Genomic DNA, 418,718 nt, shown 5'->3' on the forward strand with positions numbered 1-418,718 from the left:
GGCTCACCGTCTTTTGATAGATGGGATGTGGGAAGCGGTTTTCCACCGCCACCACCACCGTTTTGTCCATCTTGTCGCTGACGACGGTGCCGACCCTTTCCTTGAGTGCCATGGGAATGAAGCGGGGGATCAGGAGGCGGTGGAGCTTTGTCGCTCCTTCTGCACCGTCAGCAGCTGAGCGAGCTTGATGCGGCTCTGCTTGAAGCGGTGGGTGTTGCCCAGCTGCCGGGTGGCTTGCTGGAAGCGCAGATCGAACAGCTCGCGGCGCAGGCCGTTGATCTGTTCATTGATGTCTGCGTCGGAGAGCTGACGCAGTTCGGAAGCGTTGGGACGTGCCATGGTCAGGACTCCACGGTGGCGGCAGCAGCTGCCGGGGCGCTCGCTCCGGCGGACTGCTCCTGTTCATCGAGGCTGATGAACTTGGTCTTCACAGGGAGCTTGTATTGCGCCAGGCGCATGGCTTCCCGTGCAATTTCAGGGGTGATTTCGTCACCACCCATCTCAAACAGGATCCGACCGGGTTTGATCACGGCGACCCAGAATTCCGGGTTGCCTTTACCGGAACCCATGCGGGTTTCGGCGGCTCGCATGGTGACGGGCTTGTCCGGGAAGATTCGGATCCAGATCTTGCCGCCACGCTTGACGTAGCGGGTCATGGCACGGCGGCTGGCCTCGATCTGGCGCGAGGTGATCCAGCCACATTCCTGTGCCTGAAGAGCGAACTGACCGAAAGCGATGGTGTTGCCACGGGTGGCGACGCCACGCATGCGGCCGCGTTGCTGCTTACGGAATTTGACGCGTTTTGGACTCAGCATGGTTCAGGCCTCCTGTTCACCCCTCGTTGGAGCGGTCTTCGAACTGTTGGGGCCTGCGGCCGGCCCGACGCCGCGGGGTTGCCCCCACAGGCAGTTGCTGCTGGGCTTCATCTCCCAGCACTTCGCCCTTGAACACCCAAACCTTGATGCCCAGCACGCCGTAGGTCGTGCTGGCCACCTTGGTGGCGTAATCGATGTCTGCACGCAGGGTGTGAAGGGGGACACGACCTTCGCGGGTCCACTCGGTTCGGGCAATCTCGGCGCCGTTGAGGCGACCAGACACCTGAATTTTCAGGCCGAGAACACCAGCGCGCTGGGCACGCTGCACGGCCATGCGGATGGTGCGACGGAAGGCCACACGCTTTTCCAGCTGTTGGGCGATGTATTCCGCCAACAGGAAAGCGTCGGCATCGACTCGTTCCACTTCAACCACGTTGATCCGGACCTGACGGTTCGGATCACCCACGGTTTTCTGGATGCCAGAGCGCAGCTCTTCAATGCCGCTGCCCTGGCGGCCGACCAACACGCCGGGGCGTGCGGTTTTCAGTTCCACTTCAAGCTGATCAGCCTTGCGGGCAATCAGCACATCACTGATGCCGGCGGAGCCGTACTTCTTGTGGATGAACTTGCGAATCCGATCGTCTTCCTTAAGGAGGGTCGGATAGCTTTTGCTGGAGGCGTACCAGCGTGACCGGTGCTCCTGGGTGATCCCCAGGCGTAAGCCGGTTGGATGGATTTTGTGTCCCATCAGTCGGTGTGCTCGGGGGTCAGGAGTCGGTCTGGGATGCCACAGCAATGCTGATGTGACAGGTCTGCTTTTTGATCGCGTAGGCGCGACCCTGGGCGCGGGGCCGATAGCGCTTCATGGAGGGGCCCATATCGGCGCTGGCCTGAGAGATCACCAGGGTGGAGGGGTCTAGACCGAGGTTGTGCTCGGCATTGGCCACTGCAGAACGCAGCACCTTGGTGATCGGGCCGGTGGAGCGATAGGGCATGAACTCGAGCATGATCAGCGCATCGCGGTAGGTGCGTCCGCGGATCTGATCGAGCACCCGCCGCACCTTCGACACGGAGCCGCGAATGAAGCGGCCGTGGGCTTGGGCGGTGGTTGCCGTTGGGGATGACGTTGTCATGGACTCAGCGGCCTCCTTTCTTGTCTTTGATGTGGCCCTTGAAGGTGCGGGTCGGAGCGAATTCGCCCAGTTTGTGACCGACCATCTGCTCGGTCACGAAGACCGGCACATGGGTTTTGCCGTTGTGCACGGCAATGGTGTGACCGATCATCATCGGCAGGATCGTGGAAGCCCTGGACCACGTTTTGATCACCGACTTGTCGTCGGCTGCATTTTGCTTTTCAACCTTGCGAAGCAGGCTGTCAGCGATGAAAGGGCCTTTTTTAAGTGAACGTCCCATGGCGGATTAAGCGAACAGCAAAACAGTGATGAACATCAGGAGTCGCGTCCGCCACGGCTCCGCTTGGACGTCTTGCGACGCTTCCGGAGGACGAACTTGTTACTCGGCTTGTTGCGCTTGCGGGTCTTGAGGCCCAGGGCGGGTTTGCCCCAGGGCGTCACAGGACCAGAGCGGCCGATGGGAGCCCGGCCCTCACCACCACCGTGGGGGTGGTCGCAAGGGTTCATCACACTGCCTCGCACCTGGGGACGACGTCCGAGCCAGCGGCGACGGCCGGCTTTGCCGAGGCTGGTGTTGCGAATCTCGGAATTACCGACTTCGCCCAGCGTGGCGTAACACTCACGCCGGACCAGACGCACCTCGGTGGATGGAAGCTTGAGAGCGACATAGTCGCCTTCTTTCGCCATCACCTGGGCACTGGCACCGGCCGTGCGCACCATCTGGCCGCCCCGCCCGGCATAGAGCTCGACGCAGTGCACGCTCGAGCCGAGAGGCACGGAGGAGAGCGGCATGGCATTGCCGTCCTCAATCGGGGCATCGGGCCCTGAAATCACGGTCTGTCCGACCGTGACACCTGCAGGAGCAAGGATGTAGCGCTTCTCGCCATCGGTGTAGAAGAGCAGCGCCAACCGCGCATTGCGGTGCGGGTCGTAATGAATGGCCGCCACTTTGGCGGGCACACCGTGCTTGTTGCGTCGGAAATCAACGACGCGGTATTGGCGCTTGTGGCCACCGCCGCGATGGCGGCAGGTGATCACACCGCGGTTGTTGCGCCCCTTGCGGCGGTGCTTGGACACCACAAGCGAGCGTTCCGGCTTGCGGCCGGTGACCTCACTGAAGTCGGTGACCACCCGGGTGCGGGTTCCGGGGGTATAGGGGCGGAAAGAGCGAATTGCCATGACGTTTCAGACCCCTCAGGACTCAGGGAAGAGTTGGATGGAGCTGCCTTCGGCGAGGCGCACCACGGCCTTTTTCACCTGGGCACGCTTGCCGGCGAAACGGCCGACCCGACGGCTCCGGCGAGGCGGGTTCATGGTGCTGATGCCCGTGACCTTGACATCAAAGAGTTGCTCGACAGCAGCCTTGATGTCGGGCTTGGCAGCGCGGTGATCCACCTCAAAGGTGTACTGGTTGAGTTCCAGTGCACGGGTGGCTTTTTCTGTGATCAGCGGCCGGCGGATCACATCCGCCAGGCGTCCGGTGAAGCGCTCAGTCATCGCCGTAAACCTCCTGGATGGTTGCGAGAGCCTCTTCTCCCAGCACCAGTGCGTTGGCGTGGAGCAGGTCGAAGACATTGAGTTGGTTGGCTGCGATCAGCTTCACCTTCTCGAGGTTGCGGACGGAACGACGGAGCACCTCCGAAGGGGTCCCCAGCACGATCAGAACTTTGGAATCGGCTTCGATGCCAAGGCGTCCGAGGGCATCAACGATTTCCCGAGTCTTCGGTGCCTCAAGTGAGGTTCCGAAATCCTTCACCACGGTGACGTCGTCAATCCGAGCCATCAGTGCGGTGCGCAGGGCCAGGCGACGCTCCTTGCGGTTCATCGCGAGGTTGTAGCTGCGGGGTTTCGGTCCAAACACGATGCCGCCACCGGGACGGAGAGGTGTACGGATTGAACCCTGACGAGCCCGGCCTGTACCTTTCTGTTTGTAGGGCTTGCGACCACCACCGCGGACCTCAGACCGGGTCAGGGTGCTCGCCGTGCCCTGACGGGTGTGGGCCTGCTGGCGCAGAACCGCACGATGCATCAGATCGAGGGCTGTGGTTTCTTTGGCGACCTTCAGGTCCAGGGAAGCCTTTCCGGTTTCCTTGCCCTGCCAGTCGCGGACTACACAGTTAGCCATCACTTACCTCCTTTGGCGGGCTTGGCACCCACGCGGTTGGCGGGGCGGATGTTGAGCAGCGCACCGGGCTTGCCTGGAACGGAGCCCTTCACCACCAACAGATTGCGATCGCTGTCCACCTTGAGGATGGTGAGTCCGCGGGTGGTGGTTTTCTTGCCGCCATAGCGACCGGCCATGCGTTTGCCGGGGTAGATACGGCCCGGCGTTGTGCCGGCGCCGGTGGAACCCGGTTCACGGTGATTTTTGGAACCGTGGGTCATCGGACCACGGCTGAAACCATGACGCTTCTGGTAACCGGCAAAGCCGCGTCCCATCGTGTCGCCGCTGACGTCAACCTTTTGGCCGGCTTCGAAGTCACTCACGGTGACTGCACCACCGAGTTCCAATCCGTTGACGTCGTCAACGCGGTACTCACTGAGGTGGCGGAGCACACCTTCACCAGATTTGGCGAGGTGACCCTTGGCTGGTTTGTTGACCAGCTTGTCGCGGGTCTCCCCGAAGCCGATCTGGACGGCGCTATAGCCGTCGGTTTCTGTTGTTTTGAGTTGGGTGATCCGGCAAGGACCCGCCTCGATCAGAGTGACCGGGACGGCTTTGCCTTGCTCGTCGAAGAGCTGGGACATACCCAGCTTCTTCCCAAGGATGCCGATGGACATGGGAGGTAATGACGCCAGCGTGGACAACCCCATTCGCGCGACCGAAGGCGCAGGAATGGTGGCCTGATGGGGGCTGATCGAAATGACGCAGTCGTGGCCGAAGCGGTCGGAGGCATGGCCACCGAATCGATTCGGAATGGAGCTAGCGAGCGAATCAGCTGGCTGGGACTTGCCCGATCGGTTAGATCGGTAGTTTCCCGGCAGCACAACAATCGAGATTGTTTTGCTGCTCTGGCCTGGGGACCCGGCGCACTCGCCGGATCTGCTCTTGGAACTGGAGGCCCGGCTAGCGGACGGGCACAGATCTTCCGAGCAAACAAAAACACTACACCAGCGTGTGCCGGCTTCCGTTCACCTCTGATTAGCTGCCAGACTCTCCCCCATCTGAGATGAACTCATGCCGCTGCTGCTTTCTGGTCGGGGTTTCCGCCGTGAGCTGGAGTCCGCAGGATGCATGGCTGTTCATGCCCCTCTTGAGGGGGGTGCCGAGACACGCCTGCTTCGACGTCTGCGCGCGGCTGGCTACCGCACCCATCTGACGTCCGCTCGCGGGCTCGGCGATCCGGAGGTGTTCCTGTTTCAGAAGCATGGGGTGCGCCCGCCTCACCTGGGTCACCAGAGCGTCGGTCGCGGCGCTGCCGTGGGTGAGGTTCACGACGTGATGCCCCTGCTCGGCGAAGTCTTTCTTGGCGATAAGCCTGTTGTGCTTTGGTTGCTGGAAGGCCAGGTTCTGTCTCGCTCCGAGTTGCTCAGCCTGTGTGACCTTTGCCGAAGGGAGCCTCGTCTCAAGATTGTTGTGGAAATGGGCGGAGCCAGAAGTTTGCGCTGGCAGCCGATGACCCAGCTTCTCGCAGCCTGAGCACCTCTCTGCCACGGAGCGCCGCCCTTCGGGGCGAGGACGCGCTGCGTCAGGGCTGCTGGGTGAAGTTGATCTGCGGTGCCAGCAATCAGGATCTCGCCTCAATCGCAGACCTGTGTGCTGTGTATGCCGCAGCGGGCGTGCACTGTGTCGACGTTGCCGCCGATGCGGCGGTGGTTCATGCCGCGCGTCTCGGACTGCACTGGGCCCGCCAACGCACCGGTTCCTCGCCCTGGTTGATGGTCAGCGTCAGCGATGGATCCGATGTGCATTTCCGCAAGGCTGTTTTCGACCCAGAGCTGTGCCCCTCCGATTGCCCAAGGCCCTGCGAGCGGGTCTGCCCCGCCAACGCCATCACGGCAGACCGCGGTGTCGAGGCCAGTGTTTGTTATGGATGTGGGCGCTGTCTTCCTGCCTGCCCCCAGCAGATCATTCACGCCCAGGAGCACCAGGTTGGACTTGAGGGGCTGAGTCCCTTGCTTCAGGAGCTGCAACCGGATGCTTTGGAAATTCACACGGCTCCGGAGCGAGGTGCGGCGTTTGAGCGCACGTTGCAGGCGGTGGCAGCGTCCCGCGTTCCGCTTCAGCGCTTGGCGGTGAGCTGCGGGCTGGAGGGCCATGGCGTCACCCCAGCTGATCTGGCCAGGGAGCTCTGGACGCGTCACAGCGCACTACGTCGCCTGGGGATGCGACCCCTTTGGCAGTTGGATGGTCGTCCGATGAGCGGGGATGTGGGAGCTGGAACGGCCCGTGCCGCTCTGCGGCTCTGGCAGCAGCTGCGCACGATCGCCCCCCCAGGCCCCCTGCAGCTCGCCGGAGGCACCAACGACGTCACGCTCAATCTTCTGCAAACCCTGGAGCCATCGACGCTGGCACGCCCCTCAGGGGTGGCGTTTGGCGGCATGGCACGGGCGCTTCTTCAGCCCCTGCTTCATCAGGCGGAGATGCGCCAGACCACGCTGCGGGACTGGCCCACGGGATGGGAGGAGGCCGTGACCCTGGCACGCTCTCTCGTGACCCCCTGGTTGCAGAGGGGCTGAGGCGTCCTCGCAGCACGGCATCTCCCTGCTAGAAGGCGATCGGAGCCTCACGGTTGGCGGGTTGAAACGGACATGAGCACCGAGCGCATCACCGATGACCTGCAGCGACTTTTGTCGCTTTTGCCCACACCCGTGCGAAAGGTCCTTGAGCAGAACGAGCAGAGCGACCAGTTGCTGGAGGTGGTTCTGGATCTCGGCAGGCTTCCTGAGGCCCGTTATCCAGGTCGCTCGCAACCTTTGGGGGACCGCTGCCTTGAGCGCAGCGACCTGGAGGAGATGGTCGATCGCCTTGGACAATTCGGCGCCGACAATCGAGCTGGCATTGAACGCACGCTCCATCGCATCAGTGCCATACGCAATCGTCGTGGTGATGTCGTGGGGCTCACCTGCAGGGTCGGGCGTGCCGTTTTCGGCACGGTCGCCATGGTGAGGGATCTGCTCGACAGTGAGCAATCGTTGCTGCTGATGGGCCGGCCTGGTGTGGGAAAGACCACAGCGCTGCGCGAGATCGCCAGGGTGCTTGCGGATGACCTGGGCAAACGGGTTGTGGTGATCGATACAAGCAACGAGATCGCCGGCGATGGGGACATTCCCCACCCGGCGATCGGCCGGGCGCGGCGCATGCAGGTCGCGCGCCCTGAATTGCAGCATCAGGTCATGATCGAGGCCGTTGAAAATCACATGCCCGAGGTCATCGTGATCGATGAAATCGGAACCGAGCTTGAGGCGCAGGCTGCGCGCACCATCGCGGAGAGAGGCGTGATGCTTGTGGCGACGGCCCACGGGAACGCCCTCGCCAATTTGATCAAGAATCCAACGTTGTGTGATCTGGTGGGCGGGATCGAATCGGTCACCCTCGGGGATGAGGAGGCTCGCCGACGTCGCAGCCAGAAGACAGTCCTGGAGCGCGCTGCAGAACCGACGTTTCCGATCGCCATTGAGATGCACAGCCGTCATCGCTGGGCTGTGCATGACGATGTGGCCCGGACGGTTGATCTGCTTCTGCGCGGGCAGACTCCAAGACCCCAGGAGCGCGAACTGACCGAGGATGGAGGCGTGCGACTCGTGGACGCTGACGCCCCTCAATCCCTGCGGGCTCCGCAAAAACGACCGGCTCTTGCGGTGGTTCCCATGCCCGATCCTGTTGCTGAACCGGTGCGGGTGTCTGCGTCTAAAGACGCGGAAAAGACGGAGGGGCGGGACCCGGAAACATTGCAGATTCTTTGCTGCGGCCTCAGCCGCCAGCGCCTGGAAGAAGCCGTTCGCTGTCATCGATGGCCCGTTCAGGCGGTGGACGATCTCTCCGCTGCGGATGTTCTGCTCAGCGTGCGCCAGGGGCTTGGCCGCCAACCTGAGCTTCGTCGTCAGGCGCGGGAGGCCGGGGTACCCATCCTGGTGATCAAATCCGACTCCTTGCCCCAAGTGGAGCGGGCTCTCGAGCGTCTGCTCAGTCGCCGATCACGCCCTGAGACGCAATCGTTGCCGCCGGTGTCCGCCGCGGAGCCCGCACGCGGAGATGCTCTTGCCGCTCTCGAGGAGTGTCGTCTGGCCGTGGAACGGGTGGTGATGCCGGAGGGGCGTCCTGTGGAGCTCTTGCCCCGCAGTGAAGTGGTGCTGCAGATGCAGGCTGATCTGGTGGCGCGCTACAGCCTGCGCAGTGATGTGTACGGGCCTTCCGATCAGCGACGCCTCAGGGTTTTTCCCCCTTAATCCTGCGTCTTGTGGGGCTGACGGATTGACGAAGGTCACTCCGCTGTGGGTAACTATCTGAACGCCAGTGCTGATCTCCGCAAGAGATCTTGGGCTGGAGTCAATGGGCCGTCGCCAAGTGGTAAGGCAGCGGGTTTTGGTCCCGCCATTCCTAGGTTCGAATCCTAGCGGCCCAGTTTTATGAGGATTCCAGTGGTGTCCTGCGAACTCCTCGTCTTTGATTTCGATGGAGTCATCGTTGATGGGATGCAGGAATACTGGTGGAGTGCCCGCCGCGCGGCGTTGAGTCTTCGCCCCGGGACTGCGCTGCCAGACGCCATCCCCGATGGGTTTCGCGCTCTGCGCCCCTGGATTCATCACGGCTGGGAGATGGTGCTGATCGCGGCGCTGCTGTCTGAGCCCAGCCAAGCGCTGGGAGCAGGTGATCTTCAGGGGGTGATCCGTGATTACGGCGCATTCTGTTCTGAAGGCCTGTCCCGGTTTGGCTGGACGCCGACTCTCCTGCAGGAGCGGCTTGAGCACGTCCGTCGCGAGGCTGTTGCAAGCGATCGTGCTTGTTGGTTGGCGATGCATCGGCCCTATCCAGGGGTGCCGGAGCGCCTGGCGTTGCTGGGCGATGACGGCGTGGCCTGGGCGGTGCTCACCACCAAAGGGAAAGACTTCACGTCGGAACTGCTGGCGTCGATGGGCCTGACGCCCGCGCGCTTGGACGGACGGGAGTCGGGCCCTAAACCCGAGGTGTTGCTCAGCCTTCAACGCGATTGGCAGCTGAAGGGCTTCATCGAAGACCGCAAGGCGACCCTGGAAACGGTGCGTGGCACGGCTGGGCTCGAGGCGCTGCCCTGCTGGCTGGCCTCATGGGGATATCTGAAGCCGGATGACCCCGCGACCCTGCCCGACGGCGTGAGGCTGCTCAGCCCGGAATGCTTCGCAAGGCCCTTGGCGAGCTGGAACTGATTCGTTAACGTACATCTGTACTACGTGTGACGGATGGTTCGTGTTGGGGCACTGGATGGATTGTCCGGTGTCTGTTCCCAGGGCAGCGGCGGTTCCGCCGCCGTCCTGATCAGCTGCCGCCGACGCCCTCTAGCCCTTTAACTGTTGAAGCCATGCCAGTCGAAGTGAAATCCTCCCAGTCCTCCGGTGGAGATGTCCGCCCCGGTGAGCGTGATCAAGCGCTCAATCTCGTGCTCGGGCAAATCGAGCGCAATTTCGGGAAGGGGTCGATCATGCGTCTTGGAGACGCCTCCCGAATGCGGGTGGAGACCATCTCCACCGGAGCGCTCACCCTCGACCTTGCCTTGGGCGGTGGTTACCCCAAAGGACGGGTTGTGGAGGTGTACGGGCCTGAAAGTTCCGGTAAGACCACGCTGACTCTGCATGCCATCGCCGAGGTGCAGCGGCGTGGCGGTGTGGCGGCCTTCGTGGACGCTGAGCATGCCCTCGATCCCGTCTACGCCGCTTCGCTTGGCGTCGATATCGAGAATTTGTTGGTGTCGCAGCCCGACACCGGCGAAATGGCCCTGGAGATCGTCGATCAGCTCGTGCGCTCCGCTGCCGTTGACATCGTGGTGGTGGACTCGGTGGCGGCCCTGACGCCTCGGGCCGAGATCGAAGGGGAGATGGGTGATCTGGCCGTGGGCTCCCAGGCGCGGTTGATGAGTCAGGCCATGCGCAAGATCACAGGCAACATCGGAAAATCCGGTTGCACCGTGATTTTCCTCAACCAGTTGCGTTTGAAAATCGGCGTGACCTATGGCAATCCGGAAACCACAACCGGTGGTAACGCCCTCAAGTTCTATGCCTCGGTGCGCCTCGACATCCGCCGCATTCAGACGCTGAAGCGCGGCACCGAGGAGTACGGGATTCGGGCCAAGGTGAAGGTGGCCAAAAACAAAGTGGCCCCGCCCTTCCGCATCGCTGAATTCGACATCCTTTTCGGCCGTGGCATCAGCACGTTGGGATGCTTGCTGGATCTGGCCGAAGAAACCGGTGTTGTGACCCGCAAAGGAGCCTGGTACAGCTACGAAGGCGACAACATTGGCCAGGGGCGAGACAACACCATTGGCTGGCTGGAACAGAATCCTGAGGCCAAGGACACGATCGAGACGTTGGTGCGACAGAAGCTCACCGAGGGCTCGGAAGTGACGTCCAATTCCATGCGACCCCTTGCCGCTGCTGCACGCTCCGCGGCCACGAAGTCCGCTGCCAAAGGGTCCGAGGTTCAGGCCGATGTCAAAACCAAAGGGGCTGCCTGAGCACGGCCCCCTGGGTTCACCGTTGCATTGAGATGGACGAGCTGCGTTGCGTGCGGCTCTCCTGAAGGTTGTCGGCAATGCGCTGGAGCTCCTGAATCGCTTCGGCGCCTTCGAATTTCACCAATTCGCGTCCGTTGCGCGACTCAACCCAGCTGATTCCAAAGTCGGAAACAAGAAATCGCACCATGTGCTGATCGCCGAGTTCAGCAACGAAGGAGGCGCCAGAGCCATCACGACCGTCGTCGCAGACGTAGCAGGTTGCTGTGACACCCAGTTTCTGCAGGCTTTTGGCAAGAGCCTGCAGGCTCATCACCAGGTCTTGAACGACCGTTCGATATTGCTCTGACAAACGCAAAAACATTGCAACCACTCAACACTTGAGTGAATTCTAAAGGTTTTCTATTGATTTCGATGCGTCTCTGCCCCGTGGTTCTTTCAGGGTGTGTCTGCAAGGGTCCACCAGCCCGCGGTAGGGCCAACAAAGCGCACCACCACCCAGAACACCACCAGCGCTCCGATGCCGACCCAAGCGCCGCGCGTGGTGATCGAGACAAACTGCGATGCCTGGCTTCGGGTTAGGGGCAGCCAGGCAAGGAAGCGTTCGGAGTCTTTGGGATCGATCTTTTTCTGACGGGGCGGCAGGCCCTGGCTGGCACGACGGCGGGCTTCTCCCATGATTGTTCTATCCCTCGAGCCAGCCTAGAGCTGTTCTTCAATCTGGTCGCAGCCGCTGCAGTGAACTCCACGGTTCTAGGGCCTGGAACACCTGCTCCCCCCAGCTGCGGCTTCGGACCCGGCCATCCAGAATGGCCAGACGGCCGCCACTGCGCCTGAGAGGGGCAATGGCCGGTATCAGGATCGCGAGAGCCTCCGGGAGGAGTAGGTCTCTGAACCAGTCGCGACCTTGCTTTTTTAAGACTTTCACGCGCGCCGCAGTGAGTGGATCTTCCAGGCTTGCGATCGGCAGCAGGGCTGTGATGAGCTGATCCGGTTCAGGCAGGGTTGGTTGATGGGTCATCCACCAGCTCCACGTGGTGCAAATCACCCCATTGGGTTTGTCGCAGGCTCGATCCAGGGTCACCCTGCTCCCGAATTCCGCCGCCAGTTCGCTGGCCAGTCGCTGCAGCAGGGCTGTGTCATCAGCAAGAACCACTGTTAGGCCCGAGCGGCCAAGGATGAGGCGCCGGCATTGATCGAGCAGATGGCTGGCGTAGATCTCCGTGTTGGGCAGGGGTTGCCTTCGGGGCGCGTAGATCGGGATCGGTTCACTGCGTGGCGGCTCGCGCAGATCAATGCGAACGACAGGATCGTCACGGTCGGCAGGTGCGCTGCTTGAGGCTCTGCGGCATCCCCCATCGCCATGAATCAAAGTCCAAGGCCGGTGCTTGAACAGGTCTCGGATGACCTCAAGCGGTTCCAGGGGCTGAAGCGTCCATTGCCACTGCAGGTGTTCATGGTCGAGTCGGGCCCAGCTCGCCCAGGTGTCCACTCCCATGGTGGCGAGGTGATTCCAGGGTTCCGGCGCCTGGCCGGTCAATTGCAGTAAGTCGCGGACGCTGGTCAGGGCGCTGTCGGGCATGGAGAGCTGACGGCCCTGGCTGGACCCACGGGCAAACAGTTGCCGGCTCAAGCGTTCATGCAGGTCTAGAAGTCCTTGGCCAGTGGCCGGAAAGGCGGTTCTGAGCTCTTCCCAGTGGCGCGCTTCGAGCTGCACGGCCATGGCCTCCCGGAGTCGTGCAGCCAGATGTTCAGCTTCTGGAATCACCAGATGGTCGTCGTCCCGGAGGTGCCCCAGGCGGTACGCCGTGATCAGTTGGCTGGGCGTGAGCAGCCACAGTTGATCGCCTGTGGGGGGGTGAATGCTGCTCCAACATCCGAGCCGTAGATCGCTCTCGAGCAGGCGGGGACGCTCCAGGCTGAGAAAGCGCTGACGTTGCGCTGCATCCAGCACCAGCACGGTGTGACGGCTCTGAAGGCAGAGGGGAACGAGCAGCGCCAGCCACCAGCGTTCATTGCTGCCGGCCGAGAGCTGGATCCGGGTTTGATCGCGGCGGCGCAAGCTGCGGCCCACCAGCCGACTCAAAGTCAGTTGATGCTCCCACTGCCCGGCATCCGCGCGGAGCAGATGCTTCAGCTGCTGATGGGCCTGAACTTCCAACATCGGCCAACCCTACGGAGCCTTCCGACCAGCAAGGGTTCACCCTGATCATGCGTGCGGTCTCAAGTGGTGAAGCAACATGGTGGCCTTGGCTGAACAGGCATGGGCGAGGAGCGGAGCACGGGGCTGCAGGCTCTTGGAACGGTCGGTGTCGTTGGCCTTGGTCTGATCGGTGGCTCGATCGCTCTCGACCTCCGCCAGCAGGGTGTGCCGGTGATCGGTCTTGTGCATCGCGAAAGCACAGCGGCGCGAGCCATGGAGCGAGGGCTGGTGGATGCAGTTAGTTGCCAGTTGTCCTGTCTCAACGACTGCAACACCGTGATCCTGGCGCTTCCGATCGAAGCGCTGCTCAATCCCGAGCCGCAGTTGGTCGAAGCGCTACCAGCCCATGCCGTTGTCACGGATGTGGCGTCGGTGAAAGGGGCGGTGCTTGAAGCCTGGCGCCACCGTCACCCTCGCTTCGTGGCGGCCCACCCCATGGCGGGTACGGATCAGTCCGGCGTCGACGCAGGGGTGTTGGGATTGTTCCGAGGCCGCCCGTGGGTGGCAACGCCTGAGTCGGCGACCGATCCTCAGGCCTTGGCCAGCGTGAAAGTGTTGGCTGAAGGGCTTGGAAGCGACTGGATCACAGCCGATGCTGCTTGCCACGACCAGGCCGTGGCACTGGTGTCCCACCTGCCCGTGATGGTGAGCGCTGCGTTGTTGAGGGCGGCCAGCGAGGAACGGGATCCAAGGGTTCTGGATCTTGCTCGCCGTCTGGCGTCCAGCGGGTTTGCCGACACCACCCGGGTGGGCGGAGGCAACCCAGCTCTCGGCACGGCGATGGCGTGCCGCAACACGGCAGCCCTGCTCAAGGCCTTGGCCGCATACCGGTGGAGCCTGGAACAGTTGGAGGAAGCGATCCTCAGTGGCCACTGGGCTCAGCTGGAGAATGAATTGCACAAGACCAGCACCCTGCGTCCGGGGTTTGTCGAGAAGGGGCCTGGTCCGCTCAGTCCGCCAGGGTGAGCGTCCGGCCTCGTTCCTGCATCAGTTGACTGCAGGCCATCAGGGCAGACAGAGTCACGCCTGCGGTTCCTTCGCCGGGGTGAATCGAATCACCGCAGAGCCAGAGCTTGCGGATCGGACTGCGACTGGCCAAACCGAACGGACCAAAGCGATCTGGGCTTTGTCCCAGTCCGCCCACCACGCCCTTCGGGCGACCTGTCCAGTAAGCGAAGCCGCGGGGGGTGGACAATTCGCTGTGCAGCCAGGCCTCGGCCGAAAGCGTCAGGGCTTCTTCAACCCCGCGGCGCATCTGCCCAAGCACGGTTTGTTTGCGCTTCTGGTAAGTCTCTTCCGGCAAGTCATGCCATCCCTCAGGGGTGGTGAACACGCTGGCGATCACTGTGGCCTCGCCAGCGGGGGCACGGCCATCCCCCTCGCTGCTGATCGAGAGAAAGAGTGATCCGGGAGTGTCCCAGTCGCACTGCAGATGGCCTGGACAGGCTTCAGGAAGATCACGCCGGTGCACGGCTCCGTAGAACACCAGCGCCCCACTCGGAGCGTGGAGGGTTTGCAGGCGGCGGCGATAGGACGCGCCGAGCACGTTGCTGTCTGGAATTAAAGAGGGCAAGCACTGAGGCGGAAGACTGCACACCACATCGGCCGCTTGCAGGGACCGTTGCCCACCGCCCGGTTGCTCGATCTGCACGGTCCAGCTGTCGCCGCTGTGCTGTCGCTCCATCAAGACGGCGCGATGGCGCAGAAGCACCTCGGCGCCATCGCGCTGAAGGGAGCGCAAGAGCTGGTCGCTCAGGCTCTGCATCGATCCCTGCAGGTGCCAGAGGCCTAAGGGGGCCTGACACATCTGCAGAACGGTGGCTCCATAGAGCGCTGCCGTTTGATCGGCCGGCTGCTGGGAATAGAGCCGGAGCTGGAGGTCGAGAAAACGGCGCAAGCGAAGGTTGCTGGCGCAGCCGCAGAGTCTCAGAAGGTCGGCAACAGTGAGCAGGCTGAGGGGTGCTGAGGCGAGATTGCCGGGAGTGAGTGCCTTGAGCGTCCGGCTCAGATCCCAGCCTGAACGCACGGGCAGCACGGGGTCGGCTGCGGCGAATTGCCAGTTCTGGCGATGAATCCAGCTGCAGAGATCCCAGAACCGCTCCGTTCCAGGGAATTGACGCGACCGTTCCTCCCGCCAGCGTTGGGGGTCATGCCAGAGGTGGATGGGGGGTGATCCATCATTCAGATTCACCACACAGCCAGGGTCGAGGCGTTCCGCGGCCGGTGGCTCCAGGCCCAAATGGCGGAACAGGCGGGCATGGCTTCCACCCGGTTCCAGACCTGCCACCTGCGTGGCGCCAACGTCGAAGGTGTAGCGCCCTCGCTTGAAAGTTCCAGCGCAGCCTCCAAGCTGGTGATGGGCTTCCAAGAGGGTCACCGACAGCCCTTCGCGGGCCAGCAAGGCCGCGGCAGTGAGGCCTGCAATGCCGCCTCCGATCACAATCGCGTCGCGGGAGCTGTCCATGCCGGCATGCTGGCAGCTGCCTTCCGGTGCTTGTGGATGCGGGATCAGCTCGAGCAGATCCTTTCCAAGGAAAGAGACCTGTTGCGGGGGCGTTGCCTGACGTCCGTCGAGCCTGTTGGCGGTGGTGAAGTCGGAGCTTGTTGGCGAGCAGAGCTGAGTGACGGGACCGCTTGGTTCCTGAAGGTCACCGCTCCCGCCCAGCTGGAGGCTGAGCAACGGGGGCTGCGCTGCCTGCGCCGGTGGGCCGATGGCGACCTGGTCGAGGTTGTGGATGTGCTGGCGTGGCTTCCCCTAGAGCCTCAGGGGATTTTGGTGCTCCCTTGGTGGGAGATGGGGACTGGCGATCAGTTCAACCTTGGCCGAGGTCTGGCCCGCCTGCACAGGCGATCAGCGTTGAACGGCCCTGGTCGCTTTGGTTGGGACGATGACAGCTTTATCGGTCTCGGTCCCCAACCGGCTGGATGGCGTGCCCGTTGGGGTGAGGCCTTTGTTGCGCTGCGCTTGGAGCCCCAGTTGCGTTTGGCTGGGGCCTGGTCATTGCCTGCGAACGACTGGTCTTCTCTGCTGGATCCGCTGGCGGAGTGGCTTGGCCAGCATGCCTGTGAACCCTGTCTGGTGCATGGGGATCTATGGGCGGGCAATGCCGGTGTGCTGGCGGATGGACGGGGACTGCTGATCGACCCTGCCAGTTGGTGGGCTGATCGTGAGGTCGATCTCGCTATGACACAACTCTTCGGCGGTTTTTCTCGCCGTTTCTATGAGGGGTACAGCAGAGAATGGCCTCTACCAGAGGGTTTTGAGCAACGAGTCGACGCCTTGAATCTCTACCACTTGCTCAATCACGCCAATTTATTTGGAGGTGGCTACCGCGATCGATGTCGCCAGGTGATCAAACGGCTTCAAAAGACGCTTCTCTAACGATTTCGAGGGGGATGTGATCCCCCTCTGCACCGCATCAACCGAGATATTCCTTGCGGAGTGTCTGGATGCGGGTGACGAGGGCTGAGCGCTTTTCACTGGTGGTGAGGTTTTTCCAGCTCCACTGGCCAACCACCACCACACCCAGAAGCTCCAGCAGACCGGGAACGATCGGGAGCAGATTGATGGTGTCGAGAATGCCCTTGATCAGGATCTGGGCAACGATCACCGCTGCGAAGATGCCCACCACCTTGCCGATGCGGCCGGCCTGGCCCCAGTCGACTTTGTCGAGGGTTTCATTCACTTTGCCCAGGATGTCCTTGTACCGCTCCGCGAAGTCAACGCTCTCACCAGCTTGGGCAGCATCTGTGACGTCGGTGTCATTCACCTGGGTGGTGCTTTCGTCGCTCATGACGCCTTGGCATGGATCTAATGCCAGCTGACCTTATCGACAAGCCTCCGCAAATGCCATGGCGACTGCGCTTCGATTGGGATTGCCTGATCGTTTTGCGCCGATCGCTTGATGCGGTCGCCCCTAACGAGGGGTGTGCCCTTTTGCTTGGCGATTGCGGTTCTGAGCTGCGACTGCGGGTGGTCTGGCCCTGCTGCAACGTTTGGCGTCCTGGCCTTCAGGGGCTGGAGGAGCAACCGGGCTGCGGCGATGGACCGCGGCCGTCGCGGCAGACGCGGTTCGCTCTGGATCCACGCGAGCAGATCGCGGCGCAACGCTGGGGGCGCCAGCGAGGACTCCATGTGGTCGGGAGTGCCCATTCCCATCCCGGTGGTGAGCCACACCCCAGCAGCAATGACAGACGTTGGGCGGCTGCCGATGGGGTGATGGTGATCGACGCTGGTGTGCGCGGCCTGGCGGGATGGTGGATGGAGCGATCCACTGCGGGGCCTGCGTCCGCTCCCGCCACACTGGCCAAAGTCCACCCCCTGAGTCTTGTGGGGCCTGAGGGTGCAGCGTTGGGTAACACTGGCCTGAGTGTTCACAACAGTCGTTGCCGCACCTCCGATGACGGATCCGCGTTCGGTGCCTGAACTCAGCTCACAAGAACGGGGCCGCTATGCCCGCCACCTCACGCTGCCGGAACTTGGGCTTGCCGGTCAGAGGCGTCTGAAGGCGGCCTCCGTGCTCTGCATCGGCGCTGGAGGGCTCGGTTCTCCACTGCTCCTTTATCTGGCCGCGGCCGGGATCGGGCGTCTCGGCATCGTTGACGATGACCGCGTCGATCTCAGCAACCTTCAGCGGCAGGTGATCCATGGCCAGGCCGCCGTCGGTGAGTGCAAAACCTCCTCCGCCCGCAGAAGGATTTTGGATCTCAATGATCACTGTGTGGTGGACGAGCATCCCTGCAGGCTGACGGCGGAGAACGCTCTTTCATTGATCGGGGCCTACGACCTCGTGGTGGATGGTTCGGATAATTTCCCGACCCGGTATCTGATCAGCGACGCCTGCGTGATGCTCGGCCGACCGTTCGTTTATGGCTCCGTTCAGCGTTTTGAAGGTCAAGTCACGGTGTTCAACCAGGGGCCCCTCTCTCCGGACTACCGCGATCTTGTGCCTCAGCCACCACCACGGGACCTCGTGCCGTCTTGTGCCGAAGGTGGAGTGATGGGCGTGATGCCCGGGCTGATCGGTCTCCTGCAGGCGACGGAAGTGATCAAAGTGATCACCGGTCTTGGGGAGACCCTCGATGGGCGTTTGCTGCTGGTCGACAGCCTCAGCATGCGTTTCAGAGAGCTCCGCCTCGAACGCCGCCCTCATCGGCCCGCCATTGAACAACTGGTGGACTACGAGCAGTTCTGCAATCCTGAACGTCCTGTCGAGGGCGAGGAGTCCAAGATCGTGAACAGCATCTCAGTGCGTGAGCTCAAGGCGTTGCTCGAGGAGAGAGCCGACCTGTTGCTCCTGGATGTTCGTCAGCAGGCTGAGGCTGACGTAGCGGTCATTCAGGGATCCCAGCTGTTTCCCCTGGCGTCGATCGAATCGGGTGACGCCATCGAAGCGATCCGTTCGCTCGCATCCGGACGTGTTGTGTACGTGCACTGCAAGCTGGGCGGGCGATCGGCCAAGGCCGTTGACCATTTGACGCGCTCTGGAATCCAAGCGGTGAATGTGACGGGGGGAATCGACGCCTGGAGTCAGGAGGTGGACGCTTCGGTGCCCCGCTATTGAGCTCTAGTAGTCGACTCCACGTTTGAGATCCACTCCTTGCTCGGCGTAATGCTTGTGGCAGACCATCTCGGAGTGAACACTGGCGAGGTCGAAATAGGCCGGGGGATGTTTGCAGCGGCCAGTGATGATCACCTCTGTTTCCGCAGGCTTGCGCAGCAGCGCCTGCACGATCGGCTCCACGGGCAGAAGCTCAAGATCAACGGTTGGATTGAGCTCATCGAGAATCACGGTTTTGTAAAGACCACTGGCGATGGCTGCACGGGCGATTTCCCAGGCCCTCTCCGCTTCCACGTAGTCGATCGGCTGCTGTTGACCGCGCCAGACGATGGCGTCGCGGCCTGAACGCAGGTGATCCACCAGATGGGGGTAGCTCTCGCGCAAGGCTGCAATCGCGGCATCTTCGGTGTAGCCGCTGCCCCCTTTGAGCCATTGCAGAATGAGCACGCGATGGCTCTTGTCTTGGCTGATGCCGCGACCGATGGCTTGCAGGGCTTTGCCGAGGGCGCTGGTGGATTTGCCCTTGCCTTCACCGGTGTAGATCTCAATCCCCCCGGGAGTGCTGAAGGGCACCACAGACTGGTTGTCGTCTGAAGGCCGACGATGGGCACGCATTTCTGAATGCAGATCGGCAATCTGGATCAGAGGTCTTGGTGCTCCACGGCCGGTCACGATGATTTCCATTCCCTCCGGACGGGATGAGAGGGCTTGCACCACATCGTCGATCTCGAGCAGACCGAGATCCAGAACGGGATTGAGTTCGTCGAGCACCACGACGGAGTACAGCGCGCTGGCAATGGCGCCACGGGCAATGTCCCAGCCCCGTTGCGCCTCCTGCTGATCAAAACGGGTGGCTTCTTCGGCATTGAAGTAGTCGGCGCGACCCGTTCGCACCTGGTCAATCAGATGGGGAAAACCCTGTTGCAGCGCTTCGATGGCCGCGTCTTCGTCATAGGCCCGTCCTGGTCCCTTGAGAAATCGCAGCAGCAGAACGCGGGTGCGGCGCTGCTCGCAGATGCCCAGGCCGATCGTGCGCAGCACGACGCCAAGCGCCGCCTGGCTCTTGCCCTTGCCGTCGCCGTCATACACGTGCAGCTGGCCAAGACTGCGCTCCCTGCTGTCGGCTGCAGTGACGATGCCAATGCCGCGGTTGCTGCGCCGGCGGGCACCTCCAGAGGTCTCGGATGAGCGTGTTGCGTCCATCGACGTCTTCGAGATGGCGCTGCGTACGATCGGAGCATACTGAGATTCCTGCGTTCTTCAGTGGCCGAAACGCGCTTCCGTCCATTGGAGTCCCTGGCCCGGGGTGATCAGGATCGCCTCGAAGCTCTGCGCGGGCTGCTTCGTGCCGCAGGAAGGGTTTGTGTGGCTTACTCCGGCGGAGTGGACAGCACCCTCGTCGCGGCCATTGCCTGCGAACAATTGGATGACCATGCCTTTGCAGTGACCGGAGTGTCCCCATCGCTTGCGCCCCATCTGCTGGAGGAGGCGCGACTCCAGGCCCGCTGGCTCGCGATTCGCCATCTGGAGGTGGAAACCAGGGAATTGGATGATCCGGATTACAGATCGAATCCAACAGATCGCTGCTTTGCCTGCAAGCGGGAACTGCATCACCACCTCAAAGACATCGCCAGAGCCGCTGACGGCGCGCTTGTGGTGGACGGCGTGAATCTCGATGACCTCGGAGACCACCGGCCTGGTATTGAGGCGGCCCGTCAGGCTGGCGTGCGATCACCATTGGCCGAACTCCAGATCGACAAAGCAACGATCCGGCGACTCTCCAAAGCGCTTGGATTTCCCTGGTGGGACAAACCGGCCCAGCCCTGTCTTGCGTCGCGATTCCCCTACGGAGAGGTGATCACCCACCAAAGACTGAAGCTGGTCGGAGCGGCGGAAGCGTTGTTGATTGCTCGAGGGTTTCCGCGGGTGCGCGTTCGTGCGCAGGGGCTCGCCGCGCGCATTGAAGTGCCCACCACCCGGCTTGGTGAGCTTCTCGAGGAACCGCTGCGCCGCGACCTGGTTCAGGACTTCTTGGCTCTGGGGTTCACCTCGGTGAGCATTGATCTCGAAGGGCTGGTGAGCGGAAAGCTCAACCGCATGGCGAGCATGCGCTGAGATCTCCACACACCAACATGGGTTGGCCGCGCCAGCCTTAGCGAGGCGTGCACTCCGGCGTGCGTTCGACCTCTGCCACAGCAGACGGCGTTTCCCGCAAAAAGCTCCGTAAGGCGTGGTTCATGGCCTTGAGCTCGTCACGAAGGTGCTGGCAAGCCTTTTCAGGCATGGTGTGATCGCCACACGTGAAAACATCCACAGCCGCGTATCCGGTTTCAGGCCAGGTGTGGATGGAGATGTGAGATTCCGCCAGAAGAGCCAGTCCGGTGACGCCCTGTGGCTCGAATCGATGGGTGATGAGATTGAGAAGAGTGGCACCAGCACGCTTCGCAGCGGTCGTGATGGTGGTTCTCAAAAAAGCTTCGTCGTCGAGCTTGCTTTTGTCGCAATCGTAGAGCTCGAGAATGCAGTGCTTGCCCACCATGTCGGTGGCACTGTCAATCGGGGCACTGGCAGGCGTATGGGTCTGTGCGTTGTCCCATCCCGGGTTGGGATGCAGGCATGACAGGGTCTGCTCCATCAGGATGCAAAAGAAAACAGCTATCCACTTTAGCTGTTTCTCAAGCCGTTTCTCAAATGATCAGCATTGAGAATCTGCGAGCGTTGGCGCCATTCGCCTTCAAAGGCATCGAGATGGGTGGCACTCACAAGACACTGATGGGTGTCACCCACCGCTTCCAGCAAGGCCAGTTGGCGCTGCGGATCCAATTCCGCCAACACATCGTCGAGCAGCAGGAGCGGCGGATGGCCGCAGAGCTCTCCGACCAATTCCAGTTCCGCCAGTTTCAGAGCCAGCACCAGGGTGCGCTGTTGACCTGATGAACCGAAGCGCCGGGCGACAGTGCCATTCAGCAGCATGTCGATTTCATCGCGATGGGGGCCGACCCGGCAGCTGCCAAGCCGTTCCTCTTCGCTGCGTTGGCGGTGCAGCTGCTGTTCGATTGCGAGTCGCCAGGGCTCTTCGGCCTCCTCTCCTTCCAACACGCTCCCCGGGCTGTAGCGGAGCTCCAGTTGTTCATGGCCCTTGCTCAAGCGGGACTGCCAGGTCGCTGCCAGGGGTTCGAGCCGCGACAGCGCCCGGCGGCGGCGGCGATGGATCCGCGTGCAGACCAGGGCCATCTGAATGTCGAAACTGTCCAGGAGCGCCTGGTGCTCCACGCTGGTTCCGCCTCCCCCTCGTCGCCAGAACTGGCTGCGCTGGCGTAGAAGTCGGTTGTATCGCCCGATTAATTCGGCGTAGACCGGCTCCAGCTGCAACACGACCCGATCAAGCCAATGGCGTCTTAAGGCCGGTTCTCCACGCACGAGATGAAGATCCAGGGCGCTGAAGCCCACACAGCGCAAAGGGCCAATCAGATCCATCTGACGCTGCAGCACCTTGCCATTGCGTCGTGCCTGACGGCCACCGCGGCGGCGAAGCTCCAGCTCAACCTCGGTGTCATCCACGCAGGACGCTCTTAACAGAGCCCTTGAAGCGTCCCAGTGGATCAGATCCGCATCCTGACTGCTGCGGTGAGAGCGCAAACTCCCCAGCAGTTCCACTGACTCCAGCAGGTTGGATTTGCCGATGCCGTTGCTGCCGATCACGAGCAGACGCGGCGCTTCAATCTCCAGCTGCAGGTGGCAGTGGTTGCGGAACTCCTGCAGTTCGAGCTGGAGAAGCCGAATCGGTAAGGGTGCGACGTGTCGCTAAGGTAACCAAATCGTGGTTGTTCTCCCAACTGCCGCGGGGGCATGTAGCTCAGTTGGATAGAGCATCAGATTCCGGTTCTGAGGGTCGGGGGTTCGAATCCCTCCATGCTCGTGATTCTTCAGGCTCCACCGGCGATCGGAGCCTCAATCCCATGGTTCGGATGCCTCCTGGATCGAGGATGTATCCATGGTTTTTCAGTGCATTGAGAGCCTGGGGAGGCGCCGAAATGGAGATGCTGCAGCCCGGAAGATCTCGGCGCAGAACGGCGAGGGATCGGTGCACAAGCACCTCAACCAAATGGACCTGATCCGGTCCTGGCCGCGCTGCGAGATTCCAGAGGTTGGCATTCAAGGCCTGATCGGTCGTGGCGCGGACAAACCCGGCCAGCGCATGATCGTTGTCCAGGATGGTCATCACCCAGAAACTGCGGCTCAGGGCGAGTGACCAGCGCTCCTCGGGGTGGATCGCATCACCGCAGGCCTGAAGCAGCCTATTGATGGTGGCTCCATCGGGGATGTGGTCGAGTTTTAAGGAATACCCCTCCTTGAGGGCTGGGGCTGCGGGCTGTCGACGGAAGGGAAGCAAAGCCAATCACCCGGTGTTGCGCATGCCTGCGGCAATGCCATTGATCGTGAGAAGGGCACCACGCAGAAGTTCGCTTCGGCTGTACGTGCGGCCGTCGCCGTCGCTAGGAGATTCGCTCATGGGCGGTTGACGATTCTGGTCCCGTAATCGGCGCAGCAGGGCGACCTGCAGAAATCCCAAGGGCACGATGGTGCGGTTGCGCAGATCCACGGAGAGCTGGAGGGCTGGATCGGCATCCAGCAGTCGTTCTTGCCCTGTGATCTCCAGTACCAGCCGGTGGGTGAGGCTGTATTCCTCGGCGATGGTCGTGTAGATGCCGTCGAACGCTTCACGATGATCGGCACTCCCCAGGCTGGTCACGTAGTGACGGGCCAGATCGAGATCCACCTTGGAGAGGGTCATCTCCACTTTGGAAATCAGCATCCTGAAGAAAGGCCAGCGCTGGTGGAGGGTCCTCAGCAACGACATCTGATCGGGGTCGTTCACAAGCTCTTCATGCAGAGCTGTGCCGACGCCAAACCAGCTGGGGAGGAGAAAGCGGCTCTGGGTCCAGCCAAACACCCAGGGAATGGCCCGCAGGCTGGAGAGATCCCGCGTTCCGGTCTTGCGCCGGGCGGGCCGGCTGGAGATCTGCAGCTTGCTGATCTCCTCGATTGGCGTCACCTGCTCGAAGAAGGCGACCAGATCGGGGTTGTCGTGCACCAACGCGCGGTAGTGGCGTCTTGAGCAACGCGCCAGTCGCGCCATCAGATCGTTCCAGCTGGGAGTGGCATCCAGTTGGTTGGTGACCAGGCTGTTCTGCACAACGGCGGTGCTCACTGTTTCAAGGTTGTAGAGAGCGAGTTCAGGCAGGCTGTACTTGGAGGCGAGAACTTCCCCTTGCTCCGTGATTTTGATGCGTCCCTGGAGCGTGCCGCTGGGTTGCGCCAGGATCGCCTGGTAGGCAGGTCCCCCTCCCCGGCCCACTGAACCACCACGTCCATGGAACAGCCGCAGGGCCACGCCGTTCCTCGCTGCAAGGTCCTGAAGGGCAATCTGTGCTTTGTGAATCTCCCAGTTGCTGGAGAGAAAGCCCGAATCCTTGTTGCTATCGGAATACCCGAGCATCAGCTCCTGCAAGGGTTGGCCCTGGCTGCCAACCCTGGGAAGAAGGTTGCGATAAAGCGGTGTCTGGAACAACTCTTCCATCACCTCTGGGGCTCTCTGGAGATCCTCCACGGTTTCAAAGAGCGGAACCACCAGCAGGTCGGCATGGCCTGCAGACGGTTCCACCAGCCCTGCCTCCTTGGAAAGGAGCAGCACCTCGAGCAGATCCGAAACGCTGTGGCTCATGGAGATCACATACGTTCGGCAAATTCGACTGCCGAATTCGTCCTGCAGGCGATGCAGGGTTCGGAACACATCAACGGTTTCTTCCGTTGTTGGTGACCAGCTCACCGAGGGTGGGATCAGGGGGCGGCGGGTCTGCAGCTCCTGAAGCAGCCACTGCACGCGATCCTGTTCGTTCAGATCCCCGTAGGCCTGGTCGGGGTTGAGATAGCGACTGACTTCATCGAGAGCATCGCTGTGGCGGGTGCTCTCCTGGCGAATGTCCAGACCGGCAAGGCTGAACCCGAAAATGTGCACCTGGGTGAGCAGCGTGTCGAGGGGTTCGCAGGTGAGGTCTGTACTGACCAGACTCGTGCGAATCAGTTCAAGGTCACTGCGGAACTCGGCCACAGATCCGTAGTGAAGCGATTCACTCTGCGGTGCCTCGGGGTTGGAGCTCAGCAGTCCATCCGCTGGAGCACGCCAACCGGCTTCCGCAAGCTGCTGGTTGCGGATCTGCGTGAGGCGCAGCCGCTCAAGCACAAAACTCAGCTTGAGACGGTAAGGCTCAAGGCGGTAGCGGGTGGCCCGCTCTTCGTACACCTCCGGGAATCGCAACCGATCCATTTCCAGGGATTCAAGAAGTGGGGCGCTGACTTGGCTCCATTGCATGGAAATGCTCAGCTGGTCGCGAAGCCCCTGAACCGCGCTCACGTAACGCTCCAGCATCAGCTGGCGCTGATAACAGGCTGTTCGCCAGGTGATGTCGGTCGTGACCGATGGATTGCCATCGCGATCGGATCCAACCCAGGATCCGAAGGTGCAAAAGGACGACGGCGGCAGTTGCACATCCGGGTAGCTGCTGGCCAGTGCCGAGGAGAGGCGGCGACGCAGCTGGGGCATGGCATCGAACAGCACCTGCTGGAAGTAGTGCAGGGCGTAATCGACCTCATCCAACACCGAGGGCTTGAACTGGTGCAGCTCATCAGTGCGCCACCACAGCCTGATTTCCTCCTCCAATTGAAGGCGGATCGTTCCCGCTTCAAAGGTGCTGGATTCAGTCTGGGCTTCGAGCTGCTGCAGAAGGCTTGCCACGCGGCGCTGCTTGTGGCGGACGGTGTGACGGACGATCTCGGTGGGGTGAGCGGTGAAGACCAGGCGGATATCGAGCTCCTGGAGCAGCGTCTCCAGCTGGGCAGGGGGGACGTTCAGTCGGCGCAGACGTTCAAACAGTTCCCGAAAGGTTGCGGGTTCTGTCTGGGTGGCCAGGGGAGGGGTGAACGGGTTGATCTGTTCCGCTGTGTCCTGGGAACGGACGATGCTCTCCAGATACCCGTCTTCCTCGATGCGCTGCTCGAGGATGTTCACCAGTTGGAAATAGAGGGAAAAGGCCCGAGCGGCAGCGATCGCTTCCGACAGGTCCATGTCCCTGATCAGCGACACCAAAGCATCACTGCTCACGGCGTTTCCCTCGGGAAGGACCGGGTCGCTGAGTTGTTTCATGCGCAGCAAGCGCTCCGCCTGCTCGGCTGGGCACTCACTGCGCAGAACGGTCTGCCAGAGGTCCTCGACCAGGGCCAGTCGTTGCTGCAGGAGTTGTCCACCGACAGGGGCGTCGTTGACCGCGGCCATGGCCTGCTCGCTCTCAGGAGTGATTGCGGAGGAGGAGGACATCGAAGACCCGCCGGGATCAGAAACCGTCATGATCATCCCAAAGCGTGATGGCCTGGGGTGGAACCAAGCGGGGATTCCTCGGTTTCCATGGCGTTGATGCTGTCGCTGAGCACGCTCTGAATCGAGGCACCATCGCGAATGGCGGCCAGCCAACGCATGGCTTGATTTCCCTGATCAAGAATGGTGGTCAGGGGCTTGAGTCGGTCGCTCAGGTGCAGGTCCGCTGCCAGGGGCTCGACAGATTCGATCAACGTCAGCACCCACTCTCGGCACAGGAGCGGCCGGCCGTCTTCCCAGTGATGAAGAGTGGCCTCGAGGCTTGCCTGGGCCGCGGCGCGGTCATTGTTAACGCTGAGCTGCTCGAGCTCGTCAAGGCTCAACGCGCTCTTGGTCATGGGGTCGTGAGCGGAGGGATCACGGAGGATCTGCTGAATTCTGAGTTCGAGCAGGGTGGTAATCGCCAGCAAGTGGGCCGGGTTGGTGATCAGATCGCAGATACGCAGCTCCAGCCGATTGAGTTGGTGGGGACGATCGGGACCGTTGGGGCGTACCGATGTCCAGAGATGGCGAACGTTGTGCATCGTCCCGGCAGCGATTTGCTCCTCTGTCCAGCGAATGAAGTGCTGATGATCCACGAACAAGGGGACACGGGCGGGCGTGAGGGGGAACTGCATCCAGCGTTGGGAATGGGCTCCGGTGATGTCGCCATTGAGAAACGGAGAACTGGCACTAAGAGCGAGCATCAGCGCCGCTTCACAACGCACGAGGCGTAAGGCCTTGAACAGGTCCTGAGGCGACTCGATTCCCAGGTTGATGTGGATGCTGGCTGTCACCACATCCGTGCCGTAGGTGGCTTCGATCAGATCGTGGTAGGGATTGGATGGATCTGAGCGCTCGAATCGTGTCGTATCTCCCAGGCTGAGGGTGCTGCCGGGGAGCAAGGTCAGGCCCCTCGGTTGAAGCCAAGTCCTCAGGGTGCGTCGTGGTGCGAGCAGCGCCTCGGTGAGCGGTCCGTAGTCGGATTGCGGAGCTGTGATGTATTCGAGGTTGCGGTGATCAGGCTCCGTGACGAAACCTGCGAGTTCCTGGCTGGCTTCGGCTGCGATCCCGACGTTGCGACCATCGGGATGCCCCGTGAACAGCTCAACCTCAAAGCCCTTGAGCAAACGATTGTTCGTCATGACCCGGCGCCCTCGAGGCAGGCCAGTGCGGTCAGCATGCCTCGGGCTTTATTCAGGGTTTCCTGGTATTCGGCCTCGGGTTTGGAGTCTGCAACGATGCCGGCTCCGGCCTGCACCTCAAGGGTCCATCCGCCGTCTTGGTTGGGCTTCACAACCATCGTGCGGATGGTGATGGCGGTGTTCAGAGCTCCCGCCAGATCGACCGATCCGTAAACACCGGAGTAGGGGCCGCGTGGGTCGGGTTCAAGCTCATGGATGAGTTGCATCGCCCTGATCTTGGGAGCTCCGCTCACGGTTCCAGCAGGGAAGGACGCCATCAGCAGATCCCAGATGTCGTTGCCCGGAGCCAGTCGACCCTCCACCTCACTGACGATGTGCATGACATGGGAGTAGCGCTCGATCACCATCAGCTCGCGCACGCTCACTGACCCGGGAACGCAGACGCGGCCGAGGTCATTGCGCCCGAGGTCAACAAGCATCACGTGTTCAGCACGTTCTTTGGGGTCAGCGAGCAGCTCCGCCTCAAGACTGCGATCTTCCAGTTCATTGCTTCCCCGGGGCCTTGTTCCTGCAATCGGTCGCAGGACAGCGCGGATCCCTCCTTGATCAGGTTCGGCCTTGACCATCACCTCAGGGCTGGATCCGATCAGCTGCCAGTCGCCGAAATCGAAAAACGCCATGTAGGGCGATGGATTCACCATGCGCAGGCTTCGGTAGAGATCAAGGGGGGGGTGGTCGATCTCCGTGCTGAGTTTCTGGCTGATCACCAGCTGAAAGGCATCTCCAGCGGCGATGTGCTCCCTGGCCTTGAGAACCGCCTGTTGGAAGTCATCCTGGGTTCGATTGCTGGATGTCGAGGGTGTGTCCCCTTGGCTGGGTGTCCAGTCGAGCGGGCGCACAGGGGGAAGCGGCTCGGCCATGGAGTTTTTCAGGGCTTGGATGCGCTGGATGGCATCGCCCCATGCGGCCTCTGGGTCGGCAAAAGCGTTGTGCTCTCCCGACAGATCGGCGTAGGCCACGGCTGTGATCAGCCGTTTCACCTGATCAAAAATGAGAATGCTGTCCATCAGCATCCACAGTCCCTCCGGCGGACCCTCCCCATCATTGGGATGGACCGGCACCGAGGGCTCAATCCAGCGGATCAGTTCATAGCCCCACATGCCATAGAGCTGGCCGAGCGGTGGCAGTCCCGACAAGGTGGCCGGCTTGTAGGGCGCAAGACACGCGCGCAAGGTGTCGAAGGGATTGCCTGAGAATGTCTCTTCCCGGCCATCCCTCCAGATCCGTTGCAGACGATCTTTCCGGGCGGAAAGTGTCCAGAGCGGGTTGCATGCCACCACGCTCCAACGCCCGAGGGTTTCGCCTCCCTCGACGGATTCGAGCAGAACTCCAGGGGGACGCCCCTCGCCCACTTTCAACCAGGTGGTGAGGGGTGTCTCCAGATCCGCAGGCCAGCTGCTGGCGACGGGAATCAACGTGGAACCGGATGCAACGGCTTCCAGAAATGCAGTGCGGTCGGGTGTGAGCATGAACAGGAATGTCGAACCGACCGCGAGCCATCATGCCGGTCGAACCGACCGCATGAAGGGATCAAGCTTTTCAGCTGATTCAGGCGTCGAAGGTGTTGCGTCCGCTGAACTTGATGTTGGCGGGGTTGGTGTTCTGGCCAATGCGGCGGGGATTGTGGCCCACCATCGCCCGACCTTCATTGACCTTCTCAGGGAACACGCCATCGCTGGGATGGAGATACTCAGTGTCACCACCGGGGAAGATCCGGTAGATCTTGTAGTCCTCGATCCGGGGCTTGAACTTGGTCCGCAGCTGGGTGCCGAGAGCCAGGCACTGCTCCTTGCGGGCGAAATACATGATGTTTTCACCGGCATTCATCATGGCGGCGCCACCGGTGGGAAGTTCGAAGGCCTGGGCACTGTTGCTCGTCCAGGTGATGGCGTACTTCTCCTCGGTCTCGGCGGAGTTGAGAAGACCTCCGGTGCTGCCGATGAACTGGGGAAGCTGTCCGTTCAACGCCGTTGCTGTCATGGCTGTCCTCGCGAAATCGGCATGCCTTTACGGCTGGAAAGTAGCACCGTGATTCCGCTCTGATCGCCCTACAGGCCTGGAAACTTCACACCCGTCAACATTGTTCCGCGATTGGGAAGAACACCGTGAGTCCTCGGTCCCGGCGTTGGGTGACTCGCCCCCCGAGGCTTTCCAGCAACCGTCGGGTCGCTGTTTGGCTGAGCTGCAGGCTGCCGGTGTTGGTGTTCCAGCTCAGAACAGGCCCCAAGCGCTCCTGCTGCACTGGTTCGACCATTTGCGATGCAATCTGCTCCGGGGTATGGGAAATGAGTTGGAGCTTGAGGCGTGCTCCTGCAGGTTGCAGGGTCAGAAGCAGCTTGCTTCCCGGCGGAAGGCTGCGGCTGCAGCGATCCACCAGGCCTCCAAGCATGGGCTCCAGGCGGCCGGGGTCGCTCAGCACAAGCGGCATGCTGTCGGCGATGGTCATCGCAAAGCCCACACCTCTGCGTTTGAGTTGCTGGGTCCAGATGGGCGATAACAGGCGCACCATCGCTCCGAGATCGGTGCGGGCCAACGGCGATGGACCTTCGGGTTGCCTCTGCAGTTCCGCCGCTTGGAAGATCAGCCCGAAGCGATCGATCTGCTCGCTGCATTCAGTGTCAATTTGCTGAAGACGCTCCATCGCTTTCATGGGCAGGTCGCGGCGGCGGAGAAGCGAGCGGATCAGCGTGCGGATGGTCGCCAAGGGTGTTCTCACCTCATGGGCGATCGCTTCCAGCAAGGAGAGTTCGGCATCGATGTCGCCTGAGGCGTGCGCCTGAGGCGTGGCCTCAGGGGGCTCATGGGCGGTTTGAAACGTCACGGTGGGAGCCATCGACGCCAGCCGCTGCGCTAGGTCTGGCCAAAATTGAAGCGCGAAATCCCCGCTGCTTTGAAGCGGGCCAAGGTCGTTGAGTGCTTGATGAAGACTCTTGGCCTGGGCCTGATCTTCTTCTCTGAGCCTCTGCTCCACCAGGGCCAGGATCCGCGTGAGAAGGCTGGGTTCGCTGCGCATCAGAAGCCTGCGCTCTCCCTCCTGGCCCTGCAGGGCCAGCGCGATTTGCAGCTTGCTGGTGATCACCAGTAAGAACGGATCCTGGCTGTCCTCGGCACAGAGAGTCATGCGTTGGAAGCGGTGGCTGAGGAGCGGTGCTTCCGCCACACCCGTCGGTGCGCTGATCAGATCGGAGGGCAGCAGTGTGCTGCTCTGGAGATCGTTGAGAAGGGTGAGCGCCTCGGGTGCCCACACCCAGCCCCGGTATCGCTGCAGCAGCTCGGGCGCGTAGAGAGCCGGCAGGGGAGCGGCGATCCATACCCCTTCCCAGCTGGGGTCAGCGCTGAGCAACCGCTGCTGCAGAACCTCGAGCGCTCCCCACCACAGACGTCGCGCGTGGGCATCATCCGCCTTGCCTGTGGGCACTCCCTCGGCCATCAGCTGATGGATGGCCTGCAGTGGCGTGCTGGTGTCCGTCACCGGATCAAGGCGCGCCTTGAGCGGCGAGCCACCGATAGACACAGCCCCAATGCGATGAAATTCACGACCATGGCGCTGCGTCCATAACTCAGGAACGGCAAGGGGATCCCGGTGACGGGGCCAAGGCCGATGGTCATGAAGATGTTCACCACCACCTGGAACATGATCATGGTGGCGACTCCGATCACCACCAGTGATTCGAAATCCGAGCGTGCTCTGCCCGCCACTTGGAGGAGGCGCCACATCAGCAGCATGAAGCCCACCACAACGAGAACCGTGCCGAGAAAGCCGGTTTCCTCTCCCAATGCACTGAAGATGAAATCGGTGTGTTGTTCTGGGATGAAACGCAATTTGGTGAGCTGTCCCTGAAGGAGTCCGGTGCCGAGCAGTCCCCCGGATCCGATCCCCACGGTGCTCTGGAGCAAGTGATAGCCACCCCCGAGGGGGTCTTTTGTGGGATCGAGAAAGAGCACCAAACGATCCCGCTGGTAGTCCTGCAATCCGTTTTGCCAAAGCCAGGGAGTGATCAATGCGGAGGCCCCCTGCACCAGGGATACGAGGACGAGTGCCACCCGTTTCCAAGGCAGAGATCGATAGGCGATCACGAGGGTCAGGGGAATCCAGGCAGCCAATCCCCAGGGGAAAAGGCCGGCGAGCAACGCTGTCACCAGCGGTGAGAGCAGCAGGACCAACCACTCCAATGGCATCCCTGACCAGTACAGCATCGTGAGCAGCAGAGCGCCGAACACCAGAGACGTGCCGAGATCGGGCTGGATGAACACCAGAAGCCAAGGAAGTGAGATCACGGCGAGTGGTCGAAGCAGATCCACCGGCCGTTCCACTGGGTGGCGATCCAGCACTGCGGCCAGAAGAAGGATCGCGGCCAGCTTGGCGAACTCTGATGGCTGCACATGCACGCCGCCGATGCTGATCCAGCGCTGCGCTCCAAGCGCCGTCGTCCCGATCATGCGCACGGCCACGAGGCTGATCACCGTCGCTCCGTAGATCGGCACGAGCAAGGGTTTGAGCCTCAGCATCGACATCCTTGCGAGCAGAAGCGCAATCCCAACGCCCACCCCTGCGGTGACCCAGTGTTGGTACCAGTTGGCGTAGTTGGCCTGGCGCTGGGTGCTGGCGATCAGGAGACCGGCCACGGCGATCATGGCCAGGGGGATCCCCCAGAGAATCCAGTCCCGGTCACGGGCCCGGCGGCGCCGGTTACCCGACGGTGAGAAGAGCCTTTGTCCGCTGGAGCCGAGTCCGGTCAGCATGATCAGCGGGAGGACTGCACCGCGGGTGAGAGTCGTTCGGCCAACGCGATGAACTGTTGGGCACTGATGGAGTCGGGCTTGGCCCGTGTGATCGGTAAACCCTGATCTCCTCCAGCTTGAACCGGCATCTCCATGGGGATCTCGGCCAGCAGGGGAACGTCGAAGGCCTCGGCGAGGGTCTTGCCTCCGCCCGACCCAAACAGCGCGTAACGCTTCTCAGGCTGATCAGGGGGGATGAATGCACTCATGTTCTCGACCACGCCGAGCACTGGGATTCCCATCTGTCGGAACATGGCCAGCCCTCGCCGGGCATCCTGCAAGGCCACCTGCTGAGGGGTGGTCACGATCACAACGCCTGCCATGGGAACGGCCTGCGCCAGGGACAACTGGGCATCACCGGTTCCTGGTGGAAGATCCACGACCAGGACATCCCGTTCACCCCAATTCACCTGGTAAAGGAACTGGCGGATGATCCCGTTGAGCATCGGGCCTCGCCAGATCACCGGCTGGTTCTCCTCAATCAGCAGACCCATCGACACCATGGCCACACCGCAGGTTTCGATCGGCTGCATGCACTGGTTGTCGCCGCTGCCACTGACTTCGGGAGTGCAGTCGGCCACACCCAGCATGGTGGGTGCATTAGGGCCATAAATGTCTGCATCGAGCAGTCCGACGCGCAGTCCCTGATTGGCGAAGGCGCAGGCCAGATTGACGGCCACGGTGCTCTTGCCCACGCCTCCCTTGCCGCTGCTGACGGCGATCACCTGTTTCACGCCGGGAATGGCCTGGCGTTCCGCGGCTTGTCCATGTCCTGCCTGACCGATGCCGCCTTGGGAGGGAGGCTGCCCCACTTCGATCTGCACATCCTCGATGCCTTCGAGCCTCAGCAAACGGGTCCGGGCGTCGTTAACGATGCGATCGCGCTGCCCCTGGGCGAAGCCGGGCAAGTTCAGTCGGATCACGGCGCGCGGTGGCGACACACGCACCTGATCAAGCCAGCCGAGGTCCAGTAGAGAGCGATCGCTACCGGCATCACGGAGGTCGCTGAGCGCCTGAGTGGCCTGTTCCGCTGAGATCATCCGCCCCATTCATTGGGCTGGATCCTAGGGGCGTCTCCCATGACAGTCCTTCACACACGCTTGTCGGGAGTGGCACTGGGCTGAAATGGTCAGGATCTCTCCACCGATGCCAACCATGATCCGATCCCTGCTCAAGCGTTGGAAGGGGGGGATGCCGGAGGACGGTTCAGCGTCCACGGCGTCCGTGGTCCCCGGGGAACGCCCTCCTGCTGACTCCCGGGAGCGGGCGCGGTCGCTTGTGATGGCGCTTCAGGATGAGATTTGTGCCGGCCTGGAGCAGATCGATGGTTCTGGCCGCTTCCAAGAGGAGAGCTGGGTTCGGCCTGAGGGCGGCGGCGGTCGCTCCCGCGTGATGCGCGAAGGCCGGATCTTTGAGCAGGGGGGGGTGAATTTCTCCGAGGTTCAGGGTCAAGAGCTTCCCCCCTCCATTCTCAAGCAGCGCCCTGAGGCCAAGGGGCACCCCTGGTTTGCCACGGGAACCTCCATGGTTCTGCACCCCCGGAATCCGTTTGTGCCAACGGTTCACCTCAACTACCGCTATTTCGAGGCCGGTCCGGTGTGGTGGTTTGGAGGCGGCGCTGATCTCACTCCCTTCTATCCCTTCCTGGAGGATGCCCGTCACTTCCATCGCACCCATCAGCAGGCATGCGATTCGGTGGATGAGCGTCTCTATCAGGTGTTCAAACCCTGGTGTGATGAGTACTTCTTCCTCAAGCACCGCCAGGAAACCCGGGGAGTGGGAGGGATTTTTTACGACTACCAAGACGGTTCCGGTCGTCTTTACCGGGGGCAGGATCCTGAGGGGCCTGCGGCGCAGAAGGCTTCCCAGATCGGTGCGGTGCCTCTGAGCTGGGAACAGCTGTTTTCGCTGGCTGGGGCGAATGGCCGAGCTTTCCTTCCTGCCTACGCGCCCATCATTGAGAGGCGGAACGGCATGGCCTACGGAGATCGTGAACGCCAGTTCCAGCTCTACCGCCGTGGTCGCTATGTGGAGTTCAACCTTGTCTGGGACCGGGGCACGATTTTCGGGTTGCAGACGAACGGGCGCACGGAGTCGATTCTGATGTCGCTTCCGCCTCTGGCTCGCTGGGAGTATGGCTACCAGGCAGCTCCAGGTTCCAGGGAAGCGTTGCTCACCGATCTCTTTACCCGTCCGCAGGACTGGTTCGGTGATCCTTCCCTCGAGGATCGCTGCCGTCCTCACAATGCTGTGAACTGAGAGCACGGGGTTGGGCGTTGAGACCCTGCTCCAGGGCCTCAACGACGCGCAGGGCTAGTGCTTCGATCACAGCCTCCTGGCTGGCTGGATCGCGCAGACGGGCCTCGAGGTTTCCCTCAAGCTTGCCGATCTCCAAGATGCTGATCCCCCGTTTTGGAGCACCGAGGCCTCCCCGGAATTGCAGGGGGTAGCGACCGAAGTTCAGGGCCAGGCTTTCATCGATGCGGCTTGGTTCTTTGTTCAGGTTGGGGATCAGCCCGGAGCCATACCCGTCCGGGCCGTAGGCATCGAAGTGGATTTCAAGGGCATAACCACCGGCCTTGTGGTGGCGACGACCAACGGACCAGTTGGTGCGCGGATCGTTTTCGTCGCGGATCGTCAGTGCATTCGGTTCGTAACCGCTGATCCGGAGGCAGCGTGCCTGCCCTTGGCGCACCACGGCATCGCGGATCTTCCGGTTCCAGAAGAGCTCATCGCGCATGCGTGGATCCATGGGTGCAGCACCGCGGCGGTCAACGGCGGCTCCTGAGGTGCCGGCCCCCTCGATGCCCTGGGAGTCGGCGTGACCGGCCAGAACCAGGATCGCCACATCCTCGCGTTCGCGGCGACGCCCGACCCAGGTCGCCTCAAGCGAGACCTGAGGCCCGGTGAGTAGGTCGTCGCCAGACAGGCGCGGTGCTCGCGCTGCTGTCGCCAGGCTGAGTAGAAGCAGCAGTCCTGTGATGCTCAGACCAGCTGGCAGCAGCAATGGCCGGAGCGTCACGATCAGATCGGCGACGAGAGCAGGGCGCCATCACTGGCCAGCTGCAGTGGGCCGCCCAGGGCGAGCTCAAGGGCGATCAGTTCATCGCGATGGGCTTGCAGCCGCAGGGTGCTGCCTTCGCTTGCTTCGGTCTCAACAAGACGAATCTGAAGGCCCTCTTCCCGACGAGCTCTCCGGGTGTAGACCCAGCCGGCCAAGGGGCCGAAGCCGGCGATCAACAAGGGCCACCATCCCAGCCCAGCGTTCACCTGGCGGATGACGAGCCCCAAACTGCCAGCTCCCACGGTGCCGAGAACAGACAACAAAATTGCAAGGGCCGAACTGCTCTCGACACGGCCTCGGTATTCGAGCAGGCAGCGGTCGGCATCACCTCCATGGCGATTCCAGCCCCGTTGCTTGAGCCATTGATCAAGACCCTCGAGCACTTCCAAGGGTGGACGGGGGGAATGCACCTCCACAATCGTGGTTCGGTCCTTGCTGGCAGCACGAAGGAAGAAGATCAGGCCAATCCCCAGCAGCAGGGTGAGGAGCAGGGTGGAGATCTGAGGCGAGGGCATCGGTAGCCGCCGAGGGCATCGAAGTCCGTTCTAAGTGGTGATCGGCGCATGCTCGTGGAGCCAGCGCGTCCAGGGTTTCATCAGACGTTCAGCCTGATCGCGGGCGTCCTGATGCAGATGGAGCATGCGACGGGGACGGCCCCTGCTGGGACAGCGTTTTGTGTAGCAATCGAGCATCTCCTGGCGTTCCAGGAAGTCGACGGCCTGATGCAGAACCGTTTCGGAGAGACGCAGTTGAGGATGGTCGTGCTGGAGGCGCTGAAGCAGGCCTGATGGATAGCTGTCGTTTTGCAGAAGACAGGCCAGAACCCAGCACACCGCGAGTTCAAGATCGAGGAACTGCGGAGGTGGCTGCTGGAAGTAGTCCTCGATGTCGGCAAGGCAGGCGCGCGTGGGTTTGCGGTGGGAAAGCATGAGCCGCAGCTGTCTCATTTTTGTCTAACCCAGTCTTAGTTTGATTTTCAAGCGGCGGGAGGAAGTTCGTCCCGCCTGCGGTCAAAGTGGTGGATGTCCCGCCTGTTTTGAGTGGTTTGCCATGGCTGAGATCCCCAGCGAGCCCCATGCCTTCGTTGTTCTCGATGGCGATCTCAATGCGGAGTGGTCGGAGCGCTTTGCCGCGTCGACAGCGCTGGCTGTGGATACCGAGGCCATGGGCCTGATCCATGGTCGCGACCGGCTTTGTCTCGTTCAGATCTGTGATGACAAAGACCAGGTGGCTTGCATACGGATTGCTCTAGGGCAGTCGGAAGCCCCCCGTCTCAAAGCGTTGATGGAAGCCGCGACGATCGAGAAGGTGTTTCATTTCGCCCGGTTCGATGTCGCGGCCCTGGCCACCGGGCTGGGAATCAGGGTGAATCCAATCTTTTGCACGAAGGTCGGCAGCCGTCTGGCTCGCACCTACACCCCGCGCCACGGTCTGAAGGATTTGGTGATGGAGCTGGTGGGGGTCGAGCTCGATAAGCAGGCGCAAAGCAGCGATTGGGGGCGGGTGGATGAACTCACGGATGTTCAATTGGCCTATGCAGCCAACGATGCCCGTTATCTGCTCCCCGCCCGGCGGCAGTTAGAGGTCATGTTGCGCCGCGAAGGACGCTGGGAGCTGGCTCAAAGCTGCTTCCAGTGCATTCCTGTGATGTCGGATCTCGACCGCTTCCGTTTTGTGAACACCTTCGAGCACTGATCTTGGGATGGGGATCAGTCTTCGAGCATGAAGTGCTGATCGATGGGTTGCGCCTCTAGCAACTGGTCCAGTGCTTCTCCAGAGCTGGCTTCGTTCTGGGCCTGCGCCAGCAGATTGGAGGCCACCTGGAGACGGGCCTGAAGGTCTCTTGCACCTGACCGCGCCGCCTCGTGTTCCACCCTTCGACGTGCTGCGGACTGGCTGATGCTCAGGCAGCTTGCCAGTTCCGCGCACAGCCTCAGATAGTTGTGATCCTGAATCGCGGCCATGGCGGAGAGGGAGGGGCAGAACTGCCTCAGTGGTGCAATCAGTATCAACCTCCGGGGGCGAGCGCGCGGATCACGGCGCGAGCGATCGCTTCACTTCCGCCTGAAGAGCCCATGCGCTGCCGCCCCCGTTGCCCGAGCTCCTGGCGTTTCGTGTGGTTCTCAAGCAGGGATCCCAGCTGTTGAGACAAGTCGCTGTCGCTGGCGCAAGCCTGAACAGCACCACCCAGCAGGCGGCTCTGCCTGGAGGCGAAGCCACGGGTGAACTGCGGCCCAGGACCAGGAAGAGACAGAGCCGGTTTCCCGAGGCCAACGAGCTGCTCTGTGGCTGTGCCTGCAGTGGCGACGCCCACCTCAGCCCAGGAGGCCCAACGTTCGAACCGACCGCTGCCAAGCAGCAGCAGTAAGGGGCCCCGGACCCAGCACTGGTCTGCCTCCAAGCTGCTGCTGGGGGGAGGGCAGCGCCGAAATCCCAAGTGCTGCAGGGTGTCGGTCAGGTCTGACTCTGTGGGCGCAGATCCAAGGGCTGCCATCACAGCAAGGGGCACCGGGCTCGGAAGGTGGATGAGGCAGGTCAGCAAGCGCCGAAAGTTGCGAAGGGCCTCTGGCATTCGGCTGCCGCAAAGCAGGAGTATCCGCCGGCATCGCTCGAGGGCGATTGGAGGAGCGCTCTCCATGAGCCCGTCCATCATCGGATTGCCTGGTGCCACGGCGTTGACCCGATGACGGCGTAGGCCCCGGGCTGTGAGCCGATCGCGCATGACCACCAGCCGGCATTGGCGCGCTCGCATCAAGCTCCATTCCCATGGATCCCACTCGCTCCCCTTGAGAGCGTGGTAGCGGTCGCTGAAGCTCGAGCCTGGTCCGCTGGTCCAGGTGTAATCGCTTTTGGGAGTGCCCACGAATGCGAAGGGCCGGCGGCATGTCCACGCCATCAGCAGCGGGAGTAGATCGCCAACGGCAAGGATTCCCGTTGCTGAACGTCGCTCCTGCCTCAGGCAGGCCCACTGCTTCATGGTGATGATGGGTAGCCCTCCAAGCAGATCAGCAAGGAGACCGCGCAGGCTCTGGTTGCTGAATCCTCCGCTTGGCAGGCGCGCCGAGGGGCCGATGCGCTCCAGCCATCCCTGATCAAGCGAACGCTGAAAGCAGCGACCCTCACCAACGAGAGGCATGACTTTCAAACGCCACTGCGGTGCAAGGCGGTGAAGGGCCTCAAGAATGCGCAGCGCGATCAGATCCTCGCCGTGCCCGTTGCTGATCACCATCAACGTCTGGGATGCCTCGCTGATACGATCCCTGGATGGGGAGGAAAGGCCCCGGACGGCGGCATGGCCAAGTGGTAAGGCAGAGGATTGCAAATCCTTTATCCCCAGTTCGAATCTGGGTGCCGCCTTTGAATGCATCGCGTTGGATAACGGCTCACAGCTTGGCCTGGGCATCGAGCTGCTCTCCTGAGACCACATCGGCTCTGCAGCGAATCTGTTGTGCCTCAAGCTTGCAGCTCCCTTGTTTTGCAGGCCACGCCTTGGGAACTCCTTCGGCGATGCCGTCGGCGTCGTAGGCCGCTTCAGATACACTGCTCACACTGCCGCTCCAGCTGGCTGCAGACAGCCTGCAACGTCCCAGGTGACAGCTGAGAGGAGAGCCTTGTCCGCTGGTCGTGGCGACAAATGTGAGGCTTCGGCTTGCTCCTCTCACCGCCCCTCGGCCGATGAAACGGATCCCAAGAACCGTGGCTGAGCGCCCATCCATCTGAACAACGCGGCAATCGCCAGACTCACCTTCAGACAAGGTGTAACGGCAGCCTTGGCCAGTGGTTTCGAAGCGGCCAACGAAGGGTTCTGCATGCCCAGGTTGCAGATATGCAAGGCATGCCATCAGTCCCAGGCTGATCCAGCGGCTCCGTTGTCGTGGGGTTGCCATTCCCCGCATCGGGACAGATCTCACAGGTCAGTAGTCGCTGTCGGCCACGCACATTCCCAGGCAGCGGATCCCATTGCTGGCTGTGCGACGGCAGTGATTGCAGAGTACGGGGTCTTGATCACCACCGTCTGTCGCTGCAGACGGTGCTTGCTCTGCGTGCAACTGCGACTTTTTCTCTGCAGGCTGGGACGTCATCGCAAGGGGCAGATCTGTGGCGATCATGGCGTGCAGTGATCCATGGCTGTGTGGTGGGAATCGGTTTCGGAACCTGGGCCTGGGGCAATCAGCTTCTGTGGGGATACAACCCTGACCTTGATGACTCGGTTCTGGAATCCACGTTCCAGCAAGCGGTTGCAGGGGGGTTGTGTCTGGTGGACACCGCTGATTCCTATGGAACCGGATTCCTCAATGGCCGGAGCGAAGAACTCTTGGGTCGTTTTCTCAGTGCGATGCAGCCGGAGCACCGCGCCCAGCTCACCGTGGCCACCAAGCTGGCCCCTTTCCCTTGGCGATTAGGGCGGCGCGGGCTGGTCAAGGCATTCCTGGCGAGTCAGCGACGACTGCATGGCTGCATGGATCGGGTCCAGTTGCACTGGAGCACGGCCCGTTACGCCCCTTGGCAAGAGCGTCCTCTTCTCGACGGGCTTGCCGATCTCGTTGAGCAAGGCGCTGTCCGGGAGATCGGTTTGTCCAATGTCGGTCCGCGTCGCTTGACCCTCCTCCATCGCCATCTCAAAGACCGTGGAATCCCGCTGGCCAGCGTCCAGGTTCAGTTTTCTCTGCTGGCCCCTGGGCCGCGGCAACCTGGAGGCATCCTTGACATCAGCAGGGATCTCGGGGTTGACGTGCTCGCTTACAGCCCTCTTGCTCTCGGCGTTCTGGCCAGGGGGCCAGGTTGGACTCCCCAGGGGCTGACTCCGTTGCGCACAGGCTTGTTCCGCCGTCTGTTGCCGGCCTCTGAGTCATTGCGACAGACCATGGTGTCGATCGCCGAAGCCCGAGGGGTGAGCCAGGTGCAAGTGGCTTTGAATTGGTGCCGATCCCATGGCACATGTCCGATCCCCGGATTGAGACGGCCCAGCCAGGTCATGGATGCCCAGCAGGCGCTGACGTGGTCGCTGTCAGCCGATGAGAGAACGCAATTGGACCAGAGCAGCGCCGAAGTGATGGTGCGAATGCCCGATAATCCTTTTCAGAGCGCTTGATCAGTGGGCTCAGGATCAGGACTCACCACCACCGGTAGGGATGCGCTGGAGGAAGGCAAGGTGACCACCTTGAGGTCAGGCTTGGGAGGGGCAACCTGGGATTGCTCCGATTGTTCGCAAGCGGAGAGGGCTTCTTGCAGAAGTGAATCAAAAGTGGCTCCCGGTAGACGGTGCCTGGCGATCTCCAGGAATGTGCGGGGGAGGGACTCTGCGGCGGCGCTGCGGATGGCTGGATTGTCTTTTCGCTGCTGTTGTTCCTCTTCGATGGCCCTGAGGAAGCGATGGGTGACGTCTCGCTTCGTGCAGGCTTTGATCAGGGTGTCCCTGTCTCCCTGGAGGGTCTCGAGCTCAGCGATCCGGCGCTCCAGGCTGATCAGCATTTCGGAAGCCTCCTTGCTGATATTCGCCAGTTGACCGTCCGAAAGAAAGGGCATGTCTGCGACGAACACCTTGCCGTGGTCTTTCAACGCCAGGAAGGTTGGTCGCGGCCCGCCTTGGCGGTGGATGGCTTGTCTGTCGTGACCGGTGGGAATGGGGCGACGCGGTGGGGTAGGTCCTGCGGAAGAACGTCGCCGAGTTGTGCGCTGAGGCCTTTCAAAGGGCATGGTTATTAAGACGTATTTGACGTCGCATCGATCGGTTCAAGCCCGATCTGTCTGTGATGACAATAACGAGTGGAGACCGAATTGGTGCTTCACATCACATCCCGATGTGACGTGATCTGGGTGTGTTCTTCAGGCCGGTAGGCCAGCCACCGGCCCATCCTGCGGCTCGCTGGCAGGGATGACCTCGCCGATGACCCAGCTCTCAAAGCCGCTGTTGCTGCAAAGGGTTCGTGCGCCTTCGACATCCGCCTCCGGAAGGATGAGGCAGTATCCGATCCCCAGGTTGAAGGTGTGCCAGAGATCGCGTTCCTGAAGCTCGCCTTGGGTTTGCAGCCAGCTGAACAGCTCTGGGCGCGGCCAACTGTGTGGATCAACGCTGGCCATGAGGCCCTTCGGTAAGCAGCGGGGGAGGTTCTCCGGAATCCCGCCACCTGTGATGTGGGCCATGGCGTGAATCCGAGTGTTCGCCCCTAGGAGAGTCCTGACCAGGGCCCCATAGAGATGAGTGGGTTTCAGCAGGGCTTCAATCACAGGGGTTTGCTCCGGCCCGACGCGAGTATCGGCCCCTGCAGCGCAGCATTCCAGGATTTTGCGCACCAGGCTGAAACCGTTGCTGTGCACGCCGCTGCTGGCAATGCCCAAGATGGAATCACCGGCTTGCACGCGGCGGCCATCGATCAAGTTGTCCTCCTCCACAACGGCGACGCAAAAGCCTGCGAGGTCGTAACGGCCTGGCGGGTAGAAGCCAGGCATCTCCGCCGTTTCTCCCCCCAGTAGGGCACACCCGCTCTGACGGCAGCCGTCGGCAATGCCCTCAACCACTTCGGCCATGGCGTCCGGGCTCAGAGCCCCTGAGGCCATGTAGTCGAGAAAGAACAAGGGTTCGGCGCCGCTGGTGATCACGTCGTTGACACACATGGCAACGAGATCGATGCCCACGTTGTGGTGGCTTTTGTGGTCTTGGGCGAGCTCCAGCTTGGTGCCCACTCCGTCCGTTCCGGATACGAGGAGTGGCTTGCGCAAGCCCTCCGGCAATCGCATCAGGCCACCAAAGCCTCCAAGTCCGCCCACGACCTCAGGGCGATGGGTGGCTTCCACGCTGGTTCGGATCCGGTCCACAAAGGCTCTGCCAGCTTCCACGTCGACACCGGCGGATCGGTAGTCCATCAGTCGATAGTGAACTGATTCGATCCTCCCCCCTCGAGGGGCGCACCGAGGCCGCTGGTGGCTGTGTCGGTGATGGCATCGGCCTGCTGTTGATCAGCTGTGCTTGTGAAATGCATAGCCCTGGCTGATGGTTGCGGTCTGCTGATTGGGCTTCTGAAGCCTGTGACGGCGCGGGATAAGCAGTGCTGCGGCGAAGGATCCCTGCGTGGATTTCCGGAACATGCTGGAGATCATTTGTGGGTGGGTATTTATACGGTTACAGCACGTAAATCGGGTTGTTGGTGTCGCGCGGTCATGGGTTTCAAGAAAACCTCTGCGTCTTGCACACCAGCATTTATTTGAAATGCAGCGCTCTTGGTCACTGACAGCTCTCATCGCGGGCATCGCCGTGTCGGGGGTTGCGCTGTATCCGGTGATCGCAAGTGATTTCGAAGAGTTTGACTTCGTTGACCCACTCGACCTAGTGCTTCCTGCAGAGGAAGCCACAGCTGTGGAACCCTCCGCCCCAGCCAGCCTCGAGCTTGAAACCTCTGTTGCTGAGCCTGTCGTGCCTGTGCCGGTCTCTCCTCCTGAGCCGCCCAAGCCGGTGGGCCCGGTTGTTGTCTCCACCCACTCCGGTGAAGCCAGCTGGTATGGGCCTGGCTTCTATGGCAATCGCACAGCCAATGGTGAAGTCTTCCGCCGGGGCACCATGACGGCTGCCCACCGCACCCTTCCTTTCGGAACCAAAGTGCGGGTGACCAATCTTTGGAACGGGCGCCGCGCTGTGGTGCGCATCAACGATCGCGGTCCATTCATCGGGCATCGGGTGATCGACTTGGGTCATGGTGCGGCCCAGGAACTCGGGCTGACGTCAAGCGGCGTGGCCCAGGTGAAGCTTGAGGTGCTGCGCTGAGTTTTCGCATTCTGAGAACGGCGTCAGACTTTCATGCCTGGCGTCAGGCCTGCCGCGGCCCACTGGCGTTTGTTCCCACCATGGGCGGGCTTCACCAAGGCCATGCTCGTTTGATTGCAGCGGCGGTGACGTCGTGCGGTGGGAAGGGGTCCGTTCTGGTGAGCACCTTTGTGAATCCATTGCAGTTCGGAGTGGATGAAGACTTCGACTGCTACCCCCGTACTTTCGAGGATGACTGCGCGCTCGCCAAACAAGCGGGGGCTTCAGCTTTGTGGTGCCCGGATGAGAGGCAGGTCTACCCCTATGGAACCAGTGAGGGGTGGCGCCTGCAGGCGCCTGCACGCCTGACAGCCCATCTCTGTGGTCCCTGGCGTTCCGGCCACTTCGATGGTGTGGTCACAGTCGTGATGCGGTTGCTGGGATTGGTGCGTCCCCATCAACTTTGGTTGGGCGAAAAAGACTGGCAGCAACTCACGATCCTTCGACATCTCATCAAAGACTTCGGCTTGCCTGTGAGGGTTAGGGGATGCCCCACCGTCAGGGAGGCCGATGGGTTGGCGGCGAGTTCCCGCAACCGTTATCTCGGTGATGCGCAGCGAACCGTGGCTTCCGCATTCAGCTCGGCACTGTGCGCGATTGCTCGTGATGTCTGCGCAGGGGACGTGGATGAGGCCTCGGCACAGGCCGCTCTGCACCAGCAACTCAGGGAAGCGGGCCTTGAGGTGGAGTATGTAGAGACCGTGGATCCCGTCACGCTTCAACCCGCTCGGCCCGGTCGTTCGATTCGAATGCTGGCTGCGGCGGTCCGCTGTGGCGAAACTCGCCTGATTGATCACGTTTTCATCATGACCCGTTCGCCCATCGTCGCCATCGACGGCCCTGCTGGCGCTGGCAAAAGCACGGTGACCCGTGCATTTGCAGAACGGATGGGACTTCTTTATCTCGACACCGGAGCCATGTATCGAGCCGTCACCTGGTGGGTGCAGAAGAACGGCGGCGATCCCAGCAGTGCCCCAGCGGTGGAGGCTTTGCTCGAGGGATTGGAGGTGGATCTGTCACCGTTGAAGGATGGTGTGCAGACCGTTCGGGTGAATGGCCGTGACATCACCGATGCGATCCGCGATCCCGAAGTCACCGGCTCAGTGTCGCTGGTGGCTGCGCATCCCTGCGTCCGTGCCTTGCTCACACGGCAGCAGCAGCGTCTCGGGGAGCGTGGTGGCCTTGTGGCTGAAGGACGGGACATCGGCACTGCCGTCTTCCCCGATGCTGATGTGAAGGTGTTTCTGACCGCGACTCCTGAAGAGCGAGCTCGGCGTCGGGCCAAGGATCTCGAGGCGCGAGGTCATGCCGTGCCCGACCTCGCTGAGCTGGAAGCGCAGATCGTGGAGCGCGACCGTTTGGACAGCACCCGAGACGTGGCTCCCCTGGTTCAGGCGGACGATGCCACCGAATTGATCACCGATGGGATGTCGATCGAAGCCGTGATTGATGCGCTCGAGGATTTGTTTCGCTTCCGGGTTGCTGAGGAGATCTGGCCTAAACCGGAGGGCTGAGCTCCTCGAGCAAAGCCTCACAGGCATCCTCGAGAAGATCGAGCACATGCTCAAAGCCTGCGTCGCCTCCGTAATACGGATCTGGAACCTCGGCTTCGCTGTAGCGGCGGCCGTAGCTGAGCATCGGTTGAATGCGTGCCGTGGCCCTCGCGCCGGCTTCCCGGGCCAGACCGTTCACGGCATTGAGGTTGTTCTGATCCATCGTCAGCACCAGATCGAACGTTTCAAGATCATTCAGATCGATCTGCCGTGCTCGGCTGGGCAGCTGAATGCCACGGCGATTGGCCGCGGCCTGCATGCGTCGGTCGGCAGGATTTCCCACATGCCAGCTGCCTGTTCCGGCGGAATCCACCATGAACTGATCCTCGAGACCACGCGTCTTGATGAGGTGGAGAAACACTCCTTCGGCGGCTGGTGAGCGGCAAATGTTGCCGAGACAAACGAAGAGGAGCTTCTGGGTCATGCCGCCTGCAAACGCTGAAGAGCCAGTCTTGCCCTTCGTCTCACCACGTCCACCGATTCACCTGGCTCCGCTCGTTGTTGAAGCGCGGTGGACACCCGTTCGAACTCAGCAGACCCTTGGTTCAATGGCTTCGCCCTTTGTTCCAATGCAAAAACAACCGCGTAGCGAACGATCCATTCTTCGTCGCCAGTGGCCCTGATCAGAGCCTGCAGGCAGCGCTCGAGTTGCAACGCCCTCGCCGTGGGGTCTTGATCAAGAACCAGTTCTCCGAGTCCGCGAGCTGCTCCGCGACGCACACTTGGGCCGATGTCGTTGCTGAGAGCTCGTTCCAGCAGTGCCAATCCGCGCACATCATGCAAACGCGCCAGAACCTGCATGGCCCAGGCACGGGCGCCGTAGTTCCTGGGGTCCATTCCCTTCAGAATCAGGTCGACGGCAGGCGTGCCAATCCGTACAAGTCCATCAACGGCAAGAGCTGCGGCGACTGGATTGTTGTAGCTCAACACCTCCATCAGGCATGGAGCGGCATCAGGGTGCCCACTTGAGGCCAACTGGCTTGTGGATCGGATGAGTTCGTCGGGTGAGTCCGCCTCACGGACCGCGTCGATCCAATGGTTCAGTTGCGTCATCGCCATGAATGGGCTGGTTTAGAGCAAGTCATCCATGGCCTCCAAGAGGGTTCGATCTTTACCTGGCGGACACTGCTCAGTGAGTTCCCGCAAGGCCACCAGCTTCAAATTGGCTTCGACGCGTGCTTTGGCGATGGATTCAGCAGCGGGAAGCCAGCCTGCTGCTGCGAGATCAAGCAGACTCGCTCGTCTCACTCCGATCGACTTGTTGTGGAGCAGTTCGAGCAAGGCGTCAGCCCAGATCGGTTCCCGTGTGATCTGGAGCAAGGCCCGGTTCGCTGCACAACGAACCAGGATTTTGGGGTGGGTGGTGAACGGTTTCAGTTCGGCGCAAACCGAGGGGTCCTGGCTAGCGAGCATGCCGATGGCTTCCAGCACCGCCTCGTAAGGGGTGGTTGGGCTCTGAGACGCCAGTAGACGTCTTAATCCTGGAAGGGCGGCCTGAACTCTCAATTCACCGAGCGTACGAGCGGTGCACTCAACAAGCCCGGTGTCACCTGATTCGAGGGTCGCCAGCAACTCATTGATGCAGGGTTGGGCATCATCTCCGAGTTTGGCCATGGCCCGAACAGCATTACGAGCGATGGCGATCGGTGTGATCGTTGCATCTGCATTCCCAGGAGTGCAACGCTCTCGCAAGGCCTCCAGAAGTAAGGGCACTGTTCTTGGGTGTCGGCTGCGTTGGCGTCCAAGCCACCATGCTGCGTAGTAACGACCTGATGGATCGTTGCGGTCAGCCATGCGTCGGATGGCTTCTTGCTCATTGATGGGTTCGCCATCCACCGGCGACGAATCCCTTTGTGAGCTTGAGGTCATGGGGGCCTGAAGAAGCAAAAAAAATCTCCATCCTGAAATCAGGATGGAGAGATGAGCAAGGAGCGAGTGGTCGGTCTGACGCCGATCGGGGCTCAAACGAGAGCGTTGATGGCGTAGTTGATGTAGTTGTTGGCTTCACCAGCTGCATCACCACTGAGGCCATGATTGGCCTTGATGTAGTTGAGAGCTTCCACGTACCAGGAAGGAGACAGTTCAAAGGTGCGGTTGATCTCGTCGAGACCGGCCAGCAGATAGTCATCCATGGGGCCCGTGCCACCTGCCACGAGGCAGTAGGTGACCATGCGCAGGTAGTAGCCGATGTCCCTGGAGCACTTGGCCTTGCCTTCAGGCGTAGCGGAATAGTTCGGGCCCTGCATCTGGGTGGTGTAGGGGAACTTGGTGTAAACGGCCTGAGCGGCACCGTTCACCAGGGTGTCAGCCTTGGCGGTCAGGGCCTTGGCAGCCTCCAAGGAGGCACTCGCACGGTTGAAGCGCCCGAAAGCACCCTGGATTTCCGTATTGCTGAGGAAACGTCCTTGGGAATCTGCTGCGGATACAGCTTCGGTGAGGGGAGTTTTCATGGATCCGAGGAAGTTGATTGAGACGGTCTGAACCGAGCCTGATCAGGCAACAGCGGCGGCAGCGCGGTCGAAATAGGTGCCGATTTCGCTCATCAGAGCTGTGCAGTCACCCTGTGTGATGCCGTTTCTGTCGTTGGCGATCTCGATAGCGGCGTCCTTCATCAGGTTCACGCCAGCAGCCACGGAGGCGCCGGGGGTGCCGAGGGCAAGGTAGGTCTCGCGCAGGCCGTTCAGGCAGCGGTCTTCCATCACAGAAGCATCGCCACTGAAGATCGCGTAGGTCACGTAGCGGAGGATGATCTCCATATCGCGCAGGCAAGCAGCCATGCGACGGCTTGTGTAGGCGTTGCCACCAGGGGCGATCAGAGCAGGCTGCTGAGCGAAGAGCGCACGGGCCGCGTTAGCGACGATCGTGGAGGAATTGCAGGTGATGCGGTTGACAGCGTCCAGGCGCTTGTTGCTGTCAGAAACCATTGCCGCAAGGGCATCGATTTCGCTTGGGCTGATGAACTGGCCCCGGGCATCGGCCTGGGCGACAACCTTGGTGAAGGCGTCGAACATGGGTTAACTCCTTGGAACTGTGTCTGGAGGGTAGGAAGTCTTCAGACCTGAATGGGGACGGCTGGGAAGCTGTGCCCATCCCGTCGCTGGAGATTCTCGCCAAAGGGCTTGGGCAGTCCCGAAGGCTGTTCATAATGTTTAATCCCCTGCGGCGGAATTGATTGCAGGGCGCGCTCGCTGCAATCAGTCCAGATCGAAAAGTACGTCGTGGATCAACCGTTCGGTCCATTCCTTTCCATGGAAGCGGCCCAGCATGCCCCGTGCGGGATCTTTTTCTGCTCGGTAGGTGGTGTATCGCCTTTGCCCATCCAGAAGCCTTGATTCCCGGTCGTTGGATACGGGTTCAGCGTCGTTCACCAGATTCAGGTACAGCGTGAGGTAGTCGAGATAGGCAGGAAACACAACATCGTTGATCAGGGCATCTCCTTCGGGCCCGAGTGGAAGACGCGTCCAGAGAAAGCAGGGAGAGAAGAATGGTTCCGCCTCTTCCGGGATCGGCCCTCCTCCGGGCAGGCGATCACGCCAGCGTTGAAAAATCGGCGTCAGCTGGTCCCAGACCGCTTCTGTATGCAGACGGTCTGTTTTCAGAGCCGGTTGAAGATCGAGGGCGATGAGGTGGCCATTGGGAAGGGTGACCAGATCGGCGCCGAAGAACGGCAGGTCGAAGCTGGTTTTGGGGTTGATCACGAAATTCAGCACCGAGGCTGCGGACCCGGCCTCCACACAGGCAGCACGAATCTGTCGGCACTTGTCGGTTGAACAAGCCCAGACCTGCGTGTGCGCTTGGACGGGGCGTGAGGTGGATCCAACAGAATCGCGTTGATCGAGGAAGACGGGGGCAACGGGATAGGGCTGCGGATTCAGGGATTCCAGGCGGGACACTGCTTCCATCAGGAAAGGCTCCCAGCGCCAGCCATCCAGGCTGATGGGATCAAGGCTGTTGGAACGTTGCGTCATCGTTGGGCCGATGGGAAGAGAAAGTCATGGAGAAAGCGATCTGACCAGGTCTTCCCGAAGTGACTGGTGAACAGTCCATGGGCAGGATCGCGTTCAGCGCTGTAGCGGTCGTAAGCCACCTGGAGCTCTGCGACCTGCTCGGGCGGTAGCAGGGAGGGTGCTGCTGCCGACGCATCGTGCATGCGCCAGAAGCAATCAAGGAACGAGTCGAAAGCGGAGGGCAGCGATCGGGTTGCTTGATCGGCACCGCCTCTGCAGAACAGAAGCCAGGGGGAGAAATACTGATGAGGGTCGAAGGACCGCATCGTTTCTTCTCCACTCAGATCAGGGAAGCGCTGATGGAGGGCTTTCAGACCGCTGAAATGCCGGTCCATGTAGTCGGGAGCCTGGACCAGGGGTTGAAAGTCGAGGACCGCGACCAGTTTCTGGCGAGCACCGAACCACAACAAATCGATTCCCAGAATCGGATGGTCGAGCGTGTGTTCGGGATAGGCCACCGAGTTGAGAACCTGGAGCGAATCGCCCGCATCCAGCCTGGTCACCCGCCAGCGGCGGAAGTCTGGAACGTCCCAGAGCCAGCTTCGAATCGTGCTTTGATTGCGTTCTGACTGCTGAACGGCCAGGTCTTGATCCAGAGGCAACGGCGTGCCTCCCCGGACTTGGATGCCCTGATGCAAGGCGTCGAGAAATGGATCGAACATGGATCTCAAGCCTCGCGAAGGGCTGTCTGGCGGGCATGAGACAAGATGTCATCCGCGGTAGGGCATCGGCGCTCAGTGCAGTAAGTCGTCATGGTGACGCCGTCCATGCATTGCACGGAGCTCACGCGCATGCGGAGCTGATCGGTTACAAACCAACAGCGCTCGATGCCAACACTGGTGTCGTATCGGGTCGTGATGGTGAGAACGCCCTCCTCATCAAAGCGGTAGCGGCTGACGACGGCTTGCTTCTCGACGTAACCCTTGTCTCGTAGCAGAAAACCCTGCCGGGGATCCTCTCGGTCGGCCACGTCGACGAGAGCGGCGGCGCGGTCTTCACTGCGCTCGCTTTCCTTGAGGTTGCTCTCCCACCAGAAGCGCGCTCCACCGCAGGCCTGGTTCTTGTCGACACCCAGGGCCGCACAGATCGATGCCACGCAGTCGTCCTCCGTACCAAAGGGCGCCACTGTCAGGTTGGAGTCACCCGCCTCATCGTCTTGGTGATCCATGTGATGCACCACGCGGCGAATCATCCAAGTGCCCGCACTGGCACTCAGAAAGTCGGTCATTGAGCAGGGCTTGGTATGCATCGTTTCTTAGGTGTTGCTCTCGCTGCGGATCTGTTCGTCCAGCTGGGCCAACACGGCCTCGAGGCGTTGCAGCTCGGGATGTTCGCTGAGTGTGAGTTCAATACGCTTCTGGGGCAGCTTCAGTTTCTGCCCCATGGCGACCACGTCGTCTTTCAGTCGATCCCTGTAAGCGGAGAGTTCCTCGACGGTGGCTTTCAGTTCATCGAGAGAGGGATCAGCCATAGCGATCAGAAACTTTGGGCCGGAGCGTAGGCGGCCAGATGGAGCGCTGATGAAAATGAAGGAAATCTGAAAAAGAGCTCTTTATTGGGCTCTCAAGGCTGTTATTTGCGCGGACAAGAGCTTGAAACCCTTGTGGTGGCCTTGTTGAAGGCTGTTCTGCCTTTGGATGACGAACCTTTGCGTGATGTGTAGCACCTCGGTGGGATCGACCGTTTCTGCTTTTAATTTCATGGAGCGCTTAGAGCTTCGGCTCAAGCCTTTCAGTCATCAGCTTTTGGACCACTTGGTTTGATCGCGGCAGTCGGATCCTTCGGAATCCGGGTGCAATCGATGGCTTTCTTCCCTCAATGTCCTGCTTCCCAATGCTCGACGCATTCTCCCGCGCCGTCGTCAGCGCCGACGCTAAAACCGCTCCTATCGGTGGTGGTGAGCTGTCTGCTCTCCGTAACTATGTGGCCGAAGGCAACAAGCGTCTCGACGCTGTGAATGCCATCACCTCCAACGCCTCCTGCATCGTGTCCGATGCTGTGACCGGCATGATCTGCGAGAACACCGGCCTGATCCAGGCTGGTGGCAACTGCTACCCCAACCGTCGCATGGCTGCTTGCCTGCGTGACGGCGAAATCGTTCTGCGCTACGTCTCCTACGCCCTGCTGGCTGGCGACGCTTCCGTGCTGGACGACCGCTGCCTCAACGGTCTGAAGGAGACCTACATCGCTCTGGGCGTGCCCCTTCAGTCCGCTGCCCGTGCTGTGGCCATCATGAAGGCTTCCTCCACTGCCCACATCGGTGAGACCAACTCCGAAGCCCTGGGTGGTAGCAAGTTCCGCAAGATGGAAACCGTGCAGGGTGACTGCTCCGCACTGGTTGCCGAAGCTGCTTCCTACTTCGATCGCGTGATCAGCGCCCTCAGCTGAACCAGCTGAAGAGAACTCTCTTTTCGTTTCCGCAAACTTCCATCAAAGGATCTCCACGATGAAATCCGTCGTCACCACTGTTGTGACCGCTGCTGATGCCGCCGGTCGCTTCCCTTCCCAGAACGACCTCGAAGCCGTTCAGGGCAACATCCAGCGTGCCGCTGCCCGCCTGGAAGCCGCTGAAAAGCTGGCTGCCGGTCTGGATGCCGTCACCAAGGAAGCTGGCGATGCTTGCTTCAACAAGTATCCCTACCTCAAGCAGCCCGGCGAGGCTGGTGAGAACCAGACCAAGGTGGACAAGTGCTACCGCGACCTGGGCCACTACCTGCGTCTGATCAACTACTGCCTCGTTGTGGGTGGTACTGGCCCTCTCGATGAGTGGGGCATCGCCGGCGCCCGTGAGGTGTACCGCACCCTGGGTCTGCCTACCGCTGCTTACGTTGAGGCCCTGACCTTCACCCGCGATCGCGCTTGCGCTCCTCGCGACATGAGCCCTCAGGCTCTGAACGAGTTCAAGTCCTACCTCGACTACGCCATCAACGCCCTCTCCTGAGTCGCGTTTCTGTTGGTTGAAAGGGGCCCCTCGGGGCCCTTTTTTCATGTCTTGTTGCAGGCTGGGTCAGTGCTGGGAGCGACCATTGCTGATGGCCGTAAGTTCGCTTCAGTCCTGCAGCACTGGAGACGCCATGGTGGCAGAGTCAGCAGCCCGTCCTGATCTGGATCAGCTGTTCGCTGATCTCGCTCATCCCAACCCCTACATCCAGACCCAGGCCTTTACTGCGATGGCCGAGCACTGGCCCGAGGCCTCCATGCCGCGTCTGATCGCATTACTCGATCAGCCGAATGTGGCATTGCGCCGAGCGTCAGTGCGAGGTCTGGGCGCTTTTGGGGAAAGATCCATGCAGCCGATCGCCGACTGCTTCACGTCCAGCGATGACGGCACGGTGCGAGCCAGCTGCGTGAAGGCCTATGCCCAGCTGGCTTCGAACTATCCAGAGCTCCCTTTTACCCCGCAGGCGATGGAGGTGCTGCGTCTGGCGCTTGCCGATGACTCTCCCGTCGTTGCCGTTGCGGCTGTCATGGCACTGGGACAGGTTGGCCGCCAAGCAGTGCCTTTGCTTCTTGGAGTCACGCGCGGTGACAATCCCGCTCAGGGAGTGGCTGCGGTCAATGCTCTGGCAGAGATTGATGACCCTTCCATCGAGCGGGGATTGCAGGACTTGAAGGACGATCCTGACACCGATGGGTACGTGAAGGAAACGGTGGTCTCAGCGCTTATGCGTGTCAAAGACCTCCAGGCCCGTCATCCATCCTGATCCAACTGTTTGATGGCGAGGGCAAGAACTGCCTTCACATCATCCTGGGCTTCCTGTTCACAACATCGCCGCAGTGCAGGGATCGCTTCAACGGCCTGCAGTTTCATCAAAGAGAGTGCGGTGTTCTTACGCACCTGCCCCTCGTCGTCCTCAAGCAAAGGGGTGAGTTTCGGCGTTGCCCATTCGGGGTTGTGGAGCTTCCCTAAGAGCGTGACCGCTTCCGCGCGGACCGCGGTGTCGGGGTCGCCAAGGCTCTGCTCCACAAGCTCCCTGGCGGTGTCGTCTCCAAGGCTCTGGATCTGATCGCCGAGTGCAGCGACGGCGGCACAACGAATTTCAGGATGTTCCGACGTGGCAGCCTTGCGCAGGGCGTCAGGTGCCCGGGCTCCAACAAAAGCCATCGCCCAGCTGGCGAGCCCAAGCTGCATGGCCGTGCTGTGAGGGTTGATCAACACTTGTAAGAGGTCGTCCATGGCCTCAGCGCCCACTGCGGCCATGGCACCGACCGCAGACCCCTGCACGACGGGATCGGGGTCATTGAGTAAGGCCTTGAGCAGCACCGGCAAAGCCTGCGGGGCTTCGATCAAGGTGAGCGTTTTTGCTGCGGCCCGACGCACGGTGACGCTGTCGTGCTGCTCCAAGGCTCTGCAGAGGGATGGCACCGCCGCCATGCCCACTTTGCCCAGACTCTCTGCGAAGGTCAGGCGCATCAGCCCTCTGGGATCTCCCAGGCCAGCCACCATCTTTTCGATGCTCTCGCTGGCGGCGTCCGGGACTCGTCCACTGCGCAGCTGTGCCTTGAGCTCCTCAGCGAGTTGGCTTGCTTCTTCTTCGCTCAGCTTGCTTGGCTCTTCTGCACCAACCATCGGTGACCCTGCACTCATGGCGATTTCCTGGGGGGCTGGTGGGCATTATCGAGTGTTGTCCTGCTCTTCCTAAGGTCATCGTCACAGTCCCAGCGTTATGACGACTTTCGTTCTTTCCCACAACCTGCAGGTGTCTTCATCCGATGTCCCTGTGCTGTCGGCTGAGCAGATTGCCTCGGGCTTGCTGACGCACTCGGACTGCATTGCAGAGGCGCAACCGCTGCAGCATCCGCACTGGCGTGTGTCAGTGACGTCAGATCATTCGAGCCAGGAGCTTGCGGCTGATCTCGTGAGGGCCTGGCGCAAACTGCGCGAGTCCCTCGGCCATGGGGCCGACTATGAATTGCTTGCTCTGGGCGGGCGCAAAGATAACGCTGGTGCTCCAGGCTCCCCGCTGCAACAAGGCGGTTGGGGGGTTGATGTTGTCGAAACGTTGGATGGCGACAGGTTTCTTCAGGGGATCAACTGGGAGGGACTCATCCTGGGACGGCCTGACGATGGGGTGTTCGACGTGCGTGGTTGAACCGCCACAAAACTGTGAAACCTGAATCGACAGTTCTTCACACTGCAGCGAATTCAGTCCCTGTGCCTGCAGAGTTTGCTGGTTTCAAGGCTGCGTGCCTGGTTCGTCAACGGAGTTCGCTGCCGTGGGTCGTTTCGACAACATTCATCTCGGGCTTTCTCAGGAGGAAGCCCTGCGCATCCTCACCCTGCCGGAAGAGCAGTTGGAGTCCGCCAGTGACTACTACATGGCGGCATCTCATCTGATCAACTTCCCCGGTGGCGCCACGGAGGCGGCCTTGATTGGGCTGGTTGTGGATGGTGGGGATCAGCAGTCGAAGCGACTGGCTCGACGCAAGGCAGTGGAGGTTCTTGGGCGGTTGAAGGTGCAGGAAGCGCTGCCTGCCATCACGGCGTGTCTGGATAGCAACGATGCTTACCTCGTGGAAAACACAGCCTGGGCTCTTGAGCAACTGGGATGCGATGACCCTGGCGTTCATCAACGTTTGATCGATCTGCTGGGTGATGAGCAACAAAATCGACGTGTTTTGATTCAAAGCCTGGCTTCATTGGGGATTGAAGGGGCCCTTCCCAGCATTAGAACGTTGCTGAATGACCCAGTGCCCGGCGTTCGTGGTGCGGCTCTTGCGGCAGTCGCCCGGTTGAGTGGTCGGTTGGATCAGGTGTCTGCTCTTGAGGATCACCTCACGCTTCCCAATCAGATGGACCGCCAATCAGCGATTCAAGATGTGATCGATTGTCGTGCCGGCCAATTGTTGCCGAGCGTCCTTAAGGCACCGGTTTCCCCCGTGTTTCGGATGCGGGCTTTCAAAGCTCTCTGGCCGGAATCTGCCTCTCGTTATCAGAATTTAGAGCTCCTCAAAACACTCGATCGCTTGCTGCTCGATGATCCTGATCACTTGGTTCTTGTGCATCGCTACGACGATCAACCGGATGATGCATTTTTGATCCAGGAATTCTTTGGTACTGATTTCAGCCGTTGTTACCTGGCGTTGCAAACCCTGCGTTCCAGACCTCCCATGCTGATCTGGCCACTACTCCGGATGCGCTGGCAACAAGAAGCGCACAATGATTACGGCGCTCACTACTTCTTCATCCGCTTGTTTGGCACCATTCAATTCTGGCCGGAGGACGCGAAGGAAGTCCTGCAAGAGTGGCTTCTGGAGGCTGTTGAGACCCAGCGTCCTCAATTTATGAAATCCAAGCCAGCGGCCATCTTGGCCCTGGCCGCATTGAGCCCTGACGTTTGTGCGTTGCACGTGATGCGTTGGTTGGATCCACAACAGATGCCCTTCTGGGAAGCACGCTATGCAGCTGCGATGGCCGCGATGTCACTCAAGATGACTTGTTCGCTTGATCCTGATCCCAACCCCTATGTGCAGGCGCGACGTGTCGGTTCAGGAGCTGATTTCTGAGTATCGGGTTTTTGATGCCCCTTTGGCGGCCCAATACTGCACAAGTTCCTCGCCCCCAGGCCTGGGGACACTGGCCTTGGCTCGTAGAAGTTTGAAGGACCGATTCTGGCCCATGGGCCAGTTTCCAACGGCTTTGATCTCACGGATTCGACCGCCAATGGCTTCAAGGCAGCCTTCAAACCGCTCCAGCTGAGCCTGATCCACAGTTTCAAAGATGAAATCGGTGCCAACGCAGATCAGATGCTGAGATCGGATCCAGCCGCGTAATTGTTTTTCAACTGGACTGGCAGGCATCGTTGGAGTGCGTCGGTCAGTCAGTCGTCGAGGCCGGCGAGCCAGCTCTCATTCAGGTGGTTGCCGAGAGAGGCGATTCGTGAAAAATAAAGCATTCCATGCTCAGATCCCCAGACCAGTTCGTCTGTTTCAGGATCAAAGCCACGATCTCTGCTAGTCCAATGGGTTTGATTGACGTTGACTTCACTAATGAGATAGGTCAGCCGCCCATCTCTGGGGACTTTGCATTGTTTTCCTGGCTCCACTTCGCCTTGATAAGAACCATTTTCAATGGTGTGGAAATGCATGGCGCATCCACAGCGGGATGTCAGTTTGTCGCTCTGAATCTCATTCAGTAGGGCAGGGTGCTGCGGCGCTCCGGCGACGCGTTCGGGTTGAGAAAGCCCGTAGTTTTCAACAATATGCAGATGATCCGTTTGTCGGCGTAGGCGATGGACACCTTGGCGGTAAGGACGCCACGGATCGTGGTCGTAGCTCTGCTCTGAATAGAACCCTGGTGCCTTGAACACGTCCCAGGGCAAAGGGACGAAATAGATGTTGATATGGGCAAACTTTGCAGGGTCCTGCTGTGCTTGATCGCGATTGCTGTAATGACCGCAGAGTGTGCGGGCGAAGAGCAGGGATGCATGCATCACGTTTTTGCAGCACTGAGCCGCCTCACTTCAGAAGCAAACGACGTTTGCAGAACCCCTGATCCTTCGGATGTTCGTAAGACGGAGGATCGGCAGCGCACATGCTCTGAGACAAACCAGATCCGTTCCTCGGCAATGGACTGTCCGTAACGTGTGGTGAGAACGAAAGTCCCGTCAGAGAGAAAGAGGTAATGGGATAGAGCCTGTTCTGCTTCGGCATAGCCCACACTGCGCACCAGCGTTCCACTTTGCTCGCTATCAGGGATTGGCACCAAGATGCATGAACCTGCTGAGACCTCCGCTGGATCGTCGGGTTCCCAATCACTTTCAGCCCGCCATTCCATTCTGAAGGGAGCTTGTGCTTCACCCTTCAGGTCAGTTGTTGATTTGATCAGAGCTTGAACATCAGGATCATCAAGCGACAGCCGTTCAACACTGATCTGGCTGAGAACCTCTTCGAATTGCTGGAACGCAAGGGAATGTCCACTTCTCATGGAGCGCCATTGTCCTTCGCTGCGTTCAACAAAAAGCTCGAGATCCATTCCGGAATCAGGAGCGTTTGGAACCGGCACCACGGCCGATCTGCACCATTCGAACCATGGAATCCACCATCATGGTCATTGCCATTGGCATGCCACTCACGGATGCATCTTCCGGCTTGGTGGTGTCAGTTTTTAGTTGTCGAGCCGGCTGGTTGTGAAAAGACATTGATGAAAAGGTTCTGGCTAGCACTGCTGCATCACGGGAGAGCAAGCAATGAGAAGCTGATTGCTGAGTCCAGTCCATGATGAATGAAAAAGGGCCTGAGCCGTAGCCCAGGCCTTTGTTCATTAAGTGTTCGCAATAGAGAGGATGCGCCCACCCCGCTTTTGAATGGTTTGAATGGCGCTGCTCAAGGAGCTGTAGGGGGCCGACGTGGTCTGCACGGAACGACGGTGAACGCCGACCGGTGTTGCCGTGGCCCAGGAAATGGTGAAGCGCTTGCTGTCCCGGTTGCCCGCACCAGGGGACTTGGGACCTGCAGCAGGCGCGCTGTTGGTTCCAAGGCTTTGGGTGAGCAGGGACGCATTGGCTCCATCAAAACCGGCAAAGCCGGAGTCCATGGCGACAGCGCGCGTGTAGCTCACATTGCTTTGCCCAAGCTGGCTTTTGGTTCCCCGCATGGAAGGAACGTCGTCCATCCCGAAGGTCTGGAGGTATTCGTCACTGAAGGTGTAGCTGTTGATCTCAGCCTCATAACCCTCGTTCGCGAGACGCTGGACGTGCTCGCTTAGCTCGGCCTGGTTGTGAGGGGCACGACCCAAAAGGTGTTTGAAGTTGAGCTCAACGAAGCGATAAGGGCCGTTGGCATCGAGGAAGAGCTTTCGGTAAGTCTCGGACTGGGCCAAGGCCGTCACCAGACCTTGCACATTGAGATCACCATTCACGTACAGGCTTTCGGCAGAAGTGCAGCGCTCTTCGTCCATGAGGTGGGCGTTGCCGAAGACCTGGCGGTAGGCGGCGCGGATGACCGCCTGGGCATTGCTCTGCCGCAGATCGGACTCCAGAGGGTTGACGGTTGCTTCAGTCATTGCTGGAAGAAAGGAGGGGAATGGATAGGGATTGCCAGGGCTCGCTTCAGATCACTTCAGTGATGGACACAATCCGTCCTCCACGGCGATGGATGTAGCCCAGCTGGGATGTCATGTCTTTGCCAGACACCAGATAGCTGGCGTTGGCGGTGCGTTGCCGGCCGCCAGCACTCTGGGCTTGAACAACAATCCGGAAGCGCTTACCGGTTGCCTCGGTGGTTCCGGCGGTGGCTCCGATCCGGTTGCTGCGCTGCGTGGTGCTGTTCCAGTTGCTGGGAACACTGTTGGTGGCCACTGAGGCCACGAGGCTGGATGCGCTCTGAATGCTGTCGCTGGCAGCAAAGCCTTGGGCGAGGGAAAGGTGTCGATTGAATGCCAGCTGTGATCGGCCGTCTTCCGTGCTGATGCGCTGGAAGGGCACCGTGTTTTCACCGAAGCTTTGTTGGTATTCAGCGCCGTCGAGATAGCTGTTGATCTCAGCTTCATAGCCCTCGTTGGCCAGGATCTGAATGTGTTCGCTCACTTCGGCCTGAGAGATGGGGGCGCGACCTAAGAAGTGTTTGAAGTTCAGCTCAACAAAACGGTACGGGGCGTTGCTCTCAAAGAAGCGGCGGCTGTATTCCGCCGAAAGGCCAATGGCTCTGACGAACTCCCTGGTGCTCAGAGTGCCTTCGGTGAATTTGCTTTCTGCGGTGACGCTGCGCTCGCTTTCCATCAGATGGGGATTTCCCATCACCTGGCGGTAGGTTGCGCGGATTAGAGCATTGATCTGGTCAGTGGAATCCCCTGGGCAGCGCTCGTAGGTTTCCTGCTCGCGTTGGCCAAGGCCAAAGCCCACATAAAGGTCACCGCGAAGGGGCGCACTGTCGCCGCCATCAGCGGTGTTGCGCTTGACAGGTGTGAAAGCGTTGCGCGCCACGCCACCGCCACCGATGCCTGAGCCACTGCGATGCACCTGGCTGGGCACTTTGATCATGAGTGTGTAGCCCTGGGTGAGGTTCTCCAGGAGTTGGCTGCTTCCACCGATCGCGGTATCACTTCCGGCGAAGTTTTGCTCCAGCGCCGCGATGCGATTGAAGCTGGCCTGGGGCATGCCCACTTCCGAAGTCCAGCTTCGGGGATAAGGGACAGTGTCTTCTCCGAACGTTTGCAGGTACTCATCGGAGTCGACCAGGCTGTCGATGGCAGCGTCGAAGCCACCTTGAGCCATCACGCTCACTTGAGCTGTCACCTCGGCTTCTGCAGAGGGCGCCCGACCCAACAGGTGCTTGACATTCAGCTCAACGGCTCGGTGCGGGGCGACGGCGTCGAAATAGCGGGAGCGATAAAAGTCAGACTTGGCAATGATGCGCACGAACTCCCGAACCGTGATGTCGCCATTGCGCAGCCTGGATTCCGCGCTTTCAGAGCGTTCACTCTCCATGGGCTGAACATTGCCAAACACCTGGCGATAGGCCGCCTTGATCGCCATGGCCAGGCTGGTTTCATCATCGCCTGAGAACTGATCAAGGGCTTGGCTGGTGCCTTGATTGCGGAAGCTGTCGTTGGTGACAGCCGCCTCTTCCGATCGGGTGCGGCGACGGCTGTAGGAGATTGGTCCGTCAATCAGTTGACCAGCGCCGAACACTTGGGCCTGGGAGCGGTAGTTGGACATGAGAGAGTGGATGTGGAGGATCTTGTTTGGGAAAGCAGGCGCACTCCCTGACCCTTTTGAGCTGGCGTTGCCAGCCCGAAAGGTCAGCATTGGGAGCGGAGTTGGGCCAGTCAGCACTGACCCTGATGGGTCATCAGCTCACAGGAGTGATGCTGGCGATGGTTCCGCCCTCGGCATGAATCCGCTTGAACTGCTCAGAGAGCTTGTTGAAGGGCACGAAATACACCCGGTTGGAGCGGGTGTATCTGGAGATGCGTCGCACGTTGTTGGCGCTGTAGCCAGTGACTTCCACGCGGAAGGTCTTGCCCTGATCGCCAGCGCCGCTGCCCAGCCGTGTCGCGGCATCCTCAAGGTTGTTGGCTGAACGGAAGCTCCAGCCTTGGGAGTCTTGCGATGAGGGGGGGACCACCGCCATGGGGCGGTTCTGGTAGGCGTTGCCGCCCAGTTTGCTGGAGATGCCGGAGAGGTCTCCTTTCAGGCTGCTGCTGCTGTTGCCGCGCAGCAGCTGGAAGCTCCAGGTGAACTCCTGCATGGTGGTGCAGCTCTCGGTCTTCCAGCCGCGCTGGTAGGGCACCGTCCACTCGCCGAAGCTGTTCTGGTAGTCGTCGGAGTCGAGGAAGCTGTCGATGTCGGCGTCGTAGCCCTTGCTGTCCAGGCGCTCAGCGTGGGAGCGCATTTCATCGAAATCGACAGGAGCGCGTCCCAGAAGGTGACGGAAAGCCAGCTCGATGTAGCGGTAGCGGGGGCAGCTGTCGAAGAAACGGCCGCGGTAGAGCTCGCTTTTGGCCACCACGCGCACAAACTCGCGCACGCTGATTTCACCGAGCTTGAACTGTGATTCGGCGACAACCTGTCGCTCGCTCTCCATCACGTAGGCGTTGCCGAGCACCTGTTTGTACACAGCATTGATGATCTGCTCTTTCTTGGCATTGTCATCACCAGGAATCAACTCGAGCGGAGCTTCGCTTTCCTGAGAGAAGCGTTCGACTCCGAGCAACGAAGCGGGTCCAAAAGGCATGAACAGCGGATGACAACTCGTGGCCATGCTCAGATGTGATCAGGGATGCGTGCGTTTTTCGCAATAAAGCTCAATCAATTGTGTTTGAGTGTTGCGTGACACTGCATTTTTTTGACAGTGGCCTGCTTTTTAGGTAAGGGTTCGGCTGTTATTTCGGGTTCGCGGCTGCTGCGTCGAGCGACGCCCTTGTGCTTTGCCGTGTCAACGGGTTCCAGCAGTCAAGTTCCTGAATGGGCCTGCTGAGCAGATGGTTTCTCAGGGGGTCTAGGCCTGTCGTTAAGGAAAAATCGGCGCCTCGGATGGACTCCACCCCTTCAAGTCCCGCGTCCGTGAGGTCGGCTCCGCGGAAGTCGGCAAAGTCAAGCTGACAGCCTCCGAATCGGGTGCCACGGCATCGGGCTCCTCGAAGCACGGCATGGCGCAGATCCGCTCCCACCAGTCGAACCTGGTCCAGCAGGCATCCGCTGAGGTCGGCTCCACTGAGATAGGTGCCCATCAGATTGGTGCCTCTGAGGTCCATGTCTCTGAGGTTGGCTCCATTCAGGAAGGCACCGTTGAGGCGAGCGCCAGGTCCCACTGCGCCGCTGCTCCGGATCTCAAACCCCTCGGGGAACACGGTCTTGCTGTCGTAGCGCGCCAAGCGCAGATCGGCTCCCTCCAACGAGCAGGAGCTCAGATCACTGCCCCTGAGATCGACGCGACACAGCAGCGCGCCACTCAGATCGATGGAGCCGAGGACGAGGCCCCGCCAATCTGCCCCCCGGGCATCTTTCAAAGGGCCCGAGAGAGTTTCAGGTCGTGTTTGTTCAGGCGGAAGCCAGTGGGCCAGCTGCAGCTTGGAATCCAAGAAGGTCAACGGGTGCTGAGCATCGAGCCTGCCACGATCACGAGGATTCGCAGGATTTCCACACTGCCGACCAAGGCCAGGCCCAACCAGAATTTCTTGGCCCATGCCGGTGGCTTCTGCATCCAGGTGGGAAGCTGGTTGAGCTCATCTTTCGTCAGCAGCTTCTGCTCCCACAGCATGTCCCTGTGGTCGCTTGCGTAGCGAGGGAAGCGCTGGTAGATCGGCATCTCTCCTGTAGGAGCGCCAGGAATCACCCTTGATCGATGGGCTGGTACGTCGTCATATCCAAAGGCATCGAGATATTCAGTGCTGTCCAAGACAGCATCCACAAAACCGCTGAAGCCTTTTTCGGCGATCACGATTGACCAACTGATCCGCTCGCTCTGGCCGTGAACCGGACGCCCTAGCACGCGTCCCACCACCTGATCGACTAGGCGGTAATTGGTGTTGCAGGAGACATAGCCTTCCTGGAACCTCCTCGAGAGCAGCAGGCCGCGGATGAAGTCACGGGTGGTGATGCTGCCATCACGGAACTGTGACTCAAGGTTGACGTCCCGGTCGCACTTCATCGCATGGAAGAAGATTTGCCGGTAGGCCTTTTCAATCTGAGCGTTGCGATCGTCGCGGCTCGGAAAGGTTGCCCGATTGAGTTCGGACGTCAGGCCACCCAAATCCCCGACGCGCTGGTTTTGGCTTGTCAACGGGTACTCCAGGAGCTGAAGTGCCATCAGTAGAAATGCTCAGTTGATAGGTGAGGATTGTCGGGCTTTTGGGTCGGTTCTGTGGCGGAGCCTTCGCGTCTCTTCATCACATTGAGAATCATGTGGCTGGTGTGCTCAAGAGTTGCCCCTAATGCTTCTCCTTGGCTGCTTGAGCTGAAGCCTTTGCATCACTCGGTCAAGGCAATCAGGTTTCACTAGGTCTGGTTCGTCATTCAGCAACGCGGCCCGTGCGGTGGGTCCTACTCCTGACCAACGGCAACACTTTTAAATCTCATCGGTAGTGAGCAGGCGTTTTTGCTCATCAGCCTCTGCAATCACCTGGCGAAGAGCATCGGGGATGGGAGGGTCCTGATCGAGCCCGCACGCCTTGGCTCGTTGCACTCAATCTTTGATTCCGTCTGCGTTTGTGGCTATCAGGGCTCTGACTGTCCAGAGGCCATTGATGGCAACACGGGGCATGCCGTCAGCCAGCCATGGCGTTCGAGGTAGAACGCCCAGGTCATCTCCTCAGCAAGGCCTGGGCAGTGCGTCGGTACCGCTTCAGCCAGGTTTGGGGCCACTCCGAGGGACTGCAGCAGAGGCACGATCGTTCCTGCTTGGTCAATTGAAGTGTCGCGGATTGCAGCGCCAACGACCCAGGTCAGCCTCGTGGCCTCGAGGGCGCAGGAGCTGCTTTCGCATGCCAGGAGAACGTTGCCGGGCGCAGCGATCGTTAGGAGTGTGTCCTGCCAGAGCGTGCGATCGTCTGGTTTCACATTGATGCGCAGAACCCCGTCGCCGATGGACACACGAAGCTCCATGTCGGGAGCCAGCTTCGTCGTGAGCGAACGGATGATGGCTTCAGACGATTGCGTCACCTGTCCTCCCCATTGCCCGTCACAGTACCGCCGTTGTTCTTGAGATCAGTGATCCAGTGATCAGGGATCTCCGCGCTGTGATCATCCGTGCGTTTGAACTGGAACGGACCTGCGATCGATCCCCATAGATGCTCGTGTGTTGCCGGGTCATACCCCCGGTCGATGGTGCTCATCCCCTCATCGGTGAGCTCAAAGCTGCTCACGAGATACGACGTTTTCCCCCGCCGGGTTACCAGGCACTGGCATCCAGGCTCAACCTCGCCACAGAATCCCTCGGCCGTTTGCTGCACTTGGTAGGAGCACCCCTCCAGCAATGTGAGATCAGCTGCCGTGAGTTGGCTGCGTCGCTGCGGGTCTTCAACGCTGCCCCAGAAGCGCTGGTCGTCGCGGATCGAGTAGTTCAGGATCATCAGGCCACGCGTCGGGGAGATGGTCGGCTGCAGCACCCGAACGCGGTAGGGCTCGTTGGAGGCGATGGCATAGGCCTGCTCGAGCAAGAGAGATCCCGGATCCAGCTGAGGAAGAGGGCGTAGCCGCACCAAAATGTTGCCGTAAAGAGGCGGGTTTTCAAACGCTTGCTCTTGGTTGCTGAAGCTGGCGCTGAGGCTTCGGATCAACCGGATGAGGGCCTCATTCATCGTGGTGTCGATCACAGCTTCTTACCCCATCCTGCTGGTTGAGATCTCCTTGCTGGACAACATCTTCACGATCGATACGATCCGCGAGGAATGCGTTGACTTCACTTCCCATGACCTCTGGTGAAGCCTCAGTGGCCACGATGCAGCAGCTCAGCCGTCAACTCCATGCCGTGAGTGAGATTGCCGAGTCACTCACGCTTCGCTTGCTGTCGCTGGAACAGCGAATTCAGCACCTTGAGGCTGAGGCAAACCATCCAACGACCAACGACGAGGAGAGCCAGCAGCTCCTTGCTGAAAGCAGCGACCGATTGCGTCATCTCCATGGCTTGCTCTCGGAAGAGCACCCCGAACCTGAACTTCGCCTTGTTGAGGCATCCGTAGAGCAGGTCGATGAAACCGTGTACGTGGATGATCCCCAGATGGATCATGCAGACATGGACCAATCAGAGATGGACCATTCAGCCATCGACGATGCACAGATGACTGATGAAGAGTTGCTTCCTGCAGACAATGAGAACGTGGAGGATTCAGCTCTTGATCAGGAGCAAATTGATCTGCTCAGCGCCTGAGGGGATCAAGTCCCTCACTCAGCCTGAAAGATCAAGCAAGCGCACCCGGAATTTGGCGACGTGCCTTGCTTGTTCAGGGCTGGACTGAATGAAAGGGTGATCATCGACGGTTTTGATGACTGCCTCAATCTGTTCATCAACATTGAGACCTGAGAGCAGCCCTTTGCGATGGCATTCTTTCCATGCAGGATCGAACGCCATCGCGAAACCGTCAGGATTGTTGAACTGACGATCGTCATTGACAGGAAAACGTATCAACGAACGATTGGCGAAATGCCAGGACCCAGATTTGAACTGGGGACACGGCGATTTTCAGTCGCCTGCTCTACCAACTGAGCTATCCCGGCGCGTTGTCTGCGCAACATGGAGATCTTAAATCACCGTGTGCGTCCGATGGGCGTCCTGCCCAGGCAGATCACGCCACGCACCGTGATTCCCTGATTATTCAGGGCGTCCATGGCAGCCCTGGCTGTGGCTCCACTGGTGAGGATGTCGTCCACGAGCCAGAGTTCCAGCGCTTCGCCTTGGGGATCCTGCACAGATCGGGGGACCTGCACCCCAGCGTCGACAACGAAGCTTCCCCTTTGGTTCGTCATCCTCTGCTGGCGGTTGAGATGGTGCTGGCCGACAGTTGGCCTTGAGCGCTTCAGCAGCGATCGAGTGGTCCGCTGCAGGGATCTACAGATCATCGTGGGCAGAGGATTGCGTCTGGATTCGGCCTTCCAGCCGGGGATGGGAACCAGAACGGCATCGTTGGACAGGGCCGCACCGAGACCATCGGTGAGCGCATGGAGAAGGCGGAGATCAGGATGGCGCCGCAACTGCAAGATCAATTGGCGCAGTGCCCCGTCGTACCAACCCGCTGCCGTCCAAGGGCAGGGGTGTTGGCCTTGCACTCCAGCAGCAGCAAGATCGATTCGCTGCCAACAGGCCATGCAAAGCGCTCCCCGCCGAGGAGAACGTTCAAGCTCTTGTCTGCAGAGTGGGCACTCGAGGGTGGTGAGCAGATCCTTGAGGCAGTCCTTGAGGGGAGTCAGCAATGAGTGGTCTTCAGCGCTGACTCAGGATTCCCCTCCGGTCGCAGGCGCGGGCATGGCCCGGAGCATCGCCACCAGGGTTCTGTGCGCGTCGTCGCTGTCAGTGAGCTGATGGTCGAAGGGGATGCGCACGACCTGGTCATCCACCTCCAACGTCATCGCCTCAGCTGTGACCTCTTTCATTGTTGCCGCCGTTGCGGCTGGAACCCCTCCGAAATGGTGGGCATAGCGCAGAACGGCATCGCTGTGGTCGTCATTCATATGACGGCAGATGCGGTCGCTGACGGCAGGGGTGAGAGGGTCGGCAGCCATGGGAATCGAGCGCGGTCAAGGTGTGTCAGCCGAAGCGTTGCCAAAGCAGCAGCGCCAGGCGGAAGCCGCTGAACCCCACGTAGCCCGCGAGAACCAGGAACAGACCCACAGCCAGGACGTCACGCAGTCGGTTGGGCAAGGGTTCAGAGAAGCTCAATCAATTCTCACCCGGAATGACTCTCTGGAGAGGACTTTTGTTGCAGAGCGGTGAGTGCCAGACGGGCAACCCCTGCAGCCGGAGGAGTGGTGCAGCTGCGGATCGGCAGTCCAAGCATGCGCTCGCGCAGACGTCGCCATTGCGGGTTTCTGGCACCCCCTCCCAGCGTCACGAGCTTTTTGGGTGCTGGAGCTCCGAGTTGCTGCAAGCGTTGCCAACCATCCCGTTCAATTCTGCTGAGACCTTCCAGCAGTGCATGGAGATAGAGCGCATCACTGACTGGGCGGGGCGTGAGCACGGGCTCCTGTTCCGGATCATCCACGGGGAAGCGCTCTCCTTTGCACGCCAGCGGTCGTAAATCAAGCCCGCTGGACTCTTCGGGATCGATCTGACGGCTCAGCTCTGTGAGGTCGACCCCTGGGAACACCTGACGCAGCAAGGCCCCTCCACTGTTCGAGGCTCCTCCCCCAAGCCACCGGCCACCCACCCGATGGGTGGAGGTGCCGGCTCCAGGCCTGAGGGGCTCATCCATGAAGCGCTTGATCACAAGGGTGCTGCCCAGAACGGTGATGCCCTCATCGTCTGCTGCATCGGCCGTCAACACCGCAGCGTTGGCATCGGTGGTGCCAGCGACCACGATCAGGTCATTGGGTAATCCGAGCTCGTTGGAGCGCTGCCTTGACAGCGTTCCCAGGGGTGTTCCGCTGGGGCGGATGTCAGGCAACGCTGCCATCCATGCTTCTCGCTGAAAGCTCTGTGGCCAGCACTGGTCTTGCAGAAGCCAGCCCAGTCTGATGTTGTTGCCTTCCTCTCCCCAGCGCCAGTCCTGGAGAAGCCACCCAAGCACCCAATCGGCCTGGTGTCTGAGCAAAACAGGGTGCTCATGTTGTTTTAGCAACCTCAGGGCACGGGCCAGGCTGCTGCTGGCGCTGCAAGCTGGTCCACCCTCGGTGACCAGATCACGCACGTGCTCGATCTGTTCTGGGCAGGCTTGGTGGTAAGGCAGTGCATCGCCCAGGGGAGTGCCCTGATGGTTGCAGGCGAGCAGCGTGCCGGAAGTTCCATCCACAGCCAAAGCCCCCAGTCGCTTGCGGATCGGTGGGGGGATGGACGGTATGAGCTCTGTCAGAGCCCGAATCCAGTCAGACGGTTCATGCAGGCCCTGGCGGTAGCCGGTCGCCGCGCTGAACAGCAGCGACCGGTCGCCATCGATCGCGGCGATCCTCACGCCACTCGTTCCCAGGTCGATCCCTAGGGAAAGCGGCGTGTTCGCCATGGTGTTTGCACCAGTGATCAGAGGGTGTTGCCCTGTTGAAGGCGGCTGGCTTCGGCCTGAAGCAAGGTTGAGGCCTTGTTCTCAACGTCTTCCCAAGGCAGCTTCAGGTCGGGACGACCGAAGTGGCCATAGGCAGCGGTGTCGCGGTAGAAACGACCTCCGCTCAACGCGGGCATCTCACGCAATTTGAACTGCTGGATGATGGCTCCCGGACGCAGATCAAAGTGCTGTTGAACCAGTTCGGTGAGTTCCGCATTCGAAACTTTGCCCGTTCCGAAGGACTCCACCAGGATCGAGACTGGTTTCGCCACCCCGATGGCATAGCTCAGCTGCACTTCAGCGCGTTGGGCAAGTCCTGCGGCCACAAGGCATTTGGCCACGTAACGGGCTGCATACGCTGCTGAACGGTCCACTTTTGTGGGGTCTTTTCCGGAGAAGGCACCACCACCGTGACGGGCATAACCGCCATAGGTGTCCACGATGATTTTTCGGCCTGTGAGTCCGGCGTCGCCCTGGGGGCCTCCCACAACGAACTTGCCGGTGGGATTCACCAGATAACGCGTGGAGTCTTTGGACGGTTTCAGCGGAAGGTCGGCCGTGGCAGGTTCCACCACATGGGTCCAGAGGTCGTCGCTGATGCGTTCGCGAACCTGCTGTTCGTCACTCAGGCCAGCGACTTCAGCGGTGTGCTGGGTCGAGATCAGGATCGTGTCGATGGCAACGGGCTTGTCGTTCTCGTACACCACGCTCACCTGAGTTTTGCCGTCAGGGAGCAAATAATCCAGGGTGCCGTTATGACGCACTTCAGCCAAGCGGCGAGACAGCCGGTGCGCCAGGCTGATGGGCAATGGCATCAGTTCGGGCGTTTCGTTGCAGGCGTAGCCAAACATGATGCCCTGATCTCCGGCGCCGACCTTGTCGAGAGGATCTCCCTCGTGGTCATCGGCTTCATCCACACCTTGGGCAATGTCGGGAGACTGTTGGTCGAGGGCGACGAGAACGGCACAGCTATTGGCGTCAAATCCTCCGGCCCTGGCGCCGCTGTAACCGATCTCGCGAATGACGTCACGCACCAGGTGGATGAAGTCAACCTGGGCCTTGGAGGTCACCTCACCGGTGATCATGCACAGCCCGGTGTTAACCACCGTTTCACAAGCCACCCTGCTGCTGCTGTCTTGAGCCAGCAGGGCGTCGAGAACTGCGTCACTCACCTGGTCACAGATTTTGTCGGGATGCCCTTCTGTGACCGATTCGGAGGTGAAGACGTAGCGACTCATACCGGGCTGTTGAATTCGTCGGACTTTAAAGCGTGGAGTTCCCGCATCAAGGTTGTGCTGATGGCGGCACCACGGTGAGATCTTGCCAGTGATGAATCAAATAGTCATGCGCCGTGAGATCAGGGCAGCGATGCCAACCGGCCACATAGCCGATGGCGGCGGCGATACCCGCCCGCTTGGCCATCAACAGATCCGTGTCGGCATCGCCGATGAGAGCGCAGCGCTCGACCGGCACGTTGAGTTGGTCACAAAGGGCGTGCACCGCAGCTGGATCTGGTTTGCAGGGCAAGCAGTCAGCACTCCACACCGCCGCGAACATGTCGGTGAGGTGGTGATGCTTCAAAAACGCTTGGATGCCATCGGTGGTGTCATTGCTGATCACTGCGCAGATCACACCGGCATCCTTGAGCGCGCGAAGCATGGTCGAGGCTGCCGGCAACAGGGAGACCGGATGTCCATCGGGATGCAGGTCTTGCCACTGGGCATCCACACGGTCAAAAACGTCTTCCGCGAGCAGCAAGGCCTTGGGCCATCCCAGGGCCATTTGTGCAAACACCGTGGCTGTGCTCAGGATGTTGTGCTGCCTCGAAGCGACAGCCAGGGTCCCATCGGGCATCACTCCATCCCGATTGCGTCCATAGGTGCGAACCAGCAACCCTTCAAGCTCGTTGAGGTCGTTGCTTGATGCGCCCTGGGCTGCGAACTGGCGTTTGGCTTCTGCGATCCGGGCATCGGCCAGGATCTTGAGCTGAGGCTCGCTATGAGAAAGGGTGCCGTCCTTGTCGAACAGCACCCCGTCGATCGGACCAATGCGACGGCCCCGGAGGTTGAGATGAGCCAAGGGGCTCAAGCAACTCAGACCATCATCGAGCCCAGCGGCTCTTCGCCTTCCTCGGCTTGTTCAAGCAACATCTGCTTGTAACGGGCCGCCATCTCCTCGGCCTTGTCGAACACCTTCTGAGGATCGGTGAGCATGTCACCAGGCTCGGGCTCAAGGGCTTTGGTCGACAGGGAGATGCGACCTCGCTCGGCATCGAGGTCGATGATCATCACCTTCATCTGATCATTCACATTCAGCACGGAGTGGGGGGTCTCGATGTGCTCGTGGCTGATCTCCGAAATGTGAAGCAGGCCGCTGACACCACCGATGTCGATGAAGGCGCCGTAAGGCTTGATGCCGCGAACGGTACCCACCACAACTTCGCCCACTTCCAGGCGATTCATCTTCCGTTCCACCAGTGCGCGGCGGTGGCTGAGCACGAGGCGGTTGCGCTCTTCGTCGACTTCGAGGAATTTGAGTGGAAGGAAATCGGCAACCAGTTCTTCCTTGGCCTTTCGGGTGCTGATGTGAGACCCGGGAATGAATCCACGCAGACCTTCCACACGCACCAGGGCACCACCTCGGTTGGTGGCAAACACCTCGGAGTAGATCGTGGCGTCTTCTTTCTGAAGTTGGCGAACGCGTTCCCAGGCGCGTTGATACTCGATTCTGCGGATGGAGAGTGAGAGCTGACCGTCTTCGTTCTCCTCACTCATGATGAAGAACTCGCGGATCTCCCCTGGTTGCAGCACATCGCTCAACCCTTCCACACGGTTGATCGAAACCTCCTGAAGGGGCATGAAGGCCGCAGTTTTTGCGCCGATGTCGATCATGGCGCCCTTCGATTCCAGGGCAAACACCGTGCCGTTCACGATGTCGCCAGGTTTGAAGTTGTAGTCGTACTTGCTGAGAAGGGCTGCAAACTCATCCAGCGTGAAGCCGGCGTTGTCCATGTCCCGGCTTGCGGCACGACTGCTCGGATCGTCAGCGGTGGGGATGTCGTCGGGGATGCTGAGATCCTCATCCGTGCCGAACTCAGCCTGGTCGGCGACTTCCGCTGCTGCGTCGGCCCCGTTGCTAAGGGCTTCAGCCGTTTCCACAGCAGGATCCTGAACGGGATCAGTGGAGGTGACAGTCATGGAGGGTTGGCGGTCTGCTCGGTGAGCAGAGCGAAAGAAACTGTTCCAGGCCCGCCGACCTGAATCAGGCAATCCTTCACTTTACAGAGTGGAGCTGCGAGGTCTTAAACCAGTGCTTCCAGGCGCGTCTTGGAGGCATGAATGCCTTCGAGCGTGGCCACGAAATCGTTCACACCACTGAATTGCCGATAAACCGAGGCGAAACGAACGTATGCAACTTCGCTCAACTCTTTGAGCTGCTCGAGCACGAGTTCACCGATGTCATGGCTTGAGACCTCGCGACCATTGCGTTGCTGCAAGGCCAATTCGAGTTCATCCACAAGTGTTTCGAGACGTTCAGGGGGTAGTCCTGTTTTCTCGCATGCACGGCTGAGCCCGTGAAGAAGCTTGGTGCGACTGAACGTTTCGCGGTTGCCGTTCCGTTTGATCACCGTGATTGGAACGGTCTCCACCCGTTCATAGGTGGTGAAGCGGAACTCACAGTTCAAACATTCCCTGCGACGACGCACACTGCGGCCACCATCGGCTGCTCGTGACTCGAGCACGCGGCTATCAGTGTTTTGGCAGGAAGGGCACTGCACGCCCGATGTTTCGAATGTGCACCAATCATACGGTTTGCGTCCAGAGGTGAACAGAGCCGAAGTGATTTCCCTTGAAAGACATAAAAAACCCCGCCGAATGGCGGGGTTGGAAGGGCTACTTGCCGATCTTCGGGGGGTCGCGGAAGGCGATGGCGAAGAAGAGAGTGGCAATCGCAAGGGTGAGGATGAGGATGTAAGCAAAGCTTTCCATCGAATAACTCCTGGAGGGCGATTAGCTGAGCGGGGAGCCTGCCGGTGGCACGTAGCCATCGGGCAGACGACGGGTGGAGCGGTCTCCCAGTTTCTGGAAAAGGCCGAATTCCACCTGTTCACCGAGGTCGGGATCGATACCGGCGAACACATCGCGGTAAAGAGTACGAGCACCGTGCCAGATGTGTCCGAAGAAGAACAGCAGTGCGAAGGTGGCGTGCCCGAAGGTGAACCAGCCACGGGGTGAACTGCGGAAGGTTCCGTCAGAGTTGTAAGTCTCGCGGTCGAATTCGAACGCTTCACCCAGCTGAGCTTTACGAGCCAGACGCTTCACCTCTGCGGGATCAGTGAAGGTTTGACCATCAAGGGCACCGCCGTACACGGTTGCCGTGATGCCTTGCTGTTCGAAGGAATACTTCGCTTCAGCGCGGCGGAAAGGAATGTCACCGCGAACGATTCCATCACTGTCTTCGAGGATGACGGGGAAGTTCTCGAAGAAGTTGGGAAGGCGGCGAACCTGCAGGTCACGACCTTCTTTGTCAGTGAAGGAGATGTGGCCGAGCCAGCCGGTGGGCAGTCCGTCGCCGTTCACCATCGGACCGACGCGGAACAGACCGCCCTTGGCAGGACTGTTGCCCACGTAGTCGTAGAAGGCCAGTTTTTCGGGGATGGATGCGTAGGCCTCAGAAGCCGTTGCACCTTGATCCATCGCTGTTTGAACGCGACGGTTGATCTCGGTTTTGAAGAAGTTCTGATCCCACTGGTAACGCGTGGGTCCGAACAATTCGATCGGAGTCGCAGCCGCTCCGTACCACATCGTGCCGGCAACGATGAAGGCGGCGAAGAACACAGCTGCAATTGCGCTGGCGAGCACCGTTTCGATGTTGCCCATACGAAGCGCCTTGTACAGACGCTCGGGAGGACGGGTTGTGATGTGGAAAATTCCGGCAATGATGCCGACAATTCCGGCCGCGATGTGGTGGGCAACGATGCCACCAGGGTTGAAGGGATTGAAACCTTCCGGACCCCATGACGGTTGAACCGGCTCGAGGTGACCGGTGATTCCATAGGGGTCTGAGATCCACATTCCTGGTCCGAAGACACCAGTGAGGTGGAAAGCTCCGAAGCCGAAGCAACCAAGACCGGCCAGAAGGAGGTGGATACCGAAAATCTTGGGAAGATCGAGAGCAGGCTCCCCGGTGCGGGGGTCTTGCCAGATCTCGAGATCCCAGTAAGTCCAGTGCCAGATGGCAGCCAGCATTAGCAAGCCACTGAACACGATGTGAGCGGCGGCAACGCCTTCGAAGCTCCAGAAACCTGGATCAACACCGGTGGCGCCTGTGATACTCCAACCACCCCAGCTGTCGGTCACGCCGAGGCGCGCCATGAAGGGCATCACGAACATGCCCTGACGCCACATGGGGTTCAGGACAGGATCGGACGGGTCGAAGATGGCAAGTTCGTAAAGGGCCATCGAGCCGGCCCAGCCGGCAACGAGGGCAGTGTGCATGAGGTGCACGGCCAAGAGGCGGCCGGGGTCGTTGATGACGACGGTGTGCACCCGATACCAGGGCAATCCCATGGGTCAGGTTCGGGGGAACGGAGCTGCAAAGGCAGCCAGACCCGGCGATCGTAAGGCGTCCATCTCAGTGTGCGCGTGCGCTTGTCGTGAGCTGCAACGTCTGGGCTGGCTATGGCGTGATTGCTGCTGCCCCCGGCTGGCACTTATCCCTGCCTTTTCAACTGGCTTCGCCAAGTCTCCGCAGGGGGGTTACAAATCGCAACTTCAGGCTCCAGAGTGTTGGCGTTTTGGCGCTGCTGTGCGTCGCTTCCGGGAGATTTCATGCCAGTGATCCGGTTTGTGCGTGAAGGTCGCGATGTGGAGTGTTATCCAGGCGAGAACCTTCGAGATGTAGCCCTCAGGGAGGGGATTCAGCTCTACGGCTTGAAAGGACAGCTGGGGAACTGTGGCGGATGTGGACAGTGCATCACCTGTTTTGTGGAGGTGAAGGGGGATCAGACAGCGGCTGCTTCCCTGACCGGCCGTACAGCTGTCGAAGAGGCCAAGCTTCGCCGTCGCCCCGACAGCTGGAGGCTCGCTTGCCAGGCACTGGTGGAACGGTCCGTCGTCATCCTCACCAGGCCCCAGGTGTCGATGTCCGATCAACGCCGCCGCATCGAAGCGGCTCTCAATGCACCCCTTCCGCCGGGGCCGACGGCATGGCCTGTTGTGGAAACCAGTGAAGAAGAGGAGGAGGCTGATGCCGATGCGGATGATCAGAGCCAGTTATCCAATGAAGCTCCTGCTACACCCGGTGACGAGCCGTGATGGGTTCGCGTCGAACCCTTCCAGGCAGTGATACGTTCCATCAGATTCTCGATTGTTCATGGAAACCAACGACCTCGGTTTCGTGGCCAGCCTCCTGTTTGTGCTCGTGCCAACCGTTTTCTTGATCATTCTCTTTATCCAAACCAACAGCAAGGAGGGATGAACCTCCTTGCGACCACTTCGGCTTAGCGCTGCTCGGGTTCGCGAACGAGCAGTACCGGTGCTGGAGCATGCACCCTGATGTAGTCACTCACTGATCCCCCGAGAAGCTTGTCGAGGTCAACCAGGCCCCTCGCCACCAGCGGGCGTCGATCTTGCGAGGCGAGCACGACAAGATCCGCTTTGATTGTCTCGGCAGCTTGACAAACCCCTTTCCCGACATCGGCGTCTGTGACGTGGAGCGGGTTGAGGGTGACACCAAGCATGCGCGCTCTCTGTACAGCCCGTTCCAGCAGGCTGTCGCTGGTCCCCGCTCCGCCGCGCGATGGGGTGCGTTCTGTGCGTGATACGTGCACGCCAGTGAGTTGTCCGCCAGGGATGTCCTTCACCATGTCGCAGGCCAGCTTCAGGGCGTCGTCCCCAACGCCAGTGCCGTCGATCGTCACCAAAACGCGATTGATATGCCTGACGTAAAGGTCGTCGCGCACCAGGAGCATGGGCCGGGTGGACAACTGAAAAACGTACTGACTGGCGCTATTGGCGAGAATCGACTGCAGGCGTCCCAGGCCGCGGGAGCCCATCACGATCAGATCAGCATCGAGCTCGTCAGCCACCTTGAGAACGGTCTGTTTGGCGTCCCCTTGACGAATGATTGAGTTCACGTCGCCTGGGTTGAGGCCCAGGTTGTCAACGGCCTTGGCCAGAAGGCTGCCGGCTTTGGTCCAGTGCTGATCTGAATCGTCCTTGCTCTGTTCAGACACCACATGCAGCAAGTTCACTCTCGCTGTCTGAAAAGCCGGTAGGTCGCGCAGCATGCGGACCATTTCTTCCACGTGGCCTTTGCCGGAGTCGGCGATCAACAGGTTCTTGAACACTGCATTGCTTCAGACATGCAGCAGCCTATGGCTGTTTTGCGAAGGCTTTTCGATGGTGAATGAGAGCGTTACGGCGAATCCCTTTCGTCTCGCGAAGCGAGTTCTTCCGCAGCACACGGATCATGGTGGCGTGATGTGGCACGGAGGTTATGTGGCCTGGCTGGAGGAGGCCAGGATTGAGGCGCTCAGCGCCATTGGCTTCCCTTACGAGCGGTTCGTGGCGCTTGGGCTGGAAATGCCAGTGGTGCGCCTTGAGATTCGCTATCGGGAGGCCTTGCGGCTCGGGGATGAGGTTCTGCTTGAGTCGTGGCCGCAGCCTCGCCATGGTGTGCGCTGGCCGTGGACAACGCGTGTTGTTCGCGCGGGGGTTTGCGCGGTGGAAGCAAGGGTGGACTTGGCGCTTGTGAAGGTGGGGCGCGCTCGGAGGGTGCTGCGCCATCCACCAGAGGAGGTGGCGGAGGTTTTTGAGGTCTTGACAGGCCGCAAGGCAGCCGACTGAAATCAATACATGTGTACTGGTTGCCGGTGTTGGACCGTTCGTGGTGGTGGGTTTGGTCGGGCTGTCCCGGGATCGGTTTCACGCGGATGCGGCAGCTCGCCGATTTGTCTTGCGAGCTGGCCTGTGGATTGGGCGATCTCTGGGATTGGCCTCTCTCCAGGTTTCACGAGGCTCTTGGCTGGCCCGATTCATTGCTTGACTCGCTGGCGCACTATCGCCAATCGTGGCGATCACCAGGTAGTGCCTCGGTTCCAGATCATGTTCTGCTGCCGATGGACCCACTCTGGCCAGCGTCCCTGAGCGATCTGGATCGTCCGCCTCTTTCGCTGCAATGGTGTGGTCGCCGTGATCTTTGGCCCCTGCTCTCGAGGCGTCAGGCTGTTGCGGTCATCGGGACCCGTCGGCCGTCGGTGCATGGAGTGCGCATGGCCGAGGCGCTCGGGCGGTCTCTCGCTTCGGCTGGATGGCCGGTGGTGAGTGGGCTGGCTGAAGGCATTGATGCGGCCGTTCATCGGGCCTGTGTGCAAGCCAAGGGTGTGCCCGTTGGAGTCCTCGGTACTCCATTGCATCGGGTCTATCCCCAGGAGCATCGCGGCCTGCAGATGTCTGTCGCAGAAACCGGTCTTCTGTTCACTGAGCTCAGGGATGATGCCAGGGTTCAACGATCAACCTTTGCCCTTAGGAATCGGTTGCTGGTGGCTGTTGCCAGGGCTGTGGTGATCGTTGAATGTCCCAAGAGCAGTGGTGCGCTGCATTCCGCGGCCATCGCCCAGTCGATGGGACTTCCGCTCTGGGTGGTTCCAGGCGATGCGATGCGTCACTCCGCACAGGGCAGCAATGCATTCCTGCAACGGCAAGCGTCCGCTCTGGTTGATCTCAGCGCATTCATCCATGCGCTGGGAAGCGGCCCCGTCCCCTCTCCGGACTCGGTGGGCAGGCCGATGCCACGAACACCGTCGACGGTGAAGCTGCTCCAGCAAGTCGACAACGGAGCCACTCTCGAGCAGATGGCGAGGAGTCTTCAGGACGATCCTCAGCACATCGCGCAGCAGTTGATGCAGTTAGAGCTGGATGGAGTGGTCACACCGATGCCCGGCCTGCGCTGGCGCTCCCTCTAGGTTTTGCCCATGCCAACAACGCGTTGTTCCGCGCAAGACCTGCTGGCCTGGCGCCAATCCCTGCTCATGCAAGGAGGCCGCGCTGTTGATTTTGACTGGCTGCTGATGATGCGCGGCGATCTCGGCTGGGCGGCTTTGCAAAAGCTGCGTATCCTGCCGGAATCAACCGTTCATCTCGCCGCATCCCTCCATGACCTGGAGTTGTTGTGGCATCGACATGTCACCGAACACGTTCCCCTTCAGCATCTGGTGGGACGGTGTCCATGGCGAGATGTGGAGTTGCAGGTCAGCCCCGCTGCGTTGATTCCGCGCCAGGAGACTGAACTGCTGATTGATCTGGCCTTGCAGTGCCTGAAGCCCTCTGAGTCAGAGGCTCTTCCTCAGGCTGGAGTCTGGGCTGATCTCGGCACTGGCAGCGGCGCTATAGCGGTCGCGCTCGCCCGATCCTTGCCTGGTTGGGAGGGGCATGCCGTTGATCTCAGCGCCGAGGCTCTTGAACTGGCGCGAGCCAATCTCCGATCACTCGCGCCTTCGCCTTGCTGGACGTTGCATCAGGGCAGCTGGTGGGAGCCCCTGGAGCCCTGGTGGGGCACCGTGCACCTGGTGGTTTCGAACCCTCCGTACATTCCTCGTGTTCAGGTGCAGGGGCTCGAGCCGGTGGTTCGCGATCATGAACCCCATCTCGCCCTCTCAGGTGGTGATGACGGGCTGGACTGTTGCCGGGCTCTTATTTCTGGCGCCCCGAGGGCTCTGGCTCCAGGGGGATGGCTCTTGCTGGAGCATCACCATGACCAGAGCGAAGCTGTTTTGGTGCTGCTGCGCGATGCAGGCCTCGAGTCTCTTCAGGCCCGTCCTGACCTTCAGGGCGTGATGCGTTTCGCCTTGGCGCGGCGTCCCTTGCGAAGGTGAGGTCTTTCCAGGCGATGGTCATGACGCCTCTGGGTGAACGACTGATGGCAGTGGATCAGATTGCGGATTACCTCCGCGGCGGGGGCGCTGCACTTTTGCCGACGGATACGCTGCCGGCGTTGGCCTGTACTCCGTCCTCAGCCGCTCAGATCTGGACGTTGAAACAACGTCCCCAGGACAAACCGTTGATCCTGATGGCAGCTGAGGCTGTCGAGCTCCTCGACCTCACCACGCACATCGCCAAGCTGGATGCTCTTCCCCTAGCCGAGCGTTATTGGCCGGGCCCGCTCACGCTGGTTCTGCCTGCGGCGGGGGCGTTGGTGAATCACCTCAATCCCGGCCAAGACTCCCTTGGTATGAGGATTCCTGCTTGTGCAGCGACCCGATCTCTGCTGGCCCGGAGCGGTCCTTTGGCCACTACGAGCGCCAATCGATCCGGTGCTCCTCCCAGTTGCAGCGCTGAGCAGGCGGCCGCGGCGTTCTCCGGTCTGCCCCTGCTCGGTCCTTTGCCTTGGCCCCAACCTTCGGGTTTGGCCAGCACCGTTTTGAAATGGACGTCTCCGGGGTGCTGGCAGATGCTTCGTCAGGGCGCTGTGATGGTTCCAGACGGCAGCGCTTAACGCGATGATCTGGCTGATAGCGGTTGTGCTGTTTCTCCAGACGGCTTTTCACTGGCTTCTCGAGCCGGTGATTCGTCTCCTCACGCCGGTGTTCGAGCTCAACGTGCTGCCTTGGCTGTTTGCACTGACGGGACTGTGGCTTCTGGCCGGCCACCGTGATCGCGCCTGAGTTGTGTTCTTTCGTCGAAGCCGGCTGACGGATTTGAACCGACGGCCTTCGCTTTACAAAAGCGCTGCTCTACCACTGAGCTAAGCCGGCATGGGGGGAAGTTTACTGATGGGTTGGCCATGGAGCGCTCTTGTTTGCTTCTGCCACCAAAGAACCAGTTCCAAGCGAGAGCGGCAGCCTGTTTTCATGAGCGCATGGCTGACATGACTCTCGATGGTTCGGATGCTGACCATCGAGGTTTGAGCCATGGCTTTGTTGCTCATGCCGTGGCTCAGAAGCTGAATCACATTGATCTCGGCCTGGGTGAGCTTGGCTGAATGGGCCATTCCGTTGGGTCTCGCTGTTGCGAGGGTTCCACGGTTCAACTGCCAGGTTTTGAAGAGGCCATGGATCGTCTGATCGGCAGATTGGCCACAAGCGCGGTGACACGATCTTCCGTCTCAAGCGTGACATCACCCTCTTCCAGGTCGATATCCACGTATTTGGCTACAACCTCGAAAATTTCCCGGCGCATCTGATCCAGCAGCTCTGGGCTCAGATCGCTGCGATCGTGAGCCAGCACAAGCTGAAGGCGTTCCCTGGCCGTGGTGGCACTGGCCGGCTGGCGACCAAGAATTCGATCCAGAAGGTCCTGAAGAGTCATGGCGTTCAGAAGATCTTGGTTTGCATCAGTCGGCGAACCTTGGCACGCAGTCCTGTTCGCCCTTCCCGTGCGGGATCCATCAGTGGCACGTCCTCACCTTGCAGGCGACGCGCAATGTGGGTGTAGGCCTTCGCTGCAGGAGAGGCGCTGCCGTTGAGAGTGAGTGGTTCACCGCGGTTCGTGCTCACGATCACTTGCTCATCCTCGAGCACCAGTCCCAGCAAAGGGAGAGCAAGGATGTCGGTGACATCGTCGACAGCAAGCATCTCTTGGTTCGCCATCATCCGAGGGCGCACCCGATTGAGAACGAGCTGCACCGGGGTGACCCCCCGCGTGTTCAACAGACCGATGACGCGGTCAGCATCCCGCACCGCAGAGACTTCGGGAGTGGTGATCACGATCGCCTCCTTGGCGGCCGCCGCAGCATTCTTGAACCCGTCTTCGATTCCAGCAGGACAATCGATCAGGACGTAGTCGAACCGTTCAGACAGCATGCTGACGATGGCCTGCATGTCCTCGGGCTTCAACCACTCGAGCATCCGTGGGTTGCCGGCGGGCAGCAGGGCGAGATTCGACTCCTGCTTGTGCTTCACCAAGGCCTGGTCCAGGCGGCACGTTTCTGCCAGCACTTCCTGAGCTGTGTACACGATCCGGTTTTCCAGGCCGAGCAACAGGTCAAGGTTGCGCAGTCCGAAATCAGCATCAAGCACCACCGTGCGTGCACCCTGCCTGGCGAGGGCGATGCCGAGATTGGCGGTCAGCGTCGTTTTGCCAACGCCGCCTTTGCCTGAGCAGATCAGGATCGTTCGCGAAATCGTCACGGGGTCCCGTTTGGTGCGGCCACATTAATGGCTTCAACCGGCTGAAAAACTTTTCCGCTGATTCGTTTGATCATCCAGGAAGGGAGGCTGGGCCGGTTCGATGGCGATGTCCCCATCGCGAATGCAAGCCTGCTCCGCCTGTCCGGGCCATGGAGGTTCCTCGGGCCCACGGGCCACAAGATCGGCGATGCGCAGCTGCAACGGCCTCAGCTGCAACGCGATGATCCGAGCCGACGGAGATCCGGCGGCCCCGGCATGGGCGCGTCCGCGCAAGCGACCCCAAACGTAAACATCTCCGTTGGCTGTGACCGAGGCTCCTGGGTTCACATCGCCGATGATCAGCGCATGCCCCTCGCTGCTGAACTGATCCCCGGCTCGAAGCGTTCCCCTGTGAATTCTCAGATCTCCGCGCCTGTCGGTGCTGTCGGTGTCTCCGTTGTCCTTTCCGGATTCCTGAATTGGCCTGTGGCTGCTCGGAAAACCAAGAGCAGCGGCTCCGATCTGTGTTGTGGCGCAGTGGGTGATGACCTGCTGCACCGTGTAACCCTCGCGTGCAAGCGCATCCATGAGTTCAGTGAGCTCTCGACAACCCATCGACCAGTCACCCAAGTGGAGGTCAACGGATCCTGCCGCTAGAAACTCACGTTGATCAGGGAGCCACTGACGCCAGTCACAGCTGCGCTGGGGTGGCAGGATCAAGACACGTCGGGCCCGAGCAGGGGACGCAGCATTCATGGCAAGACGTTACCCCTGAGAAAGGCGAACTTCTCGTCTCATCGTTGCCTTGAGTTCGGCGGCGATGTCTGGGGGGTGGATCAACCAGGCCGATTCTGCCGGTGTGGCCAGGCTGTTCACGAGTGCCGACTCCTGTTCAAGGGCCTGAAGGTTATGTCCATCCCAGAGCCGTAGACCTCCCCTGTAGGGGTGGTAGCCGTGGAGCTGATGCTGTCGAAGCCCGCAGCAGTAGCTGGGGTCAAGTCCGGCTGATTCCGACATCGTCTGTGCAGCAGCAAGCAGTTCCAGTCGATCGGAGGTTTGCAGTGAGCTCACATCCAGCGCTTTGAGCAGCCGGCGATTGAGAAAGCGATCGCACAGGCTTGCCAGGGGGGCGGGCGCTTCGGCTTGCCAGCGCTGTAGGTGATAGCCGACGCGCAGGTCGTCATTGGCGAGGTAGGTCTCAAGATCAAGCCGTTCGCACCCCCACAGCCAACGACGCATGGTGGAGTCCGCCCAGACGTGATCGGGGCCGAGATGGCGCGCTTCTTGAATGAGGCGCTCCAGCAGCCAGTTGCACATCACGTTCAAGCGGTGGTTGTAAACGCTGCGATACATCAGGTTGCGAACCACCAAGTAGTGCTCCACGGCCATCAATCCCTTGGGATGAATGGCCAGCTCTCCGTCAGGAGCAAGGGTCATGGCCGCAAGAATGCGGTCGAGGTCAAGCTGCCCATAGCGGGCGCCCGTGCTGTAGCTGTCCCTCAGCAGATAGTCGAGACGATCACAATCCAGCTGGCTGCTGACCAGGGATTTGATCACCCCCCGTTCCGCCTGACCACGTTCGAGGAGATCCGCCACTGCATCAGCGGTCCCTGGCGCGTAGTGCTCCAGAGAATCTCGAATCTGAGCATGCTCCCTGATCACCCGTGCCGACCACTGCTCGTGGTGGGTGCCGAACATCTCTTCCCCGGTGTGGCTCAGCGGGGCATGTCCCAAGTCGTGCAGCAGGGCGGCGCCATAAAGAACACCCCGTTGCTGCTCGAGGGCTGGATCCTGCCTTTTGAGCTTTTCCATCGCCCGCCGGGCAATGGAAAACACCCCAAGGGAATGGGTGAATCGGCTTGATTCGGCTCCATGGAAGGTGAGAAACGCAGGCCCGAGCTGCCGAATTCGGCGCAAGCGTTGGAACGGCGCTGAATCCACGAGCGAGAGCACCATGGCTTCCGCTGGATCGCTTGCATCGAGGCTGATGCCTCGATGCAACGGGTCGTGGTACGTCCGGGATGCCATTAGGTCGGGTCCGGTGCCAGGTCCGTGCTCTCCAACGGCTGGGACTGATCGCCTGGATGGTCTTGTTCGATCAGCGCCTGAAGCACCCGCTCGGCGTCATTCAGCCAGCGATCGCCATCTCCCCCGGGGTTGAGCGGCTCCGGTTGGTCCAAAATCCGATCCGGTTGGATGCCCTGCCCTTGGATATCCCGTCCGCTCGGGGTGAGGTAACCCGCCACCGTGACAGCGAGACCGCTGCCATCGCTCAGGTTCGTGAGGGTCTGAATCAGTCCCTTGCCGAAGGTTTTGTCGCCAAGCAGTAGGGAACGATCATCGTCCTGGAGTGCGCCAGCGAGGATTTCGCTGGCGCTTGCGGTTCCACTGTTGACCAGGGTCACCATGGGCCCGCTGTACAGCTCCCCAGCGCCAGCCTGAATGGGGTCGGCAATGCCGTCGCGATTGCGTGTTTCCACGATCGGCTCCTGATCTAGGAACACATCAGCCACAGCCAGACCTGCACTCACCAACCCCCCGGAGTTGTTGCGGAGATCGAGCACGAGCCCCTCAACGTTCTTGTCAGAAAGCTCCTCAAGCGCTTCCCTCACCTGAGCAGGAACGCCTTCACTGAACTGCGTGATGCGCAGGTAGCCAAGGGTGTGCGCATCGCTGCGCAGGCGGCGTGTTCTCACAGGCCGCAGGTCAATGGTTCGTCGTTCCAGGCTGATCTCTTCGGGTTGGCCCTGGGGGGGCACCAATGTCACCAACACCTGGCTGCCCACGGCTCCCCGAAGACGCGCTGCGGTCGCTTCGAGCCCAAGAGCCTCGACCCGTTCGCCATCCACTTCAAGGATCTCTGTCCCGCTCACAACGCCGGCATCGGCCGCCGGTGAGCCCTCGAGTGGGGCAATCACGACGATGGAGTCTCCGTTCGCTGGATGTCCGAGCTGCAAGCCCACGCCACTGAGACTTCCTTCATTGCTGGCTTTCATCACCGTGTAGTCCTCAGGCCTTAGCAAGCGTGTGTAGGGGTCATTCAGAGGCAGCAGCATGGTTTCGATCGCGCTGTACGCCTGCTCACTGGTTTCGATGGTGTTTTCCAGGGCTTTCTGACGCAGCCGCTTCCAGCGGATCGTGTCGAACACTTCGGGGTCGACATAGCTCTGATTCACAAGACGCCAGCTCTCCACCACCAGCTGCTGCGCGTCGTTGAGGGCGAGGGCCTGAGGCACACAGAGCAGGGTGACCAGGATGCCGATGAATAACCCAGATGCAAGGCGCTGCAATCGTTCTGTCATGCTGTTAACAGTCGGCAACATTGGCCTCATTCTCGCGCCTCCACCAAAGTGTCGCCGGTAGACTCTCGCAATCCAAGCTCGCAATTGCATGGCGAACTCCTCACCCGTCTACGACTGGTTCCAGGAACGTCTTGAAATCCAGGACATTGCTGACGACATCAGCAGCAAGTACGTGCCCCCGCACGTCAACATTTTTTATTGCCTGGGTGGCATCACGTTGGTTTGCTTCCTGATCCAGTTCGCTACTGGGTTCGCGATGACCTTCTACTACAAGCCCACCGTTGCCGAGGCTTACAGCTCTGTTCAGTATTTGATGACTGACGTGAGCTTCGGTTGGTTGATCCGCTCGGTGCATCGCTGGAGCGCCTCAATGATGGTGCTGATGCTGATTCTTCACGTGTTTCGGGTCTATCTCACCGGAGGCTTCAAACGTCCTCGTGAGCTCACCTGGGTCACCGGTGTGACGATGGCTGTGATCACTGTGTCTTTTGGAGTCACCGGCTATTCCCTCCCTTGGGATCAAGTTGGTTACTGGGCCGTGAAAATCGTGTCTGGTGTGCCAGCTGCCATTCCAGTGGTGGGAGACTTCATGGTCGAGCTTCTGCGTGGTGGTGAGAGTGTTGGGCAATCAACGCTCACTCGCTTCTACAGCCTCCATACCTTCGTGATGCCCTGGTTGCTCGCGGTGTTCATGCTCATGCACTTCCTGATGATCCGGAAGCAGGGCATTTCCGGTCCGTTGTGATCCGTTTCAGTCTCTGATTGCTCTTGATCAGAAAATTCAGGTCTGTCTAAGGTCTTTTCATCTCCAGCTGATCCATGCACATTCTCAAGAAGCCGGATCTTTCTGATCCCAAGATGCGTGCCAAGCTCGCCAAGGGCATGGGGCACAACTACTACGGAGAGCCGGCTTGGCCGAATGATCTCCTCTACATCTTCCCTGTCGTCATCCTCGGAACCATCGCTTGTGTGGTGGGTCTCGCGGTTCTTGACCCAGCAATGCTGGGCGATAAGGCTGATCCCTTTGCCACTCCTCTGGAAATTCTTCCTGAGTGGTATCTCTACCCGGTCTTCCAGATCCTGCGCGTTGTTCCCAACAAGCTGCTTGGGATCGCTTTGCAGACTCTGATTCCTCTGGGTCTGATGCTTGTTCCCTTCATCGAGAGCTTCAACAAGTTCCAGAATCCGTTCCGCCGTCCAGTGGCCATGGCTGTGTTTCTCTTCGGAACCGTCACCACGATCTATCTCGGCATCGGTGCTGCTCTCCCCATCGACAAATCACTCACTCTGGGACTCTTCTGATCCCATTAACGATTGCATTCATTTTAAGCCCGGTCCAAGACCGGGTTTTTTTTGTGAGTGCGATCACTGTCTGGGTTTGATCGGTTGCTTCAGATGCCTGGTTTAGCGCTTGTCATCTTGATCTTGGTCTTCTTGGCGATCTTCCTGCGTGGGTTCATCCCAGGGCTCCCATCGATTTCAGTGTTGATGGCACTGGGTGCCGTGCTGGTGATCGTGAGTGGCGAGATCAGTCTGTTCAATGCTTTCAAGGCGATCAATCTGGATGTGATCCTCTATCTCTTCGGTGTTTTTGTTCTCTCTCAGGCACTTGAAGACAGCGGCACGCTTGCGCAGCTGGGGACCTTCGTTTGGGGGCGTGCCCAGACGGCTTCACTTTTGCTCGTGTTGGTGGTGGTGGTCGGTGGTTTGAGCGCCTCGCTGTTAACCAACGACACGGCGGCGATTCTTGGTGTCCCCTTGTTGCTTGCACTCACCACACACAACCAATTGCCGAGCCAACCGTTCCTGTTGGCGTTTGCTTACGCCCTATCGATCGGCAGTGTGATGAGTCCGATCGGCAATCCCCAGAATCTGCTCATTGCCACCCAGGGTGATTTGAATCGCCCCTTTGAGACGTTTCTTGGTGGATTGTTTTGGCCAACCCTTTTGTGCCTGGGTTTGGTGCTCCTCGTGCTGTGGATCCGCTTTGGGCGCCAGTTAGCCAATCATCGGGTGATCCCTGTCACCACTGGGCCTGTGGATCGCGCTCTTTCACGCCTCTGTTGGGCTGGATTGGCGCTTCTGCTGTTGGGCATCGGTCTCAAGCTGGTTTTGATTCGCGCTGGTGGTCTGTTTGATTTGCCCTTCGCGGTGATCGGACTTATTGCCGGTGCGCCAGTGCTTCTGTTGAGTCGACGACTGAGCACGCTCCAACGCATGGACTGGAGCACGCTCCTCTTTTTTGTGGGATTGTTTGTGCTGACTCAGGCAGTCTGGAACTCCGGGGTGTTTCAGTCCCTGCTTGAGCGCACACATGTTGATGTGCGCGGCATTCCACAGATTGTTCTGATCAGCAGCGTGGTCAGCCAGTTGATGTCCAACGTTCCTTTGGTTGAGCTTTATCTTCCGCTCTTGAATCAAGGGCCCGAGAGCCCTGCCCAGCTTTTGGCTTTGGCGTCTGGCAGTACAGCCGCGGGGACGTTGTCCGTGTTTGGCGCAGCCAGCAATATCATCATTCTTCAGTCGGCTGAGCAACGGGGCAGCAAGGCGTTCTCAATCATTGAATTCACGCTGATTGGGCTCCCACTGGGCTTGGCTTGTCTGGCGGTTTATGGGTTGTGGCTTGTCTGACTCTCGTGCGAGTCCGGATCCGGAACAGCTCCCTCATCGAGGTCGAGCAAGAGAACATCATCGGGATTAACCCGTAAAAAATGATGGAGGAGTAGAAAGCCAACGATGGTCCAGGTCTGATAGGTCCTTGATTGCTGTCCGACCCAGGTGCCCGTTGGACCATCGAAGTATTCAGCCCACTGTTGACGCGGCAACTGGTTGAGATGACTCCAGTAGCACTCTTCGAGCAAGGCTTTCATCTGCCCCATGAGCAACACATCAGCATGGGGGTGGCGGCGCTCATGCAACAGGATGGAACTGCCGAAAAACCAGAGAAGGCTGGGCCAGTGTCCACCGTTGTGGTAGCTCCAGGGCCAGTTTTTGGGGTCAGACCCGGTTTTGTTCTGCCATTCCAGGCTTTCCATCGGGGGATGGCAGATGCGCATCGGCATTTCGGCCATCAGGTGATCACGGTTGTGCAGCGTCAGTCGGAACAGGGCGCGCTGTTGCGGTGCCGTGAGCAGTCCGAACAAACAGCCCAGTGAGTTGCCAAGACTGTAAAAACGGAAGTCGGGTCGGCCTGTGCGCATGTTTCCGATCAGGTACCCACCGCGGTTTTCAAGCCAGTCCTGCAGCCAGTCAGGAATCACCTGAGGCTGAACATTGAATTCGTTTTGGTGCTGGTTGTCTCCGTACTGCTCCGTAGGCCGGCGTCTCAGCACCTGCATGGTTTTGCTGGTGACCCAGTAATGCTTGAGCAGAAACTGCCGCAGGTCATGAACCCATTGCCGGGTCAGAACGAGCCGTTGATCCAGCAGTCGGCTGCTTTGGTGCTTTCGCCCCAGCTCCATCAGCTGGGCACAGCAGCGCAGTGATCCATAAAGGAGAACTTCCACTTCAAGCGGCGCTCCCCAAACGTCCATCGGACGGTCAATCATGAAGGCACAGTCGGGTACGAACAGAACGGGTGTGCCTTCAAAGGTCGGGTGCAGCACGAGGTCGAGCAGCAGTTGCACGCCGCGCTGAACCGCTTGGCTGGAGGCAAAGTCCTCGTCCCCACTGGATTTCACGTACATCCAGCACAGCACGGGCCACCAAAGGCTTGCGTCAACAGATGTGATGCGACCAATGGAGCGCTGCCCATAGTCGGCAATCAGTTGACCGTTCTCTTCGACAAAGCTTGTGGGGAAAACCCCTCGGGTCTGATACGTGGTGCTTTGGAGATCGAGGCAGAGACTCAGAAACTGCTTGACGACGTCGAAGCGCTTCTGCGTGAGCAGGTAAACCATCACCGGCACGTTGTCGCGCAGGAAGATCTCGCCGTAGTTGAGCGCTTCGTCGTGTCGTGGGTGTTCCAGGGCTGCGACGCTTCCGGCGAGGTGTCCGCGCACAGGAATCAGCGTGCGCTCGAAATGCTCACGGGCTTTCAGAACGACCTGATCCTCTTTGGAACTCGGGCGCACCCGTTGGTTCTGCTGGCTGAACCGTCCGGCCATGGTTCTCCTCCGGAGATCCCCGAAACCTAGTGATGACTCCTGTTCTCGCCAGTGGAAGCAAGTCTTGAGATGCCCTGAGAGTTTGGTAGTTGCGTGAAGGGGGGTGTGTGGTGTTATGGTTATGGACTGCGCGGGGGGCTGAGGCCCGAAGCGCAGCTTCTGAACAAGGAAAGCGAGAGCTTGATGTGTTCAGGAGTGCTTACAAGCCAAGAGGGAGCGATCCCACGGTGTTGTAAGTTTCTCAAGCGGTCGCGAGGCCGCACCGCCAACCGCTCCTGAAGGGGGCGCGACGGCAGAACCTGGACAACTGAAAAGTTTAGGAACTGACGCTTTCATCGCGTTTGTTGCTGATGAATCAACTGAGAAGTTGAGTTGTTAGTGATGAATGAAAGAGCGATGAAGGTGTGAGGTCCCGTCAACAATTATTCGTTGCAGAGAAGCATTGCGCTTGCAACTTGAGAGTTTTCACGAGCTTTTGAGTTGTCGGTGTGCGCAGTGTGGAGCAACAACCGGATCTGAGATCCTGGAAAGTCATTGATAGAGAAATCTAGAAGTGCACTCTTAAGAACCCTTTCTGTGTCAGCGGAAGGAGGCCTCAACTATTGCGAGGTTATCTGAGCAATGGGTGACGCAAATCATTTTGAGGACGTGAGAGCGTCTAAGAGGAAATGATCTACAACGGAGAGTTTGATCCTGGCTCAGGATGAACGCTGGCGGCGTGCTTAACACATGCAAGTCGAACGAACCTTCGGGTTAGTGGCGGACGGGTGAGTAACGCGTGGGAATCTGCCCTCAGGAGGGGGATAACGGCTGGAAACGGCCGCTAATACCCCATATGCCGAGAGGTGAAATGAATTTCGCCTGAGGATGAGCCCGCGTCTGATTAGCTAGTTGGTGAGGTAAGAGCTCACCAAGGCATCGATCAGTAGCTGGTCTGAGAGGATGATCAGCCACACTGGGACTGAGACACGGCCCAGACTCCTACGGGAGGCAGCAGTGGGGAATTTTCCGCAATGGGCGAAAGCCTGACGGAGCAACGCCGCGTGAGGGATGAAGGCCTCTGGGCTGTAAACCTCTTTTCTCAAGGAAGAAGATCTGACGGTACTTGAGGAATAAGCCACGGCTAATTCCGTGCCAGCAGCCGCGGTAATACGGGAGTGGCAAGCGTTATCCGGAATTATTGGGCGTAAAGCGTCCGCAGGCGGCCCTTCAAGTCTGCTGTTAAAAAGTGGAGCTTAACTCCATCATGGCAGTGGAAACTGTTGGGCTTGAGTGTGGTAGGGGCAGAGGGAATTCCCGGTGTAGCGGTGAAATGCGTAGATATCGGGAAGAACACCAGTGGCGAAGGCGCTCTGCTGGGCCATAACTGACGCTCATGGACGAAAGCCAGGGGAGCGAAAGGGATTAGATACCCCTGTAGTCCTGGCCGTAAACGATGAACACTAGGTGTCGGGGGAATCGACCCCCTCGGTGTCGTAGCCAACGCGTTAAGTGTTCCGCCTGGGGAGTACGCACGCAAGTGTGAAACTCAAAGGAATTGACGGGGGCCCGCACAAGCGGTGGAGTATGTGGTTTAATTCGATGCAACGCGAAGAACCTTACCAGGGTTTGACATCCTGCGAACCTCTTGGAAACGAGAGGGTGCCTTCGGGAACGCAGTGACAGGTGGTGCATGGCTGTCGTCAGCTCGTGTCGTGAGATGTTGGGTTAAGTCCCGCAACGAGCGCAACCCACGTCTTTAGTTGCCAGCATTTAGTTGGGCACTCTAGAGAGACCGCCGGTGATAAACCGGAGGAAGGTGTGGATGACGTCAAGTCATCATGCCCCTTACATCCTGGGCTACACACGTACTACAATGCTACGGACAAAGAGCAGCAAGTTCGCGAGGACAAGCAAATCTCATAAACCGTGGCTCAGTTCAGATCGTAGGCTGCAACTCGCCTACGTGAAGGAGGAATCGCTAGTAATCGCAGGTCAGCATACTGCGGTGAATACGTTCCCGGGCCTTGTACACACCGCCCGTCACACCATGGAAGTTGGCCACGCCCGAAGCCGTTACTCCAACCCTCGGGAGGAGGACGTCGAAGGTGGGGCTGATGACTGGGGTGAAGTCGTAACAAGGTAGCCGTACCGGAAGGTGCGGCTGGATCACCTCCTAACAGGGAGACAAACAACGATTTTGATGCCTGAGTACTTTTATTCTTAGGCCGAAATCCTGTCACCTTAGGTCGATCGGTACCTCAGCTTTGAAGCCATCAAATTTGCAGCGATGCAGGTGAGGATGGTGGAAATTCTTAGTTCCTAAACTTTGTCTAGGTCACACCCCACAAGGGATGAGACTCCTGGGCCATTAGCTCAGGTGGTTAGAGCGCACCCCTGATAAGGGTGAGGTCCCTGGTTCAAGTCCAGGATGGCCCATTCGGTGTTGGGGGTTTAGCTCAGTTGGTAGAGCGCCTGCTTTGCAAGCAGGATGTCAGGAGTTCGAGTCTCCTAACCTCCACTGACCGAACTGTATCCCCATCTCCAAGATGTTGGAGTTGAGCTCGATTGGAGTGTGATTTAGATGTGTCCGCTGGAAGACCCCAGCTTCCTGTCATTCCAAAGACAAGTAAAAAGTTTACTTGTTGACTTTGGTTGATAAGATGCTGGGCTCAAATGAGTTGATCAAGCAATTGATCAATTGATTTGAAGTTCTAGCAGAACCTTGACAACTGCATAGGTAAGTCTGGAAAGAATAAAGCATCTCATGGATGATGCGATGATTCTTTTCTGTGATCCGAAAGGATGATGGAGAAGGAGAGTTGCAAATTCTATCGAGCAAGAGCCGAGACTCCATCACGTTCTTTCAATTGTGTCGAGCAATTGCGAGTTTGATTCTTGATTCAGCAATGAATCAGGGAGAATCTGTTTCAACGACAGCAAGCGTGTTGGAGATTATATGGTCAAGCTACAAAGAGCTCACGGCGGATACCTTGGCACACAGAGGCGATGAAGGACGTGGTTACCTGCGATAAGTCTCGGGGAGCTGGAAACACGCTTTGATCCGGGAATTTCCGAATGGGGCAACCCCTAGTACGGCCAGCTGAATCCATAGGCTGGCGCGAGCCAACCCAGCGAACTGAAACATCTTAGTAGCTGGAGGAAAGGAAAGTAAAAACGACTCCCTAAGTAGCGGCGAGCGAACGGGGAAGAGCCTAAACCGATAGTTTCGACTGTCGGGGTTGTGGGACAGCAACGTGGATCAGGAATGTTAGTGGAAGTGTTTGAAAGACACGCCACAGAGGGTGAAAGCCCCGTACACGAAAACTGAACTGACCTAGCTGTATCCCGAGTAGCACGGAGCACGTGAAATTCCGTGTGAATCCGCGAGGACCACCTCGTAAGGCTAAGTACTCCTGTGTGACCGATAGCGAAACAGTACCGCGAGGGAAAGGTGAAAAGAACCCCGGGAGGGGAGTGAAATAGAACATGAAACCGTGAGCTTACAAGCAATGGGAGCCCTACTCATAGGGTGACCGTGTGCCTGTTGAAGAATGAGCCGGCGACTTATAGGCACTGGCGGGTTAAACCGGAAATGGTGGAGCCATAGCGAAAGCGAGTCTGAATAGGGCGTTTGTCAGTGTTTATAGACCCGAACCCGGGTGATCTAACCATGGCCAGGATGAAGCTTGGGTGATACCAAGTGGAGGTCCGAACCGACTGATGTTGAAAAATCAGCGGATGAGCTGTGGTTAGGGGTGAAATGCCAATCGAACCCGGAGCTAGCTGGTTCTCCCCGAAATACGTTGAGGCGTAGCGTCTCGTGCTCCAGCAGGGGGGTAAAGCCACCATTTCGGTGCGGGCTGCGAGAGCGGTACCAAATCGAGATGAACTCTGAATACCCTGTGTGTAGCGAGGCAGTCAGACTGTGGGGGATAAGCTCCATGGTCGAGAGGGAAACAGCCCAGACCGCCAGTTAAGGTCCCCAAATCAACACTAAGTGATAAAGGAGGTGGGATTGCCCAGACAACCAGGAGGTTTGCCTAGAAGCAGCCATCCTCAAAGGAGTGCGTAATAGCTCACTGGTCGAGCGATCCTGCGCCGAAAATGAACGGGGCTAAGTGTTGTACCGAAGCTGCGGATTTATGGTAGGGGAGCGTTCTATGTGGGGCGAAGCGTTAGCGTGAGCGGGCGTGGACTGCATAGAAGTGAGAATGTCGGCTTGAGTAGCGAAAACATGGGTGAGAATCCCATGCACCGAAACCCTAAGGGTTCCTCCGGCAGGCTCGTCCGCGGAGGGTTAGTCTGGACCTAAGGCGAGGCCGAAAGGCGTAGTCGATGGATAACAGGTCAACATTCCTGTACCGGTTATGTTTTGGGAAGAGGGACGGAGAAGGCTAGCCAAGCCAGATGTTGGTTACTGGTTCAAGCGTTCGAGGCGTTGAGGAGCGGCGAAAACGTTCCGAGCTGAGGCGTGAGTACGAGCTGCTACGGCAGCGAAGTTGGTGATGTCATGCTTCCAAGAAAAGCTCTATACCCGTTAAGGCATAACTGCCAGTACCCGAAACCGACACAGGTGGGGTGGTAGAGAATACCGAGGTGCGCGAGGTAACTCTCTCTAAGGAACTCGGCAAAATGGCCCCGTAACTTCGGGAGAAGGGGTGCCACCGCAAGGTGGTCGCAGTGAAGAGGCCCTGGCGACTGTTTACCAAAAACACAGGTCTCCGCTAAGTCGCAAGACGATGTATGGGGGCTGACGCCTGCCCAGTGCCGGAAGGTTAAGGAAGCCGGTCAGCGTAAGCGAAGCTGGCGACTGAAGCCCCGGTGAACGGCGGCCGTAACTATAACGGTCCTAAGGTAGCGAAATTCCTTGTCGGGTAAGTTCCGACCCGCACGAAAGGCGTAACGATCAGGGCGCTGTCTCGGAGAGAGGCTCGGCGAAATAGAATTGTCTGTGAAGATGCGGACTACATACACCCGGACAGAAAGACCCTATGAAGCTTTACTGTAGCTTGGTATTGTGCCCGGGCTCTGAATGCGCAGGATAGGTGGGAGACGTTGAAGCAGTGCTTGCGGGTGCTGGTGAGTCAATGGTGAGATACCACTCTTTCAGAGCTAGGGTTCTAACGTTCACCCGTTATCCGGGGAGCGGACAGTATCAGGTGGGCAGTTTGACTGGGGCGGTCGCCTCCTAAAAGGTAACGGAGGCGCGCAAAGGTTTCCTCAGGCTGGTTGGAAATCAGCCGACGAGTGCAAAAGCAGAAGGAAGCTTGACTGTGAGACCTACAAGTCGAACAGGGACGAAAGTCGGCTTTAGTGATCCGACGGTTCTGAGTGGAAGGGCCGTCGCTCAACGGATAAAAGTTACTCTAGGGATAACAGGCTGATCTCCCCCAAGAGTTCACATCGACGGGGAGGTTTGGCACCTCGATGTCGGCTCATCGCAACCTGGGGCTGAAGTCGGTCCCAAGGGTTGGGCTGTTCGCCCATTAAAGCGGTACGCGAGCTGGGTTCAGAACGTCGTGAGACAGTTCGGTCCATATCCGGTGTATGCGTAGGAATATTGAGAGGATTTCTCCCTAGTACGAGAGGACCGGGAGGAACGCACCTCTGGTGTACCAGTTATCGTGCCAACGGTAAACGCTGGGTAGCCATGTGCGGAGTGGATAACCGCTGAAAGCATCTAAGTGGGAAGCCCACCTCAAGATGAGTATTCCCATGGGGTAACCCAGTAAGGTCACGGGAAGAACACCCGTTGATAGGCTCTACGTCGAAGTCCAGTAATGGATGCAGCGGAGGAGTACTAATAGACCGAGGGCTTGACCATTGATTTGGCTCTTGTCTGAGGCAAGTTTTATTCGATCTAGACCATCATCATCAGCGATTGTTGAAGATGATGACCTATGCAGTTCTCAGGGTTCAACCCTTGGGAATGTTTCTATCCTGGTGTCCATGGCGCTGTGGAACCACTCCGATCCATCTCGAACTCGGTTGTGAAACGCAGCAGCGGCGACGATATTTGGGGGGTAGCCCCCTGAGAAAATAGCTCGATGCCAGGTAAAACATTCAGATCACGGACGTGATCCAAAGAAAGCCATCCCGATAGGGGTGGCTTTTTTTGTGGCTTTGATCCAGAGCCAAGCTCAGAGTTTGATCTCGCCCAGATTGTGGATCATTTGATGATCACCGCCATCGCTAAAAGGATTGCCTTCGCGCAAGCAAAATCGGGTTTCCATTCCTGCTTCGGCTGCCGCATCGCATTCTCTAGGGTGATCGCTCACAAAGAGAATTGATGCTGGCTTGAGGCCAATGGCTTGACTAATGATTCGATAACTATCTGTATTGAGCTTTGGCCCTGTGCGCGTGTCAAACCATTGGCTGAATCGATTGGTGATATCTCCGTCGGTTGTGTGGGCATAGAGCAACTGTTGTGCTTTGACACTCCCCGATGAATACACGGCGAGTGTGATTCCTTGCTGTGTCCATGCATTGAGAGCGGGAATGACGTCTCCATATAAAGGAGACTGGAGTTCGCCAGCGGCATAGCCTTGCTCCCATATGATTCCTTGGAGCTCCTTTAGTGCCGTTGATTTTCGATCATGTTGTATGAGATGGTCGAAATAGTGAATAATGTCCTCTATCGTCGGTTCGTTCTGATTGCTTGCCCGAAGTAAGAGTGCTTGGCTTTTGGATTCGGGATCATTCTTCCATTCGGCAATGGCCTCTTCGATTGCCGCTGTCACATTGGATGGTCGGTTCTCGCTGCAAATTGTTTTTGAGAGTTGTCGGCGTGCAAAGGGGAACAGCGTCTGTGACACAAAAGTGACAGGGCATGTTGTCCCTTCGATATCAAGAACAATGGCTTTGATCACAGTGTTCTGTTGAGTAGATGTTGTCTCCATGAAAGCTCAAGCAGGAATTCAATGATTTCAGTATGCCGCTGGGCTTGAAAAAGATCCTCACCCCATGCGTAAAGGCCATGACCTGCGACCAGTAAACCTGAGGGGGCTTCCTTTAAGAAGCGGCTTGCTTGTTTGCTTAGGACCTCTAAATCCTGATTGTTTTTGATGATCGGCAGCTCAACTGTTGTGTCGTGGGTGCTGATGCCTGACAGCCCCTTCAGCATCTCCCAGCCCTCCAGTTTCAAATGACCAGCTGCCTGATGCAAGCTGGAAAGGAGCGTTCCATTCACTGAATGGGTGTGCAGAACAGCTCCTGCAGAGCACTGTTTGACGATTTTCAGATGCATCAATGTTTCTGCACTGGCCTTCCCTTCTCCATTGATTACCTCTCCGTGACCATTGACTTCAATCAGATCTGTTGCATCTAAGGATCCCTTGTCAACGCCGCTGGGAGCCATGATCAGTTTCAGTGGATCTTGTTCAGCAACGACGCTGAAATTTCCGCCGGTGCCGTCACACCACCCGCGGTTGTGCAAGTTGCGGATGGTGTTGATCAATTGCTGTCTGTAAGTGTGCTGTCGCATGGTTCAACCTTGTTGGCAGACAGGACACCAGTGGGTGCTGCGTCCTCCGAGGCGTTGGCGTTCGATAGGCGTGCCGCAAACCAGGCAGGGTTGGCCTGTTCGCCGATAGACCGATGCCTGGCCCCCATAGTTGCCATTCACACCTTCGAGGTCGCGAAAATCGCTGAAGGTCGTCCCTCCGGCTCCGATGCTCATTTCGAGCACATCCACCAGGCATGTGCACAAGCGTTCCAGTTCAGGGAGGTTGAGTTCACCCGCCTTGCGATCGGGGGCAATGCCCGCTGCAAAGAGGCTTTCGTCGGCATAGATGTTGCCAGCGCCAGCTACCACCGCTTGATCCAAAAGAGCAGCTTTGATCGATCGCGTTGACCCCTTCAGTTTTTGTTCTAAGTAGGTTGCGTTGAACTCTTCACTGAAAGGCTCAGGACCCAACCGTTGGAGTCCTGTGATCACAGCGTCGATCGAAACGTTCTGGGGCACAAACCACATTTCCCCAAAACTGCGCAGATCGACAAACCGCAGTTCTTCGCCAGCGGTATTCCAGAGGCGAACGCGTGTGTGACGGCAGGGTTCAGTTGGTGTTGGATGCCATTGAAATTGGCCCGTCATGCGCAGATGAACACCCCACACACCGTTGCAATGCCCCGTTTGCGGATCGTGGAGCTGCGCGACCAGGTACTTCCCTCGTCGGCTCCAGGCACCGACCTTTTGCCCACGCAGGCCAAGGCACAGAGCCTGCGGTCCTCCTGGACTCGCGACTGCGCGGTCACGAAGAACCTCGATGTCGTCAATCACGAAAGACTGAAGACGGTTCGCTAATCCTCGGCGAACCGTTTCAACTTCCGGAAGTTCCGGCAACGGACTCAGGCTGGCTCGAGTTCCGATTCAGCGAAGTTGTTCGTATTGATGCCGCCTTCGGAACCGGAGATGCCGTTGTAGTTCACCTGCTCGAAGCGAACCACAACCGGATAACGAATGCCGGAGGTATCGATGGAAGCCACTTTGCCGACTTCGTTGTACCAGTAGGACTCGGGGCGCTTGATGCGCACCATGTCACCGCGGGAGATCGCCATCGCTGCGCTGAAACTGGGAGGCATCAGGAGCGTATCTCGGTGTCGGCACCCCGTTGCTGATGCGTCACACAATGTCTTCGTGAGGTTTCACCTGCTCCGGCGGGTGGCATGGCAGCATCCAACCTCTGTTGTGATGCGGTTTGTGTTGCCCTCGTCCCCTGAACCTCCAATGTTGGAGCTCGATCTGCCCGATCCGGAGCAGGACGACATCAGCACCATGGAGTTTCTGGCTCGGCTGGAGGAGGCATGGACGGTGTGCGACAAGTTCGACCTGCAGACCGAGATCTGGAGAGGACGAATTCTCAAGGCTGTGCGTGATCGCGAAAAGCGCGGTGGTGAGGGACGGGGTGCGGGGTTTCTGCAGTGGCTTCGAGAACGTGAGATCAGCAAGACGCGGGCTTACGGCCTCATCCAACTGGCGGAATCGGCTGAGCAGATGCTCGGAGAGGGTGTTTTGGAGCCCTCCAGCGTGAATCAGTTCTCAAAGAGAGCCTTCATGGAAACCTCCCTGGCAGAGCCGGAGGTGCAATTGATGATCTCCGAAGCCGCCAATGAAGGACAGGAAATTACGCGGAAGCAGGTGCGACGGCTGGCCGACGAGTTCACGGCAGCGACAAGTCCTCTCCTGCCAGAGGAGATCAGGGAGAGGACGCAGCAGAACCTTCTGCCTCCCAAAGTTGTGGCGCCCCTGGTGCGGGAACTCTCCAAGCTTCCAGAGCCCCAACAAGAGGATCTGCGCAAGGTTCTTCGCGACGAACCAGAGCTCGATCGCATCAAAGACGTCACCCATACAGCGCGATGGATCACCAAGGCCACGGAATCGGGAGAGGCCGTGCGTGCGTTTCAACAAGGTGAGCTGGATCTTGAGAAAGCGATGCAGGAAGCCCAGAGGCTTGATGCGCTTGGGCTCCTCGCGGATGCCGTCGGTCAGGCCCATGCCCTGGAGTCCGCCGTGCTCAAGCTGCACACCTCCTGGCGCCGGCTCGGCGGTCTTCAGGAGCGGCTGTGGGTGGAGAGCGGTAGCAGCACGCCTTATCTAAGAGATGTGCTGTCCGCGCTGCAGAGCCTGAGTGGGGCCACCATGCGCGTCTCTCTGGGGGAACTGGCTGGCGGCAAGCGGGTTCGCTTGCAGTTGGTTGAGGAATCACCCGATCAGCTGGACCCACCTGTTCTCTAGATCTGGCGCTCGGTATGGTGGACACACCACCTGTGGTGTGTCGTGGATTTGCTGCTGACGGCGCTGCAGCGTTATTACGGATGGTCATCCTTTCGATCGGGCCAGCGTCCCGTCGTGGAGTGTCTTCTGGCAGGCAAGGATTGCCTTGCGGTGCTCCCAACCGGTGGTGGCAAGTCGCTCTGCTACCAACTTCCGGCTCTTGTGCGCTCTGGCTTGGTGGTCGTGATCTCACCGCTGGTGGCTCTGATGGAGGATCAGGTTCTCCAGCTACGCCGTCGGGGGATTGCAGCAGCCTGCTTGCACGGAGGGATCGAGCTCGAGGAGCGTCGCCGCATTCTTGAACAAGCTGAGGCCGGAACTCTCAGGCTTCTTTATCTGGCACCGGAGCGGCTCCAGGGGGAGGCAACCCGTTCTCTCTTGCAGGAGCAGACGGCGTCGGGTCAGCTTGTTGCGCTGGCTGTTGATGAAGCCCATTGCATTAGTGCCTGGGGCCATGACTTCCGCCCTGATTACCGACGGCTGGGGCAGCTGAGAGAACTCTGCCCAGGGGTGCCGATGGTGGCACTGAGCGCCACAGCGGCGCCTCGCGTTCGCGCCGACATCCTCCGCTTGTTGCATCTTCGCCGTCCACTGATTCAGGTGGGATCGGCCCGGCGGACCAATCTGCATTACGCCATGCGCAGGCGTGTGAAAGATCCCCTCCAGGAGGTGGTTGCAGCCATTCACCAAGCCAGAGGCGCTTCTCTGATCTATGCCCGGACCCGTCGCTCGGTGGAGCACTGGGCTGAGAGGCTCCGCTCCACTGGCATTGAGGCCATCGCCTACCACGCTGGGCTTGACCCGGACGTTCGACTGCGAGCTCTTGAGCATTTTCTTGGCAGCGATGGTCCCGTGCTGGTGGCCACGGTCGCGTTCGGAATGGGCGTGGATCGCTCCGATGTGGGCTTGGTGCTTCACCTCGATCTGCCGAGCACCCCTGAGGGTTATCTGCAGGAATCAGGTCGCGCTGGTCGTGATGGATTGCCGGCCCATTGCTTGGTGTTGTTCTCCCCTGCTGATCGCACCACCCTCGGCTGGGCGATGCAAGCCTCTCTACGCCGCACAAAAAGCCAAGACAACACCGACGAAGCCCATCGCGTTGCCTTGGCTCAGCGGCAGTTGCGGCGGATGGAGGCTGTGGCCGAGGGAGAAGGGTGCCGGGAGCAAGCACTCTTGCTGTCTGTCGGTGAGCTGGTGCCACCTTGCGGTCGCTGCGACCGATGTCAGATGGAGTGTCGTCGGCAGAACTGGTCGGATGAAGCCCAAATCCTCTTGGAGAAGCTCGCGGAGGACTGCGGAACCGATGCCAGACGGCTGAGCGATGTCTTGAACAGCGAAGAGGGACCGTCAGCCCACTGGGGATGGCTCGCCAGACGTCTGGTTCAGGAAGAACTGATTCAGGAGAGTGATGACGGCAACCAGCGGCTTTACATCAGAGAGAGCGGACGACGCTTCATGCATCGCCCATGGCCTCTTCACTACGCGGCCTGAACCCTCGCTCAGCCCTTCGCGGATTTGCAGCGGTCCTTCAACAAATCGCGTTCGAAGTTCGACTGGGGCGCAATCCAGGTCTTCCAGTTTCCGTTGGCGCCCGTCACGTTGATCTTTCCAGCCGAGCAGTTCACGGCCACATAAAGCGTCTGTCCATCGCTATTCAATGTTGGTGCGACGTCACTGCCTCCCATTAACTGCCAGTTCGCCCAGTCCACCTGAAGAGGGCCGTAGGTCTTCCAGTTCGCTTTGTTCGGTTGACTGGCAGGGGCTGTTTTCGCTGCGTTGACCTTGGCTGTGGTCACCGGCTGGACCTTGGCTGCGGGCTTGGGCTTGGCTGTAGCTGTAGCTGTGGGCTGGGGTTTGACCGTTGCTGTGGGCTTGGGTTGCTCGTTGCTCTTGGGAACAGCGGCACGTTGAGGCTGGTCGTTACTGGCCACTGCGGTGACGGGTTGCGTGGCGCTGGCTCGAAGCATCAGCTTGGTGCCAACGGTCACCTGGTTGGGGTCCTCAATGGCATTGATGCTCACCAGAGAAGCCACAGGAATCTCATAGGCCTTGGCGATCTGCGTGAGGGTTTGGCCTCGGGCCACGGTGTGGCTGGTGGCGTTGGGATCAGCCTTCACCGGCACAGGCTTGCGCTTGGGTTTGCTGGCTGTTTTTGGTTTTGGAAGTACAGCGTTGCTGGGTAATTTGAGTGTCTGACCCCGTTCCACATGATCGGCACTGGCGAGGCCGTTCAGCGTCATCAGCTGGCGCTCGCTCACGCCGTACTGCACAGCGATCGCACTGAGTGTGTCTCCAGAGCGCACCGTGTGCCGACCCTTACCGGCAGTGACGCCTGCCGCGCCGCCGCTTGGAAGACGCAGGGTCTGCCCCGCTTCCACATGGTTGGAGTCGCGAAGTCCGTTCTCGCGCATCAAACGGCCCACGGACACTCCGTAGCGAGCCGCGATGTCGGAAAGCGTTTCTCCGGCTTTCACTGTCACATTCGCAGCGCCTGCCGGAAGGGGGGACAGAGCGATGAGGGCGAGGAGTGTTAATAGGGTGCGGCGCATACGTCTCCGGCGGCTGGGCGAACCATAAGGTGCCTCCCGCGGGACGCCAGCCCTGCTTCATCCGCTCGTCAGAGAAACTCAGCTCAAGAGGCGACGGAATGTTTCAGGCTTCAAGGTGTAGGGCGGATAGCGCTGCGGCAGATCGAGCCAGAACGGCCGTTTCAGCACCGAGCGTTCATGTGAAAACGTGCGGAATCCAGCCTCGCCATGGTGGGTGCCCATGCCACTGGCTCCGACGCCACCGAAGGGAAGCCCTGGCACACCCGCCTGAAGGATGACGTCGTTGAAACAGACGGTGCCGGAGCTCGTGGAGTGCAGCAGTTGGTCTTGCTCACTGGGATCTCCACCAAACAGATAAATGGCAAGGGGTTTGTCCTGCTGTTGAAGACGGGTGATGGCCGCTTTGAAATCGGGAATTTCAATCATCGGCAGCAGAGGGCCGAACAGTTCATCAGCCATCAGTGGGTCACTGTCGTTTTGGATGCTGATCAGTGTTGGGGCAATCCTGCGCTGGGTTGCATCACATTCCCCTCCAAGCAGCACGCGGCCTTCAGACCGTGCTGTGTCGAGCAGGCCTGCCAAGCGTTGGTAATGACGTTCTGAAATCAGTGACGCCAAGTGCTCTGACTGCACTGGGTTGGCTCCATAGAGCGCGCGCCGCTGGTCGGTCATGGCCTGAAGGAGTGGCTCCCTCAGGCTTTGGTCCACCAGGATGTGATCGGGAGCCACACAGGCTTGTCCAGCGTTGAATCCCTTTCCCCAGATCAAGCGCCTTGCTGTGACCGCGAGATCAGCCCCGGGAATCACCACCGCAGGGTTCTTGCCCCCCAGCTCCAGGGTCACCGGCGTGAGATTGGCCGCTGCCCCTTCGAGCACTTTGGCTCCAATCCGCCCTCCTCCTGTGAAAAAGATGTGGTCAAAGCGGAGCCTGACCAGATTCGCCGCCACGCGGGCGTCCCCGTTGACGACCCGAACCACATCACCGGGAAAGTAGAGAGGAACCAGCCGTTCAATCAACTCAGCCGTAGCCGTCGCCTGCTCAGAAGGCTTGATCACGGCCGTGTTCCCCGCGGCCAGGGCACTGACCAAAGGCCAGAACGTGAGACTGAAGGGCAGATTCCAGGGACCGATGAGAAGCACGCAGCCCAGTGGTTCCCGGATCAGCTGGGCGCGTCCGGGCTGTTGCACGAGCGGGACCCGAATCGATTGAGGGCGCATCCACCGGCGCAGGTTCCGCCGGGCCAGCTTCAATTCCTGCAGCAGGGACACCACCTCGGCCATCCCCTCGAGAGGAGGCTTGAGGAGGTCCTGGTGGAGCGCGTCCAACACCTCCTGCTCGTGGCCACAGACGAGAGCATGCAAGCGATCCAGCTGGAGACGACGCCAGGCTTCTGGACGGCTTGTCCCTGTCACCACGGGCGCGCGCAGCGCGTCGAGATCTGTAGCTGAGAAGGGGCTGCTCTCGGCGATCTGAACCATCACGGTTCCCTGCGACCGTTGCATGTTTGCAGGTCTTCCCCTGCATCCATTGCGAAGGGGATGACGGAAGCCTCCGTCGTCATTACTACGGAGTGAGAAAGCATCAATCGGATGCCGAACCAGCAGCCGTGGTGGAACGGCGCCGTGATCTACCAACTGATCGTGCGCAGCTATGCCGATGGCAACGGCGATGGCGTGGGAGATCTGCAGGGTTTAGCGAGTCGGTTGCCCTATCTGCGCTGGCTTGGGGTGGAAGCGATCTGGCTCACTCCGGTTTACCCATCCCCCCTGCTGGACGGTGGGTATGACATCACTGATTTCAAGGCGATCCATCCAGATCTGGGCGATCTGGCGGCCTTTCATCGCTTTCTCACCGCAGCCCATGGACAGGGTTTGAAGGTGGTGATGGATTTGGTGCTGAATCACACCAGCACGCTTCATCCCTGGTTTCAGAGAGCGCGTTGGGCGCCGCAGGGAACGCCGGAGCGAGAGGTGTACGTCTGGAGCGACGATCCCCATCGCTATGCGGATGCTCCCGTGCTGTTCCGCCATTTCGAATCATCCAATTGGGAATGGGATGACGTCGCGGGGCAGTATTACCTTCACCGCTTCCTGCGTCATCAGCCCGACCTCAATTACGCCAATCCCTTGGTCCAGGAGGAGATGCTTGAGGTGGTGGATTTCTGGATCGAGCGCGGCGTCGATGGTTTCCGTTTGGATGCGGTGCCCTTTCTCTGCGAAGAGGAGAATTCCCGTTGCGAGGGCTTGCCGGAAACCCATGCCTTTCTGAAGCGGTTGCGGGAGCGGGTGGATTCCCATGGCCGCGATGTGCTGCTCCTTGCCGAGGCGATCCAACCGGTGAAGGAGGCTGCTCCATACCTTGCCGACGATGAGCTGCATGGTGCTTTCAACTTTGTTCTCACAGCGCATCTGTTCGCAGCCATTGCCAGCGGATCCACGGAGCATCTGCGTCAGTGTCTTCAGGATGCCCAGGACGCTGTTTGTGGATGTCGCTGGGCCTTACCCCTGCGTAACCACGACGAACTGTGGCTTGGAGACGGTCATCTGATTCCCGAGGAGGTGATCCAGATCATTCGTGCTGGGCTTCATCAGGGCCAGGGCCACTGGCTCAACTGGGGGATCAATCGACGCCTGGCGCCTCTGCTCAACGGCGACCCGGGGTCGAATCGTGTGTTGCACGGTTTGCTTTACAGCTTGCCGGGGATGCCTTGTCTTTATTACGGCGACGAGCTCGGCATGGGGGATTGGCCTGGCTTGCGAGACCGGGATCCCAACCGCACGCCGATGGCTTGGACACCAGCCCGCAATGGAGGTTTCTCGTCGGCCCCTGATCCTTTGCTGGTGTTGCCGCCCATCACAGCGCCTGGATACGACTACCGAGTGGTGAATGTGGAGGTGCAGAAGCAACTCCCGGGATCACTGCTCAACTGGCATCGGCGCATGCTCACCTGCCGTCGGTTGCTGCCGGCGTTGCGCCATGGTGATTTCGAGTTGCTTCCCAGCGTGCATCCCAGTGTGCTCAGCTACGTGCGCTGCGACGGAAGGATGACCGTGTTGGTTGCGGCCAATCTCTCTGCAGCAGGAGCATCTCTGCAACTCGATCTCAGTCGCTGGGAGGGCGAGAGAACCCGGGAAGTGATGTGGGGGTGTGAGTACCCACCCGCCTCAGCGAACTGGTTTGTGTACCTGCCAGCCCACGGCTTCAACTGGTGGTTGCTGGGTGAGGTTGAAGAGCAGAGCGACGGGTTGCAGGACAGCTGACGGGTGGCTGGGGACCGCAGTCAGCGGGACAGATCCAGGGCCTCCGCGTCAGCACCGCCGTGGCCAGCCTGCGCCAGCAGTTCGCTCACGTTCGGGCGCAGTCGCTCGGCATCCTGCTGATCCACCATGCCCAGGCGTGTGCGCCGGCAGAGCACATCCGTGACGCCGCGCGCATGCTCATGGGTGATCGCATGGCGAAGCTCACCCCGGCAGACAGGAATCACCTCGCTGAGGGGCTGTCGGTCGTCGTTCGACCAGCTCGACACCCACTGTGCTGCTGCAAGCCCGTGGTTGGCCTGGAGATGGGCAATCTGCTGCGAGCGCTGAGGCGTGTCTGGCAACAGTGATTCCAGAGAAGCGTGTTGGGTCTGGAGCAGAGCAGGCGTTTGCAGGGGATCGGGGGCGCTTCCGATCAGAGGCAGTGCCCCAGGCGCTTTGAGGGTGTGTCCGAGCTGCTGCTCCACCGCTTGGAGGGTGTCGTTGGCCATGGGCCGGCAGGTGGTCCACTTGCCTCCCATCACACTCACCAGCCCGCAGGCCAGGGTTTCCACCTCGTGCTCACGCACAACACGGCTGCTGTTCACATCGGCACCGGCCGGCTTCAGCAGGGGGCGTCCCCCAGCCCAGCAGCTGCCCACATCAACGGGGTCGAGTGCAGGAAACCAGCGCTGCACGTAATCCAGGAGGTACTTCACTTCGTTCTCCGCTGGAGCGAAGGCTTGCTCTTGGGGGCAGGGGGTGTCGGTGGTGCCCACCAGGGTTCGCCCGAAGAACGGAAGCATGAACAGCACCCGCCCGTCATCGGTGGACGGGAGCAGCAGGCCGACCCCCTCTGGGCAAAGGGTTTGCTTGAGCACGAGGTGAATGCCCCGGCTGGTGAGCATCCTCTCCTCGCAGGAGGGATCAGCCATTCTCCGAATCGTGTCGGAGTGAATCCCAGTGGCATTCACAACCACCTTCGCCTGCCAGCGCTCGTTCTGCCCGCTGGCGCTTTCACTGATCGCACCGCAGAGCCTGCCGCTGCTGTCGGTTTCCAGAGCGACAACCCGCGTGCGGGTGCTCACGACCGCGCCCGCTTGCTCCGCGGTGAGTGCCATCAGCAGGTTGAGGCGCGCATCATCAAACTGCCCGTCGCTGTAGGCCACACCTCGGGTGATGTCGTCTCGAAGGGCGGGCAGGGCATGGCGCAGCTGTTGGCTTGACAGCAGGCGACTGCTTCCAATCCCTGAGCGGCCCGAGAGTGCGTCGTAAAGGCCAAGCCCGAGGCGGTAGTAGGCCTGGCCGATCACTCCGTCTGTTGGCAGGGCCAGTTCGAGGCGTTTGGCCAAAAAGGGAGCTTGCTGGAGCCAGTGACCGCGCTCCAGCAAGGCTTCCCTCACCAAGCGCAGCTGCGCTGTGTCGGCGGTTTTGAACGCAAGCTCGAGGTAGCGAACCCCTCCGTGCAGCAACTTGGTGCTGCGGCAACTGGTGCCACCTCCCAGGTCATGGCCCTCCAGCAAGGCCACACGCAGGCCGCGGCGCACGCCCTCGTAGGCAACGCAGGCACCGCTGGCACCTCCGCCGATCACCAGGAGATCGAAGCCTGTGTCATTCATGCCAATGGAGGCTCCGTGAAACGGCGTCATCCCAGCGTCGCAACCAAGTCTGTCGCTGATCAAGATCAAGGCGAGGCATGAACAGTTGGGTGTTCTGCTCACGTTGGGGAAGAAGGCTTTGCAGATCGGAAACCACATCGCACTGAAGGCCTGCCAGCAAGGCGACGCCCCGTGCGGTGCTCTCCAACTGGGAAGGGCGACGCACGCGCAGCCCTGTGCTGTCGGCTTGGGCCTGAAGCAGGGGATCTGAAGCGGCAGCACCGCCATCGACGGCCAGTTCACCCAGTTCATGGCCGCTTGCCTGCTCGGCCAGTCGAACCAACCCCGCCACGGAAAGAGCAATTCCCTCGAGCGCGGCTCGGGCGATGTGTCCCCGCCGGCTGTCGCGGGTGAGGCCCATCAGCAGGCCGCGGGCCTGGGGATCCCAATGGGGGGTCCCCCAGCCGGTGAAGGCTGGGACGAGCATCACCCCCGCAGCGTCGTCAACGGTGAGGGCCAGGCGGTTCACCTCCTCGGCTGAATCAATGATCTCCAAGCCATCACGCAGCCACTGCACGACGGTGCCGGCATTGAAAAGGCTGCCCTCCAGGCAGTACGTGGGAGTGCCCTGGTCATCGGTCCAGCCGAGGGTGCTCAGCAGCCCAGCGTCACTGCGCTTGATTTCGCTCCCGGTGTTGATCACCAGGAAAGCACCGGTTCCGTAGGTGCATTTGGCTTCTCCTGGTTCCAAACAGAGTTGTCCGAGTGTTGCCGCCTGCTGGTCGCCCAGGAGTGCACAGATCGGCACTCCGGCGAAGGGGCAGTCGCTGGCGATCGTTCCGAAGTCGCCGCGACAGGGCACCAGATCGGGCAGGGCGTTGCAGGGGAGCCCGATGTGGTCACAAAATGCAGGTACCCATTGGCGTTGCTCAAGATCCATGAGCAGGGTGCGACTGGCATTGCTCATGTCCGAGCAGTGGCGACGGGCCCCGCTCAGGTGCCACAGCAACCAGCTTTCCACCGTCCCGAAGCAGAGGTCTCCCTGGGCGGCTGCTCTGGAGGCTTCGTCGTGGTTTTGGAGCAGCCATTGGATCTTGCTGGCGCTGAAATAGGGGTCGAGCATCAGGCCTGTGCGTGTCCGCCAGTCCCGTTCCAGTCCCTCCCTTTTCCAGGCTGCGCACACATCGGCGGTGCGCCCGTCCTGCCAGACCAGGGCGGGTCCGCAGGGAGCGCCGTCGCTGCGGCGCCAAAGGATGGTGGTTTCGCGCTGATTGGTGATGCCGCAGGCCACCACCGCCTGGCGTTGCTCTGCGCTGATCGTCTGCTCCAGACGCGCCATCGCCTGGCGCTGACTGGCCCAGATCTCCATTGGCGTCTGTTCGACCCAGCCATCGGCGGGGTAGTGGATGTTCAAGGGCGCAGAGGCGCTGGCCACCGCCTGTCCCTGCTCGTCAAACAAAACAGCGCGTGAACTGCTGGTGCCTTGATCCAGTGCCAGCAGGAGGGGCGAACGAACCATGGCACTCCTGTTTTTTCAGTGCTAGCGGTGGTGATGCCCGGCTGCAAAGGTCATGCTGCGGGATGTCGCAACGGTGAGCACGCCCGCTTGGGTGTCTGAAGCCGTGGTGTATCAGATTTTTCCCGATCGCTTCCGGCGCAGCGGCAGGGTGAAGGCGCAATCCAGCCTCGTCTTGCAGCCCTGGGGCACCAGCCCTCAGCAGCAGGGGTTTCAGGGGGGGGATCTTTACGGCGTGATCGAGGCTCTCGATCATCTGCAGGAGCTGGGGGTCACCTGTCTGTATCTCACCCCTGTGTTCAGTTCAGCGGCCAACCACCGTTATCACGCCTACGACTATTTCCAGGTGGATCCTCTTCTGGGGGGGGATGCTGCTCTGGATGCCTTGATCAGAGCGCTGCATGGCCGCGGCATGCGTCTGATCCTCGATGGCGTGTTCAATCACTGCGGCCGAGGCTTCTGGGCCTTTCACCACCTGCTAGAGAACGGCCCATCGTCCCCTTACCGGGACTGGTTCACCGTGCATCGCTGGCCCCTGATCCCTTACCCCCGCAAAGGACAGTCTTGCGGTTACAGCTGCTGGTGGAATGATCCGGCACTACCCAAGTTCAACCACGCCAATCCGGCGGTGCATGACCATCTGCTGGCGGCGGGGCGGCACTGGCTTGAACGCGGTATCGATGGCTGGCGCTTGGATGTGCCCGATGAGGTTCCCCATGGGTTCTGGGTTGATTTCCGCGGCATGGTGAAGGCCGTCAACCCCAACGCCTGGATCGTTGGCGAGATCTGGGGTGACGCCCGTCCCTGGTTGCAGGGCGATCAGTTTGATGGCGTGATGAATTACCGCCTGGGCTGGAGCAGTCTCTGTTGGGCTGCTGGTGCCAGGTTGAGGCCAGGCGATCGCAACCCGATGTATCCGCTCAACCGCCTGAATGGTGAGCAGTGGATTGCCTGTGTGAACCAGACCTTGGGTTGGTATTCCCCCGAGGTGAACGGCAGCCAGCTCAACCTGCTCGACAGTCATGACGTTCCCAGGGCCTTGCACACCCTGCGGGGGGACGCCAAAGCACTGCGACTGGCGTTGCTCCTGCTCTGCCTCCAACCTGGAGCTCCCTGCCTCTACTACGGCACGGAGGTGGGGTTGAGCGGAGGCCCAGAGCCCGGGTGCCGTGAGGCCTACCCCTGGTCGGGACCCGTCCCTCAGGACCTGCAGCCAATGGTGAAGGACCTGTTGGGTTTAAGACGCTCTCTCGCTGGCCCCATCGCTGACGGCTGGACCTGGTGCGTGCAGGGAGACGAGGGATTGCTGGGGCGGTCTCGCCGCAGCCCCACGGTGTCGGTGCTGATCAACCGCAGCCGCCGTCGCCGCCTCGCGTGCCCGGAGAACGTCGACAGTGTTCTCTGGGAGGCCGGCACGTTTCACGTCAACGATGGCGTACTGGCCCCCCAGTCAGCTGTTGTGTTCTCCTCGGTGCCCGGAGAAGGAATTGAAGCCCTTGTCGAGACTTGAACTCGAGACCTCTCCCTTACCAAGGGAGTGCTCTACCGCTGAGCTACAAGGGCATGTGGTGGATGGGCCGGGTTGGATTTGAACCAACGTAGGCAGAGCCAGCGGATTTACAGTCCGCCCCCATTAACCACTCGGGCACCGACCCGAACCACACTGGAAGAACTTACCAGCCCATCTGACCTGGGTGGTCGATACGATCAGGACCCAGCGTTCCTGCGGGTGATGCGTCTGCTGCTGCTCAATGGCCCCAACATCAACCTGCTGGGTCAGCGGGAGCCTGGGCTTTACGGGCACCAGACGCTGTCGGACATAGAACTGCGTTTGAGAGATCAGGCCTCGGAGGCTGAGGTGCAACTCGAAACGTTTCAAAGCAATTTCGAGGGAGCGTTGGTGGAACGGGTCCATCAGGCGATGGGCTCGGTCGACGGAATCCTGATCAATGCCGGTGCTTACACCCACACGTCCATCGCCCTGCGCGACGCTCTGCTGGGGGTGGCGATTCCATTCGTGGAAGTGCATCTGAGCAACATTCATGCCCGCGAGTCCTTCCGGCACCACTCCTATCTCGCCGACCGTGCCCTGGGTGTGGTGTGTGGATTCGGCGCCTTCAGTTACGACATGGCTTTTGATGGCTTGGTGAACCACCTCAGGGGAGTGGAGGCATGAGCCACGCCAGTTCAACGGTGAACCGCTCAGGCTCATCGATTGCCTCGATCCGCTGGTTGGCAGCTCCCACGAGTGAGCGCTGGGTTGAACAGGCCAATGCCAGGCCTATGGAGGTGTTGATCGACCATGCCCATTGCGAGCGCAAGGCAGCGGGATCGGCGGTTCAATTGATGTTCCGCTACCTCTGTGAACCAGGCCTGGGCGAAGTTCTCAGCCCTTTGGCGCGGGAAGAGCTGGAGCATTTTGAGCAAGTGCTTGCGCTCCTCAAATCCCGTGGCCGTTATCTGGAACCACTTCGTTCTCCTGCCTATGGAGCCCTTCTGGCCAAGCAGGTGCGCCGGGGAGAGCCCGAGCGCATGCTGGATTCCTTCTTGATCGCAGGCTTGATTGAGGCCCGCAGCCACGAACGCATGGCGTTGCTGGCCCAAAACAGTCCGGATCCGGGTTTGAGAGAGCTCTACGGAGGCCTTTTAAAAAGTGAAGCGCGTCACTTCGGTCTCTATTGGGTGCTGTGTGAGCAGCGCTATTCGCGCGATGTGATCATTCCTCGGCTCGAACAGTTGGCTGCTGCAGAGGTTGATGCACTGAAAGGGAATCTGAGCTGCTCTGAGGACGTGCGCATGCACTCGGTTGGTGTGATTGCCTAACGCCTGAAGGCCAGATCAATTTTGTTGGGTTTTAGAAAAATGTGCTGCCAGTGATCCAAGCCTGGAAGGGGGCTCTGGCTCCTTCCAGGATGGCCAGGTAGCTCGTGCTGAAGATGCCAGCAAAGGTGATACAAACTCCGACTGCAATCAACAGCTCGTAGAGATTCTGGGTGCTGTTTGTTGCAGGTCTTGGAAGGGTGCGACGACGAGCCATGGATTCTCCTATGCCTCTTTGTTATGAACATCATTCCTCGGCTGCGCTATTGAGACGAGTGAATGTCAATAAGTCATTACCTTGTGAAGGCCTGTGAACCAGTCATCTCTTGATTTTGCGAGAGATGAAGATTGTTGTTGATTGTTCTCGGGATTATGAAGTCTTTTGTGGTTTCTTGCGGCCGCTTCCGGGTGGACGGCTTGCGCGCCTCGCCAAAGCCTTCTGTTTGCAGTTCTTCGGGGGGCGAGGTCGCTGCTTCGCAATGGTTCGCCACTCGCGTCCAAAAGAAGTCTGAAGAGATCCGCCAGTGATCGAGTGGCAGTTCTAAAATTGACCCAGTCACCGTTGTTTGTCGCGTGTCTGACCCCGTAACAGCTGTTGCCGACTCCCTGCAAGCGCTGCGCAATGGCACCACCGATGAGCAGTGGGAAGGCTTGAAGGCCAATCCCCTAGTGCGCGATCTGATCAGCCGTTGTGCCGATCTGGAAGCAGCCTGGCTTCTTGGCGATCCAGAGTCTGTGGGTACCTCCCGCGGCCGCCAAGAGAAGGGGCTGAGGTCTTCGGTGGATGCTCGTTTGCTTCTTGCGGCTTAGCCCCTGGCGCGTTCAGGGGTGAACGGTTTCTGCTGGGTTGGCTTGTGAGCTCAAGAGCCTCGGGAACCTCTCAGCAATCGGATCGTTTGTGAAGTTGGCGACCCATCCGCTGGGGTTGTTGGAAAAACGGATTGCGCAGAACCAGGGCCTTTCGCCCATGTCGAACCAATGCCGGGTTCCAGCCGGAACGCTGATCCAGTCGTTGGCTTCGCACGTCACCAGAAGCACCTCATGGCGGATGTGAAGGCAAAACAAACCCCGTCCCTCCACGAAGAGACGCACTTCGTCTTCGGCGTGGGTGTGTTCACTGAGAAACTTTTGGCGCAGGGCCTGGCGATCCGGATGATCAGGCTTCATGCGGATGGCATCAACGGTGGGGTAATCGCCGAGGGCCTGGATCCGGTGAATCTCCTCGGCATAGGTCGAGAGAATGACGGCCTGATCGGCATCAAGCGCGAGCTCCGCTTTGCTCGCGCAGCGATCAAACGCAATGCCTCGCAGGCTGAGCTCGTGTTGGATGCGCGCCGAATCCACCGTGCTGAAAACCGGCTCGCCTCCCTGTTCGGAATAGATGCTCAGCTCACTCATGGCTTCAAACCCTGTCTGGGGTGTTCTCGTTGCACTTGTTTCAGCATGCTGGAGCGGTTGTCGCCTGCGTTCAAACGTTGCTCAAACCTTCAGGGTCATCGTCGAATTCCCTCACGCTTGTGGGTGTAGGCCCCGGAGATCCGGAGTTGCTCACGATTGCCGCTGTGCGGGCTGTGGAGCAGGCGGAGGTCGTGGCCTATCCCGTGGGCCGGGAGGGAGGCACAGGCATGGCGCTCACCATTGCCGAGCGTTGGCTGAAGCCTGATCAGCAACGTTTGCCCCTGTTGTTTCCAATGGTGGCGGAAGCGGGGCCCCGGATCGATGCATGGCGCTGTGCTGCTGATCGGCTGGCTCAGCTGGTGGGGGAAGGTCGTCGGGTCGTTCTTCTTTGTGAGGGTGATGTCTCCCTGTTCGCGACCGGTAGTTATGTACAGCTGGCCTTGCGCGAGCGCCATCCCGATCTTCCTTTCCGTTTGGTTCCCGGTATTCCTGCGGTCTGTGCGGCCGCCGCTGCCGCGCCATCGCAGGGCTTGGATCTGCCGCTGGCTTTTCAGCAGGAAGGCTTACTCATTCGTCCTTGCCCCGAGTCCAGCGCTCCACTGGAGGCCCTTCTTCAGGTGGCTGAAGAGAACCACACTGTGCTTGGCCTGATCAAGGTGGGGATGCGCTGGCCTTGGGTGCGCACCGTTCTGCAACGGCGGAATCTTCTCGAACAGGCTGTGTTTGCTCAGCGGGTGGGTTGGCCTGATCAGTGGATTGCCCGCGCAGCTGAGGTGTCTGAGGAGACGAAACCCTATTTTTCTCTTCTGCTGATTCGACAGTTCTGGCCCCAAGTGTTGCCTTGATCGCATCCTTCCCCTCGCTGACCCCTCTGCAGTGGTTGGCGCTGGCGCATCCGGTGTTGATCATCCTGTTCGTGTATCCCGTGATCGGTGCCACCATTCGATTGGGCATCCTGGCCAGGGAGCGGCGGCTTCAGATCAATCCCATTGCTGCCACGGTTCCCGTTGAGCATGCGGATCACGGCCGTTGGGCCACCGGGGGATTGCTGCTGGCCGTGCTGCTGGCCTTCAGTCACGCCTTGGCCTCAACGCAGGCCGGTGTGCTCCTTTGGGGCAAGGCGGCTGTGGCCGCCTCAGTGGCCGTTGGTTCGTTTGCGTTGCTGCTGCGCTCCAGGCGCCTGGTGCCAAGGCTGATCGCGGCCTGGGGCTGTTGGCTGATGCTGCTTTTGATGGCGCTGCAACCTCTCCCAGGTGCTGCCGAGGCGCTCGGGGAGACCATGATTTGGCACTCCCATACCTGGGGCGGACTGCTGCTCCTGGCGCTGTTGCTGCTCACCATGGCCGTTCAGAGGGAAATCGCTTCCAGGCTCTGGCTTCGCCGGATGCACGTTCTGGTGAATGGGTTGGTGGCGCTGCTCCTGGCCACCCAGGCCATCAGCGGCACCCGCGACCTTCTGTTGCACTAGGCCGCAGCTTCAACCAACAGGGCCTCCCGAATCGGTAAGGGAAGCCTGCTGCATCAGGCAGCGCTGAAAGGGACGTCTCGATGGTGCCGTGAACAGCCTGGCCAGCAGAACGGCCAGGGCTTTCCATTCCGGAGGGGCCATGCGATCGCGCCAGCAGTTCGGACGGCAGAACAGCCAGCGGATCAGCTGCTTGCGCTCCAGGGCGCTCAAGGGGCCCCAGCGGACCGCCAATCCCAGTCCGCTTGCCATCTCCAGTTGCACCGGCAAGGGGGGGACCTCCTTGCACCAGCAGAGGGTGGTGCTGGCCACCAGGGGTGTTGTTTTGGCGTGCAGTAGCAGCTCGGCACCGCTTTCACTGATGGCCTTGAGGGTGCAGGCATGGCGATGGCCTCCAGCATCTTGAAGCCAGGCCATGCTGTCGATGGCCTGCCATGGTGACGGATCCAGGGACGGGGGGTCCCAGCAGGCGCGCAGAGCGATCACGAGGCTCAAGAGGTTGAGCACAGCCCACACAAGGCCAAGAGGGCGACCGTCGAACGCGGCGGAATCCAGAGCGCTTTGCGGTTGGAGCAGACCGCGGAGATTGAACAGGTTGAGGGCCAGCAGGGCCAACAAGGGAAGCGAGAGTTGCACGCTCCAGCTGCCCCGATCGCGCCGCTGGTGCTTCGGTGTCACCTTGAACCCACCCAGGCGTCCCATCAAATTCGCCAGCACGGTCACCGTGAGTGGAACGGTGAGCACCCAGCCGGTGAGTTCGCTCAGGAACGCGGTGCGCGATCCGCGGTTCAACCAGCCCACTCCCATCAAGAGCGTCGCCCAGAGGGGCAGCAGCAGACCGACGGCATCGTCTGCGCTGATCAGGATCGGCACGGTCCCGAGCAGTCCGTAGCTCAGGGGCATGAGCATCAGCACCAGGCGCGGCAGGTTGTTGATCCAGTGCACAACGCCCTCGAGATACGCCACCCTCTGCCAGGGTGTGAGGCCACCTCCACGCAGAGGCCCTTCCGGTAAGCGCAGGCTCTGCAAAGTGCCGCTTGCCCAGCGCTGCCGCTGGCGCACGAAGTCCGCCATGGTTTCTGCTGCCAGACCGGCGCTCAGCTTTTGTTGCAGATAGAGGAGGCTCCAGCCCTTGCGTCGGAGGTTGATTCCGGTGACGAAATCCTCTGAGATCGCCTTCTCCACAAAACCACCCACGGAGTCGAGCGCGGAGCGACGGGCCAGAAATGCCGTGCCTGCGCACACCACCGCCCCCCAGCCGTCACGGACCGGTTCGATCCAGCGGTAGAAGCTTTCCTCATCGGACAGCAGCCAGCGTTCCATTCCCAGATTCCGCATCACGGGATCGGCGTTGATGAAGGTTTGAGGCGTCTGCAGAAGCCCCACCTTGGGGTCGAGAAGAAAGCCGATGCTGTTCTCGAGGAACGTGCTTTGAGGAATGAAATCGGCGTCGAAGACGGCCACGAGTTCTCCCCGGCACCGGCGCAGACCATGGTTCAGATTCCCTGCTTTGGCGCAGGCGCGGACCGGTCGATGCACATAGGCGCAGCCGTATTGCGAGGCCAGGGCTTTCACCTCCTGGCGTCCGCTGTCATCCAAAACCCACACCTGGGTGTGGGGATAGGTCTGGTGACAGCAGCCGATCAGGGTTCTCTCCAGAACATTGATCGGTTCGCCGTAGGTGGGCACGAGGATGTCCACCGTGGGAGTCCATGAGCTGTGCTGCCATTGCTCCCGCAGCTGATGCATGGCTGGTCGGCGGTCGGGGAAGCGGCGCCAAGCGAGCACCAGCGGCACCATCCCGCTCAGCAGCAACCAGCCCTCCGCTGCCAGCAGCAGCAGGCTGAGGGTTGTGCTCAGTGGGGTGCTCAGATTCAGGCTCGCGCTGACCCTCCACAGCAGATAGCGCAGGCTGAGGACGCCGATCAGAACAATCAGGCTTCGTCTGCGCCAGATCGGACTCAATGGCTCCGGCGTCCGGCTCAGCCAGGCCGGCCAAATCAGAACCAGCAGTGGCAGCCAGCTCACGCCAACTGGTCCTGCTGCCGGCGCAACAGGCTGAGGGCTTGATCCGGGGTGGGTGCTCGCATCAGTTGCTGGCGAAACTGGGACGCTCCGTTGAACCCAGTGCAGGTCCAGCTCATGTGTTTCCTGGCGATCAGCAAACCGTGATCGCCACGAGCAGCCACGAGGGCCTGGAGCTGGTCCGCCGCAATCGTGAGGCGTTCACGCGCTGAGGGCGTCGGCGGAACCGGACGCCCCTTGAGCGCTGCGTCGATCTGACCCACCAGCCAGGGAGCACCCATGGTTCCCCGGCCGACCATCACCCCATCGGCGCCTGTGATTTCAAGGCATGCCCGGGCATCCTCTGGGCTGAACACATCGCCGTTGGCGATCACAGGAATCCGCAGCGTGCGTTTCACTGCCGCGATCGCCTCCCAGTCGGCGCGACCGCTGAAGCGTTGTTCCCGGGTGCGGCCATGCAGGGTGAGCAGCTGAGCTCCGGCCGCTTCCAGCCTTCGGCACCAGGCCATGGCCGCGGCGTGGTTGTCTGCTGTTTGAGGATCACTGCACCAGCCAAGGCGTGTCTTCACGGTGACCGGGATGCCGACGGCGGCCACCACGGCCTCCACGATGGAGCAGGCCAGGTCGGGATCACGAATCAGGCCGCTGCCCCCGCCCTTTCGCGCAATCTTGCGCACCGGGCAGCCCATATTGATGTCGATCAGAAAAGCGCCGGCAGCTTCAGCCCGTCGCGCCGCATCCGCCATCGACTCAGGCCTGTGATCAAACAGCTGAACACCGATGGGCCCAGCCTCCTGTTGGAGCTCTTCCACCTTCCCGCGGCCATGACCCAGCTCGAGGCTGGTGGCATTGACCATTTCGGTGAAGAGCAGCGCATCACGGCTCCAACGGCGCACCAGAGCTCGGAAAATTTTGTCGCTGACGCCGGCAAGCGGTGATTGCAGCACTCTGCTTGTCAGCACACGACACGCGCTGCTGCCGCTCAGATGCAGATCCGAAAGAAGGTTCGGGGGCATCGAACGAAGACCGTTTCCTTTCATTCTGGCCAATCGGCGCAGATGTCTGGCTCAGGCCACCGACTCATCCAGCCCCAGCCGTTGACGGCTGCGACGCGCGTGCGACTCGATCGCGTTGCGCAACCAAGCTTGCGTCGACCAGTCCTCCTGCGTCGCCAGTCGTTCCACGTCCTGCATGAGGTCGAGGGGCAGCTGGAGCGTCACACTCTGGATACTGTGGGGGCTGGCCGGACCTCCTTTGGGAATCGCGTCGAGATCGAGCACCTGCACTTTGAGCACCTGCAGCCTGCTGCCAGGGCGCGGATGACGCCGACGCACCTGACGGATCGAGAGCCTCACCCTGCTTCCCACGCGAATGCGTTGGACGGCGCTGCGGCTCAGGGGCTGATCGCGGCGGTCGGAGAACACTGGTGTGCTGCTCCCGTGTTCGGCACTGAAGCTGAAGGTGACGAGCCCATCGTCGTTCCAAGGCGCACTGGGGCCTTGCTTTGGATCATGGGATGCCACGAGGCGCACATGATCGCGCTTTGCCGCTTTCATCACCTCGCGGGGGAGGCGGAAGACCAGCTTTTGAAGGTGCGCGTTCCCGTGCAGGGTCGTGGCGGCCTCGAGAGAGGTGTCAAACACATACATCCCTCGAAGGTAATGGACTCTTTAAGGGGTTGCTAGGGCGATCGGCTCGCGTTTGTGCACAAGTTTTAGGCTCGGCCGCATGGAGGATTCCCTGTCCTGGCCCTTGAGCCGGTCGCTTTTAGACGCAGTGCTTGCAGATCGTCTCAGTGACCGTTTGGTGGCTGAATTGGTCTGGGAGCGTCTGGGGTACCGGCGCCAGTGCGATGGGGATGCTCCGTGGTTGGCCGGGCCGCAAACGCCGCAGGCCTGGCGCGATGCATTTCCTGAAGCTCCAGAGGTGGTGGCCACTCGGCTGGCTTCGGTGGCTCTCACCCGGTCGATTGCGCGAGAACACAAGCAGCTGTTGAAGGAGCAGCTGCATTTCGCGGGCTATCGCATCGGTGAGCTGTACCCCCGCAGAACGCGCCGGGCGACGGTGGTGAGTTGGTTGTTGGCCTGGCTCGCTGCTCGCGGGGATGTCTTGCCGGCGGACGGCGCTCTCCCCGAGCTGCTCGAGCCCCCGGTGAACCCTGTGCAGGGGCATCCCGGAGACGCCCCGGTTGGCTGAGCCTCAAACCTGGATGATCACCTTCGTTCCCTTGCGGGTGTTGTCGAAAAGCCAACGGGCCTGAGCCGTGGGCATGCGCACGCAGCCGTTGCTGCGGGGCACTCCGAACGACTGGCCCGCGTCCTCTTGCCAAGGGGCGCCGTGCATGCAGATCAGCTCGTTGGCGGTGATGCACATGGCGTAGGGAACGCCCGGCGCCACGTAATTGCGCCCGCGCATGGTGACAGAGCGATATTTTGTGAGCACCGAGGCATGGCCAGTGGGGGTGGGGGTGGACGCTTTCCCCGTGCTTACAGGGATCACCCGCACGATGTTGTCTTGAGGATCCAGAACGGTGAGCTTTTGCTCGGAGAGATCCACGACCAGGGTGGCAATCAGGTCCAGCATGGTGGCGTGACAGCGGCGGTACTGCACCATCGCTAGCTGTCTCAATTGAGACTTATTAGTCTTCCTTGGAAAGAATTCCCATTCGCCCGGCGGTTGCGGGGCGCATCAGCGTGCCTCTGTACTGTCAAGACAGTGTTTGCATCGGTCTGACTTGGCGCGTCCCGTCGTGGCGATCATCGGGCGCCCCAACGTTGGCAAGTCCACGCTGGTCAATCGCCTCTGCCACAGCAGAGAAGCGATTGTGCACGATGAACCCGGTGTGACCCGTGACCGCACCTATCAGGACGGCTACTGGGGTGACAGGGACTTCAAGGTGGTGGACACCGGCGGGCTGGTGTTCGATGACGACAGTGAATTTCTGCCTGAGATCCGTGAGCAGGCGGCCCTTGCCCTCGAAGAAGCCAGTGTCGCCCTGGTGATCGTGGATGGTCAGCAGGGGGTGACGGCTTCGGATGAAGCGATCGCCGAATTTTTGCGCGGGCAGCGTTGCCCCGCTCTGCTTGCTGTGAACAAATGCGAGTCGCCGGAGCAGGGGCTGGCGATGGCCGCCGAGTTCTGGAGTCTTGGCCTGGGAGAGCCATACCCCATCTCTGCGATTCACGGGGCTGGAACGGCCGAGCTGTTGGATCAGGTGCTCACCTATCTGCCACCGAAGTCTGAGGAAGGTGACAGCGAGGAGCCGATTCAGCTCGCCATCATCGGTCGCCCCAACGTGGGCAAGTCGAGCTTGCTCAATGCCATCTGCGGTGAGCAACGGGCGATCGTGAGTCCGATCCGCGGGACCACCCGCGACACCATCGATACCAGTCTCGTGCGTGAGAACAGGCCCTGGCGCCTGGTTGATACCGCTGGCATCCGCCGCCGCCGCAGTGTGAATTACGGCCCTGAATTCTTCGGGATCAACCGCAGCTTCAAGGCCATTGAGCGCAGTGATGTTTGTGTGCTGGTGATCGACGCTCTCGATGGCGTCACAGAGCAGGATCAGCGGCTGGCCGGTCGCATCGAGGAAGACGGGCGCGCCTGTGTGGTGGTGGTGAACAAATGGGATGCCGTGGAGAAGGACAGCCACACCATGACGGCCATGGAGAAGGAGCTCAGGGCCAAGCTCTATTTCTTGGACTGGGCTCCCATGCTGTTCACCTCAGCGCTGACAGGCCAGCGGGTGGACAGCATCTTTGCGTTGGCCGCTTTGGCTGTGGAGCAGCACCGCCGCAGGGTCAGCACATCGGTGGTGAATGAGGTGCTGAAAGAAGCCTTGAGCTGGCGGAGCCCGCCCACCACGCGAGGGGGCCGCCAAGGCCGCCTGTATTACGGCACCCAGGTCGCCAGCCGCCCTCCCAGCTTCACGTTGTTCGTGAACGATCCCAAGTTGTTTGGCGACACCTATCGCCGCTATGTGGAACGACAAATTCGCGAGGGTCTCGGCTTTGATGGCACACCGTTGAAGTTGTTTTGGCGCGGCAAGCAGCAGCGCGATGCCGAACGGGATCTCGCGCGTCAGCAGAACCGCCAGGGCTGAGGGGCATGGACTGGCTGCGGCAAATCCCGATTGGGCAATACGTGGATGGCCAGGAGGGATGGCTGCGTTGTCTTGATCCCCGGCTCAAATTTGCCTGGGTGTTGATGTTTCTGCTGACCCCTGTGCTTGCGGGACCGATCTGGAGGGTCGGCCTGGTGCTCGGCCTGCTTCTCGTGACTGGGGTGAGCGGTTTGCCACCGCGACTGTGGTGGCGTTCTTTGCTCGTCCTTGCAGCGCTGGGATGTGGCATTGGTCTGTTGGCGATGCTGTTGCCCACCGGAGACCCAGGGGCCTCGCTGAGTTTGCGCTCAGCCCGTGAGGTGCCCGGGCTTCTGCTGCAGGCACCGTCCTGGGAATTGCTGAAACTTGGCCCCCTCCAGCTGGGGCCGATCCAGCTCGGTCCATTGGTGGTGGACCGGCGTTCCGCCGAACTCGGCCTGAACAGCGCAACGCTGATTGTGACGGTGGTTCACAGCGTGAATCTGATGTTGCTCTCGACCCCAAGTGAAGATCTGATGTGGGCTTTGCGTTGGTGGTTGGCTCCGCTGGCTTGGCTGGGAGTGCCGATGGACAGGCTGAGTTTTCAGCTCTTGCTCGCCCTTCGCTTCCTGCCGCTGGTTCAGGAGGAGTTGCAGAACTTGCTGCGCTCCCTCGCAAGTCGTGCCGTGAATCTGCGACGTCTTGGCTTTAAGGCCTCGTTTGGCCTTGTGCTGGCTGTTGGTGAACGGCTGTTGGCCAACATCCTGCTGCGCGCCGAGCAGGGCGCTGAGGCGCTGCTCGCGCGGGGCGGTGTCTGGTTGCCAGCGGAAGCGTTTCGGCCAGGTTCTGTCTCTGCTGCCGCAGGCCAGCGGGCTCTCAACTGGTTGTCGGCCTTGCTGTTGGTTCTCGTGATCGGTCTGCGTGGCAGGTACGGTGACCTTTGAATCACGCAATGAGTCCTGTGAGCGCTGAGGGTTATCTGAATCACCCCACGTTCGGGATGTTGTACCGGGTTGCCCCGGCCGGAGATGGCCGTGATGTTTTCGCAACGCTCTACGCCCAGAGAATGTTTTTTCTGGTCACGTTGCAGCCGCGGGGTGCTCAGTTTGAGGTGATCCCCTACCTGGATGCTCGCCATCACGCGGAGCTGAATTTGGCGAGGCGCCGCCGGGACGGGGCCGCAGATCTGGAGAGTTGGAAGCAGCTGTTTGACCAGACCTTTATCTGAACCGTCTGAGGGGGCCGCACTTGTGACGTCGATTGAGAGCCGCTGGCAGCAGCTGACCTCAGCGTTGCCCAGTGGGGTGAACCTTCTTGCGGTGAGCAAGGGACACCCGGCGGACGCGATTCGCGATCTGGTGGCATGTGGTCAGCTGGATTTCGGCGAAAGTCGTGTGCAGGAGGCTCTTCCGAAGCAAAACGCTTTGGCTGATCTCCCTCAGATTCGCTGGCACTTCATCGGTCGTCTTCAGGCCAACAAAGTGCGAGCGGTGGTGAAAGCCTTTCGCTGGATCCACTCCATTGATTCGTTGGCCCTGGCCGAGCGCACCTCGCGCATTGCCCTTGAAGAGCAACAACAGCCCACGGCGCTTCTTCAGGTGAAGTTGAGGGACGATCCGGCCAAGGGAGGCTGGGAGATGGAGGCCTTGAAGGCGGCCTGGCCGGAGCTGCAGTTGCTTCAGGGGCTCCAGATTTCGGGGCTGATGACGATGGCTCCCCTGGGCGTTGGCGCCGAAGACCGCAGTGCGCTGTTCAGGGAGTGCCGTCATCTGGCGGATGCCCTGGGGCTTGAACATTGTTCGATGGGGATGAGCGGAGATTGGCGCGAGGCCGCCGCAGCCGGGGCGACCTGGGTGCGCCTGGGTTCTGTGCTGTTTGGTCCTCGCCAGTCGCCAACATGAGGCGTCAATCGATCCGGACACGCTTGCTCACAACTCCATGGAGCGCTATTCAGGGTCAAGGTTCTGCAGTTTCCAGGTGTCGCTGATTTCTCGCCTTCGTGCTGTTGTCGCAGGAGATGACTATCTCGATGGCGATTTCGACGATCTCGACTACGACGCTGGGGAGCATGACGACAGCCCTCAGGCCATGGCTTCCGCATCCAGTGCCCTTGCGCCCCTCGATGCTGCTAACCCCTTTGACATGGACCAGGGATTCAGCGGCTCCAATGTGATCGGAATGCCTGGAATCAGTTCCAGCGCCGCCGAAGTGTCTCTGATGGAGCCCCGCAGCTTCGATGAGATGCCCCGGGCGATTCAGGCCCTGCGTGAGCGCAAGACCGTGATCCTCAACCTCACGATGATGGAGCCCGACCAGGCCCAGCGTGCGGTGGATTTCGTGGCAGGCGGCACGTTCGCGATCGACGGCCATCAGGAACGCGTCGGCGAGAGCATTTTCCTGTTCGCTCCCAGCTGCGTGACGGTGACCAATTCAGCCCATGAAGAAGCCAGCACGCCCACGGTTGTGACCAAGGATGTGGAGCAGGCGTCTGCCGAGGCCAGTGTTGCTCCCGCGCCTGCCTGGGCAGCCCCTGGTGCTGCTGCGCTCTGATCCTGATTCGTGAGCTTCGCCGTTGGTGTGATCGGCATGGGGCGCATGGCTCAGGCCTTGGTGCGTCCCCTGGTTGAAGGTGGATCTCTTCGCGGATCTGATCTGATTGCAGTCGTTGGTCGCGAGCCCTCCGTGGCCCGTCTCCAATCCCAACTGCAAGCTGAAATCACTGTGATTTCCAGTTCCGATCCTCGGATGCACGAGGTATGGGAGGCCCCGGTTCAGCTTCTGGCTGTCAAGCCTCAGCAGCTCGATCAGGTCGCGGCATCCGTCCGGACCCCTCCTGCAGGTGCGGCCCCGCTGCTGATCTCTGTGTTGGCTGGAGTCACTTTGGAGCGACTGCAGAGCACATTTCCCGGCAGGGTTTGTGTGCGCGCAGTACCCAATACGCCTTGTCTGGTGGCTGAAGGGCTGTGCGGCCTTGCCTGGGGGTGTGATGTCACGTCCGAGCAGCAGGCATGGGTGCGTCGCATGTTCGAGCCTGTCAGTGAAGTGCTCGAGTTGCCGGAATCGCAACTCGACGCTTTCCTCGCGCTCACGTCCTCCGGACCGGCTTATGTGGCGTTGATGGCCGAAGCGATGGCTGATGGTGCCGTTGCTGCAGGCCTGCCGAGGGATCAGGCTCTCAGGCTGGCGCAGCGCACCCTGGCCGGGACCGCCGCGCTTCTGGACCAGCAGCAACTGCATCCAGCGCAACTCAAAGACATGGTGGCCTCTCCGGGAGGCACCACCATCGCTGCGCTCCGTGTTTTGGAAAAGGCTGGATTGCGTTCAGCCTTGATCGAGGCCGTGGTGGCGGCCACGGAGCGGGGGCGAGCACTGCGTTAAGCGGCCATCGGTTCGTGTCGCATCACATCGGCGTAGAGACGCTCCAGGGCATCGATGTTGCTGGTCATGGTGTAGCGCTCGAGGACCCGCTCTCGAGCCTGTCGTCCGAGTTCGCGGGTGAGCACGGGTTGGTTTCTGAGCACGGGAAGCAGCGTTCGCAGCTGGGTGGTCACCCCCTGGGTGCTCATCACGATGCCTGCTCCGTCTGCCAGAACCTCGCCGTCAGCTCCGGCATCCGTGGCCACACAGGCGCAACCGCTGGCCATGGCTTCCAGAAGCGCCAGGGAAAGCCCCTCAACCAGTGAGGGGAGCACAAACACCTCAGCTGACTGCAGCAAGGCCACTCGGGTCGCCAGATCGGCTTCGTAGCCCCACCAGAGCACCTCGTCGTTGCTGTAGGTGTTCTGAAGGGTTGCGTGCAGTGGGCCATCCCCAACAATGACCAGGCGGCATCCTTCCGGTTTCACCAGTCGCCAGGCCTTCAGTAAGGCTTCAACGTTCTTCTCGGTGGCCACGCGCCCCATGTAGAGAAACATCCGCTTGTCGCCGATGCGTGCACGCACGGAGCGCAGAGGGCTGCCCACGGTGGCGAGGGTTGTATCGGCCGGCCGCCAGCAGTCGGGGTCCACCCCGTTGGGGATGACGGCGAGCCGTTCCTCGCGGACGCCCAGACGGGCCAGCACTTCAGCCTGAAGATCTGAAAACACAATGACCCTGTCGTACTTGGCGAGAGACGGGGCATAGAGCTGATAAGTGAGTTGCTGGGTTCCCGCGGTGAGATTGCGCAGTCCGGCATCAAACGGCGGGTGGAATGTGGCCACCAGGGGAACGCCGAGTTGCTGGCAGAGGTCGGGGAGCCGGAAGTCCAGTGGCGACAACGTGAGGCTGGCGTGCACCAGATCGGGTTGGAGACGCTCGAGAGACTCCCTCAGTTCCCGTTGTGCTCCCGGCGAAGGAATGGTGTAAACCTGCGATTTCACCAGATAGGGCAGGCTGACGTCTGGATCGTTCGCCAGCAACGACGTGTCGCTCCCGGGGGCTCCGGGGTTGGCGAAATGAATGAAGCTGATCTGGTGGCCACGCGCCCGCAAGGCTTCTGTGGTGCTGAGGCCGTAGGTGACGTTCCCGCAGAACGGAGATTTTTTGCCGAGCCAGGCGATATGCCTCACCGCACCGTTCCAGCGCTGGCTCTGAAGTTAGCAGCGTTGCCACGGACGCTCGATCACCGCTGCAATCAGAGCCAGAGCCGCCAGCACCCAAAGCACCGGAAGCAGGCCGACGCTGCTCACCAGGGCGCCGGCCAGGACGAGGGGAAGGCTGAGGGCGATGTTGATCAGGTTGTTTTGCAGACCGAACACCCGGCCGCGCTGGGATTCAGGGGTGTCCTCCTGAATGGTGGTCTGCGCAGGGATCGCAACCAGCGCTGCTCCGAGCCCGAGAAGACCGCAGAGTCCGAGGGTGTAACCAAGGTTTCCGCGCAGCTGGCCCAGAAGCACCAGGCTCCAGGTGATCGCTCCCAGGCCTGTGGCCGCCAAGCGGCGACGGCTGAAGCTGTGGCCCATCTGGGCCACCACCACCGCACCGATGGCCATCCCCAGGCCACTCATCGCCAGCAGGGTTCCGAAACCCGTGGGTCCCAGACCCTGAATGGCCGAAGCCAGGCTGATCGCCAGCACGTACAGCGCTGCCAGCAGGCTGTAGAGCAAGACCAGATGAACCATGGCGGTTCTCACGGAGGGTCGTTCACGCAACACCTGCAGACCCGCGACGATCTCTCGCCAGACCGATTCATCGGCTTGGGATCGGGGCTGCTCGCGCATCCGGATCGTGCTCAGACAGAGGGCCGCCATGCCGTAACAGAAGGGCAGGAGCAGGAACTCGCCCCCACGCAGCCCAACCAGCTGAAACAGGTGGTTCAGGCCGCGCAGGATCGGATCACCAAGGGCGAACCCAACGATCGTGGCGCCCATGCTGGTGGCCTGATAGAGAGAATTCGCTGCTAGCAAATGACCTTTGGGCACCAGCAGGGGGATAGCTGCCTGTTCCGCTGGTGCGAAGAATTGGGTGAGCACGGATTCCAGGAAGGTCATCACCAACAGGGCCCAGTAGCCCCAGCTGAGGCCGAGCCAGTGCGGTCCTGGGAGCAGAAACAGCGGGGTGAACAGCACGAGCAGAGCGCGCAGCCCATTGGAGGCCACCATCACGCGCCGTTTGGGCCAGCGGTCCACCCACACTCCCGCCACGGATCCCAACACCATCGCTGGAATGGTGTTGGCCACGTAAACACCGGTCGCCAGGAGCGTGATTCGCTGGGCTCTGGTTTCGAAATCCATGCGGATCGCTGAGGCGATCTCCGCAAGGGCCCCGTTCTCCTGCGGGGTGCTCGTCACCCAGTACTGGGCAATGAGATACACCATCAGCACGATGTAGAACTTGTCCGCGAGCTGGGAGAAGATCTGGCCGATCCAGAGTCGGCGGAACCCGTCGAAGCGCACCACGGTCTGGAGGCCACGGGGACCTTCCGCTTTTCCCCCGGTGGGACGTGTTGGTTCCGAGTTGTTCAGGGAGGATCCGCTCAAGGGTCCTGGTCAAGTCGGCTCATGATCGCTCAAAGGAGCGGCGCTCAGGCAGTCACGCACCATCGCAAGGGAGCGCACCGGGCGAGGCAGGTGGGCGCGGCACCAGCACTCGAGCAACGCGAGCAGCTTCAGCCACACCGGTCGCGGCCCGAGGAGCTCCCCATTGCTGCGGCGAGGCAAGTCGGGCCGAGGCAGCCGTTGCAGGAGCGCCAGCTCTGAGGGGTTCAGCTGGAGCCTGGCACCAGCCAGGGCCCCGAGAGCCAGTCCTTCCTCCGGGAGGACGCTGCATCGCCACTCCCACTGACCAATCGGGGGGGTCAAGGCCGCCCCGCTGCGACAGCAGGCCTGGAGGGGCAGCCCATACCCTCCCAGCGCGAGCAGATGCACGCTGGCCTGCACCACGTTCGCCAGGCAGAGATCGGCCTCTTCCCCTGGAGTGCGGCTGAGATGTTCCAGGCGATCGAGGTGGATCAGCACCGCCTCCAGCAATCCAGGGACGGGATCATCTGAGCTCACCAGTGCGATGGCCAGCTCGGCGAGTGCCTGGGCTGAGGCCAGGGTGTCCAGGCGCTGCCCGAGGCCGCTGTAGCTGCGCAGCACCCGAAGCTGACGGACCCGCGCCAGGCCGCGCCGACCGACCACCTGAAGGTCCAGGCAGGTCAGGGGCACGGCAGCGGCAAGACTGCTGCGGGGGCGTCTGGCGCCTGGAACGGCCAGGCGCACCACGCCGACGTCGTCGCTCAGCAGTGTGAGCAGCCGGTCATGCTCACCGAGGGGGCCCACCTTGAGCGCTAGCCCCTGCAAGCGTCTGTCGCCACTCATTCCGAGTGCCGTAAGGCCTGAACCAGGGCAGGGCCGTGGCCTGTCCCAAGGGCTGTGGCACCAGCTTCGACCAAGTTGAGGGCGTGCTCCAGGGTTTTGATGCCACCAGCCGCCTTGAGGCCACAGCGTCCACCTGTGAGCTGCCGCAAGTGCTTGACCTGGTCTGTTGTCACCGCGCCGCCGAAGCCATTTCCCGCTTGCAGCGCAGCCGCTCCCGCATCAAGAGCCGCTTCGGCTCCAAGAGCCAACTGCTCTGGCGAGAGCTGATTGACATCCAAAACCACGGTGATGGGCAAATCAACAGAAGCGATTGCGGCCAGTTCTTCGGCGTAAACGTTGGGCTGTCCGTTAACCAGCGCCGCCAGGTTGGGGGTGACATCGAGGGCATCAGCGCCTTCTCCGGCAGCCCATTCAGCCTGGGCTTGCTTCAATTCAGCCGGAAGGTCTCCGAAGGGGAAGCCCACAGCGGCGATCAGTTTCACCGGCCCGCTTCCCCCGAGACGTTGGCGGATGGTCTGCAGGTGAATCAGGCTCACCCCCACGCCACCGAAGCCGTACAGACGGGACGCGTCACAGAGGCTGTGCAGGTCGTCGTTCAGCAGCAGGGGGTTGAGGAGCGCCTGATGAATCAAGGGGGGCAGGTCCGGAAGGTCCTGCCGGCGCGCTGACGCGGTCATCACGGGAGCTGGCGAATCGCTGGCTTGTGCGCGTTCAGTCGCGCGCTTCGATCACGCCATAACCGCCGTGGTTGCGGCGATAGATCACCTGCAGGTCACCGCTGGCGCTGTCGCGGAAGAGGTAGAAGTCGTGGTCGATCAGATCCAGTTGCTGCCTGGCCTGTTCCAGGGTCATCGGTGGCATGGAGAAGTACTTCCGGCGCACGCCTGGGCTTGGCAACTGCACCTCTTTGCCGTCGAGCAGAGATTCGACGATGGCTTCGTCATCGAGCACGGATTCGGTGGTTGGGGTCTCGCTGGCCCGGTGCCCGTGGCTGTGGTGATGGTCGCTGTGGCGGTCTTTGAAGCGCCTCAGTTGACGCGCCAGCTTGCTGGCCACCAAGTCGATGCTGGCGTAGAGATTTTCACTGCGTTCCTGGGCGCGGATCACGGTTCCGTTGGCGAACACGGTCACCTCCGCTGTTTGCTGCGGGACCCGCGGATTACGGGCCACCGAGAGATGCACATCCGCCTCTTTCACGAGATCGCCGAAATTGTGAATCGCCCGGTCGAGCTTGGTTTCGGTGTAGTCGCGCAGAGCCGGTGTCACGTCCAGGTTGCGACCATGGATCAACAGCTTCATGGCATCCCTCCGGTGCCTCGTCCTATCGGCAACCTAGAGACGACGACCGATTCCGGAACAGGGTCTGCGGCATTTCTTTTCCAGCCAGCGCACCTGGTGCCCTTTATGCAGGCCTGGACGTGGCAGCGCCTCTGGCAGGAGCGCTTGCTGAAAGGAGCAGATTCAGGGGGCGATCCGCCGCCCGAAGCGGTCTGGCTGCTACAGCACCCACCCTGTTACACCCTGGGACGTGGCGCGTCGGAAGACCATCTCCTCTTCGATCCCGAGCACCCTCCCGCCCCGCTGCACCGCATCGATCGCGGCGGGGAGGTGACGCATCACGCTCCAGGGCAGCTTGTGATTTATCCAGTGCTTGATCTCCACCGCCACCGCACGGACCTGCACTGGTACCTGCGTGAGCTGGAGCAGGTGGTGATCGATGTGCTGGCTGCGCTCGGTCTCCGCGGCGAGCGAATCGAGGGACTGACAGGGGTCTGGCTCGATCAGTGCAAGGTGGCGGCCATCGGTGTGGGGTGCAGGCGTTGGATCACCCAACACGGAGTGGCCCTGAATGTGAACTGCGCCTTGGAAGGGTTTGAATCCGTCGTTCCCTGTGGTCTTGCCGGGCGGGCCGTGGGATGTCTGAGCGATTGGTGTCCTGGCCTGCACGTCTCGGAGGTGCAACCCCTGGTTTGCGATGCGTTGGCAGCACGGTTCGGTCTGTGTTTGGAGCTCAATGCGGACGCTGCGATTGCCGAAGGTCGGTGTTGGTGATAGGGCTGGGCGACTGCGATTCACTCCTGTGACTGCCACCGCACACGCTTCCTGGCGTCCGACCCCGCGCGAGCAGGCTGCCCTGGCCCGTCAGCACCACGTTCAGAGTCTTGGGCGTGTGGATCAACTCTGGCCTTGGCTCGCCGAGCACCACGGGTCGGTGCTCGCCGTTGAGGCTCCCCATGCCACCCATCCCGAGCGCTTCAGCTACAAGGAGCTGGCCGACAGGATCAGCCTGGCCGCAGCTGCCTTCCGCAGGTTTGGAGTCAAACCAGGAGATGTGGTGGGTCTGTTCGCGGAGAACAGCCCCCGATGGCTGGTTACGGATCAGGGGCTGATGCGCGCGGGTGCCATCGATGCGGTGCGGGGTGCGGCAGCACCTGTGGAAGAGCTCCGCTACATCCTCGAGGATTCAGGGTCCGTTGCCCTGGTGGTGCAAAACGCCGAGCTCTTGCAACGGCTCCACCTGCCGGCAGCCTGGCGAGAGACCCTGCGCTTTGTACTGGTTCTCGAGGGAGACGCACCGGCGGATGCCCTCTCCTTCGATGCCTTCTTGGCCCAGGGCACGTTGGCGTCGGCGCCAGATCCTCTGCTCCGCAGAGACCGCGCGTCCGCGACCAGCACCACCGCCACGCTGCTCTACACGAGCGGCACCACCGGCCGACCCAAGGGTGTACCGCTCACGCACGCCAACCTGCTCCACCAGATGCGCAGCCTGGCCTGTGTCGCTCGCCCTGAAGCAGGGGATCCGGTGCTGAGTGTGCTGCCGATCTGGCATGCCTATGAACGCAGCGCTGAGTACTACTTCTTTTCATGCGCTTGTTCGCAGAGTTACACCACGATCAAGCAGCTCAAACGGGATCTGCCCCGCGTCCGGCCTGTGGTGATGGTCACGGTGCCTCGGCTCTGGGAGGCGGTTCAGGCCGGTTTCGATGATGTTCTGAAAACCTTCCCCCCCGCTCGCCAGCGCCTGCTGAAGGCAGCACTGGCCAACAGTGCCGCCTTTGCTCTGGCCCGTCGCCGCAGTCGCAATTTGATGCTCGATCCTGTGCGCAAACGGGACCGTGTTATCGCTGCTGCCGAGGCTTCCAGCCGCTGGCCGGCCCATGCCCTGGCCTCCTGGTTGATCTGGCCCAAGGTGCGCCTTCAGCTCAGTGGTGGTTCTCTGCGTTTCCCGATCAACGGTGGCGGTGCCATTGCTCCCCACGTGGATTCCTTCTTCGAAGCGGTTGGCATCGAATTGCTAGTGGGATATGGCCTGACGGAAACCAGTCCGGTGGTGAGTTGTCGGCGCCCCTGGCGCAACATTCGAGGCAGCTCCGGGCTGCCCATGCCTGAAACGGAGTTCCGGATCGTTGACGGCGAAACCCGGCGGCTTCTCGGCTATCGCCAGCGGGGGATCGTGCAGGTGCGGGGGCCGCAGGTGATGGGGGGCTACCTCGGCAAACCCGAGGCCACAGCCAAGGTGCTCGATGGCGAGGGTTGGTTTGACACCGGTGACCTGGGTCTGCTGCTTCCGGATGGATCGGTGGTGCTCACCGGCCGTGCCAAGGACACGATCGTGCTCAGCAGCGGCGAGAACATCGAGCCGGGCCCCCTCGAGGAAACCCTGGTGGCCAGTCCTCTGATTGAGCAGGTGATGCTGGTGGGACAGGACGAACGACAGCTTGGGGCCCTGGTGGTGCCCCGTCTCGAGGCGATGCGAGGCTGGGCTTGTGATCAGATCGCTGACCCAGGTGAGGATCTCGGCGGATCTCCAGGAGATCCAGGGTTGAGGCGGCTGTTGCGCGGAGAGCTCAACCGTCTGCTGAGCGAACGGGTGGGCGCTCGGGGGGATGAGCGCCTGGTGGGTGTGGCCCTGGTCGATCCGTTCTCGATTGACAATGGATTGTTGACGCAAACCCTGAAACAGCGGCGCGATCGCATCACTGAGCGGGATGCTGAGGCGATCGAGGCGCTGTACGGACGCTGATCGCTGGGGCGCTTGTGTGGGTTGACCATCGGCCGTTGGGCTGAGACGCTTGGCGCTTCTTCCTGGCTCCCATGTCCGACGGCACCACCCTGTCGATCAAGCGCTCCATCACCGTCCGTGCTGTGGTCACTCCGGCCTGGAAGGAGGAAGCCGAGCGTGAATTGAGCACGGCGATCGCCACCACCGACCAGCAATTGGCACAGCTGGAGCAGGAGGGCCAGCAGGTGGTTGATGACGTGCGCCGTCAGAGTGCCAATCCTCTGGATCCCCGGGTTCAGGAGCAGGTGGCTCAGGTGCAACAGCAAGTGGCGGCCAAGCGGGCGGAGCTTGAGGAGCAGAAGCGCAACCTGCTGCAGCAGCAGGCTCAGGTGCGTGAGCTCGAGATGGAGCAGATCGTGGAACAAGGCCAGCTGGAGAGCTTCTGCGATGTGCAGGTGGGTGACAACCTCGTCAGCAAGATGCAGGTGGCTGTTGTGGTGCGCGACGGCGTGATCGAGTCGATCGAACAGGGTTGATCCCGTCAACGGGCCGCGATCTGCCGGCCCGTAAAATCCCTCTCTACACAGTCCATCCGGAGACGGCTTTGGCGACCCACGACATCTTCATGCCTGCCCTCAGCTCCACCATGACGGAGGGCAAGATCGTGGAGTGGCTCAAAAAGCCTGGTGACAAGGTTGCCCGGGGTGAGTCCGTCCTCGTCGTTGAGTCGGACAAGGCCGACATGGACGTGGAGTCGTTCAACGACGGCTTCCTGGCGTCTGTGCTAATGCCTGCGGGCAGCACGGCACCGGTGGGAGAAACCATCGGGCTGATCGTTGAATCAGAAGCGGAGATCGCGGAGGTTCAGGCCAAGGCTCCGTCCGGGGCCGTGGCGGCTCCGGCCAGCGCACCACCGGCAGCGGCAGCACCATCGGCGCCCACACCGGTTCCCTCGGCTCCGGTCTCTTCCCCGCCGCCTGCACCGGCTCCACCGGCCCCTGCTGCTGTGCCCGCTCCTGCGCCAACGGGCACCGGGCGCTTGATCGTCAGTCCGCGTGCCAAGAAACTCGCCGCCCAGATGGGTGTGGATCTCTCGTCGCTGCGCGGCAGTGGTCCGAACGGACGCATCCAGGCGGAGGATGTGGAGCGTGCCGCTGGTCGGCCCGTTTCCGTTCCCCAGGTGGGTGAAGGCACAGCACCCGCTGCGCTTGCGGGTGGCGCCGTGCCGGCTCCACCGAGTGCTCCCGCTGGCAACAGCTTCGGACGCCCCGGTGAGACGGTGCCGTTCAACACCCTTCAAGCGGCGGTGAACCGCAACATGGAGGCCAGCCTGGCTGTGCCCAGCTTCCGTGTGGGGTACACCATCACCACCGACAAGCTCGATGCCTTCTACAAACAGGTCAAGCCCAAGGGTGTGACCATGACGGCCCTTCTGGCTAAGGCGGTGGCCGTCACGCTGGCGCGTCATCCCCAGGTGAACGCCGCAACCACCCAGGCAGGAATGGCCTACCCCGCGGATGTGAATGTGGCGGTGGCCGTGGCCATGGAAGACGGTGGGTTGATCACGCCCGTGCTGCGTCAGGCCGATCGCATCGACCTGTATGAACTCTCCCGCCAGTGGGGTGATCTGGTGAAACGCTCCCGCAGCAAGCAGCTGCAGCCGGAGGAATACAGCACCGGCACGTTCACCCTCTCCAACCTCGGGATGTTTGGTGTGGATCGCTTTGATGCGATCCTCCCTCCGGGCACCGGTGCCATCCTGGCTGTGGCGGCCTCTCGGCCAACGGTGGTGGCCGCCAAAGACGGCTCAATTGCGGTGAAGCGCCAGATGCAAGTGAATCTCACGGCGGATCACCGGGTGATCTACGGAGCGGATGGAGCCGCCTTCCTCAAGGATCTGGCCGAGCTGATCGAGACGCGTCCTGAAAGCCTGGCTCTCTGATCCTGGCTTCGGGCTCTGCGCATCAACACCAGCGGCCTAAAGCGAAGAGTTTTGTCACTCTTGGAGTGGCTTGGCTGGACCCGTGTCCGTTTCGATCTTTTCGCGACTTCTCGGTCGCCCGTTGCCGCGCTCGAGCAGTGCAGGGGAGCGCCTTCCCAATTTCCAGGCACTGCCGATTCTGTCGTCGGATGCGCTGTCATCTGTGGCTTATGCCACCGAAGCGGCGCTCGGCATCCTGATCCTCGGCGGTAGTGCAGCTCTGCGCCTCTCGGTGCCGATCACCCTGGCGATCATCGGCCTGATCGCCATCGTGGTGTTGTCGTATCGCCAGGCCATTGCGGCCTATCCCAATGGTGGTGGGTCCTATGTGGTGGCGCGCGACAACCTTGGCCGCAATGTGGGATTGGTGGCCGCCGCCGCGCTGCTGATCGATTACACCCTCACGGCGGCCGTGAGCTTGATGGCTGGAACCCAGGCGTTGTCGTCGCTCGCTCCCAGCCTTCTGCCTTACGAAGTGCCGATTGCCTTGGTTCTGCTGGTGCTGGTGGGCTGGGCGAATCTGCGCGGCGTGAAAGAGGCGGGCCGGGTGTTTGCGGTTCCCACTTATGTGTTTGTGGTGATGATCGCCTTGCTCACCGTCGGTGGCCTGAAGGATCTCACGTTTCACCATGGCTGGACGCCCGATGCTCCCCCACTCACGGCTGGGCTGGAGCCCATCGGCTTGTTTCTGATTCTGCGGGCCTTCAGTTCGGGATGTTCAGCGATGACCGGTATCGAAGCCATCGCCAACGGTGTGAAGGTGTTCCGGGAGCCAGCTGCGCAGAATGCCCGCAAGACGCTCCTGGTGATGGGGCTTTTGCTCTCCGCCATGTTTTTTGCGGTGAGTGGGATGGGGTTCATGTACGGGATCGCTCCCAATCCCGACGTCACCGTTCTGGCCCAGATCGGTCAGCGCGTGTTCGGTTCCGGCAGTGTTCTGTTTTGGGTGCTTCAGATCGCCACACTGCTGATTCTTGTGCTGGCGGCCAACACGGCGTTTGCCGGATTCCCGCGGCTTGCAGCCATGTTGGCGGAGGATCGCTGCTTGCCTTTGCAGATGAGCTGGCAGGGCGACCGCCTGGTTTATCAGAACGGAATCGGTGTACTGCTGGGCATCACCGCTGCGATAATCCTGGTTTGCCGCGGAGATACCACGGTTGCGGTGAATCTTTACGCCCTTGGAGTGTTCAGTGCTTTCACCCTCTCGCAGCTTGGGCTCGTGCGGCGTTGGTGGCGGCTGCGTGGTGAGGGGTGGCAGGGACGCATGGCAATGAACGCCTTGGGTTCATTCACCACCTTCGTGGTGCTGCTGGTGATCGTGGTGAGCAAATTCGACGAGGGCGCCTGGACGGTGGTGATTGCCATCCCCTTGCTGGTGTGGGGTCTGGCAGGAATCCGCCGCCGTTACCGGGAGGTGTATGAGGCCATCGCACCGGACGAGACCATGCCTCCACTTCAGTTGATCCCCAGGGATCCTCCTCTCGGCCACCACGCCATCGTTTGGATGGCAGCGCTGAGCCGCCCCTCGTTTGAAGCTGTGCGTTACGCGTGCTCCTTTGCTGATGCGGTTACGGCTGTGGTCGTTCTGGCGAATCCTGAGCAGGCCGGTCCGATCAGTTCAGCCTGGGATCGCTACGCGGGGCGTGAGACCGGAGCCCTGGACCTTGTTCTCCTGGAGAGTCCGTTCAGCTCCCTTCTCGATCCGTTTTGCGATTTCGTGATCGAAACGGAGCGATCGCAACCGGATTGCATCACCACGGTGGTGATGCCGGTGGCCATCCCCCGCGACCGCCTGGACGCCATGTTGCTCAACCAGCGAGCCCGCAACCTTTTCGCTGCACTGTCCAATGATCACAGCCGGGTGTTTTCGATCGTTCGCTATTTCATTCCGAAGCCGTCGTCTGGGGCCTCGTCCTGACCCTGAGGCACGATGGAAGGATGATCCAATCCGACTGTGGCTGATCCCAGGGATCTTCAGCTGAGTGCTTACGACTACGAGCTTCCTGATGCGCGGATCGCTCAGAGGCCCGTTGAGCCGCGCCATGCCGCGAAACTGCTGATGGTTCCGCCCCTGGAGGCGTCAACCCCGCAGGTGCGGCATGGGACGGTCTGGGACTGGCAGAACGAACTGCAGAGCGGTGATCTGTTGGTGGTCAACGACACCCGGGTGCTGCAGGCTCGCCTGCGCGTGAGGCGATCGGGAGGCGGACTGGGGGAGCTGCTGGTGCTGGAGCCGAGGGGAGAGGGTCGTTGGTTGTGTCTGGCCCGTCCTGGCAAGAAGTTGCGGCCTGGGGATCAGGTTTGGCTCGAGGCCCTTGAACAGGATCCGCTGCCCCTTCAGGTGCTGGCAAGTGATCCCGCCAGCGGCGGACGCATTGTGCAATTCCCGCCTGCCTTTGCCGATGCCCTCGCAATCGAGGCTCTGCTGCAGCGGTATGGAGAAGTTCCGCTTCCGCCTTACATCACCTGCCACGACGACTCGGATCAGGAGCGGTATCAAACGCGTTATGCCGCCCGTCCTGGGGCTGTGGCCGCACCAACCGCTGGCCTGCATCTCAGTGATGACCTTTTGCAGGCGATTCGTGCCCGTGGCGTGGAGATGGCCAGCGTGACCCTGCATGTGGGACTGGGAACCTTCCGGCCGGTGGAAACCGAGGATCTGCGTGAGCTCAGCCTGCACAGTGAATGGGTGGAGGTGTCTGCGGAGCTTGTGGATGCTGTGCAGGACTGCCGCCAACGCGGGGGGCGGGTGATTGCCGTGGGCACCACGAGTGTGCGCGCCTTGGAAGGGGCTGCTGCCGCCGGTGCTGGGCGACTGCAACCGCTCAAGGGGCCGGTGGACCTGGTGATCCAACCCGGCTACCGATTCAGGGTGGTGGATGGTTTGCTAACTAACTTTCACCTCCCCAAAAGCTCCCTGCTGCTTCTGGTGAGTGCTCTGATCGGACGTGAGAAGCTTCTGGATCTTTATCGGCATGCGATGGAAGAGGGCTATCGCTTTTACTCCTATGGCGATGCCATGTGGATTGCCCCCCAGGCGCTCCTGAGAGAAGCGCGGTCATCCCTGTGAACTGCGCTCAATGGCGATCGCTTGATCGCTTGGCGCGGCGGCCAAAATATTATTTTGCGAAAAAAAATATAGGAACGACGGCTAAAAAAATATAAAAGAGTTTTAAGGGTCATTTAACCCAGTCTTTGTCTGGCTGTTTGTTTCTGGTCGTACCTTGGATTTGTGCATTATTTTTTTTATGGCCAGGTATCTTGTTTCAAACCTTGCTCAGCTTGAAAATGCCTTTGATCAGGCAAGTGAAAATGATCATTCGGTGAACAAAATTATTTTTGCGAATGAAGTTGATATTGCGCTGAGCAGCGGCCTCGAATACACGGGTGTTGGTAAACTCATTCTCGAAGGGAACGGTTCAACGGTTTTTGCTGCCGAAGAATATGATTCGGATGACTGTGACCTTGATGGCAAAGGTGTAGCGCTGATCACATCCCGCAGTGCGGCAGACGTTGTCATCAAAAACCTGACCCTTGACGGGTTTGAGGGTGCGGCTCAGCACGGTTTCGAGCTCGACGTTCCCAGGGATGCGGAGGGAACAATCAACGTTCTTTTGAAGGGTGTTGAGGCGACCGGCTTCTGGGATCATGGGATCCACATCGATGATCAGGCAGGTGAAACTGGGCAGGGAGGTACCACTCAAGGCGGAAAAGATGATGGAGCGGGTGCCAACTCCGATGCATCTCTGTCTGTGAAGGTGATCGATTCACTCATCGAAGGGAATGGGGTCTGGGGAGACAATGGCAGTGAAAGTGATAACGATGGTCTTCGTGTGGATGAAGGTGGTCGAGGTTTTGCAAAAGTTGTGATCAAGAACAGCGAATTTATCAACAATGGTGCTGATGGCTTTGAGCTTGATGAAACGGGCCGCGGAAGAGCAGAAGTGGTCGTCAGGGACTCCAAGTTCAACAACAACGGCCCGTTCGATCTAGATGACACTGATGATGGCCTTGATGTGGATGAGGCAGGCAGAGGTGATTTGATCGTTAAGTTGTTCAACACTGAGCTTAACAGCAATTATGACGAAGGCCTGGACTTGGATGAGGCGGACGCCGGTGATCTTCGTCTTGTGATGAAGAATTCGGAAGCGAATGATAATGGTAACTTTGATTTGACTGGGGCTACCGATCTAGGTGGTACCGGCGTCAAGCTCAGTGAAGAAGGTAATGGTGACATCATCACCAATTTCAAAGATGTTGTCGCCAATGGTAACGACGAGTATGGATTCCGCTTGGAGCAATTTGATGGCGGTGAGGTCAGGGCTCAATTCCGCGATGTTGTAGCTAATGATAACGAGGATAAGGATGGCATTCGTATTGAAAGTTACGAGACTGCAGATAAAGAAGAGCCAGAAATTCTGGATCCCATTGATGTGTTCTTCAAGAATGTTGTTGCCAGCGGCAACGGCGATGAGGATTTGCAGTTGGATGGAAACCCTCTGGTCGTCGCGTATCGCGGCCTGGTTGAATTTGGCATCATTGACTTCAGTCGAACGGCCTTCTTTGTCTGAAGCGCAGCAGCTTGCCTGACCCCATCGTTGCGATGGGGTTGGCCTGCTTCTTCAAATCAATCATTAAAAAAGCCCCGGGATCCTCCGGGGCTTTTTATTGTTGATCTCGGCTCTGATTGGAAATCAGACAGCAACAGGCTGTTCGATGATGCCGGTGGGCACATCCGCGAACATCACCGACGACAGGTAACGCTCGGCCAGGTCGGGCAGCACCACCACGATGGTTTTGCCGGCGTAGGCATCCTGTTGCGCCAGCCGGATGGCGGCAGTTGCTGCTGCACCGCAGGAGATTCCCACCAGCAGCCCCTCCTCTTTGGCGAGGCGCTGAGCCATGGCAATGGACTCCTCATTGGTCACCTGCTCCACCTTGTCGACCACGGAAAGATCGAGGTTCTCGGGGATGAAGCCAGCGCCGATGCCCTGGATCTTGTGAGGACCAGGCTTGATCTCCTCACCATTGAGGGTCTGGGTGATCACGGGGCTGTGGCTGGGCTCCACGGCCACAGACTCAATCGCCTTGCCAGCCTCGTTCTTGATGTAACGGGACACGCCAGTGATCGTGCCGCCGGTGCCGACGCCGGACACCAGAACGTCGATGGCTCCGTCACAGTCGTTCCAGATCTCAGGCCCTGTGGTTTTGAAGTGAATTTCAGGGTTGGCAGGATTCTCAAACTGCCCGGGCATGAAGTATTTGGCGGGATCGCTGGCAGCGATCTCCTTGGCCTTGGCAATGGCACCGGGCATGCCTTTGGCGGCCTCGGTGAGCACAATCTCAGCGCCGAGCACGGCCATCACACGGCGACGCTCGATGGACATCGACTCGGGCATGGTGAGCACGAGCTTGTAGCCGCGCGCTGCGGCGGTGAAGGCCAGGGCAATGCCGGTGTTGCCGGAGGTGGGTTCCACGATCACCTTGCCTTCGGTGAGAGCCCCTCGCTTTTCAGCGTCCCAGATCATGTTGGCGCCGATGCGGCACTTCACGCTGTAGGCCGGGTTGCGACCCTCAACCTTGGCGAGCACGGTGGCTTTGCAGCCTTTGGTGACGTGGTTGAGACGCACCAGGGGGGTGTTGCCGATGGCCTGGCTGTTGTCGGCGTAAACGCGTGACATGTTGGTGAAGGCGTTTCTAATCCAACGATTTTAAAGAGCTCATCCCGTCTGGAATGTGGGTGTTAAGAGGATCTACAGGTCAGGCTGATAGAGCGCGCTCAAAACGGCTCCAGAGTTGGTTGGGATCTTCCAGTCCCACGGAGACCCGCAGCAGATGGGAGGGAACCCCACAGGTTTCGGCCCAGGGCAGTTCCCCGTAATGGGCCAGCAGCACATAAGGGCAGGCAAGGGTGAATGCGGTACCGAGGCTGGGCCCTTTGCACACCTGCAGAGCGTCGTAGACCCGCGCGGCTTTGTCAGCGCCTTCTTTCAGCGCGAATGACAGCAAACAGCCATGGCCTCCATCGGCACGACGAAGCCCGTTGAAGCTCTCGCAGGTTCCCGGATGGAACACCTGGGCGACGGCGGGATGCTGCTGAAGTCTTCTCGCCAGTGACAGGGTGTGGGCATTGAGCACGGAAACACGCTCGCGCACATCGCGGCTGCCCTGCTCCAGGGCGATGGCGTCGGCATCGGCGAGATCCGCAACGCCCTGCGCTGATCCGGGGCTCTGGCTCCAGGTCTCCGACCAGCGGGAGAGTGGACTGATCACCAGGCTTCCCGCCATGACATCGCCCCGTCCGGCAAAGCTTTTGGTGAGGGAGCTGAACACCAGATCCGCGTGGGGCAGCGCATCGATGTTGAGTGCGGAGCCGATCGTGTCATCGGCGATGACCGGAATCCCCCGTTGATGGGCCAGCGCTGCAATCTCGGGCAGATTCACGCAGCGAAGCAAGGGGTTGCTCGGCAGTTCCACCACGATCGCTCCCGGTTGGAGACGATCCAAAGCCGCTCGCACTTGTGCGGGTGAGTCGTCGAGGAGCAGTTCCGCTCCGCTGAAGACCACCTGGGGCAGCTTCAGCACATCCACATAGGGAAAGCCGATCTGCAGCACCGGCCGCCCGGGATGGAGGACGGCGATGCGTTGAAGCGCTGAGTGCAGTGCAGCCATCCCGGAGGGATGCAGGCTGATGGCGTCCTCAGCGCAGCCATAGATCCCAGCCAGGCGTTGGATCACCGTGCTCAGGGCTGACTTGGCAATCGCCGTATCAGGCGACGCCTCCTTGCCCAGGGCGATGGCCGCCAGGCGCGACGATGCACCCAGGCCCGTGTGTTGCCAGAAGGCCTTCGCGGCCATCGTCCTGATCGGGTCAGCGACCAGGCAGGGCAAACCCCGTACCGTTCGGATTGCGCTGAAGCCGTCCAGGGCCTGTCGCTGGCAATGGTTCCCGGCTGCTTCGGCCGCGGCTTCAGTGGGATAGGGCCAACAGCTGTATCCAGTTGACGGCGCCAATCCAGACTCCTTCAGTGCCAGATCCGCCAGTTCCCTGACCAGCGGATGCAGTCCGAAGCGTGGGTAAACCGCGCGAAGCGCCGCACGGCACGAGGGCTCGTTTTCCTCGTAGGCGATCACGTCGCTCCAGCGGGGCAGCGCGACCGAAACCGCATGGGTGGCATCCGGCAGGGGATGGCCAAGATCGTGCCCCTGCCAACAGGGATCCTCCAGCAGGTTGCGCGGACTCCTCACAGCGTCGCTAAGGCCTGATCGAGATCCGAGATCAGGTCGGCGACGTCTTCACAGCCAACTGACAGACGGATCAACCCATCGGTGATGCCCAGCTTGCTCTTGACTTCAGGGGACACAGCGGCGTGGGTCATGGTGGCGGGGTGGCAGATCAAGCTCTCCACGCCCCCCAAGCTTTCCGCCATGGTGAACCAGCGCAGTGCCTTGCACACCGCATAGGCCTGTTCTCGGCTGGTCTCTAGACCGATGGTCACAATGGCTCCACCGCCGTGCATCTGTCTAAGGGCTACAGCCTGCTGGGGATGGTCAGAGCGATGGGGATAGCGAGTCCATTCCACCTGGGGGTGGTCGGCCAGATGGTCGGCCAGTGCAGCCGCGTTTTCGATCTGTTGGCGCAGCCGCAGTGGCAGGGTTTTGATGCCTCGGGTGATCAACCAGCAGTCGAAGGGAGACGGCATCAGGCCCAGAGCCTTCTGGGCGAACACCATGCGCTCATGCCATTCAGGGGCATCTGTGCAGACGGCGCCCCCGAGGGCATCGGAATGCCCATTGATGTATTTGGTGGTGCTGGTGAGCGAGAGCGTGGCACCCAGCTGTAAAGGGCGCTGCACCAGGGCTGTGGCGAAGGTGTTGTCGACCACAACAGGCACCTCAACGCTGCGGGCTGCGTTGCAGACCGCTTCTAGATCAATCACCTTGAGCAGCGGGTTGGTTGGGCTCTCCAGCCAAATCATGGCGGGCTGGAGCTCGGCGATTGCCGTTAGTGATGAGGGATCTGTGAAATCCACCCATTCAGTGCGCACGCCGAATTTGGCGAACACCTGTTCGAATAAACGCACGGTGCAGCCGTAGAGGTTCTCCTCGCACAGCACCAGGTCTCCCTGTTGGAGGGTGGAGGCGATGGCTGTGATCGCACTCACCCCCGAGCCGAACACGGTGGCGTGGTCGCACCGTTCCACCGAGGCCAGCACACCTTCAAGAATGCGGAAATTGGGGTTGCCTGAACGGGTGTAGTCAAAGCCTCCGGGATTGCCATGGGCGAAGGTGGAGGTGGCGTAAATCGGCGGCATCACCGTGCCGGTGGCATCTGCGAAGCTCTCGCCGTGATGGATGGCACGGGTGGCATCAGCGGGTGCGGTCGCGGGATGCTGCAAGGGGTGACTCCGCTCAGCTTGTAAGGCTAGGAAATGGTCTTTGCGAACCCACTAGGGTCATGCCTTGTGTCCAGGCGTCATCGTGACTGAGAACCCTTTGCAGTCCCAGAAAGACGAGTGGAGAGATCACGTTCTCAGCGAAATCGTTACTTTTTTGAGCGAGAACAAGGAAGCAATCCACTCTCGCTATTTCGAACAACGAGAGGGCAAGCTTTCTCGCGAATTCATTGAAGCGGCAGGGTTGATGGATTTTGAACTTGCGATCACCTTCCTCGAAGATAAGCCGAAAGGTTTTGGTTTGGGTCTTGGTTTCTTTAAGGCCAATCTCATTCGCTGACCAATGAAATCAACGCTTGAATGATTGTTTTGCGGAGACGAGTTGCAGCGTCTCATTGTCCCAGAGGATGAGGGAGAAGCATTCCCAGAGCTGGTCTAGCCGGAGCCTCTTGACTCCGTCAAAATTGTTTTGTCGGTCTTCGTGGCAATGGCGGAGGCGATAGTTGGGAATCCTTTCGGACAGGTGGTGCACGTGGTGATAAGCGATATCGGCGGTAAACCAGTTAAGAACAGGAGGCATGATCAGAAACGATGAACCATCGATAGCCCCTTTGAAATAACTCCAATGATCTTCGTCACTCGCATAAGAACCTGGGAAGTTGTGCTGAACAAAGAAAACAGCAATCATGATTGCTGCGCTTGTGCTCATGATTAAGATATAAAGAATCCAGAAGTGCCAATATCCGATTGCGCTTCCGATCCACCACCATGCGAGCGAGATGCATAGGGTATTAGCGATTGTATCGTAAACTTCTTCTTTTGTGTAGAAGAAGCTGGATTTGTGATCGTTGATAAACGTAAATGGATTGAATAGCTTTCTGCTCGAAATTTTTCGGAATCCATCAATGGTTCCATTGGCAATCAATTCAATAAACCCCAAAAGCAATGCCACTCTTGGCTTGATCACTAAGTAGTAGAAGCCTCCAGGGAAAAGAGTTAAAGGGTGGCGCAGTGCTTGGTAGAGAAACTGGGAATTCTTGCCCTTTTTCTCAAATTCGCGACGCGTCGTTAAGGCCGACGGGCCTCTGTATCGATTCCAGTTGCCATTGTGTTTGTGGTGGAAGGCATGACCTCTTGACCAGGGGTGGTGCGGCATTGCATGGAAAATGCTCAGTAGGAATGCGGCAGAGCGATTAGCAGTTTTAGACTTGAATAAGCTGTGATGACCACAGTCATGCATTAATGAGAAGCTTCTGCTTAAAAATAAAATGATTAAGGCGAACAGACCTGGCGTAAGTATCAACGACAATACGCTTAGCTGTTCTGTGGTTTTAACGATCGCAACGCAGCACAGGATTAAGGGAATGGCTGTATTGATGATCTGCCATGAGGCAATTTTGTCGTCACTGACCATGTAAGGCTTGATGTTTAAATCAATGCGCCTCAGTGGTGTTGTTGACAAGGTTTTGGTGACGGCGCTGCTCAAGGGAATGGCCTTCGTTGGTTAATGGTGTAGGCGCGAATCATTCGGAGAACTTTTTGTAGGGAGGTCGTGCCGAACGATGGGGCGAGTGGTAAAAATCAGTTCAACATGGCGTGAAATTTCACGGTCTCGCCATTGTTTCACGGACCTTAGTGGATTTTGCGAATGGTTGACCCATCTCCGCTCCCTGGAAAGCCGAGAGCCCTCACGTATTCAGAGATGATGAATGGTGGTCGCGCGCAGATGGACGAGCAAGCTCATCAGCGAGAGCTCGAATTGAAACGACGCGAAGCGACCTTGGAACAACAGGTCAACCATTTGGAGCTGGTGTTCAAAATTGCTGAAGAGCGACGTTGACTGTTCCACATCTGAATAAAAAAACTCCTGCCCGCCATCGATGGAGGGGGCAAGAGTTTGTCTTGGCTCTTGGAATTGCCCCAAAAGCCAGTTGGTGACTGAAGGTTAGACCTTTCTGGAGTAGTACTCCACCACCAGCAGTTCGTTGATTTCAAGGGCGACCCACTCGCGTTCGCAGCGGCCCACCACCTTGGCGTTGAGCTTGGGTTTGTCGAGCTCCAGGTGTGGCGGCACGTTGGCCAGGCCTGGAAATTCCAGGTTGCCTTCGGCGAGTTGCTTGCTGCACTTGCGCTCGCGGATTGCGATCACATCGCCAGGCTTGCACTGATAGCTGGCGATGTCGGTCACACGACCGTTCACAGTCACGTGGCCATGGTTCACCAGCTGACGAGCACCGGGGACGGTGGGGCCGAAGCCGAGGCGGAAGCAGACATTGTCGAGACGGTTCTCGAGCAGTTTCAGCAGGTTGGTTCCAGTGGACCCCTCCTGGGCGCGCGCTTTCTTCACGTAGCGCACGAGCTGACGCTCGGAGACTCCGTAGTTGAAGCGAAGCTTTTGCTTCTCTTCGAGACGGATGGCGTATTCGGAGCGCTTGCGACGGGCTTGGCCGTGCTGACCGGGGGGATAGGACCGCTTTGCGGCCTTCCGGGTGAGACCAGGGAGGTCTCCCAAGCGCCGCGTGATCCTCAGGCGAGGGCCGCGGTAACGGGACATACAGACAGGTTCGTTGGGAATTCGCGCATGCGCGAACCAATCAATATAAATCATCGCTAGCCTGCAAAAGTATTTTCTGGGTCGGAGAGTCCGGCAATTGGATCACAAGCCTGAGAATTCGGTCGCCACAAAATTTCTAATTCGTTTTGTTGGTGTTCAATTTATTGCCCTCGTTGTAGCCGTCATTCTCGTGATTTCCGGTTATTCCAAGGTTGCTCATGAATATGTGCGTTCACAAGCTCTGCAATTTATGGATGTCATGGTGGCTGTTAGGGAATATACCTCCCGGAAAGTCAATCCAATTCTCGCCCCGATCAATGCAACCTCTGATGAGGCTTTTTTGCCGGCTGCCGTTCCGAGCTATTCTGCAACCAAGGTGTTTGAATATTTGAAGCTTAATCACGCGTACGAGGATTTCCAATACAGAGAAGCTTCTACAAATCCTACGAGTCCTGCTGATTTGGCGACTTCCGAAGAAGCTCTCATCATTCGTCGTTTTGAAGAAAGCCCATCGTTGCTCGAATACAGTGGCTTCAAAAAAAGTAGCAGTGATCATCCGCAGTTCTTTGTTGCAAAACCGATTCGTCTTACAAAAGAGAGTTGTTTAAGTTGCCATTCAACTCCTGATCGAGCTCCTCGCAGCCAACTCCTGGCCTATGGATCCAAGAATGGGTTTGGTTGGCAGCTCGGTGACGTTGTTGGTGTGCAAATCGTCACTCTTCCTGAAGATGCTGGCTTGCCTTCTCCAACGCAGTTTGTTTTGCTTCTGGTCGTTTCTATCGGTGTGATGACTTCGCTCATTGTTATTGTGGTTAACCGAGTCTTTGAACGTGTAGTGATGTTGCCCCTTTCTCGATTGCTTCGTCTAGCTCGAAACGAACAATCGCGACACGACGTGACAGAAAGCCAGGATGAATTTGGCTTTATCGCAAGAATTTTGCAGGGTCTTCGTTCCACGGTTAATCGTCTTGATGATGATAATTCTGGTTAATTTATTGCGATCCAGATAAACAAAACCTGGGTTGAGATGAAAATAGACGGTAGAAATATTTCCATGGCTCGTTCGATTGATGGTATCCTGTCGTGCCCGTCTTTTAATACTTTTTGTGAAATATTGTAAGCAATAAAAACCTCTGAAATCATAAACGCAAACAAAAAGATTGTGTAGGTATCACCTAGGGTGAGATAGGGGACTCTGGGCACTGAATTCGCAATGATGATTTGATACGCAAGTGTTGTGAACAAGAGCCCAGAGATAAATCCCAGTCTGTCTGCGAAAGCTTCGATTGGTATTGCCAGGAAAAAGATGCTTGTGAAAGCAAGGATCCCCAGCGGAAGAAATATCTTGTAGATATAATATCCAGAGCGGCGTGCAATGGTGATTGTCGCAGACAGTTGTGAGAATTCCTGGCTGCCTTTTTCGGGGTCGTCATGATTACGGATCGAAAAGTTGAGGTCTTTGATCACCCACTCTGGCAGTCTTGATCGGCGGCCAAGGCTGACGGCATCACCGAGATCTATGAGGCGTACCGTGCTCTGATCCCAGCTGAATGATTGTAGATAGATGCGAAGAAGCTGTTGATCAAATGGAAATTTGGAAAGTTTGAACTCTGAGCCCAATCCTTCTTCGAATCGAGCGATCCGCTCTACAGAGCCATTGCTCCTTAGTGTAATTGTTTGTGTTTGGTAAAAAGCTTCGCTCACTCGATTTGTGAATTCCAGCTGAGGTGACCAATGACTTCCGATCCACTCTTCAGCCGCATTATTGTAAAGAACAAGTTTGTCTTCTCCTTGCGGTATCTGACTGATTACTCTGCTGTCGCACCAAGTGGTTGTCAGTAATCCATCCACCTGAAAGCGATTCTCTGCGTCTGAGATTCTTGGAATTTCGTTGATGTGAACATTAACCCCAACTGGAATCGCTTGAGTGAGAGTTTGACTTTGTGGTGGTATGAAGGGATTTTTGGACAGTTCATTGCTGGGCGGACAGGCTTGTCGTTGCGTGTTGAGTTTCCATAGTTCTCCAGTTCTGTTGGCTTGTCCTGGGATCCTTTCCTGAGCGGCAACGTGGGTTATCGACGAAAGCCATAGGGCCATCAACGCCGCTATGAGCCCCAGGAGCAATTGAAATCTCTGTCTTCGATTCACAGCGTGTAGTGTTTGAAGCCTTAAGATGGAATTCATTGTTCTGGAGGCAGTTTACTGGTGTTTTCTGCTGTACCTGGAAAATTCAATCGGTTGCTGTCTCACTTGCTGGTTGGATTCATACACCTGTACCGGCGTCTGCTGTCACCGCTCATCGGTCCACGGTGTCGATTTATCCCAAGTTGCAGTGCCTATGGATTGGAAGCAATTCAGCGCCATGGGCCTTGGCGCGGGGGCTGGCTCACTGTTTGCAGGGTGAGTCGCTGTCATCCGCTCACCCCCTGCGGTTGTGATCCGGTTCCGGACTGAAGCCTCCATGATTCAGGTCTCATGACACCCCTACTGACGCTCTACAGCCGCCAGGGCTGCTGTCTGTGTGAAGGGCTTGAGCAGCGGCTTCATGCCCTTGATCTCACAGCTCTTGAGCCTCCGCTTGCTCTACAGGTGGTGGATATTGATGCCCCTGGGGTGGAACCCGGCCTGAAGGCTCGTTATGACCTCGAGGTTCCAGTTCTGGCTCTGAACAGCAGCCCCCTGCCACGGGTGTCTCCCCGTCTTTCCGGAGAGGGACTGTTCAGCTGGTTGCAACGGGTCTGCGCCAGCGCTGCAGGATCGGTCTAGAACGATCTCTCATTCAGGGATTGGTGATGACGCAGACGCTCCATGCCCTGCTCAATGCCGTGGGTTTGCCTGTGCCTGCTGGGGTGGCGAATGCAACGGTGACAGCACTCACCTGTGATTCCCGCTGCGTTGGCAAGGGCAGCCTGTTCATCGGCCTGCCTGGAGAACGGGTGGATGGAGGTAGCTTCTGGCCTGCGGCACTGGCCTCGGGTGCCGCAGCGGTCCTGATCGGTGAGCGGGCGGCAGCGGCCCATCCACCGACCCCTGGAGATTCCGTACTCGTGGTGCCGGATCCTGTGGCCTTCTGGGCTGGGGAGCTGGCGTCGGCCTTCTGGCAGCGGCCCTCCCTGCGTATGGAGTTGATCGGTGTGACCGGCACCAATGGCAAAACCACCACCACGCACCTGATTGAACATCTCAGCCAGGCGTGCGGTTGGCCTGCTGCTTTGTTTGGAACCCTGGTGAATCGATGGCCCGGCCACAGCCTCACCGCCACGCACACCACAGCGGCGGCCGATCGCTTGCAGGCTCAGCTGGCGGAAGCCTTGGAAGGGGGCACCCAGGTGGCAGCCATGGAAGTGAGCTCCCATGCCCTCGATCAGCAGCGCGTGGCGGGATGTCGCTTCTCGGGAGCCGTCTTCACCAATCTCACCCAGGACCATCTCGACTACCACCCGTCGATGGAGGCCTATTTCGAGGCCAAGGCCCTGTTGTTCGCTTCGCCCTATCTGGTGGGCGAGGGGCCCAGGGCGGTGGTGAACGTGGATGATCCCTGGGGCCGGCAGCTGGCGGATCGGTTGGGTGAGCGAGCCTGGCGATGCAGTCTTGAGCACGAAGCTGATCTGACCATGGGCGACTTGCGCATGACGTCCAACGGCGTGGATGGAATGCTTGTCACGCCTCTGGGTGAAGGCCGGTTCCACTCACCGCTGGTGGGACGCTTCAATTTGATGAATCTTCTGCAAGCTGTGGGTGCCCTGCTTCAGCAGGGATTGCCTTTGGCCCTGCTGTTGCGCTCTCTTCCTTCGTTCCGCGGCGTGCCAGGTCGGATGGAACGGGTTGTTGTGACTGGCTCAGCCGCAGAGGATCATCCCGCCGTGCTGGTGGACTATGCCCACACACCGGATGGTTTGCGCAACGCACTGGAGGCCTGCCGTCCCTTTGTGAGGGGGCAGTTGATCTGTGTGTTCGGCTGTGGTGGTGATCGCGACCGGGGTAAGCGACCGCAGATGGCGGCCATCGCTGCAGCGCTGGCGGATCAGGTGGTGGTGACCTCCGATAATCCGCGAACGGAGGATCCTGGTCAGATTCTTGAGGATGTGGTGGCCGGTCTCCCGGCCGTTGCCGAGCGTCAGGTTGAGGTCGATCGTGCCAAGGCCATTGCCTTGGCGATCGCGCAGGCGCGCTGCGGTGATCTGGTGTTAATCGCCGGCAAGGGGCATGAGGATTACCAGATCCTCGGCACTGAGAAAGTGCATTTCGATGATCGGGAACAGGCGGAGCAAGCCCTGCGCCACTGGCGGTGAGGTTGTTGTTTAGATCAGTGTGTCGAGGACACGCAGGCAGGGAATCCGGCCGATCAGCAACCCAAGGCTCACTGCAAATCCCATCACGAGCAGCAGCACATAGAGACGAAAAAACTGCGTGTCTGAAGCCTTCAGGAAAAAGCCTTGCCCTGCAAAGCTGCCGGCCAAGGTGACTGGAATCAAGATGAAGCCGGCGGTCGCGTTGATGGGAGTGAGCAGTCCCAGGCTGATCAGAGGAATCAGTTTGAGGACGTTCTGAACCAGCATGTAACTGAGCTGGGCAGGAACGAAGGTCCCTCGGTTCAGCCCGTGGCGCAGAAAGTAGAGCGTCATCAGCGGGCTGCCGGTGTTGCTCACCGTTTGGCTGATCCCCACTGCGGATCCCATCAGCACGAGGCCACTGGCGCGGGGGGCGCCTGCTCCTCCACCGAGGTTCGCCAGCCAGTCTCGGAGGGTTAGCAGCAGGCCATACACCAGGCAGAGCAGGGCTACGAGCAGTTCGAGGCGCCGGTGAACTTCGGCTTCCTCCCCGCTGGAGACCAGACCCCAGAGGATCAGTCCGCCGATGGCAGTGCCGATCGCTGCACTGGGTAAGAGGGGCAGGAGCAGGGTGCGTCGTGCCCCGGCGCGATGTTGCCAAACACCGAGCAGGGCTGCTGGAAGCATCAGGAGCGCCACAACGGCGACACCATTCACAGCACCGATGGCGAAGACCATCAGGGGTGAGGCGATGAATCCCCCTGTGCCCAGGCCACTGCGGCCGAACCCCATCAGAAAGGCTGAAAGGATCGCGAGAACAACGGCGAGCCACGGGATGGGCTGGCTGACGAAGGGTTCCAGCAAGGGATCAGCTCGTTCAGATCAACCCTAGCGATGAACGCTTGCGTTGCGTTTGCGTTACGCGTCTGACGCGGTGACGTGGCGCATGGCGTTGACGAGGGTCTGCAGGTCGTTGTCGTTGCTGCAGACGTGGGTGCAGGCTCTCAGGCAGCTCGGATCGGCGAGATCGCGGATCCAGATGCCTTGCTCTCCCAGTTGCTGCACCACCTGAGCTGGTTGAAGCCTGGTGCTGTTCGGGTCGAGTTGAAAACTCACCAATCCTGCAGCGGGAGGGCCATCGAGCAGAGGCATCACCCCGGGAACATCCGAGAGCTCTTGCCAGAGACGCTCACTCAGAAGGCGGATGCGTTCCAGGCGCTGGCCTGGTCCCCCCTCGTGCTCCAGTTGATCGAGGGAACAGCGCAGCCCTGCCATCAAGGGCACGCAACTGGTGGCCACTTCGAACCGGCGGCTGTCGGCGTGGAAAGGATGGGGATCGTCGAGGGACGCTCGGGTTTCATCGCGCAGGCTCCGCCATCCGATCAGGGTTGGGTTGGACTCCTCGAGAACGCGCTCCGACAGAGCGACGCCGCCAAGCCCCTCAGGACCGCAGGCCCATTTGTGACCCGTGAAGGCATAGATGTCTGCGGCAGCAGCAGCCTCATCCACTGGAATCTGGCCCATGCTCTGAGCGGCATCCACAAGCAGAAACGGTTGGGCCGGGTGCTGTTGAAGCTGGGCGGCGACGGCCGCGATCGGCATCCGCTGGCCGGTGTTCCAGAGCAGATGGGAGAGCACCACCAGGCGGGTTTTTGCAGTGAGCTGCTGCTCGAGGGCCTCCAGAACGGCGGCGTCCGTCTGGTCCTGATCGTTGCGCCCTCCGCGCAGATGCTTCACGGGAAGGGCGTGCACGCTGAGGCCCATGCGGCGGGCCAGTTCCAGGCAGGCTGCCACGACACCGGGGTGCTCGCAGTCGCTGATGAGAACGTGGTCTCCTTCACGGATCGGCAGCCCCCAGAGCGGCAGAACGCAGCCACTGGTGACGTTTTCACTCAGGGCCAGGCGATGGGGAGGGACGCCGCACAACGTGGCCAGCTGAGCCCGCGTGCTGTTCACTTCGGCGCCGATGTAAGGCCAGACATCCGTTGTGAATGGGCCCAGCTGTTGGATCCGTTTCCAGCTGGCTGTGATCGCATCCAAAGAGGGATCGGGCAAGGGTCCCTGCCCCCCGTAGTTGAAATAGGTCTTGCCGCTCAGGGCTGGGCAGAGATCTCTCAGCATGCGATCAGGCGGGGTGGCATGGATGGGTCGGTTCAGGCTCATGATCGCGAACCTCCTCTTCAACGCGCATCACGTTCAACTCGCATCACGGAGCTGCCGGGTGCAGGAGATGGTGCACTCTCTGTCGTTGAGATCGCATTCGCTGATGCATTGGAAGTAAACCTCCACGGCATCCCAGGTGGCTTCGCGGTCTTTTGGCTCCACCAAGACCTGCAGCGATTGGATTCGATGGCACTGAAGTTGATTCATGACCGGCTCCGTTGACTGCTTTCAGCTTCCTCCTGTTCAAAGGTGAGGCCGCGCCAGGCAACGAGCGGGTTCCCACCCGGTGGATCTGCCTATCCCATGGCTACGTTTCCGGTGCGGAGAGATCCCTATGACGACCGTCGACTGGCTCGGCATCCTTCACCCCGCGTTGGCGGTGGTGATCATCTACCCCCTGATCGGGATGGTGGTGCGATTGGCGATCCAGACCCGGGCGCGACGGTTGCAGACGCTGAAGTGTCCCCCAACGGTTGGGCGTGAACACAGTGATCTGGGCCGCTGGCTGGCGGTGGGCGTGGTGGTGCTGGTGCTCGTGGCCCTCACCGTGGCGATTGCGACGGATCAACCCTTGAGGGCCTTTCAAGGCGGAGCTGCAAGGGCTGCGCAGTTGCTACTGGTGCTTTGCGGCAGCCTGGCTGGATTGGCAGCGTTGTGGGTGTCCAAGGCTCCGGGGCTGAGGCTCGCGTTCGTGCTGATCACCTGGGCCGGGGTCTTGGGTCTGGGCGCTCAGCCTGAGGTCTGGCGTCTGTCCGACGATCCGTTTTCGCCTGCTTTCTGGCAGTCCCATTACTGGTCGGGGGTGGCTGTGGTGGGCCTGATGCTGTTTTCTCTCGGTGCCCAGCCAGAGATTCAGCGTGACCTGCGCCTGCGGCGGCTGCACGTCAGCGCCAATGTGCTGGCTGCCGTGCTGTTTGTGGTGCAGGGCATCACCGGCAGCAGAGATCTGCTTGAAATCCCCCTGAGCTGGCAGAAGTCAACGATCTATTCCTGCAACTTCACGGCGCGCACCTGTCCGCCGCTTGCAGCCCCAACCTCGGCGCCGGCCGTCACTCCTTGAGCGGCGCTGCCCCCCTGTGATCACAGGTCAATCCCGCTGATTCCGGTAACTCAGGGTTCCAGGGTTGGGGCTCGATCATCCCGAAATCCTTGATCACCTGGAACCGCCCTTCGGAATCGGCTCGCGCCAGGAGGGACCGTTTCTTGAAATGCAGACTCGGCATCATTTGAAGAGAGCCCTGGGGTGCCAGCACACGGCGGCCCATCAAGGCGGACCGCACAGCGTTGGTTTCTGTGCTGCCAGCAGCCTCCACCGCCTGAGCCCAGAGGTGTACCAGGCTGTACCCCGCTTCCGCCGGGTCATTGACAACGCGGTGGTAGCCGTACCGTTGCCGGAAGCGTTGCGCGAAAGCGGTGGATTCCGGCGTCTGCAGGTTCTGGAAATAACTCCAGCTTGCATAGGTACCAGCGATCTTGCGTCGTCCGATCGCAACCGCCTCTTCCTCCGACACGGACAGACTGAGCACCTTGAGGTCCGAACGCTGATTCAATCCCTGCTTTTGCAGGGCCTGGAAGAAAGCGATGTTGCTGTCGCCGTTGAGGGTATTCACCACGGCAAGCGGACCTGCATTGAGAGCGGCTTGAATGTCTGCGATCAGCGGTTCAACAGCTGCACTCCCCAGCGCCAGGTAGCGCTCGTTGAGCACACGCGCTTGTGCGCGCTGCGCCTGGGCGCGAATGATCCGATTGGCTGTTCTCGGATAGACGTAATCCGATCCGATCAGCAGCAGCCGTTCGCTGTGATTGTTCAGCAGCCAATTCAGGGCCGGTTCGGACTGCTGGTTGGGAACCGATCCTCCGTACACCACAGCAGAAGAACACTCCTGTCCCTCGTATTGCACCGGATAGAACAGAAGCCTGTTGTTGGTCTCCATCACTGGAACCATGGCTTTGCGGCTGGTGGAGGTCCATCCACCGAAGATCGCCACCACCTTGTCTTCGTTCAGCAGCTGTTGTGCTTTGCGAGCGAACTCGGCGGGATCTGACATGCCGTCTTCTTCAATGGCCTTCACCAGCACCGCCCGACCGTTGAGTTTGAGGCCGCCAGCGGCATTGATCTCTTCGATCGCCAGACGCTCCGCCTCGGCCACTGTGGCTTCCGAGAGCGCCATGGTGCCGGTTCGCGAGTGCAGGATGCCAACGCGGATTGTGGCGGTGTGCGGCGGCCCACTGCGCTGCCCGCAGCTGAGCAGCAACAGTGAGCTCAGCAGGCTGATCAGGCCTGGGAGGCTTCTCCTCGTCGCAGTCGCGATGCCTTTGTTCATCGTCGTCCCCAGCTGATCACCGCGGTCAGCACCAGCAGGCCCAGGGAAAGGAACTGAAAGCGGGTGTCGGCTTGATTGATCCGCCGCATGGTGCTCGCCTTCTGTTCATCCGGTGCAGCCACGTAGGCGTTGTACCCCCACGTGAACAATCCGAACAGAGCCATGGCGATCAGATAGCTCGTTGTGAAGAGATCATCGAGGAAGGTGGTGTAGGGAAGTTTCGGCAGGGAAGAGTGGTACGACTGCTGCAGAAAAATCAGGGTGAGCAGGGCCGTTGATGGAATGGCAAGGCGTACGTCGGAGAGGGTTCCCTCCACCGATGGCGCCATCAGCACGATCGAATTGATGATCATCAGGGGGATGATCCAGTTCACAATTCCTGGCCAAAGATTCGACTGGTAAATCACTTCCAAGCGAACCTGGCTGAGCTGGGGGCGTTACCAGGTGCCCAGGCTGTTGGAGCTCCGGCGCAGAAATGGTTTGAAACTGGCGCCCTGAAGCTGGTAGCCACTGAGAGAGCCCAGCTCTCCCACGAGATTGTCGTTGGAGGGGGTCGGCAACAAACGCAGGTCGGCGTATTTCTGGGAGGTCCAGAGCGGTTCAAGCTCGATGATGATCGGCACTTTCAGCACATCGAAGGGATCCCTTCGGAAGTCCACCGCATCGTCGTAGAACCGACTCGAGAAGCGGAAGAGCAGCTGACGGCGGCCCCCTGAGAGCTCGCGCACTCTTCTTGCACCGCGGCAGGTTGAATCGTGTCCGCATTTGGGCCGCGATCTACGAACGCGCGTGTGCCCAACAGCAGAGTGATTGCCAGAACCGAGGCAATGAGCAGAAATCCGAAGCGTCTTGAGAAGGGCAGGCGCATTCGTCCACTGACGTTCACCCAGGATGGCTGCGGAGAGGTGTTGCGTCAGAGCACCTGCACCACTTCGCTCACCTCGGGAATGGACTCGCGCATTTTGCGTTCGATGCCCATCTTCAGGGTCATGGTGCTGCTGGGGCAGCTGCCGCAGGCTCCCTGGAGCCGCACCTTCACCACCGGCCCGTCGATTTCCACCACTTCCACGTTGCCGCCGTCGGCCATCAGGAAGGGGCGCAGCTCGTCGAGCACCTTCTCCACGTTTTCGCTGGTGAGCGGCATCGTTTCGGAGCTCATGGCCGGATTCAGAATCTTCCAGCCCAGCGTAGGCATGCGTCCCTCGGGGTTGATCCATACCCTTGAAGGAGGGTGACCTTCTGCTGTGGATCGATACGACGCTGTTCTGGTGGGCGCTGGGATCATGAGTGCCACCCTGGCATCGCTCCTGCATGCCCTGGACCCCAGGCTCAGGCTGCTGCTCGTGGAGGGCTTGGAGGCCCCAGCGCTTGAAAGCAGTGCTGCGATGAACAATGCCGGTACCGGTCATGCAGCCAATTGCGAGCTCAATTACACCCCCCCGTTGGATGACGGATCGGTCGCGACGGAGAAGGCCCTGGCGATCAATGCGTCGTTTGAACGCAGTCTTGAGTTCTGGGCATCGCTGACGGAGTTTGGCTCCCTTCAACCGGACCGTTTTCTGCATCGGGTTCCCCATCTGAGCTTCGTGTGGGGCGAAAAGGATGTGGCCTTTTTGCGGCAGCGGCACCGCCAACTCAGTGCTGTGCCGGCGTTTGCGGCCATGGAGTGGAGCACGGATGCCGGAGAGATCGCCGACTGGATTCCGCTGATGATGGAAGGGCGGAATGGGTGTGAGCCCATCGCCGCCACCCGGGTTCAGCGCGGGATGGATGTGGATTTCGGCAGCCTGACGCAGATGCTGCTGGCCCCACTGCAGAGTGCGGGTGCCTTGGATGTGGTGTTCGGCACGCGTGTGCAGAGGCTCAAGCGTTGTCGCACCGAACGGATGACGTCCGGTGATTGGCAGATTGATTTGCGCAGTCCCTCCGGTGCCCGTCAGGTCAGGGCTCCGTTTGTGTTCCTGGGTGCTGGAGGTGGTGCCTTGCCGCTGCTGCAAAACAGTGGGATCCCCGAGGCTGCCAACTTTGCTGGGTTTCCTGTGAGCGGCCAGTGGTTGGTCTGTCAGCAACCGGAACTCGTGGAGCATCACTTCGCCAAGGTGTACGGAAAAGCGAAGGTGGGAGCGCCACCGATGTCGGTCCCCCATCTCGACACCCGCTGGATTGATGGAACGAGGTCGTTGCTGTTCGGTCCTTACGCCGGCTTCAGCAGCAAGTTCCTCAAGACGGGCTCGCTGTTGGATCTGCCCAAGTCGGTTCGCATCAGCAATCTCCAGCCCATGCTGCAAGTGGGGGTGAACAATCTCCCCTTGGTGAACTACCTGATCACGCAGTTGCGCCAAAGCCCGGCCGATCGCATGGATGCCCTTCGGGATTTCCTTCCCCAAGCCAGGGAACAGGACTGGACGCTCTCCGTGGCTGGCCAGCGTGTGCAGATCATCAAGCGAACCCCTGACGGCGGCCGCCTGCAGATGGGGACGGAAGTGGTGAGCTCCGCGGATGGCTCTTTGGCTGCCCTGCTGGGAGCCTCCCCGGGTGCCAGCACATCAGTGTCGATCATGCTCACCGTGCTGGAGCGTTGTTTCGCCGAGCCCTTGGCAACGGCGGCCTGGCAGGAGCGCCTCAAGGCGCTGATTCCCTCCTTCGGCCACGACCTCAACGCGGATGGCGACGGTCTGCGCCGAACCCGCGAGCGCAGCGATGCGCTTCTCGGCTTAGCTGGCTGATTCAGCCTGCCGGCGGGCACGCTGCTTCACCACCCCGGCGATCAGGGCCAGGGCAAACACCCCCAGAAGGGCTGCGCCCAGAAGAAGCTTGCCTCCGCTGAAAATCCCGGCTCCAAGCGCCACGATCGGGGCATCACTGAGCAACACGCTCACGAGCAGGGGCAAGGAAAAGCCACGCCAGCTCGTGCCACCGAGGCCGGCGGCATAACTCACGAAATCAAACAGACCTGTCATCAGAAGACCCGTCAGTAAAAACGGGTTGCCTTCCAATTGATGTCGGCTGAATCCTTCCACCTTGGCCATGGCCTGGTTGCCGACAAGACGTTTGATCGGTTCCCGGCCGTAGCTGCGCGCCAACAGAAAGGCGGTTTGGCAAAACAGCAGATCAGCGATCACGATGACGATGAAGCCGGTCTGAAAGCCCAGGAGAGCGCCGGCGAGCAGGGAGTAAGCCGTGCTCGGCAAGGCTGGCAGCAGGATGCTGATTCCGCGGAGCAGCACGATGCCCAGGGGAGCCCAAACCCCCAGGCGTTCCACCTGGTTGCGCAGCGGCTCAAGCCCGTGCACCTGGATCAGGTGAAACAACACGGCGAGTCCGGCGATGCTTGCAGCGATCAGCAGGAATCGGCGGAGGCGAAGCATGGGCTGTTGACGCGTAAATGCCATTGAAGTTCCCACAGGGAGTGGGATGTTTGTGCATGGATCAGCGTGAGCGCAATGCTGTGGTCAACCTTTGGTGAGGGGAGACGACAGATTCACGATCAGCACCCCCGCTGTGATCAGCCCCATCCCGATGAGCTGACCGCCTGTGGGGACCTGGCGGTACGCCACCACGCCAATCAGCACAATCGCCACAATGCCGATTCCGCTCCAGAGGGCATAACTGATGCCCATGGGAATCGTTTTCACCACCCGCGACATCAGCGTCATCGAAAGCCCATACGCGGTCAGCACCACCAGGGTCGGCCATGGACGGCTGAATCCGTCCGACACCTTCAGGCAGGAGGTGCCGACGATTTCAGCGCCAATGGCCAGCAGCAACAAAACCCAGGGAGAGAGGGAGGGCATGGAATCGGCTTGCTGATCGTTTCAGTGTGCCGATCCAGCCCCCGTAGGATCACCGCGCTGAATGCCGTCTCCAATGGCCAATCTCGACCAGGCTCCCAGCCGCAGCATGCCCAATCTGTTGCATGTGCTCCCGGCCTTCGCCGACGAATCTGAGCTGCGACTGAACACGATCGTGGAACTCAACTCCAACACGATCAACAAGTACGAGCTGATTACAGAAACCGGTCATCTGAAGCTGGATCGCGTTGGTTATTCCTCGCTGGCCTACCCCTTCGCCTATGGCTGTATCCCCCGCACCTGGGATGAGGATGGCGATCCACTTGATATTGAGATCGTCAACGTCACCGAACCGCTCATTCCTGGATCAATCGTTGAGGCCCGCATCATCGGCATCATGACCTTTGATGATGGTGGTGAAGTCGACGACAAAGTGATCGCTGTGCTGGCTGACGACAAGCGCATGGATCACATCAAGAGCTTTGAAGATCTTGGTGATCACTGGAAAAAGGAAACCACCTATTACTGGGAACACTACAAAGATCTCAAGAAGCCCGGAACCTGCACGGTGAACGGATTCTTCGGCACTGAGAAGGCCGTGGAGATCATCAAGACCTGTGAGGCCAGGTACATGGAGGAGATTGATCCCAAGCTTGTTGATTGAAGCGATTGGAAGTTTTGAGATCCGTTGGATCTCCTCCATCCTTGATGCCGCTCACAGCACGGTGAGCGGCATTTTTTTTGGTTTTAACGATCTCAGGGTTTGATCAATAAGGGGCCCGGTGTGGCTGGGATGTTGTACTTCATCCTCAACTCCACAACGGGTTGATCGGCGATCGCCCAGAAATCAAGGTCTTGAATGAGATTGATGGAGCAAGCCAAGCCTTTTTCATAGCCAGCCATGGCGGCATCAGGAGTGAACTGACCGGTTTCCGGAGGGATGATGCTGTTGCTTGTGCTGAACGCCTTGCCGAGGTGGAAGTCGAGAATCACTTCCAGCAAAGATTCGAAGCCGAAGCCATCGGTGAACAGTCCGGCCTGAAAAGCCGCCACATTCATCTCTCCAGCGCAGTCGGTGTTGAATCCGCCAAGGATGTGGCAGCAGTCGTGATTCACCAGAAGCTCTGAAGTGCTTTTGTGCTCCCCTGGCAGAGCCCAGCCACGGTCGCGGTACCAGTGAAAGAACGTGTGGCCGAGAGTTCCTTCCGCGTACGAGTCGAGCGTGGCGTAACGGCTGGCGACGGACGCATCACCGATGGCCTGATGAACAGCTGCGATCACACCGCGAACAAAGCGAGAGGGTGTGTCAAGCCCTAAAAATTCACCCATGCTCCTGCGCCCGTAGTCGAGAAGCAAGCGTCTGAGGTGGTTGTCTCTCACCTGGTGCAGGTCTTGGAGCGTCTGGGGTGCGATGTTGAGGAATGATGCGAAATCATCCACAACCCCCACCATGCGTGGATCCACATTCATGTCCACATAGGGAATGAGCACGAGGATCTGAATCAGCTGGTTTCGCTTGCTTTGATCGCTGATCAGCGCGGGGTAATCGGGGGGATGGCGAATCTCAAGGGTTTCGAGATCCACTGAGGAATGCAGAACATGGCGCTGAATGGCCTCCATCATCTCCAGAGTGATTGGCTCCAGAGCAAGCACGCCTCCCGCCGTACCGACGGTCTTGATGGCTTGCAGAAAAAGACGTGCCTCCGCGTCCGTCCAATGAAGCTGCTGAGGCATTGATCGCGTTCCGGTGCACCGATCTAGCACCCAGGCCCGTGATAACGGTGTCGCTGCCCTGACCAGACGAACGGGTTCTTCAGAAAGTCCTCCGATGGTGGACGGTTTTTGCTCTGACCGATGAATAGCTTGAGACCAGTAAGTCTTGTGTGTCTTGAAATGAAGCGCATCTGTTTCGAGCGCAGTGCCTGCTCTGCGGCCGTCGTTGCTGCAGCTCTCCTGGGCGGAGCTGCTCCCGGTTTGGCTTCGATAGCCCCTGTTCCGGCGGTTGAAGGCACGCTGATTCATCTTGATCTGAGACAGCGGCGCATCAGTGTGATCCGCAATGGCGAGCGCATCGGGCCTTGGCCTGTGGCCATTGGAGATCCCAAGACTCCCACTCCGACCGGTGTGTTCCAGGTTGAGAACAAGCGAGTCAATCCTCAGTACCAAAGCACCAAGTCAGGCCGCGTTCATCCGGTGACTGGACCCTCCAGTCCCTTGGGCCACCGCTGGATTGGTTTTCTTCAGCAGGGACCCAACCAGTTCGGGATTCATGGAACCCCCTGGCCCCATTGGGTGAAGATTCGGGCGGCAGTCTCCAATGGCTGCGTGCGCATGCTCAACGCTCACGTGCAAAAGCTTTATGAGCTTGTGGATGTTGGAACCCCGGTGAAGATCACCCGCTGATGCCGAGCGCCTTCAAGACGGGGAAGCCTGCACGTAAACCGGTGAAGATCATCTGCACCGCAATGGAGGTGAGAAGCAGTCCCATGATCTTGGTGAGCACTTGAAGTGCTGACGCACTGATCTTGGAGGAAAGCATCTCCCCTGCTTCGAAGATCACGTACACCACCACGGTGAGCAGCAGCACCACGCCACTGATGCCGAGTTTTCCGCCCATGCTCGCCGCATTCGGATCTGCGATCACCACGGTGAGGGTTCCCGGGCCAGCCAACAGGGGGATGCCGAGAGGAACAATCCCCTTCACAGCGGAATCCTGATCGCGTTCGATGGACGCTGGATCATGGTGAACCTTGGATGGTTCTGAGCGCAGCATGGAGAGGCCGATCAGAACCACGATCAGCCCGCCGGCCACCTGGAATGCCGGGCGTGAAATTCCGAAAAATCCCAGCAGGTCGTTGCCCAGCCAGGTGGCCAGCATCAGGCTGACCAGAAATGTGACTGCACTGCTGCGCGCGATGACACGATCTTTGCGCCGGTTCCCATCGGTAAACGACAGGTAGATCGGCAGATTGCCGATGGGGTTTGAGATCGTGAAGATCCCGACGGCTGTGTGCAGTAGAGACATGGTTACGCTTCGGGGCGCATCTCTGCGAAGATCTCCTGAAGGATCTCTCCCGCACCGCGGGATTTCAAGTCTGCCGCCAATGCTCGGCCGATGGCTTCGGGATCGGTGAGGCTTCCGCGGCGCTCGTCACGGATCAGGCGCTGGCCATCCAGGCTGGCCACCATGCCCGTGAGGATCAGCTCCGTTCCATCGATGCGGCTGTTCACGCCAATCGGAACTTGGCATCCACCCTCCAGTTCGCGCAGGAAAGCCCGTTCGGCCAGGCAGCGCCCGGCAGTGGGTGCATGCTCAAGCACCTGAATGATCTTCAGGACTTCAGGTCGATCGCAGACGCACTCGATTCCGAGAGCGCCCTGCCCAACGGCATGCAGGGAGATGTGGCCAGGGATGATCTGGTGGATGCGGTCCCCGAATCCAAGCCGGCTTAGGCCAGCGGCCGCAAGGATCAAGCAGTCGTATTGCCCAGCATCGAGTTTCTCGAGGCGGGTGATCACATTCCCGCGCACATCCTTGAATTGAAGATGGGGAAAGTGATGGCGTAGCTGGGCCAGTCTGCGCAGGGAGCTTGTGCCAACCACCGATCCTTCAGGAAGGGTTTCCAGGGTGTGCTCCGCGTTCTTGCTGTTGACCACCAGGGCGTCGGCGGGATCCTCGCGTTCGGTGATGCATCCCAGCATCAGCCCCTCAGGGAGGTTGGTGGGCAGATCCTTCAGGGAATGAACGGCAATCTCCGCTCTGCCCACGAGCATCTGCGCTTCGAGTTCTTTGGTGAACAGGCCCTTGTCACCGATCTTCGCCAGGGCCACATCGAGAATCTTGTCGCCCTGGGTGGCCATCGCCTCCACCGAGATCGCCAGGTCAGGGTGGGCTTTTTCAAGCTCTGCTTTCACCCAGTTGGTCTGGACCATGGCCAGCTGGCTGCGGCGGGATGCGATGCGCAGGTGCTCGAGAGCCATGGACATTTGAAAACGATGGGTCACCCTACGAAGCCAAGGGCGCCAAACCCTTTCTGGTTGAAGGAAGTGACACGGAACTCATGCGCTGGATCCCATCGCCAGCCGTTGCCTCTTCGCGCGGGGCAACCTCTGTTCTCAGGGCCCAGGACGCCGACAAGCCGGCCTACGATCAATCCTTCATCGATTGGGTTTCATGCCAGGACCTGTCGTCAACGGTGTGAAAGTGGGACGTTCCGCATCTGCTGAAGCAAGCCAACAAGCGGCTGAATCTCTTCCGTTTCTGCCGGTACTCAGTGAGGGAACCATCCGCGTGGTGCTACTCACCAGTGGCTTGTTGGTTGTGACACGTCTGCGGCAGACCACCGATTCCGATGGCGATCGCGCCTATCAATTGATCCGCCCCCTTCGCCTGGTCGGCGACCTCGGCGGAGATGAATGGTCTCTGCAACCGTTTCTGGCGGGGCTAACACCGCAACGCAATATCGTGATGCTGAAGGCAGCAGTGGCTGCAGTGCTGGAACCTGAAGCCCGGATTCTTCAGGTGTACACCCGCTCCACCAACCAGGAATGCCCGCCATCGGAAACCCCTGTGGAGCGGTTGAAAAAAGCTTTTCAGGAATTCACAGACAGCATCGAGCCCAGTTGAGGCCAGTTGAGGAGAGCGATGGCGTTCTCCTGCTTGCGATTCACTAGGGCTTATTGAGCGAAAGACTGACCTCATCGCGATCTGATGTCAGTCCAGCGCAGGATTCACTATTTGATGTATTCCTTGAGAACGCCGTTGCGGTTGGGATGGCGCAGTTTGCGCAGCGCTTTGGCTTCGATTTGGCGGATGCGTTCGCGGGTGACATCGAAGATCTGCCCGATCTCCTCCAGGGTCTTCATGCGACCGTCATCGAGGCCATAGCGCAGTCGCAACACATCCCGTTCCCGAGGGCTGAGGGTGGCCAGCACGCCCTCAAGGTCTTCCCTGAGAAGGTTTTTGGCCACATCCTGTTCAGGATTCTCGATGTCGGCTTCAATGAAATCGCCCAGGCGCGAATCTTCCTCCTTGCCGATCGGTGTTTCTAGAGAAATCGGCAGCTGAGCGCTCTTAGCGATGAAGCGCAGTTTTTCGATGGTCATCTCCATCGATTCGGCGATTTCTTCCTCTGTGGGCTTGCGGCCAAACTCCTGACTCAGAACTTTGGTGGTTTTCTTGATCCGTGAAATCGTCTCGTAAAGGTGAACCGGAAGACGGATCGTGCGGCTCTGATCGGCAATGGCGCGCGTGATCGCCTGACGAATCCACCAGGTGGCGTAGGTGGAGAACTTGTAGCCCTTCTCGTGATCAAACTTCTCTGCTGCTCGGATCAGGCCCAGACTGCCTTCCTGAATCAGATCCTGGAAGCTCAGGCCCCGGTTCATGTACTTCTTGGCAATCGACACCACCAGCCTGAGGTTGGATTGCACCATCTTTTCCTTCGCTCGGCGGCCCAACATCAGTCGCCGGCGGAAGCGAATCACTGGCATCTCCACCAGGGCAGCCCATTCCTTGGTGTCGGGCAATTTGCCGTTGTCGCTTTCAAACTGGGCTGCGAGTTCCTCGAGATGGAGAAGATCGGCGATCTTTCGGGCCAGCTCAATCTCTTCATCGGGGCGTAGGAGTCGGATGCGACCGATCTCCTGGAGATACACGCGAATGGAGTCTTCGGTGTAAACACCTTTTGGCCCGACCTTGATGCTGGCAAGAACCTTGGCCTTGGCGTCTGCTTTGGCCTTCTCCTCTTTGCTGGCCGAGGCAGCGTTCGCTGCGGCCTTGGTGGGAGTCTCCGCACTCTTGCCTGCGGCCTTGGCCAGCAGTTGATCCGCTGCTGCATCCAGGTCTGCAGCGGCGGGAGTGGCTGCCTTGCTGCGGCTGCTTGTGCTGGTTTTCGCCGTTTTGGTTGTCTTCGCGGCAGGTTTGGCCTTGCTGCTTTTGGTTGACGTGGAAGCCTTGCTGCTCTTGGCCTTGGCCTTGGCCTTGGCCTTGGCCTTAACCGTCAGCTCCTTGGGTTGACCGTTGGCATCGGCCATCATCACGATCGCTGGGGCTGTGTTGGCGTCAGCCTTGGCTGACTTGCTTGCAGCAGGGCTCATAGGAATCAAGCGAAGAACTTCGATGTCAAACTTGCAACTGTGGCGACTGAGCAGTGCTCAGAAACGCTTCACTGTGTTCTGATCTCCCCGTTGCTCAGGGGCAGACAACACGAGACAGTGATCAAGGTCTAAGAGATGGGTTGGGTTGATGCAGGGCTGTCAGGGGCTTTCTCAGACCGGTGAACCGATGGGTAAACCCTGGTTCGAGCTTCGTGTCTTCCCACTGGACGGAACTCTGCATTGTTCCGACAACAGCTTATGAGCTGTCCAACATCGTCATCTTAAGAAAAAACCTTTGATGTCGGCAACCCCCGAGGAATTCCTCCAACCAGAAGGTGTTGCCCGCCCACTTCCGGTGGTGGACGTGTGGCTTGAGGCCGGTCGGGAGGGGCGGACCTTCACCTACATGGACCATCGCCGACTGGGGGTCGGCCTTGGAGATCTTGTGATGGTGCGTCTGCGCGGTCGGCGTTTGCAGGGGTTGGTGACCACGTGCCGCCCTCTGCGCGCCGACGAGCAGGAGCGATCCCAGCACCTGCAGCCCGTGGAGGCACTCATCCAGAAGGCTGCTGTGGACTCTGACTGGCAGGCCTGGCTCGATGCCATGGCGGCCTTCTGTCACACCAGTTCCTTCCGGATGCTCAAAGCAGCTTTGCCACCAGGCTGGCTAGGGCAGCGGGCGAAGCCCCCTGCCTCTGGCCGAAAGCTGTGGTGGGTTGCTCTTCAGCCGGCAGGCGAGGCGCTTTCGCCTTGCTCCACCCGTCAGCAAGCGTTGCTGGACTACCTGGAAGCCGCTGGGGGTGGCGCTTGGCAACGGGATCTCCTGAACCAGGGGTTTCATGCCGGGATGGTCCAGTCCCTGCACACCAAGGGGTATCTGCGCCGAGAGCAGCGGCTTGCGTCGGAGTCTGGCCCCTCCAACGAACGCCATGGCGCTTGCTGCGATCAAAGCGGGCTGGAACCACCACGCCACCTCACCGGAGAACAGCAGGCGGCGATCGATCAGTTTCAGGCCTTGCCTGACGGCGGTGGTCTTCTGTTGTGGGGAATCACAGGCTCAGGCAAAACAGAGGTGTATCTGCAGTTGGCAGCTGCGGAGATCGACCGCGGTCGTCATTGCCTTCTTCTCACCCCTGAAATCGGCTTGATTCCCCAGTTGGCGGATCGCTGCCGCAACCGCTTCGGCCGGCGGGTGCTCGAATATCACAGTGGCTGCAGCGATGGGGAGAGGGTGCGCTGCTGGCGCCGCTGCCTCGAAGCCGATGAGCCACTTCTGGTGGTTGGAACCCGCTCAGCGATCTTTCTGCCTTTGCGTCCCCTCGGCCTTGTGGTGCTCGATGAAGAGCACGACAGCTCCTACAAGCAGGAATCCCCGATGCCCTGCTACCACGCCCGCGATCTTGCTTTGGATCGGATTGGTCGTCAGGGAGGACGACTTCTGCTTGGGAGTGCCACGCCCTCTCTGGAGTCCTGGAGCCGGCTGAAGCCGAAGGGTTCCCTTGAACTGGCGCGGCTTTCTTCACGGATCTCGAGCCAACCCCTGCCGCCGGTCCGCATCATCGACATGCGCCATGAGCTGGCGGAAGGCCATAAGCGGCTCATCAGTCGCGCTCTGATGGATCGATTGGCAGCACTGCCTGCCAAGGGTGAACAGGCTGTTGTTTTGGTTCCGCGCCGCGGCTACAGCACCTTTCTCAGCTGCCGCAGCTGCGGTGAGGTGGTGATGTGTCCGCATTGCGATGTGGCCATGACTGTGCATGGCAGTCGTTCGCAGCAACAGTGGCTGCGCTGTCATTGGTGTGACCATCGCGCTTCTGTGACCGACCACTGCACAGCCTGCGGTTCGTCGGCGTTCAAGCCGTTCGGGGCAGGCACGCAACGGGTGATGGAACGGTTGTCTGAGGAGTTGGACGGGCTGCGCCTGCTCCGATTTGATCGCGATACGACAGGGGGACGAGACGGTCATCGGCGCCTGTTGGCCCGATTTGCCGACGGAGAGGCTGATGTGTTGGTCGGGACCCAGATGCTCGCCAAGGGGATGGATCTGCCCCAGGTCACCCTGGCGGCGGTGCTCGCGGCTGACGGCCTGCTGCACCGCCCTGATCTACGGGCTGGTGAGCACGCTCTGCAGCTCATGCTCCAACTCGCCGGCAGGGCAGGCCGTGGGGAGAAGCCCGGTGAGGTGCTGGTTCAGACCTACAGCCCGGATCACCCGGTGATTCAGCACTTAATCGACGGCCGCTACGAACGCTTCCTCGCCGAGGAATCGATGCTTCGAGAGCAGGCGGGGTTGGTTCCCTACGCAAGAGCCTGTCTGTTGCGGTTGGCGGGGCGTTCAGCAGCGGCCACGGCAACGGCTGGCACGCTGCTGGCTGAACAACTGCGCCCTCTTTGCTCTGCTGCGGGTTGGCAACTGCTTGGACCAGCGCCAGCACCGGTCGCTCGTGTGGCCGGGCGCAGCCGCTGGCAGCTGTTGCTGCATGGACCGCCGGAGTCGGCTATCCCGTTGCCTGAGGGTTCGGAGCTTTGGGATGGTCTCCCCAACGATGTGACCCTTTCGGTGGATCCCGATCCCCTGCAGCTTTGACCTCAGGAGGGAAGCTGCGGATATCCAAAGCCGAGAGATTGCCGGATCGACTGCAACAGCGTGCTGATCAGCAGGAGCCCGAGGATCCCAAGGCCGCCAAGCCCGAGTCGGCTCCATTGCCATCGCTGCCATTGCAGATGGTTCACCGCTCCCTGGGCGAGGGGCCAAACGATGCGTTGGTTATCGAGACGCGCTGGGAGCGGCGCGCTGCTCACCTGACTCAGGTCGGTGCCGGGGCCAATGCTGATCAAGAGGGAATCGCTGGGAAGGGAGGTGATCTCCGTGAGATCAAGGTTCAGGGTGAGGTTCTGCTGCACGCCCACCAACCAGTTCCGTTCATGCAGGGAGAGGCTGGGTGGTGGAAGCGATAGACCTGCGGTGCGTCCCGCGCGGGCAACGGAGTCGGCCAACAACTTTGCGGCCGTGTCGGTGTTCAGAGGCCGACTGGCGAGATTGAGTTCCCCTTCACGCCCTTGGGTCGCTGTCCAGTTCGGCTCCTGATCGCGCAGCGCGGCTTGAAAATTGTTCTGCCAGGGCAGTGTGCGGCCGCTCAGGCTGTTGATATGCCAGTTCATTTCAAGGCGGTCTGGGCCCACAAGATCTAGGTCGGCCCGGATCTGAACGCAGCCGCCGAGCAGCAGGGTGAGACCCACGAGCACCGCGAGCACCACCGCGGCAAATCCTGCCGATGGCGCTTGGGTTGGCCCCGTTGGCGGCGGTGGAGGTGGAGCCGGAAGCCGACGTCGTCGGCTCAGGCGGGGCCGCTGACCTGTGCGCGGGGTCATCTCCAGGGTGGGAAGCTGCATCGACCAGCGCGCAGGCCGTTCCAGACTTGGTGCCTCCAGCACATTCAGAAGCTGTCTGGCCCGGATGCGCAGGTCTGGGTCTTTGCAGCGGGTGAGAAGCCTGCAGGTGCTGATCGCGCGTCGTTCTTCTCCTTGTCCCATCCATGCTGTGACCATCAGCATGCGGATCAACGCCCCTTCGGGTTCGTTGATGGGGTGGGTGGTTGCCAACGGTTCGAGAAGACGCAGGCACTGGCCGTAGTCACCCCGATCCAGTGCCTGCTGGGCTTCGGCCAGGCCAACGGTCATGGTTCAGCTGCGCCCTAGCACCATGGTGCCGATTCCCGCATCGGTGAACACCTCCAGGAGCAACGCATGCGCGACCCTGCCATCCACGATGTGTGCGGCGGAGACACCCTGGGCGAGGGCTCGGATGCAGCACTCGGTTTTCGGGGTCATGCCACCGGCAACAATGCCGTCGTCGATGAGCTGTCTGGCTTCCGACAGCTTGAGTTGCCTGATCAGCGACTCCGGTGACTCCCGATCGCGGAGAATGCCGGGGGTATCGGTGAGCAGGATCAGCTTTTCCGCCTCCAATGCCGCCGCCAATTCACCGGCAACGGTGTCGGCGTTGATGTTGTGGGCAACGCCCTCAGCGTTCGCGGCGACGCTGGAGATCACAGGGACATAGCCCCGGTCGAGTAGGGGCTCAAGCACATCCGGGTTGACGCGGGCCACATCGCCAACCAGCCCGTGGCTGCCGTCGCCCCAGGCGCGGGCTTCCACCAGGCAGCCATCGCTCCCACTCAGACCGACCGCTCGGGCTCCGAGGCGATTCAGCCCATTGACGATCTGTTTGTTGACCCGGCCCACCAAGACCATCTCCACCACGTCCATGGTGGCTGCATCAGTGACCCGCAAGCCTTCTCGGAATTCAGGGGCAATGTCGAGTCGCTTCAACCAATGGTTGATCTCAGGTCCCCCGCCGTGCACAACCACCGGTTGCACACCCACGCTGCGCAGAAGGGCGAGATCCCTGAACACGGCGGACTGCAGTTCGGCATGGACCATGGCCGCGCCGCCGTATTTCACAACAATCCGCCGCCCGGCAAAGCGCTGGATGTACGGAAGGGCTTCGCTCAGGACGGAAACCCTGAGAGCATCATCCATCGGTTCGTGATCAGGACTCACCATGCTCGCCCGCCGGCAGAAGGGTGAGATCGAGGTTGTCTCCGTCGAGTGGCGTGATGGTCGCCGTCAGCCCTTTGGCGAAAAACCGGCTGAGCCGATCTCTGCGCTCTTGCCAGCGCTCGAGTGGGACCGCTTCACAGGCAAAACGCAGGCGCAGCCCATAGCCCGCTTCGCCATGGAGCTCCTCGATTTCCAGGAGCTGGGGGGGGCGATCCTCGTCCCAGAGCTTCAAGGCTTCAAGGGAACTTTCAAGGTGGGCTTTCTGACCGTATCTCCAGCGCGTCACATCGCCGAGAAGTTTGCCGAGCTCCGGTGTCGCCGCTTCCCTTTCCCGTTGCAACTGGTTCTTGGGAACCACGCGTCGGGCCGGCGGCAGTTCCGATGACTTCAGGGCCAGTCCTCCAAGCAGGATCGGGATTCCGTAAAAGATGGTGGGAAGGCTGAGGTTGGCGTTCCCGGTGGCGTAGGCCACGGCTCCAACCACTGTGAGCACCCCTCCGCCAACAGTGACCAAACTTCCCGGTGAAAGCAGATCCTTCATTCGCCCTCGGCCATTCGCTTTCAACAGTGGCGACATTCTGCCGGCGTGGGAGCCAGGATGGGCTGATTACCAACGACCTCGATGGAGAGCAGCACACCACGGGACATCCCGGCGCACCCAGTTGAGGGGGTGTCGGAACTGATCCAACAGCTGGAGCAGGACAGGGCCTGGCTGCTTGAGCAGATTGATCGTGGGCGTTGGGCCGACTTCCGGTTGGATCTGGCCGCCTTGGAGCGCGAACTCGGTCAGCTGCTGCGCAGAGCAGCGGAGCAGCGATCAACCGATCCCTAATCAGAAGGGAATGTCGTCGGTGTCAGGCACCAGCGGAGCGCTGTTCCACTGCGCGGCGGGTTCTGGAGCAGGTGCTTGGGAGGCTGCAGGCCGGGGCGTTGCCGCTTGAGGGGCGGGCTGGGCCCGCGGCGTGGCTGGAGCAGCCTGCGTTCCAGCCGGAGTGGCGCCGACGGCATGCAGACGCGACAAGGTGAACTCGGCTCGTTTCTCTTTCGTGCCGTCCTGCCTGGGAACCGTGTTCATCCGAAGCCTGCCTTCGATCACCAGCCGTTGCCCAACCTGCACGCGGTTCTGGAGGTCTTGGGCGAGGTTGCCCCACCCCACAACTTTCAGTTGTCCGCGGGGATCATCCGGTCGGAGCGCATCGAAGTCCACGTCCATTTCCGCGATCGGAGTTTGATTGTCCTGGGTGTATCGGAGGGTGGGAGCCTGGAGCACATCCACTTCCAGAACGCAGTGATTCATCCTCGATCGATGCGGTGAGCGCCATCCTGATGCACCGACGCACGAATCGCCAGATCCACGTTCTTGTGTTTGCAGGCACCGGTGAGGGCCCTGCGCTGGTCGCGGCCCTCGCGCAGGCAGGCAGGGATGTCAGCGTCAGCGTCGTCACGGAAGCCGCCGCACGCGCGTACCGATCGGCAGACCTCAACACTGTGCATGTGGGTTCGTTTCGCTCTGTCGAAGATCTCAGCGCTCACTGTCTCGCCCATGCCGTTGATGCAGTGGTGGATGCCACCCATCCCTTCGCGTTGCTGATCAGCGCGCAGCTGCATCAGGTCTGCAGTTACCTTTCCCTACCTCTGGCGCGGTTTGAACGTCCGGGATGGACCGCCCCCCAGACGTCTTTGCTCAGCGGGGTGGATGCGTTCGCCCAACAGTCCTTGCAGGGGCACAGGGTGTTGCTGGCTTTGGGCGCCAGGCATCTGGCAGCGGCCACGCAGGCCGGCCGGGCTGCCGGTGCCATCGTGAAAGCTCGGGTCTTGCCTACCCCCGCGGCGATCCGGCTTGCGGGAGCTGCGGGGCTCTCCGGGGACAACTTGGCGGTGCTGCGACCCCTGAGCGGCGTGCGCCCAGGGGCTGTTGAAGCCGCTCTCTGTCGCCGCTGGGCGATCACCGATGTGCTCTGCAGGCAGTCGGGAGGTGTGGCAGATGCGCTCTGGAGCACTTTGTCCGAGTCGCTTGGATTCCACTTGTGGAAAGTGAAGCGTCCTTCCCCCCCCGACACTGTGCCTGTGGTTCAGAGCCCGCAAGAGCTTCTTGCTTGTCTGGATGGCTTGTTGGTTTAGCTCAGGTGCTTGGCGACCAAGTTCTTGAGCGACTCCTGGGACCGTGGCCCGAGCTGTGTCACCACCTGTCCCGCGCAGATGGAACCGATCTGCCCGCAGGTTTCCAAGGCAAGTCCCTGGGTGTAGCCATGGAGAAAGCCGCCGGCATAGAGGTCACCAGCGCCTGTGGTGTCGATCAGATCTCCCAGGGCGTAGGACGCGATGTCCCAGCGCTGGCCACCACTGAGCACCACAGACCCTTGCTCGCCGCGGGTGAGCGCGGCCACACTGCAGCACCCTTTTACCTGCGCGAGTGCAGCGTCGAAGTCATCAGTGCTGTACAGCGATTTGATTTCACTTTCATTGGCGAACAGCACATCCACATGGCCGTTCACCAGCTCGAGGAAGCTGTCGCGATGCCGGTCGACGCAGAAACCATCGGACAGGGAGAGGGCGACCTGGCCGCCTGCGTTCTTGCAGGCTTCAGCAGCAGCGATGAAGGCACGCTTCGCTGCAGGGCTGTCCCAGAGGTACCCCTCGAGGTAAAGCACTTTTGTTTGCTTCACCATCGACAGATCCAGGTCGTCTGGCTCGAGCTGTGTGGAGGCGCCGAGAAACGTACACATGGTGCGTTCGGCATCGGGAGTGACGTAGATCAGACAGCGCGCTGTGGTTGCCCCGCTGGTGGCTGCTGGGGTGTCAAAACGAGCTCCCACGGCGCGGATGTCATGGCTGAAGATCGATCCGAGTTGGTCATCCCGCACCCGTCCGATGAAACCCACCTGGCCACCGAGTTGGGCGATGCCCACCATCGTGTTGGCCACTGAGCCTCCGGAGGTCTCCAGCCCAGGGCCGCTGGCGTTGTAAAGCACTTCTGCCTGCTGCTCATCAATCAGGGCCATGCCGCCTTTCTGAAGGCCCTGCTGCTGGAGAAACGCATCGTCGGTTTGCACGAGCACATCAACGATGGCGTTGCCGATCCCAACCACGTCAAACGTGGCGGAGTCTTGGGCGAATCGTGATGGGCTCATGGGGGCAGAACGCGTGAACCGGGGCAGTCTCGCTCTTCGCGGCCCCCGCATTGCTGCAGGCTGCCGTTGATCAGGCGCTGAGCAGTGCCCGTTTCGGTCCGTGGATCGGATCCTCCACCACGATGGTTTGGTCGCGGCTGGCCCCAAGGGACACGATGGCGATGGGAACTTCCATCAGGTCGGCGAGAAAGCGGAGATAGGCCATGGCTTTCTCCGGCAGATCCTCCAGGCGGCGACAGTCTGCGGTGGAGCACTGCCACCCCGGCAGGGTTTCGTAGATCGGCTTGCAGCGGGCGAAAGCCTCGGAACAACTCGGGAAATGTTCGATGCGCTCGCCGTCGAGTTCGTAGGCGACGCAAACCTGGAGTGCATCGATCTCATCGAGGACATCCAGCTTGGTGACTGCGAGGCAATCGAGTCCGTTGACTTCGACGGCATAACGACCAATCACACCATCGAACCAGCCGCAGCGACGACGGCGCCCAGTGGTGGTGCCGAATTCACCACCTCGGTCGCAGAGATGATCGTTGAGACTGCCGTCGAGCTCGGTGGGGAATGGACCCTCTCCCACTCGGGTGGTGTAAGCCTTGGCGACGCCGATCACGCGGTCGATCAGGGTCGGTCCGACGCCTGCACCGATGCAAGCTCCCCCGGAGACCGGGTTGGAGGATGTGACGTAGGGATAGGTGCCGTGATCGAGGTCGAGCAGTGTTCCCTGAGCACCTTCGAAAAGAATGTTTTTCCTGTTGCGGGCAGCTCCATGAATGGCCCGGGAGCAGTCCACGACGTGGGGGGCCAAGCGCTTGCCGTAGGCGAGATACTCGGCGATCACCTCGTCGGCGTTGAGGGGATCCATCCCGTAGATGGTCTGCAGGAGTTGATTTTTCTCCTGAAGCGGTCCCTCAAGGCGGTCCCTCAGCCGTTGTTCATCGAGCAGATCGATGACTCGGATTCCGCTTCTCTGCGACTTGTCCGCATAGGTCGGACCGATGCCTCGACCGGTGGTTCCGATCCTGCGCTCGCCCCGCTGCCGTTCCATTGCCTGATCCAGCAAGCGGTGGTACGGCATCGTGACGTGGGCCGTTGACGCCAACTGCAGGCCAGAGATGTCGATGCCGTTTTCAATGAGCATGTCGAGCTCACCGAGCATCACCCGGGGATCCACCACAGTGCCGGATCCGATGAGACAGATGGTGTCTGGGTAGAGGATCCCGGAGGGAATGAGGTGCAGTTTCAGGACCTGACCATCCACCACGATGGTGTGTCCGGCGTTGACTCCCCCCTGGTAACGGACCACCACATCCGCGGAACGACTCAGAAGGTCGGTGATTTTCCCTTTTCCCTCGTCACCCCACTGAGCACCGATGACGACAACGTTGGCCAAAGACTCGGCGGCCCGAAGCCGCGGTTCTGCACAATCCGTAAGTCTCTCAGACTCACCTGCCGAGGGTCAAAGAGACTTCGGATTCTGTGATGCAGATCGGTCCCTCGGCAGATCAGGTGCCGCGAAGAGCCGCCTTTTCCGCTTTGCTGAGTTCCTTCTCAACGCGAGTTTTCAGGGCTTCCGGAACCGGACGGTTGGTGTAGGTGTTGTAGTGACCCTGCAGAGAATTGAGCGCTGTCTGCATCGTGGTGAATGAGCTCAATCCGTTCACCTGGGGCCTCGGGCGGTACCGGGACATGTAGTCATTGATGAGATCATGAGCTTCATGCTCCGAGTCCTGAAGGCTTTCCGCGTCGGCAGGCAGCGCCAGAGTGTTTTGAAGCATGTGGACCACAGCCACGGTGTCTTCGACATAGTCCCCGGACAGCAAGGACGTGGTGCTGTCACCACAGGCGGTAAGCAGCAGGGCGAGTCCGAGACAGAGCGAGAGGGTGAGGCTCTTGAGGTGTCGGCCCAGACGGGTCAGCGCAGCGTGCATGGTTCAGAGGATTTGCGGAACTGTAATGGGGGTGAGATCCCGAATCACAGGTGGGTGGAGATGGAGTCCTTCACTTGTTGGAAAGCCTCTTGATGGGGAACCGATGTGGAACAGCGTGTTGACCGCTCCACCACTTCAACCTTCCCTTCACCAGCGTCTCTTCCCACCACGATTCGCCAGGGAATACCAATGAGATCAGCATCCTTGAATTTCACGCCGGCCCGCTCGTCACGGTCGTCCAGCAAGGCATCGATGCCTGCGTCTAAGAACGACTGATAGAGCTCTTCTGCGAGGGCGACCTGCGTTGGATCCTGAATTTTGGCAATCACCACGATCACCTGGAACGGAGCGATTCCCAAAGGCCAGGAGATGCCGGCCTCGTCGTGATGCTGTTCCACAGCTGCCTGGGCAAGCCTGGAGATGCCGATGCCGTAGCAGCCCATCAGCAGCGCTTCCTGCTGTCCCGCGCTGTTGGTAAAACGAGCATCGAGGGCTTCCGAATATTTCCTCCCGAGTTGAAAAATGTGCCCCACTTCGATTCCCCGGCACTCCGACAACGTTTGGGAGGGATCGTGCACACACTGATCACCCGCGCGGGCTGTTCTTAGATCAGCTTTGATCTGCGCCGGCATGGCATCCCATGTCCGTCCCCAGCAGTGTTGATCCTTGCTGTTGGCTCCACAAACGAACCGTGGCAAATCGAGTGCCGTTGCATCGGCCAGTCTCAGGAAATGGTTTTCCCAGGAGCGGCATCCCTTCAGAGCTGTGTCGCTGAGATCAGGGCCGATGGTCCCGAAAGGAAACTCCGATAGATCTTGTTGACAGAGCTGATTTTCGGAGATGGGCCTGATCTCCAGCACAGCAGCATTCAGCGAGCGGCTCACCGCATTCGCGAGCTTCACCTCATTGAGATCCTGATCTCCTCGCAGGCTGACCAGGGTCGGTTGCTCCCGTCCGTCGTCGAGACGGGCGAGCAGCACAAGCACTTTCACGGTTTGGGTGGGATCCAAGCCATTGGCTGCACAGAGCTGTTCGATTGAGCTCTGATCAGGGGTCTCGATCATGCGCTCTTCACCGGCGGCAAGCGGTAGGGCCACAGGGGGGCGAGAGGTTGCTTTCTCCTGATTGGCTGCGTAGAGGCCATCGCTGCTCGTGAGAATCAGATCTTCACCGGCTGCGGCGGTCACCATGTATTCCTGGGACGCAGCACCTCCGATGGCGCCGCTGTCTGCGTCTACGGCCACCGCTTCGAGTCCACACCGTTCGAAAATCCGCGCGTAGGCAGTCGCCATCGCCTGATACGTGTTTTCGAGGTCCTCCTGGTTGGCGTGGAACGAATAGGCATCCTTCATGATGAATTCCCTGCCACGCATCAAACCGAAACGGGGACGGATCTCGTCTCGAAATTTGGTTTGGATTTGATAGAGCGTGACCGGCAGCTGTCGGTAAGACCGGAGCAGGTCTCCGGCCAGTTCGGTAATCACCTCTTCATGGGTTGGACCAAGGCCGAGTTGGCGATTCTGGCGATCCTCCAGGTGGAACATGATTCCCTCCCCTTCGGTGTAGCCCTGCCAACGCCCACTCCTTTCCCAGAGGTCAGCAGGCTGGAGCTGAGGAAGCAGAGTCTCGAGGGCACCAAGATGATTGAGTTCAGCGCGCACAATCGCATTGATCTTGCGAAGCACCTTCCACATCATCGGCAGGTAGGCATAGATGCCTGAGCCGATGCGACGGATGTAACCCCCTCGAACAAGCAATTGATGGGAGGGGATTTCCGCGTCAGCAGGGACGTCCCTCAGCGTCACCAGCATCAGGCGGGAGACGCGCATGACATCCAAACAAAAGAACCGGTGAAAGTTATCACCGCTGATAAAACGGTCGATCTGAGAAGTGTCCCTTTGGCTGTGATCGTTGCTGGCATCACGAGTCTCAGCTGCTAACGTCGGCCAATTCCAAGCAGTCCCAGAGCCGTCTCATGTTTCCTCGCCCGCTTGATGGTTCGGTCACTTCTGCGGCCGATTCAGTTGGGTTGGGTGGAGAGATTGGCTCTACCCTTTCTCAGTCAGATGCTTTGGTAGGGATCGATGATGTTCAGAAGTCGTTGAACCGCTCCAGGGCTTCAGTGTATCGCTACACAAATACTGACCCTCGTAATCTCAATCCACCCTTTAATCCCCGGAAGCTTAATCCTGAATATCGAAGTGATCAAAAGGATCCTTTGTTGTTTCACCCCAACGAGGTGGCCCGCTTCGCGAAGGACGTTCTGCGGATTAAAGAGGTCACCGTTGAAGTGCTGAACTCGCCGTCGACCGCAACGCAGCAGGTTCTCGCTGCGATTCTCGATGAATTGCGTCTGATCAGGTCCCAATTGGACGGTTTGCCTGAGGCTCCTTCGGATCTGGCTTCAAGGCGTGACCGTCAGGACCGACCTGCTGCGTGAGAAGCGCAAAAGTGCCAGAATGGCCTCGACAGATCGTTTGATTTGTCTTTCCCGCTCGAGGGCCATGGTTCTCGAATCAGCGTCGTGCTGACGTCGGGATGTCCCTGTATCCCCCTGAATGGACCCTGAGCCTGTAGCCGAGAGCACCCCAGCAACCGCTTCGCTGGTCGCCGCTCCTCTCCTTGTCCTCCTTGGATTCACGCTTGCTATTGCGGGGCTCGGAGTTCCGATGGCAGCTGTTTTAAGCGACAGGCCGGCACTTAAGTCTTTCGCTGTCACAGAGAACAATGGATCTCAGGGCTCTTTCCCCATCTCCTTCTCCAGGACTGGTGAATCTGCTGGTGGAGATTCCAGCGGGAAGCCGTAATAAGTACGAATATTTCAAAGACTGCGGGGTGATGGCTCTCGATCGAGTGCTCCACTCCTCTGTGCGTTATCCCTTCGATTACGGGTTCATCCCAAACACCCTGGCAGAGGATGGCTCTCCCCTCGACGCCATGGTGATCATGGAGGAGCCCACGTTCGCGGGATGTCTGATCCAGGCCCGGCCTATCGGCGTTCTGGATATGCACGACATGGGGCACTACGACGGGAAAATTCTCTGTGTTCCCGTGGCGGATCCCCGCCAAGCGAAGATCCACAGCATTCATCAGATTGCTCCCAACCAATTGGAGGACGTGGCCGAGTTCTTCCGCACGTACAAAAATCTGGAAGGCCGGGTGACTGAGATTGGTGGCTGGAGGGATTCAGAAGCCGTGCAGCCCTTGCTGCAGGCCTGTATCGAGGCTGCCCATCGCTGAAGCGAAGGTGACGTTCGAGCAAAATTTGGCTTCTGGCTCCCACCAAGTCCCCCGCTGCTTGTAAGTTGGTTCGCGCCAAGCCTGTGATCGACCGTGCCCACCATCCGTTTTGAGCAGGAAGGCCAGCAGGTCGGTTGTATCGAAGGTGCCAATCTGCGCAAGGCAGCTCTTGATTCAGGGATCAACCCCTACAAGGGTCTCAACAACCTGAACAACTGTGGTGGGGTCGGCCAATGCGGCACCTGCGTTGTTGAAGTGCTGGAAGGATCACAGAATCTCTCTCCTCGCAGCGATGTTGAAGAGGTGTATCTCTCCGACCGTCCGGCGAACTATCGCCTCAGCTGCCGGACGAGCGTGAACGGAGACGTGACGATCCGTACCCGTCCCGATGATGGAGTGGGTAAGGGGTCCAATAGCCTTCTTGGGGCTGTGAAGAGCCTTCTTGGTCGGTGATGGGGCCATGGCGCTCCTGAAGGTTTACAGCTACTCCCGCTGTTCAACATGCAGAAAAGCATTGGCATGGCTTGATTCCCAGGGAATCAGTGCCGATGTCATTGATATCACTGAGCATCCTCCCGATCGCCACACCCTCGCGACAGCGCTCCAGCAGTTTGGACGCGTCAAACCTCTCTTCAATACGAGTGGTTTGAGCTACAGGGCCCTTGGAGCAGCTGTCGTGAAGGCCATGACGGACGACGAGGCCATCGACGCACTCGCTGCTGATGGAAAGCTGATCAAGCGACCTTTTGTTTGCTGTCCTGATGGCTCGTTTCTGGTGGGATTCAAGCCTGAGGTTTGGATGGACGCGCTTCTGAGCTGAAGTTCAGGCCATCGAGCTCTGTAATCAGTTCATCCACATCTCTCTGGAGACGAAGCTGGTTCATGCTCGTGCGCTTGAGATCGTCTAGAAAAATGGCGATGAGCTCCTGACTACGCTCGAGTACCGCGCCTGTTTCGAGTTTGTGAGCCAATTCTTCCCAGAAGCGATCCGCTGTTTCGACCCCAAGGTTTTCAAGAACGGGATCCTTCTGACCGAGCCGATCTCCAGCATTACGCGACAGATTTAACAGTGAGTCGACTAGGCCGGTCGACAGCGTTTGACTCAGTTTCTGTTCAGCATTCTCCAGTCCTGGAAGAGTTCTCAGAGGACCTGGAACCATGGTTTCCTCCAGATTGCGGCGCAAAATATGGCTCACAAGAGCAACCAGCTGGGGGCGAAGGGCAGGGCCCACCTGGATGAGAATGAGTGGGAGCCAGAGCCTGAGGAGTTCGGCAAGTTCTGGTTCACCCTCATCGACCACACTCTGATGGGTGCACAAGCGCCGGATTTTTTCGGGTAGGTGGGGTGATTTCACCACATCCTGCACAGTGTCCAGGATTCTCAAGGTGATCACTTCGAAGAGCTCGATGGCGAGAACAGCCACCACACCCCGGCTGATCACAGCGCGCAACGGCTCCAGTTGGATCAGTCCGCTGGTGGAGAGGCGCTCAGTGACAGGAATGATGCGCAGCAATCTCCAGAAGGGAATCAGCAGCGGTAGATCAATCCAGCGGCGAAGCAGTGCGTCACGCCACCTGATTCCCGGGTAACGCCGTTTCAGGCGAAAGCTGCGGATCAGAATGTCGAGAAGAAAAAGGATTTGGAAGGGAGTATCGATCTGCCAAGCCCGGTCGATCGCCTGTCCGTTTTCATCGGTTCCGCGCCAGTAATTGGTCGCGGCCAAAGGAAGAATGCTCTTGTTCCAGAAACGCCTTTCCTCTTCCCAGTTCCGTTGCGAAAGGTAGTCGTCACCGAGCAGATGGGCGGCCGCCTGTTTCGCCGAATCCATGCCGGCTCTGGCACGAAGGCGGTTCTTGAGCTTTTCGAGGGTTCCCGCCTTCCCCGAGCTCACGAAGGGATTTTCGTCGATCAGCTGACTGTTGCGAACCACCATTTCCAGGCGGAGTTGGCGAACCGCTTGGTTGTCGATCCCTTTGGCGGCCGCGGCCTTTTCCAGGCGCCGGAACTGATTGATGTAGCCCTGCGTGTCCCGATGGGGTTCGATTCCTTTGATCCCGTCGTACGCCGGCGTGATGTTTGGCAGCCATGGGAGAGGAACCGCCAGGTTGAGTGAAGGCAGCGGAAAGAGGGTTCGCTGGAGCCAGAAATTTCGCAGCGGGACGTAGGTCACATCAAAGATGACCCAGGCGAGATTGATCGCAGCGATTGTTGCGATGGTCCTGTCCCAGCTGAGCCAGAAGCGTCTGGCCGCGCTGGGCCGTACGCCCTGCCAGCGGGGTCTGACCATGGCTCCTCCATCCTTGACTGAGGCTAGGAGCTCATCGTTCCACGCCTATCGTGGGTTTCGTCAGGCCATAGGTTCCCGTTGCCCAACGTGCAGCACGACCCATCGTCATCGGGTCCCGCTCCCTCAGCACCCACTCGCTCTCATCCCTTCTGGGATTTCTGGGGCCCTGTTTTGTTCACGCTGGCCCTCTATTTCGGCATCCGCCACTTCGTTGCTGAAGCACGCTTCATCCCTTCGGGTTCGATGCTCCCTGGTCTGCAGATCCAGGACCGGTTGTTGGTGGAAAAACTCACCTACGGCTCACGGAGCCCTCAGCGCGGCGAGATCGTGGTGTTCAACTCACCCCATGCCTTTGATCCTGCTCTTCGATCAGCAGGCTCCCCCTCTGCGCTGCGTTGTGCCCTGGTGAGCTTTCCGCTGCTCGGGCTGATTCCAAGGCTCGGGCATCCCGCCTGCGACGCCTACATCAAACGTGTGGTAGCCGTCGGTGGTGATCGGGTGGTGGTCAATCCCCGCGGAGAGGTGTCCGTGAATGGCCAGGCTTTGAACGAGCCCTACGTCACGAAGTTCTGCCCCCTGGATGACCAGGGCATGAGTCTCTGCCGCACCCTCAACGTGACGGTTCCCGAGGGGCATGTGCTGGCACTCGGAGACAACCGCAGCAACAGCTGGGATGGTCGTTACTGGCCAGGCGGTCCCTTCCTGCCTGAAGACCAGATCATCGGCAGAGCGTTTTGGCGTTTCTGGCCGCTCAACAGGGTCGGGTCGCTGGGATCCTGAGTCCGCAATCCATCACCCGGCCCTGCAGGGTCTGGCCGAGGAGAGGCAGGTTGGCTGCGCGGGGTCCCATCGGGTCGGGACGTGCGGGCGTCCATGACTGGTCTGGATCAAACAGCAGCCAGCGGTTGCTGCCCACAGCGAGGCATTCTTCCCTGAGACCCAGCAACCTGGATGGCCCGAAGCTGATCATCTGCCACAGCTGCTCAGGGCTCCAACCCTCAGTCACCACCAGGGTCTGCCAAAGGGACGGCAGAACCAGATGATGCCCGGACACTCCCCGCGGGCGCTGATCCGGCGGCAGCAGGCATTCCTCGTCGTCCAAGGGCGTGGCCTGTACGGCGATGGCCTGAATCAGGTTCTCCGCTAAGGCTCTGATCAAGGCCTGGCGATCCGTGGCTGATCCCAGGGATGGATCCACGAACCACGTGGATGCGCTTGCGCTGCTCTGAGAGGAATCAGCCACCACATGCCACCAGTTCACCGTGGCTTGCGGGGGCATGGGCATCTGTTGCAGCAGCTCCACAGCGCCAGCGGTGGAGAGTGCCATCAAAACCAGCCGGCGGTCGGGGTGACACTGCTGGAGTTGGCCAAGCTGGCTGAGGGGCAGTGTTTCACTGCTCGCTGGGTCTGAAGGCCATCCCGCCCTCAAGGCGCAGACGCTCTCCCGCAAGAGCCCCTCGCCCCGAAGAGCCAGGTCCAGCGGAGGGATCAGCACGGGTGCTGATCCCATGTCTCCAAGCGTCAGAGCGCGATCAAGAAGTGCAATGGGTGGCATGGACCTGCCATCGCTGAGCCCGACGGCTCCGGCGTCCAGCAGATCGGCATGGGCCGTTAACTCCACGCCGGCGCTACCGCGGCTGAACCCTCCCCAGAGAAGAACGTTGACATCGCAGTCGCTCGGCGCGAATCCCTGGAGGTGGTCTGGCTGCTCCCGTGGACCATGCACTGTTTCAGGCAGCAGGGCGAGCTGGCCGAAACCGGACGATCCAGCGCTTCGCACCAGGCTCAACAGGGTTTCTCCCCTGCCGTGGAACGGTTCTGGAAGGTCAGAGTGACAATCCACCAGGCACGGAGCCAAAAGCTGCTGGCCCGCATCCTGTGGTTCCAAGGCCTCCAACCGACCGATTCGTCGGGCTTCGTCGCCAAAGGCTTCAAGGCGCCGGTTCTTGATCAGAACGGCCGATTGCTTCTCAACAGCCTGACCCGGTCCGACCAGGACCTGAACCGGGTCTAGCAGCATTGATGCATCCATCAGGGTTCACAGTGCTCCAGCAGCCGTTCTGTCCAGAACCCCTCCGAGATGGGAGGTGAGATTCAGACAGGCGACCACTGCAGGCTGCCCTGGTTCTGTGGGCATGTCGACCACAGTGACCCCTCCATTGCCTTGTTTGACAGCCCAGATGTCGCCAGCACTGAGGCCGAGGAGCGAACAGAGAATGGTTTTGTTCACTGCATCGTGGGCCACCACGAGAGCCGTTTCCGACGCATCCAAGGAGTCCGCAATGGTGTTCCAGCTGCGGACGGAGCGCTCCCAGACATCCTGGATGGTCTCTCCTTCAGGCATCTGCACCGTTTCAGGAGTGCGCTTCCACTCATCGAGAAGTTCAGCCCATTCAGCCCTGATCTCTGATTCCAGCTTTCCTTCCCAGAGTCCATGGCCGATTTCAACGAGTCCGCGGGTCACCGTTAGCGGCACTCCGGGATGGGAGTGCAGGATGCCTTCGGCTGTCTGGCGCGGCCTGGACATCGCACTGCTGTAAGCACGCTGAATCGACACGGTTTCCAGAAAGGCCCGTGCTGCTTCGGCTTGGGCGTGACCATTGCTGTTGAGAGGAATGTCGATCTGCCCTTGAAAACGGCCATCACGGTTCCAGTTGGTTTCTCCATGCCGCACCAAAATCATCCTTGCGCCGGCTCCTTTGGGAGGGAGGGGTGGGTTGAGGTGAGCCGTGCTGTTCAGGCACTCGATCTGCACCTGGTGGCCACTCCCCTGTGGACTGAGATTGAAAACAGACAAGGAGGCATTGTCGAGCCGCAACCGACGGAAGCCCCCTGCAGGGTTGCCCAGCAAGGTGGTGATCATGCAGCGCAGGATGGCGTTGTGGCCAACGAGCAGCACGGTGTCGTTGCCGTCAACGGGATGACGGGCCAGCAGTGCGTCAAGAAACTGGCTGGCCTGTTGCATCAGCTCCTGCAGGGGCCGGTAGCGGGTGCCGTCGTGACGGCACAGTTCCAGCTGCTCGGGATGACTTCTCCAGGCTGCGTACTCCTCTGGAAAACGCTCAGCACGCTCGGCTGCCGTCAGGCCGCTCCAGGGTTCCAGATCGATTTCCAGCAGGCCTTCCTCGAAACACGGCTCAAGTGCATCGCTCCGGGCTGCCAGAACCCCTGCCGTGGTTGATGCAGCCCGTTGGAGCGGTGAGCTGTACACAGCTGTGATCGGCACATCCGCGAGGGCCGTGCCCGTGCGGCGTGCCTGGTCCTCGCCGGTTTCGGTCAGCGTGGACAGGTCATCACGACCTTGGATTCTGCGTTCCACATTGAAGCTGCTGAGTCCGTGGCGAACGAGGAGAAGACGCAGGGTCACGGCTTCGTGCGTGCAGGGCGCCGCCATCGTATGAGTGAGCCTCGGTTTGCTCTGGCTTCGCCCGCTGCACGCGTCACCCACCAGAATCGTCTCGAGTTGCCTCAGACGTGTTGACCAGCCCACCTTCCGGACGTCCATCGGCTGACCGGTTTTTGAAGGTGTTTCTGGCCTTCGTCTCTCTGGTTCTGGCCACGTTGGTATGGATCCTGGGGCTGGTGGACAGCTTCGGAAAGCCATCCGTTGCACCCGTTTTGTCGTTGGAACAGCAGGAGCTCTCCCTGTTGGCCCAGCCACAGGTTCCAGAACCCCTTCAACCGCTTGTCGTCGGAGGCGATCCCACTGCGGCCCTGCTGCGCACCCTGCGCGAAACCCCGCTGGACCGACTCGACGATCGCCAGATTCTTTTGTTCACGGCCCTGGAGCAGGACGAGAGCTACAAGCAAAGTCTTCGCCAGGTGAGCGTTAGCCAACCAGAGCTCATCCCGCTCCAGCAGGCGCTGAATGGGACCAAGGCTCCGGGGCTGGATCGATCTGAATTGCTGGCTTTAGCTCCGGATCCCTTGATCCGAAGGGTTGGCTGCCAAGCCTTGGGAGGCTCAGCGGCTGACTGCATGGATCCAGCTCCGGCCGCAGCCGCCGCACGTCGTCTGATCGTCAGCGAAGTGTTCCCACTGGCGGCTCTGATCCTGGGAGGCCTGCTCCTGCTCAGGCACGGTTGGCAGCTCCTGCGCCGCCGGTTGCCGCCCTGGCCTCCCCTCGTCTCGGCCCCCCTTGGCCCCCTCGACATGGTGTTGCTGGTGGCCGGTGGCTTCGTTGTTTTGGGCGAGGTGCTGGTTCCACTGTTGATCGCCCCGTTCACTGGCTGGCTCAGCCGGGGCCTCTCGCCTGCGCTGACTCAAGGAGTCACCGTTCTTCTTGGCTATGCCGCGTTGGCGGTTCCACCGTTGCTCATCCTCCGCCAGCAGTTGTCGCAGTGCGATCAAGAGGCTCTCCCCCCCGGAGGGTGGCTGCAGTGGCAGGTGCGTCCCATCCATTCCGCCGTTCTGCAGGGTGCGCGGGGGTGGCTGATGGTGATGCCCCCGGTGGTGTTGAGCGGCTGGCTGGTGAGTCGATGGATTGGGGATCAGGGGGGGAGCAACCCCCTGCTGGAGATTGTGCTGAACAGCCGAGACCCCTTGGCCTTGGCCCTGCTGGCCATCACCGCTGTTGTGCTGGCACCGCTGTTTGAGGAAACGGTCTTCCGAGGGGTCTTGCTGCCGGTTCTGGGACGCTCTCTCGGGCGTTCCGGAAGTGTGTTGGTCAGTGCGCTGGTGTTTGCGATCGCTCACCTGAGCATCGGCGAACTGCCTCCCTTGCTGGTTCTCGGCCTTGGATTGGCGTTGCTCAGGTTGAGCACAGGACGCCTGTTCCCCTGCGTGGTGATGCATGCGCTCTGGAATGGCGTGACGTTTCTCAATCTCTTGCTTCTCGGGGGCTGAGCAAAGCCCCAGTGTTGATCAAGGTTTCAGCCTTGCGGCTCCCCCCTGCAGGTGGTTCACTGGCGCATTGTTGAACCTCACCCGTGGTCGCGGTTCCCCAAACCCAGCCGGTGTCCCCGCAGCGGTCGTCCAGTGCCGGACCTTTCGAGGTCATTCAAGGTTCGCTGTCGGCGCGTCGTGCGGCCCGCCATTCCCCTCTGCTGGCCGGACTTCATCGTGCTGCCGATGGAGGACTCCTCGGGGTGTTCGCCGCCGTTCTCGTTCTCAGCGGGCTCACGCTGCACTGGCAGCACCGCTGGACGATGGCCTTTCGTCAACTTGAGTTGACCCGCACCCTCTCCCATCGGCTGACGGAGTCGACGGCGATGCTCGAGCGGCACCTCCTGGAACGCTCCAGGGTCCCAGGGCGAATGGTGCCCACCACCGTGGCCAATCTTCTGTACCTCGACCGACCCGGAGCGGTTTCATCCCAAGACGGTCCCGATCATCTCGCCATGCTCGGTTCTCTGATGGAGCGTCCGATCAAGAACGGTTACTGATTCATGGGTCGCTCGCCAGCCGCAGGACGGCCGAAAAAGCCCCAATCCCGACGGCGTGTGGTGCCGCTGGAACAAATTCCTGCCGGGCGCATGCGCTGGGTCTTCGCTCTTCTGTGCCTGGGGTTGGTCGGTCTGATGGGCCGCATGGCCTGGCTGCAGATGTTTCAGGCTTCGGAGCTTGAAGCACGGGCTCGATCCGTGCAGACCCAGCGCACCAAGCCGCTGGGAACCCGTCGGCCGATCATCGATCGCACGGGACGGCTCATCGCTCTCGATGAGGAGCGCTATCGCCTGTGGCTCCACCCCCGTTATTTCAATCTCCCCGGCGACGATCCAGCCCTCATCCGTCCATCCGCGGATGTGGCGGACCGTTTGGCCCCTCTCCTTCCCCTCAGTTCAGCTGAAATTCTCAAGCGGATCGGCAACCGCCCCTCCGGCATCAAACTTCTGGAGGGGTTGGATCCGGAAACAGCCGCTGCTGTGCGAGGGGCGGGAATCAGTGGTGTTGATCTGGAGTCCTATCCCCACCGGGTGTATCCCCAGGGTGATCTGTTCGCCAATGTGGTGGGGTTCCTGAATCAGGAGCGGGTGCCCCAGGCTGGCCTGGAGCAGAGCCGTCACGACGATCTCCAGCGTCATGAGCAGGCCCGCAGCCTGCGGCGTGGTGCTGACGGCACTCCGTTGCCGGACAACCTGGATGCCGGCGTTTTCTTCGGAGATGACCTCCGGCTTCAGCTCACCCTCGACGCCCGCCTCCAGGCACTGGCTGCCAAGGCTTTGGCCTCACAGGTGAAGCAATGGAAAGCGAAGAAAGGCGTTGCCATCGTGATGGATGTCACCAATGGCGAGTTGCTGGCCCTCGCATCAGCTCCCACCTATGACCCCAACCGTTACTGGGATTTTTCTGCGAGTCGTTTCAGGGAGTGGTCTGTTCAGGATCTCTACGAGCCAGGCTCAACCTTCAAGCCCATCAACCTGGCGCTTGCCCTTCAAGAAGGTGCCATCAAGGCCGATGGACGGGTGCACGACAACGGCACCCTCACCATCGGCGGATGGCCGATCAACAACCACGATCGCCAAGCCAATGGAGTGATTGATTTCGCCACGGTTCTGCAGGTGTCCAGCAATGTGGGGATGGTGCAGGCGATGCGTCGCCTGCCGGCCGATCGCTACTGGGACTGGCTCAGTCGGTTGCGCCTGGATGCCCGCCCCGATACCGATCTGCCAGGAGCTGTGGCTGGTCAGCTCAAGTCGAAGGAACAATTCACCAGGCAGCCCATTGAGCCCGCCACCGCATCCTTCGGCCAGGGCTTTTCATTGACGCCGCTCAAGCTTGTGCAATTGCATGCGCTGCTCGCCAACGGAGGGCGGCTGGTCAGTCCCCACATCACCAGGGGATTGCGCACCGGGGATGCCCTTGCGCCGGCTGGTACCCGTCCAGGTCAGCCCTTGCTGAAGCCTGAGGTGACCCGCACGGTGCTCGCCTGGATGGAATCTGTGGTGGAGAAGGGAAGTGGCAAGGGAGCGCGCACACCGGGGTATCGGATCGGAGGCAAGACCGGAACCGCACAGAAAGCGCTCAATGGTGTGTATGTGCCTGGTGCGCTCATCTGTAGTTTTGTGGCCACACTTCCCATCAACGATCCGCGTTACGTCGTGCTGGTCGTTGTTGACGAGCCGCAAGGAGGGAACGCCTACGGTTCAACGGTGGCGCTGCCCGTGGCGAAATCGATCATCGATGGTCTTCTGGTGATTGAAAAGATCCCCCCAAGCTCCGCGCGAACGCCTGAATTCATTCCTCAAGGCTGATCCCTGCATCACAGCCTGTGCAGAGGAATACCTTCGCAGATGCCACTCTGAAAAACGGAGCTACGTTGCGTTTATCGAGACTTTCAGCGCTATGGCCAGTCTGCTTGAGCAGCTCTCTGCGATGACCGTTGTGGTCGCAGACACAGGGGATCTGGAGGCAATCCGTAAGTTCACCCCTAGGGATGCCACCACCAATCCCTCCTTGATCCTGGCGGCAGCCCAAATTCCTGCTTATCAGAGTCTGATTGATGAAGCTCTGCGTTCCTCCCGCCGACTGATTGGCGACAACGCACCCGTGGAGCAGGTGGTGCGTGAAGCGCTCGATGAAATCAGCGTGATCTTCGGCAAGGAAATCCTCAAGATCGTTCCCCGGCGTGTGTCCACCGAGGTCGATGCTCGGCTCAGTTTTGATACCGATGCCACGATTGAAAAGGGTCGCAAGCTGATTCGCCTGTACAACGACGCAGGCATCAGCAACGACCGTGTGCTGATCAAGATCGCCTCCACCTGGGAAGGCATCAAAGCTGCTGAAGTTCTTGAGAAAGAAGGGATTCACTGCAACCTCACACTCCTGTTCGGTTTCGGTCAGGCCGTGGCTTGTGCCGAGGCAGGTGTCACGCTGATTTCACCCTTCGTTGGCCGTATTCTCGATTGGTATAAAGCAGATACCGGTCGCGACTCCTATCCCGGTCCCGAGGATCCCGGCGTGCTGTCGGTGACCAGGATCTTCAATTACTTCAAAACCTACGGCTACAAAACCGAGGTGATGGGAGCCAGCTTCCGCAACATCGATGAAATCACCGAGCTCGCTGGCTGTGATCTGTTGACGATTTCACCCAAGCTTCTCGATCAGCTGCGTGAGAGTCAGGCCACGCTCACCCGCAAGCTCGACGGTGAGAATCCATCCAGCAGCGAGGCTCAGATCCATGTGGACCGTGAGCAATTCGACGCCATGATGAAGAGCGATCGCATGGCCTCCGACAAACTCGGTGAAGGCATCAAAGGATTCAGCAAAGCGATCGAAACCCTGGAAAGCATGCTGGCTCACCGCTTGGCCGAACTTGAGGGTGGCAAGGCGTTCGGCCATGCCGTTCAGGAAATCTTTCTGTTGAACGACATGAACGGCGATGGCTGCATTACCCGTGATGAGTGGCTCGGGAGTGATGCGGTGTTCGATGCCCTGGATCTCGATCACGATGGTCGTCTGACCCCGGAGGATGTTCGCCGGGGATTTGGTGCGGCTCTGTCGCTGACAACAGCCTGAGTCTGCGGTTTCCATTACCGGCTCTTGATCTGCGCCAATCACAATTCAGTGAGTTCGATCAGCTGACGTGAACGCTCTCGACACCATGCGTGCCCTCGCTCAAAAGAGCGAGGTGCACACGTTCAATACCGGCGACATCATTTTCAAAGCAGACGATCCCGGGTCTTCGATGTTCGGGGTGCTGGAAGGTTCAGTGCGCTTGTCTTGGCAGAACGACCAAGGCCATCAGGGATACGAGCTCATTGAAGCCGGCAATGTGTTCGGAGCTGGAGCCCTGGTGATGGATGGTCACCGCCGCCTTGGAACGGCGCAGGCCGAAGGCCCCTGCCGTCTGATTGAGATGAACAGGGAAAAGTTCCTCTTTGCCGTTCAAGAAGCGCCGATGTTCGCGATTGAGCTGCTGGCTTCAGTGGATTCCCGTCTCCGCGATCTGAAAATTATGTCCGTCAACTGACCGGCGTTTCTATCGTCCGCTCATTCCACTCGGCTTTGGTCGTGATCCATGACCCTCCAGCTGGTCTGGTTTAAACGTGATTTGAGGCTGGTGGATCATCAGCCCCTGGTCAGAGCTCTGGCCAGGGGGCCTGTGCTGCCTCTTTACATCGTTGAACCTGAACTCTGGATTCAACCGGATTGCTCAGCCAGGCAGTGGGCCTTCTGCCGGGAATCTCTTCAGGATCTCCAGCAGGCCTGTGCTGCTCTTGGCCAGCCGCTGATCATCCGCAGCGGTAATGCCGTCGACGTGCTGGAACGGGCCCGGTGTCAACTCGGGGTATCGGCCCTCTGGAGCCACGAGGAAACAGGCAATGCCTGGACGTTTGCCCGTGACCGTCGGGTGGCGGCATGGGCGAGGGAACGGGGCATCCCCTGGCATGAACTGCCCCAATTCGGAGTGGTTCGTCGGTTGGGCACGCGCAGGGGGTGGGCCCGCCGCTGGGAAGCGCGGATGGGGGAGGCCATGACGCCGGCACCCACAAGCTTGACGCCCCTCCCGGGCATCGCTCCCGGTGATCTGCCAACCAGCGAAGCGCTAGCTCTGCGCTCTGATCCTTGTCCGCATCGGCAGCACGGCGGCAGGGGGATGGCTCTCAAGGAGCTGGATGATTTCCTCGCGCACCGGGTGCAGCGCTACTGCCGTTCCATCTCCAGTCCGAATCTGGCGTTCAACGGCTGCTCAAGGCTGTCCGCTTACATCACCTGGGGCTGCCTCTCCATGCGTGAGGTTCTGCAACGCAGCCGTGATCTCAAGGGCCGTGGGGTGAGCAGCTTCACGTCGCGGCTCCACTGGCATTGCCACTTCATCCAGAAACTGGAAGATCAACCGCCGATCGAATGGGAGGATTTTCACCCCTTCATGCGCGGCATCCGCTCTCTGGATCACGAGCGCTTTGCGGCCTGGGCCGAGGGTCAAACAGGTGTTCCCTTCGTGGATGCCTGCATGCGGGCTCTGCGAGCCCATGGCTGGATCAACTTCCGCATGCGGGCCATGTTGATGTCGTTCGCCAGCTACAACCTCTGGCTTCCCTGGCGTGAGACAGGTCTGCATCTGGCCAGACAGTTTGTGGATTACGAGCCGGGCATTCATTGGAGTCAGTGCCAGATGCAGTCGGGCAGCACCTCCATCAACACGATCCGCATTTACAACCCGATCAAGCAGGGGATGGATCATGACCCTGAAGGGACCTTCATCCGCCGTTGGTGCCCCGAACTGGAAGACGTTCCTGCTGTGCATTTGCACGAACCCTGGTCTCTCGGCGGTACCAGGCCGATGCCCATTGTTGATTGCGCTCAGTCAGCCCGTGAAGCCAAAGAGCGCATTTTCGAGATTCGCCGCTCCTCAGGGTTTGATCGCCATGCCGATGCCATCCAGCAGCGCCATGGCTCCCGACGTTCAGGTCTGCCCTCGACCCGGCGGAGACGATCGAGACGGCAGGCTGCTGACCCTGGGGTTGAGCAATTGGCGCTGGACCTCTAGCCCCGTTGCAGGAGAAGGCGACGGATCACCCGTTGGGCGATATCGCCGTAGCCCATCTCCCCGGAAAGGATCTGGGCAATTCTTCGCGGAGCCGTGGGTCGCTTGATCCCAAGCTGGTACCCCACGCCGGGGAAGCGATAGAACACCTGGGCGATGCGGCGGCCCCAGGCCATGGAGTCCCCCCAGCGCTCCCGCATGCTGCGGCTGTAGCCCCGCAAATCTCGACTCTCGCCTTTGAGCCATGGGCTTAGAGATCGAGCCGCCTCACAGCCACTCATTAGGGCGGGGCGTAGCCCCTCCGCCAGAAAGGGGTCGCACAGCGATGCTGCGTCTCCCACCAACACAATGCCGTCGCCATCAAGACGGTGATGGCCGTTCCACACCTGCAGTCGCCCCCGTTGACGGATCCCAGCATCGGCGGCGAAGCCCAGATCCGGCAGCAGCTGAGCCAGCACCTGCTCCGGGTCGGCGTCCTGCTTGCCGATGAAGCTGCCCACGCCGATGTTCACCCCGCCGGCGAGGGGGAAGGCCCAGGCGAATCCCTGTTTCACGAGGCCGAATTCAAAGCGGGTGGTGCCATCGCTGAGCTTGCCTTGACCCTCGAGCCGCACCGACATGGTGGTGGCCATTTGGGGTTGTTTGGCTCCCAGGCCGAGCTGTTGAGGCCAAGGGGACCCTGAACCATCGGCGATCACCACGGCCCGCCCCTGCCAATGGCGCCCATCGGTCGCTGTCACCTTCCAGACATTGCCATGACGACGGATGTCATTGACCTCAACGCCTGTCAGGCGTTCAGCCCCCGCTTGAATGGCCTGGTCGGAGAGCAATTGATCCAGCGTTTCCCGGCGCACGATCCAGAAGGGTGCATCGCCGGGGAGCTCGGCGACCACCGGATCCTCCAGGCACCAACTGAAATTCACCTGACCGATCACCTGCTCGACCGCTGGCTCCAGGGAAAAAGGGAACCACTGCTGCACTGAGGCCGCCATGCCACCACCGCAAGGTTTGATCCTCGGCTGAGAATCGCGCTCAAGGGTCAGGACGTCATGGCCCGCTAGCGCGAGATGCACCGCTGCTGCACCACCAGCGGCCCCGGACCCGACGACCAGAACATCTCGGGTCCGATCCACGTCGTTGCTCAAACCTTGAGGATGTCGGCTTCCTTGGTCGCGAGGTGCTGTTCCACTTCAGCGATGAACTTGTCGAGCGTTTTCTGCACACTGTCTTGTGCGTCTCGGCTCTGGTCTTCGGAGAACTCGCCCTCCTTTTCCTGCTTCTTGATCTTGTCGATCGCGTCGCGGCGCAGGTTGCGCAGGGCCACCTTGCCTTCTTCGGCGTACTTGGAGGCCAGCTTGCAGAACTCCTTGCGACGCTCCTCAGTCAACGGGGGAACGTTGATGCGGATCACCTTGCCGTCGTTGTTCGGGGTGAAACCCAGTTCACTCATGGCGATCGCTTTTTCGATCAAGGCCAGAGCACTGATGTCAAACGGCTGAATCTGAATCGTCTGAGAATCCGGTGTGGAGAGGGTGGCCAGCGACTTCAGCGGTGTTTCGGCGCCGTAGTACTCCACGCTGATCCGATCCAGCAGGGAGGAATTCGCCCGTCCGGTGCGGATCGTGTTGAAGTTGCGCTGGGTGGCTTCCACCGACTTGCGCATGCTGGATTCGAGATCGGATTGAGACATGACGATGACTAGTTGCTGATGCGGGAACCGATGGGCTCACCTGCCACGGCACGGCCGATATTGCCGGCTTCGAACAGATTGAAGACCACGATGGGGATGTTGTTGTCTTTGCAGAGGGCGATGGCTGTGCTGTCCATCACCGCCAGTTCGCCACTGAGAACCTGCTGGAACGTCAGTGTGTCGTAACGCACTGCATCGGCGTATTTGTGGGGGTCTTTGTCATAGACCCCATCCACCTTGGTGGCTTTGAACACAACATCCGCACTGATCTCAGCAGCCCGTAGAGCTGCGGTGGTATCGGTGGTGAAGAAGGGGTTGCCGCATCCCGCGCCGAAGACCACTACACGTCCTTTTTCCAGGTGTCTGATCGCCCGCCTGCGGATGTAAGGCTCGGCCACCTCTTGCATTTCGATAGCGGTCTGCACCCTGGTGGGAATTCCAGCCCGCTCGAGGCCATCCTGCAAGGTGATGGCATTCATGACAGTGGCGAGCATTCCCACGTAATCCGCCGTGGCCCGATCCATCCCCGCGGCTGACCCCTTCAGCCCTCGGAAAATGTTGCCGCCACCAACAACGATTGCTAGCTGGGTGCCGCTGGCAACCACACCGGCCACGTCTTTGGCGATGGCCTGAACAATGGCTGGATCGATCCCGTAGCCCTGATCTCCCATCAGCGCTTCACCGCTGAGTTTCAGGAGTGCGCGCGCGTAGGCCATTCATCCACCTGATCCTGCTGACAGTAGCAAGCGAGATCGGACGGTCCCATCACTGGCGCCAAGCGGCGCAAGCCGCTTGGATGGGGAATCCAAAGGGAATGCATGGCTGAAGAGAACGGTGCACGCAGTTCGGTGATGGCCCGTCTCACCCTGTCGGCTCTTGATCGGGCCAGCCAGGATCCTTCCTGCTGGCGTGATCCCTTGGTGCATCGCGCACTCCTGGTGAGTGGGTTGTCGGTTTTGACGGCAGCGATGGGGCTGTTGCGTAGCGACCTCGAGCAGCTTTGATTTTTAAAACTCAATCCCTGCTTGCGCCTTAACACCCTGCTCGCGAAACGGGTGATGAATCAGCGTCATTTCTGTCACCAGATCGGCTGCGTCCACGAGCTCTGCAGGTGCTCCTCGCCCGGTGACGGCGACGTGGGTGAGCGTGGGCCGCTCCTTTAACCCGTGAATCACGGTGGCAGCGTCGATGTACCCCAGTTTCAGAGCCACATTCAATTCATCGAGCAGCACCAGCTTCACCGCTCCATCCCGCAAATACTCGAGGGCTGTTTGCCAGGCCCTCTCCACCAGCTGCTGATCCCGTTCCCGGTCCTGGGTTTCCCAGGTGAAGCCTTCGCCGAGGGCGTGCCAGCGCACCTGGTCACCGAACGCTTTCAGTGCCCGTGCTTCTCCAGGTTCCCAGCCCCCCTTGATGAACTGCACGATGGCCACCCGCTCGCCATGGCCAAGCGTGCGCAGAACTAGACCTAGGCCTGCAGTTGTTTTTCCCTTGCCTTGGCCGGTGAACACCAGGATCAGCCCTTTCTCCTTGTTGCGCTCCTCCACCCGTTGCTTCTGCACTTGCTGGCGTCGTTCCATCCGTTTGCGGTAGCCGGCATCGTCTGATTCAGGGGCGAGATTTCCACCCATGCCCAGCTCCGCTGCCGATTGATCGAGATCGTTCGTACTCATGACTGTTCCGGTTGGATGGGACGCATCGCGGTGATCCGCTGCAGCGCCTGCCCCGCGAGAAGTTCCTGCTTCACGGATGTGAAACCAAGCGCTCGTAGTTGGGCGGGCAGATCGTCCTCCAGCATGGCGCTCGCGGTGTCTGTTTCAAAAAGCTCACAGAAGATCTGCTGAGGCAGTCGCAGCCAGGGGCCGGCCGGATGCAGATCCACCACCACCAACCAACCCCCGGGTTGGAGCAGGCGCAGAGCACTGCGCAGCACCATCGCCCTCTCAACGCGTGGAAATTCATGCAGGGCCACGCTCAGCTGAATCGCGCTGAAACTTTCGGAACGCAGTGGCGGGTCTTCCGCAAGACCTTCCACCCGCTGCAGCGTCGGGTGGCGAGCCTTGGCCAATTGCAGAGCACGGGGGGCGACATCGAGCCCTGTCACCGCAAAGCCTGCGGCGAGCCAAGGAGCTGCGGCCTCGCCGCTGCCGCAACACAGATCCAGCACGGCTGCCCCCGGTTGCAACTGCGGTTGTAACGCTTCAAGCCCTAAAGCCCGCAGGGTCTTGACGCCGCCCACGCTGAGGGCCGACACCGCTGTGACTGTGTCGTAGATCCAGCGATAGCGATAGGCCAGGGGGCGAAGAAATGACGACATCAGATCAAAGGGGTCAGGCTCGATGACGGGCTAGGGCTGCATCCACCGCCTGCTGCTGATCACGGCGAGTGATCCAGTGGTGATAGGTGCGGGTGTGAATGGCCACCGAGTGGCCCATCATCCTGGCGGCAACGGTGTCCGGCAGGCCGATGTGAATCGTGCGCACGGCCCAGGCATGACGCAGGTCGTAGGGGGTGATCGGCAGTTCATAGCGGCGGAACTGCTCGCTCACCCGTCGCCCCACCTGCTGCAGGGTGGTGCGACGCAGATCGGTGCTGATGCTCGGCAGCGCTTTGGTGTTATCGGCCAGCTCCTGAAGGCCGAAGCGCTCGACCCATTCGGGATGGAACGGCCAGCTTTGGTGTTCGCCTGTTTTGGTGGTGGGCAAGACGCGCAGCACGCGATCTCCGCCTTCTCCCAAGGCCGAACAGTCGCAGAAGAACACCTCATGGTTCCGCAGCCCATAGGTGGCCATCAGGCCATAGGCAAGGCGCCAGCTTGGATTGGGGATGGTTAGAGCGGCTTCAAGGATCTGGCGATCTGTGGGCAGCTGACGGAACCGAGCCCGGTGCAAGCCGTAGCCTCCGGCTTCTTCGCGCCAGTCATCAGGGAGCGGAATCTCCAGAAAGCGAGCCAGGGCCGCAAGCGCTGTGGCGCATTGCTGGCGGCTACGGCTGCCGTCCTCATAACTCATGAGAGTGCGCATCAGCAGGGCGGCGTCGATGGTGCTGCCATCGGCCTGTTTCGAGAGTCGGCGCAGGTAGGGCAAATAGGCACCGCTCCAGGTTGTGCGTCTGCCCGATGGAGAGCGGCGACGCCTGGGATCCGAAAAAAAGGCTTTTTCGAATCGCTTCAAGGCACTGTCGACAGCCTGGGTGGGCTCCAGTGCGTGGGGACTGCGTCGCCGGGCTGACCAGGCTGACCAGTCAAAACAGTTCTGTTCGAGCTGCAGTCGAACCAGGGCTGCGGCATGAAGGGCGTGGTCGAGCCCATCCGGGTCGGCCATCACGCCCAGGCTGATGCGCTGGAGTTTGTTTTGGCTTGGATCCAGACGCAGCGGCAGCAAGCCGCGAAGATTTAAGCGTGAGCCGCGCTGCTCGATGCGCAGTTTCGAGCCCTGCGCCGCCAAACGGGTATTGGCGGAATCCAGCGCCTTCTCAAACTCCATAAATGTGTCGCCTGCGCCAAGGATCGCGTTAATGGCCGCTACGCTCAACCCCCTGCATCCGGTGTGTTTGCTATGTCCCGCGTCGGCGTTGTACTGCTGAATCTGGGTGGTCCCGAACGCATTCAGGATGTGGGACCCTTCCTGTTCAATCTCTTCGCTGATCCGGAAATCATCCGGTTGCCGATCCCTGCGCTGCAAAAGCCTTTGGCTTGGTTGATCAGCACCCTGCGCAGCGGGAAATCCCAGGAGGCTTACCGATCGATCGGCGGAGGGTCACCGCTGCGGCGGATCACCGAGCAACAGGCCAGGGAGCTGCAGAGTCTGCTGCGTCAGCGTGGAATCGATGCCACCAGCTACGTGGCCATGCGCTACTGGCATCCCTTCACGGAGTCGGCTGTCGCTGATCTCAAGGCTGATGGGATGGATCAGGTGGTGGTGCTCCCCCTGTATCCACATTTTTCAATCAGCACGAGTGGGTCCAGCTTCCGCGAACTTCAGAGGCTGAGGCAGGGTGACGAATCCTTCGAAAAGCTGCCGATCCGATGCATCCGCAGTTGGTTCGATCACCCGGGTTATGTGCGGGCCATGGCCGAATTGATCGCTGAGGAGGTGCGCCAGAGCGACGATCCCACCCAAGCGCATGTGTTCTTCAGTGCCCACGGCGTCCCCAAGAGTTACGTGGAGGAAGCGGGAGACCCTTACCAAAAGGAGATCGAATCCTGCACGGATTTGATCATGAAGGAGCTGGGCCAGTTGATGGGCCACGACAACCCCTTCACCCTCGCTTACCAGAGCCGGGTGGGCCCAGTGGAATGGCTCAAGCCTTACACCGAAGAGGCGCTTGAAGAGCTTGGCAAGGCCAAAACCAATGATCTGGTTGTGGTGCCGATCAGTTTTGTTAGCGAGCACATCGAAACGCTGGAGGAGATCGATATTGAGTACCGAGAGTTGGCCACCGAGGCTGGTGTGGTGAACTTCCGGCGTGTCCGTGCCCTCGACACCTACCCGCCCTTCATCGAAGGCTTGGCCGATCTTGTGACCACGAGTCTGGAAGGTCCTGAGGTGAGTCTTGATGCTGCGGCTGAGCTGCCCACAAAGGTGAAGCTCTATCCCCAGGAGAAGTGGGAATGGGGCTGGAACAACAGTTCTGAGGTTTGGAATGGTCGCTTGGCGATGCTCGGATTTTCAGGATTTCTGCTCGAGCTGATCAGTGGTCACGGACCACTGCATGCCCTCGGGCTTCTCTAAGGCTTGCCACAGACCATGCCGCCGCCGGGCAGAACGGCAGGCCGAACCTTAATCTTGAAGATCAGTATGTCGTGATGCCGCTGTGACGCTGACCTCCGCACCCAAGGTCGATGCAGCGTCCGGAAACGGCGATGGCTGCCGGATGACCGGTGCCCATGCCCTGATGGACGCGTTACGGCGCCATGGTGTTGACACGATCTTCGGTTATCCAGGCGGCGCCATCCTTCCGATCTATGACGCCCTCCACGTGGCGGAAAGTGAGGGCTGGCTGCGCCACGTTCTGGTTCGGCATGAGCAGGGAGGAACCCACGCTGCCGATGCTTATGCACGGGCAACCGGTCGCGTCGGTGTTTGCTTCGGTACCTCAGGACCCGGTGCCACCAACCTTGTCACCGGCATTGCCACGGCGCAAATGGATTCAGTGCCGATGGTGGTGATCACCGGGCAGGTGCCTCGAACGGCGATCGGCACCGATGCTTTTCAGGAAACTGACATCTTCGGCATCACCCTGCCGATCGTGAAGCATTCCTGGGTGGTGCGTGATCCGGCGGATCTGGCTTCGGTGGTCGCTCAGGCCTTTCATATCGCCGCCTCTGGGCGTCCAGGTCCAGTGCTGATCGATATTCCCAAGGATGTCGGCCAGGAAGAGTTCGACTACGTGCCCGTGGAGCCAGGCACGGTGATCCCCGCTGGTTTCCGCGCCACTCCCCCCCCAGATCTCGCTGCGGTCGCCGACGCGCTTGCGCTGATCAAAGCGGCGAATCGCCCCCTGTTGTACGTGGGTGGTGGGGCCGTTGCCGCCTCAGCCCACGACAGTTTGAAAGTGCTGGCTGAGCGCTATCAGCTCCCAGTGACCACAACTCTCATGGGAAAGGGCGCCTTTGATGAGAACCACCCCTTGGCGCTGGGCATGCTTGGCATGCATGGCACTGCTTATGCCAATTTCGCCGTCACCGACTGTGACCTGCTGATCGCGGTCGGAGCGCGTTTCGACGACCGCGTGACCGGCAAACTCGATACCTTCGCCCCACGGGCTCGGGTGATCCACTTCGAGATTGACCCTGCCGAAATCGGGAAGAACAGGCGAGCGGATGTGGCGGTTCTCGGCGACGTTGGCGCCAGCTTGGCCGCACTTGTGGAACTGAGCCTTCAAGACACTCCAGAGACCCGCACCGCAGCCTGGCTTGAACGAATCAAGGATTGGAAACAGCGTTACCCCCTGACGATTCCTCCCGCTGAAGGATCGATCTACCCCCAGGAAGTGCTTCTGGCGGTGAGAGAGCTGGCGTCTGATGCCATCGTCACCACCGACGTTGGCCAGCATCAGATGTGGGCAGCGCAATATTTGCGCAACGGGCCTCGAGGCTGGATCAGTAGCGCGGGATTGGGAACGATGGGATTTGGCATGCCAGCGGCACTCGGTGCCCAGGTGGCCTGTCCTGATCGGAGAGTCGTGTGTATTGCAGGCGATGCCAGTGTCTTGATGAATATTCAGGAGCTTGGCACCCTTGCGCAGTACGACCTGCCTGTGAAGGTGGTGATCGTGAACAACCACTGGCAGGGCATGGTCCGCCAGTGGCAGGAAAGTTTCTACGAGGAGCGCTACTCAGCCTCCGACATGCTGAAAGGAATGCCGGATTTCGAGATGCTGGCGCGCTCCTTCGGCGTTGAGGGGGTCAAGATTGTGGAGCGTTCCGAGCTCAAGTCAGGGCTCGCTGCAGCCCTTGCCTCGCCCCATCCCACGCTTGTGGATGTGCATGTTCGGCGTGGCGAGAACTGCTATCCGATGGTGCCTCCTGGCTGCAGCAATGCTCAGATGGTGGGCCTTCCCTCACACCCGGAACTGGCCATGGATCCCAAACGCAACTGCCCAGCGTGCGGTGCCGTCACGTCCAGCGACCATCGCTTCTGCCCCTCTTGTGGAAGCGCTCTGTGATGGTTTTTCAGGTTTTTGGGGTGGCACTGGCGCTGATGCTGCTTGTGGTTCAACCCTTGCTCACCCAGGCCGCTGAAGTTCTTCAGGTTCGTGAGGCCACGCTGTTGCAGGTTGGCGATCGCAACCGCAACTACAGCGTGCGCCTGGCCTGCATCGAGGTGTCGCCCGACGACCAGCAGGTGGCCATCGACTGGTTGCGGCAGGCCGTCCCCCGTCGCCGACGCGTCAATCTTCGTCCGGAGGGAAGTGAGGATGGTCTTCTGCTTGCACGCGTGACGCCGATCGGTGACGAACAGGATCTGGGTGCTGCTCTTGTGAATGAGGGCCTGGCCCACGCAACCTGTCCTCCCGTTTGAGATGGCGCGCAACCGAATCGCTTCCGGCATCGTGATGGTCCCGTGCTTCCTGCTCGGCTCAGCATTTTTCAGCACGGCGATCTGGGGTGATGCGGCGTCTGGCAATCGACCGCTTGCCGTTGGGATGGGGGCTCTGTTGGTTCTGGCCGGTGCTCTCGCACTGCTGATTCAGGGAGATGCTCCAGACACGCAGCAGGATCCTGTGACAAAACCCGACGACCCAGGCTGAAATCTCTAGGTTCAGGCCCATGGTGTGCCTGGCCATGACCCAATCTTCCGAAGCACCGTCCAAGGTCCCTCCCTCTGACGAACCCCTTGGGGTGTCTCGACACGAGGGGCATCGTCGTGGGCGCTCCTCTGCGATCCGCTTCTTTCAATCCGGCTGCGTTCTTCTGGCCACGGTGATCGGTTGCCAGGCCCTTTCAGCCAGTGCCTCATCGCGGTCCACCGTCGTGGCCATCACCCACGGTGATGGGGGCGGTGCGAGTGCTGACTTCATGAGCGGGTTTGCCCTCGGGCTGGATCAGGTCAGAGCTTGCGGAGTTGATCCTGCTTCTGTGGACTGGTTGTCCATCGCCCCAGGAGATGACCCCTCGGCGCTTCTCGGCCAACAGGTGTCTGTGTTGGTGGCTCCTTTTTCGGCTGATCTGGCCACCTATGCCCAGCTCGCCAGCCAGCGCAAGCTTGGGGTTCTTCTCCCTTACCAGCGAGGAGACTCCATTGAGAGCCTTTCTGAACTCGATCCTGAAGGACGTCTTCATCCGGTGGTTCCGCCTTACCAACAGGATCTGAACCATCTGGTGGATGACCTTCGCGATCAGGGCATCCAACGGGTCATGGTGGTGGCCGATCCCACCGATCGAAGCGCCGATCAGGCGGAACGTTTTGTTTCGGCCTTCCAGGCAAAAGGCGGAATCGTGGAGTCTTACGAACCTTCCCTGGTGCAGATGCTGAACCCAGGGGATACCGCCGCTCTTGAACGGTTGGTCAATGATGTGAGCTGGAAGGGACCTCAGGCCATGGTTGTGGCCGCAGCCCACGACAGTGCGCTGGCACAGCAATTGGATCAGGCCCAGGCCTCAGGCCGTTTCGGGCAATCACCCGAGGTCTTGCTTCGGGTCTGGTTGCTGCCCCATCACCGCGTTCAGGATCTCTCCGCACGGTCTTGGCCGCAATTGATTCTCAATCAGCCAGCCCGCGGCCCTGGTTGGACCGACTTTTCTTCTCTGTACAGCAGGGTGCGCGGAGAGCAGCCCACGCTGTTGGCGGCGTCGGGGTTTGATACGTCTCGGTTGATGGCCCTCTCTGCGTTGACGCCCCCACCAATCTCGACCGAGGGAACGCGGGACCCTCTGGGCTGGCTGGCCCCCGATCAGGAGGCGAAACCCCTTTGTGATGCCATCGGGGACCGGTTGAGCGGAAAGCCCGTGCGTCTGATCGGCGCGGCGAGCGATCTCATGCAGCGTCCAGGACAGCCACCTTCGGGGCAGGCCACGACCCGTCGCATCCCGAGTCGGTAGGTTTTCAAGGGGGACGACCCGGGAGAGCGCACTTGTGCTGAGGCTGAGCGAGCTTCGTCTGGAGCTTGATCACACGGAGGAGGATTTGGAACGCGCGGTTCTGCGCTGCCTGAAAATTCCACGGGATCGCCTGCTCGAGCGCCATCTGGTGAAACGCAGCATCGATGCTCGCCGTCGCGATCGAATTCGCCTGATCTACTCCGTCGACGTGCAGGTGCGTGGAGAGGATGCTCTTTTGCGCCGGAGTGCACAGGATCGCCGGATCCGTCGCAGCCCCGATGAGCGCTACCACTACGTGGCGAAGGCTCCTCCATCCCTCGAAGCCGCTGGGCTGCTTCGTCCCGTTGTGATCGGAGCTGGCCCATGCGGATATTTCGCGGCCCTTCTACTCGCTCAAATGGGCTATCGCCCTGTTCTGCTGGAACGGGGCCAGCCCGTGAAGCAGCGCAGTGCGGACACGTTCGGATTCTGGAGAAGGACCTCGGCGTTTCAGCCAGAATCCAATGCGCAGTTCGGCGAAGGGGGGGCGGGAACCTTCTCCGATGGCAAGCTTTACAGCCAGGTGAGTGACCCTGCCCACTACGGCAGGAAGGTGCTGGAGGAACTGGTCGCCTGTGGTGCCAATCGTGAGATCCTCACGCTGCACCGTCCCCATATCGGGACCTTCAAGCTCGCCACTGTGGTGAGGGGGCTGCGGGCACGGATTGAGGCGCTGGGTGGTGAGGTGCGTTTTGGATCCCGGGTGGATGCACTGGAGATCAAAGCCGGATCGTCCTCAGCCAAGAAACCACTGCAGTTAACCGGTGTGAGGCTGTCCGACGGCACACATCTGGCTTGCGACCAGCTGGTTCTGGCCCCAGGACACTCGGCGAGAGACACCTTCGCGATGCTGGAACGGGTTGGTGTGGCCCTGGAACGTAAACCGTTTGCCATCGGCGTGCGTATCGAACACCCTCAGGCGTTGATCGATCGTGCGCGCTGGGGAGACTGCGCCGGTCATCCACTGCTCGGTGCTGCTGAATACAAACTGGTGCATCACGCCAGCAACAGCCGCTGCGTTTACAGCTTTTGCATGTGCCCCGGTGGATTTGTCGTGGGAGCGACCTCTGAGCCAGGCCGTGTTGTGACGAACGGCATGAGCCAACACTCCCGCAATGAGCGCAATGCCAATAGTGGGCTGGTGATTCCAGTTCTGGACGAAGACCTGGAGCCCCATGAACGCTTCCAGGGGGATCCCCTCGCAGGCATGGCGTTTCAACGCACGCTCGAAGGCCGGGCCTTCGAATTGGGAGGGGGCGATTACTGCGCCCCTGTCCAGCGCTTGGAAGACCTGCTCGAGGGCCGTGCATCAACGGACCTGGGCTCGGTGACACCCTCCTACCAGCCAGGTGTTCGTCCTTGCGATCTCGCCGAACTGCTGCCAGCGTCGATGACCGCTGCGCTCAGGGAGGCGCTGCCGGCTTTTGCCAAGCAACTCCCGGGCTACGACCACCCGGATGCCGTGCTCACGGCAATTGAAACGCGAACATCCTCGCCGCTGCGCATTGCGCGCGATGAAGCCTATGAATCGATCAACGTGCAGGGGTTGACTCCCGCTGGCGAGGGAGCCGGGTTCGCAGGGGGCATTCTGTCGGCTGCCATTGATGGAATCCGGGTTGCGGAAGCTGTGGCCTTACGCCTCTCGGCATGACCCTCGCCGTCAAAAAGTCTGGGTTCAGGCCGCGGCCTGACCGACGATGCCACTCCACTGAACCGCTTTCACCTGATCGCGTCGCCAGGAATGGAACAGGTCGGGTTCACTGACTGTGCAAAGAGGGCACAGGGTGACCCTGTCCGCTCGTAGACCCAAGTTCACAAGCTGGAGGAAGGCGGCCCTGCGGATATCGAGGCGACAACGACCGTGCTCAGGATCCGCCTGAGTGACGCCGTCTCGTTCCAGGGTTTGCAGCGATTGCTGGCGACTGCCCAACGCATTGCCAACCATTTCAGCCACAGCGTTTTCAACCTGATAGTTGGGTGCGCTCACAGCAGGACCCAGGGCAACCACGAGGCGCTCCCTCCGGGCACCGAGGGCTTCCAGTTGAGATACCGCTTCGGGAAGAATCCGGCTCGCCACCCCTCTCCATCCGGCATGACAGGCCGAGGCGTGACCGCTGTCGGGGTCGGCAATCAGCACCGGCGTGCAGTCCGCTCCGCAGACCCAGAGACTTTGCCCACCACGATCGCTCACCAGCCCATCAGCCTCAGGCCAAGGGGATTCAGTGGCTTTTGAGGCTGGCAGAACAACGTTGCCGTGAACCTGCTGAGGACGATGCACGCTCGCACCCGTTGAAAGGTACCCGGCGAGCTCTTCAGGTCCCCGGCCCTGCCATCGACGGGTGAAAAAACCATGCTCAAACCCAGCGGCGTGCAGCAGATCAGCCGTGAGGTAGTACCCCCCGTAACAGCCAACCCATGTCCACTGCTCAAGAACATTGAAGTAGCGATCTGGGCGCTGGAAAGGCTCCCCACTGGGACGATGGGCTGGGGTTGGGGCCACGTTCAGACCTCGGGTTGATCCCTGAGCATCCAGAAGCCATCAAACCGCTGGCTGTCGGGTGTGGCCTGCACGGAGATGAACTGAAGTCCCCGAGACCGGTGGACAGAGTCCTTGAGGGCATCACGGCATTCATCCGCCTCCGTCTGGCCCAGGTCGCTGACCAGCCAGCTGTCATCCTGCCCCGCATCAAGAATCAGTTGCTGGGCGTTCATACGCAGCCGGACAGGCTCCAGCCCACCCAGCCAGCCAGCCAGGGCGAGGGCGCGGGTTTGGCTGAAGAGGCGCAGGCCCGGAACCGGAAGCTCAGGATCCATCGCCTCTGGAATCGGGAGCAGATCGTTGAATCCCATGGGCCATTCGCCCGCTTCCCGCAGACTTCCCAGAGGCAGGGCTGCCCAACACCAGGCGTCTCCTCGGACGGCCTCAGGCAGGGGCAGTGGAGGGGTGGCGATCGGTGCGGGAGGTGGCGCGAGCGGGCCAGCCATGTATCCCTTGTCTAGGGGATAGAGATCGCGCTCTCGTTCCTCCAGCCAGTCGAGGAGTGCATAGGTTCTTCGGCTCGGGATCATTTCCAATTCGAGCTCGCCGGCGGCCCGCTGCACCATGGTGCGCATCGCGCTGCGCCAGGTCCGTAAACGCCTTGGAGGCATCCACCCGTGTGTCTGGGCCGTGTCCAGCGCTTCGCGGAGAGCTGATGCCAGCCAGGTGGAGTTCACATCACCGGCAGGACAGCGTTTCTCGAACCGAAAACAGTCCGGCGCTGATGGGGTGGGAGTGCTTGTGATGAGGAGCTCCCATCGCTTTTTCCCATCGGCTTCGAGAATGGGTCTCGAATAAAAGTCCAGTTCCCAGTCAGCCTGCTTCGGTGCCGAGGATCGCTCTCCGTTGTTCCCGGCTGTCTGTGGAGCGGTGATCATCCAGCTGACTGTTCTTGCTGCCTGAGGACGTTACGAGCTCTATTGGCACGTTCGGCAGCTTCCGCCATCACAGCGTCACGATTGATCAGGAGTTCGCCGGGCTGCCCCTCGAGCATGGCCGTGTTCAGAGCAATCCGGCCGCGTCCAGGGTCGAGCTCGGTGATGAGTGCCTTGACGGTATCGCCTTGGTCGAAGACCTCTCGCAATGAGCGCAGGCTGCCCCCGGTGATCATCGACTGGTGAAGGAGTCCGCTGATGCCTCCGAGATCGATGAACAGTCCGTAAGGCTTCACGGCTGCCACGTGTCCTTCCACCAGCTGACCGACTTCCAGCTCGGCGAAACGGGCAGCCGTTGCGGCTTTTTTCTCCGAGAGCACAAGCTTTCGGGTTTCCGGATTGACCTCGAGGAAGGCGACACCAAGGGTTTTACCAACGAGTGCCTCATGGTTTTCGCCCTCTTGCAGCTGTGATCGGGGGATGAAGCCGCGCAGGCCCTCGAGATCACAGGTGACGCCTCCTCGGTTGAAGCCACTCACCTTCACCTGCGCCACTTTGCCTTCTTTCTCGAGCTGCTTCACCTTGTCCCAGCTCTGACGCAGTGCCAGGGCTCTGCAGCTGATGGTGACCATGCCATCAGCATTTTGTTCCCGGGTCACCAGGACCTCGATTTCTAAGCCTTTCGGGAAACGCTCTTTGAGATTCGTGATCACGCCCAGGCCGCACTCACTTTTGGGCATGAAGCCAGGGGCCTTGCCGCCGATGTCGACATACACGCCATCGCTTTCCATGCCGATCACCGTTCCGGTGACCACATCGCCCGTCGTGCCCACGGGCTCGTTTTCGTCGAGGGCAGCCAGGAAGGCATCCTCATCAAAATCGAAGTCATCCACGCTGCGCTGAAGTGAGCCAGGGGCCTGCTGCTTTTGCGTGGGCTTCTGGCGCGGCTTGGATCCACCCATGAGATCGGCCATGGTCATGCCGCCGAAATCATCGTCATCAGGCGATCGAGGTACCTCCGGCTCCGCGACACGGGGAGCTGCAGGGGCCGCTGGCTGCGGAGGAGGTGCCAGGGATGTGCCGGCCTCGAGGGCCGCTTGTTCGAGTTGGGCAGCTTTCGCTGCTGCAGCGTCTGCCGCCGCTCTTGCTTCTTGCGCTTCGCGGCGCAGACGGTCCTGCTCCTCACGCTTGCTGATATGCATCACCTGCAAGGGTTTCTTCGGTGGCTGAGCTGCCGGGGCCGCTGCCTTTCTGGACTCTGAAGATGAATTCTGACGTTCTGTGCCGGCCATGGGACCCGTCGTCCTTGGTCGGCCATTTTGACAGGAGATGGTGAAGAGTCGATGGAGAGCTCGGAAACCCACAGCTCGCGACGTCTGGATCACTTGCATTGGCCTGAGGCGGCCTCGCGCCTGCGTGAGGACCGTTCAACCCTGGTCTGGCCCTTCGGAGCACTGGAGCAGCACGGTCCTCAGCTGCCTCTGGCCACGGATGCTCTGTTCGCGGAGCGGATCCTCTCCCTCGTGCTGGAGTCTCTGCCGGACGCCTGGCCGATCTTGGCGCTGCCTCCGCAGTCGATTGGCCTGTCTCCGGAACACCGAGGGTTTCCTGGCACCTTGAGCCTGAGTGCTGATCTGTTGATTCGCCTGGTTGTGGAGGTGGGGGAGCAGATGGCTGACCAGGGGGTGAAGCGACTGGTGCTCTTCAACGCCCATGGAGGACAGATCGGATTGCTGCAGACAGCGGCCAGGGAGCTGGCAGCCCGCGCTCCATCGATGGCCGTGCTGCCCTGCTTCCTCTGGAGTGGTGTTCCTGGGCTCGAGGACCTGATCCCCAGCATGGAGCTGCAGAACGGATTGCATGCAGGGCTTGCGGAAACCAGTCTGATGCTGGCCCTCGCACCGGAACTCGTCGGACCGGAGCGGCCCTGCGATGGACTCGACTCCGCCATTCCCATCCCTGAGGGGTGGAGTCTTGAGGGGGCTGCCCCTTACGCCTGGTTCACAGCCGACATCAGCAGCAGCGGCGTTGTTGGAGACACGCGCGGAGCCGACGACTCTCTTGGAGAGCGTCTGAAGACCACCCTGATGGAGCACTGGATCAGCCTTTTCAGCAGTTTGATGCGTTCTGATTGGCCCCCTACTGCCGATGCCAGGCGTGTGAGAGGACCATCAACCATGCAGCCATAAGTGGTGGCTCTGGTTACAGTCGGTCGCACTGAATAGTTTGGAACGATCCATGCCGACCCCTGTCACCTCCGAGGTCGCCGTCCTAGATGGGCAGGCTGGATCCGTCCAGGCTCTCCCCGACTTCTCCAGCGAGGCGTACAAGGACGCGTATAGCCGTATCAACGCGATCGTGATCGAAGGTGAGCAGGAGGCTCACGACAACTACATCTCCCTTGGCACTCTGATCCCCGAGCAGGCGGATGAGCTGGCACGACTGGCCAGGATGGAGATGAAGCACATGAAGGGCTTCATGTCCTGTGGACGGAATCTTGGTGTGGAGGCTGATATGCCTTTCGCGAAGGAGTTCTTTGGGCCTCTCCACGGCAATTTCCAGACAGCTCTGAAAGAGGGCAAGGTGGTGACATGCCTGCTCATTCAGGCGTTGTTGATTGAAGCCTTTGCGATTTCCGCTTATCACATCTACATCCCTGTCGCTGATCCCTTTGCTCGCAAGATCACTGAGGGGGTGGTGAAGGATGAATACACCCACCTCAACTACGGGCAGGAGTGGCTGAAAGCCAACTTCGAAGCGAGCCGCGAGGAGCTGATGGAAGCCAACAAAGTGAATCTTCCCCTGATTCGCTCCATGCTCGAGCAGGTGGCTAAGGACGCCGCTGTTCTCAAGATGGAGAAGGAAGATCTCATCGAGGATTTCCTCATCGCCTACCAGGAGGCGCTCGAAGAGATTGGTTTCACATCCCGGGACATCGCTCGGATGGCTGCTGCGGCTCTCTCCATCTGAACCTCAGGCCCCTTGGTTCGGTCCGGTTCGCCCACAGGCACGTTGTCCAGAACACGTGCCAACGTGGGACGATGATCGATCAGCCCACCATGGGGTGCGGTTCTGTTTCATGCGTTCACACACGACCGTTGGCGTCACATGTTTGGTCTGATCGGACATTCCACAAGTTTTGAAGCCGCCAGGCGGAAGGCTTCCGAACTTGGGTTCGATCACATCGCCGAGGGTGACCTCGATGTGTGGTGCAGCGCCCCTCCTCAGCTGGTGGAGCACGTTGAGGTCACCAGCGCCACGGGGCGAACCATTCAGGGTGCCTACATCGATTCCTGCTTCGTGCCGGAAATGCTCAGCCGTTTCAAGACGGCACGCCGCAAGGTGCTCAATGCCATGGAGCTCGCCCAGAAAAAGGGCATCGACATCACAGCTCTTGGCGGCTTCACGTCGATCATCTTTGAGAATTTCAACCTGCTGCAGCATCAGCACGTGCGCAGTACAACCCTGGCCTGGGAGCGCTTCACTACGGGCAATACCCACACAGCCTGGGTGATCTGCCGTCAGGTTGAAAACAACGCTCCCGCTTTAGGGATTGATCTCAAAAAGGCCTCCGTGGCAGTTGTTGGAGCAACCGGCGATATCGGCAGTGCCGTCTGTCGCTGGCTCTCGTCCCGCACCGGTGTGGCCGAATTGCTGCTCGTTGCCCGGCAACAGAAACCCCTCGAAGAGCTTCGGGAAGAGCTGGGTGGCGGTCGGATTCTCAGCCTTGAAGACGCCCTGCCAGAAGCGGATGTGGTGGTTTGGGTCGCCAGCATGCCTCGAACCCTGGAGATTGATACATCGCGACTGAAGACTCCCTGTCTGATGATTGATGGCGGTTATCCCAAAAACCTCGATGCTCGTGTGGCTGCCAAAGGCATTCACGTTCTGAAGGGGGGGATTGTTGAATTCTTCACCGACATCGGATGGTCGATGATGGAAATCGCCGAGATGGAGAAACCTCAGCGTCAGATGTTTGCGTGCTTCGCCGAGGCCATGCTTCTCGAGTTTGAGTCGCACCACACCAACTTCAGCTGGGGGCGCAACAACATCACCCTTGAGAAAATGGATTTCATCGGTGGGGCCTCCGTTCGCCACGGTTTCACCACCCTCAATCTGCAGGGCCTGCCGCAGGCTGCAGTCGCCTGACCTCACTCTCTTGATCCGCCATGCCACGCCGTCCGCTGCTCGAGTTCGAGAAACCCCTGGTTGAACTTGAGCAGCAGATTGAACAGATCCGGCAGCGTGCGCGCGACTCCGAGGTTGATGTCAGCCCCCAGCTTCATCAGCTCGAAACGCTTGCTGCGCGCCGTCGCGAGGAGATTTTTAAGTCCCTCACGCCAGCTCAAAAGATTCAAGTCGCGCGTCATCCCCACCGCCCAAGCACCCTGGACTACATCCAGATGCTCTGCGACGACTGGGTGGAGCTCCATGGTGATCGGCGCGGCAGTGACGATCAGGCCTTGATCGGAGGCATTGGTCGCCTGGGCGATCGTGCCGTGCTGTTGATCGGACATCAGAAGGGACGGGACACGAAAGAAAACGTGGCGCGCAACTTTGGAATGGCCACCCCCGGCGGCTATCGCAAGGCCCTGCGTCTGATGGACCATGCCAATCGCTTTGGGCTGCCCATCCTTTCGTTCATCGATACACCCGGCGCCTATGCCGGTCTGTTGGCTGAAGAGCAGGGGCAAGGGGAAGCGATCGCGGTGAACCTGCGCGAGATGTTCCGATTCAGAGTGCCCATCATTGCCACCGTGATTGGAGAGGGCGGCTCCGGGGGCGCCTTAGGGATTGGCGTCGCCGACAAGCTGCTGATGTTCGAGCACAGTGTTTACACGGTTGCCAGTCCCGAGGCCTGCGCATCCATTCTTTGGCGTGATGCAGGAAAAGCGTCCGAAGCAGCTTCGGCGCTCAAGATCACCGGTCCGGATCTGCTCAGCCTCGGTGTGGTGGATGAGGTGCTTCCTGAGCCCGTTGGTGGCAATCACTGGGCTCCATTGGAGGCTGGCGAGATCTTGAAGGAGGCCCTGACCCGCAATCTTGAGGGTCTTCTGCAGCTCTCCGAGGACGCATTGAAAGAGCAGCGCTACCGCAAATTCCGGGCCATGGGGCAATTTCTTGATGATTGATCACCAGAAGCCCTCATGGCTGAGTAGGGTGCCTCGGCTTGCACGGATCCATTGCCTTCCGTACTGATCACAGGTGCATCCCGCGGTATTGGTCATGCTGCCGCCAAAGCCTTTGCCGCAGCCGGGTGGGATCTGCTTCTGGTGTCTCGAAGTGAGGCGGCGCTTCAGTCGCTCTCGGCTGAATTGTCCACCAGTGGCAGCCGCGTTGCCTATCGCGCCATCGACCTCACGGATTCTGAAGCGATCGCTCCTGGCCTCAACGAACTCCTTAGCCAGGGACTTCGCCCCTCGGTTCTGATCAACAATGCGGGTGCGGCTTACACGGGTGACTTGCTTGCCATGCCGCTTGATCGCTGGGAGTGGCTGATGCAGCTCAATCTCACCAGTGTCTTTCAGGTTTGCGCTGCTGTGGTTCCCGCCATGCGACCCGCGGGTGGCCTCGTCATCAATGTGAGCAGCCATGCCGCACACAATGCCTTCCCTGGTTGGGGGGCTTACTGCACGGTCAAAGCAGCCCTCGCCAGCTTCACCCGTTGCTTGGCGGAAGAGGAACGTGGCAACGGGATCCGTGCCTGCACACTCACGCTTGGTGCTGTGGATACGTCACTGTGGGATTCCCCTACAGTCGACAGCACTTTCGATCGCCGTGCGATGCTGCCCGTGAATCAGGCAGCGTCCGCACTCCTGCATCTTGCTCAGCAACCTGCCACACAGGTCATCGAAGACCTCACTCTGATGCCGGCCACCGGCGCTTTCTGATCACAGTTTGATATGACTTCAACTCTCCCTGTCTCCACAAACGGCAACGGTTCCGCCAGCCAGAACGCAAAGCTTTCGGCGCTTCAATCCCGTGTGTCTGATCGGATTCGTGCACGATTGCGGGAACGGGATGTGTCGTTCCTTGCCAACGACAATGTGGCAGACCATCTCCTTCCTGGAGAACTTGATGCCTTGCAGGTTGAGGTGGCGGACCGTGTCCGCGATTTGCTGCATTCTCTTGTGATCGACATCGAGAACGATCACAACACCGCCGAGACAGCCGAGCGTGTGGCGAAGATGTACCTGCACGAGGTGTTCAAGGGCCGATATCACCAGCAGCCGAAAGTTGCCAGCTTCCCCAATGTGAAGCGCCTGGATGAAATTTATACCGTTGGGCCCATCACAGTGCGCTCGGCCTGTTCTCACCACCTGGTGCCCATCATGGGTAACTGCTGGATTGGTATCAAGCCCGGAGAGCGAGTCATCGGACTGTCGAAATTCACCCGCGTTGCCGATTGGGTGTTTTCAAGGCCTCACATCCAAGAAGAGGCGGTGATGATTCTTGCCGACGAGATCGAGCGACTGTGCGAACCCCAGGGCTTGGGCATCATCATCAAAGCTCAGCACTACTGCATGAAATGGCGGGGTGTGAAAGAGCCCCAAACCAGCATGGTGAATTCAGTGGTTCGCGGTGATTTCCGCCATGACCCCAGCTTGAAGCAGGAATTCTTTGAACTCGTGCGTCAGCAAGAAGCGCTTCTCAGCACCTGATAGGGAGTGGGCCAACGATGGCCCTCAACGGTCAATCGGTGACGGGTCCCAGCACGTTGCTCGAAATCCGTTGCACCTTTCCATCTGAGGTTTTGACGACAAGAACGGCCATCAATTGATGTCCGCGGTCACTGGGTTGAATGCGGTAGCTGCTTTCACGGACGGTATTGACCAGCTGCCAGTTTCCCTGGTTGTTGCGTCGATACCAGTGGATGTGAACTTCATCGAACCCCCCACCTTGAAGCATCAGCTCAGCTTTGATCAGTTGTCCTTCCCTGGCTTTGCCGATCAGTTCAAAGCGCTTCAACCCTTCGATCGCTTGTTCGATGTGGCCTTCGCTTTGGACGTCACGATTGATCTGGCCTTCCAAAACCTGAATCTGCTTCTGGGGACTGGCAGTGAGTCCTGGAACGCACTGAAGGCTGCCGTTTTCGAGACGGCAACCCGGCAGCAGGCCCTGGGCTGACATCCCTACCGGCAGTCCTGCCATCAAAACCAGAAGCAGGGGTGACAGCCGAATCATCAAGCTGGGGGCATCAGGGATTCAACCTATCCAAGCCTGCGAGCTCTGTCTCCAAGAGAAGCCACGAGCGCTTGCACCCGAGCGAGATCTTTCACGCCGGGGCTGATTTCCAATCGACTCGATGCATCAAGGCCGAAGGGATGCACGCTGTCGAGGTTGGGCACCCACTCCGCGCAGATTCCGCCGGCAAGCCACCAGGGAGCTCCTCCCTTGAGGTGCATCTGGACTTTGTTCAGCCAGATCGGGTTCAGTTGGTGCCCTGTGCCCCCCAGTTGCTGGGAGCTCCAGGCATCGATGAGCAGTGCATCCACGTGGTGGGTGTAGCGGTGGATCGCCTCAAGATCAGCATCATCCCGGAGGCGTAAGGCTTTCCACCAGCGGATGCTCGGGTACTTAGCCCGAAGGTCTGCGCAGCGTGCCTGTGATTCCTCACCATGCAGCTGAACCACCGACGGCATTCCCTCACCACTCAAGAGTTCATCGAGTGTGTTGTCGTCGGGGTCAGCGGCCACCCAAACGCGCTCAACATCGGAATGAGAGGCCAGCTTGGCGTAAATCTCCCTGCGCTTCTCGGGCGCGACGTAGCGAGGGGTTCCCTCCACGCCGATCACGCCGATGGCCTGCACCCCCATCGCAGCGATAGCGCAAGCTTGATCGCTGTCGGTCAGACCGCAGATTTTGAGGTGCAGGTCCAGGCCAGCCATGGCGAAAAGCGGCGATCGCAATCCTTTCTAGGATCATGGAATTGATGCCGACCGGCTTCGCCGGTGAATCTCTTGGGTGATGGCTGGCAACTGATGCGCATCGGTGGCATCCCACTGCGGGTCCACCCCAGCTGGTTCATCATTCTGGTGCTGTTCACCTTGGCGTTTCAGCGCGAGGTCGCCCAACTTCCCGCAGCACAAGGCCTTGTCTGGGCCAGCTGGTTGACGGGATTTCTGACTGCCCTGCTCCTCTTCGTCTCCGTTCTTCTGCACGAGCTAGGGCATTCGGTGATGGCGCTCCGCGAAGGGGTGAAGGTCAGCAGCATCACCCTCTTCCTTCTCGGTGGGGTGGCCAGAGTTGAAAAGGAATGCCCCACACCGATGGGTGCCTTGCGCGTCGCTGCAGCTGGCCCCGCTGTGAGCCTGATACTTGCTGCCGCTCTGCTGGCCAGCATGCATGCAGCTGACCACGTGAATCCTCTGCTGGGAAATTTGGTCACCCAGCTCGGCTGGCTCAACCTGATTTTGGCCTTGTTCAACCTGCTGCCTGGCTTGCCTCTTGATGGCGGCCTGATTCTCAAAGCTTTGGTTTGGCAGTGGACGGGCAGTCAGCGCAAAGGCATTCAGGTGGCGACAGCCAGCGGCCGTTGTTTGTCGCTGCTGGCCATGATGATCGGCTTCTGGCTGATGTTCAAAGGGGGCGTTTGGACAGGCCTCTGGTTGGTGATGCTCGGCTGGTTCGGCATGGGCGCTTCACGCAGCCAAACCCAAACCCTGGCTTTGCAGCAGGTTCTTCAAAAAGAAACGGTCGGTAAGACGGCATCCCGACACTTTCGTGTTGTTGAAGCCGATCAGCCTCTGCGCACGCTGAGCCACATGAGGCTTGGGGCTGTGGATAGCGATCAACCTCGCCTTTCCGATTGGGTGCTGGTCTGCAAGGACGGTCGTTGGGTCGGCTTCATTACCGATCAACCTCTGAGGGATTTGCCCGTGCAGCAGTGGGATCGGCAGACCATCAGTGATCATCTCCAGCCCCTCGACCGTTTGCCGTCCATCCAACAGTCATCGCCTCTTTGGAAGGCGGTGCTCGCTCTGGAGCAGAGCGAACAGGGACGTTTGCTCGTGCTCAGCCCTGCAGGTCTCCCCGACGGCACCCTGGATCGCAGTGAGCTTGGTGAAGCCGTGCTTCGAGGGCTGGCCGTGAAACTTCCCGATGCCATGTTGGAAAGCGCGAGGCGGAACAACACCTACCCCCTTGGTCTGCCCTTGCTGCAAGTGGTCAACAGCATGCAAGCTTCAGGCCTTCTCGATCCTCAGGCCTGAACAGACTCGAGGCTGTAGCGGTTCGCGAGTGCGTTCATCCGCTGAAGCTCTCTTGGGGAGAGGGCTTCCCTGCGCCATTCCAGATCGAGGCTGAGCCTTTGGAATGACTGCTGGAGGGCAAGTTCAAGGCTTGCTGCCGAGGGGGCCGAAGGCGTCCAGCAGGGGGGCGAGGTTGCAAACACAGCCTCCCAGAGGCCCTCAGGAGGAGCGAGGGGTATTTCCCCGTGCTGCAACAGCTGACCCCGTTTCCAGAATTGGGCACTGCCGATGCGTTTGCAGCCGCGGGAATCGACCAGATCAGCCGTTGTGGACTGGGCGAAACAGTCAGCCGTGATCCTGTCCGCCGCAGCCGTGCCCGGTTTGAGATGGAGACCCAGAGCCTTCAGTCCCTCCTGAAGACATTGGTTCACCTGGAGATAAGCCTGTCGGCGTTGACGGGGGGGATTGGCCCAGATCAGGGCATAGGTGAGTCCGCCTGCATGCAGCACGGCACCACCTCCGCTGGGGCGCCGCACCAAATCCAAGTCACCGCGCGCGGCGAGCTGCCGCCACAGGTCGGTTGGGGGACCCTGGTGGCGTCCTAAGGAGAGGGTGGGGCGACTCCATCGATAGAAACGCAAAATCAGGGCATCAGCCCTGCTGCTGCAGCTCTGCTCCAGCAGCAGGGTGTCGAGGGCCATCTGTTCAGCACCGCTGCGGGTCTGGGTCGGCACAAGCCGAGCTGGGCAGCGTCCGCCGGACGGGCAAGATGCAGGCAGCGTCATGGCAGCGATGACATTGGCAGAAGGTCTAGTGGTTCTGCCGATGGGACTGCTCGCGGGAGCTCTGGCAGGCCTGCTGGGCATCGGCGGCGGGTTGATTTTCGCGCCCCTGCTGCTTTGGATGGGCCTCACTCCGCATCAGGCCCTCGCCACGAGCACCTTCGCCATTGTTCCCACCGCCATCGGTGGCAGTTTCACCCACTGGCGGAGCCGTTCCTTGCCGCTGCAGCCTGGCCTGGTGATTGGCCTGACGGCCTTTGCGACCGCATTGATCTTCAGTCGCCTTGGTGGTTTGGTGGCCGGCTGGCACCTCTTGGCCCTGCAGGCCCTGTTGTATCTCGTTTTGGCTGGCTCAATCCGAGCTGATCGTGAAGCATCTCCGACGAGTGATGGGCAGGGGCCATCGCCCTGGGGGTTGTCGGCTGTCGGCGCTGTGGCGGGTCTGTCCGGAGGACTGCTTGGCCTGGGTGGAGGGCTGTTGATGGTGCCCCTGATGGTGAGTGGATTGTCGATGCCCATCCGTCAGGCCATTCGACTGAGCACGTTGGCCGTGGCCTGTTCGGCCAGTGCAGCGTCGCTCCAGTTTCTCCAGGAAGGACGGGGATTGGCCTCGATGGGATTGCTGCTCGGAGGCGTTGCTGCAGTTTCGGCCCAGTGGACTGCATCCCGCCTGGATCGGGTTAGGCCGGGAATGTTGGCCTGGCTTTTACGGCTCCTGGCCTTGGTGCTGGCCATCGACAGCGGACGACGGGCCATCGCCCTCGCGCTACCCCTGAATTGAACTCAGCCGCCAGTCCAGGCGATCAGAGGCTGCAGGCCAAGGGCGATCACCAGGCTAACAATCACGCCGATGAATGCTTTCCAAAGATCACTGCCGATGATTTTGCCGAGACTGCCTCCGGATCGGTTGGTGAAGACGTACTCGAATTCCTGTTCTTTGATGCGCAGGGCAATTTCACGACCACCCAGCAAACCCAGGAACACCCACGTTGTGCTCAACGGGAAGGTGCTCAGAAATGCCTTGTACAGCAGGCAAAGTCCGAACATGAAGTCGATCACCGTGGCCGAACGCAGGTCGGCGGTGTTGGTTTTGCTGCGCAGAACACCCTGAATCGGACCGCCGCCGATAGCGACGAGCACACACAGCCCGATGCAGAGGATGGCGGTGCAGACCAGCATCGGGAATAACCCAAGCTCGCGGGGAAGGAAGACGAAAATGTTGGCGAGATCCTGCACCATCCACATGCTCCAGAGGAAGCCGGTGGAGAACCACTGCAGGCCGTACCAAACCCTGTTGAAATCCTTGCCTTCCTGGGTCCGGCGGAACACCCAACGCTCCAGCAGCCACATACCAAGTCCCCAGGCCGCCAGACCGAGGCAGAACGCCAAGAAGTAACCGGAGAGCGAACTTTCAAGAAGTTTGGGGATGTTCTTGGGAACAAATGCGGAAAGCACCAGGAAGGATGTGCTCACCGGTGCACCCCAGGCGGTGAGGCCCAGCACTGCCAGTGGAGGGAGGGCATAGACCCAGGTGAAGGTTTCAGGAATCGGGAATTTCTCCAGCCGTCCCCAGGCCGGATCGCCGCCGTTAATCAACCAGCCGAGCATCAACACGACGATCGTGACGCTGCAGATGAACAGCATCTGCACTGCTTTTGGGGTGCGTTTCTTGTTCGAGGCGATGTAGGTGCCGAGTGTCTGCAACGAGTCGTTGGCAACCACTGAATAAGCCGCCAACAGAAAGCCGATGATCATCCAGATGTTGACGTTCATCAAACCGCTTCAGCCTTCACTTTTTTAGTCATCCAACATCCCTGCCAGTGTGTTGCGCGCCACGCCTGGAGTGTTCGCGTTCTGATTGCTGTTTCATGCAGCAATCAATTCAACACAGTCAGCGTTTGAATCGGCACTGCTTTGGCCCAGTTGGCGAGGGCCACGAGTGTGGCGCGATCGGGAAGACAAACGCAGCCACTGCCGGGGTTGCATCCATGGATGCCCAAGCCCGAGCGGGTCGTTTCGAAACGGGGCGTGAGGGTGAACCAGATGTCATCTCCCCAGGCTTCAGGCAGACCCAGGGAGTACAGGCCTGAGGGAAGAGGGGCGCCGTTGCCTGGAGACCAACGGCGATCGAGGGATTGGCTGGAGGCAAATCCGCTCACGGCTTCCCAGCGGGCCAAGAGTCGTTCCTTCTGGTGGAGCTCCAGGGTCCAGAGGCGTTCTCCATCAGGACGTTGGCGCTGCGTGCGCTGAGCCGTCAGCGACAGGGAGGCTGAGCTCAGCGTGGCAAGGAGTTCCTGGGTGGGGCCGAGCTGTCCTGGTGGCTGCGTGCTCCGCACTTTTGGTTTTGATCGACGCTCGAGGCTGGAGGCCTCTGCTGATGCAGGGGATGGGACGACTTGTTCCAGTGGCGTCCGCCTCCAGCAGCCCTGGAGAAGCACTGCAGCCAGCACCGGCCAACACCAGTGTGTGTGGGGTGTTCCACGGGTCATCGCGCCCGGTCCAGCAGCTCCCAGAAGCCTGCGTCCAGCTCGAAGCCCAGGCTTGCGGCCATTAGGGAGAGGTTGCCGCGTTGATGTCCGGGAACCCCGGCCTCTGCCCCCAGTTGATCCAGCACCATCAACCGGTGCGTGACCCAGAGCTCGAGTGCCTGGGGGTCGAAGCGGATTCCTTCGCTGGGGCGAAAATCATGGGGAACCAGCATGGCCACATGCTGGATGAGGCATCCCTTGGGACGATCCAACAGCAGGGGAAGCCAGGGATAGCGGGCATCAGCGCGTAGCGCCCAAAGCCTGGGTTCGGCACATTCACTGAGCTCCCGAGGATCTTCCGGCGGACGGGGCCATTCGTAGTTGAGCTCGAGAACAGCCCCGTTGTTCAATAGCTTGGACAGGGGCTGATCCATCCACTGGACAAGGGCCTTTAGATCCAGCCGCTGGATCGCATCGGCGGTAACGGTCAGCGAAGGCTGGTGGCATCCGGCTTCCATAAAGGTGTGACAGGCCTTTGCGAATGATGGCGTTTGACGGGGGCGAGGCGGAAGAATGCAAGGGTTTCCAGGTCCGACATGGTCAGCTCCATCACCCAGGCCGAAATCTTCATTGCTCTCGTGGTCGCTGCCCACGCAGGGGTGCTTGCCGTTCGTCTTTGCGTCAGCCTCTACCGCGCTTGAGCGCACCCGAAGGCTGCACGCTTGTCCCCTTGGCAGGGTGTGTTCTCTGCGTTACAAGCGGACATGCAAAACGCAGTTCCCAAGCCAACGGATGCGGCCTCTCTCGCCGCGCTTCTCCAGCATCAAAACGATCGCAGGGAACTGGTGTGCAGTTCCTTGGCGTTGGCTGTAAAGCTCGGCCTCACCCTCCTGGGTGTGGTCAGCTTGTTTCGTCTGTCGGTGGCTTACCAGGAGCGACTGGATCGCCATGGTGAGATGGCTGCGGTTGTCGACGTCGAGACCTCCAAACTTCAGTCATTGCAGCGGCGTTTCGACACGTTGTTCACCCTTGGTGGTGATGAGCGTTTGATGGATGAGCAGGATCAATGGATTGCACCGAACCGTCTGAGGGTGATTTGGCGCTGAGTTTCGTGATCCAGCGCTGAGGGTTGCAGCATTGAAGGGCAGACTGGCTTTCTTCCAAGGGTTTTGAGATGTCCATGCCCGGCACCGTTCTGATCACCGGCACCACGTCAGGTGTGGGCCTGAATGCCACTTGTGCTCTGGTGAAGCGGGGCTGGACGGTGATCACTGCCAACCGCAGCCCCCAGAGGGCCGCGGCGGCGGCTGATGCGATGGACCTGCCCAAGGAGCGGCTTCAGCACGTGTTGATGGATCTGGGCGATCTCGACAGTGTGCGCCGAGCGGTGGATGCCTTGCCGGATCGATTGGATGCCGTGGTGTGCAACGCCGCTGTGTACAAACCGAAGCTGAAGCAGCCGGAGCGTTCGCCTCAGGGCTACGAGATCTCAATGTCCACCAATCACTTCGGCCATTTCCTGTTGGTGCAGCTGCTGTTGGGCCGTCTGCAGAACTCCAGCCATCCCTCTAGGCGGGTGGTGATCCTGGGCACCGTGACAGCCAACTCGAAGGAGCTGGGGGGCAAGATTCCCATCCCCGCACCGGCGGATCTTGGGGACTTGTCCGGGTTTGAGGCTGGCTTCAAAGACCCGATTGCCATGGCCAGCGGCAAGCCGTTCAAGCCCGGCAAGGCCTACAAAGACAGCAAGCTCTGCAACATGATCACCACCCAGGAGCTGCATCGTCGCTTGCACGGGGAGACGGGGATCACCTTCACCTCGCTTTACCCAGGCTGCGTGGCGGACTCCCCTCTGTTCCGCAACACCCCCAAGGCCTTTCAGACGATTTTTCCCTGGTTCCAGAAAAACATCACCGGCGGTTACGTCTCCCAGGCCTTAGCCGGAGAACGCGTGGCGGATGTGGTCGCCAATCCCGACTTCGCCGAATCCGGCGTGCATTGGAGCTGGGGCAACCGCCAGAAGAAGGATGGACAGCAGTTCAGCCAGGAGCTTTCTGACAAGGCCACCGACCCAGACACCGCTCGGCGGGTCTGGGACCTGTCGATGCGGTTGGTGGGACTCTGATCAGTCGAAGCCGAGGAGGTCGAAGATCTCCCGATCCTTCAAGGATGTGGCTTCGAGGGGCTCCACGTTGTCGAGCATGTTCTGAGCGAGGCGCAGGTATTCCTCACGGACAGCTTGCACCGCTTCGTCGTCATCATCCATCTCGAAAATCGTGCACTTCTTCAGCCGGGATCGACGAATCGCATCCACATCCTTGAAGTGGGCCATGGTGCGCAGGCCCGTGCGTTCGTTGAACTTGTCGATCTGATCGGTGTCCGCCGAGCGGTTGGCCACGACGCCGCCAAGCCGCACTTTGTAGTTCTTGGCTTTGGCCTGAATCGCCTGAACGATCCGATTCATCGCGAAGATCGAATCGAAATCGTTGGCCGTCACGATCAGGCAGTAGTTGGCGTGCTGCAGCGGGGCGGCGAAACCACCACACACCACATCACCCAACACATCAAAGATCACCACGTCGGTGTCTTCCAGCAGGTGGTGCTCCTTCAGCAATTTCACCGTCTGGCCGGTGACATAACCACCACAGCCCGTCCCAGCCGGAGGACCACCACTTTCAACGCACTGCACACCGTTGAAGCCGGAGAAAACGAAGTCCTCCGGACGCAACTCCTCGCTGTGGAAGTCGACTTCCTCAAGGATGTCGATCACCGTCGGCACCATTTTGTGGGTGAGGGTGAAGGTGCTGTCGTGCTTGGGGTCGCAGCCGATCTGCAGCACCCGTTTGCCCAGCTTGGAGAACGCGGCCGAAAGGTTGGACGAGGTGGTTGATTTGCCGATGCCTCCCTTGCCGTAAACGGCAATCACCAGGGTTTCCTCTTCGATGTTGACGGAGGGGTCCTGATGGACCTGCACACTGCCGTCGCCGTCAACAGGACGCTTCAGGGTCGTGGTCATGCAGCGACCTTCGCACAATGGATCATTGTCATTCAACAGCAGTGGATGTGTTCTGTCTGTGATTCACCGGGAAATGAAAGATCTGCTTTCAGAAGCTTTAGCTTGGCTGTTGATTATTGGTTGATTGGCTTAAATAATTGAGTGAAAATGCTCATGCCTTGAAGTGGGCTTTGGCGTCATAGAGCGTTTCGCTGCTGATTTCCTTGCATCCCACCGTCCTGGCATACGACTCAGCATTGCGCCGAACTTTTCCACGCACAAAGAATGGGATTTTCTTCAGTTCTGCTTCGCCATCAGCGGTCCAAACCAATTGCCCTGATGGGGCTTCATCCTGGCAGCCAGATGCGCGCACGCTCTCAGTGCCGTGGTTGTTGTCGGCGCCCGCACCGCCTGCATGACCCAGATGACTCTGGTGTCCATCCACAAACTCGAAGTCGTGGCGGAACATGCCGATGAGGTGCTCTTCCAGACCCATCATCAAGGGGTGCACCCAGGCATCGAAAATCACATTGGCGCCTTCCCACCCCATCTGAGGGCTGAGGCGGGCCGGAACATCCTGAACATGCATCGGCGTGCTGATCACAGCGCAGGGAATGCCAAGTCGTTTGGCGCTGTGCCGCTCCATCTGGGTGCCCAGGACCAGTTCAGGAGCCGCCTCGGCCATGGCGGCCTCGACCGCGAGATAGTCGTCACAGATCAGGGCCTCGAGACCCAGCTTTTTGGCGGCTGCGCGCACAGGTCTGGCCATTTCCCTGCTGTAAGACCCCAGTCCCACCACGGTGAATCCCAGTTCTTCGCTGCAGATCCTCGCTGCGGCAATGGCGTGGGTGCCGTCCCCGAAGATGAACACCCGCTTGCCCGTGAGGTACGTGGAGTCCACCGACTCGGAGTACCAGGGCATCCGGGATCGCTGGTATCCCTCGGCAGCTTCCGGGGGAGCCATCCCCAGCAAGGCATGCACCTCAACGAGAAAGTCGTGGGTTGCCCCCATCCCGATCGGCACCGTTTTGCTGAACGGAATGCCGAAATTGCGGTGCAGCCAGCTGCAGCTGGATTCAGCCACTTCCGGATAAAGACACACATTCAGGTCGGCCTGGGGGAGCCGAAGGATGTCCTCCACTCCCGCACCCAGAGGAGCGACAACGCCGACGTCGATGCCATGCAGCGACAGCAGTCGCTGCACTTCAAGCACATCGTCTCGACAGCGGAAACCAAGCAGGGATGGTCCCAGCAGATTCACCCGCGGGCGACGCCCCTCATGCTTCCAGGCCTGCACGTCGTGCGTCGGTTGGGGCGGCACAGACTGTTTGAGCAGGCCGCGCATCAGTTGGTAAAAGGTCTCAGAGGCTCCCCAGTTTTCTTTCTTGCTGTAGGCGGGCAGCTCCAGGGTGACCACAGGCATGGGTAAGCCCATTCCCTGTGCCAACGCACCAGGCTGGTCTTGGATCAATTCAGCTGTGCAGCTTTCTCCCACAAGCAACGCATCGGGTTGAAAGCGATCCGCCGCTTCTTGCACGTGCCGCTTGACCAGTTCCGCCGTGTCGCCTCCCAGATCCCTGGCCTGAAAGGTGGTGTAGGTCACCGGTGGTCGCTGCCCGCGGCGTTCGATCATCGTGAAGAGGAGATCGGCATAGGTGTCGCCCTGCGGTGCATGGAGCACATAGTGAACCCCGTGCATCGAGGCGGCAATGCGCATGGCTCCCACATGGGGTGGGCCTTCATAAGTCCAGAGGGTTAATTCCATCGATTCAGGCGTGGACGGGGTGGTCGGAAGCTTGTGGATGCAGGGCTGAATGAATCAACTGGCGCCTGTGCAGTGGCCGGGAGAACAATTCGGCAAGGTCGCCTGCCTGGTCGATGCCATGGATCGGACTGAACACCAGTTCGATCGACCATTTGGTGGTGATCCCCTCCGCTTCCAAAGGGTTGGCGAGCCCCATCCCGCACACCACCAGATCCGGGTGGCCTGCGCGCACCCGATCCAACTGCCGTTCCACGTGCTGCCCCTCCACCACGGTTGTTCCATCAGGAAGCAAGGCCAGTTCTTCGGCCATCTGCTCTCGATTGAGATAAGGAACCCCGACTTCCACCAAGTCCATGCCGCATTCCCTGTGCAAAAAGCGGGCTAGGGGAAGTTCAAGTTGGGATTCCGGCAGCAAGAAGATGCGCTTTCCTGCCAGAACCTCTCGATGGGGGGCGAGGGCGATCCGGGCCCTGGCTTCGAGAGGATCGAGCACGGCCCGAACGCTGGCTTCCGGACACTGGAAGTTGGCTGCGGCGGCTTCCATCCAGCGCCTGCTGCCCTCAGCGCCGAGGGGGAACGGTGCCTTGAGCACCGTGGCACCCCGATCACGCAGCAACCGTGCGGTCTCGGTGAGGAAAGGCTGTGTCAGCAGCACCGTGGTACCGGAACCCACCGGTGGCAACTCGGAAGACTGGCGCGGCGGGAGACTGCGCACGCTCTCGATGCCGAGTTTTGAGAAGAGGTGGATCAGGCGATCCTCCACGGCATCAGCCAATGTGCCCACCAGGAGAAGCTGACGGGACTCGCTGGCCGGCAGCAGAGGCACGAGGGCTGCCAGCGCCCCGTCTTCCCCCTGGGTGAAGGTGGTTTCGATACCACTCCCGGAATAATTCACAACCCGAACGCGCCCCTGAAGCTCTTCATTGAGGCGTTCGGCGGCTCGGGCCAGATCCAGCTTGATGACCTCGCTGGGACAGGACCCCACCAGAAAAAGCGTGCGGATTTCTGGGCGCCGCATCAGAAGTTCCCGGGCAACGCGGTCGAGTTCGTCGTGGGCGTCAGCCAGTCCGGCGAGATCACGCTCACTGAGAATGGCAGTGCCGAAGCGAGGTTCGGCAAAGATCATCACTCCGGCGGCGCTCTGGATCAGGTGGGCGCAGGTGCGTGATCCCACAACCAGAAAAAAGGCATCGGGCATGCGGCGGTGCAGCCACACGATCGATGTCAGGCCGCAGAACACCTCCCGAGGCCCAGACTCCTTGAGAAGATTGGCGCTCATGACGTCTGCGTCCACAGGTCCTGGTCTCACCATGACGCTGGAAACTCAAAAGGAGCCAACTCCCTGAAACTCTTTGGGATCGTCACGGTCCACATCTGGAAATCTGACTACATTTCGACCGTCGATCAGAGGATTTCATGGCTTCACTGCGTGTTCTCCCTGCCGTTCTGGCTCTCGGCCTTGCCCTCGCTGCCTGCCAATCCGCTGAAAAAAAAGCGGCGACGGATGAAGTGAAGGTGGCCGAAGGTGTTGAGGCGGTTTGTGCCGCTCAGGCTGATGTTGATGCAGCCGTGATCGCCGTCAATGCACTCACACCGGAGTCAACCGTTGCTGATGCTGAGAAAGCAGGCAAAAAGCTCAATAACGCACTGTCTTCACTCAACAAAGCTGAGGATCAGCTTGCCAAGGCGGAAGTGAAGGAATACCGCGATCAAGTGGAACTCTTCCGCCAAGCGGTCGACGACGTCAGTAAAAACAAAGATCTCACCCTTGCCGAAGCCGCCGAACAGTTGAAAGGCAAAGCCGCACCCGTGGTGGCCGCTCGCGAACAACTGGCTGCGACCACCGTTTGCGTGGCTGTGGAAGAAGACACCAAAGCCAAGGACTCCATGAAGGATGACTCCATGAAGGATGACACCCAGAAAGATGACGCCAAGTAAGACGAATCCATGAAGCAGGGCGCCGATCAGGATCCCTCTTCAACGCGCAGCGTCGTTCAGAGGCGACGGCGGAAGCGATCGTCGCCGTAGCTTCCGCCCGATGTGGCATTGGAATCATCGATTTTCGTGAGCCGCCACACGTTGCGGCTCACACGCTTGGCGCACAGCCCACCGCGCTCCACCTGCTCGGTCCCAGGCCGGGCACCGAGCAGAAATCCCACTTCCGCAGTGCTCAGCGGAGCACCTGTTTCCAGAGCGAGTGCTGTGAGTTCGAGCCGCTGCCGCAAGTGCTGAAGGGTTTGGCCTTTGTCGTGATTTTGGGATTGCAGCCAAGGCAACTCGCCGTGCCCCTCCCCGGCTAAACGCTGCATCAGGCCGTAGCTCACGAGTCCAAGTGCCTGTTCGGCATTCAGCTCAGTGACTGACTGTTCTTCGTTCAGGCGGGGCTCCGGCGCAGACGTCATCAATCCTGATGCAGTTGGGCTGAAGGTATCGGCTTGTCTGAACAGCGCAAGCGCAATCCAAAGAAGCCCACTCGGCTTCCGGTAATATCCGCGCCATGAATCGTTTCGCCAGCTTCGATGCCAGGGAGCGGCGCGTTGGCGGCAGCGCCCTCGTCACCGGTACAGAGGTCCAACCCTCTGCGAGCGGAGCCAGCTGTGTTGTCACCACCGACTCTGAATCGTCGCGCTTGACCAGGCGTAATAGCCACGTGCAGTCGATCGAATTGCGCACGCACGTGTTCATCGACTCTCTCCAGCCTCAACTGGCTGCCTATATGGGGTCAGTGAGTCAGGGATTTCTTCCCATTCCAGGGGATGCCTGTTTGTGGATGGAAGTGTCTCCTGGAATGGCCGTTCACCGTGTCACTGACATCGCCCTAAAGGCCAGCAATGTGCGGCTGGGCCAGATGGTGGTGGAACGGGCGTTCGGCTCGATGGCTCTTTACCACCGTGATCAGAGCACGGTGCTCCACTCCGGAGATGTGGTGCTCGAGGCGATTGGCAGTTCTATCGACCAGCGCAGTCCTGCTGAGGTGAGCTGGACTGAAGTGATCCGTGCCATCACGCCTGACCATGCGGTGCTGATCAATCGCCAGAACCGCCGGGGTTCGATGATCGAGGCGGGGATGAGCATGTTCATCCTCGAGACCGAGCCGGCTGGTTACGTGCTCATCGCTGCGAATGAAGCCGAGAAGTCATCCAACATCACACTGGTTGATGTGAAGGCGGTTGGTGCTTTCGGACGGCTCACCCTTGCGGGTCGAGAAGGGGATGTTGAAGAGGCTGCAGCCGCCGCGATGCGCGCCATCGACCAAGTGAATCAGCGAACAAGATTGCGCTAATTCAGTCCAGTTGAAGGCGTCGTCGCAGTCCTGCCGCCAGGTTGCGTGCTGCTTTCCCGCGGCTGCCCAGTCTCGATAGCTGGGACGCATTGAGTTGGCCGTAACTGCAGCCTGCCTCCCGCACCCAGAACAGGGATTCAATCCCTCCACCTGGATAGGCAGGGGCATGAAGCAGCTCACCCCAACAGAATCCCTCCGCTTCCTCGTCACAGTTGCCTTCAGGTGAGCAGAGCACCATGGCGCTGCGGAAGCAGGCGCTCCGGTAGGGACTGTCGGCCATGGCGGCGAGAAGGCGTTCCAGCTTGTCGTGGTCCGATGCTGCGAACCTCGCCGTGTAGAGCCCCGGAGCACCGTCAAGAGCATCGATTTCCAGACCGGAATCGTCAGCAAGCGCCCAGCAGCCTGTGCGTTCCGCTGCGGCTCGTGCTTTCAACCGAGCGTTTTCGAGGTATGAGCTGCCTGTTTCCTCAACATCAAGATCTGAGGGTTGGCGACAGACGTCGACATCGATCGGGCCGAGCATGGCTTCAATCTCGGCAACCTTGTGTGGATTGCCACTGGCGATGATCAGCCTGCGCAAGGCACCGTCCTAAGAGCGTTCCATTGTGTGGGATCAAGGGCGCATCACGGCAACGGTTTTGGCATGACGCTTTGCAAACAAAGACTTTGTGAGGCGCTGGCAACCCAATGTGTTCGAGCGCTCACCGGAGCAGCAGCAGTGGTTCGCATCAGTGATGGCAAGGGTCATTAGCTGGCCTTATGAAGTTCACTATGGACAGTGATCTCGAGAGGTCTCTGAATCGCTTGACGGCCAGGCCTCTGGCAGAGCAGTCTCGGCGACGAACATCCTCCTCCTTTCTCGGTAGGCAATGGCTAACGAAACCATGGGCATCGCTCTCGGCATGATCGAGACCCGCGGCCTCGTCCCCGCGATCGAAGCTGCTGACGCCATGACCAAGGCCGCCGAAGTGCGCCTGATCGGTCGTGAGTTCGTCGGTGGCGGTTACGTCACCGTGCTCGTGCGCGGCGAGACCGGTGCAGTGAACGCTGCAGTGCGCGCTGGCGCCGATGCCTGTGAGCGTGTGGGCGACGGCCTCGTTGCTGCTCACATCATTGCTCGCCCCCACCGCGAAGTGGAGCCTGCACTGGGCAACGGCAACTTCCTTGGTCAGAAGGACTGAGATCAGTTGATCCTCTAAATCAGAGGTTCGCCTGTTCAACACCCCCTTCACCGACTTAACGGAGTTTTCTCATGAGCAAGAAGTACGACGCTGGGGTCAAGGAGTACAGAGACACTTACTGGACTCCTGATTACGTTCCCCTCGACACCGACCTGCTGGCCTGCTTCAAGTGCACCGGCCAGGAAGGTGTGCCCAAGGAAGAAGTTGCCGCTGCTGTGGCTGCTGAATCCTCCACCGGCACCTGGTCCACTGTGTGGTCCGAGCTCCTCACCGACCTCGACTTCTACAAAGGCCGCTGCTACCGCATCGAAGACGTCCCTGGTGACAAGGAGTCGTTCTATGCCTTCATCGCCTACCCCCTCGACCTGTTCGAAGAGGGTTCCATCACCAACGTTCTGACCTCCCTGGTCGGCAACGTGTTCGGTTTCAAGGCCCTGCGTCACCTCCGTCTGGAAGACATCCGCTTCCCGATGGCGTTCATCAAGAGCTGCTACGGCCCGCCGAACGGCATCCAGGTCGAGCGCGACCGGATGAACAAGTACGGCCGTCCCCTGCTGGGTTGCACCATCAAGCCGAAGCTCGGCCTGAGCGGCAAGAACTACGGCCGTGTGGTCTATGAGTGCCTGCGTGGCGGTCTGGACTTCACCAAGGACGACGAGAACATCAACTCCCAGCCCTTCCAGCGTTGGCAGAACCGCTTCGAATTCGTTGCGGAAGCCATCAAGCTGTCCGAGCAGGAGACCGGTGAGCGCAAGGGTCACTACCTCAACGTGACCGCCAACACTCCCGAAGAGATGTATGAGCGCGCTGAGTTCGCTAAGGAACTCGGCATGCCGATCATCATGCACGACTTCATCACCGGTGGCTTCACGGCCAACACCGGTCTGTCGAAGTGGTGCCGCAAGAACGGCATGTTGCTGCACATCCACCGCGCCATGCACGCGGTGATCGACCGTCACCCCAAGCACGGCATCCACTTCCGCGTTCTCGCCAAGTGTCTGCGTCTGTCCGGTGGTGACCAGCTCCACACCGGCACCGTGGTCGGAAAGCTGGAAGGTGATCGTCAGACCACCCTCGGCTATATCGACCAGCTGCGCGAATCCTTCGTGCCCGAAGACCGCAGCCGCGGCAACTTCTTCGATCAGGACTGGGGTTCCATGCCTGGCGTGTTCGCCGTTGCTTCCGGCGGTATCCACGTGTGGCACATGCCCGCCCTGGTCACCATCTTCGGCGACGACTCCGTTCTGCAGTTCGGTGGTGGTACCCACGGTCACCCCTGGGGTTCCGCTGCAGGTGCTGCGGCCAACCGCGTGGCCCTCGAGGCCTGCGTCAAGGCCCGCAACGCCGGCCGTCATCTCGAGAAAGAGAGCCGCGACATCCTTATGGAAGCCGGCAAGCACAGCCCCGAGCTGGCTATCGCCCTCGAGACCTGGAAGGAGATCAAGTTCGAGTTCGACACCGTCGACAAGCTCGACGTTCAGAACTGATCGTCTCTTTGGCCGGTTGATGCAACCGGCCCAACATTTTTCTAACTACCAGGATCCCCATGCCTTTCCAGAGCACCGTGGGTGACTATCAAACAGTCGCCACCCTGGAGACCTTCGGCTTTCTTCCGCCGATGACCCAGGACGAGATCTACGACCAGATCGCGTACATCATTGCCCAGGGTTGGAGCCCGCTCGTCGAGCACGTCCACCCCAGCAATTCCATGGCCACCTATTGGTCCTATTGGAAGCTCCCCTTCTTCGGTGAGAAGGACCTCAACGTTGTTGTGAGTGAGCTCGAGGCTTGCCACCGCGCTTACCCCGACCACCACGTGCGCATCGTCGGTTACGACGCCTACACCCAGAGCCAGGGTGCCTGCTTCGTGGTTTTCGAAGGACGCTGATCCTTCGACCCTTTGGTTCCGAGCCCTGACTTGATCAGGGCTCAAGCTTTTTTCGGAGGGGCAGGTGCCCCTTCACTTCACGACGACACCCACGGGCGGACATGGCAAGACTTTCCAGTCGCGAACTCGCACTTGAGCGCCGCAAGGCGCTGACCACCTCCGGCAAGAAGTCCTCTGTGGCTGCAGGCGATGGCCCGAATCGCGTGCGCACTGCCGCTGATGCCCGTCCAACCCGCACGGACGCTGCTGCCGCCGTTGAGCCCACGGCTCCAGCTGCTGCCGCTCCTGCGAAACCCTCGGTGTCGTTCACCCCAGCATCTCCATCCCGCCATTCCCAGGTGAAGCCCCAGCGTCATCCCAGCCGGGATCTGGTGCTCGCCCGTCGTGAGGCCCTGTCCCGCCGCGGCAAGATCGCCGACACCAGCCGCGATCGCAACCGCGCTGACGTTGCCCGTCAGACCCCACCAGCGCAAGCCGCTCCAACTGCCGAACCCACCAAGAGTTGTGGCTGCGGTGGTCAGCGTGCTGCTGAGAAGACTGCATTGAGCGTCCCCGCACCCAAGCTGTCAGCCCGGACCGAGCGTCGCTCTGCAACCCCCAAGCGTCGTGCCATCGAGAACCCCAGCCGCGCGCTGGTGTTGGCACGCCGCGAGGCGATGTCGAAGCACGGCAAAACCGCTGGTAAGCAACCCACCAGTGCCGCTGCTGTGGCCCGTCAGGCCAACCCCGATCTCACCAGCCGTGAGTTGGCTCAACAGGTGCGTGAGCTTCGGGCGAAAGCCGGCGCCCGTAATAAGCAGAGCGCTGGGGTGACCCGGCCCACTGGGCCCAACCGTCACGGAGCCAAGCAAGCGGCTGCCGCTGATGCCCACTGGAAGGTCGGTGAGAGCACCACGCGTTCTGGCCAGACCGTCACCGGCACTCAGGCCAACCGTTCGGTGAAGACCACCGGTAACGAGGCCAGCACCTGCCGCTCGATCACGGGTACCGAATATCTGGGCGCCGAAGTCTTCCAGACGTTCTGTCAGCAGGCACCTGAGCCCACCACCCCCGCCAAGGTTCGCATCACCGCCACCAGCCATGGCAACCGTGTCACCGGCAACGAAGTCGGTCGTTCGGAAAAAGTCACTGGCGACGAGCCCGGCACCTGCAAGAACGTGACCGGCACCGAGTACATCTCTGCCAACCAGTCCGCCGCCTATTGCGGTGGCGGTGCGACGTCCCCGCGCAAGGTGGGCCACAGCCTCACCGAACAGGGCCGTCCTGTGAGTGGTGTGATGGTGGGTCGCTCCGCCAGCGTCACCGGCGATGAAGCCGGGTCTGGCCGCAGCCTCACCGGTGATCAATATCTTGGTTCAGATCCTTTGCCCGATGGTCGGCCTGCCGCCAAGGTGGGCCTGTCTGGAACCCTGTCTGGTACCGGCGTCACAGGCACCATGGTGGGTCGTTCGGCCCAGGTCACTGGTGATGAATTTGGCTCCTGCCATCGCGTCACCGGCGATCAATACATCAGTGCTGAACAGGTCAATGCCTTCTGTGGCGGCAAGCCTGAGCCGGAAGCCGCCAAGGTCGGTTTCAGCATCACCAACCGCAATCAGGTGGTGAGTGGCACCCGCACCGGTCGTTCTGAACGGGTCACCGGCGATGAGCCCGGCAGCTGTCAGGCCGTCACTGGTACTCCCTATGCAGGTCTTGAGCAGGCTGGTCAGCACTGCGGTACTCCTGCTGTGCAGGCCATTCGCGAACGCACGCCTGTGCGCCCCGGCACGCCTTCTGCCGCCATGACCGGCATTCAGCCCGGTGTGGGTGGTGTGATGACAGGCGATGAAAAAGGAGCCTGCGAAGCCATTACCGGTACCCCTTATGTGGGCGCAGATCAGCTGGCCACAGCTTGCGGTAATGACGCTCCCGCTGGAACTGAAAGCCACGGTCAATCCCCTGAGGGTGCAGCCTGGACGCGCTTCAGTGTGATGTCTCCCGCTCGCGCCGCTCAGCAGCAGCGTGATTCCCGTGGTGCGGTCACCGGCACGTCCTATGAGCAGGGCAATCGCATTACCGGCCCTTTTGACATGGCCGGTGGCAAGGTCACCGGCACCGAGCAGTTCCGTTTCGACAATCGCGAATTCCAGCGTCGTCAGTTCCAACCCACCGTGGCGGTGGTGAGCGAACCGGACGAAAAGCCCGCCTCCCGCGTCACCGGCGAGGGATCTTCCACCAAGATCACTGGTGATGACTGGGATCGTGGTGAGCACGTCACCGGAACTGAGGGTGCCTCGGCGCGTCGGCGTAACCCAACCCGTCCCGGCCCGATGAGCGCCATGGCTCCCTACGAGCGCAAGCGCAATCAGGAGAACGAATGGCCTGTCAGCCGTGTGACTGGTTCCAGTGGCAACACGGAAAAGGGTTCCCTGATCACCGTCTCCGGCGGCGCAAGGGGCTGATCCGCTGATGGTTCGCTCCATGCCATTTCGCGGCGGGCGACCTCAGGCGCCCACGGCTCCGACTCGGCGTCAGCTGGCTTCCCAAGAAGGTTCGGCGTCGACATCCACCGGGGCCTCGATTCCCTTAACCCGCTCGGCGACGCGTTCCTCGGCTCTGCAGCGCCGTCAAGCCCTTACCACTGCCGGTAAGGCCGCTGTTGTGAATTCAGGATCCGTCACTGCTGGACGGGTTCGTAATCAGCAAGATCGCCCAGCACGCTCGAGTCAACAGCCCTCTTGGGTGAAAAAGTCGTCTCAGTCCACGTCAACACCTGTCAATCTCAGCCGCTCCTCCCTTCCTTGGACTGTTGAGGTTCACCCCCTAACGGATCAACAGCTCAACGATCAGCTTCAGTCTTACGAACATGAGGTGAAAGGGAGGTTTGATCGAATCGTTCCTGTGCTCAAACAGGTCTCGGTTCTGCAGCATGAACCTGATTTCATCACGCAGGCGCAACGACTGGCGCGGGCGGAACTCGGCTTTGATCTGCCTGATCACATCCTTGAACAGTCCTGGGTTCGTCCCTTGGACATGAGAGCACTGTTTGCTTGGTGCGTTTTTCAATCCCACCAGCAGTTCAGTGATCACTTCTTTCAGGAGGATCCTCTTCACGGCGCCGCTGGGAGTGCCAATTCAGAAGCATTTGAGGCTTTTCTGCTCGAGTGCGGATTCCATTTATTGGATGTTTCTCCCTGCGCAGACGGACGATTGGCTCACACCATTGCCTATGCACTGCGCATTCCCTTCAGTGCAGTGCGCCGGCGTTCCCATGCCGGTGCGATGTTCGATGTTGAAAACACCGTGAATCGGTGGGTCAAGACTGAGCATCGCCGCTTTCGTGAGCAGGTTCCCAATGAAGCGCATGCCGACACGCGTTATCTGAAAGTGGTGGCTTACCACTTCAGTTCCGTTGATCCTTTGCACCAAGGCTGTGCAGCCCACGGAAGCGATGATTCCCTGGCTGCATCTTCCGGACTTCGTCGCTTGCTTGATTTCAAAGAGGCCGTGGAAAACAGCTTCTGTTGCGGCGCATCCGTTGATCTGCTCCTGATCGGTCTTGATACCGATACGGATGCGATCCGTGTGCATGTTCCCGATCAGTCAGGCGAGATTCGACTTGATCAATGGCTGTGTGCCAAAGCCCTTTACGACAGCACGGTGTCCATGACACCGCAGCAGGCCCATGAAGCCGTTGAGGCTTCCGTGAAGACCCACGTGGCTTCAGCTCCCGCGGCTGGCATGGTGCGCTTTATCTCCCGTTTGCTGATGAACAACTTCTCCCAGCAGGACTATGTCCGCTCTCAGCATCGAGGACCTTATCCCGATGCGGGGCATGCCGAGCGATTCATCGGTGTTGGGATTGGTTTCAAGGAAGTTCATCTTCGTAATCTCACTTACTTTGCGCACCTGGACACGGTTGAACAGGGAGCCCCAGATCTGGATGTGGGAGTGAAAATTTTCAAGGGTTTGAATGTATCCCGCGACCTCCCTATCCCTGTTGTGGTGCGTTTCGATTATTCAGGAAAAGTTCCCGGTGCCCGCGACCGGGCGATTGCTGACTGCCATCGCATCCAATCGGCGATCCACGATCGCTATGCCCCTTTGGTGAGCCAGGGTTTGCTGCATACCCTGCTGACCGTTCGCGACCGCGATCAGCCCCATTCCGCTGTTGTGGTTGGTTCAACCCTTGATCCAGTTCAACAGGAGGCTCACTGATCATGTTGATCGTCAAGGTCATCAAGCCGCTCGTGTCCACCAATCGGATTCCGGATTTCGAGCACAAGCACCTTCAGGTCGTGCAAGACGGCAGTACAAAGAAAGTTGCGGTGGATGCGGTCGGTGCCAAACCAGGCGACTGGGTGATCTGCGTGAGCAGTTCGGCTGCCCGTGAAGCTGCAGGCAGCAAGTCTTATCCCAGCGATCTCACGATTGTGGGAATCATCGACCACTGGGAACCAGACCCTCCCAAGTCTCCGGCAACCCCGTCAGCTCCGACGACGCCATCGACGCCCGCACCACCATCAGCGTCTCCAGGGAATTCCTCGGGAGGTCAGAGCGCCTAATGGAAATCATGCAGGTGATGGGAACACTGGTGTGCAGTTTCCGCGTGGCGGGACTGGACCACATGCACCTGCGTGTTTTGCGCAATTCCAAGGGCAAGAAATTGGTGGCAGTGGATCCTGTGGGTGCCCGTGAGGGCAACTGGGTGTTCACCGCCAGTGGCTCCGCAGCCCGGCATGCCTGCCCGGATAACAAGGTTCTCACCGATCTCACGATCGGCGGCATTATCGATTTCTGGAATCCGGACGGATAGGGAGTCTTCCCTCTCTCCTCCGTTTCCGTTCCGCTTCCACACCGCGAATTCCATGGCTACCCCTTCTTCTTCCCCTCGTCGTCGCACCACTCGCAGCAGTGCTGCTGCGAACAAGACTGTTGATGTGAAGCCGGTGGCCGCCTCTGCCCCCGCTGCTGCCGCTCCCGCTTCAGCAGCTCCCGCTGCAAGCACCATTCCAGCGGCATCGTCTGGTTCATCATCCAGTGGGTCAGCGGCCTCCCGTTCTTCCGCTGGTCGTTCCTCGACAACGACCCGTCGCTCCACGACCAGCAACCGTGCAGCCGCTGGATCCGGCGGGAGAGGCAGCGTGGCGAAGCCTGGCCCGGCGTCTCCTGCTCCAGCGGCTCAGCCCGTGCGGGGAATCGCTTTGGGGATGATTGAAACGCGGGGCATGGTTCCTGCGATCGAAGCGGCTGATGCGATGACGAAGGCCGCTGAAGTCACCCTGATCAGTCGTGAGTACGTCGGGGGCGGCTATGTGACCGTGATGGTGCGTGGAGAAACCGGTGCAGTGAATGCCTCCGTTCGTGCGGGTGCTGACGCCTGTGAGCGTGTTGGAGATGGTCTGGTGGCTGCTCATATCATCGCCAGGCCTCACCAGGAAGTTGAACCCGCTCTGATTCCCACCCATGTGCGTCGACGGGGTTGAGCCGGGGGCCCACTCGCCAACATTTCAGGGTAGATTCCCCGGCCAACACGCCTTACGTAGATCGATACGATCTCGTTGCCTTTGACTTCAGCACTGACGCTGCCACTTCAGACCGCCTGGCTCATTCCCCTCTACGGGTTGGCCGGGATGCTCGTGTCACTTCCCTGGGCTTTCGGCTGGTTCCGTCGGGATGCCCACAAACCCCCTGCGTATCTCAACATCCTGTTGACGCTGATTGCGGTGGTCCACGGCAGCCTGGTACTCAGGGACGTGATGCTCACTGGGCCTGCCTTGATCCAGGTGCCCTGGCTCTCAGTTGCTGATCTCGATCTCGAAATCAGTTTTAGCCTTTCACTCACCAATGTCTCCGCGCTCGAGCTGATTACTGGCTTGAGCCTCTTGTCCCAGATTTATTCACTTGGATACATGGACAAAGAATGGGCTTTGGCTCGGTTCTTTGCGCTTCTTGGCTTTTTCGAAGGAGCCATGTCTGGTGTCGTCCTTAGTGACTCCCTCTTTCAGAGTTATTTCCTGTTGGAAATGTTGACTCTGTCGACCTATTTGCTGGTTGGTTTTTGGTACGCTCAGCCGCTGGTTGTGACTGCAGCACGTGATGCATTTCTAACCAAAAGAGTTGGAGATGTGCTGCTTTTGATGAGTGTTGTGGCGGTTACGGCATGGTCGGGTGTGACGAGCTTTGAGGACCTTTACACCTGGTCTGCTCAGAAGACACTCCTTCCCCTCTCAGCAACTCTCCTAGGACTGGGGCTGATTGCTGGCCCCACTGGAAAGTGTGCGCAATTCCCCATGCACCTTTGGTTGGATGAGGCAATGGAGGGTCCGAATCCAGCGTCCATTCTTCGTAATTCCGTGGTAGTGACCTGCGGAGCCATCGTTCTGCTGAAAGTGATGCCACTTCTCCAGAATGCTCCTGTCACTTTGGTTGTTCTCCAGGTCATTGGCGTGATCAGCGCGATTGGCGGTTCGCTGGTGTCGATTGCTCAGGTGGATATCAAGCGAACACTCTCGTATTCCACAACCGCCTACCTAGGGCTGGTTTTTATTGCCATTTCCCTTCAGGTTCCTGTCCTGGCATTGCTCCTTCTCTATGCCCATGCGGTGTCGAAAGCACTCCTTTCGATGAGCGTGGGGGGAGTGATTGCTTCGACCAATTGTCAAGACATCACCGAACTTGGTGGATTGGCCAGTCGTATGCCAGCGACAACAGGCTCATTTCTGATTGGAGGTGCTGGACTCGTTGGCCTTTTGCCTTTGGGCGGCTTTCTCTGCCTTGCTCAGGCAGTGGAGTTGATTGGCGCTCGGGGAGTGATTTTCGTGCCTGTTTTCCTGGCAACGAATGTTCTCACGGCTCTGAATCTCACCCGGGTGTTCAGACAGGTGTTTCTTGGTCAGTCGCTTGCAAAAACCAGGCGAGCTGCTGAGGTGAATTGGTTGATGGCGCTGCCCATGGTGGCGCTGTCTGTGATCGTGCTCTTAACCCCACTTCTGCTCATACGATTGGAATCTCTTGACGGGCTTTTGGCTTTCCCCTGGTGGGCTGCTGCGCTTGTGGTGATCAGTGGAATGGTCGGTCTTCTGGTTGGTGCCTTGATTCCGTTGAACAAGGCATGGTCTCGATCGCTCAACCCCCTGTTGCGTTGGTGCCAGGATTTGTTCGAAAACGACTTTTACACAGAACGCTTCTACAGGGTCACGATCGTGAATGTCGTGGCAAGTTTCGCGCGTTTGGCTGGCTGGTTTGATCGCAATGTTGTTGATGGAGTCCTTCACGGCCTGGCTAGGCTATCCCTCCAGTCAGCTGAAGGTCTCAAGCTGAGCATCAGTGGTCAGACGCAATCGTATGTACTCACCGTGATTGCGGCGATCGTGATTCTCTTGTCTTCTTTGAGTTGGATTTTGAACTAAGGCTGCCATGCTGACGATTCTTCTTTTAATTCCATTCCTCGGAGCGCTGGTGATCAGTGTTCTCCCGTCCGATGAGTCCGGGAGGAGCCGGTCTCTCGCGCTCCTCACCCTTGCTGTTCAGTGTGTTTATAGCTTTGCGTTATTGATTCCCTTCCAGGCATCAGAGACTGGTCAGCAGCTTGTTGACAGTGTGCCTTGGCTCCCAGTGGTCGGTCTTGATTTCAGCCTTGGTGTGGATGGACTGTCTTTACCCCTGGTGTTGATGAATGCGGTTCTCTGTTTGGTTGCCGCTTTGGCATCGCGTTCTGTAGAGAATCGTTCCAGGCTTTATTTTTCTTTGATTTTGGTGATCAGTGGTGCTGTTAATGGAGCGTTCCTGTCGCAAAATTTACTGCTGTTCTTTATCTTTTACGAGCTGGAATTGATTCCTTTGTGGCTCCTGATCGCTATCTGGGGAGGTGCGAATCGAGCCTATGCCTCAATCAAGTTTCTAATCATCACAGCTGTTTCAGGAGTCTTGATTCTTGGCGCTTTCCTGGGCATCGCCTTGGTCACAGGGACGGCAGATTTTGGCGTCAGCCCCATCCTTGCTGGCCAGATGAGCCTCGTGACGCAGCTCGTTCTGATGGGTGCGCTCTTGATCGGGTTTGGCATCAAGATCCCTCTGTTTCCTTTTCACACCTGGCTGCCTGACGCTCACACCGAGGCATCAACCCCTGTTTCTGTGTTGCTCGCAGGGGTCCTCCTCAAGTTGGGCACCTACGGCCTCCTGCGTTTCTGTCTGGGCCTCTTCCCCGAAGCTTGGTCGTATGCAGCTCCATGGCTCGCGGGCTGGGCAGCGATCTCGGTGTTGTACGGATCTCTCGCTGCGATTGCGCAAACAGATATGAAACGCATGGTGGCTTATAGCTCTGTTGGACACATGGGGTATGTGTTGCTTGCGGCCGCTGCAGCAACACCCATGGCCATCATGGGTGCTCTTTTCCAGATGGTGAGTCATGGCCTGATCTCTGCTGTGTTGTTTCTGGCGGTTGGGGTTGTTTATGAACGAACGGGAACTCGCGATCTCAATGTTCTTCGAGGGCTGTTGAACCCACAGAGAGGCTTGCCCCTTACAGGGACACTCATGATTATTGGCGTGATGGCCAGTGCGGGGATTCCTGGAATGGCAGGCTTCATCTCTGAGTTTTTGATCTTCAAGGGAAGCTTCGAGCCTTTCCCTCTGGCGACTCTGCTGTCGATGATTGGTTCTGGTCTCACTGCCGTTTACTTCCTTCTGCTCGTGAATCGCGCCTTCTTTGGGCGGCTTGCCACGTCTTCTGGCGCCACACCCAATCCGCCGATTCTCAGTAAGGTTTCCCTCGGGCAGCAGATCCCTGGTCTGTCGATGTCCGTGCTGATTCTTATCCTTGGTCTGGCCCCCCATCTCCTTGTGGGACTGAGCCAGGCAGCCACCACCCAGCTCAGCGAACTTGCCGCGCTGGTCCCTTCTGGAGGACTCGCATGACCACCACAGTTCAGCCGTTGCTCCAAAATGCGGCCCAGGGCCTTCCTGAGCAGGATGAGCTCGTTCGCCGTCTGTTGTCCGACAGTCCTCTTCTTGCTGACACCTCAGATCACTTGCTGCAGGTGGTCAATGTGCTGGAGAGTTATGGCCTTGTTCTTGATGCTTATAGTCGCAATCTGATTCACCAGGGAAAGACTCAGCTTCTGAATCCTTTCCCTGTGATGCGTTTTTTCCACGAAGGTTTTTCTGTTGAGCGTCTTTGGGAGCATCTTCTTGGAGACCGCATTAATTTTGAATACGCTGAATATTGCCAAAAAGCAATGTTTTGGCACGGCACCGGTGGAATGGATGCCTATTTCGATACGGATGAATTTGAGAATGCCTGTCAACAGGTGATTCGTTTGCGCAGTCGTCGCGATCCTCTGCTGCGACTTGTGAATGCTCTTTATCCAGGATTCGCGCCAGAAGCGATCCGTTCAATGACAACGATTTATGCCCTTGGCCTGTTCTGGCGGGTCATGAGTGATGTGTTTATTGATCTTGCCCGTCGCTATCGAATCGGCGAAGTGGCCTGTGTTCTCGATGTTGTGCATCACATCCGCGATGGACTTGTTGCTGCAGCCGGAAACCCAATCACCTATGAAGTGACTCTAGGGACAGAATCTGTGTGGCTTCTACCTCCAAAGGCAGGGCTGACGTTCCTTGTGGATGTGGCAGTCCCTTACGTGGAGGCTGTTTTTTTTCGTGGCATGCCTTTTCTTGGAACGGTTTCCTACAACGCACAAGCGCGTCAGATTTCCCCTGATCAAAGTCAATTTAAATACGGCGCCTTGTACGCCGACCCCGTTCCCAGCATGGGTGCTGGCATTCCGCCAAGCCTTTGCATGCATGACATGTTCCGCAATCTTCCTGACGAGCTGAGTTCCTGGTACGAGTCGCACGGCCGCTCCGATGCTGACGTGCATGTGCAGATCTGTGTGAGTTTTCAGAAATCCATGTTCTGCGTCACGAACGCAGCCATAGCAGGCACCATGCCCCATCCTCTGGATAGTGAAGATCCCAGTCACCAGGAGGCGAACAGGGCCTATGCAGAGGCCTGGGCCGGTCGTTTGATGGGATGCCAGCGAGGGGCTCTCCTTTAGCTTTCTCCCAGTTGGTTTGATACTGGGATGGATCAGTGGAGCGAGCGTCAGCGTCCGGTTTGTTTGGAGAAGCGCTTCGAGTTTTCAACCTACGGCGACACAAGGGATTTTCTTGATCGGCTTGGTCGTTTGAGTGAAGCTCAAGATCGTTTCCCCGATCTCAGTTTCGGCAAAACCTATGTGAACGTAACTCTGCGTCCTGCGAGTGACGATGTTGATACAGCATTGACAGCTGATGACCATGCATTCGCCCAACGCATCGATGAGCTCATTGATTGATCTCGCAGCTTCTTTTGAGTCTTCCGGTGTCGCCGATGTGCTGCAGGGTCTTGACGAGGAGTTGATTGGTCTACGTCCGGTTAAGACCCGCATTCGTGAGATCGCTGCACTTTTGCTTGTTGATCAGGCTCGACGTCAACTCGACCTTGTGAGCACTGCCCCCAGTCTGCACATGTCCTTCACTGGGCAGCCGGGCACTGGCAAAACAACGGTGGCTCTTCGCATGTCATTGATCCTGCATCGTTTGGGTTATCTCAGGAAAGGGCATGTCGTGACTGTCACGCGTGATGATTTGGTGGGGCAATACGTTGGTCATACAGCGCCTAAAACAAAAGAGATGATCAAGAGAGCCCATGGAGGTGTTCTTTTTATTGACGAGGCTTATTACCTTTACAAGCCTGGCAATGAGCGGGATTATGGGGGTGAAGCGATTGAAATTCTCTTGCAGGAGATGGAGTCCCAGCGCAATGATTTTGTGGTGATTTTTGCTGGCTATAAAGATAAAATGGATGAGTTTTATTTATCCAATCCCGGTTTGTCGTCCCGTGTAGCGCACCATATTGATTTTCCGGACTACACCGAGTCTGAGTTGCTGCAAATCACTACCTTGCTGCTTCATCAGCAGAACTATGAATTCAGTGCTGATGCCGTCGATGCCTTTCGGGCTTACATCAGCAGGCGTCGTCAGCTGCCTTTTTTCGCGAATGCCCGTTCCATGCGCAACGCAGTGGATCGCCTACGCCTGAGGCAAGCCAATCGCCTCTTCTCGCAGATGCACACCCCTGTTCAACGGACGGACCTTGTCACGATTGAAGCTGGCGATGTTTTGTCCAGCCGTGTTTTTCAGGGCGTGGTGGAGGGAGCGGATCCCTCCATTCCCCTCACGGAGTCGCCCACGTTGTCTTGAGGAGCCCAGTCAGGTGGTGCTGGCCTGCTCGAGATCACGCCTGATTAATGCCATGAGGTACGAAGGCGCCTTGTAGCGGCCTGGAAGGCAGCGGTTGAGGGTCTCAAGGTGTCCCCAACACACCGTCCTCTCGATCTCTTTCACTTCGCGCCCTTCCTTCAGGAGTCTTCGTAAAGCCTTGCAGTACAAGGGGTAACCCGCTTCCAGTTCGCCGATGGTCAGCTTGGCCTGGGGCATGAGGGTTGCTCGGGTGCAACCCTCAACCTATGAAACCGTCGGTCAGCTGTTGGGCCCAAGGCCGGCGAGGTGAAGCACCAATTGGCTGCCGTGCGCCTTGGCGATCGCTTCGATGGTTGCAATCGGATCCTGCAACCAGCGAGCCACCTGCAGCATGGCCTTGAGGTCGAGGGGTTGCGCCATCGACGGGTCGCTCGTACCGCTCAACCGGCATAACGTCATCCGCTCAACGCCTTGTTCCTCCAGCCAGAGTCGCAGTGGGATGCTCAGTTGACGGTTGCAGGCTTCGATCCAGAGATCCCAGTCAGCTCCAACGTCCTCCCCTTGCTCGAGAGGAATCTGCAGGCTGATTTGCAGGCTTTCACTGGGATCGAGCAGGGTGACGCTGGCTCGGTGGGGGGTGAGTGCTGAATACAGACGCTGCCAGCCGTGATCCACAAGTGATCGGGTCGCTTCCTCGCGCGCTTGCAGCCAAGGGATCAAACGCTCAGGCGCTTGTGGATCGGCTTGTTCTGATGGATGCAGTAAGGCGTCCATAGTCGGTCTGGATCGATGTCGATCGACTTAAGGAACGCCCACAGCTGTCGGCCGTTCGCTCCGACACTTCATGGGGAGATCCGCATCGGTCGGGGCGTGATGCCGTTCAGCCCACGTAGGCAATGCAATCGATCTCAACCCGTGATCCCTTCGGCAATGCAGCCACCTGAACGCAGGCTCTGGCAGGACTCACTCCCTCGCCGAAGCATTCGCCATAGATCGCATTCACCGCTTGAAAATCGTTCAGATCCACCAGGTAAACCGTTGTGCGCACCACCCGCGATGGTGAGGTGCCGGCTGCTTGTAGGACAGCTTCAAGATTTTTCAGCACCTGGCGCGTTTCCGCTTCCACATCGCCCCCGCCCACCATCTCGCCGGTAGCGGGGTCGAGAGGAATCTGCCCAGAGCAATAAAGCCAACCATTGGCTTGCACGGCTTGGTTGTAGGGACCCACTGGAGCCGGAGCCTGGTCGGTGATCACGGCCTGAAGCGGCGCTGCGGACATGGTCGAGCTTCACAATGAAATGGCATCTTCGCGTTTCGTGCCGATGGGGGCGTTGCCCGTCCAGATCGATGGCCTCTGGCATCGCTACAACGAATCCGCTGATGATTGGACTCTGCAGGGGATTGATCTCAAGCTTCACAACGGAGAGTTGGTGGGCTTGTTGGGGCCATCCGGTTGTGGCAAGACCACCTTGTTGCGGCTGATCGCCGGTTTTGAGACCCCGACCCGAGGGGCTGTGCGCCTCCACGGCCGCGAGGTGGCGACCCCTGGGCGATCCCTGGCGCCAGAGCGGCGCGGTGTGGGCATGGTGTTTCAGGACTATGCCTTGTTCCCGCATCTCAATGCCTGGGAGAACACCTGCTTTGGCCTACGCCGTGGTCAGGACACCAGCCGGGCCAGCTGGCTTCTGGAATTGCTCGGCCTCGAGCGGCTTCAGCAGCGCTATCCCCATGAGCTGTCAGGAGGACAGCGACAGCGCCTGGCCTTGGCACGGGCTCTGGCACCAGCCCCATCGGTGGTGCTCCTTGATGAGCCTTTCTCCAACCTTGATGTGGAGGTGAGGTTGCGCCTGCGCAGTGAACTTCCAGCCGTTCTCAGTGCTTGTGGTGCCAGCGGAGTGCTGGTGACCCATGACCCCGAAGAGGCGCTGGCGATCTGTCATCGCGTGGCTGTTCTGCGCGATGGGTCGTTGCATCAGTGCGCCAGCCCAAGAGACCTTGTGGAATCACCGGCCACTCCCTTCGTTGGTCGCTTTGTGTTGCAGAGCAATGTGCTGCCGGTTTGGGCTGAGACCTCAGCGGGTTGTCTGCGCTGCCCTCTCGGTGATCTGGACGATCCCGAAGGATTTCGTGAGGGGGCGCTGCCCTCCGATGCCACCGTTCTCGTTGCGCCGGAAGCGATTGGATTGCACCCTGATCCTTCCGGTGAGGACTGCGTGATGGGACGGGAATTCCTCGGCCATGGCTGGCTTTACAGAGTGCAGAGCGGTGAGCGTCAGCTTCGCCTTCTCAGACCTCTCTCCGACGACTACGAACGGGGACTGCGCTGTCGGTTGCAGCTTCAAGAGGGGGTGACCGTGCTGCTGCACCCGCAACGCAAGGTGCTCAGAAGCCTTTCCAATCGTCTTTGAGCTGGCGTAATCGACCGAGTTCAGCCGCAGATTGTGCGCGAAGAAAGAGGTTCGACCGATGCTCCTCCGCAAGCGTGCTCGGAATCGTGAGTTTGTGTTGCGTTCTCAGCGCAATGACGTCTTCGAGTCGTGCCTTGATCGCTCGGTCTTCAGGTTTCAGTGCATGGGCCCAGCGGAGATTGCCCTCGGTGTACTCGTGGGCGCAGTACACACGCGTGGACTCAGGCAGGGTGGCGAGTGTCTGCAAGGCCCGATGCATGTCGTCGGGTGTGCCCTCAAACAGGCGTCCGCATCCCCCACTGAACAGGGTGTCGCCGCAGAAGAGCGCAGGAGGGTGTCCGCCTGGCGAACAGCCCTCCGGAAGGAAAAAGGCGAGATGAGCACTGGTGTGCGCACGCACGTCGATGACGTCTACAGGCACACCAAGCAGTGTGAAGCGTGTGCCGGCAGCCACCGGTTGGGTCTGGAAAGGGATCCTGCCTCGATCCTGTCCTGAGGCGATCACCGCGGCGTCGGGCCATTGACGAAGAAGGTCGGGCGTGCCGCCGATGTGATCGGCGTGATGGTGGGTTTGGAGCACGGCGATCAGTGTCAGTCCCTTCTGCTGAAGTGCCTCGATCACTGGCTCGGCAACAGCGGGATCCACCACCACCGCTTCGGATCCACAAGACCAAATCCAGATGATGTTGTCCTGCAGGACAGGCAAAGGCGCGATCGCTCCCCTCTCCAGCTTCAGGCTCATCGTTAAAGTCCAATGGATTGCTCACGTCCATGATCACCGTTGCACTGGCCAAGGGCGCGCTGTTGCGGGAATCCGTTGAGCGCTTCCAAGCAGCCGGTCTGGATTTTTCAGCGGTGCTTGATCCGGATAACCGTCAATTGATGGTTCCCTCCACCTGCGGACGGGCCCGGGCTCTGCTCGTGCGCAATGGAGATGTGCCTGTGTACGTGGCTTACGGACAAGCCCAGCTTGGAATCGTCGGCTACGACGTGCTGCGTGAACATCAAATGCCCGTGGCCCATCTCGTGGATCTGGGTTTCGGAGGCTGCAGGATGTCTGTGGCTGTGAAGAACACCAGCGGTTACACCAGAGCCACTGATCTCCCTCCGCACTGCAGGGTGGCCAGCAAGTTCACCCGTTGTGCTCGCCAGTATTTCGATTCCATCGATCTTCCTGTGGAACTGGTGCATCTCACCGGTTCTGTGGAGCTCGGACCGATCACGGGAATCGCTGAAGCCATTGTCGACCTCGTGGCCACCGGTCGCACCCTGCGTGACAACGGTTTGGTGGCCATCGAGGATCTTTTTCATACGACGGCTCGCCTTGTCGGCCATCCGCTTGCTCTGCGACTGGATCAAGGCGAGCTTCAAAGCATCATCGATGTGATGCAGCGCTCGCCGCATGATGCGGTGGGTGTGAACTGATGGCGGGATCAGATCTGCAGCGAATCCGCCGTTTGGGGCGGTATCTGGGTCGTGATCGTCGCCGTCTCCTGCTGACGCTGACGTTATTGGTTCCTTTGGCATTGGCTGGAGCGATCCAGCCTCTCCTTGTGGGTCAGGCCATTTCAGTCCTGCGCAGTGTGGCCGGAGCCACGAATGAGTCGGTTCTTCCTGCTCTTCAAAGCCTCGACAGCACGATGGCTATCCGCCTGATCATCGGCACCCTGTTTTTGTCTGTTCTGCTGCGTTTGGCTCTGCAGGGATATCAATCATTCAATATTCAAACCGTGGGGCAGCGCCTGACGGCGCGGATCCGGCGTGATTTGTTTGCTCATGCCATGGATCTGTCGCTCCGGTTCCATGACCGCATGCCCGTGGGCAAGCTTCTCACCAGGCTGACCAGTGATGTGGACGCTCTGGCTGAAGTGTTTGGCAGTGGAGCTGTGGGTGTGCTCGGCGATCTGGTGTCCCTCACGGTGATTGCTATCTCCATGCTGCTGATTGAGTGGCGCCTCGGCTTGCTTCTGCTCGTGACGCAAGTTCCGGTCACTCTGTTCATCCTCTGGCTGCAGCGTCGCTATCGGAAAGCGAATTACAGGGTGCGAGAAGAGCTTTCACAGCTTAATGCTGAGTTTCAGGAAAATCTTCAGGGATTGGAAGTGGTTCAGATGTACAGGCGGGAAGCCTTTAACGGTGCCCGGTTTGAGACCACTGGTCTGGCTTACCGAAGGGCCGTGAATGGAACGATCTTCTACGACAGCAGCATTTCCGCATTTCTGGAATGGGTGTCGCTCGGTGCCGTCGCGATCGTTCTGGCACTGGGTGGATGGATGGTGACAGCAGGAGCGATGGGATTAGGCACGCTCACCACATTCATCCTCTATTCACAGCGTCTGTTTGATCCTCTTCGCCAGATGGCGGAACGATTCACGCAGATCCAGGGTGGGCTGACGGCGGTGGAGCGCATTGGTGAGTTGCTCGAGGAGCCCCTCGAGATCCAGACGCAACCCATGACTGCAGCTGGTGCGCAGCCCTCCACCCCCACCCAACCCCTTCAACTCATCCGGGCGCCGCGGGGGGAAGTGGTGTTCGAAAACGTTCATTTCGCCTATCGCTCTGATGAGCCGATCATCGAAGACCTCAGTTTCCGGATTGCACCGGGCGAGCATGTGGCGTTGGTCGGTCCGACCGGTTCCGGGAAGACCACCGTGATCCGGTTGCTCTGCCGCCTATACGAGCCTCAACAGGGGAGAATCCTTCTCGATGGTCAAGACATCCGCACCTTGTCGCTGTCCGAGTTGCGCCATCAGCTCGGTGTGGTTCTTCAAGACACATTCCTCTTCAGCGGCAGCATCGCCGACAATCTGCGCCTCGATCAGGTCATCAACGAGCAGAAGCTGGAAGAGATTTGCAGGGATCTCGGTCTCGGTGGCCTCCTTAATCGTCTGCCGGAGGGACTCGACACTGAACTGCGGGAACGGGGAGGAAATCTCAGTTCGGGAGAGAGGCAGCTGTTGGCTGTTGCCCGGGTGGCCATTCGCAATCCAACCGTTTTGGTGATGGATGAAGCCACTGCGTTTCTCGACCCTTCCACAGAAGCCACGTTGCAACGGGATCTGGATCGGCTGCTGGAACGACGCACAGCTGTGGTGATTGCGCATCGTTTGGCCACCGTGGAGGCCGCAGATCGAATTCTGGTGCTACGTCGTGGTCGCCTGGTAGAGCAGGGAAGCCATCTCCAGCTTCGGGCTCAGGGTGGCTTGTACGCCGAACTGGCTGAACTTCAGGAGCGTGGTTTGGCCAGGCTCTGAGCAATCAGCCAAGTTTCGATCTCGGTGCACAACGTGTCTGGTTGCTCCTGCATCGGCAGATGCCCGCAGTTGGCGATTTCTCGGTACTCGTGAGCGGGGCTGTATCCGGCCAGGTGGCGGACATACCCAGGTTCCATGACCTGGTCGCGCTCCCCACTGATCCAGAGGCTGTTCACGGATAGCTGAGTCACCATCTCCGGCAGCTGGCGTACAGCGGCTCTGCTGGTGCTGTTCACAAGAAGGCCACGGGCCGCGCGACCCTCGGCACGCACTGGACCCAAGTGACCGAGAGGGGGAGGAAGCCTTTGCAGGACCTCCGGTCGCAGGTCGACCACGCGCCGGCCGATCGCGCGCAGTTGCCGGAACGGTTTGGGCTGATAAATGCCTCCTCCGGCTGCAACACAAACCAGACCCTGCAAGCCTGGGGTGGCATCCCTGCGCAGTTCCGCTTCCGCGTGCAGCACAACGCTTCCTCCGAGGGAATGACCCATGAGGATGAAGGGCCGACCTCCTGCGCGCTCCAGTGCCTGTGCAGCCAACCAGCGTCCGTAGGCAGCCAGAGTTGGCAGAAGAGCCTTAGGGCGGCTCCGCTCTCCGAAGCCCGGCAGGTCAGGGCACCACAAGCTGACAGGGATTCCTCTCTGTTCCCAGCTCTGCACAAAGGGTTCCCAAACCCGTCGGCTCAGCATCCAGCCATGCACGGCGATCAGGAGGGGAGCGTCGTTCATCACAGCATCAGAGGCCCGACCAGCCTGCCGTGTTCTCGGCCTATGGTGCGACAAGATCACTCCAACGAAGCACTGGCAGGTGATCAGCGGTTCCTCCCTCACACCAGAACTCCTGCAGGCCATGTACGGCGAGCAGGCCCAGCTGTGCACGTCCCCCAATGAGCAGCTCACTCTGGTGTTCAGTCATCACCGGGCTTTCGATTTGGTGGAGCTGGAACAGCTGCTGGAGGCGGTGGGTTGGAGCCGTCGGCCGGTGCGCAGAGTTCGCAAGGCCCTGGATCACAGCCTTCTGCGGGTTGGTCTTTGGCGGCATGACGCGCGCATTCCCCGGTTGGTTGGTTTTGCGCGCTGCACCGGCGATGGGGTGCTCGAGGCCACGATCTGGGATGTGGCCGTGCATCCCCTCTATCAGGGGGCAGGTCTCGGCAAGCAGCTCATGGATTACATCCTTAGTTGTTTACGTGCTTTAGGGACTGAGCGCGCCACTTTGTTCGCTGATCCGGGGGTCTTGCCGTTTTACCAACGGCTGGGGTGGGACTTAGAGCCCGGCGGCCATCGTTGCGGCTTCTGGTACGCCAACTAAGACGCGTAGTACTCGCGGGCCAGTGTTTCCAGGGCAACACCCTGCTTCCATCGGCGCTTGAGCTTGAAGTTCTGCAAACTGCGCTGAAGCACACCACAACGGTCCCAGCGACGCCCGTCGGTGGTCAAAGGGAGACGCACAGGGCGAAGGGTGCCGACGGCACTCAGTCGTTCCACAAGGTCGAGGTCTTCCATCAACGGGACAGGCGCGAATCCCCCGCAGCTCTCATAAAGAGTCTGGTGAATGAGAAGTCCCTGGTCTCCGTAAGGCCTTTGCAGCCATCGGCTGCGCAGGGCGACCGCCTGGGCCAGGAAGTGCCGCATCGGGGTTCCAGGGTGGATGTGGAGATCGAAATACCAGGCGGATGCCGCTGCCTGCGGTGCGAGAAGAATCGAGCGGATGCGTTTGGTCCAGGTCTTCGGCAGCCGACTGTCGGCATGGAGAAACAGCAACCAGGGTCCGGACGCCCGCCGGGCGCCTGCCGCAAGTTGACGCCCTCGACCGGCAGGCTCCACGGTGATCACCTGGGCTCCGCTAAGCCGGGCGATCACCGGGCTGCCATCGATGCTGCCCCCATCGGCGATCACCAGTTCGTGTTCGTTGCTTCCTCGCTGAAGATCCGCCAGCAACAACGGCAATCTCTCACTCTCATTCAGGCAAGGAATCACCACACTCAGCGATGGGATGGCCAGGGTCATGCCAGCCAATCCTGCAGGTCGTTGACTGTATCGATGTCATTGCGCCAACTCAGCAGCTCAGGTGTGATTCCCCGATGCCGCGCCCTTTCAACGGTCAGTCTGCAGACCGCATCCGTTCCCCAGGGGATGGAGTGAAAGGCCCAGTGAGGATCCTCCTCTGCAGCGAGCCCCAGAAGCCAGTAACCCCCGTCATGGGACGGTCCCAGCACCAAGGGAGAACACGTCAGTTTGTCGATGGCGATCAGAAGGTCCTGCTGATGAAGGTCGGGCAGATCGGTGCCGATCAGGATCACCGGAGAGGCGGGTCGGCCGCTCCGCGCTCTGAGCACTTCGTGACAGAGACGGTTGCCCAAGCCACCACGACTCTGGGCGTTGATGGACACGCCCGGTTGCGGAGCCATCCAACGCCGACAGGCTTTTGGGCCCGCTCCGCTTACAGCGATGCGCGCCTCCAGAACCCCGCCCTGAGCAAGGCTCGCGGCCACGGCCACCGTATGACTGATCAAACGGCTCTGAATCCTTGCGGCGGAATCATCCCCAAGGGTTTGGGCCAGTCGGCGCTTGCAGCGCCCGCTGGCAGGCCAGCGGGTCATCACGACCAGCGTGGGCAGGCCAGCGGCATCACCCTCAAGGCTCATTGCTGTCGAGGGAGTTCTTCGGGTGTGACGTTGAGCGTGAGGCGTTCTCCGTCTCTCTCCACCACGATTGGCATCGCCTCCCCGACGCGACCACGGTCGACAGCCAGCTGGACCTGCGATGGGTCCTGAACCTCAGTGCCGTTCACGTCGCGGATCAGATCGCAGGGCTTGATTCCCGCTTCCGCAGCGGGGCTGTTCTCCACAACTTCGATCACAAGCACGCCGTTGAGTTCAGGCACCTTGCACAGATCGATGGTGGCATTGATCTCTTTGGCAAGCTGAGGCGTGAGGCTCTGCAGCCTCACGCCGATAAAGGGATGGGACGCCTGACCCGTGCTGATGATCTGCTGAGCGATCCTTTTGGCGAGATTGATCGGAATCGCGAAGCTCAATCCAGCACCTGGTGCCTGCCTGATGGCCGTGTTGATGCCGATCACCTGGCCTGAGGCATTGATCAGCGGACCACCGCTGTTGCCGGGATTCACGGCTGCATCGGTCTGGATGTAAGGGACCCGCTGTCCCTCCCCCACTGCATTGGTGCGGTCCACCGCACTGATGATTCCTGCCGTCACCGTGTTGTTCAGTCCAAGGGGGTTGCCAATGGCAATCGCCCACTCTCCAGGCTTGAGGTCGTTGGAATTGCCCAGTGGCGCCACGGGGAGTTTGTCGGCCACAACGCGCACCACCGCAACATCCGTCAGCGGATCTCCGCCGAGAACCCGCCCACTGAAACTGCGGCCATCGGGAAGGGTGACCGACACCTGATCAGCACCTTCTACCACGTGGGCGTTGGTGAAGATCAATCCGTCTGAGCGGGTGATGAAGCCGGATCCCTGACCAGCCTGCTTCTGGATGGGTGCCCGGCCCCCGAATAGATTCCCGAGCGGGCTGGCGACCCGTTTGAGGGTGTCGATGCGGACCACAGCGGGGCCCACACGGTCCACCGCTTCCACGATCACGTTGTTTCCGGGTTTCAGCGGTGCTGAACGCGGCCCGTCACTCACCTCCGGGAGCGGTTCGGCCACAGGTTGCTTCTCAATGCCGATGCGCTGGCGCCAGGCCCCGTCGCAACTGCTGATGCCGAAGCTCAGAAGGCCAAGACTCAGCGCGGTCAGGATTGACGTGCGGGAACGCTTGATGGCGGAAGCCATGAAGAGAGGGTTGTGCTCAGTGCCTCATTAAAGACGGATTGCCCGACCGGAGGTGCGTAGATTCAGCTGCGCAAAGCCGGAGGGGTGTGGAGCTGACGGGAAGTGAACTTTGGAGCAAGGTTCAGCAGACCCTTCAGAGCAACCTCAGCAAGCCCACGTTCGAGACCTGGATCAGGCCTGCGCAGTGCAGCGCCTTCACCGGCGGAACGCTGACCCTTCTGGCGCCCAACAGCTTCGCGTGCAACTGGCTGCGCAAGAACTACGCGGGCACGATCGCTGATGTTGCTGGAGAGATTCTCGGGCGTTCCGTGGTGGTGATGGTGGAGGCCCGGGACGTGGAGCCCCGTGCCGAGGCCCCAAACCCACGGACGCCTGCAGAGGCTGCAGAGTCAGCGCCGCCGGCCTCCATGCCCGAGGCAGTGACGACGGCTCCAAAGGCCTTGCGCCGTCTCCCCGGCCTGAACTTGCGCTACGTGTTCAATCGATTCGTGGTGGGGCCGAACAGCCGGATGGCCCATGCTGCAGCTCTGGCCGTGGCGGAGGCACCGGGTCGCGAATTCAATCCGCTGTTCATCTGCGGAGGTGTGGGCCTTGGTAAGACCCATTTGATGCAAGCCATCGGCCATTACAGGCTTGAAATCGATCCTGAGGCACGGGTCTTCTACGTCTCCACCGAAACCTTCACGAATGATCTGATCGTTGCGATCCGTCGAGACGGAATGCAGGCCTTCCGTGATCGCTATCGCGCTGCTGATTTGATTTTAGTCGATGACATCCAGTTCATTGAGGGCAAGGAATACACGCAGGAAGAGTTCTTTCACACCTTCAATGCGCTCCATGAAGCGGGGCGTCAGATTGTGATTGCCAGTGACCGTCCCCCCAGTCAAATTCCCAGGCTTCAAGAGCGTTTGATCTCGCGATTCTCCATGGGGTTGATTGCCGACATCCAGGCACCAGACCTGGAAACGCGCATGGCCATCCTGCAGAAGAAGGCAGAGCAGGAGCGTGTGGCATTGCCCAGAGACCTCATTCAGTACATCTCGGGACGGTTCACATCCAACATCCGCGAGCTGGAAGGTGCACTCACCAGGGCCGTCGCTTTTGCGTCCATTACCGGCATGCCGATGACGGTTGAATCGGTTGCTCCGATGCTTGATCCCAGTGGTCAGGGCGTGGAGGTGACCCCGCAACAGGTGATCGACAAAGTCTCTGAAGTGTTCGGAGTCAGTGTTGATGACATGCGCAGCAGCAGTCGCCGCCGGGCTGTCAGTAAGGCCCGGCAGGTGGGCATGTTTCTGATGCGACAAGGAACAGGGCTCAGCCTTCCCCGGATTGGTGACACCTTCGGGGGCAAAGATCACACCACGGTGATGTATGCCATCGAACAGATCGAAAAGAAACTATCGAGTGACCCGCAACTGGCCAGTCAGGTGCAGAAGGTGAAGGATCTTCTGCAAATTGATTCTCGCCGCAAGCGTTAGTGATCGAGACCGCGCCAACCGGCGAGATGGCGAGCGGCTTCCGACCGGGCCAGGCATCGCGCTGCCGGCAAGGCTGGCCCCAAGCGGGCGGAACTGAAAGGAGGCAGGGGCCTGGTGCGCAACCAATGTCCCCAACGGAACTCGTGGTATGGAATCAGGGGCTGTGGTTTGATCACTCCTTCTTTCTTCAGTTTCCAAACCAGGCTTCGGTAGGGGTCATCCTGAAGGCCGAGCAGGCTATGGGGAAGTTCTGCAGCCGGTAACGGCCCATGGCCACGACCGTCAAACAGGTAGAGCCAGCCCCGTGCTTGCAGAGCTTCAAGCGCTGCCTCCCTGGATTCACTTTCAAGCTCTGCAATCACATAGCCGAAGGAGGTGACGGATCGGTCCAGTTCGAGAAGAGCCCGCAGCCTGTGGTGGCGATCCACCATCCAGAGCTGCCCCAGGCGGTTGCGGACGAGCGGTACCGGTTTGCCGCGGAGATAACGGCGTCTGTCTTTTGTGCTTTCGCTCTGGAAATCCTGCTGTCTGCTCCACACTTCGGACAGCCCGACGCACATCTGTGTGGGCTGGAGATCATTAACCCTTACCTCGAAGAGTTCGTGGTCGCTGCCGTGATCAGGAATGGAGTCGTATTGAGAACGTTGCAGCACTCCTCCTCCTCCTGTCGCTAAAGCAGCTTATTCGCAGGATTGGCTTAGTTGGCGTTGAGGATATCGAGCTGCACAACGCCCACCACTTGTGGAATCGGATTGGGCCCAAAAGGAATCGCTGCCAGCGTGAAGGTATAGAGGTCTGCCGGAGGGTTGGTTCCCGCCTTGAAGGCAACGGTCACTGTGTTGCCTGGGGAAACAGGTTCTTCGAATTGAACGTTGATGCTGCGAGCCTGATTGCTGAACTCGGCAACAGCGGGAATGGTTCGGCCTTCTCGCCGCGGCGTGCCAATGAATGCTTTCACCGGGACAGCCCCGTACGAAAAGGCAGGCTGAACGCCCCGGATTTGTTCAAGACTGATGCCGCCAAGTCCAGCGTCGGCTCCTTGGGGAAACTCAAGAACCACGTAGTAGATCGCACGGCCCTCAAAGGCGTACCACTGGTAGTTCACCAGTCGGGCTTTGGTCGGCACTGCCACGAAGCTGGTCTGGCCATTCACCTCTAACGATCGCGCGGGCAGCGGCGCCAGCATCAGCGAGGTCGCCAGAACGGAGGGGATCAGTCGCATCGATGATCAGCGCTCGGTTCGCCTGAGATGGGGGGCAAACAGCACTTCGGTGGGGCTGGAGCTGCCCTGCCAGTCTCCAAGTTCTCGCATGAGAGCGAGGCAGTCGTCGCGCTTTCCTTCCTTCGCGAGTTCTTTGAGACGCTGCTTCATGTCGTCTTTGGTGACGATCATGACCAGTTCGCGGCGCTGATCAGCCTGCAGAGGAAAGCTGTCCGGTGGCTGGACTCTGCGAAAACGCTTCGAGCTCATGGTGGCTAGGGCAAATATGAAACAACCCTGGCTTGGGTCTTACTCAGACCATAATCAAGCCTTTACGTGAATGCCGTATTCCGGCGCACATCCCATTGTTTGGATCGAAGCGGCCGCCTCATCAGAATGATTGAGTTCAGGGTGGGCTGATGGACCAAGCTTTTGATCTCGTGGTGATCGGCGCCGGCTCCGGTGGTCTCGCTGCCGCCAAACGGGCCTCGGCCCATGGTGCGCGTGTCGCGCTTGTCGAAGGCGACAAGGTTGGCGGGACTTGCGTGATCCGTGGGTGTGTGCCGAAGAAATTGCTTGTCTACGGCTCTCAGGTATCAGAACACCTGGCCGATGCACCGAGCTATGGCGTCGATGTCCCTGCGGCGACGATCAACACCGCTGTGCTTCTGCAAGCGGTGCGGGCTGAGGTGGATCGCCTAAATGCTCTGCACATCAGCCTCCTCGAGAAAGCGGGCGTCACCCTGGTCCGCGGCTGGGGTCGTTTTGACGATGATCACCGCATTGCGGTGTCCTCCAAACCCGGAGGTGATGTCGAGCACTGTCTGAAGGCCGACCGCGTTCTCATCGCTGTGGGAGGACGTCCCCATCGCCCCTCGATCCCAGGTGCAGAGCTGGGCTGGGTGAGTGACGACATGTTCTTGCTGGAACGCTTCCCTGAGCATGTGGTGGTGGTGGGTGCCGGCTTCATTGCTTGCGAGTTCGCCTGCATCCTCCGGGGACTCGGCATTGCCGTGACCCAGCTGGTGCGGCGCGATGGTGTCCTGCGTGGTTTCGATCGGGAACTCGCGGCCGCTGTGCAGGAGGGCATGGTGGAGAAGGGTGTGGACCTGCGTTGTTCCACGAGTCCTGCTGCCATCGAGGGCTCGCCCGGCGATCTGGTTGTTGTAACGGATCAAGGAGAGCGAATCCCCGCCGGAGGAGTGCTGCTGGCGACCGGGCGGCAGCCTTTCCTGCAGGGATTGAATCTTGAAGCCGCAGGCCTCTCAAGTGAGGACAGGAAGCTTGCGGTGGACGCTGACCAGCGCACCACTGTTCCTCATATCTTCGCGGTGGGAGATGTGACCGATCGCATCTGCCTCACCCCGGTGGCCGTGGATGAGGGCCGAGCGTTTGCCGACACCGAATTTGGCGGCCGGCCGCGCCAGGTGAATCACGACCTTGTTGCGAGTGCTGTGTTCAGTCAGCCCGAGCTGGCCACTGTCGGCCTTTCTGAAGAAGCCGCGTTCAGCCGATTGGGCGCCGATGCCGTGGTGATCCACAGGGCACGGTTCCGCTCCATGGCCCAGGCACTGCCCAAGCGTGGTCCGCGCACCCTGCTCAAGCTGGTCGTTGAGGCGCGCACCGACAAGGTGCTGGGCTGTCACATGGTGGGAGAGCACGCCGCTGAAGTCGTTCAGATGGCAGCGATTGCCGTTGGGATGGGTGCCACCAAAGCCGACTTTGATCGCACCATGGCTCTCCATCCCACCGTGTCAGAGGAATTCGTCACCATGGCCTGATCCTCGGGCCAAGCGCTGTCAAGGTTCAGCGCCACTGCGGGGCTTAAGAAGACCCACTAATTTGCGCGCAGTGCGTTGGATCGAGCAGTGCTGACACTTGAGGCTCTGCGTCGTGGAGGGGTGCTGATCGTGCCCCTGATGCTGGTCTCCATCGCTGTTGTTTCGATTGGGGTGGAGCGTCTTCGCTTCTGGTGGCAATGGGGCCGCGGCGATCGTGTCAGCCCTGAACTTGCTCTGCCTGAACTGGATCAACTCAAGCCATCGCAAGCGTCACTGCGTCAGCAGTTGCTTCAGGAGCGCCTCGAGCGCCAGCTTTGCCGATGGGATGGACTTCTTGAACTTTGCATGGTTCTCGGGCCTCTTCTGGGGTTGTTGGCCACCGTGATCGGCTTGATGCAGTTGCTGCAAGCGCTCGGCCCCGGACTCACCCTGCCGTCGCAGGGGGGAGACCTGATCGCCGGCTATGGCCAGGTGCTCGTCGGCACGGTTCTTGGTCTTTCCATTGCGGCTCTGGCCCTCTTGGTGCAACGCCTGAACCGCCTTCGCGCCCAAGTGGTTCTGGATGCCTTTTCCGATCGTTGTCTGGAGCGCCGTTCCGGCCAGATCTGATGCCCCTCGTTCTTTCGTTCAGCGTTGTTGTGTTGACGCTAACGACGTTCCTCGCATCCCTTCCGTTGCTTGTCGATCAACCCTCCACATCGAGGCCAAGCGAGTGGTCTGGGACCACTGCACCGACGCGTTGGTTGGTGGTCCGATCCCTTGGAGGCAGTTGGTACCTCAATGGACAACCCATGTCAGCTGCCGTGCTCAGTCGGCAGCTTGATCAGCGTGACGACCGGCCGGATGAGCTTGTGCTGCTTCCTTCCAGCGCCTTGCCTGCAGCGGCCGTTGCCGCCGACCTTGCCTGGCTCAGGCGCCAGTCATCGATCCCGGTGCGTTTGCAGGGTGATGCGGAGGTGATGACCCCATGACCCTTCCTCTCGCTCAGCGTCGCGCTCTCGGCTACTCGGTGGCCTCTCTTTGCCTCACCCTTGGGGCGACAGCCATGCTGTTGCTCCCCCAGTGGCACCAACAGCGGCCGGCGAGCGACGGTGTGATCGTGATCCATCTCGCTGCCGATGGTGGTCTGCGTCTTTGGAATCAACCGATTGAGCGATCGATGATCCCGGCACTGCTCGCTCGCCTCAATCGTCTTGATCCGGACACGCGCATCCGCGTGTCCCTGGCTCCTCAGGTTCCCTGGGGAGTGGTGCAGGACCTGATTCCGTTCTTCGATTCCAGCTCTCTCGATGTGGATCTTCAACTCCCTGCGGCGGCGCGCTCCTGAGACCCTCTCTTTGGTGGCCCTGCCGGTGGCGATCGCAATCGCCGGACATGCCGCTGTGATTGGAACCAGCACCGTGCTGGCGACTCGGACGTCGGAGAACCCCACGCCTCCCAGAGTTGTGGACAATTCCCGTGAGTTGGTGCGCTTGAGCCGGCGCGTGGCCCAGAGCCGCTCCTTGGCCGCGGTTGGCCTGAATCTGAGCGACACCTTGCCGCCGCCACCTGCTCCCACTCTTCTCGATGACCCGTCCAAGGGGACGAAGGATCCAGATTGCTCAATCGACAACGATGCCGATCGGGCCGAGAAGCCGAATCGCCCCGATGGGCAAGAAGAGGCCGAAGGCTCAAGCCGAGTGGCGTTGTTACCACCCCTGGAGATTGAGCGAATTAGCTCCTTGTGGGAGACAGCAGATCCCGTGGAGAGCTGGCCTGAGGCGTTGGGTGCGTTTCCCGAAGACTCCGAAGTGCGGGAGGTGCCGCTGAAGGCCTTTCGCCCTCGCACCACGAAGCAGTTGAACGCGCTTGTGATCACATCGGCAGACACGCAGTTCCTGCTTCGCGCCAGAGATGAGTCCGTCTGGATCGTCCGCCGTTCGTTAATTGAGTAGCAATTCCTACTTGAGAATGGTGTTAAGACCCGTAAGAATGGCGGTTAAGAGATTGTTAACGATGGATGCCCTTATTCGTTCTGGTGTTTCTGGCGTCGTTTGCAGGTGTCACCACCGTGAACGGCGGGGACGGTTGTGAGGCCACGGCCCATTACTTGGGAAGTTTTGACCCGGATCGCCAAAGGGTGAGCCTCTGCTCTGATGCTGCGAAGCAAGGGCAGCGATCCCTTGGCGAAGTGGCCCGTCATGAGTTTTTTCATGCCATTCAGCACCGTTTTGGTTATGGAGGCCAGGGGTTTCTGCCTGATGCTTTGCTGACGCCACTGGTGCGCCACGGCATGGACGATCGAGAAGTGATGACCGTGCTCAGCCTCTATCCGGAAGACGAAGTGAACGGGGAGCTGGAAGCACGGCTGGCCTCAAGGATCATTCCCAACGCGCTGATCGCCGGAGGCTTAATCAGTGGTGCGCTGATTCATGACGACAACGCCAGTGGACCCATTGGCAAGATTCGGGCATTTCTGCTGCCCCGTTAGCCATCGAAGCGTTGCTTGAGGGCTTCGCTCATGCGTAGGGCTAAGGCGATGGTGGTGAGCCCCGGGCCGACGCTTGGGCAACTCGGGAACACGCTGGAATCAGCGATGTAAAGGTTGTCGAGCTCGTGGGAACGACCATCGCCATCGACCACTGATGCAGCGGGATCGTCGCCCATGCGGCAGGTGCCGCAGGCGTACCCCACCACACTCAATGGCGCTTCCCCGCGGGGGTGTGTCGGCGCTTTGGTCACCACTTTGGTGATGGGATCCGCTTCGACGGCCGTCAAGGTGTCGATCCAGCGGTAAACAAGGCGGTCATGCGCCTCCCGATTGTTGTGCAGGTAATTGATGCGAATCTGATCATTGTTCAGCCACACTTTGTTGTGGGGGTCGGGAAGCACTTCCGTCATCGCCCACCAGGCCACTGAGCGGGAGGCCAGCCGTTCCAAGCCGAAATCAGGGATCAACTTGCTGACAAGGGACAGCACCGGTGGTGATTCGGCAAACAGGGCATCCTGCAGAACACCTCCAGCAGCCTGGATGTGACCGAGGGGGAAGCTCACATTTTTGTCACCCCAGTAGTAGTCATTCACGCCAAGCGAACGGGCATAACGACCGTTATTGCGTTCAGCTGCCAGTTGGAGAATCGAGGTGAGCTGAAGATTCATCAGATTCCGACCCACCTGATCGGACCCGTTGCTGAGGCCGCGGGGGTGCTTTTCACTGCTGGAGCGCAGCAGGATGGCTGCTGTGTTGATCGCTCCCGCCGCGAGCACAACAACATCCGCTGAGAACAACCAGGTTTCACCGTCTACGTCGGCTTCCACAGCTTTGACCTCGCGGCCGCTTGGGTTCACATGGAGCCGCACTACCCGGGCCATCGATCGCACCTCGAGCTTTTCGGAATCGGCGTTGTCAAGTCCGTACAGCTGGGCGTCACCGCTGGGGTCTTCCTGACTGCTCGACCAGCTCAAGGGCAGGTCGTAGGGCTGACAGCCTTGGCGCTTGAGCCCTTCCCGCAAGGGCTCAAGAAAGGGCATCAACGGTTTTGGTGCGTGGCCGAAGTCACCGTTGCGGGCCGGTTCGGTGGGGTCCACGCCCGATTTGCCGTGCACTTGATAAAGGTGTTCGGCCTGGTCATAAAAGGGGGCCAGGTGCTGGTAGTTGAAGGGCCAGCGTGGGGAAATACCGTTCTGAAGAGGGAGATCATCGAAGTCCTTCTCGCGCATGCGTTCGAGAACGGCCCCCCAAATCTTGGTGTTGCCCCCTAAGGCATAGGTGGTTTGTGGGGCGATCGGATCACCATCCGGTCCGAACCAGCGTTCGTTGCGTGGGTGATAGCGGTCCTTGCGGAAGAGATCAACATCAGCCACGTTCTGGTCGCTGAGGGCCATGGCTCCGCCACGTTCAAGCAGGAGCACCCGTCGGCCCTGTCGGCTCAGTGCCCCTGCCAGAGTTCCGCCCCCGGCGCCGCTGCCGATGACGATGATGTCGTAGTGGCGATCGTCGATGATCATGGCGGAAGTGTTGTATTGAAACCGGTTGATGCAGCGAAATCAGTTGGTGCGCTGCCACACGTAAATCAGCACAAAAAGGATGATCCAAATCACATCCACAAAGTGCCAGAACAGGCTCACCGCGGTGACGCCCATGTCTCCTTTCTCGTAGTTTCCCGGGCGGAAGGAGTGAAACAGCATCAACCCCATCAGGCCAATGCCTGTAATCACATGCAACCCATGGAATCCTGTTAGGAGGTAAAACGTTCCTCCAAAGACACCGCTGCCAAGGCCGAATTCCAGACTTGACCATTCAACATATTGACCATACACAAAATAAGCGCCCATCAGCATGGTGATAAACCACACGATTCGGAAGCCCCAGAGGTTGCCTTTATGGAGGTAGCGCTCGGCGAAATAGGCCACAAAGCTTGAGCTCACCAATACGATTGTGTTGATGAGTGGCATCCTCACTTCCAGGCCCTCAACGCCTGGAGGAAGCCATTCAGGGGATGTGATTTTAAACAGTGTAAATCCTGCAAAAAATGCCAGAAAGATGATGCTTTCCGAGCACAGAAAAATCACAAACCCCGTGAGGTTGTGGCCGGAGTGTTTGATGTATCCCGGCGTGTGATTGAGTTGTTGGGATGAATCCAAGCTGGTCATGGGTCAGGCCTCCTGGGCGCGTCGGATGTAAAACTCCTCATCGGCCACAAAGGGCTCATTCAGCCCGTAGCCATAGGGGTTGTTGAGAACGGTTGGAACATCGTCCTCGAAGTTCTCTGCCGGGGGTGGTGAGGGCAAAAGCCATTCCAGGCCGATAGCTCCCCATGGATTGGGGGGTGCCTTGGGCCCCCGTGCCCAGGAGCTCACCATGTTGAGAATGAAGGGAATCGAGGCTACCCCCAGAAGAAACGCGCCGATACTGGCAAGAACGTTCCAAATGGCGAATTCAGGGTCGTATGACGCCACCCGTCTGGGCATGCCAAGCAGTCCCGCCCAGTGCAGGGGGAGCCAGTTCAGCGTGCATCCGATGAAGGTGAGGGCAAAGTGAACCTTTCCCAGGCCTTCGTAGTACATATGACCAGTGAATTTCGGGAACCAGTGATAAACGGCGGCGAAGACGCCTAGCACGATGGCGTTGAAAATCACATAGTGAAAATGTGCCACAACGAAGTAAGTGTTCCCAACATGGATATCGATCGGCACGGTTCCCAGCATCACGCCGGTGATCCCAGCGAAAATGAAATTCAGCAAGCCACCCAGGCAGAAGAGCATGGGTGTGGTTAAACGAAGCTTTCCTCCCCAGAGTGTGGCGACCCATGCGAACACTTTGACCCCCGTCGGCACAGCAATGGTCATGGTGGTGAACATGAAGAGGATGCGCATCCAGTTCGGGGTGCCTGTGTAGAACATGTGGTGAACCCACACGATCAGCGACAGAAACACAATTCCGAACGAGGCCAGAGCCACAAACTTGTAGCCGAACAGCGGTTTACGCGCGTAGCAGGTGAAAACTTCGGAGAAAATGCCGAACACCGGGAGCACCATCACATACACCGCAGGGTGTGAGTAGAACCAGAAAAAGTGTTGGTAAAGAACAGGATCGCCGCCGCCTTCAGGTCGGAAGAAACTGGTCCCGAAACTCAGATCGAACAGCAACATGATGGCGCCACCCGTCAGTGCTGGAAGGCCGATCAGCTGAATCGTCTGGGCTCCCCAGGCTGTCCAGCAATACAGGGGCATCTTAAAAAAGCCCATGCCTGGGGCCCGCATTCTGATGATTGTGGTGACGAAATTGATGGCGCCGAAGATGGACGACACGCCAGAGAGTGCCACGGCAAGCAGCCAGAGCTGTTCTCCATTCACGAAGTGATTGAGAGGGTTCTGGATGCTGATCGGCGGGTAGGACCACCAGCCAGACTGCGCCGGTCCACCCGGAATGAAGAAACTTCCCATCAGCAGCAGAGCAAACACTGGCACAAGCCAGAACGCTGCTGCATTGAGCCTGGGAAAGGCCATGTCGGGCGCACCGATCATGGTGGGAATCAACAGATTGTTGAGACCATTCAGAACCGGGAAAAGAAAGAGGAACAGCATTACTGTTCCGTGCATTGTGTAGAGACCGTTGTAGACGCTGGGATCAACAAGATCAGCTGGTGGAGTGATCAGTTCACCCCGCATCACCATGGCCAGGAGCCCACCCACAAGCAGGAAAAGCAACGAGGTGGCGATGTATTGAATGCCAATCACCTTGGCGTCGGTGTTGAAGCTGAAAAAGCGCTTCCAGTTGTCTGGGGCCCCGGGCACGGGATGGGGCGCTTTGAGGATGCGTGGATCGAAATTGGTGGATGTCATGAATATCAGGCGTCGTGGGGGATCGAAGCGTCACCGGGGTCATTCACCATCGGTGGTGGTGCCGGAGGGACGGTCGCCCATCCTTTGTTCCCGTTGGCCAGTCGTTTGGCGTAGAGCGCATTGCCAGGGCTCAGACCAGGTTGCAGTGGTTGTTTCGCTGTTGCTGTCAGCCATTGGCTGTAGGAGTCTTCTGACTCAACGATCACGTCTGTTTGGTTCTGAGAGAAGTAAGCGCCACTAAACATGGCGTCCCTGAGTCGGAATCGTCCCTGTTTTGTGGGTGTGAGGCTGTAGGAAATCACACTGCCTGGAATGATGTCTTGCTTCAGTCGAAATGCTGGAACGTAAAAACTGTGATTCACATCTTCGCTGATCAATCGAAAATTAACGCGTTGATCAACGGGCAGGTGAAGTTCGGAACTCCTCGTTCCATCGGGGTAGATGAACTCCCAGCTCCATTGCCTTGAAATCACATCGATTGGCCCCACCGTTGCGCGTGGATCCACCTCGGCAACGGCCACAGGGTCAGTGCCGATGGCGTACTTGTGCTTAGGGCCAAGGGCATCGAGCTTGTCATTCACCTGCATGGAATAGATCGCAATCGCGAACACGATCACGGTTGGAATGATTGTCCAGGTGATCTCGAGTCGGTTGTTACCTTCAATCGGCTCGCCGTAACTTTCGTCGTACTTGGGCGCCCGATTGAACAGGAGCGTCCAGGCAATCACGGCGGTGAGTCCGAACCAGAGAAAGGAGCCAATGGCCGTTTCCAAGGCGAAAAGATCATCCACATAGGGCGCGGCGCTGGAGGCCTGGGGTGGGAACCAGCTGTAGGACCACTGGGCCATCTGAGCTGCCAGCGCCGTGTTGAGAGCGACCCCGATGGAAATGATCAGGATGGCCTTGATGTTCGGGCCTTTCCGATCCGTTGATGTGGTCATGGGAGCACCTCCTTGAGATCAGCGCCTGCGGCGATCAGTTGGTCGGCTGTGATGTGCACACCAAATTCGCTGGCAAGCCAGGCTCCGAGACTTCCGTGCACGCCCATCACAACCAGAATGAAAGCTCCGCTCGCGAGGTAGAGCCAGGTCACCTGGCGGCCGAGATCTTTTCTCCACACAAAACGCTGGTAACCACGCCAGATCGTCATGGCCACGATGATCAGCAGCAAGGCGACGCCGCCAAGCGCATGCCAGAGCATGGTGTCGATGGCGTTCTGACCGATCACACTGCGAATTCCTGGAAGAGGAACCGCCAGGAGCATCTCGTAGAAGCCTGCAGCCACCGTGAAAAAGGTGATCACACTGCAGGCCAAAACGTTGTACCAGCCCACATCGTGAAAGCCTGTGCGGGTAACAGGAAGGGCGAGAAAACGGAAAACCCTTTTCTCTAGTGGATAGAAGGCCCCTGCAAAATCAAAGGCGATGCCAATGGCAAACAGCCCAATCGTGAAGTGCACAAGATTGGGGTGAATCGGAATGGCGTAGGGAAGATCGTTGGCGCCGAGTTGCTCAACAATGTCGTTGATCGGTGAGGGGATGGCGATCAACGTCTGCATGGTGGGGAGGCTCATGAGACGGCTCCACTGCGAATTGCTTCGACAACAGGCACGGTGTGAAGCCCGTAAACCCAAACGAGCTTGTCGCCGAGATACACCTGGCAGAACACCAGGGTGGCCAGCACTCCATCAATCACGAGGAATCCCGAGGGCAGTGCTGTGGGATCCTTCTGCCGCACCACATAGCGCCAACCCGTGAGCAGGCCGAGCACACCAGCCAGCGACCAGCCGATTGTGCTGTGGTAGTTGAGAATGTCTCTGGAAGCCCCGTAGGGCATCGCCAGGCCTGCTTCAATTTGGCCGAAGATGATGGCGACAAAAATGGCCACGGTGGCCACAACAAGATTCCAGAAACTCACCTCGAAGAGGTTGCGGCGACGTGTCACGACACCCAAAACGTCGAACACAACAGTGATCAACGCCATGGCGATCACGAAGTGAACAACAATTGGATGAATGACATCCAACCAGGGAAGGTTCTTATCGTTGAGTGGTGGAAGCAATTCGAGCATCGGCAAGCGGAGCGACGCTCTTTAAGGATGATCAGCTTTCCCACAGCGGTCATCCTTTCGTGAACGAATGCACCATTCCGTGTGGGGATGCCGACTTGGGCGAGGTGTTGCCGATCACCTCACGGGCAAGTTGTTTTGTTTTTGTTTGCGTTTGAGTTGTCGCCAGTACACCCCTGCCTGAACGCTGATCATGACAATCACAGCAGGCAGAACCAGGCAGAGCATCACGATCCTGAACTCGTCCTGCCAGGTGGGCAAGGTGCGTGGCAGCACCTGGTCCACCACATAGAAGACGTACAGCGTCACCAGGATCCCGCCTTCGAGACGGGTGATCTGGCCGCGGGTCCAAAAAATCGGCAGGCAGGCCAGGGCGGCTAACACCATCACCGGCAGATCGCGCGCAATCAGCATTGGGCTCACTTGCAGACCGGCCCCACCAGCGGCTGCCACGGCGCTGGCCCCCAGCACCAGCAGCTGATTGAGCAGATTGCTTCCCACCACATTGCCGATCGCCAGATCCGTTCTGCCCTTCACGGCGGCCACCAAAGAGGTGATCAGTTCCGGCATGGAGGTCCCTGCTGACACGATCGTCAGACCGATCACGGCCTGACTCACACCCAAAAACGTGGCGGCTGCGCTGGCTCCATGCACCAGCACGCGCGATCCAACGCCCAGGAGGACGATTCCGACCACCAGCAGACCGATGGCACGGACAACGCCGCGTTTGCTTTGATCAGGATTCACCTCCGGTTCAGCTTCTTCCACACCTTCGGGTTCTTCCCGAGCCGTGCGGATTTCCCACACGGAATTGATCGCGAGGGCCAGAAGCAGAGCAAGCCCCGCCTGCCAGGTCACCCGACCTGCCGAGGCCATTCCCCAAACCGCAGCTGAGACTGCGATCAAAAGGGGGACATCCCTGCGCACCAGACGGCTTTCCACCCGTAGAGGCATTACCAGGGCGCTGCTGCCCAGCACCACCATCACGTTGAAAATGTTGCTTCCCACGACGTTGCTCACCGCGAGCGCATCAAATCCCTGGGTGACGGAGCTCAAGCTCACGAACAATTCCGGAGCACTGGTGCCCAATGACACAACCGTGAGGCCAATCACCAGCTGGGGAATGCCGAAGATCAGCGACAGGGTCACCGCGCCCTGAACAAACAATTCGCCGCCACCAAAAAGCAGGGCGATTCCCACCAGAACTTCCAGACAGGAGAGCAGAAAGGGAGGCATCGCTACCAGAAGCCAGACCTCATTGTGCGCTTTCGACCGTCACGTGCTCGTCCTTCAACCCAGGGTCCGATTCCCGTGGCGGGACTTAGCATCACCCCATTAATGGCCTGCTACGGCGTGTTTCTGAATCACATCAGCACCCGCAACATCCGGGGGGACGTCTTTGGGGGGGTGACGGCTGCTGTGGTGGCTCTCCCGATGGCACTGGCTTTCGGAGTGGCCTCCGGTGCAGGCGCCGCCGCTGGTTTGTGGGGTGCCGTGATCATCGGCCTGATGGCCTCGCTGTTCGGAGGAACGCCCACACTGATTTCTGAGCCCACAGGCCCGATGACGGTGGTGTTCACCGCTGTGATCCTGAGCTTCACAAGCCAGATTCCTGATCGCGGCACCGCTCTGGCGATGGCCTTCACCGTGGTGGTGCTGGCTGGTGTGTTCCAGATCCTGTTCGGATTTTTCCGTCTGGGGCGTTACATCACGATGATGCCTTACACCGTGATTTCCGGGTTCATGTCCGGAATCGGGGTGATCCTGGTGATTCTTCAGCTTGCCCCTTTTCTTGGACAGGACAGTCCAAGCGGGGGCGTGATTGGAACCCTGAGCAATCTTCCTGAGCTTGCTGCAGGAATTCAGCTGCATGAGCTCGGCCTGGCCGTGATCACACTGCTGATCCTCTGGTTCACGCCTGAACAGCTGAAGCGGTTTTGCCCTCCCCAGTTGCTGGCGTTGGTGATCGGAACGGTGCTGTCCCTAACGGTGTTCGGCGATGTGGGGCTCCGCCGAATCGGTGCGTTCACCGCTGAATTCCCCACCTTTCAAGCCCCCACGTTTTCTCTCGATCAGATCCGCTTGATGGTCGTGAATGGTGCGGTTCTGGGGATGCTCGGCTGTATTGATGCGCTGCTCACATCTGTTGTGGCTGACAGCCTTACCCGCACAGAGCACGACTCCAATAAAGAATTGATTGGTCAGGGTCTCGGCAATGTGATGTCGGGACTGTTTGGTGGTCTCCCCGGTGCTGGGGCAACGATGGGGACCGTGGTGAACATTCAGGCGGGCGGGCGATCGGCCCTTTCCGGCATCGTGCGCGCGCTGATCCTGATGCTGGTGATTCTGTTGGCGGCTCCGTTGGCGTCCCGCATCCCCCTGGCCGTTCTTGCCGGCATCGCCCTCAAGGTTGGTTTCGACATCATCGATTGGAGTTTTCTCAAGCGCGCCCATCACCTGTCGATCAAGGCGGCATGCATCACCTATGGCGTGATTGCGCTCACCGTTCTGGTGGATTTGATCTGGGCCGTGTTCATCGGGGTTTTCGTGGCGAATGTGCTCACGATTGAGCGCATGACGGCGCTCCAGTCCAAAGGGGTCAAAACCATCACCACGACCGATGATGACGTTGAACTTCCAGAGCAGGAGCAGGTCTTGCTCGACCAGGCCTCCGGGCGCCTGCTGCTCTTTCAGCTCACCGGTCCGATGATCTTCGGTGTGGCCAAAACGATCAGCCGCGAACACAACGCCATTGACGACTGTGAGGCTGTTTTGTTCGATCTGAGCGAAGTCTCCCACCTGGGCGTGACCGCTTCGTTGGCGCTGGAGAATGCCATCAAGGAAGCCATTGAAGTGGGCCGTGCTGTTTACCTTGTTGTGCTCTCCGGATCCACGCGGAACCGTCTGGAGAAGTTGAAGCTTCTCGACCTTCTCCCCGATCACCATGTAAGCGAGGATCGCGAAGAGATTCTCCGGCGTGCCGTCGGAGAGCTTCCCGTGCTTCAGGAGGTTTGACCATTGCAGGACAGTTCCAGCCAGCTGGTGATTCGCCGTCCTGACGACTGGCACGTGCACCTGCGGGATGGAGCCATGCTCAAGGCCGTCGCCCCGGCAACCGCCAGGGTGTTTGCAAGGGCAGTCGTGATGCCCAACCTGAAACCACCGGTCACCACAGTGGATCAGGCGCGCGCCTACCGGCAGCGAATCGTGGAGGCCGTGCCAGCAGACGTGAGATTTGAGCCGCTGATGACGGCCTATCTCACCGATCACATTGATCCAGCTGAGCTTGAGCGAGGTTTCAGTGAGGGCGTGTTCACTGCAGCCAAGCTCTATCCAGCCAATGCCACCACCAATTCAGCCGCTGGTGTGAGCGATCTGTCCAGGATCAGCAAGGTGCTGGAGCGAATGGAGGCTATCGACATGCCTCTGCTCATCCATGGAGAGGTCACTGATGCTGATGTGGATGTGTTTGATCGGGAAGCTGCATTCATCGAATCGCACTTGATTCCCCTGCGCCAGCGTTATCCATCCCTGCGCATCGTGCTTGAACACATCACCACGGAGCAGGCTGTCGATTTCATTCGCACTGAAAGTCTGGCTGGTGATTCGCGTCTAGCAGCCACGATCACGCCGCATCACCTGCATCTCAATCGCAACGCGATGTTCTTCGGTGGTTTGCGCAGCGACTTCTATTGCCTGCCGGTTGTGAAGAGGGAATGCCATCGACGCGCCTTGGTGAAGGCGGCCACCAGTGGCCTGTCCTGCTTCTTTCTGGGAACCGATTCAGCACCCCATCCGCGATCAGGCAAGGAATCGTCCTGTGGGTGTGCCGGCATCTTCAATGCGGTGCATGCACTTGAAAGCTATGCCGCTGTCTTCGAGCAGGAGGGGGCTCTTGAGCATCTTCAGGGATTTGCCAGTGAGCATGGGCCCCGTTTCTACGGTCTTCCCCTGAACAACGAATCCCTCAACCTTGTGAAACGCCAACAGACCGTTCCCAAGACCCTTGAAGACTCAGGGCTCGAAGCCGGTGAATGGCCAGTGCTGTTCCATGCCGGTGAAACGTTGAACTGGTCGGTGCATATCGATGGGCAAGCGGAGACGAACTGAATAGGGTTCGTGCAGGCGAACATTTCATTCCATGGGCGATCCCCAGATCCAGACTCCCGCCGCAGAGCAGTATTGGCATCTGTGGACGGATGCCGAGGGCATCAGTCGCCATCAGCTCTGCACGATCAGTGAGTTCAAGCTCGGCCGTCTCGGGCCGCGAAACTCACCACAGTTCTCCCGCGATCTGATCAAGGATGGCAATGCGTTCGTGACGTATCTGCCCGTGGGTTGGACAGCCGATTGGCATGAAAACCCTGAGCCCAAATGGATCTACATTCTGCGCGGAGCCTGGGCTGTCACGAGCATGGATGGTCAGCGGGTTGTTATGAAAGCTGGTGAATACTCCTATGGGGGAGATCAGGGTTGCGTGATGACATCCGATGGTCGTTTGGGCCACCTGTCCGAACAGGTTGGCGATGAACCGTGTGTGCAGTTGGTGATCCAGCGCAATGACGATGCCTGGCGCAATCTTCCCCCAGGCTCATTCAGCTGAAACAAGCGACCGCAGCGATGAACGTTTACCAAAGCGATTTCGTTGAAACAAGGCTTGAGGAGCTTGATCCTCGCTTCAGTTCTCTGGTCTTGTTCAATGCCCAGTTGGAACGACTGTTTGATGGTTGCCGATGGCTGGAAGGTCCTGTTTGGCTTGGTGATCAGCAGCGCCTTTTGGTTTCTGATATCCCCAACGACCGCATCCTGTCTTGGGATGAGGTGCACGGCTTGAGCGTGTACCGCCACAATGCAGGATTCCCGAATGGTCAGACGCGGGATCGCCAAGGACGTTTGCTGACATGCAGCCACCGCGATCGTGCCGTGTTGCGGACCGAGCACAACGGCAGAGTGACGTCGTTGGTGGACTCCCATCAGGGAAAGTCTCTCAACACACCCAATGATGTGGTGGTGAAACGGGACGGCACCGTCTGGTTTAGTGATCCGCTCTATGGGCTGGTGAATGATTACGAGGGCGGTCGGCGCTCGTCGTTGCAGGCTCCGGTGATTTACCGCTTTGACCCAGCGGATGGTTCATTGCAAGCCATGACCACACCAGATGAAGTGTCGGGTCCCAATGGTCTGGCCTTTTCGCCTGATGAGTCCCTGTTGTACGTCGTTGATACCGGTGCTCCGGATGATCCCGTTGCCGATCGACTGATTCATGTGTTTGATGTGGTGCAGGGTGGCCGGCTGCTCGAGGGACGGCGGGATTTCCACCGGGTGAACAACGGCAATGCCGATGGCATTCGTGTGGATGAGGTCGGCAATGTTTGGAGCAGCGCAGGCAATGGTGTGCACTGCATCGCTCCCGATGGAACCCTGTTGGGGCGCATTGCCACGCCGCGCCTCGTCAGCAATCTTTGTTTTGGCGGTGTTCATGGCAACCGACTGTTTCTGTGCAGTTGGGACACCGTGTATTCCATCCACGTCAACACCAGAGGGCTTCAGCATCCAGCCCTTCCTTGACCCAATGTCTCAACTCCCATGACCCCTCATCCTCAACTTGAAGCGTTTCTCAGCAAGGTGAAAGGTGATCCCGACCTGCTGAAACAGTTCCACTCCGCCGAATGCCTTAATGACATCGCTGCCATGGGGGCTGGGATGGGCTTTCAATTCAAAGGTGTGGACATTCTTTTGCACCAAGCCTCAGCCACGCTGAAGCTCTCTCCGGATGCCCTGGAAGCCCTGGCTGCAGGTGTGGAATTGGAAGGGCATCTCTGGAAGATGGCCATTCAATGGACCTGAGCTGATGCAGATGATTCCCTGCCTGGACCTCGCCGATTCCGAAGCGATTGTCTCCTCCGCGCTCCAGACGGCTGAACGCTCTGGGTCGCAGGTGTCGATTGCAGTGGTGGACGGGGCTGGACTGCTGATCCGTTTCAGTCGGATCGATGGCGCTTCAGCAGCGAGCGTTGAAGCGGCCATGGCCAAAGCGCGAACGGCCGCTTTGACAGGAAAGGACAGCGCCGCTGCCGAGCAGGCCATCGCCTCGGGGCGTCTGGCGTTGCTCTCGCTGCAGGGGGTTCTCCACCAGCCTTGTGCGCTGATGGCTGGTGGTCTTGTGCTGCGCTCCCAGGGCGTGGTGGTGGGGGCGATCGGCGTGTCTGGGATGACTCCTGATCAGGACCTTGCGATCGCCCGAGCCGGCGCGGACTGTTTTGCGCTCAGAGTCCAGGACTGCTCATCATGATGCCGCCGTCAGCAAACACGCTGGTGGCGGTCATGTAGCTGGCTCCATTGCTGGCGAGAAAGGCCACCACGGAAGCGATTTCTTCAGGCTGAGCCATGCGCCCCATGGGAATCGCTGCATTGAGCTTGGCCAAAAGCTCAGGATTGTTGATTGTGGAGTCGTTGATTGGCGTCGCCACGGCGCCAGGACCCACATTCACAATCGAGACTCCTTTGCTGGCCAGTTCCACCCCGGCGGTGCGGGTGAGCATGCGCACACCGCCTTTGGCCACGCAGTAGGGCGTGTTGTCAGGCATCGGCCAATCTTCATGGACCGATGAGATGTTGATGATCCTGCCGCCGCTGCCTTGGGCGATCATCTGTTTGGCTGCGAACTGCGTGGCGAAGAACACCCCACGGAGATTCACATTCATCACTCTGTCGTAGTCCTCGGGAGTGGTGTCGAGGATCGAGGTGCGGGTTTCGATGCCTGCGTTGTTCACCATCACGTCGATCTTTCCGAACGTCTTCACCGCAGTGTCGATGAGCCGTTGAAGATCATCCAGCTTGGCCACGTCGGCCTGCACACCAATGGCTTGGCCGCCCAGTTCGCCGATTTCTTCGATCAGCTCTTCGGTGCGTTCGGGATGGGATCTGTAGTCGATCACCACCTTCGCGCCCAGGCCGCCAACCGCTTCAACGATCGACTTGCCGATTCCGGAATTACCTCCGGTGACAACGATCACTTTGTCGCGAAGACAAAGGGATGTCATGGCCTTAGGGACCTGGTTGGTCATGGGGATGGGTGAGCAACCTTCATTGAATAGCGGGTTTTCGTCTGGCTTGCTGTGTTGTGTTGCGTCGCCTGGAACGCGCTAAGACGCCTTTAAAGCCCTTGGTCTGGCCATGTCTGACTCCCTTCAACTCTCCCCTGCAGTGGAAGGCGTGGCGTTTTCTCTGCCAGACCCGCAGGCGCTTGATCCACTGTTCAGCGCCCTTGGCGTCACTGACCATGGCAGCACGATGCTCGATGGCGCAGCGCTCCAGCGTCGTTTCGGCCTCAAGGAAGGACGGGCGACAGTGCATCACCATCGCCTCGGCTCCGAACGTCTCGACACCATCACCTTTGAGGACTGTGCTGCCGCAACGTCTTTCCAACCGGGCCCTGCCAACACCCTGTGGTTTCAGCACGTGGCCATCGTGGTGAGTGACATGAACCGTGCGGCTGCCTGTTTGATGCCGATGGTGTCACCCATTTCCGAGTCCCCCCAGTGGCTCCCCAACGGAGTGGCGGCATGGAAGTTCAGGAACGCGGCCGGCCATGCCATGGAACTGCTGTGGTTTCCTTCCGAACTGGGCCATCCCCGTTGGCATCAGTCGAATCCTCCGCTCTTTCAAGGGCTTGATCACACGGCGATCGCCATCGCTGACAGCGACCGCAGCCTTGACTTCTACGGTTGTGAACTCGGGCTTCAATTGCGTTACGCCACGCTCAATCAGGGGCTTGAACAACAGCGCTTGGATGGCCTGAAGGATCCCCGGGTTGCGATTCATGGTGTCAGTGGCTCCAGTCCCTGTGGGGTGGAGTTCCTTCGTTATTTGCACCCCGAGCCCTGCCAGCCAACAGCGGCGGCTCTGCAACCTCAGGATGCGTTGTATGCGCAAATCCTTTTGCGCGATCCGGATGCCGGGCACGGCCGATTGCTGCGTGACCCTGATGGTCATCGACTCTGGATCGAGTCTTAAGACAATCCTTAACGTTCCGGTTGGGCTCGGTTTCTAGCGTTCGTTAAACGCGTCCTGTCCGTTGGATCTCATCTCTCTGATTCTCCCCGCTGCGCCGACTGGGCCCGCTGCAGGGGGCTTGCTCTTGCTGCGTGTGTTCACGGGGCTGGTGTTCATTCGCCACGGATGGCCGAAGTTAAGCAACCTCGCGACCTGGGCTGCTGCGATGAACACTCCGGCATGGCTCTGCTTTCTCTCGGCGTTTTCGATGTGGGCCGGAGGGATTGCTCTGATCCTCGGCGTCCTCACGCCGCTTGCCGCATTGGCGATCGCTGTGTCGATGCTTTACGCCGTTGTGTTGGAGATCAAGAATGGATTTCCCTTCATCGCTCCTGATCCTTTTCAGATTCCGGAGGGAGATTATGTGGGCCCCATGGGAGTGGGCGACCCTCCGAGTTGGGAAAAGGCCGCCATGTACGTGGTGATGTGCGGTGTGCTGATCACCGCTGGAGGTGGTCCTTTCAGCCTTGATCTGGCTGTGGTTGCGCCCAAAGTTCAGGCTTGGCTGGGCTGATCAGCCCAGCCTCTCCTTGAGGTGATCCCCAACGCGGATGGCATTGGCAATCGCGGTGAGTGATGGGTTCACGGCCGAGCTGCTGGGGAAGAAGCTTGTATCCACGACATAGAGGTTGTCCACATCGTGGGTGCGGCAGTTGAGGTCCAGCACGGATGTGGCGGGATCGGTGCCGAAGCGGCAGGTCCCCATCTGGTGACCGACAGCTGCAATATCCATCGAAGAGGCGAAGTACACCTGACGTTCAGCCAGGTGATTCTGCAGATAAAGCTTGTCGAGAAGGCCTTCCAGTCTGTTGATCAGCTCCTGGGATGCCCGGTTGTTGGTCATGGTGTAGCTCAGCTTGATCTGGCCATGGGCATCCACGGTGACCCGGTTGTCGGGGCAGGGCAGGTCTTCGGTTTGCAACCAGAAATCAAGCGAATGCTCAGCGATGCGATCCATGCTCCAAGTGGGAGCGAGTGCCGTTAAACGCGGCTTGTAGCCCTTGATCATCGCTCCGTTGGTCTTGCCGGTCATCTGCACATTGCCCATCGGATAATCGAAGGCGTTGTCGCCGAAATACCAGTCGTTCACTGCGACGGTTTTCTGGAAGATTGTGGTGTTGGGCTCATGGGCAAGGGCCACAACGGCCTTGCAGTTATGGAACATGTAATTCCGTCCCACCTGATCGGAGCTGTTCGCCAGTCCTTTGGGATGGGCATCATTGGCCGACATCAGCAACAGTCGGGCAGAGTTCGCTGCTCCCGCTGAAATCACCACAATGTCTCCCCGGAAGCGGCGCTCTTCACCACGGTGATTCACAACAACCTCGGTGATCTCGCGACCGCTGGCGTCAGTCTTGAGCTTGCAGACTTCCGCTTCGGTCAGCAAAAATACGTTGTCGTGATCCAGGGCTGGACGCACACCCATCACCTCGGCATCGCCTTTGGCGTGCACGAGACAGGGGAAACCGTCGCAGCGATTGCAGCGCACACAGGCGCTGAACGCTGGATCCAGTTCGTTCATGGCCACGCCGGTTGGTGCATGGAACGGATGAAGACCGGCGGAGCGCAGATCAGTCACCAGTTTCTGCATCCGCGGTTCGTGGCTGATCGGTGCGTAGGGGTAAGGCGAGGACGCCGGTGGCTCGGTGGGATCCTCCCCTCGTTCGCCGTGCACGTGATACCACTCTTCGGCTTTGCGGTAGTAAGGCTCGAACACGTCGTATTTAAGGGGCCATTCCGGTGACTCACCGTCGACGTGAATCACCGATTCAAAATCTCTTTCGCGAAGGCGAAAGTGGGCTGCTCCATACATCTTGGAAGCACCACCAACGAAGTAATGACTCCCGGGTTGAAATTCCTTTCCGTTCTTGTCGAGCCAGGGATCGGTTGAGACGTAGCGATCCTTCTGAAAGACTTCAACTGGGTCCCAGTTTTGAGGTTCTCGGGGCAGCCAGCCACCTCGCTCCAGGATCAGAATCGAATGGCCTGCATCGGCCAGGGCCCGTGCCAGAGAGCCGCCACCAGCACCGCTGCCGATGATCACCACGTTGAAGTGATCGCCTTGAGGCTCCATCGGCGTCTGACGCTGCGCGGAGCAAGTGGCAAAATCCATCGGTGGCACTGAAAGCACTGTCTGAACGCTAGGTAGGGCGTTGGCCGACGTCAGGCGATGCGTGTTGAGCCAAACCGATTGAAGGGGATTAGGTCTGCCAACGATTCAGCTGGGTGATCATCTTGGCGACGATGGCGCTCCACCCTGTCTGATGACTGGCTCCGACCCCGGCGCCGCTGCAGCCATGGAAATATTCGTTGAAGAGGAAGAGATCACGCCACAGCGGATTCTGTTGAAACTGTTCAACAGGGCCATTGAAGGCGCGTCGTCCGTCGTCATCACGGCGGAAGATACCGATGAGGCGTTGTTCCAACTCAAGGGAAATTTGCCAGAGGTTGAGTTCCCTGCCGGATCCCGTCGGGAATTCCATTTTGAAATCGTCGCCGAAGAAATGACCGAATTTCTGAAGTGCTTCGATCAGCAGGTAGTTGATCGGCATCCAGATGGGACCGCGCCAGTTGGAGTTTCCTCCGAACATGGCGACGGGGCTGTCCGCCGGGCTGTAGCTGATCGTGGCGTAGTCGTCTCCCTGCTGGTAGGAGTAAGGATTTTTTTCGTAGATCTTCGAGAGGCTGCGAATGCCGTAGGGAGACAGGAATTCCTGCTCATCGAACACTCTGGTGAGAATCCGACGCAAGCGATCGGGAGGCACGATCGAAAACAACACCCGGTCCCGGTGCCATGTGCCGAGGTGCGTGATCGCATCAAAGGGGACCCCGCGCTCTTTCCCCAGTTCATTGAGGTAGCTGCGAACATCCAGGGCTGGAATTGAATCCACTGTCTGGGCATCAAAGGTGGCGATTGCCAGCAGTGGAATCAGCCCGCTCAGAGAGCGGGTGCGCAGGTAATCGGAGCTCCCGTCCGGCCGTTTCAGCACGTCGTAATAAAAACCATCCGCTTCATCCCAATTCACGAATCCACGCCCTGAGGGACTGTTGAGGGCATAGGTGAGCCGGCTGAAGTCGCTGACAAAGCGCTCGCATAAGCCTTTGTATTCCTCGCGATCACTCGCAAGCAGAACGCAGGCCTCCAGCATGTTGAGACTGAGCATTCCCATCCAGGCTGTGCCATCGGATTGCTCGATCCGACTGCCGTCTCTCAGGGGATAGCGGCGATCGAAGATGGCGATGTTGTCGAGCCCGAGGAAGCCGCCTTCGAACAGGCTGTCGCCGTTGCGATCCGTGCGGTTGGCCCACCAGCCGTATTCGAGCAGAAGTTCCCGCAGGCTGGCGCGAAGGAAGGGATAGTCCTTTTGCCCATGGCTGCGCTGGGAGATCTGGAAAATGCGCAGGCTTGCCCAGGCTCCGATCGGTGGATTGGCATCGGACAAGGCCCATTCATAGGCGGGGGATTGCCCGTTGTTGGCTGTCAGGCTCGCCTGTCGCAGCATGCGGGCCTGACGTTTCGCTTCGCCGGGGTCGAGTTCTGCGAATGCTACGGCGTGAACCATCAGATCCCACTGGCAGAAATAGGGATATTCCCAGCAGTCGGGCATCGAAATGATGTTGCGTGCACGCAGGGTCTTCCAGTAGGCGTTCTCTGTGTGCCAACGCTGCTCAGGTGGACGCGGAGCATTGCTGTCGCCGCGCAACCATCGGGCGACATACCAGTTGTAAAACTTGCGACACCAGAACAACCCGGCCGCGGCGGCGGCGTGAATCGCCCGGTCTTCCGTCCCCAGGCCCGGTGCGACCCACTGCAGGTGATCCTCCCAGTCCTGTCGGCGCTGGCGAATGACGGCGTCCACTTGATTGGACTCCATTGGATCTGGAGCCTTCGCTCCGTGATGGTCATGACGGCAGAGGCGCAGATCGACCTGCCAGACCTCGCCGGGGTCGAGACGGCGCTGGAGATGAAGCGCCGCTTTGCTGCCCTCGCCGCTTGGGTTGACAGCACCTGCCTCCCCTTCAATCAGATACCGGTGAAAGGCATCCTTCACATAAGGCTGGCGAAGCGGTTGGTTGTAAAGGCGCTCGGTGTTGGTTTCATTCTCCGTGAACAGCCAGCTGCCCTGCTCGCTGCAGCTGAGGTTGTAAGACGCCAACCCTTTCAATGCGTCACTCACTACGGCATCGCCTGCAACACGAAGTCGTGGCCGCGCACTGTCTTCATCACCCCAGTCCCAGGTGTTGCGGAACCAGAGACTGGGAAGCAGATGAAGATCCGCGGCTTCTGATCCCTGGTTGGTCACCGTGAGGCGGATCAGCAGATCCTCCGGAGAGACCTTCGCGTATTCGACGCCGAGATCGAAGAAGCGATTGTCTGAGAAAATTCCGGTGTCGACCAACTCGAATTCAGGCTCATCCCGGCTGCGGCGTCGGTTCTCATCCCGCAGCCGTTCGTAGGGAAAGCGTTCCTGTGGATAGCGATAGAGGGCCTTGGCGTAGCTGCACGTGGGTGTGCCCGCCAGGTGGTACATCGTGTCTTTCAGGTCTTCACCGTGGTTCCCTTCAGGGTTCCCTAAACCGAACAGGCGTTCCTTGAGCACAGGGTCTTTCCCGTTCCAAAGCACGGGAGCGAAGCAGAGCAGACCGTTTTCATCGCTGAGTCCGAGCAGGCCATCTTCTCCCCAGCGATAGGTGCGCAGATGACTGTGATCGAAAGGAAAGGAGTTCCAGGCATTGCCATCGCCTGAATAATCTTCACGGACGGTTCCCCATTGGCGATCGCTGAGATAGGTCCCCCAGAGGTCCCAGGGTTTCAACCCTTCATCCCTTTCCCTGGATCGAACCAGCTCCAGAGGCTCTTCGCCCAATTGGGCCGTGGAGATGACGGACGTGGTCATGCGTTGCTCTGAACCCTTGCCCCAGAACGTAGAGGGGGATTCAAAGACTGCCCATGGGATCGTGTCGGATCGACAGGTCGGCCGGATGGGGGCGGGGGGACTTGAACCCCCACAGGATTTTCATCCCAAACGATTTTAAGTCGCGTGCGTCTACCGATTCCGCCACGCCCCCGGAAACCACTGGTTCCGATCCGGCATCCTAGATTCCCCTTGCTCAGGAATCATCAGTGACGATGGAGACGCTTCTGAACGCCATTCCCCAGGAGACTCTCCTCGTGATCGGTGCCTACGGTGCCCTCGGAGCGGCGTATCTCGTGGTGATCCCGCTGTTTCTTTATTTCTGGATGAACCGTCGCTGGACGGTGATGGGAAAACTGGAGCGGCTGGGGATCTATGGACTGGTGTTTCTGTTCTTCCCCGGGCTGATTGTGTTCGCGCCGTTCCTGAATTTGCGGATGAGCGGTCAAGGAGACGTTTGATTTGACGCGAGCAGGAGTTTTGTCGCTGGGCGCCGCCCTGCTTGTGGCTGGAGCCCTCGGCTACGCGGGCTTTCAGGCCTTGGGCTTGAAGGGATTTTCTGCTGGAATTGCCGCCGAAGCCCTTTTGGTGCTCGTGGTTGTTGTGTGGACAAGCAGCTATCTCTTCCGGGTGATCACCGGTCGGATGACCTACATGCAGCAACGGCGCAACTACAGAGCGGAGTACGACGCTCTCACCGATCAGCAGTTGCAGGCGCGTTTCGATGCCATGAGTCCAGAAGAACAAGCGGCTTTATTGGCTTCAGTCTCTGGTGAGAAGCCTGAGGAATCCCAGGACAAGGTTTCTTCCGACTCGTAGGCTCGCTGCCATCACATTGTCAGATTCTGCGATGCAGCCTTCGTCACGAATCGCCGAGGTCTTCGCCCAGACCGCTCGTGAGCAGCGCCTCGCACTGATGCCTTTCATCGTGGCTGGCGATCCGAATCTGGAAACAACAGCCGATATCTTGCTCAGCCTTCAGTCCAATGGTGCTGATGTGGTTGAACTGGGAATTCCTTACAGCGATCCACTGGCGGATGGTCCGGTGATCCAATCCGCTGCCTATCGAGCATTGGCTCAGAACACCACGCCATCGAATGTGCTCACCATGCTGCGTGGTCTGCGCGATCGTCTGACCATGCCAGTTGTGCTGTTCACCTACAGCAATCCTCTGCTGAACCGTGGTGCAGAAGCATTCTTCGCTGAGGCTGCAGATGCAGGCGTGGCTGGATTGGTGGTGCCCGATCTTCCCTTGGAGGAGGCGGAACGTTTGTCGCCACTCGCTGCTGAGCAGGGCCTGGATCTTGTGCTGCTGGTGGCCCCCACCACTCCAGGCGATCGTCGGCGCAGGATCGCAACATCCAGCCGTGGATTTACCTATCTAGTCAGTGTTACAGGCGTGACCGGTGAACGTGCTTCTCTTCAGGATCGCGTGGCAGAGCTGGTGCTTTCGCTAAAGGGATTGGAGGCTGGACCTGTTGCGGTTGGCTTCGGAATTTCTGGGGCTGATCAGGTGCGTCAGGTGCGTGAGTGGGGAGCTGATGGCGCCATCATTGGCAGTGCCCTCGTTAAAAGAATCGCCGCTGCACAACCTGGTTGTGCAGCGGCGGAAGCAGGTGAATTTTGCCGGGAGCTGCGCAAGGCAGCCGGCTGATCATCACTCTTCGTCTTCGTCGGTGCCGCCGACGGGGACGAGGCGAATCTGCTTGCGGCCAAGCTTAATTTCGAACTCATCACCAGGCTTGAGATCGAGCATGGCTGTGTAGGCCTTACCGATCAACAGATTGCCGTTGCCTTGAACGGTGGCGACGTAGGAAAGCTTGCGACCGCCTTTGCCGATTCCGCCAACGCCGGTAGCACCGAGATTCACTCCCTTGGCTTCGAGCAGTGCTTCATAGAAGGCGGTGAAGTTGAGGCGCTCCCCACCATCCTTCTTGTTGGACACATAACCGCAGGCACGGACGAGATCAGACTTGCTGACATCACCCAGCTCTTTCACTTTGTTCAGCAGGTCAGCACCTGTAAGCATGGTCGTTGAAAACATCTACTCATTGAACATAGCGCTTGATGTGCAGCATGTGCCATCCTTTCCCTTGGATTTGTACCAACTGAGCAAGCAACCTATGGCGCGTTTCGTTCTTTGGGGTCTGTACTGCGAAGATGCTCTTCAGAAAAGAGTGCCGTTTCGTGATGAGCATCTAGCTCGTCTTCAAAGTCTCAAGGACGAGGGCACCTTGATCACCTTGGGTCCAACGGAGGCCAGCACTCACGTGTTCGGGGTGTTCGAATCCGAGAGTGAATCAGCTGTTCGTGCGCTGCTCGAAGCCGACGTCTATTGGCGGGAGGGTATCTGGACGCGTTTGGATGTTTATCCCTGGATCCAGGCGTTTTGAGCCTGAAGCCATACCCAATCGCCAACAACCTGCTCGTTTCCCTCGCCGAGGGCATCGCCATAACCACTCATCTGGCCGATTCCCTCCTTGGCGATCGCTGCAATTGCTTCTGGATTGTCCAGGCCTCGTTTGGAAAGATCCTTCAATTTCAGTGAACGGCCGCGGCGAATGATGTTCCCGCCGTTGGGGTGACAACCAGCACAGTGAAGATCAAACAGCTGGGCGCCATCGCTCGAGAGGGCGCCGACGCTTTCGACGGGCAAGGCAAGCGCGATGAGCAGACCAGCGACAATCAACAGTGCTCGCATTGCCGAAAACCCTTCAAGGGTTCTCAGTCTGCCTTTGAGGCCGTGTCATTCATCTGGTGGGACCGTTGATAGCGGAGCACCAGATCCTCAGGGGAGCGGTAGCTCTGAGGAAGTGAACGATGCAGCCGTTGGAGATAGTCCCAGCAAATCGTGCGCTGAATGGCCGTCATGGATCGCCCTTCAGAAACAAGGCGACGCAGCGCTTGGCAATAGCTTGAAAATCCTGCTTCCAGATCACCAATCGTGAGCGTGCGACTTGAGGCGGTCATGACCGGATCTGTCAGGTTCCCCTGACTTTCGTGGCGTCATGGCCATTTCGTCTGTTGCCAAGATCACGAGATTGCTACGGATGTCATGGCAGAAGAGGATCTGCAGCGGTTTCTGGAGAAGGTGAAGGCGCTCAATGCTCTCGTTGCACGTCTCGAGAGCGATCCTGCTTCGCGCCAGCAGTTCGCTGCTTGCTCGGATCACAACGCCGTGGTGGCGCTGGCCTCAGCGTGGGGATTTGAGATCGGACGGCGTTGGGGTGAAGCGTCGTTCAGTGGGCCATCGCCCTCAACGGCGACGTCGAATCTTCTGGCGGACGCCGAGATTCTTCCTGGTGAGGAGCAGGAGGACGTTCTCTGCAGCGGCGCTGATTGGAGGTTGGTGGTCATCCGCTCCAATGCTGCGAGCACTCCCGCTGGCTGCTGGTACGACCAGAGTGAAAACGAATGGCTGACGTTGCTGAAGGGAAGCGCTCTTCTGCGTCTGGCAGATCCTGACCAGTTGGTGGATCTCAGTGTTGGCGACCAGTTGCTGCTTCCGGCTGGTCGTCGCCATCGGGTGGAGCGCACTGATCCCCATCCAGGTACAACCTGGCTTGCTCTGTACTGGACTGATGCTTGCGCGTCGACTCACCAGGCTGCATCGAGCGTTTGACCAGCCAGTAAGCGCCTGCAAGAGCGATTGAGGAAATGCCTAGACCAATCAGCAGCTGGGGTTTGTTTTCCGATCCCGCTGGCAGCACGATCACTTTGCGGGCGACGGCGGTTAAGGCTGTCACGAGAACCAGTTCGATTTGAACCACGTGACGCCGCAGGTAACTGGTGATGTTCTGCAGCACCTCCAAAGCGATCAGAACAGTGAGCAGATCTCCCAGAACTCGGATCAGCCCGTCGCCGAGCCAGTACGCGTCCTGATCGGTGTTAATCAGGGCGAGTGTGACTTTGACAGTGAGTTGAACCAGGGCTGCAACGATGACCACTGCTGTGATCACGGTGAGAAGCATGGCGACTTGTTTTTCGCCCTGATCAACCCACTGCAGAAAACTGCGGCGCTGGCGACGAAACTCAGGCATGCGCTTCAATTGCTGCTGAAGGGGTTGTAGTAAGGCTTCGCCGGGGTATCGCCGGGTGGGTTCTCGATCTTGGTGTTGCAGGTGATCGATCCGTCTGCATTTTCCAGGCAGTCGGTGGGAACAACGGTGCTCTCTGGACCTGTGCGGCTGTTCGGACCCAGAAGCCAGACCTCCGATTGAGCCAGAGCGGCTTGAGGGAGCGTGGCGCAAAGGGCTGTTAGCAAACTGATGCCGGCTAGCTGTCGGGGCAGGAAGGGCATCGTCCTCAATTCATCTCACTCCACTTTGCCCGGGATTGTCCTCAGCTGGCGCGGTCATCGCGGATTTCCTGCAGGAGGAGGTCGAGCTGACCGAATGGATCGGCAGCGTCGCTGGCTGCGTTCACCGTGTCGCCAAAGGAGTCCGAAGGCTGTCCGTCAGCCCACTCCGCTTCGATGGCACAGAGGCGGGCCGCAACGCTCGGCATGCCACCCAGGCTGTAAGCACGCTGAAGCACCTCGAGCAGGGCAGGCATGCGTGTGGACGAGGCCCGGAGGCTGCGCCGCAGATCGGCCTGCGTGCGCCCTTGGCTTTTGAGCCAGTCCTTGAGCAGTGATCCGAGGTCGTCTTCCAGCTCTTGAGACCAGGGCGTCATGGAGTTGCTCATGGAAACCACCGCTCCAGTCTGCGTTGAGCACGCTGCCTGATTTCAGGGGTGATGTGATTCCGGCACAGCCCGAGCAAGGCGGTAAGTGCCACGAGGTCGTCGCTGAAGCCAGCCACTGGCAGAAGGTCGGGGATGAGATCAATCGGAACGAACAAGTAAGTGAGCGCAGCCAGAACAGTGACCCTGGCCTGATGGGGTGTGCTCGGCTCAAGCACCATTTCCAACGCTTCCAGCGCGGGGCGAGCGACGAACCGGCCGCTCCTCTTGAGCAGGTTGTGCAGCAGTCCCGAATCCACCGTGACGTCACCGGTGTTTGCTTCGGCGCGAGGGTGAGCGGATGCCAATGACAGTTCTCAGCTGACAGCGAACCCCACCCTCCATCAATTCTCCGGTCCTGTGAAGGGGAGAGATCCGATGCGTTGAGGGGCGGGGACCCGCTCAAACGCTCAGCTCGACCAGCCCATGCTGAATGCCCGTTTTGCGGAGCTTGCGCAGTGCGCGCTGCACGACTTGGCGGCAATATTCGCGACTGCAGTTCATCTGACGGGCCACCTCGGCCAATGTTCTCCACTCGTTGCTGCCATCAAGGCCGAAGCGCAGCATGACGACGGTGCGTTCCTTGGGGGTGAGATTGGATTTATCGAGCAGCTTCCAGGCTGATGCTGTGCGCTCGGCAATCTCAGCCCGTTCCATGGGTGGCACCTCTTCACTGGGCAACACATCCACCAGTTCCGAGGGGTCGGATTTTGACTTCACCACCCCTTGCAGGCTCACGGTGACGCTGCGCAGTTCACATCCCAGAAGATCTTCAACTTCGCTGATGGGAAGATTCAGATCGTCGGCAAGTTGCTCCGTGCTTGGTGATAAACCATTCCGTTGCATCAGACGGGCTTTGGAAGCACGAAGTTTTGTTAGTTTTTCATTCACATTGACGGGAATGCGAATGGTGCGGCTTTGGGTGGACAGCGCTCGATTGAGGCCCTGCCGAATCCACCAATAGGCATAGGTGGAAAAACGATGTCCCCGGGTTGGATCGTATTTCTCAACGGCTCGGGTCAGCCCGAGTGTGCCTTCCTGGATCAGGTCGAGGAGGTCGAGGCCTTTGCCCTGGTAGCGCTTGGCGAGATTCACAACCAGCCTGAGGTTGGCCGTGATCATTTGATTCTTGGCCTTTTCACCGCGTTTGATCGTGCGCTTTTCATCATCGCTGTACTCGCAGGCGGGGCCGCTGCCGCCCGCGAGATGGCAGCGTTCGGTCAGGCTCACCATGGCCTGAACTTTCCGACCCATCGTTAATTCCTGCTCAGGCGTGAGTAACTGGTGTCTGCCGATTTCGCCCAGAAATGCACTCAGGGAGCTCACCATTTTGCCTGCTCTGTTTCTTTGAACCTAGGGCGAATGTCTTTTTCTCTGGCCCGTGTAATAAAGAGTGCGGAATTCATACTTTGGACACAATTCTGAATTTGTACGGATTCCTTTTTTTGTTCATCTTTTCATTCGTTTTTCTTCGCTTTTTGCCAGTCTGAGTTTTTTGCCTGGTTCAGGCTTTGGCGTTACAGCCGCTGGCGCGGTTCTGCCGCTACCCTCGCTTGCGCCGACCGACGTCGAACCCATGCCATTGGCCACCGTGCTCACCCCCGAGATCGCCAAAAGTGCGGGAGTGGCCTACATCCACTACGTGAGCTTCATGTTCTGCTTCGCGGCCCTCGTTGTGGAGCGCAGGCTTCTCCGTCCGGATCCTGACCGGCGTGCGGCAACGGCCATGGTGATCACCGACATCATTTATGGCATCGCCGCTCTGGCGCTGTTGGTGAGTGGCATCTTCCGGGTTCTCTATTACGGCCAGGGAAGCGAGTTCTATACCCAGAACCCACTGTTTTGGTGGAAGGTGGGTCTCTACCTGAGTGTGGGGGCTCTCTCCCTCTACCCCACCATCACCTACATCCTCTGGGCTATTCCCCTGCGCAAGGGTGAGCTCCCCAAGGTGAGTGAGGCTCTCGCCACGCGCCTCGGATGGATCATCAATGTGGAATTGGTGGGCTTCTCGCTCGTTCCCCTCCTTGCCACGCTCATGGCTCGAGGGGTTGGTCTGCCCAGTGCCTGACCCAGGCGATCGATGAGTCTTGACCTGTGCCCTCCAGCCCAGGCGGAGCGGGTTCTGGACGGGGAGGCACTGCAAAGCAACCCCGCTGTTGCGGCGCCGGGATACGGCAGCAAGCTGGCCCGATCGCGCTATGGAGCCCCCTCGTTGCCGCAATGGTGTGTGTGGGTTGAGCCGGCTGCGGGGATGGAAGCGGATCGCTGGGAGCGACGTTGGCTGCAAGGTATGGATGCGGCGCTAGCCAGCTGGGCCAAGCTTCTGCCGATTGTTCGCGTTGAGGATCCGCAACGTGCCCATGTGCGCGTTGAGCGGCGGCGCCCCCCGCTGCGTCAGCTGCCTGGGGGATGGCGCGCCAGCAACGGACGCAGTTTGTTGCAGGTGCTGGAGGTGACCCGTGCAGGTCGCACGCTGCTCGAGCCCCGGGTCACCGTGCTGGTGTCGCCGGGGCTGCGTGCATCGTCGCTGAGGGCGACGGCGCTGCATGAGCTTGGGCATGCGTTTGGGCTCTGGGGCCATAGCGATAATCCCGCTGATGCCATGGCGCCCGTGCAGGGGTCGTCTCCGGTGCTTGAGCCATCTGCGGATGATCGCCTCACCTTGGAGTGGATCCGCCGCCAGCCGACTGGTTTTGGGCAGCCACCGCCGCCCGAGCCTCCCGTCGATGACGCGTAGGCGTTTCGTTTTCGTTGCGCTTGCGTAACGTTTCCGTGTCATTTGCCATGGAGCTGGCGGCTCCTGGGGTGGGGTGCCGTCAGGCTCGAAACTCGGCAAGCTGGCAGCAGTGAATCCTCTTTCTTTGCTTATGTCGCGGAGATGGCGCCCCGGTCAGCTGATGGCACTGCCCGCCCTGGCTGCTGTGGCGGTGGCTGCGGTGGGGTGCAGTGCCTCGGATCAGAGCGTTGATTCATCGGCTGGAGGAGCGTCAACCATCCGCATTCAGTTGGATGGCAAGGATCCATCGGCCAGTCGCGGGGAGCTGGGGCGCGGCAGCAAGCCTCTTCAGTTCAATGTTGGCTTCGGGCGCAACGGCATTGCCTGCCAAGGAACGCGTTTCGAGGAGGGCTGGACTCCCCTGGGCACCTTCCGTGTGAATGCTGTGCTCAGTGCGGATCGCTTTGCGATGGACCCCTCCCTGGTGGAGGCCTCCGGACGCAGTGAGGCCTACCTGCGCGACAACCTATTCCGCAACATGAGCGCGATTGACTTCAAAGGGGATGGTGAAACGGCGGAATACGGCATCGGTTACATCAGCCTGACCCCGGTTCCAGCAACGCCTCAGCCGTTCCGCTTCAACACCTACGACGGCCAGTTCCGCTGGTACAGCTTTGCCATTCACGGCACCAATGACCCCAGTCGGGTTGGTCAGTCGGTGACGGGTGGGTGCATCAATGTGGGAGAGCAGGCGATGGCCGACCTACTCAAGACCGTTCAACTTGGCGATGAGGTTGTGATCACCTCCGAGAGCCCCTGCGTGTCTTAGGCCGACGGATCGTGTCGCCTTGGTGCCCCGCGTCGGGCCGCAAGAACCTCTTGCACCTGGCGCCAGCTCACCCCGTGATGGGCGAGGGCGACTTGCATGTGAAACAGAATGTCGGCTGCTTCACCGGCAATCTCATCGGCGTTGTTGTCCTTGCAGGCCATCACGAACTCGGCGCTTTCTTCGCCGATCTTTTTGAGAATGCGGTTGTCGCCACCCTCAAGCAGCTTGTTGGTGTAGCTGCCCTCGTCCGGGTGTTCGCGGCGGTGTTCGATCACGCGCATCAGTTCCGTGCAGGCATCCGCGGGCGGTGGCAAGGCCTGGGGGCCGCCTTCACTGCGTTGATCCCGGTTTTCGTAGAAGCAACTGCGTGCTCCTGTGTGGCAAGCCACATCGCCGCGCTGCTCGATGGTGAGCAGGATCACGTCGGCATCGCAGTCGTAGCGGATGTTGCGCACCGTCTGGGTGTGCCCACTGGTGGCTCCCTTGTGCCAGAGCTCCTGGCGGGAGCGGCTCCAGTAATGCGCCTCGCCGCTGCTGAGGGTGAGCTCCAGTGACCCGCGGTTCATCCAGGCCACCATCAGCACGGCACCATCCAGCCAGTCCTGCGCAATCGCGGGGATCAGTCCCGCTTCGTTGAAGCGGAGCTGATCGAGGAACGCTGGGGTGAGGGACTGCATCGGTGGGCGTGGGGTCCAGATGTAGACAGGAGGAATCCTCCCGCAGCGCCGTTCCGTTCGTCTGCCCGATGCCCCTGCCCCCCGCTGGTTACACCTGCAGCAAGCAGTTCGACGGCTACCCCTGTTGTCACCGGCAGTGGCAGCACCCTGGGCATTGCCGCTTTGTGCATGGCTACAGCCGCAGCTTCACGGTTTGGTTTGCAGCCACGGCTCTCGACGCCTGTGGCTTTGTGGTGGATTTCTCCAGCCTCAGGCCTCTGGAGAAACAACTGCGCGACCAGTTCGATCACACGTTTCTGGTGAATGCTGACGACCCGCTGATGGAGCAGTGGCAGGCGCTGCATGCGCAGGATGCTTTGGATCTGCGGGTGATGGAGAACGTGGGCATGGAAGCTTCGGCACGGTTGGTGTGGGGGTGGGCCAACACCCTGTTGAAGGAGCGCGATGGTGGTCGCTCCTGCTGCTGGAAGGTGGAGGCCCGGGAGAACCGGGCCAATAGCGCCTGTTACGAAGCCCTGCCGGAGTGGTTCAACGCAGAGCCAGCTGTTGCTGGTTCTCGTGGCCTGTGACAGCTTCCACATCCACATGGACGGTGTCACCGTCGCCATACCTGCCGGAGAGGATGGCTTTGGCAATCGGCGTTTCCAGTTCGCGCTGAACGGCGCGCTTGAGTGGGCGGGCGCCGTACACGGGGTCGTAGCCGGCATTGGCCAGCCAGTCCGTGGCTGCTTCGCTGAGATTGAGGCCCAGTTTGCGCTCATCCAGGCGAGCGCGTAGGCGTTCCACCTGCAGGGTCACGATCTGGCGCAACTCATCCCGCCTGAGGCTGTGGAAGATGATCTGGTCGTCGAGCCTGTTGAGAAACTCGGGCCTGAAGTGAGCGCGCAGCGCTTCGTTCACCCGCCGCTCCATTTCGCCATGTTGGCCGTCATCGCCTCCGAGGTCGAGGATCGACTGGCTGCCGATGTTGCTGGTGAGGATCAGAACAGCATTGGTGAAATCCACCGTTCGTCCCTGTCCATCGGTGACGCGGCCGTCATCCAGGATCTGCAGCATCACGTTGAACACATCGGGGTGGGCCTTCTCCACCTCGTCGAACAGGATCACGGCGTAGGGTCGGCGTCGCACAGCTTCCGTGAGCTGCCCCCCGGCTTCGTATCCCACATAGCCCGGAGGGGCTCCGATCAGCCGGCTCACCGTGTGCTTTTCCATGTACTCCGACATGTCGATGCGCACCATGGCCTCTTCGCTGTCGAAGAGCTGCGCGGCCAGGGCTTTGGACAACTCGGTCTTGCCGACCCCGGTCGGGCCCAGGAAGAGGAAGCTGGCGATCGGTCGGTTGGGGTCGCTGAGACCAGCGCGGGAGCGCTGGATCGCATCGGCAACAGCGGTGACCGCCTGCTGCTGACCGACGACGCGTTCGTGCAGCTCGGTTTCCAGGCTCAGCAGCTTGACCATCTCCGATTGGACCAGCTTCGCCACCGGAATCCCTGTCCACTTGGCGATCACCTCGGCGATGTCGTCTTCGGTGACCTCTTCGCGCAGCAAGGATTTGTCCTGGCTTCCGTCGTCGGCCGCAGCGAGAGCTGTCTCCTTCTCGGCCAGCTGTTTCTGCAGGGTGGCCAGCGTTCCGTACTCGAGTTCGGCTGCTTTGTTCAGGTCGTAGCTGCGCTTGGCTTGCTCCACCTGCAGCTGCACGCGCTCGATCTCTTCCTTCAGGTTGGAGAGGTCGTCGATCGCGCCTTTTTCCTGCTGCCACTGGGCATTGAGGGTGCTCTGCTGTTCGGAGAGTTCCGCCAGCTCCCGCTCAAGGCGTTCCAACCGCTCCTGGCTGGCGGCGTCTGATTCGCGGCCGAGAGACAGTTTCTCCATCTCCAGCTGCAGGATCTTGCGGTCGATTTCGTCGATCTCCTCCGGTTTGGAGGTGATCTCCATCTTCAAACGTGCCGCCGACTCATCCACCAGATCAATCGCCTTGTCCGGAAGGAAGCGATCGGCGATGTAGCGGCTGCTCAGAACGGCCGCAGCCACCAGGGCGCTGTCGGCGATGCGCACGCCGTGGTGCACTTCGTAGCGCTCCTTCAAGCCACGCAGGATCGACACCGTGTCTTCCACGGTGGGCTGATCCACCAGCACTTGTTGGAAGCGTCGCTCGAGGGCGGGGTCCTTTTCGATGTGCTGCCGGTGTTCATCCAGGGTGGTGGCACCGATGCAACGCAGTTCGCCCCGGGCCAGCATCGGCTTGAGCAGATTGCTGGCATCCATGGCTCCACCGGTGGCACCGGCACCGACCACGGTGTGGATCTCGTCGATGAACAGCACGATCCCGCCGTCGGAGGCGGTCACCTCCTTGAGCACGGCTTTCAACCGTTCCTCGAACTCTCCTCTGTATTTGGCGCCGGCGATCAGCGCGCCCATGTCGAGGGCGATCAGCTGCCGGTTCTGCAGGGCCTGGGGAACATCGCCGTTGACGATGCGTTGTGCCAAGCCTTCAACGATCGCTGTTTTGCCAACGCCAGGCTCACCGATGAGCACTGGGTTGTTCTTCGTGCGGCGGCTCAGAATCTGAATCGTGCGGCGGATTTCCTCATCACGACCGATCACCGGGTCGAGCTTGCCGTCCCTGGCTGCCGCCGTGAGATCCCGGCCGTATTTTTCAAGGGACTCGTAGGAGCCCTCCGGGTTCTGATCGGTCACGGTCTGGCTGCCTCGCACAGCGTTGATGGCCTTTTTGAGCGAGCCAGGGTCGGCGCCGGCCTGTGAGAGCAGGCGCCGACCGCAGCGACTGTCATCGGCAAGGGCCAGCAGCAGATGCTCAACGGAGATGTAACTGTCGCCATAGTCTTGTTTGAGGCTGTCGGCACGATCGAGCAGGTCGCTCAGGCCCTTGCCCAGATACACCGATTCAGGTGGGGACTGCAGGGCTGGCTGCTGCGTGAGGTGACTGTCCACACTGCTCTGCAGGGCGGCAGGTGTGACTCCAGCTTTTTCGAGGATGCGGCTGGCCAGGCCATCCTGTTCCAGGAGGGCTTGGAGCAGGTGTTCCGTTTCCAGCTGCTGATGCCGGCGTTTCTGGGCCAGCTGCTGAGCCGAAAGGATGGCGGCCCAGGCTTTCTCCGTGAATTGTTCGGCCGTGGGTTGCATGGTTCTAGTTGTTCTGCACCAACCGTATGGGTGATCGTCGAATCAGAGTCCTGGAGAACCGCTCCTTGTCGTTCGGTCTCCACGACAGACGACGGCTTACCGATGGGAATCGGTAGGGTCCACCGAACTATTCCACTGACAATGCAACAGCCCAAGGCTGTCGACCCAACGCTTGTGAGGCGCCTTGTGGCCAGGGTGCGGGAGGTTTACGGCGCAACCCTGACCGACCCCGAGCGCATGTGTTGGACCGTTGTGCATGAACACCATCACGAGGCGATGCCAACGGAGTACGACATCCGCGAGGTGGACGAAGATCTGTATCTGGCTGTTCTTGAGGCCTGCCGCCAGGGGGGCTGATGGCTCAGATCCTGCTCTTGTTAAACCAGTTTTCGATCTTGGAGCAGTGCGCATCGGCCTGGAAATCTCCGGCCGAAACCGAAAAGCCTGTGCGTCTTGCCAGTTCGATCACCGCATCAAGCGTGGCGAGGTTCTGAAAGTCTCGTCTCAAGCCTGGGCTGCGCTCCAGCGCTCGAACGAAATCGCTGAATCCCTCTCGGCTCATCGGGACCAGCCCTGTTCGGCCTGGCTCTCCACGTAGGCCGCGACATCAGCAATGTCTTGATCACTGAGCTTGCCTTCGTAGGCAGGCATGGCGTTTTTGCCGTTTTCGATCTGATGCTCGATGGCCTCCAGTGGGTCCATGCCGTAGGACTCCAGATGGGCTTGCAGATCGGTTTGGCTCAAGGTTCGGCTTGCGCTGATCACATTGCCACCACCCATATGGCAGGCCGCGCAGTTGGCCGAGAACAGCTGGGCGCCATGCTCGGGATCTGGACTGCTCAGAGCACTGGCAGGCCATGCAGCGATCAGGCTCAAGCCCATGCAGAGAAGCAAGGCCAGGAAAGGGGTGGGGTTCAGCATCCAACCCGGGGAATCTCTGCTCGAACCCTATCCAGACCAGGGCATAAAGAAAGCCCCCGGAGGAAAGGTGACATCCTCCGGGGGCCTCTTGTGTTGCTTTCAAGAAATCGTCAACCGATCCAAGACAGCGTGATCACTCAACAATCACCTTGCCAACCATGCCAGCACCACGATGGGGCTCGCAGTAGTAGTCGTAGGTGCCGGCTTCGCTGAAGGTTTCTTCCCAGGACTCACCGGGGGCGAAGGCCAGGTCGCTGTGGCTGAGCTCGTCATGACCGTCGAACACAGCGTTGTGGGGAGCCAGCTTGTTGTTCACGAACTTGACGGTGTCGCCAGCTTTGATGGTGACGGTGCTGGGCTCGAAAGCCAGCATTCCGGCATCGGTGCCAAGCTTCACTTCAACAGTGGCGGCGTTGGCAGAAGCAACGCCGATGGAGCAGACCACGAGAAATGCGATGACTGCAGAGAGAATGGACTTCAGGCTCTTAAGCATGACGTCAGAAACACTTGGGTGATCTTAAGCGTTTTTAGACACCACCTCGATGGGGTAAGCCCGAGTCTTGAATCACAGCTTCAAGATCTGCAGCATGGCTGGTGCCGCCGAAGCGCTCGGGCTGGGTGACCGGGTTGTGGATGAAGTGGCGCTGTTTGATCGAGAAGCGGTCCCAGTCGTTCACCTCGATGGGGAGAATCTTGATCAGCGTTTCAATCAACCAGGGCCAAAGTGGAATCCCCGGCGTACGGGCGACGCCACGCCACCGGCAAAGGGTGGCAACGGCTTCATTCACGCTGATGGCCGGCTGTCCCATCACGATGCGTCGAACCGCTCCCTGGCCTGGCTCGGCATTGCGCTGATGCGGGGTGACCGCCAGGTGCCCGCAGATCGCGGCAATGTCCGCTGCATGGATGAAATGGAAACTGGCGTCGGCCCTGAGAAACCGTGCCAGCCAGAGCCACTTGCTCGCTTCCGCCAGACCTTCTGTGAGATAGCTGGTGGGGAAGGGACTGGTGCCATCCACTCGCCCGCCGAACACCAGCGTTGGAAACACCGCCACGATCTTCTCGGCCAGCGGATGCTGTTCCAGATCGCTGAGGCACTGCGCTTTGGTTTGGATGTATTCCGTGCCGTAAGCGAGTGCTTCCGGGAGTGGCTGGAGGTGGCGATTCAGAATGCTCGCCGTTGAAAAGTATGTGATCTGTTCGATCAGATTTGGGTTGAGCAGCGCCAGCAACCGCTTCACGGCCACCACATTCACTTGATGGGCGCGCTCTGGATCCCCCCAGGCCGTGGCGGTGTGAATCACGCGGGTGACCGTGGCCAGATCGCTGGCGAAGTGGTCGGTTTCGCGCAGATCGCCTACCAGCAGCCTCACCCGGGGATTGTTGGCCTGGATTGCCGTGAGCTTGGAGGGATCCCGCAACCAGAGGAGGAGATCCGCATCGCTGTTCTGCAGCAGCCAATGGGCGGTGTACTGACCAACGCAGCCGCTGGCGCCGGTAATGAGGATGCGGGCAGGCATGGGCTGGTGCTCAGGCGAGGGCGCCGATGCGGTCCATCACGCTCTTGCCGGAGCGGAAGAAGGATGCACCGTTCTCCTCAGGGGTCCCAGGCAGGATTCCGTGACCGAGGTTGAGGATGTGCTTGCGGCCCCTGGCTTTGCGCACGCAGTCGTCGATCCTGGCCTCGATCGCTTCGGGCGTTCCAAAGAGCAGGCCGGGATCCACGTTGCCTTGCACGCCGATGTGCTCGGGCAGCCTGGCCAGGGCTTCGGCCATGTCCACGGTCCAATCGAGAGAGATGATGTCCACCCCGGTGGTGGCCATGCGCTCGAGCACCCCTGCACTGCCAGAGATGTAGAGGATGAAGGGGGTGTCGGGGTGGGTCTGCTTGACCAGATCCACCACTTTCTTTTGATAAGGAGCCGCGAAGGTGTCGTAATCCGCGGGGCTGAGCTGGCCGGCCCAGGAATCAAACATCTGCACCACCTGGGCGCCGGAGTCGATTTGATAGCGAAGGTACTGGGCAATCGATTCAGCGAAGTGATCGAGCAGCTTGTGCAGCAGCGCCGGTTCCTGGAAGGCCATGGCCTTGATCACGGCGTAGTTTTTGCTGCTCTTGCCCTCCACCACGTACGCGGCCAGCGTCCAGGGAGCGCCAACAAAGCCCAGCACGGCGGCCTCATTGCCCACGCTCTGACGCAGACGACCGAGAACTTCGCCCACAAAAGGCATCGATTCAGCTGGGTTCAACGGATGCAGAGCATCCACCTGGGCCATGGTGCGGATCGGGTCGCCGATCTGGGGGCCCTTGCTCTCGATGATGTCGAAATCAATGCCCATGCCCGGCAGGGGCGTGAGGATGTCGGAGAACAGGATCACGCCGTCGGGCTTGAAGGCGTTGAAGGGCTGCATGGAGATCTCGTAGGAGAGATCAGGGTTTTCGGAGCGTTCCCGGAAGCTGGGGTATTGGTCGCGGAGATCCCTGTAGATCTTCATGTAGCGCCCTGCCTGACGCATCATCCAGACGGGAGGACGCTCCACCGCCTCACCGCGGGCTGCGCGCAGCAACAAGGGCAGGGTGTCGCTCATCAAGCTTTTATCGGCGTAGCCGGAAACTTACCTGAGTGATGCATGTAAAAAGCCCCGGGATGCATGCATCCCGGGGCCTTCGTCATATGCGGAGAACTTTCTCGGGATGGCAGACCCGATCACTCCTGAACTGGATTGAGGCTCTTTTTGGGATCGTGCTTGAACACCATCAGGCTCAAGGGCGGCAGGCAAAGGTCGAGAGAGTTTTCGTAGCCGTGGATCCCCCACTCTTCAGTGGGCTTTCCGCCCATGTTGCCGAGGTTGCTGCCACCGTATTTGCTGGCATCGGTGTTGAAGATCTCTTCGTAGTACCCAGCCAGAGGAACGCCGACGCGATAGTGAGAATGACTTTGCGGCGTGAAGTTGGCCACAACCACGAGCCAGGTGCCGCTTGTGCTTTCCCGGCGCATGAAGCTGATCACGGAATGGCGGTTGTCGTTGCAGTCAATCCATTGGAAGCCGTATTGATCAAAGTCATCACGCCAGAGGGCAGGCTCTGATTTGTACAGCCCATTGAGGTCATCGACCATGCGCTGGACACCTTGATGCGGTTCGTAGTTGAGAAGATCCCATTGCAGATCTCCCCAAACATTCCATTCAGCCCTCTGGCCAAACTCCATTCCCATGAAGATGGTTTTCTTGCCCGGGTGCGTCCACATGTAGGCCAGTAGTGCTCTGGTGTTGGCGTATTTCTGCCAATCATCTCCAGGCATTTTGTGCAGAAGATTGCTCTTGCCATGCACCACCTCATCGTGGCTGAGGGCCAGCATGAAATTTTCCGTGTAGGTGTACCAGATGGAAAATGTGATGTTGTTCTGATGGAACTGGCGGAACCAGGGATCAAGCTCGAAATAATCGAGCATGTCGTGCATCCAACCCATGTTCCATTTCAGGTTGAAGCCAAGGCCACCGATGTCCGTGGGCTGCGTGACCATGGGCCATGTGGTGGATTCCTCGGCGATTGAGAGGGCTCCTGGGAAGTGCTGGAAGAGCACGTGATTGGCTTGCTGCAGAAATTGCACCGCTTCGGTGTTTTCCCTGCCGCCGTGTTCATTGGGGAGCCATTCGCCATCCGGGCGCAGATAGTCGCGATACAGCATCGATGCAACAGCGTCCACACGGATGCCATCGATGTGGAACTGATCGAACCAGAACACCAGGTTGGCAACCAGAAAGTTGCGAACCTCATTGCGGCTGTAATTGAAGATCAGCGTCCCCCATTCTTTGTGTTCGCCAATTCTTGGGTCGGCATGCTCATAGAGATGGCAACCGTCGAAGAAGGCGAGGCCATGGCTGTCGCGCGGGAAGTGGCCAGGGACCCAATCGATGATCACGCCGATGCCCTCGGCATGGCAGCGGTCGACAAAGGCACGGAATTCATCAGGTGTGCCGTAGCGGCTCGTGGGCGCATACCAACCGGTGACCTGATACCCCCAGGAGCCATCGAAGGGATGCTCGGTGATCGGCATCAGCTCGATGTGGGTGAAGCCCCGCTCCTTCACGTAGGGAATCAGGCGATCGGCAAGCTCCGGATAGGTGAGCAGCCGAGCACCGGGTTTGAGGTCAGCGGCTGGAACAGGAGCTCGGGGGGTGCCATCGGCTTCGATGAAGGGCTCGTCGGCGGCCGCGTGGATCCAACTGCCGAGGTGCATCTCGTACACCGCGATCGGTTGATCGAGGGGGTTGCTGCTGTCGCGCTTCTGGATCCAGTCCGTGTCAGTCCAATGGAAGCCATCCAGGTGGCTCACCACTGAACTGGTGTCGGGACGGACCTCATGCTGGAACCCGTAGGGATCGGCCTTCTGATAGCAGTGGCCCTCCTGGGTGCGGATTTCATACTTGTAGAGATGTCCCTCTGCCAGGCCGGGAACGAAGAGCTCCCAGATTCCTCCCAGGCGCTGCTGCATGGGGTGGTGACGGCCATCCCAGGAGTTCAGATCGCCGATCACACTCACACTGCGTGCATGCGGAGCCCAAAGGCAGAACATCACCCCCGGGATCCCTTCCCGCTCGCAGTGATGGGCACCCATGCGGCGCCAGATGTGGTGATGGTTGCCTTCGGCGAAGAGATGGCGATCCATCTCGCCCATCCAGTCCTGCCGAAACGCCCAGGGGTCGTGCTGTTCGTGGGTGATGCCTCCGCGGTGCACCCGTAAGCGGTAGGCGCATCCGGGGTCATGGGCGACGGACGCTTCGAAGATCCAGGGATGGTGGGGAGTCGACATCACCATCTCTTGGTCTCCCAGGAGCAAGGTGACACCCTCCGCTTCAGGCATCCATGCGCGGAGAACCCAGGTGCCATCCTCCTGAGGTTGGGGCCCGAGGACGGCGAAGGGATGGTCGTGACGGCACTCGGCCAATCGCTGGGCGTCCTCAACCATCCACTCGAGAACAGTGTTGGTCATGCCTTCGGACGCCGTGTTGGCCGGGAGCTTAAGCCGAAATTCCCAACATGCGGCGCACCGATCCGTCGGAGGTGGTGATCAGACCAAATCCGCGGAGAAATCCACGTTGATGATTCGCCCCTGGCGGTTGAAGATCACGAACAGGTTGTCGGTGACTGTGCCGAATTCGATGGTGACCAAAACGAGCTGTTGCTCACCCCCTTGGCTCGCCACCAGCGCGCTTTTGATGCGCTTCACACCGCCGAGGACAGTTTCGAGCTTGGTCCATTTGCGTTGCAGATCGGCCGGTGAAATCTCTTTCTGGAAATCGAGATCGAGGTAATAGCGAGCCGCCACCCAGCGGCCTGCATCCAGATCCTTCACAAAATTGAGTGCCGTCTGCTCGATCGGGCGCATCGTGCCGACCCATTTCCAGGCGAGCAGTTTGCCGTCGTCGTCGAGCACCAGCATCAGAGGAACCTCCCGGGTTCCACCGTTGGTGATCGCAACGGTGTCCACCGTGGTGTCGTCCATGCCGGGGTTCACGGCCACCACGCGGAACGTTTCAATCCCTGGGGCGGATTCCAGACGCTTGGCGACGGCTTCCGCAGTGGTTGCGGCCTGCAGCGGCGACGAGAGCAGGGCGTAAATCCCTGCTGCATTTTTGGTTTGGATGGCTTGAAGCAACGCCGTGGCGGCCTCGGTGGCCTGGCGGGGGCTGAGGCCTGTGCGGGGTGCTTCGGTGGCCTGGCTGAGGAGACTCTCGGCGCGAACGGAGGGGGCAGGGATCAGCTCAACCGTGCTGGTGGCCAGGGCTGCAGCCAGAAGACAGGAGGTGAGCTTCACAACAATCATCCGAACATTCGGCGTCAGTCTGCCGGAGTTCCATCGTTGTGGAGCATCAGCAAAGACTCCATCTGCAGCCGAGCTGTCTCCAAATGCAACGCGATGCTGATCACCTGGCAGCCGGGATGCGGTGCTCCGCAGGGATGCTCCAGCGTGCCTGGATTCACGCCCACCGCAGGCCACGCCGCACCGGCAATGGAGAGGCGCAGGCGATCGCCTGCTTGAAAACTCGCAAGCAGCGGCTGCAGTTCAACGCAGCGTTCCTCGATCTGCTTTGCACGGTCTCCAAGAATGCGCCGATGACCCGTCGATAATTGCTGGGTGGTCGTCGATCCCGCGGGGAGTCTGGACAGGGTCACGCTGAGATCGAATCCGGGTTGATCCGCCGACGCCTGACAGCGCAAGACCGGACGGCCGTTCAGCACGATTGCTTCTGGCAGTGGAGCACTGGTGAAGAGAGCAACATCACTGCGCTGGTCGATGGAACTGCGGTCGCAGGGTCCCGCTGATGGACTCAGGTGACCACCCACGGCCTGGACCGGACGCCAAGGATCATGCACAACGGTGACGGTTCCTCCGCAGCCTGCCGGCGACGGGAGAAGACGGCCATCGTTGGGATCGAGGCAGGCCAGGCCGCCACTGGCGAGGTGCCAGCCAACGGCATTTTCTGAGGCGGGCTCCGCCAGGGTCCAGGGCCCTTCAACCCAGTGATCACGTCCCTGGTCCCAGAGCCTCAGGCTCCCAGCATCCGCGACCGCTGGATGGTCTTGCAGATGGCGCTGAAAGAAGTTGAGCAGCAGCGCACTGCTCTGAGGCCACCATTGCAGATGGGTGGCGGGGCCGATGTGCAGTTCCGGACGTCCGCCTGCGGCCCGGGACCTTGCGGCGAGATCGAGCACGCCGCGCAGGTGGGGATCCCACCATCCGCCCAGCAGCAGCAGCGGACGACGCAACCAGGACCGTGGGCTCTGATGCTGGATCCAGCCATGCGCTTGGTCTGCACGCTGCTTCAACCAGCGCAGAGCCATGCCATCGGGATCATGGCGTTCAAGCAGTGCAGGGCCATCCCGCAGGTAACGACCATTCTCAAGGCTTTCACGGATCTCAGCCCAGCCACGCTGATCACCCCGTCGTCTGGCCTGCAGTGCTGCCAGCTGCAGACCCCAGCCCAGGCCGAGATGCCACCAGTGCGCACCGCCCTCGCAGCTCCAGTGGCTGCGCTCATCGAGCCCGCACATCGCCGGTGCCATGCAATCGGGCGGAGGACAGTCCTCCGGGGCCAGAAGCTGGGTCAGGCCTTGATAAGAAAAGCCGTAGAAACCGATCCGACCATTGCAATCGGGGTGGTTGCGAACCCATTCCAGGGTTGTGGCCGTATCGCGCGCTTCCTGTCCGAATCCTTTGAACACCCCATCGGAGTCTCCTTGCCCGCGAACGTCCTGCACCATCACCATGAACCCATGGCGGCACCACCAATCAGGGTGCGGCAAGGTCACGGTGGAGGCGATGGCCCGTCCATAGGGTTGGCGCATCAACAGCCAGGGCCATGGCCCGGCACCATCAGGACGCCAGAGTCTGGATGCGAGCCCAATGCCGTCCTCGCTGATCAGGGTGTGATCAACGAACATCGGGGCAGTGAAGGCCGATCACGTACGTGGCCAGGATCTCAGCGTCGGTGGTGCTGAGGTTGCGCTGACTGGCCAGCTGACCGATGGCCTGACCCGACAGCGCCGACTCACCCTTGGCATTCAAGGCTTTGAATTGCCGGCAGAGGGCCTTGGCCTCCTTCGGATTGCGCTTGACGCTCTCCAGAAGGGTGGACTGTGCAGCGCTGGGCATGGCCATCGTGAACGCCAGCGCCATGGAGGCAGCGCTCAATCGAGCCAACGTTCGTGCCAACGTTTGGAAGGAGTGCATAGGACCTCCGCCCTTGTTCATGATTCATTTGAAACGGGTGAGACCATGACCTGCTTGCCGGGGCGGTCAGTTCGTGTTTTGCCTCTCCTTGGCTCTGAGGATCCAGGTCTTTGCCAAAGCCAGGTCAACCACCGGTGGGCGCCCGCTGCGCAGTTGCCGCTCTAAACGCCCTGTGCGGGTGACCAGCTCAGGGGGGGATGAACCCGCCACGGCGGCGACTGTGGCCAGACCCGCATGCATCAGGAGGGCCGCATCCGCTGGAGCGAGATCGAGGCGGCATCCCAGATCAGCCATGCCTTTGAGACGGCGGAGGTTCCGTGCGGAGGCCCTGCCTGAGGCGGCCAGGCGACTGATCTGGTGATCGCTCAGGTTCTGAACGTCCCCCCAGGTGTTCAGTCCTGAGGCCAGGAGCTGAGCCTGTTCATCACGCAACCCCTGTGGCAGCTCTTCGAGTGGATCGGAGGCGTTCATCCGGCCTCAAAGCTGCGTTCGAGCTCCCCGAGAACGACGGGCTTCGAAGCGCCGTCGCCCGCTGGTTGCAATTGACGCAGCCGCACCGAGACCACGGCGCTGCTGCGCCCTCCAGGTCGCACATTGCTGGCGAGCTGTTCGAGGGTGGGTGCCACGGCCTCAGGGGGGAAATCAATGCCTGCCTGCGCCACCACGAGATCGTCCCCGTTGTCGAACACCACAGGAACGCGAAGGGCTCCATCCACCTTCACGGTGGGGGTGTAACTCACTGAAAAAGCCCAGCAGCTTGCGGCCAGCAACAGGGTGAAACTGCTCACTCCCACCAGACGGAAACGCAGTCCCCAGCGGGCGATGAAGGCCACGATCGTCAGTGCTGACAGCGCTGCTCCGCCCCAGGCCAGCCAGCCGCTCGACTGATCCAGCAACTCCGGTAAGGGCATGGGGTGGTGTCTCAAGGATGTGCTCCTTATATTGCGACGGCTTCCAGCCAATTGACGGAGATTGATGCTCGGAAGCGGTCCAGGGGGGCGAACTCACACCGTGATCGCCAAGAGGCTCGCAGTCGCGCTGATCGGTGGTGGTGTTGTTTGGATCGCTGCCGATCGCGTCGTTGCGTCGGTGTTCGAGCGACTGCGCCCGGACCTTGAAGAACAGGTGGGCAAACCCCTGGGACACCCGGTGAGCATCGGCGCTTATCAGGGGTTGAGCCTGCGCGGGATCACGGTTGGCCCGATCAAGGTGCAGCGCGGTCGCCGCGATCAGTCCACGGCCTCGGTGCAGCAGCTGACGGTTGGTCTGAACCCTCTGGCCAGCTTGCAGCGGCTTCGGCCCGTGGTGACTGTGGGCGTGAAGGGCGCCCAGCTCGACCTGCGCCGCAATCCTCAAGGGGCGTACTGGGTGCTGGGTCCCCAGCCGAAGGGCGGCAAGCCGCCTCGCCTCGATCTGGATGTCCGGCTCACGGATTCAGCGCGATTGCAGATTGCACCTGCTGGACTGGCGCTCCGTGCAGCAGGCAGAACATCGGTTCGCCTGGATGAGCATCGAGCCGACGTGTCCCTGCAGGTGGCACTGCCGGATCGTGGCCGGATCACGCTCCAGGGGCGGGGCCGTTGGGTGCGCCCGGAACTGCAACTGAGCACCCGACTGGAGCGGATTCGGCTGGAGCGCTATCAGGGGCTTCTGCCCGCCCAACTCCCTGTGCAACTGCGGGGACAGCTGGGCGGAGATCTGCGCCTTGGCTGGAGGCAGGGACAGGCGAATTGCAGCGGGGGGGTGTCCCTGGTTGGTGTTGAGGTGAGCGGTGAACCTCTGGATCAAACCCTGCGCTCGAAGCAGCTGAAGGTCAGCTGCCGTGGCAACGCGCTGACGATTCCCACCAGTGCATGGGTTTATGGGAACTATCGCGCCGATCTTGGTGGTCAGGTGCGTCTGAATCGCGCCTTCGATTTACGCGGTGGCCTCAGGGAGCTTGGCAAGGACAGGACCGTTGCCTTCCGTTTGCTGGGCGATTGGTATCAACCAAAACTTCAGCTCAAGGGGCGCTGGGCTCTGCCCGAAACGGTGGCTCTGGATGGGCCTTTGCAGTTGGCTGTTCAGCTGGGCGCCGATTGGCGCAACCGCAAGGCCTGGACGGCCCAGCTCGAGCGTTTCGATCTGCAGGCACCCGGTGTGGCGGTGCAAGCGCAGGGGACGCTTCATCCACAGCTCGACGTGACCAGCCAACAGCTCACTCTCGCCGGGCCGGCTTGGAAGCGACTGCCGCTGGTGCCTGAGTTTCTGGGGGCGGAGGCGCCTCTGCAGGGGCTGTTGAAGCTACGAGGAGAAACGGCGAAACCCGTTGTCAGTTTTGATCTCGCGCAGGCCAGCAATCCTCTTCTCGATGCCTGGTCGCTGAAGGCTGGCTGGAGCCGCGCAACCGGTCTTCTGCGGGTCGAGGAGTTCCGCAGTTCTGACCTTCAAGCGCAGGCCCGTCTTCCGCTCGCCCTTGGCGGGCAGGGCCTGCAACTCGGAGATCTTCAGGCTGATCTAAAGCTGGATCGCTATCCGCTGAAGCGCCTCGGTCCGCTGCTGGGCACCGCGATGGACGGATCAATCAGCGCATCCGGTCGGGTGCGTGGTCCGCTTGAGGCGCTTCGACCTGACCTCAGCATCGCTGTGAATGAACCCCGTGCCGGCGCGATTCGCCTGGCCGAGAACTGGACCGGACGCTTTGAGGGGCTGGCTGGAGGAGGTGGCGTTCTGACCATGGCCTCCGTTGGTGCGGTGGTGCAGGGGGACCTCGAAGCCACCCTTGGAGCGAACTGGTTGCCACGTCGGGTGCTTCTGACCCGACGTGGTGGTCGCATGGAGATGACTGGAACACCGGCGGCTTACCGCTGGATGGCCAAGGGACTCGCCATCGACGGGGTGGAGCTGGCCTTGCCTCCGAAGCAGCGCTGGGAGGGGCTCTATGGCCGCTTGAGTGGAGAAGGGACCCTAGGGCTGCAGCCATTGGCAATGGAGGCTGATCTGAGCATCAGCCGGCCGGGGCTGATGGGGCTCCAACTGCGTCAGATCCTGCTGAGCGGTCGTTACGAGGATCGTCGCTATGCCTTCAGCGGTGAGCTGCTCCCACCGGACACGGGCCAGATCACGCTCGACGCCACCGGTCGGCTGAACGGTGCCTTGGATGCCCATGTGGAAGCACGGGGACTCAGTGCCCGTTGGTTGACCACCAGTGCGCTCAGCCTGCCCCAGCTCAACGAAGAGCTGCCGGCCTCCATGGGGACAGCCACGGATCTGGGCACCTTGTTGGTGAACACCTTTGGGGGAACGCTTGACGGTCAGCTGCAGGCCCTTCGCGACGCCCGGGAGGCTTTGCTGAACGCGACCCAAACAAGCCCTGATCGCGATCCCTTGCATCTCAAGGATCTGAGAGGGCAGGTGGATGCGGTGATCGATGTGAAAGGCCCCAGGCTCAGTCGCCTCGATCTTGATCTCCAGGCCAGGGGCCATCTCTGGATCGAAGGACAGGACCAGGATTACGCCCTGCAGGTCAAACCCTTCATCGCCCGAATCGAAGGCCCGATCCAGGGCGGGGAAGGCAGTCTCTCCCTGGAACATCTCCCCTTCAGCCTGCTCGCCCTCGTGGCTCCTGTGCCGCCGGCGCTTCAAGGCGCTGTTGGATTCACGGGCCGTTACAAGCTCGGCGCTGCTTCACCCGAGCTCAGCCTCGATCTTGCGCTGGAGGATGCGCGGGTTGGGGACAAGCCGGTCGCTCTCGAGCGCGGGCAGGTGCTGTTTGAAAACGGTGGCTTAACGCTTGATCTGGCGCTTCTGGCGGAGCAGGCCGCTGAGCCTGTCACTGTCACCGGGCGCATCCCGCTGGGCTCCGATCAACCGCTCGATGTCAGGGTTGTCAGCCTCGGGGATGGTCTGCGTTTTCTCACCGGTTTCACGGGGGGATTGGTGTCTTGGACCAAGGGAGATGCCGACCTGCGGCTCCTGCTCAGCGGACCGTTGTCGGCCCCGGAAGCCAATGGCTATGTGCTGCTGAAAAATGCCTCGTTCACGGCTCAGGACCAAGCGCTCTCCCAGGTGAACGGGTCGGTCGTGTTCGATTTCGACCGGTTGGAGGTTCAGTCGCTGACGGGACGCGTCGGTTCAGGCGGTGAGCTCAAAGGCAGTGGCTCCCTGGCTCTGCTCCGCCCCGCCCCTGAGGCCAAGCCGTTGCGACTGCAATTGGAGAAGGCGCGGATCAAGCTGCCGATTGCAGACGTTCAGGTTGGTGCCGATCTCACGATCACGGGGGCCTTGGTGAAGCCTGATGTGGGCGGCAGTCTGGAGGTCAGTGATGGCGCGATCCGGCCAACGCGCTCGATGTTGGTGCGTCCCAAGAACAGGGCGGCATCCAAGGTTCTGGCCACAACGCCGGTCAAGGGCGGTGGTGGGCAGATTGTGTCGGCGGATGCCCTGCTCGAGCAGCAATGGAACTTTGAAGAACCGCTGGTTTTGCTGGGGCCCAACATCGAGGCGAACAGCAGCCGTGCGCTGAAGGCGTCGCTGCCAAACCTTCCCTTCCTGGGATTCAATGATCTGCGGCTCAGGCTTGGTCCCAAGCTCAGAGTGGAGGTGCAGCCGCTCGCGAACTTCACCACGGCCGGACTGTTGACGCTGAATGGTGCCCTGGACCCCAGCCTGCAGCTCCGCGGTGTGGTGCAGCTGCTCACCGGGCGGCTGTCGATGTTCACAACGACGTTCAATCTGGATCGTCGCGCACCCAATGTGGCGGTCTTCACCCCATCTCTCGGTCTGATCCCCTACGTGGATGTGGCCATGACCAGCAGGGTTTCCGACAGTGTGAACCTGGGGACCGGGAGCAACTCAGTCTCCAGCTCCGTGTTCGATACCAATGGCCTCGGCACTCTCGGCGGTGGTGGCCAGTTGCGTCTGATCAAGGTGATGCTCACTGCCGCTGGGCCAGCGGATCGTTTGGCTGATGCCATCACACTGCGCAGTTCTCCTCCGCTGCCCCAGGCGGAATTGCTGGGCTTGATCGGCGGCAACTCCCTGGCCGGCCTCTCCGGCGCTGGTGCTGGTGCGGCTCTGGCGGCGGTGCTCGGCCAGTCGCTGCTGTCGCCCGTGCTCGGCACCTTGACGGATGCCTTCAATCAACGCTTGCAGTTCGCCCTCTATCCCACGTACGTGACCCCAACGGTGCAAAGCAATCAGGAACGCACGTCTGGGCAGGTGCCTCCCCAGCTCGCCTTGGTCACGGACGTGGGTGTGGCGCTCACCGATCGCTTCGATTTCTCCGTGTTGGCTGCTCCCGACCGCAACGACATCCCCAGCCAGGGCACCTTGACCTACCAAATCAACTCCAGAACGAGTGTGTCCGCTTCCGTGGATACGCAGGGCACGTGGCAGTCTCAACTTCAGGTGTTTCTGCGCTTCTGATTCATGGCTGAGCCGTGTGTTCTGGGAGTTGATATCGGTGGAACCGCTCTCAAGCTCGGCCTGTTCAGCCTGGATGGCACCTTGCTGGCTGAACTCCAGCGACCCACGCCGCAACCGGCAACACCCGGATCCGTGTGCATGGAACTGGTGGAGGCCATCGACACGCTCGATCCGCAGAGGACGGCCGAACGGGTGGGGATTGGGCTGCCTGGACCGATGGATGCAGCGGCCCGGGTGGCGAGGGTGTGCATCAATCTGCCTGGATGGGAGGAGGTTCCCCTGGCTGCGTGGCTGGAGCCACGCCTCAAGCGCAGGGTCACGTTGGCCAATGACGGCAACTGCGCCCTCGTGGGAGAGGCCTGGAAGGGGGCTGCTCGAGGTTGTCAGGATGTGGTGCTTCTCACCTTGGGAACGGGGGTTGGCGGGGGGGTGATGCTCGGGGGCACGTTGTTCACGGGCCACAACGGTGCCGCTGCAGAGCCTGGTTTGATCACCCTCGACCCGGATGGGCCTCCCTGCAACAGCGGCAATCAAGGGTCGCTCGAACAATTCGCCAGCATCAGTGGTCTGGGGCGTCTCAGCGCCAAGGCGCCAGCCCTTCTCGCTGAAGCGGCGTCGCGCGGGGATGCTGAGGCTCTGGCGATCTGGGCTGAATACGGCCGCCTGCTGGGGATCGGCATCACATCGCTGGTGTACGTGTTCACACCACAACGCGTGCTGGTGGGCGGAGGGCTGGCTGGAGCCAGTCCCCACTTCCTTCCCGCGGTGCGCCAGGAGGTGGCTCAGCGGGTGCAGGCCGTTTCCAGGGAGGGACTGCGCATCGAAGCCTGTGCCCTGGGAAATGGAGCCGGTCGTCTCGGCGCAGCTCGGCTCGCTTTGCAGCGCTTGCGCTGAAGTCAGGCCCCGGTTGACTCCGCCAGCCCCTCGGCGTTGATGATGGCCTTCGTTGAACGTCGCCTCAGGCATGAACGAAGTCCCAGAGCCGTCCCCTGAGCTGCTGCAACGGGCTGGCGCCGTGCGTCGGGCCGCGGTGGATCTGGGGATGGCTGACGATGGTCAGCGAATGCAGGCTCTGCAAGCCATGGCTGACGCCCTGGCTGAGCGCTCCGATGCCCTTGTGGCCGCCAATCGCGAAGATCTGGATCGCTCGGCCTCCGAGGGGCTGGCGCCCGCATTGCTGGCCCGGCTCAAGCTGGATGCCGCCAAGCTTGAGGGGGCGATCGATGGCGTCCGCAAGGTGGCCAGCCTGAAGGACCCTCTCGGCCGGCGTGACCTGCACCGTGAACTGGATCAAGGCCTCACTCTCGAGAGGGTGACCGTGCCTCTTGGGGTGCTGGGCGTGATCTTCGAGGCGCGTCCAGACGCCGTGATTCAGATCGCCTCTTTGGCCATTCGCTCTGGGAATGGCGCCCTGCTCAAAGGGGGCAGTGAAGCCCGCTGCACCAACGAAGCGGTGATGGAGGCTCTCAAGGCCGGGTTGGCTTCCAGTGCTGTCTCACCCGATGCACTCGCTCTGTTGACCACCCGTCAGGAGAGCCTGGCTCTGTTGAAGCTGGATGGTCTGGTTGATCTGATCATTCCCCGAGGCAGCAACGAACTGGTTCGTTTCATTCAGGACAACACCCGCATTCCTGTGCTGGGTCACGCCGATGGAATCTGCCATCTCTACGTGGACGCGGCGGCGGATTTGGACAAGGCCGTTCGGGTGGCGCTGGACAGCAAGACCCAGTACCCGGCGGCATGCAACGCCATTGAGACCCTGCTGGTGCATCGCTCTGTGGCCGCCTCCTTCCTGTCTGCTGCCATCCCGGCGTTCCGCGACGCGGGGGTGGTGCTGCGTGGCGATGCTGCCAGCGTCGCGCTGGGGGTGCCTGAATCGGCGACGGAGGCTGACTGGCGCACCGAGTACCTCGATCTGACCCTGGCGGTGAAGGTGGTGGATGATCTGGCCGCAGCCGCTGATCACATCCGCCGTTTCGGTTCGCGTCACACCGAATGCATCGTTACGGAGGATGCAGCCGCTGCCGACCGCTTCCTGAGCTCCATCGACAGCGCTGGTGTGTATCACAACTGCTCCACCCGTTTCGCGGATGGTTTCCGCTACGGGTTCGGCGCCGAGGTCGGCATCAGCACCCAGACGCTCCCGCCCCGCGGTCCAGTTGGTTTGGAGGGTCTGGTGACCTATCGCTATCGCTTGCGCGGTGATGGCCATGTCGCCGCCGACTATGCCTCCGGTGCCAGCCGCTTCACGCACAACGATCTGTCGTTGTGATGTCTGCTTTGACCGCTCTCCACGCTCTGGATGTGATTCGCATCGATGATCTGCGCCTCTGGGCCCATGTGGGTGTGCTGGAGCATGAACGCAGGGATGGGCAATGGTTTTGTCTGGATCTTGCGTTGCATCTGGATCTCTCCAGTGCCGCAGCGGCGGATGCACTCGAGGCCACCGCTGACTACAGCCTGGCTGTGACTGCACTGCAGGGGCTTGCCGCTGAGATTCGTTGCCAGACGATCGAACACTTCAGTGAACGGGTCTTCGCGGTTTTGGAGCACCTGTATGGACCCTTGCCGATGCATCTGCGTCTGCGCAAATGTTCCCCTCCCATCGCTGGATTCACCGGTACGGTGAGCGTTGAACGCTGGCGCAACCGGCCGTCCTGACATGACCTCCTCGGTCAATGCGCCGGCGCCTGCGCGGCGCCCGCTCATTCTTGTTCACGGGCTCTGGGATTCACCCCGTCTGTTCAATCGGTTGGTTCGCCGACTGGATGCCGACGAGTGGCCGCTGCTCGTGCCCCATCTTCCCCATCGCTTGGGTGCTGTTCCCCTCGTCACGCTTGCGGAACAGTTGGACGATCACATCCGCCAACGCTTCGGCGATGACGCGTCGGTTGATCTTCTGGGTTTTTCGATGGGGGGCATCATCGGTCGGGTGTGGCTGCAGCAGTTGGGTGGAGCCCGGAGAACCCATCGCTTCATCAGTGTGGGCAGCCCACAGCAAGGCACGCTCACAGCCCAGTGGATCCCTCGCTGGTTGTTGGCTGGGCTGGCTGATATGAAATGCGGCAGTGCCCTGTTGCGTTCCCTGAATGCCGATCTCTCGCCATTGGCTGATCTCGATTGTGTGAGTTATTTCTGCCGCTGGGATCTGATGGTGGTGCCTGGATGGCAGGCCCGTCTTCCCGTTGGAACGGCGCGGGGCATTCCTGTGCTGACCCATCAGCAGCTGATCGCCCATCCCCGTTCACTGGATGTGCTTCTGCAGACCCTTCGGGGTGACTAATGGTCAGCGACTGATGACACTTTTTGTTCGCGAGGTCACACTTGGGTGTCGTCGACCAGTCGCCGCGCATGTGTTTTTCGGCTTCGGCAAGTTTCACCGCCTCAGCTGTGCTCATTCCCCTGGGCCTGTATTCCAATCATCTGGCCTCCAGGCACGAACGGGCGGATTACAAGCCTTTGGCGCTGGTGCCTTTCTTTTTCGGCGTGCAGCAGCTGGTGGAAGGTCTGGAATGGACGGCGATTGACAACGGCAATCTGGAACCTCTTGGCACCCTCGCAGGCTTGGGATTCCTCTTTTTTGCCTATTGCTTCTGGATGATCTGGATTCCATGGAGCGCCTGGTCGATCAGCCGTACCACCGACTCCATTGGCCTTCAACGACGGCTCAAATGGGTGGCCATCGTGGCCACGGTTCTGGGGATTGCCTTCTATCTGCCGGTTCTCTTCAATCCTCCAGCTCTCCAGCCTGCGGTTGAAAGCAACGGACGGCTCCTCTATGACGTCTCGAACTTGAACAGCATCGTTCACAATTTCATTAATACAGAACCGGTGGGAGAGTTGCTGTATTGGGGATTCATTGTTTTGCCACTGATCGCATTGAGCGATAAGGCGGTCAAGCTGTTCGGTGTGTTGATCTTCGTGTCGATCGTGCTCACCTGGCTCACGTACAGCGCCACGTTCAATTCGGTGTGGTGCTTCTACTGCGCTGTGTTGTCGATCATGGTGATCTGGATCGTCAACCGCCCTCAGTTTCGTCGGGCTTGAAGGCCCCATGGTTGACCAATTGATCACCGGGTTGGACTCCATGGCTCAGTTGCTGCTGGCCATGGATTCCGGCGTTGGTCTCCTGATCGGTGTGGGGATCTCGATGTCGGCATCCCATGGTTTTGCCCTGCTGGCGAACAGGCTGACGCCCCCTCAGATCCTGATGCACATGGTTGTTGATGCGCTTGTTCTCAGCCTGGCGTTTCTGCTCTGCATCCTCTGTCACAGCGTGATGTTGATGGTGTTTGAAGGGATCCCTTTGCAACCCATCACCTTTGCCAACCGCATGGGTGCTGCCCTCTGGCCTGGGCTGCTGTATGTGCTGGTGGCAGCTCCCTACGTCAGTGATGTGCTCGCCGTTGGCCTTCTGGCCTGGATTCACCTCAACGTGCTGGTGCTGCTGCAGGCCGTGTACGGCATCCCCTTTCAGACGGGACTGCTCGTGGCCTTGCCTGGTTACGTCGTGGCTCTCGTGCTGGTGGGTCTCTTATTTGCGCAACGCTGGCGCAGGAGTTACGACACCCTGGCCCGTGAAGTGACGGCTCTGTTGCAGTGATGGCAGTTTCGTCCGCGGTCATCCAACACCAACGCAGCCGTCTGCGTTTCGCCCGCCGCTGTCTCATAGCCGTTCTGGTGAGCGTTGCCGTGCTTGGCCTGCTTGGGCTGGCGGCCGTGCGTCGTGATGCTGAGGATCTTCTTCAACCTGAATCTCTGCTGGAGCTTTTGGTCTGGACCGGCTCTGTGCTGGTGGTCGTGATTGCTTTGGTGGGGGTGTATTCCGTGATGGCGGACTTCGTCTTCTGGGAGGGTTGGATGCGTGGTCTTCCCGATCCATCCCGTCTGTTTTCACAGGAGACCAGCCAAGCCTCGACCCATCGTCATTACCTCGTGTATCTCGATGGGATTCATCAAAGTGAGGAATGTCATCCGCCCAAAGTGTCGGAGTTCCTGGAATGTCTCGAGGCAGCGATTGCTGAAGACACGCTGCTCGTGAAGGGCATCGAGGCTTACACGATCACCAACGTTGGATTGCGCTCCACTGTGTTTGCCGGATGGTTCTGGCAGCGTCTCTTCTCGCTTCAGGAGCATCATCCCAACGCAGTGGTGCGCTTGATCTGTGCCATCTGCGTGCAGGCCAACAATGTGATCAAGGTGGGGATTTCATCGGATCGTCGCTACGGGCCGGTGATGAATTACGAGCTGGCGCTCAAGATCGCCCGCCGTCTTGGATTGATGGGGTTCCATCCCAGTCGGGCGTCCCGGGTTGTGCTTCTTGGTTACAGCGGAGGGGGGGAGATGGCCATCGGCACTGCTGAGATCCTGCAACAGTTATGCCGCGTGCCTGTTCAAGTGATCACTGTGTGTGGGGTGTTCAGTGGCAATGGCGCCCTGGACACCATCAACAATGTGGCGATGGTGGTGGGAAGCCGGGATCCGGTTGCCGCTCTGGGACGCATTGCCTACCCAGGTCGCCTTCCATGTCTGTTTCTGTCCAACTGGAATCGATGGCAGCGGCTTCATCCGCTTCATCGCTACCCCATTGAGGGGATGAGCCATAACGGCTCCTCAGGACCGTTTTCCATCACGTTCCGCAGCGCGGTGGTCGCTGCTGTTTGCCGTGAGCTAGAGCGCTCTGCGCTCAAGGTTTAGCGGTGCTTTCCCCATTCAGGGATCTCACCAGGGCGAATGGACTGTGGGGAGGCTGACTGGCGAGCAGGCGCCGGTTCGCGTCGTTGACGGAGTTGCGGTTGACGAACAGATCCTGAGGTGTGGTGTCCAGGCTCTGCCTGTAGCGCTCCACCATTTCAGCACTGGCCTTCAGTCCGTTCTCCAGGAGCTGATTGAGCTGATCGTCGAGGCGTTGACGCCAAAGACCACCCAGGGTTAGGGGGAACAAGTGCGTTGTTTGGCGCACGGCCACCTCCAGCATGGCCGTGGAATCGATGCAGTAGCCCAGCGCGCCGTAGCCGCCAATGACCAGTCGGTTTTGTTGGGCTGCACTGTTATGCACAGCACCCATCAGGTCGCAGAGATCCAGGGCAGCGCTGAGGGTCTCGCCGGTGAGCTCTGGCCCTGGGTAGGCCACCGTTCCATTGCTGCGGTCGTTCTGCCAGGGGCGATTGAGATCATTGAGAGCGGCCCAGCCGTTCAATCCTTCCGTTCCCTGGTAGTACTGAAGCAGGAAGGGTTCCCCGTGGTCGGGTTGCAGCTCCATCTCAAGGGAGCAGTGGGGGAGGAGAGCTCGGCGTTCCTCTCCCTGGGAATCGCAAAGACCTGTGCGGTACGGCACGGCCAAGGGAATTTGTGACCACTGATCACCGTCGCGGGTGCTGGCTCCCAGCCCGAAGCTGGCGACGCTGGCCCGGAAGCGGGCTCTGCACTGCCATCCCCCTGCGATCAGATGGGTGATCAACGCGGAGCTGCGATCGCAGCTTTCAAAGCGGAATGGCTCCGAGGAGCCTGGCGGTGGCGGCAAACGGTTGCTTCCCAGCACATTGAGAACCTGGGCGAGCGCACGGTTTCGCAAACGGGCATTCTCTGGTTGCAAAAACGGCAGGCCTTCGTTGCTCCACTGCAGCTCTGCACTGAATCCCTTCGCCACGCGGGCAAGGGCTCCTGCTCCTGGAGATGGGGGTGCGCTGTCCGGGCTCGAGATGGACTGCAGGGCGATCAGGTTGGTGGGCAACAACCGTGAGCTGCCATCGTCGAGATCAATGGAGCGCTGGCACCAGCGATCCATGGCATTCTTTTTGGTTGGTTGCCTCTTGCCCTCGTGGGCGATCAGATGCTGGAGATCATCGGCGAGAGCTGCGAGAAGCAGCGGACTCAGCAATCCATGTTCCAGCACACTTCCCAGGTTGCGTAGGGATTGCGGCAGGGCCGCCGGCTGCAGTCGCCAGCGTCTGGGCAGCATGAAGAGCAGGGGGATGAGCCGCTGATGATTCAGCTGGGTCAGGGTTGACTTGAGAAAGTCGTCGCGGCTGATATTCCGGCGCAGGCAGCTGGATTCGAGAGCTTGCTCGAATGGGACCAAAGGCGCGATGTCTGTGCCATCTCCCTGGGAATGCCCCCAGCTGTCACTCAGTTTCAGAAGGTCATCAGCCATGGCAGCGACCCCATTGGATCAGCTTGTCGTGGCTGCCAGCCCCGAATGGCGAATGAGCGCCGCGCTGCTGGCATCTCGACCTCGGAACTGCCGGTAGATCTCTGCTGGACGCAGGCTTCCTCCCAGGCTGAGGATCGTGTTCCGGAAGCGCTCGCCGGTGGCTGCCACAGCATCATCCTGCTCCAGACCAACCTCTTCAAACGCAGAGAAAGCATCCGCACTGAGAACTTCCGCCCACTTGTAGGAGTAATAGCCCGCTGCGTAACCCCCAGCAAAAATATGGCCGAAGGCGCAGAGAAAGCGATCGGTTGCGATCGGCGGCAGCACGGTGGTTGATTCGGCGATCTGGCGCCGGAATGCATCTGGGCTCAATCCGAGCTCGGGGGACCATTGGCTGTGCAGGCGCAGATCCGTGAGTGCGAAGTGGATCTGGCGCAGCGTGCCACTGCCCTGCATGAAAGTGCGGCTGCTGCAGAGCTTGTTGTAATCCGCCTCCGGCAACGGTTCACCGGTTGTCCAGTGCCGGGCCATGCCCATCAGTGTTCGGCGGTCGAAGCACCAGTTCTCCATGAACTGACTGGGGAGTTCCACGGCGTCCCACTCCACGTTGTTGATGCCTGCGGCCTGGGGATGGTCCACCGTTGTGAGCATGTGCTGCAGGCCATGCCCGAATTCGTGGAAGAGGGTCTCCACCTCTTCGAAGCTCATGAGGCTGGGGGTGTCCCCTGAGGGTGGGGTCTGATTGCAGATCAGATAGGCCACCGGCAGGGTGAGGTCACCGTTCGCTTGCTGTTTGCGGTTGAGGCACTCATCCATCCAGGCCCCGCCGCGCTTGCTGGCCGGCCGACTGAAAGGATCCAGATAGAAACCAGCCAGCGCCTCGCCGCTGCGGTCGAGAACGCGGAAGAACCGAACGTCTTCATGCCAGATCGGCGCGTCTCCATCGGCGGCTTCGATGCGAATCGCAAACAGGCGCTCGCAGAGGCTGAACAGGCCGTTGAGCACCTGGGGGAGGGGAAACCATGGCCTCAGAGCTTCTTGATCGAGATCGAAGCGCTCCCTGCGTAGTTGTTCAGCCCAATAGCTCACATCCCATGGCGCCAGGGTCTCGCTGACACCACGGCGGGCTGCGAGTTGGTTCAGTTCCTTGAGCTCCTGTTCAGCCACAGGAAGGGCTGCAGCTCTGAGTTCTTCCAGAAGGGTTTCCACTGCATCGACCCCATCGGCCATCTTGGAGGCCAAGCTGAGTTCGGCCCAGTTCGAGTAGCCCAGACGCTTGGCCTGCTCCTGGCGTAAAGCAAGGATTTCCTCGATGAGGGGGCCATTGTCGAGATCACCCTGGCTCGCCCGGCTCACGTAGGCCTTGTAGAGCGTTTCGCGAAGCGTGCGGTCCTCGGCATGGGTGAGGATCGGGAGGTAGCTCGGCATGTCCAGTCCGAGTCGCCACGGGCCGTCGGCGGCGGTGGGCTCGGCACCGGATGCGCTGCGCTCACCTGCAGTGGCTGCAGCAACGGCCAGAGTCTCCAGCACGCGTTCGGGAACTCCCTGCAGTTGATCCCGGTCGTGCACGACGAGGCTCCATTGCTGGGTGGCGTCGAGAACGTGATTGCTGAAACTGGTGGAGAGGGCGGCCAGACGCTCGCTGGTGCGGTTGAAGGCTTGCTGCTCGTCTCCTTGCAGACCCACACCGCGATGTTGCATCGACAGCAATTCGGTTTCGAGAATGCGCGTCTGGGTTGCATCGAGCGTGTGGGTGTCTTGCGCAAGCAAGGAACGCAGAGCCTGGTGCAGCACCACGCTCTGTCCAACCCTGTTGCTGAAGCGCACCACATCAGGTTGTTGGCGGGCGTGGGCTTCACGCAACTCCGGTGTGTTGCGAACGGCGGTGAGGTGCGTCACCACACCCCAGCTCCAGCGCAAGCGTTCCCCCAGCGCATGGAAGGGGGGCATGAGTTCGTCCCAGCTCAGGGGAGGGCTGCCTGGTTTGGAGATCCGAGCCCGAAGCTGATCTTCCAGGGCAGTGAATCTCTCAGAGAGATTTGCCAGAAGGGCGGGGATCTGTTGATCCACCTGTTCGGCATCGATGGCGTCGAACCGGGGGAGTCCCTCGCAACGCAGCAGTTCCGATGGGGGCATGGATGATCAGCCTGTGGGGAGGAGGGCGCGCATGGCGACCACGGTGTGTTTGGCCAGATCCACGGCGAGTGCATCGGTGGATGCTTCATACAGATCCATCGCGATCCGGGGCCAGATCCCAATCACCAGCGTTGGCACCAGCAGGGTGAGACCAATCACCAGCTCGCGAGGACGCATGTCCTCAACAAAAGCGAGGGCTGGAATCCGTGGACCGAAAAACACCCGACGGCACATCGACAGGAGGTAGATCGGCGTGAGAACCAGACCGATGGCTGCAAGCACGATCGTGGTGACTCTGAAGAGTGTGGTGAAACTCTCCTGGCTGGTGATGCCAAGAAACACGGTGATTTCACTGATGAATCCACTCATGCCCGGCAGGGCGAGGGATGCCAGGGAGCTGGCGAGGAAGAAGGCAAACGTGATCGGTAGCACCTTGGCCAAGCCGCCCATATTCGGAATGGAGAGGGTTTTGGTGCGCTCGTAAAAGCAGCCGGTGACGAAGAACATGGCCGCGGCAATCAGGCCATGGCTGATCATCTGCAGCATGGCGCCACTGATGCTGAGGGCATCGACGGCACCGATGCCCAGCAGCACAAACCCCATGTGGCTCACCGAGCTGCAGGCGATTCTGCGCTTCACGTTGTCCTGCGCGAAGGCATTGAGAGCGCCGTACACAATGTTGACGATGCCGAGGACGATCAGAGCCGGAGCCATCACGAGGTGGGCATCCGGAAGCATCTGAACGTTGAACCGGAGCAAGGCGTAACCACCCATCTTGAGGAGAACGCCGGCAAGGAGCATGGACACCGGAGCATTGGCTTCGCCGTGGGCATCCGGAAGCCAGGTATGAAGCGGGAACATCGGCAGCTTGACCCCGAACCCCACGAGGAATCCGAGGTAGCAAAGCAAGCCAAAACTTCCGCCCGGTGAGCGCTGTGCGAGCTCGTTGAGATTGAGGGTGAAGCTGTCTCCTGAGAGGGCCAGTGCCAGCCCGCTGATCAGGATCAGCAACGACGCCAGTGCGGTGTAAAGGATGAACTTGGTCGCGGCGTACTGACGGTTCTGCCCACCCCAGATGGCAATCAGCAGGTAAACCGGGACCAGCTCCAGCTCCCAGGCCAGGAAGAAGAGCAGGAAATCCTGGGACAGAAACACCAGGCCCTGAGCCGAGGCCTGAACCAGGAGCAGGCCGAAGTAAAGACGTGATTTATGGGTGACATTCCAGCTGGCTGCCACCGAGAGCAAGGTGACCAGTCCACTGAGAACCACAAGCGGAGCAGAGAGTCCGTCGGCCGCGAGGGACCATTCCAGGCCGATGGACGGAAGCCAGCTGACCCTTTCCACCAGTTGGAGCTCGCTGCTGAGCGGATCAAACTGCTGGCTGAACACAACCAGCATCAGCACGAGGTCAACAAGCAAGACCCCGATGGCCAGGTTGCGTGGCACCGGTGAAGGAGATTGGTCGTCGCCCGGCAACAACGGCATGATCAAGGCCGCCGCTGCTGGCAGCAACACGATCAGGGACAACCAGGGGAAGGCTGTGTCGGACGCAGCCGTCAGAGGCAGATTGGCGTCCATAGCGTCCACAACATTGAGACTGAACTTATCAGTTCCAAGGGTGCTGTTGAGTACAACTACCCAGCATCCCAGGGTTGCCAGTGGCTTCCGGTGGTCTGCAGGTTCAGCAGGGGAGCGCGGCTGGCGACGCCCACCGACTCCCAGGCTCGGACCATGGCCTGGCTGATGCCGGGGCCCTTGTCTTCTGAGCAAAGCGCCAGGATGCTGGGTCCTGCTCCACTGATGGCACAACCCCAGGCCCCGGCCTCGAGGGCGGCCTGGCGCACCTCCTGCCCGCCTTTGATCAAGCGCCAGCGGTAGGGCTCATGCAGCCGATCATGCATGCCATCGGCGATCAGATCGCCATTGCCTGTGCGCAGGCCCTGAAGGAGCAGGGTGAGCGCACCAAGATTCACCACCGCATCGCCCACTGGGACCGTTTTCGGCATGGCCCTCCGGGCTTCACTGGTGCTCAAGCGGATGGCAGGGATCGCCACCACAGCCTTGACGCTGTGCATCCATTCGCAACGCACCACCCGCCAGCGCTGTGATGCCGCCTTGGCGGTCATGCAAAGGCCCCCGAGCAGGGATGGCACCACATTGTCGGGATGCCCCTCAATGTCGATGGCCAATTCCAGCAATTTCTCTTTGCTCAGCGGTTCTCCGACCAAGGCATTGGCTCCCACCAGCCCGGCAACGATGGCTGTGGCACTGCTCCCGAGGCCACGGGCTGGCGGAACCGCCAGCCGCACCCTGGCTTCGAGCGCAACAGGCTCCTCTCCAGCTGCTTTCCAGACGCGCTGTGCGGCGCGGTAGACCAGGTTTTCGGCGCCGCCACGGAGATGGGAGCCCTCTTGCCCTTCGATGATCAGTTCGAAGCGTTCACCATCCCCCTCGATGCGCCGCATGGTGAAGCGGTTGTTCAGGTCGAGGGCTGCACCGAGACAGTCGAAGCCTGGTCCGATATTGGCTGTGGTGGCTGGAACATCCACCACAACGGTCTGGCCTATGCGTGGCTGCGCCATCGCTGATGCTCTGCTCAGGCCAGTGTCCCACCCGACTCCGCCAGATCACGCGCTCTGCAGGCCGCACTGAACAATCCCGCTTCCTGATCAGTCACCGCCCGGATGGTGAGACTCTCGATCAGAGGCCTGAAGCGTCCTTTGCGGCGCAGAGGCTCGAGAAACTGCGAGGAGCGCAGGCCATCGATGACCTTCTCCGCTGTGCCACCGCCGATCCAGAGTCCACCAGTGCAGAGCTCCTGAAGGGCCAGATCCCCTGCGGCAGAGCCATACGCTCCCAGCCATAGCGTCATCGCGGCCTGGGCCAGAGGATCCCCTGATGCGGCGGCCCGACTGGTGTGGGCCGGCAGGTCTTCATGATCCGGGTGCTCTGCTGGCAGCGTCGCCCAGGCTTTCGCCTTGCCTTGCAAGGGGTGATCGGTGTGCTCCTGCGCGGAGAGCAGCCAACACATCACGTGGCCAAGTCCCGTGCCGCTGACCACCCGTTCGATGGACAGCCGATCGAGATCGAGAGTGCTGCGCATCCACTGGGCCAGGTGCCATTCGTCTTCGGTTCGCGCTGCGAATTCGCGGTGACCTCCCTCGCTGGGCAAGGCCTGCCAGCCTCTGGCTGCCGGAAGGCCGCGGGCCATTCCCAGGCCAGTGCCTGCACCGAGAATGGCGACGGCCCCGCCGTCTTGGCCGGCTGCTGCTGGCGCGTCTCGGCCGCTTCCGGTCTGCAGCACCATCTGCTGTGACGCACTGAAGTGGGGCAGGCCATGGATGAGCACAGCAAAGTCATTGACCAGCTCCAGGCGTTGCAGCCCTGTGGCTTTGCACAGCGAGGCCTCACTCATGCTCCAGGGGAGGTTCGTGAGCTTTGCCGTGCCGTTCTGCACCGGTCCGGCCACGGCGATGCAGCTGGTTTCCGGTTTGGAGAGACCTTGAGGCAACGTCTTGAGGAAATCGCCAAGCATCGACTCCAGGTCGCTCCACTCCGCCGAGACGTAGCGATGGGAGTGAATCTTGTTCAGCCCCTCCTCGGATTCGCTGTAAAGGGCCAGAAGGGTCTTGGTGCCTCCGAGATCACCGGCCAAAAATGTATTGGCTGCCATGGGATGGGGTCTGGCATCGATCCCAAGGGTGGAGATCGAGCTGTCGAAAGGCAAGCAATCCAGGCGACATTCCCGGCGGGTTGCAGTCGTTACCGCTGTGCTTCGCTGCCAGCTGCAGGGAAGAAGTCCAGGGGAAGCGGTCCCCAGGTGGTGCTGGGCTGGCTCTCGTCCTCACCATGCCCAGTGATCAGGATTCCCTGGCCGAGGCCGTGTTCAATGCGGATGCGGACCGATCCACCTTGTTGGTTCGCTTTGAGGAAGACAGGACCGTCTTCGTCGGTGCCGTCGACAACGTCCATGGGATCCCATCCCTGGCTTGTTTCCAGCGCCCTGAGGGCCGCGAGGGCTTGTTTGGCAGAGGGGGCCATCACGCCGACGGTGAACCAGGTGGCATTGGCCATGGCCTCACGCAGCTCGGACCGCAGGTGGGCGGACGCGTCTTCGCTGAGCTCCGGAGCACCGCGCAGGCGGGCCAGATCGGAGAGGGAGGAGATCGGAGAATCGCCCATCAGTTCAGCTCCAGTCCTGCGGCACGTTGGCTGTTGGCGTTTTGAGCGGCGCGGAGCAGATCGGCCACAGCGACCACACCAAGATCACCATCCCTGCGGCTGCGCAGACTCACGGCGTTCTGCTCGGCTTCCTTGGCACCGATCACCGCCAACACGGGGATCTTCATCTGCTCCCCGGTGCGGATCAACTTGCCGAGCCGGTCGCCGCTGCGATCGATGGTGGCCCGCACGCCCGCCTGGGTGAGCTGGTCGAGCAGGCTTTCGGCGTAGGGCTGTACCTCATCGGTGACCGGCAGAAGTCGCACCTGCTCCGGGGCCAGCCAGAGGGGGTAATCGCCGGCGTAGTTCTCGGTCATGATCCCGAAGAACCGTTCCAGCGAGCCGAAGATGGCCCGGTGGATCATGATCGGGCGCTGCTTGCTGCCATCAGCCGCGATGTAGTCGAGCTTGAACCGCTCCGGCAGGTTGAAATCGAGCTGGATGGTGGAGCATTGCCACATCCGGCCGATGGCGTCTTCAATCTTGAGGTCGATCTTGGGGCCGTAGAAAGCACCGCCACCTTCATCGATCTTGTAAGCCCAGCCCTTGCGTTCCAGCGCTTCGATCAGGCCTTTGGTGGCCAGGTCCCAGACGGCGTCATCGCCGATGGACTTCTCCGGGCGGGTGGAGAGGTTGATCTCGTAGGTGTTGAAATCGAAGGTGGAGAGGATCCTCTCGGTGAGATCGAGAATTTTCAGGATCTCGTCGCTGATCTGCTCGGGCAGGCAGAACACGTGGGCGTCGTCTTGGGTGAAGCCGCGCACACGCATCAGGCCGTGCATCACACCCGGCCGCTCGTAGCGGTACACGGTTCCCAGTTCGGCCCAACGGATCGGCAGTTCCCGGTAGCTGCGCAGCTTGCTGGCGTAGGTGAGCACGTGGAACGGGCAGTTCATCGGCTTGAGCTGGTACTCCCGCTCGTCCACCTCCATCGGGCCGAACATGCTCTCGGCGTAGAAATCGAGGTGGCCGGAGGTCTTCCAGAGGCTGATATCGGCCACGTGGGGCGTGTAGAGCAGCTCGTAGCCCCCTTCGAAGTGGGCCTGGCGCCAGAACTCCTCGATCAACAGACGCATGCGGGCGCCGCGAGGGTGCCAAAACACCAGGCCGGCGCCGGCTTCATCCTCGATCGAGAACAGATCAAGGTCTTTGCCGATGCGGCGATGATCCCTGCGCAGGGCCTCTTCCTTGCGGCGTTTGTGCTCGGCCAGTTGCTCGGCGGTTTCCCAAGCCGTGCCGTAGATCCGCTGCAACTGGGCTTTGGTTTCATCACCGCGCCAGTAGGCCCCCGCCACGCTCTCCAGCTCAAAAGCCTTGGCGTTGAGCTGGCCGGTGTGCTCCACGTGGGGGCCGGCGCAGAGGTCCCACCAGTCCTCTCCGAGGGTGTAGAGGGTGATGGGCTCCTGGAGGCCTTCAAGGATCTCGAGCTTGTAGGGCTCGTTCTGGGCTTTGATTTTTTCCTCGGCTTCGCTACGGCTCACCTCGACCCGTTCCAGAGGCAGCTTTTTGTTGATGATCTTGATCATCCCTTTTTTGATGGCCTTCAGATCCGCCTCGGTAAAAGGCTCCGGATTGTCGAAGTCGTAATAGAACCCGGATTCTGTCCAGGGGCCGATGGTGACGCGAGCGTTGGGGAAGAGCTGTTGCACCGCCATGGCCATCACATGGCTCATGGAGTGGCGGATCCTGAGCAGTTGCTCGTTTTCGCTGGTTTTGGGCAGCACCACTGGGCTGGGGGAGGCTGAAGTCGTTGCTGCCGCGCTGCTCACCGTCTGCTGATCGTGATTCGCCATCCTATGGGGGTGCTGCCCAAAACCCTGGATGAAACCGGACCGGGACCCTGAAGCTGATGCCCTGCTGGAGACCCTGCTGGATTCATTGCTGAAGGATTTCAATCACTGGTTCCGTCGCGGAGAGGAGTTGCTTGAGGTCTGCCCCGACGTCGTGATGGATGGGGCCGCTCGTGAGGCCATGGCGGCTCGGCTGACGGAGGGCCTCCGTGCGATCGAGGCAACACGCGCGCTCGTCAATGCCAGTCCTGAGGCGATGGCCGTGTCGATGGAGGCCATGGCGCCCTGGCACCAGCTGGTGATGGAGGTTTGGGCTCTGGCCGCTCAGGTGAGCAGGGCCTCGCGATGAGCCGTGCTTCAGGCCATCGACGCAGCGGTTGGATCAGCTTGGGGGTGCTTGCAGCCCTTGCGCTGCGTGCCCGGGGCGTGCCTCTGCTGTTGCCAGGGTGCCCTTTGCGAACGCTCACGGGGATTCCCTGTCCCACTTGTTTTCTCACCCGTTCAGCTCTGGCGACGCTGCACGGTGACCTCGGTGAAGCTCTGGAACTTCATCTTTTCGGCCCGCCGCTGGTGCTGGGCCTTGGCTGGTTCGGATTGCGGCAGGGGGTTCTGGGCAGGGAACTGCCAAAACTGCAGAGCTCGGGCTGGCGCATGCTCCTCGCGATCGGGGCAGGACTCGGTTTGTACTGGGTCCTGCGTCTGACGCTCTGGTTTGTTTTGGATGTTCCCCTGCCGGCTTGATCGGCGTCAGGTGCCCTGGCGCAGCTCGAGCAGATTGCTTTCGTAGAAGGCTAGGAGTTCAGCGTGGCTCTTCACCGGTTGGCCATAGGCACTGAGCCCTGCATGGGTGGGAAAGGAGGCCCACTCCGGTGCCAGACGGTTCATGGCGGTTCGGGTCAAGCCATGGCGGTCAACCTCCTGCAGGGCGCCGCGCTTGTTCACCAAGTGCAGAGCCGCCTGGTCTTGATGGTTGGGAGCGAAGCTGGGAAGGTTGAGGCTTCGGGCCGTTTCTTGCCAGGTGCTGGGCAGGAACTGATAAGCGCCTGCGGCCGCGCTGGTGTAGCGCTTCACCACCACCCGTTCGGGATGACGGGATAGATCCTGAAAAAGCCCGCCTCCGTAGAGGGTGCGATAGCCAAGGTCATGGCCGTCCTTCCAGGTTCCTTCGGCGTAGCGGATGGTGTTGAGAAGGGCCCTGCGCTCGGGAGTGATGGTGTACGGAGTGGCTTTGAGATCCTTTGAGCGCTCGCTCCGATCTTGGCTGCGAAGCGCCTCGGCCACGACTTGGGCCTGATCCACCCGCGTCGCGGCGCGTTCAGCCTGGATGCTCGTCCCCAGCGTCATCACCAGACCCACGCTCAGGGTTCCCAAGCCAAGAACCCTGGCTCTGGAGGGCTTGAGCGCGTGAATCAGCGTGACGGTTTGACGAAGCAAGTGGGCAACACTCCAAAACGTTTCGAAGCGTCACCCTCGTCAATGGGACGGGGCTCTGACGAGGGGAACCTCCCCCCTCTTGACGACGTGAGCGGTGTGTGCCTAGGCACAAAGACTCAGGCAAAGATTGCCGCGAGACCCGTGAGACTCCTGTTGCGCACTGGCAAGCCCCTGTGGCGAGGGCGCTGGCGTGTTCCGAGGCTCTCAGGAAGCTCTAATCATTAGGGAAGCTTTTTAATTGCTTCATCATTGATCAGCTCGCCGTGAGAAAGCCCAGGGCGGCGCGAACTCTTTGCGCGCTGGCATCAGCAACGGCGCTGGCCCGCTCTCGGCCGGTTTCCAAAACCGCGAGGAGCTGACCCCGATCTGCCATCAGGTCTTGATAGCGCTTCTGGATCGGCTCGAGGGCTGCCACGGTGGCCTCCGCAAGCAGGGGTTTGAATTGACCCCAACCCATCGCTGCGCACTCCGTGGCCGCGGCTTCACGTCCCTTGCCGCTCAGCAGCGCATAAAGACCAAGGAGATTGTCTGTCTCCGGCCGCTCAGGGTTGCCGAACTCGAGACCGCGTTCTGGGTCAGTCTTGGCCCGTTTGATCTTTTTAGTGATCAGTTCCGGAGGGTCGAGCAGGGTGATGCGGCTTCCCTCGTTTGGGTCGCTCTTGCTCATCTTGCTGCGACCGTCGGTGAGGCTCATCACCCGAGCACCATCCTTGAGGATCAACGGTTTGGGAACCTTCAGGATCGGGGCATCCTCGCTCCCGAACCGGGCATTGATGCGCTGCTGGGCGATGTCACGGGCGAGCTCGAGATGCTGTTTCTGGTCCTCTCCGACGGGGACGAGGTCCGCGTCATACAGAAGGATGTCAGCAGCCATGAGCACTGGGTAATCCAGGAGGCCCACGGACACGTTGTCACCCTGTTTCACGGCCTTCTCTTTGAACTGGATCATGCGTTCCAGCCAGTTGAGGGGGGTGACGCAGTTCAGCAGCCAGCACAGTTCGCTGTGGGCCGAGACCTGGCTCTGCACAAAGATTGTGCAGAGTTCAGGATCGAGCCCGCAGGCCAGGTAAAGAGCCGCCGTTGTGAGGGTGTCCTCCGCGAGGCGCTGCGGATCGTGGGGCACGGTTACCGCGTGCAGATCCACCACACAGAAAAACGTGTCGTGGTCATGCTGCAGATCCACCCAGTTTCGGATTGCTCCGAGCCAGTTCCCTAGGTGCAGGGCCCCGGTTGGCTGGACGCCAGAAAGAACGCGTGGCCGGCCCATCGATCAGGCTCCGGGATCGCTGGTTGGGGCCGCTTCAGCCGCAGCTTGTTCGCTCTCTGCTGCTGCCGGTTCCGCAGACGCCGGCTCAACATCAGCGTCTGCACTGGTTTCGGGCGTGGGCTCGGGTTCCGGCGCAGGTGGCTGGGGCTTGGCGGGTCGTGCGAAGGGGTCAGGCCTGGAGCTGCGTCCTCCTTCGCCGCGGCTCTCGCCACGACGACCGCCGCGATCATCATCCCGGCGACCGCCGCCGCGGTTGCCCTGGGCGCGTTGCTGGGCGACCAGCTCGTCAAGCATTCCATCCTCGAGCATTTGCCCAAGGGTGCGGACGGCAAAGCCGAGCACAGCCACGGTGGAGCGCAGATTGAGGGCTTCTTGGAGCGCCCGAGCGGAGCGCATCTCGTTGTCGCTCAACCTGATCCTGAAGCCGCCACCCTCTCGGTTACCGGGGCCACGGCCACCTCGGGCGCCACGACCGCCCTCGCGGCCGCCTTCACCTGGTCCGCCCTGTTGGCGGGAATCGCTGTAGGAATCAGTCATGGCCTGGGGCCTGGAGTCAGGCGCAAGTGTGACGCATCACCGCAAACCCGCGAGTTTGGTGGGGAGCTTCCTCAGCTGTTTCAACCCTTGGCTCAAGCTTTCGCTCAACCGTGGGTTCCCCGAAAGGTGATCTGCTGTTCGGCGTAATCGCGCGGCTCCAGGTGGATGGTGCAGCGCACCGGTCCAAAGCGGGTCTCCAGCCGCTCCTCAACCTGTTCGGTGATGCGATGGGCTGCGGCCAGGTCATCCACATCCACCACCATGTGCATGTCGATGAAGACCCGCTGACCCAGGACTCCCCGGCTCGCAATGTCATGGCAGTTCAGCACTCCCGGAACATCCATGGCCTGAGCATGGATGGCTTCGGGGGCAATGGCGATGTGATCGACCAGCCAGGGCAGGTTGTCCCGCAGAACATGCCAGCACACACGGATCAGGATGATGGCCAGGGGCATGGCCAGGGCCAGATCCAGCCAATTCACTTGGAAGATCCAAGCGCCAGTGAGCCCAACCAGCACGATCACGGTGGTCCAGATGTCGCTGGTGGTGTGATTGGCATCAGCCAGCAGCAGCTGACTGTTGAGCTTGCGACCTTGCCGGCGTTCGTAGCGGGCCAGAACCACATTGAGAACGAGCACCAGGAGCAGCAACAGCAGCTCTGAGCCTTCGATCTTCAACCGGGGTAAACCCTCCAGGATGCGCTGGCCAGCGGTGATCAGGATTTCGATCGCCGTGAAGAAGATGAAACCAGCAATCGCCAGGGCGCCGATTCCTTCGTATTTATCGTGTCCGTAGGGATGATCCCGGTCCGGTCTCGGATCAGACAAGCTGTTGGTGATCAGGGCCAAAAGGCTGGACAGCGCATCCGTGGCGCTGTGCATGGCATCGGCGATCACGGCCAGAGATCCGCTGATCAACCCCACCACAAGTTTCAGGGCGGTCATGCAGAGGTTGATGGACAAGGCCACCATCAGCACCCGCTTCACCTCATCTCGGCGGTCGCTGGCCATCGACAGCAATGTCTTGCACTTTCACCATATGGAGTGGTGCCCGTTCTGGCCGCAACGGAGGGTCGGATTGCCTGCTGCACGATTGCAGGCTGGTCATCAAGGTGTGCCGAAGGCAGCAGAGTGAGCTAGGAAAGCCGGGTCCGTGGACCCGATGTGCAGTTTCCGGTTCAATCGATCCGCAACCTGGTTGGCTCCGGTTGGTCTCTCTCCCCTCGCCTTGCGGGGCGTCTGGCTCTCTCCGCCGGCGTTCTCAGCGCAGGGCACTGGCTGCTCACGGATGTGGCACACATTCCTGGCGGGGGGATGGGCGTCGTCGCTGCTGGTGCAGGCCTTTGGTGGCTGTCCCGTCCGCCGAAGGCCCCGGCCTTCAAAGAACCTGAATCGCTGAAGGCCTGGGTTCAACGCTGCGAACAGGTGCTGGGCCAGTTCGCCGAACTCGAAACGGTGCTTGGGCTGCCTGAACTGCGCGCTGCCAGAGCAGCGGAGCTGCAAAAGAGGCTGGCTTTCGATGATCCGCTCAGTCTTGGGGTGGTGGCCACGGATGGCACACCCTTGCCGTCGACTGAGCAATTGCAGTCCGCGCTGGCGGGGGTGCGCAACCTTGATCTCTGTATCGGACGGCCTCTCCCCGTTGTCGGCACGACCTGGAGCTGGCCAGACGATCTGCAGCGACTCGATGTTCTCCTGCACGTATTGCCCATCCCCTTGCGGGCGGCTGATCTGCTCTGGCTCGAGCAGCTGCCTGTTGATCGTCCTGTTTGGTTGCTGCTCGCGGCGGAGTCATCCACTCCCGAGCAGATTCAGGCCTTGATCTGTCAGCTTCCAGAGCGCTGGCATTCGCGGCTTCTCCCCTGGGAAGGAGCCGCCGCAACCTTGCGACCTGTGCTTCAGCCTGTGCGACGTCAGCTTGATGATCCGCAACGGGTTCGGCAGAGCACACGCCAGAGGCTGCTGCGTGATCTGCATCGCCATTGGCAGGCCGAGCTGGAAGGGTTCCGTCGCGAACGGTTTCGGGCTTTGCTTCAGCGCAGCCAGTGGATTGTGGCCGGTGTGGTGGCTGCGTCACCGGTGCCCAGTGTCGATCTTTTGGCGGTCGCGGTTGGCAACGGCTTGATGGTCAAAGAAATGGCCAAAATCTGGAGTTGTCCCTGGAGTCAGGACGTGCTGCAAGCGGTGGTTCGTCAGCTCGGTAGCGCCGCGTTGGCCCAGGGGGTTGTGGAGTGGAGCGGCCAGGCACTGCTTGGACTGGCCAAGCTTGATGGGGCGAGCTGGCTGGCAGCTGGCGCAGTTCAAGCGTTGAGTGCGGCCTACCTCACCCGTGTGGTGGGAGCGTCGATGGCCGACTGGATGGCTCTGAATGCCGGTGTTGCTGAGCCTGATCTTGAGGAGCTCAAGCGTCAAGCGCCGTTGCTGGTGGCCCGTGCGGCAGAGCGTGAACGACTTGATCTTTCTGGTTTCGCCCAGCAGGCGCGTGATTGGATCCGAACACGGAGCGATTGGATCACCACGTGAGTTCAAACAACTTCATGACGTTTTCATGAAGCTGTTATGAATCAATGCTTAGAGATGACTCGAATCATGTGATGTCGTGTTTCCTGATCAGCAACTCCATAGTCTGAATGGCGAATCCAGGCTTTCTCTGAACGTTCGGATTCCAAACCGTACTCATTTGTTTTATGGCTACCGCAATTCGTAGCGGTCGCATCGGCGGCTGGGAACGCTTTTGTCAGTGGGTCACCGACACCAATAACCGCATTTATGTGGGTTGGTTCGGTGTGCTGATGATTCCCTGTCTGCTCGCTGCTACCACCTGCTTCATCGTTGCTTTCATCGCAGCGCCCGCCGTCGATATCGACGGCATTCGTGAGCCCGTCGCTGGCTCTCTGATCTACGGCAACAACATCATCTCCGGTGCTGTTGTGCCCTCCTCGAACGCCATCGGCCTTCACTTCTATCCCATCTGGGAAGCTGCTTCCCTCGATGAATGGCTGTACAACGGCGGTCCTTACCAGCTGGTTGTCTTCCACTTCCTGATCGGTATTTCCGCCTACATGGGGCGCCAGTGGGAACTCTCCTACCGCCTCGGCATGCGCCCCTGGATCTGCGTTGCCTACAGCGCTCCGCTTTCGGCTGCCTTCGCTGTGTTCCTGGTGTACCCCTTTGGTCAGGGTTCTTTCTCTGACGGCATGCCCCTCGGCATCTCCGGCACCTTCAACTTCATGCTGGTGTTCCAGGCAGAGCACAACATCCTGATGCACCCCTTCCACATGCTTGGTGTGGCTGGTGTGTTCGGTGGCTCCCTGTTCTCCGCCATGCACGGCTCCCTGGTGACTTCCTCCCTGGTGCGTGAAACCACCGAGGCTGAATCGCAGAACTACGGATACAAGTTCGGCCAAGAGGAAGAGACCTACAACATCGTGGCTGCCCACGGTTACTTCGGTCGCCTGATCTTCCAATACGCCTCCTTCAACAACAGCCGCAGCCTGCACTTCTTCCTGGCTGCCTGGCCTGTGGTCGGCATCTGGTTCACCTCCATGGGCATCAGCACCATGGCGTTCAACCTGAATGGTTTCAACTTCAACCAGTCGGTTCTGGATGCGCAGGGCCGCGTCCTGAACACCTGGGCTGATGTGCTGAACCGCGCCAATCTCGGCATGGAAGTGATGCACGAGCGCAACGCTCACAACTTCCCCCTCGACCTGGCTGCGACTGAGTCCACTCCTGTGGCTCTGCAAGCACCCGCCATCGGCTGAGGCTGAAGTCTCCAAAAGATTCAGCGTCAGTTGAATCGGAAAGCCCTCACCAATCGGTGGGGGCTTTTTATTGCATTCAAGAATTCAACATTCGTGCGCAGCCATGTGTCTGATCAGATCGATGCATTTGCAGCTGTAGGCCCACTCGTTGTCGTACCAGGCCACCAGTTTCATGAAGCGGTCATTCAGCGCCATTCCCGCTCCCGCATCGAACACCGACGTGCAGCTTTCGCCCAGCAGATCGTTGGAGACGATCGGATCTTCGGTATAGCCGAGGATGCCCGAAAGACCATTCTGTGAGGCTTGTTTGATCGTCTGCTTCAGGTTTTCGTAGCTGGTCGGTCGGTCCAGATTCACTGTGAGATCGACCACGGATACATCCGGAGTCGGAACTCGGAAGGCCATGCCGGTGAGCTTTCCATTCAGTTCAGGGATCACGCGTCCCACCGCTTTGGCGGCTCCCGTGGAGCTGGGAATGATGCTCTGCCCCGCTCCCCGTCCACCACGCCAGTCTTTGAGCGAAGGACTGTCCACTGGTTTCTGTGTTGCTGTGGTGGCATGCACCGTGGTCATCAGACCGCTGACGATTCCGAAGTTGTCGTGCACCACCTTGGCCAGAGGGGCCAAGCAATTGGTCGTGCAGCTGGCATTGGACACAATCGACTGCCCTGCGTAGCTGGTGTGGTTCACACCCATCACAAACATCGGCGTGTCGTCTTTGGAGGGGGCACTCATCACCACGCGCTTGGCGCCGGCATCCAGGTGAGCCTGTGCCAGTGGGCCAGTGAGAAAGAAGCCTGTGCTCTCGAGCACATAATCCGCGCCGATCTCGTTCCAGCGGAGCTGACTCGGATCTCTTTCAGCGGTGATCCGGATCCGTTGGCCATTCACCACAAGCGCCCCGTCCTCGACGCGGATCTCACCTTGAAATTGCCGATGGGTGGAGTCGTAACGCAGCAGATAGGCCAGGTAGTCGACAGCGATCAGGTCATTGACGCCCACAACCTCCACATCCGGGCAGGCCATGGCCTGACGAAAGGCGAGCCGACCAATGCGGCCGAAACCGTTAATACCGATGCGGATGGTCATGGCGCGCAGGAAAGCAGATCCTTCCTGGCTTATAGGGAGCTCACGCTCACTTGAACGCTGCCCTTGCGCAGATCAGCACAGGTCGCTTCAGGGGAGGCGATCCGCGCCATTCATCAGTGGGCCTTATCCATCCCATTGCTGATGCTCGTGGCGTTCGGCTTCCGCATCGGGTTGTCAAGCCGCAAAGTTCCTTTACATTGTTGGGGTCGGACTACCGACTTTCTTTACCGCCGAAGGGTTTTCCCTGACGCTTTCTCCCCCGTTCTCATGACCACCACCATTCAGCAGCGCTCCGGCGCCAATGGCTGGCAGTCCTTCTGCGAGTGGGTCACCTCCACCAACAACCGCCTGTATGTGGGCTGGTTCGGTGTGCTGATGATCCCCACCCTGCTGGCTGCCACCACCTGCTTCATCGTTGCTTTCATCGCAGCGCCCCCCGTCGACATCGACGGCATCCGTGAGCCCGTCGCTGGCTCCCTGATCTACGGCAACAACATCATCTCCGGTGCTGTTGTGCCCTCCTCGAACGCCATCGGCCTTCACTTCTATCCCATCTGGGAAGCTGCTTCTCTCGACGAGTGGCTGTACAACGGCGGTCCTTACCAGCTGGTTGTCTTCCACTTCCTGATCGGCATCTTCTGCTACATGGGTCGCGAGTGGGAACTCTCCTACCGCCTCGGCATGCGCCCCTGGATCTGCGTTGCTTACAGCGCACCCGTGGCTGCTGCTTCCGCCGTGTTCCTGGTGTACCCCTTCGGTCAGGGTTCCTTCTCTGACGGCATGCCCCTCGGCATCTCCGGCACCTTCAACTTCATGCTGGTGTTCCAGGCAGAGCACAACATCCTGATGCACCCCTTCCACATGATGGGCGTCGCAGGTGTGTTCGGTGGCTCCCTGTTCTCCGCCATGCACGGCTCCCTGGTGACCTCCTCCCTGGTGCGTGAAACCACCGAGAGCGAGTCCCAGAACTACGGCTACAAGTTCGGCCAAGAGGAAGAGACCTACAACATCGTGGCTGCCCACGGTTACTTCGGTCGCCTGATCTTCCAATACGCCTCCTTCAACAACAGCCGCAGCCTTCACTTCTTCCTGGCTGCCTGGCCTGTGGTCGGCATTTGGTTCACTGCCCTGGGCGTCAGCACCATGGCTTTCAACCTGAACGGTTTCAACTTCAACCAGTCCATCCTTGATGGTCAGGGCCGCGTCCTGAACACCTGGGCTGATGTGCTGAACCGCGCCAACCTCGGCATGGAAGTGATGCACGAGCGCAACGCTCACAACTTCCCCCTCGACCTGGCTGCTGCTGAGTCCACTCCTGTGGCTCTGCAAGCACCCGCCATCGGCTGAGGCTGAAGTCTCCAAAAGATTCAGCGTCAGTTGAATCGGAAAGCCCCCGCCTCACCGCGGGGGCTTTTTGTTGGGCTGGTTCAGGCTGAATGCTCTCGTGATTGCTGGTGATGAGACCTGTTGCTCCTCTCGTTGAACCGATGTGCGGGATTTGTGCGCTGCATCAGAACTCACCTCAGCTCAAACCCATGGAGATCTGGAGAAGTGAGCATTGGTTGCTGCGTCACCACCCCCATCCCAGTCCCCTCGTTGGTTGGTGTCTGCTCGATGCCCGACGCCACTGCGGAGGTCCTCTTGATTTCAGTGCTGCTGAAGCGGCGGAATGGGGCCTCATCGTGCAACGGGCCTCGCTCCTGGTAAAGCAAACCAGCAGTTGCGAACGCGTCTACGCCATTGCCTTCGGGGAGGGAGCGCGCCATCTCCATCTCCACCTCATCCCGCGTTGCAGCGGCATCCCCGAGACGGAAGCGTGGGCCGTTGCAGACCTCTATCGGGATGTGCAGGGCAAGTGCCGCTTAGCGGCGGCTGATTCCGAGGTTGATGACTGGATTCAGGAAGCACGCCACCAGGCCCTCAGCCTGATGGCCTCAGCTGTGTAGATCGAAGCGGTCGAGCTCCATCACCTTCACCCAGGCTTTGACGAAGTCGGCCACAAAGCGGCTGCTGCCATCGTTCTGGGCATACACCTCAACAATGGCGCGTAGTTGGCTGTTGGATCCGAACACCAAATCGGCGCGACTGGCGCTCCAGCGTTCGACTCCGCTTGAACTGTCGTGACCGACATAAGCATCCTGGGCTTCGTTGATCGGTGTCCAGCGGGTTGTCATGTCCAGCAGGTTCACGCAGAAGTCATTGCTGAGTACGCCAACGTTCTGGGTGAACACGCCTTGACGGTTGCCGCCGGTGTTGGCGCCAAGTACGCGCAGACCCGCCAGCAGCACGGTCATCTCTGGGGCGCTGAGCGTGAGCAGCTGGGCCTTGTCAACAAGAAGTTCCTCGGCCCGCAGGGGTAGGCCGCTGCGTTTCCAGTTGCGGAAGCCGTCGGCCAATGGCTTGAGCACATTGAAGGAGGCGGTGTCGGTCTGCTCCGGGCCTGCATCGGTGCGGCCGGGGCTGAACGGCACCATGACCGGTTGGCCGCCATCAGCGGCAGCCTTCTCCACCGCGGCACATCCTCCCAGCACAACCAGGTCGGCAATGGATACGGACTTGCCATCGGTGCGGCTGCTGTTGAACTCGGACTGAATCGTCTCCAGGGCCGCGAGAACTCCATTCAGTTGCTCGGGATCGTTCACCTCCCAGGTGCGTTGGGGCAAGAGCCGGATGCGACCTCCGTTGGCACCCCCGCGGCGATCGGAGCCGCGGAATGTGGATGCTGAGGCCCAGGCTGTTGCCACGAGGGCGGACATGCTTTGGCCGCTGGCCAGGATCTGCTGCTTGAGGTTGTTGATGTCAGCGTCGTCGATCAGCGCATGGTTGCCGTCAGGAATCGGGTCTTGCCAGATCTGCACCTCCTCGGGAACATCCTGGCCGAGGTAAAGAGCGCGGGGCCCTAAATCGCGATGGGTGAGTTTGAACCAGGCTCGGGCAAACGCATCGGCGAACGCCTCCTGGTCGAGATGGAAGCGCCGGGCCACCGGCTCCATGATCGCGTCGTGCCTGAGGGACAGATCAGCGGTGGTCATGATCGGAGCGGATGACTTCCCGGCCACATGGGCATCGGGAATCATGTGCTCGGGCTTCACATCCTTGGCCGTCCATTGCCAAGCGCCGGCTGGGCTCTTGGTGAGTTCCCACTCATAGGTGAACATCATCTGGAAATAGCCCTGATCCCAGCGGGTTGGGTTCGGTTTCCAGGCGCCTTCGATGCCACTAGTGATGGTGTGCTCGCCTTTGCCCGTTTCGTAGCTGTTTCGCCATCCCAGGCCCTGCTCATGGAGAGCAGCACCTTCTGGTTCGGCGTCCAGGTTGCTGTCTGGAGCTGCACCGTGGCACTTGCCGAACGTGTGTCCTCCAGCCACCAGGGCCACCGTTTCCTCCACGGTCATGCCCATGCGGGCAAAGGTTTCACGCACGTCGCGACCTGACGCCACAGGATCGGGTTCGCCACCAGGACCCTCAGGATTCACATAGATGAGCCCCATCTGAACGGCTGCAAGGGGTTGCTCGAGCTCCCCCTTTTCGTTGTGCCGCTCATCGCTGAGCCAACCGGTTTCCGTCCCCCAGAACACATCCTCTTCCGGTTGCCAGATGTCCACACGGCCGCCGGCGAAGCCGAAGGTGCGGAACCCCATGGATTCCAGGGCCACGTTGCCCGACAGGATGATCAAGTCAGCCCAGGAGATGGCGTTGCCGTACTTGCGTTTGATTGGCCACAGCAGCCGCCGGGCCTTGTCGAGGTTGGTGTTGTCAGGCCAGCTGTTGAGGGGGGCAAAGCGCTGGTTGCCGTGGCCTGCTCCGCCGCGACCATCGCCCGTGCGATAGGTGCCTGCGCTGTGCCAGGCCAGACGGATGAACAGTGCTCCGTAATGACCCCAGTCGGCGGGCCACCAGTCTTGGGAATCGGTCATCAGGGCCTGAAGATCAGCCTTCAGGGCGCTGTAATCGAGTGCGGCAAATGCTGTGCGGTAATCGAAATCGTCGCCCAGCGGATTGGAGGCCGGGTGATGTTGATGCAGGATCCCGAGGTCGATCTGATTGGGCCACCAATCGCTGTTACCTGTTCTCCCCGCGGGTGTAACGGCTCCGGTGTGACCACTGAATGGGCATTTCAGATCTGACATCGAAAGCGTCTACATCCTCTTTTTGGACCTTATCCATCAGCTCAGATGGCCGCCAGCGATCCAGCGCACATCTCCAGGGTCTGAAGCAGCAGTCGGTCGCATCCTGGAGAGGCGATCAGCCCAAGACCGAGCGGCTTGTTGTCCACTCCCCCCGTGGGAATGCTGAGTTCAGGAGCCCCGGTTAGGCCAGCCAAGGCATTGAGCCGGATGAGTTGTCCCACCAGCGAGCCCGCACCACGGTCCAGGGAAAAGCTGCCGATTGCTGGGGCTGTGCCAGGCGTAATCGGCTGGGCCAGCAACCCATGGTCACCCAGTATTGACGCCAGGGCCTCGCGGACTCGATTCCTGCGCTGAATCAGCTGAAGCTTGTCGCTGCGTGCTCGGTTCTGCACCATCGCCAGGTTGCGCTGAAAGACGGCACCCAATGGCAGATCTTCTGGTAAGTCGGCGAATGTGGCAGCAATCTCATCCCACTGGATCGCCTGAAACAGGCTCTGCAAGTCCTGCGGTTCAGACAGCTCTAATTGCGACAGGCTGATGGTGTCCAGGGTGCTGCCGATCGTTTGCCTGAGTTGTTCACAAGCATCGAGCAGGACGTTGCGCGTTGCGCGCTCAACACCTGTCCACAGTTCGGGAATCCAGAACAAGCGTTCAGGTGCCGCAGATTCAGAGGCGCTTTCATTGCTGCTTGATGAGAGCAGCACATCCGCCGCCTCCAGCAGAAGCTTGTAATCCCCGCATAACAGCCCCGTTGTGTCGAGACTTGGTGCCAGGGACTGCATTCCTTTTGTGGAAACAGCACCATGGCTCGGCCGCCAACCCAATAGGCCGCACCAGCTGGCCGGCACGCGAATCGATCCGCCGGTGTCTGAGCCCAGGGCCAGGTCCACATCACCCTTCGCCACAGCAGCGGCACTACCGCTGCTGGAGCCTCCAGTCACGCACCCTGGAGCGGCACTGTTGGCGGGAGAGCCCGTCCAGGGACTCTCACCACTGAGTCCGAAGGCGAATTCATCCATGGTGGTGCTGCCACAGCAGATTGCACCCGCGTCGAGCAGTTGCTGAACAGCGGTTGCGTTGCAGCTGCTGGGGCGCTGTTGCTGGCGCCAATGAGGATTGCCGCAGCCGCGTCGTTCACCCTGAATATCGAACAAGTCCTTGACTGCGAAGGTCTGCCCGTTGAGTGCTCCGCTCGTGGTGACAACTCTGCTCAGTCGCTGGGTCCAGATTGCGTCAGTTGGCATCACGATCACCGGAACCGCCTAATTCCATCCCCAGAAAGTCACGTTTGCCGATGTTGACACCGTTATGCCGAAGGATGGCGTAAGCCGTTGTGGTGTGGAAATACACGTTGGGCAACAGGAAATCCGTGAGGAACTCGAGGGCGTGGAAGGTGAGTTTTCCGCCACCGAAGCTCTTGGGGATCGGCATCACCACGCTGCTTTGCTCCTTGCCGATGAATGCTTCTGCAGGGAATGCCTCCAGTTGCGCGAGGGTGGTGTCGATGCGGGCAATCAGCCCCTCAAAACTTGGGGCGTTGTCGGGAAGGGATGAAGGCTCCTCGCCAATAAGCCGTGCTGCTCCTCGGCGGGCGATGTCGGTGGCGGCCTGCACCTGTTGCTGAAGATCGAACATGTCGGGATAGAGCCGACTGGCCAGCAGCACGGTTTCATCGATTCCCCGCGCCTCGAGATCGGCGGCCGCCAGGCGCAGAATTTCCTGCAAGTTGCTGAGGACCCGTTTGAGCTGCCGGATGGCCAGGGTGTGCAGGTCGGTGCTCATGGCCGGGGGACTGAGGACCCCACTCCTAGCCATAGGGACCGAAACGCGTCGCGCAGGCAGCACCACAGCGCGCACCGAGTTGCACGGCATCCGCCACTGCCCAGCCCGCGGCCAGGCCAGCGGTCACACCCGCGGCAAAGCTGTCGCCGCAGCCGTAGGACTCGACGCTGGGACCAGGGAGAGGCTCTGGGGCAAAGCGACCTCCGGGAACCAACAGACCACCCTCAGCACCTTCGGTGGCGATGCGCAGCCTGGGGGCGGGTTCAGGGGTTCCCTCGGGCAGCTGTTCGCTGGGATCAAGGCCACTGCCGATCAAGGCATCCAGTGGAACCGATGCCTCCTCCAGCACCGGCAGACGCAGCCTTGGCGTGGCTGTGAGCACCCTGGCTTGTCGGGCCAGGCGCAAGCCAGCGGCATCGGTCGCGGACACGAACACGCCATCGCAGCTCGCCAAGCGTTCCCAGCCAAGGTCATCCTCTGCGCAAGGGGTGAGGCGTTCCCCAATCACCGTGATGGCCCGGTCGCCGCCGGGATCCATCAGGCTGATGCCACGCCGGCTTGGGGTGTCGCGCCAGGCAACCACAGGCTCCACCCCCAGCTCCCTGAGGCGTTGTTCACTGCGTTGTCCGATGGCATCGGAGCCGAGAGCGGTGAAAAACAGCACCCGACGCCCAGTGAGACGCGCCAGCTGAACAGCAACGACAGCTCCTGCGCCGGCCGGTTCCTCGAGGGATCGGCAGGCGCGGCTGATGCGGCCTGGCTGGGGCAGGGCATCGACCTCCAGAAACGTGACCCATTCCTGATGACCGATCACGGCCAGGTTCAAGGCGGACAGGTCTGGCAGGTCGCTCAAAGCCACGGGGTTAGGGGACGGGCAGGAGGGATTGGGCTGCATCACGCAGGCGCACGTTGATCTTGCCGCCCACGGAGTTCACTTTGACCCCACCGATGATGTTGAGCGTCTCCCCATCGGGAGTGCTCACCTGCAGCGTTTCACCATCCACCGCTCGAATGGAGACGGGATTGGAGACCTCCGAAACGACAATGGGGGTGTCCACATTCACATCACTATTGACCTCCAGCGGCGTGCTGGTGTCCACCTGAATCGGTCGGCTTAAGGACACTCCTTCCGGCACTTTGACGCTGCCGCTGACTGGAAGGGCTTTGATGGCCTCGACGGACAGCGCACCCTCACTTTTAACGCGCACGGGGACTTTGAACTGTTCCACGCTCACGCCACCGACGAGTTTCACCGGCAGGGGCTGACTGAGGGGAAGACCGATGGGGATTGGTTTTCTCAGAATCTGTACGGCGGCGATGGCAACGGCCCAGGCCGCCAGGACGACGGCCAGGGGCCAGCGACTGGCCATCAGCAGCTCGAACCAGCGGGGATCGTTCGCTTGCCTTTGCGTGTCGCCGCGCTGGGTCATGGCTGCTGTTGCACAAAATCAACCCGGTTGTACCGGGTTCTGGGTTCGGCAGCATGAATCCGAAGGGGGCTTCAAGCGATCAGAGTTCGTAGTCCTCCTCGAACTGGCTCAGCAGCCCCTTGTAGAGAGCAAGGGTTCCCTCGCTTTCTTCGGTCACGCCCTCGCTGTCATAAAGCTTGGTGAGATGGGCGCTGGCCACGTGCACGCGGGAAAACGCTTCCGCATATTCGTTCTGAATGTCTTCTTCCCGGATATCCCGAATCATCGCGGAGATGAACTCCACTTTTTTTTGGGCGGCTTTGATTTCAGCCTCCATCTCCTTGCTGAGCTTGCGGCGCTTGCGAGGCATGCCTCTGATCTGACAGCCCTCAACACTAAAGCTGAGGGCGTGTGGTGGCGTTGATCAGAAGCAGAAGGGCAAATACTGGGCACTGCAGGCGGCATAGCCATCAACCAGGGGGCCCAAGCCGATCTGATGCAAGATGCCTTGTCCTGTCAGCCCCTCGGTGATCACACCAATCACAAATCCGAGCATGGCGGCGCGTCCGTTGAAACGTTCAACCTTTGCCAGTTGCTCTTCGTGAATGGCACGAGCCGCCGAGCCTTGGAACCAGCTGTCTTGTGCGGAATTGCGCTCCATGTCTTGCACCTGTCGTTGTGCAACAAACTGTAACAGCAATTTGACGATTGGTTTCGCCTAGGCCTTTTTCCATTCAACACGCTTTCTGCGCCGGGGGTAAAGCTCGCGGCAGAGCGGGCACACCGTGCCGTCGCACCCTCGGGCCGTGCAGTACTCCCGCCCGTAAAAAATGATCTGGAGATGAAGCTTGTTCCAAGAGTCTTTGGGAAACAGCTTCTTGAGATCTTTTTCGGTTGTCGCCACCGACTCTCCGCTGCTCAGCCCCCAGCGCTGGGCCAAGCGGTGGATGTGGGTATCCACAGGGAATGCGGGAACACCGAAAGCCTGCGCCATCACCACGCTGGCGGTTTTGTGGCCCACGCCCGGCAGCGCTTCCAGTTCTTCGAAGCTGGCCGGAACCTGGCCTGCATGCACATTCACAAGAATGTGGGCCAGCTTGTGCACATTCTTGGATTTGGTCTTGGCCAGGCCAAGTTGGCGGATATGGGAGAGGATCTCGTTCTCGTTGAGGGCGGCCATCGCTTCTGGCGTGGGGCCGGCGGCAAATAGTGCGGGTGTGACCTCATTGACCTTTTTGTCGGTGCACTGAGCGCTGAGCAGAACCGCGATCAACAGGGTGAACGGATCGCTGTGGTCGAGAGGGATCGGCGGTTCGGGATAGTGCGCGTTCAATCGCTCCAGAACCACGGCCGCCCGCTCGTGCTTCTTCATGACGCTGAAACGAAAGAGTCATCGTTGCAGCGCTTCCTTCCGGATGCGAGCATCAACAACCTCTGAAACCTCCGTTGATGAGCTCCCAGGCGTCTAGACCCGAATCCGACACGCTGAACGCCTATGAACGGGTGGTGCAGAAAGAAGAGGAAGCCGCACAGAAGCGAGCGAAAGCTGAGGATGCAAAAGCAAAAGAGGATGATCCCAGCGACCTCTACAGGCAGCACAGCCATCAGCAGTCGATGGAAGGGGGGTGACGCTGATTCAGGACCCTGGTTGGATCGCTTTCTTCACAGACTCAACGCCCTTCTGGATTGCTTCGGCTGGTGCCTTGATCATTTGCTGTTTGGTGTTCGACCAGATGTTGATGGCATACACAATTGATCCTCCAATGATCAGCGCGGCCACAACCAAGCCGATGCCATTGCCTCCCTGCTTGATCACCACGGGTTGCTGCTGATCCTGTTCGCTCATGGCCAAGGTCGTTCCTGAAGCGGTTGTAGCCATCGCGCCGGATTCTGGCCGCTGAGTGGATTTGACTTACGGTCACGGACGACGTCGCCATTGCTTCCTTGAGCAGCACAACCCGGGGTGTGATCTACGTGTCGGTGTGGGTGGTGATTTGGGGCACCGCTGCGTCGCTTGTTGATTGGCTTCTCCTCAATGCCGATCTCTACGAGACCGGCAGTTTCGGGCAGGTGGCCACCTTCATCGGCTACGGAGCTGCTGCTGCCGTTCTGGCCGTGAAAGCCTCCGGTCGCTTCTTGGGGGGGGGCAGCGCAGAGGACGAAGAGAGCTAAGACTCGTTCTGCACGACTTTCGCTGCGATCAGTCCGGCGATGAATCCTGTGGCATGTCCGATCCAGCTCACACCAGCCGGTGACGCCCAGGGCAGAAGTCCTGGCAAGGCACTTCCGAACAGCAACAGGGTGGTCAGGCTCAAAAGGATGGCCAGAGGCCGCCGTTCGAGAAAGCCGATGCACAGCAGGTAGCCGAGGAGTCCATACACCACACCCGAGAGGCCATGGGCTCCAACGGGCCAGAACAGCCACACCGGGATTTCCAGCAGGATGACCGCGATCCAAACGGCGACATAGTCCCTGGTGCTGCGCGCCAGCACCAGGTAACTGAGGGGAAGAAACACCAGGCTGTTGGCGAGCAGATGCCCGAATCCCCCATGACTGAAAGGCGCTGTGAACAAGGACCACCAAGGAGTCCCAGGGCCCATGGCCAGATTCCAGCGACCGGCGAACACCAGTTGATCGATCAGCTCCTGGAGCCAGGCGATGCCCAGGAGGATCAGCGGAAGTGCGATCACTGCACGCGGAACGTCACACCCATCACGGCGGTGATGTCTTTCTCGATCGTGCGGGTGTCGTACGAGCCATAGCGGCCCATGTCCGTTGAATTCGGAACTGTGATTTGAAACGTGCCGGTATCGGCTTTGGTGATGGCCCCAATCCCTGATCCTGCCTGCCCTGCAATGGCCACAGCGCGTTTGCGCGCGTCGGCTGTGGCTTTGGCGAGCATGTCGACGCGTTTGTCGGCGAGTTTCGTGTAGGTGTAAGCAGGTGGCTGAATCGTGAGCGAGACGCCATCACCGACCAGTGAACCGATGGATCGGGACACCTTGCTGATCAGATTCACATCAGGGGTGCTGATGCGGATCGGCTGCCGGGCCGACCACTCCGTTTTGATCAAGGCCCCGTTCACGCGGTTGCGGATGTCGTTGCTCGACGACTCGAGAACCGCGAGCTGAATGGAGCCATCGGGAACGCCCTGCGTCCGCAGAAACGCCAGTGTTTGCTGAAGATCAGGCTGCACGGCCTGATAAGCGGCCTGCTGGCTTGCCCCGCTGCCTTGAACCACCACGGTCCAGTCGGCGTAGTCACTGCGGATGCGTTCCGTGCTGGCTCCCGTCACGGTGATGGTGTCCGCGGCTGTGCGGATCCCTTTCACGGCCACAGCACCGGCCACCACCAGTCCGGCACTGAGCACCACCATGGGCAGCACCAGCGGAGGCGTCCGACGGATCCAGCCCATGAAGCCGCTCGCTGGCACGTGTTGGGCTTCGGTTTCGAGTCCGTCCACTGGATCACGTTTCGTCGTATCAAAACCCTAGGGACTGCGTTTTCGTCCGGCATGTCCGCAACGGTGCGGAGCTGTGACCGGCTATGAATCGTTCACTGCTCTCTGCACCTCTCCATGACCACCAAAACCGAGGTGATCGTGATTGGCAGCGGTATCGGCGGTTTGTGTTGTGCAGCCCTCTGTGCCCGTGCTGGCCATGAGGTGCTCGTGCTCGAGGCCCATGGGGCACCCGGTGGTGCTGCCCACGGCTTTCAGCGCCAGGGTTATCACTTCGAATCCGGTCCATCGCTGTGGAGTGGTCTGGGCCGGTGGCCCAGCAACAATCCTCTCGCTCAAATCCTTCGGGCTCTCGATGAACCGATCGAGGTGATGTCCTACCGGGACTGGGACGTTCTCTTCCCGGAAGGTCATCTTCGGATTGGCGTTGGCGCTGACGGTTTTGAGCAGGTGGTGCACCAGCTTCGCGGTGATGCAGCCGTTGAGGAATGGAGGCGTTTCGCCAGAACGCTGCAGCCAATCGCTGCGGCGGCGGATGCTCTGCCCCTGCTGGCGCTTCCACCGGCAGGGATCGATGGACTGGGCCCCCTTCTCAAACGCAGCGGCCGCTTGTTGCCCCATCTTCCGGCCCTTCGCCATCTCAGCGGTGCCTTCGCTCCGCTTGTGGACCGTCAGCTAACGGACCCCTTCTTGCGGCACTGGGTTGACCTTCTCTGCTTTCTGATCAGCGGGATGCCGATGGCCGATACCAACGCTGCGGCCATGGCCACCCTGTTTGGGGAATGGTTTGATCCTGAGGCCTGTCTTGACTTCCCCAAGGGCGGAAGTGCCGGTGTTGTGAACGCTCTTGTGCGGGGCTTGCAAAAGCACGGTGGGACGTTGCGACTGGGGGCCCGGGTCAAGCAGATCAGGCTTGATGGCGATCGGGTGATCGGCGTGGAGCTCACCAACGGAGAGCAACTGGATGCGGATCATGTGGTGAGCAATGCCGATGCCTGGAGCACGGCGGCGTTGCTGCCAGAGAAGGGCACGTCGCGATGGCGGCAGGAACGTTTGAACACGCCTGCTTGCGGTTCATTCCTGCATCTTCATCTCGGTTTTGATGCTGCTGGGTTGGATGACCTGCCGATCCATACCGTCTGGGTTGGGGACTGGGAGCGAGGCATCACAGCGGAGCGCAACGCCGTGGTGGTGTCAGTTCCGTCGGTGTTGGATCCCGCTATGGCACCTCCTGGTCAGCACGTGCTGCATGCCTACACGCCAGCGAATGAACCTTGGGAGCACTGGAGCGGGTTGGAGCGATCCACGCCTGAGTACGACCGCCAGCGTGCTGATCGCTGTGGGGTGTTCTGGCATGTGCTGGAGCAGCGCATTCCCGATCTCCGCAGCCGTTGCCGGGTTGTGATGGAGGGCACGCCACTGACGCACCGCCATTACTTATCGGTTCATCACGGCAGCTATGGCCCCGCGCTCTCGGCAGCTCGGGGATTGTTCCCGGGGGTGCAGACCCCGGTGGAAGGACTCCTCCAGTGCGGTGCTAGCACCTTCCCCGGTATCGGCATTCCTCCGGTGGCCGCCAGCGGTGCGATGGCGGCCCATGCCATCACCGGAAAAAAAGCCCAGTCCGAGCTGCTCGAGAGCCTGGCACTTTGAAGCTCCTGGTCCGTCTCAGTTGGAGCGACGGCCTCCAGCCAGCACCGCCAGCACGGTCAGGCCTCCCAGAAGAACCCCTCCGGCCGCTGCAATCGCGACGGCGATCAAGGGCTTCTCCTTGACGGGTTGCTCGAGACGGGGGCGCAGGGCCTCATCAAGCTGGTGCAGCTTGGCATCGAGCTGCTTCTGGAGTGGATCAATCGCCTGCACGACCTGCTCGCGCACGGTGCGCAGCCCCGTGCCTTGATCCGTTTGCGGCTCGGCAACGGCGGACTGGCCGTTGCTGGAGACCTCATGCTCAAAAGGAGGAACCATGGAGAAATGCTGCAAGGGTTCTCCCGTGCACTAGCGCCGGATTGGCCTGGTATGACGCACTTTCCCGTTTCTTTCTTTAGGTTCCGCCCCGATGTCAACGGGCAGTTCAGTGGTCGTTCAGGTTCTCAGTGCCAACGAGCGCTACAAGCTGGATGGCAGTGATGATGCTCTCTTCTACAGCGAGCCTCGTTTCGTTCAGCATCTGGATGCCGGTTTCAGGGGGCGACTGACCCAGCTCTACCGCGAACGCATCCCCACCTGTGCCGTGGTGCTGGATCTTATGAGCAGTTGGGTGAGTCATCTTCCCGACGATCAGCGTTATGAGCAAGTGATCGGCCATGGCCTCAACGCCCAGGAGTTGGAGGCCAATCCCCGTCTCGATCGTCATTGGGTTCAGAACCTCAACCAGTTGCAGGAGTTGCCTCTCGACGACAGCAGCGTGGATTGCACCTTGATTGTGGCGGGATGGCAATACCTGCAGCAGCCGGAAGCCATTGCCGAGGAGCTTCTGCGGATCACCCGTCCCAACGGCCAGGTGATCGTGGCGTTCAGCAATCGCATGTTCTTCACCAAAGCTCCTCAGATCTGGACCGATGGTGCCGATGGCGATCACCTTCGTTATGTCGCGGAGGTGCTGATGGCTCAGGGCTGGCCCAAGCCGGAACTGATTGCTGAGGAGACCCGCATGCCTGGCCCCATGGGTTGGGTGGGCGGAAAGGGCGATCCGTTCTTTGCGGTGATCGCCACCAAACCGGTGCCCTCAGCTGCCATCGTCTGATGGCTCAGGGGGAATCGACTGCCAGCCGCTGTCCCAGCGTGATTGGTCGCAGAGCTCGCTCCAGCTGAGGCGCAGTCGAACCTCAGGTGTGAGTACGGAGCACAGTTCCACCCAGCGTTCGGCTCCTCGCCCCCCCCTGGAGCACCAAGCGGAAGTGGCGTCGTCCCTCCCGGGGGGTGCGGCTTGTCCAGGCCTGGGCGGCTTTCCAACTCACCTAGCGTGCGCTGATTGCTGAAACGTCATGATGCCGCTGCTTGGGGGTCGCCTGTTGCCCATGGTCAGCAGTGTGATGTTGCTGGGATCGGCAGCCTTGTTGGAGAGCAGCCATCGACAGCTCGCAGCTGCCCCAACAGTTTCTGCTGCCCCAACAGCCGTTGCTGACACCAAGGCCCTGACGGGTTACATCCGCCAGTGGGAGTCGCCGTTCACGGTTGCTGAGACGGTGCGGCGTTTGCGTGCTGGCTTTCAGCAACAGGGGTTTGAGATCCGGGCGGAGCTGAACCATCAGCGCACGGCCCGTGAGCAGGGACGGCGGATTCCTGCCAACACGGCCTTGCTCGTCAGCAAACCTTCCCTGGATGCCGTGGTGCTGGCCGCCAATCCGCTCGCCAATCTGTTTCTGCCGTTCACCATCGCTGTGTGGGATCAGGCGGGCACCACCCGGATCGGCTACTGGAATCCCAAAACGGACATCGCCGCATTGCTGGAGATCAAGCAGGGAGAGGCGGCTGCAGCCTTGGCAGACTTGCAGGAGATCCTGGCCGATGTGATCAAGGAGACCCTGCCATGAGCCCACGCACGATCGCCATCAGTGGAGCGTCTGGCAAGACAGGGTTCCGAATTGCTGAAGAGGCCCTGGCCAGCGGGGATCAACCGCGGTTGCTGTTGCGCTCTGATTCGCAGATCCCAAAGTCCCTCGAGGGTTGTGAGCAGCAGCGTTTGAGCTTGCAGGACGCTCACGCCCTGGATCAGGCGCTCCGTGGCGCCGATGCGCTGGTGATCGCTACCGGAGCGCGGCCGTCCGTGGATCTCACCGGTCCGATGCGGGTGGATGCCTGGGGTGTGCAGCGTCAGATCGAGAGTTGCCAACGGGTTGGGCTGCGCCGTGTGGTGCTCGTGAGCTCTCTCTGCAGCGGTCGCTGGCGGCATCCACTCAACCTGTTTGGGCTGATCCTGGTGTGGAAACGCGTGGGTGAGCGCAGTCTTGAACGCAGCGGACTGGACTGGACCGTGATCCGCCCCGGTGGTCTGTCGGAACGGGAGGATGCGCTCGAGACTGAGGGCATTGTCTGGACCGGGCCAGATCAGCAGGACAGTCAATCCATCCCCAGGCGCCTGGTGGCGCGTTGCTGCCTTGAGGCCTTGGAAACCCCGGGATCCATTGGCCGGATTCTCGAGGTCACCAGCAACACCCAGCAAATGGTGCAACCGCTGTCGGAAGCGTTATTGAGTATCGATGCCTACGGCGCTGCGGCGTCGACCGCGCGATAAAGGGCGCGTCAGAGGGCATTGCTCTGGGACGCCAATCGGGAGATCCAAGACGGGCCGCCACCCGTCTTTTTTTGTGTTCAGACTCTCGGCAGAGAGCGATGTGCTCATGGCTGATGTGGATCTGGCGGTGATCGGTGCGGGGCTTTCGGCCTGTGCTCTGGCATCGGCCCTGCGCCGCAAGCAAGCGGTTGACTCCCTGGTGATCCTTGAGGCCGGACGCGGGCCGGGTGGTCGTTGTGCAACGCGACGGCGGCGGGATGACGCCCTCTGGCGGCTGGATCATGGAGCCCCGACCCTCAGCTTCAGTGGTCCACCGCAGGGGCGCTTGGGCGCGCTTGTTGACGATCTCTGTGATCGCGGGGTGTTGGTGCCGGATGCTGGTTGCGTTGTCGGTCTCGATGGCGATGGCGCGCTGGTTGAACCGTCCGCTCATCCGTTGCTGTGCGGCCCGCGCTGGCGCGGGCAACCCACCATGGCCGCCGTGGCCGAAACACTGTTGGCAGATGGTGGAGGCGCTGTGTTCACTGGCTTCGGGGAGCGAATCAGCAAGCTCAGCTGGGAGGACGGACACTGGTTGCTGCCTGGTGGTTGGCGGGTCAGGACGCTGGTGCTGAGTGGAACACTGCTGGCCCACCCGCGCTCGCTGGCGATGCTGGGCTGGCCCGATGTGCCCTTGCGCAGCGCTGTGGCTGTGGGGGTTGACCCCAGTCTTGATGCAGCCCTGGCCTCGATTGCCGTGATGACGGCCAGCGTGCGCTGGAACCTGATGCTGGAGTTGCCTCCAGTGAGTGCTGACCTGGGCACTGGAGCTCCGCTCCCTCGGCAGATCTGGCTGACGCCGGAGGCCCGGGATCACTGCGGTGTGGAACGGCTGGTGTTGCACCAACAGAGCGATGGTCGCCTTGGTGTGGTGGTGCATGGCCTCGACGACGGTGCTGCGATCAGGCCGGACACGCAACCGGATCTGCTTGTGCATCACGAGAGGCGATTGCTGGCGGCCTTGCCTCCGCTGCTTGGGCCCTGGCCTGCCCTGCAGGCGGCTCTCCCGGAGGCGCGAAGCCTCGGGGTGATGCGCTGGGGTGCGGCGCAACCCCTCGACCATGCCTTGCCCCGGGATCTGCAGTGGTGTCCGCAGGCCCGGGTGGGGTTCTGCGGCGACTGGATCGCCGGTTCTGGCTTTGGGATGGCGGAAGGCGCTTTGCAAAGTGCGTTGGATCTGGCCGAAGCGATTCAGTGAAGCCCGCAATTGGCGACGCCTCACTCAGATTTGTTTCATCAGCTAAAAAAAATCTCGAGATTGCGCACTCAAGCTGGCTGTGTTGCGGATTGCACGTCAGAACTGAAGAAAGGCTTCTCGCCATGCGATCGCACTTTCAGCCGGTTCGGCTTCATGCCAGCGTCCACGACGATGAACCCTGCCAGTGTGCTGGGTGTGTGGCCTTGCGAGGTCGGCTTCAGGCCATGGTTTTAACGGCGCCGGGGCGGTCGGGGTCCGTACGCCCTGCAGCGGATGAACGCTGAAACTTGGTTTCAAGGTTGGCTCAGGACCTGAGTGTCCAACGCCTGGGCCAGGACCTGCAGGCGCTGACCGTTCACCCCCAGATCGGAATCACCCAGGCGCGAAATCGAGCGGGCCTCGAGCCGTTCGGGATCGGCTGCATTGAGCTCCACATCATCGACAAAGCCGAAGATGCGGCTGCTGAAGGTGGCATGGAGGTAGCCATCGTCGCGACTGATCACTTCCGCCTGCGGTGTTGATTCGATCAGTGTGGTGAGGCTCTCCAGTGCTGCACCGGAATCCGTCACAGTCCAGTCAACCCGCGCGCAGTGCGCGGGGCCGGGGCAGGGGCTGAGGTGACCGCCCCGTACTCCCAGATCGTCCGGGACAGGGCCGACCCAATGAAACAGGGCGAGAACCAGGGGTAGGGCGAAGAGAGCGAATGAGGGCATGACGTCAGGGGGAGCGGGTGGGAGGCTCAGGTCCAGCGCACTGGATCCTTGGAATTCAGATGCTGCACGTGGTCAGCTTCGCCATCGAGAAGATCGCGGCTGATCGTGAGGCAGATGCTGTCGAGCGGGAGGGAAAAGCTGCTGCCGTCAGCGTCGAAGGGACCCTCGACATAGGCGCCGATGCGTTCCGCCATCAGAAACAGCAGCACGATCAACACCCCACTGATCGGAATTCGGGGCTCGGGCCCGAGGTCGTGAAAGTAAACGAGAAGAAGCAGTCCGAACAGCCAGGTGAGCAAGCGCACGAACACGTCGTACGACGCCGGTAAGGGAGTGTTGCGGATCCGTTCCAATCCGCCAATGGCATCGGTGCAGGCATTGGCCACCTCCATCAGCTGCATGCGTCCGAAGCTGTCGATGCGCTCCTGGCGATGAAGGGTACGGATCCACTCGGCCCGCTGCAGGCCGAGCTGGCGCAAGCTGCTGCTGCGCGGCAGCTTGAGGCCGTCGAGGAGTTGCCCCTGCAGCTCCCTGAGCTCCCGGTGCCAGAAATTACGCAGTTGAAAATTCAGCTGCCACACCAGAGCCACCTGCAACTGCAGCAGCTGGCGTTCCTCCTTGCGGTTGATGCGCTCGCTGTTCAGGTGGGCGCGGAGGGTGTCCGCCCAGCTCCGGCTCACATTCACAATCGATCCCCACAGTGTCCTCGCCTCCCACCAACGGCCGATGGCCTGGGTGTTGCGGAAGCCGATGAAGATGGAGGCCGCGATTCCGAGAATCCTCACGACATCTCGATTGACGGTCCAGTCACCGGGAATCGCATTGCTGTTGATCAGCACGGCGATGGCCAGCTGCAGCAGCACCAGGGAGTAGTCCCGGCGGCGCGTGCTGGGCGGATGGCCGTAGTCCCCGAGATCAATCATGGTTTTGAGGTCACAGACGCTGCTCCAAGACGGCGATCATGACTGCATTCGTGCACGACCCATGCATGCCAGCTGGACGGAGCAGTGGTGGCCGGTTGCCTACCTGCGCGATCTCGATCCGAAACGACCGCAGCGGTTCACCGTTCTGGAGAGGGATCTCGTGCTGTGGTGGGACGCCGCGACCGGAAGCTGGCGGGCCTTTGATGACGTCTGTCCCCATCGATTGGTACCCCTAAGTGAGGGACGCATCAATGCCTCAGGGGAACTGGAGTGTCCGTATCACGGCTGGAGTTTCGATGGCGAAGGCCGTTGCACACGGATCCCCCAGATGGCGGAGGGGGGCAATGCATCGGGGCGCCGGTCCAGCTGCAACAGCCTCCCTACCTGTTCTGGTCAGGGGTTGCTGTTCGTGTGGACCGGCGATCCGACGATGGCGGGCGCCAAAGATCCACCGCTTGTGCCGTTGCTTCAAGAGCAAGGAGATGGCTGGGCTGATGGCTGGATCGTGCAGGACACCTTCCGCGACCTGCCCATGGATGCGCTCACCCTGCTTGAAAATGTCCTGGATGTGAGCCATGTGCCGTTCACGCATCACAAAACCGTGGGTAACCGGGAGAACGCCGCCCCTGTGCTGGCCGTGATCCGAGCGGAGGACGATTCGGGATTTGAGGCCTTCTGGGAGGAGGGCCCCCGCCGAGGGCGGCTCGGCTCTCAGTTCACCCACTTCCGTGCCCCCCAGCTGATGTGGCACGACCTTGATGCCAAAGGGTTCGCGCGGATTCTCACCGTGGTTTACGCCGTGCCGATCCGCCGCGGTGAGTGTCGCCTGTTCGCGCGCTTCCCGTTCCAGTTCAAGTCCGCGTTGCCACGGCTGCTGGTGGGTCTGCGACCTCGATGGCTGCAACACATCGGTAACCACAAAGTTCTGGAAGACGACCAGGTGTTTCTGCACTGGCAGGAGCGGGTGCTGGAATCTGCCGGCGGCAGTGCAGCCGCCGAGCGTGCGTTTTTTCTGCCAACCGAGGCGGATGGCTATGTGGCCGCGTTGCATCGCTGGATTAACAGCCACGGCGGCGAACCTTTCGCTGGACAGCGGCTTCCGCCAAGGCAGGGGATTGCTTCGCTCATGGATCGCTACAACAGCCATACCGTGAACTGCCGCAGTTGCTCCCAGGCGCTGCATTGGATTCGACGGGGCCAGCCCTGGTGCTGGGTTGTCCTCTGGACGGCGGCGGTGTTGATCGGCGTTGGCCAGATGGGCTGGTTGAGTGCTTTGGGCGGGCTGCTGGCTCTGGTTGCTGCGCTGCTGCTCCAGCGTCTGCGGCGGTGGGAGCGGGGATTGACGGTCGGCGATGGGCTAGCGCCGCGCAATTATGGAACTTGATTGAAGACATCATCGGTTTGGCGATGATCCATGTGACTTCTCCGTGCCCTGACAGCGTGATCGTGGCGCTGGGGATTCGTGAATGGCCAATCTGGGCCTGTGAAGCCAGTGAATTTCCCTGGCACTACGACCAGAGGGAAACCTGTCTGTTGCTGGAAGGTGACGTCACCGTGACGCCCGAATCTGGTGCGCCCGTGCGCATCAAGGCCGGGGATTTGGTGGAATTCCCCGCCGGGTTGACGTGCAGGTGGACCGTGCATGAAGCGGTGCGCAAGCATTACCAGTTCGGTTGAGGCTTGAGCTGTTGGCTGACGGGTCGTCTCGCTGCCGGTTTCAGACGTCCACATCAGACATCCACATCAGCACCCCATTGGGGCCTGCAGGGCTGCCAGCCCACCCGCAGTAGCTCCTTCCAGAGGAGTTCCGCTGTTTCCCGGCGTAGGTGCACCCGGGTGGTCAGCAGCGGGGGCTGGTCTGGAAAAGGTCTCCCTGAATCCACGAACACCCGGGGGTCGCGGTGCCAGCTTTTTTCATCGGGGTGGAACCGTTTCGTGTCCTGGGTGTGTGGGTCCTGGATCCAACCGTGACGGGGCATCGCTTTCGGGGGGTGATCAGGGAAGCGCGCATCCACTCCTCCGCTTTGAAGGGTGCATAAGGCGAACTCGGAGCCATGGAGACGCTGCTGGTACACCTGTTCTAATTGGGTGGTACAAATGTGTCAATGGGCCGTGACGCTGTCTGGGCGGCATGACTAAAGACAAGGAAGAACCATTGCGGGTTTCCCTGTGATCTCTGTCTGGCAAGCACCGTCCGCAGGGGCCCCTCTTGAGTGCGGCCAGCGGCCAGCCCCTGAGCCTGCAGCTGATGAGCTGGTGCTGGAGGTGATGCACTGCGGCCTCTGCCACAGCGACCTCTCGATGATCGGCAATCACTGGGTTGTCAGCCGCTATCCCCTCGTGCCGGGCCATGAAGTGATCGGCAGGGTCACGGCGGTTGGCGAGGGGGTGGATCCGGGCTTGATCGGCGACGTTCGCGGTCTGGGCTGGATCAGCGGAAGTTGCAACCACTGCAGCCTCTGCCTTGGCGGTGATCAGAACCTCTGCACGTCTCTGGAAGCCACGATCGTGGGACGGCAGGGGGGCTTCGCCAGTCACGTGGTGGGCATCGGTGGGCTGGGCCATATCGCCTTGCAATTCGCGCGGGCTTGGGGCTGTGAAGTCACCGCCATCACCACCAATCTCGCCAAGGCGGAACAGGCACGACGCTTTGGTGCCCATCACGTGGAGGAACTGGAGATGCTTCCTGATCTTCAGAGCCGGTTTGATCTGGTGATCAATACGGTCAACCATCCCCTCGACTGGAGTGCGGTGATGGCGTCGCTCAGGCCTCGGGGACGACTGCATCAGCTCGGGGCTGTGCTGGAGCCGATTCAGGTTGGCGCCTTCGATCTCATCCCCGCCCGGCGCTCGATCACCGGTAGCCCCACGTCCTCACCAGCCAGTCTTCAGAAGATGGTGGAGTTCTGTGTTCGCCACAACATCCGCCCACTGGTTGAGCATCTGCCGATGGATCAGGTGAATGTGGCGATTCAACGGCTTGCCAAGGGCGATGTGCGCTATCGCTTTGTGCTCGATGCCTGATGTCGTGCTCAATGCCTGATCATGTGGGCGTCTTGATGACAGGCATGAACGCTCCCGATCCTTTGCTTGAACGCATCGCTGATGCTCCTGGCATGGGCCGAGGCTGTCGGCGGCTGGTGGTGCTGCTCACCCAGCTCGGTGATTTCGACTCCATGGAATATGCCCAGGCCCTGGTGCCTGCGCTGCCTCAGCTGGATCAGGCCGGGATCCAGTTGTTGGCGATCGCGATTGGAGACCCGAAGGGTGCTGATCGTTTCTGCGCCTTCACTGGCTTTCCGGTTGAGCGCTTGCAGGTGGAGCCCAATGCCAACCTGCACCAGGCTTTGGGGTTGTCGCCAGGGCTTCAGGCTCCAGGCGGTGCTTGGCCCTCCTTGCTGCTGATGTGTGCAGGCATCGGCTCTCCCGGCACCCTGGCAGAAGTGCTGCGCGGCTACACCGGAGACCGCACGGCGCCCCAGCGTTTCGGCGACGATGAAGTGATCAGCACCGGGGTGCTGCCAGCGATCCCTGCTGGACTCTTCCGCCGTGCTGGTGGCGGTGGGTTTCAGCGCCCGTTCGAACTGGCCACGGTGCGCTTGCGCAATATGAATGAAGTGCTGCGGCACTGGGGCACCTACGTGCCCGACGATCGCTTCATCACCCAGCGGGGGGGCACGTTCCTCTTGGACGCGGACGACTCGCTCCTGTACGTCTATCGCGATCGAGGCATCCTTGGGTTTTCCGAAACGATGAACCGTCCGCTGGCCTTTCTCGATCCTTGGATGGCTGATGCCGGTTGATGCCATTCAGGCAATGCCGTTGCCCCCCTGGCGGCCGTTGCTGCGGGGCGCCCGCCAACGGGAGGGACGGGCTCCGGGGGCCAGCTGGCTTCAGCTCGCAAGCGTGGCAGCCGATGGCACCCCACGGGTGCGCACCCTGGTGTTTCGAGGCTGGAGTGATGAGGGCGACCTCGAACTGCTCAGCGATGCCCGCAGCGAGAAACCCGGCGAACTCAGTGCTCAGGTGCAGGTGGAGCTGTGCTGGTTGTTCCGCAAGGCCAGAGAACAGTTCCGCCTGCGTGGGATCGCTCAATTGTTGAGTGCTGGCGATGATCCGGAGGCTTTGAACGCCCATTGGCAACGGTTGGCGCCCGCTGGCCGCTCCGTCTGGGCCTGGCCGCATCCGGGTGAGCCCTTTGAGGCGGCTGGCCCCTGGCCCGATTCGATTGCCGATGGGGAGCCACCACCGCCTCATTTGCTGTTGATCCGCATTCAGATCCAGCGGGTGGAGCAACTCGATCTCAAAGCCCATCCCCACCGACGCTGCTGCTGGGAGCGAGGAGACGACTGGATCGAGCGACGTCTCAATCCCTGAGCGTCCACAGGGCGAGCCCACCTCCCCGGCCGCGAGCCGCCAGCCAGCCAGACGAATCCCTGTGGATCAATGCGAAGAACGGCTTGCGCTTGGCGGGTGGAGCCGGCAACGAGCGTTGCAGCAGGGTGATGGCGCCAAGCGTCAGCCTGACGTGCTCGAAGTGGAAGCTCAGTAAGGGTCTGCCACCGCCCACCTCCCCAGGTCCACTGAACTGCAGAGTCACCGGGCCGAGGTTGACGGCATTGCGTAGGTGTACATGGTGATCGCCAGCTGCGCTGATCTCCAGGCAGGCGCCGAGGCTGCGCAGCAGCCACCCGTTGAAGGCGTTGGCTTTGCTACGGCCCTTGGGCCAGATGGTCTGCAGCTGCCAGCAACCGATCACGTCGTCGGCATTGATCCCACTTCCCTCTTGGCGAACCTGCCGCTCGCGCGTCAGCAGATCGTTCCCGGTCACCGTGTCACTTGGGATCGACAAGAGATTCAGGCGTTTGTCGCGGTCATGCTGTCGGATCGTGCGCAGACGTGCTTGCTGGAAGCTCCTTTCTCAGCGATTTCATGTTGTTCCTCATGCACTGGCACTTCAAGACCGGTTACCACGAGACAGCGGCTCGCAAGTTCATGCAGACCGGAGCCCCCATGCCAGCTTGCAAGTCGTGGACCCGTTACCACGCACCCGGCTCGGTTCAGGGCTGGATCCTGGTGGAAACCGATGATGCTGGCGTCTGCTACGAGCACGCCGCCGAGTGGGCGGAATGCCTCGACTGGACCGTGACACCTGTCTTCACCGATGAGCAGGCCGGTCCTCTGATCGGCAAGGTTTACAGCTGATCACTCGGCTCAAACCGACGTTCGTCTCCGTCTTGCCGCCAAACTGCGGCAAGACCTGTTGGCGTGATGACAGACGATTCGCTGAAGGCGGAGGCGCTCTCCTGGGCTGCTCTGGAGGCTTTGGCACCGGCTGCTGCCGAACGCGTGGAAGGCCCTACCAACGCCCAGGCCAGCTTGCGGCTGTTCGGGCATTCCGAAGCAGATGTGCAGGTGACCTTGTTCCGGGACCACCACGCCTGGTGCCCGTACTGCCAGAAGGTGTGGCTCTGGCTTGAGCTGCGCCGGGTTCCCTATCGGATCCGCAAGGTCACCATGCGCTGCTATGGCCCGAAGGAGCCCTGGTTCACGGCACTGGTTCCCTCGGGAATGCTGCCGGCTCTGGAACTCAATGGTCGCCTGATCACGGAGAGCGATCGCATCCTCGAGGCCCTTGAACGCACTTTCGGGCCGGTGGGAGCTGGCATGCATGACCGGCGGGTGAGGCGTTTGCGTGAGCTGGAACGGTTGCTGTTCCGTGCCTGGTGTGTGTGGCTCTGCACCCCAGGCCTGCGCGAGGACCAGGAACGCCGTGCCCGGGATCAGTTCCAGAGGGTGGCCTCCCAGATGGAGGAGGCGATCGCCGCTGGTGGTGGCTGCTGGCTCGATCCCGACCATCCGAGCGGGGCAACACCTGGCACCGCCGATCTGGTGTTCATCCCCTACGTGGAACGCATGAATGCGTCGCTCGCCTACTTCAAGGGGTTTGCACTGCGTGAGGCCCACCCCGGGATCGACCGTTGGCTCACGGCCTTTGAGCAACTCGAGACGTATCGCGGCACCCAGAGTGATGTGCACACCCATGCCCACGATCTGCCTCCGCAGATGGGCGGATGCTGGGCGGATGGCAGTGCGCAGCAACAATTCATGGCCGCGGCGGTGGATCAAGGGGAGGGACTGGGTGCCCTCGAATGCCGTTGGACACCGCCTGAAGTAGGGGTCACTCCCCAGGCCCGAGCCCTCGAGCGGGTGCTGCGCCATCGCCACACGCTGCTCGTGCGCAGCCCTCTCGGGGAGGGGTTTGATCAGCCCTTGCGCGCGGCACTCACCAAGCTGATCGCTGGGACCGCAGTGATGCCGTCTTCAGGGTCAGCCGCAGCTCTGCGCTATCTGCGGGATCGCATCTCTGTGCCCCGCGACATGCCTCTGCACAGCGCCCGGCTGCTGAGGCAGGCCCTCGAAAGCACCGCGGCTCTTGCAGGCCAGGACCAACCATCTGCGCTGCCATTTGAGCATCGCTTCGACCAGGATCCCAGGCCATTTGTCGGCTCGGTCACCTGATCGGGGCTTCGCGATCAAGCAAGGTAGGGAGCCCCTACCCGATGCGCTGATGGCTGGAGATGGATTCGGAGCGACAGGCTCCTCTGCCACTGGCGGGAAACGCAGCAGCTCCAAACGCAAGCCCCGGCAGTCCAATCATCAGCGCGAACGTTGCCCCCTTGGCCGGGATCCCGGCTTTGAGGCGATCTGTGCCCGCCAAACCTTGGGCTTGGCCCTCTCGGGTCGCCTGACTGAGCAGGCTGTGAAGCGTGCTCACAAGCTCTTGGCTGTTCAGCATCACCCTGACAAAGGCGGTGATCCCGAGATGATGACCAGGCTCAACAACGCCCGCGATCTGCTCCTCGAACCTGTGATGGAGGCGATTCCGGCCTGATGACCAAGGTTGCTCTGCTCGGTACTGGCCTCCTCGGCTCCGCCATCGGCCACCGCCTGTTGAGCGTGGGTTGTGCGCTGGCGGTTTGGAACAGGGATCCAGCCCGCTGTGAACTGCTGACCTCCGCCGGTGCCGAGCGCTTTGATGATCCTGCCCAGGCCATAGCGGGTGCCAGCACGGTGATCACCGTGCTTCGGGATGGACCAATTACTGCGGAGGTGGTGGCAGCGTTGGGCGGTTTGAATCGGCGCTGTGTGATGCCCATGGGCACCATGGGCATCAGCGAGAGTGTGGCTCTCGAGGCCCAGGTGCAGGCTCAGGGCGGTGTTTATCTTGAGGCTCCAGTCCTGGGGAGCCGACCTGAGGCATTGGCAGGGACGCTACTGGTGATGGCAGGCAGTGATCAGGGGGTGTTTGATCAGCAGTACGCCCTGCTCAAGCATCTTGCTTTGGAGCCGAAGCGGATGGGTGCCGTGGGAACCGGCGCGGCAGCCAAGTTGGCTCTCAACCAATTGATTGCCAGCCTCACCCACGGCTACTCGCTGGCATTGCGGTTGATTCAGGCCTCTGGCCTGGATGTGGATAGCTTCATGGATGTGCTGCGGCCATCCGCGCTCTACGCGCCCACGGTGGACAAAAAGCTCAAACGGATGCTGACGCATGACTACAGCGATCCCAATTTCAGCACCAGCCTTCTGCGCAAGGACTTGAACCTGTTTCTGCGCGAGGCAGGCCTGGCTGGGGTGGACGCCGGAGGTCTGCAAAGCCTGGCCGATTTGCTGATGCGCGCAGAGGGCACGGATCTGGACACTGGTGATTACAGCGCCCTTCATGAGCTCACGGCTCCTGAGCCAACGCTCAGCTGAGGTACCAGCGGATGAGCGCCATCACCTGACCAGCAGGGCCATACCCGGTGATCCATTCACCGATCACGGCCGCGGCGAAACCCACCATGGCGGTGCGACCATTCAGCCTTTCGACTCCGGCGAGAGCGCTGGTGTTCCAGGGGCGGTTGGTGGTCAGGCCCTCGCCGAACTTTTCAACAGGCTCGTAGCGGTAGCTCGGTTCGGACATGGCTTCAGCACAGAGTGTTCTGGAGCCTATGCAGGGACCACTGATTTATGCATAGGGTTTAACCGGTTATTGCGACGTCATCCGTGGACGCAGAGCGCCTTCGATCCCTGTTCACCAAGCCCTACGGCATGGCAGCACCCACAGAAGCGCAATGGCGTGAGCTGTACGACGAGAACGTGCACTTTCAGGATCCGACGCAGGAGCGCCGTGGCATCAAGGCTTACATCGAGGCTCAAGATGGTCTGATGCGTCGCTGTGATGACGTGTATCTCACGGCCAGTGCCATCGCGGTTGATGGGGATACGGCCTTCATTGAATGGGAGATGGGTCTCAAGATCAAAGGCATCGAGTTCATCTACCCAGGGGCCAGCCGCTTGCGCTTCAACAGCGACGGGAAGGTGTGCGATCACCGCGACTACTTCGACTTTGTGGGGCCGACCTTTGAACCTGTGCCCGTTGTGGGTGGTTTCGTGCGTTGGCTCTACAAGCGGTTCGTGGACTGAAAGCGGCTCAACTTCCAGAAGGCGAGGCTGGTCACAGCTGCGCCGAAGCCCAGGAACAAAGTGAGAAACATTTCACTGCTCATGTCAAGCAAGAGACATAGAAGTATGCATGCTGGCGGTTTCCGCGTGAAGGTGTGGGGCGGAGCTGGTCTTTGCCTGGGTATTTCTGCTTAAAGATGGGTAAAGCGTCTGCCGAGCTCACGGGCTCGCGGCTCATGTCGTTACATTTTCTAAACTTACCTTCATCGCAGTGCTCAGAACGATCCTCTCCAAGCCATTGCTCTCCGATGTGGGCCTGCTTGTGCTTCGAGTATTCACCGGCACGCTTTTGATTCATCACGGTTACGAGAAGCTCGCCAATATTGAAAATTTCGCAGATGCCTTCGTGCGTCCGCTGCACCTTCCCTTCCCCATTGTTCTCTCCTACATCGCAGCTTTCTCTGAGATCGGAGGTAGTTGGCTTCTGATCACAGGACTGCTCACTCGATTCGGTGCTCTTGCAATCCTTGGAACGATCACAGTTGCGATCTACCACGCAGTGATCACCGCCGGTTTCAATATCTACCTGCTGGAGCTTCTCGGCCTTTACTTTGCTGCCGCCGCCGCCGTCCTCGCCGTTGGTCCTGGTTGTTTCTCCATTGATGAGCTGATTGTTCGTCGTTTCAATCCCGAGACGGCCAAGCAGTCTGAAGCCGCTGATGATGCCTATGTCTCCAGTGGCACTATTAGCCAGGGTGCTGAAGCCTGAGGTTACTTCTAATTGAAAAATCAGATTCTGATTGGATTGAAGCTTTTGCTTCAGTCCAATTTTTTTTGGTTGGACCCATGGACTTGATGACTGCGCCCACGATCAGTTTGCTGATCTTTGGTGCTTTCTTTGCTGCACTGCAGATCTGGTGGATTGGCTCACTGATGATCAGAAACCGACGGCGTTCCAGCGAGAGGCCCCTCACGACCTCTCAGTTCCGCCGAGATCTTGAACGCATCTTCAAGAACAACGCTTGAGCAGACCCCGCTTCAATAGCTCGACTGAGGCAGGGTGAATCCCGATTGCATGTGCTGGACATCAAGCATGACCCAGGTGAGCCACACCAAAAGGGCCACTACTCCCGATCCCGCGGCGAAACGTCCCAGATTGCGGATCAGAAGTTCGAAGACGCTGACTTCCTTCATTGAATCCGATCGTGTGCACACATCTTGCTTGATCGTGGTCTGATGTGCGGACGCTTTGCTCTCTCGATTCCGGCGTCGGACTTGCCGTTGCCGTTGCGCCAGCGCTTGGATCCAGCACACCAGAATCGCTATGCACCTCGCGACCTGATTGGCCCGGGGGAACCTCTGCTGGTCTTGCGCAGGGAGGACAAGGACGCCTCTGCTGCTCTGATGCTCTGGGGTTTGATTCCAGGCTGGACCAAGGACCCCCTGAGCGGACCGCGACCCTTCAATGCCCGAGTGGAAACCCTGGATGACAAGGCCATGTTCCGGGGAGCCTGGCGTCACCGGCGTTGTTTGATTCCAGCCAGCTGTTTCTTTGAAAAGGGCTGGCGGATTCGCCGAGCCAACCATCAACCGTTCTGGCTGGCAGGCCTCTGGGAGCGCTGGCTTGGTGCGGATGGCAGCGAAATCGAGAGTGTCACGATTCTCACCACCACCCCCAATGCCTTGATCCGACCCCTGCACCCGCGCATGCCGGTGGTGATCCCGGATGGGCTCGAGGATGGATGGATGGCGGCTGTTGACGGAGCGGGCTTAAGGGCTTTGCAGCCTTTACTGGATGCTTGGGATCCCACCGGTTGGATCAGGGATCGGCCTGGTGACAGCGAGCAGCTGTCGTTGTTTGAAAGGGCCTAGTCGTGTTGCAAGACACCGTTGCCAACCCTGGCTGTTCTTAAGTTTCTGCCGCAGAGACTCAAAGAACCATGCAGCTCTATTTCGTTGTTGGCACCATCCCGGATATCGACAGCCAGCTTGATGTGTACAGGGAATTCATCAACTATTTCGAAGGGGGTTGTCAGAACGACTGCTTTGAAGGCTTTGAATTGATTCAGCGCGCTCATCTGCCTGGGCAAGGTCAGGTGGTGGCTCTGATGAAGGCCCGCGGCACGGAGGAACTCTTCCGCCATCTCGCTCCCTGGCGTGCCCAATTCGGCGTGGAGATGGAGATCACCCCCGCCATCAGTGATGCCGAGGTGGTGGCCAGTCACAAAGTTCTGTTCGCATCGATGGAGGACTGAATTCAATCGTTGCCCGTTTGGGCCCCTGTCGCCGGGGACTCCAGGAAGCGTTGGCGCCAGCTGCGCTCCTGGACTTCGGCAGCAGGCGTCCGCTCCTGGGGAAACCTTTGGAGGAAGTCCTTGTCCTGGCAAGGTTGATAAGGCCCTTGCTTCAGCTCGAAAATCACAGAGTCGCGCTCCAGAGCCACCAAGCTGTGGAACTGACCTTCGGCCACTTCCACCCCTCGGACTGGCCCGGATGCTGAGAGCGTCTCCGTTTGAACGATCTCCCCCTCCGGGCTGAAGATCAGCAGGCCGATCATTCCCTGCAAAACAAGGAAGCACTCGAACCCTGCTCCCTCTCGATCGCGTTGATGACGATGGGGACGCACGTAGGTACCGGGTTGCAGCACGTTGAGAAAGCGCTGCACCGGCTCAGCCTCCTGGTGGAAGTTGTGATTGCAGCGTTGCCTCGGTCGCTGGTCGGCTTCCGCCGCCAGTGCGTTGAACAGCGTTTGATCAATGCGCTGAAGCGCAGGTCGATTCATTGACGTTGCTCCCGCAATCGGCGCATGGAATTTCTTGGCATCCTCCTGTTCTCTCGAAGGGAAGGCATGACATCGTCCGGATGGCGTGCGCGGGGATGAATGCTGATCAGGACGATGCCGATCAACAGCAAAAGAATCACTGCGCCAGCACGGAAGATCCGAAACATCAGTGACCGCTGATCAACGCCTTTATCAGTTGATCAATCTTCTGTTGCAGCAGCGTGATCGGATCATCAACGGCATCAACCTCATCGAGATCTTTCACGCGCCAGAAGCGGATCTTCGCTTCCAGGTCAGGAAACAGCTCCTGCACCATCGGCCTGTGGGCATCGGCGTCGACGGCCACCACCACATCGGCCTGTTCCACATCGGGTCGGCTGACCTGACGGGGCATCGCCAGTTGGGTTGGATTCACGGCAACGCCACGGTGTTGCAAGGCCGCCTGCGCCTCCTTGGCGATGGCGCCGACGTTGCCGCTGTCGGCTCTCACGTTCAAGCCAGCGGAGACAGCGTGAATGGCATCACATCGTCCCAGAAGAGCGATCTGATGGTTGAACCAGAGTTCCGAAAAGCGGCTGCGGAAATAATTTCCAGTGCAGAGAAAGAGAACGGTTTGCATTGCCGCGGTCAGGACGCAGGGTCTTGAGGCGCTGCACCCACCACACCCTGCTCTAAAGGCAGGAGGTCATCGTCATCCGTTGCCCGACTGCGAACCGGTGCACTGAATCCTCGGGCGCGGGCATTCTTGACCTCAAACGGGCCCGGTGTGCCGGTGGGCACGGCCAGTCGCAGAGCGAACGGGTGCTCGCCAGGCTCCACATCACCAATGGAACCCACCCGGGTGCGGTTTTGAAGAACAGGTTCACCACTGCGGTCGAGGATCCTGGCGTACACGTCGGTATCGACGACGGCACGCCGTCCACTGTTGTTCACCATGCCGGTGAGCACATAGCAGCTCGCCCCTTCCGGACTGGTGATCGTGGGTCTGCTGGAGGCTGCGGGACTGGGCTGGGCTCCTGGATCCAAGGCATCACAGGGAGCGAGCGCGACGCCCGTTAGGGGAAGATCGGCGGCGAAAACAGGTTGCGCCACAAGCATCAACAGGGCAATCACCCCGGCAATCAAACTGTTGCGCATGGTTCAGTGCTGCAGGTTTGAAACGGTGTTGGTGAGCTCGGCCACATCGGAAAGACCGTTCACATCGAACCAGGGAGCCGTGGCCCAGTCGAATCCCTCCCCGAAGGTGTTGTCTGGAGCTGTGATGTACCAGTGGCAGTTCACATCGGGAACATCAACAGCGCACTGGGACCAGTCGTTTTGCCACTGAGGAACCTGCACCCACATCACTGCGGCGAAGAGCAAGGAGAGGAGGCTTCTCAGCACGGGACCCAGACAGGATGGCTGGACGCTACCAGGGTTCTGATGGGCTTGCGAGCACTGTGGCTTTCCTCTCGCTAGGACGTGGGAAGTGATTCGTCTTCGACGCCACCCCCGCATGCAAAGTCCATCGCCGATGCGTTCTGTCAACTCCGGAGGTCCGGAGGGGGGCTTGGTGGCCATCGTGGCCCTTGTGCTGGCTGGATTGCTGCTGCTGGCGCAATCGTTGTTCGTCGTTCCTGCAGGTGAAGTGGCCGTGATCACCACTCTGGGCAAGGTGAGCGGGACGCCACGGCAACCGGGCCTCAATGTGAAAGCACCTTTGGTTCAGCAGGTCTGGCCCTTCAGCATTCGCACCCAGGTGCGGCCTGAGAATTTCGCCACGCTCACCAAAGATCTTCAAGTCATCCAGGCCACAGCCACCATCAAGTACGCCTTGCGTCCCGATGAAGCCGGCAGGGTTTACAGCACGATCGCCAGCAGCGACCGTGATGTGTATCCGCGGATTATCCAGCCATCGCTCCTTAAAGCACTCAAGTCGGTGTTTTCGCAATACGAGCTGGTCACGATCGCGTCGGAGTGGAACGACATCTCTGCCCTGGTGGCCAGCACCGTGGCTGAAGAGCTGGATCAGTTCGATTACGTGAAAGTGGTGGGTCTGGATCTCACCGGTCTTGAGATTGCCGAGGAATACCGGGCGGCGATTGAGCAGAAGCAGATCGCTGAACAGCAGCTTCTGCGGGCTCAGACCGAGGTGAAGATCGCTGAGCAGGAGGCCCTTCGCTACGACACGCTGAACAAGAGCCTCGATGACCAGGTGCTCTACAAACTCTTCCTCGACAAGTGGGATGGTCAGACCGAGGTGGTTCCAGGCTTGCCAGGAACTGCAGGCGGCACGCCGCCGGTGATTGTTGGGCGGCGATGAACCGGTCGTGCTGCATGGCTCGCCTTGATCCCAGGCTGATTGTTCCATCGGTCATCACCAATGTGTTTCCAGGGCGCCGTCTCGCGCTTTGGTTGTTTGCTCCCCTGGTGCTGGTGACGCTTTGGCGCAGTCAGCATCATTTGCTGGCTGCTGATGGTGGTGCGCAGTCGATCGCTCATCTTCCCCTCGACGGCTATTCCGATCCTGCGGCAGCCACGATCGTGGGTGTGTTTGCTCTCTGGGGACTCAGCCAGCTGATCCTGGCGTTTCTGCAACTGCTGGCTCTGTTGCGCTACCGGGCCATGATTCCTTTGTTCTATCTGCTGACGTTGATCGAATACAGCGTGAGAGCCACTTACATTCCGGCGTTTCGCCCGATCCCGACCACGGCCACAGCTCCGGGCGCCGTGATCAATGGTCCCATTGCCGCCGTTTCTCTTGCGCTGTTGCTTCTCAGCATCTGGCCCAGGCGAGAGGTCTCTGTATGACGCAACGCACAGCCACCGGTCTTGTTCTGGTGCTCCTAGTGGGCCTGATCACCCACTGTGCATCCAGGGTGCAGAAACGCGTGCGCTATCGAGTGCTGCCTCAGCAGGCTCCAGGCAGGCTTCTTCCGGTTCCGGTGCGTCATCCATCGTCCAAGCCCGGTTTGCTCCTTTGACGGGGGACCTTGAGTACGGGAAGAAATTCCAACGTATCGCCGGATACAGGGCTGGTACTCCTACTGATGAAGAACCCCTTCTGGAGGTTCTGACCATGTCGATGAAACAGCTGGAGACGTTCTTGGTCAAGGCTAGTGGCAATGACGACATCCGACGCGAGTTGGACCAGTGCGACGGCGACACGATCTGCGTCGCCAAAGTGGGTCTGCGCCATGGCCACAAGTTTTCTGCCGCCAACTACAGCCGGTGGCAGAGAGAGCACGGCTGAACGCCATCTGTGACGGCACGTTGACACAATCCACGGCGACCGGAAGAGCTCACTTACAACTGATGAGTCCCTGATTGAGACCCCAAATGGAGACCAGCTTCGGCAGGGACCTTGCCCGTTCGCTTGCGTTGATGCTTCTGGAATTGCAGGCTGAACTTGAGGAGTTCGCTCACCAAGTTGACCTTCAACCAGATGTTGTGCCGTCCGCTGTTGAGCGGAGCCTGAGAACTCAGGCTCCGCGGTAATCGGGGTCGAGGGGAAGTCCTTTCACGCCCAAGGCGATCTGACGGGCTGCCAGCAGCCCCGGGTAAAGAAGATTGGCGCGCCGGGTGTCGCTGAACACGCCATGAAGAATGCGCAGCAGCGGATCGCTTGGTGTGAGGTTCTGGCAAAGCATGGCGATGGCTTCGCTGCCATGCCAAATCTGTTCGCCGTCCATCAGCACGGCGCCATTGCTGATGTTGTAGCCACGCGTCCTGAGCATGGCTCTGAGTTCATGATCGCTGCGGCCGTCGCGAATCACGAGGTCTGGAATCCCACCAAGCAACTCACTGCGGAGCGCGAAATGCCGACAGAACGGGCAGCCGCCGTCGTAAACGAGTGTGAGAGCCATGACGCGCATTCTGGCGTGCTAAGGGAGTTTTCAGCCGCTGCTCAGCCACTTTTCAGTGCCGTTTTTGTAGGGACGATCGAGGCTCAAGCCACGGGGGACGCGCCGATCCCCTCATTGTTCGGGAGCTCCCCATGACTGACTACGAAGTTCATCTACGCCGTTACGGCGGTGCCATGCACGGCCCAATGATTATCAGGCTGGAAGCGGAAGACCCCGTGCAAGCCCAGCGCGCAGCCCGCGATCTCTGCCCTGGTGCGGTCGTGACGCGGGTTGAGCCGACCTACTCCATGCGCTGAGGGGGCCATTGCACTCTGAACGGTAGGTTGACCTCATTACATCAATCGGATCGCACGTCCCTGGAATGGCAGACAAGGAACTCCTCAGAGAAGTGGCGCTTGAGCTCTGGAGCTCAGTGAAGAAGCTGCGCCCAGGTCTGCCACGGGAATCACGCCTGGAACTCACCCTCAAGGCGTTGATGGTGATCGGGGATCTCAGTGATCAGATTCAGGCTGCGGTGGTGGTGGGGCTGATTGCCGAACAGGAGCCCCCTGACAGTGAGCCCGAAGGGCAGGATGTCACCGTCAAGGAGGAGAGCACGGCTGCCAAGGCTGGTGCCGACATCGAGCAGACACCGGACGGGCGTCGGGTGGTGCGACGTCGATCCCGGTCCGGGAGCTGAGCCCTTGAGGTCATTCAGGCATCGAAGCCAGTGAGGCTTCGCCCCGGCGGTTGATGGCCTGGGCGAATTCGGTCCATTGGCCCTGGCCCCAGTAGCGGAAGCAACTGGTTTCCAGCAGCAACACGTGCAGTAAGGCCTGTTGATAGGCAGAACTGGCGGTCACCGATGGATCCGCAGCAACGGCCGCGTCGAAGTGCTGATGGAAGCGTGCGCTCAAGGCCTGCATCGGATCCAGCACATTGCTGTAGCCATCCACCCAGCTGAGATTGTTGGTCCAGGAGGCACCCTGCATCGAAAACCCATCCCCAAGGGATGTGAGTTTCTCGATTGCTGCGGTGATGGCGTCCGGGTGAAGCGCATCACCCACGTCCTCCCACACTCTGTGCTGGTGCACAGCCTGAATCCGGGGAAAGTGGCGCTCTTCCACCCCGATGGATTCGAGATGCGCCAGATACTCGGAGCCATTGAGCGCTGCGACGTTGCCTTCCCCATCCCGAACGCGGCGGTTGGCCTGACGGAACGCCTCAGGAAACTCGTTCATCATCACGCCGCCATTCTCTCCATCGGCGATCTGGCTCACCAGTGATGGCACGGTTCTGCCATGGAGCTGCTGCGCTTCCAGACCCATCGCCTCATAACACGGTTGCATCTGGCCCACCAGCTTGGTGTCGGATCCCTGGGTTTTGATCAGCACCGTGATGCTGACCTCATCGCCGCGGGAGTTCCTGGCCATGAGCTGATTGGGGAGGTACCGCTGGGCACTCGCGAGGGGGGTTCCGTCGCATCGCTCCACGCTGTGCTCCTGCACCAACATCCAGCGATAACCGGAGTCCTTCAACGCCTTCACCAGAGCAAACAGGGTGTCGGGGTGATTGGGGAGGTGCATCTCCGGAAGGGAGAACCCCTGCACGCGCTGCAACGCTTCGTCGCCGAAAAGGTCAGCGAATTGATGGTGCCAGGCACTGATCTGCAAGGCGAGATCAGGGATCGGGGTGGAGGGTGCCACGGCATGGCTCCAGAACGTGCCGAGCCACTCCACATGGTTTTGCATCTGCTGATCACAGGCGAGGTAGCGCAAGGCCTCTGTGACGTCATCACGGCCCATCTGCACCACACCCCAGAGCAGATTGCCGGAGTAATCCAGCATGATTTTGGGGTTGCAGCCCTCGTTGATCAGATCGGGGATCAGGGTCGCCATGCGCCGGTAGCACTGGGCGAAAGGCTCGGCGTTGTGATTGTCCCCCTCTCCTGGACGATCGAACATGTACTGGAGGTGGGAGATCAGCGCCCCATTCACTCCTGCTGGCACGGTGGGCTGATGCATGTGCAGGGCACAAGCGAAAGCGGCCTGCTGGTTGTCCAGCGTGCTGTTCGGCAATGCCATCCATCGCCTGGGACGATTCAGCCTGAGGGACTGGATGGCCTGTTCTCGCCCGGCGATTGGGGGGAATTGGTGTGGGTCCATGGCGCTTGGCTGCTGGGTGCGGATCTCGATCGTTCAGGCGGTGCTTAGTGTGCATTCCATTGCTAACCCTCCATTGAAGGCAATGGGAGAACGTCAACCAATGCACGGGATGCGGTTCGGGTCAATGCTGTTCCTGGTCAGCCTGCTGGGCCTGCAGGGTGTGGCCACGCGCCATGGCTTGGCGGGTCACCACCATCACGGCGGGGGCCATCATCACGGCGGGGGCCATCATCACGGCGGGGGCCATCATCACGGCGGTAGTCGCGATTACCACTACCACCACCGCTACAGCAACGGCTACTGGTACGGCCATCACGGGCGTTGGTATGGCCCCGGGTATGCCAACCGTTGGAGTTGGAATTCCTTCGGCGCGCTTGCTGGTGCTGCTGTGATTGGTGGCCTGGTGAGTCGTGCCTTCGAGGCCAGCAGCCCAACGATCGCTGTGCCCGATAGTTCATATGCGCTGAATTACGACAGCGTTCGCGCTGACGGCAATGTGATCACCTTCAAGGTGGATGGTGCTCCAATGCGAGCCGACTGCAGCAGCGGAACGCTCAATGGCCATCCCCCGGAGAGTCGCGGAGAGGAGCAATTGGTGAATGCGGTCTGCACGGTTGCCTTCGGGGTTTGAGCTGGAGGGCAACGTTTAGGCCACTTCCGGTGCCCAGCCAGCCTGGCGATGCCAGCTGGGAGCCCATTGCAGGCAGTGGTGGGTGAGGTGTGAGCCCTGGGGAAGTTGCTGATGTTGCCGTTCGCAGCCCAGCAGTGTGCGTCCCTGCTGGTCAGAGCCGTAGCGGAAGTGTTGGCACGTCATGCAAACGCTTGACCCGCGACTGGGCTGCAAATCGTCGACGCTGAGAACACTCCAGGACTCCATCACTCGATGGCGCAGTACATCTGTACTAGCCAGGGTGAGGGTTTTGGTCGAGAAATGGAAAGCAATGGAGCTGTCGCTTCAGAAGGGGCCGATGCTCGTTCCATGGGAATCCTTCACTGCCCGCTTTGTTTTGGCCTCGCGCTGCTCTCGGCGCTGCGCTTTCTTGCTCATGCCGTGATGCTGGTGCAGCTTGAACTCAGCCGGGACGAGCGATTCGCACATCCGGCCGAGCTGCTCGGCACCGTGTTTGAGCTCTGAAGGGAGCTGAATCAGGTGTTGCAGGTGCATCCGCAGGACCCGTTGCCGTGGCAGGGTTCCTGGTTTTTGTGTCCGCTGGCGCAGGCCTCTGAGCAGAATGCACGGCCATCGCGGAGAACAGCGTCACCTTCGGACACGGTGCAGACGCAATCGGGGCATGCGCAGGGAGTTGTTAACGGTGCCATCGCGTGACTCCTGAGGAAAGGGATAATTCCGTCTTACGCCTCCTGAAATGGGGCTGCAAGGGGGGATCCGTACATCCGGATTGCTGGGTTCAGCGGCGGCTGGAGGCAAGAAAGCCCTTGATGTAGTCCAGGCCCCAGTCGAGGGTGTGCACGGGCAGTTCGTAGCAGTCGTTGAAGAGGCGGCGTTTGGCCTGCTCGAGCCGGGCCAGGCCAATGGCCTGGAGGTTGGCGCTGGATGCAAGGAAAAATTCTTCCCGTGCCGCCGGGTCATTGCGCTTCATGCCGTTCACGTACAGCGTGCGGACGTCCTGGAAGAGGTTGGCCGTTTCTTCGTTGAAGCGGATGACCTCATCGCCAAGGGGGATTTCCATGGTTTTGATGCAGTGCATCGAAAAGGCCATGGCTGCGCGCGTTTCCTCGGGGGAAAGGGCATCGTCGTGGCCATCGCGGAATTGATGCTGAATCACCCCATTGCTGCACTCGAGCAAGCGGAGAACCGCGAGCTTTTCAAGCTCGGTGTCGGGAAGTTGGCTGAAGAGGCTGTGCCAGTTGCGTCGTTTCATTGCTCTGCGATCACCCAGGCGGTAGCGGCGCGCTGGCGCATGTAGAGGTCGGCCAGCTCGCGAGCGAGGGAGCGCAACTCTTGAACGTTGTCGGTGGCGTCGATGGTGCGCTTGAGCGACTCGACCTCGAATTTTTGGCTGAGGGACAGCTGCATGGAACAGCGCTCGGTTGCCCCCACCTTAAAAAAAGTTCACGAACGTTGGTTGTTGCGTTCGCTGCCAAAAGTGAGGCTGTTTCCGCAGTGCGCTTCGGCGCCTGCCAGGATGTAACAAATTCGTTACATTGCAGCGATGACCGTCGGCGAGCTTTTCCTTGAATCCCTGTCCACGGGGGTGATTACGGAAGATGAGATGCAGTGGCTCACTGCGCATCAACAGGGGTTCTCCCGCACGGAAGAGGCTGCCGCCGTGCGCCTGGGTCGGCTCGTGGATGAGGGGATCGTGAACCTGGGGTGCCGGGTGTCAGGCCGCTTGCTCCAGCACCGCGTCGTTCGTGATCACTGGATCGAGCCGCTGGGTCGCCGTCGAGGGCAAATGCTTTGAGGATGCGGGCTGCAGACTCCAATCCCATAGCGGACTTTCTTAAGTGTGTTCGCGCCGTGGTGAAGCAGGGGTGCGAACAGCGCTCCCTCGATGCTGTGGAGGCCTGGGCTTCCCCCAGTGGAATGCGTCAGCGCTACCTGGCACGTACAGGTGAGCGCGCCTTCTGCTTCGTGGCTCTCTGGGACAGTAAAGAGGCTCTTGTCGCGGCACGGCCGGAGATGATTGAGCACCTGAATTCAGTCAGGGATCTGCTTGCGGAGCTGACCCCAGAACTGGGCGTCACCGATCCGGTCTCCGGCCCCGTGATCCACTGCACGAACGGCTGAAGCCCCTCACGACTCCGGCGAATCCTCGCGTTCGCGAATTCGCTGCTCGAATCGCCTCACGTGCTGGCGTTTCCTGGCGATGGGTACACCCACCACAAGCGCAAGCACACCCACGAGCAAGAGCGTGGCGAGCAACTGCCCCAGGGTGGCCTGGGGAAACACGCTGGATGACAGCCGGTCCACGGCTTCTTCCACAGCGCTGCCGTTTGTGGTGTTCAGAACCGGTGCCATCGAGACAAGCCTCACAGGTGGTCGACAGCGATCAGGGCTTGTTTCAGTTTGGCTGGAATTGATCTGAAGTCCCTTGGCCTGTGATCAAGCGGTCCTGAACCGGGGTGATCAGGGCCTGCAACTGAAGAAACAAAGCCTCACGCAGGCGCCGGCCGCTGGGGTGGCCATCGCGGAGGGCACCACCTGCGTGGCTCACCAAGGCTGCGCGACAGCAGCGCTCCGCCATCGCCAGGGCTGCAGCACGCAGGTTGTGGTGCGCCTTGTCGCTGAGGCTGTCTGGATGGTCGGCGGCGATGTAGCAACGCCTGCGCAGCTCTGAGGCCTCCTCCCCCAAGGTCTGCGCCGTGGTGATCCATCCCTCCGCCCGGCGACGTTGGCCCTGCATCAGCAGATCGCCGAGAGCAGCCCGGATCAGACCGAAGGCGGCTGGGTTGGCCAAGCGCGTGCGGGCCTGATCGGCCTTTGTCCACGCAGCGATCGGCGTGGTTCCCAGCACCCAGGACGCCGGGATCGGGCAGTGATCCAAGTGAACCGGTCGACTCCAGGTGCCGCCCATGGCCATTAGCTGCAGTGGGGGTTCCGCGGTCAGCCCCCTGGGCAGGGAGGCCTGGGCCTGCTTGTCGAGCAGGAGTGCCAGAACGGAAGCCTCGGGATCCTGGCCGGTGCGCACTTGCAGGGCCACTGCATCGGCCAGATCCCAACCGGTGATCCAGTCGAGCTGGCCCTGCAGCTCCCAACCATCGCTGCACACGGAGGCCACGGGGTTGGCGGGGCCTGGACGGCGCAGGTGTGCAAAGGCTGTGGCACCAACGGCTGTCCCCGTGGCCAGGCGATCCAGCCAGCGCTCTTTGAGCGTTTCGTTTGTCGAGACCTGCAGTAAGCGTAGGGGCGACTGGTGTTGCGACCAGCAAAACCACACGGCTGTGTCGGCCATGGCCAGCCGCTCCGCCCGTTCCCGCTGCTGCGGAGCTGGCGCCACTGGCCCCAGCCAGCCGATGGCACTGAGCTGATCCAGCACAGAACGGGGCACGCCGCGGCGTTCGTGGTCGGCGGCCGCGGCCGTGATGGTTGAGAGCACGGCGTTCTCCTCCGCGCTGGCGGCGGCATCCGGTGCGTGCGGGCCGAGAGGATCAAGGCCCTGCATCAAGCGGAAAGCCACTGCAGTGACACCCTGCGTTGGCGTGGACCATCGAGTTCCACCAGGATCACGTCCTGGTAGCGCCCCAGCTGCAGGGCTCCATTGCTCACCGCCACCGTTGTTTGATGGCCGAGCAGCAGGGCCTGCAGGTGGGCATGGGAGTTCCGCGGTTCATCGTCGGGAATCCCAGGGCGCAGCTCCAGGTCGTTGTGTTTCCAAGCGGCAGTGGGGGGTGCCAGCTGCCGCAGCCATTGCTGCAGATCCAACAGGAGCCTCTCCTCCAGTTCGTTCACGATCACGGCGATGGTGGTGTGTTGCGTTGACACCACAACGGCTCCATCGCGTTCGCCATGCACCTGAACAAATCGCTGCAATTCGCCAGTCAGTGATAGGCACTGGAAGGGGGCCTCAGTGCTGAGGTGGAGGAGCTGGGAGGTCATGAATTCATGTTGCCTGTGAATCGATGCTTCGTCTTTGGTTCAGGGGGGCTAAGAATGCGAGCAATGAACAGGACCCATGGCCCTTCTTCCCCGCTGGCAGTACATGACCGAGGAGAGCAAGGCGCTTGTGAAGCGCGCAGCGGTGAGCGTGCTGGTGCTGTTCCTGGCGGCGATCCTGCTGCGGGCGCTTTTGCCTTGGGTGTTGTTGGCCTTGATCCTCTGGTTTGGTTGGAGCTGGATGAACCGCCGCTGATGGCGTGATGCTTCAAGGCAGGTGAGGTGTCACACCTGGATGGTGCCGCTCAGGTAGGGAATCACCCGCCCGCTGATCAGCACCCGCTCACCCTGCAGCGTGCAGCACAGCGAGCCGCCGCGGGCGGAGAGCTGCCGGGCGGAGAGCACGGTCTTGTCGAGTGTTTCGCACCAGTAAGGGGTGAGGCTGCAGTGCGCGGACCCGGTCACGGGGTCTTCCGGAATGCCGCACCCCGGAGCGAAGAATCGACTCACCACGTCCACGTGTTGGCCTGGTGCGGTAACGATCAAGCCTCGGCCCGGGAGGGCGGCCACGCGCTCCAGATCTGGATGCAGGCTGCGAATCGTGTCCTCATCGGCGAACACGGCGATCAGATCCACCCCCTGCAGACAGCTCTGGGGAGTGGCGCCGATGGCTTCCCCCAGCCCTGCTGGTGGCAGGCAAGGGTGGGCCCGCTGCACCGGAAAATCGAGGCAGATTCGGTCGCCCTCGCGCTGAACGCGGAGGGGACCACTGCGGGATTGAAACAGCAAGGTGTCCCGCTGCGGCTCCTGGCGGAACACCACAGCGGCCGCCGCCAGGGTGGCGTGGCCGCAGAGATCCACCTCACAGGTGGGGGTGAACCAGCGAAGTTGATAACGTCCCCCACCGCCAACAAGAAACGCTGTTTCCGAGAGGTTGTTTTCCGTGGCGATCGCCTGCATCAGCGCGTCTGGCAGCCAGGCGTCCAGGCAACACACGGCGGCGGGATTGCCCTCAAACGGCGCCTCCGCGAAGGCGGCCAGTTGCTCGATCGCAATCCGGGTGCTCATGGCTCGCGCGGCTCCTCTGTGTTGCTTGCAGCCCGGGACCGTTCCACCTGGATGAACACCAGCCAGGCCATTGCTGCCAGGCCTGCACCCAGCCAGTCATTGCGCAGCGCCTCCACCAGAGCTGCGGTGCTGGCGGCAATGCGTAAGACCCGCAGCAGCAGCTTGAGCAGCGGAGGTCGGGCAGGTGGTTCAACGGTCATTAATCCAGGCCTCGCTGGCGCCATTCAAAGCCTCCTGAGGCGATGGGGCCGCTGCATGGGCAGGATGTGGCTTGGCTGCAGCGGTTTGATGGCAACGGTTCTCGTGACAGGATCCAATCGCGGCATCGGCCTGGAGTACTGCCGTCAGTTGCGTGACCGTGGCTTCGATGTGATTGCCGTGTGCCGGGAGACTTCCCCGGAGCTGCAGGCTCTTGGTGTGCGCATCGAGGCCGGTTTGGATCAGGCGGACCCAGGGATGCCCGCGGAGTTGACTGGCCGTCTTGATGGCCTGCCTCTGCACTGGGTGATTCTCAATGCCGGAATCCTGGAGTCGATCGGCTTCGATCTGCTGGATGAGGCCTCCATCCGCCGTCAGTTCGAGGTGAATGCTCTCGCCCCGCTGCGGCTGGTGCGGGCGCTGGTGACACAGATTCCCAGTGGCGGCAAGCTGGCGTTGATGAGCAGCCGCATGGCCTCCATCGACGACAACACCTCCGGTGGCTCCTACGGCTACCGCATGTCGAAGGCGGCGCTCAACAGCGCTGGCAAGTCGTTGGCCCATGACCTGCGATCGCGGGGCATCGCCGTGGCCATCCTGCATCCAGGGCTGGTGAGCACGCGCATGATCGGCTTCAATCCCAAGGGCATCAGTCCGGAGCAAGCCGTGAGCGGTTTGCTCGCGCGCATGGATGCGCTCAATCTCGACAGCAGCGGCACCTTCTGGCACGCCAATGGTGAGGTGCTTCCTTGGTGAGCAGGGAGCGCCGTTGATGGGGTTCGATCCGCGCCACTGGTCGCCGCAGCGTGCGACGACGTCCTGGCAGAGCTCAGCGTCTGGTCAGCGGGTGACCAGCAATGTGGAGGCACTTCTCCGCGAGAATGATGCCCTGCGCCGTGAAGTGAAGCGTCTGCAGCAGGAGCTCGAGCGCGTGCGTCGTGCCCAGTGGCAGCAGCCCTCTGCCCAGGCCCCTGCACGCATCACTGCGGAGCAGGTTCAAGCCTGGAGTGTGGCCTTGGCCAGGCAGCCGGGATGGAGTCAGCTGCGTCAGAGTGCTCTTGAGGGGCTGATCGACCAGCTCAATCGCAATGGTTTTCCGTCTCGGCTGAGCCTGCAGCAGCGATTGGATCGGTTGGTAAGCGGCTTGGGGACCGATCTGCTCGCTGCAGTCGGACCCAGAACAACCAAAAAAACGGTTGCCGTGATGGCTGCTTTCGCGCTCTATGGCGTGCGCGCCAGCGAATGGCTTGATGAGGATCCGGCCCGGGTTGTGAGCGAGCTTCGTCAGCGCCAGACCCAGGCCAGTCGTCGCCAGACCCGGCGCACCCGCAGTGACCGGCGCACAACGGATCGCGAACCTGCAGCTGCTTCAGGGAGCGCAGAGGAGGCGGCGCTGGCGGTGTTGGGCTTAAGGGTGGGTGCAACCCAGGAGCAGATCAAGCAGGCCTTCCGTCGCCTGGTGAAGCGCCATCATCCAGATGTGGGTGGATCGGCGAGTGCTTTTCGCCGTGTGACTGAGGCCTATCAGCAGCTGGTGGACTGAAGCCAGCTGTGCACGCAGGCCACGCAAGCGGCACTGGATTCGTAGGGCAACACGTTGCGGCCATCGAGCGTGGCGATGGCCGCGTTTGGAAGCTTGCGGCGGTAGGTGTCCAGGCGTTCTGCGACATCGTCCCAGCTGCGGGAACGGCCGATGCCTGTGGCTGATTGGCCGAACACCACCTGCACTGGAATGGTGAGGCCTGTGAACTGGGGCTCCCAGTTGCGTCGCCAGAAACCCGCCAGAAAGGAGAACACGGCCCAACGGGTCTCCATGGCTCGCGCGCCGGTCTGCAACGTCTCCAACCATTCGTCGTCGACCGCGTCCGGCTCCGCGAAGAGGTTCTTGCGCGAGAAGGAGGCGAGGAAACCGCGGCGGCGGGCATAGCGATAGAACAAATCGCCTAGCGGACCACGGAACAGCAGCGTCCACAGCTGCTGGGCTCGCTTCTGCGGGAACGGTTCCGACAGCACGCGCCAGCCCGGTGGGCTGATGGCCACCAGCGCAGCCACCAACTCAGGCGCTTGGTCCTGGAGAGCCAGGGCAATGGGCAGGGATGCCCCCTGGGAGATGAGCACAACGGGCTCAGCTCCGCGGTTCCTCAGGCTGGTGATCAGCGGTTGCGCCCAATCGTGAGGGGTGAGTGGCTGCAGCGGGCAGGGAGCCTTGCCGCAACCAAGGAGATCGGGGGCCAGGAGCGTGCGTTCCGGCTCCAGGGTTCTCCAGTGCTGGATGAACCGGTCCCAGAAGCGGCTGGAGAGCCCGACGCCAATGGGGTGGATCAGCAACAGCGGGGTGGTGCTAGCCAGGGCGCTGCTCCTGCTGGCGCAGGGTTTCGTAGGCCTGCCAGAGACCGTTCACTTCCGCGCAATGGGAGTCGCGGTCGCAGACGCGGTAACGACCATTGCCGACAGCATCGATGGTGGATCCACGGGAGGTGGCGCAGATGCGGCTGACAAACGCCATGGGCTTGATGCGAATGGAACCGGTTTACGTGTTGGCCTGATCCTTTCTCCGAGGAAATTTCATTTCGACATCACTTCTGGGAACGAAAAATCTCCAGGTTGGGCTTGATCGGATGCAGGCGATTCCGTTCACAATGACTGCATCGCTTCGATTCGTGATGTCCAACGCCCGCGACATGATCAATGCCCATCTGTTCCCGGTGCTGGGCCTGATCGCCACAGCCAGTTCGGTGTCGATTGCACTGTCGTTGCGGCCGATTGCCGAACAATCCACTCGTTGGAACACCTGCTACACCGACAGCCTGGCCTGGTATGAAGCCAATAAGCCTGATTGGACGATTCAGGACAAGGAGGTGTTCGCTTCCAATTTCTGCAACGGTGGTGTGCCCGTGAAGCCCGGAGCTGGGTTTCAGTTGGCACGCTGAGTTCAATTACACCCGGCTGTATCCCAGTTGGGTTTGGTTCTTTAGTTACTTCTGAACCGGAGGATTCGACACGTGCGCGGCAAAGGCGGCGCTGTTGGTTCACGCCAGCTCGAGATTGTGTTTCAGGTCTGTGATCCAAACTGCTCGCGCCGTTGTTCACGCTCAGACCGATGCTGCATCGAGTGCTTTCCTCCTTGGCTGTGTGTTCGATCACGGCTGCTGCCGTCTGCGGTTGTACCGGCGGGTCCCAGCCGGCCAGCAAAGCTCAGAAAGCAGCGTCTGCCTCTGGTGAGGTTCAGATCGAGGAGGTGTTCAGCGGCAGTGAATCGCCCAATGGCACTCCGTTGCAGTACCCCGCCGGTAACCCGGAACTGCGTCTGTTCCGGGTGGAGATTCCGGTGGGCGGCAAGATCCCTCTGCATACCCACCCCGCACCGATGTTGGTGTACGTGCAGGGCGAGAATTCCGGTGATCTGCTCAACACCCGGGTGAACCCGATGGATCCAAAGTGAGCAGTGTGTTCAAGCCCGGGGAGGCTTTCATCGAGGGGATGTCAGAACCCCATTACGTGGAGAACGAGGGCAATCAGCCCACGGTGGTTTGGGTGATGGTGGCGTCCGTGGAAGGGCTCCCAACAACGGAATGGATGCAGTGATCGCCTGCTGATGGAGAACGGTTCTGTCAGCGCTTGCGGCCGAGCACCGTGCGCTTCACAACGCCGTCTTCCTTCTGATAAAGCACCAGGTCGTCTTTCTCGAGGGTGTAGTAACGCCGAACGCCATCGGTGCGGTATTCGCGGTTGAAGGGCACCACCCAGGAGGTGCCCATCGCCAACACGTAGATGAGTTCCGACTGATCGGCGCTGAGGCAGAACCGCACCTTCTGGTCCTTGTACAGCCCCACATCGCTCACAAAGGGCGCCTGGAAGTAGTCGCAGGAGTGGGCCCGCTGGTATTCCTGCTTGATGTTCGCCAGAGCCTGTTCAGGCACGGCTGCGCCGAGCAGCAGGGTCCCGAGCAGGGCGGGGAGGAAGGGTGATCGCCCCATGGCATTGACAGTGCAAGGGATCTGCGCCTTTGTAGCGGCTTCTGCCGCTGCCTGCAGTGAGGCAGGGCCGGGTTCTAGTGTTCCAACCGCTACAGAACCGGTTGGTCCGTGTCTCTGATCGAGATGTTCAATTCCCTGGCTCCCTCCAAGGCGCTCGACTTCCTGGGCCGGCTGGGTCTGGCAGCGGTGTTCGTGAACGCCCTCCCGAGCAAGTTCAGTGGCTTTGCCGCCACAGTTGCCTTGATCGCCTCGAAGGGGATTGCCGAGCCCCTGGCTGGAGTGCTGCTGGTGGCAGCGATTGTGATTCTGATTGCTGGCTCGTTGCTGCTGGTGTTTGGCACAAACACCCGTCTGGGTGCTTCGTTGCTGCTGGTGTTTCTCGTTCCCACCACGTTGATCTTTCACACATTTCCGGTGGATGCCAGCTTCTTCATGAACCTGGCCCTGATCGGCGCTTTGGTGCTGGCGATCACACGCTCCACCGGAGCTGCCGTTCCCAACTTCCGCGATGTTCGGGTCCGGGACGGCATGAAGGCGCTGCGTCGCTGACGCAGGCTGATGACCATTCCGTTTGGCGAGCCCGAACCCAGCGATGGCCTGCTTAGCAAGTCGGTGGCATCAACGCGTTTGCGTGCCTGGTTGCAGGCCCGGTTGCGGCAGTTGGCGGCTGCCCAGCGCATCCAGGATGCGAGGGCTCTGCGCAGTGAATTCCTGATCGAGTGAGCCCCCAGCGCCTCAGGGAAGGGCCAGGGCTGTTCCTTCCCGCCGAGGGTCGGCGGCTCCATGCCAGCGGTCGCCGATGCGTTGCAGCAAGCCGATGCCGCTGCCCAGAGTCTGGGAGCGCAACTTGCGCCCGGGGACGTTGAGTTGATTGGGATTGATGGGCCAGGGAAGCGGTGGGTCCTTTTCGATCACGAGGCTGTCTCCCTGGGGGGACAGCAGGGGCAGGCCCACCGATCGCTTCGGAGGTTCCGCCCATTGCAGTGCGGCCAGCAGCACCCGGCTGATGGTGTGCGGGATCCGCTTTCCCCCTGGGCTGCCCAGGGCCAGGACCGGTTGCTGGTTGTTGAAGACGATCGTTGGCGCCATCGACGACACTGGCCGGCGCCCTGGCCGGCGGCGGTTGGCTACGGCGAGCCCCCCGACCACGGGTCGCCAGTCGAAGTCGGTGAGCTGGTTGTTCATCACCATGCCCTCCACCAGATTGCGACTGCCGAACACGGTTTCCACCGTTGTGGTGTAGCTGGCGATGTTGCCTGCACCGTCCACGATCGTGACGTGGGAGGTGCCCAGCTCCGGGCCGGGCCCAGGGCGACCGAAGGGGAACTGCTTCATCCCTGGGGGCAGACCAGGCTGCGGCAAGCGTTCGGGTGAGGCCTGCATGGCCTGGGTACGGGCCTGGACGTAACTCGGATTCAGTAGTCCCTGGATGGGAACGGTTCCATCAATCGGATCGTGCACCCAATAGAGGCGATCGGCATCGGCCCAGGATTCCGCCAGGGCCAGATCGCGCCAGCTTTGTGGGAGGGATGGATCGTTGAAGCCGCCGGTCGCCTCGAGCAGGGCCAGGGTCTGCAGCACCGCCAGCCCGCCGCTGCTTGGCGGGGGCACCGTGCAGACGCGGTGCTTCATCAGCACCCGGCAAAGGGGGGATCGGCGCACCACGGCGTAGGAGGCAAGATCGTTGGCGCTCCAGCCCTTGAAGTTGGGGGCCTGAACCGTCAGGGCGTTCACCCCGCGCTGGATCCGTTGGGCCAGCGGGCCCTCGTAAAAGGCGCGCCCCCCCTCCTGGGCCAGGGTCTGCAGGGTGCGGGCCAGGGCTGGGTTGCGGAACAGACGGCCGGCTGGCAAAGGCGTGCCGCCAGGCAGATACAGCTGTTGAAAGGCCAGGTTGTGGGTTGCGCCGAGGCGCTGGGCCAAGGCGATGGAGCGGCGCAGCCGCGGGCTGGGAAGGAAGCCTTCGCGGGCCAGGCGGATGGCGGGCTCAAGGGTGCTGGACCAGGGGCGTTGCCCCAACTGTTGATGGGCTTCCCAGAGCAGGGCCACGGTGCCAGGCACGCCGATCGCATCCGGATTGCGGGTGGCTGCCCGATAGGAGAGCGGTTCTCCTGACGGCTGAAGCAGGTCGTCGCTGCGGCTGCGTTCCGGTGCGGTTTCACGGCCATCGAACACCTCCAGCGCCTGACGACGGGAATCCCAGTGCAGCAGGAAACCTCCACCTCCGAGCCCGGAACTCTGCGGTTCCGCAACGGCCAGCACCGCCTGCGCTGCAACCAGGGCATCCACGGCATGGCCACCGCGGGCAAGAACGCCCAGAGCGGCTTTGCTGGCCAGGGGGTTGGCGGTGACGACCACGGCCGAGCCGGCAGCCGTGGAGATGCTTTTTTTGCGTGTGTCCGCCTGCTCGGGATCATCGCGACTCACCGGAGCTGCGCTCACGGGGCTGAGCGAGAGCAACAGCAGCAGGGCGCCAATCATCAAGGTGGGGCGGGGATCGGGACAAGCTCTTGCGGAGTCTGGCGCCAGCACTGCCTAGCCTGGAGATTGGGATCGGCTGCAGGAGCGGACCATGACAGATGCAGGCCCATCCACTCCCAACCCGTCGCATGTGGTGGTGATCGGCGCGGGGTGGGCCGGCTGGGGTGCCGCCAAGGCTCTCTGTGAAGCCGGGGTGCGCGTGACGTTGCTGGATGGGATGGCGGATCCCACGGGCAGCACACCCCTCACCACCACCAGCGGTAAACCTTTTGAAGCCGGCACTCGCGGCTTCTGGAAGGACTACCCCAACATCAATGCCCTCACCGCTGAGCTCGGGCTCAGCAATGTGTTCACGGAGTTCACCACCAGCGCCTTCTGGTCACCCGATGGACTGGAGGCCACCGCGCCGGTGTTCGGCGATGCGCTGGCTTGGCCCAGTCCCATCGGGCAGGTGCTCGCCACAGCAACGAATTTCAAACGCCTTCCCGTGGCTGATCGCCTCAGCATTGCCGGGCTCCTCTACGCGATGCTCGATCTCAACCGCAGCGAGGCGGTGTTCGAGCGCTACGACAACCTCGATGCGCTGACGCTATTCCGAAGCCTCGGAATCAGTGAGCGGATGATCAACGATTTCCTCCGTCCCACGCTTCTTGTGGGCTTGTTCAAGCCGCCGGAGGACTTGTCGGCGGCGGTGACGATGGAGCTTCTCTACTACTACTCCTTTGCCCATCAGGATTCCTTCGATGTGCGCTGGATCCGCTCCAGCACCATTGCCGAACAGCTGATTGCCCCATTGGCGCAGCGGCTGATCGATCGCTATGGCCTGCAGGTGCTCGGCGGCACGCTGGCCACGGGTTTGAACCTCCATCCAGATACCAAGGCCGTTGCGTCGGTGCAAACCCGTGCTTCGGCGACGGGTGAGAACGCCGTGATCGACGGAGTGGATGCGGTGGTGCTCACGGTGGGTGCCAAGGGGATGGGCGCACTGATGGCACAGTCGCCAGCCTGTGCCGCTGCAGCCCCTGAACTGGTGGATGCCGGCACTCTCGGGGCCATTGACGTGGTGTCGGTTCGGTTGTGGCTGGACGCCTACGTGGAGGTTGCGGATCCTGCCAATGTGTTCTCCCGATTCGAGGCCTTGCAGGGGGCTGGTGGCACCTTCTTCATGCTCGATCAGCTGCAGCAGCAGACGGAAGCTGCGCTGTGGGGAGGAGAGCTGCCTCGGGGATCGGTGATCGCCAGCGACTTCTACAACGCCACAGCGATCGCGGCTCTGAGCGATGAAGCGATCGTGGCGTTGCTGATGCGCGAGCTCTTGCCGGTGGCCAATCCCGCCTTTCACACCGCCAATGTGCTGGAGGCTGAGGTGCGCCGCTATCCCGGCTCGGTGGCCTGGTTCTCCCCAGGGAGCTTCCGGCAGCGGCCGCCGCTGGAGACGGCGATTCCTTCCTTGGTGTGTGCCGGCGACTGGGTGCGGATGGGGGCGCGGGAATTTGGCGCCAAAGGGCTCTGCCAGGAGCGGGCCTATGTGTGTGGGCTGGAAGCAGCCAATTCCCTGCTGCGGCGCGGGGTGGTGCGAAGCGCCGATCCTGGCGGCCGGGCTCAGCACCGGGTGATTGCGATCCGGCCCGATGAACCCCAGGTGCAGCTGGGGCGCTCACTCAATGCCCAGGTGATGAACACGGCGGACGCCTTGGGCTTGCGTTGGCCCTGGTTGGCATGAAGCGGCTGGCATGAAGCGGATCCTGATCACAGGGGCGAGTTCCGGCATTGGCCTTGAGGCCGCCCGCCTGTTGGCCTGCAGCGGTCATCCACTCACGCTTCTCTGCCGCACCCCAGAGCGTGGTGAGCAGACTCGCGCTCACTTGCTGGCTGGCGGTGCAACGTCCAGTCAAGTGACCTGCCGCGTTGCCGATCTGGCCGACCTGCGCAGTGTGCAGAGTGCCTGCGACCAGCTGCTGGATCGAAGCGAACCCCTGGATGCTCTGGTGCTGAATGCCGGGCAGCAACGAGCCGGGGCCGCGGCGCCGGTGTGGTCACCCCAGGGCATCGAGATCACCTTTGCCGTGAATCAGCTGGCCCACCAGTTGATCGCCACACGCTTGCTTCCGCTGTTGCGGGCTGGATCGCAGCCGCGGGTGGTGATCACTGCTTCCGATGTGCACAACCCTGCCACCGGCGGCGGGCGCGTGGGCCAATCGGCGGATCTGGGTGATCTTTCGGGGCTGAGGGCCGGTGCAGGTTTTGTGAGGGTGGACGGTCACGATCGCTTCGATGGCGATAGGGCCTACAAAGACAGCAAACTCTGCAATGTGCTGCTGGGGCGGGAACTGGACCGCCAGCTTGCGGGCGCCCTGCCGGTGATCGCCTGGAGCCCGGGGTTGGTGATTCCCCGCAGCCCGGAGGGCTTCTTTCGCCACAACCGCCAGAGCAATCCACTGGGGATGGCTCTGTTCGCTGCGGTGGCACGGGATGTTCTGCGGGTGACCGAATCCGTGCCGAGCGCTGGCCGGTTGCTGGCGGACCTGATCACAGACCCTGGGTACGCACAAGCTGGATTCAGCTACTGGAGCAACCGCTTGGTGCGCCCTGGCGTGCATCGCTTCTCTGCCGCTCAGACCAGTGCGGAAGGCGCCGACATGAAGAAAGCCGGAGAGCTGTGGCGTCTCTCGGAGGCGTTGATCCGCAGGGCGTTGGCGTCAGACTGAACGCACTGTCTCCGTCCGCTGATGCCTCCTTCCGTTGTCACCTACGTGCTGGATCGGCTCGCGGATCTCGGCATCGGTCATGTGTTCGGTGTACCCGGCGACTACTCCTTTCCCCTCAATGACGCTGTGGAAGTGCATCCGCGGCTGCAGTGGGTGCCATCGGCCAATGAACTGAATGCGGCCTACGCCGCCGATGGCTACGCCCGTCGCCGTGGTGCCGGGATTGTCTGCACCACCTATGGCGTTGGGGAGCTCAGTGCCCTCAATGGCGTGATGGGCGCAATGGCGGAGAGAGTCCCCGTGTTTCATCTGGTGGGAACCCCCAGCGTGCGCATCGTGCGCCAGGGACTGATCTGTCATCACACCCTGGGTGACACGCGCTACGACCGCTTCGAGGCGATCTCGGCTGCCGCCGGTTGCGTGAGTGCCCGGCTCACGCCCGAGAACGTGGTGGTGGAACTGGAGCGGGTGATCGACAAGGCCCTTGAGGATTCGAGGCCGGCCTATCTCACAGTGCCGATGGATCTGGCGTTGATGCCGATCACCGGCACGCCGATCCAGGGCACACCCATCGGTGCGATCGACCAGCACGCCAGTGTGGCAATGGAGCTGGAGGCCGTGCTCGATCTGGTGATGGGGCGACTCGCTGAGGCCACCCGTCCGCTGGTGATGCCCACGGTCACCCTCAAACGCTTCGGACTGTTGGAGACGTTGGCAACGTTCCTTGAGGTTTCCGGGTTGGCCTATGCCACCACGCCGATGGACAAGGCCCTGCTCAGTGAGGGACACCCCGCGTTCCTGGGGATGTACAACGGCGTGCGCTCCACACCGGCTGCCCTGCAAGACGTTGTGGAAAACGCCGACCTGTTGATCGATCTGGGTGGCTTGGTGATGGAGGACCTCAACACCGGCCTCTGGAGCGGCCATCTGGATGCCAACCGGGTGATTTCCCTGCATGCCGACTGGGTGCAGGCGGGGGATCAGGTGTTCACCAGTGTGAGCCTCAGCGAGGTTCTGGCTGGACTGATCCAGCGCTTCAAGGCCTCGGATGCCAAACCTTGTCAGTGGGGAGACCAGCGCCCGGTGCAGCCCGAGCCCCTGTTGCCGATCAGTGGTGATGGAGATCAGCCCACGGGATCGGCAAGTTTTTATGCACGTCTGCAGCGGTTTCTGCGGCCCACGGATCTGCTGGTGACCGATACCGGAACCTGTCTGCTCAAGCTCAATGCCATGCGCCTGCCGGATGGGGTGGCGATCGAAAGTCAGACCCTGTGGGGTTCGATCGGTTGGGCGACGCCCGCCGCCCTGGGCTGTGCCCTGGCCGATGAGGAACGCCGGGTGGTGCTGGTCACCGGTGACGGGGCGCATCAGCTCACCGTGCAGGAGATCGGCGTGATGGGTTTCACCGGGGCCAGGCCGGTGGTGATCGTGCTGAATAACGGTCTCTTCGGAGTGGAGGCCCTGCTCAGCGAAACCGGTCATGCCTACAACGACCTGGCCCCCTGGAACTATGCCCAGCTCCCCGAGGCCTTCGGTTGCCAGGGATGGTGGAGCGGCCGTGTCTCCACGGTGGCGGAACTGGAGCAGGCGCTGGCGGCGATCAATGCCCACGACGGCGCTGCTTATCTCGAGGTGATCATTCCTCCGGAGGAGAGTCAGCCTCTGCCGGAGGTATTGATTGAAACCATGCATCAGACGGCGACGCCCCATCCGCAAGCAGCTGAGTGAGCAGCGCTTCACAATCGCTGCGGCGCATCCACCGCGGCACCGGATAGGAAGGGTGGGCTTCCTGGAGGGCATCGGCGCTGATTCGGGGAATGTCGACGCTGCGCAGCGATGCAATGAACGGTGGCACCCCCAGCTGCTGGTTGAGCGCCTCCACCCAGCGGATGAAGTCTCGGGCGAGCATCGGGTCGCTGTCCTGCGATGTGCCCAGCCCGGCAGCGCGGGCCAACGCAGCCAGCTTGGGCTCGCAGGCCGGACGGGAAAAGCGCAGCACACTCGGCAACACCAGCGCATTGGCGAGGCCATGGGGGATGGCGTAAAAGCAGCCGAGGGCGTGGGCCAGGGCATGGGCATAGCCCACATTGGTGCGGGTGAAGGCTTCACCGGCGGCATGGGCGGCAAGGGCCATCTGCAGGCGGGCCTCGAGGTCATCCCCATGGGCGTGGGCGCGGGGCAGCCAGCGGGCAATGGCGCTGATTGCCTCGAGGGCGCGGCGGTTGCTGAAGGGGGTGCCGCTGCGGCCGATGTAGGCCTCCACCGCGTGGGTGAGGGCATCGAGGCCACCGGCGGCCGTGATCGCGGGCGGCAGGCCGAGCATCAACTCGGGGTCGATCACCGTGATCGCCGGCAGCAGCTTGAGATCGGCCATGGCGAGTTTGCGTTGCCGTTCCTGATCGGTGAGCACAGCTGCGATCGAGGCTTCTGATCCGGAGCCGGCGGTGGTGGGCACGCAGGCCAGAGGTGGTGGCGGCAGCACCACCCGGAAGAGTCCGTCCATGGCCCGGCAGCTCAGCCAGGGGTTGGCCGCGCGGGCGCCGATCGCCTTGGCGCAATCGATCACCGAGCCGCCGCCCACGGCCACCAGGCTGTCGCAGCGGCCTGCGCGGTAGGCCTGCAATCCAGCTTCCACACAGGCGATGGTGGGATTGTCGGGAACCTGATCGAACACCTGGCAAGGCCGCCCAGCTCCTTCGAGTTTCTGCAGCAGGGGCTGGGGCAGCTGCAACTGCAGCAGTTGCCGGTTGGTGACCAGCAGCGGCCTCCGCCAGCGGCGCCCTCGCATCAGCGGTGGCAACGTCCGCAGGGCACCGGCGCCGATGAGCTTGCGGGGCTGGGGAAAGGGCAACACCAGCGCTAGAGCCTGGAGCAGCCGCTGGTACGCCCGCATGAGCACCACAGTGATGCCCGCTGGTTCGTGATCGGTGCGCACGTTCAAGGAATCGGGCAGTCGGGAAATTTCCGCCTCGCAACGGCATAGCCCTCTTGGCTGGCCTCAAGGCGTGAGCCCGTTTCTTTCTCGACAATGCTTTCCAGCACCCCTTGCATGAAGAGCCTTGCCTCGTCGGTGGTGAGGAGATCAGCGTCCTCGAGCATGCACGTCGTTGTGAGGATGCCTGAGGTGAAGCCAACCCCGAAGGCAAAGGATTCCTGCTGGCTCAATGGCTTGTCTTGAGCGCTTGATGGCGACCCCGAACTCACCATCAGAAGGGCGAAAGCTGATGGTGCCGCAATCGTCTTGATCACCCGAACGATTGTTTGAGCTCTGTTCGGTTTGCTTCTGATCAAGTATTTGGATGCAGCATGAAGAGTCTGCAGGATGTGTGCATCAATCCCCCAGAGCGTTGCCATGCGTGCCTCTGCCTCCCTCCTCCCGGTGCTCGCCGCGTCCCTTTGGTCTCTGCAGCCTCTGCCAACACGGGCCTCTGAAGTGTGTTCCTCAGCCCAGAGCACCGTGGAGGAAACGGGCTGTGTGATTGCGGCTTTGCAGGCGATGGACCAGCGCTTGGAGCAGGCTCTGCAAGCGGTGGCTCTGGAGGCTCGTGCGGTGCCCAGTGAGGTGTTCCAGACCCTCTGGCGCGACAATCTCACCGGTTTCTACAACACCAGTGCTGATCCAGCGGAACAGGCCGCGGCATTCAGGGACGAGCGCCGCAAGGTGTGTGCCTATGCCAAATCCGTGGCGTTTCAGGGCACGGGATATGGCATCTTCACAACCCGCTGCGAGTTGGCGCTGACCCGAACTCTGCTGGATCAACTGCAGCCCTGACGACTTGAGTCAGCCTCGACCGAGACAGGTGTTGAGCGGTGATGCTGTGGATGTGCGCTCTACGTTTTCTGAATGGATTGGGAGAGCTGATGGAGGAATGGACTGATGAGTTCATCACGGCTGCCCAGCAGGAGCTCACGGCGATGGTGAAGGACTGGCAGTACGACTACGGCGCCTCAGATGAGCAGTGTGTCGCCATGCTCCTGTGGAAAGTGCTGCGGCTGAAGCCAGATCTCAAGCTCGACCTCGATGCGCTGAAGCGGTCGCAGCAGCTCAGCGATCAAGCTTGAGCCCGAGGGCTGAGGCGTGATGGCGCAGGTGGGTGTCGATCACACTGGCCACAAAGAAATAGCTGTGGTCATAGTCCGCATGAATGGTGAGTTGCAGCGGCTGGCCGCAGCGCTCGGCTGCCTGCCTGAGGTCGTCCGGTCGCAGCTGCTCCTCGAGGAAGGGATCCGCTGATCCCACATCCACCAGCAGGGTGTCGCCCCGTCGGTGGCCATCCTCGAGCAGGGCCACGCCATCCCAGGCCCGCCAGCGGGTCTGGGCCTCGGCGCTGTTTCCGAGGAAATGGCTGAAGGCCTTCTGCCCCCAGGGGCAAGCGCTGGGATGGCAGATCGGTGCCACCGCCGAAACCGAGCGGAAGCGCTGCGGGTGACGCAAGCCCAGCACCAGGGCCCCATGACCACCCATGGAATGACCAGCCAGCCCCAGGCGGTTGGGGTCCAGGGGCAAGGCTGCGCTGAGCCGGGCCGGGAGCTCCTCCACCACATAGCTGTGCATGCGGTAGTGCTGGTGCCATGGCTCCTGCTCGGCATCCAGGTAAAAGCCGGCGCCATGGCCGAAATCCCAGTGTCCCTCTGGATCACTGGGCACTGCATCGCCACGGGGGCTGGTGTCGGGCATCACCAGGGCCAGCCCGAGCGCGGAGGCCAGTCGCTGGGCGCCCGCCTTCTGCACCGCGTTTTCATCGCTGCAGGTGAGACCTGACAGCCAGATCAGTGCGGGCAGGGCAGACGCTGCGCTGAGCGCGGCGGGGGGCAGATACACACTCACCGTGGTGTCGCTGTGCAGCGTTTCGGCGTGCAGTCGGTAACGCCGCTGTTCTCCGTTGAAGCAGCGGTGGGTGCTGATCAGTTCCATGGCGACTGGATGGGTCGGGACCTTCAGAAATGAACGACGGAGCGGATGCTCTCTCCTTTGTGCATCAATGCAAAGGCGTTGTTGATCGCCTGGAGCCCCATGGTGTGGGTGATGAAGGTGTCGAGAGGGATCTCTCCGTTCTGAAAGCTCTCCACAAAACCCGGCAGTTCGGAGCGACCGCGCACCCCCCCGAAGGCGGAGCCGCGCCACACCCTGCCGGTGACCAGTTGGAAGGGACGGGTGCTGATCTCCTGGCCAGCTCCCGCCACACCGATGATCGTTGATTCACCCCAGCCCTTATGGCACGACTCCAGGGCTGCGCGCATCACCTCCACGTTGCCGATGCACTCAAAGGAGTAGTCGACACCGCCATCGGTGCGTTCGATCAGCACCTCCTGGATCGGGACGTTGTGGTCTCGAGGGTTGATGCATTCGGTGGCTCCCAGTTGCTCGGCGATGGCGAACTTGGCTGGGTTGATGTCGATGCCGATGATCCGTTCAGCACCGGCCTGCACGGCACCGATGATCACAGCCAGGCCGATGCCGCCCAGACCGAACACGGCCACGGAGCTGCCGGGTTCCACCTTGGCGGTGTTGCGCACGGCGCCGATGCCGGTGGTGACACCGCAGCCAAGCAGGCAGACCTTCTCGAGCGGAGCCTTGGGGTTGATGCGCGCCACGGCAATCTCCGGCAGCACGGTGTATTCCGAAAAGGTGGAGGTGCCCATGTAGTGATGGATCATCCGCCCGTTCTTGGAGAAGCGGCTGGTGCCATCGGGCATCAGCCCCCGCCCCTGGGTGCTGCGGATCGCCTGGCAGAGATTGGTCTTGCCGGAGCGGCAGAAGCGGCAGCTGCCGCATTCCGGCGTGTAGAGCGGAATCACGTGGTCGCCGGCGGCCACGGAGCTCACCCCCTCGCCCACCTCCACGACAACGGCGCCGCCTTCATGGCCCAGCACCGCGGGGAACAGTCCTTCGGGATCGGCTCCCGAGAGGGTGTAGGCATCGGTGTGGCACACCCCTGTGGCCACCACCTTGAGCAGCACCTCCCCGGCCTGGGGCGGGGCCACGTCGATCTCCGTGACATCGAGGGGTTCACCGGGAGCCCAGGCCACGGCAGCTCTGGCGCGAATCATGGGCAGATGCTGATGGGCTCAGTCTTCATCTTGGCCATGGTCGGCGCCCTGGATCGATCGCCTTCAGGCATTCCTGCGTTTTTGTTCACCGCTTTCAGGCCAGTGATCACAGAAGGAGCTGAACGGACATGGCGTCCTTCATGGCGTCCTTGGCGGCGCCTGTGCTGCGTGTTCGAGATGGGTCTTGGATCAATCCGCTGCGTCCAGTGCACAGCGAAAACCCATGTGGCATGTGGACGTATCCAAGGTTTGCCCAATCAGGGCTGAAGGCCTGTAGCGCTTGCAGTAATTATCCGCGCACAGGAAGGAACCTCCCTTCACGATGTGGCGTTGTTGTTCAGCTTTCGGAGTGGGATAGGCCGATGACGTCCATTCCCAGACGTTTCCGCAGACATCCATCAGGCCGTAGCCGTTGGCCGGGAAAGCGCCAACAGGCGATGTCCATTCCCACCCGTCGAGACCATCGTTCTGCCAGGGGAATTCACCTTGCCAGGTGTTCGCCATCCAGCGACCGTTGGGATTGACGTCCTGCCCCCAGGCGTAGTCCGCATCCTTCAAGCCACCACGGGCTGCGACCTCCCATTCCTCTGCGGTGGGCAGACGCCGATTGGCCCACGTGCAGTAGGCGATCGCATCGGCGTAGGCGATGTGAACGACGGGGTGATCGTCCAGATCAGCAATGGAACTGCCGGGCCCCTGAGGATGTTGCCAACTGGCTCCAGGAACAAGCGCCCACCACTGGCGAGGCTGAGAGCGATCCACGGCCGCTGGTGGCGCCTGAAACACGATGGATGCGGGTTGACGCTGTTCCGGCGCCAGTGATGGATAGACCTGTGGATCGGCGGGCAGCTCAGAGATCGTGCGGTACCCGCTGCTGCGCACGAAGTGAGCAAATTCTCTGTTGGTGACGGGTGTTCGTTCGATCTGAAATGCGGGCAACTCGATCTCCCGACTGGGTGCTTCCTCCGGGTAGAAGCGATCCGATCCGATCCGGTATCGACCGGCAGGGATGTGCACCAGTGAGCTCATGGAATCAAGGCTCATGACGACGACTCCAACACCGCAATCCCCAGAGTGTCAGCAACAGCTCTGATGCGGTGTAAACCAGGAAGATGGCACCTGGGCGACCATCGACGGCCAGGCTGAGGAGACGACCGGCGGCGAGCCCGCCCATGAAGACCACTTCGCTGATCAGCGCCGATGTCAGCAGGGCACCCCCTCGCAAGGCTCCCGTGATCCAGAGAGAGGCCATGCCCAGATACAGGCCCATGACTGCTCTGAAGACATGCGCCATGTTGGTTCCGCTGAACTGCAGATCCATCAGCTCGGGCAGCAGCGAGCTGGGGTTGATGCCGTAGCTGAGTGCAATGGGCAGAAGTCCCACCGCACTCAGCAGCAGATACCAACGCGCCTCTCTCATTTCGATCCAGGTTGCTCCCTGGTCAATCCCTGCCCGAAGGTGTTGATCAAACGGGTGTTGATCGCCTGAAGAACTGGAGACACGGCCATGCCCTGACGGGCGGCGATCCAGGTGAGATCGTTGAAGCGCACCACAACCTGGCCTTCGGCATCTCTGCGGATCAGCATCTTCTGGCAGAACGCATCCAGCCCGAGCAGGGTGGCGTCAGCCATCGCGCGGCCGCCGGGGCCTGGCCCCCCGAAGAGAACAAGGGTGACCGGTGCGCCTTGCTCGGCTGCCTCATCGGTGGCATTGAATCGGATCACCTCAAAGAGCACCGTGTCGTTCTGTTCATCGATGATCTCGAGAACCCGCGCGAGAGTTTCATTCAGATCCAGTGGACTGGGGATGCTGACGATGCCATCTCCAGCTCTCTTCAAAGCAGGAACGACCTGAACCGCTGAATTCGGCACCTGCTGGAGAAGAGAGACCATGCTCCGGTCGTATTGCCCAGCCAGGGATGGATTGCTCAGCCCATGGCGCTGCAGCAGGGAGGCACCGTTCTGACGACTGACCCGGGGGGGTGGCTCCGTTGTTGGCTGGTGGACGAGTACACGCAGGGGGAGTTCCAGCGCCAGGTCGGGATCAGCTTGCAACCAGCTGGTCTCCAGATCTGGATCACGAACCATCACCACCGTGGAGGGCGGCATGGGTGACCCGGCCTTGCGGGCGAGCCGGGCGTGATCAATGCTCAGGGCGACGGGCAGGGATGCTTTGTCGGCTCCTTGCTGCACCTGTTCAACAACTGCGTCGACGGCGTTCTGTCGGGCTTCGTCCTGGGATTGAGCAGGGGGTGCGGACCATCCCGCCAAAGCGACGATCAGTGCGCTGCCAACAGTGAAGGGAGCGCTCTCGAGGGAGAGACCTGCCATCAATTCACTCTCCCGAAGGAACTCCATGGGTTCCAGTCGTCGGCCACCGGCACAATCCCTTTCTCGCTGGCGTAGACCTCGTACTGCGCGACCATGCGCTTGAGGCGTTCGGGCTGGGCGTCGTCCAGCGGTTGGGTTTCGCCGGGGTCAAGAACAATGTTGTAGAGGTGCCATTGGCCATCTCCCCACATGCCGCTGCGCTGGCGCATCACCTTGTAATCGCCGTCAATCAGGTAGGCATTGCCCATGAGTTCGAAGGCCATCCATTCACCCGGAAGGCGTGGTCTTGGTTTTGTGCCGGTGAGGTAAGGCTTGAGATCAACACCGCTGCTGGGCACAATCTCGCGATCGCCATAGCGACGCTCTGGCCGCTCCACACCCGCATAGCTGAGGATGGTGGTGGCAAGATCCTTGACCCTGACAGGTGCCGATTCGATGACGCCGGCCCGGGTGAAATCACTGCCCTCGGGTGGTCGGATGATCAACGGTGTGCGCACCCCGCCGCCAGCGACGAAGACCTTCATCCACTGCATCGGGCCGGTGCTTCCGTTGGCCCACTCAGCGCCGTATTGCCAGTTGCTGTTGGCCTTGCCGATGTCGCTGTAAGCATCGGAATAGTTTTGCTGGATGTAGGACTTGGCGATTGAGTTGGTGATCACTCCTCCCTGTCCGTCGAAGGCTTCAGGGCCGTTGTCCCCCAGGTAGATGATCAGGGTGTTGTCGAGCTGCTTGGTGTCCTGGAGGTAATCAAGCAATCTTCCGATGGATCGATCCTGGTGATCGACCATTGCGGCAAACGTTGCCATCACGCGGGCTTGAGTGCGCTTTTGCTCTGGTGACAATGAATCCCAGCGTTTGCGCACGATCGGGTTTGCAGGTGGCAGATCAACGTCAGCAGGGATCACGCCAGCCGCCTGCATGCGTTTGAGGCGATCGGCTTTGAGGCCATCCCAGCCGAGAGCCAGGTAGTGGTCTTCGTACTGATTGATCAGCTCCTGGGGTGCCTGCAGAGGGAAGTGGGCGGTTGTGAAGGGCAGGTAAGCGAAGAAGGGTTGGCCCTGCTTGCGACCCGCCTCGATGTAGTTGATGAGTTGATCGGTGAAGAGGTCATCGGAATAAACCCCGTCAGGACGCGTGATGCGCTGACCGTTCTCGTAGTAGGCCTCTTTGCCGATGGGTGGAACCTTTCCCGCTTTCAGAGCAGCCTGAACCTTCGGGTCCCGTTGATTCGGAAGGAATTCCTCGTCGTTCCAGTGGTTGCCGCCACCACTCAACATTCCATAACTGCGCTCAAATCCCCACTGCGCGGGTCCTTCTCCTCCGGTTTTACTGCCACCTAAATGCCATTTTCCCGCCATCACGGTGTTGTATCCGGCATCTCTGAGCAGCTCGGAGATCATCACCGTGTTGCGGGTTAAAAACCCTTCGTACCCGGGCTTGCCCTTCGCTGGCCCGTAAACCAGATAGTCATACGATCCCAACCCGACTTCAATGTTGTTGTTACCCGTCAGCAACTCCGCTCTTGTCACTGAGCACACGGGTGACACGTGCGAGTTCGTGAAACGCACCCCTTCCTCTGCCAATGCATCGAGATGGGGCGTGTTGATTTCCGATCCATAGGGACCGATGTCGGCCATGCCCATGTCATCCCCCACAATCAGCAGAATGTTGGGCCTCGATGAAATCGGCTCACCGCCGCCGCTGCGAGCCTCGACTGCCGCAAAGCCAGCAAGCGTGAAAAACACACCTGCAAGAAGAGCTTTCATGGCTTGATGAGGCATGCGTCGATGGCGTTGTCGGGGACTGATTCTGGCTGACAACCCCTTGATTCGGAGCGTCCCAGGGACTGTTATGGGAACGGTCTCCTGTCCCCCCTTGCCCTTAGAAGGACTGCAGACATTGGGCAGGTCAGGAACTGAGCGTGATCAGTGCCCTGGGTTTCAGCCCTCATCCCTCTGGATTTCGATGGCGGTGGGGAAGGGGATCACGATCTCAGCCGCTGCCAGCTCATGCAACAGCTCACGATTGATCACATCGATCGAATCCTTGAACTGTTTGTAGCTCAGCGTTGGGCAGAAGAGATGACATTTGAAGTTGTAACTGAACTCGGCGATGTCCAGCAGCCGGCAGGCTCTGAGTTCGAATCCTTCCGTTCGCTCGATGATCCCGCGAAGAATGCCGGGAATGGCAGCGAGCTGCTGATCCGTGCTGTCGTACGACACCCCGAGCACGAAGTGGGAGAGATCGACCCTGTCGATGAGCTGGCTGAAGGCCAGCGACAGGGATTCCTGCAGCTCGATGTAGTCACGCCAGTTCTCGACGTGGATCAGAGCGATGCAGCGCAGACGCTGCGGCGATCCTGGATTCAGCTCAACAGTGAGGCAGGGGTTGATCAGATCCGGCCGGTTCTCAGCGTAGTTCCTTGCCAGTGCCAGGAGGTCGGCCATCTGATCGGGACTGAACGGTGCTTTGGTGTCGAGCTCCAGGCTCAGATCCAGGCCTTGTCGTTGCGGAGATCCGGGTTTCCCGTGATTGCGGGAGAGGTTGTTGACGATGCAGTCCTCAGCCACGGCATTGGGGATCGTGACTTTGCCGGTGACGGTTGCGATCTCCACCGAACGCAGACCGATCTTTGTGAGGAAGCCCTGCTTGTCGCCGATTTCGCAGAACTCGCCCACCCTCAACGGCCGGTCGGTCTGCAGCGACAAGCCGGCAAACAGATTGCTGAGCAACTTGGAGGCGCCCAGGCCGATCGCCAGGCCCGGAACAGTGGAGAGTGCGAGCACCAGCGTGGGCGAGAGGCCAAGCTGCAGCAGCAGTTTGTAGATCAGAGCAATGGCCACCACGCCGGAGATGATCCTGCAGGTGGGCATGATGCGGTTGCTGGTTCTCGACAGTCGCCAGACGTCCTGATCTCCTGCGAGTCGCACCAGGCCCTCGGAAACCGAGCGCCCCAGCGCCTCAAAAAAGAGGAATACGAGCAGAACGAACAGGCTGAAATAAGCCGCCTCGAAGACCACGGTGAGCACCACCAGCGGTGTGCCTGTGAAGTTGAGGTAGTGGTCAATGAACAGCTCAACCGCTTTGGTGCTGATCACCATCGGCAGCACCAGAACAACCCGCTTCCAGGCGAGGGAATCGCGCGTCCAGATCTGCGCCGCATCCTGCGCTCCTGTCTGGTAGGAGCGGATCAGCAGGCGGGCAAGAGCCGCCACCAGCAGCAGCAGGAGCAGGATTGCGACGATCGAGAGCACCAGCCGGAATAGGGTCTGGCCGAACAGCACTTCGGTTTCAAGGCCGGCGCGCACACCAGCTGGGAGATTCAGATACCACTTGGGCGGGAACAGGCGGCCGGGGGTGTGAGAAAAATCCTGGTAGAAAGCACGCGTGAAGAATTCCTGATCGTTGAGATCAGCAACCTGCTGCTGAATCTGTTCATACATGGCAGCCACATTCGCCACGGTGGCTGCCGAGAACAGGACATTGCTGTTGAGCGGATTGTCAGCCAGCTCGCTGGTGAGAACGATTGAGGACCCCGGCAGTGTCCACGACTGGGTGTCTTTGGAGCGCTCATCATTGAGCGCTTTCATGGCATTGGCGTCTGGGATGGAGATGATCTGACGGCTGCTATTGAAGATGAAATCGAGAACATGCTTCAGCTGAATGGCGGCTTCGTCTTTGAGGTAAGGGCGAACGCCAGGCGGAAATGACGAGCCGTCGAGAGCGTCCACCGCCGCATTGAAGAGCACCTCCACTTCCTCCATCTCGGCCCGGGCCTGACGGTTCCAGAACAGCCCAGGGTCATTGCGGTGGGAGACTTCGACATCCTCGATCAACGAGCCCACATCGGCCATGACGGCATAGAAGTTGAGCAGGGTCTCTCTGGGTGAATCCCCCACCACCTGTCCCAGGGGCGTATGCCGCCAGAGGTCAGCACGTTGAACCAATTCGGGATAAAACGGCTGCTCCTCCAGCGGGATCACCGGGAGGGAACTTGCGTAGCGCTGATCAAGGGGCTGAAAGACCGATGAGGGCGAAGCGGCGCGCAGAGGAACACCGGAGAGAATGAGGACGCTCAGAAGTCCGGCCAGGAAGGCCATCAAGCGCTTGTTCGTGCGCACGCCAACGGTTCACTAATTACGGACAACCTAATGAACGCCTGCTCTTTTACGATTTTTTCGAAGCGATCAGCCATGAATGGAGATGCTCCCTGATGAGTCGTCAACGTTTCAGGGGTTTGTACCTTCAGGCCACAGGCCATCCCCTGTGCTTCTCGTTTGTGACGTATACACCGCAAACCAGGGAACAGATGGTGGCGTGCGGTGATTTGCGCGCGGATGAAGAGTATTTCAGCCCGGTGCTGTTTGATTTTCTTCTGTTTGTTTCCGAAGGCATTCTTGGCGCTTCGCCAGGCGCTGCATTCCCCTTTGGTTATGACGATCTGGCGATTGTGGCGTCACGCATCAGGGGAACTGGTGTGCAGCATGAATATCTGATCGCCATCAACCCAATTGCTTGGAACGAAACCAAGCAAGCGGTGCTGCACCAGCTGAAAACCATCCTTTCTGCTGAGTCGTGGGATGGGGCAAGGTTTCGCAGGAGCGATGATTGTCCGTAGCAGCTGTTGGGTTGGATGGCACCGTATGGATCGTTGAGCCAAGTCTGATGGATGATTCCAGCGTTCCCTGCATCGATGGATGGCGCTAGATGGCGCAGTGGATGGGCATCACTGCACGATCACGGATGCAGATGTGTGCTGGCTGATGCCAACAGAACAGCATGATCTTCGCGAGCTTGTCTGGGGTGATCAAGGTGGGATGACCGAGCATCCCGCAGTCCTTCTCGCAGCTGATTCCCATGTTCTGATGACTGTTGATGTGATACAAAAGCGCACCAGTATCGCTGACATCCAGCTGGTGGTAAAGAACTGGCGGGAGTGATCAGCACGAGTTTTGAGGCCACGTCTGTTCTTCTGGTTCGCCTTCAAACTGGCAATGTTTGATTGATTTACCCATGGACAGGTTCGCAACACCTGCCGTGGACACCTGGTTTCAACCCGGTGCTGTGGTTGGAATCGATCAGATCGAACCACATTCGAGCAGATGATCCATCAAGGCTGCATACAACTGGGTTTTCATGTTGAGCAAGCAAGCTTGCTCGTTGGGATCTCCGCCGGGCCAGTTTGCGTAAGCTTCGGTTACAGCACGGTGAAGTAGACGCAAGGCGTCAATTTCCATCGTGATTGTGGTGACCATTTGATTGTTGTTCAATGTTCTTCGAAACTCAGAAAACGGAATGGTGAGAACAGACTTTAGAGACCCTGGCGCTGACGCAGTGCCCAGGCAGAGGCGGCTTGCTGCTGTTTCCAGGCAACTAAAAGGTCTTTGGCGATGCTGCGCAACGCCTGCACATCGTTGGAATTGTCAATTTCGCGTGAGAATTTTTCGATTTCAAATTTCTGGCCCAGAGTCAACGTGATCGGTTCCATTGGCTTGTGGCTTTGCAAGCGGAACGTAATCCAGAACTTTGGATGCAGCAAATTGAAAACGTAGTGTTTGCAACCAATGGCAGGGAAACATGGTCAGCTCAATACATTGCTGCCATTACGGAAGGTTTCTGGATGCGGCTGATCACGCCCATCGGAAGTGCTGATGGGTTTATAAAGTGTTCTGTTGACTGGGCCGGATGCATTTTTCTTGGGAAAAACATCTGGAGCTTTCTCGGAATGTAGCTGTTGCTTCTGACGGCAATCAGGGTTCAGCTCTTGCTCTAATGGGTGTTGCTCTCACCCTCCTGGCGAAGGATTTACTCGCGCATGAACTGCGGGCCACGGCTCAGCCTTCATCCAAGGCTTGATCCAGCCGTGTTGATCAGCCATTCGGTCTTCCTGGACACATCGGCTGTAAGCAGATCGTGATTACGACTAAGAAAACATTCGCTTTTGGCCATGTCTTTCGACAAGCTTGACCGCACAACGCAGTACATCCACAGCGCAAAAAGTCGTGCCACGTCCATGCTGAATGAGGCAGCACCAAAGCTGACTGTGCTGGAGAAGGCGATCTGGTTGCAATTGAAGCGGAATCAACGTCCCACCTGATGACGGGGATGACGTTGGCTGTGATGTTATGAATGTCGATCGATAAGCATAATTACTTAAGGCTTCGGGCTTGTAGTGGCTGCCACAACATCGGTTGTTGAGCTGAGGTCATAACGAAAGTTCTCCATCACCTGGTTATGGATTCTCTGACGGCATTTGCAGCTGTGGGGTTTGCAGCTGTGTCCTGGGACAGCCATTTCACAAAAGCGGGCACGCGGGCCTTTCGCCATGCCTTGGATTATCGCGAGCCTTTTTGTCGGATGGCTGATGGCGAAATGATTGCTCTGTTGGATGAACTCCTGGAGTTACGGCGCTCTGTCGGGGCCCATCAAATGATGCTTCAAGCGGCAAAGTGTCTCACCAAAGCGCAGTGCATGACGGCCTATGCGATGGCCTCAGAACTGATGCGTTCCGATGGCCCTTTTGAACCAGAGGAGCGACGCTTTCTTGATCACCTCGCTGTGACATTGGAGATCTCTAAATTTGAAGCGCAGCGCATCGATACGGTGTTTGAAATTTTTCATGCCAGCCTGACCTTAAGCAGCACGCTCGAGGTGACTCCTTCAGTTGTTGTCTAAGGCTCGTCCTCCTGCCGGCACGATTGTTCGGTTGTGGATCAGCGCCTGCTCAGCCAGAGTCCTTTCCAGCCATCGGCTCCTCTGAGCTCAATCATGGTTCCGGTCGCTGAAACGCGGCCTTGTCTGTGTCGGCAAGGGTGATGTCGGCAGCCGAGGAGGATGACCCATCGCCCGCAACGCGATCACTGATCAGTTGTTTCAACGCAGCAACAGCCACATGGCCAGGGCTCCAAGCCCCAACCCCTTGAAGAAGGCCGCCCAGGTCAAGCCGTAGGTGTCCATCCCAAATGTTCGCATCATCCAATTGAGCACGTCTTTGTGCTTGCGAATCATGAATGAGCTGTCGGCCGTCTTCAGCTGTTGAACACGTTTGAGCTTGAGTTCTGCAAGCTTGGCCATGGGTTGCGTGACGTTTGCATCGACTGTAATGACGCTGTCGTTCCGTACCAGGTTGTCTCTACTTTTGATGGCTGAGGGGTTCGCTAGCGTTCCACGGCCAGCGCAGCTCTAGCGATCAGGGCTGGTTCAGTGTTCTTCAAGGTGACCCATTCATGCCGGTTCTTCCATCGGGTGTTTCAATCGATTCGGATTGGCTCAGCGCGCAACTAAATCTTGGTGTTGATGCCCTTGAGATTGAGCCTTTGGGAGTTCCCCAGGGATTCACATCCAACACGATGCGCCTTCGGCCGCGCGGACCTTCCGACGCTCTGCCTGACGCGTTGATTCTCAAGATCGACAGTGATGACCCGCATTGCCGGGAAATTGCCCTTCACCTCAATTGTTTTCGCAGAGAGGTGGGCTTTTATCGAGCGTTTGCTCCTCAACTGGCATCGTTGGTGCCTCATGCCTACGCAACGGGCAATGGCTTCAGCGATGCGGGGCGTTGGCTCTTGCTGGAGGACCTTTCGATGATGGCCGTTGGCAACCAGGTTCGTGGAGTCAACGCCAAGGCCTGTTCGCAGGTTCTCGATGCCATTGCCGGGGTGCATGCCCAATTCTGGAATTCCTCAACGTTGCTGAACCATGACTGGTTGCCTGATCATCAGTTCTGGTTTCAGGGCAGCACCGAGACGTTGTCTGCGTTCCATTCCAACTTCCTGAATGATTACGAGCTGCGTGTTGAACCTGAGGCGCTCAAGGCGATCGCTTTGGTGATCGAGCATTCACAGGCCATCGACGAGGCCATCGCCCAGCGGCCGGTAACCCTGGTTCACGCGGATCTGCGTGTTGAAAATGTGTTGTTTGCTGGCAACACCTCGCAGCGTGATGTTGTTGTCCTCGACTGGGGCACTCCGACACGCTCGATGGCTGCGATGGATCTCGCTTACCTGATCGGCGGGAGCGTACCGATGCCCGCCCGACGAGGACGGCTGCGTGATCTCTGCGCCCTCTGGCATCAGAGCCTGACGACTCATGGCGTGAAGGATTACACACTCAGCGATGCCTGGGCTGACGTGCAACTCGCGTCTTTGCGTTGCTTGAGTTCCGTTCTTTTGCTGCACAACTGGCAGTTGGATCCCAACATCGGCTCCCGGGCCATTTTGCTGAACGATGAATGGATTGAGCGATGCTGCGCTCTGGTGGTGGAGCTGGATGCGCTCGAGCTGCTGAAGACATTCGGCTGAGTGTCCCTGCCTTTTGGCTACTATGGGCGATTGGCCAAGGCAGCCTCCTTCAGGATGCAGTCGCCATTGGGCTAGGCCTGCCAGGATCTGAGCGCCTCCACTTCCAGGCGTGCTGCCTGGAGATCGGCCTGGAAGACAGGTTCAGCCTGAAGGCTGGTGCGATCAGACTCAGGATCAATTCCTATCCCCAGCCCACCGCGGTGTGGCCTGAGGGATAGGAGCCGTGGACTCCTGTCCGTCATCGGTCGGTCGCTCCTCGTTTCACGGCGCTGTGTAGGGAAAGTCGGCTCCTTCAGCCAGCCAGAAGGGCTGATGCGCTCGGTCGTAGATGAACCAGGGTTCAGCACGATTGAATGACTCTGTTGTGGTCTGGGTGAGCACCCAGTGGCAGAACCGAGCCGCCAGATGCGCTGGAATCAGATTGGCGCGATTGTCGCGGAAGAACGATGCGAGGGGGAACTCCGCCGGATCCGCATCTCGCAGGTTGGCTTGCATGCCCGTATCCACCTCACCGGGAATCAATTCAGCCACCCCGATTTCTACGGGCCCTAGCTCCTGCCGCAGACTTTCAGTGACTGCATGCAAAGCGTGCTTGCTCATGCAATAAGCGCCGAGCCCTGGAATTGTTACGTGCGCTGATCGAGTCGACAGATTGAGAATTCTGCCGCCTGAGGGCATGCAAGGCGCGATTGCGGCGGCCAGCTGTGCCGGCGCTACGGCCATCAGGCACAACGACCGCAGCAAATCAGACGCGGACTGGTGGACCAGCGATCCCAGCGGTTCAACAGTTCCAGCCCCATTCACCAGTGCAGCCACCGGCCGGCCAGCGAGGACATCCATCAGCGTCTCAATCGCCTTATTCAGCCCGGCCTCGTCACTGAGGTCAACGCCCAGCGCGGTGAGATTGTTGCCAGGGTTGCAAACTTGTCGTGACAGTGACACGACGGGGAATCCGGAGCCCAGCAACAGATTCAGGAGCTCGCGACCGATGCCACGGCTGGCGCCGCTCACCACCACAACCCCGTTTGGCAACTGGTTGAGCGAATCCAAAGCCATCAATGACAGTGTTAGGACTGAAACTACTCAAAAGATGATGGCTGGGCTCTAAGGATTTCACAGCTTTCACTTGCAGCGGTTTGTCCCATCGCGTTGTTCTTTCATGATCATGCCCCCAAGAGATGCACGATCTGACTGGAAAGCCTTTGCACCAGAAGCGATCCCAACGAAAACGAATTTTGGCCCTCTTGAGATCGTCTTGACTGATATCAAGGCGACGTTCGGGGAAGAGAATCCTCCCTTGATTCTCGATGCCGGCTGTGGAGTTGGCGTTGTAACCAGATTGATTTACTCCAAGGGTTTTTCTGTTGTTGGCGTCGATATTAACGAGGCGGCATTGCGCTTTGCACGAGAATCAATCTCAGAGTGGAAGGAGCTATCTGAAGGCCTTCCTGCACGTAGTCTCCATTTGATTCACGGCGACATTCTTTCGCTGTTTTCCTCCGAAATAGAGGCTGGTGTATTCAGTGGAGCTGTCTGTCAGCTTGTTATTTCGATCATTGGAACAGATCGTGATCGAGCCGCTTTGCTCGCGAATCTCTACAAAGCACTTCACCCCGGCGGTTATCTCTATCTTTCGGCCTCGGGTGTATCTGATGGTATCAATGCCCAGTATGCAGAGCTCTACAAATCCGACCCGGAAATCACCAAGGAGTCGTATACCTATCTGTCGCGAGACGATCAAGGCAGGGCTCTTTATGCCACGCATCATTTCTCGGAGGATGAGCTGAAGAAGCTATTGCTCAATGCTGGATTTGCCGACATAAGAATTGACAAGAAAAGAGAAGTCAGTAGTCGAAGAAGTGGCCAGGCGGCGTACTTTTATTATTGCTGTTGTCGCAAGCCTTTCGTGGCGGATTAGCCGTTGCCTATTCATTTCAATCAAAGCCAGCATGAAAGACGTCGGGTTGACAAGAAAGCCCTCATCCGCGCAGACCATGCACAAGTGCAAGACCGTTGAGCAGTTGGTCACTCCAGGACCCTGGCCGGCCCGGTGCACACCCAGGTGCTGCTGATTCCTTTTGCTGCGAGAAAGGCGGCGGCGTAGAAGCTGGGACGACCTTGGCCATGGCACCGCTGCCTGATCAGCCTCTGCCAGTTGATCGCACCTGATCGACTGCGGACTGATTCAGGAATGCAGGGAACCGGTCGCCTGTGAACAGGGCGGGTGCTTCGGAGGCATACGCAGAAGCGATGCGCATCGCGGTTGCGTCGTCATAGGTGGTTGTGCAGATCTGAAGACCCGTCGGCATCTGATTTCGATTGAGACCTGTGGGGATGGAAACAACCGGATTCCAATTCAGGAGATTCCACAGTGCTGTGAGCACCCAGCCCACATTGGGCTCCACGGGCTGACCATTGATGCGGATCGTGTCTTTTGTTGGATCGAAATCAGCCGCGACATCGCTGGTGGCCAGTGTCGGCATCAGCACTGCGCTGTACCCGTTCAGGAAGACAGCATCCTGAATCCGTTTGTAGAGGGCATTGATCATGTCTTCGGCTTGCTTGGCTTCGGCGCTGCCGCGAGTCGTTGCCGCAATCTCGGAGAAGTAACGGCCGTAGCTCGTGAGTTGGTCGCTGTAGGCGTTGAGCTGCTTCAAATCTTCTCCGAAACCTCCGCTCAGCAGAGCATTGACGAGGGCGGTGCGAAGTGCCGGGCCGTCCACGCCGAGATTCAGGTCAACCTCTTCAATGACTGCACCCTGGCGCTCAAAGACCCGCAAGGCTTCACGGGTGTTCGCTTGGGTGTCCGCATCGATCTCGGCCCAGCCTTGATTCATGCTGAAGGCGATCCGCATGCCCTTGATCGATGGATAGCGGAGGGGGAGCTTCAGCTTGGGTCTCAGGGCCGTTGGCGTATAGGGAGCCGGTCCGCTGAGCACGTTCTGCAAACGGACCATTCCTTCGAAGGTTCGAGCCATCGGCCCCTCCGTTGAGGGCAACAGAAAGGTGGAACCCGGTGGCGGTGCGTTCCGCCCATAGGGAGGCTTGAACCCGTAAAGGCCATTGAAGGCGCAGGGAATTCTCGTGGAACCCCCCATGTCTGAGCCAGTGGCAAGGGTCGTCATGCCAGCTGCCAGAGCAGCGCCTGACCCACCTGACGATCCGCCAACGGTGTAGTTCAGATTCCAGGGATTCCGCGTGACCCCCCAGAGATCAGTCCACGTCACTGCGGCGAAGTACATCTCCGGGACGGTGGTCTGCATGTGCAGAACGGCTCCGGCCTGGATCAGCTTGTCGACAGCTGGATGGTTGCTGGTGGCCACGTTGTCCTTCAGGACGTTGGATCCTGCCGTGGTGATCCAACCTGTGACGTCGTATTCGTCCTTGAGAGCAACGGTGATTCCCTCCAAGGGACGCGCTGTCTTGTTTTTATATCGCTGTTCTGATTCCTGGGCGGCCTTTCGAGCCGAGTCAAAGTGTGTGTAGGTGCAGGCATTGATGAGCGGCTCGACCTCTCTGTAGCGCTCGATCTGTGCCTCAAGAACCTCAACCGGCGACAGCTCACGACGTTGATACCGCTGAAGAAGATCGGCCGTTGATGCATAGATCAAATCACTGCCTTTGCTGTGCAGCGGCTTGGCCACGGCAGCACCTGAAGCCCCAACCATTGGAATGGAATCGCGCAGCAGGATCGCAGACCCTGCTCCGACACTGCCCGCGATTAAACGCAGCGCCTGTCTCCTATTTAATGGCATCATTCGATTGTACGTGTTTTTTATTGTAAAAAGCGTTGTTGGGCCAGGAGCCGTCTTGTGCCAGATAGGTCTTCGGTTCAGGCTGTGCGTAGTTGACGGATCCAGACGATACCTGCTGTCGAGTTCGATCCTGTTGACGCTCCAATCATGGATGCCGAAGTTCGCTCCCTTTCACGTCTTGAGCGACTCACGGATATTATTTATGGTCTTAGTTTTCTGTCACTTTTGCTGCAGAATGATCGCCCTGACCGGCTGTCTTGCTTAATAGTGAGGCCATTAATCGCTATCTCAGGGAGCAACCGCCATCCCTCGGAATTTATTTCACCTCTTTTGTTCTGGTGGGTTGTTATTGGCAGTCTCGTCTCTCCATGGCGAGTCGCTTCAGTCGTTCTGATACGACCCACCGATGGCTGCAACTCGGGGGGTCTGATGGGTGTGGCCTTGCTGCCCTTCGTGAATGACCTTCTGGAACTGATGCCGCTGCAGGCCTCGATTCAGTTGGTTTACGGCCTTGTTCTGGTACAGATCGGGGTCTTTGACCTGCTCACCCTTCTGCATGGATGGCGTCGGCCCAGGCATTGCGGGTGGAGAAGGAGTTTCAGGCCTTCATGGCCGTTGAGGGTCATCTTCCCGCGAAGAGTCGCAGAACTACTGCGAAATTTCTGCAGATGCTGGAGCCGCGGCTCCAGCCGGAACGGCTGCGTCAGCTTGTGCGGCAGGCGCCTATTGGTCACTCCAGGACCCTGGCCGGCCCGGTGCACACCCAGGTGCTGCTGATCCCTTTCGCTGCGAGAAACGGGGCGTCGTAGAAGCTGGGACGACCTTGTGGGTTGTCGCTGTTCTGAACGCGCCACTGCTCGCGCTCGCAGCTCACGCTCACGGTGAGGCTGCCGCCCCTCGGCTTGTTGATGCGCAGCAGTCGTACCCCGTCGTAGAGGCCCAAGGGCTTGGCATCAAGCTGTTTGAGCAGGATCGCCAAGGCCTGCTGGGGCTCGGCGGCCATGGCCTTCCCGGCACTGCTCGCTGTGATGGCGTTGACCCCGCCGAGGAGGAGTGCCCCACCCACAACCAGTGCAATGCGGATCATGTTGTGCGTGATGGAGTGGCTGTCCATCATCATCCGTTGAGCCAGTGCATCGCCCATGCGTCGTTCGTTTCTTGCTGGGTTCGCATCGATGCTGCTGCCGTTGCTGAGTGCAGCGGCTTCGGCAGCGCCGATTCCGGTGGTGCCGATTCAATTCGCAACTGGGTGGCGCTCAGGAGTGGCGGATCGAGCCACGCCTTGATCCACGGCCCGAGGCGGTTCCTTTGCAGGTGATGGTGCTCTATCCGGGCGAGGAGGCCGATGCCATGGCCGAACCCGCGGGCTATCGGCGGATCAGAACACCCCGTGCCGGCCTGTACCGCTACAGGGTGCTCAATGGTGATGCTGTGGATGTGCGCTTTTGCGTGTTCTGAGTTGCTTCAACGCGGTTGTTCAACGCAGTAGCAGCCACGTGGCCAGGGCTCCCAGCCCCACCCCTTTGCCGAAGGCGTCAGCGACGCCCAGTCAATTCATCCCAGTTTACGTAGGCAGGTCCAAGCTGAATGAGCTGCTGAGTGCTCAAGCGGGGAATGCTTTGAGCAGTTGCACTCAGCCGATGCACGAATCCATTTCATACGCCCGCTTTATGCAATGCATTTTGTAGCCGAGACCTTGCGTTACTCCTCCCAGCGAACTGTTGACCAGTGATGACCTGGCTCCTGAGACTTCTTGGCCTGGATGTCAGAAACAACATCCCCGTAGCGCTGAATCAGGGGGCAGAACTCTGCGAGTGGAGGTTCGGATATCTCGAAGAAGGCAAACTGCTCAGCTTTCTCGAGACAACACTCGAGTCCGCAAGACTGCCCCATGTAATTAGAGCAAATCATGGCTTCAACACCACAACGATTTCATCCTCTTCGCCATGGATGCTCTGGTGATGAGCGCCGTACCAGGTTCCGCTGAATATCTGGTGAGTTGTTGCCTGAACCACCCAAAGCCATGCTGAGCCATAACAAACCTTGGCTCAACACACCACACCGTCAGCAATGGCGGGGTTTTTTGTTGCTTCCTCAGTTGGTGGAGCCGCTCATAAACGCCCTGCAAACCTGAGCGCTTAGGCGCGAGCTTCCTTCTCAGAGAGAAGATTGGAATACACCCAACCGGCAATGAGGGCGCCGACGATGGGCGCCAGCCAGAAAAGCCAGAGCTGGGCCATGGCATCTCCGCCGACCCACACCGCCACACCGGTGCTGCGGGCGGGGTTCACCGAGGTGTTTGTGACCGGAATGCTGATCAGGTGAATCAGAGTGAGAGACAAACCAATCGGCACCCCGGCGAAGCCAGAGGGAGCAAGCCTGTCGGTGGCGCCCAGAATCACCAAAAGGAAAAACATGCTGAGCACCAGCTCGATCACCAGAGCGGCTACAAAGCTGTAGCCACCGGGGGAGTTGGCGCCGTAGCCGTTGGTGGCCAGGGCATTGGCCCCTTCAATCACGAAGCCGGGTCGACCGCTGGCCACCAGCTTGATCACACCACCGGCGATCACGGCACCGATCACCTGAGCGGCGATGTAGGGGATGAGTTCACGACTCTTGAAGCGTCCACCGGCCCAGAGACCGAAACTCACCGCTGGGTTGATGTGACAACCGGAAATGTGCCCGATGGCATACACCATGGTCAGCAACGTGAGACCGAAGGCGAGAGAAACGCCGAGAAAACCGAGGCCCAGCGGATTCACACCTGGGTTGTCGTAGGGGAAGTTGGCGGCCAGCACAGCGCTGCCGCAGCCTCCGAGCACGAGCCAAAAAGTGCCGAAGAGTTCGGCCAGAAACTTCTTACCCAGAGGCATCGAGTGCGCCATTGCATCAACGGATACAGCACTCAGAAGCTACGAAGCCTCCAACAAACGACAACCGGCGGTGGGGGTTCAGACATATTTGGACTGCTCGTCTGCCTTTGGGTGCCTTCACAGTTGACTTTGCCGTGCTGCATGCGATCGAGCACAAACTGGCCTGAACTAACTGGTCTGCCAGGCACCACATATACCGCGCCCGATTCAGCGCAGAAGCAAGCCATCCGAGATCGCATCCAACGTCAACGCGATCAAGACCGCATCGCTGCTGCACGCCGTGCTGATACTGAACGCGCTGCTCGTCTCCGCAGAGAGGAAGCCCGCCGCCAGCGGTATCGGTTGATCGGTAACTGCATCTATGACTGGCAGAGCTGGGGCAAATCCCCATCCGGTGTCCGCAGCGTCAAAGCTTCAGGTTGTAGCGGCGTGACTGAAGTGGCGGTCGATTGCAACAACTCCAAGATCAGCAAGCTGAAAAGGCCTTTTCGTCTGCAGGTGTGCAGATGGGCTGGTTGTTGACCATGAACGGGCGCTTGCGCTGGTAGCGGTTCTTGGCGGGGTCGGTGGAGAGCCCCAGATCGGTCATGCTGCGGCGCATCAGCAGCAGCAATCTGGGCGTGTCCGTTGCATTGATCGGCACGCCCAGGGCGCAGGAGAAGCTGATGGCCGCTGCTGGGAAGTGCAGATCAGCAAACCCGCCAGCTGCCATACCTTTCGCCATAGCTTTGCCACCCACTTGCTTGAACGTGGATCCGACATTCGAACCCTTTAGGAGCTTCTGGGACACAGTGATGTGAAGACAACAATGATCTACACGCACGGGCTGAATCGAGGCCCTGCAGGCGTAACGAGCCCGGCAGATTTGCTTTGAGTCAGGTTTTGCGGGTCCGTAGAACATCAGGGCCGCCATCAAAACGCCTCTCGCCGGTTGAGGAGACGAAAGGGTTATCCCCTGCTATCTGGGCCGATATAGGCGATCTAGGTTGCTACGCAGACGTTCTAATTAGCGTTCGAAGGAGCAGGCAGAAGGGGCCTACTGCAAATCCGCAGCTTGCGGTCGCGTAGCCAGGCGGCTACAGTAGAGGAGTGGTTGAAGTTCAGCAAACAGAGCGCTTTGCGCAATGGCTGAGAGATCTGCGTGATCTCAGGGCCCGAGCGCGCGTTCAAGCCAGGGTTGAGCGTCTTATTGGCGGCAATCCGGGGGATGTCAAACCCATCGGGTCTGGAGTCTCTGAGTTGCGAATCAACTATGGCCCTGGATACAGGGTCTATTTCCAGCAAAAAGGCTCCACATTGATCATTCTCTTGGCTGGTGGCGATAAGTCATCCCAATCAAGAGACATCGAGGAAGCTCTTTTGCTCGCCCGTCTGATCAAGGAGAACGGTTGATGGAGATCAAGACTCTGCCTTACGACGTCGCTGAGACACTCAGAACACCCGACGAAATGGCGGCCTATCTTGAGGCATGCATCGAGGAAGCTGATGGCGATGCTGCCTTCATTGCCAAGGCTCTCGGCGATATCGCACGTGCTCAGGGGATGACGCAGATCGCTCGTCAGACAGGACTCTCCCGCGAAAGCCTGTACAAAGCACTGTCTGGTGATCGCAGCCCTAGTTTTGACACTGTTCTCAAAGTGGTCTCCGCACTTGGATTAAAACTGAGTGCCGGAGTTCAGGAGAAGGCGGAGGCGGTCTGAGTGCAAATGACCAATCAAGAGTCAGCGGTGGTGCTCTGTTGAGCGGGCCCTTCGAACGCGCCGCTCGAGTGGACAGGCAATTGATAGATCCCTAATAGAAGCAGAGATCTCTGCCTGCCACTCAACGGCAGCGTTAGAGAGATGGGGGCGGAGCGGTTGCCGCCCAGAACGGGTATACTCCCTGTATAGCCGCTGAGTTGCTGTGCAGACGCGGGTCCAGAAGTGGGGAAACAGCCTCGGGGTGCGGATCCCTCGTGGCCTTGCTGAGGAGGTTGGCCTCGGCGCTGGTACTGAAGTGAGCTTGAGTACCAAGGATGGCGAGCTTGTCGTGAAGCCGTTTGTCCCTGCTCGCCTCAGCCTCGATGATCTCTTGGCAGAGGTCTCAGAGAAGAATCTCCATTCCGCTATCGATACGGGATCAGCTGTCGGTGCGGAGATCTTTTAGTGACTGCTGCGTATGTCCCTGATCGGGGTGACTTGGTCTGGCTGGAGTTCACACCGCAGACAGGTAGTGAGCAGGCTGGAAGGCGTCCCGCTTTGGTGATCTCGCCAAGGGCCTACAACGCGAGGGTTGGCTTGGCCTTGTTTTGTCCGGTCACATCACGCGTCAAGGGTTATCCCTTCGAAGTGGCATTACCTGAAGGCAGTGGTGTGGTTGGTGTCGTTCTTGCTGATCAGTTGAAGAGCCTTGACTGGCGTGCCAGGAAGGCGAAGCTGATTGAGCATGCTTCGTCTGAGGTGCTGGCGATGGTTACTGTAAGGATCCTGCCCCTGCTTGACCCCGGCAATTCTGTCACTCTCTAACACGGCAATGCACCTGACCCGCCGCCACAGGATTCTTGAACCCATGGGCGAACTTCAGCCCCAGCTTTCTGCGGGCAGGTGATGGCCAGCGTTAGCCAGAGCAAGGGGGATGCGGGAAGCTACCGCCGTGGCTACAATGTGAGTACGTCTGCAGGGTGTGGCCGTGGTTCGGGCAAAGCTGGTAAAAATCGGCAACTCGAGAGGGATCCGTCTTGCCAAGCCGCTGCTTGAGGTTGCGGGGTTGGCCGACGAAGTCGAAATCGAGGCGGCTCCAGGGGTTCTGACCATCAGGCCGTCGGCTCATCCGAGGGCTGGGTGGGCAGAGGCGGCATCTTCGTTCGAGCCGGAGGGTCTTCTCGATGAGATGAGCGCCACTCGGTTTGATGATGAAGAGTGGTCATGGTGACTGAAGAACATGTTTCAAGAGGCGATATCTTCCTTGTCGCGTTGAATCCCACGCGAGGATCTGAAATCAGGAAGACGAGGCCTTGTGTCGTAGTGTCGCCGGACGAACTGAATGCTTACCTTCGCACTTTCATTGTTGCACCGCTCACAACTGGCGGACATCCATACCCGTTTCGTGTGCGTTGTAAGTTTGACGGCAAAGAAGGTCATGTTGTGCCTGACCAGCTGAGGGCCGTCGATAGGGACCGACTCGTCAAGCGATTGGGGAGTCTGTCGGAGACTACGTTGACTGAGCTGCTGGGTGTCCTTCAGGCGATGTTCGCTGTGTAGAGGCCTGGCAAACACGGCCATGCACCTGTCCCGCCACCAAAGAACCACTGAGCCCTCGGATGATCTTTTGCTATTGCTTTCTGCGAGCAGGTGATGGCGAGCGTTCGCAAGATGCCTAATAAGTCACTGTACACACAAGTTTTTATTGGTTTCGCCCCCCCCAAAAAAAATCCGCTTAATGAAGTGTTAAGCGTCGTTGAGACAACATTATTCCAATCAATGAATTAGTTGAAATGATCTCTAGAAGGAGTATGTGGCTCGGTCAAGGTTCAAAATGTTAGGTGTCTTATGCAGCCCGCGTAACAAACCTTGTCGCATTGGTGAGAGGTGTGGTGCTCTTGCTATGAGAAGGAAGTTGGTTCTTGGGAGGTTATACGAACGGCATCTCATGCGGCAAAAAGCCATCTAGCGATAGCTTATGCGGACCGCCGAAACAATGTTATCCGACTAATCGCGAACCTTTGGCCGTTGCGAGTGTCACGCAGAGATCGACCAAAAACTCACGCCACTCAACGAATGGACTTGCGATGATTCGCACCACACTAGAAACGGACTGCGATGCACTTATCGCGTTGGCCACCGCTTCTGGGCTCTTCGATCCCGAACAAACAGGCATGCTCGCGGGAATGCTTCGATCCCCTGATGAAAACGACGTCTGGTTCACCGATGAAGATGCTGGCGTTCCCGTTGGCGTTGCATACGCGGCTCCGGAAAAGATGACACACGGAACTTGGAATCTGTACTGGATTGCGATTACTCCGGATCGTCAACGACAAGGGCGGGGCAAGGCAATGCTTGAACATGTTCAGGAGTGGTTGATTGAAAAACGGCAACGGATAATTCTGGTAGAGACCGCTGGCGTTGATGACTTTGACTATGTCCGGAAGTTTTATTCCGACAATGGATTTGAAACCGAGGCACGAATTCGGGACTTCTATGAGGCTGGCGTTGACAAAGTTGTGTTTCGCAAATCACTGACCTGAATCGGCGGATAACAAAAAAATGCACCCGAGTCGCGAAGTCGGGCGTTTTGGCAGTGGAGAATCTCTCGTCGCGACCGGGTGATTTTGAACGTTACGATTCTAACGATTCGCATTTCACTGTGGCCGATTGACTAGAAAGAAGTATGTCCGAAGATGAATTATGCAAAACCCGTTTGTCCACGGCGTTGGTGGTGTTCTGAGCGCTGATATCGCCGTACCTGATCATGAGCGTGAAGTCGATTTCTACACGAAAATCCTCACGACCGGTGAAGCCCCACTTTGGCGCGATGATCTGATGAACAACCTGGGCACACCCATCATCGGCCTCGGCGCTCGCACTCCCGAATACGACAGCTTGCCACTGCAGTGGATGCCCCACTTTCAGGTCGCCGATGTTGCTGCCAGCGCTGCAAGTGCGATTGAGATGGGCGGAAAAGAACTCATGCATGGCAAGGACGATGATGGCCAGAGCCAATGGGCAGTTCTGGTCGATCCCGATGGGGCTGCGTTTGGCATGATCCCAGTTCCGCCTAGCGAATCAAATACCTCTCAGGATGTGCGTCAAGGCTGTATCTCATGGCTCTCGCTCGCGGTTCCCAACGCCTCGTCGAGTCGAGACTTCTATCAACACGTGATTGGATGGAACGCCAATTCCATCGAACCGGAGGAAAGCGAAGGCCTCGTGGCGAAGTTTCTGATGAAGATTGACCATGAGACTTCTGCAGCAGAAATCCACCAGTTGGGCAGTGAGCAAAATGAAATCCCATCGGTTTGGCTGATTTACTTGCCGGTCGACGATTTTGTGGAAAGTCTTCGATGCGTTAACAAAAGCGGTGGCAAGGTTATTAAGGAATTCGCCGAGGCAAAGTATGCTATTATTCAAGATCCAGCCGGAGTCTACCTGGCACTGCAGGCCTCTTAGTGTCAGAAAGCGGCATAACAAGCAATGCACCGAAGCCGCGAAGCTGAAGTTTCAAATGGACAATTACTTGTTGCGGCCCGGTGATTGCGGACGTTAGATAAACGTTAATCCCCGTGTTCTTAGAAATACAAAAAGAAAGCAAGCTTTACCAAGAAGTCCTTAATCTAAGATACGAACTCTTCTTCGAGAGTACACGGTATGACCAGTCTGTTCTTCACGATGAACTAGAGCCGAAGAGTAGGCATTTTGCGATCGTGGAAAGCGAAAGGTTGATTGCATACGGTAGGTTGAGTTTCATTGAAGGCGGTATTTTCCAGATATCACAAATCGTTGTGAATCCTTCAGAGCAACGAAAGGGCTACGGGTCGAAACTGTTGTCCTACCTACTTGAAGAGTGCGAACGTGCCGGCTCTAAAGAAGTTTTCCTCAATGCGCGAGTGAGCGCCGTTTCTCTGTACAGCAGGTTAGGGTTTAAGGTTAGTGGTGTTGAATATCTATCTCCAAAAACCAAAATTCCTCATATAAAAATGGTAAAGAGGCGTGGCATCTAACAAGGTGCTCAAGTCGAACCTTCACCTACGCTCCACTCAGCGCATGGCTTCGCCATTGTATGCGCTGTGTTTCACTCTCGGTTCGGCCGACTTAGCAGGGCGTTATGCGGCATGGCGACCTCGATTGCCGGTATATAACGACCCACCAACTACCTTCAGGACGACCTAAAATGGATCACACAGCTATAGAGATTATCAAGATTGTTCACCGCTTGGCATTCGGTGAAGAAGGCGACGAGACGGCGGCGCTCGCAGGGGCTTTCCTCTCTCTTCCAGAGACGATTTCCGTCAACGCAACGCGAGATGGAAAAGTCGTAGGGAACATTCTCTTTACGCCATTTGTGTTCAAAGAGCACGCCGACAAAAAGTGTTTCCTGCTGGCACCGCTTGGCGTTTTGCCTGATTATCAAGGGCATGGAGTAGGTAAGGAACTGGTTCAGAATGGTGTGAAATGTCTTAAGTCCATCGGCGCAGATGCCGTTTTTGTTCTTGGAGTTCCAACCTATTACCCTAAACACGGATTCACTCCGACCAATCTACAGACACCGTATCCTCATTTACTTACGCTTCCCGATTCGTGGATGATTCTTGAACTCAATGCGGGAGTTGCGGACCATCTTACGGGAGAGACGATTGCTGTAGAACCATTTATGCAGCCAGCCTTCTGGGACACCTCAGGGCGAGAATAGCCGCATAACAACAGCATGCAGCCGATTTGCGAATGGCGCGTTTTCACATTGAGCATCAATCGTCGCAACCGGATGATGCTAGACGTAAACATATAGCCATCAAGGGATGAGCCAAATCTTAGAAGCCAATCACTCAGCCCAGGGAACGTTGCCAATATCTGCACTCAAAGGGAAGGGATCCACTGCCAAAGGGGTGGGGGGCAATTCGCCCAAGGCATTGCCTTGATCCACGGCCCGAGGCGGTTCCTTTGCAGGTGATGGTGCTCTATCCGGGCGAGGAGGCCGATGGCATGGCCGAACCCGTGGGCTATCGGCGGATCAGAACGCCCCGTGCCGGCCTGTACCGCTACCGGGTGCTCAACGGTGATGCTGTGGATGTGCGCTTTTGCGTGTTCTGAGTTGCTTCAACGCAGTTGTTCAACGCAGCAGCAGCCACGTGGCCAGGGCACCCAGACCCACCCCTTTGCCGAACTGCGCCCAGGTCAAGCCGTAGGTGTCCAGCCCGAACGTGCGCATCATCCAATTGAGCATCTCTTTGTGCTTGCGGATCAGGAATGGGCTATCGGCCGTATTCAGCTGCTGAACACGTTTGAGCTTGAGTTCTGCCAGCTTGGCCATGGGCTGCATCGGGTTGTCCCTGCCTTTGGAGGGTTGCATGGTTCAGTGTTGCGCAAGCCGCAAGCGGATGCCTTGATGCCGGTTCTTCCTTCTGGTGATGCGATTGATTCGGACTGGCTCAGCACGCAATTGAATCTTGGTGTCGAAGCGCTGGAGATTGAAGCTCTGGGCGTGCCTCAGGGATTTGCTTCGAACACGATGCGTCTCAAGCCGCGAGGCCCCTCAGGCGCTCTGCTGCCGTCGTTGATTCTCAAGATCGATAGTGATGATCCGGTTGGCCGCGACCTGGCGGATCGTCTCCATTCCTTTCAAAGGGAGGTGGGCTTCTATCGCACATTGGCTCCTCAACTGTCGCCGTTGGTGCCGCATGTCTACGCAACGGGCAATGGCTCCAGCGATGAGGGGCGTTGGTTGTTGCTGGAGGACCTCTCGATGATGGCCGCGGGGAACCAAGTGCGTGGCATCAATGCCATGGCCTGCGGGCAGGTTCTCGAGGCCATGGCCGCGGTGCATGCCCGCTTCTGGACGTCTTCATCGCTGTTGAACCTCGACTGGTTGCCTGATCACCAGTTCTGGTTTCAGGGCAGCAGCGAGACGTTGTCGGCGTTTCATCGCAGCTTCCTGGAGGATTACGAGTTGCGTGTTGAACCTGAGGCTCTTGAAGCGATCGCTTTGGTGATCGAGCATTCCCAGGCCATCGATGCGGCCATCGCTCAGCGGCCCTTCACCCTGGTTCACGGGGATCTGCGGGTTGAAAATGTGCTGTTTGCCAGGACCGCCACGCAGCGTGATGTTGTGCTCCTCGACTGGGGCACCCCCACACGCTCGATGGCTGCGATGGATCTCGCCTTCCTGATCGGCGGGAGCGTGCCGATGCCCGCCAGGCGAGGGCGGCTACACGACCTCTGCAGGCAGTGGCACCAGAGCCTGCAGACCCACGGCGTGAAGGACTACAGCGTCAGCGATGCCTGGGCTGATCTTCAACTCGCTGCGTTGCGTTGCCTCAGTTCTGTGCTTTTTCTGCACAACTGGCAGATGGATCCCAACATCACCTCGCGGGCGATGCTGCTCGACGATGAATGGATTGAGCGCTGCTGCGCTCTGGTGGTGGAGCTGGATGCGCTCGAGAGGTTGGATTCATTGGTCTGAGTGAGTCACATCGACCCTTATCAAATTTTGCTGATACTTTTTCAAAATATTATCTTGGCGACATTGCTTTAGACCCCGTAGTCTCTTGTCGGCACAAGACGAAAGCCGAGTCTTGTATTAAAAGACTTTAATGAGATCGGACTTCAGCTTTGATCTTGCTACTTTTCCATGTAAAGAAAATTTTATTTCGTGACTAGTATCGCTTCCGGCCTCTGGGTTCCCAGTGGTAATGACTATCTGATTGATGGTCTGTGGGGCCGTCTCGGTGTTCAGGAGAATTTTGGTGAAACCTATGTGTCTGGTGCCACGAACGGTCTGGCAGTTAAGGAAACCAATGACAAGGTGTTCCTCTACGCCGGAGCGGTCAACGGTGGGGTGCATCTTCGCGTGTATGACAAGGCCACTGATCAGTGGGGAGATCGCTGGACGTGGATCAGCAAGCCAGGCAGCGGCTACATCGGCTCGCAATCGATCGGTGTGCTTTCGATTTCAGACGACGGTGAATACCTGGCTGTGGGTCAGGGAAACCCTTCGAACTCTGGCCCCTCCGGTGCGCCAAGTGAGGGTGTTCAAGTTGGTGCGATTCAAAATGATGGCTCGATTCAGTGGCTGCCCGTTGCGGAGGGTGCTGCAGAAGCACTTGACAATCAAAACATCCGCAGCATGGAGTGGGTCGGCGCCAACCTTGTCGCCACCAGTTGGGACAATCTGAACGGCTTCAATAGATCAGGCAGCGGTGGCATCATTGAAATCACAACAACGCCTCAGGGCATCACCGCAGCGCGCACTGAGCAAATCGATAGCAATTTAACTCTCAGCAAAGGGGCGGACACCGTTATTTATGCCGGCTATGATCGAAATTCTCCTTACATTTCTCTTTATGACCAACGGCAATCTAGCTTCATCCCCTTGACGGGAAACATTTATGAAGAGCTTCAGCAAATGCTTGCTGTGCAAGGTAAACAGGTGGCGAGAGTAGCAGTTTTCCCTGAGTTGATCAATGACAGTCTCGTAGCATTTCTGGGGACATTTTCTTCAAATCCAGACTATATTAACGGAATCATACGACTTGAAATCAACCCGGAAACGCGAGAGGTGCTGGGCTATCAGGATTTAACTATCGCTGAGGGGGACATTGGAGCGAGCCAGGCCTCCAATCTTGAATTTTATGGTAATTTTTCTTTTGCAGTTGATCCCTTTGATGAAACAGGTAATGCAGTTTTTGTTGGCGGTAATCAATTTGGATCAGCAACGCTGCAAAGTCCTACATATGATGGCGGTCTCGTACGGGTTGATTTCAGCGGCGTAGAGCCGAAGATTAGTGAGACTCTTTATGGCCCCAAAATTGATACGGTCAATGATGTAGTTGTTACACCATTTTCACCCGGCCAACCCCATGCCGATAGTCGCTCCATCGCTTTTTATGAGAGTGCCACTGGAACGAAGTTAATTCAGACTGATGATGGTGGCATCTGGGAGCTGGCCCTGCAAACCACTCCATTCGGGAGCACGGCATCGCCAGATGCCTGGTGGCAATCACTGACGACAAAGGGATTGAGTTCGCTTGAAACCAACATGGTGAGCTGGGCATCCCAGAGCAATAGCATTGCCAGTTCTTATCAAGATAATGCTGCTTCGCTCGGCTACTACGGCGATGACTATGCCACTAACTTCTGGAGGGGGGATGGTCAACTGGCCTTTTTCGATGATGCAACTGATGACGGCACTTATGCAGGATACTTGAGTTCTCAACAATATTTAGGTGATGGCCTTTTGGCGAAGGTGCTTTATGATGAAAGGGGTTATATCAGTTCAAGGCAAAACGCTAATTTCTTCTTGAGGCGATCGTCTGATCAGTCAGCGATTCCTTGGCAATGGACCAGCGAATCGCAATACTATTTATTTAATACTACACCATTCATATTGCCTTCGGAAGCTAATGCTTATCAAAGTAATCGCATCGTCTTCTCTGGCTTGCTCAATATCTATGAAACAATCGAGCCTAGTGAGCTAGCAGCAAGCAATGCAATCGTTCTCAGGCCTCTGCTTAAATCAGATTTTGAGCCCATTAACGGCAACCTTCTCAATCCAACGGCGATTGATAATCAAGGAAGCGCCGATATGGCAAACATCGGCAGCCTTTACATTGGAGCACTGGATCCCAGCGGCAATCCAACTATTTATGGCAGATCTTCTAATTCAGATGGTGATTATACCCTTGAAGAGATTGGTTTAGGGGAGAACCGCGAACAATTCATTGCGAATGGCTCAGTTGTTGACTTGGCCCATTCTCCTCAGGGTAATGGTGACACGATGTACTGGATTCAGGGTGGTCAGTCTTTATCTTTTGGAAATTACTTTACGCCGGCGCTTTCTGCTAAGGATCAGGTTTTAGGCATTCAGCAATCGGATGGAACCTTGATCTTCCTCAAGCTTGCTGAGCTTGGTTTGCCATTCGATGATAATGATCGTTATGGATATCAAGCACTCGTCTTTGTCCCAGGTAATTCTCAACGAGCCGACCGGTTGGTGATCGGTGGATTGCAGGGTATTTGGTCGGCTGAATTGGATGGCGACGGACTGTTGTCTGGCGCCTTTCAATCCATGCCATGGCAAGGTTTGCCTGAGGGAACAGCTCCCGGAAGCTATATCAAAACTATTCAGTATGATCCACACGATGATCTTCTTATCGCTGGAACGAAAGGTCAAGGAAGTTTTATCTACAGCTTCACCGGAGATCTGGGAGAGCGCCTTGCGAGCACCGAGCTAATCCATGTCTCTGATGTTGATCTTAATCAGAAGGCAGCTGCTAATCTCGATAAACGAGGCAATCAAGCTAACAGCACCATTGCAATTCAATTGGATGGCATGCTTCGTGAGCCAGATGTTGATATCAAAATCGAAATCGTCCTTCACGATGCCAATGCCTGGCGTGAGGTTATGGACTACGTATCGGCTTATGACATTGGTGTTAGCGAACAGAGAATAGCCGATGGATCTGCAAAAGATACTGCGATTAAATTCCTCAACATTCTGGATCCACAGGGGCTTGATTACAGGGGCGGTCGTGAAGAAAATGGTGACATTATCATGCCCTTCACCTTCCCTTCCGATGTCAATCTCTACAACTTGGTTGTGAATCAAAAAGAGTTTGCATCGCCTCGCGATACGATTGAACTGGCTTATTCTGTCCGTGCGATTGATGATATCGATCAAGCCTCGGCAGTGCTCAGGCTTGTCCCTGATTATGCCTCCACGCGTGCCAACTTCTATGGCAGCAGTCTTGCTTTTGATCAGGACTACTTTGAAAACCTCGCTGTTCCTGGCGGTGATCAAGTTATTCAGGCAAGAATTCCTGCATCACACAGTGCATCATCGATTTTTAATGCCTATACCATCACTCCTGTTGTGAATACGGGCTTGGCGCTTCTTCCTGTCGAGGATGCCAGCTATTCCATTCGCTCAACGCTTGTGATTGATTCATTCGACCAGCTCAAATTGGTCGATGCGAATGATTCTCCTGCCAGGTCCGATGCCTGGATGTTTGCTTTGATCTCTAATATCGATCTGCAAGCGCTCTTATCTGAAGCAAGGGCTACAGGACAGAAAGAAGCTGTTATTCAGGAGTACCTTTCCCGCTTCTCGAGAAGAGCCTCTGTCTCGACTTACGACCCGATCTCTGGTGCTGGCTCACGTTTCTACGATCTATCTGAGAATGGTTATGCAGATAGGGTGGATATTTCTGCCAATGCTTCCCAGAGGCAATTCACCGACAACGTGAATCTTGCATTCGCAAGCATTGTCTTGAATCCGTCGTTTCAGGCTGTTGATTCACGGCAGATTCTGCTTTCTGGTCTGGATTCAAGTTCAGCCTCCAGCGAAGTGCCCTTCAGCACCGTTAATTTTCGGTTGTCTGCAAATCTTGATCAACGTCCATCAGTAACCAGCAGCCTTGGTTATGTGCTTTTCAATCCTTACGAGAATTTCCAAGATTTCAACTTCACCCTCTTTCGTAACCGGGCACGCACTCTGATCTCCAGTCTTGGAGCCTCCGTTGATTTAAACGCCATGCCTGCAGGCTTCGATTTCTCTAGTGAAATCCTTGCCAACAATGGTCAGCGCTTGATGTTCTTTGAAGTGGAGGGCGCTTCTCTTGATCAGCTTTCAGGGTTGGACGATCCACGCCTTCATTGGCTCGACACCAGCCTTGCGGTTGATGGCAAGTCTGTCAGTCTCTTCACTCCCAATGGCGCTGAAGCCACCATCGCGATCACGCCTGGCTTCCAGGGAGTCGACCCTCTGATTGCCGATCTACAAAATCAAGCGCCCATTCTCGACTTCACAGCCTTCGCGAATGATCAAATCATCGAACTCAGCCTCGGTTACGGCCGTGAGGCTGCGTTTGATTCCGTCACCGGTTGGTATGTCATTCAATCCAAAGATGGTGCTGTCGTGGCCGCAGATGGAAACACACTGAGACCCGGTCACCCCAACTACATCAATGAGGCCATCCGTCAGGACAACCGTATCGACAGCCTTTCAGGGTTGTTCATCGAGGATGGAGAAACACGCACCCTTGATGCTCAGGTGTTGGGTGGTGTTCTGCTAGCTCCTTACGCCCAGGTGAGTGGCGGGGATACTTACGTTGCTTTTGCCGAGGCGAACAGCGATGGCCTTGAGCACTTCATGAGCCTCGGAACCAATTTGATTGGCTTTGAGGATTTGCCCAACGGAGGTGATCGCGATTTCCAGGATGCCGTCTGGAGTTTTGATTTTGCTGTCGATCTAATGGCCTAATCCATCGTTTCACAGCCTGTGGCTTCGTCAGTAGGGATGGTCGTTCTCTGCTTCTTGCTGACTCCTCAATGCCGTTGAGACCGCCCATCAACAATCCTGCTCATGTCACTGAGCAGGCAGATGACACGTTGGAAATCACGATCAGGAGACATTTGGCGAAAGCCGAAGACGGCTCATCACCGCAACTGCTTGCTTCGTCTCCCCCTCAGCGTGCAAGCGTGAACAACACACCTGCCAGGAGAACGTTCATGCCTGTTGTGAGAACGGTTTCTTTTCGTCTCAATGACCGATGAGGACTGCTGGCAATGGCGAGGCCATACGCTCAGCGAGTTCAGAGCCGTGTTCTTCAGCCATCGTCCTTCTGGATTTCAATCGCGGTGGGGAACGGGATCACGATTCCAGCCGCTGCCAGTTCGTGCAATAGCTCACGATTGATCACATCGATCGCATCCTGGAACTGCTCGTAGCTCAACGATGGGCAGAAGAGCTGGCATTTGAAGTTGTAGCTGAATTCGGCGATTTCAAGAAGGCGGCAGGCTTTGAGTTCAAACCCTGGTGTTCGCGCGATGATTTCACCAAGAATCTTCGGAATGGCCGCGAGCTGTTCATCGCTGCTGTCGTACGACACCCCGAGCATGAAGTGGGAACGATCAACCCGCTCAATCAGTTGGTTGAAGGTCAGCGTCAGTGTCTCCTGCATGTCGATGTAGTCACGCCAGGTCTCGACGTGAATCCGTACGATGCAACGCAGTCGCTGGGGTGAGACTGGCTCCAGTTCGATGGTGAGGTAGGGGTTGATCAGATTCGGCTGGCTGGCGACGTAGCTCCTCGCCAGGGCCAGGAGATCCGTCATCTGGTCTGGACTGAATGGATTGTCGGGGTCGAGCTCCAAACTCAGATCCAGTCCCTGCTGCGGCACTGCACCGGAGGCAACAGAATTGCGGGAGAGGTTGTTGATGATGCAGTCATCAGCAACGGAATTGGGAATCGTCACTCTGCCAGTGATGGTTTCGATCTCCACCGAGCGCAGACCGATCTTCGTGAGGAAGCCCTGGGTGTCGCCGATTGCGCAGAACTCGCCCACTTTCAGCGGCCGATCGGTTTGCAGTGACAAGCCGGAAAAGAGATTGCCGAGCAACTTGGACGCACCGAGACCGATCGCCAGGCCGGGCACAGTGGAGAGTGCGAGCACGAACGTTGGCGACAGACCCAGTTGCAGCAGAAGTTTGTAGATCAGCACTACAGCGACCACTCCTGACATGATTCGACAAATGGACATCATCCGGTTGCTGGTTCTCGACAACTTCCAGATGGCCTGATCCCCGGAGAGCCGCACCAGTCCTACAGAGAGAGTGCGTCCCAGCGCTTCGAAAAACAGAAAGACGAGCAGAACGGACAGGCTGAAATAGGCCGCTTCGAACAGCAAGGTGAGCACCACCAGCGCTGTGCCGGTGAAGTTGAGGTAATGGTCAATGATTACTTCAACGGCTTTCGTCGCGATCACCATCGGCAGCACCAGCACAACCCGCTTCCAGGCGAGGGAATCGAGTGTCCGGATCAGTTCTGCATCATGGGATCTGCGCTTGTAGCAGCGGATCAGCAGGCGGGAAAGTCTGGCCAGCAGCATCAGCAGCAGCAGGATGCTGATCATTGAGACCATCAGCTGGAACAGGGTCTGACCGAACAGCACCCTGGTTTCGAGAACGGTGCGGACCCCAGCCGGCAGATTCAGATACCACTTGGGCGGAAACAGTCGGCCAGGTTGGTGCACATAGTCTTGGTAGAACGAGCGGGTGAGGTACGCCTGATCATCGAGATCCGCAATCTGTTGTTGCACCTGCCGATACATGCTGGCGACTTCGGCCACGGTTTCGGCTGAGAACAGGAACGTGCTGTTGAGCGGATTGTCAGCCAGCTCACTGGTGAGAACAATCGATGATCCCGGCAGCGTCCACGACTGCGTGTCTTTGGAGCGCCCGTCATTGAGCGCTTTCATGGCGCTGGCATCGGGGATGGAGATGCTCTGCCGGCTGCTGTTGAAGATGAAATCGAGAACCTGCTTCAGCTGAATGGCCGCTTCGTTTTTGAGATAGGGGCGAACGCCCAGCGCAAACGACGAGCCATCGAGAGCCTCCACCGCCGCATTGAAGAGCACCTCCACCTCTTCGATCTCGGCGCGGGCCTGGCGGTTCCAGAACAGACCGGGATTCTGGCGATGCGAGGTCTCGACATCTTCAATTAGAGAGGACACATCCGCCATGACGGCGTAAAAGTTGAGCAGGGTGTCCTGAGGAGACTCCCCCACCACCTGTCCCAGCGGGGTATGCCGCCAGAGGTCCGTGCGGCGCACGAGCTCGGGAAAAACGGCTGCTCTTGGAGAGGAATCACCGGCAGAGCGCTCTCATAGCGCTGATCCAGAGACTGAACGCCGGTTGACTGCGGAGCAGCGCGCAGAGAAACAGCTGACAGAAGGATGACGCTCAGGAGACCGGCCAGGAAGGCCATCAAGCGCTTGCTCGTTCCCACGCCAACGGATCACGCATGCGTGGCAATTTAATCAAGGCCTGCTTTTTCATTCTTTACTGAGACGTTTCAGCATGACCGGAGATGCTCTCTGAAGGGTTGCTAACCCTTCAGGGGGAGCGGCGTGCAGCCTGACGATCTGATCGCCTTGAACCGACAGGTCATCATGACCATGACGCCTGAAGGCCAGAATCCATGCCCTTCCACGCTCTGCCCGGCAGCCTGCTGCTGGGCCTGATCGGTCTGTCCGTCGTTCCGGGAGAGGTGGTTCGCTACCGCTGCGGCGGGAGCCAGATCATTGAGGCGCACTACGGCTCGCTCAGTGATCAGTCGCTGGCGTTCGTGCGCCTGCGCCTGCCCGATGGGCGGCGCCTCACCTTGCCCCAGGTGGCCTCCGCTTCCGGTGCCCGCTACAGCGCTGATCATGCCGTGACCTGGTGGAGCAGAGGCAACAGTGGCTTTCTGCAGGAGCGAGGCGACAACGGCGAATGGCGCATCACCCTGGATGCCTGCGACGCGCAGAGTCCTGGCTGATCGCGATCTCAGGCGCTGCGTTGCTCTGGTTTGCGCCAGAAGCCAAGCCACTCCTCACTGCGGCCGGCCACCGAGCCCTGGGCCGGCTCCCAGATCAGGGGGTGAAAGCCGATCTGCGCCCAGCTCGCAGCCAGTTGCTCCGGGTCGCTGCCGAAGGGGGGACCGCCTGGCCGGGGGTGGCAGAAGAACAAGCCCAGCAGCCAACCCTCGGCGCGCAGCAGGCGATCCACTGTGCTGCGGTAGTGCGCCCGTTGGCTGGGGTCGATGGCGCAGAAGCAGGTGTGCTCCAGCACGCCGCTGAGGCTGCCGCTGGCCAGGCCTGCCCCGCTGAGGGCATCGGCATCGAAGAGATCGGCCTGCAGCCAACGCAGGCGTGGGTGCTCGCCATGCAAGCGCCGCGCTTCGCGGATGGCTTCGCTGCTGAAATCCAGCCCGATCACCTCAAAGCCCAGGCGGGCCAGCAGCGCGGCTTCATGGCCGCGTCCGCATCCAGGAACCAGCACCGGTCCATCGGGTTGGGGTGCCCTGGGGTGGTGCTCAAGAAAGGCCTGCAGCGGAGGAGCGGCCTTGCCCAACTCCCAGCCGTCCGTCCCCTGCTGGTAGCGGGCATCCCATGCCTGGGGCAAGTGCACGTTGGTCACTGCAAAACCCTGGCCGGCCCGGTGCACACCCAGGTGCTGCTGATCCCTTTCGCTGCGAGAAACGGGGCGTCGTAGAAGCTGGGACGACCTTGTGGGTTGTCGCTGTTCTGAACGCGCCACTGCTCGCGCTCGCAGCTCACGCTCACGGTGAGGCTGCCGCCCCTCGGCTTGTTGATGCGCAGCAGTCGTACCCCGTCGTAGAGGCCCAAGGGCTTGGCATCAAGCTGTTTGAGCAGGATCGCCAAGGCCTGCTGGGGCTCGGCGGCCATGGCCTTCCCGGCACTGCTCGCTGTGATGGCGTTGATCCCACCGAGGAGGAGTGCAGAACCCATCACCAGTGCAATGCTGATCATGTTGTGCGTGATGCGGTGGCTGTCCAACATCATCATCGGTGCAGCCACTGGGTCGCGCATGCGCCGTTCGTTTTTTGCTGGGTTCGCATCGATGCTGCTGCCGTTGCTGAGTGCAGCGGCTTCGGCAGCGCCGATTCCGGTGGTGCCGATTCAATTCGCAACTGGGTGGCGCTCAGGAGTGGCGGATCGAGCCACGCCTTGATCCACGGCCCGAGGCGGTTCCTTTGCAGGTGATGGTGCTCTATCCGGGCGAGGAGACCGATGCCATGGCCGAACCCGCGGGCTATCGGCGGATCAGAACACCCCGTGCCGGCCTGTACCGCTACAGGGTGCTCAACGGTGATGCTGTGGATGTGCGCTTTTGCGTGTTCTGAGTTGCTTCAACGCAATCGTTGCCTTCTGCAGGAGCGAGATACCAAGCCAGTGCTGTTTTTTGAATTCTTCAGATCGAACCGCATTCGAGGAGATGGTCCATCAAGGCTGCCTACAGCTGGGTTTTCATGTTGAGCAGGCAGGCTTGCTCATTGGGATCGCCGCCGGGCCACTTCGCGTAAGCTTCAGCCACAGCAGTGTGAAGTAGACGCAATGCGTCTACTTTCATCGTAATTGTAGTGACCATTTGATTGGTGCTCAATGTTTTTTGAAACGTTGGAGTCGGAATGGTGAAAACAGTATTCAGAGGCCATGGGTCTGACGCAGAACCCAGGCTGAGGCGGCTTGCTGCTGTTTCCAGGCGATTAAAAGATCCTTGGCAATCCTGCGCAATGCCTGCGGATCGTTAGAGCTATCAATCTCGCGGGAGAATTTCTCGATTGACTGGGCTGGATGCATTTTTCTTGGGGAAAACGTCTGGAGTTATCCCGAAATGTAGCGGTTGCGTCTGACTGCAATCAGGGTTTGGCTCTTGCTCTGATGGGTCTTGCTCTCACCCTTCTGGCCCAGGATTTGCTTGTCCATGAAATGCGTGCCACGGCTCAGCGATCGTGTTGATCGGTCAGTCAATCCTCTTAAGGCTTCAGGCTTGTATTGGCTGCCACAACAACGCTTGCTGAGCCGAAGCCATAACGGTGGTTCGCCATTGCCTGGTTATGGATTCTCTAACGGCATTTGCAGCTGTGGGGTTTGCAGCTGTGTCCTGGGACAGTCATTTCACAAAAGCGGGCACGCGAGCCTTTCTGTCGAATGGCTGATGGCGAAATGATTGCCCTGTTGGATGAACTCCTGGAGCTACGGCGTTCTGTCGGGGCTCATCAAATGATGCTTCATGCGGCAAAGTGTCTTACGAAAGCACAGAGCATGACGGCCTATGCCATGGCCTCAGAACTGATGCGTTCCGATGGCCCTTTTGAACCAGATGAGCGCTACTTTCTCGATCACCTCGCTGTGACATTGGAGATCTCTAAATTTGAAGCGCAGCGGATCGACACGGTGTTTGAAATTTTTCATGCCAGCCTCACCTTAAGCAGCACGATCGAGGTGACTCCTTTCGTTGTTGTCTAGGGCTTGCTGAATGGCAACCTGGGTTTTCCACGGGGAAAGCCCTTTCTCCGCCGTCGCGATCGTTTGGTTATGGATCAGCGCTTGCGCCGCCAGATCCCACTCCAGCCATCGGCTCCTCTGAGCTCAACCATGGTTCCGTTCGCTGAAACGCGGCCTTCAATGGTGGACCCACTGAGATCCGTGTAAGTGAAGAGGTCGTTGCTCAACCACCGGGCCGTGTAATCCACGCGTGGATCGGCGCGCCCTGGTTTGGGGAAGACCTGGATCCAGAGACTCTCGGCCCTTCCTGTGTAGGCAAGAGTGATGTCGGCACCGGAGGAGGACGTCCAATAGCCCACAACGCGATCACTGCGCTGCTGCTGGGTTTGCGACACCTGCACTGGGCTGGTGGCGGTCTTGCAGGCCGCTGTTCCGCAGAGCGCGCAGCTGAGAACAGCTGCCAGGAGTGGCATGTTCGTCTTCATCAGCATTCAGCGATCCGTTGTTTCAACGCCATGGTTCAACGCAGCAGCAGCCACGTGGCCAGGGCACCCAGACCCACCCCTTTGCCGAACTGCGCCCAGGTCAAGCCGTAGGTGTCCAGCCCGAACGTGCGCATCATCCAATTGAGCATCTCTTTGTGCTTGCGGATCAGGAATGGGCTATCGGCCGTATTCAGCTGCTGAACACGTTTGAGCTTGAGTTCTGCCAGCTTGGCCATGGGCTGCATCGGGTTGTCCCTGCTTTTGAGGGTTGCATGATTCAGTGTTGCGCAAGCCGCAAGCGGATGCCTTGATGCCGGTTCTTCCTTCTGGTGATGCGATTGATTCGGACTGGCTCAGCACGCAATTGAATCTTGGTGTCGAAGCGCTGGAGATTGAAGCTCTGGGCGTGCCTCAGGGATTTGCTTCGAACACGATGCGTCTCAAGCCGCGAGGCCCCTCAGGCGCTCTGCTGCCGTCGTTGATTCTCAAGATCGATAGTGATGATCCGGTTGGCCGCGACCTGGCGGATCGTCTCCATTCCTTTCAAAGGGAGGTGGGCTTCTATCGCACATTGGCTCCTCAACTGGCGCCGTTGGTGCCGCATGTCTACGCAACGGGCAATGGCTCCAGCGATGAGGGGCGTTGGTTGTTGCTGGAAGACCTCTCGATGATGGCCGCGGGGAACCAAGTGCGTGGCATCAATGCCATGGCCTGCGGGCAGGTTCTCGAGGCCATGGCCGCGGTGCATGCCCGCTTCTGGACGTCTTCATCGCTGTTGAACCTCGACTGGTTGCCTGATCACCAGTTCTGGTTTCAGGGCAGCAGCGAGACGTTGTCGGCGTTTCATCGCAGCTTCCTGGAGGATTACGAGTTGCGTGTTGAACCTGAGGCTCTTGAAGCGATCGCTTTGGTGATTGAGCATTCCCAGGCCATCGATGCGGCCATCGCTCAGCGGCCCTTCACCCTGGTTCACGGGGATCTGCGGGTTGAAAATGTGCTGTTTGCCAGGACCGCCACGCAGCGTGATGTTGTGCTCCTCGACTGGGGCACCCCCACACGCTCGATGGCTGCGATGGATCTCGCCTTCCTGATCGGCGGGAGCGTGCCGATGCCCGCCAGGCGAGGGCGGCTACACGACCTCTGCAGGCAGTGGCACCAGAGCCTGCAGACCCACGGCGTGAAGGACTACAGCGTCAGCGATGCCTGGGCTGATCTTCAACTCGCTGCGTTGCGTTGCCTCAGTTCTGTGCTTTTTCTGCACAACTGGCAGATGGATCCCAACATCACCTCGCGGGCGATGCTGCTCGACGATGAATGGATTGAGCGCTGCTGCGCTCTGGTGGTGGAGCTGGAGGCACTCGCGCTGCTGAAGACCTTCGGCTGAGTGCCCTGCCTCTTTCCTTCGCTAAGGGCGAATCGCTAAAGCAGCCTCCTCCAGGCTGCAGTCGCCATTGGGCTGGGCCTGCCGGGCTCTGAGCGCCTGCACTTCCTGGCGTGCTGCCTGGAGATCGGCCTGGAAGACCGGATCAGCCTGAAGCCTGGCGGTGGTTGCTGAACCCATCAACTCACCGGCCTGCACATCGCTGATCCAGTGCACGTTGCAGATGCTGCGGCTTTCACCGAAGGCCCGGCCTCTGGCGATCAGTGCGTCGCTGCGTTCCGGCGCGATCGTGCTCAGGATCAATCCCCATCCCCAGCCCACCGCGGTGTGGCCCGAGGGATAGGAGCCGTTGGCGCGTAGGCCCTGTTCGTCTGCAGGTGTGCAGATGGGCTGGTTGTTGACCATGAACGGGCGCTTGCGCTGGTAGCGGTTCTTGGCGGGGTCGGTGGAGAGCCCCAGATCGGTCATGCTGCGGCGCATCAGCAGCAGCAATCTGGGCGTGTCCGTTGCATTGATCGGCACGCCCAGGGCGCAGGAGAAGCTGATGGCCGCTGCTGGGAAGTGCAGATCGGCATCCCTGGCGGCGAGCGTCCAGCGGGCTGAGTCGCGCAGCGCAAAGCTGGCGTTGGCCTGGGCTTGATCGAGGGCTGCAGCGGCGCTGCCTGCAGGCGGCGGACCCTCGAGCAGGGCCAGGGCATCGGCCATCGCCTCCTGCTCGAGATAGCCCTTCAGGAATCCCGGCTTGATCTCCGGCAGCGTGGCGGGAGACCCGGGCCCGAGCTCACAGGGGGTGGCGGCGTGGGCTGGCGCGGGGATCCCTGCCAGCAGGGCGAGCAACAGTGTGATCACGGCTGAGCTGCAGCAGAACCTGACCATGGTCACCGTTGAGAACTTGTGGGTGACTAGCAACGCCGAAGGCGCTTTGGCCGTTGCTGGGTTCCGATCGATCGGCGATCACGGCACCCAGATGGCCGCGGTGGAATCACCCAGGCCAATGGTGCGGCCTTCGAGGTGTTCGATGCCGCTCCAGGCACAGATCAGGGGATTAACCCTGCCTTCAGTGAGGCCAGCGTTCATCAAATCGCCGTTAAGTCCCTTAATGATCATCAGTCGTTGTTTTTGTTTGAGCCCTCAGGTCTGCCTCTGAGCTTCTGATTCGAGCGTTCGAATGGCGCTTAATCAACCGGGCAACGCGTCCTGGCAGATCAGCAACACCTGCTCCGCATCGAGATCGAAGTACTGGTGAGCGATCACATCGCGAAACCCCATGGCCCCCTTCCAGTCGATTTCCGGGAAGTTGGTGGTGAGCAGGCCTGGTTTCTGTTTCTCTAGCCGCTTTAAGGCCTCACCGGCTGCCAGGAACTGCATGCAGATCACGTCAAGGCGATCTTGGCCATCCTCTTAATCCAGCAGAGAGGGGTCCGCGAGCAATGGTTCAGCCTTGCGTGCGATCCGCTCCAGTGCCTCCCGCAGGGGGGTGAGCAATAGAAGCCGATCAGCCTTCATGCGCTGATGCCCTCCTGCAGGATTGCGCGCTTCAGGGCGGGGTTCATGCGCTCACGCAAGCGCACGAGATCCACCGGGCGCTTCAGCAGCTCTTCCAGTTCCTGCTTGAGATGCACGGTGGCGTAGGGCGTGAGAGGATCCAGCTCGACCCACACATCCACATCGCTGCTCGACGTGGCCTGGTTGCGGGCGGTGGAGCCAAACAGGCCGATGCGTTGCAGTTGGTAGCGCTGTCTCCAGACGCCTTGGCGCTCACGCAGGAGCAGAAGCACCTGATCAGGGCTGAGAGCATTCAGGGCAGCCGAGCTGGTCATAACGCCTGTCCTCTCCAGTCAGTATCGGCTGGTTGGGCGGTTTTGTCGTTCACCTTGTTGGTGCATACGGTTTGTGATTGGCCTCACTCTGGTGAGTGGTTGGTCAGGGCCTGAGACACCCAGATGGCCGCGGTGGCATCACCCAGGCCAACGGTGCGGCCTCTGAGGTGTTCGATGCCGATCCAGGCGCAGATCAGGGCATCGAGCATGTTTTTTCATTGGCTCCAGCGATGAGGTGGCTGCTCCGCCTTCCAGTAGTGGGCTGATCGGCTCACCTTGTAGGGCACGCGGTAGTCGCGATTGAGCAGGGCCAGCAGGGCCACGGGTGGGTAGCACTCGATCAGGGCCGGCCCTTGGCGATGGGGGGTTGTGATGTGGAGGGGAACGCCGAGCTCGGCGAAACGTTCGCGCAGCTGATCGGCGATGGCACCGGGACGTTCGGCTGATGGGCTATGCACGGAGCAACCCTTCGGCCCGAAGCGGCTGGCGATGGCGGTGTCGGCGGCGCGACGGCTGGTGATGGGAGTCGTAGCCAGGGGCATGTCGACCGACACGCAGTCCACGGGCTGCCCCGCCAGTTGTTGGCAGGCAGCCAGCAGCGCTTCGGGATCGGGTTCTCTGCCCTGGGCTTTTCGGCCCTGATCCCAGGGAATGCCCGCAGCCAGGGCGAGAAAGGCGTCGTAACTAGGGGCCAGGGCCACACCACTGGGGTTGTGGGCGGTCAGGTTCAAGCCTGATTGAGGAGCCGTGTCACGGTTGTGCTCAGATCGGGAAGATCGGTGGAAACAGTGAGCCAGACACGGGAAAGATTCACTTTCAGATAGTCATGAATGAGCACATCACGCATGCCTGCAATCTGTCTCCAGGGGATTGCAGGGTTGGCCTCTCGCAGTTCGATGCTGAGGTTTTTGAAGGCTTCTCCGATCACCTCAAGATTGCGGACAACACCGTCCTGGATCAGTCGTGATGCCAGGAATTCCTGCTCTCCACCAGCGGTGTAATTGGCGATGCTCTTGTTCACAGCGCCAGAGCTTGCTCAAGGATCTGACTGCGGATCAGCGGGTGAAGGTTTTCCGCTTCAGTCAGATCCACTGGACAGCCCAGGAGATCCTCCAACTCCTGCCGAAGGCTGATCAAGCCCAGTAAAGACTGTCCTTTGGGGAGATCAACCAACAGATCGAGATCGCTGGCCAGGTGCTCTTGGCCTGTGGCGATTGAGCCATAAATCCTCAGGTTGGAGGCGCCATAACGTCTGGCCACCTCAAGAACCTGAGGCCTCAGCGCTTCCAGTCGCTGGCGAATTGTTGTGGCAGCAGCACTGTTCATTGCGCCAGGGCGTTGACCTCAGTATCGGTTGAATCGGCTGTTTTGTCGTTCAGGCTGCGGAAGGCTCATGCGTGGATGGGCGTTCATGAGATCAGGCGTTGCAGGGGTGTCGCTCCGTGATGGCAACTCCAATTCGGCGCCTCCGAGCCGGGCGAAGTGGTTGTGAATGCGAGAGCCCAGCCCCTCGCTGGAGGCTGCTGGTTCAGCCGGTTTCATCACCTGGTGGAGGATCTGGCGCACCTCTTCCTCCATGGCGTCGTCGAGGGTGGCCATGGATCTGAAGTTGCCAGCAGCGCAGTCATTGCTGTCAACGCTAGCGATGAGCATGGGCGGGGTTTGCCTGAGGGTCTGTTTGATTCATGCCCGGGCTGTTCCATGGAAAAGCATCGCCACAGCGGGTGTGGGATTGCCTTCGCATGATCTCTTTCTCCCTCAAGTGAGGGATGAAGCTCATTACGCGGATCCCTCAATCGAGGGAGATGGAAAAAGGCCTTTGCAGTTCTTCGGGAATTCTCATTGAGGTCTCCCCCGGATGAGGGATCCCAAAGCCTGCCCATCGATGCAACCTGAAGGGAATGGCTCCTCTGTGCGATGGCTCCCACCCTTCTGTTCATCACCGGCGTGCTGGCTGGGTTGATTGCTGGCTTCATCCTCAGCCGGATGTTCGGCCGCAGCAGAAGCGGCGATGGCTCCGGTGAGATTCGGTTGCTGGAGGAGCGATTGCTGAAGGCCGACCAGGGTCTGGCGCAATTCAGCCAGCAGCTGGAAGCGCAAAGCTCAGAGCTCCGCGCCGCGCAACAACAGGCGCAACAGGCCAGTGAACAGGCAGCGGTGAGCCGCACGCAACTGGAGGGCGTGAGCCAGGAGCGCGATGCGCTCAAGGCCGGTCATGACAGTGCACTGGCCGCGATGGATTAGCTGCGTCGTGAGAAAGAAACGCTCACGGCGTCGATGGCGGAGGTGGCCGAGAAGCTGCGCAGCCAGGAAAGCCAGACCCAGTTCCTCGAGCAGGCCCGCACGGATCTGCTCACCCAGTTCCGTTCGTTGAGCGGTCAGAGCTGGATGGCTCCCGCGAAGCCTTGCTCAAGAGCACCAAGGAAACGGTGAGTGAGCCATTTGCCAAGGAAGTGCTGCAGTGCCCTACGAATGCAGACCATCGGGGGTGCAGGCCTGCTTGCGAAACAGACCTCCGAGGTAGTGCTGCACAACGGTGCGCTCCTTGCAGCCCTGCTGAAAGAGAAAACCTGCAATGGCGGCCTGGACGAGGCGGTATTGGTCCCACTGCGGATGCTCAGCGATAAAGCCCCCCATGGCGCGATACAGATCCTCCGGCAACTGGTTTTCCACACTCACGTGAGTCGGCATCAGATCGGGTGTCTCGTTCAACTCGTCCCACGGCTGTCAACCCATTCATCAGGCCATGGCGCTTGCAGTGCTGTCAAAAAGCGGATTCAGTCCGCCTAAGCGACGTGCTCCGTGAAGAATCAAGGCCCTCACTGGGTTTAATCGCCATGCATGTGTCGTGGAATACGACCTCGAAGGGCGCGAGATCCACCTGTCAAGTGGAGGGCTCGTTTTCCCCGGAATGTCCGGTAGTGGCTGGCAGGCCTGAATCGAGCCCTGTCGAATCTGTGGAAAACCTGTAGAAAGATGATTTGATTCGGTGGATCAAAACCCTGTTTACAGCTGCTTATCAGTCGGTGGGCGTGGCAGCAGAAATGGCAATTCCCTCCGGTTTCTGCGGTGGTCCGTCACGGTCCGAAAGGATCGCCTCCAGTGCGGCCGCCGTCAGCTGAGCGGCGGTGATCATCCCTTCCGGGCGGCTGAACAGCAGGCGCAGCGGATGGCCGCACAGCCGCTCAATCGATGCTGCGAGGATTCAATCCCATCAACACGGGAGCCGCTCAGCCAGCGTCCGCGCAGCTTGGATGGCTGAGCTGTTCTCTCTCAGCCTGTTAGCCAGCAGAGCGTTGCTGAAAGAGTCGGCAGCTGAGAACGAAGCGATGCCGATGGTCGTCAATGGACATTGACGTCGCTGATGCCGTGGAGCACAACATGAAAGCCCGGCGCTGCCAAGCTGAATCATTCCAATCCTGGAGTTGACCAGACGTCGCCTTGGAATCGGACGTCAGCAGCGCTCCATGCATTCAGACAAGCGTGAATCACAAGTGATTCAGATTCAATCACAGGAAAACATTGTGTTGCCTGAGCCCATTAACAGGGTTTGATGCCACCATCGCTAGTGTCTATTGATTTGAAGGTTGCTATGTATTTGGCCAATCTCGCAGACCTGCAGGATGCAGGCGTCTCACACAATCAAAACATCCGCAAGAAGGTATTACTCTCACCAAATACTATCGATCACTTGGTGTATCTTTCTCACGCTGTATTCCCACCTGGCGAAACAGCAGAAACGCACCATCATCAAGACATGACGGAAATCTTCTATATCTCTTCTGGTTCTGCACAAGTTACTGTTGATGGGAAGAATTTTGAATGTCCGACTGGTTCATGCATCGCCATCGAACCCCATGAACAGCATCGACTCTCCAATACCAGTAATGATGATCTGGTGATTCTCTATCTAGGTCTTCACGCCTGATCCGGAGCGCCCAATCAATCATGCGCTCTGCTCCGTGGACAAGTGAGTGTTGATTCAGTTGTCCGCGAAAGCTTGCCGCATCGGCTCACCTCGGAGCAGTGAAACCGTGAAGCCTCATGGGCGGTTCGGCTGCAAACCCTCGTTTCGACTGTGGCTGTGATCAGAACTGCTTGCTAAGACAGAGTCGGTAGGCATAAGGCTCGCTGCGCACTTGTTGTTTGCACACCTTTTGATGGAGCTGATGAAATGACATCCGATCGCATCACCGACAACACGGATCCGAGTCTTGGCTATTACCCAAGCCCAGGATGGGAATGGCAGAAACCGGCACCAAAGGCCTCCTTGGTGGCAAACAAGTTGGATCGCTTTGCCAAGGGCTGGATCTTGAACTTAGTGGAGCTGGTGCACTGGCTTCCCTTTATTCCAACCTTCATTCTTTCTTTCCTGATTTTTCAACACAGTGAAGATCTCAGACCACTTCTGGGTGGCAGCGACTTACGCGTCTTTCTACTACTGCTCAGCCCACTGATCCAGACCTTCGGCGGCCTGATGGGAATCACCATGCATGAATACGAAGGCTGGCAAGTGGCCTTCTTCAAGAACCCACTGGATAGTGATTTTGCGGTTGATCACTATAACAACGAATGGCTACGCGAAGTGGCCTACAAGCTTCTGTTTGTGCTCCAAGGGCTTGGTTTGCTGGCCTTCTCGCTGGCCGTCTTCGGTTTCAGCGCCATCACCATCACATTTGCTGTCTTGAGTGGACTGGTTGCTTTCATTGGTCCGCAGAACCCCAAGGCCACCTTCTCCTTTAACGATCAACCGGTCTTTCCCCTGGCCATTTCAATCCTGGTCGTCTTCATCGCCAACGCCAGTGTTAACTTCATTGCTTATTTCGCCCTGCTAGGCGATCCCCTTGTCGCCGATGGTCTGCCTCGTGCACTGGCGGCGCTGGCACCATTGCTGCTGATGCTTGGTGGCATGATTGAAGGGATTCTTGCAGAGTCAAGCTTTAATCAATGGTGGCATTTCACTGCCGTTGTCTTTCTGAATCTCGGAATGGTGGCTCAGATTCTTCTGTTCCCGGTGCTGTGGTGAACAGACTGCCATGACATCGTTCCATTACGACCTCAACCATCCAGACAACAGTTATTCGCTACCAGATCCATACAAGGAAATTTCGGGACTATCCCCTCTTGAAGGCAACAACTGCCTGGCCTTTGTCCAGGACGAAGCAGTTCAGATCCATCTCTTTGATTTAGCTTCTGCAACAATCACTGAACTTGCCAAGCATGGCGACGGTGATTCAGAAGATCTTGCCGTGATTGGAACGACTGCTTATGTGCTGAAGTCAGGCAAACAACCAGCGATCTACCAGGTGTGTGATTTTCAATCCGATCATGCACTCTTTAAACAATTTGATTTAGCGCTGGAGAAGGAACAAGACCCAGAGGGCTTATGCCATGACGCCAGTCGGAATCGATTATTGATCGCCTGTAAAGGCCCCTCAACCAGGAATGATTCAACGCGAGGCATCTATGCCTTTAATCTTCAAACAATGGAGATGGATCCTGCACCAGCCTACATCATCGATAGCCGTGATTTTCTTGATGATCCAGAGGAGACATTCAACCCTTCCGGCATTGCCATTCACCCTCGATCCAATGATCTTTACGTGATTGGCTCCAAGGGAGAAAAAATGATTGTCTGTTACGGCATGGA

Annotated in this window: 498 protein-coding genes, 10 tRNA genes, 3 rRNA genes and 2 pseudogenes (2 of these 513 running past the window's edge); 239 read left to right on the top strand and 274 right to left on the bottom strand. The window is 59.9% G+C overall.

All coding sequences use genetic code 11. The features are described 5' to 3' along the window. The 10 genes in view from rpsQ to rplC are tightly spaced (at most 35 nt apart) and all read right to left on the bottom strand, a layout consistent with a single transcriptional unit that may run on beyond the window. On the bottom strand, positions 1 to 112 hold the start of the coding sequence (rpsQ, locus tag SynBMKMC1_RS02560) for a 30S ribosomal protein S17 (RefSeq protein WP_011932341.1). 155 nt of this gene lie to the left of the window's left edge; the window shows 112 of its 267 coding nt (coding positions 1–112); its start codon is at positions 110 to 112; the stop codon falls past the left edge of the window. A gap of 17 nt (positions 113 to 129) precedes the next feature. Beyond that, entirely contained in the window at positions 130 to 339 is a 210-nt protein-coding gene (rpmC, locus tag SynBMKMC1_RS02565; RefSeq protein WP_186472610.1) for a 50S ribosomal protein L29, read from the bottom strand. 2 nt (positions 340 to 341) lie between these two features. Beyond that, positions 342 to 815 carry a 50S ribosomal protein L16 gene (gene rplP, locus SynBMKMC1_RS02570; protein WP_011932343.1) on the bottom strand — a complete coding sequence of 158 codons (474 nt, stop codon included), beginning with the start codon at positions 813 to 815 and terminating at the stop codon, positions 342 to 344. Between the two features lie 16 nt (positions 816 to 831). After that, a complete protein-coding gene (gene rpsC, locus SynBMKMC1_RS02575; protein ID WP_011932344.1) occupies positions 832 to 1,563 on the bottom strand; it encodes a 30S ribosomal protein S3 in 732 nt (243 codons plus the stop codon). Between the two features lie 19 nt (positions 1,564 to 1,582). Continuing rightward, positions 1,583 to 1,948 carry a 50S ribosomal protein L22 gene (gene rplV, locus SynBMKMC1_RS02580; protein ID WP_006042209.1) on the bottom strand — a complete coding sequence of 122 codons (366 nt, stop codon included), beginning with the start codon at positions 1,946 to 1,948 and terminating at the stop codon, positions 1,583 to 1,585. A 4-nt stretch (positions 1,949 to 1,952) separates the two neighbouring features. Beyond that, complete coding sequence (rpsS, locus tag SynBMKMC1_RS02585) at positions 1,953 to 2,228, bottom strand: 30S ribosomal protein S19 (protein WP_006042208.1); 276 nt, start codon at positions 2,226 to 2,228, stop codon at positions 1,953 to 1,955. A gap of 35 nt (positions 2,229 to 2,263) precedes the next feature. Continuing rightward, positions 2,264 to 3,127, bottom strand: a complete 864-nt coding sequence (rplB, locus tag SynBMKMC1_RS02590) for a 50S ribosomal protein L2 (RefSeq protein ID WP_011932345.1) — start codon at positions 3,125 to 3,127, stop codon at positions 2,264 to 2,266. A 15-nt stretch (positions 3,128 to 3,142) separates the two neighbouring features. Further along, positions 3,143 to 3,445, bottom strand: coding sequence for a 50S ribosomal protein L23 (locus tag SynBMKMC1_RS02595; RefSeq protein ID WP_011932346.1), 303 nt, complete (start codon positions 3,443 to 3,445; stop codon positions 3,143 to 3,145). Beyond that, positions 3,438 to 4,073: a 50S ribosomal protein L4 gene (gene rplD / locus SynBMKMC1_RS02600; protein ID WP_011932347.1), complete on the bottom strand. Its 636-nt coding sequence runs from the start codon at positions 4,071 to 4,073 to the stop codon at positions 3,438 to 3,440. Before rplD ends, SynBMKMC1_RS02595 begins: the two co-directional genes overlap by 8 nt. Next, entirely contained in the window at positions 4,073 to 4,729 is a 657-nt protein-coding gene (rplC, locus tag SynBMKMC1_RS02605) for a 50S ribosomal protein L3 (RefSeq protein ID WP_011932348.1), read from the bottom strand. The genes rplD and rplC overlap by 1 nt, the downstream gene beginning before the upstream one ends. Positions 4,730 to 5,126: 397 nt before the next feature. Between rplC and SynBMKMC1_RS02610 the strand changes: the two genes are divergently transcribed. From SynBMKMC1_RS02610 to recA, 6 genes are all read left to right on the top strand, one after another. Beyond that, positions 5,127 to 5,588 carry an NAD(P)H-quinone oxidoreductase subunit N gene (locus tag SynBMKMC1_RS02610; RefSeq protein WP_011932349.1) on the top strand — a complete coding sequence of 154 codons (462 nt, stop codon included), beginning with the start codon at positions 5,127 to 5,129 and terminating at the stop codon, positions 5,586 to 5,588. A 62-nt stretch (positions 5,589 to 5,650) separates the two neighbouring features. Continuing rightward, positions 5,651 to 6,628, top strand: a complete 978-nt coding sequence (locus SynBMKMC1_RS02615) for an LdpA C-terminal domain-containing domain (protein ID WP_255486261.1) — start codon at positions 5,651 to 5,653, stop codon at positions 6,626 to 6,628. A 72-nt stretch (positions 6,629 to 6,700) separates the two neighbouring features. Then, the gene (locus tag SynBMKMC1_RS02620; protein WP_186472611.1) at positions 6,701 to 8,338 is read left to right on the top strand and encodes an AAA family ATPase; all 1,638 of its coding nucleotides are present in this window, start codon (positions 6,701 to 6,703) and stop codon (positions 8,336 to 8,338) included. Positions 8,339 to 8,442: 104 nt separating this feature from the next. Continuing rightward, positions 8,443 to 8,514: transfer RNA gene (locus SynBMKMC1_RS02625), tRNA-Gln, on the top strand. A gap of 4 nt (positions 8,515 to 8,518) precedes the next feature. Continuing rightward, complete coding sequence (locus SynBMKMC1_RS02630) at positions 8,519 to 9,295, top strand: HAD family hydrolase (protein ID WP_186472612.1); 777 nt, start codon at positions 8,519 to 8,521, stop codon at positions 9,293 to 9,295. Between the two features lie 152 nt (positions 9,296 to 9,447). Next, positions 9,448 to 10,596, top strand: a complete 1,149-nt coding sequence (recA, locus tag SynBMKMC1_RS02635) for a recombinase RecA (protein ID WP_011932353.1) — start codon at positions 9,448 to 9,450, stop codon at positions 10,594 to 10,596. 16 nt (positions 10,597 to 10,612) lie between these two features. Here the strand turns inward: recA and SynBMKMC1_RS02640 are convergent, their stop codons facing one another. From SynBMKMC1_RS02640 to SynBMKMC1_RS02650, 3 genes are all read right to left on the bottom strand, one after another. Continuing rightward, on the bottom strand, positions 10,613 to 10,957 hold the full coding sequence (locus tag SynBMKMC1_RS02640) for a DUF1815 family protein (protein WP_011932354.1): 345 nt from the start codon (positions 10,955 to 10,957) through the stop codon (positions 10,613 to 10,615). A 74-nt stretch (positions 10,958 to 11,031) separates the two neighbouring features. After that, positions 11,032 to 11,271, bottom strand: a complete 240-nt coding sequence (locus SynBMKMC1_RS02645) for a DUF2839 domain-containing protein (RefSeq protein WP_186472613.1) — start codon at positions 11,269 to 11,271, stop codon at positions 11,032 to 11,034. Between the two features lie 37 nt (positions 11,272 to 11,308). Continuing rightward, entirely contained in the window at positions 11,309 to 12,757 is a 1,449-nt protein-coding gene (locus tag SynBMKMC1_RS02650; RefSeq protein ID WP_186472614.1) for a helicase, read from the bottom strand. Between the two features lie 99 nt (positions 12,758 to 12,856). Between SynBMKMC1_RS02650 and SynBMKMC1_RS02655 the strand changes: the two genes are divergently transcribed. Further along, positions 12,857 to 13,762, top strand: a complete 906-nt coding sequence (locus SynBMKMC1_RS02655; protein ID WP_011932357.1) for a prephenate/arogenate dehydrogenase — start codon at positions 12,857 to 12,859, stop codon at positions 13,760 to 13,762. On the opposite strand, the gene crtD is transcribed toward SynBMKMC1_RS02655, so the two are convergent. Further along, positions 13,746 to 15,260 carry a C-3',4' desaturase CrtD gene (crtD, locus tag SynBMKMC1_RS02660; RefSeq protein WP_186472615.1) on the bottom strand — a complete coding sequence of 505 codons (1,515 nt, stop codon included), beginning with the start codon at positions 15,258 to 15,260 and terminating at the stop codon, positions 13,746 to 13,748. The genes SynBMKMC1_RS02655 and crtD overlap by 17 nt on opposite strands. 36 nt (positions 15,261 to 15,296) lie before the next feature. On the opposite strand from crtD, the gene SynBMKMC1_RS02665 reads away from it, so the two are divergent. Then, the gene (locus SynBMKMC1_RS02665) at positions 15,297 to 16,178 is read left to right on the top strand and encodes a fructosamine kinase family protein (protein ID WP_370593928.1); all 882 of its coding nucleotides are present in this window, start codon (positions 15,297 to 15,299) and stop codon (positions 16,176 to 16,178) included. Between the two features lie 37 nt (positions 16,179 to 16,215). On the opposite strand, the gene SynBMKMC1_RS02670 is transcribed toward SynBMKMC1_RS02665, so the two are convergent. Further along, the gene (locus tag SynBMKMC1_RS02670; protein ID WP_011932360.1) at positions 16,216 to 16,590 is read right to left on the bottom strand and encodes a CAAD domain-containing protein; all 375 of its coding nucleotides are present in this window, start codon (positions 16,588 to 16,590) and stop codon (positions 16,216 to 16,218) included. 20 nt (positions 16,591 to 16,610) lie between these two features. Here SynBMKMC1_RS02670 and SynBMKMC1_RS02675 point away from each other — a divergent pair, with 20 nt between their 5' ends. After that, entirely contained in the window at positions 16,611 to 17,222 is a 612-nt protein-coding gene (locus SynBMKMC1_RS02675; protein ID WP_255486263.1) for a M67 family metallopeptidase, read from the top strand. Then, positions 17,197 to 18,360, top strand: coding sequence for a molybdopterin-synthase adenylyltransferase MoeB (gene moeB, locus SynBMKMC1_RS02680; RefSeq protein WP_186472617.1), 1,164 nt, complete (start codon positions 17,197 to 17,199; stop codon positions 18,358 to 18,360). Before SynBMKMC1_RS02675 ends, moeB begins: the two co-directional genes overlap by 26 nt. A gap of 3 nt (positions 18,361 to 18,363) precedes the next feature. Here moeB and SynBMKMC1_RS02685 read toward each other — a convergent pair whose 3' ends face one another. Continuing rightward, positions 18,364 to 19,560, bottom strand: coding sequence for a cob(I)yrinic acid a,c-diamide adenosyltransferase (locus tag SynBMKMC1_RS02685; RefSeq protein WP_011932363.1), 1,197 nt, complete (start codon positions 19,558 to 19,560; stop codon positions 18,364 to 18,366). A 60-nt stretch (positions 19,561 to 19,620) separates the two neighbouring features. Here SynBMKMC1_RS02685 and larE point away from each other — a divergent pair, with 60 nt between their 5' ends. Beyond that, positions 19,621 to 20,472, top strand: coding sequence for an ATP-dependent sacrificial sulfur transferase LarE (gene larE / locus SynBMKMC1_RS02690; protein ID WP_186472618.1), 852 nt, complete (start codon positions 19,621 to 19,623; stop codon positions 20,470 to 20,472). A 37-nt stretch (positions 20,473 to 20,509) separates the two neighbouring features. Here the strand turns inward: larE and speD are convergent, their stop codons facing one another. Continuing rightward, the gene (gene speD / locus SynBMKMC1_RS02695; protein WP_186472619.1) at positions 20,510 to 20,992 is read right to left on the bottom strand and encodes an adenosylmethionine decarboxylase; all 483 of its coding nucleotides are present in this window, start codon (positions 20,990 to 20,992) and stop codon (positions 20,510 to 20,512) included. Positions 20,993 to 21,021: 29 nt separating this feature from the next. Further along, a complete protein-coding gene (recF, locus tag SynBMKMC1_RS02700; RefSeq protein ID WP_186473290.1) occupies positions 21,022 to 22,140 on the bottom strand; it encodes a DNA replication/repair protein RecF in 1,119 nt (372 codons plus the stop codon). 62 nt (positions 22,141 to 22,202) lie between these two features. Between recF and SynBMKMC1_RS02705 the strand changes: the two genes are divergently transcribed. Together SynBMKMC1_RS02705 and SynBMKMC1_RS14810 are read left to right on the top strand one after the other, a co-directional pair. Further along, positions 22,203 to 22,276 (top strand) — tRNA-Arg (locus tag SynBMKMC1_RS02705). 165 nt (positions 22,277 to 22,441) lie between these two features. Next, positions 22,442 to 22,609 (top strand): hypothetical protein, encoded by a 168-nt coding sequence (locus SynBMKMC1_RS14810; RefSeq protein ID WP_186472620.1) that lies wholly within the window; start codon positions 22,442 to 22,444, stop codon positions 22,607 to 22,609. A gap of 147 nt (positions 22,610 to 22,756) precedes the next feature. Here SynBMKMC1_RS14810 and ppc read toward each other — a convergent pair whose 3' ends face one another. The 7 genes from ppc to SynBMKMC1_RS02745 all read right to left on the bottom strand — a co-directional run bounded on the left by ppc (position 22,757) and on the right by SynBMKMC1_RS02745 (position 32,795). Continuing rightward, positions 22,757 to 25,768, bottom strand: a complete 3,012-nt coding sequence (ppc, locus tag SynBMKMC1_RS02715; RefSeq protein ID WP_186472621.1) for a phosphoenolpyruvate carboxylase — start codon at positions 25,766 to 25,768, stop codon at positions 22,757 to 22,759. After that, a complete protein-coding gene (gene gshA / locus SynBMKMC1_RS02720; RefSeq protein WP_186472622.1) occupies positions 25,765 to 26,913 on the bottom strand; it encodes a glutamate--cysteine ligase in 1,149 nt (382 codons plus the stop codon). Before gshA ends, ppc begins: the two co-directional genes overlap by 4 nt. Further along, positions 26,910 to 28,442, bottom strand: coding sequence for an anthranilate synthase component I family protein (locus SynBMKMC1_RS02725; RefSeq protein ID WP_186472623.1), 1,533 nt, complete (start codon positions 28,440 to 28,442; stop codon positions 26,910 to 26,912). Before SynBMKMC1_RS02725 ends, gshA begins: the two co-directional genes overlap by 4 nt. Positions 28,443 to 28,521: 79 nt before the next feature. Further along, positions 28,522 to 28,953 (bottom strand): photosystem I reaction center subunit II PsaD, encoded by a 432-nt coding sequence (locus SynBMKMC1_RS02730; RefSeq protein ID WP_011932371.1) that lies wholly within the window; start codon positions 28,951 to 28,953, stop codon positions 28,522 to 28,524. Between the two features lie 94 nt (positions 28,954 to 29,047). Continuing rightward, entirely contained in the window at positions 29,048 to 30,403 is a 1,356-nt protein-coding gene (locus SynBMKMC1_RS02735; RefSeq protein WP_186473291.1) for a HAMP domain-containing histidine kinase, read from the bottom strand. A gap of 38 nt (positions 30,404 to 30,441) precedes the next feature. After that, the gene (gene rodA, locus SynBMKMC1_RS02740; RefSeq protein ID WP_186472624.1) at positions 30,442 to 31,716 is read right to left on the bottom strand and encodes a rod shape-determining protein RodA; all 1,275 of its coding nucleotides are present in this window, start codon (positions 31,714 to 31,716) and stop codon (positions 30,442 to 30,444) included. A 2-nt stretch (positions 31,717 to 31,718) separates the two neighbouring features. Further along, positions 31,719 to 32,795 (bottom strand): Mrp/NBP35 family ATP-binding protein, encoded by a 1,077-nt coding sequence (locus SynBMKMC1_RS02745; RefSeq protein ID WP_186472625.1) that lies wholly within the window; start codon positions 32,793 to 32,795, stop codon positions 31,719 to 31,721. Positions 32,796 to 32,910: 115 nt separating this feature from the next. On the opposite strand from SynBMKMC1_RS02745, the gene hemF reads away from it, so the two are divergent. After that, positions 32,911 to 34,014, top strand: coding sequence for an oxygen-dependent coproporphyrinogen oxidase (gene hemF / locus SynBMKMC1_RS02750; RefSeq protein WP_041428755.1), 1,104 nt, complete (start codon positions 32,911 to 32,913; stop codon positions 34,012 to 34,014). Here the strand turns inward: hemF and SynBMKMC1_RS02755 are convergent. From SynBMKMC1_RS02755 to SynBMKMC1_RS02765, 3 genes are read right to left on the bottom strand one after another with little or no spacing between them, the layout of a single operon-like run. Beyond that, positions 33,941 to 34,762 (bottom strand): N-acetylmuramoyl-L-alanine amidase, encoded by an 822-nt coding sequence (locus tag SynBMKMC1_RS02755; protein WP_186473292.1) that lies wholly within the window; start codon positions 34,760 to 34,762, stop codon positions 33,941 to 33,943. The genes hemF and SynBMKMC1_RS02755 overlap by 74 nt on opposite strands. 17 nt (positions 34,763 to 34,779) lie before the next feature. Beyond that, entirely contained in the window at positions 34,780 to 35,334 is a 555-nt protein-coding gene (locus SynBMKMC1_RS02760; RefSeq protein ID WP_186472626.1) for a cofactor assembly of complex C subunit B, read from the bottom strand. Between the two features lie 30 nt (positions 35,335 to 35,364). After that, the gene (locus tag SynBMKMC1_RS02765; RefSeq protein ID WP_011932378.1) at positions 35,365 to 35,766 is read right to left on the bottom strand and encodes a helix-turn-helix transcriptional regulator; all 402 of its coding nucleotides are present in this window, start codon (positions 35,764 to 35,766) and stop codon (positions 35,365 to 35,367) included. A gap of 103 nt (positions 35,767 to 35,869) precedes the next feature. On the opposite strand from SynBMKMC1_RS02765, the gene SynBMKMC1_RS02770 reads away from it, so the two are divergent. Then, the gene (locus SynBMKMC1_RS02770) at positions 35,870 to 36,514 is read left to right on the top strand and encodes a ribonuclease D (protein ID WP_011932379.1); all 645 of its coding nucleotides are present in this window, start codon (positions 35,870 to 35,872) and stop codon (positions 36,512 to 36,514) included. Between the two features lie 14 nt (positions 36,515 to 36,528). Here the strand turns inward: SynBMKMC1_RS02770 and SynBMKMC1_RS02775 are convergent, their stop codons facing one another. Both SynBMKMC1_RS02775 and SynBMKMC1_RS02780 read right to left on the bottom strand, forming a co-directional pair. Then, positions 36,529 to 36,783: a hypothetical protein gene (locus tag SynBMKMC1_RS02775; RefSeq protein ID WP_011932380.1), complete on the bottom strand. Its 255-nt coding sequence runs from the start codon at positions 36,781 to 36,783 to the stop codon at positions 36,529 to 36,531. A gap of 44 nt (positions 36,784 to 36,827) precedes the next feature. After that, entirely contained in the window at positions 36,828 to 38,048 is a 1,221-nt protein-coding gene (locus SynBMKMC1_RS02780; RefSeq protein WP_186472627.1) for a lipid-A-disaccharide synthase-related protein, read from the bottom strand. A gap of 57 nt (positions 38,049 to 38,105) precedes the next feature. On the opposite strand from SynBMKMC1_RS02780, the gene SynBMKMC1_RS02785 reads away from it, so the two are divergent. Next, positions 38,106 to 38,176: transfer RNA gene (locus SynBMKMC1_RS02785), tRNA-Cys, on the top strand. 26 nt (positions 38,177 to 38,202) lie between these two features. Here the strand turns inward: SynBMKMC1_RS02785 and SynBMKMC1_RS02790 are convergent. Together SynBMKMC1_RS02790 and SynBMKMC1_RS02795 are read right to left on the bottom strand one after the other, a co-directional pair. After that, entirely contained in the window at positions 38,203 to 38,706 is a 504-nt protein-coding gene (locus SynBMKMC1_RS02790; RefSeq protein WP_186472628.1) for a hypothetical protein, read from the bottom strand. 27 nt (positions 38,707 to 38,733) lie between these two features. Continuing rightward, positions 38,734 to 38,928: a hypothetical protein gene (locus SynBMKMC1_RS02795; RefSeq protein WP_186473506.1), complete on the bottom strand. Its 195-nt coding sequence runs from the start codon at positions 38,926 to 38,928 to the stop codon at positions 38,734 to 38,736. 23 nt (positions 38,929 to 38,951) lie between these two features. Here SynBMKMC1_RS02795 and SynBMKMC1_RS02800 point away from each other — a divergent pair, with 23 nt between their 5' ends. Then, positions 38,952 to 39,911, top strand: a complete 960-nt coding sequence (locus SynBMKMC1_RS02800; RefSeq protein ID WP_186473293.1) for an aldo/keto reductase — start codon at positions 38,952 to 38,954, stop codon at positions 39,909 to 39,911. Here the strand turns inward: SynBMKMC1_RS02800 and SynBMKMC1_RS02805 are convergent. Next, on the bottom strand, positions 39,899 to 40,516 hold the full coding sequence (locus tag SynBMKMC1_RS02805) for a histidine phosphotransferase (protein ID WP_186472629.1): 618 nt from the start codon (positions 40,514 to 40,516) through the stop codon (positions 39,899 to 39,901). The genes SynBMKMC1_RS02800 and SynBMKMC1_RS02805 overlap by 13 nt on opposite strands. A 129-nt stretch (positions 40,517 to 40,645) precedes the next feature. Beyond that, positions 40,646 to 41,683 carry a phosphoribosylformylglycinamidine cyclo-ligase gene (gene purM / locus SynBMKMC1_RS02810; RefSeq protein WP_186472630.1) on the bottom strand — a complete coding sequence of 346 codons (1,038 nt, stop codon included), beginning with the start codon at positions 41,681 to 41,683 and terminating at the stop codon, positions 40,646 to 40,648. A gap of 343 nt (positions 41,684 to 42,026) precedes the next feature. Here purM and SynBMKMC1_RS02815 point away from each other — a divergent pair, with 343 nt between their 5' ends. Next, positions 42,027 to 42,578 carry a septal ring lytic transglycosylase RlpA family protein gene (locus SynBMKMC1_RS02815; RefSeq protein WP_186472631.1) on the top strand — a complete coding sequence of 184 codons (552 nt, stop codon included), beginning with the start codon at positions 42,027 to 42,029 and terminating at the stop codon, positions 42,576 to 42,578. A gap of 62 nt (positions 42,579 to 42,640) precedes the next feature. Next, entirely contained in the window at positions 42,641 to 44,131 is a 1,491-nt protein-coding gene (locus SynBMKMC1_RS02820; protein ID WP_370593948.1) for a bifunctional pantoate--beta-alanine ligase/(d)CMP kinase, read from the top strand. Here the strand turns inward: SynBMKMC1_RS02820 and SynBMKMC1_RS02825 are convergent. The 9 genes from SynBMKMC1_RS02825 to SynBMKMC1_RS02865 form a co-directional block, all read right to left on the bottom strand. Continuing rightward, a complete protein-coding gene (locus SynBMKMC1_RS02825) occupies positions 44,115 to 44,594 on the bottom strand; it encodes a low molecular weight protein-tyrosine-phosphatase (protein WP_186472632.1) in 480 nt (159 codons plus the stop codon). The genes SynBMKMC1_RS02820 and SynBMKMC1_RS02825 overlap by 17 nt on opposite strands. Next, entirely contained in the window at positions 44,591 to 45,229 is a 639-nt protein-coding gene (locus SynBMKMC1_RS02830) for a HEAT repeat domain-containing protein (protein WP_186472633.1), read from the bottom strand. Before SynBMKMC1_RS02830 ends, SynBMKMC1_RS02825 begins: the two co-directional genes overlap by 4 nt. Positions 45,230 to 45,241: 12 nt before the next feature. Further along, the gene (locus SynBMKMC1_RS02835; RefSeq protein ID WP_186472634.1) at positions 45,242 to 46,039 is read right to left on the bottom strand and encodes a HEAT repeat domain-containing protein; all 798 of its coding nucleotides are present in this window, start codon (positions 46,037 to 46,039) and stop codon (positions 45,242 to 45,244) included. Positions 46,040 to 46,131: 92 nt separating this feature from the next. Next, positions 46,132 to 46,620, bottom strand: a complete 489-nt coding sequence (gene cpcA, locus SynBMKMC1_RS02840) for a phycocyanin subunit alpha (protein WP_186472635.1) — start codon at positions 46,618 to 46,620, stop codon at positions 46,132 to 46,134. A gap of 42 nt (positions 46,621 to 46,662) precedes the next feature. Next, on the bottom strand, positions 46,663 to 47,181 hold the full coding sequence (locus SynBMKMC1_RS02845; protein ID WP_006042158.1) for a phycocyanin subunit beta: 519 nt from the start codon (positions 47,179 to 47,181) through the stop codon (positions 46,663 to 46,665). 183 nt (positions 47,182 to 47,364) lie between these two features. After that, positions 47,365 to 48,138, bottom strand: coding sequence for a phycoerythrobilin:ferredoxin oxidoreductase (locus tag SynBMKMC1_RS02850; protein ID WP_186472636.1), 774 nt, complete (start codon positions 48,136 to 48,138; stop codon positions 47,365 to 47,367). After that, positions 48,135 to 48,839 carry a 15,16-dihydrobiliverdin:ferredoxin oxidoreductase gene (locus tag SynBMKMC1_RS02855; protein ID WP_186472637.1) on the bottom strand — a complete coding sequence of 235 codons (705 nt, stop codon included), beginning with the start codon at positions 48,837 to 48,839 and terminating at the stop codon, positions 48,135 to 48,137. Before SynBMKMC1_RS02855 ends, SynBMKMC1_RS02850 begins: the two co-directional genes overlap by 4 nt. Positions 48,840 to 48,844: 5 nt before the next feature. Next, on the bottom strand, positions 48,845 to 49,405 hold the full coding sequence (locus SynBMKMC1_RS02860; protein WP_186472638.1) for a phycobiliprotein lyase: 561 nt from the start codon (positions 49,403 to 49,405) through the stop codon (positions 48,845 to 48,847). A 27-nt stretch (positions 49,406 to 49,432) separates the two neighbouring features. Next, complete coding sequence (locus SynBMKMC1_RS02865) at positions 49,433 to 49,648, bottom strand: hypothetical protein (protein ID WP_186472639.1); 216 nt, start codon at positions 49,646 to 49,648, stop codon at positions 49,433 to 49,435. 362 nt (positions 49,649 to 50,010) lie between these two features. Between SynBMKMC1_RS02865 and cpeB the strand changes: the two genes are divergently transcribed. From cpeB to SynBMKMC1_RS02880, 3 genes are all read left to right on the top strand, one after another. Continuing rightward, positions 50,011 to 50,565 (top strand): class 1 C-phycoerythrin subunit beta, encoded by a 555-nt coding sequence (gene cpeB / locus SynBMKMC1_RS02870; protein ID WP_186472640.1) that lies wholly within the window; start codon positions 50,011 to 50,013, stop codon positions 50,563 to 50,565. A gap of 58 nt (positions 50,566 to 50,623) precedes the next feature. Then, positions 50,624 to 51,118 carry a class 1 C-phycoerythrin subunit alpha gene (gene cpeA, locus SynBMKMC1_RS02875; protein ID WP_186472641.1) on the top strand — a complete coding sequence of 165 codons (495 nt, stop codon included), beginning with the start codon at positions 50,624 to 50,626 and terminating at the stop codon, positions 51,116 to 51,118. Positions 51,119 to 51,209: 91 nt separating this feature from the next. Beyond that, on the top strand, positions 51,210 to 51,881 hold the full coding sequence (locus SynBMKMC1_RS02880; protein ID WP_255486266.1) for a HEAT repeat domain-containing protein: 672 nt from the start codon (positions 51,210 to 51,212) through the stop codon (positions 51,879 to 51,881). Here the strand turns inward: SynBMKMC1_RS02880 and SynBMKMC1_RS02885 are convergent. Further along, on the bottom strand, positions 51,869 to 52,765 hold the full coding sequence (locus SynBMKMC1_RS02885; RefSeq protein ID WP_186472642.1) for a HEAT repeat domain-containing protein: 897 nt from the start codon (positions 52,763 to 52,765) through the stop codon (positions 51,869 to 51,871). The two genes, SynBMKMC1_RS02880 and SynBMKMC1_RS02885, sit on opposite strands and share 13 nt — an antisense overlap. 79 nt (positions 52,766 to 52,844) lie before the next feature. Between SynBMKMC1_RS02885 and SynBMKMC1_RS02890 the strand changes: the two genes are divergently transcribed. After that, positions 52,845 to 53,270 carry a DUF2656 family protein gene (locus tag SynBMKMC1_RS02890; protein ID WP_186472643.1) on the top strand — a complete coding sequence of 142 codons (426 nt, stop codon included), beginning with the start codon at positions 52,845 to 52,847 and terminating at the stop codon, positions 53,268 to 53,270. 94 nt (positions 53,271 to 53,364) lie between these two features. Next, entirely contained in the window at positions 53,365 to 54,684 is a 1,320-nt protein-coding gene (locus SynBMKMC1_RS02895; RefSeq protein ID WP_255486267.1) for a HEAT repeat domain-containing protein, read from the top strand. Here the strand turns inward: SynBMKMC1_RS02895 and SynBMKMC1_RS14600 are convergent. From SynBMKMC1_RS14600 to SynBMKMC1_RS02945, 11 genes are all read right to left on the bottom strand, one after another. Beyond that, positions 54,667 to 54,978 (bottom strand): CpeR family transcriptional regulator, encoded by a 312-nt coding sequence (locus SynBMKMC1_RS14600; protein ID WP_255486268.1) that lies wholly within the window; start codon positions 54,976 to 54,978, stop codon positions 54,667 to 54,669. The genes SynBMKMC1_RS02895 and SynBMKMC1_RS14600 overlap by 18 nt on opposite strands. 20 nt (positions 54,979 to 54,998) lie before the next feature. Then, the gene (locus SynBMKMC1_RS02900; protein WP_186472644.1) at positions 54,999 to 55,610 is read right to left on the bottom strand and encodes a chromophore lyase CpcT/CpeT; all 612 of its coding nucleotides are present in this window, start codon (positions 55,608 to 55,610) and stop codon (positions 54,999 to 55,001) included. Continuing rightward, positions 55,610 to 56,152 (bottom strand): phycobiliprotein lyase, encoded by a 543-nt coding sequence (locus SynBMKMC1_RS02905; protein WP_186472645.1) that lies wholly within the window; start codon positions 56,150 to 56,152, stop codon positions 55,610 to 55,612. The genes SynBMKMC1_RS02900 and SynBMKMC1_RS02905 overlap by 1 nt, the downstream gene beginning before the upstream one ends. A 7-nt stretch (positions 56,153 to 56,159) precedes the next feature. Beyond that, the gene (locus SynBMKMC1_RS02910) at positions 56,160 to 56,441 is read right to left on the bottom strand and encodes a hypothetical protein (RefSeq protein WP_186472646.1); all 282 of its coding nucleotides are present in this window, start codon (positions 56,439 to 56,441) and stop codon (positions 56,160 to 56,162) included. Then, positions 56,441 to 57,181, bottom strand: coding sequence for a phycobilisome rod-core linker polypeptide (locus tag SynBMKMC1_RS02915; RefSeq protein ID WP_186472647.1), 741 nt, complete (start codon positions 57,179 to 57,181; stop codon positions 56,441 to 56,443). The genes SynBMKMC1_RS02910 and SynBMKMC1_RS02915 overlap by 1 nt, the downstream gene beginning before the upstream one ends. Positions 57,182 to 57,227: 46 nt before the next feature. Next, positions 57,228 to 58,835, bottom strand: a complete 1,608-nt coding sequence (locus SynBMKMC1_RS02920) for a phycobilisome rod-core linker polypeptide (RefSeq protein WP_186472648.1) — start codon at positions 58,833 to 58,835, stop codon at positions 57,228 to 57,230. Positions 58,836 to 58,968: 133 nt separating this feature from the next. Then, a complete protein-coding gene (locus SynBMKMC1_RS02925; protein ID WP_186472649.1) occupies positions 58,969 to 59,853 on the bottom strand; it encodes a phycobilisome linker polypeptide in 885 nt (294 codons plus the stop codon). Between the two features lie 148 nt (positions 59,854 to 60,001). Next, positions 60,002 to 60,709, bottom strand: a complete 708-nt coding sequence (locus SynBMKMC1_RS02930; protein WP_186472650.1) for a pentapeptide repeat-containing protein — start codon at positions 60,707 to 60,709, stop codon at positions 60,002 to 60,004. Then, positions 60,706 to 61,428: a phycobilisome rod-core linker polypeptide gene (locus SynBMKMC1_RS02935; RefSeq protein WP_186472651.1), complete on the bottom strand. Its 723-nt coding sequence runs from the start codon at positions 61,426 to 61,428 to the stop codon at positions 60,706 to 60,708. The genes SynBMKMC1_RS02930 and SynBMKMC1_RS02935 overlap by 4 nt, the downstream gene beginning before the upstream one ends. A gap of 407 nt (positions 61,429 to 61,835) precedes the next feature. Beyond that, positions 61,836 to 62,279 (bottom strand): hypothetical protein, encoded by a 444-nt coding sequence (locus tag SynBMKMC1_RS02940; protein WP_186472652.1) that lies wholly within the window; start codon positions 62,277 to 62,279, stop codon positions 61,836 to 61,838. Then, the gene (locus tag SynBMKMC1_RS02945; protein ID WP_186472653.1) at positions 62,276 to 62,917 is read right to left on the bottom strand and encodes a chromophore lyase CpcT/CpeT; all 642 of its coding nucleotides are present in this window, start codon (positions 62,915 to 62,917) and stop codon (positions 62,276 to 62,278) included. The genes SynBMKMC1_RS02940 and SynBMKMC1_RS02945 overlap by 4 nt, the downstream gene beginning before the upstream one ends. A gap of 95 nt (positions 62,918 to 63,012) precedes the next feature. Between SynBMKMC1_RS02945 and SynBMKMC1_RS02950 the strand changes: the two genes are divergently transcribed. Beyond that, positions 63,013 to 63,486 carry a hypothetical protein gene (locus SynBMKMC1_RS02950; RefSeq protein WP_255486269.1) on the top strand — a complete coding sequence of 158 codons (474 nt, stop codon included), beginning with the start codon at positions 63,013 to 63,015 and terminating at the stop codon, positions 63,484 to 63,486. Between the two features lie 18 nt (positions 63,487 to 63,504). Here SynBMKMC1_RS02950 and SynBMKMC1_RS02955 read toward each other — a convergent pair whose 3' ends face one another. The 11 genes from SynBMKMC1_RS02955 to psbB form a co-directional block, all read right to left on the bottom strand. Next, positions 63,505 to 63,687, bottom strand: a complete 183-nt coding sequence (locus SynBMKMC1_RS02955; RefSeq protein ID WP_370593929.1) for a hypothetical protein — start codon at positions 63,685 to 63,687, stop codon at positions 63,505 to 63,507. A gap of 73 nt (positions 63,688 to 63,760) precedes the next feature. Next, positions 63,761 to 63,833, bottom strand: a tRNA-Phe gene (locus tag SynBMKMC1_RS02960). A gap of 30 nt (positions 63,834 to 63,863) precedes the next feature. After that, on the bottom strand, positions 63,864 to 64,526 hold the full coding sequence (locus tag SynBMKMC1_RS02965) for a ComF family protein (protein WP_186472655.1): 663 nt from the start codon (positions 64,524 to 64,526) through the stop codon (positions 63,864 to 63,866). Positions 64,527 to 64,547: 21 nt separating this feature from the next. After that, positions 64,548 to 64,835 (bottom strand): DUF2470 domain-containing protein, encoded by a 288-nt coding sequence (locus SynBMKMC1_RS02970; RefSeq protein ID WP_011932425.1) that lies wholly within the window; start codon positions 64,833 to 64,835, stop codon positions 64,548 to 64,550. A 164-nt stretch (positions 64,836 to 64,999) separates the two neighbouring features. Next, the gene (locus tag SynBMKMC1_RS02975; RefSeq protein ID WP_186472656.1) at positions 65,000 to 66,268 is read right to left on the bottom strand and encodes an FGGY-family carbohydrate kinase; all 1,269 of its coding nucleotides are present in this window, start codon (positions 66,266 to 66,268) and stop codon (positions 65,000 to 65,002) included. A gap of 17 nt (positions 66,269 to 66,285) precedes the next feature. Beyond that, positions 66,286 to 67,545 (bottom strand): methionine adenosyltransferase, encoded by a 1,260-nt coding sequence (gene metK, locus SynBMKMC1_RS02980; protein WP_011932427.1) that lies wholly within the window; start codon positions 67,543 to 67,545, stop codon positions 66,286 to 66,288. Positions 67,546 to 67,591: 46 nt separating this feature from the next. Next, positions 67,592 to 68,386, bottom strand: a complete 795-nt coding sequence (locus tag SynBMKMC1_RS02985) for an HAD family hydrolase (RefSeq protein ID WP_186472657.1) — start codon at positions 68,384 to 68,386, stop codon at positions 67,592 to 67,594. Positions 68,387 to 68,400: 14 nt separating this feature from the next. Further along, positions 68,401 to 69,504: a 30S ribosomal protein S1 gene (locus tag SynBMKMC1_RS02990; RefSeq protein WP_011932429.1), complete on the bottom strand. Its 1,104-nt coding sequence runs from the start codon at positions 69,502 to 69,504 to the stop codon at positions 68,401 to 68,403. 104 nt (positions 69,505 to 69,608) lie between these two features. Then, positions 69,609 to 70,085 carry a transcriptional regulator NrdR gene (nrdR, locus tag SynBMKMC1_RS02995; RefSeq protein ID WP_186472658.1) on the bottom strand — a complete coding sequence of 159 codons (477 nt, stop codon included), beginning with the start codon at positions 70,083 to 70,085 and terminating at the stop codon, positions 69,609 to 69,611. A gap of 115 nt (positions 70,086 to 70,200) precedes the next feature. Then, positions 70,201 to 70,296, bottom strand: coding sequence for a photosystem II reaction center protein T (locus SynBMKMC1_RS03000; protein WP_006042122.1), 96 nt, complete (start codon positions 70,294 to 70,296; stop codon positions 70,201 to 70,203). Between the two features lie 21 nt (positions 70,297 to 70,317). After that, positions 70,318 to 71,877: a photosystem II chlorophyll-binding protein CP47 gene (gene psbB, locus SynBMKMC1_RS03005; protein ID WP_186472659.1), complete on the bottom strand. Its 1,560-nt coding sequence runs from the start codon at positions 71,875 to 71,877 to the stop codon at positions 70,318 to 70,320. Positions 71,878 to 72,138: 261 nt separating this feature from the next. Here psbB and SynBMKMC1_RS03010 point away from each other — a divergent pair, with 261 nt between their 5' ends. Continuing rightward, positions 72,139 to 72,624, top strand: a complete 486-nt coding sequence (locus SynBMKMC1_RS03010) for a 2Fe-2S iron-sulfur cluster-binding protein (protein ID WP_011932432.1) — start codon at positions 72,139 to 72,141, stop codon at positions 72,622 to 72,624. A gap of 58 nt (positions 72,625 to 72,682) precedes the next feature. Then, complete coding sequence (gene psbM, locus SynBMKMC1_RS03015; protein WP_011932433.1) at positions 72,683 to 72,787, top strand: photosystem II reaction center protein PsbM; 105 nt, start codon at positions 72,683 to 72,685, stop codon at positions 72,785 to 72,787. Positions 72,788 to 72,809: 22 nt separating this feature from the next. On the opposite strand, the gene SynBMKMC1_RS03020 is transcribed toward psbM, so the two are convergent. After that, positions 72,810 to 73,658 (bottom strand): universal stress protein, encoded by an 849-nt coding sequence (locus SynBMKMC1_RS03020; protein ID WP_186472660.1) that lies wholly within the window; start codon positions 73,656 to 73,658, stop codon positions 72,810 to 72,812. A 52-nt stretch (positions 73,659 to 73,710) separates the two neighbouring features. Here SynBMKMC1_RS03020 and SynBMKMC1_RS03025 point away from each other — a divergent pair, with 52 nt between their 5' ends. From SynBMKMC1_RS03025 to SynBMKMC1_RS03045, 5 genes are all read left to right on the top strand, one after another. Then, the gene (locus SynBMKMC1_RS03025; protein ID WP_186472661.1) at positions 73,711 to 74,157 is read left to right on the top strand and encodes a thioesterase family protein; all 447 of its coding nucleotides are present in this window, start codon (positions 73,711 to 73,713) and stop codon (positions 74,155 to 74,157) included. A gap of 86 nt (positions 74,158 to 74,243) precedes the next feature. Next, positions 74,244 to 75,275, top strand: coding sequence for a DNA-processing protein DprA (locus SynBMKMC1_RS03030; protein WP_255486271.1), 1,032 nt, complete (start codon positions 74,244 to 74,246; stop codon positions 75,273 to 75,275). Between the two features lie 9 nt (positions 75,276 to 75,284). Continuing rightward, positions 75,285 to 76,184: a peptide chain release factor N(5)-glutamine methyltransferase gene (gene prmC, locus SynBMKMC1_RS03035; protein ID WP_186472663.1), complete on the top strand. Its 900-nt coding sequence runs from the start codon at positions 75,285 to 75,287 to the stop codon at positions 76,182 to 76,184. A gap of 20 nt (positions 76,185 to 76,204) precedes the next feature. Next, positions 76,205 to 76,804: an L-threonylcarbamoyladenylate synthase gene (locus tag SynBMKMC1_RS03040; RefSeq protein ID WP_011932438.1), complete on the top strand. Its 600-nt coding sequence runs from the start codon at positions 76,205 to 76,207 to the stop codon at positions 76,802 to 76,804. A 4-nt stretch (positions 76,805 to 76,808) separates the two neighbouring features. Next, complete coding sequence (locus SynBMKMC1_RS03045; RefSeq protein ID WP_011932439.1) at positions 76,809 to 76,973, top strand: hypothetical protein; 165 nt, start codon at positions 76,809 to 76,811, stop codon at positions 76,971 to 76,973. 18 nt (positions 76,974 to 76,991) lie between these two features. Here the strand turns inward: SynBMKMC1_RS03045 and SynBMKMC1_RS03050 are convergent. From SynBMKMC1_RS03050 to ctpZ, 7 genes are all read right to left on the bottom strand, one after another. Continuing rightward, positions 76,992 to 77,063 (bottom strand) — tRNA-Thr (locus SynBMKMC1_RS03050). Beyond that, complete coding sequence (locus SynBMKMC1_RS03055) at positions 77,054 to 77,299, bottom strand: response regulator transcription factor (RefSeq protein WP_186472664.1); 246 nt, start codon at positions 77,297 to 77,299, stop codon at positions 77,054 to 77,056. The genes SynBMKMC1_RS03050 and SynBMKMC1_RS03055 overlap by 10 nt, the downstream gene beginning before the upstream one ends. A gap of 35 nt (positions 77,300 to 77,334) precedes the next feature. After that, the gene (minE, locus tag SynBMKMC1_RS03060) at positions 77,335 to 77,616 is read right to left on the bottom strand and encodes a cell division topological specificity factor MinE (protein ID WP_011932441.1); all 282 of its coding nucleotides are present in this window, start codon (positions 77,614 to 77,616) and stop codon (positions 77,335 to 77,337) included. A gap of 5 nt (positions 77,617 to 77,621) precedes the next feature. Then, the gene (gene minD, locus SynBMKMC1_RS03065) at positions 77,622 to 78,437 is read right to left on the bottom strand and encodes a septum site-determining protein MinD (RefSeq protein ID WP_186472665.1); all 816 of its coding nucleotides are present in this window, start codon (positions 78,435 to 78,437) and stop codon (positions 77,622 to 77,624) included. Positions 78,438 to 78,470: 33 nt separating this feature from the next. Continuing rightward, a complete protein-coding gene (gene minC, locus SynBMKMC1_RS03070; protein WP_186472666.1) occupies positions 78,471 to 79,172 on the bottom strand; it encodes a septum site-determining protein MinC in 702 nt (233 codons plus the stop codon). 9 nt (positions 79,173 to 79,181) lie between these two features. Continuing rightward, positions 79,182 to 80,444 carry an HD domain-containing protein gene (locus SynBMKMC1_RS03075; protein WP_011932444.1) on the bottom strand — a complete coding sequence of 421 codons (1,263 nt, stop codon included), beginning with the start codon at positions 80,442 to 80,444 and terminating at the stop codon, positions 79,182 to 79,184. Next, positions 80,444 to 81,739: a carboxyl-terminal processing protease CtpZ gene (gene ctpZ, locus SynBMKMC1_RS03080; protein ID WP_370593930.1), complete on the bottom strand. Its 1,296-nt coding sequence runs from the start codon at positions 81,737 to 81,739 to the stop codon at positions 80,444 to 80,446. Before ctpZ ends, SynBMKMC1_RS03075 begins: the two co-directional genes overlap by 1 nt. A gap of 67 nt (positions 81,740 to 81,806) precedes the next feature. Here ctpZ and petB point away from each other — a divergent pair, with 67 nt between their 5' ends. The 3 genes from petB to SynBMKMC1_RS03095 all read left to right on the top strand — a co-directional run bounded on the left by petB (position 81,807) and on the right by SynBMKMC1_RS03095 (position 84,349). Continuing rightward, positions 81,807 to 82,463, top strand: coding sequence for a cytochrome b6 (gene petB / locus SynBMKMC1_RS03085; protein ID WP_006042106.1), 657 nt, complete (start codon positions 81,807 to 81,809; stop codon positions 82,461 to 82,463). A 74-nt stretch (positions 82,464 to 82,537) separates the two neighbouring features. Beyond that, positions 82,538 to 83,020 carry a cytochrome b6-f complex subunit IV gene (gene petD / locus SynBMKMC1_RS03090; protein WP_011932446.1) on the top strand — a complete coding sequence of 161 codons (483 nt, stop codon included), beginning with the start codon at positions 82,538 to 82,540 and terminating at the stop codon, positions 83,018 to 83,020. A gap of 132 nt (positions 83,021 to 83,152) precedes the next feature. Continuing rightward, positions 83,153 to 84,349, top strand: a complete 1,197-nt coding sequence (locus tag SynBMKMC1_RS03095) for an SLC13 family permease (RefSeq protein ID WP_186472668.1) — start codon at positions 83,153 to 83,155, stop codon at positions 84,347 to 84,349. Here the strand turns inward: SynBMKMC1_RS03095 and SynBMKMC1_RS03100 are convergent. Next, complete coding sequence (locus tag SynBMKMC1_RS03100; RefSeq protein ID WP_011932448.1) at positions 84,328 to 85,824, bottom strand: glycoside hydrolase 100 family protein; 1,497 nt, start codon at positions 85,822 to 85,824, stop codon at positions 84,328 to 84,330. The two genes, SynBMKMC1_RS03095 and SynBMKMC1_RS03100, sit on opposite strands and share 22 nt — an antisense overlap. A 675-nt stretch (positions 85,825 to 86,499) precedes the next feature. Here SynBMKMC1_RS03100 and SynBMKMC1_RS03105 point away from each other — a divergent pair. From SynBMKMC1_RS03105 to rrf, 5 genes are all read left to right on the top strand, one after another. Then, positions 86,500 to 87,983: ribosomal RNA gene (locus tag SynBMKMC1_RS03105) — 16S ribosomal RNA — on the top strand. Positions 87,984 to 88,168: 185 nt separating this feature from the next. After that, a tRNA-Ile gene (locus tag SynBMKMC1_RS03110) sits at positions 88,169 to 88,242 on the top strand. 9 nt (positions 88,243 to 88,251) lie between these two features. Beyond that, positions 88,252 to 88,324: transfer RNA gene (locus SynBMKMC1_RS03115), tRNA-Ala, on the top strand. A 440-nt stretch (positions 88,325 to 88,764) separates the two neighbouring features. After that, positions 88,765 to 91,630 (top strand): 23S ribosomal RNA (locus SynBMKMC1_RS03120). Between the two features lie 115 nt (positions 91,631 to 91,745). Further along, positions 91,746 to 91,862: ribosomal RNA gene (gene rrf / locus SynBMKMC1_RS03125) — 5S ribosomal RNA — on the top strand. The 16S, 23S and 5S rRNA genes sit together here with 2 tRNA genes alongside, the layout of an rRNA operon. 84 nt (positions 91,863 to 91,946) lie before the next feature. Here rrf and mtnC read toward each other — a convergent pair. The 4 genes from mtnC to SynBMKMC1_RS03145 are packed head-to-tail and all read right to left on the bottom strand — an operon-like array spanning position 91,947 to position 94,362. Next, entirely contained in the window at positions 91,947 to 92,705 is a 759-nt protein-coding gene (mtnC, locus tag SynBMKMC1_RS03130) for an acireductone synthase (protein WP_255486273.1), read from the bottom strand. Continuing rightward, positions 92,672 to 93,289, bottom strand: a complete 618-nt coding sequence (gene mtnB, locus SynBMKMC1_RS03135) for a methylthioribulose 1-phosphate dehydratase (RefSeq protein ID WP_186472669.1) — start codon at positions 93,287 to 93,289, stop codon at positions 92,672 to 92,674. Before mtnB ends, mtnC begins: the two co-directional genes overlap by 34 nt. Before the next feature lie 3 nt (positions 93,290 to 93,292). Continuing rightward, complete coding sequence (locus SynBMKMC1_RS03140; protein WP_186472670.1) at positions 93,293 to 94,147, bottom strand: DNA-formamidopyrimidine glycosylase; 855 nt, start codon at positions 94,145 to 94,147, stop codon at positions 93,293 to 93,295. A 5-nt stretch (positions 94,148 to 94,152) separates the two neighbouring features. After that, positions 94,153 to 94,362 (bottom strand): photosystem I reaction center subunit IV, encoded by a 210-nt coding sequence (locus SynBMKMC1_RS03145; protein WP_011932452.1) that lies wholly within the window; start codon positions 94,360 to 94,362, stop codon positions 94,153 to 94,155. Between the two features lie 169 nt (positions 94,363 to 94,531). On the opposite strand from SynBMKMC1_RS03145, the gene SynBMKMC1_RS03150 reads away from it, so the two are divergent. Further along, positions 94,532 to 95,539: a hypothetical protein gene (locus SynBMKMC1_RS03150; protein WP_255486366.1), complete on the top strand. Its 1,008-nt coding sequence runs from the start codon at positions 94,532 to 94,534 to the stop codon at positions 95,537 to 95,539. Between the two features lie 42 nt (positions 95,540 to 95,581). Then, positions 95,582 to 97,069, top strand: a complete 1,488-nt coding sequence (locus tag SynBMKMC1_RS03155) for an ATP-dependent DNA helicase RecQ (RefSeq protein WP_186472672.1) — start codon at positions 95,582 to 95,584, stop codon at positions 97,067 to 97,069. A gap of 8 nt (positions 97,070 to 97,077) precedes the next feature. Here the strand turns inward: SynBMKMC1_RS03155 and SynBMKMC1_RS03160 are convergent, their stop codons facing one another. Continuing rightward, positions 97,078 to 98,127, bottom strand: coding sequence for a LysM peptidoglycan-binding domain-containing protein (locus tag SynBMKMC1_RS03160; RefSeq protein WP_186472673.1), 1,050 nt, complete (start codon positions 98,125 to 98,127; stop codon positions 97,078 to 97,080). A gap of 78 nt (positions 98,128 to 98,205) precedes the next feature. After that, positions 98,206 to 99,630, bottom strand: a complete 1,425-nt coding sequence (locus tag SynBMKMC1_RS03165) for an aldehyde dehydrogenase family protein (RefSeq protein WP_186472674.1) — start codon at positions 99,628 to 99,630, stop codon at positions 98,206 to 98,208. Between the two features lie 87 nt (positions 99,631 to 99,717). Here SynBMKMC1_RS03165 and SynBMKMC1_RS03170 point away from each other — a divergent pair, with 87 nt between their 5' ends. After that, complete coding sequence (locus SynBMKMC1_RS03170; protein WP_186472675.1) at positions 99,718 to 101,388, top strand: alpha-amylase family protein; 1,671 nt, start codon at positions 99,718 to 99,720, stop codon at positions 101,386 to 101,388. Between the two features lie 20 nt (positions 101,389 to 101,408). On the opposite strand, the gene SynBMKMC1_RS03175 is transcribed toward SynBMKMC1_RS03170, so the two are convergent. Both SynBMKMC1_RS03175 and SynBMKMC1_RS03180 read right to left on the bottom strand, forming a co-directional pair. Continuing rightward, a complete protein-coding gene (locus SynBMKMC1_RS03175) occupies positions 101,409 to 102,983 on the bottom strand; it encodes a glycerol-3-phosphate dehydrogenase/oxidase (protein WP_186472676.1) in 1,575 nt (524 codons plus the stop codon). Then, positions 102,976 to 104,481, bottom strand: a complete 1,506-nt coding sequence (locus tag SynBMKMC1_RS03180; RefSeq protein ID WP_186472677.1) for a glycerol kinase GlpK — start codon at positions 104,479 to 104,481, stop codon at positions 102,976 to 102,978. The genes SynBMKMC1_RS03175 and SynBMKMC1_RS03180 overlap by 8 nt, the downstream gene beginning before the upstream one ends. A gap of 52 nt (positions 104,482 to 104,533) precedes the next feature. Here SynBMKMC1_RS03180 and SynBMKMC1_RS03185 point away from each other — a divergent pair, with 52 nt between their 5' ends. Continuing rightward, complete coding sequence (locus SynBMKMC1_RS03185) at positions 104,534 to 105,988, top strand: glycoside hydrolase family 13 protein (protein WP_186472678.1); 1,455 nt, start codon at positions 104,534 to 104,536, stop codon at positions 105,986 to 105,988. On the opposite strand, the gene SynBMKMC1_RS03190 is transcribed toward SynBMKMC1_RS03185, so the two are convergent. Then, positions 105,970 to 106,041, bottom strand: a tRNA-Thr gene (locus SynBMKMC1_RS03190). The genes SynBMKMC1_RS03185 and SynBMKMC1_RS03190 overlap by 19 nt on opposite strands. A gap of 10 nt (positions 106,042 to 106,051) precedes the next feature. Further along, a tRNA-Tyr gene (locus tag SynBMKMC1_RS03195) sits at positions 106,052 to 106,133 on the bottom strand. Between the two features lie 77 nt (positions 106,134 to 106,210). Here SynBMKMC1_RS03195 and aroQ point away from each other — a divergent pair. Beyond that, positions 106,211 to 106,654 (top strand): type II 3-dehydroquinate dehydratase, encoded by a 444-nt coding sequence (aroQ, locus tag SynBMKMC1_RS03200; RefSeq protein WP_186472679.1) that lies wholly within the window; start codon positions 106,211 to 106,213, stop codon positions 106,652 to 106,654. Further along, complete coding sequence (locus SynBMKMC1_RS03205) at positions 106,651 to 107,301, top strand: tRNA-(ms[2]io[6]A)-hydroxylase (RefSeq protein WP_186472680.1); 651 nt, start codon at positions 106,651 to 106,653, stop codon at positions 107,299 to 107,301. The genes aroQ and SynBMKMC1_RS03205 overlap by 4 nt, the downstream gene beginning before the upstream one ends. 31 nt (positions 107,302 to 107,332) lie before the next feature. Here the strand turns inward: SynBMKMC1_RS03205 and SynBMKMC1_RS03210 are convergent, their stop codons facing one another. After that, on the bottom strand, positions 107,333 to 107,515 hold the full coding sequence (locus tag SynBMKMC1_RS03210; RefSeq protein WP_186472681.1) for a hypothetical protein: 183 nt from the start codon (positions 107,513 to 107,515) through the stop codon (positions 107,333 to 107,335). A 356-nt stretch (positions 107,516 to 107,871) separates the two neighbouring features. Between SynBMKMC1_RS03210 and SynBMKMC1_RS03215 the strand changes: the two genes are divergently transcribed. Then, positions 107,872 to 108,108: a hypothetical protein gene (locus SynBMKMC1_RS03215; RefSeq protein WP_186472682.1), complete on the top strand. Its 237-nt coding sequence runs from the start codon at positions 107,872 to 107,874 to the stop codon at positions 108,106 to 108,108. A gap of 12 nt (positions 108,109 to 108,120) precedes the next feature. On the opposite strand, the gene SynBMKMC1_RS03220 is transcribed toward SynBMKMC1_RS03215, so the two are convergent. After that, complete coding sequence (locus tag SynBMKMC1_RS03220) at positions 108,121 to 108,696, bottom strand: acireductone dioxygenase (protein WP_186472683.1); 576 nt, start codon at positions 108,694 to 108,696, stop codon at positions 108,121 to 108,123. Between the two features lie 119 nt (positions 108,697 to 108,815). On the opposite strand from SynBMKMC1_RS03220, the gene cobI reads away from it, so the two are divergent. After that, entirely contained in the window at positions 108,816 to 109,541 is a 726-nt protein-coding gene (gene cobI, locus SynBMKMC1_RS03225) for a precorrin-2 C(20)-methyltransferase (RefSeq protein ID WP_186473299.1), read from the top strand. Continuing rightward, positions 109,541 to 110,164, top strand: coding sequence for a DUF4079 family protein (locus tag SynBMKMC1_RS03230; protein WP_255486367.1), 624 nt, complete (start codon positions 109,541 to 109,543; stop codon positions 110,162 to 110,164). Before cobI ends, SynBMKMC1_RS03230 begins: the two co-directional genes overlap by 1 nt. 9 nt (positions 110,165 to 110,173) lie before the next feature. On the opposite strand, the gene SynBMKMC1_RS03235 is transcribed toward SynBMKMC1_RS03230, so the two are convergent. From SynBMKMC1_RS03235 to SynBMKMC1_RS03245, 3 genes are read right to left on the bottom strand one after another with little or no spacing between them, the layout of a single operon-like run. Then, positions 110,174 to 112,189 carry a glycosyltransferase gene (locus tag SynBMKMC1_RS03235; protein ID WP_186472684.1) on the bottom strand — a complete coding sequence of 672 codons (2,016 nt, stop codon included), beginning with the start codon at positions 112,187 to 112,189 and terminating at the stop codon, positions 110,174 to 110,176. Further along, complete coding sequence (gene dusB, locus SynBMKMC1_RS03240) at positions 112,186 to 113,202, bottom strand: tRNA dihydrouridine synthase DusB (protein ID WP_186472685.1); 1,017 nt, start codon at positions 113,200 to 113,202, stop codon at positions 112,186 to 112,188. Before dusB ends, SynBMKMC1_RS03235 begins: the two co-directional genes overlap by 4 nt. A 51-nt stretch (positions 113,203 to 113,253) precedes the next feature. Further along, a complete protein-coding gene (locus SynBMKMC1_RS03245) occupies positions 113,254 to 113,835 on the bottom strand; it encodes a hypothetical protein (RefSeq protein WP_186472686.1) in 582 nt (193 codons plus the stop codon). Positions 113,836 to 113,914: 79 nt separating this feature from the next. Here SynBMKMC1_RS03245 and SynBMKMC1_RS03250 point away from each other — a divergent pair, with 79 nt between their 5' ends. Next, positions 113,915 to 114,382: a DUF1823 family protein gene (locus SynBMKMC1_RS03250; protein ID WP_186472687.1), complete on the top strand. Its 468-nt coding sequence runs from the start codon at positions 113,915 to 113,917 to the stop codon at positions 114,380 to 114,382. Between the two features lie 3 nt (positions 114,383 to 114,385). On the opposite strand, the gene SynBMKMC1_RS03255 is transcribed toward SynBMKMC1_RS03250, so the two are convergent. Further along, entirely contained in the window at positions 114,386 to 114,769 is a 384-nt protein-coding gene (locus tag SynBMKMC1_RS03255) for a L,D-transpeptidase (protein WP_041428764.1), read from the bottom strand. 151 nt (positions 114,770 to 114,920) lie between these two features. Between SynBMKMC1_RS03255 and der the strand changes: the two genes are divergently transcribed. From der to proC, 6 genes are all read left to right on the top strand, one after another. Continuing rightward, the gene (gene der / locus SynBMKMC1_RS03260) at positions 114,921 to 116,288 is read left to right on the top strand and encodes a ribosome biogenesis GTPase Der (RefSeq protein WP_011932480.1); all 1,368 of its coding nucleotides are present in this window, start codon (positions 114,921 to 114,923) and stop codon (positions 116,286 to 116,288) included. 5 nt (positions 116,289 to 116,293) lie between these two features. Beyond that, positions 116,294 to 117,211, top strand: a complete 918-nt coding sequence (locus SynBMKMC1_RS03265; protein WP_186472688.1) for an energy-coupling factor transporter transmembrane component T — start codon at positions 116,294 to 116,296, stop codon at positions 117,209 to 117,211. A gap of 17 nt (positions 117,212 to 117,228) precedes the next feature. Further along, on the top strand, positions 117,229 to 117,495 hold the full coding sequence (locus SynBMKMC1_RS03270; RefSeq protein WP_011932482.1) for a PipX family protein: 267 nt from the start codon (positions 117,229 to 117,231) through the stop codon (positions 117,493 to 117,495). A 22-nt stretch (positions 117,496 to 117,517) separates the two neighbouring features. Next, the gene (locus SynBMKMC1_RS03275; RefSeq protein ID WP_186472689.1) at positions 117,518 to 118,168 is read left to right on the top strand and encodes a YggS family pyridoxal phosphate-dependent enzyme; all 651 of its coding nucleotides are present in this window, start codon (positions 117,518 to 117,520) and stop codon (positions 118,166 to 118,168) included. Positions 118,169 to 118,244: 76 nt separating this feature from the next. Further along, entirely contained in the window at positions 118,245 to 118,817 is a 573-nt protein-coding gene (locus tag SynBMKMC1_RS03280) for a cell division protein SepF (RefSeq protein ID WP_186473301.1), read from the top strand. Between the two features lie 45 nt (positions 118,818 to 118,862). Further along, on the top strand, positions 118,863 to 119,645 hold the full coding sequence (gene proC, locus SynBMKMC1_RS03285; RefSeq protein WP_370593949.1) for a pyrroline-5-carboxylate reductase: 783 nt from the start codon (positions 118,863 to 118,865) through the stop codon (positions 119,643 to 119,645). Here the strand turns inward: proC and SynBMKMC1_RS03290 are convergent. The 5 genes from SynBMKMC1_RS03290 to hpf are packed head-to-tail and all read right to left on the bottom strand — an operon-like array spanning position 119,642 to position 124,345. Next, the gene (locus SynBMKMC1_RS03290; protein WP_186472690.1) at positions 119,642 to 120,814 is read right to left on the bottom strand and encodes a glycosyltransferase family 4 protein; all 1,173 of its coding nucleotides are present in this window, start codon (positions 120,812 to 120,814) and stop codon (positions 119,642 to 119,644) included. The two genes, proC and SynBMKMC1_RS03290, sit on opposite strands and share 4 nt — an antisense overlap. Before the next feature lie 27 nt (positions 120,815 to 120,841). After that, on the bottom strand, positions 120,842 to 122,224 hold the full coding sequence (locus SynBMKMC1_RS03295) for an MFS transporter (protein ID WP_186472691.1): 1,383 nt from the start codon (positions 122,222 to 122,224) through the stop codon (positions 120,842 to 120,844). Between the two features lie 9 nt (positions 122,225 to 122,233). Next, on the bottom strand, positions 122,234 to 123,046 hold the full coding sequence (recO, locus tag SynBMKMC1_RS03300) for a DNA repair protein RecO (protein ID WP_186472692.1): 813 nt from the start codon (positions 123,044 to 123,046) through the stop codon (positions 122,234 to 122,236). After that, entirely contained in the window at positions 123,043 to 123,723 is a 681-nt protein-coding gene (locus tag SynBMKMC1_RS03305) for a deoxyribose-phosphate aldolase (RefSeq protein ID WP_011932489.1), read from the bottom strand. Before SynBMKMC1_RS03305 ends, recO begins: the two co-directional genes overlap by 4 nt. Positions 123,724 to 123,757: 34 nt before the next feature. After that, entirely contained in the window at positions 123,758 to 124,345 is a 588-nt protein-coding gene (hpf, locus tag SynBMKMC1_RS03310) for a ribosome hibernation-promoting factor, HPF/YfiA family (RefSeq protein ID WP_011932490.1), read from the bottom strand. 12 nt (positions 124,346 to 124,357) lie between these two features. Between hpf and lipB the strand changes: the two genes are divergently transcribed. The 7 genes from lipB (at position 124,358) to SynBMKMC1_RS03345 (ending at position 133,601) form a co-directional block, all read left to right on the top strand. Next, positions 124,358 to 125,098: a lipoyl(octanoyl) transferase LipB gene (gene lipB / locus SynBMKMC1_RS03315; protein WP_186473303.1), complete on the top strand. Its 741-nt coding sequence runs from the start codon at positions 124,358 to 124,360 to the stop codon at positions 125,096 to 125,098. A gap of 28 nt (positions 125,099 to 125,126) precedes the next feature. Further along, the gene (locus SynBMKMC1_RS03320) at positions 125,127 to 127,070 is read left to right on the top strand and encodes an AMP-binding protein (RefSeq protein ID WP_186472693.1); all 1,944 of its coding nucleotides are present in this window, start codon (positions 125,127 to 125,129) and stop codon (positions 127,068 to 127,070) included. Between the two features lie 71 nt (positions 127,071 to 127,141). Then, positions 127,142 to 127,585 (top strand): YlqD family protein, encoded by a 444-nt coding sequence (locus tag SynBMKMC1_RS03325; RefSeq protein ID WP_011932493.1) that lies wholly within the window; start codon positions 127,142 to 127,144, stop codon positions 127,583 to 127,585. Between the two features lie 68 nt (positions 127,586 to 127,653). Next, positions 127,654 to 128,991 carry a dihydrolipoamide acetyltransferase family protein gene (locus SynBMKMC1_RS03330; RefSeq protein ID WP_186473304.1) on the top strand — a complete coding sequence of 446 codons (1,338 nt, stop codon included), beginning with the start codon at positions 127,654 to 127,656 and terminating at the stop codon, positions 128,989 to 128,991. A gap of 82 nt (positions 128,992 to 129,073) precedes the next feature. Beyond that, entirely contained in the window at positions 129,074 to 130,948 is a 1,875-nt protein-coding gene (locus SynBMKMC1_RS03335) for an APC family permease (protein ID WP_255486275.1), read from the top strand. 36 nt (positions 130,949 to 130,984) lie between these two features. Then, complete coding sequence (gene queA, locus SynBMKMC1_RS03340; protein WP_186472695.1) at positions 130,985 to 132,100, top strand: tRNA preQ1(34) S-adenosylmethionine ribosyltransferase-isomerase QueA; 1,116 nt, start codon at positions 130,985 to 130,987, stop codon at positions 132,098 to 132,100. A gap of 178 nt (positions 132,101 to 132,278) precedes the next feature. Next, positions 132,279 to 133,601, top strand: coding sequence for a right-handed parallel beta-helix repeat-containing protein (locus tag SynBMKMC1_RS03345; RefSeq protein WP_186472696.1), 1,323 nt, complete (start codon positions 132,279 to 132,281; stop codon positions 133,599 to 133,601). A gap of 123 nt (positions 133,602 to 133,724) precedes the next feature. Here SynBMKMC1_RS03345 and cysK read toward each other — a convergent pair whose 3' ends face one another. From cysK to SynBMKMC1_RS03360, 3 genes are all read right to left on the bottom strand, one after another. Further along, positions 133,725 to 134,711: a cysteine synthase A gene (gene cysK, locus SynBMKMC1_RS03350; protein ID WP_186472697.1), complete on the bottom strand. Its 987-nt coding sequence runs from the start codon at positions 134,709 to 134,711 to the stop codon at positions 133,725 to 133,727. Between the two features lie 79 nt (positions 134,712 to 134,790). Further along, the gene (locus SynBMKMC1_RS03355; RefSeq protein WP_186472698.1) at positions 134,791 to 136,278 is read right to left on the bottom strand and encodes a PLP-dependent transferase; all 1,488 of its coding nucleotides are present in this window, start codon (positions 136,276 to 136,278) and stop codon (positions 134,791 to 134,793) included. Beyond that, positions 136,275 to 137,429, bottom strand: coding sequence for a PLP-dependent aspartate aminotransferase family protein (locus tag SynBMKMC1_RS03360; protein ID WP_186472699.1), 1,155 nt, complete (start codon positions 137,427 to 137,429; stop codon positions 136,275 to 136,277). Before SynBMKMC1_RS03360 ends, SynBMKMC1_RS03355 begins: the two co-directional genes overlap by 4 nt. 82 nt (positions 137,430 to 137,511) lie before the next feature. Here SynBMKMC1_RS03360 and SynBMKMC1_RS03365 point away from each other — a divergent pair, with 82 nt between their 5' ends. Next, positions 137,512 to 137,766, top strand: coding sequence for a hypothetical protein (locus tag SynBMKMC1_RS03365; protein WP_186472700.1), 255 nt, complete (start codon positions 137,512 to 137,514; stop codon positions 137,764 to 137,766). Positions 137,767 to 137,775: 9 nt separating this feature from the next. Here SynBMKMC1_RS03365 and SynBMKMC1_RS03370 read toward each other — a convergent pair whose 3' ends face one another. Further along, on the bottom strand, positions 137,776 to 138,912 hold the full coding sequence (locus tag SynBMKMC1_RS03370) for a fatty acid desaturase (RefSeq protein WP_255486277.1): 1,137 nt from the start codon (positions 138,910 to 138,912) through the stop codon (positions 137,776 to 137,778). 459 nt (positions 138,913 to 139,371) lie between these two features. Further along, positions 139,372 to 139,980, bottom strand: a complete 609-nt coding sequence (rpsD, locus tag SynBMKMC1_RS03380) for a 30S ribosomal protein S4 (RefSeq protein WP_011932503.1) — start codon at positions 139,978 to 139,980, stop codon at positions 139,372 to 139,374. Between the two features lie 97 nt (positions 139,981 to 140,077). On the opposite strand from rpsD, the gene SynBMKMC1_RS03385 reads away from it, so the two are divergent. Beyond that, complete coding sequence (locus SynBMKMC1_RS03385; RefSeq protein ID WP_186472702.1) at positions 140,078 to 140,971, top strand: DUF3365 domain-containing protein; 894 nt, start codon at positions 140,078 to 140,080, stop codon at positions 140,969 to 140,971. On the opposite strand, the gene SynBMKMC1_RS03390 is transcribed toward SynBMKMC1_RS03385, so the two are convergent. Continuing rightward, positions 140,968 to 142,077: a hypothetical protein gene (locus SynBMKMC1_RS03390; protein ID WP_186472703.1), complete on the bottom strand. Its 1,110-nt coding sequence runs from the start codon at positions 142,075 to 142,077 to the stop codon at positions 140,968 to 140,970. The genes SynBMKMC1_RS03385 and SynBMKMC1_RS03390 overlap by 4 nt on opposite strands. A 108-nt stretch (positions 142,078 to 142,185) precedes the next feature. Here SynBMKMC1_RS03390 and yidD point away from each other — a divergent pair, with 108 nt between their 5' ends. Genes yidD through SynBMKMC1_RS03405 form a run of 3 tightly spaced genes read left to right on the top strand, consistent with a single transcriptional unit; the run spans position 142,186 to position 144,272 of the window. Further along, the gene (yidD, locus tag SynBMKMC1_RS03395) at positions 142,186 to 142,434 is read left to right on the top strand and encodes a membrane protein insertion efficiency factor YidD (RefSeq protein WP_370593931.1); all 249 of its coding nucleotides are present in this window, start codon (positions 142,186 to 142,188) and stop codon (positions 142,432 to 142,434) included. A gap of 21 nt (positions 142,435 to 142,455) precedes the next feature. Beyond that, positions 142,456 to 142,746: a glutaredoxin family protein gene (locus SynBMKMC1_RS03400; protein ID WP_186472704.1), complete on the top strand. Its 291-nt coding sequence runs from the start codon at positions 142,456 to 142,458 to the stop codon at positions 142,744 to 142,746. A 26-nt stretch (positions 142,747 to 142,772) separates the two neighbouring features. Beyond that, the gene (locus SynBMKMC1_RS03405; protein WP_186472705.1) at positions 142,773 to 144,272 is read left to right on the top strand and encodes a UDP-N-acetylmuramoyl-L-alanyl-D-glutamate--2,6-diaminopimelate ligase; all 1,500 of its coding nucleotides are present in this window, start codon (positions 142,773 to 142,775) and stop codon (positions 144,270 to 144,272) included. Positions 144,273 to 144,281: 9 nt separating this feature from the next. On the opposite strand, the gene SynBMKMC1_RS03410 is transcribed toward SynBMKMC1_RS03405, so the two are convergent. From SynBMKMC1_RS03410 to SynBMKMC1_RS03420, 3 genes are read right to left on the bottom strand one after another with little or no spacing between them, the layout of a single operon-like run. Then, positions 144,282 to 145,115 carry a TSUP family transporter gene (locus tag SynBMKMC1_RS03410; protein WP_186472706.1) on the bottom strand — a complete coding sequence of 278 codons (834 nt, stop codon included), beginning with the start codon at positions 145,113 to 145,115 and terminating at the stop codon, positions 144,282 to 144,284. A gap of 54 nt (positions 145,116 to 145,169) precedes the next feature. Beyond that, on the bottom strand, positions 145,170 to 146,414 hold the full coding sequence (locus SynBMKMC1_RS03415) for an aminotransferase class V-fold PLP-dependent enzyme (protein ID WP_186472707.1): 1,245 nt from the start codon (positions 146,412 to 146,414) through the stop codon (positions 145,170 to 145,172). A 33-nt stretch (positions 146,415 to 146,447) separates the two neighbouring features. Beyond that, positions 146,448 to 146,621, bottom strand: a complete 174-nt coding sequence (locus SynBMKMC1_RS03420; RefSeq protein ID WP_011932509.1) for a hypothetical protein — start codon at positions 146,619 to 146,621, stop codon at positions 146,448 to 146,450. 127 nt (positions 146,622 to 146,748) lie between these two features. On the opposite strand from SynBMKMC1_RS03420, the gene SynBMKMC1_RS03425 reads away from it, so the two are divergent. Then, on the top strand, positions 146,749 to 147,474 hold the full coding sequence (locus tag SynBMKMC1_RS03425) for a DUF4079 domain-containing protein (RefSeq protein ID WP_011932510.1): 726 nt from the start codon (positions 146,749 to 146,751) through the stop codon (positions 147,472 to 147,474). Here SynBMKMC1_RS03425 and SynBMKMC1_RS03430 read toward each other — a convergent pair. The 4 genes from SynBMKMC1_RS03430 to SynBMKMC1_RS03440 all read right to left on the bottom strand — a co-directional run bounded on the left by SynBMKMC1_RS03430 (position 147,464) and on the right by SynBMKMC1_RS03440 (position 149,897). Further along, positions 147,464 to 148,738, bottom strand: coding sequence for an urea ABC transporter substrate-binding protein (locus SynBMKMC1_RS03430; RefSeq protein ID WP_186472708.1), 1,275 nt, complete (start codon positions 148,736 to 148,738; stop codon positions 147,464 to 147,466). The two genes, SynBMKMC1_RS03425 and SynBMKMC1_RS03430, sit on opposite strands and share 11 nt — an antisense overlap. Further along, the gene (locus SynBMKMC1_RS14605; RefSeq protein ID WP_255486278.1) at positions 148,735 to 149,091 is read right to left on the bottom strand and encodes a hypothetical protein; all 357 of its coding nucleotides are present in this window, start codon (positions 149,089 to 149,091) and stop codon (positions 148,735 to 148,737) included. The genes SynBMKMC1_RS03430 and SynBMKMC1_RS14605 overlap by 4 nt, the downstream gene beginning before the upstream one ends. 84 nt (positions 149,092 to 149,175) lie before the next feature. Next, a complete protein-coding gene (locus SynBMKMC1_RS14610) occupies positions 149,176 to 149,466 on the bottom strand; it encodes a hypothetical protein (protein ID WP_255486279.1) in 291 nt (96 codons plus the stop codon). A gap of 185 nt (positions 149,467 to 149,651) precedes the next feature. Next, the gene (locus SynBMKMC1_RS03440) at positions 149,652 to 149,897 is read right to left on the bottom strand and encodes a NifU family protein (RefSeq protein ID WP_186472709.1); all 246 of its coding nucleotides are present in this window, start codon (positions 149,895 to 149,897) and stop codon (positions 149,652 to 149,654) included. An 85-nt stretch (positions 149,898 to 149,982) separates the two neighbouring features. On the opposite strand from SynBMKMC1_RS03440, the gene SynBMKMC1_RS03445 reads away from it, so the two are divergent. Beyond that, positions 149,983 to 151,464 (top strand): malate:quinone oxidoreductase, encoded by a 1,482-nt coding sequence (locus SynBMKMC1_RS03445; RefSeq protein ID WP_186472710.1) that lies wholly within the window; start codon positions 149,983 to 149,985, stop codon positions 151,462 to 151,464. On the opposite strand, the gene SynBMKMC1_RS03450 is transcribed toward SynBMKMC1_RS03445, so the two are convergent. Together SynBMKMC1_RS03450 and SynBMKMC1_RS03455 are read right to left on the bottom strand one after the other, a co-directional pair. After that, on the bottom strand, positions 151,453 to 152,106 hold the full coding sequence (locus tag SynBMKMC1_RS03450) for a TVP38/TMEM64 family protein (RefSeq protein ID WP_186472711.1): 654 nt from the start codon (positions 152,104 to 152,106) through the stop codon (positions 151,453 to 151,455). The two genes, SynBMKMC1_RS03445 and SynBMKMC1_RS03450, sit on opposite strands and share 12 nt — an antisense overlap. Positions 152,107 to 152,190: 84 nt before the next feature. Then, on the bottom strand, positions 152,191 to 152,532 hold the full coding sequence (locus SynBMKMC1_RS03455; RefSeq protein ID WP_186472712.1) for a multidrug efflux SMR transporter: 342 nt from the start codon (positions 152,530 to 152,532) through the stop codon (positions 152,191 to 152,193). Between the two features lie 73 nt (positions 152,533 to 152,605). On the opposite strand from SynBMKMC1_RS03455, the gene SynBMKMC1_RS03460 reads away from it, so the two are divergent. Then, complete coding sequence (locus tag SynBMKMC1_RS03460) at positions 152,606 to 153,193, top strand: inorganic diphosphatase (protein WP_186472713.1); 588 nt, start codon at positions 152,606 to 152,608, stop codon at positions 153,191 to 153,193. Between the two features lie 92 nt (positions 153,194 to 153,285). Here the strand turns inward: SynBMKMC1_RS03460 and SynBMKMC1_RS03465 are convergent, their stop codons facing one another. Then, positions 153,286 to 154,263, bottom strand: coding sequence for a hypothetical protein (locus tag SynBMKMC1_RS03465; RefSeq protein WP_186472714.1), 978 nt, complete (start codon positions 154,261 to 154,263; stop codon positions 153,286 to 153,288). 159 nt (positions 154,264 to 154,422) lie between these two features. On the opposite strand from SynBMKMC1_RS03465, the gene SynBMKMC1_RS03470 reads away from it, so the two are divergent. Further along, positions 154,423 to 154,932 carry a L,D-transpeptidase gene (locus SynBMKMC1_RS03470; protein WP_186472715.1) on the top strand — a complete coding sequence of 170 codons (510 nt, stop codon included), beginning with the start codon at positions 154,423 to 154,425 and terminating at the stop codon, positions 154,930 to 154,932. Here the strand turns inward: SynBMKMC1_RS03470 and SynBMKMC1_RS03475 are convergent. Both SynBMKMC1_RS03475 and hemC read right to left on the bottom strand, forming a co-directional pair. Then, entirely contained in the window at positions 154,922 to 155,554 is a 633-nt protein-coding gene (locus SynBMKMC1_RS03475) for a MarC family protein (RefSeq protein WP_186472716.1), read from the bottom strand. The genes SynBMKMC1_RS03470 and SynBMKMC1_RS03475 overlap by 11 nt on opposite strands. Before the next feature lie 2 nt (positions 155,555 to 155,556). After that, positions 155,557 to 156,510 (bottom strand): hydroxymethylbilane synthase, encoded by a 954-nt coding sequence (hemC, locus tag SynBMKMC1_RS03480; RefSeq protein ID WP_186472717.1) that lies wholly within the window; start codon positions 156,508 to 156,510, stop codon positions 155,557 to 155,559. 193 nt (positions 156,511 to 156,703) lie between these two features. Here hemC and SynBMKMC1_RS03485 point away from each other — a divergent pair, with 193 nt between their 5' ends. Then, complete coding sequence (locus SynBMKMC1_RS03485; RefSeq protein ID WP_186472718.1) at positions 156,704 to 157,156, top strand: DUF6561 domain-containing protein; 453 nt, start codon at positions 156,704 to 156,706, stop codon at positions 157,154 to 157,156. A gap of 107 nt (positions 157,157 to 157,263) precedes the next feature. Here the strand turns inward: SynBMKMC1_RS03485 and rpoD are convergent, their stop codons facing one another. Continuing rightward, on the bottom strand, positions 157,264 to 158,628 hold the full coding sequence (gene rpoD, locus SynBMKMC1_RS03490; RefSeq protein WP_186472719.1) for an RNA polymerase sigma factor RpoD: 1,365 nt from the start codon (positions 158,626 to 158,628) through the stop codon (positions 157,264 to 157,266). Positions 158,629 to 158,926: 298 nt separating this feature from the next. On the opposite strand from rpoD, the gene priA reads away from it, so the two are divergent. Further along, positions 158,927 to 161,215: a primosomal protein N' gene (gene priA, locus SynBMKMC1_RS03495; protein ID WP_186472720.1), complete on the top strand. Its 2,289-nt coding sequence runs from the start codon at positions 158,927 to 158,929 to the stop codon at positions 161,213 to 161,215. 2 nt (positions 161,216 to 161,217) lie between these two features. Here priA and SynBMKMC1_RS03500 read toward each other — a convergent pair whose 3' ends face one another. From SynBMKMC1_RS03500 to SynBMKMC1_RS03510, 3 genes are read right to left on the bottom strand one after another with little or no spacing between them, the layout of a single operon-like run. Next, entirely contained in the window at positions 161,218 to 162,309 is a 1,092-nt protein-coding gene (locus tag SynBMKMC1_RS03500; protein WP_186472721.1) for a DUF3153 domain-containing protein, read from the bottom strand. 3 nt (positions 162,310 to 162,312) lie between these two features. After that, positions 162,313 to 163,170, bottom strand: coding sequence for an acetylglutamate kinase (gene argB / locus SynBMKMC1_RS03505; protein ID WP_255486282.1), 858 nt, complete (start codon positions 163,168 to 163,170; stop codon positions 162,313 to 162,315). A gap of 10 nt (positions 163,171 to 163,180) precedes the next feature. Beyond that, complete coding sequence (locus tag SynBMKMC1_RS03510; protein WP_186472723.1) at positions 163,181 to 163,732, bottom strand: DUF2854 domain-containing protein; 552 nt, start codon at positions 163,730 to 163,732, stop codon at positions 163,181 to 163,183. Positions 163,733 to 163,813: 81 nt separating this feature from the next. Between SynBMKMC1_RS03510 and SynBMKMC1_RS03515 the strand changes: the two genes are divergently transcribed. Continuing rightward, positions 163,814 to 164,023: a hypothetical protein gene (locus tag SynBMKMC1_RS03515; RefSeq protein WP_186472724.1), complete on the top strand. Its 210-nt coding sequence runs from the start codon at positions 163,814 to 163,816 to the stop codon at positions 164,021 to 164,023. Here SynBMKMC1_RS03515 and SynBMKMC1_RS03520 read toward each other — a convergent pair whose 3' ends face one another. Then, complete coding sequence (locus SynBMKMC1_RS03520; protein WP_186472725.1) at positions 164,024 to 164,488, bottom strand: single-stranded DNA-binding protein; 465 nt, start codon at positions 164,486 to 164,488, stop codon at positions 164,024 to 164,026. Positions 164,489 to 164,517: 29 nt separating this feature from the next. Between SynBMKMC1_RS03520 and SynBMKMC1_RS03525 the strand changes: the two genes are divergently transcribed. Beyond that, a complete protein-coding gene (locus SynBMKMC1_RS03525) occupies positions 164,518 to 165,312 on the top strand; it encodes a precorrin-6A/cobalt-precorrin-6A reductase (protein WP_255486283.1) in 795 nt (264 codons plus the stop codon). Here SynBMKMC1_RS03525 and SynBMKMC1_RS03530 read toward each other — a convergent pair. The 4 genes from SynBMKMC1_RS03530 to SynBMKMC1_RS03545 all read right to left on the bottom strand — a co-directional run bounded on the left by SynBMKMC1_RS03530 (position 165,309) and on the right by SynBMKMC1_RS03545 (position 170,073). Then, a complete protein-coding gene (locus tag SynBMKMC1_RS03530; RefSeq protein WP_186472727.1) occupies positions 165,309 to 166,322 on the bottom strand; it encodes an adenosine kinase in 1,014 nt (337 codons plus the stop codon). The genes SynBMKMC1_RS03525 and SynBMKMC1_RS03530 overlap by 4 nt on opposite strands. Positions 166,323 to 166,392: 70 nt before the next feature. Next, positions 166,393 to 167,706, bottom strand: a complete 1,314-nt coding sequence (locus SynBMKMC1_RS03535) for an adenylosuccinate synthase (protein WP_011932532.1) — start codon at positions 167,704 to 167,706, stop codon at positions 166,393 to 166,395. Between the two features lie 112 nt (positions 167,707 to 167,818). Further along, positions 167,819 to 168,244, bottom strand: a complete 426-nt coding sequence (gene psb27 / locus SynBMKMC1_RS03540; protein WP_011932533.1) for a photosystem II protein Psb27 — start codon at positions 168,242 to 168,244, stop codon at positions 167,819 to 167,821. Between the two features lie 44 nt (positions 168,245 to 168,288). Then, positions 168,289 to 170,073, bottom strand: coding sequence for a proline--tRNA ligase (locus tag SynBMKMC1_RS03545; protein WP_186472728.1), 1,785 nt, complete (start codon positions 170,071 to 170,073; stop codon positions 168,289 to 168,291). A 146-nt stretch (positions 170,074 to 170,219) separates the two neighbouring features. Between SynBMKMC1_RS03545 and SynBMKMC1_RS03550 the strand changes: the two genes are divergently transcribed. From SynBMKMC1_RS03550 to SynBMKMC1_RS03565, 4 genes are all read left to right on the top strand, one after another. Continuing rightward, the gene (locus SynBMKMC1_RS03550) at positions 170,220 to 170,684 is read left to right on the top strand and encodes a resolvase (RefSeq protein ID WP_186472729.1); all 465 of its coding nucleotides are present in this window, start codon (positions 170,220 to 170,222) and stop codon (positions 170,682 to 170,684) included. Between the two features lie 287 nt (positions 170,685 to 170,971). Next, on the top strand, positions 170,972 to 171,484 hold the full coding sequence (locus tag SynBMKMC1_RS03555; protein WP_011932536.1) for an inorganic diphosphatase: 513 nt from the start codon (positions 170,972 to 170,974) through the stop codon (positions 171,482 to 171,484). Positions 171,485 to 171,577: 93 nt separating this feature from the next. Next, positions 171,578 to 171,937, top strand: a complete 360-nt coding sequence (locus tag SynBMKMC1_RS03560; protein ID WP_186472730.1) for a 2Fe-2S iron-sulfur cluster-binding protein — start codon at positions 171,578 to 171,580, stop codon at positions 171,935 to 171,937. A 7-nt stretch (positions 171,938 to 171,944) separates the two neighbouring features. Further along, positions 171,945 to 172,304 (top strand): arsenate reductase family protein, encoded by a 360-nt coding sequence (locus SynBMKMC1_RS03565; protein ID WP_041428392.1) that lies wholly within the window; start codon positions 171,945 to 171,947, stop codon positions 172,302 to 172,304. On the opposite strand, the gene SynBMKMC1_RS03570 is transcribed toward SynBMKMC1_RS03565, so the two are convergent. Continuing rightward, complete coding sequence (locus tag SynBMKMC1_RS03570) at positions 172,267 to 173,772, bottom strand: hypothetical protein (protein WP_186472731.1); 1,506 nt, start codon at positions 173,770 to 173,772, stop codon at positions 172,267 to 172,269. The genes SynBMKMC1_RS03565 and SynBMKMC1_RS03570 overlap by 38 nt on opposite strands. 87 nt (positions 173,773 to 173,859) lie before the next feature. Here SynBMKMC1_RS03570 and lepB point away from each other — a divergent pair, with 87 nt between their 5' ends. Further along, a complete protein-coding gene (lepB, locus tag SynBMKMC1_RS03575; protein ID WP_255486369.1) occupies positions 173,860 to 174,552 on the top strand; it encodes a signal peptidase I in 693 nt (230 codons plus the stop codon). Here lepB and SynBMKMC1_RS03580 read toward each other — a convergent pair. After that, a complete protein-coding gene (locus tag SynBMKMC1_RS03580; RefSeq protein WP_186472733.1) occupies positions 174,524 to 175,804 on the bottom strand; it encodes a dihydroorotase in 1,281 nt (426 codons plus the stop codon). The genes lepB and SynBMKMC1_RS03580 overlap by 29 nt on opposite strands. Before the next feature lie 6 nt (positions 175,805 to 175,810). Next, positions 175,811 to 177,139, bottom strand: coding sequence for a histidine phosphatase family protein (locus SynBMKMC1_RS03585; protein ID WP_186473307.1), 1,329 nt, complete (start codon positions 177,137 to 177,139; stop codon positions 175,811 to 175,813). Between the two features lie 110 nt (positions 177,140 to 177,249). Between SynBMKMC1_RS03585 and SynBMKMC1_RS03590 the strand changes: the two genes are divergently transcribed. From SynBMKMC1_RS03590 to SynBMKMC1_RS03615, 6 genes are all read left to right on the top strand, one after another. Next, a complete protein-coding gene (locus SynBMKMC1_RS03590) occupies positions 177,250 to 178,617 on the top strand; it encodes a CPBP family intramembrane glutamic endopeptidase (protein ID WP_255486284.1) in 1,368 nt (455 codons plus the stop codon). Positions 178,618 to 178,700: 83 nt separating this feature from the next. After that, entirely contained in the window at positions 178,701 to 179,156 is a 456-nt protein-coding gene (locus SynBMKMC1_RS03595) for a hypothetical protein (protein ID WP_186472734.1), read from the top strand. Between the two features lie 3 nt (positions 179,157 to 179,159). Continuing rightward, positions 179,160 to 180,965 (top strand): penicillin-binding protein 2, encoded by a 1,806-nt coding sequence (locus SynBMKMC1_RS03600; protein WP_186472735.1) that lies wholly within the window; start codon positions 179,160 to 179,162, stop codon positions 180,963 to 180,965. Positions 180,966 to 181,056: 91 nt separating this feature from the next. Next, entirely contained in the window at positions 181,057 to 182,229 is a 1,173-nt protein-coding gene (locus tag SynBMKMC1_RS03605; RefSeq protein ID WP_011932546.1) for a transaldolase, read from the top strand. Between the two features lie 67 nt (positions 182,230 to 182,296). Then, positions 182,297 to 182,683, top strand: a complete 387-nt coding sequence (locus SynBMKMC1_RS03610) for a Crp/Fnr family transcriptional regulator (protein ID WP_186472736.1) — start codon at positions 182,297 to 182,299, stop codon at positions 182,681 to 182,683. Positions 182,684 to 182,731: 48 nt separating this feature from the next. After that, complete coding sequence (locus SynBMKMC1_RS03615) at positions 182,732 to 184,204, top strand: deoxyribodipyrimidine photo-lyase (RefSeq protein WP_186472737.1); 1,473 nt, start codon at positions 182,732 to 182,734, stop codon at positions 184,202 to 184,204. On the opposite strand, the gene SynBMKMC1_RS03620 is transcribed toward SynBMKMC1_RS03615, so the two are convergent. Genes SynBMKMC1_RS03620 through pyrH form a run of 3 tightly spaced genes read right to left on the bottom strand, consistent with a single transcriptional unit; the run spans position 184,201 to position 186,607 of the window. Further along, complete coding sequence (locus tag SynBMKMC1_RS03620) at positions 184,201 to 185,334, bottom strand: NAD(P)/FAD-dependent oxidoreductase (RefSeq protein ID WP_255486286.1); 1,134 nt, start codon at positions 185,332 to 185,334, stop codon at positions 184,201 to 184,203. The genes SynBMKMC1_RS03615 and SynBMKMC1_RS03620 overlap by 4 nt on opposite strands. Positions 185,335 to 185,342: 8 nt before the next feature. Next, complete coding sequence (frr, locus tag SynBMKMC1_RS03625; protein ID WP_011932550.1) at positions 185,343 to 185,891, bottom strand: ribosome recycling factor; 549 nt, start codon at positions 185,889 to 185,891, stop codon at positions 185,343 to 185,345. 8 nt (positions 185,892 to 185,899) lie between these two features. After that, the gene (gene pyrH, locus SynBMKMC1_RS03630; RefSeq protein WP_011932551.1) at positions 185,900 to 186,607 is read right to left on the bottom strand and encodes a UMP kinase; all 708 of its coding nucleotides are present in this window, start codon (positions 186,605 to 186,607) and stop codon (positions 185,900 to 185,902) included. A gap of 102 nt (positions 186,608 to 186,709) precedes the next feature. Between pyrH and SynBMKMC1_RS03635 the strand changes: the two genes are divergently transcribed. Continuing rightward, positions 186,710 to 186,895: a hypothetical protein gene (locus SynBMKMC1_RS03635; RefSeq protein ID WP_011932552.1), complete on the top strand. Its 186-nt coding sequence runs from the start codon at positions 186,710 to 186,712 to the stop codon at positions 186,893 to 186,895. A 3-nt stretch (positions 186,896 to 186,898) separates the two neighbouring features. Here the strand turns inward: SynBMKMC1_RS03635 and cobO are convergent, their stop codons facing one another. Genes cobO through SynBMKMC1_RS03650 form a run of 3 tightly spaced genes read right to left on the bottom strand, consistent with a single transcriptional unit; the run spans position 186,899 to position 189,376 of the window. Continuing rightward, positions 186,899 to 187,564, bottom strand: a complete 666-nt coding sequence (gene cobO / locus SynBMKMC1_RS03640) for a cob(I)yrinic acid a,c-diamide adenosyltransferase (protein ID WP_186472739.1) — start codon at positions 187,562 to 187,564, stop codon at positions 186,899 to 186,901. Then, a complete protein-coding gene (locus tag SynBMKMC1_RS03645) occupies positions 187,561 to 188,208 on the bottom strand; it encodes a class I SAM-dependent methyltransferase (RefSeq protein ID WP_186472740.1) in 648 nt (215 codons plus the stop codon). The genes cobO and SynBMKMC1_RS03645 overlap by 4 nt, the downstream gene beginning before the upstream one ends. 13 nt (positions 188,209 to 188,221) lie before the next feature. Further along, positions 188,222 to 189,376: a site-specific integrase gene (locus SynBMKMC1_RS03650; protein WP_186472741.1), complete on the bottom strand. Its 1,155-nt coding sequence runs from the start codon at positions 189,374 to 189,376 to the stop codon at positions 188,222 to 188,224. A gap of 72 nt (positions 189,377 to 189,448) precedes the next feature. Here SynBMKMC1_RS03650 and hemH point away from each other — a divergent pair, with 72 nt between their 5' ends. The 6 genes from hemH to SynBMKMC1_RS03680 all read left to right on the top strand — a co-directional run bounded on the left by hemH (position 189,449) and on the right by SynBMKMC1_RS03680 (position 196,126). Next, on the top strand, positions 189,449 to 190,624 hold the full coding sequence (gene hemH / locus SynBMKMC1_RS03655; protein ID WP_011932556.1) for a ferrochelatase: 1,176 nt from the start codon (positions 189,449 to 189,451) through the stop codon (positions 190,622 to 190,624). Positions 190,625 to 190,706: 82 nt separating this feature from the next. Next, positions 190,707 to 192,560, top strand: coding sequence for a biosynthetic-type acetolactate synthase large subunit (ilvB, locus tag SynBMKMC1_RS03660; RefSeq protein ID WP_011932557.1), 1,854 nt, complete (start codon positions 190,707 to 190,709; stop codon positions 192,558 to 192,560). After that, the gene (locus SynBMKMC1_RS03665) at positions 192,560 to 192,916 is read left to right on the top strand and encodes a hypothetical protein (RefSeq protein WP_011932558.1); all 357 of its coding nucleotides are present in this window, start codon (positions 192,560 to 192,562) and stop codon (positions 192,914 to 192,916) included. Before ilvB ends, SynBMKMC1_RS03665 begins: the two co-directional genes overlap by 1 nt. 1 nt (position 192,917) lies before the next feature. Then, on the top strand, positions 192,918 to 193,145 hold the full coding sequence (locus tag SynBMKMC1_RS03670) for a GIVxVP protein (protein ID WP_011932559.1): 228 nt from the start codon (positions 192,918 to 192,920) through the stop codon (positions 193,143 to 193,145). Positions 193,146 to 193,179: 34 nt separating this feature from the next. Continuing rightward, positions 193,180 to 194,436 carry an amino acid ABC transporter substrate-binding protein gene (locus tag SynBMKMC1_RS03675; protein WP_186472742.1) on the top strand — a complete coding sequence of 419 codons (1,257 nt, stop codon included), beginning with the start codon at positions 193,180 to 193,182 and terminating at the stop codon, positions 194,434 to 194,436. 34 nt (positions 194,437 to 194,470) lie between these two features. Beyond that, positions 194,471 to 196,126, top strand: a complete 1,656-nt coding sequence (locus SynBMKMC1_RS03680) for an NAD(P)/FAD-dependent oxidoreductase (protein ID WP_186472743.1) — start codon at positions 194,471 to 194,473, stop codon at positions 196,124 to 196,126. Positions 196,127 to 196,150: 24 nt separating this feature from the next. On the opposite strand, the gene pgeF is transcribed toward SynBMKMC1_RS03680, so the two are convergent. The 3 genes from pgeF to SynBMKMC1_RS03695 are packed head-to-tail and all read right to left on the bottom strand — an operon-like array spanning position 196,151 to position 199,181. Then, positions 196,151 to 196,975, bottom strand: a complete 825-nt coding sequence (pgeF, locus tag SynBMKMC1_RS03685) for a peptidoglycan editing factor PgeF (RefSeq protein WP_186472744.1) — start codon at positions 196,973 to 196,975, stop codon at positions 196,151 to 196,153. A gap of 2 nt (positions 196,976 to 196,977) precedes the next feature. After that, positions 196,978 to 197,892 carry a Tab2/Atab2 family RNA-binding protein gene (locus SynBMKMC1_RS03690; protein WP_186472745.1) on the bottom strand — a complete coding sequence of 305 codons (915 nt, stop codon included), beginning with the start codon at positions 197,890 to 197,892 and terminating at the stop codon, positions 196,978 to 196,980. Then, positions 197,889 to 199,181 carry a S1 RNA-binding domain-containing protein gene (locus SynBMKMC1_RS03695; protein ID WP_186472746.1) on the bottom strand — a complete coding sequence of 431 codons (1,293 nt, stop codon included), beginning with the start codon at positions 199,179 to 199,181 and terminating at the stop codon, positions 197,889 to 197,891. Before SynBMKMC1_RS03695 ends, SynBMKMC1_RS03690 begins: the two co-directional genes overlap by 4 nt. Positions 199,182 to 199,232: 51 nt before the next feature. Between SynBMKMC1_RS03695 and SynBMKMC1_RS03700 the strand changes: the two genes are divergently transcribed. The 6 genes from SynBMKMC1_RS03700 (at position 199,233) to folE (ending at position 204,551) form a co-directional block, all read left to right on the top strand. Further along, on the top strand, positions 199,233 to 200,078 hold the full coding sequence (locus tag SynBMKMC1_RS03700) for a creatininase family protein (protein WP_186472747.1): 846 nt from the start codon (positions 199,233 to 199,235) through the stop codon (positions 200,076 to 200,078). 49 nt (positions 200,079 to 200,127) lie between these two features. Then, positions 200,128 to 200,859, top strand: a complete 732-nt coding sequence (locus SynBMKMC1_RS03705; protein WP_186472748.1) for an aldehyde oxygenase (deformylating) — start codon at positions 200,128 to 200,130, stop codon at positions 200,857 to 200,859. Positions 200,860 to 200,997: 138 nt separating this feature from the next. After that, positions 200,998 to 202,038, top strand: coding sequence for a long-chain acyl-[acyl-carrier-protein] reductase (locus tag SynBMKMC1_RS03710; protein ID WP_011932567.1), 1,041 nt, complete (start codon positions 200,998 to 201,000; stop codon positions 202,036 to 202,038). Between the two features lie 20 nt (positions 202,039 to 202,058). Continuing rightward, a complete protein-coding gene (locus SynBMKMC1_RS03715; RefSeq protein ID WP_186472749.1) occupies positions 202,059 to 203,021 on the top strand; it encodes an acetyl-CoA carboxylase carboxyltransferase subunit alpha in 963 nt (320 codons plus the stop codon). Between the two features lie 51 nt (positions 203,022 to 203,072). Next, entirely contained in the window at positions 203,073 to 203,780 is a 708-nt protein-coding gene (locus SynBMKMC1_RS03720; RefSeq protein ID WP_186472750.1) for an SDR family oxidoreductase, read from the top strand. 12 nt (positions 203,781 to 203,792) lie between these two features. Further along, entirely contained in the window at positions 203,793 to 204,551 is a 759-nt protein-coding gene (gene folE, locus SynBMKMC1_RS03725; protein ID WP_011932570.1) for a GTP cyclohydrolase I, read from the top strand. A 31-nt stretch (positions 204,552 to 204,582) separates the two neighbouring features. Here the strand turns inward: folE and SynBMKMC1_RS03730 are convergent, their stop codons facing one another. Together SynBMKMC1_RS03730 and SynBMKMC1_RS03735 are read right to left on the bottom strand one after the other, a co-directional pair. Continuing rightward, entirely contained in the window at positions 204,583 to 205,074 is a 492-nt protein-coding gene (locus tag SynBMKMC1_RS03730; RefSeq protein WP_186472751.1) for a hypothetical protein, read from the bottom strand. Positions 205,075 to 205,100: 26 nt separating this feature from the next. Continuing rightward, positions 205,101 to 205,778, bottom strand: coding sequence for a phosphoribosylanthranilate isomerase (locus tag SynBMKMC1_RS03735; RefSeq protein WP_186472752.1), 678 nt, complete (start codon positions 205,776 to 205,778; stop codon positions 205,101 to 205,103). A 72-nt stretch (positions 205,779 to 205,850) separates the two neighbouring features. On the opposite strand from SynBMKMC1_RS03735, the gene SynBMKMC1_RS03740 reads away from it, so the two are divergent. Next, positions 205,851 to 207,101: a site-2 protease family protein gene (locus SynBMKMC1_RS03740; protein WP_186473309.1), complete on the top strand. Its 1,251-nt coding sequence runs from the start codon at positions 205,851 to 205,853 to the stop codon at positions 207,099 to 207,101. Here the strand turns inward: SynBMKMC1_RS03740 and SynBMKMC1_RS03745 are convergent. Further along, the gene (locus tag SynBMKMC1_RS03745; RefSeq protein WP_186472753.1) at positions 207,092 to 207,865 is read right to left on the bottom strand and encodes a lipoate--protein ligase family protein; all 774 of its coding nucleotides are present in this window, start codon (positions 207,863 to 207,865) and stop codon (positions 207,092 to 207,094) included. The two genes, SynBMKMC1_RS03740 and SynBMKMC1_RS03745, sit on opposite strands and share 10 nt — an antisense overlap. On the opposite strand from SynBMKMC1_RS03745, the gene SynBMKMC1_RS03750 reads away from it, so the two are divergent. Continuing rightward, positions 207,864 to 208,643, top strand: a complete 780-nt coding sequence (locus SynBMKMC1_RS03750; protein WP_186472754.1) for a sulfite exporter TauE/SafE family protein — start codon at positions 207,864 to 207,866, stop codon at positions 208,641 to 208,643. The genes SynBMKMC1_RS03745 and SynBMKMC1_RS03750 overlap by 2 nt on opposite strands. A gap of 2 nt (positions 208,644 to 208,645) precedes the next feature. Here SynBMKMC1_RS03750 and SynBMKMC1_RS03755 read toward each other — a convergent pair whose 3' ends face one another. From SynBMKMC1_RS03755 to SynBMKMC1_RS03765, 3 genes are all read right to left on the bottom strand, one after another. Beyond that, positions 208,646 to 209,635 carry a hypothetical protein gene (locus SynBMKMC1_RS03755; RefSeq protein WP_186472755.1) on the bottom strand — a complete coding sequence of 330 codons (990 nt, stop codon included), beginning with the start codon at positions 209,633 to 209,635 and terminating at the stop codon, positions 208,646 to 208,648. A gap of 104 nt (positions 209,636 to 209,739) precedes the next feature. Then, the gene (locus SynBMKMC1_RS03760; protein WP_255486289.1) at positions 209,740 to 210,198 is read right to left on the bottom strand and encodes a hypothetical protein; all 459 of its coding nucleotides are present in this window, start codon (positions 210,196 to 210,198) and stop codon (positions 209,740 to 209,742) included. A gap of 149 nt (positions 210,199 to 210,347) precedes the next feature. After that, complete coding sequence (locus SynBMKMC1_RS03765; protein ID WP_186472757.1) at positions 210,348 to 210,848, bottom strand: CRR6 family NdhI maturation factor; 501 nt, start codon at positions 210,846 to 210,848, stop codon at positions 210,348 to 210,350. A gap of 78 nt (positions 210,849 to 210,926) precedes the next feature. Here SynBMKMC1_RS03765 and psaM point away from each other — a divergent pair, with 78 nt between their 5' ends. The 3 genes from psaM to SynBMKMC1_RS03780 all read left to right on the top strand — a co-directional run bounded on the left by psaM (position 210,927) and on the right by SynBMKMC1_RS03780 (position 212,455). Further along, complete coding sequence (gene psaM / locus SynBMKMC1_RS03770) at positions 210,927 to 211,031, top strand: photosystem I reaction center subunit XII (protein WP_006043638.1); 105 nt, start codon at positions 210,927 to 210,929, stop codon at positions 211,029 to 211,031. A gap of 63 nt (positions 211,032 to 211,094) precedes the next feature. Then, positions 211,095 to 211,436 carry a hypothetical protein gene (locus SynBMKMC1_RS03775; protein WP_041428776.1) on the top strand — a complete coding sequence of 114 codons (342 nt, stop codon included), beginning with the start codon at positions 211,095 to 211,097 and terminating at the stop codon, positions 211,434 to 211,436. 68 nt (positions 211,437 to 211,504) lie between these two features. Next, positions 211,505 to 212,455 carry a protochlorophyllide reductase gene (locus SynBMKMC1_RS03780; protein WP_186472758.1) on the top strand — a complete coding sequence of 317 codons (951 nt, stop codon included), beginning with the start codon at positions 211,505 to 211,507 and terminating at the stop codon, positions 212,453 to 212,455. On the opposite strand, the gene bchL is transcribed toward SynBMKMC1_RS03780, so the two are convergent. The 3 genes from bchL to SynBMKMC1_RS03795 form a co-directional block, all read right to left on the bottom strand. Continuing rightward, positions 212,456 to 213,346, bottom strand: coding sequence for a ferredoxin:protochlorophyllide reductase (ATP-dependent) iron-sulfur ATP-binding protein (gene bchL, locus SynBMKMC1_RS03785; protein WP_186472759.1), 891 nt, complete (start codon positions 213,344 to 213,346; stop codon positions 212,456 to 212,458). Between the two features lie 151 nt (positions 213,347 to 213,497). Further along, positions 213,498 to 215,090, bottom strand: coding sequence for a ferredoxin:protochlorophyllide reductase (ATP-dependent) subunit B (locus tag SynBMKMC1_RS03790; RefSeq protein WP_186472760.1), 1,593 nt, complete (start codon positions 215,088 to 215,090; stop codon positions 213,498 to 213,500). 4 nt (positions 215,091 to 215,094) lie between these two features. Then, positions 215,095 to 216,369 (bottom strand): ferredoxin:protochlorophyllide reductase (ATP-dependent) subunit N, encoded by a 1,275-nt coding sequence (locus SynBMKMC1_RS03795; RefSeq protein ID WP_186472761.1) that lies wholly within the window; start codon positions 216,367 to 216,369, stop codon positions 215,095 to 215,097. Positions 216,370 to 216,506: 137 nt separating this feature from the next. Between SynBMKMC1_RS03795 and SynBMKMC1_RS03800 the strand changes: the two genes are divergently transcribed. Continuing rightward, positions 216,507 to 217,028, top strand: coding sequence for a hypothetical protein (locus SynBMKMC1_RS03800; RefSeq protein WP_186472762.1), 522 nt, complete (start codon positions 216,507 to 216,509; stop codon positions 217,026 to 217,028). Between the two features lie 56 nt (positions 217,029 to 217,084). On the opposite strand, the gene SynBMKMC1_RS03805 is transcribed toward SynBMKMC1_RS03800, so the two are convergent. Further along, positions 217,085 to 217,492: a hypothetical protein gene (locus SynBMKMC1_RS03805; RefSeq protein WP_011932585.1), complete on the bottom strand. Its 408-nt coding sequence runs from the start codon at positions 217,490 to 217,492 to the stop codon at positions 217,085 to 217,087. 95 nt (positions 217,493 to 217,587) lie between these two features. On the opposite strand from SynBMKMC1_RS03805, the gene SynBMKMC1_RS03810 reads away from it, so the two are divergent. Continuing rightward, entirely contained in the window at positions 217,588 to 218,373 is a 786-nt protein-coding gene (locus SynBMKMC1_RS03810; RefSeq protein WP_186472763.1) for a BMC domain-containing protein, read from the top strand. Position 218,374: 1 nt separating this feature from the next. Here SynBMKMC1_RS03810 and SynBMKMC1_RS03815 read toward each other — a convergent pair whose 3' ends face one another. Further along, positions 218,375 to 218,953, bottom strand: coding sequence for a non-canonical purine NTP pyrophosphatase (locus SynBMKMC1_RS03815; protein ID WP_011932587.1), 579 nt, complete (start codon positions 218,951 to 218,953; stop codon positions 218,375 to 218,377). Between the two features lie 289 nt (positions 218,954 to 219,242). On the opposite strand from SynBMKMC1_RS03815, the gene SynBMKMC1_RS03820 reads away from it, so the two are divergent. The 13 genes from SynBMKMC1_RS03820 to cbbX all read left to right on the top strand — a co-directional run bounded on the left by SynBMKMC1_RS03820 (position 219,243) and on the right by cbbX (position 232,668). Next, a complete protein-coding gene (locus SynBMKMC1_RS03820; protein ID WP_006169870.1) occupies positions 219,243 to 219,554 on the top strand; it encodes a BMC domain-containing protein in 312 nt (103 codons plus the stop codon). A gap of 71 nt (positions 219,555 to 219,625) precedes the next feature. Next, positions 219,626 to 221,041 (top strand): form I ribulose bisphosphate carboxylase large subunit, encoded by a 1,416-nt coding sequence (locus tag SynBMKMC1_RS03825; RefSeq protein WP_011932588.1) that lies wholly within the window; start codon positions 219,626 to 219,628, stop codon positions 221,039 to 221,041. Between the two features lie 59 nt (positions 221,042 to 221,100). Next, a complete protein-coding gene (locus SynBMKMC1_RS03830; protein WP_006043651.1) occupies positions 221,101 to 221,442 on the top strand; it encodes a ribulose bisphosphate carboxylase small subunit in 342 nt (113 codons plus the stop codon). A gap of 101 nt (positions 221,443 to 221,543) precedes the next feature. Then, positions 221,544 to 223,883 (top strand): CsoS2 family carboxysome shell protein, encoded by a 2,340-nt coding sequence (locus tag SynBMKMC1_RS03835; protein ID WP_186472764.1) that lies wholly within the window; start codon positions 221,544 to 221,546, stop codon positions 223,881 to 223,883. 7 nt (positions 223,884 to 223,890) lie between these two features. After that, complete coding sequence (locus SynBMKMC1_RS03840) at positions 223,891 to 225,639, top strand: carboxysome shell carbonic anhydrase (protein WP_186472765.1); 1,749 nt, start codon at positions 223,891 to 223,893, stop codon at positions 225,637 to 225,639. 2 nt (positions 225,640 to 225,641) lie between these two features. After that, on the top strand, positions 225,642 to 225,986 hold the full coding sequence (locus tag SynBMKMC1_RS03845) for a carboxysome peptide A (protein WP_186472766.1): 345 nt from the start codon (positions 225,642 to 225,644) through the stop codon (positions 225,984 to 225,986). Further along, positions 225,986 to 226,237, top strand: coding sequence for a carboxysome peptide B (locus SynBMKMC1_RS03850; protein ID WP_011932592.1), 252 nt, complete (start codon positions 225,986 to 225,988; stop codon positions 226,235 to 226,237). The genes SynBMKMC1_RS03845 and SynBMKMC1_RS03850 overlap by 1 nt, the downstream gene beginning before the upstream one ends. A gap of 52 nt (positions 226,238 to 226,289) precedes the next feature. Beyond that, entirely contained in the window at positions 226,290 to 226,907 is a 618-nt protein-coding gene (locus SynBMKMC1_RS14785) for a BMC domain-containing protein (protein WP_304623077.1), read from the top strand. 81 nt (positions 226,908 to 226,988) lie between these two features. After that, on the top strand, positions 226,989 to 228,833 hold the full coding sequence (locus SynBMKMC1_RS03860; protein ID WP_186473311.1) for an NAD(P)H-quinone oxidoreductase subunit F: 1,845 nt from the start codon (positions 226,989 to 226,991) through the stop codon (positions 228,831 to 228,833). A gap of 7 nt (positions 228,834 to 228,840) precedes the next feature. Then, positions 228,841 to 230,340: an NADH-quinone oxidoreductase subunit M gene (locus SynBMKMC1_RS03865; RefSeq protein ID WP_186472767.1), complete on the top strand. Its 1,500-nt coding sequence runs from the start codon at positions 228,841 to 228,843 to the stop codon at positions 230,338 to 230,340. Further along, positions 230,337 to 231,482, top strand: coding sequence for a CO2 hydration protein (locus SynBMKMC1_RS03870; RefSeq protein WP_186472768.1), 1,146 nt, complete (start codon positions 230,337 to 230,339; stop codon positions 231,480 to 231,482). The genes SynBMKMC1_RS03865 and SynBMKMC1_RS03870 overlap by 4 nt, the downstream gene beginning before the upstream one ends. Positions 231,483 to 231,509: 27 nt before the next feature. After that, a complete protein-coding gene (locus SynBMKMC1_RS03875) occupies positions 231,510 to 231,761 on the top strand; it encodes a 4a-hydroxytetrahydrobiopterin dehydratase (RefSeq protein ID WP_186472769.1) in 252 nt (83 codons plus the stop codon). Next, positions 231,745 to 232,668 (top strand): CbbX protein, encoded by a 924-nt coding sequence (gene cbbX, locus SynBMKMC1_RS03880; RefSeq protein ID WP_186473312.1) that lies wholly within the window; start codon positions 231,745 to 231,747, stop codon positions 232,666 to 232,668. Before SynBMKMC1_RS03875 ends, cbbX begins: the two co-directional genes overlap by 17 nt. 9 nt (positions 232,669 to 232,677) lie before the next feature. Here cbbX and SynBMKMC1_RS03885 read toward each other — a convergent pair whose 3' ends face one another. The 3 genes from SynBMKMC1_RS03885 to SynBMKMC1_RS03895 all read right to left on the bottom strand — a co-directional run bounded on the left by SynBMKMC1_RS03885 (position 232,678) and on the right by SynBMKMC1_RS03895 (position 233,947). Continuing rightward, a complete protein-coding gene (locus SynBMKMC1_RS03885; RefSeq protein WP_186472770.1) occupies positions 232,678 to 232,905 on the bottom strand; it encodes a DUF3136 domain-containing protein in 228 nt (75 codons plus the stop codon). A gap of 42 nt (positions 232,906 to 232,947) precedes the next feature. Beyond that, positions 232,948 to 233,442 carry a hypothetical protein gene (locus tag SynBMKMC1_RS03890; RefSeq protein ID WP_186472771.1) on the bottom strand — a complete coding sequence of 165 codons (495 nt, stop codon included), beginning with the start codon at positions 233,440 to 233,442 and terminating at the stop codon, positions 232,948 to 232,950. Positions 233,443 to 233,548: 106 nt separating this feature from the next. Beyond that, entirely contained in the window at positions 233,549 to 233,947 is a 399-nt protein-coding gene (locus SynBMKMC1_RS03895) for a RidA family protein (RefSeq protein ID WP_186472772.1), read from the bottom strand. Here SynBMKMC1_RS03895 and SynBMKMC1_RS03900 point away from each other — a divergent pair. Next, complete coding sequence (locus SynBMKMC1_RS03900) at positions 233,946 to 235,076, top strand: ABC transporter ATP-binding protein (RefSeq protein WP_186472773.1); 1,131 nt, start codon at positions 233,946 to 233,948, stop codon at positions 235,074 to 235,076. The two genes, SynBMKMC1_RS03895 and SynBMKMC1_RS03900, sit on opposite strands and share 2 nt — an antisense overlap. Here SynBMKMC1_RS03900 and gloB read toward each other — a convergent pair. Next, on the bottom strand, positions 235,051 to 235,818 hold the full coding sequence (gene gloB, locus SynBMKMC1_RS03905; RefSeq protein WP_186472774.1) for a hydroxyacylglutathione hydrolase: 768 nt from the start codon (positions 235,816 to 235,818) through the stop codon (positions 235,051 to 235,053). The genes SynBMKMC1_RS03900 and gloB overlap by 26 nt on opposite strands. Positions 235,819 to 235,847: 29 nt before the next feature. Here gloB and hisG point away from each other — a divergent pair, with 29 nt between their 5' ends. Further along, positions 235,848 to 236,501, top strand: coding sequence for an ATP phosphoribosyltransferase (gene hisG / locus SynBMKMC1_RS03910; protein ID WP_011932604.1), 654 nt, complete (start codon positions 235,848 to 235,850; stop codon positions 236,499 to 236,501). Beyond that, complete coding sequence (locus SynBMKMC1_RS03915) at positions 236,501 to 238,330, top strand: ABC transporter ATP-binding protein (protein ID WP_186472775.1); 1,830 nt, start codon at positions 236,501 to 236,503, stop codon at positions 238,328 to 238,330. Before hisG ends, SynBMKMC1_RS03915 begins: the two co-directional genes overlap by 1 nt. Here the strand turns inward: SynBMKMC1_RS03915 and SynBMKMC1_RS03920 are convergent. Further along, complete coding sequence (locus SynBMKMC1_RS03920; RefSeq protein ID WP_186472776.1) at positions 238,303 to 239,058, bottom strand: alpha/beta fold hydrolase; 756 nt, start codon at positions 239,056 to 239,058, stop codon at positions 238,303 to 238,305. The genes SynBMKMC1_RS03915 and SynBMKMC1_RS03920 overlap by 28 nt on opposite strands. A gap of 79 nt (positions 239,059 to 239,137) precedes the next feature. On the opposite strand from SynBMKMC1_RS03920, the gene SynBMKMC1_RS03925 reads away from it, so the two are divergent. Then, a complete protein-coding gene (locus SynBMKMC1_RS03925; protein WP_186472777.1) occupies positions 239,138 to 239,641 on the top strand; it encodes a GNAT family N-acetyltransferase in 504 nt (167 codons plus the stop codon). On the opposite strand, the gene SynBMKMC1_RS03930 is transcribed toward SynBMKMC1_RS03925, so the two are convergent. From SynBMKMC1_RS03930 to SynBMKMC1_RS03940, 3 genes are read right to left on the bottom strand one after another with little or no spacing between them, the layout of a single operon-like run. Further along, entirely contained in the window at positions 239,638 to 240,339 is a 702-nt protein-coding gene (locus tag SynBMKMC1_RS03930; protein WP_186472778.1) for a TIGR04283 family arsenosugar biosynthesis glycosyltransferase, read from the bottom strand. The genes SynBMKMC1_RS03925 and SynBMKMC1_RS03930 overlap by 4 nt on opposite strands. After that, the gene (locus tag SynBMKMC1_RS03935) at positions 240,336 to 240,977 is read right to left on the bottom strand and encodes a TIGR04282 family arsenosugar biosynthesis glycosyltransferase (protein WP_186472779.1); all 642 of its coding nucleotides are present in this window, start codon (positions 240,975 to 240,977) and stop codon (positions 240,336 to 240,338) included. The genes SynBMKMC1_RS03930 and SynBMKMC1_RS03935 overlap by 4 nt, the downstream gene beginning before the upstream one ends. After that, positions 240,974 to 242,128: a trypsin-like peptidase domain-containing protein gene (locus SynBMKMC1_RS03940; RefSeq protein WP_186472780.1), complete on the bottom strand. Its 1,155-nt coding sequence runs from the start codon at positions 242,126 to 242,128 to the stop codon at positions 240,974 to 240,976. The genes SynBMKMC1_RS03935 and SynBMKMC1_RS03940 overlap by 4 nt, the downstream gene beginning before the upstream one ends. 86 nt (positions 242,129 to 242,214) lie before the next feature. Here SynBMKMC1_RS03940 and dnaA point away from each other — a divergent pair, with 86 nt between their 5' ends. Next, entirely contained in the window at positions 242,215 to 243,609 is a 1,395-nt protein-coding gene (dnaA, locus tag SynBMKMC1_RS03945; protein ID WP_186472781.1) for a chromosomal replication initiator protein DnaA, read from the top strand. Here dnaA and SynBMKMC1_RS03950 read toward each other — a convergent pair. From SynBMKMC1_RS03950 to SynBMKMC1_RS03960, 3 genes are read right to left on the bottom strand one after another with little or no spacing between them, the layout of a single operon-like run. Then, entirely contained in the window at positions 243,606 to 244,262 is a 657-nt protein-coding gene (locus SynBMKMC1_RS03950; RefSeq protein ID WP_304623078.1) for a ParB-like protein, read from the bottom strand. The two genes, dnaA and SynBMKMC1_RS03950, sit on opposite strands and share 4 nt — an antisense overlap. Before the next feature lie 44 nt (positions 244,263 to 244,306). Continuing rightward, positions 244,307 to 244,831: a DUF2808 domain-containing protein gene (locus tag SynBMKMC1_RS03955; protein ID WP_186472782.1), complete on the bottom strand. Its 525-nt coding sequence runs from the start codon at positions 244,829 to 244,831 to the stop codon at positions 244,307 to 244,309. Between the two features lie 6 nt (positions 244,832 to 244,837). Next, complete coding sequence (locus tag SynBMKMC1_RS03960) at positions 244,838 to 245,080, bottom strand: hypothetical protein (protein ID WP_186472783.1); 243 nt, start codon at positions 245,078 to 245,080, stop codon at positions 244,838 to 244,840. Positions 245,081 to 245,229: 149 nt separating this feature from the next. Here SynBMKMC1_RS03960 and gorA point away from each other — a divergent pair, with 149 nt between their 5' ends. From gorA to SynBMKMC1_RS03990, 6 genes are all read left to right on the top strand, one after another. Next, positions 245,230 to 246,591 (top strand): glutathione-disulfide reductase, encoded by a 1,362-nt coding sequence (gene gorA, locus SynBMKMC1_RS03965; RefSeq protein ID WP_186472784.1) that lies wholly within the window; start codon positions 245,230 to 245,232, stop codon positions 246,589 to 246,591. A gap of 87 nt (positions 246,592 to 246,678) precedes the next feature. Further along, positions 246,679 to 247,200: a MotA/TolQ/ExbB proton channel family protein gene (locus SynBMKMC1_RS03970; protein ID WP_186472785.1), complete on the top strand. Its 522-nt coding sequence runs from the start codon at positions 246,679 to 246,681 to the stop codon at positions 247,198 to 247,200. After that, a complete protein-coding gene (locus SynBMKMC1_RS03975; protein WP_186472786.1) occupies positions 247,200 to 247,562 on the top strand; it encodes a hypothetical protein in 363 nt (120 codons plus the stop codon). The genes SynBMKMC1_RS03970 and SynBMKMC1_RS03975 overlap by 1 nt, the downstream gene beginning before the upstream one ends. Continuing rightward, complete coding sequence (locus SynBMKMC1_RS03980; RefSeq protein WP_186472787.1) at positions 247,559 to 247,918, top strand: hypothetical protein; 360 nt, start codon at positions 247,559 to 247,561, stop codon at positions 247,916 to 247,918. Before SynBMKMC1_RS03975 ends, SynBMKMC1_RS03980 begins: the two co-directional genes overlap by 4 nt. After that, a complete protein-coding gene (locus SynBMKMC1_RS03985; protein WP_186472788.1) occupies positions 247,881 to 248,525 on the top strand; it encodes a hypothetical protein in 645 nt (214 codons plus the stop codon). Before SynBMKMC1_RS03980 ends, SynBMKMC1_RS03985 begins: the two co-directional genes overlap by 38 nt. A gap of 65 nt (positions 248,526 to 248,590) precedes the next feature. Then, entirely contained in the window at positions 248,591 to 249,061 is a 471-nt protein-coding gene (locus SynBMKMC1_RS03990) for a hypothetical protein (protein WP_186472789.1), read from the top strand. Here the strand turns inward: SynBMKMC1_RS03990 and SynBMKMC1_RS03995 are convergent. The 7 genes from SynBMKMC1_RS03995 to SynBMKMC1_RS04025 form a co-directional block, all read right to left on the bottom strand. Beyond that, positions 249,058 to 250,578 (bottom strand): GMC oxidoreductase, encoded by a 1,521-nt coding sequence (locus tag SynBMKMC1_RS03995; protein WP_186472790.1) that lies wholly within the window; start codon positions 250,576 to 250,578, stop codon positions 249,058 to 249,060. The two genes, SynBMKMC1_RS03990 and SynBMKMC1_RS03995, sit on opposite strands and share 4 nt — an antisense overlap. Positions 250,579 to 250,617: 39 nt before the next feature. Beyond that, entirely contained in the window at positions 250,618 to 251,223 is a 606-nt protein-coding gene (locus SynBMKMC1_RS04000; RefSeq protein WP_186472791.1) for a heme-copper oxidase subunit III, read from the bottom strand. A 3-nt stretch (positions 251,224 to 251,226) separates the two neighbouring features. After that, the gene (locus tag SynBMKMC1_RS04005; RefSeq protein WP_186472792.1) at positions 251,227 to 252,915 is read right to left on the bottom strand and encodes a cbb3-type cytochrome c oxidase subunit I; all 1,689 of its coding nucleotides are present in this window, start codon (positions 252,913 to 252,915) and stop codon (positions 251,227 to 251,229) included. 5 nt (positions 252,916 to 252,920) lie between these two features. After that, entirely contained in the window at positions 252,921 to 253,856 is a 936-nt protein-coding gene (locus tag SynBMKMC1_RS04010) for a cytochrome c oxidase subunit II (protein WP_186472793.1), read from the bottom strand. Next, entirely contained in the window at positions 253,853 to 254,473 is a 621-nt protein-coding gene (locus tag SynBMKMC1_RS04015; protein ID WP_186473314.1) for a DUF2231 domain-containing protein, read from the bottom strand. The genes SynBMKMC1_RS04010 and SynBMKMC1_RS04015 overlap by 4 nt, the downstream gene beginning before the upstream one ends. Before the next feature lie 11 nt (positions 254,474 to 254,484). Continuing rightward, positions 254,485 to 254,985 (bottom strand): DUF2231 domain-containing protein, encoded by a 501-nt coding sequence (locus tag SynBMKMC1_RS04020; protein WP_011932626.1) that lies wholly within the window; start codon positions 254,983 to 254,985, stop codon positions 254,485 to 254,487. Positions 254,986 to 255,099: 114 nt separating this feature from the next. Then, positions 255,100 to 256,218 (bottom strand): calcium/sodium antiporter, encoded by a 1,119-nt coding sequence (locus SynBMKMC1_RS04025; RefSeq protein ID WP_186472794.1) that lies wholly within the window; start codon positions 256,216 to 256,218, stop codon positions 255,100 to 255,102. Between the two features lie 102 nt (positions 256,219 to 256,320). Here SynBMKMC1_RS04025 and SynBMKMC1_RS04030 point away from each other — a divergent pair, with 102 nt between their 5' ends. The 6 genes from SynBMKMC1_RS04030 to SynBMKMC1_RS04055 are packed head-to-tail and all read left to right on the top strand — an operon-like array spanning position 256,321 to position 261,274. Continuing rightward, positions 256,321 to 257,997, top strand: a complete 1,677-nt coding sequence (locus SynBMKMC1_RS04030; RefSeq protein WP_186473315.1) for a SulP family inorganic anion transporter — start codon at positions 256,321 to 256,323, stop codon at positions 257,995 to 257,997. Between the two features lie 3 nt (positions 257,998 to 258,000). Then, positions 258,001 to 259,092 carry a dihydroorotase gene (gene pyrC / locus SynBMKMC1_RS04035; RefSeq protein ID WP_186472795.1) on the top strand — a complete coding sequence of 364 codons (1,092 nt, stop codon included), beginning with the start codon at positions 258,001 to 258,003 and terminating at the stop codon, positions 259,090 to 259,092. 31 nt (positions 259,093 to 259,123) lie between these two features. After that, complete coding sequence (locus SynBMKMC1_RS04040; RefSeq protein ID WP_186472796.1) at positions 259,124 to 259,585, top strand: cupin domain-containing protein; 462 nt, start codon at positions 259,124 to 259,126, stop codon at positions 259,583 to 259,585. A 17-nt stretch (positions 259,586 to 259,602) separates the two neighbouring features. Continuing rightward, positions 259,603 to 260,550 (top strand): SMP-30/gluconolactonase/LRE family protein, encoded by a 948-nt coding sequence (locus tag SynBMKMC1_RS04045; RefSeq protein WP_041428406.1) that lies wholly within the window; start codon positions 259,603 to 259,605, stop codon positions 260,548 to 260,550. Between the two features lie 18 nt (positions 260,551 to 260,568). Then, positions 260,569 to 260,829 (top strand): Nif11-like leader peptide family natural product precursor, encoded by a 261-nt coding sequence (locus SynBMKMC1_RS04050; protein ID WP_011932632.1) that lies wholly within the window; start codon positions 260,569 to 260,571, stop codon positions 260,827 to 260,829. Between the two features lie 4 nt (positions 260,830 to 260,833). Then, complete coding sequence (locus tag SynBMKMC1_RS04055; RefSeq protein WP_186472797.1) at positions 260,834 to 261,274, top strand: heme-binding protein; 441 nt, start codon at positions 260,834 to 260,836, stop codon at positions 261,272 to 261,274. Here SynBMKMC1_RS04055 and SynBMKMC1_RS04060 read toward each other — a convergent pair. Continuing rightward, positions 261,249 to 262,025 (bottom strand): SDR family NAD(P)-dependent oxidoreductase, encoded by a 777-nt coding sequence (locus SynBMKMC1_RS04060; RefSeq protein WP_186473316.1) that lies wholly within the window; start codon positions 262,023 to 262,025, stop codon positions 261,249 to 261,251. The two genes, SynBMKMC1_RS04055 and SynBMKMC1_RS04060, sit on opposite strands and share 26 nt — an antisense overlap. A gap of 133 nt (positions 262,026 to 262,158) precedes the next feature. On the opposite strand from SynBMKMC1_RS04060, the gene SynBMKMC1_RS04065 reads away from it, so the two are divergent. Both SynBMKMC1_RS04065 and SynBMKMC1_RS04070 read left to right on the top strand, forming a co-directional pair. Next, the gene (locus SynBMKMC1_RS04065) at positions 262,159 to 262,998 is read left to right on the top strand and encodes a VOC family protein (protein ID WP_255486291.1); all 840 of its coding nucleotides are present in this window, start codon (positions 262,159 to 262,161) and stop codon (positions 262,996 to 262,998) included. A 61-nt stretch (positions 262,999 to 263,059) separates the two neighbouring features. Continuing rightward, entirely contained in the window at positions 263,060 to 263,551 is a 492-nt protein-coding gene (locus SynBMKMC1_RS04070; protein ID WP_041428409.1) for a DoxX family protein, read from the top strand. On the opposite strand, the gene SynBMKMC1_RS04075 is transcribed toward SynBMKMC1_RS04070, so the two are convergent. The 3 genes from SynBMKMC1_RS04075 to SynBMKMC1_RS04085 form a co-directional block, all read right to left on the bottom strand. Next, positions 263,552 to 265,150, bottom strand: coding sequence for a GMC oxidoreductase (locus SynBMKMC1_RS04075; protein ID WP_011932637.1), 1,599 nt, complete (start codon positions 265,148 to 265,150; stop codon positions 263,552 to 263,554). Between the two features lie 88 nt (positions 265,151 to 265,238). Next, the gene (locus SynBMKMC1_RS04080; protein WP_186472798.1) at positions 265,239 to 267,935 is read right to left on the bottom strand and encodes a glucosidase; all 2,697 of its coding nucleotides are present in this window, start codon (positions 267,933 to 267,935) and stop codon (positions 265,239 to 265,241) included. Positions 267,936 to 268,021: 86 nt separating this feature from the next. Next, positions 268,022 to 268,107, bottom strand: a tRNA-Leu gene (locus tag SynBMKMC1_RS04085). 61 nt (positions 268,108 to 268,168) lie between these two features. On the opposite strand from SynBMKMC1_RS04085, the gene SynBMKMC1_RS04090 reads away from it, so the two are divergent. Genes SynBMKMC1_RS04090 through trpA form a run of 3 tightly spaced genes read left to right on the top strand, consistent with a single transcriptional unit; the run spans position 268,169 to position 269,607 of the window. Beyond that, positions 268,169 to 268,414, top strand: a complete 246-nt coding sequence (locus SynBMKMC1_RS04090) for an NAD(P)H-quinone oxidoreductase subunit L (protein WP_186472799.1) — start codon at positions 268,169 to 268,171, stop codon at positions 268,412 to 268,414. A 1-nt stretch (position 268,415) separates the two neighbouring features. Further along, the gene (locus SynBMKMC1_RS04095) at positions 268,416 to 268,772 is read left to right on the top strand and encodes a DUF3007 family protein (protein ID WP_041428412.1); all 357 of its coding nucleotides are present in this window, start codon (positions 268,416 to 268,418) and stop codon (positions 268,770 to 268,772) included. Between the two features lie 31 nt (positions 268,773 to 268,803). Next, the gene (gene trpA, locus SynBMKMC1_RS04100; RefSeq protein WP_011932641.1) at positions 268,804 to 269,607 is read left to right on the top strand and encodes a tryptophan synthase subunit alpha; all 804 of its coding nucleotides are present in this window, start codon (positions 268,804 to 268,806) and stop codon (positions 269,605 to 269,607) included. Between the two features lie 3 nt (positions 269,608 to 269,610). Here the strand turns inward: trpA and SynBMKMC1_RS04105 are convergent, their stop codons facing one another. After that, complete coding sequence (locus SynBMKMC1_RS04105; RefSeq protein ID WP_011932642.1) at positions 269,611 to 269,982, bottom strand: AbrB family transcriptional regulator; 372 nt, start codon at positions 269,980 to 269,982, stop codon at positions 269,611 to 269,613. Positions 269,983 to 270,076: 94 nt separating this feature from the next. Here SynBMKMC1_RS04105 and SynBMKMC1_RS04110 point away from each other — a divergent pair, with 94 nt between their 5' ends. Beyond that, on the top strand, positions 270,077 to 270,346 hold the full coding sequence (locus tag SynBMKMC1_RS04110) for a YciI family protein (protein ID WP_011932643.1): 270 nt from the start codon (positions 270,077 to 270,079) through the stop codon (positions 270,344 to 270,346). Here SynBMKMC1_RS04110 and SynBMKMC1_RS04115 read toward each other — a convergent pair. Together SynBMKMC1_RS04115 and SynBMKMC1_RS04120 are read right to left on the bottom strand one after the other, a co-directional pair. After that, positions 270,322 to 270,654 (bottom strand): c-type cytochrome, encoded by a 333-nt coding sequence (locus SynBMKMC1_RS04115; protein WP_186472800.1) that lies wholly within the window; start codon positions 270,652 to 270,654, stop codon positions 270,322 to 270,324. The genes SynBMKMC1_RS04110 and SynBMKMC1_RS04115 overlap by 25 nt on opposite strands. A gap of 23 nt (positions 270,655 to 270,677) precedes the next feature. Beyond that, entirely contained in the window at positions 270,678 to 270,923 is a 246-nt protein-coding gene (locus tag SynBMKMC1_RS04120) for a DUF3136 domain-containing protein (protein ID WP_011932645.1), read from the bottom strand. An 85-nt stretch (positions 270,924 to 271,008) separates the two neighbouring features. Here SynBMKMC1_RS04120 and SynBMKMC1_RS04125 point away from each other — a divergent pair. After that, positions 271,009 to 271,470: pseudogene (locus SynBMKMC1_RS04125) on the top strand (Nif11 domain/cupin domain-containing protein); the annotation flags it as partial. Here the strand turns inward: SynBMKMC1_RS04125 and SynBMKMC1_RS04130 are convergent. From SynBMKMC1_RS04130 to SynBMKMC1_RS04150, 5 genes are all read right to left on the bottom strand, one after another. After that, positions 271,433 to 271,993, bottom strand: coding sequence for a phosphate-starvation-inducible PsiE family protein (locus SynBMKMC1_RS04130; protein WP_255486294.1), 561 nt, complete (start codon positions 271,991 to 271,993; stop codon positions 271,433 to 271,435). The pseudogene SynBMKMC1_RS04125 and the gene SynBMKMC1_RS04130 overlap by 38 nt on opposite strands. A gap of 5 nt (positions 271,994 to 271,998) precedes the next feature. Further along, positions 271,999 to 272,253 carry a hypothetical protein gene (locus SynBMKMC1_RS04135; protein ID WP_011932648.1) on the bottom strand — a complete coding sequence of 85 codons (255 nt, stop codon included), beginning with the start codon at positions 272,251 to 272,253 and terminating at the stop codon, positions 271,999 to 272,001. Positions 272,254 to 272,294: 41 nt separating this feature from the next. Next, on the bottom strand, positions 272,295 to 272,627 hold the full coding sequence (locus SynBMKMC1_RS04140; protein WP_041428781.1) for a hypothetical protein: 333 nt from the start codon (positions 272,625 to 272,627) through the stop codon (positions 272,295 to 272,297). Positions 272,628 to 272,635: 8 nt separating this feature from the next. Next, on the bottom strand, positions 272,636 to 272,983 hold the full coding sequence (locus SynBMKMC1_RS04145; RefSeq protein ID WP_370593932.1) for a YkvA family protein: 348 nt from the start codon (positions 272,981 to 272,983) through the stop codon (positions 272,636 to 272,638). A 94-nt stretch (positions 272,984 to 273,077) separates the two neighbouring features. Beyond that, positions 273,078 to 274,004: a sigma-70 family RNA polymerase sigma factor gene (locus SynBMKMC1_RS04150; protein WP_186472802.1), complete on the bottom strand. Its 927-nt coding sequence runs from the start codon at positions 274,002 to 274,004 to the stop codon at positions 273,078 to 273,080. A gap of 247 nt (positions 274,005 to 274,251) precedes the next feature. Here SynBMKMC1_RS04150 and SynBMKMC1_RS04155 point away from each other — a divergent pair, with 247 nt between their 5' ends. From SynBMKMC1_RS04155 to SynBMKMC1_RS04165, 3 genes are all read left to right on the top strand, one after another. Then, entirely contained in the window at positions 274,252 to 274,743 is a 492-nt protein-coding gene (locus SynBMKMC1_RS04155; RefSeq protein WP_011932652.1) for a DUF2214 family protein, read from the top strand. Between the two features lie 12 nt (positions 274,744 to 274,755). Continuing rightward, entirely contained in the window at positions 274,756 to 275,412 is a 657-nt protein-coding gene (locus tag SynBMKMC1_RS04160) for a matrixin family metalloprotease (RefSeq protein ID WP_186472803.1), read from the top strand. A gap of 130 nt (positions 275,413 to 275,542) precedes the next feature. Beyond that, positions 275,543 to 276,220 carry a L,D-transpeptidase gene (locus tag SynBMKMC1_RS04165; RefSeq protein WP_186472804.1) on the top strand — a complete coding sequence of 226 codons (678 nt, stop codon included), beginning with the start codon at positions 275,543 to 275,545 and terminating at the stop codon, positions 276,218 to 276,220. Here the strand turns inward: SynBMKMC1_RS04165 and hisIE are convergent. Next, complete coding sequence (gene hisIE / locus SynBMKMC1_RS04170; protein WP_186472805.1) at positions 276,217 to 276,897, bottom strand: bifunctional phosphoribosyl-AMP cyclohydrolase/phosphoribosyl-ATP diphosphatase HisIE; 681 nt, start codon at positions 276,895 to 276,897, stop codon at positions 276,217 to 276,219. The two genes, SynBMKMC1_RS04165 and hisIE, sit on opposite strands and share 4 nt — an antisense overlap. A gap of 68 nt (positions 276,898 to 276,965) precedes the next feature. Between hisIE and SynBMKMC1_RS04175 the strand changes: the two genes are divergently transcribed. Further along, positions 276,966 to 277,466 carry a 6-carboxytetrahydropterin synthase gene (locus tag SynBMKMC1_RS04175; protein WP_011932656.1) on the top strand — a complete coding sequence of 167 codons (501 nt, stop codon included), beginning with the start codon at positions 276,966 to 276,968 and terminating at the stop codon, positions 277,464 to 277,466. On the opposite strand, the gene clpB is transcribed toward SynBMKMC1_RS04175, so the two are convergent. Further along, complete coding sequence (gene clpB, locus SynBMKMC1_RS04180) at positions 277,426 to 280,041, bottom strand: ATP-dependent chaperone ClpB (protein ID WP_186472806.1); 2,616 nt, start codon at positions 280,039 to 280,041, stop codon at positions 277,426 to 277,428. The genes SynBMKMC1_RS04175 and clpB overlap by 41 nt on opposite strands. 141 nt (positions 280,042 to 280,182) lie before the next feature. Here clpB and SynBMKMC1_RS04185 point away from each other — a divergent pair, with 141 nt between their 5' ends. After that, positions 280,183 to 280,398 carry a hypothetical protein gene (locus tag SynBMKMC1_RS04185; RefSeq protein ID WP_011932659.1) on the top strand — a complete coding sequence of 72 codons (216 nt, stop codon included), beginning with the start codon at positions 280,183 to 280,185 and terminating at the stop codon, positions 280,396 to 280,398. Positions 280,399 to 280,402: 4 nt separating this feature from the next. On the opposite strand, the gene SynBMKMC1_RS04190 is transcribed toward SynBMKMC1_RS04185, so the two are convergent. The 11 genes from SynBMKMC1_RS04190 to SynBMKMC1_RS04240 all read right to left on the bottom strand — a co-directional run bounded on the left by SynBMKMC1_RS04190 (position 280,403) and on the right by SynBMKMC1_RS04240 (position 289,609). Next, positions 280,403 to 280,603, bottom strand: coding sequence for a Nif11-like leader peptide family natural product precursor (locus tag SynBMKMC1_RS04190; RefSeq protein WP_186472807.1), 201 nt, complete (start codon positions 280,601 to 280,603; stop codon positions 280,403 to 280,405). After that, positions 280,600 to 280,962 carry a c-type cytochrome gene (locus tag SynBMKMC1_RS04195; protein WP_011932661.1) on the bottom strand — a complete coding sequence of 121 codons (363 nt, stop codon included), beginning with the start codon at positions 280,960 to 280,962 and terminating at the stop codon, positions 280,600 to 280,602. The genes SynBMKMC1_RS04190 and SynBMKMC1_RS04195 overlap by 4 nt, the downstream gene beginning before the upstream one ends. A 133-nt stretch (positions 280,963 to 281,095) precedes the next feature. Next, positions 281,096 to 281,455 (bottom strand): plastocyanin, encoded by a 360-nt coding sequence (petE, locus tag SynBMKMC1_RS04200; protein WP_186472808.1) that lies wholly within the window; start codon positions 281,453 to 281,455, stop codon positions 281,096 to 281,098. Positions 281,456 to 281,489: 34 nt separating this feature from the next. Beyond that, the gene (locus tag SynBMKMC1_RS04205) at positions 281,490 to 282,482 is read right to left on the bottom strand and encodes an NAD(P)-dependent oxidoreductase (protein WP_186472809.1); all 993 of its coding nucleotides are present in this window, start codon (positions 282,480 to 282,482) and stop codon (positions 281,490 to 281,492) included. Positions 282,483 to 282,492: 10 nt separating this feature from the next. Next, positions 282,493 to 283,551, bottom strand: coding sequence for a uroporphyrinogen decarboxylase (gene hemE, locus SynBMKMC1_RS04210; RefSeq protein ID WP_186472810.1), 1,059 nt, complete (start codon positions 283,549 to 283,551; stop codon positions 282,493 to 282,495). Positions 283,552 to 283,670: 119 nt separating this feature from the next. Then, positions 283,671 to 285,956 carry a 1,4-alpha-glucan branching protein GlgB gene (glgB, locus tag SynBMKMC1_RS04215; protein WP_186472811.1) on the bottom strand — a complete coding sequence of 762 codons (2,286 nt, stop codon included), beginning with the start codon at positions 285,954 to 285,956 and terminating at the stop codon, positions 283,671 to 283,673. A 78-nt stretch (positions 285,957 to 286,034) separates the two neighbouring features. Next, a complete protein-coding gene (locus tag SynBMKMC1_RS04220; protein WP_186472812.1) occupies positions 286,035 to 286,781 on the bottom strand; it encodes a DUF3887 domain-containing protein in 747 nt (248 codons plus the stop codon). Positions 286,782 to 286,804: 23 nt separating this feature from the next. After that, positions 286,805 to 288,409, bottom strand: coding sequence for a CocE/NonD family hydrolase (locus tag SynBMKMC1_RS04225; RefSeq protein ID WP_186472813.1), 1,605 nt, complete (start codon positions 288,407 to 288,409; stop codon positions 286,805 to 286,807). Further along, a complete protein-coding gene (locus tag SynBMKMC1_RS04230) occupies positions 288,399 to 288,644 on the bottom strand; it encodes a hypothetical protein (RefSeq protein WP_011932668.1) in 246 nt (81 codons plus the stop codon). The genes SynBMKMC1_RS04225 and SynBMKMC1_RS04230 overlap by 11 nt, the downstream gene beginning before the upstream one ends. Positions 288,645 to 288,764: 120 nt before the next feature. Then, positions 288,765 to 289,169: a DUF4332 domain-containing protein gene (locus SynBMKMC1_RS04235; protein WP_011932669.1), complete on the bottom strand. Its 405-nt coding sequence runs from the start codon at positions 289,167 to 289,169 to the stop codon at positions 288,765 to 288,767. Next, the gene (locus SynBMKMC1_RS04240; RefSeq protein ID WP_011932670.1) at positions 289,166 to 289,609 is read right to left on the bottom strand and encodes a Ycf51 family protein; all 444 of its coding nucleotides are present in this window, start codon (positions 289,607 to 289,609) and stop codon (positions 289,166 to 289,168) included. Before SynBMKMC1_RS04240 ends, SynBMKMC1_RS04235 begins: the two co-directional genes overlap by 4 nt. Positions 289,610 to 289,673: 64 nt before the next feature. Here SynBMKMC1_RS04240 and SynBMKMC1_RS04245 point away from each other — a divergent pair, with 64 nt between their 5' ends. From SynBMKMC1_RS04245 to SynBMKMC1_RS04280, 8 genes are all read left to right on the top strand, one after another. Next, positions 289,674 to 294,104, top strand: a complete 4,431-nt coding sequence (locus SynBMKMC1_RS04245; protein ID WP_186472814.1) for a translocation/assembly module TamB domain-containing protein — start codon at positions 289,674 to 289,676, stop codon at positions 294,102 to 294,104. Positions 294,105 to 294,107: 3 nt separating this feature from the next. After that, entirely contained in the window at positions 294,108 to 294,998 is an 891-nt protein-coding gene (locus tag SynBMKMC1_RS04250) for an ROK family protein (protein ID WP_011932672.1), read from the top strand. A 70-nt stretch (positions 294,999 to 295,068) separates the two neighbouring features. Continuing rightward, on the top strand, positions 295,069 to 296,376 hold the full coding sequence (locus SynBMKMC1_RS04255) for a glutamate-5-semialdehyde dehydrogenase (protein ID WP_011932673.1): 1,308 nt from the start codon (positions 295,069 to 295,071) through the stop codon (positions 296,374 to 296,376). Then, complete coding sequence (gene folB, locus SynBMKMC1_RS04260; protein ID WP_186472815.1) at positions 296,376 to 296,765, top strand: dihydroneopterin aldolase; 390 nt, start codon at positions 296,376 to 296,378, stop codon at positions 296,763 to 296,765. The genes SynBMKMC1_RS04255 and folB overlap by 1 nt, the downstream gene beginning before the upstream one ends. 1 nt (position 296,766) lies before the next feature. Beyond that, positions 296,767 to 297,387, top strand: coding sequence for a triacylglycerol lipase (locus SynBMKMC1_RS04265; RefSeq protein WP_186472816.1), 621 nt, complete (start codon positions 296,767 to 296,769; stop codon positions 297,385 to 297,387). A gap of 68 nt (positions 297,388 to 297,455) precedes the next feature. Then, on the top strand, positions 297,456 to 298,151 hold the full coding sequence (locus SynBMKMC1_RS04270) for a hypothetical protein (protein WP_186472817.1): 696 nt from the start codon (positions 297,456 to 297,458) through the stop codon (positions 298,149 to 298,151). A 7-nt stretch (positions 298,152 to 298,158) separates the two neighbouring features. Continuing rightward, positions 298,159 to 298,707, top strand: coding sequence for a hypothetical protein (locus tag SynBMKMC1_RS04275; protein WP_186472818.1), 549 nt, complete (start codon positions 298,159 to 298,161; stop codon positions 298,705 to 298,707). Further along, the gene (locus tag SynBMKMC1_RS04280; protein WP_186472819.1) at positions 298,707 to 299,801 is read left to right on the top strand and encodes an alpha/beta hydrolase; all 1,095 of its coding nucleotides are present in this window, start codon (positions 298,707 to 298,709) and stop codon (positions 299,799 to 299,801) included. The genes SynBMKMC1_RS04275 and SynBMKMC1_RS04280 overlap by 1 nt, the downstream gene beginning before the upstream one ends. Here SynBMKMC1_RS04280 and SynBMKMC1_RS04285 read toward each other — a convergent pair. The 7 genes from SynBMKMC1_RS04285 to thrS all read right to left on the bottom strand — a co-directional run bounded on the left by SynBMKMC1_RS04285 (position 299,791) and on the right by thrS (position 309,407). Continuing rightward, positions 299,791 to 301,257, bottom strand: coding sequence for a hypothetical protein (locus SynBMKMC1_RS04285; protein ID WP_186472820.1), 1,467 nt, complete (start codon positions 301,255 to 301,257; stop codon positions 299,791 to 299,793). The two genes, SynBMKMC1_RS04280 and SynBMKMC1_RS04285, sit on opposite strands and share 11 nt — an antisense overlap. A gap of 18 nt (positions 301,258 to 301,275) precedes the next feature. Next, positions 301,276 to 303,393 carry a M3 family metallopeptidase gene (locus SynBMKMC1_RS04290; protein WP_186472821.1) on the bottom strand — a complete coding sequence of 706 codons (2,118 nt, stop codon included), beginning with the start codon at positions 303,391 to 303,393 and terminating at the stop codon, positions 301,276 to 301,278. 6 nt (positions 303,394 to 303,399) lie between these two features. Beyond that, positions 303,400 to 304,971, bottom strand: coding sequence for an NAD(P)H-quinone oxidoreductase subunit 4 (locus tag SynBMKMC1_RS04295; RefSeq protein WP_186472822.1), 1,572 nt, complete (start codon positions 304,969 to 304,971; stop codon positions 303,400 to 303,402). Positions 304,972 to 305,027: 56 nt separating this feature from the next. Continuing rightward, on the bottom strand, positions 305,028 to 305,975 hold the full coding sequence (thrB, locus tag SynBMKMC1_RS04300) for a homoserine kinase (RefSeq protein WP_011932682.1): 948 nt from the start codon (positions 305,973 to 305,975) through the stop codon (positions 305,028 to 305,030). A 14-nt stretch (positions 305,976 to 305,989) separates the two neighbouring features. Further along, entirely contained in the window at positions 305,990 to 307,066 is a 1,077-nt protein-coding gene (locus SynBMKMC1_RS04305) for a glucokinase (RefSeq protein WP_186473319.1), read from the bottom strand. A gap of 89 nt (positions 307,067 to 307,155) precedes the next feature. Beyond that, positions 307,156 to 307,575, bottom strand: a complete 420-nt coding sequence (locus SynBMKMC1_RS04310; protein ID WP_186472823.1) for a DUF1824 family protein — start codon at positions 307,573 to 307,575, stop codon at positions 307,156 to 307,158. Then, positions 307,575 to 309,407, bottom strand: coding sequence for a threonine--tRNA ligase (gene thrS, locus SynBMKMC1_RS04315; RefSeq protein ID WP_186472824.1), 1,833 nt, complete (start codon positions 309,405 to 309,407; stop codon positions 307,575 to 307,577). Before thrS ends, SynBMKMC1_RS04310 begins: the two co-directional genes overlap by 1 nt. A 28-nt stretch (positions 309,408 to 309,435) precedes the next feature. On the opposite strand from thrS, the gene SynBMKMC1_RS04320 reads away from it, so the two are divergent. Next, entirely contained in the window at positions 309,436 to 309,753 is a 318-nt protein-coding gene (locus tag SynBMKMC1_RS04320; RefSeq protein WP_011932686.1) for a DUF2605 domain-containing protein, read from the top strand. Beyond that, entirely contained in the window at positions 309,750 to 310,145 is a 396-nt protein-coding gene (locus SynBMKMC1_RS04325; RefSeq protein ID WP_186472825.1) for a DUF2752 domain-containing protein, read from the top strand. Before SynBMKMC1_RS04320 ends, SynBMKMC1_RS04325 begins: the two co-directional genes overlap by 4 nt. 6 nt (positions 310,146 to 310,151) lie before the next feature. Here the strand turns inward: SynBMKMC1_RS04325 and SynBMKMC1_RS04330 are convergent, their stop codons facing one another. From SynBMKMC1_RS04330 to SynBMKMC1_RS04345, 4 genes are all read right to left on the bottom strand, one after another. Next, positions 310,152 to 310,748, bottom strand: coding sequence for a glycoside hydrolase family 104 protein (locus tag SynBMKMC1_RS04330; protein ID WP_255486371.1), 597 nt, complete (start codon positions 310,746 to 310,748; stop codon positions 310,152 to 310,154). Between the two features lie 343 nt (positions 310,749 to 311,091). Further along, positions 311,092 to 312,105, bottom strand: coding sequence for a tryptophan--tRNA ligase (gene trpS / locus SynBMKMC1_RS04335; RefSeq protein WP_011932689.1), 1,014 nt, complete (start codon positions 312,103 to 312,105; stop codon positions 311,092 to 311,094). A 3-nt stretch (positions 312,106 to 312,108) separates the two neighbouring features. Further along, positions 312,109 to 312,642: a hypothetical protein gene (locus SynBMKMC1_RS04340; RefSeq protein ID WP_186472826.1), complete on the bottom strand. Its 534-nt coding sequence runs from the start codon at positions 312,640 to 312,642 to the stop codon at positions 312,109 to 312,111. 104 nt (positions 312,643 to 312,746) lie between these two features. After that, entirely contained in the window at positions 312,747 to 313,652 is a 906-nt protein-coding gene (locus tag SynBMKMC1_RS04345) for a cation diffusion facilitator family transporter (RefSeq protein WP_011932691.1), read from the bottom strand. Positions 313,653 to 313,805: 153 nt separating this feature from the next. Here SynBMKMC1_RS04345 and SynBMKMC1_RS04350 point away from each other — a divergent pair, with 153 nt between their 5' ends. Then, on the top strand, positions 313,806 to 315,164 hold the full coding sequence (locus SynBMKMC1_RS04350; protein WP_186472827.1) for a YcjF family protein: 1,359 nt from the start codon (positions 313,806 to 313,808) through the stop codon (positions 315,162 to 315,164). Positions 315,165 to 315,328: 164 nt separating this feature from the next. After that, complete coding sequence (gene psbA, locus SynBMKMC1_RS04355) at positions 315,329 to 316,405, top strand: photosystem II q(b) protein (protein ID WP_186472828.1); 1,077 nt, start codon at positions 315,329 to 315,331, stop codon at positions 316,403 to 316,405. An 84-nt stretch (positions 316,406 to 316,489) separates the two neighbouring features. Here psbA (SynBMKMC1_RS04355) and gap read toward each other — a convergent pair whose 3' ends face one another. Further along, the gene (gene gap / locus SynBMKMC1_RS04360) at positions 316,490 to 317,494 is read right to left on the bottom strand and encodes a type I glyceraldehyde-3-phosphate dehydrogenase (RefSeq protein ID WP_186472829.1); all 1,005 of its coding nucleotides are present in this window, start codon (positions 317,492 to 317,494) and stop codon (positions 316,490 to 316,492) included. Positions 317,495 to 317,761: 267 nt separating this feature from the next. On the opposite strand from gap, the gene psbA (SynBMKMC1_RS04365) reads away from it, so the two are divergent. Both psbA (SynBMKMC1_RS04365) and SynBMKMC1_RS04370 read left to right on the top strand, forming a co-directional pair. Beyond that, the gene (gene psbA, locus SynBMKMC1_RS04365; RefSeq protein WP_006040880.1) at positions 317,762 to 318,841 is read left to right on the top strand and encodes a photosystem II q(b) protein; all 1,080 of its coding nucleotides are present in this window, start codon (positions 317,762 to 317,764) and stop codon (positions 318,839 to 318,841) included. A gap of 110 nt (positions 318,842 to 318,951) precedes the next feature. Further along, positions 318,952 to 319,440, top strand: coding sequence for an HIT family protein (locus SynBMKMC1_RS04370; RefSeq protein WP_186472830.1), 489 nt, complete (start codon positions 318,952 to 318,954; stop codon positions 319,438 to 319,440). On the opposite strand, the gene katG is transcribed toward SynBMKMC1_RS04370, so the two are convergent. The 8 genes from katG to nth form a co-directional block, all read right to left on the bottom strand. Next, complete coding sequence (gene katG, locus SynBMKMC1_RS04375) at positions 319,429 to 321,624, bottom strand: catalase/peroxidase HPI (protein WP_186472831.1); 2,196 nt, start codon at positions 321,622 to 321,624, stop codon at positions 319,429 to 319,431. The genes SynBMKMC1_RS04370 and katG overlap by 12 nt on opposite strands. Before the next feature lie 41 nt (positions 321,625 to 321,665). Next, entirely contained in the window at positions 321,666 to 322,868 is a 1,203-nt protein-coding gene (locus SynBMKMC1_RS04380) for an amidase family protein (RefSeq protein ID WP_186472832.1), read from the bottom strand. After that, positions 322,858 to 323,406, bottom strand: coding sequence for a DUF1993 family protein (locus SynBMKMC1_RS04385; protein WP_186472833.1), 549 nt, complete (start codon positions 323,404 to 323,406; stop codon positions 322,858 to 322,860). The genes SynBMKMC1_RS04380 and SynBMKMC1_RS04385 overlap by 11 nt, the downstream gene beginning before the upstream one ends. Positions 323,407 to 323,431: 25 nt before the next feature. Next, positions 323,432 to 324,265, bottom strand: a complete 834-nt coding sequence (locus SynBMKMC1_RS04390) for a PfkB family carbohydrate kinase (protein WP_186472834.1) — start codon at positions 324,263 to 324,265, stop codon at positions 323,432 to 323,434. Between the two features lie 4 nt (positions 324,266 to 324,269). Continuing rightward, a complete protein-coding gene (locus SynBMKMC1_RS04395) occupies positions 324,270 to 324,836 on the bottom strand; it encodes a hypothetical protein (RefSeq protein WP_186472835.1) in 567 nt (188 codons plus the stop codon). Between the two features lie 79 nt (positions 324,837 to 324,915). Beyond that, a complete protein-coding gene (locus SynBMKMC1_RS04400; protein ID WP_186472836.1) occupies positions 324,916 to 325,185 on the bottom strand; it encodes a hypothetical protein in 270 nt (89 codons plus the stop codon). Positions 325,186 to 325,239: 54 nt separating this feature from the next. Further along, a complete protein-coding gene (locus tag SynBMKMC1_RS04405) occupies positions 325,240 to 325,476 on the bottom strand; it encodes a high light inducible protein (RefSeq protein ID WP_011932705.1) in 237 nt (78 codons plus the stop codon). 57 nt (positions 325,477 to 325,533) lie between these two features. Further along, on the bottom strand, positions 325,534 to 326,187 hold the full coding sequence (gene nth / locus SynBMKMC1_RS04410) for an endonuclease III (RefSeq protein WP_186472837.1): 654 nt from the start codon (positions 326,185 to 326,187) through the stop codon (positions 325,534 to 325,536). A gap of 77 nt (positions 326,188 to 326,264) precedes the next feature. On the opposite strand from nth, the gene SynBMKMC1_RS04415 reads away from it, so the two are divergent. Beyond that, positions 326,265 to 326,444: a hypothetical protein gene (locus SynBMKMC1_RS04415; RefSeq protein ID WP_186472838.1), complete on the top strand. Its 180-nt coding sequence runs from the start codon at positions 326,265 to 326,267 to the stop codon at positions 326,442 to 326,444. A gap of 7 nt (positions 326,445 to 326,451) precedes the next feature. Here SynBMKMC1_RS04415 and SynBMKMC1_RS04420 read toward each other — a convergent pair whose 3' ends face one another. Beyond that, entirely contained in the window at positions 326,452 to 326,694 is a 243-nt protein-coding gene (locus SynBMKMC1_RS04420; protein ID WP_255486297.1) for a hypothetical protein, read from the bottom strand. 65 nt (positions 326,695 to 326,759) lie between these two features. Between SynBMKMC1_RS04420 and SynBMKMC1_RS04425 the strand changes: the two genes are divergently transcribed. Beyond that, positions 326,760 to 326,987 carry a hypothetical protein gene (locus SynBMKMC1_RS04425; RefSeq protein ID WP_011932709.1) on the top strand — a complete coding sequence of 76 codons (228 nt, stop codon included), beginning with the start codon at positions 326,760 to 326,762 and terminating at the stop codon, positions 326,985 to 326,987. Here the strand turns inward: SynBMKMC1_RS04425 and SynBMKMC1_RS04430 are convergent. Together SynBMKMC1_RS04430 and SynBMKMC1_RS04435 are read right to left on the bottom strand one after the other, a co-directional pair. Further along, positions 326,984 to 327,505, bottom strand: a complete 522-nt coding sequence (locus tag SynBMKMC1_RS04430) for a rhomboid family intramembrane serine protease (protein ID WP_186472839.1) — start codon at positions 327,503 to 327,505, stop codon at positions 326,984 to 326,986. The two genes, SynBMKMC1_RS04425 and SynBMKMC1_RS04430, sit on opposite strands and share 4 nt — an antisense overlap. Beyond that, positions 327,502 to 328,230: an SIMPL domain-containing protein gene (locus SynBMKMC1_RS04435; RefSeq protein WP_186473321.1), complete on the bottom strand. Its 729-nt coding sequence runs from the start codon at positions 328,228 to 328,230 to the stop codon at positions 327,502 to 327,504. The genes SynBMKMC1_RS04430 and SynBMKMC1_RS04435 overlap by 4 nt, the downstream gene beginning before the upstream one ends. Positions 328,231 to 328,392: 162 nt before the next feature. Here SynBMKMC1_RS04435 and SynBMKMC1_RS04440 point away from each other — a divergent pair, with 162 nt between their 5' ends. After that, entirely contained in the window at positions 328,393 to 329,928 is a 1,536-nt protein-coding gene (locus tag SynBMKMC1_RS04440; protein ID WP_186472840.1) for an NAD(P)/FAD-dependent oxidoreductase, read from the top strand. A 15-nt stretch (positions 329,929 to 329,943) separates the two neighbouring features. Here SynBMKMC1_RS04440 and SynBMKMC1_RS04445 read toward each other — a convergent pair whose 3' ends face one another. Further along, positions 329,944 to 330,243, bottom strand: coding sequence for a hypothetical protein (locus tag SynBMKMC1_RS04445; protein WP_186472841.1), 300 nt, complete (start codon positions 330,241 to 330,243; stop codon positions 329,944 to 329,946). Positions 330,244 to 330,352: 109 nt separating this feature from the next. Between SynBMKMC1_RS04445 and SynBMKMC1_RS04450 the strand changes: the two genes are divergently transcribed. Beyond that, positions 330,353 to 331,021: a class I SAM-dependent methyltransferase gene (locus SynBMKMC1_RS04450; RefSeq protein ID WP_186472842.1), complete on the top strand. Its 669-nt coding sequence runs from the start codon at positions 330,353 to 330,355 to the stop codon at positions 331,019 to 331,021. Here SynBMKMC1_RS04450 and SynBMKMC1_RS14615 read toward each other — a convergent pair. Beyond that, positions 331,004 to 331,132, bottom strand: a complete 129-nt coding sequence (locus SynBMKMC1_RS14615; protein WP_255486298.1) for a TIGR02450 family Trp-rich protein — start codon at positions 331,130 to 331,132, stop codon at positions 331,004 to 331,006. The genes SynBMKMC1_RS04450 and SynBMKMC1_RS14615 overlap by 18 nt on opposite strands. A gap of 133 nt (positions 331,133 to 331,265) precedes the next feature. Between SynBMKMC1_RS14615 and SynBMKMC1_RS04460 the strand changes: the two genes are divergently transcribed. From SynBMKMC1_RS04460 to SynBMKMC1_RS04470, 3 genes are all read left to right on the top strand, one after another. Then, entirely contained in the window at positions 331,266 to 331,811 is a 546-nt protein-coding gene (locus SynBMKMC1_RS04460) for a DUF302 domain-containing protein (RefSeq protein ID WP_186472843.1), read from the top strand. After that, entirely contained in the window at positions 331,808 to 332,512 is a 705-nt protein-coding gene (locus tag SynBMKMC1_RS04465; RefSeq protein ID WP_186472844.1) for an SDR family oxidoreductase, read from the top strand. Before SynBMKMC1_RS04460 ends, SynBMKMC1_RS04465 begins: the two co-directional genes overlap by 4 nt. A gap of 106 nt (positions 332,513 to 332,618) precedes the next feature. Further along, positions 332,619 to 333,749 carry an NAD(P)-binding protein gene (locus tag SynBMKMC1_RS04470; RefSeq protein WP_186472845.1) on the top strand — a complete coding sequence of 377 codons (1,131 nt, stop codon included), beginning with the start codon at positions 332,619 to 332,621 and terminating at the stop codon, positions 333,747 to 333,749. Positions 333,750 to 334,042: 293 nt separating this feature from the next. On the opposite strand, the gene SynBMKMC1_RS04475 is transcribed toward SynBMKMC1_RS04470, so the two are convergent. Both SynBMKMC1_RS04475 and SynBMKMC1_RS04480 read right to left on the bottom strand, forming a co-directional pair. Next, positions 334,043 to 334,462: a DUF1499 domain-containing protein gene (locus SynBMKMC1_RS04475; RefSeq protein ID WP_186472846.1), complete on the bottom strand. Its 420-nt coding sequence runs from the start codon at positions 334,460 to 334,462 to the stop codon at positions 334,043 to 334,045. Positions 334,463 to 334,488: 26 nt separating this feature from the next. After that, positions 334,489 to 335,385 carry a bestrophin family ion channel gene (locus SynBMKMC1_RS04480; protein WP_186472847.1) on the bottom strand — a complete coding sequence of 299 codons (897 nt, stop codon included), beginning with the start codon at positions 335,383 to 335,385 and terminating at the stop codon, positions 334,489 to 334,491. A gap of 61 nt (positions 335,386 to 335,446) precedes the next feature. Here SynBMKMC1_RS04480 and SynBMKMC1_RS04485 point away from each other — a divergent pair, with 61 nt between their 5' ends. After that, positions 335,447 to 336,769 (top strand): Rieske 2Fe-2S domain-containing protein, encoded by a 1,323-nt coding sequence (locus SynBMKMC1_RS04485; protein ID WP_186472848.1) that lies wholly within the window; start codon positions 335,447 to 335,449, stop codon positions 336,767 to 336,769. Positions 336,770 to 336,792: 23 nt separating this feature from the next. Beyond that, complete coding sequence (locus SynBMKMC1_RS04490; RefSeq protein WP_186472849.1) at positions 336,793 to 337,062, top strand: cupin domain-containing protein; 270 nt, start codon at positions 336,793 to 336,795, stop codon at positions 337,060 to 337,062. 53 nt (positions 337,063 to 337,115) lie between these two features. Here SynBMKMC1_RS04490 and SynBMKMC1_RS04495 read toward each other — a convergent pair whose 3' ends face one another. Beyond that, complete coding sequence (locus SynBMKMC1_RS04495) at positions 337,116 to 337,364, bottom strand: DUF1651 domain-containing protein (protein WP_011932722.1); 249 nt, start codon at positions 337,362 to 337,364, stop codon at positions 337,116 to 337,118. Positions 337,365 to 337,554: 190 nt separating this feature from the next. On the opposite strand from SynBMKMC1_RS04495, the gene SynBMKMC1_RS04500 reads away from it, so the two are divergent. The 3 genes from SynBMKMC1_RS04500 to SynBMKMC1_RS04510 are packed head-to-tail and all read left to right on the top strand — an operon-like array spanning position 337,555 to position 339,762. Next, positions 337,555 to 338,409 carry an NAD(P)-dependent alcohol dehydrogenase gene (locus tag SynBMKMC1_RS04500; protein WP_186472850.1) on the top strand — a complete coding sequence of 285 codons (855 nt, stop codon included), beginning with the start codon at positions 337,555 to 337,557 and terminating at the stop codon, positions 338,407 to 338,409. Positions 338,410 to 338,453: 44 nt separating this feature from the next. Further along, positions 338,454 to 339,188, top strand: a complete 735-nt coding sequence (locus SynBMKMC1_RS04505; protein ID WP_041428423.1) for a peroxiredoxin-like family protein — start codon at positions 338,454 to 338,456, stop codon at positions 339,186 to 339,188. Further along, the gene (locus tag SynBMKMC1_RS04510; protein WP_186472851.1) at positions 339,178 to 339,762 is read left to right on the top strand and encodes a pyridoxamine 5'-phosphate oxidase family protein; all 585 of its coding nucleotides are present in this window, start codon (positions 339,178 to 339,180) and stop codon (positions 339,760 to 339,762) included. The genes SynBMKMC1_RS04505 and SynBMKMC1_RS04510 overlap by 11 nt, the downstream gene beginning before the upstream one ends. On the opposite strand, the gene SynBMKMC1_RS04515 is transcribed toward SynBMKMC1_RS04510, so the two are convergent. Continuing rightward, positions 339,752 to 340,237: a hypothetical protein gene (locus SynBMKMC1_RS04515; RefSeq protein ID WP_255486299.1), complete on the bottom strand. Its 486-nt coding sequence runs from the start codon at positions 340,235 to 340,237 to the stop codon at positions 339,752 to 339,754. The two genes, SynBMKMC1_RS04510 and SynBMKMC1_RS04515, sit on opposite strands and share 11 nt — an antisense overlap. An 80-nt stretch (positions 340,238 to 340,317) precedes the next feature. On the opposite strand from SynBMKMC1_RS04515, the gene SynBMKMC1_RS04520 reads away from it, so the two are divergent. From SynBMKMC1_RS04520 to SynBMKMC1_RS04535, 4 genes are all read left to right on the top strand, one after another. After that, positions 340,318 to 340,590, top strand: coding sequence for a DUF3303 domain-containing protein (locus tag SynBMKMC1_RS04520; protein ID WP_186473323.1), 273 nt, complete (start codon positions 340,318 to 340,320; stop codon positions 340,588 to 340,590). A 66-nt stretch (positions 340,591 to 340,656) separates the two neighbouring features. Next, positions 340,657 to 341,907, top strand: a complete 1,251-nt coding sequence (locus SynBMKMC1_RS04525; RefSeq protein ID WP_186472852.1) for a glutathione S-transferase family protein — start codon at positions 340,657 to 340,659, stop codon at positions 341,905 to 341,907. A 49-nt stretch (positions 341,908 to 341,956) separates the two neighbouring features. Next, positions 341,957 to 342,280: a molecular chaperone DnaJ gene (locus tag SynBMKMC1_RS04530; RefSeq protein ID WP_186473324.1), complete on the top strand. Its 324-nt coding sequence runs from the start codon at positions 341,957 to 341,959 to the stop codon at positions 342,278 to 342,280. Further along, positions 342,280 to 343,146: an NAD(P)-dependent oxidoreductase gene (locus tag SynBMKMC1_RS04535; RefSeq protein WP_186472853.1), complete on the top strand. Its 867-nt coding sequence runs from the start codon at positions 342,280 to 342,282 to the stop codon at positions 343,144 to 343,146. Before SynBMKMC1_RS04530 ends, SynBMKMC1_RS04535 begins: the two co-directional genes overlap by 1 nt. On the opposite strand, the gene SynBMKMC1_RS04540 is transcribed toward SynBMKMC1_RS04535, so the two are convergent. Next, on the bottom strand, positions 343,139 to 343,354 hold the full coding sequence (locus tag SynBMKMC1_RS04540) for a chlorophyll a/b-binding protein (protein WP_011932731.1): 216 nt from the start codon (positions 343,352 to 343,354) through the stop codon (positions 343,139 to 343,141). The genes SynBMKMC1_RS04535 and SynBMKMC1_RS04540 overlap by 8 nt on opposite strands. 83 nt (positions 343,355 to 343,437) lie before the next feature. Here SynBMKMC1_RS04540 and SynBMKMC1_RS04545 point away from each other — a divergent pair, with 83 nt between their 5' ends. Both SynBMKMC1_RS04545 and SynBMKMC1_RS04550 read left to right on the top strand, forming a co-directional pair. Then, positions 343,438 to 343,857 (top strand): nuclear transport factor 2 family protein, encoded by a 420-nt coding sequence (locus tag SynBMKMC1_RS04545; protein WP_186472854.1) that lies wholly within the window; start codon positions 343,438 to 343,440, stop codon positions 343,855 to 343,857. A gap of 250 nt (positions 343,858 to 344,107) precedes the next feature. Beyond that, positions 344,108 to 344,605 carry a DoxX family protein gene (locus SynBMKMC1_RS04550; RefSeq protein ID WP_186472855.1) on the top strand — a complete coding sequence of 166 codons (498 nt, stop codon included), beginning with the start codon at positions 344,108 to 344,110 and terminating at the stop codon, positions 344,603 to 344,605. A gap of 269 nt (positions 344,606 to 344,874) precedes the next feature. Here the strand turns inward: SynBMKMC1_RS04550 and SynBMKMC1_RS04555 are convergent, their stop codons facing one another. Beyond that, entirely contained in the window at positions 344,875 to 345,030 is a 156-nt protein-coding gene (locus SynBMKMC1_RS04555) for a hypothetical protein (protein WP_011932735.1), read from the bottom strand. Positions 345,031 to 345,072: 42 nt separating this feature from the next. Between SynBMKMC1_RS04555 and SynBMKMC1_RS04560 the strand changes: the two genes are divergently transcribed. Both SynBMKMC1_RS04560 and SynBMKMC1_RS04565 read left to right on the top strand, forming a co-directional pair. After that, entirely contained in the window at positions 345,073 to 345,708 is a 636-nt protein-coding gene (locus SynBMKMC1_RS04560; protein WP_186472856.1) for an SOS response-associated peptidase, read from the top strand. A gap of 68 nt (positions 345,709 to 345,776) precedes the next feature. Then, positions 345,777 to 346,091: a DUF3303 domain-containing protein gene (locus tag SynBMKMC1_RS04565; RefSeq protein WP_011932737.1), complete on the top strand. Its 315-nt coding sequence runs from the start codon at positions 345,777 to 345,779 to the stop codon at positions 346,089 to 346,091. Between the two features lie 2 nt (positions 346,092 to 346,093). Here the strand turns inward: SynBMKMC1_RS04565 and SynBMKMC1_RS04570 are convergent, their stop codons facing one another. The 4 genes from SynBMKMC1_RS04570 to SynBMKMC1_RS04585 all read right to left on the bottom strand — a co-directional run bounded on the left by SynBMKMC1_RS04570 (position 346,094) and on the right by SynBMKMC1_RS04585 (position 348,001). After that, entirely contained in the window at positions 346,094 to 346,618 is a 525-nt protein-coding gene (locus tag SynBMKMC1_RS04570) for a WbuC family cupin fold metalloprotein (RefSeq protein ID WP_186472857.1), read from the bottom strand. 166 nt (positions 346,619 to 346,784) lie between these two features. Continuing rightward, positions 346,785 to 347,237: a low molecular weight phosphatase family protein gene (locus tag SynBMKMC1_RS04575; RefSeq protein WP_186472858.1), complete on the bottom strand. Its 453-nt coding sequence runs from the start codon at positions 347,235 to 347,237 to the stop codon at positions 346,785 to 346,787. An 8-nt stretch (positions 347,238 to 347,245) separates the two neighbouring features. After that, on the bottom strand, positions 347,246 to 347,755 hold the full coding sequence (locus tag SynBMKMC1_RS04580; protein WP_186472859.1) for a hypothetical protein: 510 nt from the start codon (positions 347,753 to 347,755) through the stop codon (positions 347,246 to 347,248). A gap of 3 nt (positions 347,756 to 347,758) precedes the next feature. Next, complete coding sequence (locus SynBMKMC1_RS04585; protein ID WP_011932741.1) at positions 347,759 to 348,001, bottom strand: hypothetical protein; 243 nt, start codon at positions 347,999 to 348,001, stop codon at positions 347,759 to 347,761. A gap of 130 nt (positions 348,002 to 348,131) precedes the next feature. On the opposite strand from SynBMKMC1_RS04585, the gene SynBMKMC1_RS04590 reads away from it, so the two are divergent. The 4 genes from SynBMKMC1_RS04590 to SynBMKMC1_RS04605 all read left to right on the top strand — a co-directional run bounded on the left by SynBMKMC1_RS04590 (position 348,132) and on the right by SynBMKMC1_RS04605 (position 349,850). Then, a complete protein-coding gene (locus tag SynBMKMC1_RS04590; protein WP_011932742.1) occupies positions 348,132 to 348,920 on the top strand; it encodes a prohibitin family protein in 789 nt (262 codons plus the stop codon). Between the two features lie 14 nt (positions 348,921 to 348,934). Beyond that, positions 348,935 to 349,408, top strand: a complete 474-nt coding sequence (locus tag SynBMKMC1_RS04595; protein WP_186472861.1) for a hypothetical protein — start codon at positions 348,935 to 348,937, stop codon at positions 349,406 to 349,408. Continuing rightward, on the top strand, positions 349,405 to 349,581 hold the full coding sequence (locus SynBMKMC1_RS04600; protein ID WP_186472862.1) for a hypothetical protein: 177 nt from the start codon (positions 349,405 to 349,407) through the stop codon (positions 349,579 to 349,581). The genes SynBMKMC1_RS04595 and SynBMKMC1_RS04600 overlap by 4 nt, the downstream gene beginning before the upstream one ends. Positions 349,582 to 349,676: 95 nt before the next feature. Beyond that, positions 349,677 to 349,850 (top strand): Nif11 family protein, encoded by a 174-nt coding sequence (locus SynBMKMC1_RS04605; protein WP_186472863.1) that lies wholly within the window; start codon positions 349,677 to 349,679, stop codon positions 349,848 to 349,850. A 229-nt stretch (positions 349,851 to 350,079) separates the two neighbouring features. On the opposite strand, the gene SynBMKMC1_RS04610 is transcribed toward SynBMKMC1_RS04605, so the two are convergent. Continuing rightward, a complete protein-coding gene (locus SynBMKMC1_RS04610) occupies positions 350,080 to 350,463 on the bottom strand; it encodes a DCC1-like thiol-disulfide oxidoreductase family protein (RefSeq protein ID WP_186472864.1) in 384 nt (127 codons plus the stop codon). 131 nt (positions 350,464 to 350,594) lie between these two features. On the opposite strand from SynBMKMC1_RS04610, the gene SynBMKMC1_RS04615 reads away from it, so the two are divergent. Beyond that, entirely contained in the window at positions 350,595 to 350,759 is a 165-nt protein-coding gene (locus SynBMKMC1_RS04615) for a hypothetical protein (protein WP_011932747.1), read from the top strand. A 65-nt stretch (positions 350,760 to 350,824) separates the two neighbouring features. Beyond that, positions 350,825 to 351,142 carry a TIGR03894 family protein gene (locus tag SynBMKMC1_RS04620; protein ID WP_186472865.1) on the top strand — a complete coding sequence of 106 codons (318 nt, stop codon included), beginning with the start codon at positions 350,825 to 350,827 and terminating at the stop codon, positions 351,140 to 351,142. Positions 351,143 to 351,152: 10 nt separating this feature from the next. Here the strand turns inward: SynBMKMC1_RS04620 and SynBMKMC1_RS04625 are convergent, their stop codons facing one another. Continuing rightward, positions 351,153 to 352,607 carry a glycosyl hydrolase family 57 gene (locus SynBMKMC1_RS04625; protein WP_186472866.1) on the bottom strand — a complete coding sequence of 485 codons (1,455 nt, stop codon included), beginning with the start codon at positions 352,605 to 352,607 and terminating at the stop codon, positions 351,153 to 351,155. A 109-nt stretch (positions 352,608 to 352,716) separates the two neighbouring features. On the opposite strand from SynBMKMC1_RS04625, the gene SynBMKMC1_RS04630 reads away from it, so the two are divergent. Further along, positions 352,717 to 353,238 (top strand): hypothetical protein, encoded by a 522-nt coding sequence (locus SynBMKMC1_RS04630; protein ID WP_186472867.1) that lies wholly within the window; start codon positions 352,717 to 352,719, stop codon positions 353,236 to 353,238. Between the two features lie 15 nt (positions 353,239 to 353,253). On the opposite strand, the gene SynBMKMC1_RS04635 is transcribed toward SynBMKMC1_RS04630, so the two are convergent. Continuing rightward, the gene (locus SynBMKMC1_RS04635) at positions 353,254 to 353,421 is read right to left on the bottom strand and encodes a hypothetical protein (protein WP_370593933.1); all 168 of its coding nucleotides are present in this window, start codon (positions 353,419 to 353,421) and stop codon (positions 353,254 to 353,256) included. Between the two features lie 69 nt (positions 353,422 to 353,490). Here SynBMKMC1_RS04635 and SynBMKMC1_RS04640 point away from each other — a divergent pair, with 69 nt between their 5' ends. Beyond that, entirely contained in the window at positions 353,491 to 353,742 is a 252-nt protein-coding gene (locus tag SynBMKMC1_RS04640; RefSeq protein ID WP_186473507.1) for a hypothetical protein, read from the top strand. Between the two features lie 11 nt (positions 353,743 to 353,753). On the opposite strand, the gene SynBMKMC1_RS04645 is transcribed toward SynBMKMC1_RS04640, so the two are convergent. The 3 genes from SynBMKMC1_RS04645 to SynBMKMC1_RS04655 all read right to left on the bottom strand — a co-directional run bounded on the left by SynBMKMC1_RS04645 (position 353,754) and on the right by SynBMKMC1_RS04655 (position 354,645). Continuing rightward, entirely contained in the window at positions 353,754 to 353,927 is a 174-nt protein-coding gene (locus SynBMKMC1_RS04645) for a conjugal transfer protein TrbI (protein WP_186472869.1), read from the bottom strand. An 89-nt stretch (positions 353,928 to 354,016) separates the two neighbouring features. Further along, on the bottom strand, positions 354,017 to 354,490 hold the full coding sequence (locus SynBMKMC1_RS04650; RefSeq protein WP_186472870.1) for a hypothetical protein: 474 nt from the start codon (positions 354,488 to 354,490) through the stop codon (positions 354,017 to 354,019). Beyond that, complete coding sequence (locus tag SynBMKMC1_RS04655) at positions 354,487 to 354,645, bottom strand: hypothetical protein (protein ID WP_011932755.1); 159 nt, start codon at positions 354,643 to 354,645, stop codon at positions 354,487 to 354,489. The genes SynBMKMC1_RS04650 and SynBMKMC1_RS04655 overlap by 4 nt, the downstream gene beginning before the upstream one ends. A gap of 136 nt (positions 354,646 to 354,781) precedes the next feature. On the opposite strand from SynBMKMC1_RS04655, the gene SynBMKMC1_RS04660 reads away from it, so the two are divergent. Then, complete coding sequence (locus SynBMKMC1_RS04660) at positions 354,782 to 355,033, top strand: hypothetical protein (protein WP_011932756.1); 252 nt, start codon at positions 354,782 to 354,784, stop codon at positions 355,031 to 355,033. A gap of 2 nt (positions 355,034 to 355,035) precedes the next feature. Next, positions 355,036 to 355,359 carry a hypothetical protein gene (locus SynBMKMC1_RS04665; RefSeq protein WP_255486300.1) on the top strand — a complete coding sequence of 108 codons (324 nt, stop codon included), beginning with the start codon at positions 355,036 to 355,038 and terminating at the stop codon, positions 355,357 to 355,359. 6 nt (positions 355,360 to 355,365) lie between these two features. Here the strand turns inward: SynBMKMC1_RS04665 and SynBMKMC1_RS04670 are convergent, their stop codons facing one another. Genes SynBMKMC1_RS04670 through SynBMKMC1_RS04680 form a run of 3 tightly spaced genes read right to left on the bottom strand, consistent with a single transcriptional unit; the run spans position 355,366 to position 357,168 of the window. Further along, positions 355,366 to 355,590, bottom strand: coding sequence for a hypothetical protein (locus SynBMKMC1_RS04670; RefSeq protein WP_186472871.1), 225 nt, complete (start codon positions 355,588 to 355,590; stop codon positions 355,366 to 355,368). 43 nt (positions 355,591 to 355,633) lie between these two features. Continuing rightward, entirely contained in the window at positions 355,634 to 356,749 is a 1,116-nt protein-coding gene (locus SynBMKMC1_RS04675) for an acyl-CoA dehydrogenase family protein (protein WP_186472872.1), read from the bottom strand. After that, on the bottom strand, positions 356,734 to 357,168 hold the full coding sequence (locus SynBMKMC1_RS04680; RefSeq protein ID WP_186472873.1) for a secondary thiamine-phosphate synthase enzyme YjbQ: 435 nt from the start codon (positions 357,166 to 357,168) through the stop codon (positions 356,734 to 356,736). The genes SynBMKMC1_RS04675 and SynBMKMC1_RS04680 overlap by 16 nt, the downstream gene beginning before the upstream one ends. A gap of 76 nt (positions 357,169 to 357,244) precedes the next feature. Here SynBMKMC1_RS04680 and SynBMKMC1_RS04685 point away from each other — a divergent pair, with 76 nt between their 5' ends. Then, a complete protein-coding gene (locus tag SynBMKMC1_RS04685) occupies positions 357,245 to 357,421 on the top strand; it encodes a hypothetical protein (protein WP_186472874.1) in 177 nt (58 codons plus the stop codon). 29 nt (positions 357,422 to 357,450) lie between these two features. Here the strand turns inward: SynBMKMC1_RS04685 and SynBMKMC1_RS04690 are convergent, their stop codons facing one another. Both SynBMKMC1_RS04690 and SynBMKMC1_RS04695 read right to left on the bottom strand, forming a co-directional pair. Further along, positions 357,451 to 358,233 carry a PhzF family phenazine biosynthesis protein gene (locus tag SynBMKMC1_RS04690; RefSeq protein WP_186472875.1) on the bottom strand — a complete coding sequence of 261 codons (783 nt, stop codon included), beginning with the start codon at positions 358,231 to 358,233 and terminating at the stop codon, positions 357,451 to 357,453. Continuing rightward, positions 358,230 to 358,433 carry a hypothetical protein gene (locus SynBMKMC1_RS04695; RefSeq protein ID WP_186472876.1) on the bottom strand — a complete coding sequence of 68 codons (204 nt, stop codon included), beginning with the start codon at positions 358,431 to 358,433 and terminating at the stop codon, positions 358,230 to 358,232. Before SynBMKMC1_RS04695 ends, SynBMKMC1_RS04690 begins: the two co-directional genes overlap by 4 nt. A gap of 88 nt (positions 358,434 to 358,521) precedes the next feature. Between SynBMKMC1_RS04695 and SynBMKMC1_RS04700 the strand changes: the two genes are divergently transcribed. Together SynBMKMC1_RS04700 and SynBMKMC1_RS04705 are read left to right on the top strand one after the other, a co-directional pair. Next, complete coding sequence (locus SynBMKMC1_RS04700) at positions 358,522 to 359,187, top strand: SDR family oxidoreductase (protein ID WP_186472877.1); 666 nt, start codon at positions 358,522 to 358,524, stop codon at positions 359,185 to 359,187. 16 nt (positions 359,188 to 359,203) lie between these two features. Further along, a complete protein-coding gene (locus SynBMKMC1_RS04705; protein WP_186472878.1) occupies positions 359,204 to 359,974 on the top strand; it encodes a J domain-containing protein in 771 nt (256 codons plus the stop codon). Here SynBMKMC1_RS04705 and SynBMKMC1_RS04710 read toward each other — a convergent pair. Together SynBMKMC1_RS04710 and SynBMKMC1_RS04715 are read right to left on the bottom strand one after the other, a co-directional pair. Further along, positions 359,956 to 360,759 carry an alpha/beta fold hydrolase gene (locus SynBMKMC1_RS04710; RefSeq protein ID WP_255486301.1) on the bottom strand — a complete coding sequence of 268 codons (804 nt, stop codon included), beginning with the start codon at positions 360,757 to 360,759 and terminating at the stop codon, positions 359,956 to 359,958. The genes SynBMKMC1_RS04705 and SynBMKMC1_RS04710 overlap by 19 nt on opposite strands. A gap of 13 nt (positions 360,760 to 360,772) precedes the next feature. Further along, positions 360,773 to 360,937, bottom strand: a complete 165-nt coding sequence (locus SynBMKMC1_RS04715; protein WP_011932767.1) for a hypothetical protein — start codon at positions 360,935 to 360,937, stop codon at positions 360,773 to 360,775. A gap of 157 nt (positions 360,938 to 361,094) precedes the next feature. Between SynBMKMC1_RS04715 and SynBMKMC1_RS04720 the strand changes: the two genes are divergently transcribed. The 3 genes from SynBMKMC1_RS04720 (at position 361,095) to SynBMKMC1_RS14620 (ending at position 362,016) form a co-directional block, all read left to right on the top strand. Continuing rightward, on the top strand, positions 361,095 to 361,361 hold the full coding sequence (locus SynBMKMC1_RS04720; protein WP_186472879.1) for a hypothetical protein: 267 nt from the start codon (positions 361,095 to 361,097) through the stop codon (positions 361,359 to 361,361). 194 nt (positions 361,362 to 361,555) lie between these two features. After that, complete coding sequence (locus SynBMKMC1_RS04725; RefSeq protein ID WP_255486302.1) at positions 361,556 to 361,873, top strand: hypothetical protein; 318 nt, start codon at positions 361,556 to 361,558, stop codon at positions 361,871 to 361,873. Beyond that, positions 361,870 to 362,016, top strand: coding sequence for a hypothetical protein (locus SynBMKMC1_RS14620; protein ID WP_255486303.1), 147 nt, complete (start codon positions 361,870 to 361,872; stop codon positions 362,014 to 362,016). The genes SynBMKMC1_RS04725 and SynBMKMC1_RS14620 overlap by 4 nt, the downstream gene beginning before the upstream one ends. A 26-nt stretch (positions 362,017 to 362,042) precedes the next feature. Here SynBMKMC1_RS14620 and SynBMKMC1_RS04730 read toward each other — a convergent pair whose 3' ends face one another. Then, on the bottom strand, positions 362,043 to 362,408 hold the full coding sequence (locus SynBMKMC1_RS04730) for a hypothetical protein (RefSeq protein WP_186472880.1): 366 nt from the start codon (positions 362,406 to 362,408) through the stop codon (positions 362,043 to 362,045). 123 nt (positions 362,409 to 362,531) lie between these two features. On the opposite strand from SynBMKMC1_RS04730, the gene SynBMKMC1_RS04735 reads away from it, so the two are divergent. Then, positions 362,532 to 362,957 carry a DoxX family protein gene (locus SynBMKMC1_RS04735; protein ID WP_186472881.1) on the top strand — a complete coding sequence of 142 codons (426 nt, stop codon included), beginning with the start codon at positions 362,532 to 362,534 and terminating at the stop codon, positions 362,955 to 362,957. Positions 362,958 to 362,966: 9 nt separating this feature from the next. Next, entirely contained in the window at positions 362,967 to 363,131 is a 165-nt protein-coding gene (locus SynBMKMC1_RS04740) for a hypothetical protein (protein WP_011932773.1), read from the top strand. Positions 363,132 to 363,143: 12 nt separating this feature from the next. Here the strand turns inward: SynBMKMC1_RS04740 and SynBMKMC1_RS04745 are convergent, their stop codons facing one another. After that, positions 363,144 to 364,886 carry a gamma-glutamyltransferase family protein gene (locus SynBMKMC1_RS04745; RefSeq protein ID WP_186472882.1) on the bottom strand — a complete coding sequence of 581 codons (1,743 nt, stop codon included), beginning with the start codon at positions 364,884 to 364,886 and terminating at the stop codon, positions 363,144 to 363,146. A 91-nt stretch (positions 364,887 to 364,977) separates the two neighbouring features. On the opposite strand from SynBMKMC1_RS04745, the gene SynBMKMC1_RS04750 reads away from it, so the two are divergent. From SynBMKMC1_RS04750 to SynBMKMC1_RS04760, 3 genes are read left to right on the top strand one after another with little or no spacing between them, the layout of a single operon-like run. Then, positions 364,978 to 366,609, top strand: a complete 1,632-nt coding sequence (locus SynBMKMC1_RS04750; RefSeq protein WP_186472883.1) for an FAD-dependent oxidoreductase — start codon at positions 364,978 to 364,980, stop codon at positions 366,607 to 366,609. A gap of 10 nt (positions 366,610 to 366,619) precedes the next feature. Then, a complete protein-coding gene (locus SynBMKMC1_RS04755) occupies positions 366,620 to 367,594 on the top strand; it encodes an SDR family NAD(P)-dependent oxidoreductase (protein ID WP_186472884.1) in 975 nt (324 codons plus the stop codon). A gap of 21 nt (positions 367,595 to 367,615) precedes the next feature. Then, positions 367,616 to 369,322, top strand: a complete 1,707-nt coding sequence (locus SynBMKMC1_RS04760; RefSeq protein WP_186472885.1) for an alpha-keto acid decarboxylase family protein — start codon at positions 367,616 to 367,618, stop codon at positions 369,320 to 369,322. On the opposite strand, the gene SynBMKMC1_RS04765 is transcribed toward SynBMKMC1_RS04760, so the two are convergent. Further along, positions 369,231 to 370,529: an iron-containing alcohol dehydrogenase gene (locus SynBMKMC1_RS04765; RefSeq protein ID WP_255486372.1), complete on the bottom strand. Its 1,299-nt coding sequence runs from the start codon at positions 370,527 to 370,529 to the stop codon at positions 369,231 to 369,233. The two genes, SynBMKMC1_RS04760 and SynBMKMC1_RS04765, sit on opposite strands and share 92 nt — an antisense overlap. 2 nt (positions 370,530 to 370,531) lie before the next feature. Continuing rightward, positions 370,532 to 370,801 (bottom strand): hypothetical protein, encoded by a 270-nt coding sequence (locus SynBMKMC1_RS04770; RefSeq protein ID WP_222930375.1) that lies wholly within the window; start codon positions 370,799 to 370,801, stop codon positions 370,532 to 370,534. A 145-nt stretch (positions 370,802 to 370,946) separates the two neighbouring features. Here SynBMKMC1_RS04770 and SynBMKMC1_RS04775 point away from each other — a divergent pair, with 145 nt between their 5' ends. Together SynBMKMC1_RS04775 and SynBMKMC1_RS04780 are read left to right on the top strand one after the other, a co-directional pair. Beyond that, the gene (locus tag SynBMKMC1_RS04775; RefSeq protein ID WP_186472888.1) at positions 370,947 to 371,366 is read left to right on the top strand and encodes a lysozyme inhibitor LprI family protein; all 420 of its coding nucleotides are present in this window, start codon (positions 370,947 to 370,949) and stop codon (positions 371,364 to 371,366) included. Positions 371,367 to 371,416: 50 nt separating this feature from the next. Beyond that, positions 371,417 to 371,656 (top strand): hypothetical protein, encoded by a 240-nt coding sequence (locus SynBMKMC1_RS04780; RefSeq protein WP_255486305.1) that lies wholly within the window; start codon positions 371,417 to 371,419, stop codon positions 371,654 to 371,656. Here SynBMKMC1_RS04780 and fghA read toward each other — a convergent pair. The 7 genes from fghA to SynBMKMC1_RS04815 all read right to left on the bottom strand — a co-directional run bounded on the left by fghA (position 371,640) and on the right by SynBMKMC1_RS04815 (position 380,097). Next, on the bottom strand, positions 371,640 to 372,509 hold the full coding sequence (gene fghA / locus SynBMKMC1_RS04785; protein ID WP_186472889.1) for an S-formylglutathione hydrolase: 870 nt from the start codon (positions 372,507 to 372,509) through the stop codon (positions 371,640 to 371,642). The two genes, SynBMKMC1_RS04780 and fghA, sit on opposite strands and share 17 nt — an antisense overlap. A 23-nt stretch (positions 372,510 to 372,532) precedes the next feature. Next, the gene (locus SynBMKMC1_RS04790; protein WP_370593934.1) at positions 372,533 to 373,645 is read right to left on the bottom strand and encodes an S-(hydroxymethyl)glutathione dehydrogenase/class III alcohol dehydrogenase; all 1,113 of its coding nucleotides are present in this window, start codon (positions 373,643 to 373,645) and stop codon (positions 372,533 to 372,535) included. Positions 373,646 to 373,834: 189 nt separating this feature from the next. Then, positions 373,835 to 374,689 carry a formylglycine-generating enzyme family protein gene (locus tag SynBMKMC1_RS04795; RefSeq protein ID WP_186472890.1) on the bottom strand — a complete coding sequence of 285 codons (855 nt, stop codon included), beginning with the start codon at positions 374,687 to 374,689 and terminating at the stop codon, positions 373,835 to 373,837. Next, positions 374,679 to 375,065, bottom strand: coding sequence for a DUF4345 domain-containing protein (locus SynBMKMC1_RS04800; RefSeq protein ID WP_186472891.1), 387 nt, complete (start codon positions 375,063 to 375,065; stop codon positions 374,679 to 374,681). Before SynBMKMC1_RS04800 ends, SynBMKMC1_RS04795 begins: the two co-directional genes overlap by 11 nt. Beyond that, complete coding sequence (locus SynBMKMC1_RS04805) at positions 375,062 to 376,003, bottom strand: DUF302 domain-containing protein (RefSeq protein WP_186472892.1); 942 nt, start codon at positions 376,001 to 376,003, stop codon at positions 375,062 to 375,064. Before SynBMKMC1_RS04805 ends, SynBMKMC1_RS04800 begins: the two co-directional genes overlap by 4 nt. Further along, complete coding sequence (locus SynBMKMC1_RS04810; protein WP_186472893.1) at positions 375,976 to 377,757, bottom strand: arylsulfatase; 1,782 nt, start codon at positions 377,755 to 377,757, stop codon at positions 375,976 to 375,978. The genes SynBMKMC1_RS04805 and SynBMKMC1_RS04810 overlap by 28 nt, the downstream gene beginning before the upstream one ends. A gap of 159 nt (positions 377,758 to 377,916) precedes the next feature. After that, on the bottom strand, positions 377,917 to 380,097 hold the full coding sequence (locus SynBMKMC1_RS04815; RefSeq protein WP_186472894.1) for a mechanosensitive ion channel family protein: 2,181 nt from the start codon (positions 380,095 to 380,097) through the stop codon (positions 377,917 to 377,919). Positions 380,098 to 380,285: 188 nt separating this feature from the next. Between SynBMKMC1_RS04815 and SynBMKMC1_RS04820 the strand changes: the two genes are divergently transcribed. Both SynBMKMC1_RS04820 and SynBMKMC1_RS04825 read left to right on the top strand, forming a co-directional pair. Next, positions 380,286 to 380,594: a hypothetical protein gene (locus SynBMKMC1_RS04820; RefSeq protein WP_370593935.1), complete on the top strand. Its 309-nt coding sequence runs from the start codon at positions 380,286 to 380,288 to the stop codon at positions 380,592 to 380,594. Between the two features lie 79 nt (positions 380,595 to 380,673). Then, positions 380,674 to 380,916, top strand: a complete 243-nt coding sequence (locus SynBMKMC1_RS04825; protein ID WP_186472896.1) for a hypothetical protein — start codon at positions 380,674 to 380,676, stop codon at positions 380,914 to 380,916. Positions 380,917 to 381,054: 138 nt separating this feature from the next. On the opposite strand, the gene SynBMKMC1_RS04830 is transcribed toward SynBMKMC1_RS04825, so the two are convergent. Both SynBMKMC1_RS04830 and SynBMKMC1_RS04835 read right to left on the bottom strand, forming a co-directional pair. Continuing rightward, the gene (locus SynBMKMC1_RS04830) at positions 381,055 to 381,231 is read right to left on the bottom strand and encodes a hypothetical protein (protein WP_186472897.1); all 177 of its coding nucleotides are present in this window, start codon (positions 381,229 to 381,231) and stop codon (positions 381,055 to 381,057) included. A 56-nt stretch (positions 381,232 to 381,287) separates the two neighbouring features. Then, positions 381,288 to 381,464: a hypothetical protein gene (locus tag SynBMKMC1_RS04835; protein ID WP_186472898.1), complete on the bottom strand. Its 177-nt coding sequence runs from the start codon at positions 381,462 to 381,464 to the stop codon at positions 381,288 to 381,290. Positions 381,465 to 381,470: 6 nt separating this feature from the next. On the opposite strand from SynBMKMC1_RS04835, the gene SynBMKMC1_RS04840 reads away from it, so the two are divergent. Both SynBMKMC1_RS04840 and SynBMKMC1_RS04845 read left to right on the top strand, forming a co-directional pair. Continuing rightward, complete coding sequence (locus SynBMKMC1_RS04840) at positions 381,471 to 381,707, top strand: hypothetical protein (protein ID WP_186472899.1); 237 nt, start codon at positions 381,471 to 381,473, stop codon at positions 381,705 to 381,707. A gap of 503 nt (positions 381,708 to 382,210) precedes the next feature. Then, positions 382,211 to 382,651 (top strand): tellurite resistance TerB family protein, encoded by a 441-nt coding sequence (locus tag SynBMKMC1_RS04845; protein WP_186472900.1) that lies wholly within the window; start codon positions 382,211 to 382,213, stop codon positions 382,649 to 382,651. Positions 382,652 to 382,849: 198 nt separating this feature from the next. Here the strand turns inward: SynBMKMC1_RS04845 and SynBMKMC1_RS04850 are convergent, their stop codons facing one another. Continuing rightward, the gene (locus SynBMKMC1_RS04850) at positions 382,850 to 383,050 is read right to left on the bottom strand and encodes a hypothetical protein (protein ID WP_186472901.1); all 201 of its coding nucleotides are present in this window, start codon (positions 383,048 to 383,050) and stop codon (positions 382,850 to 382,852) included. A gap of 152 nt (positions 383,051 to 383,202) precedes the next feature. Between SynBMKMC1_RS04850 and SynBMKMC1_RS04855 the strand changes: the two genes are divergently transcribed. Beyond that, a complete protein-coding gene (locus tag SynBMKMC1_RS04855; RefSeq protein WP_186472902.1) occupies positions 383,203 to 384,276 on the top strand; it encodes a phosphotransferase in 1,074 nt (357 codons plus the stop codon). A gap of 261 nt (positions 384,277 to 384,537) precedes the next feature. On the opposite strand, the gene SynBMKMC1_RS04860 is transcribed toward SynBMKMC1_RS04855, so the two are convergent. Next, a complete protein-coding gene (locus SynBMKMC1_RS04860; protein ID WP_186472903.1) occupies positions 384,538 to 385,332 on the bottom strand; it encodes an SDR family oxidoreductase in 795 nt (264 codons plus the stop codon). Positions 385,333 to 385,435: 103 nt separating this feature from the next. Here SynBMKMC1_RS04860 and SynBMKMC1_RS04865 point away from each other — a divergent pair, with 103 nt between their 5' ends. Next, on the top strand, positions 385,436 to 386,194 hold the full coding sequence (locus SynBMKMC1_RS04865) for a bifunctional 2-polyprenyl-6-hydroxyphenol methylase/3-demethylubiquinol 3-O-methyltransferase UbiG (protein ID WP_186472904.1): 759 nt from the start codon (positions 385,436 to 385,438) through the stop codon (positions 386,192 to 386,194). Positions 386,195 to 386,417: 223 nt separating this feature from the next. On the opposite strand, the gene SynBMKMC1_RS04870 is transcribed toward SynBMKMC1_RS04865, so the two are convergent. Further along, a complete protein-coding gene (locus tag SynBMKMC1_RS04870) occupies positions 386,418 to 387,920 on the bottom strand; it encodes an amidase (RefSeq protein ID WP_222930376.1) in 1,503 nt (500 codons plus the stop codon). Between the two features lie 368 nt (positions 387,921 to 388,288). Between SynBMKMC1_RS04870 and SynBMKMC1_RS14815 the strand changes: the two genes are divergently transcribed. After that, a complete protein-coding gene (locus tag SynBMKMC1_RS14815; RefSeq protein ID WP_186472906.1) occupies positions 388,289 to 388,492 on the top strand; it encodes a TMEM175 family protein in 204 nt (67 codons plus the stop codon). Here SynBMKMC1_RS14815 and SynBMKMC1_RS04880 read toward each other — a convergent pair. Beyond that, positions 388,413 to 388,610, bottom strand: coding sequence for a hypothetical protein (locus SynBMKMC1_RS04880; RefSeq protein ID WP_186473508.1), 198 nt, complete (start codon positions 388,608 to 388,610; stop codon positions 388,413 to 388,415). The two genes, SynBMKMC1_RS14815 and SynBMKMC1_RS04880, sit on opposite strands and share 80 nt — an antisense overlap. Before the next feature lie 151 nt (positions 388,611 to 388,761). Beyond that, complete coding sequence (locus tag SynBMKMC1_RS04885) at positions 388,762 to 389,175, bottom strand: hypothetical protein (RefSeq protein WP_255486308.1); 414 nt, start codon at positions 389,173 to 389,175, stop codon at positions 388,762 to 388,764. Here SynBMKMC1_RS04885 and SynBMKMC1_RS14500 point away from each other — a divergent pair. The 3 genes from SynBMKMC1_RS14500 to SynBMKMC1_RS04895 all read left to right on the top strand — a co-directional run bounded on the left by SynBMKMC1_RS14500 (position 389,174) and on the right by SynBMKMC1_RS04895 (position 389,993). Next, a complete protein-coding gene (locus tag SynBMKMC1_RS14500) occupies positions 389,174 to 389,317 on the top strand; it encodes a hypothetical protein (RefSeq protein ID WP_222930377.1) in 144 nt (47 codons plus the stop codon). The two genes, SynBMKMC1_RS04885 and SynBMKMC1_RS14500, sit on opposite strands and share 2 nt — an antisense overlap. A gap of 31 nt (positions 389,318 to 389,348) precedes the next feature. Next, the gene (locus tag SynBMKMC1_RS14505) at positions 389,349 to 389,489 is read left to right on the top strand and encodes a hypothetical protein (protein ID WP_222930378.1); all 141 of its coding nucleotides are present in this window, start codon (positions 389,349 to 389,351) and stop codon (positions 389,487 to 389,489) included. 273 nt (positions 389,490 to 389,762) lie between these two features. Further along, positions 389,763 to 389,993, top strand: a complete 231-nt coding sequence (locus tag SynBMKMC1_RS04895) for a hypothetical protein (RefSeq protein ID WP_186472908.1) — start codon at positions 389,763 to 389,765, stop codon at positions 389,991 to 389,993. Positions 389,994 to 390,169: 176 nt separating this feature from the next. Here SynBMKMC1_RS04895 and aqpZ read toward each other — a convergent pair whose 3' ends face one another. After that, positions 390,170 to 390,904 (bottom strand): aquaporin Z, encoded by a 735-nt coding sequence (gene aqpZ, locus SynBMKMC1_RS04900; RefSeq protein ID WP_186473330.1) that lies wholly within the window; start codon positions 390,902 to 390,904, stop codon positions 390,170 to 390,172. 466 nt (positions 390,905 to 391,370) lie between these two features. Further along, the gene (locus SynBMKMC1_RS04905; protein WP_370593965.1) at positions 391,371 to 391,628 is read right to left on the bottom strand and encodes a hypothetical protein; all 258 of its coding nucleotides are present in this window, start codon (positions 391,626 to 391,628) and stop codon (positions 391,371 to 391,373) included. Here SynBMKMC1_RS04905 and SynBMKMC1_RS04910 point away from each other — a divergent pair. The 11 genes and pseudogenes from SynBMKMC1_RS04910 to SynBMKMC1_RS04960 all read left to right on the top strand — a co-directional run. Continuing rightward, positions 391,593 to 391,778: pseudogene (locus SynBMKMC1_RS04910) on the top strand (tyrosine-type recombinase/integrase); the annotation flags it as partial. The gene SynBMKMC1_RS04905 and the pseudogene SynBMKMC1_RS04910 sit on opposite strands and share 36 nt — an antisense overlap. 215 nt (positions 391,779 to 391,993) lie before the next feature. Next, entirely contained in the window at positions 391,994 to 392,296 is a 303-nt protein-coding gene (locus tag SynBMKMC1_RS04915; protein WP_186472909.1) for a type II toxin-antitoxin system RelE/ParE family toxin, read from the top strand. Continuing rightward, positions 392,296 to 392,604 carry an addiction module antidote protein gene (locus SynBMKMC1_RS04920; protein ID WP_186472910.1) on the top strand — a complete coding sequence of 103 codons (309 nt, stop codon included), beginning with the start codon at positions 392,296 to 392,298 and terminating at the stop codon, positions 392,602 to 392,604. Before SynBMKMC1_RS04915 ends, SynBMKMC1_RS04920 begins: the two co-directional genes overlap by 1 nt. A gap of 202 nt (positions 392,605 to 392,806) precedes the next feature. After that, a complete protein-coding gene (locus SynBMKMC1_RS14820) occupies positions 392,807 to 393,049 on the top strand; it encodes an AbrB/MazE/SpoVT family DNA-binding domain-containing protein (RefSeq protein WP_186472911.1) in 243 nt (80 codons plus the stop codon). Next, a complete protein-coding gene (gene mazF / locus SynBMKMC1_RS04930) occupies positions 393,049 to 393,408 on the top strand; it encodes an endoribonuclease MazF (protein WP_186472912.1) in 360 nt (119 codons plus the stop codon). The genes SynBMKMC1_RS14820 and mazF overlap by 1 nt, the downstream gene beginning before the upstream one ends. 399 nt (positions 393,409 to 393,807) lie before the next feature. Continuing rightward, positions 393,808 to 394,143 (top strand): type II toxin-antitoxin system PemK/MazF family toxin, encoded by a 336-nt coding sequence (locus tag SynBMKMC1_RS04935; RefSeq protein ID WP_186472913.1) that lies wholly within the window; start codon positions 393,808 to 393,810, stop codon positions 394,141 to 394,143. 527 nt (positions 394,144 to 394,670) lie between these two features. Further along, complete coding sequence (locus SynBMKMC1_RS04940) at positions 394,671 to 395,126, top strand: GNAT family N-acetyltransferase (RefSeq protein WP_186472914.1); 456 nt, start codon at positions 394,671 to 394,673, stop codon at positions 395,124 to 395,126. 160 nt (positions 395,127 to 395,286) lie between these two features. Further along, complete coding sequence (locus SynBMKMC1_RS04945) at positions 395,287 to 396,048, top strand: VOC family protein (protein ID WP_186472915.1); 762 nt, start codon at positions 395,287 to 395,289, stop codon at positions 396,046 to 396,048. A 113-nt stretch (positions 396,049 to 396,161) separates the two neighbouring features. Continuing rightward, positions 396,162 to 396,599, top strand: a complete 438-nt coding sequence (locus SynBMKMC1_RS14825; protein WP_186472916.1) for a GNAT family N-acetyltransferase — start codon at positions 396,162 to 396,164, stop codon at positions 396,597 to 396,599. A 170-nt stretch (positions 396,600 to 396,769) separates the two neighbouring features. Continuing rightward, positions 396,770 to 397,288 (top strand): GNAT family N-acetyltransferase, encoded by a 519-nt coding sequence (locus SynBMKMC1_RS04955; RefSeq protein WP_186472917.1) that lies wholly within the window; start codon positions 396,770 to 396,772, stop codon positions 397,286 to 397,288. A gap of 257 nt (positions 397,289 to 397,545) precedes the next feature. Further along, positions 397,546 to 397,686, top strand: coding sequence for a hypothetical protein (locus tag SynBMKMC1_RS04960; RefSeq protein ID WP_186472918.1), 141 nt, complete (start codon positions 397,546 to 397,548; stop codon positions 397,684 to 397,686). Positions 397,687 to 397,705: 19 nt separating this feature from the next. Here the strand turns inward: SynBMKMC1_RS04960 and SynBMKMC1_RS04965 are convergent, their stop codons facing one another. Beyond that, positions 397,706 to 397,945, bottom strand: coding sequence for a hypothetical protein (locus tag SynBMKMC1_RS04965; RefSeq protein WP_255486309.1), 240 nt, complete (start codon positions 397,943 to 397,945; stop codon positions 397,706 to 397,708). A gap of 36 nt (positions 397,946 to 397,981) precedes the next feature. Here SynBMKMC1_RS04965 and SynBMKMC1_RS04970 point away from each other — a divergent pair, with 36 nt between their 5' ends. Then, entirely contained in the window at positions 397,982 to 399,055 is a 1,074-nt protein-coding gene (locus tag SynBMKMC1_RS04970) for a phosphotransferase (RefSeq protein ID WP_186473331.1), read from the top strand. 189 nt (positions 399,056 to 399,244) lie between these two features. Further along, the gene (locus SynBMKMC1_RS04975; protein ID WP_186472919.1) at positions 399,245 to 403,852 is read left to right on the top strand and encodes a DUF4114 domain-containing protein; all 4,608 of its coding nucleotides are present in this window, start codon (positions 399,245 to 399,247) and stop codon (positions 403,850 to 403,852) included. Positions 403,853 to 404,198: 346 nt separating this feature from the next. On the opposite strand, the gene SynBMKMC1_RS04980 is transcribed toward SynBMKMC1_RS04975, so the two are convergent. Continuing rightward, positions 404,199 to 406,202, bottom strand: coding sequence for a mechanosensitive ion channel family protein (locus SynBMKMC1_RS04980; RefSeq protein WP_255486310.1), 2,004 nt, complete (start codon positions 406,200 to 406,202; stop codon positions 404,199 to 404,201). A 368-nt stretch (positions 406,203 to 406,570) separates the two neighbouring features. Here SynBMKMC1_RS04980 and SynBMKMC1_RS04985 point away from each other — a divergent pair, with 368 nt between their 5' ends. Further along, a complete protein-coding gene (locus SynBMKMC1_RS04985) occupies positions 406,571 to 406,909 on the top strand; it encodes an MliC family protein (RefSeq protein ID WP_186472920.1) in 339 nt (112 codons plus the stop codon). A gap of 8 nt (positions 406,910 to 406,917) precedes the next feature. On the opposite strand, the gene SynBMKMC1_RS04990 is transcribed toward SynBMKMC1_RS04985, so the two are convergent. Together SynBMKMC1_RS04990 and SynBMKMC1_RS04995 are read right to left on the bottom strand one after the other, a co-directional pair. Next, entirely contained in the window at positions 406,918 to 407,550 is a 633-nt protein-coding gene (locus tag SynBMKMC1_RS04990) for a methyltransferase domain-containing protein (protein ID WP_186472921.1), read from the bottom strand. Further along, entirely contained in the window at positions 407,547 to 407,963 is a 417-nt protein-coding gene (locus SynBMKMC1_RS04995; RefSeq protein ID WP_255486311.1) for a hypothetical protein, read from the bottom strand. The genes SynBMKMC1_RS04990 and SynBMKMC1_RS04995 overlap by 4 nt, the downstream gene beginning before the upstream one ends. On the opposite strand from SynBMKMC1_RS04995, the gene SynBMKMC1_RS14510 reads away from it, so the two are divergent. Together SynBMKMC1_RS14510 and SynBMKMC1_RS14515 are read left to right on the top strand one after the other, a co-directional pair. Continuing rightward, positions 407,962 to 408,105: a hypothetical protein gene (locus SynBMKMC1_RS14510; protein WP_222930380.1), complete on the top strand. Its 144-nt coding sequence runs from the start codon at positions 407,962 to 407,964 to the stop codon at positions 408,103 to 408,105. The genes SynBMKMC1_RS04995 and SynBMKMC1_RS14510 overlap by 2 nt on opposite strands. A 31-nt stretch (positions 408,106 to 408,136) precedes the next feature. Then, positions 408,137 to 408,277 carry a hypothetical protein gene (locus SynBMKMC1_RS14515; RefSeq protein ID WP_222930381.1) on the top strand — a complete coding sequence of 47 codons (141 nt, stop codon included), beginning with the start codon at positions 408,137 to 408,139 and terminating at the stop codon, positions 408,275 to 408,277. Positions 408,278 to 408,578: 301 nt separating this feature from the next. Here the strand turns inward: SynBMKMC1_RS14515 and SynBMKMC1_RS05005 are convergent, their stop codons facing one another. Then, positions 408,579 to 408,734: a hypothetical protein gene (locus tag SynBMKMC1_RS05005; protein WP_186472923.1), complete on the bottom strand. Its 156-nt coding sequence runs from the start codon at positions 408,732 to 408,734 to the stop codon at positions 408,579 to 408,581. 351 nt (positions 408,735 to 409,085) lie between these two features. On the opposite strand from SynBMKMC1_RS05005, the gene SynBMKMC1_RS05010 reads away from it, so the two are divergent. Further along, positions 409,086 to 409,403, top strand: coding sequence for a hypothetical protein (locus tag SynBMKMC1_RS05010; protein WP_255486313.1), 318 nt, complete (start codon positions 409,086 to 409,088; stop codon positions 409,401 to 409,403). Positions 409,404 to 409,477: 74 nt separating this feature from the next. On the opposite strand, the gene SynBMKMC1_RS05015 is transcribed toward SynBMKMC1_RS05010, so the two are convergent. Both SynBMKMC1_RS05015 and SynBMKMC1_RS05020 read right to left on the bottom strand, forming a co-directional pair. Then, positions 409,478 to 409,855, bottom strand: a complete 378-nt coding sequence (locus SynBMKMC1_RS05015) for a hypothetical protein (protein WP_255486314.1) — start codon at positions 409,853 to 409,855, stop codon at positions 409,478 to 409,480. A 47-nt stretch (positions 409,856 to 409,902) separates the two neighbouring features. Then, complete coding sequence (locus SynBMKMC1_RS05020; RefSeq protein WP_041428798.1) at positions 409,903 to 410,103, bottom strand: hypothetical protein; 201 nt, start codon at positions 410,101 to 410,103, stop codon at positions 409,903 to 409,905. Between the two features lie 32 nt (positions 410,104 to 410,135). Here SynBMKMC1_RS05020 and SynBMKMC1_RS05025 point away from each other — a divergent pair, with 32 nt between their 5' ends. Then, positions 410,136 to 411,251, top strand: a complete 1,116-nt coding sequence (locus tag SynBMKMC1_RS05025) for an ecdysteroid 22-kinase family protein (RefSeq protein ID WP_255486315.1) — start codon at positions 410,136 to 410,138, stop codon at positions 411,249 to 411,251. Between the two features lie 21 nt (positions 411,252 to 411,272). On the opposite strand, the gene SynBMKMC1_RS05030 is transcribed toward SynBMKMC1_RS05025, so the two are convergent. From SynBMKMC1_RS05030 to SynBMKMC1_RS05065, 9 genes are all read right to left on the bottom strand, one after another. After that, positions 411,273 to 412,097 carry a phosphatase PAP2 family protein gene (locus SynBMKMC1_RS05030; protein WP_255486316.1) on the bottom strand — a complete coding sequence of 275 codons (825 nt, stop codon included), beginning with the start codon at positions 412,095 to 412,097 and terminating at the stop codon, positions 411,273 to 411,275. A 105-nt stretch (positions 412,098 to 412,202) separates the two neighbouring features. Continuing rightward, the gene (locus tag SynBMKMC1_RS05035; protein ID WP_255486317.1) at positions 412,203 to 412,325 is read right to left on the bottom strand and encodes a hypothetical protein; all 123 of its coding nucleotides are present in this window, start codon (positions 412,323 to 412,325) and stop codon (positions 412,203 to 412,205) included. Positions 412,326 to 412,427: 102 nt separating this feature from the next. Continuing rightward, on the bottom strand, positions 412,428 to 412,625 hold the full coding sequence (locus SynBMKMC1_RS05040) for a DUF86 domain-containing protein (RefSeq protein WP_255486318.1): 198 nt from the start codon (positions 412,623 to 412,625) through the stop codon (positions 412,428 to 412,430). 125 nt (positions 412,626 to 412,750) lie between these two features. Further along, on the bottom strand, positions 412,751 to 413,068 hold the full coding sequence (locus tag SynBMKMC1_RS05045) for a nucleotidyltransferase family protein (RefSeq protein ID WP_186472926.1): 318 nt from the start codon (positions 413,066 to 413,068) through the stop codon (positions 412,751 to 412,753). 83 nt (positions 413,069 to 413,151) lie between these two features. Then, a complete protein-coding gene (locus tag SynBMKMC1_RS14625; protein WP_255486319.1) occupies positions 413,152 to 413,277 on the bottom strand; it encodes a hypothetical protein in 126 nt (41 codons plus the stop codon). A 6-nt stretch (positions 413,278 to 413,283) separates the two neighbouring features. After that, positions 413,284 to 413,799, bottom strand: coding sequence for a DUF429 domain-containing protein (locus SynBMKMC1_RS05050; protein WP_255486320.1), 516 nt, complete (start codon positions 413,797 to 413,799; stop codon positions 413,284 to 413,286). Next, on the bottom strand, positions 413,796 to 414,089 hold the full coding sequence (locus SynBMKMC1_RS05055; protein WP_186472927.1) for a DUF86 domain-containing protein: 294 nt from the start codon (positions 414,087 to 414,089) through the stop codon (positions 413,796 to 413,798). Before SynBMKMC1_RS05055 ends, SynBMKMC1_RS05050 begins: the two co-directional genes overlap by 4 nt. Continuing rightward, the gene (locus SynBMKMC1_RS05060) at positions 414,086 to 414,394 is read right to left on the bottom strand and encodes a nucleotidyltransferase family protein (protein ID WP_186472928.1); all 309 of its coding nucleotides are present in this window, start codon (positions 414,392 to 414,394) and stop codon (positions 414,086 to 414,088) included. The genes SynBMKMC1_RS05055 and SynBMKMC1_RS05060 overlap by 4 nt, the downstream gene beginning before the upstream one ends. Positions 414,395 to 414,412: 18 nt before the next feature. Further along, positions 414,413 to 414,721: a plasmid stabilization protein gene (locus tag SynBMKMC1_RS05065; RefSeq protein ID WP_186472929.1), complete on the bottom strand. Its 309-nt coding sequence runs from the start codon at positions 414,719 to 414,721 to the stop codon at positions 414,413 to 414,415. Positions 414,722 to 414,985: 264 nt separating this feature from the next. Here SynBMKMC1_RS05065 and SynBMKMC1_RS14630 point away from each other — a divergent pair, with 264 nt between their 5' ends. Together SynBMKMC1_RS14630 and SynBMKMC1_RS14635 are read left to right on the top strand one after the other, a co-directional pair. Then, positions 414,986 to 415,312 (top strand): hypothetical protein, encoded by a 327-nt coding sequence (locus tag SynBMKMC1_RS14630; protein ID WP_255486321.1) that lies wholly within the window; start codon positions 414,986 to 414,988, stop codon positions 415,310 to 415,312. A gap of 33 nt (positions 415,313 to 415,345) precedes the next feature. Beyond that, on the top strand, positions 415,346 to 415,501 hold the full coding sequence (locus SynBMKMC1_RS14635; RefSeq protein WP_255486322.1) for a hypothetical protein: 156 nt from the start codon (positions 415,346 to 415,348) through the stop codon (positions 415,499 to 415,501). Positions 415,502 to 415,534: 33 nt separating this feature from the next. On the opposite strand, the gene SynBMKMC1_RS05075 is transcribed toward SynBMKMC1_RS14635, so the two are convergent. Further along, positions 415,535 to 415,780, bottom strand: coding sequence for a DUF2811 domain-containing protein (locus SynBMKMC1_RS05075; RefSeq protein WP_370593937.1), 246 nt, complete (start codon positions 415,778 to 415,780; stop codon positions 415,535 to 415,537). 886 nt (positions 415,781 to 416,666) lie between these two features. Here SynBMKMC1_RS05075 and SynBMKMC1_RS05080 point away from each other — a divergent pair. The 3 genes from SynBMKMC1_RS05080 to SynBMKMC1_RS05090 form a co-directional block, all read left to right on the top strand. Beyond that, positions 416,667 to 416,996: a cupin domain-containing protein gene (locus SynBMKMC1_RS05080; RefSeq protein ID WP_186472930.1), complete on the top strand. Its 330-nt coding sequence runs from the start codon at positions 416,667 to 416,669 to the stop codon at positions 416,994 to 416,996. Between the two features lie 342 nt (positions 416,997 to 417,338). Next, complete coding sequence (locus tag SynBMKMC1_RS05085; protein WP_222930382.1) at positions 417,339 to 418,094, top strand: hypothetical protein; 756 nt, start codon at positions 417,339 to 417,341, stop codon at positions 418,092 to 418,094. Positions 418,095 to 418,104: 10 nt separating this feature from the next. Continuing rightward, positions 418,105 to 418,718, top strand: partial view of an SdiA-regulated domain-containing protein gene (locus SynBMKMC1_RS05090; protein ID WP_186472932.1) — the 5' portion only. Its footprint extends 157 nt past the window's final position; only the first 614 of its 771 coding nucleotides appear in the window; it begins with the start codon at positions 418,105 to 418,107; its stop codon lies off the right edge, out of view.

This window comes from Synechococcus sp. BMK-MC-1 (assembly GCF_014279955.1).
In the GTDB taxonomy this organism is placed as follows: Bacteria; Cyanobacteriota; Cyanobacteriia; order PCC-6307; family Cyanobiaceae; genus Synechococcus_C.

What these genes read in the sequence shown, in the direction of transcription:
- SynBMKMC1_RS02770 (WP_011932379.1), top strand. Translation starts at nt 35,870, where the DNA reads ATGGCTGAGATCCCCAGCGAGCCCCATGCCTTCGTTGTTCTCGATGGC.
- SynBMKMC1_RS04735 (WP_186472881.1), top strand. Translation starts at nt 362,532, where the DNA reads ATGTTCAATTCCCTGGCTCCCTCCAAGGCGCTCGACTTCCTGGGCCGG.
- cbbX (WP_186473312.1), top strand. Translation starts at nt 231,745, where the DNA reads ATGAGCTCATTGATTGATCTCGCAGCTTCTTTTGAGTCTTCCGGTGTC.
- SynBMKMC1_RS03305 (WP_011932489.1), bottom strand. Translation starts at nt 123,723, where the DNA reads ATGACCGCGTCAGCGCGCCGGCAGGACCTTCCGGACCTGCCCCCCTTG.
- SynBMKMC1_RS03010 (WP_011932432.1), top strand. Translation starts at nt 72,139, where the DNA reads ATGCCAGTGATCCGGTTTGTGCGTGAAGGTCGCGATGTGGAGTGTTAT.
- SynBMKMC1_RS02990 (WP_011932429.1), bottom strand. Translation starts at nt 69,504, where the DNA reads ATGACTGTCACCTCCACTGATCCCGTTCAGGATCCTGCTGTGGAAACG.
- SynBMKMC1_RS04655 (WP_011932755.1), bottom strand. Translation starts at nt 354,645, where the DNA reads ATGCAGCTGTCCCTCAGCCAAAAATTCGAGGTCGAGTCGCTCAAGCGC.
- SynBMKMC1_RS04660 (WP_011932756.1), top strand. Translation starts at nt 354,782, where the DNA reads ATGACCGTCGGCGAGCTTTTCCTTGAATCCCTGTCCACGGGGGTGATT.
- SynBMKMC1_RS04445 (WP_186472841.1), bottom strand. Translation starts at nt 330,243, where the DNA reads ATGGTTCCTCCTTTTGAGCATGAGGTCTCCAGCAACGGCCAGTCCGCC.
- SynBMKMC1_RS03895 (WP_186472772.1), bottom strand. Translation starts at nt 233,947, where the DNA reads ATGTCCGCAGCGCCGCTTCAGGCCGTGATCACCGACCAGGCTCCGGCT.
- cysK (WP_186472697.1), bottom strand. Translation starts at nt 134,711, where the DNA reads ATGTCACGCGTTTACGCCGACAACAGCCAGGCCATCGGCAACACCCCC.
- cobO (WP_186472739.1), bottom strand. Translation starts at nt 187,564, where the DNA reads ATGAGTACGAACGATCTCGATCAATCGGCAGCGGAGCTGGGCATGGGT.
- SynBMKMC1_RS03975 (WP_186472786.1), top strand. Translation starts at nt 247,200, where the DNA reads ATGCCCCTCGTTCTTTCGTTCAGCGTTGTTGTGTTGACGCTAACGACG.
- psbM (WP_011932433.1), top strand. Translation starts at nt 72,683, where the DNA reads ATGGAAACCAACGACCTCGGTTTCGTGGCCAGCCTCCTGTTTGTGCTC.
- SynBMKMC1_RS03565 (WP_041428392.1), top strand. Translation starts at nt 171,945, where the DNA reads ATGGCGCTCCTGAAGGTTTACAGCTACTCCCGCTGTTCAACATGCAGA.
- SynBMKMC1_RS03165 (WP_186472674.1), bottom strand. Translation starts at nt 99,630, where the DNA reads ATGCAACGGTCGCAGGGAACCGTGATGGTTCAGATCGCCGAGAGCAGC.
- SynBMKMC1_RS04025 (WP_186472794.1), bottom strand. Translation starts at nt 256,218, where the DNA reads ATGCCTCCCTTTCTGCTCTCCTGTCTGGAAGTTCTGGTGGGAATCGCC.
- moeB (WP_186472617.1), top strand. Translation starts at nt 17,197, where the DNA reads ATGACGGATCCGCGTTCGGTGCCTGAACTCAGCTCACAAGAACGGGGC.
- SynBMKMC1_RS04905 (WP_370593965.1), bottom strand. Translation starts at nt 391,628, where the DNA reads ATGGCGAAAGGTATGGCAGCTGGCGGGTTTGCTGATCTGCACTTCCCA.
- SynBMKMC1_RS04325 (WP_186472825.1), top strand. Translation starts at nt 309,750, where the DNA reads ATGAGCCGTGCTTCAGGCCATCGACGCAGCGGTTGGATCAGCTTGGGG.
- SynBMKMC1_RS04415 (WP_186472838.1), top strand. Translation starts at nt 326,265, where the DNA reads ATGAGCTCCCAGGCGTCTAGACCCGAATCCGACACGCTGAACGCCTAT.
- SynBMKMC1_RS04630 (WP_186472867.1), top strand. Translation starts at nt 352,717, where the DNA reads ATGCGGTTCGGGTCAATGCTGTTCCTGGTCAGCCTGCTGGGCCTGCAG.
- SynBMKMC1_RS04465 (WP_186472844.1), top strand. Translation starts at nt 331,808, where the DNA reads ATGAGCCCACGCACGATCGCCATCAGTGGAGCGTCTGGCAAGACAGGG.
- SynBMKMC1_RS02925 (WP_186472649.1), bottom strand. Translation starts at nt 59,853, where the DNA reads ATGCCTTTTGGACCCGCTTCGTTGCTCGGAGTCGAACGCTTCTCTCAG.
- SynBMKMC1_RS05010 (WP_255486313.1), top strand. Translation starts at nt 409,086, where the DNA reads ATGGCTGATGGCGAAATGATTGCCCTGTTGGATGAACTCCTGGAGCTA.
- SynBMKMC1_RS03745 (WP_186472753.1), bottom strand. Translation starts at nt 207,865, where the DNA reads ATGACGCTGCCTGCATCTTGCCCGTCCGGCGGACGCTGCCCAGCTCGG.
- SynBMKMC1_RS02645 (WP_186472613.1), bottom strand. Translation starts at nt 11,271, where the DNA reads ATGGGAGAAGCCCGCCGTCGTGCCAGCCAGGGCCTGCCGCCCCGTCAG.
- SynBMKMC1_RS03430 (WP_186472708.1), bottom strand. Translation starts at nt 148,738, where the DNA reads ATGAACAAAGGCATCGCGACTGCGACGAGGAGAAGCCTCCCAGGCCTG.
- SynBMKMC1_RS04065 (WP_255486291.1), top strand. Translation starts at nt 262,159, where the DNA reads ATGTCTGACTCCCTTCAACTCTCCCCTGCAGTGGAAGGCGTGGCGTTT.
- SynBMKMC1_RS04495 (WP_011932722.1), bottom strand. Translation starts at nt 337,364, where the DNA reads ATGCCCCGTCACGGTTGGATCCAGGACCCACACACCCAGGACACGAAA.
- SynBMKMC1_RS04850 (WP_186472901.1), bottom strand. Translation starts at nt 383,050, where the DNA reads ATGGCCAAGCTTGCAGAACTCAAGCTCAAACGTGTTCAACAGCTGAAG.
- SynBMKMC1_RS04475 (WP_186472846.1), bottom strand. Translation starts at nt 334,462, where the DNA reads ATGCCCTCATTCGCTCTCTTCGCCCTACCCCTGGTTCTCGCCCTGTTT.
- SynBMKMC1_RS04955 (WP_186472917.1), top strand. Translation starts at nt 396,770, where the DNA reads ATGGATCACACAGCTATAGAGATTATCAAGATTGTTCACCGCTTGGCA.
- SynBMKMC1_RS04855 (WP_186472902.1), top strand. Translation starts at nt 383,203, where the DNA reads ATGCCGGTTCTTCCATCGGGTGTTTCAATCGATTCGGATTGGCTCAGC.
- SynBMKMC1_RS04490 (WP_186472849.1), top strand. Translation starts at nt 336,793, where the DNA reads ATGATCCATGTGACTTCTCCGTGCCCTGACAGCGTGATCGTGGCGCTG.
- SynBMKMC1_RS02885 (WP_186472642.1), bottom strand. Translation starts at nt 52,765, where the DNA reads ATGAGTGCAGGGTCACCGATGGTTGGTGCAGAAGAGCCAAGCAAGCTG.
- gap (WP_186472829.1), bottom strand. Translation starts at nt 317,494, where the DNA reads ATGACCATCCGCATCGGTATTAACGGTTTCGGCCGCATTGGTCGGCTC.
- hemC (WP_186472717.1), bottom strand. Translation starts at nt 156,510, where the DNA reads ATGGCTCTCGAGCACCTGCGCATCGCATCCCGCCGCAGCCAGCTGGCC.
- SynBMKMC1_RS03700 (WP_186472747.1), top strand. Translation starts at nt 199,233, where the DNA reads ATGGAGAGCTCGGAAACCCACAGCTCGCGACGTCTGGATCACTTGCAT.
- ctpZ (WP_370593930.1), bottom strand. Translation starts at nt 81,739, where the DNA reads ATGTTGCCGACTGTTAACAGCATGACAGAACGATTGCAGCGCCTTGCA.
- thrS (WP_186472824.1), bottom strand. Translation starts at nt 309,407, where the DNA reads ATGGCGAATCACGATCAGCAGACGGTGAGCAGCGCGGCAGCAACGACT.
- SynBMKMC1_RS04270 (WP_186472817.1), top strand. Translation starts at nt 297,456, where the DNA reads ATGTGTTTTTCGGCTTCGGCAAGTTTCACCGCCTCAGCTGTGCTCATT.
- SynBMKMC1_RS03150 (WP_255486366.1), top strand. Translation starts at nt 94,532, where the DNA reads ATGTTGGAGCTCGATCTGCCCGATCCGGAGCAGGACGACATCAGCACC.
- aqpZ (WP_186473330.1), bottom strand. Translation starts at nt 390,904, where the DNA reads ATGCCTCTGGGTAAGAAGTTTCTGGCCGAACTCTTCGGCACTTTTTGG.
- SynBMKMC1_RS04700 (WP_186472877.1), top strand. Translation starts at nt 358,522, where the DNA reads ATGGCAACGGTTCTCGTGACAGGATCCAATCGCGGCATCGGCCTGGAG.
- SynBMKMC1_RS04535 (WP_186472853.1), top strand. Translation starts at nt 342,280, where the DNA reads ATGACCAAGGTTGCTCTGCTCGGTACTGGCCTCCTCGGCTCCGCCATC.
- SynBMKMC1_RS04130 (WP_255486294.1), bottom strand. Translation starts at nt 271,993, where the DNA reads ATGCCTGAGTTTCGTCGCCAGCGCCGCAGTTTTCTGCAGTGGGTTGAT.
- rplD (WP_011932347.1), bottom strand. Translation starts at nt 4,073, where the DNA reads ATGGCTAACTGTGTAGTCCGCGACTGGCAGGGCAAGGAAACCGGAAAG.
- SynBMKMC1_RS03220 (WP_186472683.1), bottom strand. Translation starts at nt 108,696, where the DNA reads ATGAGTGAGCTGAGCATCTATTCCGAACAGGGAGGCGAGCCGGTTTTC.
- SynBMKMC1_RS04625 (WP_186472866.1), bottom strand. Translation starts at nt 352,607, where the DNA reads ATGGACCCACACCAATTCCCCCCAATCGCCGGGCGAGAACAGGCCATC.
- SynBMKMC1_RS03690 (WP_186472745.1), bottom strand. Translation starts at nt 197,892, where the DNA reads ATGATCACCGCTCCACAGACAGCCGGGAACAACGGAGAGCGATCCTCG.
- SynBMKMC1_RS03390 (WP_186472703.1), bottom strand. Translation starts at nt 142,077, where the DNA reads ATGGCCCTATGGCTTTCGTCGATAACCCACGTTGCCGCTCAGGAAAGG.
- SynBMKMC1_RS02955 (WP_370593929.1), bottom strand. Translation starts at nt 63,687, where the DNA reads ATGGCGTTCGATCCTGCATGGAAAGAATGCCATCGCAAAGGGCTGCTC.
- rplV (WP_006042209.1), bottom strand. Translation starts at nt 1,948, where the DNA reads ATGACAACGTCATCCCCAACGGCAACCACCGCCCAAGCCCACGGCCGC.
- SynBMKMC1_RS02745 (WP_186472625.1), bottom strand. Translation starts at nt 32,795, where the DNA reads ATGATCTCAGCGGAACAGGCCACTCAGGCGCTCAGCGACCTCCGTGAT.
- SynBMKMC1_RS04945 (WP_186472915.1), top strand. Translation starts at nt 395,287, where the DNA reads ATGCAAAACCCGTTTGTCCACGGCGTTGGTGGTGTTCTGAGCGCTGAT.
- SynBMKMC1_RS02765 (WP_011932378.1), bottom strand. Translation starts at nt 35,766, where the DNA reads ATGAGACAGCTGCGGCTCATGCTTTCCCACCGCAAACCCACGCGCGCC.
- SynBMKMC1_RS03670 (WP_011932559.1), top strand. Translation starts at nt 192,918, where the DNA reads ATGGCGCGCAACCGAATCGCTTCCGGCATCGTGATGGTCCCGTGCTTC.
- SynBMKMC1_RS04380 (WP_186472832.1), bottom strand. Translation starts at nt 322,868, where the DNA reads ATGCCAACTGACGCAATCTGGACCCAGCGACTGAGCAGAGTTGTCACC.
- SynBMKMC1_RS03040 (WP_011932438.1), top strand. Translation starts at nt 76,205, where the DNA reads ATGACGCCTCTGGGTGAACGACTGATGGCAGTGGATCAGATTGCGGAT.
- SynBMKMC1_RS02630 (WP_186472612.1), top strand. Translation starts at nt 8,519, where the DNA reads ATGAGGATTCCAGTGGTGTCCTGCGAACTCCTCGTCTTTGATTTCGAT.
- SynBMKMC1_RS04740 (WP_011932773.1), top strand. Translation starts at nt 362,967, where the DNA reads ATGACCATTCCGTTTGGCGAGCCCGAACCCAGCGATGGCCTGCTTAGC.
- SynBMKMC1_RS03790 (WP_186472760.1), bottom strand. Translation starts at nt 215,090, where the DNA reads ATGGAATTAACCCTCTGGACTTATGAAGGCCCACCCCATGTGGGAGCC.
- SynBMKMC1_RS03960 (WP_186472783.1), bottom strand. Translation starts at nt 245,080, where the DNA reads ATGAGCTCGAAGCGTTTTCGCAGAGTCCAGCCACCGGACAGCTTTCCT.
- priA (WP_186472720.1), top strand. Translation starts at nt 158,927, where the DNA reads ATGTCGGCAACCCCCGAGGAATTCCTCCAACCAGAAGGTGTTGCCCGC.
- SynBMKMC1_RS03325 (WP_011932493.1), top strand. Translation starts at nt 127,142, where the DNA reads ATGTCCGACGGCACCACCCTGTCGATCAAGCGCTCCATCACCGTCCGT.
- SynBMKMC1_RS04565 (WP_011932737.1), top strand. Translation starts at nt 345,777, where the DNA reads ATGCAGCTCTATTTCGTTGTTGGCACCATCCCGGATATCGACAGCCAG.
- SynBMKMC1_RS04690 (WP_186472875.1), bottom strand. Translation starts at nt 358,233, where the DNA reads ATGAGCACCCGGATTGCGATCGAGCAACTGGCCGCCTTCGCGGAGGCG.
- SynBMKMC1_RS04195 (WP_011932661.1), bottom strand. Translation starts at nt 280,962, where the DNA reads ATGCTGAACCCCACCCCTTTCCTGGCCTTGCTTCTCTGCATGGGCTTG.
- SynBMKMC1_RS03440 (WP_186472709.1), bottom strand. Translation starts at nt 149,897, where the DNA reads ATGAGCTCCGAAACGATGCCGCTCACCAGCGAAAACGTGGAGAAGGTG.
- SynBMKMC1_RS02845 (WP_006042158.1), bottom strand. Translation starts at nt 47,181, where the DNA reads ATGTTCGACGCCTTCACCAAGGTTGTCGCCCAGGCCGATGCCCGGGGC.
- SynBMKMC1_RS02935 (WP_186472651.1), bottom strand. Translation starts at nt 61,428, where the DNA reads ATGGCACTTCAGCTCCTGGAGTACCCGTTGACAAGCCAAAACCAGCGC.
- SynBMKMC1_RS04005 (WP_186472792.1), bottom strand. Translation starts at nt 252,915, where the DNA reads ATGACATCCACCAATTTCGATCCACGCATCCTCAAAGCGCCCCATCCC.
- SynBMKMC1_RS04665 (WP_255486300.1), top strand. Translation starts at nt 355,036, where the DNA reads ATGCGGGCTGCAGACTCCAATCCCATAGCGGACTTTCTTAAGTGTGTT.
- SynBMKMC1_RS04080 (WP_186472798.1), bottom strand. Translation starts at nt 267,935, where the DNA reads ATGACCACGTCCGTCATCTCCACGGCCCAATTGGGCGAAGAGCCTCTG.
- SynBMKMC1_RS03045 (WP_011932439.1), top strand. Translation starts at nt 76,809, where the DNA reads ATGATCTGGCTGATAGCGGTTGTGCTGTTTCTCCAGACGGCTTTTCAC.
- SynBMKMC1_RS03510 (WP_186472723.1), bottom strand. Translation starts at nt 163,732, where the DNA reads ATGAAGGATCTGCTTTCACCGGGAAGTTTGGTCACTGTTGGCGGAGGG.
- SynBMKMC1_RS04920 (WP_186472910.1), top strand. Translation starts at nt 392,296, where the DNA reads ATGGAGATCAAGACTCTGCCTTACGACGTCGCTGAGACACTCAGAACA.
- petB (WP_006042106.1), top strand. Translation starts at nt 81,807, where the DNA reads ATGGCGAACTCCTCACCCGTCTACGACTGGTTCCAGGAACGTCTTGAA.
- fghA (WP_186472889.1), bottom strand. Translation starts at nt 372,509, where the DNA reads ATGGAACTGATCAGCACCCACCGCTGCTTCAACGGAGAACAGCGGCGT.
- SynBMKMC1_RS04640 (WP_186473507.1), top strand. Translation starts at nt 353,491, where the DNA reads ATGGCGCAGTACATCTGTACTAGCCAGGGTGAGGGTTTTGGTCGAGAA.
- SynBMKMC1_RS02850 (WP_186472636.1), bottom strand. Translation starts at nt 48,138, where the DNA reads ATGACGCAACGTTCCAACAGCCTTGATCCCATCAGCCTGGATGGCTGG.
- SynBMKMC1_RS04530 (WP_186473324.1), top strand. Translation starts at nt 341,957, where the DNA reads ATGGCTGGAGATGGATTCGGAGCGACAGGCTCCTCTGCCACTGGCGGG.
- SynBMKMC1_RS05020 (WP_041428798.1), bottom strand. Translation starts at nt 410,103, where the DNA reads ATGGCCAAGCTGGCAGAACTCAAGCTCAAACGTGTTCAGCAGCTGAAT.
- SynBMKMC1_RS03600 (WP_186472735.1), top strand. Translation starts at nt 179,160, where the DNA reads ATGGGTCGCTCGCCAGCCGCAGGACGGCCGAAAAAGCCCCAATCCCGA.
- hisG (WP_011932604.1), top strand. Translation starts at nt 235,848, where the DNA reads ATGATCACCGTTGCACTGGCCAAGGGCGCGCTGTTGCGGGAATCCGTT.
- SynBMKMC1_RS03780 (WP_186472758.1), top strand. Translation starts at nt 211,505, where the DNA reads ATGTCCATGCCCGGCACCGTTCTGATCACCGGCACCACGTCAGGTGTG.
- SynBMKMC1_RS03515 (WP_186472724.1), top strand. Translation starts at nt 163,814, where the DNA reads ATGGAGAGCAGCACACCACGGGACATCCCGGCGCACCCAGTTGAGGGG.
- SynBMKMC1_RS03175 (WP_186472676.1), bottom strand. Translation starts at nt 102,983, where the DNA reads ATGAATGACACAGGCTTCGATCTCCTGGTGATCGGCGGAGGTGCCAGC.
- SynBMKMC1_RS02675 (WP_255486263.1), top strand. Translation starts at nt 16,611, where the DNA reads ATGCCAGCTGACCTTATCGACAAGCCTCCGCAAATGCCATGGCGACTG.
- SynBMKMC1_RS02865 (WP_186472639.1), bottom strand. Translation starts at nt 49,648, where the DNA reads ATGGCTGATCCCTCTCTCGATGAACTGAAAGCCACCGTCGAGGAACTC.
- SynBMKMC1_RS04880 (WP_186473508.1), bottom strand. Translation starts at nt 388,610, where the DNA reads ATGCCTGGGCCGACGCCATCCATGCAGAAGGGTGAGCAGGTCAAAGAC.
- SynBMKMC1_RS04760 (WP_186472885.1), top strand. Translation starts at nt 367,616, where the DNA reads ATGCCTCCTTCCGTTGTCACCTACGTGCTGGATCGGCTCGCGGATCTC.
- SynBMKMC1_RS03990 (WP_186472789.1), top strand. Translation starts at nt 248,591, where the DNA reads ATGCCCTTATTCGTTCTGGTGTTTCTGGCGTCGTTTGCAGGTGTCACC.
- SynBMKMC1_RS04265 (WP_186472816.1), top strand. Translation starts at nt 296,767, where the DNA reads ATGACCTCCTCGGTCAATGCGCCGGCGCCTGCGCGGCGCCCGCTCATT.
- glgB (WP_186472811.1), bottom strand. Translation starts at nt 285,956, where the DNA reads ATGACCAACACTGTTCTCGAGTGGATGGTTGAGGACGCCCAGCGATTG.
- mtnC (WP_255486273.1), bottom strand. Translation starts at nt 92,705, where the DNA reads ATGGAGACAACATCTACTCAACAGAACACTGTGATCAAAGCCATTGTT.
- SynBMKMC1_RS03915 (WP_186472775.1), top strand. Translation starts at nt 236,501, where the DNA reads ATGGCGGGATCAGATCTGCAGCGAATCCGCCGTTTGGGGCGGTATCTG.
- SynBMKMC1_RS03805 (WP_011932585.1), bottom strand. Translation starts at nt 217,492, where the DNA reads ATGACGTCTGCGCCGGAGCCCCGCCTGAACGAAGAACAGTCAGTCACT.
- psaM (WP_006043638.1), top strand. Translation starts at nt 210,927, where the DNA reads ATGGTCAGCTCCATCACCCAGGCCGAAATCTTCATTGCTCTCGTGGTC.
- hpf (WP_011932490.1), bottom strand. Translation starts at nt 124,345, where the DNA reads ATGAAGCTGTTGATCCATGGTCGCAACCTGGACGTGACACCGGCTCTG.
- SynBMKMC1_RS04845 (WP_186472900.1), top strand. Translation starts at nt 382,211, where the DNA reads ATGGATTCTCTGACGGCATTTGCAGCTGTGGGGTTTGCAGCTGTGTCC.
- rplB (WP_011932345.1), bottom strand. Translation starts at nt 3,127, where the DNA reads ATGGCAATTCGCTCTTTCCGCCCCTATACCCCCGGAACCCGCACCCGG.
- trpA (WP_011932641.1), top strand. Translation starts at nt 268,804, where the DNA reads ATGCAGCCTTCGTCACGAATCGCCGAGGTCTTCGCCCAGACCGCTCGT.
- gorA (WP_186472784.1), top strand. Translation starts at nt 245,230, where the DNA reads ATGGACCAAGCTTTTGATCTCGTGGTGATCGGCGCCGGCTCCGGTGGT.
- SynBMKMC1_RS04030 (WP_186473315.1), top strand. Translation starts at nt 256,321, where the DNA reads ATGGCCTGCTACGGCGTGTTTCTGAATCACATCAGCACCCGCAACATC.
- SynBMKMC1_RS03405 (WP_186472705.1), top strand. Translation starts at nt 142,773, where the DNA reads ATGACGCAGACGCTCCATGCCCTGCTCAATGCCGTGGGTTTGCCTGTG.
- SynBMKMC1_RS04680 (WP_186472873.1), bottom strand. Translation starts at nt 357,168, where the DNA reads ATGACCTCCCAGCTCCTCCACCTCAGCACTGAGGCCCCCTTCCAGTGC.
- SynBMKMC1_RS04295 (WP_186472822.1), bottom strand. Translation starts at nt 304,971, where the DNA reads ATGGACGCCAATCTGCCTCTGACGGCTGCGTCCGACACAGCCTTCCCC.
- SynBMKMC1_RS02665 (WP_370593928.1), top strand. Translation starts at nt 15,297, where the DNA reads ATGCGGGATCAGCTCGAGCAGATCCTTTCCAAGGAAAGAGACCTGTTG.
- SynBMKMC1_RS03710 (WP_011932567.1), top strand. Translation starts at nt 200,998, where the DNA reads ATGTTTGGTCTGATCGGACATTCCACAAGTTTTGAAGCCGCCAGGCGG.
- SynBMKMC1_RS04010 (WP_186472793.1), bottom strand. Translation starts at nt 253,856, where the DNA reads ATGACCACATCAACGGATCGGAAAGGCCCGAACATCAAGGCCATCCTG.
- rpsS (WP_006042208.1), bottom strand. Translation starts at nt 2,228, where the DNA reads ATGGGACGTTCACTTAAAAAAGGCCCTTTCATCGCTGACAGCCTGCTT.
- SynBMKMC1_RS04205 (WP_186472809.1), bottom strand. Translation starts at nt 282,482, where the DNA reads ATGCCTGCCCGCATCCTCATTACCGGCGCCAGCGGCTGCGTTGGTCAG.
- SynBMKMC1_RS04250 (WP_011932672.1), top strand. Translation starts at nt 294,108, where the DNA reads ATGGCTGAGCCGTGTGTTCTGGGAGTTGATATCGGTGGAACCGCTCTC.
- SynBMKMC1_RS03795 (WP_186472761.1), bottom strand. Translation starts at nt 216,369, where the DNA reads ATGAGCGCCAATCTTCTCAAGGAGTCTGGGCCTCGGGAGGTGTTCTGC.
- SynBMKMC1_RS04230 (WP_011932668.1), bottom strand. Translation starts at nt 288,644, where the DNA reads ATGGCGCTGGCGTTCACGATGGCCATGCCCAGCGCTGCACAGTCCACC.
- SynBMKMC1_RS03985 (WP_186472788.1), top strand. Translation starts at nt 247,881, where the DNA reads ATGTGGATCTTCAACTCCCTGCGGCGGCGCGCTCCTGAGACCCTCTCT.
- SynBMKMC1_RS03265 (WP_186472688.1), top strand. Translation starts at nt 116,294, where the DNA reads ATGGACTGGCTGCGGCAAATCCCGATTGGGCAATACGTGGATGGCCAG.
- SynBMKMC1_RS05045 (WP_186472926.1), bottom strand. Translation starts at nt 413,068, where the DNA reads ATGACCAGCTCGGCTGCCCTGAATGCTCTCAGCCCTGATCAGGTGCTT.
- SynBMKMC1_RS04830 (WP_186472897.1), bottom strand. Translation starts at nt 381,231, where the DNA reads ATGGTCACCACAATCACGATGGAAATTGACGCCTTGCGTCTACTTCAC.
- SynBMKMC1_RS03930 (WP_186472778.1), bottom strand. Translation starts at nt 240,339, where the DNA reads ATGACCCTGGCCATCCCATCGCTGAGTGTGGTGATTCCTTGCCTGAAT.
- frr (WP_011932550.1), bottom strand. Translation starts at nt 185,891, where the DNA reads ATGTCTCAATCCGATCTCGAATCCAGCATGCGCAAGTCGGTGGAAGCC.
- SynBMKMC1_RS02910 (WP_186472646.1), bottom strand. Translation starts at nt 56,441, where the DNA reads ATGAACAAAGGCCTGGGCTACGGCTCAGGCCCTTTTTCATTCATCATG.
- SynBMKMC1_RS03695 (WP_186472746.1), bottom strand. Translation starts at nt 199,181, where the DNA reads ATGGCCGGCACAGAACGTCAGAATTCATCTTCAGAGTCCAGAAAGGCA.
- SynBMKMC1_RS03730 (WP_186472751.1), bottom strand. Translation starts at nt 205,074, where the DNA reads ATGATTCGGCTGTCACCCCTGCTTCTGGTTTTGATGGCAGGACTGCCG.
- SynBMKMC1_RS04470 (WP_186472845.1), top strand. Translation starts at nt 332,619, where the DNA reads ATGGCTGATGTGGATCTGGCGGTGATCGGTGCGGGGCTTTCGGCCTGT.
- SynBMKMC1_RS05060 (WP_186472928.1), bottom strand. Translation starts at nt 414,394, where the DNA reads ATGAACAGTGCTGCTGCCACAACAATTCGCCAGCGACTGGAAGCGCTG.
- SynBMKMC1_RS04400 (WP_186472836.1), bottom strand. Translation starts at nt 325,185, where the DNA reads ATGCCTCGCAAGCGCCGCAAGCTCAGCAAGGAGATGGAGGCTGAAATC.
- bchL (WP_186472759.1), bottom strand. Translation starts at nt 213,346, where the DNA reads ATGACCACGACCCTGAAGCGTCCTGTTGACGGCGACGGCAGTGTGCAG.
- SynBMKMC1_RS04115 (WP_186472800.1), bottom strand. Translation starts at nt 270,654, where the DNA reads ATGCGAGCACTGTTGATTGTCGCTGGTCTGCTCATCGCGCTTGCCTTG.
- SynBMKMC1_RS04240 (WP_011932670.1), bottom strand. Translation starts at nt 289,609, where the DNA reads ATGCCCTTACCGGAGTTGCTGGATCAGTCGAGCGGCTGGCTGGCCTGG.
- SynBMKMC1_RS04935 (WP_186472913.1), top strand. Translation starts at nt 393,808, where the DNA reads ATGGTGACTGAAGAACATGTTTCAAGAGGCGATATCTTCCTTGTCGCG.
- SynBMKMC1_RS04895 (WP_186472908.1), top strand. Translation starts at nt 389,763, where the DNA reads ATGACCTGGCTCCTGAGACTTCTTGGCCTGGATGTCAGAAACAACATC.
- SynBMKMC1_RS04940 (WP_186472914.1), top strand. Translation starts at nt 394,671, where the DNA reads ATGATTCGCACCACACTAGAAACGGACTGCGATGCACTTATCGCGTTG.
- hemE (WP_186472810.1), bottom strand. Translation starts at nt 283,551, where the DNA reads ATGAGCGACACCCTGCCCTTGTTGCTGCGCGCAGCCCGCGGTGAGGCG.
- SynBMKMC1_RS02610 (WP_011932349.1), top strand. Translation starts at nt 5,127, where the DNA reads ATGCCGCTGCTGCTTTCTGGTCGGGGTTTCCGCCGTGAGCTGGAGTCC.
- SynBMKMC1_RS02905 (WP_186472645.1), bottom strand. Translation starts at nt 56,152, where the DNA reads ATGGATCTCGAGCTTTTTGTTGAACGCAGCGAAGGACAATGGCGCTCC.
- SynBMKMC1_RS04340 (WP_186472826.1), bottom strand. Translation starts at nt 312,642, where the DNA reads ATGACTGATTCCTACAGCGATTCCCGCCAACAGGGCGGACCAGGTGAA.
- SynBMKMC1_RS04370 (WP_186472830.1), top strand. Translation starts at nt 318,952, where the DNA reads ATGAGACCTGTTGCTCCTCTCGTTGAACCGATGTGCGGGATTTGTGCG.
- SynBMKMC1_RS03755 (WP_186472755.1), bottom strand. Translation starts at nt 209,635, where the DNA reads ATGAACGTCAACATCTGGATGATCATCGGCTTTCTGTTGGCGGCTTAT.
- hemH (WP_011932556.1), top strand. Translation starts at nt 189,449, where the DNA reads ATGTCCCGCGTCGGCGTTGTACTGCTGAATCTGGGTGGTCCCGAACGC.
- petE (WP_186472808.1), bottom strand. Translation starts at nt 281,455, where the DNA reads ATGCTTAAGAGCCTGAAGTCCATTCTCTCTGCAGTCATCGCATTTCTC.
- SynBMKMC1_RS03245 (WP_186472686.1), bottom strand. Translation starts at nt 113,835, where the DNA reads ATGTATGTGTTTGACACCTCTCTCGAGGCCGCCACGACCCTGCACGGG.
- gshA (WP_186472622.1), bottom strand. Translation starts at nt 26,913, where the DNA reads ATGACGAACAATCGTTTGCTCAAGGGCTTTGAGGTTGAGCTGTTCACG.
- SynBMKMC1_RS03000 (WP_006042122.1), bottom strand. Translation starts at nt 70,296, where the DNA reads ATGGAAAGCTTTGCTTACATCCTCATCCTCACCCTTGCGATTGCCACT.
- recA (WP_011932353.1), top strand. Translation starts at nt 9,448, where the DNA reads ATGCCAGTCGAAGTGAAATCCTCCCAGTCCTCCGGTGGAGATGTCCGC.
- SynBMKMC1_RS04620 (WP_186472865.1), top strand. Translation starts at nt 350,825, where the DNA reads ATGGCAGACAAGGAACTCCTCAGAGAAGTGGCGCTTGAGCTCTGGAGC.
- folB (WP_186472815.1), top strand. Translation starts at nt 296,376, where the DNA reads ATGTCTGCTTTGACCGCTCTCCACGCTCTGGATGTGATTCGCATCGAT.
- SynBMKMC1_RS03840 (WP_186472765.1), top strand. Translation starts at nt 223,891, where the DNA reads ATGGTTCGCTCCATGCCATTTCGCGGCGGGCGACCTCAGGCGCCCACG.
- SynBMKMC1_RS04555 (WP_011932735.1), bottom strand. Translation starts at nt 345,030, where the DNA reads ATGAAGGAAGTCAGCGTCTTCGAACTTCTGATCCGCAATCTGGGACGT.
- SynBMKMC1_RS14505 (WP_222930378.1), top strand. Translation starts at nt 389,349, where the DNA reads ATGGTGCTCTATCCGGGCGAGGAGGCCGATGCCATGGCCGAACCCGCG.
- SynBMKMC1_RS04560 (WP_186472856.1), top strand. Translation starts at nt 345,073, where the DNA reads ATGTGCGGACGCTTTGCTCTCTCGATTCCGGCGTCGGACTTGCCGTTG.
- SynBMKMC1_RS03185 (WP_186472678.1), top strand. Translation starts at nt 104,534, where the DNA reads ATGCTGCGGGATGTCGCAACGGTGAGCACGCCCGCTTGGGTGTCTGAA.
- SynBMKMC1_RS03450 (WP_186472711.1), bottom strand. Translation starts at nt 152,106, where the DNA reads ATGCTTCGCCTCCGCCGATTCCTGCTGATCGCTGCAAGCATCGCCGGA.
- SynBMKMC1_RS04685 (WP_186472874.1), top strand. Translation starts at nt 357,245, where the DNA reads ATGGCCCTTCTTCCCCGCTGGCAGTACATGACCGAGGAGAGCAAGGCG.
- SynBMKMC1_RS04985 (WP_186472920.1), top strand. Translation starts at nt 406,571, where the DNA reads ATGCCCTTCCACGCTCTGCCCGGCAGCCTGCTGCTGGGCCTGATCGGT.
- SynBMKMC1_RS02650 (WP_186472614.1), bottom strand. Translation starts at nt 12,757, where the DNA reads ATGTTGGAAGTTCAGGCCCATCAGCAGCTGAAGCATCTGCTCCGCGCG.
- SynBMKMC1_RS03850 (WP_011932592.1), top strand. Translation starts at nt 225,986, where the DNA reads ATGGAAATCATGCAGGTGATGGGAACACTGGTGTGCAGTTTCCGCGTG.
- SynBMKMC1_RS04160 (WP_186472803.1), top strand. Translation starts at nt 274,756, where the DNA reads ATGAGTCTTGACCTGTGCCCTCCAGCCCAGGCGGAGCGGGTTCTGGAC.
- SynBMKMC1_RS04385 (WP_186472833.1), bottom strand. Translation starts at nt 323,406, where the DNA reads ATGAGCACCGACCTGCACACCCTGGCCATCCGGCAGCTCAAACGGGTC.
- SynBMKMC1_RS04575 (WP_186472858.1), bottom strand. Translation starts at nt 347,237, where the DNA reads ATGCAAACCGTTCTCTTTCTCTGCACTGGAAATTATTTCCGCAGCCGC.
- mtnB (WP_186472669.1), bottom strand. Translation starts at nt 93,289, where the DNA reads ATGCGACAGCACACTTACAGACAGCAATTGATCAACACCATCCGCAAC.
- SynBMKMC1_RS03530 (WP_186472727.1), bottom strand. Translation starts at nt 166,322, where the DNA reads ATGAGCCCATCACGATTCGCCCAAGACTCCGCCACGTTTGACGTGGTT.
- SynBMKMC1_RS03145 (WP_011932452.1), bottom strand. Translation starts at nt 94,362, where the DNA reads ATGGCGATCTCCCGCGGTGACATGGTGCGCATCAAGCGCCCCGAGTCC.
- SynBMKMC1_RS03400 (WP_186472704.1), top strand. Translation starts at nt 142,456, where the DNA reads ATGACACCCCTACTGACGCTCTACAGCCGCCAGGGCTGCTGTCTGTGT.
- SynBMKMC1_RS04775 (WP_186472888.1), top strand. Translation starts at nt 370,947, where the DNA reads ATGCGTGCCTCTGCCTCCCTCCTCCCGGTGCTCGCCGCGTCCCTTTGG.
- rplP (WP_011932343.1), bottom strand. Translation starts at nt 815, where the DNA reads ATGCTGAGTCCAAAACGCGTCAAATTCCGTAAGCAGCAACGCGGCCGC.
- SynBMKMC1_RS04485 (WP_186472848.1), top strand. Translation starts at nt 335,447, where the DNA reads ATGCATGCCAGCTGGACGGAGCAGTGGTGGCCGGTTGCCTACCTGCGC.
- SynBMKMC1_RS03870 (WP_186472768.1), top strand. Translation starts at nt 230,337, where the DNA reads ATGACCACCACAGTTCAGCCGTTGCTCCAAAATGCGGCCCAGGGCCTT.
- crtD (WP_186472615.1), bottom strand. Translation starts at nt 15,260, where the DNA reads ATGGACAGCTCCCGCGACGCGATTGTGATCGGAGGCGGCATTGCAGGC.
- SynBMKMC1_RS04610 (WP_186472864.1), bottom strand. Translation starts at nt 350,463, where the DNA reads ATGGCTCTCACACTCGTTTACGACGGCGGCTGCCCGTTCTGTCGGCAT.
- SynBMKMC1_RS04995 (WP_255486311.1), bottom strand. Translation starts at nt 407,963, where the DNA reads ATGCGCGACCCAGTGGCTGCACCGATGATGATGTTGGACAGCCACCGC.
- SynBMKMC1_RS04405 (WP_011932705.1), bottom strand. Translation starts at nt 325,476, where the DNA reads ATGGAGCGCAATTCCGCACAAGACAGCTGGTTCCAAGGCTCGGCGGCT.
- SynBMKMC1_RS04290 (WP_186472821.1), bottom strand. Translation starts at nt 303,393, where the DNA reads ATGCCCCCATCGGAACTGCTGCGTTGCGAGGGACTCCCCCGGTTCGAC.
- SynBMKMC1_RS03645 (WP_186472740.1), bottom strand. Translation starts at nt 188,208, where the DNA reads ATGTCGTCATTTCTTCGCCCCCTGGCCTATCGCTATCGCTGGATCTAC.
- SynBMKMC1_RS04645 (WP_186472869.1), bottom strand. Translation starts at nt 353,927, where the DNA reads ATGGCACCGTTAACAACTCCCTGCGCATGCCCCGATTGCGTCTGCACC.
- SynBMKMC1_RS02805 (WP_186472629.1), bottom strand. Translation starts at nt 40,516, where the DNA reads ATGCCCTTTGAAAGGCCTCAGCGCACAACTCGGCGACGTTCTTCCGCA.
- SynBMKMC1_RS05035 (WP_255486317.1), bottom strand. Translation starts at nt 412,325, where the DNA reads ATGAACGCTGGCCTCACTGAAGGCAGGGTTAATCCCCTGATCTGTGCC.
- SynBMKMC1_RS02860 (WP_186472638.1), bottom strand. Translation starts at nt 49,405, where the DNA reads ATGACCGACTTTCTGAGTGCCAGTGCGGGCACTTGGATGATTCGCCGC.
- SynBMKMC1_RS03180 (WP_186472677.1), bottom strand. Translation starts at nt 104,481, where the DNA reads ATGGTTCGTTCGCCCCTCCTGCTGGCACTGGATCAAGGCACCAGCAGT.
- SynBMKMC1_RS03030 (WP_255486271.1), top strand. Translation starts at nt 74,244, where the DNA reads ATGCGGCAGCTCGCCGATTTGTCTTGCGAGCTGGCCTGTGGATTGGGC.
- SynBMKMC1_RS02815 (WP_186472631.1), top strand. Translation starts at nt 42,027, where the DNA reads ATGCAGCGCTCTTGGTCACTGACAGCTCTCATCGCGGGCATCGCCGTG.
- SynBMKMC1_RS04000 (WP_186472791.1), bottom strand. Translation starts at nt 251,223, where the DNA reads ATGACCAGCTTGGATTCATCCCAACAACTCAATCACACGCCGGGATAC.
- SynBMKMC1_RS04750 (WP_186472883.1), top strand. Translation starts at nt 364,978, where the DNA reads ATGACAGATGCAGGCCCATCCACTCCCAACCCGTCGCATGTGGTGGTG.
- SynBMKMC1_RS04060 (WP_186473316.1), bottom strand. Translation starts at nt 262,025, where the DNA reads ATGACATCCCTTTGTCTTCGCGACAAAGTGATCGTTGTCACCGGAGGT.
- SynBMKMC1_RS03545 (WP_186472728.1), bottom strand. Translation starts at nt 170,073, where the DNA reads ATGCGCGTCTCCCGCCTGATGCTGGTGACGCTGAGGGACGTCCCTGCT.
- SynBMKMC1_RS04040 (WP_186472796.1), top strand. Translation starts at nt 259,124, where the DNA reads ATGGGCGATCCCCAGATCCAGACTCCCGCCGCAGAGCAGTATTGGCAT.
- SynBMKMC1_RS04720 (WP_186472879.1), top strand. Translation starts at nt 361,095, where the DNA reads ATGTCCAACGCCCGCGACATGATCAATGCCCATCTGTTCCCGGTGCTG.
- SynBMKMC1_RS04715 (WP_011932767.1), bottom strand. Translation starts at nt 360,937, where the DNA reads ATGGCGTTTGTCAGCCGCATCTGCGCCACCTCCCGTGGATCCACCATC.
- SynBMKMC1_RS02795 (WP_186473506.1), bottom strand. Translation starts at nt 38,928, where the DNA reads ATGATCGCCACAGATCTGCCCCTTGCGATGACGTCCCAGCCTGCAGAG.
- SynBMKMC1_RS03470 (WP_186472715.1), top strand. Translation starts at nt 154,423, where the DNA reads ATGAAGCGCATCTGTTTCGAGCGCAGTGCCTGCTCTGCGGCCGTCGTT.
- SynBMKMC1_RS03525 (WP_255486283.1), top strand. Translation starts at nt 164,518, where the DNA reads ATGCACCGACGCACGAATCGCCAGATCCACGTTCTTGTGTTTGCAGGC.
- SynBMKMC1_RS04280 (WP_186472819.1), top strand. Translation starts at nt 298,707, where the DNA reads ATGGCAGTTTCGTCCGCGGTCATCCAACACCAACGCAGCCGTCTGCGT.
- cpeA (WP_186472641.1), top strand. Translation starts at nt 50,624, where the DNA reads ATGAAATCCGTCGTCACCACTGTTGTGACCGCTGCTGATGCCGCCGGT.
- SynBMKMC1_RS03705 (WP_186472748.1), top strand. Translation starts at nt 200,128, where the DNA reads ATGCCGACCCCTGTCACCTCCGAGGTCGCCGTCCTAGATGGGCAGGCT.
- SynBMKMC1_RS03775 (WP_041428776.1), top strand. Translation starts at nt 211,095, where the DNA reads ATGCAAAACGCAGTTCCCAAGCCAACGGATGCGGCCTCTCTCGCCGCG.
- SynBMKMC1_RS03995 (WP_186472790.1), bottom strand. Translation starts at nt 250,578, where the DNA reads ATGATCATCGACGATCGCCACTACGACATCATCGTCATCGGCAGCGGC.
- SynBMKMC1_RS04045 (WP_041428406.1), top strand. Translation starts at nt 259,603, where the DNA reads ATGAACGTTTACCAAAGCGATTTCGTTGAAACAAGGCTTGAGGAGCTT.
- SynBMKMC1_RS03900 (WP_186472773.1), top strand. Translation starts at nt 233,946, where the DNA reads ATGGTCGAGCTTCACAATGAAATGGCATCTTCGCGTTTCGTGCCGATG.
- SynBMKMC1_RS03765 (WP_186472757.1), bottom strand. Translation starts at nt 210,848, where the DNA reads ATGGAAGCCGGATGCCACCAGCCTTCGCTGACCGTTACCGCCGATGCG.
- SynBMKMC1_RS04255 (WP_011932673.1), top strand. Translation starts at nt 295,069, where the DNA reads ATGAACGAAGTCCCAGAGCCGTCCCCTGAGCTGCTGCAACGGGCTGGC.
- SynBMKMC1_RS04020 (WP_011932626.1), bottom strand. Translation starts at nt 254,985, where the DNA reads ATGCTCGAATTGCTTCCACCACTCAACGATAAGAACCTTCCCTGGTTG.
- SynBMKMC1_RS05005 (WP_186472923.1), bottom strand. Translation starts at nt 408,734, where the DNA reads ATGCATCCAGCCCAGTCAATCGAGAAATTCTCCCGCGAGATTGATAGC.
- SynBMKMC1_RS04810 (WP_186472893.1), bottom strand. Translation starts at nt 377,757, where the DNA reads ATGCCTCATCAAGCCATGAAAGCTCTTCTTGCAGGTGTGTTTTTCACG.
- SynBMKMC1_RS04175 (WP_011932656.1), top strand. Translation starts at nt 276,966, where the DNA reads ATGCCCCTGCCCCCCGCTGGTTACACCTGCAGCAAGCAGTTCGACGGC.
- SynBMKMC1_RS04185 (WP_011932659.1), top strand. Translation starts at nt 280,183, where the DNA reads ATGCAACAGCCCAAGGCTGTCGACCCAACGCTTGTGAGGCGCCTTGTG.
- SynBMKMC1_RS04420 (WP_255486297.1), bottom strand. Translation starts at nt 326,694, where the DNA reads ATGGCTACAACCGCTTCAGGAACGACCTTGGCCATGAGCGAACAGGAT.
- SynBMKMC1_RS02970 (WP_011932425.1), bottom strand. Translation starts at nt 64,835, where the DNA reads ATGGCTGCCGACCCTCTCACCCCTGCCGTCAGCGACCGCATCTGCCGT.
- SynBMKMC1_RS03665 (WP_011932558.1), top strand. Translation starts at nt 192,560, where the DNA reads ATGGTTTTTCAGGTTTTTGGGGTGGCACTGGCGCTGATGCTGCTTGTG.
- SynBMKMC1_RS04590 (WP_011932742.1), top strand. Translation starts at nt 348,132, where the DNA reads ATGCGTTCTGTCAACTCCGGAGGTCCGGAGGGGGGCTTGGTGGCCATC.
- SynBMKMC1_RS02890 (WP_186472643.1), top strand. Translation starts at nt 52,845, where the DNA reads ATGACGACTTTCGTTCTTTCCCACAACCTGCAGGTGTCTTCATCCGAT.
- SynBMKMC1_RS04805 (WP_186472892.1), bottom strand. Translation starts at nt 376,003, where the DNA reads ATGGAGTTCCTTCGGGAGAGTGAATTGATGGCAGGTCTCTCCCTCGAG.
- SynBMKMC1_RS03885 (WP_186472770.1), bottom strand. Translation starts at nt 232,905, where the DNA reads ATGCCCCAGGCCAAGCTGACCATCGGCGAACTGGAAGCGGGTTACCCC.
- SynBMKMC1_RS02920 (WP_186472648.1), bottom strand. Translation starts at nt 58,835, where the DNA reads ATGTCCAACTACCGCTCCCAGGCCCAAGTGTTCGGCGCTGGTCAACTG.
- SynBMKMC1_RS03475 (WP_186472716.1), bottom strand. Translation starts at nt 155,554, where the DNA reads ATGTCTCTACTGCACACAGCCGTCGGGATCTTCACGATCTCAAACCCC.
- SynBMKMC1_RS02835 (WP_186472634.1), bottom strand. Translation starts at nt 46,039, where the DNA reads ATGACCTCAAGCTCACAAAGGGATTCGTCGCCGGTGGATGGCGAACCC.
- SynBMKMC1_RS04705 (WP_186472878.1), top strand. Translation starts at nt 359,204, where the DNA reads ATGGGGTTCGATCCGCGCCACTGGTCGCCGCAGCGTGCGACGACGTCC.
- SynBMKMC1_RS03255 (WP_041428764.1), bottom strand. Translation starts at nt 114,769, where the DNA reads ATGCTGGACCTGATTGCCACCCTGGTCGTGGATCTCTCCGAGCAAAAG.
- SynBMKMC1_RS02855 (WP_186472637.1), bottom strand. Translation starts at nt 48,839, where the DNA reads ATGTTCGATCCATTTCTCGACGCCTTGCATCAGGGCATCCAAGTCCGG.
- SynBMKMC1_RS04885 (WP_255486308.1), bottom strand. Translation starts at nt 389,175, where the DNA reads ATGGGCGATGCACTGGCTCAACGGATGATGATGGACAGCCACTCCATC.
- SynBMKMC1_RS03580 (WP_186472733.1), bottom strand. Translation starts at nt 175,804, where the DNA reads ATGGATGCATCAATGCTGCTAGACCCGGTTCAGGTCCTGGTCGGACCG.
- SynBMKMC1_RS02685 (WP_011932363.1), bottom strand. Translation starts at nt 19,560, where the DNA reads ATGGACGCAACACGCTCATCCGAGACCTCTGGAGGTGCCCGCCGGCGC.
- SynBMKMC1_RS03205 (WP_186472680.1), top strand. Translation starts at nt 106,651, where the DNA reads ATGAGCCACGCCAGTTCAACGGTGAACCGCTCAGGCTCATCGATTGCC.
- thrB (WP_011932682.1), bottom strand. Translation starts at nt 305,975, where the DNA reads ATGGCGCAGCCACGCATAGGCCAGACCGTTGTGGTGGATGTTCCAGCC.
- SynBMKMC1_RS04245 (WP_186472814.1), top strand. Translation starts at nt 289,674, where the DNA reads ATGCTCGGAAGCGGTCCAGGGGGGCGAACTCACACCGTGATCGCCAAG.
- SynBMKMC1_RS04525 (WP_186472852.1), top strand. Translation starts at nt 340,657, where the DNA reads ATGACAGACGATTCGCTGAAGGCGGAGGCGCTCTCCTGGGCTGCTCTG.
- rodA (WP_186472624.1), bottom strand. Translation starts at nt 31,716, where the DNA reads ATGCTGACCGGACTCGGCTCCAGCGGACAAAGGCTCTTCTCACCGTCG.
- argB (WP_255486282.1), bottom strand. Translation starts at nt 163,170, where the DNA reads ATGGATGATGCTCTCAGGGTTTCCGTCCTGAGCGAAGCCCTTCCGTAC.
- SynBMKMC1_RS04310 (WP_186472823.1), bottom strand. Translation starts at nt 307,575, where the DNA reads ATGGGCGATTCTCCGATCTCCTCCCTCTCCGATCTGGCCCGCCTGCGC.
- SynBMKMC1_RS03830 (WP_006043651.1), top strand. Translation starts at nt 221,101, where the DNA reads ATGCCTTTCCAGAGCACCGTGGGTGACTATCAAACAGTCGCCACCCTG.
- SynBMKMC1_RS04110 (WP_011932643.1), top strand. Translation starts at nt 270,077, where the DNA reads ATGGCGCGTTTCGTTCTTTGGGGTCTGTACTGCGAAGATGCTCTTCAG.
- metK (WP_011932427.1), bottom strand. Translation starts at nt 67,545, where the DNA reads ATGAGTCGCTACGTCTTCACCTCCGAATCGGTCACAGAAGGGCATCCC.
- SynBMKMC1_RS14515 (WP_222930381.1), top strand. Translation starts at nt 408,137, where the DNA reads ATGGTGCTCTATCCGGGCGAGGAGACCGATGCCATGGCCGAACCCGCG.
- SynBMKMC1_RS04275 (WP_186472818.1), top strand. Translation starts at nt 298,159, where the DNA reads ATGGTTGACCAATTGATCACCGGGTTGGACTCCATGGCTCAGTTGCTG.
- SynBMKMC1_RS04395 (WP_186472835.1), bottom strand. Translation starts at nt 324,836, where the DNA reads ATGACCCAGCGCGGCGACACGCAAAGGCAAGCGAACGATCCCCGCTGG.
- SynBMKMC1_RS04105 (WP_011932642.1), bottom strand. Translation starts at nt 269,982, where the DNA reads ATGCTTACAGGTGCTGACCTGCTGAACAAAGTGAAAGAGCTGGGTGAT.
- SynBMKMC1_RS04460 (WP_186472843.1), top strand. Translation starts at nt 331,266, where the DNA reads ATGCCGCTGCTTGGGGGTCGCCTGTTGCCCATGGTCAGCAGTGTGATG.
- SynBMKMC1_RS03055 (WP_186472664.1), bottom strand. Translation starts at nt 77,299, where the DNA reads ATGGCCCATTCAGCCAAGCTCACCCAGGCCGAGATCAATGTGATTCAG.
- SynBMKMC1_RS04055 (WP_186472797.1), top strand. Translation starts at nt 260,834, where the DNA reads ATGCAGATGATTCCCTGCCTGGACCTCGCCGATTCCGAAGCGATTGTC.
- SynBMKMC1_RS04800 (WP_186472891.1), bottom strand. Translation starts at nt 375,065, where the DNA reads ATGAGAGAGGCGCGTTGGTATCTGCTGCTGAGTGCGGTGGGACTTCTG.
- SynBMKMC1_RS02880 (WP_255486266.1), top strand. Translation starts at nt 51,210, where the DNA reads ATGGCCGTAAGTTCGCTTCAGTCCTGCAGCACTGGAGACGCCATGGTG.
- SynBMKMC1_RS04120 (WP_011932645.1), bottom strand. Translation starts at nt 270,923, where the DNA reads ATGACCGCCTCAAGTCGCACGCTCACGATTGGTGATCTGGAAGCAGGA.
- aroQ (WP_186472679.1), top strand. Translation starts at nt 106,211, where the DNA reads ATGCGTCTGCTGCTGCTCAATGGCCCCAACATCAACCTGCTGGGTCAG.
- SynBMKMC1_RS04865 (WP_186472904.1), top strand. Translation starts at nt 385,436, where the DNA reads ATGATCATGCCCCCAAGAGATGCACGATCTGACTGGAAAGCCTTTGCA.
- SynBMKMC1_RS03075 (WP_011932444.1), bottom strand. Translation starts at nt 80,444, where the DNA reads ATGGCATCCCGGACGTACCACGACCCGTTGCATCGAGGCATCAGCCTC.
- dusB (WP_186472685.1), bottom strand. Translation starts at nt 113,202, where the DNA reads ATGCCCCCGAACCTTCTTTCGGATCTGCATCTGAGCGGCAGCAGCGCG.
- SynBMKMC1_RS04670 (WP_186472871.1), bottom strand. Translation starts at nt 355,590, where the DNA reads ATGGCACCGGTTCTGAACACCACAAACGGCAGCGCTGTGGAAGAAGCC.
- SynBMKMC1_RS02595 (WP_011932346.1), bottom strand. Translation starts at nt 3,445, where the DNA reads ATGACTGAGCGCTTCACCGGACGCCTGGCGGATGTGATCCGCCGGCCG.
- SynBMKMC1_RS02915 (WP_186472647.1), bottom strand. Translation starts at nt 57,181, where the DNA reads ATGACTGAAGCAACCGTCAACCCTCTGGAGTCCGATCTGCGGCAGAGC.
- psbA (WP_006040880.1), top strand. Translation starts at nt 317,762, where the DNA reads ATGACCACCACCATTCAGCAGCGCTCCGGCGCCAATGGCTGGCAGTCC.
- SynBMKMC1_RS04480 (WP_186472847.1), bottom strand. Translation starts at nt 335,385, where the DNA reads ATGATTGATCTCGGGGACTACGGCCATCCGCCCAGCACGCGCCGCCGG.
- SynBMKMC1_RS03675 (WP_186472742.1), top strand. Translation starts at nt 193,180, where the DNA reads ATGACCCAATCTTCCGAAGCACCGTCCAAGGTCCCTCCCTCTGACGAA.
- SynBMKMC1_RS03980 (WP_186472787.1), top strand. Translation starts at nt 247,559, where the DNA reads ATGACCCTTCCTCTCGCTCAGCGTCGCGCTCTCGGCTACTCGGTGGCC.
- SynBMKMC1_RS04615 (WP_011932747.1), top strand. Translation starts at nt 350,595, where the DNA reads ATGACTGACTACGAAGTTCATCTACGCCGTTACGGCGGTGCCATGCAC.
- SynBMKMC1_RS14635 (WP_255486322.1), top strand. Translation starts at nt 415,346, where the DNA reads ATGGCGGAGGTGGCCGAGAAGCTGCGCAGCCAGGAAAGCCAGACCCAG.
- SynBMKMC1_RS03715 (WP_186472749.1), top strand. Translation starts at nt 202,059, where the DNA reads ATGCCACGCCGTCCGCTGCTCGAGTTCGAGAAACCCCTGGTTGAACTT.
- SynBMKMC1_RS03210 (WP_186472681.1), bottom strand. Translation starts at nt 107,515, where the DNA reads ATGGCTCGTCGTCGCACCCTTCCAAGACCTGCAACAAACAGCACCCAG.
- SynBMKMC1_RS04165 (WP_186472804.1), top strand. Translation starts at nt 275,543, where the DNA reads ATGTCGCGGAGATGGCGCCCCGGTCAGCTGATGGCACTGCCCGCCCTG.
- SynBMKMC1_RS03570 (WP_186472731.1), bottom strand. Translation starts at nt 173,772, where the DNA reads ATGGTCAGACCCCGCTGGCAGGGCGTACGGCCCAGCGCGGCCAGACGC.
- folE (WP_011932570.1), top strand. Translation starts at nt 203,793, where the DNA reads ATGACTTCAACTCTCCCTGTCTCCACAAACGGCAACGGTTCCGCCAGC.
- SynBMKMC1_RS14625 (WP_255486319.1), bottom strand. Translation starts at nt 413,277, where the DNA reads ATGCTCGATGCCCTGATCTGCGCCTGGATCGGCATCGAACACCTCAGA.
- SynBMKMC1_RS03170 (WP_186472675.1), top strand. Translation starts at nt 99,718, where the DNA reads ATGCCGAACCAGCAGCCGTGGTGGAACGGCGCCGTGATCTACCAACTG.
- SynBMKMC1_RS04635 (WP_370593933.1), bottom strand. Translation starts at nt 353,421, where the DNA reads ATGACGTGCCAACACTTCCGCTACGGCTCTGACCAGCAGGGACGCACA.
- SynBMKMC1_RS02945 (WP_186472653.1), bottom strand. Translation starts at nt 62,917, where the DNA reads ATGAATGAGGCCCTCATCCGGTTGATCCGAAGCCTCAGCGCCAGCTTC.
- SynBMKMC1_RS04595 (WP_186472861.1), top strand. Translation starts at nt 348,935, where the DNA reads ATGGCTCGCCTTGATCCCAGGCTGATTGTTCCATCGGTCATCACCAAT.
- SynBMKMC1_RS03250 (WP_186472687.1), top strand. Translation starts at nt 113,915, where the DNA reads ATGGAGGATTCCCTGTCCTGGCCCTTGAGCCGGTCGCTTTTAGACGCA.
- SynBMKMC1_RS04770 (WP_222930375.1), bottom strand. Translation starts at nt 370,801, where the DNA reads ATGGTGAGTTCGGGGTCGCCATCAAGCGCTCAAGACAAGCCATTGAGC.
- SynBMKMC1_RS03750 (WP_186472754.1), top strand. Translation starts at nt 207,864, where the DNA reads ATGGCAGCGATGACATTGGCAGAAGGTCTAGTGGTTCTGCCGATGGGA.
- rpoD (WP_186472719.1), bottom strand. Translation starts at nt 158,628, where the DNA reads ATGAGCCCTGCTGCAAGCAAGTCAGCCAAGGCTGACGCCAACACAGCC.
- SynBMKMC1_RS04225 (WP_186472813.1), bottom strand. Translation starts at nt 288,409, where the DNA reads ATGTTCGTTGATCACACCCTGATCAGCGAGGACGGCATTGGGCTCGCA.
- SynBMKMC1_RS03635 (WP_011932552.1), top strand. Translation starts at nt 186,710, where the DNA reads ATGGCTGAAGAGAACGGTGCACGCAGTTCGGTGATGGCCCGTCTCACC.
- SynBMKMC1_RS03520 (WP_186472725.1), bottom strand. Translation starts at nt 164,488, where the DNA reads ATGAATCACTGCGTTCTGGAAGTGGATGTGCTCCAGGCTCCCACCCTC.
- SynBMKMC1_RS02900 (WP_186472644.1), bottom strand. Translation starts at nt 55,610, where the DNA reads ATGCATGCATCCCTGCTCTTCGCCCGCACACTCTGCGGTCATTACAGC.
- proC (WP_370593949.1), top strand. Translation starts at nt 118,863, where the DNA reads ATGGCTCAGGCCTTGGTGCGTCCCCTGGTTGAAGGTGGATCTCTTCGC.
- SynBMKMC1_RS04755 (WP_186472884.1), top strand. Translation starts at nt 366,620, where the DNA reads ATGAAGCGGATCCTGATCACAGGGGCGAGTTCCGGCATTGGCCTTGAG.
- hemF (WP_041428755.1), top strand. Translation starts at nt 32,911, where the DNA reads ATGATCCGATCCCTGCTCAAGCGTTGGAAGGGGGGGATGCCGGAGGAC.
- SynBMKMC1_RS04650 (WP_186472870.1), bottom strand. Translation starts at nt 354,490, where the DNA reads ATGAAACGACGCAACTGGCACAGCCTCTTCAGCCAACTTCCCGACACC.
- hisIE (WP_186472805.1), bottom strand. Translation starts at nt 276,897, where the DNA reads ATGCAGTCCCTCACCCCAGCGTTCCTCGATCAGCTCCGCTTCAACGAA.
- SynBMKMC1_RS03550 (WP_186472729.1), top strand. Translation starts at nt 170,220, where the DNA reads ATGTTTCCTCGCCCGCTTGATGGTTCGGTCACTTCTGCGGCCGATTCA.
- SynBMKMC1_RS04190 (WP_186472807.1), bottom strand. Translation starts at nt 280,603, where the DNA reads ATGAGCCGAGAGGGATTCAGCGATTTCGTTCGAGCGCTGGAGCGCAGC.
- SynBMKMC1_RS04965 (WP_255486309.1), bottom strand. Translation starts at nt 397,945, where the DNA reads ATGCAACCCTCCAAAGGCAGGGACAACCCGATGCAGCCCATGGCCAAG.
- rpsC (WP_011932344.1), bottom strand. Translation starts at nt 1,563, where the DNA reads ATGGGACACAAAATCCATCCAACCGGCTTACGCCTGGGGATCACCCAG.
- SynBMKMC1_RS04345 (WP_011932691.1), bottom strand. Translation starts at nt 313,652, where the DNA reads ATGGCCAGCGACCGCCGAGATGAGGTGAAGCGGGTGCTGATGGTGGCC.
- SynBMKMC1_RS02760 (WP_186472626.1), bottom strand. Translation starts at nt 35,334, where the DNA reads ATGCCCTCGCCTCAGATCTCCACCCTGCTCCTCACCCTGCTGCTGGGG.
- SynBMKMC1_RS02670 (WP_011932360.1), bottom strand. Translation starts at nt 16,590, where the DNA reads ATGAGCGACGAAAGCACCACCCAGGTGAATGACACCGACGTCACAGAT.
- katG (WP_186472831.1), bottom strand. Translation starts at nt 321,624, where the DNA reads ATGTCAGATCTGAAATGCCCATTCAGTGGTCACACCGGAGCCGTTACA.
- SynBMKMC1_RS04960 (WP_186472918.1), top strand. Translation starts at nt 397,546, where the DNA reads ATGGTGCTCTATCCGGGCGAGGAGGCCGATGGCATGGCCGAACCCGTG.
- SynBMKMC1_RS14630 (WP_255486321.1), top strand. Translation starts at nt 414,986, where the DNA reads ATGGCTCCCACCCTTCTGTTCATCACCGGCGTGCTGGCTGGGTTGATT.
- SynBMKMC1_RS03650 (WP_186472741.1), bottom strand. Translation starts at nt 189,376, where the DNA reads ATGGAGTTTGAGAAGGCGCTGGATTCCGCCAATACCCGTTTGGCGGCG.
- SynBMKMC1_RS03485 (WP_186472718.1), top strand. Translation starts at nt 156,704, where the DNA reads ATGCCAGGACCTGTCGTCAACGGTGTGAAAGTGGGACGTTCCGCATCT.
- SynBMKMC1_RS04780 (WP_255486305.1), top strand. Translation starts at nt 371,417, where the DNA reads ATGTGCGCTCTACGTTTTCTGAATGGATTGGGAGAGCTGATGGAGGAA.
- psbA (WP_186472828.1), top strand. Translation starts at nt 315,329, where the DNA reads ATGGCTACCGCAATTCGTAGCGGTCGCATCGGCGGCTGGGAACGCTTT.
- cpeB (WP_186472640.1), top strand. Translation starts at nt 50,011, where the DNA reads ATGCTCGACGCATTCTCCCGCGCCGTCGTCAGCGCCGACGCTAAAACC.
- SynBMKMC1_RS03820 (WP_006169870.1), top strand. Translation starts at nt 219,243, where the DNA reads ATGGCTAACGAAACCATGGGCATCGCTCTCGGCATGATCGAGACCCGC.
- psbB (WP_186472659.1), bottom strand. Translation starts at nt 71,877, where the DNA reads ATGGGATTGCCCTGGTATCGGGTGCACACCGTCGTCATCAACGACCCC.
- petD (WP_011932446.1), top strand. Translation starts at nt 82,538, where the DNA reads ATGCACATTCTCAAGAAGCCGGATCTTTCTGATCCCAAGATGCGTGCC.
- SynBMKMC1_RS04745 (WP_186472882.1), bottom strand. Translation starts at nt 364,886, where the DNA reads ATGATTGGCGCCCTGCTGCTGTTGCTCTCGCTCAGCCCCGTGAGCGCA.
- SynBMKMC1_RS03025 (WP_186472661.1), top strand. Translation starts at nt 73,711, where the DNA reads ATGGTGAATGAGAGCGTTACGGCGAATCCCTTTCGTCTCGCGAAGCGA.
- SynBMKMC1_RS03935 (WP_186472779.1), bottom strand. Translation starts at nt 240,977, where the DNA reads ATGAGCCTTGAGGGTGATGCCGCTGGCCTGCCCACGCTGGTCGTGATG.
- SynBMKMC1_RS02620 (WP_186472611.1), top strand. Translation starts at nt 6,701, where the DNA reads ATGAGCACCGAGCGCATCACCGATGACCTGCAGCGACTTTTGTCGCTT.
- SynBMKMC1_RS04050 (WP_011932632.1), top strand. Translation starts at nt 260,569, where the DNA reads ATGACCCCTCATCCTCAACTTGAAGCGTTTCTCAGCAAGGTGAAAGGT.
- SynBMKMC1_RS03415 (WP_186472707.1), bottom strand. Translation starts at nt 146,414, where the DNA reads ATGAGCCTGAACCGACCCATCCATGCCACCCCGCCTGATCGCATGCTG.
- psb27 (WP_011932533.1), bottom strand. Translation starts at nt 168,244, where the DNA reads ATGCACGCTGCGCTGACCCGTCTGGGCCGACACCTCAAGAGCCTCACC.
- SynBMKMC1_RS03875 (WP_186472769.1), top strand. Translation starts at nt 231,510, where the DNA reads ATGGATCAGTGGAGCGAGCGTCAGCGTCCGGTTTGTTTGGAGAAGCGC.
- SynBMKMC1_RS04605 (WP_186472863.1), top strand. Translation starts at nt 349,677, where the DNA reads ATGTCGATGAAACAGCTGGAGACGTTCTTGGTCAAGGCTAGTGGCAAT.
- clpB (WP_186472806.1), bottom strand. Translation starts at nt 280,041, where the DNA reads ATGCAACCCACGGCCGAACAATTCACGGAGAAAGCCTGGGCCGCCATC.
- speD (WP_186472619.1), bottom strand. Translation starts at nt 20,992, where the DNA reads ATGGAGCAGACCCTGTCATGCCTGCATCCCAACCCGGGATGGGACAAC.
- SynBMKMC1_RS03160 (WP_186472673.1), bottom strand. Translation starts at nt 98,127, where the DNA reads ATGCGCCGCACCCTATTAACACTCCTCGCCCTCATCGCTCTGTCCCCC.
- SynBMKMC1_RS04795 (WP_186472890.1), bottom strand. Translation starts at nt 374,689, where the DNA reads ATGAGCCTTGATTCCATGAGCTCACTGGTGCACATCCCTGCCGGTCGA.
- SynBMKMC1_RS04435 (WP_186473321.1), bottom strand. Translation starts at nt 328,230, where the DNA reads ATGGGCTGGATCCGTCGGACGCCTCCGCTGGTGCTGCCCATGGTGGTG.
- SynBMKMC1_RS02730 (WP_011932371.1), bottom strand. Translation starts at nt 28,953, where the DNA reads ATGACAGCAACGGCGTTGAACGGACAGCTTCCCCAGTTCATCGGCAGC.
- SynBMKMC1_RS04520 (WP_186473323.1), top strand. Translation starts at nt 340,318, where the DNA reads ATGTTGTTCCTCATGCACTGGCACTTCAAGACCGGTTACCACGAGACA.
- SynBMKMC1_RS03845 (WP_186472766.1), top strand. Translation starts at nt 225,642, where the DNA reads ATGTTGATCGTCAAGGTCATCAAGCCGCTCGTGTCCACCAATCGGATT.
- SynBMKMC1_RS03455 (WP_186472712.1), bottom strand. Translation starts at nt 152,532, where the DNA reads ATGCCCTCCCTCTCTCCCTGGGTTTTGTTGCTGCTGGCCATTGGCGCT.
- SynBMKMC1_RS03890 (WP_186472771.1), bottom strand. Translation starts at nt 233,442, where the DNA reads ATGGACGCCTTACTGCATCCATCAGAACAAGCCGATCCACAAGCGCCT.
- SynBMKMC1_RS02775 (WP_011932380.1), bottom strand. Translation starts at nt 36,783, where the DNA reads ATGGCCGCGATTCAGGATCACAACTATCTGAGGCTGTGCGCGGAACTG.
- SynBMKMC1_RS03940 (WP_186472780.1), bottom strand. Translation starts at nt 242,128, where the DNA reads ATGGCTTCCGCCATCAAGCGTTCCCGCACGTCAATCCTGACCGCGCTG.
- SynBMKMC1_RS03810 (WP_186472763.1), top strand. Translation starts at nt 217,588, where the DNA reads ATGAATCGTTTCGCCAGCTTCGATGCCAGGGAGCGGCGCGTTGGCGGC.
- SynBMKMC1_RS04510 (WP_186472851.1), top strand. Translation starts at nt 339,178, where the DNA reads ATGCCGGTTGATGCCATTCAGGCAATGCCGTTGCCCCCCTGGCGGCCG.
- SynBMKMC1_RS02735 (WP_186473291.1), bottom strand. Translation starts at nt 30,403, where the DNA reads ATGGCCGAGGGAGTGCCCACAGGCAAGGCGGATGATGCCCACGCGCGA.
- SynBMKMC1_RS04540 (WP_011932731.1), bottom strand. Translation starts at nt 343,354, where the DNA reads ATGTCCGAACCGAGCTACCGCTACGAGCCTGTTGAAAAGTTCGGCGAG.
- SynBMKMC1_RS02725 (WP_186472623.1), bottom strand. Translation starts at nt 28,442, where the DNA reads ATGCTCACACCCGACCGCACTGCATTTCTGGAAGCCGTTGCATCCGGT.
- SynBMKMC1_RS04330 (WP_255486371.1), bottom strand. Translation starts at nt 310,748, where the DNA reads ATGACGCTGGGGACGAGCATCCAGGCTGAACGCGCCGCGACGCGGGTG.
- SynBMKMC1_RS04730 (WP_186472880.1), bottom strand. Translation starts at nt 362,408, where the DNA reads ATGGGGCGATCACCCTTCCTCCCCGCCCTGCTCGGGACCCTGCTGCTC.
- SynBMKMC1_RS04970 (WP_186473331.1), top strand. Translation starts at nt 397,982, where the DNA reads ATGCCGGTTCTTCCTTCTGGTGATGCGATTGATTCGGACTGGCTCAGC.
- SynBMKMC1_RS03425 (WP_011932510.1), top strand. Translation starts at nt 146,749, where the DNA reads ATGACGACCGTCGACTGGCTCGGCATCCTTCACCCCGCGTTGGCGGTG.
- recO (WP_186472692.1), bottom strand. Translation starts at nt 123,046, where the DNA reads ATGAGTGGCGACAGACGCTTGCAGGGGCTAGCGCTCAAGGTGGGCCCC.
- ppc (WP_186472621.1), bottom strand. Translation starts at nt 25,768, where the DNA reads ATGATCATGACGGTTTCTGATCCCGGCGGGTCTTCGATGTCCTCCTCC.
- SynBMKMC1_RS04570 (WP_186472857.1), bottom strand. Translation starts at nt 346,618, where the DNA reads ATGAATCGACCTGCGCTTCAGCGCATTGATCAAACGCTGTTCAACGCA.
- SynBMKMC1_RS04505 (WP_041428423.1), top strand. Translation starts at nt 338,454, where the DNA reads ATGAACGCTCCCGATCCTTTGCTTGAACGCATCGCTGATGCTCCTGGC.
- SynBMKMC1_RS14600 (WP_255486268.1), bottom strand. Translation starts at nt 54,978, where the DNA reads ATGCCTGCCAGTCCAGTTGAAAAACAATTACGCGGCTGGATCCGATCT.
- SynBMKMC1_RS03835 (WP_186472764.1), top strand. Translation starts at nt 221,544, where the DNA reads ATGGCAAGACTTTCCAGTCGCGAACTCGCACTTGAGCGCCGCAAGGCG.
- SynBMKMC1_RS04235 (WP_011932669.1), bottom strand. Translation starts at nt 289,169, where the DNA reads ATGAACGCCTCCGATCCACTCGAAGAGCTGCCACAGGGGTTGCGTGAT.
- SynBMKMC1_RS03800 (WP_186472762.1), top strand. Translation starts at nt 216,507, where the DNA reads ATGGCTTCACTGCGTGTTCTCCCTGCCGTTCTGGCTCTCGGCCTTGCC.
- SynBMKMC1_RS04135 (WP_011932648.1), bottom strand. Translation starts at nt 272,253, where the DNA reads ATGCCCTTCCTGCCCCGACAGCTAGCCGGCATCAGTTTGCTAACAGCC.
- SynBMKMC1_RS02790 (WP_186472628.1), bottom strand. Translation starts at nt 38,706, where the DNA reads ATGGCAACCCCACGACAACGGAGCCGCTGGATCAGCCTGGGACTGATG.
- SynBMKMC1_RS03555 (WP_011932536.1), top strand. Translation starts at nt 170,972, where the DNA reads ATGGATCTCAGGGCTCTTTCCCCATCTCCTTCTCCAGGACTGGTGAAT.
- minE (WP_011932441.1), bottom strand. Translation starts at nt 77,616, where the DNA reads ATGACTCTTCAGGACCTTCTGGATCGAATTCTTGGTCGCCAGCCGGCC.
- SynBMKMC1_RS14785 (WP_304623077.1), top strand. Translation starts at nt 226,290, where the DNA reads ATGGCTACCCCTTCTTCTTCCCCTCGTCGTCGCACCACTCGCAGCAGT.
- rpsD (WP_011932503.1), bottom strand. Translation starts at nt 139,980, where the DNA reads ATGTCCCGTTACCGCGGCCCTCGCCTGAGGATCACGCGGCGCTTGGGA.
- SynBMKMC1_RS03615 (WP_186472737.1), top strand. Translation starts at nt 182,732, where the DNA reads ATGACCCTCCAGCTGGTCTGGTTTAAACGTGATTTGAGGCTGGTGGAT.
- SynBMKMC1_RS14500 (WP_222930377.1), top strand. Translation starts at nt 389,174, where the DNA reads ATGCGTCGTTCGTTTCTTGCTGGGTTCGCATCGATGCTGCTGCCGTTG.
- rplC (WP_011932348.1), bottom strand. Translation starts at nt 4,729, where the DNA reads ATGTCCATCGGCATCCTTGGGAAGAAGCTGGGTATGTCCCAGCTCTTC.
- SynBMKMC1_RS04825 (WP_186472896.1), top strand. Translation starts at nt 380,674, where the DNA reads ATGGCGCTAGATGGCGCAGTGGATGGGCATCACTGCACGATCACGGAT.
- SynBMKMC1_RS03825 (WP_011932588.1), top strand. Translation starts at nt 219,626, where the DNA reads ATGAGCAAGAAGTACGACGCTGGGGTCAAGGAGTACAGAGACACTTAC.
- SynBMKMC1_RS04835 (WP_186472898.1), bottom strand. Translation starts at nt 381,464, where the DNA reads ATGGAACCGATCACGTTGACTCTGGGCCAGAAATTTGAAATCGAAAAA.
- purM (WP_186472630.1), bottom strand. Translation starts at nt 41,683, where the DNA reads ATGGACTACCGATCCGCCGGTGTCGACGTGGAAGCTGGCAGAGCCTTT.
- SynBMKMC1_RS03420 (WP_011932509.1), bottom strand. Translation starts at nt 146,621, where the DNA reads ATGAATCAACTTCAGTGCCATCGAATCCAATCGCTGCAGGTCTTGGTG.
- SynBMKMC1_RS05015 (WP_255486314.1), bottom strand. Translation starts at nt 409,855, where the DNA reads ATGCCACTCCTGGCAGCTGTTCTCAGCTGCGCGCTCTGCGGAACAGCG.
- SynBMKMC1_RS02640 (WP_011932354.1), bottom strand. Translation starts at nt 10,957, where the DNA reads ATGTTTTTGCGTTTGTCAGAGCAATATCGAACGGTCGTTCAAGACCTG.
- SynBMKMC1_RS04285 (WP_186472820.1), bottom strand. Translation starts at nt 301,257, where the DNA reads ATGGCTGATGACCTTCTGAAACTGAGTGACAGCTGGGGGCATTCCCAG.
- gloB (WP_186472774.1), bottom strand. Translation starts at nt 235,818, where the DNA reads ATGAGCCTGAAGCTGGAGAGGGGAGCGATCGCGCCTTTGCCTGTCCTG.
- SynBMKMC1_RS04600 (WP_186472862.1), top strand. Translation starts at nt 349,405, where the DNA reads ATGACGCAACGCACAGCCACCGGTCTTGTTCTGGTGCTCCTAGTGGGC.
- SynBMKMC1_RS04075 (WP_011932637.1), bottom strand. Translation starts at nt 265,150, where the DNA reads ATGGATTTTGCCACTTGCTCCGCGCAGCGTCAGACGCCGATGGAGCCT.
- SynBMKMC1_RS14605 (WP_255486278.1), bottom strand. Translation starts at nt 149,091, where the DNA reads ATGATCATCAATTCGATCGTGCTGATGGCGCCATCGGTGGAGGGAACC.
- SynBMKMC1_RS04820 (WP_370593935.1), top strand. Translation starts at nt 380,286, where the DNA reads ATGGTGGCGTGCGGTGATTTGCGCGCGGATGAAGAGTATTTCAGCCCG.
- SynBMKMC1_RS04150 (WP_186472802.1), bottom strand. Translation starts at nt 274,004, where the DNA reads ATGGTGAGCTCCCTGAGTGCATTTCTGGGCGAAATCGGCAGACACCAG.
- SynBMKMC1_RS03920 (WP_186472776.1), bottom strand. Translation starts at nt 239,058, where the DNA reads ATGAACGACGCTCCCCTCCTGATCGCCGTGCATGGCTGGATGCTGAGC.
- SynBMKMC1_RS04320 (WP_011932686.1), top strand. Translation starts at nt 309,436, where the DNA reads ATGAAACCGGACCGGGACCCTGAAGCTGATGCCCTGCTGGAGACCCTG.
- cpcA (WP_186472635.1), bottom strand. Translation starts at nt 46,620, where the DNA reads ATGAAAACTCCCCTCACCGAAGCTGTATCCGCAGCAGATTCCCAAGGA.
- SynBMKMC1_RS02780 (WP_186472627.1), bottom strand. Translation starts at nt 38,048, where the DNA reads ATGGTGATCAGCAACGGGCACGGCGAGGATCTGATCGCGCTGCGCATT.
- SynBMKMC1_RS02655 (WP_011932357.1), top strand. Translation starts at nt 12,857, where the DNA reads ATGGGCGAGGAGCGGAGCACGGGGCTGCAGGCTCTTGGAACGGTCGGT.
- SynBMKMC1_RS03500 (WP_186472721.1), bottom strand. Translation starts at nt 162,309, where the DNA reads ATGACCGTTGGCCTGGCCGAAGCCCAGCAGGCACTGGATCGGGGTGAC.
- SynBMKMC1_RS02830 (WP_186472633.1), bottom strand. Translation starts at nt 45,229, where the DNA reads ATGGCGATGACGCAACTGAACCATTGGATCGACGCGGTCCGTGAGGCG.
- SynBMKMC1_RS04155 (WP_011932652.1), top strand. Translation starts at nt 274,252, where the DNA reads ATGCCATTGGCCACCGTGCTCACCCCCGAGATCGCCAAAAGTGCGGGA.
- SynBMKMC1_RS03865 (WP_186472767.1), top strand. Translation starts at nt 228,841, where the DNA reads ATGCTGACGATTCTTCTTTTAATTCCATTCCTCGGAGCGCTGGTGATC.
- SynBMKMC1_RS04140 (WP_041428781.1), bottom strand. Translation starts at nt 272,627, where the DNA reads ATGACGCCCTGGTCTCAAGAGCTGGAAGACGACCTCGGATCACTGCTC.
- SynBMKMC1_RS04305 (WP_186473319.1), bottom strand. Translation starts at nt 307,066, where the DNA reads ATGGCAGCCAATACATTTTTGGCCGGTGATCTCGGAGGCACCAAGACC.
- SynBMKMC1_RS04860 (WP_186472903.1), bottom strand. Translation starts at nt 385,332, where the DNA reads ATGGCTTTGGATTCGCTCAACCAGTTGCCAAACGGGGTTGTGGTGGTG.
- SynBMKMC1_RS02975 (WP_186472656.1), bottom strand. Translation starts at nt 66,268, where the DNA reads ATGGCGAACACGCCGCTTTCCCTAGGGATCGACCTGGGAACGAGTGGC.
- SynBMKMC1_RS02825 (WP_186472632.1), bottom strand. Translation starts at nt 44,594, where the DNA reads ATGACCCAGAAGCTCCTCTTCGTTTGTCTCGGCAACATTTGCCGCTCA.
- prmC (WP_186472663.1), top strand. Translation starts at nt 75,285, where the DNA reads ATGCCAACAACGCGTTGTTCCGCGCAAGACCTGCTGGCCTGGCGCCAA.
- SynBMKMC1_RS14510 (WP_222930380.1), top strand. Translation starts at nt 407,962, where the DNA reads ATGCGCCGTTCGTTTTTTGCTGGGTTCGCATCGATGCTGCTGCCGTTG.
- SynBMKMC1_RS03345 (WP_186472696.1), top strand. Translation starts at nt 132,279, where the DNA reads ATGGCCAGGTATCTTGTTTCAAACCTTGCTCAGCTTGAAAATGCCTTT.
- SynBMKMC1_RS05065 (WP_186472929.1), bottom strand. Translation starts at nt 414,721, where the DNA reads ATGCTCATCGCTAGCGTTGACAGCAATGACTGCGCTGCTGGCAACTTC.
- SynBMKMC1_RS04015 (WP_186473314.1), bottom strand. Translation starts at nt 254,473, where the DNA reads ATGCAGACGTTGATCGCCATCCCCTCACCGATCAACGACATTGTTGAG.
- SynBMKMC1_RS03735 (WP_186472752.1), bottom strand. Translation starts at nt 205,778, where the DNA reads ATGGCTGGCCTGGACCTGCACCTCAAAATCTGCGGTCTGACCGACAGC.
- SynBMKMC1_RS03460 (WP_186472713.1), top strand. Translation starts at nt 152,606, where the DNA reads ATGGCCAATCTCGACCAGGCTCCCAGCCGCAGCATGCCCAATCTGTTG.
- SynBMKMC1_RS03955 (WP_186472782.1), bottom strand. Translation starts at nt 244,831, where the DNA reads ATGCGACTGATCCCCTCCGTTCTGGCGACCTCGCTGATGCTGGCGCCG.
- pyrH (WP_011932551.1), bottom strand. Translation starts at nt 186,607, where the DNA reads ATGGCCTACGCGCGCGCACTCCTGAAACTCAGCGGTGAAGCGCTGATG.
- SynBMKMC1_RS04695 (WP_186472876.1), bottom strand. Translation starts at nt 358,433, where the DNA reads ATGACCGTTGAACCACCTGCCCGACCTCCGCTGCTCAAGCTGCTGCTG.
- SynBMKMC1_RS03465 (WP_186472714.1), bottom strand. Translation starts at nt 154,263, where the DNA reads ATGCCTCAGCAGCTTCATTGGACGGACGCGGAGGCACGTCTTTTTCTG.
- SynBMKMC1_RS04790 (WP_370593934.1), bottom strand. Translation starts at nt 373,645, where the DNA reads ATGATTCGCGCCAGAGCTGCCGTGGCCTGGGCTCCCGGTGAACCCCTC.
- SynBMKMC1_RS04580 (WP_186472859.1), bottom strand. Translation starts at nt 347,755, where the DNA reads ATGCGCAACAGTTTGATTGCCGGGGTGATTGCCCTGTTGATGCTTGTG.
- SynBMKMC1_RS04440 (WP_186472840.1), top strand. Translation starts at nt 328,393, where the DNA reads ATGACCACCAAAACCGAGGTGATCGTGATTGGCAGCGGTATCGGCGGT.
- minC (WP_186472666.1), bottom strand. Translation starts at nt 79,172, where the DNA reads ATGAATGCTGCGTCCCCTGCTCGGGCCCGACGTGTCTTGATCCTGCCA.
- SynBMKMC1_RS03605 (WP_011932546.1), top strand. Translation starts at nt 181,057, where the DNA reads ATGGCCAGTCTGCTTGAGCAGCTCTCTGCGATGACCGTTGTGGTCGCA.
- SynBMKMC1_RS03100 (WP_011932448.1), bottom strand. Translation starts at nt 85,824, where the DNA reads ATGGCCGGACGGTTCAGCCAGCAGAACCAACGGGTGCGCCCGAGTTCC.
- rpmC (WP_186472610.1), bottom strand. Translation starts at nt 339, where the DNA reads ATGGCACGTCCCAACGCTTCCGAACTGCGTCAGCTCTCCGACGCAGAC.
- nth (WP_186472837.1), bottom strand. Translation starts at nt 326,187, where the DNA reads ATGAAGAAGCACGAGCGGGCGGCCGTGGTTCTGGAGCGATTGAACGCG.
- trpS (WP_011932689.1), bottom strand. Translation starts at nt 312,105, where the DNA reads ATGGGCCGGCCACGCGTTCTTTCTGGCGTCCAGCCAACCGGGGCCCTG.
- SynBMKMC1_RS04090 (WP_186472799.1), top strand. Translation starts at nt 268,169, where the DNA reads ATGGAGACGCTTCTGAACGCCATTCCCCAGGAGACTCTCCTCGTGATC.